At 42.4% G+C, this 394,381-nt stretch carries 404 protein-coding genes, 8 tRNA genes, 2 rRNA genes, 3 pseudogenes and 4 riboswitches (1 of these 421 only partly in view); of the genes and pseudogenes, 129 read left to right on the plus strand and 288 right to left on the minus strand.

Annotation, left to right across the window (positions count from 1 at the left end; translation table 11 throughout):
- On the plus strand, window positions 1–993 hold the 3' portion of the coding sequence (locus tag C4B60_RS08120) for an ATP-binding protein (RefSeq protein WP_104057500.1). It extends 66 nt beyond the left edge of the window; 993 of the gene's 1,059 nt are visible here — the last part of the coding sequence; its start codon lies beyond the left edge, outside the window; the stop codon is at window positions 991–993.
- A 36-nt stretch (window positions 994–1,029) separates the two neighbouring features.
- Here C4B60_RS08120 and C4B60_RS08125 read toward each other — a convergent pair whose 3' ends face one another.
- The 3 genes from C4B60_RS08125 to C4B60_RS08135 all read right to left on the minus strand — a co-directional run bounded on the left by C4B60_RS08125 (window position 1,030) and on the right by C4B60_RS08135 (window position 5,511).
- Entirely contained in the window at window positions 1,030–1,812 is a 783-nt protein-coding gene (locus C4B60_RS08125; protein WP_104057501.1) for a hypothetical protein, read from the minus strand.
- Between the two features lie 468 nt (window positions 1,813–2,280).
- On the minus strand, window positions 2,281–2,964 hold the full coding sequence (locus C4B60_RS08130; protein ID WP_104057502.1) for a Na-translocating system protein MpsC family protein: 684 nt from the start codon (window positions 2,962–2,964) through the stop codon (window positions 2,281–2,283).
- Window positions 2,965–3,648: 684 nt separating this feature from the next.
- Complete coding sequence (locus C4B60_RS08135; protein WP_104057503.1) at window positions 3,649–5,511, minus strand: LTA synthase family protein; 1,863 nt, start codon at window positions 5,509–5,511, stop codon at window positions 3,649–3,651.
- A 283-nt stretch (window positions 5,512–5,794) separates the two neighbouring features.
- Between C4B60_RS08135 and C4B60_RS08140 the strand changes: the two genes are divergently transcribed.
- Window positions 5,795–6,259, plus strand: coding sequence for a VanZ family protein (locus C4B60_RS08140; RefSeq protein ID WP_104057504.1), 465 nt, complete (start codon window positions 5,795–5,797; stop codon window positions 6,257–6,259).
- A 272-nt stretch (window positions 6,260–6,531) separates the two neighbouring features.
- Here the strand turns inward: C4B60_RS08140 and C4B60_RS08145 are convergent, their stop codons facing one another.
- The gene (locus tag C4B60_RS08145; protein WP_167578607.1) at window positions 6,532–7,356 is read right to left on the minus strand and encodes an STAS domain-containing protein; all 825 of its coding nucleotides are present in this window, start codon (window positions 7,354–7,356) and stop codon (window positions 6,532–6,534) included.
- Window positions 7,357–7,517: 161 nt separating this feature from the next.
- Entirely contained in the window at window positions 7,518–8,264 is a 747-nt protein-coding gene (locus tag C4B60_RS08150; RefSeq protein ID WP_104057506.1) for a MerR family transcriptional regulator, read from the minus strand.
- A gap of 158 nt (window positions 8,265–8,422) precedes the next feature.
- Between C4B60_RS08150 and C4B60_RS08155 the strand changes: the two genes are divergently transcribed.
- Both C4B60_RS08155 and C4B60_RS08160 read left to right on the plus strand, forming a co-directional pair.
- Window positions 8,423–8,638, plus strand: a complete 216-nt coding sequence (locus C4B60_RS08155; RefSeq protein ID WP_104057507.1) for a helix-turn-helix transcriptional regulator — start codon at window positions 8,423–8,425, stop codon at window positions 8,636–8,638.
- Entirely contained in the window at window positions 8,628–9,101 is a 474-nt protein-coding gene (locus C4B60_RS08160) for a hypothetical protein (RefSeq protein WP_104057508.1), read from the plus strand. Before C4B60_RS08155 ends, C4B60_RS08160 begins: the two co-directional genes overlap by 11 nt.
- 145 nt (window positions 9,102–9,246) lie before the next feature.
- Here the strand turns inward: C4B60_RS08160 and C4B60_RS08165 are convergent, their stop codons facing one another.
- From C4B60_RS08165 to C4B60_RS21390, 8 genes are all read right to left on the minus strand, one after another.
- Window positions 9,247–9,957 carry an ABC transporter permease gene (locus tag C4B60_RS08165; protein ID WP_104057509.1) on the minus strand — a complete coding sequence of 237 codons (711 nt, stop codon included), beginning with the start codon at window positions 9,955–9,957 and terminating at the stop codon, window positions 9,247–9,249.
- Window positions 9,954–10,802: an ABC transporter ATP-binding protein gene (locus C4B60_RS08170; protein ID WP_104057510.1), complete on the minus strand. Its 849-nt coding sequence runs from the start codon at window positions 10,800–10,802 to the stop codon at window positions 9,954–9,956. The genes C4B60_RS08165 and C4B60_RS08170 overlap by 4 nt, the downstream gene beginning before the upstream one ends.
- A 133-nt stretch (window positions 10,803–10,935) precedes the next feature.
- Window positions 10,936–11,967, minus strand: a complete 1,032-nt coding sequence (locus tag C4B60_RS08175; protein ID WP_104057511.1) for a LytTR family transcriptional regulator DNA-binding domain-containing protein — start codon at window positions 11,965–11,967, stop codon at window positions 10,936–10,938.
- 22 nt (window positions 11,968–11,989) lie between these two features.
- The gene (locus C4B60_RS08180; RefSeq protein WP_104057512.1) at window positions 11,990–12,781 is read right to left on the minus strand and encodes an alpha/beta hydrolase; all 792 of its coding nucleotides are present in this window, start codon (window positions 12,779–12,781) and stop codon (window positions 11,990–11,992) included.
- 152 nt (window positions 12,782–12,933) lie between these two features.
- Complete coding sequence (locus tag C4B60_RS08185) at window positions 12,934–13,854, minus strand: DMT family transporter (protein WP_104057513.1); 921 nt, start codon at window positions 13,852–13,854, stop codon at window positions 12,934–12,936.
- A 299-nt stretch (window positions 13,855–14,153) separates the two neighbouring features.
- Window positions 14,154–14,807 carry an MOSC domain-containing protein gene (locus C4B60_RS08190; RefSeq protein WP_104057514.1) on the minus strand — a complete coding sequence of 218 codons (654 nt, stop codon included), beginning with the start codon at window positions 14,805–14,807 and terminating at the stop codon, window positions 14,154–14,156.
- A 24-nt stretch (window positions 14,808–14,831) separates the two neighbouring features.
- On the minus strand, window positions 14,832–15,347 hold the full coding sequence (locus C4B60_RS08195) for a GNAT family N-acetyltransferase (protein ID WP_104057515.1): 516 nt from the start codon (window positions 15,345–15,347) through the stop codon (window positions 14,832–14,834).
- 12 nt (window positions 15,348–15,359) lie between these two features.
- Window positions 15,360–15,497 carry a hypothetical protein gene (locus tag C4B60_RS21390; protein ID WP_167578608.1) on the minus strand — a complete coding sequence of 46 codons (138 nt, stop codon included), beginning with the start codon at window positions 15,495–15,497 and terminating at the stop codon, window positions 15,360–15,362.
- A gap of 153 nt (window positions 15,498–15,650) precedes the next feature.
- Between C4B60_RS21390 and C4B60_RS08200 the strand changes: the two genes are divergently transcribed.
- Complete coding sequence (locus tag C4B60_RS08200; RefSeq protein ID WP_104057516.1) at window positions 15,651–17,069, plus strand: NAD-dependent succinate-semialdehyde dehydrogenase; 1,419 nt, start codon at window positions 15,651–15,653, stop codon at window positions 17,067–17,069.
- Window positions 17,070–17,142: 73 nt separating this feature from the next.
- Here the strand turns inward: C4B60_RS08200 and C4B60_RS08205 are convergent, their stop codons facing one another.
- The 9 genes from C4B60_RS08205 to C4B60_RS08245 all read right to left on the minus strand — a co-directional run bounded on the left by C4B60_RS08205 (window position 17,143) and on the right by C4B60_RS08245 (window position 32,283).
- A complete protein-coding gene (locus C4B60_RS08205; RefSeq protein ID WP_167578609.1) occupies window positions 17,143–17,994 on the minus strand; it encodes a GNAT family N-acetyltransferase in 852 nt (283 codons plus the stop codon).
- 688 nt (window positions 17,995–18,682) lie between these two features.
- Window positions 18,683–19,435, minus strand: a complete 753-nt coding sequence (locus C4B60_RS08210) for a ThuA domain-containing protein (protein WP_104057518.1) — start codon at window positions 19,433–19,435, stop codon at window positions 18,683–18,685.
- A gap of 24 nt (window positions 19,436–19,459) precedes the next feature.
- On the minus strand, window positions 19,460–20,620 hold the full coding sequence (locus tag C4B60_RS08215) for a Gfo/Idh/MocA family protein (protein WP_104057519.1): 1,161 nt from the start codon (window positions 20,618–20,620) through the stop codon (window positions 19,460–19,462).
- 21 nt (window positions 20,621–20,641) lie between these two features.
- Entirely contained in the window at window positions 20,642–21,685 is a 1,044-nt protein-coding gene (locus C4B60_RS08220; RefSeq protein WP_104057520.1) for an NAD(P)-dependent alcohol dehydrogenase, read from the minus strand.
- Between the two features lie 13 nt (window positions 21,686–21,698).
- Window positions 21,699–22,817, minus strand: a complete 1,119-nt coding sequence (locus C4B60_RS08225) for a Gfo/Idh/MocA family protein (RefSeq protein ID WP_104057895.1) — start codon at window positions 22,815–22,817, stop codon at window positions 21,699–21,701.
- A gap of 248 nt (window positions 22,818–23,065) precedes the next feature.
- Window positions 23,066–25,249 (minus strand): ATP-dependent helicase, encoded by a 2,184-nt coding sequence (locus C4B60_RS08230; RefSeq protein WP_104057521.1) that lies wholly within the window; start codon window positions 25,247–25,249, stop codon window positions 23,066–23,068.
- A 125-nt stretch (window positions 25,250–25,374) separates the two neighbouring features.
- A complete protein-coding gene (gene cydC / locus C4B60_RS08235; protein WP_104057522.1) occupies window positions 25,375–27,090 on the minus strand; it encodes a thiol reductant ABC exporter subunit CydC in 1,716 nt (571 codons plus the stop codon).
- The gene (gene cydD, locus C4B60_RS08240) at window positions 27,087–28,817 is read right to left on the minus strand and encodes a thiol reductant ABC exporter subunit CydD (RefSeq protein ID WP_104057523.1); all 1,731 of its coding nucleotides are present in this window, start codon (window positions 28,815–28,817) and stop codon (window positions 27,087–27,089) included. The genes cydC and cydD overlap by 4 nt, the downstream gene beginning before the upstream one ends.
- A 376-nt stretch (window positions 28,818–29,193) precedes the next feature.
- A complete protein-coding gene (locus C4B60_RS08245) occupies window positions 29,194–32,283 on the minus strand; it encodes an efflux RND transporter permease subunit (RefSeq protein WP_104057524.1) in 3,090 nt (1,029 codons plus the stop codon).
- A gap of 97 nt (window positions 32,284–32,380) precedes the next feature.
- On the opposite strand from C4B60_RS08245, the gene C4B60_RS08250 reads away from it, so the two are divergent.
- Window positions 32,381–33,214, plus strand: coding sequence for a TetR/AcrR family transcriptional regulator (locus C4B60_RS08250; protein WP_104057525.1), 834 nt, complete (start codon window positions 32,381–32,383; stop codon window positions 33,212–33,214).
- 60 nt (window positions 33,215–33,274) lie between these two features.
- Here C4B60_RS08250 and C4B60_RS08255 read toward each other — a convergent pair whose 3' ends face one another.
- The 3 genes from C4B60_RS08255 to desA form a co-directional block, all read right to left on the minus strand.
- Window positions 33,275–33,874: a response regulator transcription factor gene (locus tag C4B60_RS08255; protein WP_104057526.1), complete on the minus strand. Its 600-nt coding sequence runs from the start codon at window positions 33,872–33,874 to the stop codon at window positions 33,275–33,277.
- A gap of 11 nt (window positions 33,875–33,885) precedes the next feature.
- On the minus strand, window positions 33,886–35,004 hold the full coding sequence (locus tag C4B60_RS08260) for a sensor histidine kinase (RefSeq protein ID WP_104057527.1): 1,119 nt from the start codon (window positions 35,002–35,004) through the stop codon (window positions 33,886–33,888).
- A 107-nt stretch (window positions 35,005–35,111) separates the two neighbouring features.
- Window positions 35,112–36,164, minus strand: coding sequence for a Delta(5) desaturase DesA (gene desA, locus C4B60_RS08265; RefSeq protein ID WP_104057528.1), 1,053 nt, complete (start codon window positions 36,162–36,164; stop codon window positions 35,112–35,114).
- 228 nt (window positions 36,165–36,392) lie between these two features.
- Between desA and C4B60_RS08270 the strand changes: the two genes are divergently transcribed.
- Entirely contained in the window at window positions 36,393–37,367 is a 975-nt protein-coding gene (locus tag C4B60_RS08270; RefSeq protein ID WP_209020071.1) for a M23 family metallopeptidase, read from the plus strand.
- Between the two features lie 30 nt (window positions 37,368–37,397).
- On the opposite strand, the gene C4B60_RS08275 is transcribed toward C4B60_RS08270, so the two are convergent.
- The 8 genes from C4B60_RS08275 to C4B60_RS21975 form a co-directional block, all read right to left on the minus strand.
- A complete protein-coding gene (locus C4B60_RS08275; RefSeq protein WP_167578610.1) occupies window positions 37,398–38,225 on the minus strand; it encodes a phosphatidylinositol-specific phospholipase C/glycerophosphodiester phosphodiesterase family protein in 828 nt (275 codons plus the stop codon).
- A 69-nt stretch (window positions 38,226–38,294) separates the two neighbouring features.
- A complete protein-coding gene (locus C4B60_RS08280) occupies window positions 38,295–39,395 on the minus strand; it encodes a Ger(x)C family spore germination protein (RefSeq protein WP_167578611.1) in 1,101 nt (366 codons plus the stop codon).
- Window positions 39,392–40,477 carry a GerAB/ArcD/ProY family transporter gene (locus tag C4B60_RS08285; protein WP_104057531.1) on the minus strand — a complete coding sequence of 362 codons (1,086 nt, stop codon included), beginning with the start codon at window positions 40,475–40,477 and terminating at the stop codon, window positions 39,392–39,394. Before C4B60_RS08285 ends, C4B60_RS08280 begins: the two co-directional genes overlap by 4 nt.
- 5 nt (window positions 40,478–40,482) lie before the next feature.
- Window positions 40,483–41,964, minus strand: a complete 1,482-nt coding sequence (locus C4B60_RS08290; RefSeq protein ID WP_245153912.1) for a spore germination protein — start codon at window positions 41,962–41,964, stop codon at window positions 40,483–40,485.
- A gap of 209 nt (window positions 41,965–42,173) precedes the next feature.
- Window positions 42,174–42,521 carry a hypothetical protein gene (locus tag C4B60_RS08295; RefSeq protein WP_167578612.1) on the minus strand — a complete coding sequence of 116 codons (348 nt, stop codon included), beginning with the start codon at window positions 42,519–42,521 and terminating at the stop codon, window positions 42,174–42,176.
- A gap of 71 nt (window positions 42,522–42,592) precedes the next feature.
- Window positions 42,593–42,862 (minus strand): 30S ribosomal protein S14, encoded by a 270-nt coding sequence (gene rpsN / locus C4B60_RS08300; protein WP_104057534.1) that lies wholly within the window; start codon window positions 42,860–42,862, stop codon window positions 42,593–42,595.
- 122 nt (window positions 42,863–42,984) lie between these two features.
- A complete protein-coding gene (locus C4B60_RS08305; RefSeq protein ID WP_104057535.1) occupies window positions 42,985–43,212 on the minus strand; it encodes a hypothetical protein in 228 nt (75 codons plus the stop codon).
- 271 nt (window positions 43,213–43,483) lie between these two features.
- Window positions 43,484–43,567: a putative holin-like toxin gene (locus C4B60_RS21975; protein WP_408606141.1), complete on the minus strand. Its 84-nt coding sequence runs from the start codon at window positions 43,565–43,567 to the stop codon at window positions 43,484–43,486.
- Between the two features lie 299 nt (window positions 43,568–43,866).
- Between C4B60_RS21975 and C4B60_RS08310 the strand changes: the two genes are divergently transcribed.
- The 3 genes from C4B60_RS08310 (at window position 43,867) to crcB (ending at window position 45,910) form a co-directional block, all read left to right on the plus strand.
- On the plus strand, window positions 43,867–44,994 hold the full coding sequence (locus tag C4B60_RS08310) for an NADH-dependent flavin oxidoreductase (protein WP_104057536.1): 1,128 nt from the start codon (window positions 43,867–43,869) through the stop codon (window positions 44,992–44,994).
- Window positions 44,995–45,119: 125 nt separating this feature from the next.
- The gene (locus tag C4B60_RS08315; RefSeq protein WP_104057537.1) at window positions 45,120–45,524 is read left to right on the plus strand and encodes a fluoride efflux transporter FluC; all 405 of its coding nucleotides are present in this window, start codon (window positions 45,120–45,122) and stop codon (window positions 45,522–45,524) included.
- Entirely contained in the window at window positions 45,521–45,910 is a 390-nt protein-coding gene (gene crcB, locus C4B60_RS08320) for a fluoride efflux transporter CrcB (RefSeq protein WP_104057538.1), read from the plus strand. Before C4B60_RS08315 ends, crcB begins: the two co-directional genes overlap by 4 nt.
- A 55-nt stretch (window positions 45,911–45,965) precedes the next feature.
- On the opposite strand, the gene C4B60_RS08325 is transcribed toward crcB, so the two are convergent.
- From C4B60_RS08325 to C4B60_RS21395, 5 genes are all read right to left on the minus strand, one after another.
- Window positions 45,966–46,535 (minus strand): manganese catalase family protein, encoded by a 570-nt coding sequence (locus tag C4B60_RS08325; protein WP_104057539.1) that lies wholly within the window; start codon window positions 46,533–46,535, stop codon window positions 45,966–45,968.
- Between the two features lie 20 nt (window positions 46,536–46,555).
- The gene (locus C4B60_RS08330; RefSeq protein ID WP_104057540.1) at window positions 46,556–46,819 is read right to left on the minus strand and encodes a spore coat protein CotJB; all 264 of its coding nucleotides are present in this window, start codon (window positions 46,817–46,819) and stop codon (window positions 46,556–46,558) included.
- A gap of 14 nt (window positions 46,820–46,833) precedes the next feature.
- A complete protein-coding gene (locus C4B60_RS08335) occupies window positions 46,834–47,055 on the minus strand; it encodes a spore coat associated protein CotJA (RefSeq protein ID WP_104057541.1) in 222 nt (73 codons plus the stop codon).
- A gap of 138 nt (window positions 47,056–47,193) precedes the next feature.
- Entirely contained in the window at window positions 47,194–47,973 is a 780-nt protein-coding gene (locus C4B60_RS08340; RefSeq protein ID WP_167578613.1) for an aminoglycoside adenylyltransferase domain-containing protein, read from the minus strand.
- Window positions 47,974–48,214: 241 nt separating this feature from the next.
- A complete protein-coding gene (locus tag C4B60_RS21395) occupies window positions 48,215–48,379 on the minus strand; it encodes a hypothetical protein (protein WP_167578614.1) in 165 nt (54 codons plus the stop codon).
- A gap of 435 nt (window positions 48,380–48,814) precedes the next feature.
- On the opposite strand from C4B60_RS21395, the gene C4B60_RS08345 reads away from it, so the two are divergent.
- The 4 genes from C4B60_RS08345 to C4B60_RS08360 all read left to right on the plus strand — a co-directional run bounded on the left by C4B60_RS08345 (window position 48,815) and on the right by C4B60_RS08360 (window position 50,266).
- Window positions 48,815–49,312 carry a DUF3231 family protein gene (locus tag C4B60_RS08345; RefSeq protein WP_104057543.1) on the plus strand — a complete coding sequence of 166 codons (498 nt, stop codon included), beginning with the start codon at window positions 48,815–48,817 and terminating at the stop codon, window positions 49,310–49,312.
- A 264-nt stretch (window positions 49,313–49,576) separates the two neighbouring features.
- On the plus strand, window positions 49,577–49,798 hold the full coding sequence (locus C4B60_RS08350; RefSeq protein WP_104057544.1) for a DUF1659 domain-containing protein: 222 nt from the start codon (window positions 49,577–49,579) through the stop codon (window positions 49,796–49,798).
- A 31-nt stretch (window positions 49,799–49,829) separates the two neighbouring features.
- The gene (locus C4B60_RS08355; protein ID WP_104057545.1) at window positions 49,830–50,048 is read left to right on the plus strand and encodes a DUF2922 domain-containing protein; all 219 of its coding nucleotides are present in this window, start codon (window positions 49,830–49,832) and stop codon (window positions 50,046–50,048) included.
- 83 nt (window positions 50,049–50,131) lie between these two features.
- Window positions 50,132–50,266 carry a YvrJ family protein gene (locus C4B60_RS08360; protein WP_104057546.1) on the plus strand — a complete coding sequence of 45 codons (135 nt, stop codon included), beginning with the start codon at window positions 50,132–50,134 and terminating at the stop codon, window positions 50,264–50,266.
- A gap of 115 nt (window positions 50,267–50,381) precedes the next feature.
- Here C4B60_RS08360 and C4B60_RS08365 read toward each other — a convergent pair whose 3' ends face one another.
- Window positions 50,382–50,828, minus strand: coding sequence for a small multi-drug export protein (locus tag C4B60_RS08365; RefSeq protein ID WP_167578615.1), 447 nt, complete (start codon window positions 50,826–50,828; stop codon window positions 50,382–50,384).
- Between the two features lie 316 nt (window positions 50,829–51,144).
- On the minus strand, window positions 51,145–51,591 hold the full coding sequence (locus tag C4B60_RS08370; protein WP_104057548.1) for an RrF2 family transcriptional regulator: 447 nt from the start codon (window positions 51,589–51,591) through the stop codon (window positions 51,145–51,147).
- Between the two features lie 197 nt (window positions 51,592–51,788).
- Between C4B60_RS08370 and hmpA the strand changes: the two genes are divergently transcribed.
- Window positions 51,789–52,976 (plus strand): NO-inducible flavohemoprotein, encoded by a 1,188-nt coding sequence (gene hmpA, locus C4B60_RS08375; RefSeq protein ID WP_104057549.1) that lies wholly within the window; start codon window positions 51,789–51,791, stop codon window positions 52,974–52,976.
- 77 nt (window positions 52,977–53,053) lie between these two features.
- Here hmpA and ku read toward each other — a convergent pair whose 3' ends face one another.
- Window positions 53,054–53,893: a non-homologous end joining protein Ku gene (gene ku / locus C4B60_RS08380; protein ID WP_104057550.1), complete on the minus strand. Its 840-nt coding sequence runs from the start codon at window positions 53,891–53,893 to the stop codon at window positions 53,054–53,056.
- Window positions 53,894–54,012: 119 nt separating this feature from the next.
- Between ku and C4B60_RS08385 the strand changes: the two genes are divergently transcribed.
- The 3 genes from C4B60_RS08385 (at window position 54,013) to C4B60_RS08395 (ending at window position 57,079) form a co-directional block, all read left to right on the plus strand.
- On the plus strand, window positions 54,013–55,836 hold the full coding sequence (locus tag C4B60_RS08385; RefSeq protein WP_483413971.1) for a DNA ligase D: 1,824 nt from the start codon (window positions 54,013–54,015) through the stop codon (window positions 55,834–55,836).
- Window positions 55,837–56,020: 184 nt separating this feature from the next.
- Window positions 56,021–56,494, plus strand: a complete 474-nt coding sequence (locus tag C4B60_RS08390; protein WP_104057552.1) for a spore coat protein — start codon at window positions 56,021–56,023, stop codon at window positions 56,492–56,494.
- 63 nt (window positions 56,495–56,557) lie between these two features.
- Window positions 56,558–57,079: a spore coat protein gene (locus tag C4B60_RS08395; protein ID WP_104057553.1), complete on the plus strand. Its 522-nt coding sequence runs from the start codon at window positions 56,558–56,560 to the stop codon at window positions 57,077–57,079.
- A gap of 23 nt (window positions 57,080–57,102) precedes the next feature.
- Here the strand turns inward: C4B60_RS08395 and C4B60_RS08400 are convergent, their stop codons facing one another.
- From C4B60_RS08400 to C4B60_RS08435, 8 genes are all read right to left on the minus strand, one after another.
- Window positions 57,103–57,282, minus strand: coding sequence for a hypothetical protein (locus C4B60_RS08400; RefSeq protein ID WP_104057554.1), 180 nt, complete (start codon window positions 57,280–57,282; stop codon window positions 57,103–57,105).
- A 67-nt stretch (window positions 57,283–57,349) separates the two neighbouring features.
- Complete coding sequence (locus C4B60_RS08405) at window positions 57,350–57,742, minus strand: VOC family protein (RefSeq protein ID WP_104057555.1); 393 nt, start codon at window positions 57,740–57,742, stop codon at window positions 57,350–57,352.
- A gap of 12 nt (window positions 57,743–57,754) precedes the next feature.
- Window positions 57,755–58,771, minus strand: a complete 1,017-nt coding sequence (locus C4B60_RS08410) for an S-adenosylmethionine:tRNA ribosyltransferase-isomerase (protein ID WP_104057556.1) — start codon at window positions 58,769–58,771, stop codon at window positions 57,755–57,757.
- Window positions 58,764–59,498, minus strand: coding sequence for an SDR family NAD(P)-dependent oxidoreductase (locus C4B60_RS08415; protein WP_104057557.1), 735 nt, complete (start codon window positions 59,496–59,498; stop codon window positions 58,764–58,766). The genes C4B60_RS08410 and C4B60_RS08415 overlap by 8 nt, the downstream gene beginning before the upstream one ends.
- Before the next feature lie 209 nt (window positions 59,499–59,707).
- A complete protein-coding gene (locus C4B60_RS08420; protein WP_135122103.1) occupies window positions 59,708–59,890 on the minus strand; it encodes a hypothetical protein in 183 nt (60 codons plus the stop codon).
- Between the two features lie 71 nt (window positions 59,891–59,961).
- Window positions 59,962–60,210, minus strand: coding sequence for a hypothetical protein (locus C4B60_RS08425; protein WP_104057559.1), 249 nt, complete (start codon window positions 60,208–60,210; stop codon window positions 59,962–59,964).
- Between the two features lie 230 nt (window positions 60,211–60,440).
- The gene (locus tag C4B60_RS08430) at window positions 60,441–61,508 is read right to left on the minus strand and encodes a M42 family metallopeptidase (protein ID WP_104057560.1); all 1,068 of its coding nucleotides are present in this window, start codon (window positions 61,506–61,508) and stop codon (window positions 60,441–60,443) included.
- A gap of 105 nt (window positions 61,509–61,613) precedes the next feature.
- Window positions 61,614–62,003: a hypothetical protein gene (locus C4B60_RS08435; protein ID WP_167578616.1), complete on the minus strand. Its 390-nt coding sequence runs from the start codon at window positions 62,001–62,003 to the stop codon at window positions 61,614–61,616.
- Window positions 62,004–62,746: 743 nt separating this feature from the next.
- Here C4B60_RS08435 and C4B60_RS08440 point away from each other — a divergent pair.
- The gene (locus tag C4B60_RS08440) at window positions 62,747–63,493 is read left to right on the plus strand and encodes a TraR/DksA C4-type zinc finger protein (RefSeq protein ID WP_104057562.1); all 747 of its coding nucleotides are present in this window, start codon (window positions 62,747–62,749) and stop codon (window positions 63,491–63,493) included.
- 216 nt (window positions 63,494–63,709) lie between these two features.
- Here the strand turns inward: C4B60_RS08440 and C4B60_RS08445 are convergent, their stop codons facing one another.
- A complete protein-coding gene (locus C4B60_RS08445) occupies window positions 63,710–64,669 on the minus strand; it encodes a cation diffusion facilitator family transporter (RefSeq protein WP_104057563.1) in 960 nt (319 codons plus the stop codon).
- A gap of 92 nt (window positions 64,670–64,761) precedes the next feature.
- Complete coding sequence (locus C4B60_RS08450) at window positions 64,762–65,085, minus strand: ArsR/SmtB family transcription factor (protein ID WP_104057564.1); 324 nt, start codon at window positions 65,083–65,085, stop codon at window positions 64,762–64,764.
- 184 nt (window positions 65,086–65,269) lie between these two features.
- Between C4B60_RS08450 and C4B60_RS21980 the strand changes: the two genes are divergently transcribed.
- Complete coding sequence (locus C4B60_RS21980) at window positions 65,270–65,557, plus strand: TIGR04104 family putative zinc finger protein (protein ID WP_104057565.1); 288 nt, start codon at window positions 65,270–65,272, stop codon at window positions 65,555–65,557.
- Window positions 65,558–65,631: 74 nt separating this feature from the next.
- On the opposite strand, the gene C4B60_RS08460 is transcribed toward C4B60_RS21980, so the two are convergent.
- From C4B60_RS08460 to C4B60_RS08490, 7 genes are all read right to left on the minus strand, one after another.
- Entirely contained in the window at window positions 65,632–66,660 is a 1,029-nt protein-coding gene (locus C4B60_RS08460) for a Gfo/Idh/MocA family protein (protein WP_104057566.1), read from the minus strand.
- Between the two features lie 30 nt (window positions 66,661–66,690).
- Window positions 66,691–67,509 carry a carbohydrate ABC transporter permease gene (locus tag C4B60_RS08465; RefSeq protein ID WP_104057567.1) on the minus strand — a complete coding sequence of 273 codons (819 nt, stop codon included), beginning with the start codon at window positions 67,507–67,509 and terminating at the stop codon, window positions 66,691–66,693.
- Complete coding sequence (locus C4B60_RS08470; RefSeq protein ID WP_104057568.1) at window positions 67,506–68,450, minus strand: carbohydrate ABC transporter permease; 945 nt, start codon at window positions 68,448–68,450, stop codon at window positions 67,506–67,508. The genes C4B60_RS08465 and C4B60_RS08470 overlap by 4 nt, the downstream gene beginning before the upstream one ends.
- 56 nt (window positions 68,451–68,506) lie before the next feature.
- Window positions 68,507–69,805: an ABC transporter substrate-binding protein gene (locus C4B60_RS08475; RefSeq protein WP_104057569.1), complete on the minus strand. Its 1,299-nt coding sequence runs from the start codon at window positions 69,803–69,805 to the stop codon at window positions 68,507–68,509.
- A 17-nt stretch (window positions 69,806–69,822) separates the two neighbouring features.
- Window positions 69,823–70,584, minus strand: a complete 762-nt coding sequence (locus C4B60_RS08480) for a sugar phosphate isomerase/epimerase family protein (protein ID WP_104057570.1) — start codon at window positions 70,582–70,584, stop codon at window positions 69,823–69,825.
- A gap of 143 nt (window positions 70,585–70,727) precedes the next feature.
- Window positions 70,728–71,726, minus strand: coding sequence for a LacI family DNA-binding transcriptional regulator (locus C4B60_RS08485; protein WP_104057571.1), 999 nt, complete (start codon window positions 71,724–71,726; stop codon window positions 70,728–70,730).
- Window positions 71,727–71,957: 231 nt separating this feature from the next.
- Window positions 71,958–72,437, minus strand: coding sequence for a DUF4306 domain-containing protein (locus C4B60_RS08490; protein ID WP_104057572.1), 480 nt, complete (start codon window positions 72,435–72,437; stop codon window positions 71,958–71,960).
- 209 nt (window positions 72,438–72,646) lie between these two features.
- Here C4B60_RS08490 and C4B60_RS08495 point away from each other — a divergent pair, with 209 nt between their 5' ends.
- On the plus strand, window positions 72,647–73,444 hold the full coding sequence (locus C4B60_RS08495; RefSeq protein WP_104057573.1) for a LysM peptidoglycan-binding domain-containing protein: 798 nt from the start codon (window positions 72,647–72,649) through the stop codon (window positions 73,442–73,444).
- Window positions 73,445–73,533: 89 nt separating this feature from the next.
- Here C4B60_RS08495 and C4B60_RS08500 read toward each other — a convergent pair whose 3' ends face one another.
- The 9 genes from C4B60_RS08500 to C4B60_RS08540 form a co-directional block, all read right to left on the minus strand.
- Complete coding sequence (locus tag C4B60_RS08500) at window positions 73,534–74,325, minus strand: SDR family oxidoreductase (protein WP_104057574.1); 792 nt, start codon at window positions 74,323–74,325, stop codon at window positions 73,534–73,536.
- A 15-nt stretch (window positions 74,326–74,340) separates the two neighbouring features.
- Window positions 74,341–75,552, minus strand: coding sequence for an L-2-hydroxyglutarate oxidase (gene lhgO / locus C4B60_RS08505; RefSeq protein WP_104057575.1), 1,212 nt, complete (start codon window positions 75,550–75,552; stop codon window positions 74,341–74,343).
- 21 nt (window positions 75,553–75,573) lie between these two features.
- Window positions 75,574–76,869: a (Fe-S)-binding protein gene (locus tag C4B60_RS08510; protein ID WP_104057576.1), complete on the minus strand. Its 1,296-nt coding sequence runs from the start codon at window positions 76,867–76,869 to the stop codon at window positions 75,574–75,576.
- Entirely contained in the window at window positions 76,859–78,274 is a 1,416-nt protein-coding gene (locus C4B60_RS08515; RefSeq protein WP_104057577.1) for an FAD-binding oxidoreductase, read from the minus strand. Before C4B60_RS08515 ends, C4B60_RS08510 begins: the two co-directional genes overlap by 11 nt.
- Window positions 78,275–78,286: 12 nt before the next feature.
- The gene (locus C4B60_RS08520) at window positions 78,287–78,985 is read right to left on the minus strand and encodes a FadR/GntR family transcriptional regulator (protein ID WP_104057578.1); all 699 of its coding nucleotides are present in this window, start codon (window positions 78,983–78,985) and stop codon (window positions 78,287–78,289) included.
- A gap of 70 nt (window positions 78,986–79,055) precedes the next feature.
- Window positions 79,056–79,790, minus strand: coding sequence for a FadR/GntR family transcriptional regulator (locus tag C4B60_RS08525; RefSeq protein WP_209020072.1), 735 nt, complete (start codon window positions 79,788–79,790; stop codon window positions 79,056–79,058).
- A 19-nt stretch (window positions 79,791–79,809) separates the two neighbouring features.
- On the minus strand, window positions 79,810–81,762 hold the full coding sequence (locus C4B60_RS08530) for a TRAP transporter permease (RefSeq protein WP_104057579.1): 1,953 nt from the start codon (window positions 81,760–81,762) through the stop codon (window positions 79,810–79,812).
- A 69-nt stretch (window positions 81,763–81,831) separates the two neighbouring features.
- Window positions 81,832–82,839, minus strand: coding sequence for a TAXI family TRAP transporter solute-binding subunit (locus C4B60_RS08535; protein ID WP_104057580.1), 1,008 nt, complete (start codon window positions 82,837–82,839; stop codon window positions 81,832–81,834).
- Between the two features lie 397 nt (window positions 82,840–83,236).
- The gene (locus tag C4B60_RS08540; protein WP_167578617.1) at window positions 83,237–84,466 is read right to left on the minus strand and encodes a DUF418 domain-containing protein; all 1,230 of its coding nucleotides are present in this window, start codon (window positions 84,464–84,466) and stop codon (window positions 83,237–83,239) included.
- A 259-nt stretch (window positions 84,467–84,725) separates the two neighbouring features.
- Here C4B60_RS08540 and C4B60_RS08545 point away from each other — a divergent pair, with 259 nt between their 5' ends.
- Window positions 84,726–85,571: an STAS domain-containing protein gene (locus C4B60_RS08545; protein ID WP_104057582.1), complete on the plus strand. Its 846-nt coding sequence runs from the start codon at window positions 84,726–84,728 to the stop codon at window positions 85,569–85,571.
- Window positions 85,572–85,636: 65 nt separating this feature from the next.
- On the opposite strand, the gene mbcS (C4B60_RS08550) is transcribed toward C4B60_RS08545, so the two are convergent.
- From mbcS (C4B60_RS08550) to gvpA (C4B60_RS08625), 16 genes are all read right to left on the minus strand, one after another.
- Window positions 85,637–87,217 (minus strand): acyl-CoA synthetase MbcS, encoded by a 1,581-nt coding sequence (gene mbcS, locus C4B60_RS08550; RefSeq protein ID WP_104057583.1) that lies wholly within the window; start codon window positions 87,215–87,217, stop codon window positions 85,637–85,639.
- Window positions 87,218–87,416: 199 nt separating this feature from the next.
- Entirely contained in the window at window positions 87,417–87,764 is a 348-nt protein-coding gene (locus C4B60_RS08555; RefSeq protein WP_104057584.1) for a carboxymuconolactone decarboxylase family protein, read from the minus strand.
- Window positions 87,765–87,980: 216 nt separating this feature from the next.
- Window positions 87,981–88,376: a gas vesicle accessory protein GvpU gene (gene gvpU, locus C4B60_RS08560; protein WP_104057585.1), complete on the minus strand. Its 396-nt coding sequence runs from the start codon at window positions 88,374–88,376 to the stop codon at window positions 87,981–87,983.
- A gap of 20 nt (window positions 88,377–88,396) precedes the next feature.
- Entirely contained in the window at window positions 88,397–89,593 is a 1,197-nt protein-coding gene (gene gvpT, locus C4B60_RS21400; RefSeq protein ID WP_167578618.1) for a YtxH domain-containing protein, read from the minus strand.
- Between the two features lie 27 nt (window positions 89,594–89,620).
- The gene (locus C4B60_RS08570) at window positions 89,621–89,950 is read right to left on the minus strand and encodes a gas vesicle protein (RefSeq protein ID WP_104057586.1); all 330 of its coding nucleotides are present in this window, start codon (window positions 89,948–89,950) and stop codon (window positions 89,621–89,623) included.
- A gap of 23 nt (window positions 89,951–89,973) precedes the next feature.
- A complete protein-coding gene (locus C4B60_RS08575; RefSeq protein WP_104057587.1) occupies window positions 89,974–90,258 on the minus strand; it encodes a gas vesicle protein K in 285 nt (94 codons plus the stop codon).
- Window positions 90,224–90,499 (minus strand): gas vesicle protein, encoded by a 276-nt coding sequence (locus tag C4B60_RS08580; protein WP_104057588.1) that lies wholly within the window; start codon window positions 90,497–90,499, stop codon window positions 90,224–90,226. Before C4B60_RS08580 ends, C4B60_RS08575 begins: the two co-directional genes overlap by 35 nt.
- A 17-nt stretch (window positions 90,500–90,516) precedes the next feature.
- Window positions 90,517–91,323, minus strand: a complete 807-nt coding sequence (locus C4B60_RS08585) for a GvpL/GvpF family gas vesicle protein (RefSeq protein WP_104057589.1) — start codon at window positions 91,321–91,323, stop codon at window positions 90,517–90,519.
- 9 nt (window positions 91,324–91,332) lie between these two features.
- Window positions 91,333–91,590 (minus strand): gas vesicle protein GvpG, encoded by a 258-nt coding sequence (locus tag C4B60_RS08590; RefSeq protein ID WP_104057590.1) that lies wholly within the window; start codon window positions 91,588–91,590, stop codon window positions 91,333–91,335.
- Window positions 91,590–92,357 (minus strand): GvpL/GvpF family gas vesicle protein, encoded by a 768-nt coding sequence (locus C4B60_RS08595; protein ID WP_104057591.1) that lies wholly within the window; start codon window positions 92,355–92,357, stop codon window positions 91,590–91,592. The genes C4B60_RS08590 and C4B60_RS08595 overlap by 1 nt, the downstream gene beginning before the upstream one ends.
- 12 nt (window positions 92,358–92,369) lie before the next feature.
- Window positions 92,370–93,290 (minus strand): gas vesicle protein GvpN, encoded by a 921-nt coding sequence (gvpN, locus tag C4B60_RS08600; RefSeq protein ID WP_104057592.1) that lies wholly within the window; start codon window positions 93,288–93,290, stop codon window positions 92,370–92,372.
- A 27-nt stretch (window positions 93,291–93,317) separates the two neighbouring features.
- Window positions 93,318–93,584, minus strand: a complete 267-nt coding sequence (gvpO, locus tag C4B60_RS08605; RefSeq protein ID WP_104057593.1) for a gas vesicle protein GvpO — start codon at window positions 93,582–93,584, stop codon at window positions 93,318–93,320.
- Window positions 93,585–93,651: 67 nt separating this feature from the next.
- Window positions 93,652–93,942 (minus strand): gas vesicle structural protein GvpA, encoded by a 291-nt coding sequence (gene gvpA, locus C4B60_RS08610; RefSeq protein WP_104057594.1) that lies wholly within the window; start codon window positions 93,940–93,942, stop codon window positions 93,652–93,654.
- Window positions 93,943–93,961: 19 nt separating this feature from the next.
- Entirely contained in the window at window positions 93,962–94,411 is a 450-nt protein-coding gene (gene gvpQ / locus C4B60_RS08615) for a gas vesicle protein GvpQ (RefSeq protein WP_104057595.1), read from the minus strand.
- Window positions 94,412–94,450: 39 nt separating this feature from the next.
- Window positions 94,451–94,915 (minus strand): GvpT/GvpP family gas vesicle accessory protein, encoded by a 465-nt coding sequence (gene gvpT / locus C4B60_RS08620; protein ID WP_104057596.1) that lies wholly within the window; start codon window positions 94,913–94,915, stop codon window positions 94,451–94,453.
- A 39-nt stretch (window positions 94,916–94,954) separates the two neighbouring features.
- Window positions 94,955–95,215 carry a gas vesicle structural protein GvpA gene (gene gvpA, locus C4B60_RS08625; RefSeq protein ID WP_104057597.1) on the minus strand — a complete coding sequence of 87 codons (261 nt, stop codon included), beginning with the start codon at window positions 95,213–95,215 and terminating at the stop codon, window positions 94,955–94,957.
- A gap of 428 nt (window positions 95,216–95,643) precedes the next feature.
- Here gvpA (C4B60_RS08625) and C4B60_RS08630 point away from each other — a divergent pair, with 428 nt between their 5' ends.
- The gene (locus tag C4B60_RS08630) at window positions 95,644–95,853 is read left to right on the plus strand and encodes a hypothetical protein (protein ID WP_104057598.1); all 210 of its coding nucleotides are present in this window, start codon (window positions 95,644–95,646) and stop codon (window positions 95,851–95,853) included.
- Between the two features lie 93 nt (window positions 95,854–95,946).
- On the opposite strand, the gene C4B60_RS21655 is transcribed toward C4B60_RS08630, so the two are convergent.
- The 9 genes from C4B60_RS21655 to C4B60_RS21405 all read right to left on the minus strand — a co-directional run bounded on the left by C4B60_RS21655 (window position 95,947) and on the right by C4B60_RS21405 (window position 103,203).
- The gene (locus C4B60_RS21655) at window positions 95,947–96,255 is read right to left on the minus strand and encodes a cupin domain-containing protein (protein WP_245153913.1); all 309 of its coding nucleotides are present in this window, start codon (window positions 96,253–96,255) and stop codon (window positions 95,947–95,949) included.
- A 151-nt stretch (window positions 96,256–96,406) separates the two neighbouring features.
- Window positions 96,407–97,276: an SDR family oxidoreductase gene (locus tag C4B60_RS08640; protein WP_104057599.1), complete on the minus strand. Its 870-nt coding sequence runs from the start codon at window positions 97,274–97,276 to the stop codon at window positions 96,407–96,409.
- A gap of 275 nt (window positions 97,277–97,551) precedes the next feature.
- Window positions 97,552–98,475 carry a macrolide 2'-phosphotransferase gene (locus tag C4B60_RS08645; protein ID WP_104057600.1) on the minus strand — a complete coding sequence of 308 codons (924 nt, stop codon included), beginning with the start codon at window positions 98,473–98,475 and terminating at the stop codon, window positions 97,552–97,554.
- Window positions 98,476–98,961: 486 nt separating this feature from the next.
- Entirely contained in the window at window positions 98,962–99,954 is a 993-nt protein-coding gene (locus tag C4B60_RS08650; protein WP_104057601.1) for an HNH endonuclease, read from the minus strand.
- 29 nt (window positions 99,955–99,983) lie between these two features.
- Window positions 99,984–100,307, minus strand: a complete 324-nt coding sequence (locus C4B60_RS08655; protein WP_104057602.1) for a nucleoside triphosphate pyrophosphohydrolase — start codon at window positions 100,305–100,307, stop codon at window positions 99,984–99,986.
- Window positions 100,308–100,360: 53 nt separating this feature from the next.
- Window positions 100,361–100,966, minus strand: coding sequence for a GIY-YIG nuclease family protein (locus C4B60_RS08660; protein ID WP_104057603.1), 606 nt, complete (start codon window positions 100,964–100,966; stop codon window positions 100,361–100,363).
- A gap of 393 nt (window positions 100,967–101,359) precedes the next feature.
- On the minus strand, window positions 101,360–101,824 hold the full coding sequence (locus C4B60_RS08665; protein ID WP_104057604.1) for a hypothetical protein: 465 nt from the start codon (window positions 101,822–101,824) through the stop codon (window positions 101,360–101,362).
- 122 nt (window positions 101,825–101,946) lie between these two features.
- Complete coding sequence (locus tag C4B60_RS08670) at window positions 101,947–102,579, minus strand: 2OG-Fe(II) oxygenase (RefSeq protein ID WP_104057898.1); 633 nt, start codon at window positions 102,577–102,579, stop codon at window positions 101,947–101,949.
- 453 nt (window positions 102,580–103,032) lie between these two features.
- Window positions 103,033–103,203, minus strand: coding sequence for a hypothetical protein (locus tag C4B60_RS21405; protein ID WP_167578619.1), 171 nt, complete (start codon window positions 103,201–103,203; stop codon window positions 103,033–103,035).
- A gap of 357 nt (window positions 103,204–103,560) precedes the next feature.
- Between C4B60_RS21405 and C4B60_RS08675 the strand changes: the two genes are divergently transcribed.
- From C4B60_RS08675 to C4B60_RS08685, 3 genes are all read left to right on the plus strand, one after another.
- Window positions 103,561–104,763: a M14 family zinc carboxypeptidase gene (locus C4B60_RS08675; protein ID WP_245153914.1), complete on the plus strand. Its 1,203-nt coding sequence runs from the start codon at window positions 103,561–103,563 to the stop codon at window positions 104,761–104,763.
- Between the two features lie 30 nt (window positions 104,764–104,793).
- Window positions 104,794–105,834 (plus strand): M14 family zinc carboxypeptidase, encoded by a 1,041-nt coding sequence (locus C4B60_RS08680; protein WP_104057605.1) that lies wholly within the window; start codon window positions 104,794–104,796, stop codon window positions 105,832–105,834.
- A gap of 182 nt (window positions 105,835–106,016) precedes the next feature.
- Window positions 106,017–107,348, plus strand: coding sequence for an alkaline phosphatase (locus C4B60_RS08685; RefSeq protein WP_425331158.1), 1,332 nt, complete (start codon window positions 106,017–106,019; stop codon window positions 107,346–107,348).
- A 73-nt stretch (window positions 107,349–107,421) separates the two neighbouring features.
- Here the strand turns inward: C4B60_RS08685 and C4B60_RS08690 are convergent, their stop codons facing one another.
- Both C4B60_RS08690 and ppc read right to left on the minus strand, forming a co-directional pair.
- Window positions 107,422–107,829 (minus strand): hypothetical protein, encoded by a 408-nt coding sequence (locus C4B60_RS08690; protein ID WP_104057606.1) that lies wholly within the window; start codon window positions 107,827–107,829, stop codon window positions 107,422–107,424.
- 236 nt (window positions 107,830–108,065) lie between these two features.
- Entirely contained in the window at window positions 108,066–110,813 is a 2,748-nt protein-coding gene (ppc, locus tag C4B60_RS08695) for a phosphoenolpyruvate carboxylase (protein ID WP_104057607.1), read from the minus strand.
- Window positions 110,814–111,165: 352 nt separating this feature from the next.
- Here ppc and C4B60_RS08700 point away from each other — a divergent pair, with 352 nt between their 5' ends.
- Together C4B60_RS08700 and C4B60_RS08705 are read left to right on the plus strand one after the other, a co-directional pair.
- On the plus strand, window positions 111,166–112,416 hold the full coding sequence (locus C4B60_RS08700; protein ID WP_104057608.1) for an ATP-binding protein: 1,251 nt from the start codon (window positions 111,166–111,168) through the stop codon (window positions 112,414–112,416).
- 158 nt (window positions 112,417–112,574) lie between these two features.
- Window positions 112,575–113,954, plus strand: a complete 1,380-nt coding sequence (locus tag C4B60_RS08705; RefSeq protein WP_104057609.1) for a M28 family peptidase — start codon at window positions 112,575–112,577, stop codon at window positions 113,952–113,954.
- Between the two features lie 195 nt (window positions 113,955–114,149).
- Here the strand turns inward: C4B60_RS08705 and C4B60_RS08710 are convergent, their stop codons facing one another.
- Window positions 114,150–114,509 carry a hypothetical protein gene (locus tag C4B60_RS08710; RefSeq protein WP_104057610.1) on the minus strand — a complete coding sequence of 120 codons (360 nt, stop codon included), beginning with the start codon at window positions 114,507–114,509 and terminating at the stop codon, window positions 114,150–114,152.
- A 534-nt stretch (window positions 114,510–115,043) separates the two neighbouring features.
- On the opposite strand from C4B60_RS08710, the gene C4B60_RS08715 reads away from it, so the two are divergent.
- Window positions 115,044–115,748, plus strand: coding sequence for a Na-translocating system protein MpsC family protein (locus C4B60_RS08715; protein ID WP_104057611.1), 705 nt, complete (start codon window positions 115,044–115,046; stop codon window positions 115,746–115,748).
- A 28-nt stretch (window positions 115,749–115,776) separates the two neighbouring features.
- Here C4B60_RS08715 and C4B60_RS08720 read toward each other — a convergent pair whose 3' ends face one another.
- The 6 genes from C4B60_RS08720 to C4B60_RS08745 all read right to left on the minus strand — a co-directional run bounded on the left by C4B60_RS08720 (window position 115,777) and on the right by C4B60_RS08745 (window position 121,710).
- Window positions 115,777–116,541 carry an SDR family NAD(P)-dependent oxidoreductase gene (locus tag C4B60_RS08720; protein WP_104057612.1) on the minus strand — a complete coding sequence of 255 codons (765 nt, stop codon included), beginning with the start codon at window positions 116,539–116,541 and terminating at the stop codon, window positions 115,777–115,779.
- Window position 116,542: 1 nt separating this feature from the next.
- Window positions 116,543–117,487: a 3-hydroxyacyl-CoA dehydrogenase family protein gene (locus tag C4B60_RS08725; RefSeq protein WP_104057613.1), complete on the minus strand. Its 945-nt coding sequence runs from the start codon at window positions 117,485–117,487 to the stop codon at window positions 116,543–116,545.
- Window positions 117,488–117,555: 68 nt separating this feature from the next.
- Window positions 117,556–118,872: a GntP family permease gene (locus C4B60_RS08730; RefSeq protein WP_209020078.1), complete on the minus strand. Its 1,317-nt coding sequence runs from the start codon at window positions 118,870–118,872 to the stop codon at window positions 117,556–117,558.
- A gap of 40 nt (window positions 118,873–118,912) precedes the next feature.
- Complete coding sequence (hisD, locus tag C4B60_RS08735; RefSeq protein WP_104057614.1) at window positions 118,913–120,190, minus strand: histidinol dehydrogenase; 1,278 nt, start codon at window positions 120,188–120,190, stop codon at window positions 118,913–118,915.
- Between the two features lie 104 nt (window positions 120,191–120,294).
- The gene (locus C4B60_RS08740; RefSeq protein ID WP_104057615.1) at window positions 120,295–121,278 is read right to left on the minus strand and encodes a LacI family DNA-binding transcriptional regulator; all 984 of its coding nucleotides are present in this window, start codon (window positions 121,276–121,278) and stop codon (window positions 120,295–120,297) included.
- A 135-nt stretch (window positions 121,279–121,413) separates the two neighbouring features.
- A complete protein-coding gene (locus tag C4B60_RS08745) occupies window positions 121,414–121,710 on the minus strand; it encodes a YciI family protein (protein ID WP_104057616.1) in 297 nt (98 codons plus the stop codon).
- Between the two features lie 452 nt (window positions 121,711–122,162).
- Here C4B60_RS08745 and C4B60_RS08750 point away from each other — a divergent pair, with 452 nt between their 5' ends.
- The 9 genes from C4B60_RS08750 (at window position 122,163) to C4B60_RS08790 (ending at window position 132,186) form a co-directional block, all read left to right on the plus strand.
- Window positions 122,163–122,549: a GntR family transcriptional regulator gene (locus C4B60_RS08750; protein ID WP_104057617.1), complete on the plus strand. Its 387-nt coding sequence runs from the start codon at window positions 122,163–122,165 to the stop codon at window positions 122,547–122,549.
- Window positions 122,542–123,444 (plus strand): ABC transporter ATP-binding protein, encoded by a 903-nt coding sequence (locus C4B60_RS08755; protein WP_104057618.1) that lies wholly within the window; start codon window positions 122,542–122,544, stop codon window positions 123,442–123,444. Before C4B60_RS08750 ends, C4B60_RS08755 begins: the two co-directional genes overlap by 8 nt.
- On the plus strand, window positions 123,416–125,389 hold the full coding sequence (locus tag C4B60_RS08760; RefSeq protein WP_104057619.1) for an ABC transporter permease: 1,974 nt from the start codon (window positions 123,416–123,418) through the stop codon (window positions 125,387–125,389). Before C4B60_RS08755 ends, C4B60_RS08760 begins: the two co-directional genes overlap by 29 nt.
- 81 nt (window positions 125,390–125,470) lie before the next feature.
- The gene (locus tag C4B60_RS08765; protein WP_104057620.1) at window positions 125,471–126,163 is read left to right on the plus strand and encodes an ABC transporter ATP-binding protein; all 693 of its coding nucleotides are present in this window, start codon (window positions 125,471–125,473) and stop codon (window positions 126,161–126,163) included.
- On the plus strand, window positions 126,160–127,506 hold the full coding sequence (locus tag C4B60_RS08770) for an ABC transporter permease (protein WP_104057621.1): 1,347 nt from the start codon (window positions 126,160–126,162) through the stop codon (window positions 127,504–127,506). The genes C4B60_RS08765 and C4B60_RS08770 overlap by 4 nt, the downstream gene beginning before the upstream one ends.
- A gap of 147 nt (window positions 127,507–127,653) precedes the next feature.
- Window positions 127,654–129,015: a magnesium transporter gene (gene mgtE / locus C4B60_RS08775; protein ID WP_104057622.1), complete on the plus strand. Its 1,362-nt coding sequence runs from the start codon at window positions 127,654–127,656 to the stop codon at window positions 129,013–129,015.
- 26 nt (window positions 129,016–129,041) lie between these two features.
- Window positions 129,042–130,184, plus strand: a complete 1,143-nt coding sequence (ftsW, locus tag C4B60_RS08780) for a putative lipid II flippase FtsW (RefSeq protein ID WP_104057623.1) — start codon at window positions 129,042–129,044, stop codon at window positions 130,182–130,184.
- Window positions 130,171–131,352: an FtsW/RodA/SpoVE family cell cycle protein gene (locus C4B60_RS08785; RefSeq protein WP_104057624.1), complete on the plus strand. Its 1,182-nt coding sequence runs from the start codon at window positions 130,171–130,173 to the stop codon at window positions 131,350–131,352. The genes ftsW and C4B60_RS08785 overlap by 14 nt, the downstream gene beginning before the upstream one ends.
- Window positions 131,353–131,700: 348 nt before the next feature.
- Window positions 131,701–132,186, plus strand: coding sequence for a DUF2512 family protein (locus tag C4B60_RS08790; RefSeq protein ID WP_104057625.1), 486 nt, complete (start codon window positions 131,701–131,703; stop codon window positions 132,184–132,186).
- A gap of 59 nt (window positions 132,187–132,245) precedes the next feature.
- On the opposite strand, the gene C4B60_RS08795 is transcribed toward C4B60_RS08790, so the two are convergent.
- The 6 genes from C4B60_RS08795 to C4B60_RS08820 all read right to left on the minus strand — a co-directional run bounded on the left by C4B60_RS08795 (window position 132,246) and on the right by C4B60_RS08820 (window position 136,947).
- Entirely contained in the window at window positions 132,246–132,581 is a 336-nt protein-coding gene (locus tag C4B60_RS08795) for a L,D-transpeptidase (protein WP_104057626.1), read from the minus strand.
- A gap of 276 nt (window positions 132,582–132,857) precedes the next feature.
- The gene (locus C4B60_RS08800) at window positions 132,858–133,688 is read right to left on the minus strand and encodes an alpha/beta hydrolase (protein WP_104057627.1); all 831 of its coding nucleotides are present in this window, start codon (window positions 133,686–133,688) and stop codon (window positions 132,858–132,860) included.
- 142 nt (window positions 133,689–133,830) lie between these two features.
- On the minus strand, window positions 133,831–134,463 hold the full coding sequence (locus tag C4B60_RS08805) for a YczE/YyaS/YitT family protein (RefSeq protein WP_104057628.1): 633 nt from the start codon (window positions 134,461–134,463) through the stop codon (window positions 133,831–133,833).
- Between the two features lie 102 nt (window positions 134,464–134,565).
- Window positions 134,566–135,639 carry a hypothetical protein gene (locus C4B60_RS08810; protein WP_104057629.1) on the minus strand — a complete coding sequence of 358 codons (1,074 nt, stop codon included), beginning with the start codon at window positions 135,637–135,639 and terminating at the stop codon, window positions 134,566–134,568.
- A complete protein-coding gene (locus tag C4B60_RS08815) occupies window positions 135,632–136,183 on the minus strand; it encodes a sigma-70 family RNA polymerase sigma factor (RefSeq protein ID WP_245153915.1) in 552 nt (183 codons plus the stop codon). The genes C4B60_RS08810 and C4B60_RS08815 overlap by 8 nt, the downstream gene beginning before the upstream one ends.
- 131 nt (window positions 136,184–136,314) lie before the next feature.
- The gene (locus C4B60_RS08820) at window positions 136,315–136,947 is read right to left on the minus strand and encodes a YczE/YyaS/YitT family protein (RefSeq protein ID WP_104057630.1); all 633 of its coding nucleotides are present in this window, start codon (window positions 136,945–136,947) and stop codon (window positions 136,315–136,317) included.
- 292 nt (window positions 136,948–137,239) lie between these two features.
- Between C4B60_RS08820 and mbcS (C4B60_RS08825) the strand changes: the two genes are divergently transcribed.
- Window positions 137,240–138,808, plus strand: a complete 1,569-nt coding sequence (gene mbcS / locus C4B60_RS08825; protein WP_104057631.1) for an acyl-CoA synthetase MbcS — start codon at window positions 137,240–137,242, stop codon at window positions 138,806–138,808.
- 42 nt (window positions 138,809–138,850) lie between these two features.
- Here mbcS (C4B60_RS08825) and C4B60_RS08830 read toward each other — a convergent pair whose 3' ends face one another.
- Window positions 138,851–140,179 (minus strand): copper amine oxidase, encoded by a 1,329-nt coding sequence (locus C4B60_RS08830; RefSeq protein WP_104057632.1) that lies wholly within the window; start codon window positions 140,177–140,179, stop codon window positions 138,851–138,853.
- 458 nt (window positions 140,180–140,637) lie between these two features.
- Here C4B60_RS08830 and C4B60_RS08835 point away from each other — a divergent pair, with 458 nt between their 5' ends.
- Entirely contained in the window at window positions 140,638–141,573 is a 936-nt protein-coding gene (locus C4B60_RS08835; RefSeq protein ID WP_104057633.1) for a coiled-coil domain-containing protein, read from the plus strand.
- 78 nt (window positions 141,574–141,651) lie between these two features.
- Here C4B60_RS08835 and C4B60_RS08840 read toward each other — a convergent pair whose 3' ends face one another.
- From C4B60_RS08840 to C4B60_RS08865, 6 genes are all read right to left on the minus strand, one after another.
- Window positions 141,652–142,746 carry a hypothetical protein gene (locus tag C4B60_RS08840; protein WP_104057634.1) on the minus strand — a complete coding sequence of 365 codons (1,095 nt, stop codon included), beginning with the start codon at window positions 142,744–142,746 and terminating at the stop codon, window positions 141,652–141,654.
- Window positions 142,747–143,108: 362 nt separating this feature from the next.
- On the minus strand, window positions 143,109–143,609 hold the full coding sequence (locus C4B60_RS08845; RefSeq protein WP_104057635.1) for a FixH family protein: 501 nt from the start codon (window positions 143,607–143,609) through the stop codon (window positions 143,109–143,111).
- Between the two features lie 17 nt (window positions 143,610–143,626).
- The gene (locus tag C4B60_RS08850; protein WP_104057636.1) at window positions 143,627–145,021 is read right to left on the minus strand and encodes a PepSY-associated TM helix domain-containing protein; all 1,395 of its coding nucleotides are present in this window, start codon (window positions 145,019–145,021) and stop codon (window positions 143,627–143,629) included.
- Between the two features lie 288 nt (window positions 145,022–145,309).
- A complete protein-coding gene (locus C4B60_RS08855; protein WP_104057637.1) occupies window positions 145,310–145,876 on the minus strand; it encodes an SCO family protein in 567 nt (188 codons plus the stop codon).
- Window positions 145,869–147,257, minus strand: a complete 1,389-nt coding sequence (locus C4B60_RS08860; protein WP_245153916.1) for a sensor histidine kinase — start codon at window positions 147,255–147,257, stop codon at window positions 145,869–145,871. Before C4B60_RS08860 ends, C4B60_RS08855 begins: the two co-directional genes overlap by 8 nt.
- 39 nt (window positions 147,258–147,296) lie before the next feature.
- A complete protein-coding gene (locus C4B60_RS08865) occupies window positions 147,297–147,971 on the minus strand; it encodes a response regulator transcription factor (protein WP_104057639.1) in 675 nt (224 codons plus the stop codon).
- Between the two features lie 323 nt (window positions 147,972–148,294).
- Here C4B60_RS08865 and C4B60_RS22020 point away from each other — a divergent pair, with 323 nt between their 5' ends.
- A complete protein-coding gene (locus C4B60_RS22020; protein WP_483413970.1) occupies window positions 148,295–148,693 on the plus strand; it encodes a cytochrome c biogenesis CcdA family protein in 399 nt (132 codons plus the stop codon).
- A 314-nt stretch (window positions 148,694–149,007) separates the two neighbouring features.
- Here C4B60_RS22020 and C4B60_RS08875 read toward each other — a convergent pair whose 3' ends face one another.
- From C4B60_RS08875 to C4B60_RS08905, 7 genes are all read right to left on the minus strand, one after another.
- The gene (locus C4B60_RS08875) at window positions 149,008–149,730 is read right to left on the minus strand and encodes an amino acid ABC transporter ATP-binding protein (RefSeq protein ID WP_104057640.1); all 723 of its coding nucleotides are present in this window, start codon (window positions 149,728–149,730) and stop codon (window positions 149,008–149,010) included.
- A 15-nt stretch (window positions 149,731–149,745) separates the two neighbouring features.
- The gene (locus C4B60_RS08880) at window positions 149,746–150,411 is read right to left on the minus strand and encodes an amino acid ABC transporter permease (RefSeq protein WP_104057641.1); all 666 of its coding nucleotides are present in this window, start codon (window positions 150,409–150,411) and stop codon (window positions 149,746–149,748) included.
- Window positions 150,412–150,441: 30 nt separating this feature from the next.
- Complete coding sequence (locus C4B60_RS08885; RefSeq protein ID WP_104057642.1) at window positions 150,442–151,290, minus strand: transporter substrate-binding domain-containing protein; 849 nt, start codon at window positions 151,288–151,290, stop codon at window positions 150,442–150,444.
- Window positions 151,291–151,343: 53 nt separating this feature from the next.
- Window positions 151,344–152,204, minus strand: a complete 861-nt coding sequence (locus C4B60_RS08890; protein WP_104057643.1) for a MurR/RpiR family transcriptional regulator — start codon at window positions 152,202–152,204, stop codon at window positions 151,344–151,346.
- A gap of 311 nt (window positions 152,205–152,515) precedes the next feature.
- Window positions 152,516–153,040 carry a P-loop nucleotide/nucleoside kinase family protein gene (locus C4B60_RS08895; protein ID WP_104057644.1) on the minus strand — a complete coding sequence of 175 codons (525 nt, stop codon included), beginning with the start codon at window positions 153,038–153,040 and terminating at the stop codon, window positions 152,516–152,518.
- Between the two features lie 6 nt (window positions 153,041–153,046).
- On the minus strand, window positions 153,047–153,616 hold the full coding sequence (locus tag C4B60_RS08900; RefSeq protein WP_104057903.1) for a GNAT family N-acetyltransferase: 570 nt from the start codon (window positions 153,614–153,616) through the stop codon (window positions 153,047–153,049).
- Window positions 153,617–153,849: 233 nt separating this feature from the next.
- Entirely contained in the window at window positions 153,850–154,683 is an 834-nt protein-coding gene (locus C4B60_RS08905) for an SDR family oxidoreductase (RefSeq protein WP_104057645.1), read from the minus strand.
- 201 nt (window positions 154,684–154,884) lie between these two features.
- Here C4B60_RS08905 and C4B60_RS08910 point away from each other — a divergent pair, with 201 nt between their 5' ends.
- The 3 genes from C4B60_RS08910 to C4B60_RS08920 all read left to right on the plus strand — a co-directional run bounded on the left by C4B60_RS08910 (window position 154,885) and on the right by C4B60_RS08920 (window position 156,555).
- Window positions 154,885–155,151: a hypothetical protein gene (locus C4B60_RS08910; protein ID WP_104057646.1), complete on the plus strand. Its 267-nt coding sequence runs from the start codon at window positions 154,885–154,887 to the stop codon at window positions 155,149–155,151.
- 130 nt (window positions 155,152–155,281) lie between these two features.
- The gene (locus C4B60_RS08915) at window positions 155,282–155,992 is read left to right on the plus strand and encodes an MBL fold metallo-hydrolase (RefSeq protein WP_104057647.1); all 711 of its coding nucleotides are present in this window, start codon (window positions 155,282–155,284) and stop codon (window positions 155,990–155,992) included.
- On the plus strand, window positions 155,989–156,555 hold the full coding sequence (locus tag C4B60_RS08920; RefSeq protein WP_104057648.1) for a TetR/AcrR family transcriptional regulator: 567 nt from the start codon (window positions 155,989–155,991) through the stop codon (window positions 156,553–156,555). The genes C4B60_RS08915 and C4B60_RS08920 overlap by 4 nt, the downstream gene beginning before the upstream one ends.
- Before the next feature lie 433 nt (window positions 156,556–156,988).
- Here the strand turns inward: C4B60_RS08920 and C4B60_RS08925 are convergent, their stop codons facing one another.
- The 5 genes from C4B60_RS08925 to C4B60_RS08945 form a co-directional block, all read right to left on the minus strand.
- Window positions 156,989–157,927 carry a siderophore ABC transporter substrate-binding protein gene (locus tag C4B60_RS08925; RefSeq protein ID WP_104057649.1) on the minus strand — a complete coding sequence of 313 codons (939 nt, stop codon included), beginning with the start codon at window positions 157,925–157,927 and terminating at the stop codon, window positions 156,989–156,991.
- 18 nt (window positions 157,928–157,945) lie between these two features.
- Complete coding sequence (locus C4B60_RS08930; RefSeq protein ID WP_104057650.1) at window positions 157,946–158,704, minus strand: iron ABC transporter ATP-binding protein; 759 nt, start codon at window positions 158,702–158,704, stop codon at window positions 157,946–157,948.
- Entirely contained in the window at window positions 158,705–159,649 is a 945-nt protein-coding gene (locus C4B60_RS08935; RefSeq protein WP_104057651.1) for an iron chelate uptake ABC transporter family permease subunit, read from the minus strand.
- Window positions 159,639–160,592 carry an ABC transporter permease gene (locus C4B60_RS08940; protein WP_104057652.1) on the minus strand — a complete coding sequence of 318 codons (954 nt, stop codon included), beginning with the start codon at window positions 160,590–160,592 and terminating at the stop codon, window positions 159,639–159,641. Before C4B60_RS08940 ends, C4B60_RS08935 begins: the two co-directional genes overlap by 11 nt.
- Window positions 160,593–160,727: 135 nt before the next feature.
- A complete protein-coding gene (locus C4B60_RS08945) occupies window positions 160,728–161,168 on the minus strand; it encodes a MarR family winged helix-turn-helix transcriptional regulator (RefSeq protein ID WP_104057653.1) in 441 nt (146 codons plus the stop codon).
- Between the two features lie 373 nt (window positions 161,169–161,541).
- On the opposite strand from C4B60_RS08945, the gene C4B60_RS08950 reads away from it, so the two are divergent.
- Together C4B60_RS08950 and C4B60_RS08955 are read left to right on the plus strand one after the other, a co-directional pair.
- Window positions 161,542–161,889: a PadR family transcriptional regulator gene (locus tag C4B60_RS08950; RefSeq protein ID WP_104057654.1), complete on the plus strand. Its 348-nt coding sequence runs from the start codon at window positions 161,542–161,544 to the stop codon at window positions 161,887–161,889.
- Window positions 161,876–162,877, plus strand: coding sequence for an HAAS signaling domain-containing protein (locus C4B60_RS08955; protein ID WP_104057655.1), 1,002 nt, complete (start codon window positions 161,876–161,878; stop codon window positions 162,875–162,877). Before C4B60_RS08950 ends, C4B60_RS08955 begins: the two co-directional genes overlap by 14 nt.
- A 48-nt stretch (window positions 162,878–162,925) precedes the next feature.
- On the opposite strand, the gene C4B60_RS08960 is transcribed toward C4B60_RS08955, so the two are convergent.
- Complete coding sequence (locus C4B60_RS08960) at window positions 162,926–163,423, minus strand: divergent PAP2 family protein (RefSeq protein WP_245153917.1); 498 nt, start codon at window positions 163,421–163,423, stop codon at window positions 162,926–162,928.
- Between the two features lie 281 nt (window positions 163,424–163,704).
- Here C4B60_RS08960 and ggt point away from each other — a divergent pair.
- A pseudogene (ggt, locus tag C4B60_RS08965) lies at window positions 163,705–165,465 on the plus strand (gamma-glutamyltransferase); the annotation flags it as partial.
- A 141-nt stretch (window positions 165,466–165,606) separates the two neighbouring features.
- Here ggt and C4B60_RS08970 read toward each other — a convergent pair.
- From C4B60_RS08970 to C4B60_RS09000, 7 genes are all read right to left on the minus strand, one after another.
- Complete coding sequence (locus C4B60_RS08970; RefSeq protein WP_104057658.1) at window positions 165,607–166,962, minus strand: GntP family permease; 1,356 nt, start codon at window positions 166,960–166,962, stop codon at window positions 165,607–165,609.
- Between the two features lie 282 nt (window positions 166,963–167,244).
- Window positions 167,245–167,703, minus strand: a complete 459-nt coding sequence (locus tag C4B60_RS08975; RefSeq protein WP_104057659.1) for a hypothetical protein — start codon at window positions 167,701–167,703, stop codon at window positions 167,245–167,247.
- A gap of 14 nt (window positions 167,704–167,717) precedes the next feature.
- Window positions 167,718–168,161: a hypothetical protein gene (locus C4B60_RS08980; RefSeq protein ID WP_104057660.1), complete on the minus strand. Its 444-nt coding sequence runs from the start codon at window positions 168,159–168,161 to the stop codon at window positions 167,718–167,720.
- 51 nt (window positions 168,162–168,212) lie between these two features.
- On the minus strand, window positions 168,213–168,584 hold the full coding sequence (locus C4B60_RS08985; RefSeq protein WP_104057661.1) for a hypothetical protein: 372 nt from the start codon (window positions 168,582–168,584) through the stop codon (window positions 168,213–168,215).
- Window positions 168,585–168,617: 33 nt separating this feature from the next.
- A complete protein-coding gene (locus tag C4B60_RS08990) occupies window positions 168,618–169,184 on the minus strand; it encodes a transcription elongation factor GreAB (RefSeq protein WP_104057662.1) in 567 nt (188 codons plus the stop codon).
- 140 nt (window positions 169,185–169,324) lie between these two features.
- The gene (locus C4B60_RS08995) at window positions 169,325–169,942 is read right to left on the minus strand and encodes a hypothetical protein (protein WP_104057663.1); all 618 of its coding nucleotides are present in this window, start codon (window positions 169,940–169,942) and stop codon (window positions 169,325–169,327) included.
- A 103-nt stretch (window positions 169,943–170,045) separates the two neighbouring features.
- A complete protein-coding gene (locus C4B60_RS09000; protein ID WP_104057664.1) occupies window positions 170,046–171,071 on the minus strand; it encodes a phosphotransferase enzyme family protein in 1,026 nt (341 codons plus the stop codon).
- A gap of 179 nt (window positions 171,072–171,250) precedes the next feature.
- On the opposite strand from C4B60_RS09000, the gene C4B60_RS09005 reads away from it, so the two are divergent.
- Window positions 171,251–171,436, plus strand: coding sequence for a hypothetical protein (locus tag C4B60_RS09005; RefSeq protein WP_104057665.1), 186 nt, complete (start codon window positions 171,251–171,253; stop codon window positions 171,434–171,436).
- 58 nt (window positions 171,437–171,494) lie between these two features.
- On the opposite strand, the gene C4B60_RS09010 is transcribed toward C4B60_RS09005, so the two are convergent.
- The gene (locus tag C4B60_RS09010) at window positions 171,495–171,890 is read right to left on the minus strand and encodes a YhfM domain-containing protein (RefSeq protein ID WP_104057666.1); all 396 of its coding nucleotides are present in this window, start codon (window positions 171,888–171,890) and stop codon (window positions 171,495–171,497) included.
- 146 nt (window positions 171,891–172,036) lie between these two features.
- Between C4B60_RS09010 and C4B60_RS09015 the strand changes: the two genes are divergently transcribed.
- Complete coding sequence (locus C4B60_RS09015; protein ID WP_104057667.1) at window positions 172,037–172,705, plus strand: haloacid dehalogenase type II; 669 nt, start codon at window positions 172,037–172,039, stop codon at window positions 172,703–172,705.
- Window positions 172,706–172,857: 152 nt separating this feature from the next.
- Here the strand turns inward: C4B60_RS09015 and C4B60_RS09020 are convergent, their stop codons facing one another.
- The 4 genes from C4B60_RS09020 to C4B60_RS09035 form a co-directional block, all read right to left on the minus strand.
- On the minus strand, window positions 172,858–173,421 hold the full coding sequence (locus C4B60_RS09020) for a cysteine hydrolase family protein (RefSeq protein WP_104057668.1): 564 nt from the start codon (window positions 173,419–173,421) through the stop codon (window positions 172,858–172,860).
- A 131-nt stretch (window positions 173,422–173,552) separates the two neighbouring features.
- The gene (locus C4B60_RS09025; protein ID WP_104057669.1) at window positions 173,553–174,419 is read right to left on the minus strand and encodes a carbohydrate ABC transporter permease; all 867 of its coding nucleotides are present in this window, start codon (window positions 174,417–174,419) and stop codon (window positions 173,553–173,555) included.
- Window positions 174,416–175,315 carry a carbohydrate ABC transporter permease gene (locus tag C4B60_RS09030; protein WP_245153931.1) on the minus strand — a complete coding sequence of 300 codons (900 nt, stop codon included), beginning with the start codon at window positions 175,313–175,315 and terminating at the stop codon, window positions 174,416–174,418. The genes C4B60_RS09025 and C4B60_RS09030 overlap by 4 nt, the downstream gene beginning before the upstream one ends.
- 193 nt (window positions 175,316–175,508) lie before the next feature.
- Complete coding sequence (locus tag C4B60_RS09035) at window positions 175,509–176,795, minus strand: ABC transporter substrate-binding protein (RefSeq protein WP_245153918.1); 1,287 nt, start codon at window positions 176,793–176,795, stop codon at window positions 175,509–175,511.
- Between the two features lie 477 nt (window positions 176,796–177,272).
- Here C4B60_RS09035 and C4B60_RS09040 point away from each other — a divergent pair, with 477 nt between their 5' ends.
- Entirely contained in the window at window positions 177,273–177,563 is a 291-nt protein-coding gene (locus tag C4B60_RS09040) for a hypothetical protein (protein ID WP_104057670.1), read from the plus strand.
- Between the two features lie 299 nt (window positions 177,564–177,862).
- On the opposite strand, the gene C4B60_RS09045 is transcribed toward C4B60_RS09040, so the two are convergent.
- Together C4B60_RS09045 and C4B60_RS09050 are read right to left on the minus strand one after the other, a co-directional pair.
- Window positions 177,863–178,324, minus strand: coding sequence for a VanZ family protein (locus C4B60_RS09045; protein ID WP_104057671.1), 462 nt, complete (start codon window positions 178,322–178,324; stop codon window positions 177,863–177,865).
- Between the two features lie 140 nt (window positions 178,325–178,464).
- Window positions 178,465–179,343, minus strand: coding sequence for a LysR family transcriptional regulator (locus C4B60_RS09050; protein ID WP_104057672.1), 879 nt, complete (start codon window positions 179,341–179,343; stop codon window positions 178,465–178,467).
- Between the two features lie 117 nt (window positions 179,344–179,460).
- Between C4B60_RS09050 and C4B60_RS09055 the strand changes: the two genes are divergently transcribed.
- A complete protein-coding gene (locus tag C4B60_RS09055; RefSeq protein ID WP_104057673.1) occupies window positions 179,461–180,588 on the plus strand; it encodes a citrate synthase/methylcitrate synthase in 1,128 nt (375 codons plus the stop codon).
- A gap of 18 nt (window positions 180,589–180,606) precedes the next feature.
- Here the strand turns inward: C4B60_RS09055 and C4B60_RS09060 are convergent, their stop codons facing one another.
- Window positions 180,607–181,818 carry a Bcr/CflA family multidrug efflux MFS transporter gene (locus tag C4B60_RS09060; protein ID WP_104057674.1) on the minus strand — a complete coding sequence of 404 codons (1,212 nt, stop codon included), beginning with the start codon at window positions 181,816–181,818 and terminating at the stop codon, window positions 180,607–180,609.
- A 283-nt stretch (window positions 181,819–182,101) separates the two neighbouring features.
- Here C4B60_RS09060 and C4B60_RS21660 point away from each other — a divergent pair, with 283 nt between their 5' ends.
- Both C4B60_RS21660 and C4B60_RS21665 read left to right on the plus strand, forming a co-directional pair.
- The gene (locus tag C4B60_RS21660) at window positions 182,102–182,521 is read left to right on the plus strand and encodes a cytochrome P450 (protein WP_245153919.1); all 420 of its coding nucleotides are present in this window, start codon (window positions 182,102–182,104) and stop codon (window positions 182,519–182,521) included.
- 33 nt (window positions 182,522–182,554) lie between these two features.
- On the plus strand, window positions 182,555–183,298 hold the full coding sequence (locus C4B60_RS21665) for a cytochrome P450 (protein ID WP_245153920.1): 744 nt from the start codon (window positions 182,555–182,557) through the stop codon (window positions 183,296–183,298).
- A 51-nt stretch (window positions 183,299–183,349) separates the two neighbouring features.
- Here the strand turns inward: C4B60_RS21665 and glsA are convergent, their stop codons facing one another.
- From glsA to C4B60_RS09085, 4 genes are all read right to left on the minus strand, one after another.
- Window positions 183,350–184,306, minus strand: coding sequence for a glutaminase A (gene glsA / locus C4B60_RS09070; RefSeq protein ID WP_104057675.1), 957 nt, complete (start codon window positions 184,304–184,306; stop codon window positions 183,350–183,352).
- A gap of 136 nt (window positions 184,307–184,442) precedes the next feature.
- Entirely contained in the window at window positions 184,443–185,279 is an 837-nt protein-coding gene (locus tag C4B60_RS09075; protein ID WP_104057676.1) for a GNAT family N-acetyltransferase, read from the minus strand.
- Window positions 185,280–185,298: 19 nt separating this feature from the next.
- Window positions 185,299–185,718: a FosM family fosfomycin resistance protein gene (gene fosM, locus C4B60_RS09080; protein ID WP_104057677.1), complete on the minus strand. Its 420-nt coding sequence runs from the start codon at window positions 185,716–185,718 to the stop codon at window positions 185,299–185,301.
- Between the two features lie 104 nt (window positions 185,719–185,822).
- The gene (locus C4B60_RS09085; protein WP_104057678.1) at window positions 185,823–186,083 is read right to left on the minus strand and encodes a hypothetical protein; all 261 of its coding nucleotides are present in this window, start codon (window positions 186,081–186,083) and stop codon (window positions 185,823–185,825) included.
- 132 nt (window positions 186,084–186,215) lie between these two features.
- Here C4B60_RS09085 and C4B60_RS09090 point away from each other — a divergent pair, with 132 nt between their 5' ends.
- Window positions 186,216–186,467 (plus strand): GlsB/YeaQ/YmgE family stress response membrane protein, encoded by a 252-nt coding sequence (locus C4B60_RS09090; protein ID WP_104057679.1) that lies wholly within the window; start codon window positions 186,216–186,218, stop codon window positions 186,465–186,467.
- A gap of 122 nt (window positions 186,468–186,589) precedes the next feature.
- Here C4B60_RS09090 and C4B60_RS09095 read toward each other — a convergent pair whose 3' ends face one another.
- Together C4B60_RS09095 and C4B60_RS09100 are read right to left on the minus strand one after the other, a co-directional pair.
- A complete protein-coding gene (locus C4B60_RS09095; RefSeq protein WP_104057906.1) occupies window positions 186,590–187,399 on the minus strand; it encodes an MBL fold metallo-hydrolase in 810 nt (269 codons plus the stop codon).
- A gap of 64 nt (window positions 187,400–187,463) precedes the next feature.
- Window positions 187,464–187,877, minus strand: coding sequence for an ion channel (locus C4B60_RS09100; RefSeq protein ID WP_104057907.1), 414 nt, complete (start codon window positions 187,875–187,877; stop codon window positions 187,464–187,466).
- A gap of 138 nt (window positions 187,878–188,015) precedes the next feature.
- Here C4B60_RS09100 and C4B60_RS09105 point away from each other — a divergent pair, with 138 nt between their 5' ends.
- A complete protein-coding gene (locus tag C4B60_RS09105) occupies window positions 188,016–188,471 on the plus strand; it encodes a DinB family protein (RefSeq protein ID WP_104057680.1) in 456 nt (151 codons plus the stop codon).
- 42 nt (window positions 188,472–188,513) lie between these two features.
- Here the strand turns inward: C4B60_RS09105 and C4B60_RS09110 are convergent, their stop codons facing one another.
- From C4B60_RS09110 to C4B60_RS09175, 14 genes are all read right to left on the minus strand, one after another.
- A complete protein-coding gene (locus tag C4B60_RS09110; RefSeq protein ID WP_104057681.1) occupies window positions 188,514–188,648 on the minus strand; it encodes a YpzI family protein in 135 nt (44 codons plus the stop codon).
- Between the two features lie 76 nt (window positions 188,649–188,724).
- Window positions 188,725–188,901, minus strand: a complete 177-nt coding sequence (locus tag C4B60_RS09115) for a small, acid-soluble spore protein K (protein WP_104057682.1) — start codon at window positions 188,899–188,901, stop codon at window positions 188,725–188,727.
- 61 nt (window positions 188,902–188,962) lie between these two features.
- Window positions 188,963–189,187, minus strand: coding sequence for a hypothetical protein (locus C4B60_RS09120; protein ID WP_104057683.1), 225 nt, complete (start codon window positions 189,185–189,187; stop codon window positions 188,963–188,965).
- Window positions 189,188–189,208: 21 nt separating this feature from the next.
- Window positions 189,209–189,343 carry a small acid-soluble spore protein N gene (gene sspN / locus C4B60_RS09125; protein WP_104057684.1) on the minus strand — a complete coding sequence of 45 codons (135 nt, stop codon included), beginning with the start codon at window positions 189,341–189,343 and terminating at the stop codon, window positions 189,209–189,211.
- A gap of 146 nt (window positions 189,344–189,489) precedes the next feature.
- Window positions 189,490–190,269, minus strand: a complete 780-nt coding sequence (locus C4B60_RS09130) for a sulfite exporter TauE/SafE family protein (RefSeq protein ID WP_104057685.1) — start codon at window positions 190,267–190,269, stop codon at window positions 189,490–189,492.
- A 227-nt stretch (window positions 190,270–190,496) separates the two neighbouring features.
- Complete coding sequence (locus tag C4B60_RS09135; RefSeq protein ID WP_104057686.1) at window positions 190,497–190,724, minus strand: sulfurtransferase TusA family protein; 228 nt, start codon at window positions 190,722–190,724, stop codon at window positions 190,497–190,499.
- 27 nt (window positions 190,725–190,751) lie between these two features.
- The gene (locus C4B60_RS09140; protein WP_104057687.1) at window positions 190,752–191,879 is read right to left on the minus strand and encodes an MBL fold metallo-hydrolase; all 1,128 of its coding nucleotides are present in this window, start codon (window positions 191,877–191,879) and stop codon (window positions 190,752–190,754) included.
- 39 nt (window positions 191,880–191,918) lie between these two features.
- Window positions 191,919–192,479 carry a sulfurtransferase TusA family protein gene (locus C4B60_RS09145; RefSeq protein WP_104057688.1) on the minus strand — a complete coding sequence of 187 codons (561 nt, stop codon included), beginning with the start codon at window positions 192,477–192,479 and terminating at the stop codon, window positions 191,919–191,921.
- A gap of 20 nt (window positions 192,480–192,499) precedes the next feature.
- Entirely contained in the window at window positions 192,500–192,793 is a 294-nt protein-coding gene (locus tag C4B60_RS09150; protein WP_104057689.1) for a rhodanese-like domain-containing protein, read from the minus strand.
- On the minus strand, window positions 192,790–193,170 hold the full coding sequence (locus C4B60_RS09155; RefSeq protein WP_104057690.1) for a rhodanese-like domain-containing protein: 381 nt from the start codon (window positions 193,168–193,170) through the stop codon (window positions 192,790–192,792). Before C4B60_RS09155 ends, C4B60_RS09150 begins: the two co-directional genes overlap by 4 nt.
- A 12-nt stretch (window positions 193,171–193,182) precedes the next feature.
- Entirely contained in the window at window positions 193,183–193,665 is a 483-nt protein-coding gene (locus C4B60_RS09160) for a DsrE/DsrF/DrsH-like family protein (protein WP_104057691.1), read from the minus strand.
- Between the two features lie 102 nt (window positions 193,666–193,767).
- Window positions 193,768–194,028: a metal-sensitive transcriptional regulator gene (locus C4B60_RS09165; RefSeq protein ID WP_104057692.1), complete on the minus strand. Its 261-nt coding sequence runs from the start codon at window positions 194,026–194,028 to the stop codon at window positions 193,768–193,770.
- A gap of 134 nt (window positions 194,029–194,162) precedes the next feature.
- Complete coding sequence (locus C4B60_RS09170; protein WP_104057693.1) at window positions 194,163–195,158, minus strand: S8 family peptidase; 996 nt, start codon at window positions 195,156–195,158, stop codon at window positions 194,163–194,165.
- Window positions 195,159–195,294: 136 nt separating this feature from the next.
- A complete protein-coding gene (locus C4B60_RS09175; RefSeq protein WP_104057694.1) occupies window positions 195,295–196,152 on the minus strand; it encodes a VOC family protein in 858 nt (285 codons plus the stop codon).
- Between the two features lie 296 nt (window positions 196,153–196,448).
- Here C4B60_RS09175 and C4B60_RS09180 point away from each other — a divergent pair, with 296 nt between their 5' ends.
- Both C4B60_RS09180 and C4B60_RS09185 read left to right on the plus strand, forming a co-directional pair.
- Complete coding sequence (locus tag C4B60_RS09180) at window positions 196,449–196,790, plus strand: hypothetical protein (RefSeq protein WP_104057695.1); 342 nt, start codon at window positions 196,449–196,451, stop codon at window positions 196,788–196,790.
- Window positions 196,791–197,898: 1,108 nt separating this feature from the next.
- Window positions 197,899–198,723: a GNAT family N-acetyltransferase gene (locus C4B60_RS09185; protein WP_104057696.1), complete on the plus strand. Its 825-nt coding sequence runs from the start codon at window positions 197,899–197,901 to the stop codon at window positions 198,721–198,723.
- Window positions 198,724–198,886: 163 nt separating this feature from the next.
- Here the strand turns inward: C4B60_RS09185 and rpiA are convergent, their stop codons facing one another.
- From rpiA to C4B60_RS09205, 4 genes are all read right to left on the minus strand, one after another.
- A complete protein-coding gene (rpiA, locus tag C4B60_RS09190) occupies window positions 198,887–199,582 on the minus strand; it encodes a ribose-5-phosphate isomerase RpiA (RefSeq protein ID WP_104057697.1) in 696 nt (231 codons plus the stop codon).
- Between the two features lie 331 nt (window positions 199,583–199,913).
- A complete protein-coding gene (locus tag C4B60_RS09195) occupies window positions 199,914–200,561 on the minus strand; it encodes a spore coat protein (RefSeq protein ID WP_104057698.1) in 648 nt (215 codons plus the stop codon).
- A gap of 278 nt (window positions 200,562–200,839) precedes the next feature.
- Window positions 200,840–202,843, minus strand: coding sequence for a penicillin-binding transpeptidase domain-containing protein (locus tag C4B60_RS09200; RefSeq protein ID WP_104057699.1), 2,004 nt, complete (start codon window positions 202,841–202,843; stop codon window positions 200,840–200,842).
- 171 nt (window positions 202,844–203,014) lie between these two features.
- On the minus strand, window positions 203,015–203,170 hold the full coding sequence (locus tag C4B60_RS09205) for a DUF1540 domain-containing protein (RefSeq protein ID WP_104057700.1): 156 nt from the start codon (window positions 203,168–203,170) through the stop codon (window positions 203,015–203,017).
- Window positions 203,171–203,391: 221 nt separating this feature from the next.
- On the opposite strand from C4B60_RS09205, the gene C4B60_RS09210 reads away from it, so the two are divergent.
- Complete coding sequence (locus C4B60_RS09210; protein WP_104057701.1) at window positions 203,392–203,643, plus strand: GlsB/YeaQ/YmgE family stress response membrane protein; 252 nt, start codon at window positions 203,392–203,394, stop codon at window positions 203,641–203,643.
- A 39-nt stretch (window positions 203,644–203,682) separates the two neighbouring features.
- Here the strand turns inward: C4B60_RS09210 and C4B60_RS09215 are convergent, their stop codons facing one another.
- Both C4B60_RS09215 and C4B60_RS09220 read right to left on the minus strand, forming a co-directional pair.
- Window positions 203,683–204,435, minus strand: a complete 753-nt coding sequence (locus tag C4B60_RS09215; RefSeq protein WP_104057702.1) for an ABC transporter permease — start codon at window positions 204,433–204,435, stop codon at window positions 203,683–203,685.
- Window positions 204,432–205,163: an ABC transporter ATP-binding protein gene (locus tag C4B60_RS09220; protein WP_104057703.1), complete on the minus strand. Its 732-nt coding sequence runs from the start codon at window positions 205,161–205,163 to the stop codon at window positions 204,432–204,434. The genes C4B60_RS09215 and C4B60_RS09220 overlap by 4 nt, the downstream gene beginning before the upstream one ends.
- Before the next feature lie 322 nt (window positions 205,164–205,485).
- Between C4B60_RS09220 and C4B60_RS09225 the strand changes: the two genes are divergently transcribed.
- Both C4B60_RS09225 and C4B60_RS09230 read left to right on the plus strand, forming a co-directional pair.
- The gene (locus tag C4B60_RS09225; protein WP_104057704.1) at window positions 205,486–206,325 is read left to right on the plus strand and encodes a manganese catalase; all 840 of its coding nucleotides are present in this window, start codon (window positions 205,486–205,488) and stop codon (window positions 206,323–206,325) included.
- 172 nt (window positions 206,326–206,497) lie between these two features.
- Window positions 206,498–207,907 carry an LVIVD repeat-containing protein gene (locus C4B60_RS09230; RefSeq protein WP_104057705.1) on the plus strand — a complete coding sequence of 470 codons (1,410 nt, stop codon included), beginning with the start codon at window positions 206,498–206,500 and terminating at the stop codon, window positions 207,905–207,907.
- Between the two features lie 43 nt (window positions 207,908–207,950).
- Here C4B60_RS09230 and C4B60_RS09235 read toward each other — a convergent pair whose 3' ends face one another.
- The 4 genes from C4B60_RS09235 to C4B60_RS09250 all read right to left on the minus strand — a co-directional run bounded on the left by C4B60_RS09235 (window position 207,951) and on the right by C4B60_RS09250 (window position 211,179).
- Entirely contained in the window at window positions 207,951–208,682 is a 732-nt protein-coding gene (locus C4B60_RS09235; RefSeq protein WP_104057706.1) for an alpha/beta hydrolase, read from the minus strand.
- A 239-nt stretch (window positions 208,683–208,921) separates the two neighbouring features.
- The gene (locus C4B60_RS09240) at window positions 208,922–209,431 is read right to left on the minus strand and encodes a DUF421 domain-containing protein (protein ID WP_104057707.1); all 510 of its coding nucleotides are present in this window, start codon (window positions 209,429–209,431) and stop codon (window positions 208,922–208,924) included.
- An 88-nt stretch (window positions 209,432–209,519) separates the two neighbouring features.
- Window positions 209,520–210,869, minus strand: coding sequence for an amidohydrolase family protein (locus C4B60_RS09245; protein ID WP_104057708.1), 1,350 nt, complete (start codon window positions 210,867–210,869; stop codon window positions 209,520–209,522).
- A gap of 43 nt (window positions 210,870–210,912) precedes the next feature.
- On the minus strand, window positions 210,913–211,179 hold the full coding sequence (locus C4B60_RS09250; RefSeq protein WP_104057709.1) for a hypothetical protein: 267 nt from the start codon (window positions 211,177–211,179) through the stop codon (window positions 210,913–210,915).
- Between the two features lie 225 nt (window positions 211,180–211,404).
- On the opposite strand from C4B60_RS09250, the gene C4B60_RS09255 reads away from it, so the two are divergent.
- Genes C4B60_RS09255 through C4B60_RS09265 form a run of 3 tightly spaced genes read left to right on the plus strand, consistent with a single transcriptional unit; the run spans window position 211,405 to window position 215,371 of the window.
- Window positions 211,405–212,355, plus strand: coding sequence for a glycosyltransferase family 2 protein (locus C4B60_RS09255; RefSeq protein WP_104057710.1), 951 nt, complete (start codon window positions 211,405–211,407; stop codon window positions 212,353–212,355).
- Entirely contained in the window at window positions 212,352–212,741 is a 390-nt protein-coding gene (locus C4B60_RS09260) for a GtrA family protein (protein WP_104057711.1), read from the plus strand. Before C4B60_RS09255 ends, C4B60_RS09260 begins: the two co-directional genes overlap by 4 nt.
- Window positions 212,738–215,371 carry a YfhO family protein gene (locus tag C4B60_RS09265; RefSeq protein ID WP_104057712.1) on the plus strand — a complete coding sequence of 878 codons (2,634 nt, stop codon included), beginning with the start codon at window positions 212,738–212,740 and terminating at the stop codon, window positions 215,369–215,371. Before C4B60_RS09260 ends, C4B60_RS09265 begins: the two co-directional genes overlap by 4 nt.
- 165 nt (window positions 215,372–215,536) lie before the next feature.
- On the opposite strand, the gene C4B60_RS09270 is transcribed toward C4B60_RS09265, so the two are convergent.
- The 3 genes from C4B60_RS09270 to C4B60_RS09280 all read right to left on the minus strand — a co-directional run bounded on the left by C4B60_RS09270 (window position 215,537) and on the right by C4B60_RS09280 (window position 217,875).
- On the minus strand, window positions 215,537–216,772 hold the full coding sequence (locus tag C4B60_RS09270; RefSeq protein WP_104057713.1) for an MFS transporter: 1,236 nt from the start codon (window positions 216,770–216,772) through the stop codon (window positions 215,537–215,539).
- 173 nt (window positions 216,773–216,945) lie between these two features.
- Window positions 216,946–217,413 carry an NUDIX hydrolase gene (locus tag C4B60_RS09275; RefSeq protein WP_104057714.1) on the minus strand — a complete coding sequence of 156 codons (468 nt, stop codon included), beginning with the start codon at window positions 217,411–217,413 and terminating at the stop codon, window positions 216,946–216,948.
- Entirely contained in the window at window positions 217,414–217,875 is a 462-nt protein-coding gene (locus tag C4B60_RS09280) for an NUDIX hydrolase (protein WP_104057715.1), read from the minus strand.
- A gap of 844 nt (window positions 217,876–218,719) precedes the next feature.
- On the opposite strand from C4B60_RS09280, the gene C4B60_RS09295 reads away from it, so the two are divergent.
- Both C4B60_RS09295 and C4B60_RS21410 read left to right on the plus strand, forming a co-directional pair.
- A complete protein-coding gene (locus tag C4B60_RS09295) occupies window positions 218,720–219,772 on the plus strand; it encodes a hypothetical protein (RefSeq protein ID WP_104057718.1) in 1,053 nt (350 codons plus the stop codon).
- 2 nt (window positions 219,773–219,774) lie between these two features.
- Window positions 219,775–219,951: a hypothetical protein gene (locus C4B60_RS21410; RefSeq protein ID WP_167578620.1), complete on the plus strand. Its 177-nt coding sequence runs from the start codon at window positions 219,775–219,777 to the stop codon at window positions 219,949–219,951.
- A gap of 40 nt (window positions 219,952–219,991) precedes the next feature.
- Here C4B60_RS21410 and C4B60_RS09300 read toward each other — a convergent pair whose 3' ends face one another.
- Genes C4B60_RS09300 through tenA form a run of 6 tightly spaced genes read right to left on the minus strand, consistent with a single transcriptional unit; the run spans window position 219,992 to window position 224,435 of the window.
- Window positions 219,992–221,038, minus strand: a complete 1,047-nt coding sequence (locus C4B60_RS09300; RefSeq protein WP_104057719.1) for a ThiF family adenylyltransferase — start codon at window positions 221,036–221,038, stop codon at window positions 219,992–219,994.
- Complete coding sequence (locus C4B60_RS09305; protein WP_104057720.1) at window positions 221,035–221,802, minus strand: thiazole synthase; 768 nt, start codon at window positions 221,800–221,802, stop codon at window positions 221,035–221,037. The genes C4B60_RS09300 and C4B60_RS09305 overlap by 4 nt, the downstream gene beginning before the upstream one ends.
- 4 nt (window positions 221,803–221,806) lie before the next feature.
- Window positions 221,807–222,010 (minus strand): sulfur carrier protein ThiS, encoded by a 204-nt coding sequence (gene thiS, locus C4B60_RS09310; protein ID WP_104057721.1) that lies wholly within the window; start codon window positions 222,008–222,010, stop codon window positions 221,807–221,809.
- On the minus strand, window positions 222,007–223,137 hold the full coding sequence (thiO, locus tag C4B60_RS09315; RefSeq protein ID WP_104057722.1) for a glycine oxidase ThiO: 1,131 nt from the start codon (window positions 223,135–223,137) through the stop codon (window positions 222,007–222,009). The genes thiS and thiO overlap by 4 nt, the downstream gene beginning before the upstream one ends.
- Window positions 223,098–223,739 carry a thiamine phosphate synthase gene (locus tag C4B60_RS09320; protein WP_104057723.1) on the minus strand — a complete coding sequence of 214 codons (642 nt, stop codon included), beginning with the start codon at window positions 223,737–223,739 and terminating at the stop codon, window positions 223,098–223,100. The genes thiO and C4B60_RS09320 overlap by 40 nt, the downstream gene beginning before the upstream one ends.
- A gap of 12 nt (window positions 223,740–223,751) precedes the next feature.
- The gene (tenA, locus tag C4B60_RS09325; protein ID WP_104057724.1) at window positions 223,752–224,435 is read right to left on the minus strand and encodes a thiaminase II; all 684 of its coding nucleotides are present in this window, start codon (window positions 224,433–224,435) and stop codon (window positions 223,752–223,754) included.
- A 91-nt stretch (window positions 224,436–224,526) separates the two neighbouring features.
- Window positions 224,527–224,625: riboswitch (TPP riboswitch) on the minus strand.
- 282 nt (window positions 224,626–224,907) lie between these two features.
- Between tenA and C4B60_RS09330 the strand changes: the two genes are divergently transcribed.
- From C4B60_RS09330 to C4B60_RS09360, 6 genes are all read left to right on the plus strand, one after another.
- Window positions 224,908–226,311: a sodium/glutamate symporter gene (locus tag C4B60_RS09330; RefSeq protein ID WP_104057908.1), complete on the plus strand. Its 1,404-nt coding sequence runs from the start codon at window positions 224,908–224,910 to the stop codon at window positions 226,309–226,311.
- A gap of 148 nt (window positions 226,312–226,459) precedes the next feature.
- Window positions 226,460–226,984, plus strand: coding sequence for a hypothetical protein (locus C4B60_RS09335; protein WP_135122104.1), 525 nt, complete (start codon window positions 226,460–226,462; stop codon window positions 226,982–226,984).
- A gap of 438 nt (window positions 226,985–227,422) precedes the next feature.
- Complete coding sequence (locus C4B60_RS09340; protein ID WP_104057726.1) at window positions 227,423–227,755, plus strand: hypothetical protein; 333 nt, start codon at window positions 227,423–227,425, stop codon at window positions 227,753–227,755.
- A gap of 63 nt (window positions 227,756–227,818) precedes the next feature.
- The gene (locus C4B60_RS09345; protein ID WP_104057727.1) at window positions 227,819–228,007 is read left to right on the plus strand and encodes a hypothetical protein; all 189 of its coding nucleotides are present in this window, start codon (window positions 227,819–227,821) and stop codon (window positions 228,005–228,007) included.
- Between the two features lie 137 nt (window positions 228,008–228,144).
- Window positions 228,145–228,975, plus strand: a complete 831-nt coding sequence (locus C4B60_RS09350; protein ID WP_104057909.1) for an undecaprenyl-diphosphate phosphatase — start codon at window positions 228,145–228,147, stop codon at window positions 228,973–228,975.
- A 592-nt stretch (window positions 228,976–229,567) separates the two neighbouring features.
- The gene (locus C4B60_RS09360) at window positions 229,568–229,894 is read left to right on the plus strand and encodes a DUF3888 domain-containing protein (RefSeq protein ID WP_167578621.1); all 327 of its coding nucleotides are present in this window, start codon (window positions 229,568–229,570) and stop codon (window positions 229,892–229,894) included.
- A 141-nt stretch (window positions 229,895–230,035) separates the two neighbouring features.
- Here C4B60_RS09360 and C4B60_RS09365 read toward each other — a convergent pair whose 3' ends face one another.
- Together C4B60_RS09365 and shc are read right to left on the minus strand one after the other, a co-directional pair.
- The gene (locus C4B60_RS09365) at window positions 230,036–230,593 is read right to left on the minus strand and encodes a hypothetical protein (RefSeq protein WP_425331159.1); all 558 of its coding nucleotides are present in this window, start codon (window positions 230,591–230,593) and stop codon (window positions 230,036–230,038) included.
- Between the two features lie 548 nt (window positions 230,594–231,141).
- Complete coding sequence (shc, locus tag C4B60_RS09370) at window positions 231,142–233,022, minus strand: squalene--hopene cyclase (RefSeq protein WP_104057731.1); 1,881 nt, start codon at window positions 233,020–233,022, stop codon at window positions 231,142–231,144.
- A 738-nt stretch (window positions 233,023–233,760) separates the two neighbouring features.
- Between shc and C4B60_RS21415 the strand changes: the two genes are divergently transcribed.
- Window positions 233,761–233,913: a hypothetical protein gene (locus tag C4B60_RS21415; protein WP_167578622.1), complete on the plus strand. Its 153-nt coding sequence runs from the start codon at window positions 233,761–233,763 to the stop codon at window positions 233,911–233,913.
- Window positions 233,914–234,610: 697 nt separating this feature from the next.
- Here the strand turns inward: C4B60_RS21415 and C4B60_RS09380 are convergent.
- Window positions 234,611–235,372, minus strand: coding sequence for a class I SAM-dependent methyltransferase (locus tag C4B60_RS09380; RefSeq protein ID WP_104057733.1), 762 nt, complete (start codon window positions 235,370–235,372; stop codon window positions 234,611–234,613).
- Window positions 235,373–235,493: 121 nt separating this feature from the next.
- On the opposite strand from C4B60_RS09380, the gene C4B60_RS09385 reads away from it, so the two are divergent.
- The gene (locus C4B60_RS09385) at window positions 235,494–236,114 is read left to right on the plus strand and encodes an HAD hydrolase-like protein (RefSeq protein ID WP_245153921.1); all 621 of its coding nucleotides are present in this window, start codon (window positions 235,494–235,496) and stop codon (window positions 236,112–236,114) included.
- Window positions 236,115–236,196: 82 nt separating this feature from the next.
- On the opposite strand, the gene C4B60_RS09390 is transcribed toward C4B60_RS09385, so the two are convergent.
- Both C4B60_RS09390 and C4B60_RS09395 read right to left on the minus strand, forming a co-directional pair.
- Window positions 236,197–237,078, minus strand: a complete 882-nt coding sequence (locus C4B60_RS09390; RefSeq protein WP_104057734.1) for an aminoglycoside 6-adenylyltransferase — start codon at window positions 237,076–237,078, stop codon at window positions 236,197–236,199.
- A 21-nt stretch (window positions 237,079–237,099) separates the two neighbouring features.
- Window positions 237,100–237,900: an inositol monophosphatase family protein gene (locus tag C4B60_RS09395; protein ID WP_104057735.1), complete on the minus strand. Its 801-nt coding sequence runs from the start codon at window positions 237,898–237,900 to the stop codon at window positions 237,100–237,102.
- Between the two features lie 185 nt (window positions 237,901–238,085).
- Between C4B60_RS09395 and C4B60_RS09400 the strand changes: the two genes are divergently transcribed.
- Window positions 238,086–239,390, plus strand: coding sequence for a DUF5068 domain-containing protein (locus tag C4B60_RS09400; RefSeq protein ID WP_104057736.1), 1,305 nt, complete (start codon window positions 238,086–238,088; stop codon window positions 239,388–239,390).
- Window positions 239,391–239,532: 142 nt separating this feature from the next.
- On the opposite strand, the gene C4B60_RS09405 is transcribed toward C4B60_RS09400, so the two are convergent.
- Window positions 239,533–240,753 carry an MFS transporter gene (locus C4B60_RS09405; protein ID WP_104057737.1) on the minus strand — a complete coding sequence of 407 codons (1,221 nt, stop codon included), beginning with the start codon at window positions 240,751–240,753 and terminating at the stop codon, window positions 239,533–239,535.
- A 168-nt stretch (window positions 240,754–240,921) separates the two neighbouring features.
- A complete protein-coding gene (locus tag C4B60_RS09410) occupies window positions 240,922–241,227 on the minus strand; it encodes a hypothetical protein (RefSeq protein WP_104057738.1) in 306 nt (101 codons plus the stop codon).
- A gap of 433 nt (window positions 241,228–241,660) precedes the next feature.
- Window positions 241,661–241,768, plus strand: a riboswitch (SAM riboswitch).
- Between the two features lie 98 nt (window positions 241,769–241,866).
- Here C4B60_RS09410 and C4B60_RS09415 point away from each other — a divergent pair.
- The 6 genes from C4B60_RS09415 to C4B60_RS09440 all read left to right on the plus strand — a co-directional run bounded on the left by C4B60_RS09415 (window position 241,867) and on the right by C4B60_RS09440 (window position 246,933).
- Window positions 241,867–242,880, plus strand: a complete 1,014-nt coding sequence (locus C4B60_RS09415) for a methionine ABC transporter ATP-binding protein (RefSeq protein WP_104057739.1) — start codon at window positions 241,867–241,869, stop codon at window positions 242,878–242,880.
- Complete coding sequence (locus tag C4B60_RS09420) at window positions 242,870–243,541, plus strand: methionine ABC transporter permease (protein ID WP_104057740.1); 672 nt, start codon at window positions 242,870–242,872, stop codon at window positions 243,539–243,541. Before C4B60_RS09415 ends, C4B60_RS09420 begins: the two co-directional genes overlap by 11 nt.
- An 18-nt stretch (window positions 243,542–243,559) precedes the next feature.
- Window positions 243,560–244,384: a MetQ/NlpA family ABC transporter substrate-binding protein gene (locus tag C4B60_RS09425; RefSeq protein ID WP_104057741.1), complete on the plus strand. Its 825-nt coding sequence runs from the start codon at window positions 243,560–243,562 to the stop codon at window positions 244,382–244,384.
- Window positions 244,385–244,399: 15 nt separating this feature from the next.
- Window positions 244,400–245,470: an iron-containing alcohol dehydrogenase family protein gene (locus C4B60_RS09430; RefSeq protein ID WP_104057742.1), complete on the plus strand. Its 1,071-nt coding sequence runs from the start codon at window positions 244,400–244,402 to the stop codon at window positions 245,468–245,470.
- A 166-nt stretch (window positions 245,471–245,636) separates the two neighbouring features.
- Window positions 245,637–246,104: a DUF2243 domain-containing protein gene (locus tag C4B60_RS09435; RefSeq protein WP_104057743.1), complete on the plus strand. Its 468-nt coding sequence runs from the start codon at window positions 245,637–245,639 to the stop codon at window positions 246,102–246,104.
- 19 nt (window positions 246,105–246,123) lie between these two features.
- Window positions 246,124–246,933, plus strand: a complete 810-nt coding sequence (locus C4B60_RS09440) for a cytochrome c oxidase assembly protein (RefSeq protein WP_104057744.1) — start codon at window positions 246,124–246,126, stop codon at window positions 246,931–246,933.
- Between the two features lie 16 nt (window positions 246,934–246,949).
- Here C4B60_RS09440 and C4B60_RS09445 read toward each other — a convergent pair whose 3' ends face one another.
- The 8 genes from C4B60_RS09445 to C4B60_RS09480 form a co-directional block, all read right to left on the minus strand.
- Entirely contained in the window at window positions 246,950–248,161 is a 1,212-nt protein-coding gene (locus C4B60_RS09445) for a nitrate/nitrite transporter (protein WP_104057745.1), read from the minus strand.
- 59 nt (window positions 248,162–248,220) lie between these two features.
- A complete protein-coding gene (gene cobA / locus C4B60_RS09450) occupies window positions 248,221–248,994 on the minus strand; it encodes a uroporphyrinogen-III C-methyltransferase (protein ID WP_104057746.1) in 774 nt (257 codons plus the stop codon).
- 23 nt (window positions 248,995–249,017) lie between these two features.
- Window positions 249,018–249,350 (minus strand): nitrite reductase small subunit NirD, encoded by a 333-nt coding sequence (nirD, locus tag C4B60_RS09455; RefSeq protein WP_104057747.1) that lies wholly within the window; start codon window positions 249,348–249,350, stop codon window positions 249,018–249,020.
- A 22-nt stretch (window positions 249,351–249,372) separates the two neighbouring features.
- Window positions 249,373–251,784 carry a nitrite reductase large subunit NirB gene (gene nirB / locus C4B60_RS09460; RefSeq protein WP_104057748.1) on the minus strand — a complete coding sequence of 804 codons (2,412 nt, stop codon included), beginning with the start codon at window positions 251,782–251,784 and terminating at the stop codon, window positions 249,373–249,375.
- A gap of 76 nt (window positions 251,785–251,860) precedes the next feature.
- Window positions 251,861–253,993 (minus strand): assimilatory nitrate reductase catalytic subunit NasC, encoded by a 2,133-nt coding sequence (gene nasC / locus C4B60_RS09465; RefSeq protein ID WP_104057749.1) that lies wholly within the window; start codon window positions 253,991–253,993, stop codon window positions 251,861–251,863.
- A 24-nt stretch (window positions 253,994–254,017) separates the two neighbouring features.
- Entirely contained in the window at window positions 254,018–256,384 is a 2,367-nt protein-coding gene (gene nirB, locus C4B60_RS09470; protein WP_104057750.1) for a nitrite reductase large subunit NirB, read from the minus strand.
- A gap of 342 nt (window positions 256,385–256,726) precedes the next feature.
- Window positions 256,727–257,476: a phosphotransferase family protein gene (locus tag C4B60_RS09475; protein WP_104057751.1), complete on the minus strand. Its 750-nt coding sequence runs from the start codon at window positions 257,474–257,476 to the stop codon at window positions 256,727–256,729.
- A 60-nt stretch (window positions 257,477–257,536) separates the two neighbouring features.
- The gene (locus C4B60_RS09480; protein WP_104057752.1) at window positions 257,537–258,244 is read right to left on the minus strand and encodes a MerR family transcriptional regulator; all 708 of its coding nucleotides are present in this window, start codon (window positions 258,242–258,244) and stop codon (window positions 257,537–257,539) included.
- A 159-nt stretch (window positions 258,245–258,403) separates the two neighbouring features.
- Here C4B60_RS09480 and uvrA point away from each other — a divergent pair, with 159 nt between their 5' ends.
- Both uvrA and C4B60_RS09490 read left to right on the plus strand, forming a co-directional pair.
- Entirely contained in the window at window positions 258,404–260,872 is a 2,469-nt protein-coding gene (gene uvrA / locus C4B60_RS09485) for an excinuclease ABC subunit UvrA (RefSeq protein WP_104057753.1), read from the plus strand.
- 33 nt (window positions 260,873–260,905) lie between these two features.
- On the plus strand, window positions 260,906–262,639 hold the full coding sequence (locus C4B60_RS09490; protein WP_104057754.1) for an ABC transporter ATP-binding protein: 1,734 nt from the start codon (window positions 260,906–260,908) through the stop codon (window positions 262,637–262,639).
- A 52-nt stretch (window positions 262,640–262,691) separates the two neighbouring features.
- Here the strand turns inward: C4B60_RS09490 and C4B60_RS09495 are convergent.
- Window positions 262,692–263,254 (minus strand): annotated as a pseudogene (locus tag C4B60_RS09495) (AAA family ATPase).
- A gap of 366 nt (window positions 263,255–263,620) precedes the next feature.
- Here C4B60_RS09495 and C4B60_RS09500 point away from each other — a divergent pair.
- Window positions 263,621–264,121, plus strand: coding sequence for a hypothetical protein (locus C4B60_RS09500; RefSeq protein ID WP_104057755.1), 501 nt, complete (start codon window positions 263,621–263,623; stop codon window positions 264,119–264,121).
- A 353-nt stretch (window positions 264,122–264,474) separates the two neighbouring features.
- Here C4B60_RS09500 and C4B60_RS09510 read toward each other — a convergent pair whose 3' ends face one another.
- From C4B60_RS09510 to C4B60_RS09530, 5 genes are all read right to left on the minus strand, one after another.
- Window positions 264,475–267,693 (minus strand): DEAD/DEAH box helicase, encoded by a 3,219-nt coding sequence (locus C4B60_RS09510; RefSeq protein WP_104057757.1) that lies wholly within the window; start codon window positions 267,691–267,693, stop codon window positions 264,475–264,477.
- Between the two features lie 107 nt (window positions 267,694–267,800).
- Window positions 267,801–268,346 carry a hypothetical protein gene (locus tag C4B60_RS09515; protein WP_104057758.1) on the minus strand — a complete coding sequence of 182 codons (546 nt, stop codon included), beginning with the start codon at window positions 268,344–268,346 and terminating at the stop codon, window positions 267,801–267,803.
- A 23-nt stretch (window positions 268,347–268,369) separates the two neighbouring features.
- Window positions 268,370–269,350: an HD domain-containing protein gene (locus C4B60_RS09520; protein ID WP_104057759.1), complete on the minus strand. Its 981-nt coding sequence runs from the start codon at window positions 269,348–269,350 to the stop codon at window positions 268,370–268,372.
- 38 nt (window positions 269,351–269,388) lie between these two features.
- A complete protein-coding gene (locus C4B60_RS09525; RefSeq protein WP_104057760.1) occupies window positions 269,389–270,609 on the minus strand; it encodes an MFS transporter in 1,221 nt (406 codons plus the stop codon).
- A 134-nt stretch (window positions 270,610–270,743) separates the two neighbouring features.
- Window positions 270,744–270,995, minus strand: coding sequence for a hypothetical protein (locus C4B60_RS09530; RefSeq protein ID WP_104057761.1), 252 nt, complete (start codon window positions 270,993–270,995; stop codon window positions 270,744–270,746).
- A gap of 241 nt (window positions 270,996–271,236) precedes the next feature.
- On the opposite strand from C4B60_RS09530, the gene C4B60_RS09535 reads away from it, so the two are divergent.
- Window positions 271,237–271,698 (plus strand): GNAT family N-acetyltransferase, encoded by a 462-nt coding sequence (locus C4B60_RS09535; RefSeq protein ID WP_104057762.1) that lies wholly within the window; start codon window positions 271,237–271,239, stop codon window positions 271,696–271,698.
- A 117-nt stretch (window positions 271,699–271,815) separates the two neighbouring features.
- Here the strand turns inward: C4B60_RS09535 and C4B60_RS09540 are convergent, their stop codons facing one another.
- Window positions 271,816–272,265 (minus strand): Lrp/AsnC family transcriptional regulator, encoded by a 450-nt coding sequence (locus C4B60_RS09540; RefSeq protein WP_104057763.1) that lies wholly within the window; start codon window positions 272,263–272,265, stop codon window positions 271,816–271,818.
- A 121-nt stretch (window positions 272,266–272,386) separates the two neighbouring features.
- On the opposite strand from C4B60_RS09540, the gene C4B60_RS09545 reads away from it, so the two are divergent.
- Window positions 272,387–272,791: a carboxymuconolactone decarboxylase family protein gene (locus tag C4B60_RS09545; RefSeq protein ID WP_104057764.1), complete on the plus strand. Its 405-nt coding sequence runs from the start codon at window positions 272,387–272,389 to the stop codon at window positions 272,789–272,791.
- Window positions 272,792–272,815: 24 nt separating this feature from the next.
- The gene (locus tag C4B60_RS09550) at window positions 272,816–273,256 is read left to right on the plus strand and encodes a pyridoxamine 5'-phosphate oxidase family protein (RefSeq protein WP_209020074.1); all 441 of its coding nucleotides are present in this window, start codon (window positions 272,816–272,818) and stop codon (window positions 273,254–273,256) included.
- A gap of 257 nt (window positions 273,257–273,513) precedes the next feature.
- Here the strand turns inward: C4B60_RS09550 and C4B60_RS09555 are convergent, their stop codons facing one another.
- The 7 genes from C4B60_RS09555 to C4B60_RS09585 all read right to left on the minus strand — a co-directional run bounded on the left by C4B60_RS09555 (window position 273,514) and on the right by C4B60_RS09585 (window position 280,337).
- Window positions 273,514–274,122 (minus strand): chloramphenicol phosphotransferase CPT family protein, encoded by a 609-nt coding sequence (locus C4B60_RS09555; RefSeq protein ID WP_104057765.1) that lies wholly within the window; start codon window positions 274,120–274,122, stop codon window positions 273,514–273,516.
- 93 nt (window positions 274,123–274,215) lie between these two features.
- Window positions 274,216–275,568: a GH1 family beta-glucosidase gene (locus C4B60_RS09560; RefSeq protein WP_104057766.1), complete on the minus strand. Its 1,353-nt coding sequence runs from the start codon at window positions 275,566–275,568 to the stop codon at window positions 274,216–274,218.
- On the minus strand, window positions 275,565–276,179 hold the full coding sequence (locus C4B60_RS09565; RefSeq protein WP_104057767.1) for a DUF624 domain-containing protein: 615 nt from the start codon (window positions 276,177–276,179) through the stop codon (window positions 275,565–275,567). The genes C4B60_RS09560 and C4B60_RS09565 overlap by 4 nt, the downstream gene beginning before the upstream one ends.
- A 12-nt stretch (window positions 276,180–276,191) precedes the next feature.
- Complete coding sequence (locus C4B60_RS09570) at window positions 276,192–277,220, minus strand: LacI family DNA-binding transcriptional regulator (RefSeq protein WP_104057912.1); 1,029 nt, start codon at window positions 277,218–277,220, stop codon at window positions 276,192–276,194.
- A 32-nt stretch (window positions 277,221–277,252) separates the two neighbouring features.
- Window positions 277,253–278,077 carry a carbohydrate ABC transporter permease gene (locus C4B60_RS09575; RefSeq protein ID WP_104057768.1) on the minus strand — a complete coding sequence of 275 codons (825 nt, stop codon included), beginning with the start codon at window positions 278,075–278,077 and terminating at the stop codon, window positions 277,253–277,255.
- A gap of 15 nt (window positions 278,078–278,092) precedes the next feature.
- Entirely contained in the window at window positions 278,093–278,998 is a 906-nt protein-coding gene (locus tag C4B60_RS09580) for a carbohydrate ABC transporter permease (protein WP_245153922.1), read from the minus strand.
- 73 nt (window positions 278,999–279,071) lie between these two features.
- Window positions 279,072–280,337 carry an ABC transporter substrate-binding protein gene (locus tag C4B60_RS09585; protein ID WP_104057769.1) on the minus strand — a complete coding sequence of 422 codons (1,266 nt, stop codon included), beginning with the start codon at window positions 280,335–280,337 and terminating at the stop codon, window positions 279,072–279,074.
- Window positions 280,338–280,724: 387 nt separating this feature from the next.
- Here C4B60_RS09585 and C4B60_RS09590 point away from each other — a divergent pair, with 387 nt between their 5' ends.
- Entirely contained in the window at window positions 280,725–281,843 is a 1,119-nt protein-coding gene (locus tag C4B60_RS09590) for a DUF2515 family protein (protein WP_104057770.1), read from the plus strand.
- Between the two features lie 45 nt (window positions 281,844–281,888).
- On the opposite strand, the gene C4B60_RS09595 is transcribed toward C4B60_RS09590, so the two are convergent.
- From C4B60_RS09595 to C4B60_RS09615, 5 genes are all read right to left on the minus strand, one after another.
- Window positions 281,889–282,230, minus strand: coding sequence for a YflT domain-containing protein (locus C4B60_RS09595; RefSeq protein WP_104057771.1), 342 nt, complete (start codon window positions 282,228–282,230; stop codon window positions 281,889–281,891).
- 160 nt (window positions 282,231–282,390) lie between these two features.
- Window positions 282,391–282,801 (minus strand): RDD family protein, encoded by a 411-nt coding sequence (locus tag C4B60_RS09600; protein WP_104057772.1) that lies wholly within the window; start codon window positions 282,799–282,801, stop codon window positions 282,391–282,393.
- 295 nt (window positions 282,802–283,096) lie between these two features.
- The gene (locus C4B60_RS09605) at window positions 283,097–284,665 is read right to left on the minus strand and encodes a flotillin family protein (RefSeq protein ID WP_104057773.1); all 1,569 of its coding nucleotides are present in this window, start codon (window positions 284,663–284,665) and stop codon (window positions 283,097–283,099) included.
- A 162-nt stretch (window positions 284,666–284,827) separates the two neighbouring features.
- Window positions 284,828–285,466, minus strand: a complete 639-nt coding sequence (locus C4B60_RS09610) for a superoxide dismutase family protein (protein ID WP_104057774.1) — start codon at window positions 285,464–285,466, stop codon at window positions 284,828–284,830.
- A 174-nt stretch (window positions 285,467–285,640) separates the two neighbouring features.
- The gene (locus tag C4B60_RS09615) at window positions 285,641–286,555 is read right to left on the minus strand and encodes a DMT family transporter (protein WP_104057775.1); all 915 of its coding nucleotides are present in this window, start codon (window positions 286,553–286,555) and stop codon (window positions 285,641–285,643) included.
- 350 nt (window positions 286,556–286,905) lie between these two features.
- Here C4B60_RS09615 and C4B60_RS09620 point away from each other — a divergent pair, with 350 nt between their 5' ends.
- A complete protein-coding gene (locus C4B60_RS09620) occupies window positions 286,906–287,448 on the plus strand; it encodes a dihydrofolate reductase family protein (protein WP_104057776.1) in 543 nt (180 codons plus the stop codon).
- 80 nt (window positions 287,449–287,528) lie between these two features.
- Here C4B60_RS09620 and C4B60_RS09625 read toward each other — a convergent pair whose 3' ends face one another.
- Entirely contained in the window at window positions 287,529–288,305 is a 777-nt protein-coding gene (locus tag C4B60_RS09625; protein WP_104057777.1) for an arylamine N-acetyltransferase, read from the minus strand.
- Window positions 288,306–288,449: 144 nt separating this feature from the next.
- Here C4B60_RS09625 and C4B60_RS09630 point away from each other — a divergent pair, with 144 nt between their 5' ends.
- A complete protein-coding gene (locus C4B60_RS09630) occupies window positions 288,450–289,583 on the plus strand; it encodes a M14 family metallopeptidase (RefSeq protein ID WP_104057778.1) in 1,134 nt (377 codons plus the stop codon).
- A gap of 64 nt (window positions 289,584–289,647) precedes the next feature.
- Here the strand turns inward: C4B60_RS09630 and C4B60_RS09635 are convergent, their stop codons facing one another.
- The 5 genes from C4B60_RS09635 to C4B60_RS09655 all read right to left on the minus strand — a co-directional run bounded on the left by C4B60_RS09635 (window position 289,648) and on the right by C4B60_RS09655 (window position 293,683).
- Complete coding sequence (locus C4B60_RS09635; RefSeq protein WP_104057779.1) at window positions 289,648–290,049, minus strand: RDD family protein; 402 nt, start codon at window positions 290,047–290,049, stop codon at window positions 289,648–289,650.
- 311 nt (window positions 290,050–290,360) lie between these two features.
- On the minus strand, window positions 290,361–290,990 hold the full coding sequence (locus C4B60_RS09640) for a cell wall hydrolase (protein ID WP_245153923.1): 630 nt from the start codon (window positions 290,988–290,990) through the stop codon (window positions 290,361–290,363).
- Between the two features lie 247 nt (window positions 290,991–291,237).
- A complete protein-coding gene (locus C4B60_RS09645) occupies window positions 291,238–291,672 on the minus strand; it encodes a DUF1801 domain-containing protein (protein ID WP_104057780.1) in 435 nt (144 codons plus the stop codon).
- A 31-nt stretch (window positions 291,673–291,703) separates the two neighbouring features.
- Window positions 291,704–292,321 (minus strand): HAD family hydrolase, encoded by a 618-nt coding sequence (locus tag C4B60_RS09650; RefSeq protein WP_104057781.1) that lies wholly within the window; start codon window positions 292,319–292,321, stop codon window positions 291,704–291,706.
- Window positions 292,322–292,465: 144 nt separating this feature from the next.
- The gene (locus tag C4B60_RS09655; protein WP_104057782.1) at window positions 292,466–293,683 is read right to left on the minus strand and encodes an MFS transporter; all 1,218 of its coding nucleotides are present in this window, start codon (window positions 293,681–293,683) and stop codon (window positions 292,466–292,468) included.
- Window positions 293,684–293,813: 130 nt separating this feature from the next.
- On the opposite strand from C4B60_RS09655, the gene C4B60_RS09660 reads away from it, so the two are divergent.
- The 9 genes from C4B60_RS09660 to C4B60_RS09700 all read left to right on the plus strand — a co-directional run bounded on the left by C4B60_RS09660 (window position 293,814) and on the right by C4B60_RS09700 (window position 302,889).
- Window positions 293,814–294,695 (plus strand): LysR family transcriptional regulator, encoded by an 882-nt coding sequence (locus tag C4B60_RS09660; protein ID WP_104057783.1) that lies wholly within the window; start codon window positions 293,814–293,816, stop codon window positions 294,693–294,695.
- 69 nt (window positions 294,696–294,764) lie between these two features.
- Window positions 294,765–296,369, plus strand: coding sequence for a DcuS/MalK family sensor histidine kinase (dcuS, locus tag C4B60_RS09665; RefSeq protein ID WP_104057784.1), 1,605 nt, complete (start codon window positions 294,765–294,767; stop codon window positions 296,367–296,369).
- A complete protein-coding gene (locus tag C4B60_RS09670; protein ID WP_104057785.1) occupies window positions 296,362–297,069 on the plus strand; it encodes a response regulator in 708 nt (235 codons plus the stop codon). The genes dcuS and C4B60_RS09670 overlap by 8 nt, the downstream gene beginning before the upstream one ends.
- Before the next feature lie 138 nt (window positions 297,070–297,207).
- Window positions 297,208–298,395: an NAD(P)-dependent malic enzyme gene (locus C4B60_RS09675; protein WP_209020075.1), complete on the plus strand. Its 1,188-nt coding sequence runs from the start codon at window positions 297,208–297,210 to the stop codon at window positions 298,393–298,395.
- Window positions 298,382–299,701, plus strand: a complete 1,320-nt coding sequence (locus C4B60_RS09680; RefSeq protein ID WP_104057786.1) for a 2-hydroxycarboxylate transporter family protein — start codon at window positions 298,382–298,384, stop codon at window positions 299,699–299,701. The genes C4B60_RS09675 and C4B60_RS09680 overlap by 14 nt, the downstream gene beginning before the upstream one ends.
- Before the next feature lie 261 nt (window positions 299,702–299,962).
- Entirely contained in the window at window positions 299,963–301,021 is a 1,059-nt protein-coding gene (locus tag C4B60_RS09685; RefSeq protein ID WP_104057787.1) for a DNA alkylation repair protein, read from the plus strand.
- A gap of 368 nt (window positions 301,022–301,389) precedes the next feature.
- The gene (locus C4B60_RS09690; protein WP_104057788.1) at window positions 301,390–301,674 is read left to right on the plus strand and encodes a hypothetical protein; all 285 of its coding nucleotides are present in this window, start codon (window positions 301,390–301,392) and stop codon (window positions 301,672–301,674) included.
- 73 nt (window positions 301,675–301,747) lie between these two features.
- On the plus strand, window positions 301,748–302,101 hold the full coding sequence (locus C4B60_RS09695; RefSeq protein ID WP_104057789.1) for a cupin domain-containing protein: 354 nt from the start codon (window positions 301,748–301,750) through the stop codon (window positions 302,099–302,101).
- 290 nt (window positions 302,102–302,391) lie between these two features.
- Window positions 302,392–302,889: an LURP-one-related/scramblase family protein gene (locus tag C4B60_RS09700; protein WP_104057790.1), complete on the plus strand. Its 498-nt coding sequence runs from the start codon at window positions 302,392–302,394 to the stop codon at window positions 302,887–302,889.
- A gap of 63 nt (window positions 302,890–302,952) precedes the next feature.
- Here C4B60_RS09700 and C4B60_RS09705 read toward each other — a convergent pair whose 3' ends face one another.
- Both C4B60_RS09705 and C4B60_RS21420 read right to left on the minus strand, forming a co-directional pair.
- A complete protein-coding gene (locus C4B60_RS09705) occupies window positions 302,953–304,995 on the minus strand; it encodes a S9 family peptidase (RefSeq protein WP_104057791.1) in 2,043 nt (680 codons plus the stop codon).
- Between the two features lie 54 nt (window positions 304,996–305,049).
- The gene (locus C4B60_RS21420) at window positions 305,050–305,196 is read right to left on the minus strand and encodes a hypothetical protein (RefSeq protein ID WP_167578623.1); all 147 of its coding nucleotides are present in this window, start codon (window positions 305,194–305,196) and stop codon (window positions 305,050–305,052) included.
- A gap of 251 nt (window positions 305,197–305,447) precedes the next feature.
- Here C4B60_RS21420 and C4B60_RS09715 point away from each other — a divergent pair, with 251 nt between their 5' ends.
- Window positions 305,448–306,341, plus strand: a complete 894-nt coding sequence (locus C4B60_RS09715; RefSeq protein WP_104057793.1) for a cation diffusion facilitator family transporter — start codon at window positions 305,448–305,450, stop codon at window positions 306,339–306,341.
- 44 nt (window positions 306,342–306,385) lie between these two features.
- Here C4B60_RS09715 and C4B60_RS09720 read toward each other — a convergent pair whose 3' ends face one another.
- From C4B60_RS09720 to C4B60_RS09760, 10 genes are all read right to left on the minus strand, one after another.
- A complete protein-coding gene (locus C4B60_RS09720; RefSeq protein WP_245153924.1) occupies window positions 306,386–307,222 on the minus strand; it encodes a YitT family protein in 837 nt (278 codons plus the stop codon).
- A gap of 56 nt (window positions 307,223–307,278) precedes the next feature.
- On the minus strand, window positions 307,279–307,887 hold the full coding sequence (locus C4B60_RS09725) for a TetR/AcrR family transcriptional regulator (RefSeq protein WP_104057795.1): 609 nt from the start codon (window positions 307,885–307,887) through the stop codon (window positions 307,279–307,281).
- Between the two features lie 247 nt (window positions 307,888–308,134).
- Window positions 308,135–308,278, minus strand: coding sequence for a hypothetical protein (locus tag C4B60_RS21425; RefSeq protein ID WP_167578624.1), 144 nt, complete (start codon window positions 308,276–308,278; stop codon window positions 308,135–308,137).
- 94 nt (window positions 308,279–308,372) lie between these two features.
- On the minus strand, window positions 308,373–310,175 hold the full coding sequence (locus C4B60_RS09730; protein ID WP_104057796.1) for an LTA synthase family protein: 1,803 nt from the start codon (window positions 310,173–310,175) through the stop codon (window positions 308,373–308,375).
- On the minus strand, window positions 310,172–311,758 hold the full coding sequence (locus C4B60_RS09735; RefSeq protein WP_104057797.1) for an aminotransferase class V-fold PLP-dependent enzyme: 1,587 nt from the start codon (window positions 311,756–311,758) through the stop codon (window positions 310,172–310,174). Before C4B60_RS09735 ends, C4B60_RS09730 begins: the two co-directional genes overlap by 4 nt.
- A complete protein-coding gene (locus C4B60_RS09740; protein WP_104057798.1) occupies window positions 311,742–312,314 on the minus strand; it encodes a glycerol-3-phosphate acyltransferase in 573 nt (190 codons plus the stop codon). Before C4B60_RS09740 ends, C4B60_RS09735 begins: the two co-directional genes overlap by 17 nt.
- Window positions 312,315–312,744: 430 nt before the next feature.
- Complete coding sequence (locus tag C4B60_RS09745; protein ID WP_104057799.1) at window positions 312,745–313,842, minus strand: amidohydrolase; 1,098 nt, start codon at window positions 313,840–313,842, stop codon at window positions 312,745–312,747.
- On the minus strand, window positions 313,842–315,242 hold the full coding sequence (locus tag C4B60_RS09750) for a YfcC family protein (RefSeq protein ID WP_104057800.1): 1,401 nt from the start codon (window positions 315,240–315,242) through the stop codon (window positions 313,842–313,844). The genes C4B60_RS09745 and C4B60_RS09750 overlap by 1 nt, the downstream gene beginning before the upstream one ends.
- Entirely contained in the window at window positions 315,239–316,363 is a 1,125-nt protein-coding gene (locus tag C4B60_RS09755) for a mandelate racemase/muconate lactonizing enzyme family protein (protein ID WP_104057801.1), read from the minus strand. Before C4B60_RS09755 ends, C4B60_RS09750 begins: the two co-directional genes overlap by 4 nt.
- A gap of 65 nt (window positions 316,364–316,428) precedes the next feature.
- Window positions 316,429–317,691 (minus strand): hypothetical protein, encoded by a 1,263-nt coding sequence (locus C4B60_RS09760; RefSeq protein ID WP_104057802.1) that lies wholly within the window; start codon window positions 317,689–317,691, stop codon window positions 316,429–316,431.
- A gap of 674 nt (window positions 317,692–318,365) precedes the next feature.
- Here C4B60_RS09760 and C4B60_RS09765 point away from each other — a divergent pair.
- The gene (locus C4B60_RS09765) at window positions 318,366–319,235 is read left to right on the plus strand and encodes an alpha/beta fold hydrolase (RefSeq protein WP_104057803.1); all 870 of its coding nucleotides are present in this window, start codon (window positions 318,366–318,368) and stop codon (window positions 319,233–319,235) included.
- Window positions 319,236–319,240: 5 nt separating this feature from the next.
- On the opposite strand, the gene C4B60_RS09770 is transcribed toward C4B60_RS09765, so the two are convergent.
- From C4B60_RS09770 to C4B60_RS09790, 5 genes are all read right to left on the minus strand, one after another.
- Window positions 319,241–319,795 (minus strand): cupin domain-containing protein, encoded by a 555-nt coding sequence (locus C4B60_RS09770; RefSeq protein ID WP_245153925.1) that lies wholly within the window; start codon window positions 319,793–319,795, stop codon window positions 319,241–319,243.
- Window positions 319,796–319,954: 159 nt separating this feature from the next.
- Window positions 319,955–321,067 carry a DUF1648 domain-containing protein gene (locus C4B60_RS09775; RefSeq protein WP_104057804.1) on the minus strand — a complete coding sequence of 371 codons (1,113 nt, stop codon included), beginning with the start codon at window positions 321,065–321,067 and terminating at the stop codon, window positions 319,955–319,957.
- A complete protein-coding gene (locus C4B60_RS09780) occupies window positions 321,064–321,459 on the minus strand; it encodes a GntR family transcriptional regulator (protein ID WP_104057805.1) in 396 nt (131 codons plus the stop codon). Before C4B60_RS09780 ends, C4B60_RS09775 begins: the two co-directional genes overlap by 4 nt.
- A 380-nt stretch (window positions 321,460–321,839) precedes the next feature.
- Window positions 321,840–322,493 carry an SDR family oxidoreductase gene (locus C4B60_RS09785; protein ID WP_104057806.1) on the minus strand — a complete coding sequence of 218 codons (654 nt, stop codon included), beginning with the start codon at window positions 322,491–322,493 and terminating at the stop codon, window positions 321,840–321,842.
- Window positions 322,494–322,836: 343 nt separating this feature from the next.
- The gene (locus C4B60_RS09790) at window positions 322,837–323,319 is read right to left on the minus strand and encodes a DinB family protein (RefSeq protein WP_104057807.1); all 483 of its coding nucleotides are present in this window, start codon (window positions 323,317–323,319) and stop codon (window positions 322,837–322,839) included.
- Between the two features lie 209 nt (window positions 323,320–323,528).
- Here C4B60_RS09790 and trhO point away from each other — a divergent pair, with 209 nt between their 5' ends.
- The gene (gene trhO / locus C4B60_RS09795) at window positions 323,529–324,485 is read left to right on the plus strand and encodes an oxygen-dependent tRNA uridine(34) hydroxylase TrhO (RefSeq protein ID WP_104057808.1); all 957 of its coding nucleotides are present in this window, start codon (window positions 323,529–323,531) and stop codon (window positions 324,483–324,485) included.
- Between the two features lie 157 nt (window positions 324,486–324,642).
- On the opposite strand, the gene C4B60_RS09800 is transcribed toward trhO, so the two are convergent.
- The 3 genes from C4B60_RS09800 to C4B60_RS09810 all read right to left on the minus strand — a co-directional run bounded on the left by C4B60_RS09800 (window position 324,643) and on the right by C4B60_RS09810 (window position 326,410).
- Window positions 324,643–325,530: a VOC family protein gene (locus C4B60_RS09800; RefSeq protein WP_104057809.1), complete on the minus strand. Its 888-nt coding sequence runs from the start codon at window positions 325,528–325,530 to the stop codon at window positions 324,643–324,645.
- Between the two features lie 95 nt (window positions 325,531–325,625).
- Window positions 325,626–325,874 carry a hypothetical protein gene (locus C4B60_RS09805; protein ID WP_104057810.1) on the minus strand — a complete coding sequence of 83 codons (249 nt, stop codon included), beginning with the start codon at window positions 325,872–325,874 and terminating at the stop codon, window positions 325,626–325,628.
- A 26-nt stretch (window positions 325,875–325,900) separates the two neighbouring features.
- Entirely contained in the window at window positions 325,901–326,410 is a 510-nt protein-coding gene (locus C4B60_RS09810; protein ID WP_104057811.1) for a GNAT family N-acetyltransferase, read from the minus strand.
- Between the two features lie 304 nt (window positions 326,411–326,714).
- On the opposite strand from C4B60_RS09810, the gene C4B60_RS09815 reads away from it, so the two are divergent.
- Both C4B60_RS09815 and katG read left to right on the plus strand, forming a co-directional pair.
- On the plus strand, window positions 326,715–328,205 hold the full coding sequence (locus tag C4B60_RS09815) for an FAD-dependent oxidoreductase (RefSeq protein WP_104057812.1): 1,491 nt from the start codon (window positions 326,715–326,717) through the stop codon (window positions 328,203–328,205).
- Window positions 328,206–328,408: 203 nt separating this feature from the next.
- The gene (gene katG, locus C4B60_RS09820; protein ID WP_104057813.1) at window positions 328,409–330,619 is read left to right on the plus strand and encodes a catalase/peroxidase HPI; all 2,211 of its coding nucleotides are present in this window, start codon (window positions 328,409–328,411) and stop codon (window positions 330,617–330,619) included.
- 50 nt (window positions 330,620–330,669) lie between these two features.
- On the opposite strand, the gene C4B60_RS09825 is transcribed toward katG, so the two are convergent.
- A complete protein-coding gene (locus C4B60_RS09825; protein ID WP_104057814.1) occupies window positions 330,670–331,158 on the minus strand; it encodes a GNAT family N-acetyltransferase in 489 nt (162 codons plus the stop codon).
- Window positions 331,159–331,300: 142 nt separating this feature from the next.
- Here C4B60_RS09825 and C4B60_RS09830 point away from each other — a divergent pair, with 142 nt between their 5' ends.
- Entirely contained in the window at window positions 331,301–331,498 is a 198-nt protein-coding gene (locus C4B60_RS09830; RefSeq protein WP_104057815.1) for a hypothetical protein, read from the plus strand.
- 56 nt (window positions 331,499–331,554) lie between these two features.
- Here C4B60_RS09830 and C4B60_RS09835 read toward each other — a convergent pair whose 3' ends face one another.
- From C4B60_RS09835 to C4B60_RS09850, 4 genes are all read right to left on the minus strand, one after another.
- Complete coding sequence (locus tag C4B60_RS09835) at window positions 331,555–331,767, minus strand: hypothetical protein (RefSeq protein ID WP_104057816.1); 213 nt, start codon at window positions 331,765–331,767, stop codon at window positions 331,555–331,557.
- Window positions 331,768–331,944: 177 nt separating this feature from the next.
- A complete protein-coding gene (locus C4B60_RS09840; protein ID WP_104057817.1) occupies window positions 331,945–332,550 on the minus strand; it encodes an ABC-2 transporter permease in 606 nt (201 codons plus the stop codon).
- Entirely contained in the window at window positions 332,543–333,409 is an 867-nt protein-coding gene (locus C4B60_RS09845) for an ABC transporter ATP-binding protein (protein ID WP_104057818.1), read from the minus strand. The genes C4B60_RS09840 and C4B60_RS09845 overlap by 8 nt, the downstream gene beginning before the upstream one ends.
- Before the next feature lie 5 nt (window positions 333,410–333,414).
- Window positions 333,415–333,786, minus strand: coding sequence for a GntR family transcriptional regulator (locus C4B60_RS09850; protein WP_104057819.1), 372 nt, complete (start codon window positions 333,784–333,786; stop codon window positions 333,415–333,417).
- 721 nt (window positions 333,787–334,507) lie between these two features.
- On the opposite strand from C4B60_RS09850, the gene C4B60_RS09860 reads away from it, so the two are divergent.
- The 7 genes from C4B60_RS09860 (at window position 334,508) to C4B60_RS09900 (ending at window position 341,937) form a co-directional block, all read left to right on the plus strand.
- Complete coding sequence (locus C4B60_RS09860) at window positions 334,508–335,548, plus strand: LacI family DNA-binding transcriptional regulator (RefSeq protein WP_104057820.1); 1,041 nt, start codon at window positions 334,508–334,510, stop codon at window positions 335,546–335,548.
- Window positions 335,549–335,682: 134 nt separating this feature from the next.
- Window positions 335,683–336,933, plus strand: a complete 1,251-nt coding sequence (locus tag C4B60_RS09865; protein ID WP_104057821.1) for an extracellular solute-binding protein — start codon at window positions 335,683–335,685, stop codon at window positions 336,931–336,933.
- Between the two features lie 793 nt (window positions 336,934–337,726).
- The gene (locus tag C4B60_RS09875) at window positions 337,727–338,884 is read left to right on the plus strand and encodes an ABC transporter permease (RefSeq protein ID WP_245153926.1); all 1,158 of its coding nucleotides are present in this window, start codon (window positions 337,727–337,729) and stop codon (window positions 338,882–338,884) included.
- The gene (locus C4B60_RS09880) at window positions 338,881–339,543 is read left to right on the plus strand and encodes an ABC transporter ATP-binding protein (RefSeq protein WP_104057824.1); all 663 of its coding nucleotides are present in this window, start codon (window positions 338,881–338,883) and stop codon (window positions 339,541–339,543) included. Before C4B60_RS09875 ends, C4B60_RS09880 begins: the two co-directional genes overlap by 4 nt.
- A 407-nt stretch (window positions 339,544–339,950) precedes the next feature.
- Window positions 339,951–340,838, plus strand: a complete 888-nt coding sequence (locus C4B60_RS09890; protein ID WP_104057826.1) for a LysR family transcriptional regulator — start codon at window positions 339,951–339,953, stop codon at window positions 340,836–340,838.
- A 197-nt stretch (window positions 340,839–341,035) separates the two neighbouring features.
- Window positions 341,036–341,575 carry an acyl-CoA thioesterase gene (locus tag C4B60_RS09895; protein WP_104057827.1) on the plus strand — a complete coding sequence of 180 codons (540 nt, stop codon included), beginning with the start codon at window positions 341,036–341,038 and terminating at the stop codon, window positions 341,573–341,575.
- Window positions 341,569–341,937, plus strand: a complete 369-nt coding sequence (locus tag C4B60_RS09900) for a hypothetical protein (protein ID WP_104057828.1) — start codon at window positions 341,569–341,571, stop codon at window positions 341,935–341,937. Before C4B60_RS09895 ends, C4B60_RS09900 begins: the two co-directional genes overlap by 7 nt.
- Before the next feature lie 50 nt (window positions 341,938–341,987).
- On the opposite strand, the gene clpP is transcribed toward C4B60_RS09900, so the two are convergent.
- The 5 genes from clpP to C4B60_RS09925 all read right to left on the minus strand — a co-directional run bounded on the left by clpP (window position 341,988) and on the right by C4B60_RS09925 (window position 345,450).
- On the minus strand, window positions 341,988–342,587 hold the full coding sequence (gene clpP, locus C4B60_RS09905) for an ATP-dependent Clp endopeptidase proteolytic subunit ClpP (RefSeq protein WP_280632260.1): 600 nt from the start codon (window positions 342,585–342,587) through the stop codon (window positions 341,988–341,990).
- A gap of 2 nt (window positions 342,588–342,589) precedes the next feature.
- Entirely contained in the window at window positions 342,590–343,237 is a 648-nt protein-coding gene (locus C4B60_RS09910; protein WP_104057830.1) for a sigma factor-like helix-turn-helix DNA-binding protein, read from the minus strand.
- A gap of 170 nt (window positions 343,238–343,407) precedes the next feature.
- Window positions 343,408–343,884 carry an acyl-CoA thioesterase gene (locus C4B60_RS09915; RefSeq protein ID WP_104057831.1) on the minus strand — a complete coding sequence of 159 codons (477 nt, stop codon included), beginning with the start codon at window positions 343,882–343,884 and terminating at the stop codon, window positions 343,408–343,410.
- 133 nt (window positions 343,885–344,017) lie between these two features.
- Window positions 344,018–344,195: riboswitch (cobalamin riboswitch) on the minus strand.
- A 98-nt stretch (window positions 344,196–344,293) separates the two neighbouring features.
- On the minus strand, window positions 344,294–344,809 hold the full coding sequence (locus C4B60_RS09920) for a helicase (RefSeq protein ID WP_104057832.1): 516 nt from the start codon (window positions 344,807–344,809) through the stop codon (window positions 344,294–344,296).
- A 29-nt stretch (window positions 344,810–344,838) separates the two neighbouring features.
- Window positions 344,839–345,450, minus strand: a complete 612-nt coding sequence (locus C4B60_RS09925; protein WP_104057833.1) for a hypothetical protein — start codon at window positions 345,448–345,450, stop codon at window positions 344,839–344,841.
- Between the two features lie 157 nt (window positions 345,451–345,607).
- Between C4B60_RS09925 and C4B60_RS09930 the strand changes: the two genes are divergently transcribed.
- Complete coding sequence (locus C4B60_RS09930; protein ID WP_104057834.1) at window positions 345,608–346,066, plus strand: DinB family protein; 459 nt, start codon at window positions 345,608–345,610, stop codon at window positions 346,064–346,066.
- A 166-nt stretch (window positions 346,067–346,232) separates the two neighbouring features.
- Here C4B60_RS09930 and C4B60_RS09935 read toward each other — a convergent pair whose 3' ends face one another.
- On the minus strand, window positions 346,233–347,198 hold the full coding sequence (locus C4B60_RS09935) for an MBL fold metallo-hydrolase (RefSeq protein ID WP_104057835.1): 966 nt from the start codon (window positions 347,196–347,198) through the stop codon (window positions 346,233–346,235).
- 351 nt (window positions 347,199–347,549) lie between these two features.
- Between C4B60_RS09935 and C4B60_RS09940 the strand changes: the two genes are divergently transcribed.
- Together C4B60_RS09940 and helD are read left to right on the plus strand one after the other, a co-directional pair.
- The gene (locus tag C4B60_RS09940) at window positions 347,550–349,295 is read left to right on the plus strand and encodes an ABC transporter ATP-binding protein (protein ID WP_104057836.1); all 1,746 of its coding nucleotides are present in this window, start codon (window positions 347,550–347,552) and stop codon (window positions 349,293–349,295) included.
- Between the two features lie 271 nt (window positions 349,296–349,566).
- Window positions 349,567–351,888: an RNA polymerase recycling motor HelD gene (gene helD / locus C4B60_RS09945; protein ID WP_104057837.1), complete on the plus strand. Its 2,322-nt coding sequence runs from the start codon at window positions 349,567–349,569 to the stop codon at window positions 351,886–351,888.
- Window positions 351,889–351,982: 94 nt separating this feature from the next.
- On the opposite strand, the pseudogene C4B60_RS09950 reads toward helD, so the two are convergent.
- The 8 genes and pseudogenes from C4B60_RS09950 to C4B60_RS21610 all read right to left on the minus strand — a co-directional run bounded on the left by C4B60_RS09950 (window position 351,983) and on the right by C4B60_RS21610 (window position 355,890).
- Window positions 351,983–352,440, minus strand: a pseudogene (locus C4B60_RS09950) (NUDIX domain-containing protein).
- A gap of 60 nt (window positions 352,441–352,500) precedes the next feature.
- Complete coding sequence (locus tag C4B60_RS09955; RefSeq protein ID WP_104057838.1) at window positions 352,501–352,962, minus strand: hypothetical protein; 462 nt, start codon at window positions 352,960–352,962, stop codon at window positions 352,501–352,503.
- Window positions 352,963–353,084: 122 nt separating this feature from the next.
- Complete coding sequence (locus tag C4B60_RS09960) at window positions 353,085–353,435, minus strand: DUF2200 domain-containing protein (protein ID WP_104057839.1); 351 nt, start codon at window positions 353,433–353,435, stop codon at window positions 353,085–353,087.
- 63 nt (window positions 353,436–353,498) lie between these two features.
- Entirely contained in the window at window positions 353,499–353,987 is a 489-nt protein-coding gene (locus tag C4B60_RS09965; RefSeq protein ID WP_104057840.1) for an SRPBCC domain-containing protein, read from the minus strand.
- Between the two features lie 41 nt (window positions 353,988–354,028).
- Window positions 354,029–354,397: an iron chaperone gene (locus tag C4B60_RS09970; protein ID WP_104057841.1), complete on the minus strand. Its 369-nt coding sequence runs from the start codon at window positions 354,395–354,397 to the stop codon at window positions 354,029–354,031.
- Window positions 354,398–354,415: 18 nt separating this feature from the next.
- Window positions 354,416–355,135, minus strand: coding sequence for an FAD-dependent oxidoreductase (locus C4B60_RS09975; RefSeq protein WP_104057842.1), 720 nt, complete (start codon window positions 355,133–355,135; stop codon window positions 354,416–354,418).
- A gap of 38 nt (window positions 355,136–355,173) precedes the next feature.
- On the minus strand, window positions 355,174–355,563 hold the full coding sequence (locus C4B60_RS21605) for an SRPBCC family protein (protein WP_104057843.1): 390 nt from the start codon (window positions 355,561–355,563) through the stop codon (window positions 355,174–355,176).
- Window positions 355,564–355,566: 3 nt separating this feature from the next.
- A complete protein-coding gene (locus C4B60_RS21610; protein WP_104057844.1) occupies window positions 355,567–355,890 on the minus strand; it encodes an ArsR/SmtB family transcription factor in 324 nt (107 codons plus the stop codon).
- A 224-nt stretch (window positions 355,891–356,114) separates the two neighbouring features.
- Here C4B60_RS21610 and C4B60_RS09990 point away from each other — a divergent pair, with 224 nt between their 5' ends.
- From C4B60_RS09990 to C4B60_RS10020, 7 genes are all read left to right on the plus strand, one after another.
- On the plus strand, window positions 356,115–356,840 hold the full coding sequence (locus tag C4B60_RS09990) for a hypothetical protein (protein WP_104057845.1): 726 nt from the start codon (window positions 356,115–356,117) through the stop codon (window positions 356,838–356,840).
- 11 nt (window positions 356,841–356,851) lie between these two features.
- Window positions 356,852–357,238: a GntR family transcriptional regulator gene (locus C4B60_RS09995; RefSeq protein ID WP_104057846.1), complete on the plus strand. Its 387-nt coding sequence runs from the start codon at window positions 356,852–356,854 to the stop codon at window positions 357,236–357,238.
- Window positions 357,238–358,110 carry an ATP-binding cassette domain-containing protein gene (locus C4B60_RS10000; protein ID WP_104057847.1) on the plus strand — a complete coding sequence of 291 codons (873 nt, stop codon included), beginning with the start codon at window positions 357,238–357,240 and terminating at the stop codon, window positions 358,108–358,110. The genes C4B60_RS09995 and C4B60_RS10000 overlap by 1 nt, the downstream gene beginning before the upstream one ends.
- Complete coding sequence (locus C4B60_RS10005) at window positions 358,103–359,038, plus strand: ABC transporter ATP-binding protein (RefSeq protein WP_104057848.1); 936 nt, start codon at window positions 358,103–358,105, stop codon at window positions 359,036–359,038. Before C4B60_RS10000 ends, C4B60_RS10005 begins: the two co-directional genes overlap by 8 nt.
- Window positions 359,031–360,269, plus strand: coding sequence for an ABC transporter permease (locus C4B60_RS10010; RefSeq protein WP_104057849.1), 1,239 nt, complete (start codon window positions 359,031–359,033; stop codon window positions 360,267–360,269). Before C4B60_RS10005 ends, C4B60_RS10010 begins: the two co-directional genes overlap by 8 nt.
- Window positions 360,270–360,429: 160 nt before the next feature.
- On the plus strand, window positions 360,430–360,669 hold the full coding sequence (locus C4B60_RS10015) for a hypothetical protein (RefSeq protein WP_104057850.1): 240 nt from the start codon (window positions 360,430–360,432) through the stop codon (window positions 360,667–360,669).
- Window positions 360,670–360,695: 26 nt separating this feature from the next.
- A complete protein-coding gene (locus C4B60_RS10020; protein WP_104057851.1) occupies window positions 360,696–360,911 on the plus strand; it encodes a hypothetical protein in 216 nt (71 codons plus the stop codon).
- A 134-nt stretch (window positions 360,912–361,045) separates the two neighbouring features.
- On the opposite strand, the gene C4B60_RS10025 is transcribed toward C4B60_RS10020, so the two are convergent.
- The gene (locus C4B60_RS10025; protein WP_104057852.1) at window positions 361,046–362,044 is read right to left on the minus strand and encodes a bile acid:sodium symporter family protein; all 999 of its coding nucleotides are present in this window, start codon (window positions 362,042–362,044) and stop codon (window positions 361,046–361,048) included.
- A complete protein-coding gene (locus tag C4B60_RS10030) occupies window positions 362,022–363,431 on the minus strand; it encodes an FAD-binding oxidoreductase (RefSeq protein WP_104057853.1) in 1,410 nt (469 codons plus the stop codon). The genes C4B60_RS10025 and C4B60_RS10030 overlap by 23 nt, the downstream gene beginning before the upstream one ends.
- Window positions 363,432–363,529: 98 nt before the next feature.
- Between C4B60_RS10030 and C4B60_RS10035 the strand changes: the two genes are divergently transcribed.
- Entirely contained in the window at window positions 363,530–364,219 is a 690-nt protein-coding gene (locus C4B60_RS10035) for a FadR/GntR family transcriptional regulator (RefSeq protein ID WP_104057854.1), read from the plus strand.
- Window positions 364,220–364,320: 101 nt separating this feature from the next.
- Here C4B60_RS10035 and C4B60_RS10040 read toward each other — a convergent pair whose 3' ends face one another.
- The 14 genes from C4B60_RS10040 to rocF all read right to left on the minus strand — a co-directional run bounded on the left by C4B60_RS10040 (window position 364,321) and on the right by rocF (window position 379,747).
- The gene (locus tag C4B60_RS10040; RefSeq protein WP_104057855.1) at window positions 364,321–364,755 is read right to left on the minus strand and encodes an N-acetyltransferase; all 435 of its coding nucleotides are present in this window, start codon (window positions 364,753–364,755) and stop codon (window positions 364,321–364,323) included.
- 53 nt (window positions 364,756–364,808) lie between these two features.
- Window positions 364,809–365,342: a GNAT family N-acetyltransferase gene (locus tag C4B60_RS10045; RefSeq protein WP_104057856.1), complete on the minus strand. Its 534-nt coding sequence runs from the start codon at window positions 365,340–365,342 to the stop codon at window positions 364,809–364,811.
- Between the two features lie 17 nt (window positions 365,343–365,359).
- Window positions 365,360–366,211 (minus strand): RNA polymerase sigma factor SigJ, encoded by an 852-nt coding sequence (gene sigJ, locus C4B60_RS10050; RefSeq protein WP_245153927.1) that lies wholly within the window; start codon window positions 366,209–366,211, stop codon window positions 365,360–365,362.
- A 32-nt stretch (window positions 366,212–366,243) separates the two neighbouring features.
- Window positions 366,244–367,497: a phytoene desaturase family protein gene (locus C4B60_RS10055; protein WP_104057858.1), complete on the minus strand. Its 1,254-nt coding sequence runs from the start codon at window positions 367,495–367,497 to the stop codon at window positions 366,244–366,246.
- A 417-nt stretch (window positions 367,498–367,914) separates the two neighbouring features.
- Entirely contained in the window at window positions 367,915–369,114 is a 1,200-nt protein-coding gene (locus tag C4B60_RS10060) for an MFS transporter (protein ID WP_104057859.1), read from the minus strand.
- 196 nt (window positions 369,115–369,310) lie between these two features.
- Complete coding sequence (locus C4B60_RS10065) at window positions 369,311–370,327, minus strand: DUF4179 domain-containing protein (protein WP_167578625.1); 1,017 nt, start codon at window positions 370,325–370,327, stop codon at window positions 369,311–369,313.
- 1 nt (window position 370,328) lies between these two features.
- Window positions 370,329–370,862 carry an RNA polymerase sigma factor gene (locus C4B60_RS10070; RefSeq protein WP_104057861.1) on the minus strand — a complete coding sequence of 178 codons (534 nt, stop codon included), beginning with the start codon at window positions 370,860–370,862 and terminating at the stop codon, window positions 370,329–370,331.
- Window positions 370,863–371,027: 165 nt separating this feature from the next.
- Window positions 371,028–372,830 carry a glutamine--fructose-6-phosphate transaminase (isomerizing) gene (gene glmS, locus C4B60_RS10075; RefSeq protein ID WP_104057862.1) on the minus strand — a complete coding sequence of 601 codons (1,803 nt, stop codon included), beginning with the start codon at window positions 372,828–372,830 and terminating at the stop codon, window positions 371,028–371,030.
- A gap of 484 nt (window positions 372,831–373,314) precedes the next feature.
- Window positions 373,315–374,664: a phosphoglucosamine mutase gene (gene glmM / locus C4B60_RS10080; protein ID WP_104057863.1), complete on the minus strand. Its 1,350-nt coding sequence runs from the start codon at window positions 374,662–374,664 to the stop codon at window positions 373,315–373,317.
- 52 nt (window positions 374,665–374,716) lie between these two features.
- On the minus strand, window positions 374,717–376,129 hold the full coding sequence (locus C4B60_RS10085) for a CdaR family protein (RefSeq protein WP_104057864.1): 1,413 nt from the start codon (window positions 376,127–376,129) through the stop codon (window positions 374,717–374,719).
- Window positions 376,071–376,910: a diadenylate cyclase CdaA gene (gene cdaA / locus C4B60_RS10090; RefSeq protein ID WP_104057865.1), complete on the minus strand. Its 840-nt coding sequence runs from the start codon at window positions 376,908–376,910 to the stop codon at window positions 376,071–376,073. Before cdaA ends, C4B60_RS10085 begins: the two co-directional genes overlap by 59 nt.
- 396 nt (window positions 376,911–377,306) lie before the next feature.
- Complete coding sequence (locus C4B60_RS10095; RefSeq protein WP_104057917.1) at window positions 377,307–377,918, minus strand: zf-HC2 domain-containing protein; 612 nt, start codon at window positions 377,916–377,918, stop codon at window positions 377,307–377,309.
- Between the two features lie 35 nt (window positions 377,919–377,953).
- Window positions 377,954–378,517, minus strand: coding sequence for an RNA polymerase sigma factor SigW (sigW, locus tag C4B60_RS10100; RefSeq protein WP_104057866.1), 564 nt, complete (start codon window positions 378,515–378,517; stop codon window positions 377,954–377,956).
- A gap of 327 nt (window positions 378,518–378,844) precedes the next feature.
- Window positions 378,845–379,747 (minus strand): arginase, encoded by a 903-nt coding sequence (rocF, locus tag C4B60_RS10105; RefSeq protein ID WP_104057867.1) that lies wholly within the window; start codon window positions 379,745–379,747, stop codon window positions 378,845–378,847.
- Window positions 379,748–380,044: 297 nt separating this feature from the next.
- Window positions 380,045–380,149, plus strand: a riboswitch (SAM riboswitch).
- Between the two features lie 175 nt (window positions 380,150–380,324).
- On the opposite strand from rocF, the gene C4B60_RS10110 reads away from it, so the two are divergent.
- The 7 genes from C4B60_RS10110 to C4B60_RS10140 are packed head-to-tail and all read left to right on the plus strand — an operon-like array spanning window position 380,325 to window position 386,107.
- On the plus strand, window positions 380,325–381,041 hold the full coding sequence (locus C4B60_RS10110) for a phosphoadenylyl-sulfate reductase (RefSeq protein ID WP_104057868.1): 717 nt from the start codon (window positions 380,325–380,327) through the stop codon (window positions 381,039–381,041).
- 17 nt (window positions 381,042–381,058) lie between these two features.
- Window positions 381,059–382,138, plus strand: coding sequence for a sulfate permease (locus C4B60_RS10115; protein ID WP_104057869.1), 1,080 nt, complete (start codon window positions 381,059–381,061; stop codon window positions 382,136–382,138).
- Window positions 382,139–382,154: 16 nt separating this feature from the next.
- A complete protein-coding gene (gene sat / locus C4B60_RS10120) occupies window positions 382,155–383,303 on the plus strand; it encodes a sulfate adenylyltransferase (RefSeq protein ID WP_104057870.1) in 1,149 nt (382 codons plus the stop codon).
- A gap of 10 nt (window positions 383,304–383,313) precedes the next feature.
- Entirely contained in the window at window positions 383,314–383,913 is a 600-nt protein-coding gene (cysC, locus tag C4B60_RS10125; protein ID WP_104057871.1) for an adenylyl-sulfate kinase, read from the plus strand.
- A 34-nt stretch (window positions 383,914–383,947) separates the two neighbouring features.
- Window positions 383,948–384,724, plus strand: coding sequence for a uroporphyrinogen-III C-methyltransferase (gene cobA, locus C4B60_RS10130; RefSeq protein WP_104057872.1), 777 nt, complete (start codon window positions 383,948–383,950; stop codon window positions 384,722–384,724).
- 19 nt (window positions 384,725–384,743) lie between these two features.
- Entirely contained in the window at window positions 384,744–385,490 is a 747-nt protein-coding gene (locus C4B60_RS10135; protein WP_104057873.1) for a sirohydrochlorin chelatase, read from the plus strand.
- Window positions 385,478–386,107: a precorrin-2 dehydrogenase/sirohydrochlorin ferrochelatase family protein gene (locus C4B60_RS10140; RefSeq protein WP_104057874.1), complete on the plus strand. Its 630-nt coding sequence runs from the start codon at window positions 385,478–385,480 to the stop codon at window positions 386,105–386,107. Before C4B60_RS10135 ends, C4B60_RS10140 begins: the two co-directional genes overlap by 13 nt.
- A 286-nt stretch (window positions 386,108–386,393) precedes the next feature.
- On the opposite strand, the gene C4B60_RS10145 is transcribed toward C4B60_RS10140, so the two are convergent.
- The 12 genes from C4B60_RS10145 to C4B60_RS10200 all read right to left on the minus strand — a co-directional run.
- A tRNA-Lys gene (locus C4B60_RS10145) sits at window positions 386,394–386,466 on the minus strand.
- A gap of 3 nt (window positions 386,467–386,469) precedes the next feature.
- Window positions 386,470–386,544, minus strand: a tRNA-Gln gene (locus C4B60_RS10150).
- A 79-nt stretch (window positions 386,545–386,623) separates the two neighbouring features.
- Window positions 386,624–386,707: transfer RNA gene (locus C4B60_RS10155), tRNA-Tyr, on the minus strand.
- Window positions 386,708–386,732: 25 nt separating this feature from the next.
- Window positions 386,733–386,808 (minus strand) — tRNA-Thr (locus C4B60_RS10160).
- A 5-nt stretch (window positions 386,809–386,813) separates the two neighbouring features.
- Window positions 386,814–386,889, minus strand: a tRNA-Val gene (locus tag C4B60_RS10165).
- Between the two features lie 4 nt (window positions 386,890–386,893).
- Window positions 386,894–386,968 (minus strand) — tRNA-Glu (locus C4B60_RS10170).
- Between the two features lie 15 nt (window positions 386,969–386,983).
- Window positions 386,984–387,056, minus strand: a tRNA-Thr gene (locus C4B60_RS10175).
- 224 nt (window positions 387,057–387,280) lie between these two features.
- The gene (locus C4B60_RS10180) at window positions 387,281–390,259 is read right to left on the minus strand and encodes a YhgE/Pip domain-containing protein (protein WP_104057875.1); all 2,979 of its coding nucleotides are present in this window, start codon (window positions 390,257–390,259) and stop codon (window positions 387,281–387,283) included.
- Entirely contained in the window at window positions 390,259–390,783 is a 525-nt protein-coding gene (locus tag C4B60_RS10185) for an Rrf2 family transcriptional regulator (RefSeq protein WP_104057876.1), read from the minus strand. Before C4B60_RS10185 ends, C4B60_RS10180 begins: the two co-directional genes overlap by 1 nt.
- A gap of 269 nt (window positions 390,784–391,052) precedes the next feature.
- Window positions 391,053–391,127, minus strand: a tRNA-Asn gene (locus C4B60_RS10190).
- 5 nt (window positions 391,128–391,132) lie between these two features.
- Window positions 391,133–391,248 (minus strand): 5S ribosomal RNA (gene rrf, locus C4B60_RS10195).
- A gap of 211 nt (window positions 391,249–391,459) precedes the next feature.
- Window positions 391,460–394,381: ribosomal RNA gene (locus tag C4B60_RS10200) — 23S ribosomal RNA — on the minus strand; the annotation flags it as partial.

Here is a 394,381-nt window from a genome sequence, read left to right on the forward strand (position 1 = left end):
TATTCTCTTGACAGCACAGTCATCCACTCAGACTATTCCCTCCTCTTTATAAATGAAGCAGGATCCGAACTTTTAAGAGGCTCTAAAGATGCCTTCTGCGGATTTTGTATCCTGGATTTCTTTGAAGATGATCATTTCAAACAACTGATGCAGGAGCGAATAATAAGTGCACACACAACCAAGGAACCCGTTCCTGTTTTAGAAGCAGCCATCACCCGCTTAGACGGTACCAGATTTGATGCTGAAATTCATTCCCGGCAGATTCAGTATGGTGATCGGGATGTTATACAGACCATTTTCAGAGACATAACGAAACAAAAAGAAGCAGAAAGATGGATGAAGGATAAGGACAAGCTTGCTTCAGTTGGACAGATTGCGGCAGGTATCGCGCATGAAGTAAAAAACCCCCTTACCGCAGTAAAGGGCTTTTTACAGCTTTTAGAAGAATCTTACACTCATCCCTATTTAACTACCATGAAAAGCGAACTAAATATTGCGATAAACACCCTTACAAATCTCCTCCATGTTTCAAAGCCCGATTTGTACGAGGAAGAAATCGTCCCAATCTACTTATGCAAGGAACTGGACGCTCTTCTTTTACTTTTTCAGGATCGATTTTATGATATTGAGGTAGAGATGCATTTGAAGGATGCTTCTGTTTTTATCCTGGGTAAAAGAAACCTGTTTCTGAAAGCATTTTTCAACTTATTCAAAAATGCAATAGAAGCAATTAGCGGGAGCGGGAAAATAATTATCAGTCATTATGTTGAAGAGGGTATGGTACATGTTAAAATCCGCGATTCAGGTGTAGGAATTCCGAAGGATAAGATTAATATACTCGGCACTCCGTTTTACTCCAGTAAAAATGAAGGGACGGGACTCGGACTTACCCAGGTTTTCACAACGATCTTTGATCATGGAGGCAGCGTATCTGTCTGCAGTGAGGTAGGAAAAGGCACCACCTTCCATATTAAACTTCCATTTAATCAATGAATAAAAAATCGGTATGGCGAGAGAGCCATACCGATTTTAATTTGCTATAGAAGGTGTGACCATAAAAGCTTGAATATCCAGCTCGATCATACTTAAAAAATCGTTTAATTTAAGAGGTGTGATAAATATCTGATCGTTTTCAGCTTTTTTAAAGTCGATATACCAAACACAATCTCCACCTGGAATAAACGATATACTTTGATCGACCTCCAGTTTATTTCGTTTATTTAAAAATGAGAGAGTATAGATTTCTTTTTTATTTTGATTAAAATCGTAAATGAATTGACGAAAAGCAGGCGGTGCACTTTTTTCGGCAATAAGCTCTTGTGTTAATGCTCCAGTCATCTGATAAAGCTCTTCAAATGTATCCTGGGTAAGCTCAAGTGTTAGAAACTCCATATCCTTAAATAATGCATAGGTTTGAGATCTGTACCATACATTCAGAGTTTCAGTAATTTTCTCTCCATGAAAAGAAAAAAAGTGCTTCCCATTGCATATCTCCTGAACCATAAAGCTTTTTTGAGAGAAGGGATGAATAAAACGAATCCGGTCTTTCTCAAGCCACCGTACTGCCGGTTTAAATTGTCCAAGAAAATGAATCATCTGCTCCAGGCGGTCAGCCAGTCCAGTTGGGCGACCTGAATCTAAATACCCCTTAGCAGCAAGGGTTTTTACCGGCTCATAGACAGAATTCTCTGGCTGCAGCTGTGAGGGGAAAATATACCAATCCAGCATTTTATTGGCTATATCCCGTTCATAGCCGCTCAGTGAAAGAACAGCGGCCAATTCTTCATGTGTGAGAGTAATGGTTGAATTCATTTTATGAGCCTCCAATAGAGTTTTATAGGTAAACTTCCTAAGGCGACTAAATCTTAGACAACCGAGCTGATCATTAATTCAAAAGCAAAAAGCTATTAAACTTTTCATTTATTTAAACGATACAAGCAGACAAATTTCTGGAATAAGCAGTAACTTGCTGACATAAATTAGTATATATACTATTGTAAAATAAGCGATTTCTAATAGCAATGCGAACAATAAAAACGTGAGTAAAGTATGAGTTTATAATCTTCTATCACAGTCTATAGATGCACAAAAATTCAGAATTTACTGTAAAAAGTCTCTTGTACAACCCTATTGAAAGATTCTGTTGATTTAAAAAGATAATTTATACATTATCTAAGTTATATTTACTATTACTTAAAATGAATACGAACATTCTTAAAGCAAATTCACTGTACAAAAAAACTCCTTACCGTCTCAACGATAAGAAGCCTTACTATCCTATTATTCAATACATAATATTATATAGCCAATATCTTCTTCAAAATCCCAATCAACAAATATCTCTTTTATTTTCTTTTGAATAAGGGACTCAAGCTTCGATTCCCTAATCAATTGCTTTTCCATTGGACGTTTCGTTAGGATCAGTTCCTCTGAATAGCCATTCTTAATTAATTCCCGCTCAATTCGAACAAGAATACCCTGCCTTTTAGCCAGAACCGTTCGATCACTAAGCCAATAGACCTCTGTATGTTCAGGTATTTTCTGCCCCTTCTTTGTTAAAAGATCAACTTCCTCGCGAAAGGCTTCCCTGTCTAAATGATTTGGCCATGCTCCTTCATTGCTTTCTTCATCCTTCATAATTCCAAAGATCATTCCGGATTGATTTTCAAGAGACCAATTGTAATAGAGCTTATCAATTTCTATAGGTGATAAGGTATTCAATACCTTCTTCATTTCCGGAAGAATATTTTCCATGATGAGATCACGCGTCTCCTCTACCCGCTTTCTTTCCTTGCGATCAAGAAGTACACGCTCCATTGGCGCTAAAAAATCACGAAGGTGAATGGTTATAAACGGTTTTTTGTACGTTATATAAATAGAAGTTGGTCCTTTCCCAAAATGGTCTCTGAGTAGTTTTCCTGTATATTTAACCATTTCTGAATACATTTCAGCTTCAATCTTCAAATAAAGTCTCCTTTCCTGCAAGACGTATTCTTCATCGTAACTATATAGTACAAACACAAAAGAAAAAAATAAATGGAATAATGTGCAATTTAAAATAAGTTTTGTGTCTTAACTTAGACTAAGAGCCGCAGAATTTACAAGTACTATAGCTTTCCTCATTGATAAGCTGTTCTACATAGGAAACACTATGGGTAAATTCCCGATTTTGCATAGAACTGGTATGAAAACCACACTGGTCTCCAGCAAATGATGTACGATGAATAGATTTTGTCTCATGATCAATTAAATAATTCAATTAACCTCATCCCTTCTTAGAAATTTCCTATCTTAACTAATAAGGACGTTAGGTAGTCTTCTCCAGTATCACCCTATAAATTCCAATTGAACATATGTAGAAAATGGAAAATAAAAAAAGCCGAAAAGGATCGCTTAGGATCCTTTTCGGCTTATGTTCGACTCTATCGTCCGACTCATTTTAACCTACTATTTTATCAATAAGATTCAATTGGATTTTGCGTCTAAAGACAGGATTTATCGTTACTTTCATTATATTGGAAACGCTATTGTTTTCCTACTTTCTTTATTCTACTAAAAGGTGTAAGAGTAGTAAAGAAATCTATATTGATAATTCCTGCTCTTTTTTCCCAAGAAATCTTTTATTAATTTTGTTTTCTTGCAAAGACATTAGCGCTCAGACTGGAGCTGCTGAATACCATCCTTTCTAATCACAAGATCAGATAGCCTTAATTGCCGGGCTGCTTCCTCAGAAATTTCCTCGCACTTCCCTGAGGAGACCTTCTTCTCCGTTTCCAGCGAATAACAGGCTCCGCCTTCTGCATCCCAAAGACTTGCCTCATAGTAGAACGTATCATCAATGGCTGATCCGTCTCTAAACACAACCATATTTTCTTCATCAGAAAACAAGGAGGCTCCCATCATGTAATCGGATTGAAGTCCGAGCATCGATAAAATTGTCGGGGCAACGTCAAGCTGTCCACCAGCTTTTTCGATCACCTCTCCATTATTTCCCTGCCCTTGTGGAGGTTTAATAAATAAGGGTACTCTTCTCCCCAGCTGAACAAAATCAACAGCTGATTCCGCATCTTCAAAATCAGCCATTTCCCTTCCCTGCTTTTGCAGGGCACTGTCGTGATCACCGTAAACAACGATCAGGGAATCCTCCCACATTCCTACTTCCACCAATTTTTCCTTCATTTCACCAAAGGCACTATCTACGTAATGGATGTTGTGGTAATAGTTTTGTAAAATTTCTTCATCAAACCTATCAAGGTCAAGAACTCTCTTATCTTTTGGAAAATCATAAGGTGTATGGCTGGTAAGAGCGACCATAAAAGCAAAGTAAGGTGCCTCCAGCTCCTTCATTTTTTCTACTCCGGTCAAAAAGAAGTCTTTATCATTTAATGTAAGACCGATAATATCTCCATCCGGGAAGTCTTCAATGCTATAGAAAGTATCATATCCAAAATTCTCATATACCTGATCCCGGTTCCAAAAATTTGGTCTGAACGCATGAAAAGCAGCTGTTTCATATCCATTTTCCTTCAATCGGCCAGGCAGAGTATCAAATAAATGATCTGAATATCTCGTATATACCGAGCCGGATTTTAATGGGTATAAGGAAGAGTTGATAATAAATTCAGCATCGGATGTGCGTCCTTCATGCGTTTGATGATAAAAATTCGGAAAGTAAGCAGACTCATCTTTCAGCTCATTTAAATGAGGGGTGAGCATCTGCCCGTCAATTTCCTGATCAATGACAGACGTTTGAAACGATTCCAGCTGAATGACAATAACATTAGGCAGCTGCTCGGGCGGTTCCCCGGCTTCTGGATCTTTTCCGTCAAAAAAATTATCAATACTCTCCTTTTCATCTTCTGTAAGCGTGGTGTCCTCAAACCAGTTTTCATACATTTCATCCCTTAAATCTACTGCATGGTAGCCAATCATGCCTATTTGATAATAACGGCTTAAATTAGAAACCGGCTCTTCTTTGCTCCCCGCCTGATCATTAGAAAAGCTTAAGACAGAAGGGGAATAAAAAAGAAAAAGTCCTGCTGTCAGTGCTGCAGCGGCTGACACAACTCTTCGTTTTTTTGTATAGGTTTGAAACTTTTGCTTTCGCAGGAAGACTAATACAACCAGAAAAATAACAGCGTCAAGGAAGAATAAAAAATCACTCCAGTAAATTAAATCCTGCATTCCTCCGCCTACCGCATCCATCTGCGGCAGCTGAATTATAAGTGATGCCGAAAGAAAATCTGTAAAGTAACGGTAATACCAAATATTTGAGATGATAAGAAATGAAATTAAAATGGTAAACCCAACAAGCATCCATCTTCTAACCTTCGGAGAGATTAGCAAAATCCAAAAAGACAAAAGAAAAATACTTCCAAGGGAAACCACACTTAATCGGAAGCTAAAATATGTACCCGTCGCAACACTGAGTAAATATAATTTTAAAAGTAATAAACCGACATATATAAAATAATCTCCATATAGTCGTAACACACGTCTCAAGCCTTCCATCAAATCCCCCTATCTGCATGCATCCTAACCTTCCTAATATACCCTTAGCAAAAAAGGGAAAAACAATTAGGAAAGTATCAGGGTTTCAAATAGAACGGCCACAGATCCAAAGAAAACTACTTCCCTCAACGTGTTTATAGGAAGGGTACAGTATACCGGCCCTTCAAGGAACATTTTAGTATTACAATATACTATTTTAGGAAAATCATTATTTAGATGGCACCGTTTCAGGTGTAAATGGTAAAATATTCTTATAGATAATTTAACACTAGAGGGAGAGAAGATGAAAAGGATTCGGGGTTTTGTAGTAAGCATTAGTTTTATCATTTATGTGCTCGCTTTAACAGTTCTATTATTTATGGGGGCAAGAGGTTATGTATGGGCAGATTTAACGACGTTGGAGTACATCAAGTTATATTCGAATTTTGTTCCCTTTCAAACGATCAGTACATATGTAGAAGCGATTTTCACCGGAAGTATGAATCTTGATATTCCGATAAAAAATCTCGCTGGTAATTTTATCATGTTCTTGCCAATGGGGTTCTACCTGCCCTATTTTATAAGAAAACTAAACAAAATAACTATTTTCTCAATTGCTATGATTCTATTGTTATTCAGTATTGAAGTCATTCAATTAGCAACAAAAAGAGGGAGTTTTGATATTGATGACTTTATTCTTAATATGTCCGGAGCTTTGCTGGGTTTTGTCATTTGGAAATGGAAGGCAGTTCAACAATTACTGAAATAGAATTACCGCCAAGCTTCTAAAGAGGCGGGAACCGGGTAACGAGGGTGGGACATAACAATAATTTTAGAAACGTGAGGTGAACGGAGCGTAAGGGGGTGACTCCAGCGGGAGGAAGCGGGAGCTTGAGATCCACTTGCGTTAGCAAGTTAGCTCAAGCCCCGCCCCGCGGAAAGCATCCCCCTGAAGCGCAGTGAACCGGGTAAAGGGTCTAAGACAAATTTGTCTTAGACCCTTTATTAATACTTCTTCTTACGCACATTCACTGACAGTGTTCAGTTAACTATATATTTACTTAAGGCCTGCTGCAGCGTTCCCAATGTTGGTACTTCTTCATTTAATCTTATTCCCACATTGATCATATTCTTAACTACTTCAGGTCTTAGTCCCGTAATCACCGTTTCGCAGCCCATTAATGATGTACCATCAATAATTCTCATTAAATGTGCAATAACCTCCGGCTCCATCTTCATAATTCCGGACAAGTCCAAAATTAGGGAATGAATACGCAGCCGTTCAATTTCCACTAAAACTTTTTCTTCCAGGACATGCATCCGATGAAGGTCAACCTCACCAATCAAAGGTAAAACGCTTATAGTAGACGTTATTGGTATGATGGGTACTGAAAGATTTTCAACTAATTCTTTTTGCGCCCTTATCAACGAATCTTTGTATTGAGAGTATGTAAGAAATAAACCATTTAAAAAATGGTCCACTTGATTATTTACTTGTTTCTCTATGGAGAAGAATTCTTCAGTTAAGTTCTTATCCCTTTCTTCATTGTATGCCTGCAGGAACTTCCACAGCGTTCTTCGAATGGCCTGCACCCACTCTAATTTTAACGTTAACGGGATTTCATGGGATGCCCAGGCTATCCCTTCTTGTTTAGCAAATGATTCAAGCTCCTGTTGTTCACCCTTAATGATGTATTGGACCAGCTTATGAGCATTGTTTATTAAGTCAATATTGCCCACCGTTAAAATCTCTTCGATTTTTTCTTTCACGTTAGATGCTTCATTTAATAATGAACCTTCAAAGTTCTCTTTCTTATCTTGAATGAATTCCAGCAGTTTATTTACATCCAGTGAGCCCGTCATCATTTATCCTCCTTTTATCGTTACTTTTATTATTTTAATACTATAACTCAATAAATTAAAGTAAATTGGAATGAACCTCTATTAGTTTGCACAAGCCATCAAAATTCTACACAAAAAAAGCCCGGCGCTTGATTTTGAGTTCAGCTGCCGGACTATAGTTACTTTTACAAGCCTTTGGTATCCGAATAAAACGCCATTGCATCTCTTAGAAACAGAGATAAGCCTTCCCCAAATTGATCAATATTTTTCGTGAAACGAGGATCATCTACATAAAGCTGACCCAGACCTTTAAACCCTTCTTTAGAATACGTCCCCATTTTATTCAGCCAGGTAAACCATTCATCCATTAATGCCTGAGCCTCACTGGAATCTGCTCGCAAGTGTCGGATTGCTGCCATCCTGATAAACAGATGATTCATTTCCTCCTTCATATTTTTCTGTTCACCTTTTGTTAAATTAGATATTTTCTGATTGGATTCGTCTACAGCTTTGTCTCCCCAGCGATTTCGTGCTTCCTGCTCGTAGGGATTGCTGCTGAAATCAAAGCCTTCAAATTTTTCTTTTTGACTCATTCGAATCTCTCCTTTCATGTGTAAAATCGTTTTGTCTATCGAGGCAAGAAGCTGGTCAAGCCGACTTCGTTTTTCCAGCAGCATGCTTCTATGAAGATGAAGTGCCTCCTCCTGATCAAAGTCCGGGTTTGTAATGATGTCTTTGATTTTTTTCAGAGGGAAATCAAGCTCTCTAAAAAATAAAATTTGCTGCAGGACTGCAAGATCTTCTTCTGAATAAAGACGATAGCCGGCTTCACTGATCTGATCAGGCTTTAGAAGATCGATTTCATCGTAATGATGCAGTGTGCGCACACTGATTCCAACTAAATTTGCTACTTCCTTTACTTTATATGCCATGATCATATCCTCCCTCATTTCTGATCCTAAGGTATCACGCAACGTCAGAGTCAATACCTAAAATTAAAAAAATGTTAAATAGACTTTACATTTAGAAAAGCATATTCTACAATGAAGGTGGAAATGTTAAGTGCACTTAACATGAAGGTGGGAAGCTTATGTATATAAAAAACAGGGTTCGAGAGCTGCGGACTGCAAACAAGCTAACGCAGGAAGAGCTTGCTTCTAAAGTAAATGTTACAAGACAAACAATTGCCGCGATTGAAAAACAGGACTATGCTCCCTCCCTGCTTCTTGGATTGTTAATTTGCAGGGTGTTTAAGGTGGAAATGGGAGAACTTTTTTGGCTGGGAGGAGAAAATGATGACGAATAGAGCTGGTTTAATGATTGCTTTAAACTTTTTAGCTTTAGTGTGTGTCGGCTGGTTTTCTACAGCGTTGTATTTAGGAAATGAATCCTTTGCAGCGTTCGTTTTTGGTGAAACGGAAGAGTTTTTTCTCTCTTTGCCTTTGACTCCACTTGTTGTTATGCTCATTATTGCAGTTGTAAGCTATTTTCTGCTGAAAAAATTCTCAGGTCGGAAGGTCTCATTCAAAGCAACCCTCCTGCCTCCTGAATTTTCCGAGCAGGATGAAAGAGAAAAAGAAATAACCGCAAGAGCCTGCCGGAATGCATATGTATCCCTTACCTATGCAGTTCCTGCTGTAATAATTATATTAGCTTTTGAACCTGTCTTTAATCGATTAATTCCTGCATCCGCACTGTGGATTCTTCTACTTATCCCGATTGTGCAATTTTCGAGCTATTACTTTACCATTCGTAAGTATGCTGGCTGATTCCTTCTTTTAGGGTACTAGTAGATGAAAATATTTCCCGGAAAATAATCGAAAAAAGGGGGTTGAGAAAATGTGCGTCTCAACCCCCCCTTTATCTGGAACACTGCGTTTTTTGCATTGTCGTTATGTCCCAGATTAATTATACTTATTTATCGATCATTTTCTTTTGGTACATAACTACTACTGCCACTAAAAGTGCAGCCGTCCATGAAATTAGTATGAGGAGATTTGACCATACATCTTCAAAGCCCCCTCCTGCTTCTACTGCGGCACCAAGCTCAACCAACTGCAGGTTCGGCAGGTATTCAGCAATTTTAAGAATAGGGTACTCATCCATAAACACTGTAGCAAATGGCGCGAATGAGAAGAATAGCAGAACTGGCAGAATAGCCACAGACGCTTCCATAACAGATCTCGTCACCAGTCCAAGCAATGTACCAAGGGCAATATAGAAAAAGGTCGAAATGACTAATGCTGTCACAATAATCGCTGGATCAGCAGGCTGAAACCTCATAAAGATCGCAGAAATAAAAAGAATAATCACTGTACTTACAAAGCTTAGGAGACTTTTCCCTGCCATTATTTCACCCGTGCTTGCCGGTGAAAGCATAAGCCCTCTGAGTGTATTCTTTTCTTTTTCTTCAGCAATTAACGACGCCTGAATATAAGCAGCAACAACGGAAAATGTCATATTAAAAACGAGGAAATAACCATCTACCGTATCAACACCTGTACGTCCGTAAAACGCAGCCATGATTAGTGGAAGCACGATCGTTGTTGATACATAAAGATTTTTCATCATGTCCTTATAATCTTTTTGAAAAATAGCCATTGTCCTTCTGATAGTATAATTCATGATAGCTTCCTCCCTGTCACTTCTACAAAAATATCACCAAGTGTTGGTTCATTTGATTGAACACCTGCTACAAGTCCCTCATTCATATAGTTATACAGCTCTTTAGCTCCGGAAGGTCCGCAGTCTACCTCTATTTCTCTGCCATCCGTTAACTCGACCTTCAGTTTTCCGTTTCCGAACTGCTTCCGCAGAGCCTTTGGTTCATTAAGCAGCTGAATGGACCCATTATTTAAGAAAGCAACTCTGTCACATAGGGTTTCCGCTTCATCCATGTCATGAGTAGTCAAGAAAATGGTTGTACCTTCACTCTTCAGCTTTTCCAATCCCTTATAAATATGTCTGGTGTTTACCGGATCAAGAGCCGAGGTCGGCTCGTCTAAAAACAATAAATCCGGCTTATGTAAAAATGTTCTGGCCAGTGTTACCCGTTGCAGCATTCCTTTTGACAGAGCAGAAACAGTCTTTTTCTCTTCTCCCTCTAAATTTACCATTGAAAGCACTTCTGTTATCCGTGTATACGGAACCGAGTATAAATCGCAATACAGCTTCAGGTTGTCGTAAACAGTCAATCTGCTGTAAAGTCCGCTATTATCTGTTAACACACCTATTTTTTTATAGAAATCCTTATTTTGATGCTTTGTTATAGGTATGCCAAATACGGATACGTCCCCGTCCGTGTGCTGAAGCTGTGCGGTAAGAATTTTGATCGTTGTGGTTTTGCCGGATCCACTGGGTCCTAAGAATCCAAATGTTTCTCCCTTTTTCACTTCAAAGGAAACATCCTTTATAGCCTGCTCATTTCCAAAATATTTTGCCAGGTTATGTACTTCAATAATCTTTTCCATTTCGCTCCTCCTTGAATTTCATTGGTTGATTTCTTGACCTAATCGTATAAAAAAACGGATAGGATCGCAGTAATTTCCCAGTGAAAGGAGGTATTTTACGGGTGAATGGAGCATTAAGAGTGATGAATAAACCTTATTTTAAGCCGAGCATTTCTTTTAGCTCAGTCATTTTTGTCTTTGAAAGTGGAATTGAGCTTTTACCTGCTTCATCTAAAATTAAGCTGTAGCTGTTTCTTGTCCAGGTAATCACTTCACGCACTTTTTGAAGATTAACAATATAAGAACGATGACATCTGAAAAAACCAAAAGGAATCAACCGCTGCTCCAAGTCATTTAAAGTGAACATGCACGGATAAATCTGTCCCTTCACATGGACGTTGGACTGCCCTTCACTGCTCTCAATATAATCGATCTCCGGAGGGTTAAATAAAATGATTTTGTCGTTCACCTTAGTAGGGATTTTTTCAAATTTTACCGGCTGTACTTGCTGGATTTCTTCATTTTGTTCTTTTAAAGTCTCTTCCTCTTTTTCTTCTGTCACTTCCAGCGCGTGAAGACCGGATTCATCCAGACGGTACACCCGCTTCGTCACCATTAATGCGCTTTCCATATTGCCCGTCAAAACCAGCACACAGCTATTATCATCAGTAAGCATACGAATAAGCCTGCTGAGAATTTTTTTTGCCTCTAAATCCACATTTTGATCCGGCTCCTCCAAAATAACCGCTTTAGGCTTTTGAAATAGAATCCGTGCAAAAAGCAGCCGTTTCTTTTCTGAGAAGGTTAAAGCAGAAACTCTCAACCGTTTTTTTTCATTTAATTGAATCAGATTAAGGATCTCCTCCACTGTTTCGTTTGCTCCATAAAGCTTTTGATAAAATGCGAGATGCTCTTTGATGGTCAGTCTCTCATATAACCCATCGTTCAAAAATAAAAAGGCTGCCTGATTAAAGTAGACTTTATTTGAAGCGCTCACCTGTTCATTATTAATCATAATACTTCCACCTGAAAGCGGCTTGGAGGCTGAAAGAAGCTCCAATAAAACCGTCCTTACATTTGTGCTTGAATGAATAGCTGCTGTTTCTCCTAGCTTTAGCTCCAGATTAATAGAAGGAAAAACAACAGCATGCTGGATGTTTTTTTCAACGTTACTGATTTTCAACATACACTGACACCTCGGTTACTCTCTATTCATTTCCTTTTCTCGGCAGAGGCAGCCATTTAAGTACATCTTGTATTCTTTCATCCCAATAATCCCATGTATGACCGCGTCCGGGATCTTCTTCATAAAAATGATCGAAGGAAGACGCTTTACAAAGGCTTGCAAACCTCTGATTATCTTCATACAAATGATCGTCGGTGCCGCAAACCTGAAAAAGCTTCGGTTTAACTAATTGCTCCTGATCCACTTTTTTCAGAAGGTATAACAAATCGTCCTCTGTTCCTGCTACCTGGCGATCGCCGAAGATTAGGGAGTAATCATGATAGGGCTCAGCCGAACGTTCAGCAAAAGTCGTAACATCCACTGCGCCTGAAAGACTTGCCGCTGCTGCAAAGACCTCGGGCTTTCTTAAGGCAAGCTTAAATGCCCCATACCCTCCCATTGAAAGACCTGCAACATAATTCTCTTCTCTTTTATGTGATAAAGGAAAAAAGGAGCGCGCCACTGCCGGCAATTCCTCGCTGATAAAAGTCCAGTAACGCTGACCGTATTCCATGTCTGTATAAAAACTCCGGTGAACCTGCGGCATCACGACAGCCAGACCAAGCTCTGATACATAGCGTTCAATTGATGTACGACGAAGCCAGATTGAATCATCATCTGACAAACCGTGCAGCAGGAAAAGTGTCGGATGCAGTCCTGTCGACTGAGCCGTCTTAACCCCGATCTGATTCGTCGTCTGCTGCGGCAAAATAACTGTCATCGTCGTATTAATCCCTAACACCTCAGAAAAAAAATCACACTTCAATAACGCCATAACATCTGCACCCCTTCTCTATCAAACTATTATTATCATATACCATCTGCCAAGCCATTATCTAAAAAATCAAATAAAAACACACAAAAAAACCCAGAAAATGCCGAAAACCCTTCGACAAATTCCGAGTAAATTCAGGGGGTGCCTGTCCTCTATTGCACTTCAGACCTCCGCATTCTCCTCGTCCGGAGCCAGTGATCTATGGCGCCGCTCCCGGAAATGACACCGATAACGATGAGGAAGAAACCAAGTAACTGCTCGATGTAGAGCTGTTCTTTTAATAAAATAGCAGCACTTAAAAGGGAGAATAGGAGATTCAGATTCGTAAAAACGGCTGATTCGCTTGGGCCAATAAGCCGGATCGCATTGTTATAGATCATATGACCAAAGCAGGTTGCCAAAATAGCGGATGCAAAAAAGATGACATACTGATAGCCTTCCCCTTCTAATAAAGAAATGTATCCTGCAGGCTCAGAAAACAGGCTGATAGCACCTAAGAAAAATGAACCGACAACCATCATCCAGCCTGTCAAAAGCAGCACACTCATATCCGTTGAGAATTTCTTAATAAGTACAAAGCTGATGGCCTGTGTTAATGCAGCCAGGAAAATATACAGATCTCCAATAGCAATGGAGAATCCTCCTGTGCTTCCTGCCATCATGACAAAGGATACTCCGGCAAATCCGATTATGATTCCAATAAATTTTAGTATAGTAAGCCGAGCACGCAAAAAAATCATGGCAGCTACAGCGGTTAGAATTGGAATAAGTCCAAGAATTAAACCTGCATTCACTGCAGTAGTCACAGTCAAACCGATTGAAAGAAAATAATGATGACCTACCACATTAAATAAACCGACTCCTGTAATAACGCCAAATTCCCGGCGGGTCGGCATTCGCAGCTGCTTCATAAAATATAAGAAAACTAAAACACTTAGACCTGCAAACAAAATCCTTACTGAAGTCATGGCCACCGGATCAAACGACAAAACCAGCACTTTAAGTGCAACCACATTCACACCCCAGACGACCATTAACGAAACAAGCCATATATAAACGTTTGACGCCTTCATTCTTCTCACCTGATTTCCTTCGTCCAACGAACGAAACTAATTCATTTCTATATCCTACCATGTATCCCGAATATTTTGTTGCCAAAACTTTTACGTTCTACCACACGATAGCAGGTCAAAGAGAAATATACGATCCGGCCAATCGACAAATTCCGAGTGGTGCCTGTCACCACCCGATGTTTCACCGCTCGATATTTCACCACTCGATTAGCGCCACTCGATTAGCACCACGCGAAATCTTCATTTGTACTCATAAAAAAAACAGGACACCCCTCATCCAGGGAAGCCTGTTTTTTTGCTCATGCAAGTTTATTTAATCTAGCTAATAAGGTTTCTCTGAGTGTAGCGGAGAGGGCTTTTAGGGATAGAATTGTATTGAGTTCTTCCGCTGAAGCTTTTTTGTTGTATTTGACTTTATTTACGTCTCTGATTGAGATACGGAGAGGATCTTTTTCTATTAATTCTAAAGGATCTCCTGGTGCTGCATAGCCTTCCTTTAGAACGCGGAACATAAAGCCTGTGTAGCCTGTTTTCTGCATTCGACTAACTATGTCCGGAATGTCGTATTTTGCAGCCAGCTTGTAGCAAGGCTGTCTCGGCTCCGTTACCTGAACGACTGCCTCTCCCAGCTGAAACGTGTCCCCTACACAAGTGTTTTCCTCTGTTAAGCCAAGTGTTGATAGATTTTCTCCAAATAGGGCATCATGATCTAAATGCCCAAGCAGGTCATTCCAGTATTCTTTGTAATCATATGGATAAAGACAGAGCGCTTTTTCTGTTCCTCCGTGCTGCTCGTAGGCCTGCTCGTCATCTGAAATCCCGGTCACGCTGATCCAGACAGGCTTTACCGCTGCACTTTTTCTAATAGCTGATTCAAAGCTTTTCGTTCCATATGTAAGCTTTTCAATTTTCCCTACATTCAGCGAGTGAACTTGATAGGTGGTCGTTTGCATGTTCTTCCTCCAAATAATAAAAGTTTAGTCTAAACGGAAATCCTTTAAGCTTTTCCAGCCATAAGCCGTTTCCGGATGGGTTCTCCCCTTAATCTTAAAGGACTGATGATCAATTGGCTGACCGCCAAGTTTTTTGTAAAAGGACGAACAGGGATTTTCATCAAGAGCCCAAATGAGCACTCCGCCTACTCCCAACCCGGATAAAGAATCTGCCATTCTCTTAATTAATTTTGTTCCAATTCCTTTTCCTTGATGCTCCTGCAATAAATAGATGGCGTAAATCTCAAAAGGATAATCAGGATATTTCTTATCCCGTTCGAGTCCTCCTATCACAAAGCCGATAACAGAGCCCGCTTCCCTTGCAACATAGGTAAAGCTGTCTTCTTTTTTATTCCCTTTCGCCCAGGCCTCAGCCCACTTCTCAGGCGTCATCCCCTCAAGAAAATCAGGATCAACAATCCCTGCATATGTAGTTCTCCAGCTTGCGATTCTTACTTCACTAATAGCTAATGCATCCTCTTTTATGGCTTCCCGAATCATTTCTCTTCCCCCTTACCCCCTGATGATTCCTTTACTTGAAGCGTTAAGCACTTCTTTATCATGCTGATTTTTATAAATACCGAATTGATGAACATCCTCTTGTGTAAAAGTTTTTCCAAAGCTCAAAGTATCTCCTATACTCACAGTCACCAACACTACCCCCTGCTTATTTCTGGTAGTTATTAGTATATCTTATGATGAAAAGAGAATGAACAGAAATTCATATTTTTGTAAGGGAAATGCTTTAGATTTGGTGAAAAGGGTAATCAGTAATCAGAACCCAAATTTAGAGGAGTGAGTGTAATGCAGGAATACTCGTTACTTATTAACGGAGAAGAATCCGGACAGAATCTGGACAAAATTGAAATCTCAAATCCCGCCACTCAGGAGGTTTTTGCGACAGTGCCTAAAGGAGGTACCGAGGAAGCAAGACAAGCCGTTGATGCTGCACACGCGGCATTTCCAGCCTGGGCAAAGCTGACTGCTTCTGAACGCAGCGAGCTTTTATTTAAATGGGCGGAATTGATCGATAATGAAACAGAGGACCTCGCTAAAACAATGACACTCGAGCAAGGTAAGCCGCTAAAGGAAGCAGAAGGCGAAATTGCTTATGCGAACGGCTTTATCAAATGGTATGCAGAAGAAGGAAAACGGATTTATGGAGAAATGGTCCCTGCCTCCAAGGAAAATAAACGGATCTTTGTGCATAAACAGCCTGTTGGGGTGACAGCTGTTATTACCCCATGGAATTTCCCCGCAGCTATGATCACCCGAAAAGTAGGACCTGCACTAGCGGCTGGCTGCACAGTAGTCATTAAGCCGGCAAGCTCCACACCACTTACAGCGATTAAACTGGTTCAGCTTGCCGAAAAAGCAGGAATTCCAAAAGGCGTAATCAATCTCGTTACCGGAAAATCCTCTGAAATCAGTGAGGAATGGCTCCGTGATGAGCGTGTGAGCAAAATCACCTTTACAGGGTCGACTGAAGTCGGAAAAACCCTCATGAAAGGTGCAGCTGACACGGTTAAGAAGATTTCCCTCGAGCTTGGCGGACATGCTCCTGCGATTGTAATGGAGGATTGTGATCTTAATAAAGCAGTAGATGGCGTTCTTGCTTCCAAATTTAGAAACGCCGGTCAGACCTGTGTATGTACGAACCGTATTTATGTACATGAAGCAATTGCAGATGAATTTACAGAACATTTTTCTAAGAAAGTGAAGGAATTAAAGCTTGGCAATGGATTAGAAGAGGGCGTCGACCTAGGACCATTAATTGATCAGGATGCAGTTGACAAGGTAGCTGAGCATATTCAGGATGCAAAGGACAAAGGAGCAAAAGTAGAGCTTGGCGGCTCTTCACGCGACGGTTTATACTTTGAACCAACCGTTTTATCCAATGTGACCGACGATATGCAATGCATGAATGAAGAAACCTTTGGTCCGTTAGCCCCAATTACAACGTTTTCTACAGAAGAGGAAGCAATTAAACGGGCGAATGATTCAATTTACGGACTTGCCGCTTATGTATTCACTGAAAACATTTCAGTAGGCATCCGGATCTCTGAAGGACTCGAGTATGGAATTGTCGGTTTAAACGACGGGCTTCCTTCTTCTCCTCAGGCTCCATTTGGCGGCTTTAAGCAAAGCGGCCTTGGCCGCGAAGGCGGACATCAGGGGATCGATGAATATTTAGAAACAAAATATATTTCGGTTGGAATGTAATATAAAGAGGGTCCGCCTGCATCAGGTAAATCCTGATGCAGGCGGACTATTTTTTTACTGTTGCCCCTAGCCCTTAATTGGTCTGAAGCTTATAAAATGATAGTCTATGTTTTTCTGTAAAACCCACTTTTTTATATAAATGAATGGCCGCTTCATTATCAGCGCTGACACAGATGGAAATTTCCTGAGCATCCACACACTCAAAAAGATAGGCTGATGCTCTTTCTAAAAGTGCCGCTCCCACTCCTTTTCCCCGGGCTTGTTCATCAACTGCAATGAATTCGATTGAGCCTTCCTTAAAATCAGGATTTCCTTCTACGTAAACGTATCCGAGTAAATGATTATTTTCTGCTGATACAAAAAGCCTATTTTTACTGTTTTTGCGGCTAAGAATCTCGTCAGCTGAATAATATGTATTAGGAAAAACGGCTTGATGCATACGTTTGAATTCATCCTGATACCGATCCGAATACTCCTCTGTTTTCCCGATGCTTCGTGATGACACCTTCCCTGGCTTCGCATGGAGAATGACTTCACTGCTTTTTTTCTGTCCTCCCAGAACGCTGAACCAATTTTTTGCCTGATGATTTAGTTCATTATAAAACCCGTACCACGTACCCTCCTGATTTACCTTGTGCTGGAGCAGCCGCCATAAAATATCTGCATGCAGCTGCCATTTTTCTTCCGATGAAAGATTAAAGGGTCCCCAAAGCTCACCTGTTCTCTCCTCAGAATCCCAATCTACTCCAAGTGCAGCAATAATCCTGCCGCCTTCCTTCCATACTATAAAAGAATCCTCCAGCTTTAGATCTGAGAAATCCTCTTGAAGCGTATTCTCTACTTCCATTGCCTCGACACCGCAATAGCCAATATGCCCTTCAGGCTTGCTATTTACCTGAGTGATAAAGCTTCCGAGCTCTCTCACTGTAAACTCTTCTTGCAGGAGTTTAAAACATGCATAACAAAAGGAGTTTCCATTATCAATTTCCGCTTCAAAAAAACCATCTCTACAGAAAAGATCTCTCCTGCAGCTTGTACATTGTCCTATTACCTCTCTCACCATAGACACCTCGTCCTCTATTTATCCTTTTCACTAATTCTATCAAATTTTTACCAATGGAAAATTGAAACAATCTCCTAAAATCTTTTAATCAATCATTTTCCTATCTCTTGAGTATTATTGCATGTGGATGCCCTAACTCAATTATTCGAAGTGCCGGCTATGATGATGCATCTACCCTTATCAGCACAATGAAGGATATGGCTGCCCCGGGCATGGATACGGTTGCGGAACTGGCGCTTGTTTATAGGGTTGGAGGAAACAATGGCTTCGGAAACTGTTGAGGGTACGGTGAAAATAATAACAACGACTTTGGAAAAAGCTGCGAGTGAGGAGAAAGTAACGGCTTTGGAAAAGGCTGTGGGACAGCAATAATTTAAGTACAACGGGCTGCTTCCATATGGTTGTCCGCCCCGGGACACTGGTAACGGCTGCTGTAAATAAGACCTGGGCAGTTATCCCGCTTAATTTAGGCTTTAAAAAAGTACTCAAAAAAATAAAAGGGTGAAATTTCCTCACCCACCCTTTCTCCCTACATAACTCGTAGTTAAAATTAATCGTCGCTGTCTCCCATGCCCGTATACACTCTATTGCTACCATTTCCATATGACCCGTATGTCGGTGCATCCGACTGGCTGTAAAGCTCCTTGCCTTCTGCAGCCCACAATAAGCCCCGTTTCATAATGGATAAAACCTCAGGCATGGCTACAATATCAGCTTTATGACCTAGTGCGTTGTAGAATACACGGCCAAGCCCCCAGCGCTTTGTCCATACTGTGGGCATATCCACTGATCCGTTTGCTTTATGCGGCCCATCAACCACCGGGAATCTTGTTGTAGCTAACACTTCAACAGCCGGATCTACATGAAGATAGTACTGCTCTGAAACGACTTTAAAATCTTCGAATCCATCTAATAATGGGCTCGAGCTATGCTTGATATTGACCATATATTCGACGCCGTCATTTCCAGGGTGGGCAACCCAGTTCCCGCCGGTCATAAACTGCCAGTCCACATTGTTTCGGAATGAATCACACATCCCGCCATGGCAGCCCGCAATTCCAACGCCGCTCATAACCGCTGCAGATATATTTGACACATATTTTTTCTTTATTTCACCCATTGTCCAATGGGGCACCATTAAGTCGAGTGATTTCAGCTTTTCAAAATCTGCATAGGATTCAAGTGTATCTGACACTTCCACTTCAAAATTTTCTTCTTCCAATATCCCTTTAAAAATCTCTGCAATTTGGGCTGGTTCATGTCCGTCCCAGCCTCCCCATACGATGAGTGCTTTTTTCTTCATATTATCGCTCCTTTTTCTTGTGATTTATAAATCGTCCGGCTTGATCCAGCGGCGCTCTGCAATTGACATATCCACCGCTTCAAGTACTTGCTGGCACTTTACCCCATCTGTAAAATTAGAAGTCGGCTGGCGATCTTCCTTAAAGGCCTGCATCAGCTCCACCACTTCGTGAATAAAGGTATGCTCATAGCCGATTGTATGTCCTGGTGGCCACCATGCGTCCGCATATGCATGTGCCGGATCCGTTGCGAGCACACGGCGGAACCCTTGTACATCCTCCGCATCATCCTGAAAATAGACCTGCAGCTCGTTCATTCGTTCAAAATCAAACTTGACGCTTCCTTTGCTGCCGTTAATCTCAAACGTATTTGTGCAGCGATGACCGGCAGCATAGCGTGTCGCTTCGAAGCTTCCAAGCACACCGCTTTCAAATCGGGCCATAAACAATGTTGCGTCATCCACTGTTACTTTTTCTTTTGGTGAATCCCTGCTTGCGCTGCCGCTTAAGCCGGTCATGTTTTCCGGAACATACCGTTCTTTTACAAACGTCTCGCTCATCCCAATTACTTCCGAAATATCTCCAACCAAAAAGTGGGCCATATCGATTAAATGTGCACCTAAGTCCCCGTGTGAGCCTGACCCGGCAATTTCTTTTTGCAGCCGCCAGGTTAGTGGAAAGTCCTTATCCACCAGCCAGTCCTGTAAGAATCCGGCGCGGAAATGATAAATGTCGCCAAGCCTGCCTTCATCAATTAACTTTTTTGCAAGAAGAACGGCTGGGGCAAAACGATAATTAAAGCCGATCATATGTTTGACACCTGCTTCTTCTGCCGCCTGTAAAATTTCACGGGAATCCTCAAGCGTCAACGCCAATGGTTTTTCACAGAAGATGTGCTTACCTGCAGCTGCTGCTGCCAAGGCAATTTCTTTATGCGCATTACTTGGAGCGTTAATATCAATCACATCAATTTCCGGGTTATCAATAAGTTCCTGCCAATCCGTGCTGCTCTCTTCCCAGCCAAATTGTTCTGCCGCTTTTTCAACATTTTCTTTATTTCTTCCACAAATCATTTTCATGACGGGGCGAGGCTGGTCAGGAAAAAACATAGGCAAATCCCGATAAGCGTGACTGTGTGCTTTCCCCATAAATTTATACCCAACCATGCCAATTCGAACTTCTTTCATGAATGAAAAACCTCCCTCTTTTTATCTTCCATTAGGATAGATCATTACTTTTAATGTATTTTTCTTATCTTGAATCGCTTTTTCAAATGCTGCTTTTACACCTTGAAGCGAATCAAAACGATCCGTTATTATTTTCTCGATATCTATTTTTCTTTCAGATAATAGCTGAATTGCTTTTGGGTATGTATGATGGTAGCGAAATACCCCTCTGAGATCCATCTCCTTGTTAATAATCTGAGCAATGTTCATTGCTGCTTCATCTTTAGAGGACATTCCAACAATGACTGCCTTGCCGCCTCGCCGCACTCCAGAAATCATTGAATTTAAAGCTGCCGGACTGCCCGCTGTTTCAATTGCCACATCCACGCCAACTCCATTAGTAAATTCAAGAATCTTTTCCTCAACTGATTCCGCTTTAATATTAATGACGCGGTCAGCACCCAGCTCTTTTGCTTTATCCAAACGTCCCTGTTCTAAATCAACCCCAATAATTAACCCTGCGCCATGTATTTTTGCAGCTGCAGCCGTCATGAGGCCTATTGGACCCATACCTAAAATGAGCACGGTATCTCCAGCAGTTATCTCGCCCCGGCTGCAAGCATGAAGGCCGACAGAAAATGGTTCAATCAGTGCTCCTGTTTCATAACTCATCTCATCAGGCATCGGAAATACAAGATCGCTTCGCATCGTGATGTACTGACAAAAAGCACCATCATAAGGGGGAGTCGCTAAGAACTCTACTTTTTTGCATAGGTTGTAGCGACCGCTTTGACAATGGACGCATGCGCCGCAAGTCTTGCCCGGTTCAATCGCCACTCGCTGACCTTTTTTCAATCCCTCTACGTTACTGCCGAGTTCAATAATTTCTCCTGCTGCTTCATGTCCCAGGATAATTGGTTTTTCTACAATAAAATCGCCAATTTTCCCATCTTCATAATAATGAATGTCCGATCCACACAAACCAACTGCCCTGATCTTAACCAGGACTTCATCGGAAGCAGGAGATGGGATACTCTGCTCCTTTACTTCAATCGTTCTGATTTTCTCTAAAAATGCTGACTGCATAGGTTGCACCCCTTCATTTCACTGACATTCGTTCATGGAAATTATTCTGGTCAATTCCTTCAGGAAGCGGCAGGGGACGGTCACATGTGCTGCTCAATTCATAATGCCTTCCTTGTGCTGCTGCATCATGAAAACCATGCATAATATCGAGCACATGATAGGCAAGGTCGCCGCTTGCTCTTGGCGGCCGGCCTTCTAAAATAGCATAGGCCATCTCCGCAAGACCGATGCCCCGGCTGTTTTGCGAAAAACCATGTGTTAATGGAATTTCAGACCATTGCTCTTCATCTTTTCGGCGCACCCGTACAGGACCGTCAAAGGTATTAGGATCCGGTACGACTAAACTGCCTTCATCTCCATACACTTCAATAAACGGCAAATTATGGTGCCACGTATCAAAGCTTGTAATAATAGAAGCAACTGCTCCCTGGTGAAACTCCATAACGCCGTTAATTTGCGTAGGTGTATTGACTTGAATTTTCTCCCCGCGCTTTTGCTCGCTTGAAATTGTCCGTTCCGGGAAAGTAACATTTACAGCGCCGGTCACACGTTTCACGGGTCCCATCATGGAGATAAGCGCTGTAATATAGTAAGGCCCCATATCAAACATAGGGCCGCCGCCTTTTTGATAGTAAAACCCTGGGTCCGGGTGCCAATGTTCATGACCGTGGTTCATCATAAAAGCGGTTGCGGATACAGGACGCCCAATTCTACCCTCTTCAATTAGCCTGCATGCGGTCTGGATGCCTCCCCCTAAAAACGTATCCGGCGCATTGCCAACATAGCAGCCGCTTTCTTTAGCAGCCTCCAAAATGGCTTGACCTTCTTCCCGCGTTACAGCCAGCGGCTTCTCACTATAGACGTGCTTACCGGATCTTAATGCCTGTACAGCAATATCTGCATGAGCAGCCGGGATCGTTAAGTTCAGAACCAGATCAATATCCGGATCCTGAATCAATTCATTAGGTGTATAAACTTTCTCCACACCATGCTTTTTTGCTGTCGCTTTTGCCCGGCTTATATCGAGGTCTGCACAAGCCGTGATATCATAAAAATTAAATTCTTTCGCATTATTAAGGTAAATCTCACTAATAAATCCGCATCCAATTAATCCTACACGTACTTTTTTCATTTCTTCTCCTTCTTTCTCATTTGAGGAATCGATGTAAAGCCGAATGGATGTAAACGCATTCATTTACTTTCAGAGAAAAAGAAATCAGTCTCTATCGCTGGTTAGGTAACTACCAATTCCTTAATCATTTTTACCGAATCTTAGTTCATCCACTAAACAAACTAAATTATAATATATATTTAAGGAAAATTCAAAAGAATCTGTTTAAAATAAAAAACCAGGCTCACTTCTCTCCTGGTTTTTTCTCTTTAGTTCTCAGGCTCTAATAGCCCCATCGTCAGACACATTTCGATTGAAAGTTTTTTCGTCCCTTTTGAAAAACGGATCTCCAGTCCTTCTTCAGCGAATCCCAGGATTTCTCCTCTTCCAAAAACGCGGTGCTTTACAATACGCCCCACCTGGAGTTCAGATACACGCGTTATTGCGTTCGGATTATGAGGTACCGACCCTGTATGGATGGAGGGTTCCTTTTCCATCTCTTCCGGTGGATTGATAATGTGATTTACATTTAATAAAAACATGGACGGTTTTGTTGGCTTACCGTTACGCGTACGATACGACAGAAGCTCCAAATGCTCCTCCGCCCTTGTCATTCCTACATAAAATAATCTTGCCGCTTCCTCCATGGGCTCTTTATTTCCTTCATCACTTTCCTTTTGATCACTTTTTGATGGAATGACATCCGCAATTAGATCCATCATATACACATTTTTAAATTCAAGACCCTTTGAGCTATGGAGAGTGGATAATGTAACAGCATTTTTATTTTTATTGAATTTTGACGTTTTTAAAAGAGATTCCAAATGCTTCAGACGTGCAGCAAAGCCCTTCATTGTTTCTTCTTTCCGGGCAATTTCCTCAAGTGTCATCAATACATCCTTTAAATAGTCCATTGAAAAACCGAGACGCTGACTCATATTTTCAAGCGCCTTATCATAGCCTCCCCGCTCTCGGATTAGCTTAATAACAGAATAAGGGGCTTCATTTTTCATGGAGTGGAAGGTTTGCTTCAGTGCTTTAATTTGCTTGATTTGATAATCCTTCAGCTGGACGTGATTGATCAACTTATCAAATACCGAATCTTTTCCTGGCACCTGCTTCGCCTGGGCCATCTGCTGCTTTGTAATGTAACCCTTGCATTTGGTGTGAATCTGTTCAAAAATATCTGCTCGCGCCTCATTAAAAGTCAGACGCATGAAATTTAATATGTCTTCAACGATCCAGTGGGAGAAAAAACGGTGATCGGAATCCTTCATATAGAAAGGGATTTTTGCCCGGTCCAGCTCGTTCATCAGCAGAATAGCTGAGCTGTTGGTCCGATACAGGACAGCTGCATCGCTGTAATTGGTCAAAGCGGCAAGCTGCTGGCCGATGTAGCGGGACTGGTCTTCGTAATCTGGAAAAACCTTTATGGAGATTTTTTCTCCTGCCTCATTTTCTGTAAACATATTTTTATCATAGCGATTTTTATTTCGTTTAATAAATTGATTTGCTACATCAACGACTTGAGGAGTGGAACGGTAATTTTGCTCCATCATAAGAATTTCAGCTTTTGGATAAACCTTTTTAAAGTCAATTAAATACTGCGGCTCTGCGGCTCTCCATGTATAAATAGACTGATCATCATCAGCCACGACACATAGATTCCCATGCCCCTTCACGAGCTTTTCAATAATGGCATGCTGAACGAGCGAGGTGTCCTGACTTTCGTCTGTCAGGACATAATCATATTTATTCTGGTATTTTTTCAGCAGCCTGCGATTTGTTTTTAGTGCATCATTTGCAAGTGTCAGCATGTCATCGTAATCGAGCAAAAGACGGTTCGGGTTTTTTGCTTTAATTTCCTCATATGCGGAAGCGATCTCTTCAGCATGTGGAACCTCACACGGTACTTCAGACCACTTGGAACGGGGCAGGAGCTTGTTTTTAATAAAACTGATGAAGCTTGTTAGTTCCTCAAGCTGATCGTCTGTGATGGTTTCCTTGGTATGCTTTTGAAAAAGATTGCGCAAAAGCATTTTTTTATTGGCGAGTGCAGGATCAAGGTCAGGCGATGGTTCATTACTCCCTTCAATAAGTGTATAGGTGATGCCCTCCTGATAACAGTGATCCCGTACAATTGAAAAAGCCAGACTGTGGATCGTTGAAAAATCCACCGGGGGAAGCTCAGGGAAAAAGCGTGAGAATCGTGTTTTCATATCTTCAGCGGATGCCTTACTGAAGGTTACCCCTTTTATACGATCCGGTGCTGCGCCTTTTACTTCTATTAAATAACCGATCCGCATAATAATGGTCGTGGTTTTGCCCGAGCCCGGAGAAGCAAGCAAAAGAAGAGCCCCTTTAGTATGCTGCACCGCCTGCTTTTGCACAGCATTCAGTGATACATTGAGCTCATTAAATTTACGGAGAAAGAAATCCTCTTTTACAATCATTTTTAAAACTCCTGACACTGCTTAAGATTATAGTTGGTTTCATTGTAGCATTTTGCTAAGAAAGTGAGAATGGACTTCAGCACCAAACTTTCCCCAAGAAAAAAGAGCCCATAGCGGACTCTTTTTTAACCGAACACAGATTTCTCAATTCTTTTCATCTCATAGAAATAACCCTGCTTTGCCATAAGCTCATTAAATGATCCGCTCTCTACGATCTCACCGTTTTCCATCACAATGATCTGATCCATTTTTTCAAGACCGGTCAAACGGTGACTGACTAAGACAAGCGTATCATCAGCAGCCTTACTTAACAGTTCTTTGTAAATAGCCTGCTCCGTTAAGGCATCAATGGAGGACGTAGGCTCGTCGAGAATCCACAGCCGCTCATTTTTCAGCATGGCGCGTGCAATCGCAAGACGCTGCTTTTCTCCACCTGAAAGATTTTCGCCGCGCTCATAGACCTCACTATCCAGGGTGAAATGTGAAAGATCCACCTTTTCAAGCACTTGGATAAACTCCTCATCCGACGCTTTTTCACGTGCAATCTCCAGGTTCTCACGAATGGTACCGTAAAAGAAATGATTATCCTGTAGCACAACATTCGCCTTTTCCCAAATATCCTCTGCATTAATATGTGTAACGGGCTGTCCGCCTATTAGCACATTTTCGCCTTCCGAATGGAGAACCTTGAGCAGAAGCATAAGAAGCGTTGATTTCCCTGAGCCGCTCGGACCGACAATGGCAGTTTTGGAGCCTGCCGGTATACTGAGACTTACCCTGTTTAATGCATTGCGCTGCTCACCTTCAAACCGGTAGGATACACCCTCAAAATCGATAGATAGAGCATCAGATGAAAGAAGAGTCACTTTCGGTTTTTTTGTTTTCACCGGCTGTTCCTTTACGACAGAATAAAGTCTGCTTGATGCCCTTCTGCTGTCTTCCAAATGACCTGGCAATGCGGCCATTGGTGTTGCATTTTCGAAAACGGTGAGGGAGATCATTACAAGCATGGCTAAAAATAGTCTGTCAAGCTCACCTTCTACGACCAGGTACGCTCCAATAGCGAGAACTGTCCAGGAAACCATCAGCGAGATAGCTGTATTCACCGATACATTAAAAATAGACTGGATGCCGTCGCGCTCCTGCTCCTGGATATACTCCTCTGAAGCTTTTGTAAGCAGCTGTTCCTTTTCCTCGAGACGCTGGTACAGTTTAAGCTCTCTGAAGCCATATAAAAGCTCAGTTACTTCAGTTGAAAGCTCTCCTCTTCGTTCTCTAACTTTTGATTCAAGCCCTCTTTTGTTCCACGAAAACAGTGCAGGAACGATGAACCCTGTTAAGATCAGCCCCAGGATAAAGACAATTGCGATCGTGATTGAGAAAAAGGAAGTGAACAGGATGGTGCTTAAAAATACGATGATCAGCACGATCGGAGGATAGTAGACACGCAGGAAAAAGTTCTGCAGACTTTCTACATCCCCGACAATGCGTGACAGCAGATCTCCGCTTCTGTATTTTTGATAAATGCCAGGTGCGAGCGGCTCAATTTTTTCAAAGAAGCCTGTCCGCAGATTGCTCAATATCGTAAATGTAGCACGGTGAGAATACAGTCTTTCACCATAACGTCCTGCAGCCCGGGCCAATCCGAACATTTTTAAAAGGGCAATCATCACCGTTAGCGCGTACAAGGGTGGAAGCAGGGCCGCTTTTGAAATCAAGTATCCGCTTGAAGCAAAAAGCCCGACTGCTGTGATCCCAGCGATAAATCCAAACAGAATCGAGAGTAAAATATCCTTGCGTTCACGTCCAACCTCTTTTAGCACAATGGACAAATCCTTCATCCGGTCTCACCTCCCTGCTGAACAGTCACCATATCGCGATATTCAGAAGCTGCCTTCACTAATTGATCATGTGTTCCTGCTGCCTCAAGTCTTCCGTCTTTTAGAAAAAGGATCAGCTCTGCATGTTTGATCGTATGAAGCCGGTGAGCAACGGTTATAACAGTCGCCTGTGCTGACAGCTCCTTTATCGATTGCTGCAGAATTTGCTCTGTTTTTAAATCAAGTCCAGTGGTCGGCTCATCAAACAAGATAATAGAAGGCTTTTTCAAGAAAGCACGTGCAATAGCAAGGCGCTGCTTTTCTCCGCCGGAAAGGCCTCTTCCGCCTTCTCCGACCTGGGTATCAAAGCCCTGATCCAGTGACATCGCAAGATCCCAGATCCCTGCCTTTTTAGCCGCTTCTTCAATTTCCTCACGTGTGGCTTCCTGATTTCCGCCGATAGCAATGTTTTCAGTAATTGAACCTGCAAATACATAAGGACGCTGAGAAATATAGCTGACCTGTCTGAACCAGGAGTCCTCTGTCCACTCGCTTAAAGGCTGCCCTTCGACCAGAACCTGACCTGTTTGTGGTGAAACTAAGCCTGACAGCAAATTAAGTATTGTCGATTTACCTGAGCCGCTTCGTCCGACAATCGCAGCCTGAGTGTAAGGTTTAATATGGGTAGTAATTTCCTTTAACTCAAAGCCCTGCTCTCCGTATTTAAATCCGGCATTATCAAGCGAAATAGCAGGAGGAGACGAAACCACAAGCTCGTTTGATCCCCATTTGACCGTCTGCTCATTCTCTTCCAGCTCATCTATAATTTTTTTTGCAGCTCCCATGCTTCCTCTTCCAGTATGAAATGCACTGCCCAGTTCTTTAATGGCTAAATAAAATTCAGGTGCAATAACAAGAAGGAAAAAGGCCGTAAAGAACGTTACGCTCTCAAACACGACGAGACGAAGACCGAGTTCCAAGGCAATTAGCCCAATCCCCAGCATCGAAATGTACTCAAGCATTAAAGAGGAAACAAATGCAACCTTCAGGACATCCAGCGTTGCATCCCGGAATCCAAGACTGCTCTCACGAATCGATTCCTTTTGTTTTGCTGACCGGCCAAATAGCTTTAATGTTGTCAGCCCCTGAAGTGTATCTAGAAACTTTCCTGAAAATGCGGCCATCTTGTCCATCTGTTGCTCAGATTTTTTCTGAGTTTTTATCCCGATAATGATAAAAAACAATGGAATAAAAGGTGCCGTTATTAGCATTAACAGCCCGGTGGTAATATGCTGGGAAAATGCTGCTATCAAAAGCATTAATGGAATAACCGAGGTTTGGATCACCTGCGGAATGTATTTACTGAAATAGCTGTCGATTTCATCCACAGCATCAAGCATGACACTCACCTTTTGTCCCGACTGCCCCTGAAGTGATGCCTGAATTGGATTTTTCGCAAATTTGGCTAAAAGCTTGCGGCGAAATTGACTTTTAACCTTTGCCGCCATTCGCACACCCGCCCGTCCGCTTGCATACGTTAAGCCTGCTCTTGCCACTAAAGCAAGTGCGAGCCAGCCAAGGAGCGGAACAATCTCACTGAAGGCCTGTCCCTGAAGGAAAATCCGGTCCACGACAATGACAATTAAATAGGCTTGAGCTAAGATAGCCAGACCTGTTAATATCGCTGTCAGTACAAGAAAGAGCTGCGTTCCTTTATATTGTTTTGCATATCGATTTAATTCGTTCATCCCAGTTCTCCTATCATGAAGAATCCTTATTGACTGAATGTGAATTAATTGTGAATGATTTCACATTCTATATTATTTATTATATCTAATTATACGCGTATTTTCATCTCTAAAGGTTTATCTTATGCGATTAAAGAACAGAAAATGAAGAAAATGTGAAGTCATTATCGTTCGCGAGAATTTCATCGTATCTAGAGAAAATTTGAGACAAAAAAAGAGACCGGGACCAATGTATGTCCCAATCTCCTTTATCCGGTTCACTGCGCTTCATCCCGCAGGAGTCGCCACCTTACGCTCCGTTCACCTCACGTTTCTAAACCTAGTTGTCACAAACTGAATACTTTTTTAGGTATTTTTACGTTCCAGGCTTAAATAATTAATTTTGAGCTACTTCTTTTCGATTCTTTTTAAAGATCTTCGATAGTACTTCAAAAACAATCGGGACCACAATTAGAGTTAGAAGCGTAGAGCTCGCTAAACCGCCGATTACCGTAATTCCAAGTCCTTTTGAGATTAAACCGCCTCCGCCAGAGCCGATGGCAAGCGGTGCTAATGCTCCGATTGTTGCAATTGCTGTCATTAGTATCGGGCGCAGCCTTGTTGCTCCGGCTTCTAATATCGCTTCACGCATGGTCAGCCCGTCGCGCTCCATATGAATAATGCGGTCGACTAAAACAATGGCGTTTGTTACGACGATTCCGATTAACATCAGCATTCCCATCATAACCGAAACTGAAATCGTTTCGCCTGCAATTAACAGCCCCACAAAAGAGCCGATAACAGCAAACGGCAACGAGAACAGGATGGCAAAAGGAGCTACTCCTTCCCCGAAGGTCACAACGAGAATAAAGTACACAATGGCAATCGCTGCAAGCATCGCAATTCCAAGCTGTGTGAAGGTTTCATTCATATCAGCTGTTACGCCGGCGACTTCAACTGTCACTCCCTGCGGAAGATCCAAGTCATCAATGGCTTCACCGACATTCGATGAAGCTTTTGAAATATCGTCACCAATGATCGTTCCTGATACCGTTGCATGATACTCACCCTTGCTTCTTGCAAGCGTGTTATGAGTTGTTCCCTCTTCGACTGTCACAAGATCAGATAAAGGCATTGTCGAGCCCATTGCGGTTGGAACTTCTGTTGCTAAAAGATCCTCAACGGACTCTAACTGCTCTGTTTGCTCATGCTGAACGATGACATCTAATGTATAGCCGTCTTTTTCAATCGTCGTCAACACGTTGTCCTCAGGAACAGGACTCAGCATCATAACGATTTGACCTGTCGTCAGTCCAACCTGAAGCAGTTCATCCTGTTCAACACTAAAGGTGTGCTCGACAAAAGCATCCTCTGCGCTTGAAGTAACATCCTCTAACCCTTCTTCTTTTTGCATTTCTTCTTCAATCATGACAACAGCTTCACTTAATCTGTCTAAATCCTCACTGTACAAGGTGTAGCTGATTTCATTTCCGGCTAAAGCCCCTGTACTGAAATTCTGACTTTTCCATTCACCTGATTGATCAATGTTAAATACATAATCCTCTACTTCATCTCTGGCATCCGGGAAGTCATCCATTTCAGGATCAAAAATCAGGTACATCAACGCGCCGCCTGATCCTCCGCCCATCATTGAGGTCATTGCATCAGCGCTATTGCTATCGGTCATTGATAACTGAACGATGTCAATATCATCACGCTTCAACAGCTCTTCTTCAACGACTCCAATATTTTCAAGCGTTTCTTCCTCTAATTCTCCCGCTTTTGGCGTGTACGTCAGATACATGACTTTATCTTCTTCACTCCCTAAGAAGCTGAATCCAATCAGCGGTGTTAAAGCAAGGCTTCCCGCTAATAACACGACAGAGATAATAGATGTGATAATTTTATGATTAAGGGTCCAGTCAAGGATTCCTTTGTACCACTCCGAAAGCTTTCCGGTTTCTTTATGTCTGCTTTCTGTTTTCTCACTGTACAACTTTTTCTTAAATAAGAAATGAGACAGTGCAGGTACGACTGTAATCGCAACGATTAATGATGCACCAAGCGCAAACGACATTGTTAGGGCAAACGGTAAAAATAGCTCTCCAACCATTCCGCCTACAAAAATGAGCGGAGCAAAAACCGCTACTGTTACTAAGGTTGATGAAAGAATCGGCTTGAACATTTCAATCGTGGCTTCTCTTACAAGCGCACGGCCTGTTAATTTTTCATTTTTCAAATGCAGTCTTCTGTAAATATTTTCAACAACGACGATGGAGTCATCGATTACCCGCCCAATGGCTACCGTAATTGCGCCCAGCGTCATGATATTCAGGGTAATATCCATCCAATTTAATAATAAAAGCGCCATAAAGATCGATACTGGTATAGAAATGATCGAAATAATGGTCGATTTAAAATCGCGAAGGAATAACAGGATAATCAACACAGCAATTAATCCGCCAAATAATGCTTTTTCAACCATGGTATTAACTGAATCTTTTATCGGCTGTCCCTGATCAAGAGACATGTCAACAACAAGGCCGTCAATGGCGGCTTCTTCCTCGTCTGCAAGCTCCTTTACACTGTCAACAACGTCGACAGTATTAGCCTGCTGGTCTTTAATGATTTGAATCGCAATTGCGTTTTCACCATTTGTGCGTGAAACAGATTCCACTTTGCCTGCAACTTCGATTGAGGCAATATCACTAAGCTTTACAAACGGCTGCGAGTTTTCTTCAGATGGCTCGATTGGAATCAGCATCTCTTCAAGCTCTTCAGCCGTCATAAATTTACCGTCAACCGAGACAGCCTGCTCACCTTCTGAAAACTCAAATAATCCGAGCGAAACAGCCATGTCACTTGCATCGATCATTTGCTGCACCGATTCTTCCGTTAGTCCAAGCTCGGCCATTCGTTCCTCGTTAAACGTAAGCTGAACTTCTTCAATATGCTGACCGGCAATCGTCGCTGAAGCTACACCGTCCAGTTTTTCAATTTTAGGAAGTAGTGTTTCTTCTACTGTTGATGTTAATTCAACAATATCTTCTGTCGTACTGCTGACACTAAGTGCCGCAACCGGCATCATGTTCATGCTGATTGCTGAAACAATCGGCTCATGTGCTCCATCAGGCAGCGATACATTTTCTAACGCGGACGTTAATTCCCTATTTGCTTCGTCCATATCAATTCCATAGTCATATTCGACCTGGATATTAGCCATATTGGAATATGAATTGGAATAAACGGATTTAACACCCGGGAGGCTCTCGATTGTTCCTTCTAACGGAATCGATACATCCTCCATTACCTGTTCAGGGGTTGCGCCTGGATAAACATCCATTACAATTAAATAAGGAATTGAAATATTCGGAATGGTTTCCATGTTCATTCGGGTACCCGAATAAATTCCTGATACTGTGATCATGATTGTCAGCAGCCAGACTGCCAATTTATTATTAAGTACAAAATTAACTAACGCTTTCACTCAAGCTTCCACCCCTCATTGACTTAATTTACTCAAGTATTTATAATAATGACCAACCAGTCATATGTCAATGAATTATTTTTGAAAGGACAGACGAATGAATAAAAAACAGTTAATTATGGAAAAGTCACTTGAGTTATTTGCACAAAAAGGTTTTGAAGGTGTTTCCATTCAGCAAATAACCGATTATTGCGGAATATCAAAAGGAGCTTTTTATTTATCCTTCAAGTCAAAAAGCGAGCTGATTGTCGCTTTAATCGATGACTTTATGATGCAAATTGTCGACGATATTGACCATTCAGTCAAAAATTCAACTTCAAACGAAAATTTATTATATGAATTCTATTTCACTGCCTTTCATTCCACTGAAAAGCATTCTGACATTACAAAAATCCTTATTAAAGAAGAAACCCACCCTTTTAATAAAGATCTCCTTCACAAAATGATTTATTTTGAGGAATTGATCAAAAACACGATTATCGCTTTAGTGGAAAAATTATATGGTGATGAACTTAAACATATGAAGTACGACCTGGTTTATTGCATAAGAGGATTTATTAAAACGTATTCTCAGTTTTTATTGTTCCATCAGATTCCGGTTGATATTTCACTGCTCTCACGTTCTCTGGCTGAAAAAACGAGTCTGTTGGCCAGGCATTCATCAATCCCATTTATTACAAAAGATCTGATGGAAGTGACAAAAGGGCTTATTCCTGAAGAACCGACTAAGGAGCAGCTAGCCAATTTGCTTGAACAAAAAATTTCTGAGCTTGAGAATTCAGTTCAAAAAGAATCCCTTGAGCTTCTGAGTCAGGAACTGCTTGAACCCTCCCTGCAGCGTGCTCTTATCAAAGGATTAATTGAAAACATCCGGCTTCACCCGCATTGTAAGGAAATTTCATATTTATTAAGGAATTACTTTAAAATGTAGAAAGCCGGAATGCATGGGGACGCATTCCGGCTTTTTTATTAAATCCTATATAAGCATGAACTACTTAAACCATCCTTTTTCCTTGAAGCGGGAAATGGCTTCTATACGGTTGCTTACCTCAAGTTTATCAAGGATAACGGAGATATAATTTCGTACGGTACCATTTGTGATAAAGAGTTCGCTTGCAATCTGCTTGGTGGTTTTTCCCTCTGCAATAAGCTCGATTACTTGCTTCTCACGCTCTGTAAGAGGGTTTACATCCGTTAAAGCCATGTCCACAAGCTCCGGCGCATAAATTCTTCGCCCTTCCATAATCGTCCGGATCGAGCTTGCGAGCTCCTCACTCGGGCTGTCCTTAAGCAGATATCCACTGACCCCCGCCTCACGCGCCCGTTCAAAATAGCCGGCTCTGGCAAAGGTCGTCAGGATGATGATTTTACAGCTGTTATCCTTAAGTTGCATCGCAGCATCCAGCCCGCTTTTTAATGGCATTTCAATATCCATTATACAAATATCCGGATTCTCCTGCCGCACCAGTTCTATGGCTTCTTCCCCATTTTTAGCTTTGCCTACGACCTCCATGTCCTCCTCTAAATCAAGAAGTGATCCAAGTGCACCCAGCAGCATGCCTTGGTCCTCTGCTAAAACAATTCGGATCATGCTAATTCCTCCTATTTCCGCTCTTTTATAATGGATGGCACCTGAACAGATAGTAGAGCACCACTCTTTGAGTCAATCTTCAGGGTTCCATTCACAAACTCCAGCCGCTCTTTCATTCCCCGTAATCCATTGCCGGTATAATCCTGCTTTTCAGGAAGCCCTATACCATTGTCCTGAATGCTGAGGTGAATGCTTCCGGAGGTTTGCTTTACACTGATCTTGCATTCGGTCGCCTGACTATGCTTCACTACATTCGTAATGGCTTCTTTTAAGCACATGCTGAGAACGTTTTCGACCAAAAGAGGTGTATTTTTAAAATTGGGATCTCCTTGTACTGTTAAACCGATTCCTGCTGCAGCGAGGATTTGTTTTACCCTAATCATTTCATCAGCGAGCTTCGTGCTTCTCATGTCTGTGACAAGCTCACGAACTTCCTTAAGGGCGGTTCTTGCTGTACTGTTAATATCATGAATTTCCTTTTTTGCTCCATCTATATTTGCCGGAAGGAGCTTACCTGCGAGATCGCTTTTTAAGCCGATCAGCGAAAGCTTTTGGCCGAGCGTATCATGAAGATCACGCGCGATCCGCTGACGCTCTTCTATGACAATCAGCTGGGAAATTCGTTTATTTGCATCCTCAAGCTGACCTTCAAGCTTATCCCGCTTATTGCGGTTATAGGAATTAAGCGGCAGCAAAATGACCCCGATTACACTAATCAGCACAAAAGGAAACTGGCTGAAAAACAATTCATCCTGTGTGAAAAATGCAATGTTAACCGTAGCAATTGTTGTCAGCACAAGCACCCCATAAAGAATAAAAAAACCTACCTTATGCTGAATATTCCCTACCATAAAGGCGAGAAATAAAGCAAAATACACAAAACCAAAAATCACACTCATTACAATGCTAATCGCAATGGCAATTCCCACCCAAATATAATTAACCCACCCCTTTGTTAAAAAGGTCAGCCGGTATGCTATAAAAAACAGGAGAATCATGGCTACACCAATTGAAATTTCAACCCAGGATGAGGCTCTGAAAATAAAATAAAACGGCAGCATACAAAAAATAATCCATATGTAGATATTCAGACTCGTGTTTTTAGGAAAAATATTATACCAATTACGCATGCATGCCCTCCCTTTCTTTTCTATATTGTATCAAAAAGTGAATACAGGGGCTTAATTACAGTCATTCACTTAAAAAAACCCGCCCATTCCTGGACGGGCAGATCTTTTTATTTTCCTTGCACGCTTGTTACTTTTCGGTTCATCTGTACATTCATACCTTCTTTTTTAACCCGCTGCTTCACTTCTTTAAAGCTTACAAAGGTTTTGCGGCTCTCGTCATAAAGACGGAAACGGATCGATTGAAGACTTGAACGCATGGTGATTGTCGTTGCATTGTGTAAAGGAGGCGTCGACTCATGCGCCTTCTCAAGGTTATAATTCGGCACACGCGGGCTTAAGTGATGCACATGGTGATAGCCGATATTACCTGTTACCCACTGAAGGACCTTAGGAAGCTTATAATATGAGCTTCCATCAACAGCCGCTTTTACGTAATCCCATTCTGATTCATCCTCAAAGTAGGAATCCTCAAACTGGTGCTGTACATAAAACAGCCAAATTCCAAGTGAACCTGATACAAACATAATTGGCCCATGAACAAGAAGAAATGCCTGCCAGCCGACTGCCCATACCATTAACGCATACACAGCTATGATGGCAAAATTGGTCAAGTATGTGTTATTACGCTCTTTTTTACGTGCATCCTTGCGATTCATTCGGTTTGTCACAAAGAATAAGTACAATGGCCCAAGACCAAACATGACGATAGGGTTTCGGTAAAGGCGATAAGCAAGACGCTCTTTAAAAGAGGCATTTTGATATTCCTCAACAGTCATAATCCAAACATCGCCTACACCGCGCTTATCTAAATTACTGCTCGTTGCATGGTGAATGGAGTGCTCCCGCTTCCATTTTTCAAATGGAAACATCGTAATAATTCCGGTTATTGTACCTAAAGCTGCGTTCACTTTTTTATTTTTAAAGAATGAGCCGTGACAGCAATCATGGAAGATAATAAAGATTCTTACTACAAAGCCCGCTGCAACAACTGATAAAGCCAAAGACAATAAAATTGAAACGGATAAGCTTTGGTAAGCTAAAAACCATAAAAGGAAAAACGGCGGTATTGTATTTATCATTTGACGGACACTGGCTTTGAAATCCGATTTTTCATAAGGTGAGACACTTTTTCTAAGTTCTGCTGTTTTTTGTTTACTCATGTCTTCCTCCCACTTTTAAGTGATTTGATCTTATGACCTCATCATAAAGCCTTATCGCGCCTTAAAGAAGTCATGACTGTCAACTCTTCAATATGACAGTTGTCATAGTCTTTTGCAGAAAACCAATGGATAAGCAATTCTGGTCATTAAAATCCTTAAAATGGATTCATTAATTAAAGAGGATATGGAGAAAATAAGCTAAGGCAAAAAATATTGGAGGTTGGTTGTGTGCGACTATTTATAACAACAATAGCTTTAACCCTTTTCTTCTCCACTGCTGCTGCAGCTGAAACTCAAACCAGTCCTTCCAGAGAGGAATTGCTGAGTGAGCGCATGGACTACTATGTCAAATCCGGAATAGAGCATATGATTCCATGGTATTACCTGGCTGCAATTGACCAGTTTGAACGAAATATTCAGCTTGTGCGAAAGGATATACCAAAACGTGAGGGCTCAATTGCCCTTCAATTTCACGAAGACTTTTGGGCGGGCTCAACAAATCCAAATAAAGAAGATACCTCACCTGCTTTGATTGAACTTCATTCAGGCAGGGGTCTGGACGGAAATTATGATGGCAAAGCGGACCGCAATGATCCCGCCGATGTACTTTTTACTATGGCAAATTATTTAAGAGAATTTGGCACGTCAAAGGAAGATATCTCTCTTGCCTTATGGGAATATTACAGGCGTGAGGAAACAGTGCGTCAGATCATGACGATTGCGAAGATTTACAAGACAAATCAAACGCTCGACTTATATGACCATGTCTTTCCTCTTCCTAAGCAGCATAATTACAGCTACAGAAGCACCTGGGGAGATAACCGTGGCTGGGGCGGAAGAAGAATCCACGAAGGCACTGATATTTTCGCTAATTATGGCGTGCCTGTAATGGCAACCACCCATGGAGTAATTGAAATTATGGGGTGGAATGAGTATGGAGGATGGCGAGTCGGGATCCGCGACATTCATAATGTGTATCACTACTTTGCCCATCTCGGCAGCTTTAATAAGGAATTGAAAAAAGGGGATGTTGTTAAAACCGGAACAATCATCGGTTACGTAGGCAGCTCAGGCTACGGTAAGGAAGGAACCAGCGGAAAGTTTCCGCCGCATCTGCATTATGGGATGTATCTTGATAACGGGCGGACAGAATGGGCGTTTGACCCGTACCCGTCCCTTCGGATTTGGGAAAAACAAACGTAATAGCTCCATTTAAAAACCGCGATCAGCCAATTATGATCGCGGTTTTTCTTCCTGACGCTCCCAATCGTTGATTTCTTCAGGAATAATATAATCCGTGTAAAAGCCATGCACGTCAATTTCAAAAAAGGTATACATTTCATCAAGGTCATTAATTGTATAAATGTAGGTGACAATGCCCTGACGGAAAAGCTCTGTGACAAATGCTTCGTTTACCCTTGCTTTTGATATCCCTACCGTCCTAAGATCATTTTTTTTACAGAATTCAATCACAGATTTGGCTGAATATTCTTCCCGCCCGGCAAGGTATAGAATGTCGTGAAAGCCGTGTTTGCGCAGAAGTTTTAAATCCTCCCGGTAATACATTTGAGGAATAAGGCGATTAAGTACATCCTTATCTACATCTTGAATCGCTTCTCCCACTTTTTCGTATAGCTTTTTTGTGTCTTCTGCAGATCCTCCTTTTCCATCAAGAAGTACATAAATTTCCGGGTGCTGCTTCATGAGCTTTATTACCCGTTCAAAATCAAGAGGGGTATAGTGCAAGTAATAAGGAAGCTTGATAAATTTTCTATATGGAAGCGCTTTTGCATCAGGCTTGAATTTTTGACCATAGGTTTCGTCCCAGCCGTGTCTTGCTACTAATTCGCCGTCGCTTGTAAGGGAAAGGTCAATTTCAATCAGTTTGTACCCGTTATTGTAGCTGTTGCGAAAGGCTTCTTCACTATTTGTGTAATCCTTGCCCTTTATTCCGCCGGCAGCATGGGCGATCAGTTTATGCTTTGTCCATGCGTAGGCGTCCTCGCTTTCTGAAGGACTTGCCCAGGACCATATAGTCAGCAGGAGAAGGAAATATTTCACAATCAATCACCTCATTAGACGCATATATTCCTACTAGTATCTACGATAATCACCTGGCAATTCATCGACTTACCTGAGTGTACCAGTTGCCAGAATATGCATCTCCATTGAAACCGTAACAGACAAGTCAGAAAAAACCTGATCGGTCAGCTCCTGTGTCCATTCTCCTTTATAATGCATTCTAAAATTTTCACTGAACCCAATTGGGTCTGTTTCATTCTGCTTTAACTCCTCGATCAGCGCAGATACTTCCTTTTTAAAATAATCCTGAATTTCATTTTCAAGTTCTGAAAAATCTCTCGACCTTGATAAATTTTTTGTACCCTTGTATTCATAAATAGTTCCTTTTAAATACAATATAATTGATAATGAAGGCTGATGTATATTCCCGTTTGATTTGTAGTCGACCTTGTTTTTAACAAAATCAATAACCACCTGCTCACTATGACGATCTTCATTTAACTGAATGGTAGCAGCCGGCATTCTTTCTACATCCTTTAAAAGCTGAATTAATTGTCCTTGTTTTCGGTCATATAGATCCGTCATCTTTTTTTCCTTAAATACAGTGACTCCCGTTATTTCCACTACGTCTTCTTTTTTCTCAATGTAGGGAGTCATCGTTTCAAGCACTGGATTCGTTTGTGTGTACATGAAATCATGAATAGTGGTAAAAGGACTGAACATATTATGAGGCTTTGGTTTCAAGAGAGCGTTTAAATAGGTTACAATCCCGGACTTGCTTGGATATTTTCCGGATAGCAGTTCTTCAGCACTTTCTTTAACCACTACCACATAGACATTTCCACCAATAACAGGATTCCTGTATAAATGCTCTACCACTTCTCTCATTCTTCCACTTCGTGCAAATTCTTCATTAAATAAAACGACACGCAAACCGTTCAATTTAATTTCTCTCTCCGCCTGAGCAGACAAATCAACAATTCCTTCTTTTACCATCCCGGAAACAGTCGAATAGACCTGATTAGGCTCCTCTGATGAAGAAGCAGACTGCGGAACGGCCAGTGTCAATTTCATCTTATTTTCATCGACATAATCCACTCCCAGCAAACTGACAAGAGCCACATCTTCAACTGAGCTTGGTGATAGATCTCCTGAACAGCCAAAGAGCAGCCCTGAAAGAAGCAGGAAGATAATTAGAAGATTTTTCATGTCACTGTCCGTCCTTTCTTTGGTCTTATTAGGTGGACGAGTATTAATACATTGGGCCATAAAATGATGGCCAGCTTCAAATAAAATATCTGGTCATACAAAATGTCCTGCAGATCTTTAGGAAACGGGATATTTATAAAGACGAAGATCAAAATAGCCAGTAAGTACAGGTGATAGGTTTTATTATTATTTCTTAATGAATCTAAGCCTTTTTTCCCAACCCATAAATAAGCTGAGGCAGTTGAAAGCAGAAGAAACACCCATAGTGAGATGCCCATTACATCAATACGTTCAAAAAATGATAATTCAACGGCTTTATACAGCTTTAAGATTGGGTACACCACTTCTTCCATTTGCCATGGAGAAAAATACATTACACTGACGACTGTGACAGTGAAATAAACGATAGACGTAATCCAGATGCCTATGGATCCATGCAGAAATGCTCTTTTCTGGTGAATAATATAAGGGAAATAAATCATGATGAGATCATACCCTACCATTGAAAAATAGCCATTGCGGCTCGCTTGCAGCCACTCTTTTAATGTGAAATTTGAAACTGGAAGCAAGTGGCGGGGATCCCCTTCAATTATTGGCCAATATAAAAAGATGAGCATCCAAATGGTTAGAAAGAAGCTCATGATACTAAATCTTGCAATGGATTTAATTCCTCCATGGACAATGTAAAGCAGAACCAAAAAAAATACAATTAAAGGTCCAGTGATAGGGCGATCCGGCAAAGCAACAATTAAAATCAAATCTAAATACCCTTCTACAATTGATGAAATAAAAATAATTAGATACAGGACAAGAAATAAATTGACAAACTTTCCAAACCATTTCCCAAGAAGTTTTTCGTTCAGCGTATAAAGGTTTTCGGTCGGATATCGCAAGAATAACCAGATCATCGGAATTAATGTCAGGTTTGCTATTACACCAAGAAGAAGAGGAAGCCACCATTGGCTATAGCCCATTGAGTTCAGCTTATTTGGGAGGGATAATAGTCCAAGGCCAACCATCGTGTTTTGAACAAGAAAAACAACATGATATCCGTTCAGTTTTTTTCGTTTATTGTTATCCAAGCTGCTCACTCCTCATCCAGCGGCCGTATTCTTTTCGTTTTTGCCCTTGAGATTCCTTTTTTATATTGCAGCAGCCCAAGCGGCAGACGAACCACACTGTCCAGAAGATCTGTCCACTTTCTCGGAATGACTGGTGTTAAATAAGGGTTGCCAAGTGAAGTCAAGTTGAGTAAATGGATGAACAACCAGGCAAGTGCAAGCATTTGACCATATAAGCCAAATAATCCTGCAGATAAGATAAAGATATAGCGGATAAAACGGCTGGTATTACTCATTAGAAAATTTGAAGGCAGGAAGGACAAAAGTGCAGAAATAGCCACCAGAACGGTAAGCATATTACTGATAAGACCCGCCTCAACCGCTGCCGTCCCAATTACAATCCCCCCTACAATACCGATTGTCTGACCGATTTTAGTCGGCATTCGCGATCCGGCTTCCCGCAGGATTTCAATGACCAGTTCAATAAAAAGCACCTCAATAACCGGCGGAAAGGGAACCCTGTCCCGAGATTCCTGAAGGTTCATAAGCAACTCAAATGGGAGCAGCTCAGGGTGATACGTAAGTGCAGATATGTAGGTTGGAGTTAAAATAATGGTAATAAAAAAACCAAAAAAACGAAGACTTCGAAGCAAGGTTGCCGTCATCCATCGATTATAATAATCCTCTGTCGATACAAACAGTTCAAAAAACGAGGTAGGGGCGATAATGACTGACTGGCTGTTCCCCATTACCACAACAATTCTGCCATCCAGTAAATACTGAACGGCCATATCTGTCCGTACCGTCATATTGTACTGCGGGAAGGGAGAATAAGGGTGATCTTCAATTAACTGCTTGAGCATTGAAATATCCATAAACCCATCGTAATCAATTTCTTCAAGCTTCTTGCATAAACGGTCCAGGTTTTCTCGATTGACTAAGTTATTTAAGTATAAAACCGCAACCTTTGTTTTCGTTTCTGACCCTAATTCATAGCTTTTATTTTTCAATTCAGGGTTTGCGATCCGCCTCTTAATTAAAGAAAGGTTAGTGTTTAATGATTCTGTGAAAGCATCCTGAGGACCGATCACTGTGGACTCTGTTTCCGTTTGCTGAATTGCACGGTTTTCAGCACTAAAGGTACTTAAGGCATAAAATGTGCTGTTTTGATGAAGATGAATAATGGTATAGCCGGTAGTGATGAGGTCTAACAATTGATTAAGATCATTCTCACCCACTTTTTCTGCGGCATGAATGACTGTTTCCTGTTGACGCAATATAGGACCGACAACCATTTGGTGTAAAACCTGAGTGTCGACCAGGGACTCATAATAGATAAGTGTAACGAATCCATTTATTGTTTTTATTTGTTTATATTTAACGTCAGCAATATCGGTCAGATTATTCTTTATAGCTTCCAGTGATACCCGCTCTGATTGTCTGCTTTTACTTGTGGCTTGAGGTTTTCCGGTGGGGACAGGTGCTTTTTTCTTAAGTAATTTGCTCAAAACCTTCCCAAAACCCATGCCGTTCACATCCCTTTTTGTAGTGTCCTTTATCTTTTTATTCATTGCCTTATAAAGGAGGATGTATACTTGAGAAGTGACAGAGTAAATGGTCAGGCATTATTACTCTGTTGCTGGAATTAAATTAAAATTTTGCAGACACAAAAAAGAGGCTGAGACTTAATTCTCAACCTCTTTCACCGCTCACTTTTCTATCTCTCAATGGTAAATAGAAAATAAGTCTTCTTTTCATCTGTGTTGCCGGTTATTTGCCTCATTTCTTCGGTCTTGTCCATCCATCGTGCTTTTTTAATTTTATCATTCAACTGGTCATCTATGTCCTTTTCAATTTGTCTCATCAGCATTATTACCTTTTCACAGCTCAATCCGAAATGCTCTGCTGCCTGCTGGTGAGGAGCGGTTTTGACTAACAGCGCCATGAATTGTTCTGATGTAGCAGAACGGGCAGCGAGGGAGTCCTCTACATTTACGATGTATTGATAAAGATTTCGTTTTAACTCAGGGAGGGATTCAACAATTTCCCGGGCCAATATTTCCATTAGGTGTCCATTCATACGGATCTCCCCTTTTTTAAGTTGAGCTTTCGAGTACCTGATTCTGCACTTTGCACTTACCAGCTTGCTTTTTTTACACCCGGCACCTGGCCTTTATGTGCATATTCTCTAAAGGCAATACGGGACATCTTGAATTTACGCAGATACCCTCTAGGCCGCCCGGTAACCTCACAGCGATTTTTCAAACGGGTCGGAGATGAGTCACGAGGAAGCTTTTTTAGTGCCTCATAATCCCCCTTCTCTTTTAGTTCTCTTCTGAGGTCTGCATATTTCAGCACCATTTCCTGGCGCTGCTTTTCTTTTGCTACTTTCGACTTTTTAGCCATTTTAATTCCTCCTTAAATCGTAACCATTACGTTTTAATAACTAGTAAATCATATACATTCCGATTTATCAACTGTTTTTACATAAAAAAACCGACATGAGGGTAGATCATGTCGGAGTCTTTTTACCCTTGAAAATAATTTTCCACAAGCATCAATATAAACACACTGATCATCAGTGCACTATTACAAATAATTAAAACCGTATGGCGACCTGCAATCGCAAAAGCAAGTCCCGCTGCCCCTAATACGAATGTTAACCAAATCGGGGGTTCAAGTCCAAAAACGATTTTAACCAGCCATAGAATCACACCGCCAATAAAAAAAAGCAAAGAAGCTTTAGCTTTATTCATAGAGGACCTCCTTATCATGGGGCCAGCTTTTTTTGGTATACCTATATTATTTTCCCGCTGTCTTCTTCTTTTTAAACATAACTTTATAAATGAAGCCCCAGACGGTGAAGTTTCTTTTAAAGGGTACTCATTATTTTACGTGTGGTATACTATACTAAATAAAAGGCGCCTGGTGCAGACACACCAGACGCCCCCAATAGAACGCCCTCAAAAGGGGACAGCGTAAGCAGACAACAAATAATCCACCCGAGCCGCCAAACTCAAGGGTGGATTATTCTTTTTTGTTAAACGACAAAATCGAAACGACGAGACCGGAAAACGCAATCATCATCATGATTCCTTCGAAAGTTGTCAAACAGCATCACCCCCTTTTCAGCGGGATGTGCTGACCACCCTTGAGAAACGATTCTATTGTAGAAATAGTTTATCATAAATTCTTTGGTGAAAATTGGTTTTTAAAAAAAGAGGTATTCAAGCCTATTTCTACTGAAGGACCAGTGTCAGAATCACCAATACCTCCTCCGTCTTCGTCCTCCTACTCCAATGCCTCCCCCTCATTGCGTGAGCAGTTTCCTTTTGTAACAAAATAAATCGGCGTATACTACTTCTTGTACAATTATTTCACATGAACTAATTTTAAAGGAGGCACTCAACATGACTGCACCATTTCTGGAACCATATACATTTAAAAATGGCGTGACACTTAAAAACAGAATTATGCTTGCGCCGATGACGAACTTTGCTTCAAGTGATAATGGCGAAGTAACTGAAGAAGAGCTTGCTTATTACCGCGTACGCTCAGGCGGTGTCGGCACAGTCATTACTGCTTGTGCAAATGTGACAGCAGACGGCAAGGGATTCCACGGGGAAATAGGTGTTGACCGTGATGAGCTGGTGGGGAGCTTGTCTTCTCTTGCCAAAGCCATCCAAAATGAAGGCGCCAAAGCCATCCTTCAAATTTTTCATGGCGGGCGTATGGCACCGCCGGAGCTGCTGCCGGATAATCAAACCGTAAGTGCGAGCGCTGTTGCTCCTCTGCGTGATGGTGCAGCGACACCCCGCGAATTAGAAAACGAAGAAATTGAACATATTATAAAAGCATTTGGAGACGCTACCCGCCGTGCGATTGAAGCAGGGTTTGACGGTGTTGAAATTCATGGAGCCAATACGTATTTGCTGCAGCAGTTTTTCTCTCCTCACTCAAATCGACGCGAGGACAAATGGGGCGGTTCTCTTGAGAAACGCATGACATTTCCTTTGGCAGTAGTAGATGAAGTGCGGAAGACGGCAAAAGATAAAGGCGATTCTTCCTTTATTGTCGGCTATCGAATATCTCCTGAGGAAATGGAGAATCCGGGTATCACTATGGAAGATACACTCGCTTTTGTGGACCGTCTCGTTAAAGAAGAGATCGATTATCTTCATGTTTCCGTACAGGACTTTTACGCCGGTTCTATGCGTAATAAGGAAGATAAAGCATCACGCGTTCAATTAATTCAGGATCGTGTCGGTGAACAAATTCCAGTAATTGGCGTTGGATCACTGCATACGCCAGAAGATGTAGAAAAAGCGATGAGCGGCGGTGTTCCACTCGTATCCCTTGGCCGTGAGCTTATTATGGAGCCAAAGTGGGTAGAAAAAGCGGCTAACGGTAAAGCCGATCAAATCCGGACAGACATTTCCGTTAACGACCGTGAAGAACTTACCGTTCCGGCTCAATTGTGGCAGGCCATTATTAATACACCTGGATGGTTTCCGGTTAGAGAGCATGCAAAAAAATAGTTTCTTGATAAATAAAACACGCAGCGTAAAAACTGCGTGTTTTATTTACGTTCAGTATGATTTAATCACGAGGGTTCTGCTGTGGTAAACTACTCCATAACAGACCATTAAAAAGGAGCGTCTTTATGCTCGTTAAAAATTGTATCGCAATAGCGGCAGGCGGAGCAGCCGGTACTCTCTGCCGTTATTTCTTAAACGTTCATACACTGTCGATCTGGGCGGGGCATCCGGTCGGGACTGTGCTTGAAAATTTACTTGGAAGCCTGCTGCTTGGCTTTTTGACTGGATGGGTGCTTCACCGGAAAGTTAAAGATTGGGTAAAGCTCGGTCTTGGCGTTGGATTTTGCGGAGGATTTACTACGATGTCGACGCTCGCAGCAGACACCTTCTTCCTTTCACAGGAAAGTTCACCAGCCGGTCTGTTGACTTATTTATTCATTTCTTTATTCGGCGGCCTGACTCTGGCATTCATCGGCCTTGTGCTGGGTGAAAAATGGAGTAATGGAAAAGAGGTGTCTCATCCCGCATGAACCTTTTATGGCTAAGTATCGGCGGCGCAATTGGAGCTGTCTCGCGCTATTTAATCGGACAGGCTATCCAAAATAAGTTTCCTTCCCCTTCTCTCCCTTTTGCCATGATCATTGTGAACCTGCTGGGGTCATTTGGATTGGGATTATTTTTCAGTCTTCTGTATGGAAGACTTCCGTTAAATGCTTATGAAGATCCATTATATTTGTTTGCCGGCATCGGCTTTTTTGGAGCGTTTACCACCTTCTCTACTTTTAGTGTAGAAATGGTTCAATTGCTTAGAAACCGCTCATATAAAAAAGGTGCGGTCTACTTTTTCTTGTCTATTCTGGGCAGTATTATGGTGTTTCTATTTGGGTTCTGGGGCGGTGGAGCGTCAGCTTACTGAATGCTAAAAGATGTGCTGTTGTCAGCACAACTTTTAGCATTTCATCTATAAAAAGTCAAAACACCTTCTTCTGATCCCTGTCCTCAGAAATGATCTCTACTGCCTCTCTGAAACGCTGGGAATGGACGATCTCCCTTTCGCGTAAAAAACGCAGCCCGTCATTTAAATCAGGATCATCTGATTGATCAATGATCCACTGGTAGGTAGCTCTTGCTTTTTCCTCTGCAGCAATATCCTCGTATAAATCAGCAATCGGGTCCCCTTTCGCCTGAATGTAGGCGGCAGTAAACGGAACACCGGCAGCATTATTGTAAAATAGCGCACTGTCATGGCTGACATAATGCTCAGCAAGGCCGGCTTTTCTCAGCTGTTCCGGCGTGGCGTCTTTTGTAAGCTTGTAAATCATCGTGGCAATCATTTCTAAATGAGCAAACTCCTCTGTACCAATATCTGTTAAGAGTCCAATCACCTTATCTGGAATCGTATAACGCTGATTCAGGTAACGCAGTGCTGCAGCAAGCTCTCCATCCGCTCCTCCGTACTGCTCCATCAGATACTTAGCGAGAGTTGGATTACAGGTGCTTACCTTTACCGGATACATAAGCTTTTTTTCATATGTCCACATAACTCATTCACCTCAATTTTTTATACTTGCCACGGCCATGGGGACTGACTCCATTCCCACACTTTTTCATTTCTATTTGGCGTTCCGAATCGCAATGGTCCATGAAGGCTTTCAAAAGCGGTTTTTAATTTCAGACTGTAAAGAGCATATTGATTAAACTGCTTAATCGCCTGGGAATCTGTTGGATGAGTATCTAAATATAAGGCAAGTTCAAAGAGTACAAAATCAACAGCCTGTATTTCTTCTAGATCTCTGTAATATTCCTTGGATAGAGAGTGAGTCAATAGAGGAACCTCCCTTACTTTTTATAGGGATTATCATAGTAATCATAAAAAGGCGTCCAGAGCGTACCTGTTTTTAATGCGTCTATAGCTGAAAATTGAGGAAAGTCCGGGGGCTGAAAGCCAATAAAAAGATTTGGGGGAACAACATATGTTTTTTTCAGCAGCGGCGGACAAGGGTCATATAATCCACGAAAAGGCGTAAATGACCTTCTAAAAGGGGTTTTCTCATGTGTCATCCGTATCTCACCTCTCAAGCAGAGTTTACCTAGTGAGTATATTCAGAACAAATTCAAATAGTCATCTCAATTTGAAATTAGCTGCTTGTTCATAAGAAAAAGGACCGCAGTCATTAGCGGTCCTTTCTTGTATGGCAGCTATTTACTTTCCTTATAGTTTTTTATCATTTCTTCTGCAAACAGGCGGCATTCCTTTGCACGAGCCGTACGATTTGAATAAAGCATTTTTTCCTGATTCCCTGTTCTCAGCCGTTTGGCTTCAGAAAGAAGGGTTTCCCATTTTTCCATAGACTGTCCCTGCAGCCAGTTCAAAGCAGCTTCCTTTGAGACAATATCCTTCCGGTCAATTGAATAAAGAATGCGGGCAATAGTTAAAACAGCAAACTCCACATCCTCGTCCTTCACAAAATTCTTCCGGCTCCCTGCTTTGTCTGCCCAGTAATAAGTCAGGTTATAATCGAGCGTCTTTTCTACCTGTTCGAAGGATTCTTCAAGATCAAGCTCTTCAGCCGGGGGACCGAAAAGATCAATGCCCCGGTGTTTAATCATCCACCAGGTAATCCCGTTCACGTCCCAGTAGCCTGTCTTAATTTTCCCATTTTCACAGTAGGGATACTGCGGCTGGTTCTTGTTATCCTTGCCTGCATGGTTTTCCTGCAGGTACATCCCGTCCAGTTTCTCTCCATACGGACTTGTCTTTACGAGCTGGCGATGGAGCTCCTTAAGTGCCCGAAGCTCCTTTTTATCTAATTCCTCCTGAAGAAACACAACAAAGTCCAGATCACTTTTATTACTATTAAATGCTTCTAAAGCAACAGATCCATATATATACATTCCCACAGCTTTCTGTGGAAGAATAAATCTCACACGGCGCGAAAAATCATTTAAAAACGATGAAACCGATTTAGATAAAGTCATTTGCATCTCCTCTTTTAAGGTTTGTGATTATCAGACTATTAAGTGGTTATTATCCTATTATAACGAAGAAACACTAGTAATTACTTACAAAATATGAAATCTATATGATTATTTAATAAGTCATTAGCTTTAATTAGTTGCGGGAAGCTGCTTTTTCAAATGAGAAAAAGCAGACTCAGGGATTAATCCTGGGCCTGCTTTTTTATTAAAAAAAGAACACTGCTTCCAAGTCTGTACATCTTTAATGCGCATTGCTCATAATCGGGCATTGACGAATGTCCTTAAGGTGTACCAGTTCAATTGTCATAGGTGTCAATTTGCGTTTTAATGTGCAAAAATTTTTTGAATCAATCGAAAGGATTGTATGCTCTTCTCCATTATAGAGAATAATATCTCCTTTTTTCATGTTGCTTCCTCCGTTATGGTTCGTGTTTCTCGTGGAATCGGGGTCGGGTGTACAGCTTTTAGCTGCGGGCTGAAAGTAGTTGTTAGAGAACTCTTACCTTATCTCATCATTGACCTTTTTTTGAATCTTTAATCCAATAAATAAAGATATCTTATTATGACTTCATAGTAAATAAAATCCTTCTAAGAAATTTGACTGAATTCGACCAAATTGCCCTTTTTTCTAGTATATCATTTAACGCATGGCAATAAACAATTTTACCTGTAAAAGTACAAGAAAAACCATTAAGTCAATTATGTTAAGAAGCCCTGGCAATTCATTCCCGCTTTCTGGATTGCCTTTCATAAGATTTATTAATCCGGGCATGATAATCAGGTCTACTGTACTAAATTTCTGTAGACAGGACGAAAGTTTAATTCAATGAGGAGGAACATAATGGGTATTTTAAGCGGAAATCCTAAAACAGAGCCTATGCATTACGGAGAAGTATTTGGAGCATGGACGTATCTTTCAACTGCGAAAGCGGCTGTAGCAGCTAAACAGACAATGCTCAATCATGCAGGAGACCGTGATTTACAGCGGATTATTGAGGATGCCATTCAGCTTGGTGAAAAAGAAATCAGCCAGGTTGAAGAACTGCTTCGTGAAAATCAAATTGGTCTGCCTCCAACTCCTCCATCACGCCCGGTTGCAAAAGTTGATGAAATCCCTGTAGGAGCCCGTTTTCAGGATATAGAAGTATGTTCTTCTATTCAAATGGGAAATGCGGCCGGTCTGATTGCATGCAGCCAAATTATCGGCCAATCAATTCGTGAGGACGTTGCCTTATTATTTGCTCAATTCCATAGTGAAAAAATAGCTCTTGGTGCAAGAATTCTTGAATTAAGCAAAGAAAAAGGATGGCTCGTTCCGCCGCCTCTTCATCAGTATTGACCCGTTTTAAAACACAAAAAGAAAAAGCCCTGAATACAAGGGCTTTTTCTTGCGTTTATACTATTTCCTGAATATCACAGGGCGAAATAGCCTGTCACCACTCGACATATTTCGGGTGGTGACAGGCACCTCGTAGGCACTTCGTAGGCACCCGTAATGCATTATTCTCCTCATTCTTCCCTCTGTATCTTTATTTTTCGAAATGTGAGGGTATCTCTTTTCACTTCCTGCAGCTATATAGAAAGTGAAAGGAGGTGAGCAACTATGGCACAAGCACACGTTTCTGATGTAAAGCTTCGACTTGTTTTTGTGGATGGACTAAAGGAAGATGGTTCTCCAAATATTAAACGTAAAACCTTAAGCCGTATTCGTCTTGGTGCTTCAGCTGATGAGCTATTCATTACATCTCGGGCATTCGCTTCCCTCAGCAGCTACAGTCTGATGGATACTGAACGGGTCGAAACAGCCCAAATCCAGTCTATTTAATTCGGTCTGCCATTAGAGAGGAGGAGAGTAAATGAATAAATCACTAGAGATTCAATTTCAAACAGAGGAAGGCGCAACTTCTACCTTATCTGTTGAATCGCCAAAAGAGCCAATTGATCCTGCTGTAGTAAAAGCAGCGATGGAAAGCATCATCGCAGGAAATGCTTTTATCACACCTTCTGGAGCGCTTACCGGTATTAAAGGCGCCCGTGTTGTTATGCGAGGTACTGAAGCGGTTGAATTGGGCTAAAATGAAAGAAAAACATTAGTAACCTATCACTAAAAGGCGGTCAGCGACGAGCTGACTGCCTTTTTCAGAAAGGAGAACACCATATGGACCAATGGATTAAGCTTGTGAGCGAAGTTGGATTCCCGATCATCGTAACCCTTTATCTCCTGCATCGGATCGAAGCAAAGCTTGAAGCAGTCATTCAGTCGATACATGGGCTTTCAGAAAAGGTCAATTAGAAGGTTGGATTGATTGTACGATAATCATCATAGTATATCTCATAAAAAATAGGACAATCCCCGTTCATTCACGTTATACGTGTGCAAACGGGGACTGTCCTTTATGAAATGGGCGCTATTCTTTTATTAGCTCTACACCAAGCATCGTAATAATGACTAAGATAACGGAATACATACAGATACTGCAAAGTGAAACCACAAAGAGTTTCGTTTTGCTCATTCCAAGGCTGCGTCCTAAAATCCCGACTGTCCATGATCCGATGATTGGAGTAGCCAGCAGAACCATCCAGGCGCCATGCTGAATTAATGTACGGTTAAAGCGATGATTTTCCATTTTGTTTAACAGACGACTCGCTTTTTTCCATTTTCTAAGTGTATCATAAAAATATAAAATGATCGGAATTGGCATAAAATTTCCTAAAGCGGTCCAAAACACACAAGACATTGGATCAAGGCCCATTAACATGCTGGCCGGCAGCGCAACATAGATTTCAAGCATTGGCAGGAAACCCATTAACCACGCTGAGAAACATAAGGATAAATAAGCAATAATGTTTTCCAAACATACACCTCTTAACATAAGCACCCACGCACAAGCTCTAAAGGCAGCAGGTACCCTATAATTATTTTATGCACATTTCCGAAGATGAGAGGCGGCAGAACTCCTATATATAATCATCTTTAAAAGCTTTATTGGAAAATTAACTTAATAAAAGGAATTTATGTCCATATTCATTACAATTATATTATAATTTATTTTATAGGCTATTTAAATATCTTATTACGAAATGACAGAAATTTTCTCGTTCTAAAATAGAGACTAAAAAGGCTTTAGGCAAAAGTATAGAAGGCTGAAACGGGCACTCCGTTTCAGCCTTCTATTTTTCTTTTGTAATCGCAAATAAAGCCTGCAGTTCGAATGGATTTTCCACCAGATCTTCAAGCGTATATCCATCAAGCACCACAAAATACGCTTCAAGCGCCTTATGAAGGACATGCTTTAAACCGCAAACAGGCGAGATGACACATTGATTGCTCTTTGGATCAAAGCATTCCACCAGATGGAAATCCTCTTCTGTCTTCCGAACCACTGCACCGATATTAATTTCTGCAGTATCCTTAGCAAGACGGATCCCCCCATTTCTCCCGCGCACTGTTTCAATCAGGCTCATTTTCCCGAGCTCATGGGTCACTTTTACAAGATGATTTTTCGAAATCTGATAAGCACCGGCAATTTCCTGAATCGTTGAGAGCTCGTTTTCCCTCTTAGCAGCCAGGTAAATTAAAACACGCAGTGAATAATCAGTATATAAGGTTAACTTCATGACACTCACCTTTATCTATAAAGAAATTAGTCTATTTATCACTTTAAACTTTGTCATTTAAGTATACGCTTCTGTAAAGTGGTTGTTCAATTGTGACGAATTAATTAAACATAACAGCACCTCATTGCTTTTACATTTCATAAGAGTATATTAAAGATGCATTTAAAATATATCTTTTAAATAGAGGAGTGCTCTCCATGCTATCTCAAAAAACAATGGATATTATTAAAGCAACTGCGCCTGTTTTAGAAGTAACAGGAACTGAAATCACAACAAAATTTTATCAAATGCTTTTTGACGCGCACCCTGAACTGCTCAACATTTTTAATCATACGAATCAAAAGCAGGGCCGGCAGCAAACCGCGCTCGCTAACGCTGTGTATGCGGCTGCCGTTAACATCGAACGGCTTGAAGCCATCTTGCCTGCGGTTGGAAAAATTGCTCACAAGCACCGAAGCCTTGGGGTTAAGCCTGAGCATTACCCGGTTGTAGGGGAATTTTTGCTAAAGGCAATCAAGGAAGTCCTGCAGGACGGGGCAACAGAAGAAATATTGCAAGCATGGGCTGAAGCATACGGTGTCATCGCTGATGTATTTATTTCTTTAGAAAAAGAAATGTACAAGGAAGCAGAAGCCATAGAAGGCGGCTGGAACGGATTTAAAGAATTCATTATTACCAAAAAAGTTGAGGAAAGCTCAGTCATTACTTCCTTTTATTTAAAACCGGCAGATAAATCAGCTCTTCCTTCCTACCTTCCTGGTCAATACATTACCGTTCAGCTTCAAATACCGGGAGAAAACTATACGCAAAACCGGCAGTACAGCCTGTCCTCTGCTTATACACCTGATTATTACAGAATCTCTGTTAAACGGGAGGATGAACAGGATCCAAATGGAACAGTCTCTCCTTATCTTCACACGAATTTATTAGAAGGCGATTCCATTTTTGTAAGCGTTCCAGCTGGTGATTTTTATATTGATGTAAATGACCAAGCTCCGATTACGCTTATAAGCGGAGGCGTTGGAGTGACGCCTATGTACAGTATGCTCGAGTCGATTACACAGCAAAACTCAGCGCGTCCGGTTACCTTTATTCATGCAGCACGCAGCCAGGCGGTCCATGCGTTTGCAAAAGAAGTTGCTGCACTTGCTGATTCACTACAAAATGGCAAGAGCTATGTGGTTTATGAGCAAGGAGACAATGTCAGTGACTTTACCGGCTACCTGACACCAGAAATCTTAAAACAAATTGTGGATCAACAAAGCTCCTTTTATGTTTGCGGACCGGTGCCTTTTATGAAAGCAGTGATTAATGCCCTGGCAGAAATCGGTGTTCCTGCTGAACAGGTTCATTACGAGTTCTTTGGACCAGCTATAGCGATTTAAGAAATGGATGAATGAAGTAAGCGAGCCAAAGCATTTTAGCTTCGGCTCGCTTTTTATGTTGCCCAGTATGCTTTTAGTTAAGCATTTTTCTTTGTTTTCGTAGGGGTGGTACGTTTTTTTGCGGCGGGTTTTTTCTTTTTTGTTTTTTCCACTGATGCTTGTAGAGCCGCCATAAGCTCTGTAACGTTTGCGGCTGTTGTCGGCTGTTTTTTCTCGGCAGCCGATACCGTTTTCTTTCCGGTTTTCTTTTGCTCGATCAGCTCCATTAAAGCGGTACGGTAATCGTCTGTGTATTTTTCAGGCTCAAAATCCGTAGTCAGCTGATCGATAAGCAAAAGGGCCGTATCCAGTTCCTTTTTGACAATCGTGACATCCTCCGGAATATTCGGTACGTCTTTTGAGCTTCTAACCTCATCTGGAAAGTGAATGGTTTCCATGACGAGCGTATCCTGATAAACCCGTACTACCGCAAGCTGCTCCTTCGATCGAATGATTATTTTGGCGACGCCAATTTTACCCGATTCCTCTAAGGCTTTCTTTAAAAGAGTGTAGGCTTTTCCACCTCCGGTGTCCGGTGCCATGAAGTAGCTTTTTTCAAAATAAATTGGATCAATTTCCTGAAGCTTTACAAAGTCGATAATTTCTACTGCTTTGTCTTCGTTTTCTTTTTTAAGATTTTCAAGCTCTTCCTCATCAAGCACAACAAATTTATTTTTCGAATACTCATACGCTTTTACAATGTCCTCGTTCTGCACTTCTTTTTCACAGCCGGAGCAAACCTTCTTATAATTGATTGGCGCATGGCATTCCTTATGCAGCTGGCGCAGTTTAATATCTTTGTTTTCAGTGGCAGTATGAAGCTTTATTGGAATATTGACCAACCCAAATGAAATGCTGCCCTTCCAAACCGTATGCATCTTCTCACCTGCTTACTTTTTTTCTTACTATGGAGTTTTTTGAGCTTAATTATGTATGAGCGGGAAAACTTCATCAAAAGCTAATGAAAAATTGAGAGGCGGATGCCGAAGTGAAACCGATGCTGTTAACTGCAACAACCTCTGTTCCGGAAGGTCCTGAATGGCAATATGAGGTTAAATATGATGGCTTCCGCTGTATGATACATTGGGAAGAGCCCACACCAAGACTGATCAGCCGGAATGGAAAACCGCTTACTACCATGTTCCCTGAAATTGTTGCGTTTTGCGTGGAGCACTATGAAGCTGCCAAGCCGTATCTTCCACTTGTATTTGACGGAGAGCTTGTACATTTACTTAATTCTTATCGGAGTCACTTTTCGACCGTTCAAACACGTGGAAGGATGGGCACCGCTTCTGTTATTCAAAAGCATGCGATGTCCTTTCCTTGTCATTGTATTGCTTTTGATCTGTTGGTATACAAGGGAAAGACGCTGCAAAATCAGCCTTTGACTAAAAGGAAGGAAAAGCTTATGGACCTTTTTGCAGCCCTTTCGCTTCCCATATCGGTGGATGCCCAAAGTCCGAAAAGAATTCAATGCATTGATGTTTTTGATTCAAGAGCTGAAGCAGTGGAAAAGGTTGTGGAATATTACGGAGAAGGTGTGATTGCAAAAAAGAAAACGGGCAAATGGCAGGCAGGCAAACGAAGTGATCATTGGTTAAAGGAAAAAAACTGGCGCTATATTACCGTATTTCTGACCTTATGGGATAAAAACAATGGCTATTTTCATGGAGCCATTTATCAGGAAAACGAGCCAATTGAAGTGGTTCATTTTCGTCATGGGCTTGAACCGGAACAGGAAAGCACGCTTAGCGAATTGTTTCAAACAAGCGGGGAAAAAGTATCCTCTTCTGTTTGGGCGCTTCCTCCATCTGTGTGTGTAGATATTGCCTGTATCGATTTTGACGGAAAACATCTGCGGGAGCCCAGATTTCATGCATTTAATTTTGAAGCTGAGCCTGATGAATGCACCTGGCAGACACTTCAGCGACAGCTTTTCCCTTTGCCTGAGCGCGTAGCAGTCACCCACCCTGACAAGCCTATATGGCCCGATTTAGGGCTGGTAAAGGATGATTATCTCCTTTATCTTCAGCTTGCAGCTCCATATTTAATGCCGTTTTTGCAAGATCGGCTGCTGACGGTTATTCGCTATCCGCATGGGGCAGCGGGTGAACGCTTTTATCAGAAAAACTGTCCGGACTATGCACCTGATTTTGTCCTGACAAAAAAGGAGGACGATATCCGTTATATTTTATGCAACGGGATGGAAACCCTTCTTTGGCTCGGGAATCAGCTTTCTCTTGAGTTTCATATTCCTTTTCAAACGATTCATACGGAAAAGCCGACAGAAATTGTCTTTGATTTGGACCCTCCTTCTGTGAACGAGTTCAACCTGGCGATCGAAGCTGCGGTGCGTATGAAGGCGATCTTTGATGAATTTGGGCTGCGCTCCTATATCAAGGTATCCGGCGGTAAGGGGCTTCAGGTGTATATCCCCCTCCCGGCCGATACCTTTACGTATGAAGATACCAGGCTATTTACATCGTTTGTTTGTGATTTTTTATGTGAACAGGAGCCCGAATGGTTCACAACTGAAAGGTTAAAGAAAAATCGTCATAACAAGCTCTACCTTGATTATATTCAGCATGATGCAGGAAAAACCATCATTGCCCCCTACTCCGCAAGAGGCAATGAACAGGGTCTGATTGCAGCACCCTTATTTTGGAACGAAGTAAACAACAAGCTCCACCCTACTCAATTTCCCATCCCTGCAGTCATCGAACGCCTCAAAAAACAAGGCGACCCGTTCTTAACCTTTAGACATCACCTCGATAGCCAGCCATTCTCTAAAGTGCTAGAACAGCTGAAGAAGCTTCGGTAAGTGTTTTCGGGGAAGTGCCTTCGGGGAGTGCCTGGCACTCCCCGATATTTGTCGAGAAACCCTCGACAAGTGCCTTCGACAAGTGCCTGGTACCACCCGATTTTTCCACCCGGTTTTCTTTTGGGCACGCTATGACTGCCTGGTGAATAGACTATTCGGAGTTTAGGAAAAGTGGGGTGTTTGGATGGCTGATCATCTTGCGTGGCATGAGACGCTGGAGATTCATGAGCTTGTGACGGCACAATCGATCGGGTTGATTAAGCTTAAGATGACAGTTAGCAAGGTAACAGATCCGGCGTTAAGTGCCCTTTATGCAGACGCTATTAATGGGCTCAGTGAGAATCTTCGTGAGCTTGTGCAGTTTTATCCTTTGGCGCCTTCAGCCGGACGGTTTGAGGATGAACGAAATGATGAAGTGTTTTATGCCGGGGATTTGCTGCTTTTGTTTAAATCGAGTGTGCGTAATTACGCTATCGCCATTACGGAAACAGCTACTCCCGCTCTTCGTGAGGTGCTGAAAAGACAATTAAACGGGGCAATTGATTCTCTTGCAAAGGCATTTAATTATATGTATGAAAGAGGGGAATACCCTTCCTACGACCTTAATGCTTTATTACAGCATGACCTTATGCTCGCACAAAAAGCTCTAAGTTTATAAACCTCGAGGAAACCCTGAATCATTATCTAAAATAAAAACCTATCAGAAAAAAGAGGTGTTAGGATGGAACAGAAGCGGGCCCCGCAGCATCTAGCCTGGCACGAAACACTCGCTATTCATGAGCTGACCGTCGCGCAGTCCATCGGATTAATAAAGGTTAAAAATACAGTTGATACGATAATGGACCCCGATTTAAAAAGGATCTACCTGCAGGCAATCGAGAATATAAGTGCAAACATTATGGAGTTTATCTCCTTTTACCCTCTTGCTGCCTCTCCTGATAGAAAACCAAACCAACATAGTGATTCGACTCTTTCAGCACGGGAGCTTCTTTTGCAAACAAAAAACAGTGTGAAAAGCTACGGGACTGCCATTACGGAAATTGCCACTCCCGGCCTTCGTGAAGTATTCCGGAAACATCTTAACCGATCGATCGATTCGCACGAAAAAATTTTCATTTATTTGTATGAAAAAGGACTTTATCCAACACATGATTTTTCAGCTATTCTACAAAATGATTTGAAAATATCCGACAGGGCACTTGGCTTTAAACTTGCGCAAAAAAATCCATCCTCTTTACCGTGAGGACGGATTTTTTTAGTGCTCTTTTACCATATATCATTTTCAAGCTCGAGGCTTTCGTGGCTGCCGGGATTTTCATTTCTATTATTTTTATTTCCCTTGGATTCCTTAAAGCTTCCCCATTCTTCTCCGAACTCAGCCTGATACTTTTCATCACCGGATAAAGGCATCTTCAGATCCTTGTCTTTATTTCTTTTCCAGATCATTATCGTCACCTCCTTACCGGTACTATGTCCAAACAAATTCAGGCTATAACAAAACCCCTTTTCGCCTTTATAAGGGAAAAGAGGTTAATTTATCATCTTTAACTTTTGCTTCTACCAGCTCAATTAACTCTTGATCCGGTCCCAGATAAAACACAGTCTTCCAACCATTAGCCAGAGTAAAAGGACCTTCTTCTATCTGTAATCCTGCCTCATTAAGTGCAGCCATTAACTCATCTAAACCCTCTACCTCCCAGGCAAAGTGGGTATGTGAACAACAGCTGCAGGAAATGAATTCATTGTCTTCTATGATCTCAAGCCTTACATCATCTTTTCTTAAAAAAATGATCTTTTCACTACCAAGTCTAAATAAGGTTTCACGTATAAAGCCAAAATTTCTCACATAAAATAATTCTGATTGAAAAAGATTTTTCACCTGTATTCCTGCATGATGCTGTTTCATCACCGAGCCCTCCTACAGGATTAAATTAATATCGCCAAATTCATGCCATAAGTATTCCTTCTCCAGCGCCTCCTTGTACGTGCGCAGCAAAACCTCTTCATCAATGAAAGCACCCAACATATCAAGATGGCTTGCTTCCGGTTCATGGAAGCCCGTCAAGAGGCCATCTGCGACCTGTAAAGGAGTCTCCTTTGAAACATGTAAGTGAGTTAGTCCTCGCATTGCCTGGCTGTCTCCACCTTGAGTTACAGCCGTTTCAAGAGCACGGACAACAGTCGTGCCTGCTGCTATGACTCTATTTCCGTTTCTTTTTGCTTCTTTAATCAATTGAACTGTTTCTTTTGGGAGACAAAATTCCTCCGGATGGTTTTTAGGAGATGGCCATTGATCATCTCCATAATAGCTTAAGCCTGCATGCAGCTGGATAAAGGCAAGCTTTACCCCTTGTGATTCAAGTGAACGGAGGAGCCTCCACGTAAATGCCCTGCCTGCAGAAGCCATTTCGACAGAGCCCGGCACTGAGCTGTACACGTTTTGATAGCTCTCAAGCGGCCAGGAGGCTTTAACATATTCATAGCGGACAGGCTCAGCTTCTTTGTACAGAAAATTATAGAAGTCAGTGCCTTTTTTGTTAAACCGGAATCTTACTAATGGATTTTCGCTCCCACTTCCTACTACTACGGCTTGCAGATCGCCATTAAAATGGATCACTTCTGTAGCCAGCTGCCTGTTCAAAACAAGTCCGTCCCATTCACCCTCCTTAATTTTTCTTGATAGACGCACCTCAACCTCGTTTCCCCCCTGCCTTCCCTTTAGTACAGCAGGAATCGTTCGACTGTTATTTAAGACCAAAACATCTCCTTCACTGAGAAAATCACCAAGCTGAGCAAAGCGTGAGTGATCTGTCTCACCTGTAAAACGGTTCAGTACAAGCAGTCTCGCTGAATCTCTGGTTTGTCCAAGCATTTCAAGTGGGACCGACGCATGCAAATGAGGAGGAATGGTAAACTTCTCTGCCCCTTTAAGCATGATGTTCTTCCTGCTTCCATTGAAATTTCTGCGCCTCAAAGCGCCTGCCATTTTCTTTAATTGATTCAGTGGAAGCAAGGTAGTTAAAAATATCCATGTTCGCTGATGGATGTGCAAGCGGATAGTCGCAATCAGGAACAGCTTTTTTGTGCATGTCTGTATCCATTTCACCCGGGTCCACCATATTGATGCGAACCCCAGTCCCTTCAAGCTCCTCTGCCCAGGTTTGCGTTAACCCCTCAACCGCAAACTTTGAAATCCCGTAAGCACCCCACTCCGCAAAGCCGGTTTTTCCTGCCTCAGAAGTCAGGTTAATAATTGAACCTGCTTTTTTGCTTAGCATGCCTGGAAGGACCCGCTTTGTCATAAGAAAAGGATTCAGTACATTCACATGAAGAACCTCGTTGAACGCTTCGTTTGGATAGTCTGCTAAAAGTGACGGTCCAGGTCCGAAAATTGAGGCATTATTGATAAGAACATCCACACCGCTAAATACCTCCTCAACGACCGAGACAAAACGATTAACGTCATCCGGGTTTGAGACATCCCCCTCAACAGCCACGACTTCACCGCCAAGCTCTTTAATTTCCTGCTCCACCTGCTGAAGTGCCGGCAGCTGACGCGCACAAATCGCAAGCCTTGCACCATTCCTTGCAAACTCAAGTGCCAGTTCTTTTCCCAGTCCCTTTGAAGCGCCTGTTATCATGACAACCGAATTGTTTCCCATATAAAAACTCCCTCTCCTCTTGATCTATCTTCATTTTATGAAATAAAAAAAACAACCGAATCGGCTGTTAGGAAGAAGAGTTAATCGCAAATATGACGGATGGCTATTTAAACCTTTAGTTGTAGTTTTTAAACCTTACTCCCTTATCATCATATAGATATCAATCTTATCCGCTTGAAACAATAGTTCCCGATCGGAAGAGTTAATCGTCAATTTAATTTCAAGGAAACCGTATAATGAAGGCTGTTAACTATATCTTCAAGCGCTAAATAGCCATTCTCCTTTTTATCCCAAAGTACGATGGACGTAATATGTGCTTCCTCTTCTTCAACATCCAGGCTGCACATTTTAGAGAATGAATCACCATTATGGCTTTTCAGTTTGCCTGACAAATTCGATAGCCGGGCCGCCAAACCCTTTTTCAAACAATGAAAACCTCTAACGCTTCGAGTTTTATAAGCACCTATACTTCACCAAAACCAATTGCCACTAATATAAGTAAAGCGAAGACGAGCACGCCTCCATTTAAAATAATCCCTATATACAGCCAGATCTTTTCCTTTGATTGAACGGCAAATACAAGCCCAGTTAAGGATAATAATGTGTAAAGAATGATCATTGAATAAATATTCGTTACCGGACCCTTTAGTCCCCAAAATAAAACCAGGCTTACCATAGCGATTAAGAAGGATAACAACCCGTGATTGTTCATACCCCCTGCTCCCTCTGCGTCCTTTACGCTCCTAATGTTCCCTTCAGGTCTTACGTTTTCTACATTTATTTCTTTGTATCGGCATCCATTTCTTTATCCTATTCACGAGGGAGTCATTATAGAAAAGGCGGACAGGCAGCGGGTAAAATCTTTTTAAAACGATAAAAAACCCGGCACTAGCGTCACTATAAAGTAACCCTAATACCGGGAGATCGTGCAGCTAAAAAAAATTAATCAATAAACGTAAACTCAGTCTCTTCTCCCAGATCGAGAATAAATGCTTTCAAAAGCTCCTTGGTTGCTGTTAAATCAGTCATATCAATCACTTCAACAGGAGAGTGGGCATAGCGTGAAGGAATGGACAGTACGCCTGTTGGAATACCGTGATTAGCGAGGCTTATTGCTCCTCCATCTGTGCCGATGCCAGGGAATATCTCAAGCTGATGGGGGATATTTTTATTCTCTGCCAATTGAATCAGCTTCTCTTTTACAGCCGGATGTGAGATTAAGCTGAAATCAAGCACTTTAATGCCTGTTCCGTCACCAAGAGCAAGGGTTTTGTCCATTGTTTCTTCAGGCGTATCACTGACGGCTGTAGTATCAATGGCGATGGCAACATCTGCTTTCACCTGGCGTGCAGCCACCTGTGCTCCCCGAAGACCAACCTCCTCCTGTACAGTAAAAACTGCCGTAACCGTCCCTGAAAATTTCGCATCCTGAAGTTCGTGGAGCGTTTGAATTAAGACTGCACAGCCTGCACGGTCATCAAAGCCTTTACCGACAAAACGCCCAGTCCTTTCATCTCCTAAATACTCCATACTTGGTTTCCAGGTAACAGGGGTTCCCACTTCCGCACCAAGCTCAATAGCATGCTCTTTGTTTTTCGCTCCAATATCTATGTATAAATGCCGGTGATTACGTACCTTACTTGCATCATCAAACTTTGCATAATGGGCTGAGATGCTTCCAACCACTCCTGTTAATAAACCCTTTTTCGTGCGCAGCTGAACCTTTTGGGTTAAAAGCAGACGATCATCATTTCCTCCAAGCTTTTCAAAACGGAGAAGACCATTTTCTTCAATCTTCTTTATAATAAAGCCAACTTCATCCATATGAGCGGTCATGACCATAACAGGCCCCCCCTGCGTTCCTTTTTTTGTAGCGATGACATTTCCAAGAGAATCCACCTTCACTTCATCGACTAAAGGACTGACTTTATCTCTAACCCATTTGCTGACCGGCTGCTCATGGCCGCATGGTCCGTGCAGGGCGGTTAATTTCTCTAAAAGCTGCTGCATACTAATTCCTCCTTTGAATTGATTACTGTGTATTATACCGTTTTATTTAGTAAAACGAAATATTAACTCCTAAAAAGAGGGACAGATTCCGCTTTAGGCAGAACACTATCCCTCTTTCGTTTTAGGTTTTTTTCTTTTCCCGGCGCCCCCAAAAAGGCCAACCATCAGGGAAAGACCGCCCACCAATGACAGCATGCCAAATGTATTGAGCTCAAGCAGCCATGAAGGAACTGTCCAGCTGACAGGGTAGGAGACGGAAACCGGGCTGTAAAAGGATAAAAACAGGCACGGAATGGTAACAAAAAGCAATATTGGCACATTAAGGCTGATGGATTTTATTCTGACAAACAAAAATGAAATATATAGACCAAAAACAAATGGAAGAAGAGCATTAAACCAATACAAAGGAGCAGCTTCATACGTCTCCTCCGCCCTTAATCGAATACTTTGTTCAAAGTAGTAGCTAATAAATGCTAAAGCCATCAATCCAAGCATCCAAATGAATGCAAAAAAATAACCAGATCTTCTTGAATGCACATTACCGCTCCTCTTCAACGAAATTCAATTACTATCCACCATCACAGCCTATAGCACAATGCTGGAAAACTCAGACCCAACAGCAAAACAAGCAGCTCAAGCCTCACCTCACCCTCGCCCCGCGGAAAGCATGCCCATGCAGCGGAAATCAACACGCTCATTTTAGACACCATGCCCCTAACAATAAAAGTTCAAAGGACCAAACCACTTATACAAGAAGTTGATTGCAGTGGAAGGAGGCAACTCCTGCGGGATGAAGCGGGAGCTTGAGATCCACTTGCTCAGCAAGTTAGCTCAAGCCCCTCCCCGCGGAAAACATGCCCATGCAGCGGAAATCAACACGCTCATTTTAGACACCATGCCCCTAACATTAAAAGTTCAAAGGACCAAATTCCTTTTACAAGAAGTTGATTGCAGCGGAAGGGGCTGACTCCTGCGGGAAGAAACGGGAAGGCTGAGATCCACTTGCGCAGCAAGTTAGCTCAGCTCCCGTCCCGCGGAAAGCATGCCCATGCAGCGGAAATCAACACGCTCATTTTAGAAACCATGCCCCTAACTTTTAAAATTCAGTAATGATTCACTACCACTAACCTTATCATAATTACCATTCGCTCCGAATCATCTTTTACCCTTTTTTATGACTCAAAAATCATCTTTAGGAAAACCTAAAAGAACATCAAATAGAAAAGGATGTTTAATGGATGTTATCAATTCAGCAAAAACAAACCCTGCGCTCTGAGCTCCTCCGCAGAAAAAAGGAACTCGAGGACCACTTTAAAATAAATGGCCATTTCGACCTCTTAAGAAGCCACACAGACGCTGTCGGAGAACTCTCTTCCTACGACAACCACCCTGGAGATATGGCCTCAGAATTATATGAACGTGAAAAAGATCTCGCCCTGACCGAGCATGAACGATTTGAATACAAAGGAATTACCCTTGCTCTTGAAGCCATGGAAGTTGGTATGTATGGAATTTGCTCCACCTGCTCAGAAGACATTCCCTTCGAACGGCTGGAGGCTCTTCCAACAGCACGATATTGCATTGCTCATACACCAGATCAGACAATTTCAAGAAACCGCCCCATCGAGGAGCAGGTGATAACCCCATCCTTCCGCACATTCCTTCGTGAGGCAGAAAGAGAAAATGATGCTTATGACAAAGAGGATTCGTGGCAGGATGTCGCCAGGTATGGAAGCTCTGATTCCCCCTCCGATCTCGAATCCCCTCCTTCTGAATATGATAATATGTATGCAGATTGGGATGAAAATAACGGCTATGTAGAGGAATATGAGAACTTTGCGGCAGTGGATATTGAAGGAAAAATTGTAACAGTGTACCCGTCAAAGCAGCATGAGCGCTATGAGGATGAGCTTGACGAAGCAGAAATCATGACGTCATTTGGCAATCTTCCTGATTCAGAAGAGGACCCTTACACTAGCAGATAAAAATAGAAAAAAGAGTCTGGGGCATAACGATAATTTTAAAACGTGAGGTGAACGGAGCGGAAGGGGGCGACTCCTGCGGGAGGAAGCGGGAGCTTGAGATCCACTTGCTGTAAGCAAGTTAGCTCAAGCCCCGCCCCGCGGAAAGCGTCCGCCTGAAGCGCAGTGAACCGGGGAAACGAGGTTGAGACAAACATTTGTCCCAACCTATTTTTACATTTAATGGCTATGACCATGATGGTGGTCATGGCCTTCTTTTTCATACTCTTTTTGACAAAGCACAGAATCTTCATGCTGGTTATTTTGTGCAGTTTCAACCTGAATCGTAACATGGCCGATATTTTCATGCGTCAATTGATGTTCAATTTCGCGAAGCAGCTGCTGGCTTTCTTCTACAGTCATTTGACCATCTACCGTAATATGGCAGGAAAGTACATTCTGTCCGCTTGTTACGCTCCATACATGCAGGTCGTGAATACTTTCAACCCCTTTTACACTTTTCATTACATGAACCACGTTTTCTAAATCCACATTGTTTGGGGTTCCTTCCATCAGGACATGAATAGAAGCTTTCGTTACCCGCCAGCCACTGATTAAAATAAGGATGGCTACAAGTACACTTGCTACAGCATCTGCCCAAATCCAATTAAAGAAGATCATAAGAAGAGCGGCTAAAATGGCCCCTACCGATCCTAAAAGATCTCCTAACACATGAAGGTATGCGGCTCTCATATTTAAGTTGCCTTTTGTATCTCCTCCACGCATCATAATAAACGCGACCACTATATTGACAAGTAAACCGAAAACGGCAATAATCAGCATTCCGGTTGACGCTACTTCCGGCGGATCTGCTAAACGGTGATAGGCTTCATAAAAAATATAGAGGGAAACAAGAAGCAGGGTTGCGCCATTTATAACTGCAGCGAGCACTTCAAAGCGCTTATACCCATAGGTTTTACCGTAGTTTGCCGCTCTCTCGCCCAGTGTAAAAGCGACTAACGCAATTAACAGCGAGATGGAATCGCTCAGCATATGACCGGCATCCGCTAAGAGCGCCAGACTATTTGTCAGTAACCCTCCAATAACCTCTACAACCATAAATACGGTGATAACAAGAAAACTGATTAATAATGTCCTCTTATTTGCGCCATGGGTGTGGTCATGATGCTCATGTCCCATGTTTACTCCCCCTCTCAACATGTCTATATTAATATATATCAATATAGACATAAATAGGTTCCAACTAATTTTACTTAATTTAAATTCCCTGCTTAGCTATGGCAGGCGTGATTGATCATTTGTTCTAAAATACGCATGACGTGTTCATCGTCATGGGAATAAAACAAGGTTGTCCCTTCACGGCGGTATTTCACAAGACGCAGATTCTTTAAAAAACGTAATTGATGAGATACCGTAGACTGCCGAAGGTCTAATGTGTCTGCAATTTCGTTTACAGAACACTCTTTTTTAAAAAGCAGGTGCAGAATTCTTACTCTTGTCGGGTCTCCCAGTGCTTTAAATGTTTGAGTAACAATAAATAAGGTTTCTTCATCGATCTCTTCAGAAGGAACATTTTCTCTGTCGAACTCTTCCACTGCTTCTCCAGCCTCCCTGTACCATTTTATAAGCCTTCTTTATAATATATGAATAGATTATCATATATGCATTTAATCAACAATAGTCCTTTTAGAAAATACCAGTTTTCTTCCGAATTGATGAAACATTTATTCCCATGATTCGTAAAACTACTGTAGATGTTTTTAGAAGGGAGCACTCCATATGCCACAATGTCAAAGATGCCAAAACACCTGGACCTGGAAAGAGACAATAAAAAAATCGTTTGTATTTAAATATTATGTTATCTGTCCTTATTGCAAGGAAAAGCAAGTTCGAACAAACTCCTCCAAGCAAAATATGAGTATGGCAGTCGTCTCTCCGTCATGGTTACTGCCGCTATTCATTTTATTTGATCTGCCTCTCCCGCTATTGCTTTTAAGCTACTTCGCCGCCTTTGCCTTATCCCCCTTCCTAATGAAGCTAAGCAATGAGGATGCTCCGCTTTGGTAAAAAAACTTCCAAAAAAAAGACCTGAGTCTGGTAATATGCCAAGCTCAAGCCTTGAAATCACCTTATAAAAAGCTTTACTGATCCAGGTTAACAAATCGTTTAGTCCGATTTGATTCCAACGCTGCCAGGATGACATTTAGCGACTTAAGCCCCTCTTCTCCAGTAATGAGCGGTTCCTTGTCCTGGGTAATCGCCTCTATAAAACGGTCAACGACATACGTTTTTGTTTGGCCGCCTTCTTCATTAGACTGAATTTTAGCGAGCTCATAGTTAACCGTGTCCCCGTTGGAGTAGCTGACGACTAAAGGATAAACCGGGTCAGCTTCAATTTTTAACACAGCTTTTTCTGTGTAGATATACGTTGAGTTATCTCCTCCGGATACATAGGACCAGCTTGCAGCAAGAGAGCCGATCGCGCCGGATTTCATTTTTAAAATACACATCGCGTTGTCATCGATCTCTGTATTTTCTTTGGCGCTCGTTTCAACAAAAGCGCCAACCTCTGCTACGTCTCCAAGTAAATAACGAATTAAGTCTGATTTATGTACCCCAAGATCACCAAGCGCCCCAATGAACGCTTCTTCTGTATTGAAAAACCAGCTTGCACGCCCGTCAATGCTCCATCCTTCAGGTCCGGGGTGGCCAAATGTCGTTTTAAAGCTATACACTTTTCCAAGCTCTCCGCTGTCAAGCAGCTTTTTTGCCTGCTGATGGGAAGCAACAAAGCGCTGATTATGTCCGATCATAAGCTTTCTGTCATACTCTTTCGCGGTGCTAATCATTGCTTCTGCTTCTTCAGCTGAAATCGCCATCGGCTTTTCACATAAAACATGAAGCCCTGCTTTAAGTGCATCAATCGTGACAGATGCGTGCAAATGATTTGGCAGACATACACTTACTGCATCCAGGTCACATTCAGCCAGTGCTTCCTTGTAATCTGTGAAGGCTTTCGCCTGATACAACTCAGCCATTTCCTGTGCACGTTCTTCAACAAGATCTACTACCGCTACAATCTCAGCTTGTTCATTTGATGCGTATTCGAGTAAATGCCGCCTTCTTGCGACACTGCCGCATCCAATAACGCCAACTCTTACTTTCTTCATCGTCTTCACCATCCGCTTCCATTCAATGTATTAACCTTTTACTGCTCCCCCGGTTAAACCTTTTACTACTTTTTCCTGGGAGAATAAATAAACAACTAATATCGGCAGACTTGCAAGTGTCAAAGCTGCCATAAGCCCTGGTACATTAACCGCAAAATCCCCTCTGAATGCCTGCAGGCCAAGAGGCAACGTCATGCTTTCAGGACTTGAGATCAGCACAAGCGCAAACACGAATTCATTCCATAAATGAATGGCATTGTAGATAATCACAGCCATCAATGCCGGTTTAACCATCGGCATAATCACATGCCTGAAGATTCCAAGATGACTACAGCCATCGATTTTTGCTGCTTCCTCCAGGGATTTAGGAATTTCTCTCATAAACTGCGTCAAAATAAAAATTGAAATCGGGAGACTGAACGCAATATAAGGACCGATTAGCGCGAGTAATGTATCGTAAACACCCATGCTTTCAGAAAGCTTAAAAATCGGAATAAGCGTCGCATGAATAGGGAGCATCATTCCGGAAATAAAGAGCAAAAATAACACACGATTAAAACGGAAATTCATTCTGCTTAATGGGTAGCTTGCCAGCGCACCAATGATGACGACAGCGCCCACCGCTACTACTGTTACGATTACACTATTTAAAAAATATCGGGATAGCCCCATTTGAAAGACATTCAGAAAGTTTTCCAAATTAAAAGAAGTAAAAAGGGCAAACGGATTCTCAAAGAAATCACTTTGCGTTTTTAGCGCGGTGGAAATCATATAAACAAAAGGGTAGCCAGAAACGATTAATAGAATCAGCGCAACAATGTACAATGGTAATTTGGCCAGAGATTTCATTCAGAAAATACCCCCCTCTTTTGCCTATAGAAATCAAGCACCTGAATAATGATGACAACAATAAGCGCGATAAAAAACATGACAAATGCAATTGCGCTGGCATAGCCCATATTAAAATTGACGAATGCCTGTTTAAACATATAGGTTCCCATCAGCTCAGTAGCATGGTTTGGCCCACCGCCGGTCATGACATAGAAGATATCAAAGGCCTTTAAGGAACCGACAATGGCTAAAATTGAAGAGCTCACAATTGTAGGCATAAGTAATGGGAACGTAATGCGGGTAAATTTATGCCACGGGTTCGCTCCATCCATATCAGCTGCTTCATATAATTCTTCCGGGATTCCGACTATTGCTGCCCTGAAGAGAATCATGTAAAAAGGAGCAAATTGCCACACAATAACAAATAATACGGCGATTAAAGCTGTATTCTCTCCACTCAACCAGGCGACATTTTCAAAGCCAAATAAATTTATCAGCTGGTTAATCGATCCATTAATCGGATCAAACATATAAATCCATAATAAACCGATTGCAACTGTTGACATTAAAAATGGAAAGAAATATACACTGCTCATCAGTCGTATGCCTTTAATTGGCGCAAACAGCATTAAAGCCATGATTAATCCCAGTGGAATCTGGACAAACACAGAGGTTAACGTAATCCAGGTGTTGTTTAAAAGAGCTGTCCAAAAAATGCTGTCATTAAACAATTGAACGTAATTCTGTAAGCCAATATATGTACCTACACTGCTGCCATTCCAGTCATAAAAGCTGTAATTCAACGTTGCCAAAATAGGATAGATAACATAAAGCGCATAGACGAGTAAGGCAGGAGATACAAAGAGCCCAATGGTTAGGGCATTTTTCAGTTTTCTCTTTTTTGCCTTATTACGCGCATCTTCCTTAACAGCCGCTAGTGATGAATCTGCTTGCTGCATCGTTCAGCCCCCTTTACATAAACAGGAGGGGAGACCCCCCTCCCCTCTATTCATGATTATTGAAGATCCTGTTCTGCCTTTGCCTCCATTTGCTCAGCTGCTTCCTCAGGTGTCAATGATAAGCCGAACAAAGCTTGTGTTGTATCCTTGTGAAGCTCTGCAAGCTCTGGAGGAAGTGTCTGATCGTACGGCATTTGAAGATGATTTGCTTCCTCAGCAAGCTGATACATCCGCTTAATAAATTCGTCCTCAGGCTCTACTCCGCTGACTCCCGTTAATGAGCCTGTCCGATTCGTATAATTTTCTGCTGTTTCTGTACTCGTCAGCTCTTTGATTAATTCTGTAGCAAGATCTGGATGCTCACTTTCCGATGACACAGACCACACAGGACCGGTTGCAGCGCCAAGATCATTCGTACTTCCCTTTCCGCCTTCTACTGCAGGGAAAACAAAGAAATCAAGTTTTTCTTCAAAGTCCGGTGCTTCCGTCCGAACATTATTCACAAATGAAATGGTGATATCCATCATTGCCGCCTGGCCTGAATACATCAGCTGACGCCCCTGGCCTTCATCGTAAGGAACACCGTTAAATCCAGGGTTAAAGGCATTCATGTTGACCATCTCCTGAATATACTCACCAGCTTCAACATAAGCAGGATCATCAAACCCTCTGCCTTCTCTTGTAAATGCCTCATTAAATAGATCAGGTCCTCCGATTCGGCTGGCAAAGTTCATTAAATAGTAGGCGCCCGGCCATTTCGTTTGGTTAGCAAGTGCCAATGGAATAACATCATTTTCGTTTAATGTTTCAATAATGCTCACCCATTCTTCATAGGTGTCAGGAGGCGTCAGACCATACTCCTCAAAGATTTCTTTATTGTAAAATACCAGGTCAAGTGACAGCCCAAGCGGCAAACCATACACTTTGTCGTCAAAGGTCGCATTATCTAATGCAAGCTCATTAAAATGTTCTTTTTCGATACTGTCGGTTACATCCAAAACCTGTCCCTGCTGAACAAATTGATTGAGCCAGCCTCCGCCCCAGCTATGAAAGACATCCGGAGGATTACCTCCGGACATGGAGACTGCAAGCTTTTGCTTGTAGGCATCATTGGCCACTCTGAGCAGCTTTACCTCAACGCCCTCATGCTTTTCCTTAAAGCGCTCCACAGCTTCCTGATAAACGACTTCTTTTTCACCCGGGTCTATGTACCAAAATTCCAGGACTTCTCCTCCAGTTTCACTTGATCCGCTGACTGCATCAGTCTCCTGACTGCTCGAGCCACCCCCGCCCGGCGCACAGGCTGTTACCATTAACATCGAAGCAATTGTCATCAATAAATAGAAACGTTTCATTTTCATCCCCCTTTTATTTAGTTACTTGCTACTGTATTTTTCAAATAGTCAATGCTCTGCTTAATACTTTCAAATGGAGACTTTCTAGATTGATCCTGTTCAATCACCCACCATTCAACTGAAGATGAGGAAATCGCTTCAAGGATCGCCGGGATATCTACACCACCGGTTCCAAGCTCTGCAAAAAACTCTTCACCATCAGTGGTCATATCCTTTAAGTGAATTAATGGCATCCTGTTCTGGTAACGGCTCACCCAATCAAGAGGATTTTCCCCCGCTTTTTGCAGCCAGTACACATCAAATTCTGCTTTTACCCATTCCGGATTCGTTTCCTCTAAGATTCTTTCCAGCGGCTTTACCCCATCATCAAAAGGGAAAAGCTCAAAATCATGATTATGATAAGAAAGCGTGATCCCTTCCTCGCGGGCTCTTTGTCCCGCTTTATTTAAGGTGGCAATTAAATCCTGATAATCCGATTTGGCATGCCGGTCCCTCGGAAGCACCGGGCATACAATATGCCTGTTACCTAATTCCTTTTGATAGGAAAGGACATTTTCCAAGTCGTTTTCAAGCGAATCGAGCGGTACGTGGGCAGCAGCTGTTTTAAGGCCAAGTTCATTTAAAACCCTGCTTAATTCCTTTGCTGATAATCCCCCGTAGCCTGCAAGCTCCACTCCGTCAAAGCCTAATTCCGCAACCTTTTCTAATGTACCGGTAAAGTCTTTTTCGCATTCTTCTCTTAGCGTATACATTTGAACTGCTATCCCTTTAAAGCTCATTTTCTTCCTCCTAAATGTAATCGATTACATTTTTAATTTTAAAACTTCTTTTATTTCTTTTGAAAAGTAAGCTCTTTCGGTGCAACCAATAAATTTTAGTGATGTAACCGATTACATTTTTTATTTAGTTAAATAGTTCTTTTTTACCCCTTAAGGCCGCATGATTCACGCACGATCAATTCACTTTTCAAAACCCTTTCAGCAGGCTTGAAATTGGGATCTTTGATGTGTTCAAGAAGCAATTCCATCGATGCACTTCCCATTTCAACTGCCGGCTGGGCTACCGTGGTAAGTCCAGGCTCAAAAAATGAGGAAAAACGGATATTATCAAAACCTACCACTGCTAAATCTTCAGGAACGTTAATCCCCTTTTCTTTAGCTGCTTTAATGGCGCCCATCGCCATTTCATCACTGGCAGCAAAAAGAGCTGTCGGGCGATCCCTTAATGAAAGAAGTTCCTGCATTTGGTTATAGCCTGATGTAAAGGTAAAATCCCCTTCTCGAATCAGACGATTGTCCCTTTTTAGACCATGCTCAGTCAGGGCATCCAAATAACCGTCCTGGCGGTCAAAGCTAATTCTATTATTCAGTCCTCCTGAAATATGAGCGACCCTTTTATGGCCCAATGACAAAAGGTGAGCTGCTGCCTCTTTCCCGTGTTTCCTATTATCAATCCGCACGGTAGAAATTGACATGTTGTTTAAATACTCTGAAGCTAGTACAACGGGGAACTGAGCGGTCAGTTCATTGAGGGTATCAATATCAATTCGGCTTGAAAGCAGAATCATTCCGTCAACATGCCGCTGCCTGAGCAAATCTAAAAAATCATATTCTTTTTCAACATTCCGGTTTGAGTTGCCAAGAAGCACCCGGTAATTATTTTGAACGGCTGTCTCCTCAATCCCTTGAACCATTTGAGAAAAAATCGTATTTGCAATGTTCGGTACAATGACAAGAATCGTATTCGTTTTGCTTCTTCTGAAATGTCTTGCAAGTACATTAGGCTGATAATTTAATTCGGCAATGCTTTGCATAACCTTCTCTCTCGTCAATTCCTTAACACTCTCCGGATTCCTTAAAACCCTTGATACCGTTGCTGTTGACACATTTGCTCTTTTGGCGACATCGATCATTTTAACCATTGCTCCCGCTCCTTATATGAATCCCTCCTACATAACCATTCTTATTTTTATATTGTTATGTAATCGTTTACATTTTATATTATAGTCTTATATATTCTGAATTGCAAGACTATTTGTTAGATTACTAGATGAATTTCAAAAAGGGACGGAGGTTAATAGATCTCCCTTTTCTCCTTCCGTCCTTTTTATTTCAGTTGGAGTTAATTCAGTGATTTGAAATAGCTTTCACAACTAAGCATTTACCTGATCCTGCCGGAAAGATCCCTTCCTTAGAATCCAGGCAGCACTCAGAATAAATAAAATTCCGCTTGCCAGCCATAAAAGGAAAAATATAAAGCCGCCCACAGTAGGAGAACTCGAGATCCCATAGCTCAAGGCGAAAGCTCCCGCACTCATAACGAATAGGAAATAAGCGAATCGTTTTGGCTCCTTTTTCAAAAGATGATAAGCCGAAAGCACAATCAGTCCAAGGGAGCTAATTATCATTAGTACAGGGTAAAACGGACGAAATTTAGCTGAGTAGAGAAAGAAATCCAGCTGTGAAATCTGATGCTCGGCACTGATGCTGCCATGAAAAAATTGAGAGAACAGAGCCGTATGCTGCCAGTCCCATGGATCATCGAGCAGTGCACTGCCATCAACCCATGCTGCAAATGCAGCGATGGCAAGAATAATCATCAATACTCCAGTCTTCAGAGTCATTTTAAACATGATGGCCACTTCCTTTTTGGTATAGATTTACGTTTTTATGTATTCTCAGATAAGTAGACGATATGATTGCCAAAAAGTAACATGAATTTGAAAATATTCCTTCAATGGGTAAAGTGATGCAGCTGGAAACAATGAGCATATTTTATAATCAAGTCTTTTGAACGTGCATATCTTATTTAGGAAGAATTATAACGCGGGGAGTGAAACTGATGCCGATTGAAAATGGTACTCATTTTGTTTATACCGTTCAGCAGGGAGATAATCTGTACTCTATTGCTAACCGGCTGGGGAGCAGAGTGGCAGATATTGAAAGAGCGAACGGGCTTTATCCGCCCTTTACAGATCCAGGACTAATTAATCCAGGACAGCTGCTGGTGGTGACAAAGCCTGGTGGAAATCAAACCTTCCAAATCGTTGCCACGGGAGATACACTAACTTCCTTCGCCCAGCGTTACGCTGCAGGCACTGATTTACTTTTTGGAATTAACCCTCAGCTTGGCAATCCAAATTTAATTTATGTCAATCAGACCGTTCTAGTCCCGGCGTTTGTGTATGAAGTAGCACAGGGCGATACCCTTACAAGGATTGCTCAGCAGTTTGGCACCTCAGTTGCAGCTATCTTAAGGACGAATCAAGGACGCCCGGCCCTTTCAGCTGATGTTATTTACCCGGGCTACCGCCTGCTTATCCCTCATCCTTCTTCATCAAATATCGTTGTATTCCGTCCAATTCCCGGAACCACCATCCAACAGGGCCAAACCCTTTCAGGCTATGCGAGGGCCTTTGAGGGAGCCATCCTATACCAAATCGTTGATGACGCAGGAACAACCGTCACAAACGAATCACCCATCCAGGCATCAGAAGGCGGTCCCGCATTTGGCACCTTCTCCATCCCAATCAGATTCAACCGCACTCCACAAACATCCACCGGCCAGCTCCGCGTCTACTCAAGAAGCGCAAACGACGGAAGCATCCAGGACCTTGTAAGGGTAAGGATTTTGTTTTAAAGAGCTTTGAAAAAGTGCCAGGCACCCCTCGAACCATGTCGATTTCATTCGACAAAGTTTGAGGGGTGCCTGGCACTTGTCATTCTGTGCTATAGCAGATTCTTTACCATCCCGCCGTCGACGAGGAGGGCCTGGCCGGTTATATAGGAGTTGGCAGGCGAGCACAGGAATACTGCGATTGATGCAAATTCCTGAGGCTTGCCATAACGGCCGAGTGGAATGGCTTTTTCGGATGCAGCTTTTACTTCTTCGTAGGAGCGCTCCTGTTTTTTGGCAGCAATGGTGTCGAGTTCTTCTACACGGTCTGTTGCGATTCTGCCGGGGCCGAGGGTATTAATCAGGATGTTATCCTGTGCGAGCTCCTGGGACAGGCTTTTTGATAAGCCTAAGATTCCCGCTCTAAATGTATTGGATAGAATAAGTCCGTCAATGGGCTGCTTAATCGATGAGGAAGCAAAGTTCAGAATATGCCCCCCGCCCTGTTTTCTCATATACGGAAGGACCTCGCGAATTGCACGGACGAAGCTTAGAAGATTCAATTCAAAAGCCTTCTGCCAATTATCATCGCCATGCGCATCAAAGCCGCCTGCCGGAGGACCGCCTGCATTATTGATCAGCACATCAACTGTTCCATAACGGCTTGCCGTTTCTTCAACAAGGGAAGCGATTTCTGCCTCTTTCGTTATGTCACAAACCTGGTAATTCACTTCTGCACCAGTCGCATCGATGATTTCCTTTGTGGTCTCTTCAAGCTGCCCTGCATCCCGGCTGGAAAGCATAATGCGCGCTCCCTCTTTTGCAAACTCAAATGCAGTGGCCTTTCCTAACCCTTTACTTGAAGCCAAAACAAGTACTGATTTCCCTTTTATGCCTAGATCCATTTTTATCCGCTCCTTTTATAAGATGATTTCATTTAATGCGCCAAGATGAGGTATTCGTTCTGCTACTGACCTGCCAATTTCTAATGAAGCAGTGGCAGCTGGAGACGGGGCATTGCAAACATGAATGCTTTTCTTACCGTTAATAATAAAGAAATCATCTACTAAGCTTCCATCTTGTTTTAAGGCTTGAGCTCTTACACCAGCCGGGCCCGGAACCAGGTCCTCTGAAGTTATGGCGGGCAGCAGGACTTGTGCACTTTGAACAAACTTTGATTTAACGAATGAACGATAGATTTCGCCCATCCCATCCAAAGGAAACTTCATTGCAAGCTTCCAAAACCCAGGGTATGTAACCATTTCTGAAAAATCCTTCAGATGAAAATCAGTTTTTTTATATGCTTCCCGTTTAAACGCGGGAACCGCATTAGGTCCTACATCCACAGCCCCGTTAATCATTCTGGTAAAGTGAACGCCAAGAAAAGGGAAGTTCGGATTCGGTACCGGGTAAATTAAATTTTTCACCAAATGTCTCTTTTCCTCTTTTAACATGAAATATTCTCCGCGGAATGGGACGATTTTCATGTCGATCAAATACCCTGCCATTTTTGCTATTCGATCACTCTGTAATCCTGCACAGTTAATTAAGTAATGCCCCTGGTACGTTGATGTATTGGTTTCAATTGTAACGTAATCGCTGCCTTCATTGATAGACATTACTTCTGCCTCGTTTACAATCTGCCCCTCCTGATTGCGAATCAGCTCTGCCAGTTTTTCTGATACTTCTTTGTAATCAATAATTCCGGCTGTTGGTACATGGATCGCTTCTAAACCGTTGACATGAGGTTCTTTTTCAAGCAATTGCTCCTTTGAAAGTTTCTCAATCGGCAAGTCGTTTTCAATTCCCCGTTTGTAGAGATTCTCTAAATGAACCAGCTCTTCCTGATTTGTGGCAACAATAACTTTTCCGCAAATATCATGCTTTATCCTATGCTTTTCTGCAAAGCTTCTCATTCCTTCACTTCCAGCCTTGGCAAAGCGTGCTTTAAAGCTTCCAGGTTTATAGTAGATTCCTGAATGAATCACACCGCTGTTGCGCCCTGTCTGATGCTGAGCCAGCTTCTTTTCTTTTTCGAGGATCAGCAGCTTCGCTGTAGGATCCTTTTCTAAAATTGCTGCTCCTACTGAAAGACCTACAATTCCTCCGCCTATAATCATAAAATCATACATTAACCCATTCCTCCGTCCTTCTTAACTAACGTCACACGCTTCTGCCAGTAACTCGACGATATGTTTTACATCTATTTTTCCTTCAAGCCCTTCACGCTTCACCCCTAATATCATTTGGAGGTGGCAGCCTGGATTTGTCGTAACAATCAAATGAGGTTTCGTTTCCTGAACGGTTTTCATTTTCATATCTAAAATCTTCATCGATTCTTCATGGTGCACGATATTATATATACCTGCAGAACCGCAGCAAAGGTCCTGACTCTTCATTCTGGCGAACTCAATTCCTGGAATCTGTTCTATTAATCTCATAGGCTCCTGTACTACCTTTTGAACATTTGTAAGATGACAGGATGGCTGATAGGTTATCCTTCTATTAATCGTGTTAACAATAGGCAATTCCAACCGGGATAAAATATAGCTAATATCTTTATTTTTTTCTGCAAAGGTTTTCGCGCGTTCATACCAGGTGCTGCCTGGGTCAAATAAGTGATGGTATTCAACTAATGCAGCACCGCAGCCTCCTATGGCATTAATGATAAAATCGCACTCCAGCTTTTCAAATGCTTCTATATTATGTTTGGCCAATTTAATGGCTGTTTCTTTCTCTGCACTATGCTGGTGAAGCGCCCCGCAGCACGTTTGTTCCTTTAAAAAAACTACTTCACAATTCGCTTTTTGGAGTAGCTTCATGCTTAAATCATTAACACGCGAGAAAAATGTGTCCATAATACACCCCGTGAAAAAAGCCACCTTCAGCTTGGTCTTCTTCTTTTTCGGCAACTCGTGATAAGGATTTCGTGCAAGAGGTTTTTCAATAGTCGGAGTAATCTGCTCCATAGCAGCAAGAGATGGCGAGACTTTGTTAATGACACCTGATTTACGAACCACTTTATCTGCTTTTGTTTTTTGATAAAGCCTCAGTCCGGTTCCAACCAGCTTAAGCATTTTCTTATTGGGAAGTGCTTGCTTAAATATAACCGTACGAATTGCTTTTTCTGAGAAGGATTGCTTATCTTTACGATATTCCCCGAGCACATCGATTGCAGAATCAAGAATTTTCCCGTACTCCACATTAGTGGGACAAACGGTTTCACACGCTCGGCATCCAAGGCAATAGTCTATAGGGTTTTCTAAATCTTCTATTCCAATTTTCCCTTCAGCTGCCAGCTTAACGAGTTGTATTCTTCCCCGAGGCGAATGGCTTTCTTTTCCAAAGGCCAGATACGTAGGGCAGGAAGGGAGGCAGTAACCGCATTTGACACAGCTGAATGTTTCATCATAGGCAAGCTTATCCCTAAGCATTGTGCTAGTAGTCATTTCGCAGCTCAAACCTTTCTCCTTGAACCGGGAAGATTTTTCCTGGGTTCAAAATATTTTTTGGATCCCATGCTTCTTTAATGCTTTTCATCATCTCAAGGCCGTCCACTCCAAGTTCCATTTCCATAAATGGCGCTTTCATCGTGCCGATGCCGTGTTCTCCGGAGAGGGTTCCACCGAGTTCAATAGCCGCTTTAAAAATTTCCTCAACGGCCATTTCAACTCTTCTCATCTCTTCCTGGTCCCGCTGATCTGTAATAATATTCGGATGAAGATTCCCGTCTCCGGCATGACCGAAAACTACTAAATGGATGTTATATTTCTCTTTTATTATTTTCATTCTTCTAAACATCTCTGGGATTTGGCTTCTCGGAATGGTTGCATCCTCTGAAATTTTAGTAGGCTTGATTTTAACAATGGCAGGCGAAACCAATTTACGTGCCTTCCACAGCTCCATCTCTTCTTCTTTATTCTGAGCCACCCGTACTGACCTGGCCCCAACGTTCATGCAAACTGTTTTCACCTGTTCCATTTCTTCCATTAATGCTTGCGGATGTCCATCAAGTTCAATCAGCAGAATGGCTTCCACATCAATAGGCAGCCCGAGTGAGGCATATTCCTCAACGGCAATTATCGAGCTTTGGTCCATCATTTCCATTTTAGACGGCATAATTCCTGACCCTAACACTTTTGAAATGGCTCGGCCTGAATCGATGATTTCATCGAATAAAACCATTGCGGTCATCGAAGCCTTCGGTCTTGGAATTAAGCGCAAAGTGGCTTCGGTAATAATGGCGAGGGTTCCTTCAGATCCTACAATTAACTTTGTCAGGTCATAGCCGGTAACATTTTTAACCGTTTTACCGCCTGTTCGAACAATCTTGCCGGCAGCCGTAACCACTTCAAGACCTAATACGTAATCCTTTGTCACTCCATATTTCAAACCGCGTGGTCCCCCTGCATTCTCTGCCAGGTTCCCCCCAATTGTTGAGACATGAGCACTGCTTGGATCAGGCGGGTACATTAAACCAAATTGCTGGGCAGCATCATTAATAGTTGAAGTGATTACACCAGGAGAAACCGTGGCAACTAAGTTTTCCTCATCAATCTCAAGCTTTGTATCCCAAAGTGAAAAATCAAGCACAATTCCTCCTTTAACGGGCAAAGGTCCTCCGCTTAAGCTTGTCCCTCTCCCTCTTGGACATATAGGGACTAGATATTGATTTGCAATTTGTACAATAGCTGCAACTTCTTTTGAGGACATCGGCTGACAGACAATTTCCGGCTTATGCATTCCAAAGGATGCATCAAAAGCAAAGCTATAGAGGTCAGCATCATCGGTTAGTATACGGGATGAATGTATTGCAGCTTTTAATCTATCTATTATTTCATCAGTTACTTTCACATTGCCTGCCTCCTATATATAATGATGTCGTATTTTAATAGAGTGGAGATGATTCCACATTGCTTTTTTTGCTTCTTCAGGGTTATTACTCATGATGGCTTCAAATATTAACCGGTGCTCTTTCATTACCAGCTTGCTTTCATCCCGCTGCAGCAGAGTTTCCATCCGGTTCTGCCGAATAAAAAAATACACCTTTTGGGAGATTACCTCCATCAGATCTTTCATGATCGTATTGTTCGCAGCTTTTAAAATAGCCCCATGGAATGCATAATCCTCTTCTATTGCCAATTCCCCTTTTTCTTCAGCGTGCACAAGATTATTAAATGTGCGTATTAAAACTTCCCGCTGCTCATCTGTCATTCTTTTGGCAGCATAATAAGCAGCGTCTCCTTCTATTGCCTGTCTTAGCTCAACCAGCTCTGCAAGATCATTTTTCTGAGGGTTTAATACGGAAAACAGTTCTTGCTGAATCACCTGTTTGGATTGATTTACAAGAAACAAGCCTACTCCCGGTCTGATCTGAACAATGCCATTTGCTTCTAAAACGGAAATGGCTTCTTTTACGGTTGTTCTGGATACTTCCAGAAGATCGGCAATCGTCCTTTCTGAAGGAAGCTTATCCCCTGGCTTTAAATTCTCTTTTGAAATAGATGTGAAAATTTCATTAATTACCTCTTGATACAAGCGGCTTTTTTTCTTAATTGGCTTCAATTGTTACTTCCCTCCGATCTGAGGTCTACTGGTTGGTCCAGTTGGTAAAAAAAGAAGAGAAGAGCAATTTTTACTCATCCTCTTGAATTAATTTGATAGGCTTAACTCTTGTATCACCGAGTTTAATTCTGGCATTTGTCAAGTGATGCTTCATGTGGAAAGCAGCAGCTTCGGGATCCTTGGCGCGAATGGCTTCATAGATAAAGAGATGCTCCTGATACACTTGCTCCCTTTTCCTTTTTAATCCCAGATTTTTCTTTAATGAAAAATTAAGGGTTTGCCTGTATAACTCTCTCAAATTGTGAATCGTTTGAATAATGAACGTATTTTTAGAAGCACTTACGATTTCCTTGTGAAAAAGAAAGTCTGCTTCGTCCCCAATTTCCCGTTCGTCATGAATGGTCTCTGAAAACTTATCCAATGCCGCTTTAATCGCTTTCAATTCTTCATCGGAGTGTCTGGTTGCGGCTAATGCGGAAGCTTCAGTTTCTACAATGGTCCTCATTTCAAGTAAATCGTATACTTCATCCACCGTAACCATTTCGAGAGTAACGGAGTCAAGCAGGTTTACAAGAAGAACTTCATTAACATAATTCCCACCGCCCTGGCGAGACTCTACCAGGCCGCTTGCAACGAGGACACTGATCGCTTCCCTTACAGGAGCGCGGCTGACACCAAACATTTTCGCGAGTTCATTCTCAGAAGGCAGCTTGCTTTTAGGAGGCAATGTGCCTTCCTGAATCATTTTCTTCAGCTGTTCGAGAATTTGCTGAGACATTTTCGTTTTTTTTACCGGGATAATCAAATTGATGTCCCCCTTACTTTTAAGTTGTAACGGTAGAAGAGGTGATCTTTTTTTCTCGGGCAAAATGGAACAAAATCATAAGGCCTAAGATCCCTATACCAATACCGTCTGTAAGAAGTCCTGGCTTTATAAGCATCATGGCCCCTGCAAAAAATCCTAGTCTTTCTATAATATTAAGTTTAACATTCAGGAAGTTATTTATCGAGATTGCAAGCCCGAAAATACCAATCAGCGCAGTCAGAAAAGGAATAATCACCTCGTAAAAAGGTACAGTCCCTCCGGCTGGATCCTGCATGATCAAGATTGGGTTGTAGGCAATCATAAAGGGAACGATAAAGCCCGGCAATGCAAGTCTTAATGCCGTCCAGGATGTTTTCATTGCATCTGCTCCTGCAATCCCAGCAGCGGTATAAGCAGCTAGCGCCACAGGCGGTGTCACATTGGACAGTGCCCCAAACCAGAAAACAAAGAAGTGTGCAGCAAGAGGATTAATTCCTGCATTTATAAGTGCAGGCGCCGCCGTTACTGCTACGATAATATACAAAGCTGTTGATGGCAGTCCCAAACTCAATACAATACACGTGACCATTACTAAAAGTAAGATGATAATCATGGTACCGCCAGCCAGATTAAGTATATTGTAAGCGAAGGTAGAGCCTAATCCGGTCATGGTTACAACTGAGATGATAATTCCTATCGAAGCACAGGCAATTCCTACCTGTATCGACCCTCTTGCGCCATCTACCAAAGCCTGGAATGCTTTAGCAGGGGTCACTCTTGTTGATTTATCCCGCGTCAGCCAGCTTGCAATAATTACGGAGATAATTCCTGCGAAACCTGCAAATAAAGGTGTTCTTCCAAGGAGCAAAGCCCCTATTACAATTAGAATTGGGAGCAGCAGCACCCCACGCTCCAGCAACACCTTTTTCACTAGAGGTATAGATTCTTTGCTCATTCCCTTTAGCCCTTGCTTCTTTGCTTCTAAATCGATCGCGATTATTAAAGAAGCATAATATAAGATACTTGGAATAATGGCAGCTAGTATGATAGTTGAGTACGAGACACCTAAAAACCCTGCCATTATAAAAGCGGCAGCACCCATGATCGGCGGCATGATCATTCCACCTGTTGAAGCAGCTGCTTCGACGGCTCCTGCAAATCTTGGCTTTAACCCGATCCCTTTCATCAAAGGAATTGTGAAACTTCCTGTTGTAGCTACGTTTGCCACAGCGCTTCCGCTCAAGGAACCTGTCAATGCACTTGAAATAACAGCAACCTGTGCGGGTCCTCCTCTTCTTCTCCCTGCAATCGCCATTGCGAGTTCATTAAAGAACTGTGAAGCACCACTGACCGTTAAAAAAGCTCCAAAAAGGATAAAAAGCACGATGTATGTGGATGCGATGGATAACGTCATCCCGAAAATTCCTTCTGTTGTCATGTACATTCTGTATAGCAATCTCTCAATACTGAATCCTGCGTGGCCAAACATCCCCGGAAAATACGGACCAAACATTGCATAGATAATCGCAATAGCTGAAAGTAACGGGATAAATATACCGATAGCCCGTCTTGAGGCTTCCAGCAAAACTAAAATCAGAATAACCGCAAAAATATAATCCTGTGTAATAGCTTGTGAAGAACGCTCAACATGGATGGTCGTATAAAACATTACTATGTATGATACACCAGCCAGACCCAGCACTATAAACAGAATATCTACTATCCCCAGCTTTGATCGATCGGATTTTTTGGTAATAGGATATAGAAGAAACGTTAAAGTAAGCAAAAAACCTAAAAATATTCCGTTACGGTAGATCTCCTGGATAGTGGAAAAACCATTGGTATAAATTGCAAAAATCGATAGACCTGCCGCCACAGCTAACATGAAGATCTTCATACCGCCTGTAAAGTCTCTCAATCCCCCGCCGGCTTCATTATCTACTATTGCATCTGTTTTAGTATTCTGTTCCATCAGAATAGCACCTCTCTTTTAAAAGAATGAAGAAGTGGAAACCGGGTACCCCTGCCTCCACTTTAATCATTATTCTGCTTCAGGCGGAATTAACTCATCAGGCACTTCAATTCCTTCTTCTTCAAAAAATCTGTATGCTCCGTTATGCAACGGTGCAGGCAATCCATCTAAAGCTGTTTCAAGTGTCATCTCTTTTGCAGAATTATGAACTCCATAAATAAAATCAAGATTCTCATACATTGTTTTTGTGAGCATGTATACCGTATCGTCATCAAGGTCAATTGATGCTGCTAAAATATTCGGCTGGGCAATTGTTTCAATATCCTCTGTCTGATTCGGATACGTTTCTGCCGGAATGGTGTATTGGTACCATGCATTTGAAACGGCAGAAATTTGTTCAAACTGCTCATCTGTAATTTCTAAAACACTAGCTCCCACATTACTTGCGTACATATCAGTAATGGCCGCAACTGGAACTCCTGCAGGCAGCGATCCTCCGTCAAGCCTTCCATCCCGCATGGCAGAAATCGTGTCATCGTATCCTAAATACTCAGGTTTTATATTCTCTTTTGTTAATCCAAGACCCTCCATCATAACAAGCGTTGATTCTTCAGTTCCACTTGCTTGAGGACCTACTGAAAAGGTTTTGCCTTCGATATCTGAGATCGTACCTGTATCAATCTGGTTATCTTTTAAAACAAAATGCTCAACATTAGGCCAAATCATGGCAACGGTTCTTAGATCCTCATAAGCATTTCCTTCAAAACTGCCTTCACCATTATAAGCTTGAGAGGCAATTAGTCCTTGCAGTATTGAAAAATCAGCTTCTCCCTTTTTCATTAAATCAATATTTTCAACCGAGCCTGCTGAAGATTGCCCGCTTGCATTAATGCCTTCATCCTTTAATTCCTGTGACCAAAGATTTCCTATTCCTACACCAATCGGGTAATATGTACCTCCAGTAGACGCCGTGGCAATCGTAATATACTGATTACCTCCAGCTGATCCCCCTTCTGAACCGCAAGCGGCCAGCATTAGCACCATACTTGCGATGATTCCCTGCTTTAAGTATTTCATAAAAAGCTCCCCCTTTGTAAGCGCTTTACTAAACTTGTATTACAAGCATACAACAGGACCATATTACAAGCAATACAATATACTGTATTTTCTTAATTTTTTATTATTGGTGAATTTGTGCTTTCAATATTCAACTAAGATCTCCTCAAAAAAAGAATCCTTCAGACGAATCTTTTAAAAACGAAAAAACTGCCCGGCGGGATTGTCCGGGCAGTTCATCGTGCTTTACATTAGTGTCTTTAAGGGCATCGTCTGTTCAAACTACTTCTTCACAGAACTCAAATTCCTTTCTGAATTAATTTGAAAGTTTATTTTGATTCTATCATGATGACCTCCTGCTTAAATAGGCAGAGAACTACTATTTCTTTTTTTCAAAATCGCAGACGCTAGTAAGCCATTACGCCGCTTTCGATCCGCTATCCCTATTCCCATATGTCCATTTTCTCCAAATGAACTCCATCGGTCCCTGTTTATATCGTTTAAGCATCTGGTGACTTAAGAAGACCTGCACCGTATAAATGCCAATCGCAATTAAAACACCCTGGGCTTTTGATACCTCTCCAAACAGCCCCAGTCCATATCCATTGAAAATCAGAACCGCAATAATAGACTGCATAAGATAATTTGTTAACGCCATGCGGCCCACAGAGGAAAACGGCATTAGCAATAGCTCAACGTTCTTCTTCCTTGTGATGAAGACCACTCCTGCTACATAAAACAGCATCATAAACGGTCCGCCAAGTGTATTAAACCCTTCAGCTATCGGCATCGACATATAAGCGGGCATGTCCAGTAAATTGTATCTAACCGCTACAGACAAACCGACAAGCGGCGCCCCAACCAGAAGGCCAGTCCATAGTACTTTTTTCCATCTGTGAAGATTTCCTTCAATATCGTGAAACATTCCTGTTTTCCCAAAATACAGCCCGATTAAGAAAAGAGGTAAAATTGTCGGGATGATGAGGAATACTTGAAATAATATAAATAATACCTCATTCCAAAAACGGTAGGAGAGAATTTCTCCAAAGCTTCCATTTGTCATAACAGAAGCTGCAAGCATTTCAGCAGCCTGAATTGATTCTCTTGTTTCAAGGCCTTGATTAAGGGAAAGGTTGAGACCCCAGCCGCTTATCAGGAGTACCGCTGTAAAGAAGAACGTGCCTGCAAGCAGCAATGAGATTGCCCATATCTTAATAACTTTAGGTGTACGTTTAATAAAAAGCGGCAGCAGAAAGCCTGTCAATGCGTATGTATGTAAAATATCTCCTGACCAAATAAAAATTAGATGAGCAAGCCCAAGCAAAAGCAGAAAAACAAGTCGTCGCATAAACATCCGGGTTGCCGGCAAATTCTTATCAAGTAAGCGGCTGTAAAAAATATAGAAACCTAAACCAAAAAGCATCGAAAACATCGGATAAAACTTTCCATCTACAAAAAAGTTTGTCAGAAGCGTGAGTGTGGAATTTAATCCCCCCTCCGGCAGCGTCTCCCCATCTATCAAACTGCCCATCTCAGAAAACACAGGCATCTTAAACGCAATCATATTCGCAATCAAAATCCCAAAAAGCGCAAACCCCCTAACAATATCCAGCGTATGAATACGCTCCTTCACCGAAACAAAACTCATCAACATAACCCCCTAAAAATTTCTAACTCCTTTTATCCTACTTGATCGACAAGTGCCTGTCACTCCCCGAATTGTGTCGATACAATTCGGGGAATGACAGGCACTTGTCATGTTTTCCCCATGGATTACCTGCTGCTGCCGTTTTCTTTGGTATAATATATATAGAAAAGTAATCCGAGTATGCTTCAGCAGGTTTATCAGCTGTTACGAGTGGTATGATCATAGTTGAGGGTCATTTCGAATTTAGAGGGGTATACATATGAATTCAACCGCTTTTACGTATAAAAAGTTTACCAATTTTGATGAAGCTGCAGACAGCATTCTTAGAATGATGAGCAAGATGTTAAAGATCAACACTCTTTTTATTGCCAAAAATGATCAGAAGACAAATGAAATTGTGAAGGTTGTTAACAAAGAGGTCTTATTAAAGGAAGGTGATAAGCTTCCTTTTGAAGAAACCTTCTGTAAATTAAGTGTAGATCATGGCAAAAATGTACTGTTCATACCTGACATAACAAAAAGCGATCTTACAAATGCCCTGAATGTTACGCGCAATTTAGGAAGCGGCAGCTTTGTGGGTCTGCCTATTTTTTACGAGGATGGAAGAAATTACGGAACCATCTGCGGGCTCGATACTGAGCAGTTTAACCTTACTGAGGAGCATGTGGAGTTATTTGAGACAATGAGCTCCCTCCTGTCCTATTGTCTGGAGCTTGATGATGCGAACAGGCAAATTCAGACATTGTCAGCGCCGCTCGTTCCAATCACTAAGGGAGTAGCCATTCTTCCTATTATCGGCAATATCAATGAATTCCGCCTGGAGGCCATTATTGAATTGGCCCTTACAAAGAGCGGGACTCTTTCCCTTGATTATTTAATTATTGACCTTTCAGGAATTCTCCAAATTAACGATATGGTGAGTTCATCCCTTTTAAAAATTGTCAGCATGCTGCGTCTGATAGGCGTTACACCGATCCTTACCGGAATCAGACCGGATTTGGCGATAAAGACCATTAACATGAATTCAGATCTTAGCTCTGTACAAACTCAAGCTACCCTTGAGAGTGCGTTAAAATCAATTGGGTTCAGGCTGAGCAGGGAATAGAATCATTTTTGAAATAGAAAAAAGGTGAAGCCTTAAAACTGGAGCTTCACCTTTTTTCTATTTTGCTAGTTAGCATTCACTTTACGCAATTCTACGCGGCGAATTTTTCCTGATGCAGTTTTGGGAAGCTCGTCCAGGAACTCAATGATACGCGGGTATTTATAAGGTGCTGTTATTTGCTTTGTGTGGTCCTGAAGTTCTTTGGTGAGAGCAGCGTGATCGATTGTTTCATCGTGCTCACGAAGTACAACAAAGGCTTTAACAATACTTCCTCTTATTTCATCAGGGGCAGCAACCACAGCACATTCACGAACAGCAGCATGCTTCATAAGGGCATCCTCTACTTCAAACGGTCCGATAGTATAACCTGAACTGATGATAATGTCATCACTCCGCCCCTCAAACCAGAAATAACCATCCTCATCACGTGCAGCCTGATCTCCGGTAATATACCAATCCCCACGAAATGCGGCTGCAGTACGTTCAGGGTCACGATAATATTCTTTAAATAAAGCCGGACAGCTTCTGTGAACAGCGATATCTCCTACCTCACCAATTGCTGTAGGATTACCGTATTCGTTAATAATATCGACCGGGTTGCCTGGTGTCGGCCTGCCCATAGAGCCTGCTTTCACCTCCATGTCCTGTAAGATACCGACAAGCAGCGTATTTTCCGTCTGTCCGTAGCCATCGCGGACATTCAGTCCAAATGCTTCCTGAAATGCTTTAATCACCTGACTGTTTAAAGGTTCACCAGCGGATACCGCGCTCCGTAATGCTGGCAGCTCATAGCTCTTAAGGTTCTCTACCTTGGCCATAATCCGGTACTCTGTCGGCGTACAGCACAAAACATTCACTTTTTCATCTCTTAAAAGATTTAAATAGTAAATTGGATCAAAAGCACCGTGATAGACAAGTGCTGTTGCCCCAAGCGTAATCGTTGAAAGGAACGGACTCCAAATCCATTTTTGCCAGCCTGGCGCTGCAGTTGCCCAGACAATATCATCACTTTGAACACCGAGCCACCTTGTGGCAGCTGTCCGGACATGAGCGTATCCCCAGCCGTGGACATGCACAACGCCTTTAGGATTTCCAGTAGTCCCGGAGGTATAAGATAAAAACGCTGCATCTTCACGGTGAGTGTCAACCGCTTCAAATTCAATCGCCTCCTTAGAAGCAAGCTCTTCTAGTGACACCCACCCTTCTTCCTGACCGCCTATAATGAGTTTATTTTTAAGCGCATCTGCTTCTTCGTCAATGGAGTTTGTTTCGGCCGTTGTTTTAAAATGAGCTACAATTCCTTTTGCACCGGAATGATGCATTCGGTAGACTAAATCTTTTTTACGAAGCATTTCTGAGCATGGGATCGCAATAATTCCTGCACGGAGACATGCAAGATACGTAATATAGGCTTCAGGAATGCGGGGCAGAATAATCATCATATGATCACCCTTTTTAATCCCTAAAGACAAAAGCGCCTGTGCATACTGATTCATTTTTTCAATCAGCTGCTTATACGAATAATCATGCCGGTTTCCCTCCTGATCCAGCCACCGTATTGCCAGCCTTTCCTCATCCTTTTTGTATTTTTCAAGCTCGGACGTAATATTGTACTGTTCTGGTGCGATTAATTCTGTATTGTTCATATGTATTGCCCCCCTGTTGTTCGTTTATCATTAAAATGGTTCAACACATTAATTGTAAGCGTTATCATTACAGTCCGTCAATTTTACAAAAGTAGATTGGTAGAGTGGAGTGATTTTCACCATTTCTAAAGAGCAAAAGATAAAACCTATCAGCCGCACAAAAAAACCGGCACTCTATAAGCACCGGTTGATCTCTTCTCTATCTTTGACGAAAATCTTTTAATCTCTCTATTCCAGTAGTGACGCCCTGACTCATAGCGGAACCTCCGCCATACGCTGCAGCTACTGCCATTGCTTCATAAATCTGCTGATCAGAGCAATCCATCGCCACACATTGATCCAGGTGGTACGTGATGCTAGCTTCGTCGCCATCTTTTATACTAATGGCAAACGCCATCAAATGCTTGTGAGAACGGTCAATCTCCCCATCTTCAAAAGATTTTCCGGTAAAGCTATTATATTCCTTCACTACCACCGGAACATACTCACCCAGCTCATCAATCCCTTTACGGTACCTTTCCAAAATAGACTCTGCCCGGTTCTCCATCAACTCACTCCTTTTTACGTGCTAGTACACCATTCCTTAATCAGGAAGCACCTAAACGTTGAAAGTGTTTGAGTATATAAGCAATAAAACCAGTCGACGGAATTCGATAAAATCCGAGTGGTGCCTGGCACCACCCGAATAGCACCACTCGAAGTCACCTCTCAATTTAAACGTAAAACAGGCGTGCCGCATAGGCACGCCTGTTGGATGAAGCTCTTACTCTTTTTTTGAGGAGCTTGAAGAGCTGCCATCGGAAATTTTTCCGAGGAAGAAGCCGTCAATCTCGCTCAGTTTCCCACGCCATAAAATTTTCCCTCTGGATGGGGTGGATTTGTTGTCGCCGATATAGACCTTGGTATTTTTCATGTGCACAAAGTGCGCCTCTTCACTGCCATTGGATTCTACTGATTCCCCGGCTTTTGCAAGCTGCTCACTTAATTTCTGGGCCACTTCATTTCCGTCTTCAAATGCTTCACTCAATTCGTCAAAGTAATCCTTCGCCGATATCATGGTACCTGAAATAACGGAACCTTTAACGTTTAGAGTAATATCTAATGAAAAATCATGCTTATTTGCAGCTTGCACAAAAAATTCAATGATATTGTCCTTCATTTTCACGTCTCCTTCCGTTATTATACAGATGTATCGTCATCGCTTGAGAGAGTTGTATCTCCCTCTTCTTCGTCGTCCTTTTTTGACTTCTTTGATTTTTTAGCTGGTGCACGTTTCTTTCTTGGCTTACTTTTTGTTGACTTTGATTTTGTGTCTTTTGACTCTTCTTCTTTCTCTTCATCAGAGTCATCTTCGTCAGATTCTTCTTCAGCGTCTTTATCAGACTCTTCCTCTTCCTCTGATTCTTCTTCACTGTCTTCTTCACTTTCTTCTACACTATCTTCTTCAGACTCTTCCTCAGTTGCATCCTCTTCAGAATCGTCCTCATCGCTCTCGTCTGATTTCTCAGTGTCTTCTTCTGATTCTTCGTCATCCTCCGAGCTTGCAGCGGCTTCATCTTCTGAATCGCTTTCTGGCTCGTCTGGACCTTCATAAGAGTCTTCTTCTTCATCAGGATCTTCTTTTGTATCATCTTCATTTTCTTCAGAATCCTGATCCTCTGAATCGTCATCCTCAGATTTGCCGGAAAGTTTTGCTTCAAGCTCGCTTAGACGCTTCTTCAGATCTTCATTTTCTTTTTTCATTGCATCAGATTCATCTTCCTGATCTTCTTCGCTGTCTTCCTCTTCCTCTTCCTCTTCCTCTTCCTCTTCCTCTACTTCTTCTTCATCCTCTTCTTCTTCCTCATCATCACTGCCGCCTCCAACAAGCTTGGAGATCATTTCTTCTAAACGGCCTAAGCGATCATTAAGGTCATTATTTTCTTTTTTCAAGTCAGACTCTTCATCTGAATCTGAACCAGTTCCTTCAAGAGTTGTTTCTCCTGAGCTTGCTGCTTCGTCATCGGAAGAATCTTGTTCCAGGTTTTCATCTTCATTGGAATCTTCATCACTTGAGTCATCCTTTGATCCTTTGCTGAATAATCCAAGAGCGGAGGTTTTAAGTGATCCTGCAGCTTTTTTGGATGCATCTTTCGCTACTTCAGTAAGATCAGTACCTTTTGATTTCAGCTTTTCTGTATCAATCTTGCTGATCAGCTTTTTGCCGTTTTCAGGTGTAGCCAGGTAGCCGATTGAAGCGCCTAATAAACCGCCTGCGATTGAGCGCTTGATTGTGCTGCCGCCGCCTGATTCACTTTTTTCACTGCTTTCATTTGTTGAATTGTTTTCCTCTGTTTGGTTTTCTGCTTTTTTGTTATCATTTTTTTTGTCAGCCATGGTCAATACCTCCACTTAATAGTTAATTTAATAGTTAATGTCAGATTCTAATCGTTTTGAGTCTAATTTTTTCTCAAGAGATTCAAGTCTCTCAAGCAATTGTTTGTTTTCTTCTTCGAGTGCTTTTGTGTTATTGTTCTGAGCTTTAGAAGAAAGGTATGGGTCGTTTTCCCACCAGTCCATGCCGATTTCCTTGGCCTTATCAACTGATGCGACAATCAGCCGGATTTTGATCGTTAATAATTCAACGTCCGCAATCCCAACTGTGATGTCCCCTGCAATAACGACACCTTTATCTAAAATTTTCTCCAGCACGTCAACAATCGTACTTGATTGCATATTGTGTTCGACTGCCATAGTAAAGCCTCCTTGGCATTTATTTAAAGCAAGCTTCCGAGTGGGCCAAGATCGATATTTAAGTCTTCAGCATCAAGGCCGAAGATATCTTTTAATTCTTCCATTTTTTCTTCCAGGTTCATCAATGCTTCACCGAGGTTTTCAATCTCCTCGTCAGACAAGGTGCCTCCTTCAACACGCCGAATTGCGTGCCTCTCGACGATTTGCCTGAGCAGCTCGATTACGGTTAGCACAAGCTGGGCTAACCCATGCTCTGCGTTATCGGGATCCAAATTAATCTTGCCACTTGTTGGGCTGACCTGTTGCATCGGTTAACGCCTCCCTTTGTTGATCAAAATCTGCTGAATTGATTGTCCGATTCCCTTGCTGTGCCTGTACAAGTGATTCTACTGAAGCAATTAATACACGCAGATCCAAATACACAAGGTCGACACCCGCAATGGAAATAACTAAGTCCGCTTTTATCGCAACGCCTTTGTCCAAAATAACATCTAAAATATCTATTAATCCGATGTCTTTATTTTCGATTGTTTCCCTTACTGTAGACATAGCTCGTCTTCCTCACCTTATGAAAAGCTGGAGAAGTGATAGGCTGGCCAAGGACCTGATGGTGCAAACTGCCATCCCATTTCCTTCATTTCCTTTTCATATTGTTGGATTTTTTCTAAAAAAGGTTCAACGTCCGACTTAGGAATAAGGTAAACACTGTTCCAGGTCATATTTTCATCTTTCCCGGTTACATCTTTACTCCAATTTCTTTTTACATTTCCTTGAAGAACAAATTCTTTCAGCTGAAAGTGGATTTCTTCACTAACCCGGTTTTTTTCTTCTTCAAGCTCGGATTCTATCAGCTTATCAAGCTTCTTTTTTTCGAAAAATTGTCTGCCCTTAGGCAGCTCATTAATTTCAATTCTTTTGGCTTCGATAGCAGGATTGTTCTCACTTACCTGCTCCTTTAAAATCTTATCGTCGCAATATATCTTCAAATTCCATTCTTCGTTGCCTTCTAAGAGCTCAAAGGTGCTTTCCATTTTAGCCTGATTGGATTGTACGGTCTGCGTCAGGCTGTCTTTATTCTTGTAAAGGGTGCAAAATTTTAAGGGAATAACGGTAAACGCTTTTGAGAGGGTTAATACGGTCTCGTGATGATGAAAGGCTTTTTCCTGCAGCCACTGCATATCGTTATTGATTTTCTCTTTGATGCTATCCTCTGAATATTCCCCTGAATCTAAATTACAAACAATTGCTGTCGTATCACCGACCGGAATCGGATAAAGCTCTCGTTCGTTATCAAACCCTTTAAAAGATGGAAACGATTGTTCCGTCGTTTCTTTTGTTGGGATTAAACCATATAAATAAAGTAGATCGCCCATCTTTTAACATCATTCCTTTTTCTTCGTCATTTCTTCCCACTGTTCCATTTCCCTCTTTTTTGCAATTTCATACCTGGTAATTAATTCATCCTCTTTTTCCTTGTATGCCTCATCCGGAATTTCTCCGAGCTCATACATCATTTGCAGCTGAATAAGTTTTTGCTGGATGGTTGGCAGGTCATACAATTCCTTATCGGCCTCTTCTTTTACCTTTTCCCCGATTTTGATCACCATATTGATCGGGGCAGTAACTAGTTTATGGATCATCAGCCATCTTCCACCTTCAATTTTATATTGACGAAGTTATATGCCGGCCATGGACCACTGTAGTTAAACTCAACTCTGTCTTTCCAATCCTCATGGATTTCGTTTACCTTTTCGTCAAATTCCTGTTCCTTCTCCCGGTCAACTAAAAATGCTGCATTCAATAGCATCTTTTCTCCGATCGGGTCATTTGTTTTTGCAGCTACAGATAATCCATGCAAAGGCTCAAAAATTTGCGCCTTTAAATCCTGCTGAAGCGAAGTGAAAAGCTTTTGCGCTGCTTCGCCAAGCTTAATGCGGTCATAATAGCCGGCTGCTTCAGATTTGCCTTTAACAGCGGAGGCTGTCTTTTTAATCTGAGCATCCTCACTCGCCTGATTTTCAAGCCATTCTTTATTACCGATTACCTTTAATCCTAATTCGACTTTTCCTTTGATTTCAGGGAAAAGCTTTTCAAATTGAGGATAAAGATTTTCCAGCAGCACGCCTACATCTTCTTTTGACTGAAACACATTTCCGAAGCTGACAGGAATCACTGTATCATTTTGTTTCATGACAGCAGAGACAGCATTTTGGTGAGTCATCAAGTTGTCGCGGTTCGGATGATAAATTTTCATCGGAACTTCAGCTGCTACCATCGCTGCATCTTTATAGCGAATCGTAAAAAGCTCTCTTTTTTCATCTTCGAGAACAATTTCTCCAAATTGGTCTTCCTGCTCTGTCTGAATCCCACAAAAAATATAAATTCCTGATTTTTGCTCTTCGCTCATCGTAACGCTCCTTTATTCCTCAGTGACCTTTACTTTTTTACTAGCTTTGATGATGAGATCCTTTGCCGCGTTTAACGGCTGATCTGCTTCTAAACAACGGCTTACCTGATGACCAAGTATATCCGTACAAAGCTTTTGAAAGTCTTCGTCTTTTCCATCAATTGCAATATCTGCTTCTGCAGCTAACTTAGCAATCATTAGTGATGCTCTTAAACTTGGACCAGTATCTTCTTTACATTCCTTACGAAGATCTGCTACAAGCTGGGTGATCGCTTTCGCTTCATTTTTTGCTATTCCAAGCTTTTCTGAAACAATCGCTGCTTCCCGGTCTACATCTTTATAGTCCACGTGGATCGTGATCAGCCGATCAAGCAGTGCATCCTGCGTTTGGAAAACACCTGCATATTCTGCAGGGTTGCTTGTGAATATGACACAAAAGTCGGGATGAACCCGCACGAATGGCTCAGTTAGCTTTGAGCCGTAAAGCGGAAGAATATTTTCTTCTAAAATAGAAAGAAAGATATTATTCGTATTGGGCTGTGACCTTGTAAATTCATCGTAAATAAGGGTATAGCCATTTTTTACAGCTTCCAGCAATCGTCCATCATGCCAAGACTCGGTTACCTTCTCTTCTTTTTTGTAAACGGATCTAATGTAGTTATCAACATGCTTTTGACTTGTATAACCAGTGAAATCACCAATTAAGTCACTGTTATTTAACTCATGGTTACCATGAATAAGCATGACCGGTTTCTTGCGCTTTTTTGCCAAGGCAAGTGCCAGAGAAGTTTTACCCGCTCCGGTCGGACCAGTAAAATGAATAGGATAGCCTGCTTTCAGGTATTGTAAAGACCGGGACAGCAAATCCTTGGTCTCATCATCCTGAACCAATCCTTTTGTATTTTTCTTAATCTTTTCTTTTAAGACCGTCACACGATTCCCTCCTGCCCGCAGCTAACATTAAGACTCAAGATCTATGGCGCTGCGATAACGAATGTCCCGCCTTTTGAAGGAAGTTATTTCAACGTCTTTGTTTAAATAAACATCGTAAACACCGATCATTTCATCTTTTGCGTATTTCTTCATATATTCTTTTTCTTCAACCGTTTCCACAATCAGCTTCCAGCCACCGTCCTCTGTTTCTTCAACAGCGGTAATTTTATGGAGCGGAGCCACATGTTCATTGAAGAATTCTTTTGTATTTCCCATAATCTTTTTGATTTCCATGATGACCTCCTGCCAGAATAGCAGGCAGAGGGCACACTGGCCCTCATGACTGCATCCTTACCTTTTTCTAGATGCTGAAGCTTGCATTCCGATCATTCGTCGATGCATTGCTTCCCCGATCATTGCTCTGATTCAAGAAAACACCATCTTCCTGAACCTCATCGCGCAGAAGTCCAACTGCCTCCGCATAACGCAACCATGTGTCCACACTTGCAATGACGACTCTGGCTTCAACAGTTAAAATTTCAATTCCCACTACTGAAACCCTTACAAACGCATCAATTACAATCCCTTTGTCTAAAATTCTATCAATTACCTCTGCTAAACTTGAACTATCAGTACTTTTTTGAACTGCCATTTTAAATTCTCCTTTCAAATTAAGAGCTCATATCCGTGTAATTTTTAATGTCATTTGAGCTCTTGACATGCTTGGTTGATGACTTAATACTGGTAACACTTTTAATGTGTTTTACACCTTTAAGCTGTTTTTTCTTGTCTCCATCTTCATCGCCGGACATCTTCTCTTGAAAGCTTTCTCCAGCTTCTTTTACTTTTCCAAGCTTGTCCTGAACTTTATGAAGGGCATCCTGCGCTTTACCTTCACCATCTTCTGCTTTATCGTGAACTTTTTCTGCATTTTCATCTTTTGCTTTTCCTAGCTTTTCTGAGGCCTCATTCGCTTTATCCTGAATGCCTCCAACCATTTTTTCCTTGGCTTTATCCTTAAGCGTATCCTTTACCTTGTCTTTAACCGGTTCAGGGGCGTGTTCATACGCTTCTTTTGCTAGCTTGCCTGCTGCTTTTTTTACAGGATTGTCTTTAGACATCCCGGTTCCCCCTCTCGAGCGCCGAAAGTGGATTTACTTTTACTTTGATTTCGATTCCACTAAATCATTCAGCATATTTTCAATTCTCTCAAGGCGCTCATTCAGGTTTTTATTATCTTCTTTAATTTCGTCGTATTGAGATGACTTTTCTTCTTCATCATCTGAATCTTTTTGATTTTTGCTGTCGCTGTTCTTCTTAGGCGAAAGCAGGGACAGCGGTGATCCGGTGCCTTTGCTGATATAGCCGGAAGCGGTTTGTTTTAAACTGTTTAGTGCCTGCTCCTTTAAAAGGTCCTGTGCAGTTTTTCTGAGTTCATCTCCTGCTACTCTCACAAACTCGGATTCCTGCAGGCTTTTAGCTAGCTTTTTGCTCGTTCCGGGGCTCGACAATAAACCGATTCCGGCACCTACTACTCCTCCAAGAATTGCGAGGTTTAGCGAATGCGATGCCTCCTCAGTTGTTTCTTCACTTTTCTTTTTTTCTTCTTTTTCTTTTGTACCCATGTGTTCCACCCTCATCTCTCGTGAATTAAATAGGACTAATTAATAGCTTAGCTGCGGACTGCGGTCACTTTCACTCTTGCTTAAGAAGGTGTCCTGTGACTCATCTCTTAAGAGTCCAACCGCATCGGCATAGCGAAGCCATGTTTCAACACTTGCAATAACAATTCTTGCTTCAATCGTAATAATTTCTATGCCTACTAGAGATACCCGGACAAAAGCATCGATGACAATTCCTTTGTCGAGAATTCTGTCGATAACTTCTGCAAGGCTTGAGCTATCTGTACTTTTTTGAACAGCCATTTCCGATCTCTCCTTTCTGAATTTCTATCTCACGATCCTACCCTTTAAAACTTGGCCCTGACGACAGTGACTTGTTTTATATGTGGTTTAGTAGCTATATACCAACAACCTTCCGCCATAAAACATTATCAGGGTAGGTAATCCGTAGGAAATATATAAATGCCGGCGCATGTGTCGGCTAAAACCCCCTGCCCGTAAACAAACAAACATAAGCCCCCGTAAGCCTGAAGTTAGATTATTACATTTCCATTACACAACATAAATTGATAGAAATTACCAAACAAAAAGTGCCTGGCACTCGTCGAATTATGTCAGTAATGACCATAAGCCGAAAAGTTACAGGCACTTTTATAATTTGAGTAATGTTACACAATGCGTATAGGAGGTCTCGAGCATATCCTATTATAAAAGAAGGAGGTGTTCAAACTATGGTACACAAAGCATTTTTATTGCTTGCAGGTATTCTTGCTGGCTTTGCGCTGATCGTCCTGCCAATTTTATTGGTGCCAACACCAGGTACTTTACTTGCATTGCTGGCTCTGATTATTACTGTCATCGGGGTAATCGCAGTCGTCGTATTTTCTTTGGTGTTAATTTTAAAGGCACTCAAAGCCATTTTTAGCAAGTGTAAACACTAGTTAAAGATTTCCGGTTCAGTTGAAAAGCTGAGCCGGTCTTTCTTTTATAAATACATACATATACCCAAACCATACCTTGATCAATTACCATTACTATAGAAGAAAGACGGAAACTAATAAAGGACATCTCGATTTGAACTTCTCTGATAACTGAAAAAACTCTCCCTCCAGCACTAAAGCTGAAGGGAGAGGGAGAAACGATTTACTACGTTTAGACTTATGACCTTCATGTGTAAAAACGTCATGATCATCTGTACTTGGTGAGGAGTACTCAGTTGTAACAGCTCCTGCTTCCCCTGCCGGAAACAGCACCCATTCCTTCGCACAATAGCGATCAGTATTAATGTAGACAAACAACTGAAGACCAGCATCATCAAGACGGCCAAGGCCAAAGTCATTCACTTCTATTTTTTAAATCTCTTCGTCACTTAGAAGTACATCTGCCTTTTGATAATATTCATTCGTTTTACGCTGCACTTCACGCTCAGATACTTTTGCAAAATTCATTTTGTCCTCCTTTTAAACGCGTGTCTTCTCGCATTTACATAAAAACTTAAGAGGAGGTAAACTGCCCGCCGTTCACGTGGATACATTGACCAGTCATATAAGAACCCTGATCAGATGCTAAAAGAACATAAGGTCCAATCAATTCAGCCGGCTGCCCCGGGCGTCCCATTGGGTTATCCGCACCAAACTCCGCAACTGACTCTCCGTCAAAGGTTGAAGGAATAAGCGGCGTCCAGATCGGCCCCGGCGCCACCATGTTCACGCGAATTCCTTTTTTCACAAGATTTGCCGCCATACTACGGGTGAAACCAACGATCGCACCTTTAGTGGAGGTATAATCAATCAGCTGCGGATTCCCTACATATGGATTAATTGAAGTTGTATTAATAATTGAGCTTCCCTCTTTTAAATGAGGTAAAGCAAATTTAGTCATATGGAAAACGGAATACATATTTGTTTTAAATGTTTTATCCCATTGTTCATAAGAGATATCCTGAAGGTCCTCTGTCGGGAACTGGATTGCTGAGTTGTTAATTAAAATATCAAGCTTTCCGAAATGTTCAACTGTCTGATTAATTAACCCTCTGCACGTTTCTTCTTCTGAAACATCTCCAGGAATTAAAAGACATTGAACGCCTTCTTCTTCAATTAAACGTTTTGTTTCATCAGCATCACTTTGCTCTTCCTCCAAATAGTTAATGGCAAGATGAGCACCTTCCTTCGCATAAGCAACTGCCACAGCACGGCCAATCCCGCTGTCACCGCCTGTAATAAGCGCCACACGGCCCTTTAACTTCTCACTGCCTTTATAATCAAGCGGCTGAATCGGATGAGGATCCATCTTCGACTCAATCCCAGGCTGCTTCGGCTGTGTCTGATTCGGCTGTCCACCCTGCTGCTGTTTCTGAATATCCATAGATCATTCTCCTTTTCAATCAAATTATTTCATATTCAATACACTCCTTAACTTCCTCAATTTCCCTCCTTGTAAACATTTGTAAAGGATTCCAACTTAAAATAAGTGACAGGCACCACCCGGTTTTTGTCGATTCACCCGTAATGCAGTTCGCCGTGTCCACTCGGGAAGTTCGCGAAGTGCATGGCACCACCCGATTCCTGTCGAATAAAACAGGCAACAAAAAACCCCGCTTGTAAGAGCGGGGTTTTTTGTTTATATTTTCTCAGGTGCTTCTATTGTTTTTTGCTTCTATTGTTTTGAGGTACTCCAAGGGCTTCTTTTGTCATTTGGATGTATTCTTCGATGCCGGATTTTAGGGCGAATTCTGCTATTTCAACTGGATATGCTGCAGTCCGTTCGATTATATGCTCTGCCATATTTGGCCAAACGCAGCCGCCTGCTTTTTCATAGTACATAATGAGTTTTTTAAGCTCCTGCTCTCCAAACGTCCGGTAATGAGCAACAAAATCCTTGCTGATATCTGATACAAAAGCTTCTGTCCAATCAATGAATCCTGTTACGCGTGCTTCATCATCAATTAGTATATGGCCTGCATGTAAATCTCCATGGATCACGCCTGTCTTGGCCGGCCAAAGTGAATCATTATTGACCCATCGCTGCCATTGCTCCCACAGCTGGTCGCTAACACCAAACTCCGCTTTTACCTTCTCCATTCTACTCTTCATTTCCGCTCTCATCTCTTCCGCATTCTCCACTTTTAAACCTGCTTCTCTCGCATCATCCAAATTAATTCCATGCAAAGAAACCATTGCGAGAGCAAGAGTTTCAGTAAAGAGCTCCGGTACATTTTTTTCGTCTATCTCCCATGTATAAGCCATTGCTTCATGGTCAATCGTTCCGACCGGTACACCTGTTAACTGCTTGTACGCAATTAACTCATCTGTCCATACGACCCATTTAGGGGCTTGAACAGACAATTTAGGTTCAATGAAATCAAGCGCCTGTTTTTCGATCTTTGTTGAAGGAAGTACATCCTCCCTTCTTGGAATTCGCAGCACCCAATTCTCACCCTTAGAATCCTCTCCAAATACAACCAGAAAATCCAGTCCTGATTCATTAAATTTTAATGCACTCTCTTTAAGCTCAATTCCATTTTCCCCAGCCAATTTAATTATCTTTTCTTTTGAAATTGTCATACCAAACACGTCCCATCATAAGTAGTTTTTTTCGTGTGCTTGCTGTCTCAATGTCTTCATTGGACCCTCATGCTAAACGCTTATACGCTCCAGGATCGGCTCGGATCTGCCTAGCGATTTGATACAGAATGCAAGTAACTGCTTAATGAAAGGACTGTCTATTCTATTTTCAAACAGATTTTTACAGCAAAAAAAGAGGGTTAAATTCGCCCTCTTTTTCACCCTTTTCCGCATAACAAAGGTTCCCTTAAAATAGACAGACCAATTCCGTGTACTCCGCTGCCAGGCAGAGCCATTAAACATATTAAATTTAACGGTTCATTGTACGGAATCGTAGTCTAATTGAAGCTGTCAAAAGGAAAACCTCCATTAATTTAAGTTGATTAAAGCTTAGCATGGTTTGGGGTTGGGGGCAATGGGGCAGGTAACAAGCATGTGTTTTCAAAATAATGGATTTAACCTTCAACATTCAATACTTTCTTCCCTTTAACTACTCTTAGGCACCCATATCGTTGAGTAACCATTTTCAAAAGAATAATGGTATAACGACTGCAGTTTGGTTGCAGAGTATACCTTCATGTCTTCTCTTTCTTGAACCTGCTGCATTCTGACAAATTCATGATTACGATCAATTAATACTGATAAATAACTTTCAGAAGCCAGTTTATCGCTTTTAGAGAGATTACATGCATTGCATGAAATAACTAAATTCCAAAGCTGATCTGCCTGGACAAAGCTCCACGGAATGAAATGGTCTACGTGAGCTGCATTCCTGCTTCTAATCGCCATCCCACAATAAAAACAAGTTCCTGTAAAATAAGAAGCCAGCACCTCATAAAACTGATTTAGCGATGAGCGTTTAGAAACATTTTCAACTTTAATTAGCATCCCTTTTGTATCTCCATTAATATTAAATTTTTCCAAAAATAATGCAAGTTGATAGTTCGTTAAATACATTAGAATTTTTTGAAACCTTTGCATGAATGTAAAGAAGGAAGCATTTAATCGAAGGGTTTCTTTTTTATTATCAAAGTCATAAATACTCCCGGCCGTATCACCATAAACGGCACCCATTACATTGATCTTACAACGCTTCATCACCTTCATTATAATATTTAACTGCATTTCATTAGAGAGTTTGTCGAATACAAATGAAGAATCTATACCATACTTAGCTTGAAAGTCTAAAAGAATTTTTTGCACTTCTGCTTGCTTACCCATCATATTTATCTGGTTAAGTTTATGATGAATGACCAAATTCCAATAAATTTTTGTAAAGCTCTTGAACAAATTAAAATAGTGTATTTCTAACTCTTCGTTTACATTATATAAATTCTCAATGATTGATTTTATTAGAACGAACTTGTAGGTAGTAGAATTTCTGGATTTTGATGAAAATATATAAGTAAAATGACTCCATATTTCCTGATCAGTAATGTAGGAAGCCTTCATTTCACCAATCTGCAGTTTATGGCTCATGGTTCCTCCTTTCTAAGAACCTCTTGAGCTTAGTCCTCATTTTCAATAAGAAATAGTTTCTTCTTAAATCCCCCACGCTTACTTTCCTTCTGCAAACGCACCTTTTCCAGCTGCTCTCTTGAAGCACCATGAATCTCAGCAGCGGCATAAACCAGCTCTACTAAATCAGCCAGCTCCTCTACTGCATCCGGGTCATTTTCAGCCTGTTCAAATTCATTTAATTCTTCATGCATCTTTTTCTTTATTTCTACTAAATATTCCTCATCTTCTAAAACTCTCGAAGAAAACGTACTTCCTGATTGTTGAATGATTTGAAGGATATTATCTCTAACAAGCTTGTTATAAATCGGCATTATGAAACCCCTTTAGATCAATTAATCGTTCTTTTATTTTTGAAGTATAATTCTCACACCCGACCATTCCACCCCGGACCATACCCCTCAATCAACCGCTGCTCCAACTCCATAATCATCGCTTCATTTTCCATTGGATAGGTGTAAAAGCGCACGGTTTTGGATTCTTTCTCTTCTGCAATTAGGGCATTCAACCGGTAGTTTTCCGTCTCGCCGTCACGATAGCAGTCCTTTGGCGCAATTGTTCCCTGCCCGCTGTTCACTGTTTTTTTATAATCCTCCAGGCTGCTTCCGATATAGACAAGTTCATCGTCGACTGTGTAGGCGTAGAGGCCCTTATCCATTAAAGCTTTCGGATCCTTAATAAAAAACTGGGTATACGTACGATCTCCATGTTCATTTAGAAAAGATTGATAGAGTGGTTCGTTTTTTTGTTTGAGCTTAGATACGGCTTTTCCTAACGGACGATCAAGGAGCTTCGAATAATTTTCTTCACAGGACTCCTTAAGTCCGCTGTACTCGCTGCGGGAAAGAGCTTCCTGGAGGGTTTCAAGGTCTTCAAGCGCGAAAACCTCTGTTAGATTCTCTTCTGAAAAAATCAATTCAACGGGCTGGAACTCAAGTTTTTCATCATTTACATGCAGAGTCAATTGGTTCATAGGATTCTCCTTTTAAGTGTTTTTACTTTTTAATCCCCTTTAAATCAACATAATATTCTTACTTTTTGAGTTATGTTTTATTTAAACTGCCAAAAACCTGAGGCTGGAGTGAAGTAATGTAGGGTTTTATTCATGTAAACGGAGTTAGTATTATCTATGCGCTGCTATTTTTTATCCCCTATGTACTTTATCTTAAATGGCTATAGAATTAGCAGACTGACAAACTATTTAATTGAAAATATAAGTTTTTTTATAGGAATAATCAGTATTATAGTTATTTTACTTGGTACTGCTCTGGGAGTAAAAATTGCTCTCAGGCTGCTCATCTTAAAAATGCTGCAACTGGCACCTGCAAAAACAATGAGCCCGGGTACAATGCCATGCTCATTATTTTCATTTGATCAATTCTATTACTTCTCCTGTCTCAGGGTTAACCATGAATTCCTGCTCAATTCCGTTCTCTTGAAGAGTAAACAAATAAAATCGATCCGGACTGAAAACGTTAAATTTATTTCCAACTGAGACTGCCACATTTTCTTCCCCTTTTATCAGTTCTCCAGCCTGGCTTTGCTGAACAAGCACCTGAGCATCTGAATAGGTGTGGGGCGGAACAACCATCGCCAAGCAAAAAGCAATCAAACTGCCAGTTAGCAGTCCCACCACGATTGTGTTTCTTCTAGCTAAACCTCTAAGAAGTAAGTAACTGACCGGGACAATGATTCCAATGACCGCAGTAAGATTTAATACTCTTCCATAGACGGTAAAATCAAGAATTATAATTGCGGCTAATAGGCACAAAAGAGCTGTGGCTAGTATTTTATCTGACCTGCGAACCTTCCTCTTTTTTCTTTCATTCAATCTACCTCTCTCCCTTTAAGCACTCTCTTTATTCACTTACCTTTTCTGCCTTCTTTTGAAGTGCCTGGCACCACTCAGAATCTGTCGAACTCATCCGACAGGATTCGGGTGGTGCCAGGCACTTACCTTTTCTGCCTTCTCATCCATTGTGTAGCAACCCATTTTTCACCCGCAACTATAGGCGCACCGGCATGTAAAGTTTGTTCGTTTTTCTTTTTGTCATTATAGAAGTATTCGAAGTAGACAGCTGTTCCCTTTTTTGGTGAAAATGATAGGTTAAGTTCAGGAAAAACGGTTTCTCCCCCGCTCTCTACATTATTTAAATAAATAATGATCGTGCTAATTCGATTATTTTTAATTACTTTCTCTTTCGATGAAAAGAAATCAAAATGCGCTTTATATTCTTGACCAGGAGTATAATTTAGAATTTGAATACCTTCGCCATGTTCAATAGGTATATTCATAATCGAAGAAATTCTGTTTTCGATTTTCATGATCAGGTCATTTTCTCTTTCTTGAAAAAACATACTGCTGCTTGTTCTTATCTCGTTGACTACACGTGACACACCAATTTTTGAACGATTCATTTTATCTTTTGACAATAGGATCAGCTTTTCACATTCTTCATCGCTCAAAACATTCCCCAGCAAAACGATTAATGGTTCTTCATATTTAACAAGAATACTAATCTCCCTATCTTCTGTTTTGATGCTATTCCCTAAATGATTAAAAATCGTCGCTTCCTTACTATCCATTATCACCTTTTTCAACTCCCACTATTAAATGTCTGAAAAATCTAACTTTTATGATTATATCATTATTTTCCATAATTAGTCTTATCTTCATCCATTTAGTAGAAATTTTTATTTTTTACTTATCTTATTAGACATCCGCCCTTAATCAACTAAATATTTCGACCAAAATGAGAACTCCTCATAACAGGTTTCAGGTGGTGTTAGGCACTTATTGATTTCCCTGCCTATAACCATTACCAGATGTGAAACGTCTTGGAAAAGTTCACGGCTAATTTCTTCGTAAGCTTTGTTCAGCTTTAGTAATGAAGGTTCTGTTTCTTCGCAATAATAGATGTAGATGCTGCTTAAGTCAGTTGCGGAGCCGTCTTTTGCACATCGAGTTACTGATACGCAATGATTGTGCTGCTCTAAAAACCAGTGCGTCCGGCTTAACGGTGGATCAAATACATTTGGTTAATCTCGCTCTAGTTGACTTCCATCTTCTTCACCCATCGGAATAATAATGTAACGAACCGTTCGATGGGGCTTATGTTTTTCTTTTTTTCTCTTACGCAAATCAGCCAATCTGGTTAAGGAAATAGGAAACAAGTGATTTTTCAGCTTTTTTCTTAATCGGTTTTTCAAATAATACACCTCCATATTTCTCTATAATTTTAACAATATTATTCTTTATTTTGTGCTGCTTAAATCATTCACCTATCTCATTCATCTCAACAAGTAAATATTTCGACTCACTAAAGGATAGGCAAATACAGGTCATCTCTCATAGCCTCCGTACTCCATTAGATATAAGCTTGTTCTTATATCTCAATTCTATCCATTACTTAAGTTCTGAAAATTCAAATATTGTTCACAATTAAATAATCATTTGCTATGATGTCTGGGAATTAAAGATATCTATGGAAATGGAGAGTGACAAAATACCTACATACTATTCTTAGAAGCAAAACTAAAATTTCATAACAAGAAAGGAAGATTCATTTGAAGAAGAAGCTTTTCACGACAGTTGGAGTTTTAGGTTTATGCACCGCCCTCGTAATGCCTACATATGCAGCTGAGGGAACGAGTCAAAATCAGCCTGCATCCCATCATCATGATTATTCCATCTCAGGTTTTATTGACTACAATGAGCTGCAAAAAAGTCTTCATCAAATCGAAGCTAACAGCAAAGGAACTGTTCAAGTGGAGGTAGCCGGTCAGTCAAATCAAGGCTTGGACATCTACACTGCCCGGGTCGGAACCGGAGATAAGGTTCTTTTAATCCAAAGTGAAATTCATGGAAACGAAAAGACAGGAACTGTAGCAATTTTGAACCTGTTAAAAAGCCTTTCAAATAATTCCAAGCAGTCAAAAGAAATACGTGATGAGTTAACCATTGTATTTATGCCAATGATGAACCCTGATGCTTCTGAAGCCGACAAGCGCCGCAACAGTATGACATGGAGCGAAGCAGTTGAAGACTTCCCGCAATTAGCCGGGGCTGCCCCATCCTGGAACTACCTGGACCGCGGGATTAGCCAAAGCTATAACTACGGTGAGAATCCGGGATTTGATGTGAATCGTGACTTCCATCCAGACTTGGATTATGTTCCTCAGGCTCAGGACTTCCCTGGTGCATCGAATATGCCTGGCTGGTTCATCACACCTGAAGCTCAGACCTCCCGTGATGTATACAAATCTCTTCAGGAAGAGTTTGGCAATGTTGATGTTTTCGTTGACCTTCACCACCAGGGGCTCTATTACATAGACGGCACTGCTGATGAGGTTACCCTTTCCCTATCTGCTCAATTTGTTCCAGATCCATCTACCTCAGCAGGAGCAAAGTACGCTCAGTATGCTGATAACTATGATTACGACTTCTCCAGACAGCTGAATGTAGCCGTATACAACGAGCTTCAGTCATACGGAAATTCCAGATTCGGCAATGTTTCACTTTATTCTCAAGGTCTTGATTTGCCTGGAACTGCCCTTGGAAGCTATGCCCTAAACGGTAGCGGCACGGTTCTGTTTGAAGTTCGCGGACAAACACAGATCATGGGTCAAAAGGAAAAAGGCCAGCTTGTTAAATCCGTAGAGCGCGGGCTTTCTGCCATCGTTGAATCCGTAGCGGACGGTTCTGTTTATACCTTGAATCCTGCAGAGTATGAAACGATTCCACTTACCTCATCCAGACCGACAAACTAATTTTATCTATACTTAAAGGAGGAAACAGTTATGAAAAAAACCTTACTCACCCTATCAATTGCAGGTGCAATGGTGCTTAGCGCCTCCCCACTTGCGACAACTCCGGCATCCGCGGTTGGAAACGGCCCAGGCTATGGCGGAAATGAAACAATCAACACCTCCATCCTTCATACGTATGACGAAATGGTCAGCTATTTAAAAACACAGGAAGCAAAGCAGAAGGACCTGGAGCTTGAAGTCATTGGTCAAAGTGTAAAAGGCCGTGATTTGTATTTAGCAAAATACATGAAAAATCCCGATAACCCTACGATTCTATTTTTAACTCAGCAGCATGGAAACGAGCAGCTGACGACTGAAGGTGCCCTTGAATTCATTAAGCATCTTGGAACAGGAAAAATGAAAGGTGTAGCGGATAACGTTAATATCTTGATTGTTCCAATGCTGAATGCTGACGGCGCTATGGGCGATGTTGACTTTTCACTCGATGATTACATTGCAGACGGCGGCCGTAACCTGACACGCTTTAATGCAGTAGAAGTGGATTTAAACCGCGACCATGTCGATAAAATTCAGCCAGAAACGCAGGCACTTCATTTTAATGTGATGCAAAAATACGATATTGATTACATGATCGACCTGCATCATCAGGGAGCAAACAGCGAGCGTGACGGCAAGCTGGTATCAGGGTCTATCCTTTACCCGAATACGCCAAATGCAGACCCTGAAGTAGTAGAAAAATCAAAGCAGCTTGGTGCAGTTGTATTTGATGCTGTTGATTCTAAAGGCTGGGGACATCTGGGCAAATATGTCGGCGGCTCAGCTGAAACCATCAGCCGTAACGGAATTGCGGTTGAATACGGGATCTCTACTCTATTATTTGAAATGCGCGGCATGTCCGATCACTACCGTGAAGACTATGTTTTAGGCCAAAAGAGTAACGGCTACCTAATCAAACAAACTATCACCACACTAGATTCAACAGTTCGCGCAATTGCAGATGGTTCCATTGAAACGATGGATACTTCATTCTGGGATACACTGGCTGAGCAAACAACCCGTCAGACTGAATAGAATAGCAACCCACGCCTGCAGAAGCTTTCTCTGCAGGCGTTTTTTTTACCCTCCTAATAATCCCCTTGTAAAACAATTGTAGCAAAGTTTACCAATTGTTTATTCTTCTATTAAACTTCGTCAATGTTCATCTCTTAGCCTTAGAGATGAAAGAACTATATTATTTAGGAGGCGTTTTAAAATTGAAACTGTTTAAAGGATTTGCCGCAACTGCTTTATGTACAGCCATGATCGTATCCGGTGTTGCTTATTCCCAGCAGGCAGATGCAGGACCTCCAGGACATTCCAAAGCAAAGGTCGAGAATGTGATCTTTATGATTCCTGACGGATACTCCACAAGCTTTGCGACAAACTACCGTATTTTTAAAGGTGAAGACACCGTTCTTGATTCCATGCTTGTCGGGATGATGAAAACAAACTCTGCAGATAACTGGGTAACGGATTCCGCAGCTGCGGGAACCGCTATGGCCACAGGTGTTAAAACAAACAATGGCATGATCAGCGTTACGCCTGATGGTGAAACTGTGGAAACAATCCTCGAAGCAGCAAGTGATGCCGGCAAATCAACAGGACTCGTCGCCACTTCAACGATTACTCATGCAACCCCTGCAGTTTTCGCTTCACACGTGCAGTCACGCGGAAGCGAAACAGATATTGCCCTTCAACTCGTAAACGAAATTGACGTACTTCTTGGAGGCGGAAAAGCTAACTTTTTACCATCTTCACTTGGAGGAAATCAAGCGGAGCGCAATTTGCTTGAGGAATCCCTTGCAGATGGCTATGCGGTAGCGGAAAATAGAAACGAGCTTTTAGCGCTTAGCAAGAAAGATAAAAAAGTGTTAGGTTTATTTGCAGACGATGGAATGGCACCTGAGCTTGACCGTGACCAAACCAACGAACCAAGTCTTGCTGAAATGACCGATACAGCCCTTCAATCACTTTCTTCAAACAAAAAAGGATTTTTCTTAATGGTGGAAGGCAGCCAGATCGACTGGGCAGGCCATGCAAATGATGCTGCCTGGGCCATGAAGGATTCAGAAGCATTTGAAGAAGCAGTGGAAGAAGCATTGGCATTTGCTAAAAAAGATAAAAAAACATTAGTAATAGTCGCCGGCGACCATGACACAGGCGGCATGTCCGTTGGCGGATACGGTGAGTATCTTGCAAAGGCAGACATCCTGCATGACGTAACCGCAACCGGAGACTTCATGGCTGCCGAGCTTAACAGCGATCGCAGCAATGTAAAAGCAGTAATCAAAGAATTCACAAACCTCGACCTCACAGACGAGGAAGCAGAACGCATCAAAAAGGCTCCAGAAAACAGCACTGCCCTAACCATTAACCAAATTGTAAGCGAACGCGCATACGTCGGCTGGTCAACCACCGCCCACACCGGCGTCGACGTCCCAATCTATGCCTACGGTCCAAACTCAAGCACCTTCAGCGGTTTACTCGACAACACCGACATGCCAAAGCGTATCGCTGAAGCAATGAAAATCGAATTCGGAAATTAAAAAGCGTAGTGCCTGTCACCTCCCGATTCCTGTCGATTACATTCGACAGGATCCGGGGAGTGACAGGCACTTGTCATTTCTGTACAGTTAGCTTAAATCGCTCAGGGGTGAGTCCGTTGCGGATGATGAGCTCACTGAATAGCGATTGTAATTCGGTTTCTTGCTTTTCATTTACGATGTGATCGTATAAGTAAATTGTGAGTTCCATATGGTCTGTTGAGTAGGCAGTTCCCCTTATTCGATATGGGGCAAACCCTCTGTCGTTAAGCTCCTTTGTAAACTGATCGTATAGTTCTCCCTCTTCTTGAAGTGCCCCATTAAACTCCCTCACCTGCTGGATCTCCTGTTCCTTTTCTACTGCAGACAATTGTGAAAATGCTGCTACTGCGGGCTCTTCATTCAGCAGAGCTTGATTAAAAACAAAAAAAAGCCCCGCAGCCAGAGCGCATATCCATACCCCAGCCAGCCAATAACTCCTCATTTCCAAAACCACTCCATCATTGTTTTTTTACATTGTATGTGGGAATAATCGAGGCTATGATAAATGAAATTTATCTTTAGACTTACGCTTTCGGATGAAGAGTCTTCGACAAGTGCCTGTCACCATTCGAATGTCACCACCCGAATATCACCACCCCAACTTATAGTAAAAACTAAAAAAACCCGCCACTCTATCCCAGAGCAGCGGGTTTTTAGTTTATTCCTTAAGTTAAGTTATCAGCCTGTATTCACAAGGCCTGCAGCGACGCCATTAATTGTCAGCAGGACTTCAGTGAGAAGCTCTTCTGAATGGTCGTCTGATTCACGCATTTTTTGGATGAGCTCGACCTGCAGGAAGTTTAGCGGGTCGACGTATGGATTACGGCGGGACACGCTATCCTTTATGTTCGGTGTATGATCAAGGAGCTCCTGGTTCTCTGTTATTTGCAGAAGAACCGCTTTTGTGAGCTCGTATTCTTCTGAAATATCGCCAAATATCCGCTCGGCAATCTCCTGATCTTCAACAAGATACAGATATTCCTTCGCTGTTTGTAAATCAGCTTTCAGGAGGGCCATCTGCAAATTATTGATCGTTGAATGGAAAAACGGCCAGTTTGCATACATATCCCGAAGCGTTTTAACACTCTCTTCCCCTTGAGAAGCGAAGGATTGCAGGCCTGTTCCTGCTGCGTACCAAGCAGGAAGCATCTGGCGGGACTGGGTCCAGGCAAATACCCACGGAATCGCCCGCAGGTCTTCAAAGCGCTGACTGCCCTTTCGACTCATTGGACGGGAGCCGATGTTAAGTTCACCAAGCTCGCCTAAAGGGGTTGCCTGCTTAAAATAGGTAAGGAAGTCCTTGTCTCCAAATACAAGCGACTGGTACTTCTTCAGCGCTGCATCTGAGCTCTGGGTAATGGCGTTTTTCCAAGGCTCCGGAAGCTTATGCTCGAACTGTAGTGAAGCTTTAGCAGATGCTTCTAACAGGGCAGATGCTGCCTGCTCCAAATTACGGTAAGCAATATCGCCAAGCAGGTAGCGGGAGGAGAGAACCTCGCCCTGTTCTGTTATTTTCACTCCATGCCCAAGTGTTTCACCCGGCTGGGACTGAATGCTCCGGTTTAGCGGACCGCCTCCTCTTCCCAGTGACCCTCCACGGCCATGGAAAAATTTAAGTCCAACATGATACTCTCTTGCCATTTCATGAATCTCCTGCTGCGCATTAAATAATTTCCAGTTCGCAGTCAGCGTTCCGCCGTCCTTGCTTCCGTCAGAATAGCCGAGCATGATTTCCTGGTTATCGCCATGCTTTGTCAAATGGCTGCGGTACACATCCATCTCAAAAAGAGTCTTCATGATATGAGGACCGGCAATTAAATCATCCACAGTTTCAAGCAATGGAGCGACATTCAGATGACTTTCCACTTTTCCGTCTGCATGTAATCTGTAGATCCCCGCTTCCTTCGCAAGAACAAGAACCTCAAGTAGATCACTGGATGACTGGGTCATGCTGACAAGATACACTTCAATCGAGCGGCGGCCGAATTCATTATGGGCATTTTTAATCATTTGGAAGACTTCCAAAACCTCCTGTGTTTCCTTGGAGTAATCCTCCTGGAGCAGCGTAACCGGTCTTGGATCCTTTAAAACCTTCTCAAGAACCTTCAGCTTTTCCTCCTCAGACAAAGAGGCGTAGTTTTCTGCAATGCCAACAACCTTAAGAATTTCAGTAATCGCAGTTTCATGCTCCCCGCTGTGGTTTCTGATATCCAGCGTTGCAAGATGGAAGCCGAATAATTGAACCTGACGTATTACTTTACGGATTGTCTTCAGCTTGCGGTTCGCCGGCTGATGCTTTTCAGCGTCGTCTCTTATCAGCTCTAAATCGACCAGAAGCTCCTCAGCATTTTCATAGCCAAGAGACGATTTTCCAACCTCACGCAGTCTTTTAAGCATAACGGCAAATTTTCTGCGGTAAACCTCGCCCTCTACCGGCCAGGCCTCCCCTTCTGCTAAATAGTGAAGCTCCTCCTTCTCTACTGCTTCGAAGAGATCACCGCTGATTGCTACCCGCTCAATCGACTGGCTAAAACGCTTCATTAAGTCCACAAGCGCCTCGTCATATTTTTCAAGAGCAAGCTTGCGGTGCAGCTGTAGAGTTTCCCACGTAATATCAGGGGTTACGAACGGATTTCCATCCCGGTCTCCGCCAATCCAGGATCCGAAATGAAGGAAATTTGGAACTTCCCATTTGATATCAGGATAATAATCAGAAAGCTTTTCCTCAAGCTCCTGATGAATAGCAGGAAGTACGCTAAATAGCGTTTTGTCGAAATAATACAATCCATTTTTTACTTCATCCATCACAGTCGGCTTGCGGTGGCGAAGCTCATCTGTCTGCCATAGCGCCGTTATTTCATTAAATAGGCTGTCATCAAGCTTTCGTCTTTCCTTCTTTGTCAAAATCCGGTTATCAAGCTGACGCAAAAGCAGGGATATTCGTTTTTGAATTTCAAGAACCGTCCGTTTTGTTGCCTCCGTCGGGTGAGCGGTAATGATTAATTCAATTGAAAGATCATGAACGATCTGCTGAATAACCTCAGGCGAAAAATTGTTCTCTTTTATGTAGGCAACAGCACTTTCGATGGAGGCCGGCTGAATAACCCCGTCGTCCTCCTGCTGATACTCTCTGAAACGTCGGATTCTATGATTTTGTTCTGCAATATTAATAATATGAAAATAAATCGAGAAAGCCCGAATCACCTGCTCACGAAGAGGCGGCTTGATTTGGCTTATTTCTTCTTTTAGCTGTTTATATATCTCTTCATTATATTCTTTCCGTAAGTTCTTAGTCGTTTCTCTAATCTCCTCGACCTTATTTAAAAGAGAAATTCCCCCGTGATGAATAAGCACTTCCCCTAAAATAGAACCAAGCTTCTTTACATCACTGCGTAAGGGTGCGTTACGATCTGCTGTTTCAATCATATCCTTTTCCTCCCAAGTTCCAAAAATTCTGATAATGTCGAACCTTAAGCACTCATTATAGCCGAAATCATTAACAAACAAAAGAAATTAGCGAAAGAGGCTCTTTTCCAGGGAATGATTTATGTTTTTAAATACAGGGATTTACTGGTGGAATGAGTTTATTTAAGAGAATTAGTGAGGCCAATGAAATGCTCTGTTATGATAAGAAATATATAATGTTTGTTAGCTGCGGGAAAACAAGTTATAAAATACAATATTTGACATATAAAGCATTAATAATAAATTATGCTATAAATGGTTATTTTGCTTCACCTCCCCTTGCAACCAGAGCCGTCTAGAAAGGAAGGATCGTTTGACTGAGCATTTGCTAATTAATTTTTTGTTTCTCCTGTTTCCTGTACTGATTTATCTGATTTTCTTCGAGGATCGATTTACCCTTTACCGCAGCTCAACTATCTTTCTGGCACTTGCAGCTTTTCCTATGCTGCTTAGCATGTCGTTCCCTATCAAAATAGACCATGGATTTATTTTTGACCTTCGCTATGTTCCGTTTATCATTATTTCTCTTTTTATGGGGTATCGTGTAGCTATACCTCTATATCTAATCTTAAATGTATACCGATTTATTATCGGGGGTGAAGGATTGCTCCCCTCCCTGCTATTTTCCACAGCGGTCCTGCTTGCTGTGCCTCTCTGGTATAAAAAATTCAACCAGCTGAACCCCCGGCAAAAGGTTTTATGGAGCGGCTTGACCTCTTTTATGGTCGTCGCGTTTTATCTAGTAACACTGACAGCATTTTTTCCGGTATTAAATAGAGAATACTGGACGATCGTTTTTAATGTTCTTCCTATCCATGTAATAGCTGTTATGACCATCGTTGCGCTGATTCAAAAAATAATCCTGAACGTGAAAAACCGGGAAAGGTATCTTCAATCAGAAAGACTCAACGTTATTAATGAGCTCTCAGCAAGCGTGTCGCATGAAATAAGAAATCCTTTGACGGTTACAAGCGGCTTTATGCAGCTTCTTAATGAATCCAAATCCATACCTCCCGCTGAAAAAAGCTATATTGTCTACTCTATAGAAGAATTAAAACGGGCGGAAAAGATTATTAGTGACTTTCTATCATTTGCCAGACCTCAGGCAGAAAATATGGTTACATCCAATCTTAAAAATGAGCTCGAATATGTAAATAATTTAATGATTCCTTACGCTAACCAGCACTTAGTTGATATCAGATTTCTATTCTCCAATGAATTGGAGACCCAATTTGACCAGCACCAGCTTCATCAATGCTTAATCAACCTATATAAAAACGGTGTTGAAGCGATGAAGGAAAAAGGCGGAACACTAACAGTTGAAGTATCCTCAAAGCAAAATGAAATCAGCATTGTCATAAGCGATACCGGGGTTGGCATAACGGATGAAGATATCTCCCTGATAGGAAAGCCCTATTACTCTACTAAAAAACAGGGAACAGGACTTGGCATGGTAATGGTCTACAGTGTTATAGATAAACTTAAAGGAAAAATTGAAATCGAAAGTAAAAAGGATGTCGGTACTACCTTTATCCTAACTCTTCCAGTTAAAAGAAGGCGCTAGAGATTATGAACGTGACATGCAGAATGTTAAACTCTTTACTCTTATTTCAATAGATGGAATTTTTTACAGAAAATGATCAAAAAGTCTCTTATGCATTAATAACAGATAATGTATTATTCTGTATAGTCAGACTATTACACTATTTAGGAGGGATTTTTTTGAACAAAAAAGCAGTTTCAGTAGCATTAGCCCTATCACTTGCATTTGGCGCTACAGGTGCCCAAACAGCTTTTATGAAAGGTCCAGTAGCAGGAGTGCACCAGGTCAATGAGCATTTTGATAAGAAAGTATTAAATCAAATTGATGCACAGAGAATCTATGATAATATTGATTATCTTGCAAAGACACCAAGAGTAGCCGGTACAGAAGCAGAACAAAACGCTATTAAGTATATTAAAGAGCAATTCGAATCGTATGGCTATCAGGTAGAGCTTCAGCCATTTACTTTCTATGGGTACACACAGCCAACTAGCATTGACCTTACTGTTGATGGTTACGCTGGAGACCTTAACCCTGTATCGTTTACATACACCGTTAGCGGTGACGCAACAGGCGAGCTGGTTGATGCAGGACTCGGAACAAAAGCAGCCCTTCAAAATGTTGATCTTACTGGTAAAATCGCCTTCATTCAGCGCGGAGAAATCAGTTTTGGCGAAAAAGTATTAAATGCAGCGGAAAAAGGAGCTGCCGGAGTTATTATTTATAATAATGCTGACGGTGCCCTAAACGGTACACTAGGTGCTCATGATGACCGCTATGTCCCTGCTGTAGCATTGACAAAAGAAGAAGGAGAAGCACTTAAGGCTTATGTTGGGAAAACTGCTTCACTCAGCGTAGTAGGAGCAGAAGCAGGCTACAAGGATTCTCATAATGTCATCGCTACTAAATATCCAACAAATAAAAAGAAGGCAACCGGTGATGTGATCGTTGTCGGTGCTCACCATGACTCAGTAGCCGGCGCGCCGGGTGCAAATGATGATGCTTCCGGTACTGCAATGACGCTTGAGCTTGCAAGAGTCATGAAAAATGTCCCTGCTGATACAGAAATCCGCTTCATCACATTTGGTGCAGAAGAGCTTGGCTTGCTTGGTTCCTACCATTATGTAAATTCATTATCTCAGACTGAGAAGGATCGAATTGTCGCTAATTTTAATCTGGACATGGTCGGAAGCAGAGATGCTGGTGATCTAATCATGAGAACGCTTGATGGAAAGCCAAATCTGGTAACCGAGCTTGCTCAAAAATCAAGCTTAAAGCTAAATGGCACTCCGACTCCATATGACATTGGCGGACGCAGCGACCACGTACCATTCGCAGAAGCAGGAATCCCGGCTGCTCTCTTTATCCACAGCCCATCAGAGCCGTGGTACCATACACCTGAGGATACCATTGATAAAATCAGCATTGAAAAGCTTCAGGATGTAGCCGAAATCGTAGGATCAGCAGTATATGACCTTGCTCAATTTGATAAGAAAAAACCAAAAGGACCTAAAGTAAAAGCAAGCAAGGAAATGATCTTTGAACAATCCTTTGAATAAAAACAAAACCAGCTTCCGCGAAAATGCGGAGGCTGGTTTGTTTATGTCACCCTCCCCGCTAAAACCATGCCCCTGCAGCGGAAATCAACAGGCCCTAATAAAAGGCATTTACTCATAGCATTCAATTTTCGAAAGATAAATCATAAAAAAGCCACCCCAAAAAAAATTGAGCAGCCAAATAACCTATGAAAATACTTAACCCAATTTTTTATAACCTGTGTCGGAACTTAATGGAGTAATGTGGTAGAGTTCTTTAGGACATGAGGAAGAAATATTAACGATTTCCTGGAAAACTTCTTTTGTGAGGTGAAAGGTGGAAACTCCTTCCGGCAATGAAGTCATTTTTTTTGTGGCGTGGATTTCTTTTAACTCCCGGATATCAACCCATATCCTCTCTTTTTTTAACGGCTCCTCTGAAGCAGCCCCTTTTCGGTACTCCTTTGTTAAGCCCGCTAAAAACGAAATAAACACCGTACCGTTCTCTTCAAATGAAGCCTTGACACGGGTGAAAATATATTGAATATCCTTTGAATGCACTGCACTGCACTGAGTCATTCTCTCCCCCCTTTCATCAATTAATCACAGTCATCACGACTTTCCGATCGTTAGAAGCCTATGAATTTTCAATATGCCCTTTTAACGAATATCATCTGAGAATAGAACCCTAACGAAAAATAAAAAAACCGAAAAGGCTCCAAGTTGGATGGACCTTTTCGGCTTTGCTAACGGTACTATTGCCCGTAACATTTTACCAAATATGCTTGTATTTATATAAAAGACCCTCTCAGCGTGTCTCTTTGTTTACTATATATAGAAACACTATTGTTTTCTATTAAGTACAGAATACTATGGCTGTTTATAGAAGTAAAGGTTTTCATTATAAATTACATAAATTTTACTTATTTTATTAATATTTCTATACTATTGCAGTAATATTATTCTCGTAAAATTTTACTATTAATTTATCAACAATCCTTTTGTAAATTATTAAAAATAACAAAAAAATGCCCTTACGATACATATCAGCAGTAAAATCATTTATACTAAATTTACTGGAAGGGACGCTTTCTTCTGGTGAAAGGGAGTTCAATGGGACAGGAAAAAACAGTTCAAAGCAAAATTGGAGGCTACATCTCTACCTTACTTCGCGATCATTTTGGCAAAGGACCTACATCCGTTTACGTATCAATTGCTCCGCCCTTTGTGACCATTCACCTTCGCGGTTTCCTCGGGTCTACTGAAAAAATTTTAATCAATCAAAATGAATCAAGAAAAGTACTGGAAATTAGAGACCTGCTAATGGTGGATTTAAGACAATCGATTAAAATGGAGCTTTATAAGCTCGTTGATTTACCTGTAAAAAAACTATATGCCGATTGGAACCTCGATAAAAATACTGGAATGCTGATCGGGGTGCTGGAAAATGATACTGAAATAGTCAATAGTAAAACGCCTGATCATGTAAACCATGATGCTTTAATAGAACAAATCAATCTTGCCAGCAAACGCGCACAGAAGGAACCAATTAACACTCAAATTGCCTGGCTAAATGACCGGACTCTTTTAACACGACGGGAAGGCATATTCGTTGAAATTGAAAAAGAGCTGATTAAAAATGGATTTATTGAAGAATTGAAGCTTGCAAAGCGACCTTTAGAAAAAAGATTAATAGAGCAAGCGAATCTTGATAAGATTTTAAAGCAGAATGTAGAAGAAATTTTTGCAGACTGGGACTTTGAAGACGACCTTGGCTATATGGTCCTTATGCTTGAAAAGAAGGGTAAAAAAGAATAAAGGCACCAAATTCAGGTGCCTTCTTTTGCTATATAGCCGTCCAGCCGCCATCAACCTTAATCGTCTCTCCGGTTACAAAATTTGCAAGGTCAGAGATCAGGTATAAAACCGCCCCGGAAACATCTTTCGGCTTAGACAGCCCCTCTAACAGAATACGATTCTCCACATCCTCTTTAAAGGCTTGATCTTCAAACATTTTTGCCGTCAGCTCTGTCTCAATAAAGGTTGGAGCGACGCCATTCACCTGAATCCCCTGTTTTGCCCATTCCACAGCAAGCGCTTTGGTCATCTGGACAAGACCGCCTTTACTTGAGCAGTATGCAGCCCGGTTATAATAGCCGCCAAAGGCCATTTGAGAAGCGATGTTAATAATTTTACCGCTTTTTTGTTCGATCATATGCTTTGCGGCAGCCTGGCTCGCGAAAAAGGCGGATTTCAAGTTTAGGGTAAGAACCGTATCCCAGTCCTCTTCTGTTACTTCTAACGCAGGCTTGGCAATATTAACTCCCGCGTTATTGACCAGCGCATCAATTCTGCCGAACGTCTCAGCTGTTTTTCCGATTAAATGATGAATATCTTCCACTTTACTTAAGTCACCGGAAACGGCTGTGCATTGATCGTTATAGGTGTGAAGCTCGCTTAATGCACTCTGAAGATCATGTTCATTTCGTCCTGAAATCACTACATTTGCTTGTAGCTCCGCTAAAGTAAGGGCAATATCCTTCCCAATCCCCTTACTGCCGCCGGTCACAATAACGGTCTTGCCTTTAAGCTCAGAAAAGTAATTCTTCACTTTATTGCTCCTTCTGACTTTTGACATCCATTTTTAAAAAATGAATTAAGGTTTGTTCCCGCTCTGCATTCATCTCTTTTGAAAAGGACTCATCCCATTTGTAAAAGCCTTCTCCGGATTTATCCCCCAGCTTCTTATCCTCTACAAGACTTCTAAGAGTTTCACCCGACTCCTTCACATCACTTAACTCACGGAATAAGTAATCAGAGATAGCTGAAAATATGTCAAGGCCGCCCATATCGGCTGTCATTAAAGGACCTGTTACAGGAAGACGTCTGCCGATACTGTAGGTGACAGCTGCATCAATATCTTCCTTCGTTGCTACCCCCTCATCCAAAAGAGCCTGGGCTTCACGGAATAAGGCGTATTGCAGACGGTTGCCAATAAACCCGGGAATCTCTTTTTGAACAAGGACCGGCCGCTTGTTGATTTCTTTTAATAGAACCATGGTTCTTTCAAGTGTTTTTTCGTCTGTATTTGCTCCCTTAACAACCTCCACTAAGGGAATTAAATGTCCAGGATTCCAAAAATGCGTTACGATGAAACGATTAGGGAATTTCATACTTTCTGAAAGATCAGAAGGCAGTAATCCTGACGTATTGCTGGCAATAATGGTGTCTTCCGGTACGATGCGTTCAAGCTGATGATATAGTTCTTGCTTTAGCAGGAGATTTTCGGGGATGCATTCAATCATAAAAGTAGCATCTTTGGCTGTTTCAGTCAGAGATGTGGTGAAATGAATGGCAGAGGAGATACGGGATGCTTCCTCCTTGGAAAATAACTGGTTGTCCACCATAACGCTAAGCTTGTTTTCAATTCCTTTTACTGCTCCCCCAACCTCATCATCACTGAGTCCAAAAACCTTAACAAAATGACCCGACCAGGCAGCGGCAAGTGCAATAGAATGACCCATTGTTCCACAGCCGATTACTGAAAGATTTTCCATGCCCACACCTTCTTCCTTATTAGTAAACACAATACTCAGCAGACCACTATCTGCTGAGCATCACGTTCTTATAAACCAATTGAAAATAAAATAACAGCCAGAACTGCACCAATAAGCGGTACAACCACTGAGAGAGCTCCAAATGCCGGGTATGCATCTTTATGTGTTTCACCGGCAATGGATCTGATTGTTGTTACAACATATCCGCCATGCGGCAACGAATCAAGCGAGCCTGAAGAAATAGCCACAGTCCGGTGAAGCGCATCCGCATTCACGCCTAAATCAAGATAGTGCGGAGCTAAAAGCGGTAATGCGATCGCCTGTCCTCCGGAGGATGAGCCGGTTAACCCTGCAATAATGGCAACCGCAAGTGCTCCCCCAATTAATGGGCTTCCCGGAATATTTGTCATGACATCAACAGCCGATGCAAAGGAAGGAGTAGCCCTTACTACGCCGCCAAATCCCACAACAGCCGCTGTGTTGGCGATTGCGACGACAGCGCCTAATGCGCCTTCTCCAACTGCATTGCCAAAGTTCTGGAAATACTTTTTGTTAATTAATACAGTAGCGAGAATCCCTCCGCACAGCGCTACGATCAGCGCTGAGGTGCCAAGTGAATCGTGGAAGAAAAAGGATACAAGCAGGACAACCAGTAATGGAATCATGCTAAGAATCGGATTTGGCAGCTCTTTGCGTGATTCATTGCCTGGATCCGTATCCCTCACAACAAATGATTCTCCTTTAGATACTGCTTTTGAAATCATTTTCTTCAGCCACCAATAGCCAAAGACCATCATAAATACAGCAACGATTAAACTGACTTCCCACCCCGCTAAAGGAGATGTGCCGAGAAACTCGATAGGAATCCAGTTTTGAATCTCAGGAGAACCGGCTGAAGTCATGGTAAAGGTTGTTGAGCCAAAGGCAAGAGTTGCGGGAATGAAGCGTCTTGGCAGATTAGCCTGTTTAAAAAGACTAAGTGCCATTGGATATACTGAAAACGCTACCACAAATAAACTTACACCGCCATAGGTTAATACCGCACAGGCAAGAACTACTGCTAAAGCTGCGCGTTTCATCCCTATTTTTCCTATTATCCAACCGGAGACACTATCCGCAGCTCCACTGTCCTCCATTACTTTTCCGAAGATCGCCCCTGCTAAGAACATCAAATACCAGGAAGCAATAAAGCCTGTGAAGCCAGTCATGTAATTCGTTAAAAAGTTCGCTGCTCCTTCTTCTGCAAGCTGCGGAAACAAAGGAAGACCATTTAATAAACCAACGAATAAGGCGGCCAGCGGTGCTGCGATGAGAAGGTTCATCCCTCTCATCGTCAAATAAATTAATAGCGCAAGCCCCCCAAACATGCCAATCATACCAATGATGCTAAGCATTTTATTCCCCCCAATCCCTCCTGACTACGGGTTAATTTTTTCCGTAGCGTTTTACGCGTAAAATAGCCTGCTCTGCATGCCCGGCAAAGTTCTCAAGCTGGCATAAGCGCGCCGCGTACTCACCGATATACGCACTCGCTTCAGGTGTCACTTTTTGATAGGTTACGGTTTTAATAAACTTTCCAACCCAAAGACCGCCTGTATAACGTGCAGCACCCTTGGTTGGAAGAGTATGATTGGTGCCGATTACCTTGTCTCCGTAAGCTACATTCGTCTCTGGTCCAAGGAATAAGCAGCCGTAATTTGTCATGTTCTCAAGGAAATAGTCAGGATCCTCGGTTAAAATTTCAACATGCTCAAACGCCAGACGGTCTGCTTCAATACGCGCTTCTTCAATAGAATCTACTAAGATGATCTGGCCGTAATCCTCCCATGAAACGCTTGCTACATCTGCAGTCGGCAGCGTCTGAAGCTGGCGTTCTATTTCTTTTACCGTTTCTTCAGCGAGCTCTTTTGAGGTTGTAATAAGGGCTCCTGGAGAAGTGGGTCCGTGCTCTCCCTGGCCTAAAAGATCAGTGGCAACCATTTCAGCATCGGCTGTGTGATCAGCAACAACGAGCGTTTCAGTAGGGCCGGCAAATAAATCAATTCCAACACGTCCATAAAGCTGACGTTTTGCTTCAGCAACAAAAGCGTTACCCGGTCCGACGATCATATCTACTGCATCAATGGTTTCTGTTCCAATCGCCATAGCGCCCATTGCCTGAATTCCGCCAAGCAGATAGATTTCATCCGCTCCTGCTAAATACATAGCTGCAATTGTTGCTTCTGGAACTTCTCCGTTAATTGGCGGGGTGCAGGCGATTACGCGTTTTACTCCGGCAACCTTAGCTGTGAGTACACTCATATGAGCTGAGGCAACCATCGGATAGCGTCCGCCTGGAACATAACAACCAACACTGTTCACCGGGATATTTTTGTGCCCTAAAATTACACCTGGAATATTTTCCACCTCTACGTCATTCAGTGAAGCAAGCTGTGCTTCTGCAAATTCACGAATATTTTTTTGAGCAAACTTAATGTCTTCAATGACTTCTGCAGGAACCTTTTCCACGATCTCCTTTACCTGATCCTCTGTTAAGCGGAAAGAATCCGGGGACCATTTATCAAATTTCTCTGAGAGCTCTCTTACTGCCTCGTCTCCTCTTTTTTCAACACTTTCCAATGCTTCTGCCACTGCCTGAGTGACCTTTGAATTAATAACGCTTACTTCTTCAACTGATTTTCCCTCTTTCAAAAACACAGCCATGCTAATTCCTCCTTTTGAATACGTATGCATAATAAAATGAAAGCGTATGCATTTTCTTGTTACTAAAGAGAATATGGTAGTTTCTCATAAAAGTCAACTGCTAGTTAAGTTGTTTTCCGTTCAATTAAAGAGCCTTCTACCTCAACAGTCCTTGCCATCCCTGTATAATTTGCCATTTCCTTCAGCAAATAATTAACTGTTTTTTCGACCATCTGGTTTATTGGCTGCTCCCATGTTGTAAGCTGGTAGGCTGGCCATCCGGACATCTCGATGTTATCAAAACCGACCACTTTTGTGTCTTCAGGGACACGGATCCCTTTTTTGCGAAGTGCATCTAAGACCCCAAGCGCCATAATATCATTCGCCACAAAAAATGCTGAAGGCAGTTGGTGCTTCACGATCTCAAGCGCTGTATGGTAGCCTCCTTCGTAGGTAAAATCCGAGGAGTATTTTTTGTAGGATATATTATGGTCAGACAGAATCTCAGTAAAACCTTCCTCCCGCTCCCTGCTCGTTGAAGTCTGCTCATTTCCGGCAAGGTAAACCATGGATGTACCGCCTTTGGCAAGAAGGAATTCAGCAATTCTCCGGCTGGCGTTTAAATTATTGCAGGACACGGAGTAAAAATCATTTGTATGGATTTTGCGATTGAAAAACACGAGTGGAATTTCATTATTTTTAAAGGATTTCGCTACCTTTAACGACATCGTCGCATCGGTAATAATCACCCCTGCCACATTATAGTTTAATAAGGTTTCTACATCTTCATTTTGAATTTCTTCATTGTTTGTATGAACAAATAAAACACTGTAGCCCCATTTTTTAAATTCAGCAGTAAACTGGCTTAATACTTGCGGATAAAAAGGATTTTGAACACCTTTCATCACAAGCCCGATTATTTTTGTGCGGTTTGTGATCAGGCTCCTGGCAAACTCATTTGGGTGATAGCCCAATTCTGCTGCAGCAGCAAGCACCTTTTTCTTTGTCTTTTCTGACACTGCTGCCCCTGTAAAATAAACTCTCGATACAGATGACTGCGAGACACCTGCAAGCTTTGCCACATCCTTGGCTGTTACGGTCTTTTTCATTTCGCTCAATCCTTTTATCTAATCTTATCCTTAGGGTACACTATTTTATCGGATTCATCATTAGTGTGTTCCATTTCACGTTACGAGCGCCTTGCTCTTATTAGTGATGCCTCTCAGATTAAACTCTATTTAAGGCTACAGCTGACCTGGAGGATTAAAAATCCCATCGATCGGCTCCCACGGTTTAACGACATACTCAAACCTTCCATCCCTCACTGCAGGATCATTTTTTGCCAGCTCAAGTGCCTCGTCTAAATTTTCCACTTCCAAAATAACAAGCTCTCCAGTGTGATCCATAAACGGACCTCCTGCGATCAGTCTGTCTTTCATTTTGCTTACGATATATTTTCTGTGAGAAGTAACCTGCTGCTCCCAATCCTGACTTCCACTGTCCCATGCTCTTCCACAGCTATAGAGGATTAATGCTTTCATCAGATGTCACTCCTAACTATTTTATAAATAATTTCTTATTTTAATAATAGCTATTTTTCCTAATTTATCCACTATTTTGTTTGGTAGACGGCTAAATTAATGGTGTCTTTAAGCTATTCCGGGGATAACCTGCTCCTACTTGGAGGTTATACACACAGCTTATACACATATACACGCTTTTCCCCGAAGTTTTTCTCCATTCTTAAAGGAATTTATCCACATGTGGATAGCTTCTTTAAGAGTGGAGCTTTTATTTTCCACTCTCAGGCAGCCGAAGACGAATCATCAGAAAAAAATAACCAACTGTCTCTATCCACTACAACACGGACATAGATTCAGTAATGGCCTTTTCTTAAAAATAAATATTTTCCAATTTGCCTATTGCCAGACCGTATTAACCGTATTACAATAGGTAATACAGATAGTACAATTTTAAGATGAGGAGGATGCGGATGTTTACGTTGGATACGCGAAGCCGGGTCCCAATTTATGAGCAGCTTGTTGACCAGCTCAAAAAGCTGATGATGCGCGATGTTATGCAGCCGGATGAACAGCTACCTTCTGTCAGAAGTCTTGCACAGGAGTTGACGATCAACCCCAATACAATCCAAAAGGCGTATCGGGAGCTTGAACGAGAAGGATTTATTTATTCTGTCCCCGGCAAAGGAAGCTTTGTAGCACCATTCCAGATTGATGCGAATAAGGAGCGATTGGAGATGTTGAAACAGGACCTTGAAAGAATCGTAAGTGAAATCTTGTTTTTAGGCGGTTCAAAGGGTGAGTTAATTGAACTGATTGAAAAAATAAAAGTGGCAGAAAGGGAGGATAAAAATGATTAAAGCGGTAGCTGTTGATAAGAAGTTTGAAAAACTGCAGGCCGTTACCAACCTCTCCCTTCACGTTCGCAAAGGATCCATTTATGGGTTGCTTGGCTCAAATGGTGCAGGAAAAACAACGCTCCTTAAAATGATTGCAGGAATTTATAAGCAGGATAAAGGCGAAATTAAAATCTCAGAACAGCCCATTTACGAGATGCCTGAAACAAAGCAGCGCGTACTTTTTATACCTGATCAGCCCTATTTTCTTCATCAAACGTCCTTACTTAATATGGCGTGGTTTTATGAACAGGTTTACACAAAATGGAACGCTAAACGCTTTAAACAGTTAACTACTCATTTTCGAATGGATCCTACTAAGAATCTCAGCCGCATGTCTAAAGGGATGCAGCGGCAAGCTTCATTTATTCTAACGCTTTCTGCAATGCCTGACGTCCTGATTTTGGATGAACCGTTTGACGGACTGGATCCAGTCGTTCGCCAGCAGATGAAGAACCTGATATTACAGGATGTGGCAGAACGGGGACTTACCCTAATCGTTTCCTCCCACAATCTCCGTGAGATGGAGGATTTCTGTGATTATGTCGGAATCATGCATAAGGGTACACTCCTGTTTGAGCGGGATATGGATGAGCTTAAAACAGATATTCATAAGCTTCAAATCGCCTTCAAGAATGTACCTGAAAAGTCTTTCCTTGACGGCATGGATGTACTTCATTACGAGAAGCGGGGCAGCGTGGTTTTATGTATCGTGAAAGGAAAAATGGAGGATATTTCAGCGTACGTCCGGTCGTATAACCCGGCGATTTTTGACCTGCTTCCTCTCACGCTTGAGGAAATATTCATTTATGAACTTGGAGGTGTCGGCTATGAAATCCGGAATCTTATCGTTGAATAAAGGCCTTTTTCAGCAGCAGGCACGCATTATCACCTGGATTGGTATTTTCTTTACACTCGCACTGATCATCATGCTGCCGCTCAGTATCTTAATCAGGCATCTTACCATTGCTAACAGTGAATATTATCCCTATTCAACAGGCTACCAGGGAGCAAATGCAGTATTTGATTTTTCGTTTCCATTTCAATTGATCGCCTTTGCTACATTCCCGATTCTTTTGGCGATTATCCTGGTAAGCTTTATGACGAAAAAAGCGGCGACTGATTTTATGCACAGTCTTCCCTTTACCCGTCAGACGATTTTAACGAATACGTACATTGTCGGTGCGCTTGCATTACTAATTCCAATCGTGATTACCGGGGCGCTTTTAGCCATTCTTTATCCGTTTTTAACAGACCAGTTCTACAGCTTCCTGGACATTGCAGGCTGGATGGGTCTTTCCTACCTGATTGTCCTGATTCTCTTTATTTTCGCCATTATGATCGGCATGTTCGTAGGAAACGGGCTGTTGCATGCAGGACTTACTTATTTAATGATTTTTGTCCCTGCCTCCATCATCGTTTTGATTCTTTTTAATCTTCAGTACTATGTTAACGGGCTGGCGCTCAGCAACTACGCTGAAAATCTGATGACAAACGGGGTATTTTTTATCCGGTTGGCTATGCTGCTTGAGGATCCTTTCAGTCTGCTCGAATATGTTATTTACACCCTTCTTGCGGCAGCTTTCGTGGCAATATCGTATATTGCTTATGCGAAACGCCCATCTGAAGCAACAGATCAGACGATTGTATTTCCTTTTTTCCGCTACCTGTTTTTATATGTACTCACCTTTTTCGCCATGCTGGTTTCAGGCTTTTACTTTAGTGAAATTCAACAGGGAAGCTTTGCCTGGACACTCGTGGGCTATTTATTGGGAGCCTTTATTGCCTACACCATCCTTCAAATGATACTGCAGAAAACACTTCGCCTATCATGGCCGTGGAAAGGCTTTGTCGCTTATGCAGTTGCGGTCGCTCTTCTTCTTATCCCTGTCAGCTTTGTTGCAGGATTTTATGAAAGATCAGTACCGGAAGCAAGTGAAGTTACATCCGTTGGAGTTAATCAAATGTATGAAGAAAGATCAGTGACAATGAAAGGTGAAGAATCCATTCAGCAGGTGATCGAGCTTCACAGGAAGTTAACAGAGCAGTCTGTGAGGAATCGCTACAATGAGGAGTATATTTCCATTACTTATGAGCTGAACAATGGAAAAAGCATGACCCGGGAATACCGGGTTGAGAGCGAGCTTCTTTCAAACCTTTCAGAAGAGCTTCGAAACAATGAAGAATTTAAACAGGTTAATGAACCGATCTTTGCTGTCAAAACCTACACCGATATTACCTATCTGTCTATCACTAATCCGTATAACGGGGAGGAACAGCGCATAACAGAGCTTGATCAAATTGACGAACTGTTGAATGCCATTGAAAATGATGTAAAAGAAAAACCGAGCCGGTTTTATTTTAACTACCGCAGTTCAACTATCGGAGAAATTTACGTAAATAGGAAAGCCAATAATATGGACAATTACCATTCTTATCTTCCAATTTACGCCGACTCTACCTATACCATTGACTGGCTGAGGGAAAATGACTTTTCAGACACTCTGATTCTCCCGGAAAACATAGATCAGCTGGCTGTTTTGACGGGCGACTATGAATCCAATTGGATGGAGATCGATGAGGTAATGTACGGAGGGTCTGGAAACCTTGAAGATATTCCTGGTTCTAAATTTATCACAGAGAACCCGGAAGAAATCGAGGAAATTCTGACTGCTTCCGAATCCGGGGGAAGCGAGGATTACATCATTATCATTCCTACTACAAAAGGAGGGGGCTATCAAAATTTCAGCTTTTCTGTGGAAAACGCCCCTGCTTTTATCAAAGACGCTTTACCTGCTCAATAAATGCTTTACTTAACTAAAGAAGGGTTCGATTTGCCTGGACCCTTCTTTCTTATTGCCAAAATTCACTTAGGAGGATGAAAAATGATCGATGTGAATCAGTTAACCCATCATTTCACGTTAGGAAAAAAGGGAAATCAAACAAAATTATCTGTATTGGAGAATATCTCTTTTCACGTCAGCGCCGGTGAAATAGTCACGATCGTCGGCAGAAGCGGCTCCGGAAAGTCTACCCTGCTTAATTTAATCAGCGGCTTTATCCGTCCGACACAAGGAGAAATTATTATTGAAGATCAAAAGGTCAGCAATTTTGATGAAAGTGAATTTGCTCATTTCCGGCTCAATCATATGGGGTTTATTTTTCAAAATTTCCAACTGATCCCGAGCATGACAGCCTTTCAAAATATAGAGCTTCCGCTAATTTTAAAAGGAATGGGCGAGACTGCGCGAAAAGAAACCGCCCTTGCCATGCTTAAAAAAGTCGGACTTGAGGGCTTTGGCGAGCATTATCCAAGTGAACTATCAGGCGGGCAGCAGCAGCGCGTTTCCATTGCGCGTGCCCTTGTTCTTGAGCCACCGCTTATTTTAGCGGACGAGCCTACAGGGAGCCTGGACAGTGAAACAGAAGAGGATTTACTTCAATTTATCCAGCAGCTGAACAAAGAGCTCGGCATTACCTTCTTAATCATTACACACGATGATGAAGTTGCCCGCATCGGTCACCGGACGATTTCACTAGCCGATGGAAAAATCGTAGAAAGCGGTGTGTTCTCATGAAATTAAAGGATCAATTTCGCTTTATTCTGCAAAATATGAAAAAGAATAAAATCCGTGTATTTATGACGGTGCTGGCAACCGCAATGGGTTGTGCTTTCCTGATCGTCCTTGCTTCTGTTGCGTTTGGTCTTCATGATTCTGTTTTAAAGGATACGATGGAATCACGTGAAATTAATGAGATTGAAATAGCAGGTTATGAGGACGATAATGGTACGTATCGTTCAATAAATGATGAGGATATCGCTCGCTTTGAAGAGATGGAAAACGTCCGTACCGTGACAAGAGCGAAAGTGGTTGGCCAGGAAATAACCGCTTCACTTGGAGACGACTACGAAGGAACTATCTCTGCTTCTTCCACCTATTTCCCTGCCGAACTAGAAGCTGGAGCACGCCTGGCTGAGGGGCGTTTGCCGGAATCATCTAATGAAGTAGTCATCGGTCATCACTTTATCCCCCTTTTGACTCCTTCAAATGAGAACACAGAGGATCTGTGGGATGAGCAGGGTTTTGTAAAAGAAGAGCTGAGATATAATGAAGCTATTATTGGTGAAACGATCACACTTGAATTGAAAAAAATAGAGGACGGTGAAGAATCCACCGGTCAGTTTGAGGTCACCGTGACAGGCGTGATGGAACAGCCGTCAAGGGAATGGATGTGGGATCAGAAAGTTTATATTTCGGAGGACTTACTAGGTGAGATGGAGGCCTTTACAGGTACTCCGCGGGCAGATTTATATGATCCGTCAGATGAGGAAAATGAAGGTCTTATTGCGGATGGATATAATTCTGTAATAGTAGTCGCAGCAAATCTTGAAAGCGTGCAGGGCATTTCTGACCAGCTTAAAGATCAAAACTACCTTACCTACTCCATCGTCAATGAGATGAAACAAGTAAATATGCTGTTTACCATTGCAAAAGCCGGGCTGATTTTTATTGGCACCATTGCCATATTGATTGCGTCCATCGGTATTTATAATACGATGACAATGGCTGTTACTGAAAGGGCGCCGGACATCGGTATTATGAAAGCGATCGGGGCAAGTCCAAAAGTAATTAAACGAATCTTCCTGCTCGAGAGCAGCTATATTGGATTGATTGGTGCCGCGATCGGGATTGTGGCTGCCTATATTATCAGTATTCTCGTCAATATCGGCCTCCCTCTTATTCTAGAAGCTGTATTTGAAGAGGAGCTGCCCGCAGGTCTAATGTTTTCTTATATTCCCTTCTCCCTGGTTGTCATTGCGATCGTTATTTGTTTAACCGTGACCATTTTATCGGGATTTCGCCCTGCAAAACGGGCAACTGAAATTGACGTCTTAAAGGCAATGCGCCGAGAAGTATAGGGGTTGAAAGAGTGCCTTTAGGGGTACTCTTTTTTATATAATCAAAAAACATTTAAACAAGACAAAATCTTATGGAAAGATGCTTTTGGTTTTTCTTATAAATTCGGAATGTGGTAGGATTTTCTTTAGATATGTGAGGTGGCAGGGATGAATGAAGTCGTGCAGGATCAATTGCTGGAGGAGCTTGAACGCATTCTCCATTCCCAAAATACACGAAAATTAGAAACTTTTATAAAAAAAATACGTCCATTTGACAGAGCACTTCTTTTTGAACGATTATCAAATATCGTTTGGAAAAAAAGAATAACAGAAGCACTGGACAACTCCGGAAAAGCAGAGCTGCTGAGCCATCTTCATCCTGAAGATCAGGTTTTAGCGATTTCATTTATCGAACGCTCTGTCCTTGGTTCCGTGCTTGATGAAATGCAAAATGACGATCTTGCACGGATGCTTGACCATCTCCAAAATGATCAGGCGGAAACACTTGTTAAGGTTATGTCCCCTGAAGAGGCGGATATTGTTCAAAAAATCTTGTCCTACCCTGAGGAATCTGCCGGACGGCTGATGACAAATCGAGTAGTATGGATCAATCCTGAAATGACGGTAACTGAGGCTGTGCAAAAGCTTCGCCAGTACTCAAAGATCTTTGAAACCATCCATTATTTATATGTGGTGAATGACAAGCATCAGATTGAAGGGGTCGTTTCCTACCGGGATTTGCTTTTGGCAGAACAGGACGATCTGATCAAAAGGATCATGAGTGATAATGTGATGTCGGTTAAATCGTATATCGACCAGGAGGAAGTAGCAAGGCTCATTGAGCAGTATGATTTAATTGCTATGCCCGTTGTGGATGATAATGAAAAGCTGATCGGACTGATTACGGTCGATGATGTAATTGATGTGCTTATCCAGGAAGCAACAGAAGATATTGAGAGGCTTTCAGGTTCCGGTAAGGAAATCACGTTTAAAACAAATGCCTTTACCGCTTTTGCCAGACGTCTTCCGTGGCTTGTTCTTCTGCTTTTTATCGGACTTGTATCAGGCAGTATTATCAGCGGGTTCGAAGAAACGCTTGCTAGTGTAGTCGCTCTTGCCTTTTTCATGCCAATGATTGCCGGCATGACAGGAAATACAGGGACACAATCCTTGGCTGTAGTAGTGCGCGGGCTTACGACAAATCGAATCGATAAACTTACCGTTACGAAGCTTTTGATCAGAGAATTGCTGGTAGGTATAATGATCGGGGCTACATGCGGCGTTCTAATTGCAGCAATCGGTTATTTCTGGCAGGGCAGTATTACTATCGGTTTAATTGTTGGCCTGTCCTTGCTAACAACCCTAATTATCGGTACACTAGCAGGCACAATAATTCCGCTGATCCTTCACCGGTTTAAGATTGATCCCGCTATCGCTTCGGGACCTTTGATCACGACGCTAAACGATATTTTATCACTATTAATTTACTTTGGGATTGCAACGGCTTTACTTACCCGTTTTCCGATTTAAGATTAGTAGGGAATTAGGAGATCAAAATGAAAAAATTAATTTCTACCTTTCACGGTCCATTGTTTATGGTTGTAGTGGGCATGGGGCTTTTTGGTCTGATCATGGTATATAGTGCCAGCTACTTTGTTGCACAGGAATCGACCGGCACACATTATGCCTTTGTTCTCCGTCAGGGAATTTGGTGGCTTGTTGCGCTTGGGGCCTTTCTTTTTACTTCCCTGTTTAAGTTTACAGCCTATCAAAAGCTGCTCCCCTTTATTGTTGTTGGCACGTTTATTATGCTGCTTTTAGTTTTTATTCCTTCCCTAGGAGAGGAACGAAACTATGCTACGAGATGGGTGTCTGTCGGACCGATTCTTTTGCAGCCTTCTGAAATTGCCAAGCTGACTGTACCATTGTACATAAGCTATATTCTTGTTCAAAAACGAGCGCAATTACATGACTTTAAAAAAGGGATTCTTCCTTCACTCATTATTGTGCTGTTGCTCACGTTTTTGATATTACTGCAGCCTGATTTGGGAACTGTTATTTCGATCTTAATTGCTTATTTAGCGATGCTCCTTGTAGGAAAAATCAGCTTTAAGCATGTATTTGGCCTCGGTCTTGCCGGTATTGCAGCTGTAACCATGCTTGCTATTCTCAGCCCTTACCGTTTAGAGAGGCTGACAAATTTCAGAGATCCCTTTGCCGATCCTGGAGGCGGCGGTTATCAGCTTATTCAATCCCTTTCTGCCATTGCTTCCGGAGGCATTACCGGGAGCGGCTTCGGGATGAGCACAATGAAGCTTGGTTTTTTACCGGAGCCGCATACAGATTTTATTATCGCCATTATTGCTGAAGAGTTGGGCATATTCGGCATAATCGCCATCATTACAGGATTTGTGGCGCTTTTACTAATTGGATACAGTATTTACACAGCTTGTCCGCACCCTGTTGGAAAGCTTCTGGCAATCGGCATTACCGCACAAATACTCGGGCAGGCTTGTATGAATCTTGCTGCTGCAGTGGGCTTAATGCCAATCACAGGTATTACACTTCCTTTAATCAGCTATGGCGGCTCATCCCTTATTATCACAATGACAATGCTTGGGATATTAATGAATATTGCACGCTACAATCATTTTACAAATAACAAAAAGGAAACAAAGGAGATTTATGAAACAGTCTGAACGCTTTACAGATCGTTTTGATTGGGGACTGCTGTTTATTCTAATGGGATTTTGTTTAATCAGCCTCATTGGGATCTGGTCTGCCCAGTCAATGGAACAATACGGAAATACAAATTTTGTTCTCAGGCAGGCTATCTGGTATGGGGTAGGCTTTGTGGTGATTTTAGGTGCAAGCCAAATTGAGCCTGATGTATATAAAAAAACAGCCCCCTATTTTTACGCAGTCGGTATTCTGCTGTTAATTGGTATTGCGCTGGCACCGGAATCAATCGCGCCGTACCGGAACGGAGCAAAAAGATGGTTTGACCTGCCGTTAATCGGCACTGTCCAGCCTTCTGAATTAATGAAAACATTCTACATTCTTATGCTTGCCTACATCGTGAGCAGGCACCAGGAAAAGTTTATCATCAAAAATCTGAAGCATGACACATGGCTTCTGGGGAAAATACTGCTGGCAGCATTTGTCCCCGTGTCGTTAATCATGAATCAGCCTGACCTGGGAACGAGCCTTGTCTTTATCGCCATAAGTGCAGGGGTAATCATCGTTTCAGGTATTTCATGGAAGCTTTTAGCGCCGGTTTTTGGACTGGCGGCAGGTGGAGGAATAACGATCCTCGGTCTGGTTGTTTATAAACCGGAGTGGCTGGAGCAAACACTTGGCCTCCAGCAATATCAGTTTGGACGTGTGTATTCATGGCTGGACCCCCATTCCTACCAGACATCAGAAGGCTATAATCTTCTTCAGGCAATGAGTGCAATTGGTTCGGGTGAAATGTTCGGGAGGGGCTATCAATCAGGCCAGGTTTACATCCCAGAGCAGCATACTGATTTTATCTTCAGTATATTCGGGGAAGAATTTGGGTTTATCGGTTCAAGTATTCTGGTTGCGTGGTTTATGTTTTTAATTTATCACATTATCAATGTAGCGACGATGACGAAAAGTCCTTTCAGCACCTATTTATGTGTCGGAATTGTTGGCATGCTGACCTTTCAGGTGTTCCAAAATATCGGCATGACCATTCAGCTACTGCCGATCACCGGCCTCACGCTTCCGTTTGTCAGCTACGGGGGTAGCTCGCTATTGATCACCATGTTTTCAATCGGCTTAATTTTTTCAGTCCGCTATCATCACAGAGATTATATGTTCGAAGGGGATTCTACTTTATAGACTTAAAGTTAACTATCATTTGCTTTTTAGTAAATAAGAGTTATGACATAACAATAAGTTTAAAACGTGAGGTGAACGGAGCGGAAGGTGGCGACTCCTGCGGGAGGAAGCGGGAGCTTGAGCTAACTTGCGCTAGCAAGTTAGCTCAAGCCCCGCCCCGCGGAAAGCGTCCGCCTAAAGCGCAGTGAGCCGGATTTAGAGGTTGAGAATCACACTTGTCTCAACCTCTTTTTCGTTGGAAAAAATTATAATTTTATTACTATTAATCTATTGATTACTATATATACGTTTAACTATTACCCATAAGTGGAAACTGTATAGCATATTACCATTAAAGGAGGAGTAAGGATGAATCACGGCAAGGCACTAGGAATTAAAGCGGCACTCGTTCTTCCAGTAGTCTGGATTGTGCTCTCACTTTTTAACGACGTCACTTTCCTGGACTCGACCCTCATCGGAATTGTACTCTTGATTTTGGCTTATGCAGCAGGTGATCTATTTATGCTTCCGAAGTCAGGTAATGTAGTCGCTACCCTGTCTGACTTTGTAGTCGCTTTACTGATTATTTGGGGTGGTCTTGAGCTGCTTGGCTACAATGAAATATTCCTTGAAGCCTTTGTTGCTGCAATTATCGTGGCTGCCGGAGAGTATTTCTATCACATCTGGCTCCTTAAAAACGTCTATAATAACCCAAATCACACTACCCATTCTGGTACGCCCTCTACTGGTTCCGGCAAAGCGAGCAGCGATCCAAGCCCGGCTAGTACTACTACGGTTGATGCAAAAACAACCACTAGAAAGGCAGAACCTAAAAAAGATAAACGTGCTACCTAATGTATAATCCCCCTTCGCTGAAGGGGGATTTCTTGCTGTTCTAAGGAATGTTCAGATCGTTATTTATGAATATAAACGTTGGTTCCGAGTGGGACATAGGAAGAGAGCTCGACGACGTCCTTGTTTTGCATTCGGATACAGCCCAAGGAGGCTTCTTTTCCGATGGATGAGGGGTCGCTGGTTCCGTGTATACCGTAGTGCGGCTTTGAGAGGCCAAGCCACATGTCTCCGTAGGGGCCGCCCGGGTTTTCTTCTTTGTTAACGATCATGTAATTGCCGGTCGGGGTTGGTGTGAGGTCTTTGCCGACTGCAATGGGGTATCTTTTGATAACAACGCTGGCATCGTAGAGGGTGAGCTGTTTTTTGTTGACGGCTACATCGATCCAGAGGGTCATGTACATCTCTCCTTAGAAAGGGGTTTTCTTTTACTTTATGAAGGAATTTGGGATCGAGACCTATGGGTTCTTAATGAGGCGTGTTGATTTCCACTTCAGGGGGACGCTTTCCGCGGGACGGGAGCTGAGCTAACTTGCTAGCGCAAGTGGATCTCAGCCTTCCCGTTTTTTCCCGCAGGAGTCAGCCCCTTCCACTTCAATCAACTCCTGGATAAGTTATTTGTCTCTTCGAAGTTTTTCACAAAAAACTGCTTTCCATATTAACTTACCTGGTTCTTAAAGTGGCCTGCTCCACCATTTAAAAGCAGTGGGGAAGGTTTTTCTCCAGGTGGTTTCGTGGTGCTTGCCTTCTTTGATTAAGTCAAATTTTACTTCTGACTCCTTATAGCCGCTTTTTAAGAATGATTTCTTCATTTTCTTTACATCTTTTTTTAGCCCTGCTCTATGCCACCATTTATCGGCCTCAAGTTCTCCAAGATCCATATAAATGCGGGCTGGATAAGTCTTTTGTTCTTCTCTGATTCTCTTTGCAAGCCAGCCTTTGTCCTGCCAGCACATGAGGGAAAAAGCACCTACTCTGCTGAACAGCTCGGGATAGGTAATAAAGCAGTATATAGAGATATAAGCACCAAATGAGCTTCCGGCAATCGCCGTGTATTCACGTTCTTTTTTCGTCCGGAAATTCTGATCAATGTAAGGCTTAAGTGTTTGCGCGATGAAGGCTGCGTATGCCTTTCCTTTACCGAGAAATTGATGTTTTTTATTTTCTATCACTGTATATTCATTTCCCCGTTCCTTCCCCCCATGATCAATTGCTACAACAATGGTTTCCCATTCACTGTTCTCCTTTGCGAGCTGCTCCATCGTTTCATCAATGCCCCACTCGCTTCCCGTTGAAGTTGCCTGATCAAAAACATTTTGGCCATCATGCATATAGAGAACAGGGTACTGTTTGTTTCCTTTATCATAGCCAGGAGGAAGATAAATCCAGATTCTTCTTTTTACTGAAAGCTCCGGCATTGGAAATTCATCAATGATTTTTACATTCCCTGTGATGGTGTGATCCGTTGTGGCATCTAAACATTTCTTCCAGCTCAATGCTTCCATTTCATTCTTCCTCTCGTTATGTACTATTCTAAATTTTACCATAAGCGTGCATAAAAAAAAGCTGAGACAAATGTTTGTCTCAACCTCGTTTACCCGGTTCACTGCGCTTCAGTGGGCGCTTTCCGCGGGGCAGGGCTTGAGCCTAGCTAATAACAGCATCCGGCTCCTGTGTTAACCGTTTCCGCATGGATGTGACGGGAGTAATAAAAAGCTGAATCATGCTTCCCATCCCAAATGCCACCAAAATTGTTCCTAGGCCAATCGGTCCGCCAAAGAGAAAGGCCAGTATCAGAACACTGACCTCCATCATCGTTTTAGAGACAGCAAGACTTTTTCCTGTACGATACTGAATCGCCATCATTAAGCTGTCTATCGGATTACGTGCAAAGTCTGCCTGGAGATAAAAAGTGATGCCGAGTGCAATGATAGCGACTCCCGCTGCCAGCATGGCTGCACGAACAGGCATCGCTAAAAAATCAATTCCGGCAAATGCAACAAGCAGCCAGAAGTCCATAAAAATACCGATTAAAAATATGGTCACGATCGCCAGAAAATCAGGGATCCGTTTCATTAAATAGCCGTTAAGCAGGATTAAAATAATCCCTAATATAAACACCCATGTGCCAACTGTAAAGCCTATGGTCTCAGACAGACCGACATATAATGCATCCCAGGGTCCGACCCCAAGATCCGCTACGATCATCAGACTGATCCCAAAGGACAAAAATAAAAGTCCTAGCAAATAAAACATTCCTATAATGAATCCATTTCTCATGGTGCACCTCTTCTGTTAGTAAAATCTCTCCCAGATTATCTTACCACGCAGAAGAGGTACGGACCATTATAAGTTTTTGGCAGTTTTACGTCTAATGCAGCCTTATTGCATTGGAAGCCAATTCACCTTCCAGACCCCTTTTTTATTTTTGGAAAGGCTAAAGCCTTGCATCTTCTCGGGATCCTCAGCTTTTATCGCAATATAAGCATTTTGCTCATCTACGATTACCTCTACTAATTCATTTTTCTTAAAGGCATGTAAGACGGGATAGCTTTCATCCTGTTTTGCCTCTTCAAAGTCTTCCAATGTTTCAAAAACCTTTCCTGCTGACTCATCATGATTATAAAGCAGGTATTGAGTCTTAAAATCTCCCTGCTCCTCTGCAAGCCAGTAAAATCTGAAAATCTGAGTTGGGGACAGCCCGGAAAGGATTGAGTCATCATACTCTTTTATAAAGGCCTCATACACATTTTGTTCATCAGCACTTAATGTAAGCTCAAGGTCTTCATCTGTCGGAATCCAAAATGGCGTTTCACTTATGACTTCCTTTTCGGCTGACTGCTGATCAGCAAGATAGAGGAACCCATCAGTTTTCTCTTCTTGAACTGTCATCCGAAGCTCATCTACAGCGACTGAAATATCCTGACTCGTACCTTTTTCGTCTAAAGAATAGTCTGAAATAATCCTTTTTTCATCCCCCTCACTAAAACTGAATGCTCCTTCTCCAGAAGGTGCAAGCGGCAGGCTATTTAGAGAGGATTCATTCAACTGAAAAGCCACTTCGTCCGAATGACGATCGTATGTCACTGTCCCATGAAGCACCGTCTGCTTTTGAAAAGTAAAGGCAAAATGTCCGGTGTTTCTTTCGTCCCGCTCTACTACCCTCCACCCTTTTACTGTTTCCCCTGTCTTGAGCAATGGGTATGCCTCTCCATTCCCAGAAATTCCTTCGTTTGGTGATATCCCTGGAGCATTCAGTTCGTTCAGTGCAGTAAAGCCGACAAAGAAAAGAGCTCCAAGCAGAATGGCTGTTACAATCTTTGGCGTTATATAGTATGGTTTTTTAGGTTTTGCAGCTTGAATTTTTTGACGCACAGCGTGTTTTTCATTTTCAGTAAACCAGGATTGATCAGGCATGCCATCATTCCAATGCCGTTTAAATTTTTCCTTATCCATGCTCTCCCCACCTCTCCTTCGCTTCATGACTCCGTTTGATTTTTTCCTTAGCTCGATGAAGTCTTGTCTTCACTGTTGAGACCGGTATCTTCAGCATTTCACTGATCTCAGCAAAGGTCAGATCCTGATAATAATGAAGTAGAATCACTTCACGGTATTTTACTGGAAGAGAAACCACTCTATTCACTAAATCCTCCTGATCTGCCCTCTTTAAAAGGGTATTCTCGGGTGAATGATTGGTGGTTGTCAGCATAAATGCAAAGGGCTCCTTCACCAGCATTTTTCGATAATGCCAGCTTTTTAAATAATCCTTGGCTTTGTTTATGGCAATAGAAAATACCCATGTTTTAAAGGATGAGCGCTTCTCGAAAGTATCCCACTTCTCATACACGGTAATAAACACATCCTGTGATAAGTCGCTTGTGATATTCCAGTCCTTAACATAAGAAAAAATCAGCCTTTTAACACCGGTCCCAAATTCCTCCATTGCAAGTTCTACAGCCTCCGCACCGCTTTCGATTCCGCAAGCCTCATTTTCCGCCAAGCCCTCACCCCATTTTTTCTCTTTCCTTTTAGACGACACCAAAGATCTAATCGATTCATATTTTTATATAAAAAAAACCCGTTTTTATAACAAACGGGTAAAAGGCGTTTCAGTTACGAAGAATTCAGTTTTTATTTCGGCATTGGTGCAGCCGGTAGAATCATGCGTGACTTCATTTTTGAGGCTGGTCCGAAAAAAAGCTGGATTAATGGTCCGATGCCTAGTGCGACGATGACGGTCCCAACACCAATCGGTCCGCCAATGACAAGAGCAACAATCAGGATCCCCACCTCAAGTACAGTTTTCGATCTTGAAAGGCTAAGCCCGGTCCGGGTATGTACAGCAATCATTAGTCCATCTATTGGATTTTGGGCAAAATTTGCCTGCAGATAAAGAGAAACACCAGCTGCAATGCTTAGAATTCCACCTCCAAGCATAAGACTTCTTGCGAGAACTCCTGAAATAAGAAAATCTCCAAAAGCGATTAAAAGCCAAAAATCTATGAGAAAACTCATGATAATAATGGTGATCGCAGCCAAAAAATCGGGTCTTTTTTTCATTAGCACGCCATTTATAACAATCAACAAAATACCAATGATGAAAATCCATGTTCCTACTGTTAAGCCAACCAGATCTGCCAAGGCAACATAAAAGGCATCCCACGGTCCAGCTCCCAAGTCCGCTATAATCATTAGACTGATTCCAAAGGATAATATAAATAGGCCTATCAAATAAAACAAGCCAAGTGTTACGTTCTTTTTCACCCGTGCACCTTCTTTACGTGTTGTAGACACTCTTTTTAAAAAGTATATCAAATATCTGGCAATACGAATAGGTTGATTCATGATATCAGTGATCCTGCGCCGATGACAGATGTCACTATTTTTAGAATAGTAAAATAACATTCTTGCACCTTATAAACGGACGGTTTACAATCGAGGGGAAAGAAAAGCCATTCTTATATATGAGAAAGCAACGATAGTTAAATTTCATATTCACTATACTAATAGACTTGTTTTTCGTTAGGAGAACAACCATTGCCTGGAGGAATAGAAGATGTCATTTCAGCATTTGATCGCACCGGAGCAGTACAATATCGCAGAGGAACTAACTCAATATTCTAATGACAACGCACGTACAGCCATACGATGGCTTGATTCAGAAGGAAGGAGACAGGAGGTTTCCTATAAAGAGCTGGTAGAAAAAGCGAACCAATATGCCAATGCTCTTGCCGAAAAAGGAATTCAAAAAGGAGATTATGTGCTCCTTATGCTGCCGCGGATTCCAGAGGCTTATATAAGCTATCTTGCCTGCCTTAAAGCAGGGATCATTGCCATCCCCTGCTCTGAAATGCTCCGTAAAAAAGACTTAATTTACCGAATGGAACATTCCGGTGCCAAGGGTGTGATCGCTTTTCATCAAACAACCTCAGAGGTGAACGCAATTGATGAAGCTTTCCCTGCCCTTGAGAATAAGCTGATTATTGGCGGGAAAGAACAAGGCTGGGAATCACTTGAAGAGCTCGCTTCTAATCAAAGCATTGATTACGAAAACGTAAAAACAAGCCGGAATGATACCGCCATTTTATCCTATACTTCAGGAACAACCGGAAATCCAAAAGGCGTTGTACACTCTCATGGCTGGGGATACGCCCACGTCCGCACTGCCGCAAAGGAATGGCTTGGCGTCCAGGAAGGCGATCTTGTTTGGGCAACAGCAGCTCCTGGCTGGCAAAAATGGGTTTGGAGCCCGTTTCTATCAACTGTAACTCTTGGTGCGACAGCCTTTGTTTATCATGGTGGCTTTGACGCGAACACCTACTTATCAATTCTTGAAAAAGAAAAAATCGAAGTGCTTTGCTGCACCCCAACTGAATACCGCCTAATGGCAAAATTAGATAATCTGGATTCCTATCAGCTTCCTCATCTGAAAAGTGCTGTATCAGCAGGAGAGCCGTTGAATCGTCCGGTAATGGAGGCGTTTGAAAGAGCGTTTGACATCCACCTCCGTGACGGATACGGCCAGACTGAAAATACCCTGCTTGTCTGCAACCGACAAGGCATGACGATAAAGCCTGGCTCCATGGGTATGCCTACACCAGGCAATCCAGTTGATATTATTAATGAAAACGGTGAGCCGGTTAAAGTCGGGGAGGTGGGTGATATTGCCGTCCATAAAGATTGTCCGGCTCTATTTAAGGAATACCTGCACGACTATGAACGCACGCAGAAGGCTTTCCGGGGTGAATGGTATTTAACAGGAGATCAGGCGTCAAGAGATGAGGACGGGTATTATTGGTTTGAAGGCAGAAGCGATGATATTATTATCAGCTCAGGCTACACGATCGGACCATTCGAGGTCGAAGATGCCCTTCTCAAGCACCCTGCTGTAAAGGAATGTGCTGTTGCAGCAGCGCCTGATGAAATCAGAGGAAGCATTGTAAAAGCCTTTGTGGTTCTTCAAGATTCTGAAGGTACACAGGATGAGAAGCTCATCAAAGAGCTTCAGAATCATACAAAAAAGATGACCGCGCCTTATAAATACCCGCGTGAAATCGAATTTATCCGGGAGCTGCCTAAAACTGCCTCCGGTAAAATCCGCAGAGTGGAGTTGCGTCAGAATTAAAAAAATCCCGCGTACCCAATGTGTACGCGGGTCTTTATTTACTTATGCTTTTTGTTCCCTGCGGCGAAGGAAGAATGCTGCAGCAAGTGCAGAAGCTGCTGCTCCAATTCCAACCCATACTACGCTTGAAGAATTTTGCTGGCTTCCGCCCATACCAGTGTTAGGCATTTCTTCTGGCATTTCAGTTGAAGCAAATTTATCAGGGTGTTGTGCTACGATTGCATTTCCTAGTGCTTCACCAACACCAAACATATATTTGTAGCCTTCACGGAACGTATCCATAGATGCTGTGTAGTCACCAGCTACATGTGTTTCAAGTGCTTTTTGCTTTAATTCTTCATGTCCCCATACGGCTGCTTGTGCATCAGCTGTTGGAAGTTTTTCTTCTGTTGCAGTTCCTAAGAATGCACCAAAGTCATTAGAAAATGTTTCAAACTGCTCTTTTGCAGCAGAGATGGCTTCATCATCTTCAGCGATATAAGCTGATACAAGCTCGCCTTCTGCTTCAATATGATTAGTTGTCCACACATCTTCAAATGCTGCTGCTCCTTCTTCACCATAAACAGATCCAATTACCTCTTTAAAATCCTGTGTATGCATGTCTTCAGCCCATGTAATGAAGTCATAGTTTGGAGCGCCGTCAACACCGCTCTTAAGACCCATTACAGCAAGTGCATGGTGCTCAGCTGCAAGGTTATTTAATGTAGAGCGAAGTTCTGAAGTAGCTGAGTCTACTTTGTAATCGCCAAACTGATCAGGAAATTGTGCAGTGATCGCTCCAGATAGTGCTGCTGAAATATCATACATACGGTCATAGCCTTCACGGAAAGTCGTGTAAGCACCTTCATAATCCTCTTCTACGAAGCTGTCAAAGAATGATAGAACATCCATTTCGTGAGCGCGAATCGCTTCTTCAGCTGCTTCCTGTGGAAGGTTTCCTTCAGTTGCTGCATCAAGGAAAGTTGAGAATTCAACAACAAATTCTTCTACTTCTTCTTCTGCAGCTGCTCTTGCATTTTCGTCTCCGGATTGTGCTGCTGCTACGATATCAGCGGTGTAATCATTATGTCCTCTAAAGATTCGTTCAAATTCTGCTGCTCCTTCGTCGCCATAGATGGAAGCAATGGCTGGTGTCATGTCTGCAACGTTTTGGTCAAGTGACTGTGTATAAGCGTCTGCGTCAGGTGCGTCCAAGTATTCTTTTACCATGGTTGTAGTTGCTAATACGAAGTGCTCGGATAGTAAGTAATCCAGGTCTGCTCTTAAGTCTGCTGCGGGATCGTTGACTGTCGGGGCCTCCTGAGCCTGTCCTACTGCTGGTACTAAGAGGGATAGACCTAAGACGGATGCTGCGATTTTTTTCATTTTCATTTTTCGTCACTCTCCTTTTTATTTGTTGGTAGTTTGTTTTTACACTTAGTAAACGGAGAGGGTTTTTGTTTAGATCACTTTTTTTGAAAAAGTTTTTTATTTAATGTGTTATTTGCATAAAAATTTCATCAGATAACGAGTTTTGCGGCTTAAATGTGGCGTGTTGATTTACGCTGCAGGGAAACGCTTTCCGCGGGGCGGGAGCTGAGCTAATTGGCTTCGCCAATGGATCTCAGCCTTCCCGCTTCTTCCCGCAGGAGTCAGCCCCTTCCGCTTCAATCAACTCCTGGATACCTTATTTGGATTCTTCGAAAGTAGTGAAGTGAATAAGAAATAAATCACTTTTGATGACGCCAACAACACTCGTAATCTTTTTTCTAAAACTTACTTGAAAACCCGCGGAACTTTTTACCAGTTGTATCGTATCTTTTATTAAATCAATTTCCGGAGGGGTTCATGTGGAAAAGATACTTGAGAAAAAGCAGCTTGATCTTAGAAAGAGGCTTGATGAAAAAAGGAAATTAGAGAATAAGCTGATGAGCATTCGCTCACAGCTGACCGAGCACGAACAAAGGAAGCGGGAGCTTGAGCAGAACTTGACGAAGGAGCAGCTGGATCTTCATAAAATGGACCGCTTTTCGTTAGTAAATGTAGTAAGAAAGTGGAATGGCACGTATGAGGAGCTGCGGGAAAAAGAATTTGATGAAGCAGCAAAGGCTGAGTTAAAGCTGAATGAACATGAGCATATGCTAAGAGATCTGCAGGAGGACGCCAAGGGACTTGAAGATAGACTGTCTGCTTACAAAGCTGCTGAGAGTGACTGGGAAGAATTTTTGAAAGAAAAAGAGCGTTGGATTAAACAGAACGACAACGAAACAGCAAACCAGATTGATCTTCATCTGAATCATTATGCAGATCTTAATGCCATAGTCGTTGAAATAGATGAAGCCATCTATGCAGGCCAGTCTGCAGATGCTTCACTTGGAACAGCACTTGAAAAATTAAAGTCAGCAAAAAGCATGTCGACATGGGATACATTTCTTGGCGGCGGTATGATCGCAACAGCATTGAAGCATAGCGAGCTTGACCGCTCAGAAGACGCCCTTCATAATGCTCAGCTGAATCTGCGCAGATTTGAAACGGAGTTAAGAGATGTAAAAGAAGAAACGGCTGCATCCATGGATGTGGAAAGAGGTTCATTTATTACCTTTGCCGACTACTTTTTGGACGATATTTTCTCAGAGTGGACGATTCACAGCCGGATTAATAATTCAATCGGCAGCGTTGAAGACCAAATCGAAGGTAACCCGGGCGATCGGAAACCTGAAGAAACAGCGAGGCCAGGTGCTTCAGCAGCAGGAAGAAGTATGGAGGCTTTATCAGGGTTGTATTGAGAACCGTTAAAGAATTATTAAATGTCCTGTTTATCAGAACATAAAAAGCCTGTCCCTTAAGAAGGAACAGGGTTTTTTTTATTGATAATTTACAACTGCCGGGCTTGGTTCGAGGTTTATTACTTCCTCGGGCGTTATGACAGGCTGATCTTTATCATAGAAAATTTTAAAGCCGCCATACTGGGCTGGCTTATCGCGTACATATTTTTTATACAATGCCATCTTATCGGTAGCATCTCCCCAGCCGTCAAAGTTAAGCGCGACTTGAACGTTGTCGGTCGGCTGGATGGAATCTTTATTTGTCAGCACATCTTCTGTGAACTGGTGAACGAGTAAGAACTTATCTGGAAGATTGTTTTCCTCAGTCAGCTGAGATAAGTATTCAACAGCTTCCTGAACCTCCTGACCATCTACCTGGCCAAGATCTTCTCCTGGCACTTCGCCTTCATCAACCTGGAATTCGGTGTCAATCGCCAGGTTTACATTTGGGTGCTTAAGCCATTTTTCAAGGCTCTTCACCTGGTTCATCACAGTATCGGTTCCAAGCTGGATATCAAGCAGCACTAGTGCATCGTGCTTCTCTGCAAGATTTATATACTCCTCGATTTTTTCATCAGGCAGCTGGCTTACGAATGTTCCATCTGGACCTGGTTCACGGTGTGCCATTGTTGTGATCAGTTCAATCGTTGGAATCGCCGGACGTTCAGGATCAGCATCTGAGTAAGCCTGCGCCTGTTCCTTCAGCTGCGCCATAAACTCCTCAGGTTCCAATGTCCCGAGAATTCCCATGTTTTCAGATTGAGGGGTGCCATAAAAAGCTACAAGACGGTGATCCTTCAATGGTCCGTTCGTCTGATCCTCCATGCCTTCTGCCAGTGTTTGGCCGACAGGGATAGAACGGGTGGAGTCGCCGCCAAGCGCCATCTGCTGATCAGGCATGTTATTTAGGTCTTCCTCACTTAAGCGTTCCTCTAACGGAACAGCATCCGCTGAGGGCTCTAATGCCTGGTAAGGTACCTCGGGATCAGATTTCTCTGGTGCCTCTTCTTTTTCAGGCTGCGTTTCTTCTTCTTGTTGAGGAGCTTCTTCAGCTTCTTCTGAAGTCTGGTCTGAACATGCTCCTAGAAGCAGAAGAAGTAAGGCCGCTGCCAGCAGCCATGTGATTTTTTTCATGATGTCTTCCACGTCCTTTGCTTTGAAAATGATTGGGGATATAGGAACAATATAGAAACCACCCTAACATATTTTCCTATCGCTGCGTCTATTGTAATTAGATTGAAACAGAATTATAATGACCCAGCCCTGCTGAAATCAGCACGCCCAATAATAGAAATCTACCCTTTAACCTCCTCTCTAAAGCACGAATAAGTCAATAAGAGTACAGCGGTTTACATGCTGCATATTTATTTCCACTTCAGAGGAAGCTTTCCCGCTTGAATCCCCCAGAGTCGCCCCCTTTCGCTCCAATCGTCTCCATAAACGCAAAAAACCTGCAATCCGTAAAAAGATTGCAGGTTTTCTTCTATATAATATGATTAATGCTCGTGACCTTCGTCTTCTCCATGCCCTTCATGGTCGCCGTCCATATGACTGCTTTCCTGATTGCCGGCATTTTCTTCGGCTGTATTAATCTGCTCTTCCGTTACCTCGCCTACTACGAATTGTTTTTTAGGCATTATATGCATATCACGGGCTGTGACATGGGTTTGGATTGTATAGACGCTATCCTCTTCGAATGTATGATTGACCTCATATACACCATCTCCAACATGCTCTGCCTCATAGCGCTCGCTCTCGCTGCCTTCAACGTCATTCCATAGCTCAAACATTACCTCATGTGCGTCATCCACTGGATCGCCTGCTTGTGTCAGCCGTACCTGCAGTGGAACCTCTTCCTGAGAAGCTGCGTTTTCAGGTATAATGATTTCTGCCTCCACCAGTGCGGGTGCTTCAGTTTGCTGCGTTTCAGTCTCTCCGTTACAGGCTGTTAGCAAAAAAGCCATTAACGCAGCCAGACTGATCATCCATTTTTTCATTATTTACACTTCCTATTCTACGTTGTTTTCCCGTGAAACCATCGCTGTAATGTGGGGACTCTTTTTACAATCAGCCAGTCAAAAATGACGACTAAAATAATCGAGAGGCCGACAAGCGGCATGATGATTCCACCTATAATCATTCCAATAAAGAGGGTTCTTGTCACTTTTTTGCTAACCGGTTTTTTCGGGCTGCCCAGTCCCTCCGGCTTTCTTTTTCTCCACATAATAAATGAACTGATCACTATTCCGATAATCGCAAGACAGGTAATTAAGCCAAGAAACTGATTAAACCAGCCAAACAGACGGCCTTCATGCAGGGCAATGCCTGCCGTAATCCCTTTTGCGAGCATTCCGTAATCAGAAAACCGGACATCTGATAACACGCCGCCTGTATATTGATCAAGATGCAGCGTGGCATTATCCCAAGGTGCATTATGAGAAGCTGCGATCGTATAAACACCGTCTTCTCCCATCGGCATCGAAATCGTATAAGGCTTCGCCACTTTCTCCATTGATGCTACCATTGTAACATCATCAATTGAAATCGTCTGGTATCCACCTGCAACCGATGCTGGAACCTCATTATTTTGAGAGGCCCATGGTACATCCTCCGCTACGTCTTCTGCACGTACAGCAGACAGCGGTTTTTCTCCAAAGGAATGAGCAAATGCAGGATAGCCGCTGTTTGTTGAAACAGCTAAACGATTAATCTGCTCACCCATAACTCCCGACCAGGGAAGACCTGTGGCAATCAGGACGACAATCATAATCGAGAACCAAAATGCCGGCACCGCGTGAAGATCCCGCCAGAACATACGTCCTCTGGCATTTAAACGCGGTAAAACCGTTCCCCATACCGACTTTATATTTCTAGGCCACCACATGTAGAGCCCTGTAATTAATAAAATAATGGTCCAGCAGGCGGCAAGCTCTACTAAACGATTCGCAAAGGTTCCTCCAACGATCAGCTCACTATGAAGCTTTTTAAAAATTTCAGTAAACTTCTCACTCGTAATCAGTTCCCCTTGCACATTTGCCGTATAAGGATTTAAATAAACGGATTTTGCCACCCCTTTATCCATAATCCCGACTTCAACCGTTCTTGTGTTTTCTTCATACACCTTATAGGCTGTAACGCTGGCTTCAGGATAAGATTCCTTTACTGATCCAAGCATGACTGAAGCTGGCAATGCCTGGCTTCCCATTTCACTAACCCGGTATTGATCCTGATAAAGCCAGCCTTCAATTTGAGGCTTAAATAAATAAACACCTCCACTAAAAGCAAGAATGAGCAGAAAAGGCGATGCAAACAACCCGGCATAAAAATGCCAGCGCCATACTGCCTGATACCATGCTGCACGATTATTTTTAGGGCTTGTTGTCTGTTTTTTTTCTTTTTCTTTCCTCATCGTGATTTCTCCCGTCCAATTGCCTAAGCGCTTTATTTTCTCATCGTGTACGTTCTATAAGGTTATTATTCATTTATGCTGTTAATTACTTTTCCTTAACCACCATACAAAATAAATGTGAGGTAATTATGAAGAAACTTGAATTTTTTTATGATTTATAGTGGACAAGAATAAGGTTCTTACTAAATTGGACAAAAAATAGAGGCTGGACGAATGTCTCAACCTCTTGAACACGGTTCCTTAAGTATTTGATCAGTTATGAATTGACTTTATTTCTTGTACAACCAATTACTGATACCTTTTCACTTCATCTACGATTTTTTCAATTACTTCAGGATCCGTAAAACTAAACTCGTTGACAAGGATTCCATCGGGATTGACCACATAGAAATTAACGCCGTGAATTACCTGGTCGGCTTCATTCGGCTTGTTGACGAGGGTCTGAAACTCATCGAGAGCAAACCGCTCGATTTCCTTCTGCGAGTAGCCGCTAAGCAGCTGCCAATTTGAATCGTCGTCTGTAAAGCGCGCAAGATATTCCTTTAATATTTCCGGTGTATCAACGGTTGGGTCCACACTAAATGAGACGATTTCTGCATCCAGATTCTGCTCACGAAGCTCATCCTGAACCTGCTTCATCGTTGACGTCATAGGCGGACATACCGTCTCACAATTTGTAAAGATGAAATCGGCAATCCACACCTTCCCCTCCAACTGCTCAAGACCAAACGCTTCTTCATGCTGATTGGTAAAGGTAAATCCACTAACCTTTGGTCCTTCCGGCTGAAAGGGTGAGCAGGATGCTAAAAGAATACAGCTGACGAATAATAGAATTCCTGCCAATTTTTTATTCATCTTTTTTCTCCCCGCTGCCAGCCTGTATTGGAAACTCAGCACTGGCAATAATTTGTCCGTTGTCATTACGGGAAACCGAAAAGTTACCGCCCTGAAGCTGGACGATTTCCTTCACAATTGATAAGCCGAGTCCGGTTCCACCGGTTCCCCGATTCCTGGCTTTATCCGTCCGGAAAAAACGCTCGCCTAAACGGGATAAATCCTCCTCTGAAATTGTATCACTCTCATTAACCACACTGAAACGGACATTCTCTATATCTGTTTGAAGGTGAAGAGAAATAACGCTGTCAGGAGGAGCATATTTTACGGCGTTATCAATTAAATTATAAAAAATTTGCTGGATACGCTTCGCATCATTTTCAACAATCAGTTCATCATCCACTGTATAGTTAAACGAAATATTTTTTTGAGAAGCCAAGATATGAAATAAATCAGCTGTGTCGTATAAAAGCTGGCCAAGCGCAATCGGCTCAAGCTCCAGCTGATAGACTTTTTCTTCAAGTACGTTAAGCTCTACCAGATCTGAAAGGAGCTTCGAAAGCCTTCCAATTTCCTGCTCAATTGTTTCAAGGTAACGTCTTTGTTCCTCTGGTGATTCGTACATACCATTTTTCAACACCTCGGTGTAGCCGTTTATATAGGTAAGAGGGGTTCTAAGCTCATGAACAACACTTGAAAGAAATTCTTTTTTTCTTTCCTCCTGATGCTCAAGCGCCTCGCTCATTTCATTAAACGCTGCACTCATTTGCCCAATCTCATCGATCTGTTCGATCTCAAGCCGGCTCTGGTAGTTTCCTTTTGATACTTCCTTTGACAGCTCCTGAATAGACACCAGCGGCTTAAATAAAGATTTTTTTATTCGATTAATCACATACACAAACCCTGCAAAGAATAGGACGCCAATAACGAGTAAAATCGGAATGCTGTTTCCAAAAACCTGAGACAAGCCGGCAAGCGGAACATAAATATAGATGAATCCAAGGACATTATTTCCATCGGTAATCGGGTAAATTGCACCGATCACTTCTCTCTTGAAATTCTCCACATAGCCTTCCTTCAGGATCGACTCTCCGCTTAAAAGCGTTTCTTCATCTCCGGGAGCGACAAGAGGCTCGTCCCCAATCAAATAAGGAAATGAATCATTAAGCTCCTCTAATTCATCCACAACAAGCACATCGTACTCAGAAACCACATTGTACCAGTGAATTTTTTCGATAATATCTTCAGTCAGCTCTCCGTAATGGTAATGCGCCGCTGTTCGCTGTCCCTGATACTCCACTGATTCACGTATCGTATTAATGTATAGATCCTTATATAAAAAATGCAGAAAAACGAATGAGAAAATCAGCGAAAACGCAACACTTCCCACAAGCAGCAGCACAATTTTACGGCTAAAATTTAACTTCACCTTTTTCAACCATCACACCTCGAGTTTATAGCCTAATCCCCAGACTGTTTTTATGAGCTCGCCATGCTGCTTCATCTTCATGCGAAGCGTTTTAACATGTGTATCCACGGTTCGTTCCGTTCCGCTGTAATCATGGCCCCATACTGTTTCCATTAAATATTCTCTCGTTACAACACTGTTTTTGTTCGTCATTAGCAGCGATAAAAGCTTAAATTCCTTTACGGTTAAAGAAAGCTCCTGTTCATCGATGAACGCCCGGTGGCTCGTCTGATCAAGTGAAACGGGTCCAGCTTTTAACAGCTCTTCTTTTCGAAAATTCGGATCTGTTCTCCGCAGCACGGATTCAATTCTTGCAAGCAGCTCGCCTGAGTGAAAAGGCTTGACCAAATAATCATCCGCTCCAAGCCTTAACCCCTTAACCTTATCCCACTCTTCACCTTTTGCGGATAAAAAGATTACCGGTGTATTTGAAGTCTTTCTCAGTTCTTCAGTAAATGTGAAGCCATCCATATACGGCATCATGACGTCTACGATCATGATATCCGGCTGATCTGAGGCTGCTGCTTTTAAGGCATCAAGTCCATTCGCCGCTTCAAGCACCGCGTATCCCTCCTGTACTAAGAATGATCGGATCAGCTTTCTCATCGCCGCTTCATCGTCCACAATTAATATTTTCCGAACACTCATCTATATTCCCCGTTTCCAGTCACCGGAATTTATCATATATCACCATTTTACCGGGTATGTGTGAAGTTAATGTGAAAGAGACCTTTTCGGTTAGCTTCTTCATGAATTTAGTTTATCATACGGGATCGCTAGGTTGCGGTCATTACTTTAGGGAAAAGTTGGGGAGGGATTAAAGCGGTAGGAGGTACTCGATTTAGATGCTTACTTCACTAATTGTAAGCTCCCTTTTCATAATTCATTCACATTCCTGCATATAATTTTCCAATAATGGCTTTTCCCGCAGATCCCTTCGTGGTTTGTTAGCCTTTATCTCACCGTGCTCATTGCCCTTATATCCATCTTTTTTATCCTACATAACAGGAGTATCCGTTAGTCAGCTTAGAGATGATCAATCTTCAAAGATTAACTATGACGTACTTATGCATTCGGTCTTTTTTTCATTAGGCTTTTCAGCAATTTATTATGCATTGGGCTTTTCAATGAGTACCCTTGGACAGTTTTTTACCCAATATCAGGTTTTAATTCGAATGCTTGGCGGGATTTTTCTCGTTACAATGGGATTTTTTCTTTTAGGCGTTTTTAAACCGGGATTTATGTTTAAAGAGGTCCGGTTAAAGCACAACAAGAAAAAAACAAGTTATTTAAACTCGTTTGTTGTCGGACTGATATTCGCAGCCGGCTGGTCACCTTGTATCGTCCCGACCACAGCCAAACCTTTCTAAATGTTACAGCGTATTCACTAGGTTTTTGTATCCCATTTATACTGATGGCCTTATTTATTACAAAAACGAAGCTGCTGGTGAAGCACTCTGCTTCTTTGATGAAAATCGGCGGAGTAATAATGATTTTATTAGGGATTGCTTTGTTTTTTGATTTTATGCTTTACCTTAATATGTGGACCTCGGAACTCCAATACAGATTTAATGATTTCTTTAATTTAAATTTCATTTTCTTTAACTAATCCTGTTTGGATGCAAGAAAAAAGGCTGAGACAAATGTATGTCTCAACCTCGTTAGTCCGGTTCTAAAATTATTATTATTCTACAAGCTGAATAAATTGTCTTGTGCGGTCGTGTGACGGGTTTTCAAAGAAGGTTTTTGGATCAGCTGATTCAATGATCCTTCCCTGATCCAGCATAATAATACGATCCGCTACTTCCTTTGCAAATCTCATTTCGTGGGTAACGACCACCATTGTCATTCCTTCCTGAGCGAGCTGCTTCATAACAGCAAGCACTTCGCTTACGAGCTCAGGATCAAGTGCTGAAGTCGGTTCATCAAACAGCATGACCTTCGGCTCCATCGCAAGGGATCTCGCGATGGCTACACGCTGCTTTTGACCGCCGGACAGCTTGCTTGGGTAGACATCCGCTTTTTCAGCAAGTCCTACCTTTTCAAGAAGCTGCTTTGCGTGCTTAATGGCTGCTCCCTTTTCCTTTTTCTTCACCATCATCGGTGCTTCAATAATGTTTTCGAGCACGGTTTTGTGAGGAAAAAGATTGAAATGCTGAAATACCATTCCTACCTCTGCCCGTATTTTATTTAAGTTATCTTTTTTTATATTTACGGGCTTCCCATCAAGAATGATTTCCCCATGATTAATCATTTCCAAAAAATTAAAACAGCGGAGGAGTGTACTTTTGCCGGATCCTGAAACTCCGACCAGCACGACTACTTCCTGAGGCTTTACATGGAGGTCGATCCCTTTTAACACTTCTAAATCGCCAAATGATTTGTGTATATTCTTAGCTATAATCACTCCGTGACCCCCTCATTATTTATCCACGTCCAGTTTTCTCTCATACAGGCTCAACAGATAGCTAAAGATCATGACAAGCACCAGATAGTATAAGCCGACCACAAGATACGTTTCAAACGGTTGGAAGGACTGAGCTGCTTCTCTGTTCGCAAGTGAAAATAACTCCGCCACCCCAATTACGTAAACGAGTGATGAATCCTTTAATGCAATGATAAATTGATTTCCTAAAGGAGGAATCGACCTTTTTAGTGCCTGGGGAAAGATAATGCGGCGCATGCTTTGCCCTTTTGTCATCCCCAGTGAGCTGCTAGCCTCTGACTGCCCTTTATCGATGCCCTGGATTGCCCCACGGAAAATTTCTGCAATATACGCTCCGTTATGGACACCAAGTGCAATGGCACCTGCCCAGAAGTTTGAAAGTGTAATGAATTCAGTGATACCAAAATACAAGAATACAATCTGAACGATAAGCGGGGTTCCGCGAATAATGGTTATATAAAAATTAGCAATTAATTGCAATGGCTTTGAGCCTGAAAGCTTTAGAAGGGCAAAAAACAGACCCAGCACACAGCCGAGGACTACACCTACACCTGTCAGCTGAAGTGTAATCACTGTGGCATCTAAAAAACCAGACCAAGTTCGCGCAAATACTTCCCATAATGTTCCAAATATCTCCGGCATGAAGCTGCACCTTCCTAACTAATGGACTTGTTATTCTAAAATTTCAATTCCTTCTATATCAACATCTAAAAGATTTCGGTCAAATAGATTCGTTGAAATTTCATCATAAGTCCCGTCTTCTACAATTTCTGCAAGTGCTTCATTAATGGCTGCTAATAATTCCGGGTTGTCTTTATTGACCGCAATGGCAGCCTGTTCAATCCATAAAGGCTCGCCTACCTCTTTAATCTCAAGACCTGCAGCAATCGCTTCATATCCTACTACATCCGCTGTAATTACAGCATCAAGACGGCCAGGAATAGCCAAATCATTGAGTGCTACAACATCACTATTGTAATATTGAATATTGCCGGCATCGGTATATTCCTGCGCTGCTTCATCATACGTACTTTGAGCAACTACCCCAATTTTCTTTCCTTCTAAATCCTCAGGAGATGAAATCTCATTATTGTCTTCTGCTACAAAAACGATCCCGCCGGAATAATAATATGGATCAGAGAAATCTACTTGTTCAGCCCGTTCATTTGTAATCGCCATACTTCCGATGATCGCGTCAAAACGATTCGTTGTAAGACCTTGTAAAATGGTTTCCCATGGCGTAGTAATCGGATTTGGCTCAAGACCAAGCTTTTCTGCAATGGCGTAGCCAATCTCTACATCAAAGCCCTTAAGCTCTCCACCTTCTTCATAATTAAATGGCTTATACAGACCGCTTGAAGCCCAGGTAAACTGGCCATCCTCAAGTAAATTAAATTCACTGCCAGCGTTATCCGATGAACCTTCTGATCCTGTCGCTTCATCTTCTCCATCGCTTCCGCATGCGGCTAATACTAAACTGGCTGTTAAGGCTGCTGTTCCAAAAATGGCTGCTTTTTTCATATTATTTCTCCCCTTATCTTTTCTTTAGTCTGGTAACCCTCTGAAGAAGCCTGCTACTCTTGCTTTGGACCTTCTTCATAAAAGATCTGCTTCTCCTGGTACATTTTTTCGACCCGTTTTAAGTTCTTTGTTACCTTTTCGTGCTCCTTTACCGAGACAAACCTCACGATAGAGGTAAGGAGGGACACAGCTGCTGTGTAGGAATCGATGTTTAAATTAGTATTAACATCCACTTCCAGCAAAATCGTTGAGTAGGCTGCTACCGGGGAATCCTGCTTGTCTGAAACAGAAATAACGGTCGCCCCCAGATGCTTAGCGGTTTTAACTGTTTCGATGATGTTTTTTGAATAACGGGGAAAAGCCAATACAATCACAACATCATCCTGCCCAAGCTTTGAAAGCTGCTGATAATACTGCGTGTCACCCTGAATGAGCATCTCTGTGTTATCAAGAACCATATTGAGCCACTGAGTAAATAAATGCCCAAGCCCGTAGCTGAATAGATTACTTGTGACATAGACCTTGCGCGCACGGCTAATATGCTCGACGACGCGATGAAGAGCTTCTTCTTTTAACGTTTTCTTTAGAGCAGAAATATTATTAATATCTGCATCAAGCAGGTTATGAAGGAAGGTTTGCTCTTCACTAAGGCTGCTTTCCGGCTGGCCGCTCAGCCATCGCTCCTCCGCAAGCTTTCTCTGGATCATGTGCTGAACCTCGGTGTAGCCTTTATAACCAATTTTCTGTGTAAGGCGGATCACAGTCGATTCACTGACATTCACATGCCGCCCGGCTTCAAGTGCAGACGAGAATGCAATCACACTTGGCTCCTCAAAGAATAGCTTGGCCACCTTCTTTTGTCCTGCACTCAAGTGATTATAGGAATCCTTTAGTTTTTGCAGCATTTCCTGCATTTCAAAGCCCCCAAACCCCAAACAATTCATAAATCTTAATTTAATTGTATCTTTATGCAGGATATCCTGCAAGGTAATTTCAGAATTTTAGGTAAATAGGATTAATTCAGAATACTTATTTTTTATTAATTTTTAATAAAGTTTTTCTGCTTTTCAGGTGATACTCACTTACTTGTAGACGTTTCTTTAGTAAGGTTTATTTTAGGCATCACCTCTGCAGACAGTAACATTCACTAAATACAGGACTTTAGACACCGGTCCATATTAAAAAACCTTTATTTCATCCACGCAGATGAAACAAAGGCTTTCCTTTAGAGAAAAAACCGCTCTTCTCTCCTTATTATTTCTTCTAACTTCTCCAGCTCTCCCAGATGAAAAGTAGTTGTATTTAGTACAAAGCAATCCTTCACTCCACTTCGATTAAATTGCTCTAAAAGCTCCACGCTGCGGGGACCCATTCTATACTCTTCAGGTCTGGATTCGTCTCTTCTAATCAGTTCGTCCCGGTCCACCTGCAGCACCACATATTTTATTCTGCATTGCACGCGATTCTCCACTTGCTTTTTAAAACGTTTCACCTCATCAGGAAAAGCCACATAGTCTATAACCACATCCATCCTCTGCCCAATAAAATTTACAGTAAGATCCGCAATATTTCTCCACGTGAGTTCAAGAAGCGCTGGACTTTTCCAGGGAGGGAGATACCCGCCGGCAACCATATGATTCACGGTATCGCCTTCAATTCGGGCACTTTTCGGCAAGGAGGACACAAGCTTTTTTGATAGAGTTGATTTTCCTGCTCCTGCTGGTCCCGAAATAATATAAATGGTCGGCATGATGACTCAATCCTTTCGCACTTTGGCAAAAACACAGGTATCGATCAGCTTCCCGGTTTCATGATCGATGCTATGATTTTCTAAAGTCCCTTCTAGTCGATAGCCCAGCTTCTCAGGAATCACTCTGCTTTTTAGATTTAACGAATTGCATCTTATTTCGATTCTGCGGGCACCGAGTGTAGTAAAGGCAAAATCCGTTATACCCTTTACCGCTTCTGTCATATACCCAAGTCCGCTCATTCGGCTGTCAATCCAGTAGCCGATTTCAAATTTCGGCACATCCCAGTCTATTCTGTGCAGGCCTGAAGACGCGATGAATTTACCCGTCTCCTTATGAAAAACAAGCAGCCGCAAATCTTCTCTGGACATGAATTTTATGTATGAGTCCCGGATGTTGGTTTCTGTGTCCTCAATAGACTCTTCATTTACTGCAAAAGCAAGCCATGGCTTTAACTCATTTCGTGAGGCATTAACTGCCTCCCAAACTGTTTGACCGTCCCCTGGCTTCGGAGACCGAATAAGCAATTGTTCTGTGGTAAATTCATTAGGAAAATCAAACAGAATCGGATTTTTCATTTTCCACGTTCCTTTCGTTGAATTTAAAAAAGTGGTTGAGACAAATGTATGTCTCACCACTATCATCCGGTTCACTGCGCTTCAGGCGGACGCTTTCCGGGGGGCGGGGCTTGAGCTAACTTGCTATCGCAAGTGGATCTCAAGCTCCCGCTTCCTCCCGCAGGAGTCGCCACCTTCCGCTCCGTTCACCTCACGTTCCTAAAATTATTACTAGGTCTCTGACCCTTTTATTATCATAGCCCTACTCGCTCCTCACTCCAGCCCCATAATTCCTCGGCAAGCCATTCATTATTCGCTTCACCTGTGAGCTCCATTTCTTTTGACTGATAAAAATAACGGCCGGAAACGCCTGCTACTTCATCGCTTGTCGCAAGATAAATGGCCGTTTTTGCTCCTTCTTCAGGCGTTTGAAAGAGTGGTCTTAAAAGACGGGTGATGGTGCGGCCAAATTCCGTTTTTCTGTCTACACCGATATTAGTAGCTACAGCGCCGGGGTGCACGGCATTTACCGTTACATTGGTTCCCTCAAGACGTTTCGCCAACGCCTTTGTAAATAGAATATTGGCTAGCTTTGATCGTCCGTAGCCTTTAACAATAGAATATCCGCGGTTAAAATGCGGGTCATCAAAGTCCATTTTGCCCCATTTATAAGCGCCTGAGCTTATTACAATAATGCGTCCGGCCTCGGATTTTTTTAATTCATCCAACAGCAGATTCGTCAGCAGGAAGTGCCCAAGATGATTAACGCCAAGATGAGATTCAAAGCCATCATCAGTCAGCTGTTTTTTAAGGGAAGCTACTCCTGCGTTGTTGACAAGCACATCAAGGTGATCAAATTTCTCTTTAAATGCCTCAGCAAATTCCCGAATGCTCTCCATTGAGCCTAAATCGCCCTGCATTAACGTAATTTCGTTCGAACGGCTCTGCTCTTTTGCAGATATCCAAGCCACTTTCCCTTTACGCGTGTTGCGGCAAAGCATTACGACATGCATCCCCTGCTTGGCAAGCTCTACCGCTGTTGCCAATCCAAGACCTGAATTTGCTCCTGTAACTAATGCTATCTTCATTTATCTTCACCTCTTTTACGTATTGGGTAAAACTCCTATCTACATGACTTCAACTAAAAATGAAAAAACCCTTTAATTGAATACGGATTTCTTCCCAGCCCTGTTATTCCTCACACCAAATACCCTATAATAGGAAATGAAGTTATTATTTTACTTATTAAATTGAACAACAATTAACCAAGTGAAGGGAATGAGAATTAAATGTCTAAAGATCAATTTGATCGAATCGTAACCTTTGCTATTTTCAGCTTCATTATCGGTCTAATTTTTATTTTTGGCAGCACAGTATTTGGGATTTCTCTAGCAAGGAGCTATACTCTTAGTTATTTTTCCTCCAGTGAATTAATTGAAACCAGCTATATAGCAAATTTTTTAGTAACAGGCAGTTTTATTACTGCATTTGGTCTGGTCTTAATGGTCATTGTGCTAATGAAACCTGTTATAAAATCGGAGTCAGATGAAAACTAAATCAGGTTTAGGTGAACGCGTCGCTTCGTTCACCTTTTTTTGGACCTTAAGAAAAAGCAGTTGCATAAACTAATCGAATTAGTTATTATAAAACTAATCAGATTAGTTTTTAACTTTAAGGAGGGATTTTATGAAAGTAACAAAGATCGATTACCTCTATCAGTTGGCTTTTTTGCCTACGCTTTTTCCTGTTAATTGTTATTTAGTAGAAGAGTCTGAAAGTCTCACCTTAATTGATGCAGCGTTGCCTGGAAGCTACAAAAAAATTCTCGAAACAGCACAGAAGATCGGCAAGCCTATTACAGAGATTGTCCTGACACATGCTCATAGTGATCATATCGGCTCTTTAGATGCACTTAAAGAACGGCTGGCTGATGTAACTGTTTCTATTTCAACAAGAGATACGCTTCTTTTACAGGGGGATAAGAGTCTATTGGAAGGGGAGCCAACTACACCGATTCGCGGCGGTGTTCCTAAAAATATTCAAACAATCCCTGACCGTAAGCTTCAGGAAGGTGATAGGATCGGTTCATTAAAAGTCATAGCAACACCAGGGCACACTCCAGGCTCCATCAGTCTTCTTGATACTCGTACTAATGCTCTGATTGCAGGCGATGCGTTCCAGGTTCGCGGCGGATTTGCTGTATCGGGCACACTTAAATGGATGTTCCCGGCACCGGCTCTGGCTACCTGGAATAAAGAACGGTCAGTAGAAAGTGCAAGGAAGATAGCGTCCCTAAAGCCTGCACTCATCGCAGCAGGGCATGGTAAAATGATTTCATCCCCAGACTCTGAAATTCAAAAGGCGATTCATGAAGCAGAAAAGACTGCAGCACAATGAGTCCAAGAAGAGGTTTAACGTTAACTGAAATCGTGGACGCAACGGCAGGTATTGCCGATCGTGAAGGGCTGTCTCAATTATCCATAGGGGCTGTGGCAAAGGAGCTCAATATAAAACCGCCCTCCCTCTACAATCATGTGAGTGGTTTGACTGAACTGCAGGATCTTCTTGCTGTTCATGGCTGCAGAAGCCTTTCTGAAAAACTCCAAAATGCGTCAGTAAATTTTAGTAAAGAGGAAGCACTTAAACGATTATGCTATGACTATATAAAATTTGCTACGCTTCATCCTGGTCAGTATGAAGCAGCTTCACGACCGGCTTCTGATGAGAACACTGAATTGAGAGCAGCACAGGAAAAGGTGGTTGAGGTTGTTCGCGATTTCTTCTATCAATTTGGCTTAGAAGAGGAACGATCCGTCCATTTGATTCGGATGCTACGCAGTATGCTTCATGGGTTTGTGACGTTAGAAGCTGCCCGTGGATTTGGACTTCCTTATGATCTCCAGGATACCTTAGACGTTATGATTGAGACTTTTATTATAGGGATTAAAAAGAGAAAATAGGACGACGAAAAATGGCTATTGGCGCCCTCTTCAATAGCCATTTATTTGGTGCTTTATTCAAGTGATCTTTACTTGTCAGGCAAGCAATGAAAGCGAGCCTAATAAACAATTCTCTTACAAAGTGCAGCATTAATTCCTCTGCTATTTAATTCTTCCACGATTTGTTTATAAGATTTCTGCCGTTTAGAATCTTTTTGTTTTAATGATTCAGCCTTTACTGGTTTACAAGAATCGGTTCTGGTCTTCCCTGGTTTCATTAAGTCCAATACCTTCACCCTCGCATTCTCGTTTTAATTTCCATAGATTCAGTATAGAGAACCAATATGAATTGAATATGAACCATAGATTAAAATCAGCTTAAAATTTTCGTTTATTCCTCTTTAAACCTATAATACTTAAAAAACAGCCGGTCACAAGACCAGCTGTTTCATTTTTAAAGCTCTGAGGCGATTTCATTCACCATTTCCTGAACCGACACAAGACCGCCGCCGGACAAATACCAGAAATCCGGGTTCAGGTAGACAATATTGCCATCCTGATAGGCTTTTGTTTTTTCAACAAGCTCATTTTCTACGACCTGCTTAGCAGAAGATTCTCCGCCTACAACCGCTCCTCTATCCACCACAAAGATATATTCAGGATCATTTTCAACAATATATTCATAAGAAATACTTTGACCATGGGTTGAGACATCGATGCTTTCATCAACAGGCGTAAATCCAAATATGTCATGGATTAACCCAAAGCGGGAGCCTGCTCCGTATGCACTAATCTTTCCATCATTCGCCAAAATGATAAGTGCATTTCTGTCCTCAGCTGTCACTTTTTCATTTAGCTCATCAATCGATGTATGGACGGCTTCAAGCTTCTCAGCCGCTTTTTCTTCCTTCTCGAAGATCTCACCCAGAGTAGTGACATTCTCTTCAAATGATTCCATATAGTTTGATGTATCTACACCCATATAAATGGTTGGCGCAATCTCAGACAACTCATCATACATCTCTGCCTGTCTTCCGGAAATGATAATCAGATCCGGTCCCATTGCATTAATCGCTTCAAAATCCGGCTCTTTTAAGCTTCCTACATTTTCATAATCATCACTTTCATAGGCTGACAGGTAGCTTGGCACCGTTCCACCCTTTGGAATTCCTGTAACCTCGACATCAAGCGCATCTAGTGTATCCAGCGTTCCAAAGTCAAACACCACTACATTTTCCGGATTCTTATCAAAAGTCGTTTCCCCTAATTCATGTGTAAGTGTCATTTCCTCTTTTTCCTCTGCTGATGCTCCGCTGTCTGCATTGTCAGAGCCGCATGCTGCAAGTGTGAGCGTTAAAGCTGCGATTGGAAGTAAAAATGCTTGTTTTTTCATCATGTTTTCCACCTTTAATTAAGCGTAATACACGCAGATTTTATTATTGTTTACGTCTTCAATATTCATATCCAGGTCGTAAATTTCTTTAAGTACACAAGGACGGATCATATCGTGAACCGTTCCTTCCTTCGCTACTTTCCCATCCTTCATCGCGATAATATAATCGGAATAACAGGAAGCAAAGTTAATATCATGAATGACGATCGCAACCGTCTTCCCCAGTTCATCAACAAGTTTTCTGAGCACCTTCATCATTTGCACTGCATGCTTCATATCGAGATTATTTAATGGTTCATCGAGCAAGATATATTCCGTGTCCTGAGCAATGACCATTGCTAGATACGCACGCTGCTTTTGCCCGCCGCTCAGTTCGTTTAAATAACTATTTTCAAGCTCCTCTAGCTCCATGTACCGAATGGCCTCATCAACATATGTATGGTCCTCTTTTGTCAGCTTTCCCTGTGAATAAGGAAAGCGGCCAAACGATACAAGCTCTCTTACCGTCAGTTTCAACGTGACATTATTTGCCTGCTTTAATATAGACACCTTTTTTGCCAGATCGTTCCCACGGCATTTCGCCACATCAAGCTCATCAATGGTAATCTCTCCCCCATCAGAAGTAAGAAGGCGGCTTACCATAGAAAGCAATGTACTTTTCCCGGCACCGTTTGGCCCGATCAGAGAAGTGATCTTTCCTTTTGGAATGGTAATCGATACATCCTCCACGACCTTTTTCTTGCCAAAAAACTTAAACACATTTTTCGCTACTACCATCTATGATCGCTCCCTTAATAATAAATAGAGGAAATACACACCGCCGACGAAATTGATAATGACACTGAGTGTTGTGGTGAACGAAAATACCCGCTCCACCAGCAACTGGCCGCCAACCAGTGCAATGATGCTGATAAAAACAGATGCTGCAAATAAATACGAGTGCTTGTAGGTTTTCATTACTTCATAGGTGACATTCGCTACAAGCAAACCGAGGAAAGTAATCGGTCCCACAAGAGCAGTAGCAACCGATATGAAAACAGCAATAATCAAAAACAGCCGCTTTACTACCCGGTCATAATCCACCCCGAGGTTAATAGCCTGATCCTTTCCAAGCGACAAAACGTCCAAATACTTCAAGTACGGCCGCATCACGATAACGCCAAGACCGATAACAGCAAGACCGGCCCACACAATATCCGTATGAATATTATTAAAGCTTGCAAACATGCGATCCTGAACCATCTGGAACTCATTTGGATCAATCAGCACCTGTAAAAAGGTTGAAATGCTTGAGAAAAATGTGCCAAATATTAACCCTAATAAAAGCAGAAAATAAATATTTGAGCCTTCTTTTTTAAAGAGAAGCTTATAAAGCAGTCCTGAAAATAAAACCATTGCAAGGACGGTCACCAAAAAATTTAAATTACGATTCATCATCATGGCGCTTCCTGAGCCCACTATGAAAATAGCAGCTGTTTGAAGCAGCATATAAAGAGAATCCAGTCCTAAAATACTCGGGGTTAAAATCCGGTTATTTGTAATCGTTTGAAAAATGACGGTTGATACAGCGATTGTTCCCCCGGTGACGATCATCGCAACAATTTTCATGCCTCTGCGAGGAAGAATATAATCCCAGTTGCCCCCGGCATTTGTCAGCATATAGACCGCCACAAGCAACAAAGAAACAGCCGCGAGTAAGAGTAACTTCCATCTAAGCTTCATGTGTCTTTCTCCTAATCAGTAAATAAGCAAAGATTCCGCTGCCAATCACACCAACCGTCAGGCTGATCGGCAATTCATACGGATAAATGACAACCCGCCCAATAATGTCGCATACAAGAACGAACAATGCGCCAAGAAGGGCTGTATGAGGGAGATTATTTTTCAAATGGTCCCCCTGATAAATACTCACGATATTTGGAATGATTAATCCTAAAAATGGGATCATTCCGACCGTCAGCAGAACAGATGAAGCAACAAAGGCGACAATGACAAGACCGATATTGACGACAGTCCGGTAATTTAACCCAAGACTCGTTGAGAAATCCTCACCCATTCCGGCAATGGTGAATTTATTGGCGAAAAGGTAAGCAAGCACCATGACCGGGATGCTGAGATACATCAGTTCATAACGGCCAGCCATGATAAGGGAAAAATCACCCTGCATCCAGGAGGACATGTTTTGAATAAGGTCTTCCTTGTAGGCAAAAAAGGTTGTAATGGACGAAATGATATTTCCAAACATTAGCCCCACAAGCGGGACAAAGATGACATCCTTGAACTTTATCCGATCGAGGATCTTCATAAAGATAAAAGTCCCCAGCAAAGCAAATAAAAATGCGATGCTCATTTTCTGAAGCGGACTTGCAGACGTAAAGACCATCAGGGAAACTAGAACACCGAGCCTTGCAGAATCCATGGTTCCTGCAGTCGTTGGTGACACAAACTTATTTCTCGTCAGCTGCTGCATGATCAGTCCGCAAACACTAATACTTGCCCCCGCCAGCAATATACTGACTAAACGCGGGATTCTGCTCGCGAGCAGGATATGTAACTGGTCGTCAGTTAAACTAAAAAGATCCATGGGAGAAATTGCTGAAACCCCAATAAATAAGGACCCTATTGAAAATAGAAAAAGAGCACTGGCCAAATACCGTTTTTTCATTGCGAAAACCTAACTTTCCGAAAGTTTGCCGAGTATGATAAGGAGAATCATTCTCAATAAGGAGCAAAAAAAGAAGCTTTCTCTTCTTCTCTCCGACCAATACTTGTCGCAACAAGTATTGGTCACAAAAAAGAATTATTGCAGGTTCTTCCGAATTTTATCGAGAGTACGCAAAGTTACCGCAAGATCCTCTGGTGAAATCTCTTCAGATGCCTGACGAATCGTTTTTTGAGCTGAATCTTCAAGCTCCTGCCGAATTCGCTTCGCTTCGTCGGTTAAATAAATGTAGTTTACTCTTCGGTCTTTTTTCTGCGGCACCCTTGTTACTAAATTCCGCTTCAGCATATTATCAATGAGTCTTGAAACACTTGCCTGATCCCGCTCATTTTGGATGGCTAATTCATTTTGTGTCTGGCCGTCTTTTTCATACAGCCTGCTTAAAATCTGCCATTGCTCATAGGTTAAATCGAAGCCGTTGACTTTAAAATTACGAATCAGCCGGCTGTTCATCAGCCTTGAGCTGTGAAAAAGCTTATATCCAAGCGAATGATCCAGATAGTACTGATCCTTTTTCATCTGTTCAGTCCTTTAAATGGTCTACATGTATGATCCTAAATGAAAATCTTTCTCAATGCAAGGGATTTTAGAAAATTTTAATTATTATTTCAAATCCAAAGCAATGATTTACCTCCTCCTTTCTAATTATTTTTGGATTTTATAATGGGGAGGTAATTTCCGTTTCAGGGGGACGCTTTCCGCGGGGCGGGGCTTGAGCTAACTTGCTAACGCAAGTGGATCTCAAGCTCCCGCTGCATCCCGCAGGAGTCGCCCCCTTCCACTGCAATCACCTCTGTTGAAATTAATTCTTAAAGAATGATTCACTAAATCATATTGTTGTTAATATCATAATAGTGTATGATATACAGTATAAAACAAACGAGGTGAAAGAATGAGTGATCTACTGACATCCTTGACCACTGAGCTGCGGAGAGGAACCTTGACACTAGCTGTGCTAAGCCAGCTCAGCACCCCGCAATACGGCTACTCACTCGTTCAGCGTCTGGAAAATTCGGGGGTAGTAATTGAGCAAAGCACCCTCTACCCCCTCCTTCGGCGACTGGAAAAACAAAAACTAGTCACAAGTTCATGGGACACTACAGAAAGCCGACCGAGAAAATACTATGTACTGAGCACCTACGGAAATGAAGTGTATAAACAGCTTAAAAAGGAATGGGAAAAAACGTCGCTGGAGCTTCAACAACTTTTGAGGGGAGAAGAGGAAAATGAATCTAATTGAGCTTTATGTTCATGAAGTGACGCGCCGATTACCTGAAAAAACAAGAGAGGATATTGCTCTTGAGCTTTATTCAACCATCCAGGATATGCTCCCTGATAACCCTTCTGAAGAATTAATTAAAGAAGAGCTTGCAAAGCTCGGAAACCCAGCACAGCTTGCCAGTAAATACCGTGATCACCCAAGGCATCTTATTGGTCCTGCGTTTTATGATCATTACCTTACCATTTTGAAAATGACTATACCGATTGCTCTTGTTGTAGTCCTGGCTACTCAGGTAATGGTGGCCATTAGCGGTTATACAGGCGAAACGCCAATAATCCAATCTATTGTAGATGCAGGTTTAAATACGGCAGGATCAGCATTTAACATCATCGTGCATACATTTTTCTGGATAACGCTCGTGTTTTTCACCATTGAGCGGTCTTTCGCAGCATCCGACCAGAACATGTCATTCCCAGACTCTTCCTGGAAGCCGGACGATTTAAAAAAACTTTCTTCTGTCCCGAAAAAGAAAGCAATTTCAAAAGCAAGTGTTTTTGGAAGTCTTTTATGGACAGCTATCTGGGCAGGAATTTATTTTAATGCCACTCATATAATCGCTGTCTTTAATGATGGGATACCTGTTTTAAATCAGGATGTACTGTTAGCATTTTGGCCTCTAGTTGTCATACTTATTGCCATAGAGGTTGCTCTATTGATCTACAAATGGGTTTTAGGTCAATGGACAAATCGACTTGCTTTCATGAATGTGATTTATAATATACTTTTTGTCGCCCTGTTTACGTTTATCATTACTCGGCCGGACCTTCTAAACCAGGAATTTATTCCTTATTTAACCGAACTTCTCAATCAGTCTCAAACCACTAATACGGTTAATTGGATTATCTGGTCGTCAATCATCACCCTCATTATCTTCTCAGTCATTGATTCTTTTGAAGGCTTCCGTAAAGCTAAAATACGTGTGTCAAATTTATTTACTTCTTCTTAACAACCAAAACAAGCACTCCAACCGGAGTGCTTGTTCGCTATTTACCGTTTATCCCCAATCCTCCTGCGCTTCTTCCAATTTGCTCATTTTCCGGTCTTCTACTCTTGCAATGACGGTTCCGAAGATAATGCCAAAAATGGCTCCGCCAAGAACTTCAATGGGCTGATGGCCTAATAGCTCCTTCAGCTCCTTGTCCCGTTTTGTGTATTCCAGGCTTGGATAATCTCCGGATATGACCTCAAAATGATCCTCAAGTTCATTGACAAGACGTGCAATTTCACCGGTATGACGCCTTACTCCTTGCGCATCATACATAACAATTGAACCAAATACGACAGCCAGGGCTGTTTCAATATGACGGGTTCCCCGATTAGCAGCTACATATGCAGCAAGTGAAGCTACACCAGCCGAATGCGAGCTTGGCATGCCGCCTGTTTGAAGAAGTGGACGCCAATCCCATTTTCCTGTAAGTTTTTTGTTAGTAAATACCTTTAAGCCTTGAGCGATCCCTATTGCAGAAAGCGCAGTAACGATTCCTCTATTCATCTTCTCACCCTCATTCTCTATAAATAATTGCATGATTGCCTACTATTCTTTTTTACCCAACCACAGATAAAATATTCTACTCTTTCCCCTCCTTTCAATTAAATTGCCTGACAGCAAACTGTTACTTCTGCTTCATTTATCAACTAATCCCCTGTTCTATTGGCTCACGACTCTATAGGAGGATCGCTCTGTTTTTTGATTGTTCTGACATTTTATTTGAATAAGGTCTCTCTTTTCTCTATCGTTAAGAATGTAATATTCTAACAAAAGGAGAGGATGAAATGAAGAAAAGCATGCACAAGTGGATCGCAGTTTTTTTCAGTCTTATGTTAGTCGCAGGTACTTTTCCGCTTACCGGGGAAGCCAAAAAGAACTCCTTTCATTATGATGACTATCAGCAGGTTGACGTCGGGAAGGATGGAATGGTTGCAACGGCTCATCCAATCGCTTCTGAAATAGGGGCAGAAGTGCTCCGGAAAGGAGGAAATGCCATCGATGCGGCTGTTGCGATTCAATTTGCCCTGAACGTAACTGAACCGATGATGTCAGGAATTGGCGGCGGCGGATTTATGATGGTATATGACGGAGAGACAGAGGAAACGACCATTGTAAACAGCAGAGAGCGCGCTCCTCAAGGCGCTGCTTCTGATATGTTTTTGGATGACAGCGGAGAGCCGATTCCATTCGATGAACGGCATACTCACGGAAATGCAGTCGGAGTGCCAGGCACCTTGAAGGGATTGGAGGAAGCATTAGATCAGTGGGGGTCCCGGTCCATGAAGGAATTAATTGCCCCCTCGATCAAATTAGCCCAAAAAGGATTCCCTATTGATTCTGTGCTGGCTGATGCGATTGAGGATAATCAATGGAAGCTTGAACGATCCGCTGCTAAGGATGTCTTTTTACCAGGCGGCGAGCCACTTCAAGAGGGGGATATCCTTGTTCAAAAGGATTTAGCAAAAACACTTAATCAAATTCGTGCGCGCGGAGCAGATGCCTTTTATGAAGGTAAAATTGCACAGGCAACTGCTGATACTGTACAGGACTTTGGAGGATCAATGACTCCACAGGATCTTGCCGGGTACGATGTAACCATCGACGAGCCGATTTGGGGAGAATATCAGGGCTATGACATTGCCAGCATGCCTCCCCCAAGCTCAGGAGGTGTATTTCTTCTTCAAATGCTAAAGCTGCTGGATGATTTTAACCTTTCCCAGTATGATGTTCGTTCGTGGGAAAAATATCACTTAATGGCTGAGGCAATGCATCTAGCCTATGCCGACCGTGCTGCATATGCTGGAGATCCTGAATTTGTTGATGTACCGCTGAACGGTTTGCTTCATCCGGATTATATTAAAGAACGACAGGAGCTTATGAGTTTAGACAATGTGAATACAAATGTAACCGCAGGCGACCCCTGGGAATATGAAATTGGTATAGCTGACTATGAAGCAGTAGAGCAGCCGGAGCAAAACGAGTACGGGGAAACCACGCACTTCACTGTAGCGGATCAATGGGGCAATGTTGTTTCATACACCACTACCATTGAGATGCTGTTTGGTACAGGCATTATGGTGCCAGGGTATGGATTTATGCTTAATAATGAACTAACAGATTTTGACGCTATTCCAGGCGGAGCGAATGAAGTTCAGCCGAACAAGCGACCGCTTAGCAGCATGACGCCAACGATTGTGTTTGAAGATGACCAGCCTATTTTGACAGTCGGTTCTCCAGGCGGACCAACCATTATCACTTCTGTCCTTCAAACAATCATTCACACAATTGAGTATGACATGGAGCTTAAAGCTGCAATTGAAGAACCAAGAATTTATACAAACACGCTCAATTCCTATCGTTGGGAGGAAGGCATTTCTTCAGAGGTAATTCAGAGGCTAAACGGTATGGGCCATGGATTTGGCTCTTCTCCAACCACCATTGGAAATGTTCAGAGTATTCTTATTGACCATGAAAATGGAGAATTTACAGGAGTTGCAGATTCAAGCCGAAACGGAGCTGCTATCGGTGTAGACCTCCCCGAAAAGGACAAGCCGGGGAAACCTAAAAAAGAGAAACCCGGAAAGCCAGATAAACCCGGGAAACCGGATAAGCTCGGAAAACCTAAAAAGCCATAATCAAAAAGCCTGTACGCTCAGGATGAGTGCACAGGCTTTTTTTCATGATGATTAAGCAAGGAGCAAATACAAAAGAAACGTCACACTAAACGCGGTTATTCCCTGCAGGAGTGTCGCCATCGTCTGCGCTTTATAAGCATCCGTCACCTTCATTCCGCTAAATTGTGCAACGACCCAGAAGTAGCTGTCGTTTACATGGGAAACAGTCATCGCCCCTGCACCGATCGCCATTACCGTTAACGCGAGCTGAAGCGGTGTTTCAATGCCTAAAGAAGGCAATAGTGGAGCGATGAGAGCCGATGTGACTACAAGAGCTGCTGTTGAGGAGCCCTGGGCAGTTTTTAATGCAGCTGAAATAAGGAATGGAACAATCAAAACAAATGCCCCGGTGAATCCACTGCCTGTTACAAATCCCTCAATAAAATCAGACAGCGGAGTATTCGTTAATACGCGGCCGAATGCGCCCCCTGCTGCTGTAATCAGTAAGATAGGTGCTGCAACCTTCAGCCCTTCTCCTACCCACCCGTTTAAGGTTTCTTCATTAAAACGGGGCAGAAGCAGGAAGCTGAACAAAACCCCTACAAAAAGAGCGACCATAGGAGCGCCTAAAAAAGTGGCAAAGCTGCTCCCAAAACCTTCATATTGCAGGATTGATAACAAAGAAGATAATCCGATCAGAATAATGGGCACCAAAATAGGAGCAAATGCTTTCCATGCCGGGGGAAGGTCGCCAAATTCCTTAAGTACATCATCATATGAAAGGTTTTCTTCCTCCCCTTCAATTTTAATATTCACCGCAACCCTTGTAGCCCACAAATACCCAACAGCAATAGTAGGAATGGAAACGATAATACCGACAAGAATAATGGTGCCCAGATAGCCTTCAGCGCCAAGATTTCCCGCTGCAGCAATCGGTCCCGGTGTAGGCGGCACAAGAGTATGAGTAGCAAAAAGGCCGGTTGAAAGAGCAACAGCCATTGAAGCCAGCGCTACATTTGCACGGCGTGCCATCGCTTTTTTCAGACTGGATAAAATAACATACCCTGAATCACAAAATACCGGAATACTAACAATAGCTCCAACAAGTGACATAGCGAGCTGAGGACGCTTCTCCCCGATCCGCCTTATAATCACCTCTGCCATTTTTAATGCAGCACCGGATTTTTCAAGAATCGTACCGATAATGGTTCCTGCCACAATAACAATCCCAATCCCGCCCATTAAGCTGCCAAAGCCGCCATTAATCGATTCTACGATTAACTCAAAAGGCATCAGCGACATGAATCCGGCTAAAAATGAGGCAAACATCAGCGCTAAAAATGGATGAAGCTTAAGCTTTGCCGTAGCAAAAATAATAAATAAAACTGATAAAACGAGCACACCAATTAATAATGGTCCATCTAGCATCCTTTTCCCTCCTTATGTATAAATGCAACTCCAACAGAAGGAAGCGTTTTCAAATAAACAGGAAAGTAAGCAGCCGTCTATGCCACACGTTCATCCAATTTTAAAAAACTTCCTTCCATATAAGTTTACCAGTCCTTTGATCCGATCATAGTAATCTGTTTAAATTTTTAAATTTATCTTATCTTGAGTCGTTTATACGCAAAAAAAGCTAAAGCAATGGCCGCCTCAGCTTTTGACTGTACTATTTTTATAGGTTAAAGGAAATTCCAGCACTATAAGACGTTATGCTTTTTTAACTGCAGGCTGGGTATATTCGGGTTTATGAAATAATTTATTTGCTGCAAAGAACAATAATATAGCCGGTATTAACGTAAATAGCGAGGCTATTCCTGCAATAATAAATAAAATAGCGGTGATGCCACGGTTAAATTTCATTGTAATAAGACCGATCAGTGTCAAAAACAGTGCTGCTCCCAGTAAGCTTAAAGGATAGACAGACACTTTCTGTAAAAAGTCGATTGTGTCATTGGTGAAGCTTTCAGGGGAGACCTTCATATTCCCGCTTGCAGTATCCCGCTGCACCTTTGGATCCTGATTAAACGCCTCTATAATCGTTCCTTTGACTATACTGTTTGTATCCAGCGTTGCAGCAAAAAGAGCGGATGAGCCTATCAGCATGACAAGCAGCAATAAAGAAACAAAACCTATTATTTTCGGCGTTTTCACTAAATTATCCTTCATTTCTGCCTCCAATCTTATTTTCCGGATATGCTTTTAAACGAAACTTCTTTATTATTTTCAATTGCTTTAATGACTTCGAATGCTCTATCCCCGTTCACCTTATATAATCCTTTAAAATTTTGGCTGTCCGAGGAAAAATCCTCTGTTTTAACCGTTTTATATGAAATGAAACATGTCTGTTTCTTCGTATCTCTGTCGATAGAAAAGTCATCAAAATAAATCGCTTCCTCTCCTAAAGCTACATTTCCCCCATTAAGATAAACATAGAAGGTACGGTCATCCTCAAAAAAGAGATACGTACCATTTTCACCGTCTATTTCTTCAATGAATGAGGAAAGCTCTTCTCCCACCTCATCCAGCTTTATTTCTGAATAAGAAATACTTCCGTGTTCTGTCTCTGTACTGCAGGCTGACAGCAGCAGGATAAAAACCAGACTTAATAGCTTTAACTGTTTCATATTTAACCCTCTATTCTTAGATATAAGCCAACTAATCGCTGTTCGCTTCTGTTACTCACTTGACAATAAAAACTCCTCTGTTTTTCCTTCCCATGTAATGGTCACAAGGATTTCTGAGTCTTTTTGAAGCACAGAGCAATTCCCACAAGAGCTTCTGTTTAGATTCGCGGCTCCATCTTTTAAAGGTACATCACCGTTTGAACCGGCTGAGCCGTATTCAAGTCGATATTCTATTCTGTCTGGAACAGCTTCTTCCCCAATATAGCTAACCGAGCCGGATGCTGCCTGATCGTTTTCAGATCTATCAGCAATATATTGAGCCTTCCAATGGTCACCTTCGCCGGAAAAAATCAATCGTTCTTCACTTGTACAGCCGGTTACTAAAACGAAAGAAAGCAGCAGTAAGCAAAGTATCCTTTTCATCATGCGGCCTCCTTTCCAGTAAATGAATGATCATTAATTCTGTTTGTTTTTAATTTTTTCAATTGATGTAAACACTCTAGAGTAAACATCTTTTACATTCCATTTATTTTCCTTGTCATTATAAAGTCCATAGCCCCAAAAATGACCTGACGGGTGCTGGTTGTTTTCAATGTACAGGGTTGCATAATACTGATCATCCTTTAAGCTTTCAAAAATTTCATCATGGTAGCTGTGCTCGTTATCAATAAACGGAAGGTAGGATTTGGTCGTTTGGATAAATACGAAGGGGATGTCAGATTGAGAGTAAACTTCAGCATATTTCCCTTCAGAAGCTTCTGCCAGATTTTCCTTGGTGATAAAAACTGCATCAAAAGTACGAAGGTCTTCCTTATTTAAATCTTCAAAGCTGATTTGCTTAAAATTCACCTGTTCTTCTCTGACTTCAGGCGGTTCTCCGACTACACCGATTGTCAGTGATCTTCCATCGTATTTCTCAAAGCTAACAAAAAATGCAAACAATGATTGGCTGAAAACAGCAAAAAAGAGCAGTAACAAACCTAAAGAAATAGCCAGCTTATTTCTTCTTGTTATTTTTCGCATCTTTTTCCCCCTTTTTTAAACTATAGCATAACAAAATCCCTTTTATGGTATATTTTAGGTAAAATAATTACTCTTTCCCAATAAAATAACCTTCATTTGGAATGAAGGCAGTTTGCAGGATCAAGAGTTTCAACAGGGGTCTATTCATTTGAACGTACAGGAAGAAATTTAATCGAGGAAATGATTTTTAAAATTTTTTCTTTTTCCGCTTCTCTAATTTCTTCATAGGCATCCATACTGTTTGTATCACAGTATGTATCATAATAAAGCTGCATGCCTCCTGGTCCTTTTAGATTTTGCAGATAACAGATATAACCGATCTGGTCCATGCCGTTTAATCGTTTGTCCTGAGCAGCTGAAAAATAAAGATCCAAACATTCATCCGTAATTTTTTTAAATTCCAGCTCCTCTCCTGCATGTGATTGTGTAATCGTTAAATATTCCTCCACAAATTGAGGATCATTTTGTCCCAGGAACGTAACCTGAAGATGAGAGATAACACCATTCTCGTGGTAGATATTTATTAGGTAGGACTCAAAGTCATTATTTTCTTCCATCGAATACCCGGCATGATCAATGGTCGATTCTTCCGGAATCGCCATTTCATACTTGCCAGTTCCTGATTCAAACACATAATACCCTCTCTCTGCTGCTTCTGCTGACTGCATAAATTGACGGGTAAAATCGTCTTGAAAAATACGCACTTGGGGAAGGTCTTCAGCTCTCATGCTATCCGGCCTTGTAAAGTCGATTGACATACAGGCGACCTCCTTCGTCTTTTTAACTATATTTCCAATTTATCTCTTATTTTAAACATAATAAAAGCCGGCAGGAGTGATTTTCCTGCCAGCTTTTTACTTTTTAATCTCCTGCTTGAACCGCTTGAAAGATTTCTTTGTAATTTAAATCCACAATGAGTTCATTTTGAAGTAAGCGTCCTCGTATCTCCCTTACAAGCTCTCTTTCACGTTCATTTCCATTTTCAAGATCCACTTTTTTGTGAAATACACCATACAGCGCATAATCACGCAGCTTTAAAAATAACGGCAGCTGCTCAACCCATTCTTCCAGCAGATGGTTTTCTCTTACGTACCCTTTTAAAAAGGAATGATAAAATTTACTGCCAAATGCCGATCGTTCCTCCAGATTTGCATTACGAAGCTTTGCCCATACAGCATAGTATAGCGGAATGGCAATATCACTAAGATAGTAAAAATACGTACTATCATCAAAATCAAAAACATGCACATCTCCTTCGTGAAAAAAGAAGTTACCGGAATGAATATCAGAATGAATTAAGCCGAATCTTTCTTTTGTTTCCGGTATCTCTTTGATCTTATTCACCAGCATTTCATTTCCCGTAATAATCATCCCATCTTTTTGCGAATCCAGGAAATTGCTAAGGTCGATTACATCATCCGCGGTCCAATGCTCTCTTCTTGCTTCACCCGGCTCGAAATTTTTTGTAACCCGGTGCATCTTCCCAATCATTTCGCCCCATTTTTCAAAAAGAGGTGCGCTGAAGTGATCATCACCCGCTTTAACCGGATCGCCGGGAGCTTTATCAAAAAGACATACAAAAAAGGAAGAATCCGATAGCTTAAGTTCCTCTACAAGCTCACCGTTGGCTGATTGATGAACCAGAGAAGCATTCACTCCGTTTTCATGAAGAAAGTTAATCCATTCAAGCTCTGCAAGCACATCCTGCCTGCATCTGTGAGAGGAATGTGTTAATCGTAAAATATAGGAAAGGCTATCTTTATGTACCTCAAAGACATAGTTCTCAAAGTCCCCGAGTTTTTTTGCATTTGTACTAACAGCTCCAAAACGATTTGCCGCTTCTTTTAACACCTGTTCATTAAATTGATCATCAATCCACTTTTCCATACTATGTCCTGCTTTCTCAATGTTTTGAATGGATGCTCATATATCCATACCTTACTTATTCGGTGCTACCAATGATTTCCCTTTTATTTTCTGTCGTTTTTAAATCTGAACATCCTGCGTCTGAGCCTGATAGCGCTTTCATTTAAAAAATGATATGATAGGAGTAAGGAGGTACAAGCATGATTAATCACAAAGTGAAATACATGATTTTGATTCTTCCTACATTTATTTTAACGGTTGTGCTGCTTTATCTTTTGCCGCCCTCTAAAAGCTTTCTTGCCATGTCCCCCTTGTTTTTAGGGTGGATCGTGTATTATACATGGCGTTATGTTGAAAATAAATCTGATAATGAAAAAACAATATAACAAGGAAAAGGTACGTGAACATATGGATGTTCACGTACCTTTTCCTTGTTCACCACATCTATTTTAACAAATTCTCTAATCCCTTTGTTGCATCTCCATCACTCAAATAATACGTTCCATCCCGTTCTCCGCTTGTGAAAATCGTGAATTGGCCGCTTTCTTTCCAGAGATAGATTTTTTCTTCTCTGTTGTCTTCATACACCAGGGTCATTCTGATGTTTGCTGACTGAGCCTTTTCGGATTGGCGCTTCTCATGTCTTGCTTTATTCATGATTTCCCGTATCTCTTTTAAGGATGACTTATCAGTTATGTAGGATTCATCTCCGTATCCGCCTGTATCAGGACTCCAATACTGAATAGTTGCGTGGTCAATTTTAGAAAACGTGCTAGAAGCAAGTATGATGCCGGCTAGTGCAAAAAATAGAGCTAATGCAGCGAAGACCGTTTTCTTCATATCCCCATTTCTCCTTTTTATTTACTCGATAAGCAGACGCTCCCTAACATGAAAAAGTTACAGTTAAATTAAAATTCTTGAAATAAAGAGAATACTGATTTTTTAAAAGGGAAAAGAAATGTTATCCATTCTAAAGGAGGATCCCTATGAAACCTGCTATTAAAGCTTTTGTTTTTGACGTCTATGGAACGCTGTTTGATGTACATTCAGTGACGGCAGCATGTGAAAAGCAGTTTCCTGGTTTAGGAGTTCAAATTAGTCAGGCCTGGCGAAAAAAACAGATCGAATACCTTTTTCTACGGCAGCTGATGGAGAGATATAGACCATTTGATCAGGTCACACGTGAGGCGCTTCGCTTTACAGTAAAAGAGCACCAGGAAAACCTAAGTGACTTACAGGAGCAGCAATTAATTGAAGAATACCACAGACTGACTCCTTTTAACGAGGTTGAAGATGTTTTAAAAGCCCTTTCCGGCAACCAGCTGATCATCTTGTCAAACGGGACTTCAGATATGCTTGCTTCCTTAATTAAAAGAGCAAATTTCACTTCTTATTTTACTTCTATTCTAAGTGTAGACAAAATAAAGCAGTATAAGCCGGTCCCTGCATCATACAATCTTGTTCTTGAAGATGTGGATGCTGCTCCGGAGGAAGTTTTGTTCATGTCTTCAAACGGCTGGGATATTACAGGTGCTAAAAGCTTTGGTTTTCAAACAGCGTGGATTAACCGTTCTGGCCTGCCAAAAGAGGAGCTCGGGTTTACGCCTGACATTATTTATTCCGATTTAACAGGAATGCTAGAATGGAACAATTGACGTACTATTATGTTACTACTACTATATGCTTGTCCAACTCATAGTATTCTTCCTAATTTAAAAAGCGGTTGAGACAAATGTATGTCTCAACCGCTTTTACTCGGTTCACTGGGCTTCACGTTTCTAAAAACATGATTATGCCCCAGATTCTCTCACCTTTTGGTAACAGTCTTTTTAAGATCAAGCTCGGTACTTTTCGTTGTATCGGCATCCAGTGAACGTCTTATCAGGTGGATTGCATTCTTATTGTCGCTCACTTTTTCAGATGCCATGCAGTCCTCAGGAACAAAGAGCTTATACTCTCTCATATACGCATCGTTGGCTGTAAACAGAACGCAAATATCTCCTGCTACCCCGGTTAAAATAAGGTTATCAATCCCTAGCTGATGCAAAAGAATATCAAGCTGTGTACCAAAAAAACCGGAGTGCTTCGGTTTAATAATAAAATAATCATCTTCTTCAGGAAGGATTTGCTCTACGATTTCTTTGCCTGGATTTTTCATGCACTCTTCGATAATATTTTCTGCATTATCCTGCCACTGACCGAAATTATCGTTCACGTAGATAACGGGAATCTCTGCTTCCTTTGCTTTCTTTTTTAAAGAAACAAGATTATCCATTATCGGCTTCGTATTCTCTAATAAATCCTCTCCGCCTACAAAATCCATTTTATTCATCATATCAATGATAATCATTGCTGTATTTGGCTGGCTCATTATGATCGACTCCTTCCCTATTAGTATTTCTCTAATTTTCGGAAAGTAAAACGTGATTAGTAGGAGAAAAAGGAAAAAATTTTAAAATGGATCGCTTTGGTATTGATATTGAGAAAAGCGAGATACTTCTTTTATCCTTTCGTGCCTGAATTAATATTTGCTCCTTCAATAAAGTAGCGCTGGAAAAAGAAGAAGAGCGCGATGACCGGAAGAAGAACGGTTACAGACATCGCCATTAAGTAATGCCACTGTGTTTGCACGGTTCCCCTAAAGGTCTGAAGGCCGATTTGAAGTGTATACATGCGTTCATCGTTTAAGTAAAGCAGCGGTCCTAAAAGGTCATTCCACGAGCCGTTAAACGAAAAGATGGCTACAGCAATTAGTGCGGGCTTTGTTAAAGGAAGCATGATATGCCACCAGATTTGCAGGTGGCCAGCCCCGTCCAAAATGGCAGCTTCCATTAATTCGTTTGGAATCGTCATCATAAACTGTCTTAATAAGAAAATAAAGAAGGCACTCCCGAAAAATGCCGGGACGATCAACGGCAAATAGGTGTTTACCCACCCCAGCTTTGAAAACAGAATATATTGTGGAACCAGCGTCACAAAGCCCGGAATAAGCATCGTAGCAAGAATAATAATAAATAAGATATTTTTTCCCTTAAAACGTATTTTTGCAAATGAATATGCGACCAGTGAATTAACCAATACTGAACCAATCATCCCCATAGTGGCAATGAAGAGTGTATTCATTGCCCATCTTGTAAAAGGAGCTGTCTGCCAGGCCTCAAGATAATTGGAGAAATGAAACTCTCTCGGGAAAAAGGTCGGCGGATATTGAGCAATTTCCTGCGGTGATTTTAATGATGTAGACACCATCCACCATAGCGGGAGCAGCACTAACAGGCTTCCTGCTAAAAGGAAAAAGGTGATGATCCAAGCCTTGAAGGAGACCCTGAATTTTTTTGTTTCATACCACTTTGCCTTCGCCAGTGTCATCTTCCGTCTCCCCCTTCGTAATACACCCATTTTTTACTCAAATAAAGATGGAAGACCGTCAAAATCAGCACGATGATAAACAATACCCATGCCATTGCGGAGGCATATCCCATATCAAAAAGTTCAAATGCATTATTCCACATATGAAGATTATAAAATAATAGCGAGTTTGCAGGACCGCCATCACCGCTTTGACTCATAACATAAGCCTCCTGGAAAACCTGGAAGGAGCCAATCGTGCTGGTCACAATATCAAAGAAAATTATTGGGGTAATCATAGGTAGTGTAATATAGAAAAAACGATGAAATACATTTGCACCGTCTAATAAAGCAGCTTCGTACATTTGCTTGGATACACCCTGAAGACTGGCAAGATATAAAAGCATGCCTCCTCCTACACTCCACATTTTCATTAAAATAAGAGCGGGCTTTGTCCACTCGGGATCAAACAGCCAGGCAGGTCCGGCAATTCCAAACCAGGCAAGGATCGTATTGACAAGACCTGTTGAAGGACTTAGCATTTGCATCCATAAAAAATAGACGCCTACTCCAGACAGCACAGCAGGCAGATAAAAGACCGTCCGGAATATGCTCATCCCCTTTATTTTCTGATTAAGCAAAACGGCAATTAAAATAGCGCCCACAGTGGTCAGCGGCACCGTAAAAGCTACATAGTAAATGGTATTCCATAATGAAACAGTAAATAAATCATCAAATTGAAACATCCGTTTATAATTAGAAAAGCCAATAAAATCCATTCTGGAAGTAATATTATAGTTTGTAAAGCTCGCGTATAAGGAAAAAAGCATTGGTCCAAGGGTCAAACCCAAAAATCCGATCAGCCAGGGACTAATAAACAAATAACCGATCAGGTTTTCTTTTTTCCCCCGGGGCATTTTTTTCCTGCCCTTTTTCACTACGCTCAAATCATGATCTTTTTCCTCCGGGCTTTTCATTTCGTTTACAATCGTCTTTCCCGCAGCACCTGTTTGATTTACTCTCATTTTTGAGCCCCCTTTTTAAAAAACACCAAAAGAAAGGATTTCTCCTTTCTTCGGTGCTTTCTCTTTATTTTATTTTGTTCGTTTTCTATCTCTTGTCTTGTTCTATTGATTTTTGAGCCTGATCAAGTCCTTCTCCTGGTTCGAGTTCTCCAAGCATAATCCGGTCAACAATTGGATTAATTTTCGTAACCGTCTCAGGATACTCTATTGTTAAAGGATAAGTCCTTGTGACAGCCAGATTGTCATTTAAAAAGCTGAATACTTCCTGCTCCTGTCCTTCAAGCTCTTCAAGCGCTGCTTCAGAGCCTGCAATATTCGCTACATTATCGAAATTTTCGGTAGCCCAGTATTTTTGAGCTTCTTCTCCTGTTATATATTCGATAAAGTCCATTGCTTCTTCGGGATGATCAGACCCTGCAGGAATTTCCACAACAAATCCTCCGCCAGTACTCCAGTTATCAGAGGATTCGTCAAAGGCAGGAATTGAAGCGACACCGAAGTCCATCCCGTCGCCGTAGTCACGAATTTGAGTGTAGAAGGTTCCAACATCCACCCACATCGCTACCTGACCATTAATGAAAGGATTTGCCTGCTCGCTGCCAAATTCGGCCGTTAAAGCATCAATCGTCTGTCCTCCGTAGCGTTCTCTCCACTGGGCAACCCATTCCATCGCCTCTACCTTTTTCTCCGTGTTTACAGTGACTTCCCCGTCCTCAACAAAGCCCCTGCCATCGTCTGCATTCGTCATCCAGGCATCTGCACCGAAGCTTCCCCAAAGAGGGTAAAAACCAATTTGTTCATAACGGTCCCCATTTTTTATATCAAGCTGCTTTGCATATTCTTCAAGTTCCTCCCATGTTTCAGGCGGCTGTTCAGGATCCAGGCCCGCTTCCTCAAAGGCTGTTTTATTATAGAAAAGAACCCGTGTATCTGTATTAAACGGAACAGCATATGTACCGTCCTCTACTTCCACGGTCTCTCGTAGATTAGGATAAAACTGATCCATAAATTCGTCATCAATATATGTAGATAAGTCCGTAACCTGATTATTGTCTGCCCGCTGCGCTACTGAATTGATATCGTTTACAATAATATCTGCAGGGTTGCCGGCAGCAATTGACGCCAGGTTCTTTGTCCAAATATCTCCCCATGGCAGGAAGGTATGTTTAACAAATACTTCATCCTGGGACTCATTGTAATCATTTATCATTTTTTCAATTATCGGCCGTCTGGTTTCTGATCCCCAAAATGTCCAAAAATCTAACTCAACCTGACCTTCCGCAGCCCGAGGCGTATCCTCATCATCCCCACAGCCTGTGACCAATAATAGTGCTGAAAGCATGACAATCGAACGTTTTACTATTTTCTTCATCTAGTAATCTCCTTTATATGTGATAGAAGTGGCTAAACTACGTTACCTCTCTTCTTCTCCTGCTAAACCTCAATTTTTGTAAAATTTTTAATTCTTCTGTAGAACGGTGGTTGAGTACCAGTTAGGATATCCAGTTCATTCCAATAAGAGCCATGGGGTTGATTTCCGTTTCAGGGGGACGCTTCCGCTTCAGCCCGCAGGAGTCGCCCCCTTCCACTGCAATTAACTTGGGTGGAGATGGGTGATGTGCTTCGTCCCTTTAGTGTTATAAGTGAAGAATCCAGTAATTGACTCTCTTAGTCAGTCCTTATCTCCTGCTATTTTAAGTTCAAATAAGTTGGAATCGAATTTGCTTTTTCCAATAATATTACAGGCTATTTGTCGGACTTCTTTTTTGTGATTACCTTAAATCAGCACAAATAAGATACAAAATATGTAATAATTAAATTCAAATAATGAAAAAGGGGAATATATAGAATGGAGAAGGAAAGACCGCGGTCCAGCAGGTCGTTGATAGGAATTTTTATTTGTTTACTAATTATTGCCTTAAAGCCGGCGGGATCGGAAGTAATTTATGATCAAGAGCCGTACCTGGAAGAGTCACTGAAAGAAGAAGTAGTCTCACTGGGAGACGGACGGATTGCTATTATCCAAACGACGGAAAATTCGGGGTATTATGGGGAAATTTTAGTGCTCGAATGGGATGAGGAGAGATCAGAATGGGTTAAGGTGGCAAAAGATAATTATCAGGATTATATGTGGGAATAATTTTGCCGCCTCTGGTAGAGCTTACTGTTATTCGAGTAGCTTCTTTAGAAAATATAGGAGTATATACCTTACTGGGATCATGGTACTGCAGGTTATGTTTTCTCCTTGAATGTTGATTGATTATCTCTGCTTAGCGTACAAAATTTCCGAAAGCTTGAGATACGTTTGCTGAAAGCAAGTTAGCGAAGGGACAGTCCCGCGGAAAGCATCCCCTCCGCATCGGAAATCAACTGACCCTTTATAGGCATTTCCCCCTTAACACTTGTGGTTCAAAGGGATTTACAAGGTTGCAAAAAGCTTCAAGATACCACTTTAAAATTTCGACTGATCACAAATAATAAAATCCCTATAATACAACTCAGTAGATTTAAAATAATATCATCTATATCGAAACTGCCTAAGTATAAGGTAAGCTGCACAATCTCTATACTGCATATCACGACAAAGCAGGAAAACAGCGTTTTTAAAATTTTCATTTTAGAGAAAAAAGCCGCAGGAATCAAAAATCCCATAGGAATAAAAGGAATGATATTCCCTAAAATATTTTTGTATGCAAAGCCGGAATTAATATTATTTATGTAAATATCAAATGTTCTAAATGGAACTAAGTTAATTGCTGCCTCCCCTTGCTCTCTCCATTGCTTATTTGATTGGATCGTATCAATCAATTCATTGATATTCCCATTAAACTTAATAACAACAAAATTCAACAGCAGTACCATATAGATTAAAAAGCAAATTTTCCAGGCACCTTTAGACATCCTTCACTCTCCCTTATCACCTGCATTAAACACCCACCCCAAAAACCTGGTTATTTGCAGAGGAATCCCCTTTAGGCATTTACTCTTACCATTCTACTTTCAAAGAAGAAAATAAATTCCCCAAAAAGATTACTGCAAAACTAAATCAACCGCTTCACCACACCAATAAAATCATCCACTTCTTTTAACCCATCCTTTTTTACCAAATAAGTCGAAGACGAAGGAAGCTTAAGCTGGCGGTCCAAAAACACCTCCAGCACCCGGCCTTCAGCAAGCTCACGCCGCACAACCGATCTTGGCAAAATCGAAAACCCTATCCCCTCTTCAATAAACCGCTTCGTCACATGAACCTGTGAGATCTTCATCGTGCGAATAACCGGGTAATGATGCTTGAGCGCCTGTAGCACCGGCTCCCAATATTCAGGATGATTATGCGTCAGCAAATACTCCTTCTCGATTAACTCCCCGAGTTCAAGAGGGTACGCATTTTCAGGCTCCCTTCCATCATGCGGTGCCGCCACCACTAAGGGCTCCTCATACAGCTTCTCACACGTCAGACCGAGCATATTTGTTTTCATTCTCGATAAGCCGACATCTGCTGAGCCTCTTTCGATTTCACCGCTGATCATGTCCGATTCAGCGACCTTAATAATAACTTCTGTTTCCTTGTATTCCTTCAGAAACGTTTTTACCCAATAAGGCAGATACGTTGCAGCAATCAGAGGAGACACCGCGACCGTTAAAGTGTTTTTATAGCCCTGACGCAGCTGCTCTATTTGCTTTTGACTCTTTTCTACCTCATCAACAATTGAAACCGCATGAGCTAAAAATCCCCGTCCCTCCGATGTAAGCCTGACGTTTCTCCCTTTTCTTATAAAAAGCGGAATGCCCAGCTCCTTTTCAAGCTGCTTAATATGAACCGTCACAGTAGGCTGTGATAAATACAGGATTTCTGAGGTTTTATGGAAATTTTCACAGGAAGCGGCTGTAATAAATGTGCGAAGCCAGCTTATATTCATAAAGAATCCTCCTGTCTTTGATTAAGATTTATAATCATTATCTCACTAAATCTTTAATTTTAATAATCGGTTCTTTTTAATAAAGTATAGATAAGAAGTCTAAAAGGAGTGAGCTGAATGACTGCACCAGAATGGAGTAAAGGGCTTGAAGGGGTCGTCGCTACTGATACAAAAATCAGTTTAGTTGACGGTCAAAATGGCCGGCTGATCTATCGGGGGTATGATGCCAAAGAGCTTTCTCTTGCCTATACGTTTGAAGAGGTCTGTTTTTTATTATGGAACGGTCACCTTCCCGATCAAAACGAGCTTGCCGAACTCAGCCAGCAATTTCGCAAGGGTCGGGAGCTTCCTGAGCATACAAGAAAAATTTTAAAGGAGCTTCCTCAGGACATGTCCATGATGGGCGTGATCAGAACCTGTTTATCGTCTCTTGAAAATACATTCTTTTCCTGGCCGCCGACGATTGAGCAGGCGGTTGCCGCAACAAGTACTGTTCCCGTTATTATCGCTTCACGCATGGCCTATCTTGCCGGAAAAGAACCATTAAAGTCTGATGATTCCCTGGATCATGTTGCAAATTATTTGTATTTGATTCATGAAAAACAGCCAAGTGAAACTCAGATTAAAGCGCTGACTGTTTATTGTATTCTTACGATGGAGCATGGTATGAATGCTTCTACGTTTGCTTCACGCGTCATCGCTTCTACAGAATCTGATCTTATCTCTAGTGTTGCAGGGGCAATAGGTGCTATGAAAGGCCCACTTCATGGCGGGGCTCCAAGCGAGGTTACCCATATGCTGAATGACATTGGGTCAAAGGAGCGTGCGGAGGCATGGATCACCGCCAAGCTTGAGAATAAAGAAAAGCTTATGGGCTTTGGCCACCGTGTATACAAAACCACAGATCCCAGATCCGAAGCGCTTAAAGAAATGACGAAGCAGCTTGCCGGCGAAAATTCATGGCTTGATCTCGCCTATCATGTGGAGGAAATTGCTCTCAGACTGCTGGATTACTATAAGCCGGGACGCAGGCTTTACACAAATGTAGAGTTTTACGCGGCTGCCATTCTTAAAGCCGTTGAACTTCCTTCAGAGCTGTTCACACCAACCTTTACGGCAAGCCGAATGGTAGGCTGGACCGCCAATATTATTGAGCAATCACAGGATAACAGAATCTTCCGGCCGCAATCCATTTATACAGGCAGCGTTCCGGAAAACAAAGAAAAACCCGCTTCTCGCTTATGAGAAACGGGTTTTTCCACCTTATACTTCTGTTTTGATTTGTTTTTCTGCTCTCCTTGCAAGACCAAAATACGACAGCAATGCAAGCGTGCTTGTCGTGAACATGATGATCCCCATCGGAACAGCCGTATATTCTCCAGCAATCCCGACAAGCGGTGCAGTTATAGAACCCAGCAAAAATGGCAGTAAGCCTAATAGCGCCGAAGCACTTCCTGCAATATGCCCCTGGGACTCCATCGCAAGTGAAAAGCTTGATGTCGCGACAATCCCAATTGACATAACAAAAAAGAATAAAGGAATGGCCAGTGAAATAAACGGTCCATCAAGAAGCACAGCAATCACAAGCGCAGTACTGACAACAAAGGCTTGAGATAATCCAATAAGTAAAAATTGGCGCTCCGGGATAATATGAGCGAGCCTTCCAACGATTTGAGTTCCGATGATAAGGCCAATACCGTTCATCCCAAATAACAGGCTGAATTGCTGAGGTGAAACCTCATAAATATTCTGGTAGACAAAAGGAGTTCCTGACACGTAGGCAAATACCCCCGCAATCATCAGCCCTTGAGCTAGTGCATATCCTGCAAACTGACGGTCAGTCAGAAGAGACTTGAAATTTCTTAATGTCTGCCCAATATTGCTTGAAACCCGCTGCTCCGGAGGCAGTGTCTCTTTAAATCTCATTGCGATAATGCCAAATAACAGGAGACCGATAAGTGAGAGAACAATAAATATCCCGTTCCAATCTGTAAACAGCAGCACCCCGCTGCCTGCAATTGGCGCTAGAATCGGTGCCAGATTACTGACCAGCATCAATAGCGCAAAGAACTTGGTCAGCTCAGGACCACTGTATGTATCTCTGACAATTGCACGTGAAATCACAATCCCTGCTGCTGCAGAAAAACCCTGCAGGAAGCGGACAGCAATTAAAAACAGGACATTTGGTGAAAAAGAAATTAAAAATGAAGCAATTAAAAAAGCGACCATGCCGATTAGCAACGGTGCTTTTCTTCCATGTACATCACTTAGCGGTCCCATAATCAGCTGCCCTACTCCAAGCCCGAGCAGGCAGGCAGTTAAGCTCAATTGAACATAGGAAGCACTTGTGCCGAGCTCCTGAGCAATCATCGGAAATGCAGGCAGGTACATATCAATGGTTAACGGACCGAGCGCTCCAAGCGCGCCTAATAGTAAAGCAAATTGCAGACGTTTTCTTCCAGTAAGTGCATTCATTTCCCAGCGACCTTTCTCTTGTAATATGTAAAGGCAGTTGCCATAACGTATTCTACCGTATAAGGTTTTTTAGCCTATTTATCCGCTTTAATCTCTTAAGCTATTATCCTCCTTTTTGAAAATTTTGCATCAATCCTGCTCAGAGCCGGCCAAAAAATTTTTATGAGTTTCATTTCATATTTCCATATATTGTTTGATGATCGATTTTCTTTGCTTTATACTTACCTTATTCTGAGACCGGCAGTTTACTAAAGTCCGCTCAGAACCAGAGGAGGAATCAGCATTGGAGAATGTCGAAACGGTTTATTCATCTAACTTTAAAAAGGGAGCCTACCCTTTTTATCAGCACCTTCGAGAGAATGATCCTGTATTCCCTATGAATCAGCACCAAAGCACTACCTGGATGGTAACAAAATATGATCATGTCAAAGAACTTTTAAAGCATCCGGGTTTTATTAAAGATCAGTCAAAGCTTTTTGACAGCCCATCCTATGAAGGGGATGAGGGCCGAATTATTAAGATTTTCAGGAATATGATGCTTGATGCAGATCCGCCTGATCACACGAGACTGAGAAAGCTTGTACAGCCGTTTTTTAATCCTAAAACAATAAAGCAACTGGAACCAAGAATTCACGAAATTGCTGATGAACTGATTGAAGAAATGAGCAAGCAGAACGGACCGGTTGACCTGATCGATGCGTAAGCATTTCCCCTTCCCATCATTGTAATCAGTGAAATGCTCGGAGTGCCCACAGAGGATCGGGATAAATTCCGAAAGTGGTCGAATACGATCCTTGCTTCTTCTGATGAATTTCAGGCGGAATTTACAGAGGATGTAGGTGCGTTTATCGATTACCTCACTTACTTATTTGATGAGCGGAGGGCTAATCCTCAGGACGATTTAATTTCAAAGCTCCTGCAGGCAGAAGAAGAGGGAGAAAAATTGAATAGGGATGAGCTTTACTCGATGATTGTGCTGCTAATTATTGCAGGGCATGAAACCACGGTAAATCTTATCTCCAATACGGTTTATGCGCTATTTCAGAATCCTTCACAGCTCGATCTGTTGAAATCTGATCATTCTTTAGTGGAGCCTGCAATTGAAGAAGGGCTTCGCTATTACAGCCCCGTTGATTTTTCAACTGCGCGGTGGGCAGAAAAGGATATGGAGTTTCACGGAAAAACCTTTCGTAAAGGGGATTTCGTACTTGCCTCCATCAGCTCGGCCAATCGGGATGAAGAACAATTCCTACACGCTGATCTGTTTGATATAAAAAGAGCTCAAAATGCTCATGTCGCCTTCGGGTTTGGCATTCATTTTTGTCTTGGCGCTCCGCTTGCCCGTTTAGAAGGAAAAATTGCCATCGAAAAACTGCTTTCTGCTTTTCCTTCCATAACTCTCTCTGAAGGAGCAGAGCCGAAATGGCGGGAACAGTTTTTATTAAGAGGACTCGAGAAGCTGGAAATAAACATAAAGTAAGGGATTTTCGAAAAAATAAAAGGGCCTCAGCAAAAGCTGAGGCTCTTTCATTTATAAATTTTTAACATTTTTATCGTGGAAAATATTCAGCATCAGATCGCGAGACAGGATGCGAAGCGCTTCTCCCCCTGCACAGCTATTTCCTTTTTTGTTAATAGCGGGCCCAATTATGCCGATTCCCATACTTCCGGGAACTGAGCCGACAATGCCTCCTGAAACACCGCTTTTTAAAGGAAAACCAACCTCCACTGCGTAGGTTCCCGACTCATTGTACATCCCGGCCATTAGCATGATCGCCTTTACCGTCCGGACATGCTCCGCTTGAATAAGCTGCGTTTTTCTGCCGATGAGTCTGCCGTGGTTGGATAAAAAGCAGCCAATTTTAGCAAGTGAAAGTGAGTTAATTTCAATGGAGTTCATTCGGTGATACAAATCGAGGGCATCATCTGATTCCTGATTTGAAAGGACGCCGGTGCTTTCCATGAAATAAGCTAATGCTTTATTTCTGGAACCATTTTTCACTTCAGAATCATAAACCTCCTGATTCATGTTGATATCCTTGTTTTCGGTTATCTTCTGAAGAAAGCTAAGTACCCGGTCAAATCGCTCATCAACGGAGCCCCCTTTTATCAAACTGGCTGTCGCAATAGCTCCCGAATTGATTAAAGGATTATATGGCCGCTTTCCCTCATAATCTTCAAGGTTTGAAATTGAATTAAAAAAATCGTCCGTTGGCTCCATACCTACCTTTTGAAACACAATGTCTTTTCCGAAATCCTCCAGCGCCATTAACAGGGTAATCACTTTTGAGATACTTTGAAAAGAGAAAGTGTGATGGTCCTCCCCGGCTGAATACGTTTCTCCATCAAGCGTGACGATTGTTACACCAAGATCTGTCAGGCTGGATTGATCAAGCCCCGGAATATGATCGATCACATTTCCTTTTGCGGCAAAGGGTCTGCAAGCTTTAACTATTTCTTCTATATATTCATTCGATAATTTCGTCATTATGCGCCTCCTTCAGATTTTAGCGTATCTCCTTAGATATACCCTAATTTCCCTTATTCAGCGCATAAATCGAGAAGATCTTATGAACTTTGCATATTGGAGGCGGTGAGCATTAAGACATAGATCCTGTTATTGATTACTTAAAATGAACCGCTATTGAGTCCATAATCGGCTCATAGCCAATTTCCATGTAGATTTTATTGGAGGTTGGATTGTCCAGGTCCGTATAAAGACTGGCGGTTTGAAACCCTTCATTCAGCATCTTTTTTGTCAGAGCTGAAACGCAGCTCGAAGCATATCCGTTCCCTCGCAGCTCTTTTGGCGTATAGACAAGTGTGACGGTGCAATTTGTTTTTGTGGGGCGCGCAATATTAGCAACAGAAACGAGCTTCCCTCCTGATTCCCAGCCATGAAATCTGCCTTTCTCAAGAATCATGAGGGTTTTTTCTTTTACCGTTTCCTTCTTAATAGGCATATTACAGTCAATGTGAAAGTTGTACACCCACTCCTCCACAATGTTCAGATCTTCAGAGGTTAGTACACGGAGGCTGCCGTCTGTCCCGGGATCTTTTTTCACTTTATCCAGCTTGTAAATGCGCTGGTTCATCTGAACTCTGTAGTCTTTACCTTGTTTATTCCCTATGTATTTCATGATGGACATGGAAAGATTTTTTTCACCGACAAACCCTGGAATATCGAGACCGTCCATTAATTGGGCTATTTTTGTATAATCCCGATCATCAAGTCCTTCTGATTTAGACAGAATCACTTGTTCCGGGATTGTTTGAAGCAAAACAACAGCCAGCCGGCCATGTTTTTTTACAGCAGCCATAAGGATCGGCTCATCTACTCCTGGGGTAAGGGATTCTAAAATTCCCAGACACAAATTATTTTCCACTTCATGATTTTCCAAAAAGGAAACCACTTCATTTTTAAATACGGATAGCTCTTTATATCGCTGCAGTGTTAGCATGACCCGTCCTCCTCTTCAATTAATAAAATGTCATATGTGTTTTTTCTTCCTTATAGTAATCAAGCCTGTCCTGCAGGGTTCCTGAATGAAATTCAAATTTATGCCCATCCGGATCAGTAAAATAAATTGATTTCTTATCTTTCTCATCCCGCTCTCTTCCAGAAAGTATAGACACCTTTAAACTGGAGAGCATTTGGACTGTATGGTCAAAATCCTTTTCTTCGACCGAAAAGGCAATATGCGTATAAGAGTGATGAATTTCATTTCTGGGAATATTTTTTTCTTCGTTTAACGCAAGCCAGATGCCGTTTAAATCAAAATAGGCCGTACTCCTCCCCTTTACAAGAAGCTTTGCATCAAAAACCGTTTCATAAAATTTAACCGATTTTTCTAAATTAGATACTGAAAACAGCAAATGATTAATTCCTTTAAGCTCCATTCCATCCTCACCTCTTTAAGCTAATTGTAATGGAAAGCAGAACCAATAGGTAAAGAAAATACAAAAGCAGCTTCATCTTTTAGAGATAGAAGCTGCTGGTCAATTTATCGTTCATTATCTGTTTCTTCTCCGCCAATCCCATCCCATGGGTCGTTGTTTGCTTCGGTTCCTCCATCATCTGCGTCAATGTAGGTTCCGTCATCACGGTTATCTAAAATCTCCCGGTCGCGCTCAAGAATATTGGCGCTTCCCTCCTTTTGTTTATAAGGGTGATCCTCCTGAGACTCATTCAGATTATTTGTATTGCACGCGGTCAATATAACAACGGCAAAAAGAATTCCTGCCACTTTTTTTAGAGAACCCATTGTCTATTCCTCCTTCCCTGGTTTTTGTTTAGCCTTCCCTTTCACACACCACGATATGTAAATGAAGAAGTACATATATTTATACTTTTCCGGGAAAGCTACACCAAATAGAAGTTAATGGAGGTGAAATAAATGGGCTTTATCTTATATCTGATTGTCGGCGGATTAATTGGCTGGATTGCAGGAATCATTTTGGGCAAAGACATTCCTGGAGGCATTATTGGGAACATCATTGCCGGGATTATCGGTGCCTGGATCGGGGATATGATTATGGGAGATCTTGGACCTGAAATTGCTGATATTGCGATCATTCCTGCGTTGATTGGAGCAATCATTCTTATCTTGATTGTCAGCTTTATTTTAAAAACAGCACGGAAAAGATAATGTAAAAAGACTGTTCAGCAGAAAGCTGCTATTGAACAGTCTTTTTATTTGATTGGTGTAGTTCATGCCAGCTCCTACTTCACTAAAAAACTCCTCTGCTTTTGCAGAGGAGCCAAAATGAATTAATCAGGCATGGCGATTTCTTCAAAATTATTTACGAGTTTTTCTAAGCTTTCAGATAAGGTGCCGCCCTCCATTGGTCTGCCGTGACCAGTTACAGCGACGGATGGTTCGAGGTCCCTAAGCTTACGAACAGAATCCCATGAAGCCTGAAAATCCATTGTGAGATATTTTGGCGGTCCGCTGATTTCGAGCGTTTGCATAGCCACTTTCGCAAGCGATTCCTGCTTCACGGTTACAAATGCGTCCCCTGCAATTAAAAAGCGGTCTCTTTCTCTGAATAATGACACATGTCCAGGTGTATGCCCCGGCGTATGAACCCATTTCCACTCATCTAGAAATGGCACCTTTCCGTCCTCAGGAAGAAGCTGGAGCTGAGTTCCAAGATTTATTCCTTCATTCGGAAACATTTTTGGCGCCATTTTTGCAACCAGGCCTTCATCCACTTTCGGATCCGGCTCAGGATAGTCCTGCTCCCCTGTTAAATATGGCTTCTCCAATGTATGAGCGTAAACAGGTACGTCCCATTCCCTTGCCAGCTCCTCCACTGCTCCAACGTGGTCAAAATGCCCGTGAGTCAGAATAATGGCTTGAGGCTTAGCTCCTTCTCCATAATGCTCTTCTGCCTCTTCCTTAATTTTTTCAGCAGACTTTGGCATTCCCGCATCAACGAGAACCCATGAATTAGCGGTTTTATCCGTCGTGACAAAAAATAAATTCACTACCTGATTGGTATACATAAAGACATCTGATGCTACATCTTTTTCTGAACCGGCTTTAATCGATAGGACAGGTATTAGCTTGTCTTTCATGATCATCACTCGCTTTCATTGAATTTATTTAGATTTAACTTTTACTACCTAAAACCCTAAATGATCAGTCATCATTAGCATCTCCATCAGATGAGGAACTTAACGCCTTCATAAAATAAGCTGTTGGCAGCAAAAACCCAAGACTTGCCTCAATGAGGGCAAAGAATCTGGCGGTCCCTACCGGAACAAGGTCACCATATCCTACAGATAGGATTGTGACTCCGCTAAAGTAAAGGTAATTCGAGAATGTTCTTTCTACCGGATCGCCAGTATAGTCACTAATGGTTAATAGATCTTCATTAAACCCTAAAAAATAATAAAGTAGGGCAAAGCCAAAAGTAATGCTTAAAAGAACGAAGAATAATTTGTAAAATAGTGTAGAACTAAAATAGCTTTGTTTAAATGATTTATTGATTATAAAATAATAAAGGTTCACTAAAAGATAAAGAATAGTTACCCCTATAAGTATTGTTGACACCACTCTACCCAGTCCTTTCCTTCCCTTGTAACGTTCCCCATCTCTAGAATTAAAAACCTCTTAGAAATCAAAATTTTGGCATTGAGAATAAGGGTTGTTTATACTCTAGACAACCATAAAAAGAAAAGAGGGATACATATGGCTAAAATTGATGAATACTTAAAAAGCTGGTTAAGCCACAGAGAAGCGCTTATTGAACTTATCGATGTTATTGAAGATGAGAACCTTCACTATAAACCCTGGGACGGGGCAATGTCTTTTGCAGAACTTGTCACCCATATTGGCGGGTCAACGGGGATGTTTGTGCAAACCGTAAAAAATGGGGAGTTCACGCCTCCTGATCAAAACACGATGATTAATTCAGTGACAGAGCTGAAGGATTATCTTCAGGCTAGTACAGAGGAGACCATTTCAGCCTTAAAAGAAATCACACCTGAGCAGCTGGAGCAGAAAGTGGATTTTTATGGCTCTACCCTCACAGGAGAATTACTCCTTGAAAATGGAAAAGAACATGAAATTCATCACAAAGGCCAACTATTCACCTATGCTCGCTTAACCGGAGCAGAAAATGTACCTTTTTTTATAGTAAGATAAAAAATGCCGCTTCCACAAAACCAATGGAAGCGGCCCTTTTTATTACTGTTCAATAACCTCTGACTTTCCTCCATCCTTCTCTGACCCAGCAGCACCAGGATAATGAAGAGACTGGTCCCGATCAGACTGCACCTTCTTCTCCTTCTTAAGCTTCTTCTCCTGTCTATCTTTTCCCATCTTAATCACCTCATTCTTTTACTTTTCATGCGTGGTGACAGGCGTGGTGACAGGCACTTGTCGAACTGTACATCAGCTATTCGCCTTTATCGTCGTTGAATAGAGAGCGATGGCTGGAAGCTTCCATCCGGTCCTGAGGACGGGTGTTGATGGTTCCGTCTGCACGTTTGGAGGCGAATTCGGGCTTTGCACGAGCCTTGCCTGCTTCACCATTCATCGTCATTTCTGGAAAGTTTTTTGCTTTGTTACGCATCGTATCTCCTCCGTTTTTAAACGACTTTGCGCGTTTGCACGCCTTAGTAGTGTGCTTTGGTTTACAGATACGATCGTTCTTCTTCAATTTCTCTTCTTGCGTCTTCTACGCTTTCGAGGCGCTGGATGTTTTTGGTTCTGCATTTTTGGACTTTGGCTGCGCAGTCTTCATGTTCGATAGCAACCTCGGTGTCGTATACGTTTTGCAGGGTGTTGTTAACCATTTCCTGCATTTTCTTTACTTTTTCACGGTGGTTCTTTTGGTTTTGTTTGTCTTGTTTAGTCAAAGGATTCTACCTCCCAGTTTTTTATCCGTTGGTAACGTCAGGCTGTTTTCCGGTTTTGTCCAGCATTTTTCCTTTGTTCGTTTTCGTTGGATTTTTCGACTGGGTTCCCAGGTGACTAGGAACGAAGGCTTTGCTGTTTTTCTTTGGATTTCCCAAAACACTCACCCCCTGCTATTTAATATGCCCCCTTTCAAACAGATCATGGATAGAAATAATTGCATTGTAGCTTATGACTTCGGGGAGCTGACGGCTGGAGTTAAAAATCAAGAAAAAATCCGTCCCCAGTAATAGGAACGGACCTTTTAAAAAAGAATGTCCAGCCATATTTTAATGGCTGTTGCTAAAATCAAAATCGCTAAGATGATCTGGAGAATTTTGGTATTCACTCTCTTCCCCATCATCGCTCCTAGTGGAGAAGCAATCAGGCTGGCAACGACCATGATCAGCGCAGGAAAATAATCTACCTGACCAGTCGTTATTTTCCCAGCTGCTGCCCCGATAGAAGAAATAAAAGTAATAGCAAGTGACGAAGCAATGGTCATGCGGGTCGGTATTTTAAGCACAACCAGCATAATCGGCACTAACAAAAAAGCTCCTGCTGCCCCAACGATCCCTGCTGCTATACCGACAATAAGGGCGAGGGAAGCTGCGAGCGGTTTATTAAATTCAACCTCATCAAACGCTTTATCATCCAGCCCTTTTTTAGGAATGAACATCATTCCTGCAGCAATCAAAGCGAGTGCTCCATAAACAATATTAATTGCTTCTTCCGGAAGCAGCTTCGAGCCATAACCTCCAACAAAGCTTCCGATTAATATACTGATTCCCATGTAAACAATCAGCTTTTTATTTAAATAACCGCCTTTTCGGTAGACCCATACGCCGGCAATGGTTGCAAAAAATACTTGCACAGCGCTGATCCCGGCAACTTCATGCGCGCTAAAAGCCGCCAGTCCAAACATCGGCGGGATGTATAGAAGCATGGGGTATTTAATAATAGAACCACCGACTCCAAGCATTCCGGAAATGTAGGAGCCTGCAAAGGCGATTAAAAATATCACCAAAATAAAGCCAATATCCATTACCTGCTGCCTCCTTGACAGGGAAAAGACTGGAACAAATGTATTTAAACCTCCTAAACCCGGTTCACTGCGCTTCAGGGGGACGCTTTCCGCGGGACGGGGCCCTTCGCTAACTTGCTTTCAGCAAGTGGATCTCAAGCACCCGCTTCATCCCGCAGGAGTCGCCCCCTTCCGCTCCGTTCACCTCACGTTTTAAAAATTATTTTTATATCCCAGCCTCTTATCCGTCACCCTTTTTTAATCCAGAACTTCAGTACATCCCCTTCTTCTGAAGAGTCTATAAGTTCATGGCCGCCTGAAGCAGTCCATGCTGCAAGGTCATTTTTAGCTCCTTTATCTGTCGCGTGAATTTCAATAATTTCGCCTGTTTCAAGTTCTGCCATTGCCTTCTTTGTTTTTACGATTGGCATTGGGCATGCCAATCCTTTTGCGTCTAACACTTTTGATACATTCATGATGTAGCCTCCTATATTTTCATAATTTTAGCGGATCGCACAGCGGTTAGGTCCAATTTCCATTTCACGCTGTTCTTCTTCGTCTTTTTCCAAAATTCCTAAATTAATTTCACGAAATTCCTGATAGGAATTTGGCTGGGGTGGTAGATTGCCGGTTACCTTTTCTCTGAATTCTTTTTCATCTTCAATATTCAATCCGTGATTTTCTTTAAACAGCTCACCTAATTTACGGGCTGCACTACCATCTTCATTGAGCTCTTCCATCACCATAAAATGAGCAGGAAGGACAACCAGCTCCTTGGAAAGTTTCTTATATCGGCTATAAAGGGTATTGCGCAGATCACCTACCCAATCCTCAGCAAGCCCAGCCAGATCAGGTCTTCCGATTGAATCAACAAACAAAATGTCTCCGGAAAGAAGATAAGAATGATCCACGATAAAAGATGTAGACCCGATTGTATGTCCAGGTGAATAGATCGCCTGTATCTCAATGACTGATGCTCCAACCGTAATCTTCTTCCCGTCTTCTAAGGGCTCATATTCAAACGGGACATCGACAGCATCCTTTGGAGGCAGCCAATAAACGCCCCCTGCTGCTTCAGCAATTTTTCTTCCGCCAGATATATGATCAGCATGTAAATGAGTATCAAGAACGTGCTTGATCTCAGCTCCTTTTAAACGGGCAAACTCTAGGTAGACGTCCGTCATCCGCGTTGCGTCAATGATGACCGCTTCTCCATGAGACACAATCATATACGACAAACAGCCCTTGCCTAAGCGGACAAATTGATAAAGCTCTCCATTCCCATTTAAATCCCCAATTTTTACAGGTCTCAAATTGTCACTCCACGCTTTCATGCCCCCTTGAAGGTAGAATACTTCCCTTCCTTCTTCAGCGAGCATTTCAGCAACCATTACGGAGGAGCCTTCTTTTGCACAAACAACCAAAATTGGCTGACCCTCTGGAATCTGCTCTAACACAGCTTCTACGCCATCTAATAAATGAAAATAAGGAATGTTAATGGATTGAACCTTTTCACCTTCTACTTTCCAATCCACATAGCTGTCTGTATTCCGAACGTCCAAAATAAATAAGTTTTCTTTTGTTATGACCTTTTCAGCAAGCTGTTTTGCTGACATAGGTGTTATACTCATCAAAATTACCCCCTAAGGTATTTTCTAGATTAAAATTTTTTATAAGGATTTTGCCGGGCCTTCCCACTTACTCATGCCAGGGACGACGTTTAGTACATTTTTAAAACCTGCTGCGGTAAGCTTTTGAGCAGCTAAATCACTTCTGCTGCCTGTTCTGCAAACCACATATGTTTCCTTAGTCTTATCAAGCTTACCAATTTTTTCTTCAAGTTCTCCAAGCGGCAGAGACACGGCTCCCGGTATATGGCTAAATGCATATTCCGCCTGCTCCCTTACATCAATAATGACTGCCTCTTCTTTTTGTAACACCTGCAAAAGCTCTTCATTTGAAACGGTTGCTTCGTGACATTTCTCTACAGCTTCATCCTCAGCTGCTTTTCTTAAATAATGGTGGAGTACTGTTCCATTTTCGATCGTTCCAAGGTATTGATGATTCGCACTTTCAGCCCACGCTTTTAAATCAGCCGTTGAGCCTTTATCAGTTGCCTGAATCTCCATGACCTGCCCTGCATCTAAGCCAGTCATCGCTTTTTTTGTTTTAACAATCGGCATTGGACACGCAAGTCCTTTTGCATCTACTACTTCGTTAGCCTTGATCATATTTTTTCCTCCTTAAAAAATTATTCTGCCGGACCTTCCCAAGCCATCATTCCGCCGTTCATATTAACAGCATTATAGCCGCGGCTCTCAAGCAATTGAACTGCTCTCCCGCTTCTTCCGCCAGAGCGGCAAACAACTGTATATTCCTTGTCTTTATGGAGTTCATTTAAACGGTATTCCAATAGCCCCAGGGGTATATGAATAGCACCCGGGATCTTTCCTTGCGCTACTTCTTCCGCTTCCCGTACATCAAGAATAAGGATCGGATTTTTCTTTAATAACGCTTCTACTTCAATTGGTGTTCGCTCTCTCATCCTTTTTCAACCTTCCCTTTCCAGGCTGTCATACCGCCTTTTACATTTGTTACATTTAAAAATCCATGCTTTTTCAGTGAGGAAGCACCTTTCATGCTTCTCATGCCGCTTTGGCACATCACAAGCACTTCTTTATTTTTATCAAGCTCGTCCATATGGCTGCTTAAATCGTTCAGGGGAATATTTTTAAATCCGTGAATATAGCCCCTTTTATATTCACCTGGTGTTCTGACATCTATAAAGTGTTTATCTCTCTGTATTAAATAAGACTGAAGCTCATCAGCCGTTATATGATTAATTCCTTTAACAGGGATCATTTTTTTTACTACAAAAACCAACAATAGGAAGGTCGCTCCTATCCACATTACGGTTCCCATTCCTGCACCCCTTTAAATAAATAAATTTACATTTCCTTTTTCAGCATCACCAAGGTAAGCCGCCACACCTGCATAATCTAACCCGTGAACAAGCTCCTCCTTTTGAAGTCCTAAAAGATCCATCGTCATTGTACAGGCAACGAGCTTCACATCCTGCTCCTTTGCCAAATCGATCAATTCCGGAAGCGTCATCGCGTTGTGCTTCTTCATCACATGCTTGATCATCTTTGGACCCAATCCTCCAAAATTCATTCTGGAAAGACCCATTTTATCTGCTCCGCGAGGCATCATTTTACCAAACATACTTTCAAGTAAACCTTTTTTTACGGGGACTAACTCTTCTTTTCTAAGCGCATTCAATCCCCAGAATGTGTGAAAAATGGTTACCTCATGGTCATAAGCTGCAGCACCGTTTGCAATAATATAAGCAGCCATTGCTTTATCGTAATCCCCGCTGAATAAAACGATTGTCGTTTTCTTCTTTTGTTCAGGCATTCTTTTTCCTCCTAGTTACCCCGTTGGGTATTTTGATTTTAAATTTTTTACCCCTAGGGGTATATGTTAACTTAAATAAAAAGGCTGGTCAACCTTTCTATTTTATCTGCTCTTTACAAGCAAATTCACAGCCTCTTGAACCAATGCATCAGTGTCTTCTCCATCTTCATTTGCTTTTCTTACACATTCAACCAGGTTAGAGCTGACGATTACACCCATTGTACGGTCAATGGCAGTTCGGGTTGCAGAAAGCTGGGTGATGACCTCTCTGCAGTCCTGTCCTTCTTCCATCATTCGAAGAATTCCTTTTAACTGCCCTTCAATACGCTTGACCCTGTTTTTTACTTTATCATCGTAATTCATTTATCTTTCCTGCCTCCTTTTATCTGTTCAATACAACCGATTTTATACCCCCTTAGGTATATTGTCAAGAGATTGATTCTTTTAAAAGTAAAGAAAAAACCCACCCTAAACAGGTGAGCTTATTTTATCCCCTTTTACCTTCTCCGCCGCATTGATCTTTGGCGGTTAACCTGCCGATTCAGGAATTTATCATATTGATCAAGAATACCTAATGAAAGAAGTCCATTGCCTTCAGCTGTTGTTGGATAGCCGAGCGGAACTGTCCTTTTTACGAGCTGGGCATAAAGCTCAGCTTCAGTCAGATTCCGTTTAAAGCGTCCTTCTGCAATGTTTTTAACCAGTGCAATGGCACCTGATACATGCGGAGTAGCCATGGATGTACCTGAGAGGTTTGCGTATTTTCCATCTAAATAAGTGGAATGGATGTTCACTCCAGGAGCTACCAGGTCAATTTCATCATTCGTGTTGCTAAATTGCGCCAATTCCCTATTCAAGTCAACAGCTCCGACCTGAATGACTTCTTTATATGCCCCGGGGTAAGCAAATTCATTTGTATCCGGACGGCCGTCACCTTCATTTCCTGCAGCGCATATGACAGGAATTCCCTTTTCAACCGACCGTTTTATCGCTTTATGGAGATCTGGATGATCAGTTGGTCCGCCGAGAGACATAGACATTGCACAAACCTTTTCTCCCTTTGGTCCTCTCCAGTCAATAGCGTAATAAATAGAATCAATAATCGATTGATAATCACCGCTGCCGCTGCCGGTTAAAACCTTTAAAATCAGCAGTCCGGCTTTTGGAGCTGCACCGGCAATTCCATTTCCTCTGATCGTTGATGCCGCTATTGTTCCGGCTACATGAGTTCCATGACCATTATTATCGTTAAAATTTGAAGGATTTCCTCCATAGTCACTAGTGAAATTGCGTCCCCCAATAATACGTGCTGCAAGATCTGGATGGTCAGTTTGACATCCTGTGTCAATAACTGCGATTACCTGGCCTGCACCATAATCTGCTTCGTCCCATACAGCGGGAGCCTGAATCATTTGAATACCTTCTGGAATATTTGATTTGGAGACAGGGTAAACTTCTTCTATTTGATACGGAATTAAACCTATTTCGTCCATCTTGTTTCCTCCTCACACTTAGAGTTGAGTGCATCGCAAGGCTTTACCAAAAAGAGGATCGTTTTAACTTAATTCCCTATATATTCGATGTCAAGCCTCCAATTTCCTTCCAATTATATTACTTAATAATTTTACTCTAGTTGGGCATCCTAATTTTTAAGTGTATTTGGTTGCCGGAAGGATCCCATACAATTGCTATGTCTTCTTTAACTTTTATGCTGTACCCCAATTCCTCTAAACGTTCAATAGCTGATCTTCTGGTTTCTGCATCAGGGTACACCACTGAAAACCAGTCAAGACCGGGACTATTTTTAGAGGGAGTAGCTGCCCCTTCGCCATTCCATGTGTTAAGTCCAATGTGGTGATGATAATTTAAAGTAGACATAAAAATTGCCTGTTTTCCTAATTTGCTTACTGTGGCAAAGCCCAGGCCTTTTCCATAAAACTCCTCCGTCTTTACGAGCTCAGAAACGTGAAGATGAATATGGCCCATAAGAGTGTTCTCAGGAAGCCCATTCCATTCCTCTTCAGGTTCGCTGAAAAGGTCTTCGAGATTGATCGGATCTACTGCCATTTGAACCTCGCTATTATGCCAGCTCCAAAGCTCCGGACTACGATCTGTATACACTTCGATTCCGTTCCCATCCGGATCATCAAAGTAAAACGCTTCACTTACTAAATGATCAGCGGAACCTAATTTAACCCCATATTTTACTAAGTGTTTCACTAAACCAGCGAGCTGTGAGCGGTTAGGCAGCAGCAGGGCAAAATGGTAAAGACCTGTTTTATTCGGCTCTTTTGGTATAGGAAACTCAGGCTCATAAAGCGTTATAAGCGTATTACTTCCATCGGCTGTTAAAGAGGCTCTTGAGTGGTCTTTATGCTTTAACTGAAAGCCCAGAACCTGATTATAAAATGTAATTGAACGGTCCAGATTTTGCACTTTAATAGCTGCTTCACCTACGTAGGTTGCGGGATAGTGATGAAAAGTCATATGGCTTATCCTCCTGGCATATCTTTATTTTTGTGCGTAAGAATTTGTATTTAATCAAGTTACTTATTGTAACTAATAGTAGAACGGGATCAGCTCTTTGTCAATAAGATTGCCTGAAGCACTTTTTCTCTTTCTTCCTTAAATTTTAATTAAATTAGAATAATTTCTATAATTAGGGATTTTCTATTTTATTCGACACAAATATGTTCACCATTTTATGTTAGGAAATAATACCCGTTTTACTCATATTAGATGGTGGTAAACTAAACTAAAATTAACTTTAGGAGAAGATTACAATGATTGACTATACTTATTTCCAAAAACAGTTAGAACAAGATTACACTCAGCAAACAGTAGAACCTGTAGTGAATTGCATCAAGGTTGCATCATCCCAACTGACAGAAGAGCTAAGAAGCTGCAAACACTGTTCGCCATACGATATAAAGAGACTTCAGCATGCTGTCAAGGCCATTGAAAGAGAAGTTCTTTCCCACAAACCAAATAGCCGGGTACTTTTCCATATGCTAAAGCGGGTTCAAAATATGGTCGATTCCATTAAAAAGACGCCGGAAGTATTAATGGCATATATTCGTTGGCAATCACTTGTTGAAATGTCCATTAAAAGTTCACTTGTATGACATTAAAAGCGAAAGGCGCTCGTTCATCTCCGACAAGCACAAGACGACCTGCACAGGAAGGCGCTTTTTGCCTTCTGTGGAGGGTGGCTTAGGACTCGAGGAGCTAGCGCCTGTAGCTGGATATCATTAAAAATAGACCAAAGACAGGCTCCAATTTCCTGGAGTCTGTTTTTTTTATGAGCAGAAGCAGCTGTTTTTAATGACAACTATTTTTTTGCAGCTTATCCGTTTGGTCAGTTTTTTACTAACCATTTGTGTAGATCTCATTTGTCCAGATCGTTGTAAAAACCGACCAATTTGGTTTGGATTTTCTTATATTATTTTTAAATAACATTATTTATTTAAAAACTTAAAAAAAGAAAGCAATCGGATATTTTCATTTTTATAACAAATTATGGAAATAAATAGAAAATATCCAATGATTCGAAAGACCTCATAGAGATATTTCAGCAAAAAAAATTCAAAAAAACTTTTGTCGATAAATTCCCTTTTTCGACATTTTGCGCGCAAAAAAACCTCAACCAGCTCAAGCTGATAAAGGCCTACATTATTGTTATATAATTTTTTGGACTTTTTAAGTCATGCAAGAAGATTTGCTTTCTTGTCATTAAATTTTAATTCATTACCTTTTGCTGCTACTTCGGTAAGATAAGAAAGCAAATCTATCTTTGACTATCACTACAATTCGTCGAAATAGCGTTCCATCCTGCGGGACTTCCCTGCTACTTCACCGTTGGTTTACGTGGTCACATTGAATATTTACCCCCCTTACACAAAATAAAACCAAACGCTGAAAATTTTTAAGAGTATTATGTTCACTAAATTAATCGATTGATTTTTTACTAAATTTCACTTAAATAAAGACATATCCTACAAGTAAATTAATTTTTATTTTCCGTCCATTCTCCAACTGATTTGGAGTGATTGTCTGCTTTGAATCGAGATAACAGTTATTTTTTCAAGCACTACAACCTATATAGAAATGATTACTCTTGGAGTAGTCCTTGCCATGATTTATATTTATATTCGGGAAGCTTATATAACCCTCTCCTATCTGCTTCATTTTTAAAGAGGAGTGGCGAATCATTTATTAAAGGAGGCTATTTAAATGCTTTCAAAAATAGAATTGGAAAAAATCAACGATTTAAAGCAAACAGCTGAAGCGTTTGACGGTGTTCAACTAAAATTAAATGAAGATTGGCTGGAAATGGACAATCCTGGAGGAGTGAAGGTTTTCAGGACCTTAGACAAGGAGATGCTGGTTGGCTTTTTAGGTGTGTATGCCTTTGGCTCAACAGCAGAGGTGTGTGGAATGGTTCACCCTGACTTCAGAAGAAAAGGCATTTTCAGCGGGCTATTTAAAGAAGCTGCGATTTACATGAGGGAACAGCCGTACAAGGAAATTCTGCTAAACTCCCCTACCGGTTCCGCATCCGGGAAAGGATTTTTATCGGGCATTCCATGTACATATAAATTCTCTGAATACCAAATGAAATGGCACCCGCAAGAGCTTAATCCTTCCAGCCAGGCTAGTGTAAGAAAGGCTTTACCGGAAGAAAGCGGACTGCGAATCAGACTGGATGTTGAGGCCTTTAATGTACCCCGCGAAGATGCTGAGGAACACGAGAAAAGGCACAGCACCGAAAAAAACCAAACCTCTTACTCCATTGAACACGAAGGAACTGCAGTCGGGAAAATCAGAATCATCAAATCTGAAACCGAAGCCTGGATCTACGGCTTCGCCACCCTGCCGGAATACCAGGGCAAAGGCATCGGCCGCAGCGCCCTCCAGCAAATACTTCAAAAAGAAGCTGACAAAGGACGAGACATCCATCTCGAAGTCCAGGCAGACAACCTGCACACCCTTGAGCTCTACAAATCCTGCGGCTTCAAAAACTACCACTCCCAGGATTACTACGAGTACCAGGGATGAGGTGACGGAGTCCGGTGGTGCCAGGAGTCGGGTGGTGCCAGGCACTTGTCGAACAGCACATCGGGGAGTGCCTGGCACCTGTTCTAATTTGTCGGAATTTGTAGAAGGGCCAGCCTAGACGCTGGTTCTTTTTTAATTCTGGATTTAAAGGCTGGATGAATCTTTAATTTTTATTCTGTCTGCTCTTATGAAGAATTTCAGTTCCAGTAGACTTCCCGATGATAACCATGTCAGTCATATTGATAAACAGTCCTGTTTCCACTACTCCAACCATTGATTTAAGCAGGTTATGCAGCTTCTTGGGATCAGTTATTTCAGAGAACAGACAGTCTAAAATATAGTTTCCATTATCAGTGACAAATGCCTTTCCATTCTGAGATCGCAGGACCGGTTCGCTGCCTAAACGGGCGATCTTTTCCTTTATGATTTCATAGCCAAAGGGCACTACTTCAACCGGTAAAGGGAATGCTCCGAGGGCTTTAACCAGCTTGCTGTCATCAGCGGCAATAATCAGCTGTCCTGCAGCTGAATCGATGATTTTTTCTCTTACAAGAGAACCCCCTCCCCCTTTTATAAGGTCAAAGTTTTGATCGATTTCATCGGCTCCATCTATCGCAAGATCTACCTGCTTCACCTTTGAAAAATCAGTTAAAGGAATGCCGAATTCCTTTGCCCAGTTGGCAGTTTGGACAGAGGAAGGAATACCTTGAATGGCTATACCTTCACTCACCTGTTCGCCTATTTTTTTAATTGTCCAGTACATCGTTGAGCCTGAGCCAAGTCCGACAACCATACCATCCTTAACGAATTCAGCAGCCTTTTCCCCAGCCAGCTTCTTTTTGAAGTCCTTATCTTCCATGCGCTTTCTCTCCTTTTAGGTTATTTATAGGAAAGTTTTTTCAAATTCACTTAATCCTCCATCATAAATATCCCTTTTTCATGACCTTACAATAACATCAGGCCTGAGACCAATTTAACCTCTCTTAACTAACTATGAATATGAAAAATTCAATACGAATTGCATTCGACGTATTTCGAGCGTATTCGATTAGTGCCTGTCACCACCCGTAATTCGACTTAATTCGCGCGGATTCGGGTGGTGACAGGCACCACCCGGGCACCACCCGAATTAAAAAGCCAATCCTTCACCTTAATAGTACAGGGCAAAGGATTGGCTTTTTGGCAGTGGGTTATTGCATCATGTTTCCGTTAGTTCCGGCTTGTCCTGGGGCAGGTGCGAAGGAGCTTAGGATCTGCTGCATGTCCCCCTGTGATAGTTGTGGAACCTGGTAGTAATGGCGTTTGTTTTGGTAGAGGAAAATTTCGTAGGCCATTTCAATCCAGTTAGGAACGCTGTCAGCAACGACTCGTCTTAGCACCGGGTTGGTCATTTCAAGTGCGGTCATTGCTTTTAAGGATGCGCCTGATTTTATAAGTCCAAGCATATAGCCTGAAACGGATTGGTCATTGATTTCATTAACGGATTGTATCGGTTTTTTAGGCGGTGTTTGAGTTAGTCCGAAAACCGTGTCATTTCCTTTTTCCATGTTCATATCATAGGTCACGATCGATTTAGAAGGCTTTGCTCCTGTGCGAAAGACCTCGAGCGTTACATTATACTCCTCCTGTATAAATGCATGCTGCCGGTCGATGATATCAACCAGGCTCTGATCCTTTGCATGCTGACGGTACATCGTGTATTGATCCAGCACGCCGATTGAGGTGGACAATACCTCCTGCACATCAAACATTTCATGACCGCCATGATTAAGCGGCTGTGAAACATTTTCTGAGTGAGGCATATTGGATTGTGGTTGATTTTGACTTTGATTTTGCATAATAGAAGAGCCCTCCTTTTGTGGTCTGAGGGTAGTTTGTCTGGTATTTTTGCAATCCATACGGATTTTTTATATTTTTATTGAAAACGGTCTGATCATGTACGTTCGTTTCTTCAGTTGACCAAGGTTATGAGCAGGTTTTAATTACTTGTAAGCACAATGCAAATTTGTGAGCGGGGTGTCATGATTTATGAGCGCAATTTTCATTTTATAATTTATAAATTTATCTTGTAACCATAAAAAAGAACAGCCCAATATGAGCTGCCCTCCCCTTACTTTTATCGATTTTTAAACACGTCAGCCGTAAGCTCTGAAACGTAAGTGCTGCCGCCTTTATCCTGGACTTCCTCCACCATCATGGCAATGATGAATTCCGGGTTGTCCTCATCATACGCGACAAAGAAGCCATTTTCTCTTCCTGTTTCCTCGCCGGCCTGTTTAAGCTCAGCAGTTCCTGTTTTTCCTGCGATAGTAGCTTCAGGTATATCTGCAGGACTAGCGAACCCAACCGTCACAACCTCACGCAAATCCTTCCGCAAAATTTCAGCATTTTCAGAAGAAAGAAGCCCCTCTTTCCACACTTCAGGCTCCTCTTCTTCAAATAACAAAGGCTTCATCATAACCCCGTCATTGACGACGATTTCATACATTGAAGCAAGGTGTAAGATATTTGTCAGCATTTCACCCTGGCCATAGGAAGTATCTACAAGCTGCCCTTCTGAACCAATGGATCCATCGTTTGAAATTTGCGATGGACGGTTAAATGGGTAGGCAAATGGCAATTCTTCTTCATAGCCAAGCTCTTCAAGCCCATTGATCAAGGTTTCAGCGCCCATCCCAAGAGCCACCTGGGCAAAGTAAATATTATCAGAGAACACAAGCCCTTTGTTCAGATCAATTGGGTTCTGCGCTTCATGAACACGGGTCACACGAAAGTCTCCCCAATTGTCCTTTTGCCAGGTGAGACCGTTGATCGTAAATCCTTCATTCGGATCAAGTGTTCCGGCTTCGAGCCCGATGGCTGCTGTTAATGTTTTTTGTGTAGAACCGGGAGCATAGATGGTTGAAAAGCGATTTTGCAGAGGCTGATTTGGGTCTTCCTCAAGCTCTGTATAGCGCTCGCTGCTCACCCCGAGTGAAAACTCACCCGGATCAAAGCCTGGTGAACTTGCTAATACAAGTGTTTCACCTGTTTCAGGATCCACAGCTGCAGCCGTTCCCGGTTCTCCCTTCATCGCTTCAAATGTGGTTTTTTGAAGCTCAGCATCAATCGTCAGAGTAATGTCTTCCCCATCGTGCGCCTCCTGCTCAGCAACGGTAACAGTTTCCCCCTCATCTCCAGCCTTTTCGATATAAATCCGGTTCCCAGCTATCGACCGAAGACGTTCCTCAAGAAGCTGCTCCAGACCGCGCTTGCCGATAACATCGCTTGCTGTATAGCCCTCTCCTTCATTTTCCTCCAGCTGTTCCGCTGAAATGGCTCCAACATAGCCGGTTAAATGGGAAATTGCTTCCCCGAAAGGATATTCACGCATTTCAGCAGATTGAGAATACACCCCTTCCTGCTCGGTTATTTCTACAACCTCTTCCCGCTGCGCAGATGAAAATTGCTTGAGCGGAACAAGCAAATCATCCTCCACCCAGCCTTGGGAAAAACGCTCATCGATTGTCTCAACAGACATCGAAAGCCCTTCAGCCAATGCTTCTTTATCCTCGTCATTCAGTTCTCCCGGCACGGCTCCTACTTCATAGCCGGTTCCATTAATTGCAAGAGGGTTGCCATTTCGGTCATAAATCTCTCCACGAACACCCTGAGTAGATGAAAATCTTAATACATCGTCCTGTTCAAGCTCCGGAAGAATAAAGGATGGGTCCCATTGAACAAACCAGTTTTCTTCCTCTCCCTGCTCTTCAAATAACAAAGTAACTTCTTTATCAAACTGGACCGGTCCTGCAAGAGTATCGAAAAACACATTTACCGTTAGTTCCGCCGGCTCACTTTCATTCCACTCGGCATCCTCCGGAATGTCCTGCATAGACACCTCCAGATTATTCACTTCGATCTCTTCATAATAAAATTCGGTTCGTGTCACTGATTGTTCTTCTGTATAAAGATCTTTAGATTCAGCTGCTGTGTAGTCACTATACATGGCTGAAAAATCCTGTTCATTCCATAGTGATATGTATTCATCCAGCCGGTTATCGGGTGTCTCCTGCTCCGTGCATCCGCCAAGAACTGCTGCTGCTGCTAAAAAGAGAAAAATCGAAAGTTTGTTTTTCATACGAAAAGCCCCCTGATTTGGTCTACTTCTATAGTAACAAACAAAACCCTGAACTTTCATGCAATTTAACCCTTTAGTATTCTTTCTTATGTTTAGTTTCCGCCAGATTATATAAAAAAAAGCTTCCCGCAACATACGGAAAGCTCTCTACATTGAAATTAATGCTTACATTTATGCTTGAGGTTCAAACGTCTGGCAATCAGTTTCCTCACTCTTGGATGCTTTTTTCCCTTTATGACTTACTACATAAATTGCATCTGCACTGCATTTGTTTCCTTTTTTCCAGTAGGAACAGTTGTTTACTTCGCAAAGCACATCTTGAGCCACAGTATCCACCTCCTGAATGTAGTATTCACGGTTCAAAAACAGATCATACTCTTTTCTTCGTTGTGCTATTACATGATGTTTACCCTGCTTACACAATCCTGCACACTAAAAATTTCATTATTCAAAACAGTACAAATAAAAGAATTTTTATATGTTACACATATTTTAATTATTCATGGGTATCTAAAGTAAAAGAAAGAGTTGAAAGGAGTTTTACAATTATGGGCTTTATTTTATTTTTAATTGTCGGAGGATTGATCGGCTGGTTAGCTGGCGTCATTCTCGGGAAAGACATTCCATTTGGCATTATAGGTAATATTATTGCAGGTATCATTGGCGCCTGGATAGGCGGAGCATTACTAAACGATTTAGGACCGGTAATTGGCGGAATTGCGATTATTCCTGCTTTAATTGGTTCACTTATCTTCGTCTTCATTTTAAGCGTTATTTTAAAAGGAAGAGGAAAACGATAAAAAAAATGACCGCTCTCCTCATCATAGGAGAGCGGTTTTTTAACGGTTTTTTAATAGCTGCATTCGTTGATTAAATAAAGTTGGGTAGGATAAGAAACCAAGCATAACACTTGTCACGGCCGCTGTTGTCAGCAGCAGGAACATGATCAGTAATTGAAACTGAACCGCCTGGATTGGATCAGCCCCGGCAATAATCTGTCCGCTCATCATCCCCGGCAGCTGCACGAGCCCAACAGTTTTTTGGCTTTCGATGGTTGGAATCATGCTCGCTTTAATGGACCGGATCAGCTGGTGATGAATGGCCTGTTTGGGTGTTCCGCCAAGAGAAAGGATCAGCTCTGTTTCATCCTGATGATCATCTACTTCAGAGGTGAAACGGTTTAAAAAGAGAATAGCAAGAACCATGGAGTTTCCTATAACCATTCCACTGATGGAAATAATATATTGTGCTGTAGGCGGAGTAATATTGAATCCAATTAAAATCCCCTGAGTCAAGACCTCCACAGTAATCAGTGTGACAGCTACCTTCCAGGTGATTCCTTTTATAGAAGCTCCTTTTCTCTGTGCATTATGGGTTGCAACCAAGATCATCAATGTAACCATCAAGAAAATATAAAATAAGCTTTCTGAATCAAAAACGAATTTTAAAATGAATCCTACCGCCAACAGCTGAATTATGGAGCGGATCGTTGCAACAATTGTATCCTTTTCCAATCCAAGCCTTAAGGTTTTAGACAAAATAAGCGGAATTAAAACAAATATTAAGGTAAGAGATAATGCCAAATAACTCATTCTGCCTCCCCTTTCACAAACCGTCTAACTTTTTCATTTACTGGTGATTCAAGCAGCTCACTCTCTCCTGTTTCAATGACTTCCCCGTCCATCATGACCCAGGTGTAATTCCCAATGGTTAAAGCCTGCTGCAAATTATGCGTAATCCAAATGATGGTAGTTCCATATTTTTGATTAATCTTTACAATTAACTCCTCAATTTCTCTTTGTGAAGTCCTGTCAAGTGAAGATGTTATTTCATCAAGCAAGAGGATCTTAGGGCGATTAACTAATGTTCTTGCAATGGAAACCTTTTGCTTTTGCCCGCCTGACAAATCCTTTACATTCTTACTCAGGAAATCTTCTTTAAGTCCCACATCACGCAATAATTCTCCTGCCTCCCCCTCTGCAGGTTTTTTCTCCTGCAGCGTTAAAGGCAGCGCCAAATTATCCATCACGGTACCGCTAATCATCGGTGCACTTTGCAATGCCATCCCGACGAGACGGCGGAGCTCAACCGGCTGAAAGTCAGTAATCGTTTTTTCTTTTATATAAATCTCTCCGGAGTCCGGCGAAAGCAAATGATTACAAAGCTTTAGCAATGTTGTTTTCCCTGCTCCTGAAGGCCCCACCAAAGTGGTTATTTTCCCCTCCGGAAACGAACCCGTTATGTTTTTCAAAATTTCTTCTCCATTAATGGAAAAGCTGACATTGTTAAAGTGAATGGCCGGCTTATATCTTGAATTCATAGCATCACACCCTTATTTAAAAATATTATTTATAGTTATTATCATCTGATAAATATATCAAATAATAACCTTTTATTCAACTTTAAATGAGAATTAAATTATATAGTTGAGAATTGAATTCATTTAATATTGACTTTATAAGATATCTCCTTTTATTTCTTAATAATAATTATAATTTATAGTTCCTATCTTATTTGTAAATTTTTCTTTTTTTATTTACATTATTCCCTATTTTATAAATAAAAAATTGTTTAAATCTTATCCTTCTGGGAACTTAGAACAGTAGATTCATATAATTTAAAAATTCAGAGGAGGAAGGTACATGTTTCGTCATCAAAAAGAACTGCAATATGAAGTCAAGGTCGATCGTCCGGATCCAATGCTGGCTCGTCAGGTACAAGAGGTTTTAGGTGGACAGTTTGGTGAAATGACCGTTATGATGCAATATTTATTCCAAGGATTTAACTGTCGCGGCGAAGAAAAGTACAAAGATCTGTTAATGGATATTGGTACCGAGGAAATCGGTCATGTTGAGATGCTTTGTGCTCTCATCAGCCAGCTTCTTGAGGGTGCTTCGCCTGAAGACCAGGCAAAAGCTGCTGAAGATCCGGCTATTGCGGCCATCATGGGCGGAATTAATCCGCAGCAATTGATCATGAGCGGACTTGGCGCCGTGCCAACAAATTCAAACGGTGTTCCGTGGAACGGTGCTTATATTGTAGCCAGCGGAAATCTTCTTGCTGATATGCGTTCAAATCTGCACGCTGAAACACAAGGCCGTCTGCAGGTTTCAAGATTGTACCATATGACGAAGGATGAAGGTGTCCGCACTGTCTTCCGCAAGATGCTAGCTCGTGACCGCTACCACCAGTATCAATGGCTTGCGGCAATTTCTGAGCTTGAAGAAAAGAATGGCGTTGTTGTACCTGCCTCCTTCCCTCCAGAAGCAGAAATGGAAGCTCAGCCTGAAGCTTACAAGCTATTTAATCTTTCTGAAGGAACCGAATCTAAAGAAGGCCCGTGGGCAAGAGGAACTGCCCAGGATGGAACAGGCGACTTTGAATACGTTTCCGATCCTAAACCAAAAGGAAAAGCGCCAAAACCTGGAGTACCAGCACCAGAATTGCACCACGATTTAACAGCAAGTGTAACGGATAAATAACTGTTAATATAATGCCCCTCTCCTAAGAGGGGCTTTTTTTCATACAGAGACACTACATAAGATACACACAACACATAAATAATTCATTATATTTGTACTATTTTAAGTTTTCTAATTATTGGTATAATATTCTTGTAAGACTATTAATTACATATTGGAGGGGTTAGATTACATGAAAGCCAAAAAAGTATTAGCTACAACAGCCATTGCCAGTGCTCTTGTGTTTGGAAGCTTTGTACCGGGAACATTGGCCCATGATGCATTGGATGAAAGCGGTCTAATGAAAGGAGAAAGAGAGGTATTCTCTAATGAAGACCTTGTTAATTTAAGTGCATCAAGCTTAAGCGGATCAAAAAATGTTTCGAATTTAAACGAAGCTGCAGCAGTCCAGATTCAGAAACTGAACGGTGTGCAAAATAACACAGCTGATGTTTACGCACATAAAGGCTTTGCTTACCTGGGTACTCATACAGCCAATGGAGCGAATGGAGGCGTTCGTGTATTTGATTTAAAGGATCCCTCAAACCCTAAAGAAATTTCTGTCTTTGCAAATGATGATGTAGCTAATACTTGGCAGGAAAAAGTCATTGTAAAAAGCGTTAACACCCCTCACTTTAAAGGAGATCTTGCAGTTGTCAGTGTTCAGCAGCGCAACCGTACAGCCCCTGAGACTTCAGGAGGATTTCTTCTTTATGATGTAACAGATCCTTATGAGCCAAAGAAACTTGGTTTTTGGGAAACCTATTCCAATACCAGTGGTACGCATGAGCTTTACCTCGCATCACAGGGTGATCGAACGTTAGTCTTTACATCCAATCCATATGCTGATTACTACAGCCATGGAGAGCAAAAAGACTTTCAAATCGTTGATGTTACAGACCCGGCAAATCCAGAAACAATCTGGCAGTTTGATCCCAGAATCCTACCCGAGGTTCCAAATTCATTCAATGGATACAATTGGACTGACACTCACGGCAAATCAAGAGCGGTCTTTAACCATAGTGTAATGACAGATAATAACGCTCAATATGCTTACGTTTCGATGTGGGATTTAGGCACTATTATTTTTGATATTAAAGACCCTGAGAACCCTGTATACCTGGGAAGAACAGATTTTGCTTCTGACCAGCAGGGATCCGCGCACTCCGCAGCACTGGCGCAAGGCGGAAATGTGTTAATTGAAACACGTGAAGTCTATCAGCCAAAACGTGCAGGATTTGAGGAGTCTTATGGTTATACGCGTATCTTTGATATTAAAGACAAAAAGAATCCAAAGCTTCTAAGTGAATTTAAAACCGACCTCACAGACAAAGTAGAAGCAGGAAACACATTCTCTAACACCGTTCATGATCCAAAAGTACAAGGAAATACGCTTTACCTCAGTCACTATGCCGGAGGAGTTTATACAGTAGATATTTCAAACCCAGCCAAACCGGTTCAAATCGGTCAATACGTACCAGACCAGGCAGATGTATGGGGTGTATTCGTTGATCGAAATTATGTGCTTGCTTCTGATATGGGACAAGGGTTAAAAGTACTTTTAAAGAATAATGGAACATCTTCAAAAAAACAAACAAACTAAGTAAACAAGCATTGTGAGCCGATTGACTCACAATGCTTGTTTTTTACTTGAAGGTAGTAAGCCACTCTAATGTCACACTCATCATCTCAGCCTGCTGCTCTTTTGCAGAAACCGCAGCAGCCATATCTCCCGGCTGCTCCCCGTACATGCCAAACTGAGCATGATTGCCGCCTTTGATTCCGTGCAGCAAAGCTTCATCTGACAGAAGCGCTTCTGATTCTTTTATATCCTCAACCGTTGAAAGTCCGTCATTTTCTCCATATAACAAAAGCATGGGCAGGTCTGTTCCGGAAAAATCGGCTCCTCCGCCTGGATAAGAAGCAAGAAAAATAATGCCTTCTATTTTTTTCGGATTATTTTGAGCATATAATGCCGCCCCAACACCTCCAAGCGAATGTCCGCCAATCACCCATTTTTCAATTGAGGGATGACTGTCAAAAACGTCTTCTGCCCTGCTTTGATCGAGCATAGCTAAATTCAGCCGGACTGCAGGGATCGCAACAAGATACCCTTCCTCTGCAAGACCTTTTGCATAATACGCATACGCTTCAGGCTCTACCTTGCCTCCCGGATAAAGAACAATGCCGGTTCCGTTAGGCTCCTCCGGCAAGAAGGTAACGATGTTATCTTCATTGCTCCATTCGTTTTCATTTACAAGTGAGTATAGCTCATCTGTAGCGTCACGCGTTTGCTGGGTCCATATATAAAATCCTGCAAAAGTCACAAGAAGGATAACTAACAACCCGATTAGTATGTATTTGATCCATTTTTTCATGATAGTCCTCCAATTTTTCAGTCACGAGAGGTATTCTTCTGTTTGCGAGCGGGAGTTAATGATAATTAAGCGATATTTTTCGTTTGTGAGCTGGGTTCATTTTTTAATGAGTGCCATTTTTTATTTATGAGCGCTTTCTGGAAATTTATAAGCGTTATTAGTAAAGCATGTGCTGAATCCTTTGTTTACTTAAGTACAAAAAACTCCACTTTTCCAATCACAAAGTGGAGTAAATAAAATCAATCCTTAAAATTCCTAACAGTAGACTGCTCTTCACTTCCGTCTGACTTCGTTAAAACGGAGATGCTGCCGTCGGTTTCAAGTACGACTGCCCGCACCTTTTCCATCGAATCAACACCGCTTGACCTTGCTGCCTGAAGCATTTCTTTTTCCATGATCCGTGCTTTCTTCATTTCACCCCTCAAAAATTCTTCATTATAATAGAGCAATTTGGGACTGGATCTAATAATTTTACTTACAGCTTTTGATCGTACTGAAAGCCATGTGATGATATACTGCATGACAATTAACACGAAAAAAGCAGTCATTCCTTCTGCCAGTGCAATATTTTCATCTAAAAGAATAGTAGCAAGAACTGAACCAAGAGCTACTGTTACCACTAAATCAAACGCATTTAATTGAGTCAGCGTTCGTTTCCCTGAGATTCTAAGGATTGCGACCAGCCCTATGTAGGCTAAAACACCCACTGATAAGGTTCTCCAGATCGTTTCCCAGTCGTTAAAAAACATATAATTCCCCCCTGTAGCCTTACCTTCTTTCCGATTTCCCTCCTAAAATAATGGCAAACGAGAAACAGGGATATTGTACGTTAGTTTTTCATTGAGAAACCTTCTGACGATATTCCTTAAAGAGGTGATCCCGTGATTCATATGCCTGCTGCTTAAGGTTCTCAAGGTCAACATTAACCAGCTTTCCGTCTTTTTTCACAGCATTTCCCGCTACATAAACGGAATCCACATTGGCCGGATTTGTACATTGCACTACAGTGCCAATAGGACCGTTTACCGGAAAGATGTTTAAATCAGACGTGCGGATCATAATGAGATCTGCCTGTTTTCCGGGGGTTAACGTGCCTACTTTATCCTCAAGCAGTAATGCTTTCGCACCCTCAATGGTGGCTAATTCCAGCATCATTTGAGCTGAGATATGAAGGTCAGGACCAGGCATGATGCCTTTATCAAGCAGCTGTTGGTTGACTCTTGCCCGCTCTGCCTGAAGTGCAAATTTCATTTGAGCAAACATGTCTCCGCCCGTTGAAGTAACGACATCTACACCGAGAGCAGGCTTCACTCCGTTTTCAAGCGCCAGCCCTACTGCAGGGTAGCCATGCCCCATCATCATCTCAACCTCAGGAGTAACGGTTATACTGCCGCCTTTTTCAGCCAGCATTCTCATTTCCTCCGGACTCACTGCATTTGCATGAGCGAAATTCAAATCGCTCCCTAGTAAATTTGCCCCGTTTAATCGTTCAATAGAGCGTGCAGCCGAACCCCAGGTGCCAAAGCCTAAATGCATACTGCACACAGCATCCAATTCCCGGGCAAGCTTGATTTCCTTCACACTCGTTTCCCACGAGCTGAATTCAGGTCCCCTGATTGCAAGTCCCATCGTTAAAAGCTGATCGCGTGAGGAAAAATGCCTCTCCTTCACTTTTTTGGCGTCCTCTGCGTTATCGATTGTACTTTCAGCATTCCAGTATTCTGTGTCACCGGGACAGCCATGAGCAAAGACCCCGCGAATTCCGGCATCCTTCAAGCCTCTTATCATCTCTTCTGTATGATCGGGGGAAATAATCATAGACCAATCAAGAATCGTTGTGACCCCGGCATCCAATGCCTCAAGTGCACCAGCAAAATTTGCGATATAATCATCCTGCGGACGGCGCATGGCTCCAAGCCCTCCGTAATAGATTTGACTTAAGTACGTTTGCAGCGACCAATCCGCTCCTATATTCCGAATAATCGACTCCCATGTATGTCTATGAGAATCAATCAGCCCCGGCATTACGATCATTCCTGCTGCATCAATCACTTCACAATCCTCTGCCTCTATAGAAGGATTTATTGCTAAAATTGTTGAACCTTCTATTAAAATATCAGCCTCGTCATAGCTTCCGAGCTTCCTGTCCAATGTAAGCACGGTACCGTTTTTAATGAGTTTCTTCATTCCGCCATCTCCTTCTAAATTAAAATACTAGCGATCGTCTGCCCTATTCGTCTTTATGTACATTATTCATTGTTAAAATTCTTCTGTATAAGAAAATGATCAGCGCAGAAATCAAACCGACAGCCATCATGACAAGTCCATTAAATCCCCAGGTACTTCCTTCAATCCCTCTGATCATCCATACTCTGACCAGCAAAAGAGTCACACCCAGCTGAAAAATAAGATACGGGATAAAATACTTTTTATGCATGACATACATATACTTAACCATTACCCAGCCTGCCACAAAAACAGCAATGATCAACAGCATTATCTTTCCCCCTTCCTCCATTTTCTGCCTGCCTTAAGAGTAACACAGTTCTCGTTTCACCCTTTATCCATATAAGGAAAATCCTCTCACATACTTAAAAATTATCATTTCATAGGAGGAAATATTTAGTTTATAGCCCGCTATACAGGGAATAATAAGAGCATTATTAGAAAATAGATTACTAGATTAATTTTTATCGTTAATCAGTTATTTGGAGGAGCAGCGATGAACAATTTGCAGCCAACCATTTCCTTTATTATTCCCGCATATAATGAAGCAGAAAATGTACCCTTGGTTCATAAGGAATTAAAAAAGACGTTTGAAGATTTATCTTATCAATTTGAAATTGTCTTTGTTGATGACGGGAGCAGTGATAATACTCTGACTGTCCTGCAAGATATGGCCAGCAAATGTGATAAAGTGAACTATGTTTCCTTTACGAGAAACTTTGGAAAAGAAGCCGCTCTTATCGCAGGGCTTGAGCATGTTAAGGGAGATGCGGTCATTATTATGGATGCCGACTTGCAGCATCCTGTCTCTTTAATTCCTGATCTGCTAAAAGGATTTGAGGAAGGATACGATCAGGTCATTGCCAAGCGCAATCGTAAAGGAGATTCAAAGCTCCGTACTGCGCTTTCAAATTTTTATTACTTCGTTATAAATAAACTGACCGATGTGGATATGAAAAACGGAGTCGGTGATTTCCGTTTACTTAGCAGGCGGGCAATTAATGCGATGCTAATGCTAAAAGAAGGAAACCGCTTTTCAAAAGGGTTATTTTCTTGGATAGGATACGAGCAGAAAATCATTCATTATGAGAACGTCCAGCGTGAAAACGGAGAATCCAAGTGGTCGTTTTCAAATCTTGTCAATTACGGCATTGATGGAATGATTTCATTTAATCTTAAGCCTCTCAGAGTTTGTTTATATATGGGGCTGTTTATCTTGTTTATTTCCCTTATCTATATCATGGCGATGTTTGTGCAGGTGTTCCGTGAGGGAGTCAGTGTCCCGGGATATTTCACGACCATTTCAGCTGTTCTGTTTTTAGGCGGTCTTCATTTATTCAGTCTGGGTATAATCGGAGAATATATCGGACGTATTTATTATGAGGCAAAGCAAAGACCCCTCTATCTTGTTCAGGAAACCAATGTTACTAAGAGAGGTTCAGAATGAAGCGTTTTAATACAGAATTCACCCGATTTGTCGTAGTAGGAGGGATCAACACCCTCAATTACTACGCGGTCTTTTTATTTTTCCATCAATTATTATCCCTGCATTATATGGCTTCACATTTGATAGGGTTTATGGTCAGCCTTGTCATCTCGTTCTTTTTAAATTCGTATTTCACCTATAGAGTCAAGCCGACATGGGCAAAGTTTTTACAATTCCCCATCACCCAGCTTGTCAATGTAGGTGTATCGTCAGCTTTTGTATTCGCTTTTGTGGAGTGGCTGAACTTTAACAGCTCTATCGCTCCTCTTTTTGCCGTGATCTTTACAATCCCCGTAACCTTTATCGTGACAGGGAAAATTCTTAAAACAAATGGTGAGCCTTTATGATAAATAAACGTAACATTCTTTTACTTGTACTGGCGGCTTTTGCCGCCGCTTTCTTTTCCCACTTTTTCTTTTTGAGAGAGTGGTGGAATGACAGCTATATGCTTGGCCCTAATGACGGCTTAAACCAGATCGCCCCCTTTAAAGAGATGTTCTACAACGAATATACAAGCGGCAGTTTTTTCTATTCCTTTTCTTTTGGGATGGGAGCAGGCATCTATAGTCAGCTTGGCTATTATTACTCGACAAATTTAATTTACATAGTAACGGTGGCAGCCGTTTACCTGCTGGAAGTCACCAGCATCATTGACAAGCCGGATGTTTTATTCTGGGCGCAGGCAAATGTATGGCTGAGTGTCATCCGGGTTACGGGTATTATTATTCTTACGACACTTGTTTTCAGATACATGAAAATTCGATTGATACCCGCTTTTGCGGGCGCTTCTCTTTACGCTATTAATGCGATTTATTTCAGACATGTTGTGTACTGGGAGTTTTTTGCAGATGCGTTTTTCTGGGTGCCGCTTTTAGTTCTCGGTGTAGAAAAGATCATTCGGGAAAAGCAGCCTGTATGGTTTATTGCCGCGGTTGCTTTAACGGTATTTACTAATTTTTATTTTGCCTATATTAATCTGATTTTTATTGCGATCTACATTGTGTTCCGCTGGTTTATTCATTTAGAAAAAAATGAAGCTTCGCTGCGGTCACAGATTAAACAGCTCGGTTTTGGCGGTCTTTTAGGATTCGGCATAGGTTCTGTCGGCTTTATTCCTGCGGTTTACGGTTACTTGAACAATCACCGTCCCCCATTTGAAAATGACATCCCTTTACTGGATCCCTTTGATAATGTGTTATTTAGCAGCCTGACCCTTCTTCTTCCGGCAATTTTTCTTTTATTCGTCTGGATGTGGTCGTTTTACCGGAACAGACTGTTTTTATTGTTTGCCTCCCTCAGTCTGCTGCTGTCGATACTGCACTTTGTCCCTTATGCAGGCAGTATGTTTAACGGTTTTTCAGCCCCTAGAAACCGCTTTGAGTACCTCGCGTACTTTTCAATCGGCGGAATGACAGCGGTTGGTCTTCAGCTGCTTGCAAAGGCAAGAAAATTACAGCTGGTTATAGCGGGCGGATTTGCTATCGGAGCTTACCTTTTCTACTATTATTTCGATCAGACCTATACAGCTGATACGGATAAAGCAATTGTAATTCTTATACAGGCAGCAATTGTACTTGTAGCTTTTCTTCTATACGGCTGGTTTAAAAAACCTGCTTACGGCTACACGCTCATCGCTGTCATTATTATTGGAAACATCGTTGTCATGAACAACCATCAGCAACACTCTTTTGGCAGTGTAGAGCGGGTTAATAAGGAGTATCTTCTCAGTGAAGACTACATGCACCCTGAGCAAAAGGAACTTATTGCAGAGCTCCAGGAAATTGATAACTCTGTCATGCCAAGACTTGACTGGCGCGGGGAGGATCTTCGGAACAATATCCCAATCGTTCAAGGGTTTTATGGGACCAGCGCTTATTCCAGTATTCAAAATAAAAATGTTCTCTTCTTTTACTACGAGGATTTAGAAATCGATATGGAGCATGAGAGTGTCAGCCGGTATTCAGGTTTTGGGGACCGGGCTAATTTATACAGTCTCCTGCGGGGAAAATACCTGATGCACGCAAAAGCATGGGAGGAAGAAATCATTCCGTATGGCTTTGAAGAGATTCTCCAAAGTGAAAACTATGTTATTTATGAAAACACCAATGTTCTTCCATTTATAAAAACTTCAAGCGAGCTTTATAATGAGGATGATGTTAAACAGGTGGATATTCCTTCAAGGGAAAGCGCGATGCTGTCAGGAATTGTGGTAAAGGATCTGGAGCAGGAGCCTTCTGAGATTGAATCGCAGGAAGACCTTTTAGAAAACGCCGAAATTGTCCCTGTTGATGCGACCTACGAGGACGGGCAGCTAACCGTTACCGGTGATAGAGGCGGTCTTGATTTTAGAATTAATGAGGCAGCAGCGGACTGGGAAGACCTTTATTTATCCTTCTTCCTTGAGAATAACGACCGTCAGGCACCTATGCTGAAAATTGCGGTGAATGAATTTGAAACGCTCCGCAAATCACACAGATCCCTCTACAGAACAGCGATCAACGACATCACCGTCAGGGTAGCAAGTGCTGAAACGGTTTCGCTTCGTGTCAGGGAAGGAAGCTATACGCTTGAGAACCTGAAGCTGTTCGGTGAAGATTATGCTGCACTGGACGAGGCTGTCCAGACAGATACACATCCCGACGAGGCAGAGCTTTCCGGTAATAAAATCAAGCTGCAATTTGATAATAGGGATAATGATTCGCATCTGACCATTCCGATTCCTTATGAGTTAGGTTGGCAGGTGAAGGTAAACGGAGAAAAAAGAGACATCCTGGAAACCAATTTTGCCTTTTTAGGCACTGAAATTGATGAAGGTGAAAATACAGTTGAATTTGTTTATTACCCGCCTTATTTCAGAAGCAGCCTGACTGCTGCAGTTGTTTCCCTGCTGATCACTGTAATCTGGGGGATGACGCATTGGAAAAAGAATCGTAAAAGCAGGCCGGGACGTAACGATAAGTTTATAAACGTGAGGTGAACGGAGCGGAAGGGGGCGACTCCAGCGGGATAGAGCGGGAGCTTGAGATCCACTTGCGAAGCAAGTTAGCGAAGGGCCCCGCGGAAAGCGTCCCCTGAAGCGCAGGGAACCGGGTTTAGGAGGGAGTGACACATTTGTCTCCCTCCCTTTTTAATTTAAAACGATTTACCCCGCTTCCTTCATCCCTTCAAACACTTTTTTCTTCTCAGGGTGAAGCATCATCCCGATTAACACAAGCGTAGAAACTAAACACAGGAATGCCAGTGCAATAATGGTTAACCGGAGTGAAAAGATATCCGCGACGACACCCATTCCAAGTACAAAAACAATTTGAAAGAAGCTTAACACTACCCCATACAAACTCGTCACCCGCCCCATTATCTCAATTGGGACCTTGTGCTGATACCAGGTTGTATAGCCGGTATTTGAAAAGGCATTAAAAAAGCCGAGAAGAACAAAGCCGGCTGCGATCATTTCAAAGGAGTCACTGAAGGCGTAAATCAAATAACCGGTGGAAACCATTAAAAAACCTCCGCCAAATAAAAATTTGACAGATAAACGGTTTGCAAAGACTGCAACTGCAGCTGCTCCTAATACAGCTCCAACACCAGTAATACTGATTAATAAGCTGTATTGGAACTCACTCAAATTCACGACCTGTCTGGCAAACACGACCTCCTGTGCATCCATCGCAAATGTACCCAGCATGATGACTAAGTTAATACCAAGCACGCCCAGGAATAAAGCCTGTCCTCTGGCGAAATGGAAAACAGCCTGAAAATCCTCCTTAATCGCCTGAAAAGACAAAGGGTTGATGCCTGCTGTTTTTTCACCGTCAACATTCGGAAGGAACAGTAAAATGAAAGCCGAGAGGAAAAAGGTGACTGCATTAATCCAAATAGCCATATGTAATGAGCTCATAATAAATAACATGCCGGCAATTGCGGGACCAATAATAAAGGCTCCTGAGGTTGTCAGCGAGTAAAACGAATTAAAACGTTTTCTTTTTTTCTCAGGAACAAGCATCGTTATGTAGGTTAAAGAAGCGGGAGCAAAGAAGGATTTTGCCATTGAAATAAACCACAATAAAAGATAGATGCCCCACACTGAGGGCATAAACGGAATAAGTGCCACAAGCGCACCGCAAATCACATCTGTCCAAATCATTAATTTCCGCTTATTTGCACGGTCAATGATGCTCCCTGCCCAAAGCCTCGTAAAAATAGCGGCTGCCGGTCTGACAATCCAAAGTCCGGCAACCGCCGCTGCAGACCCTGTCATCTCAAGCACAAGCAGATTAATCGCAACGAGGTAAACAAAGTCCCCGACTGTCGACAGTCCCATTCCTGATAAAAGTAATGCAGGGAATCGCCATCCCTCCCACCTCAGTGACTTATTCATTCCAACCTCCCCCTTTCCTATCCATTCTCTAAATGGAAATTCATTTCCTTGTTAATCAGGGAGATTACGTGATCATTGTGTGACAGTTCATTTACAGGACAATATTTTAGTAAGAAGGATCTCCCCCCTTACTGATTAAGGGAGTTTGAAGCCGCTTTTGATCCTGCTCATCGTTATTTGTAATCATTAATGATCAGATGTTTAGTTGAAGCCGGAAGATCTATTAATTTATCCTTTAAAAAAGATGGCTTAACGTTCATCTCATGTAACTCGTTTAAAGGGACCCATCTATAAACAAGGCGCTCGCCTTCTTCCCCGAAAAACTCTTCTTCTTTCACTAAAAGTTGAGAAGACGAAAGAGCATAATACAGCCCAATTTCATGAAAATCCTGCTCCCGATATTGAAAGAAATTCTCCGTCATCCAGAGAAGCCGTTCTGCCTTTACCTCGACTCCGAGCTCTTCTTCCATTTCTCTTTCGACTGCCGTCTTAGAGTCCTCCTTTACTTGAACACGCCCTCCCGGCAGTGCCCAATACGTATCATTTCCCTGTCGATGAAGCAGGATATGATTGTTTTTAATTAACACGCCGGCGACACGGTAATTAAATACTGTTTTGCCGATTTCAAAAGTAGAATCCATTTAACGCCTCTCCCCTTCCTCACATGCTCCAACAATCTTCCTCACTTCTTCTTTTACACCCTCTGGATACAGAATAAATTCCTCGTTCCAGAGCGTTTCAAGCGGAACCCAAAGAGCCACAGACTTCTTACCGGGCTCGGTTACTTTAAATTGCTCGACCTCGTATAATTGTTTTTCTGTAAATCCAGCTGAATAAAGCTGTGTGATTTCATGACCGACCTGGCCGTCCACCTGGTAAATGTTTTCAAGGCAAGCGAGATAAGACTTAACCTCTATATCAGCATCAATTTCTTCTTTAAATTCACGCACCAATGTATCGCGCGATCTTTCACCGAGCTCAATCGTTCCTCCAAGCGGACGGTAGAAGATCCCGTTTCCTTTTGAGTGCTTTTTGTTTTGTTTTTCCAGAAGGATTTTGTTTTCCTTCATAATGATTCCCAGTGAGGTTGCACGCGGCTTCATCTAATTCCTCCTTTAAAACTGCCAGACTCTCTAACTTCTGCTTTCATGCAGAATTACCCTCTTTTTCATAAGTGAAATTGCTGAATAACTCTTCTTTTTTTTCGTATACATGGTAAAAAGCAGGTCAGGGGCAGGGTGAAATGTGTCTCAACTTCATAACCCGGTTCACTGCGTTAGAAGGTTCTTTGAAATTAGAATTCTATGGGTGAATTCCTTTTTAATTTGCATGTTGATTTCCATTGCAGGGGCATGCTTTCCGCGGGACGGGAGCTGAGCTAACTTGCTGCGCAAGTGGATCTCAGCCTTCCCGTTTCTTCCCGCAGGAGTCAGCCCCTTCCATTTCAATCAACTCACAATTTTTGAATTTCTCTTCTTTAATGTAAATGTGTATTTTTACCGAAACACTCTACTGTACTAATGTGTCTCCTCCCATTAGTCCGGTTTCAACGTTTAGAATGTTCTTTGAAATTAGAATGCTATGGGTGAATTCCTTTTTAATTTGCATGTTGATTTCCATTGCAGGGGCATGCTTTCCACGGGGCGGGGCTTGAGCTAACTTGCTGCGCAAGTGGATCTCAGCCTTCCCGTTTATTCCCGCAGGAGTCAGCCCCTTCCATTTCAATCAACTCGGTAAGTATAAGTTTATCTTCCAAAATTCAATTGATATGGGTGAATCCCTTTTAATTTGCATATTGATTTCCATTGCAGGGGCATGCTTTCCGCGGGGCGGGGCTTGAGCTAACTTGCTATCGCAAGTGGATCTCAAGCTCCCGCTTCTGACCTTACGTTTCTTTAATTTATCGATATGCCCCAGGCTCTTTGAAGCAAAGAGGAGGTGAAATGCTTGAATCAGGATCCTCATTACATAAAAGGAATGCTTGAGCGGCTTAAGGATTTAGATGAGCTGACCAAGACAATGCAGGAGAAATTTGAAGGGGAGGGCAGCCGTAACCGGTTCGCCTGGCTCTTTATGCCTTTTTTAAAAGCACTGTACATAAGAAAAGAGCATACAGATGTTGTGATGCAGAAAATCTTGAATTTTGCCTCTGCGCCGCCTGTTATTGCTCTGTTTGGCGCGCTCGGATTTTTGAGCTTTATTACGGCGGTTGAAAGCGCGCTGCTCACCCCTTATCCCTATCTCCTCATTGGCCTTGCTCTTTATCTTTATTCTGCCATGGAGATTTTCTTCAGGCAGCTTGACTTTAAGGATAAGCTTTTTGATCTGTACGCATTTAAGGCGATTCACCCTTCTCTCTATCAGGCTTTTCAATCCTTTAGTGGCACTGCCCCCTTTTCCTTTAACAGTCTGCATGAAACCATTCGTACCATTCTTGAACGGGAGCACTTGACAGGGATTGAAGCCTATAATGAATTAAAAGCCGTATACGAGAAGCTTGAGGCGATAACAGAAGAGCGTAATCAAATGATGAACGATGTGGAGTATTCCGAATCAAATATGGCTAATTTACTCACGGTCTATGAGCATGCGCTGAAGCTGGTTCAGGCAGCCGCTGCCAAAAGAGTTTCAAAGGATGTTCTCTATCTTTATACGGATTACAGCCTTTTTGAAAAAAGAGGAGATCTGCTTGTGTTACAGGAGAGCCATCACACATATGATATTCCGAGAGAGATTTCTTTAACAGATGAGGCTGTACAGCATTGGGCAGTTGTAAAAGCGTGCCATGCTAAAGAGGATGCGGATTTAATTCAGCTTGACATCAGTCACCGCCTTGTTTCATTGGCGATAAAAATAAAAGTGGAACAGACGATTTATCTTTATTCCTTTCATTTTGCTCAGCGGGAAATAGATCACTTGATTGATATGATCATGCGGGAAGAGCTTCACACACTGCTTTACCATAGTATTTTGCTTTACCATAAAGAAAAGGAGGGATGACCATGGACGATCCTATCATTCTAAAGATGAAATCCTATCTGGATGATATTCGTGAGCGACGAGAACGCTATGCAGATTTAACTGCATCCTCCAATAACGTCATCGTCAAGCCTTCTATTGCCCCTGAATTAAAGAAACGATCTGACATGCTCAAGCAGATCCTGGATGAGACAAAATGAATCAAGCTCCCTTCCTGTTAAAAAGGAAGAGAGCTTTTTTTTACGTTCCAGCGGACACTGAATGCTTACTGGAAAGGATGCTGTAATAATAGTCAGCGGCATAACGTGCATCTTTTGTTCCATGCACGAGCACCCTGCCGTCTTTAAAAAAGACAACTCTGTGCTCTGCCTGGTAAACAAGAAGATACTCATTTCGAATCATTGTACCTTCCTTGTTTTTTAGCACGCGCTCCAGCTGATCCAGGTCTCTTTGATTGTTTTCACCCGGCCTGATTTGCACTGTGTCTCTTCCGCAGAGGACATTTGTGTGCACGGTTGATTGGTTTAGATAAGGGTATTCAGGCACCTCTCCGCAGGAAGGACAATTTTTTTTCTTCATCCGGTCAACGCCAACCTTCTGATGCTGCCCGCTCCATAAATCAAAGGTAATCAGTTCACGGCGGAGCGCCTCTTTATCGCCAATAAATAGCTTCAGTGCCTCTGTCACCTGATGAGCTGTTACCAGGTGGACAATCGGGCTGATGACACCTGCTGTATCACATGTCGGCCCCTGTAGAGGTGCTGACTGCAGCAGGCAATTCAGGCACGGCGTCTCACCCGGAAGGATCGTATAGCTCATGCCATAGCTGCCGACACAGGACCCGTAGATCCAGGGAATATCATGCTTTAAAGCAGCATCATTAATAATGAGTCTGATGTCAAATTGGTCTGTTCCATCCATAATGACATCCACTTGATTTTGGGAAAGCCATGAGTCTAGCTCTTTTGCATTTACATCAAGCAAATAAGCATCGATATCGACTTCACTATTGATCTGCTGAAGTTTTTTTTGGGCTGCAGCCGATTTTGGCAGATGGTTCGCTGCATCCTCTTCACTGTAAAGCTGCTGGCGTCCGAGATTGCTCCAATCCACATAATCCCGATCCATGATCGTGAGCTTGCCAATCCCTGCACGGACAAGCATATCCGCTGAGGAGGACCCAAGAGCTCCGAGTCCGATCAGGAGTGCATGATTCTGACTTATCTTTTTCTGACCCTGTACGCCAATTGGTGCGAAGAGCTCCTGACGGGAATACCGTTCAGTCATGAATGAATCATTCCTGTCGATGGACTTGAAGCAGTCGCGTGCGTTTTTTTCGGGATTCGTCCTGCCTCAAAGCCTAGACGCCCTGCTTCAATTGCTTTTTTCATCGCAAGCGCCATTTTAATTGGATCCTTCGCTCCTGAAACAGCGGTATTTAATAGAACTGCGTCTGCCCCAAGCTCCATGGCTATCGCAGCATCTGACGGCGAGCCGATTCCCGCGTCCACGATGACCGGAACGGAGGATTGCTCAATGATCCATTGAAGATTTAGCGGGTTAATAATTCCCTGCCCTGATCCAATTGGTGAAGCCCCCGGCATAATCGCATGACAGCCAAGCTCCTCTAAACGTCTTGCCAGGACTACGTCATCAGAGGTGTAAGGCAGTACAATAAATCCTTCTTCAAGCAGCATTTCACACGCTTTAAGCGTTTCGACAGGATCAGGGAGCAGTGTTTTTGAGCAGCCGATAATTTCCACCTTCACCATATCGCACAAGCCGCTCGCACGTGCAAGACGGGCAGTCTGAACTGCTTCCTCTGCCGTTGCAGCACCTGCTGTATTTGGCAGCAGTGTATAATCACTTCGTTCAAGCTCCTGCAGCAGGTTTGGCTGGTCCTTATCAAAAATGTCCATTTTCCTCACTGAAAAGGTAAGAATATCTGCCTCTGATACCTCAACAGCTTTTTTCTGCGAATGAAAATCCGGATACTTCCCTGTACCGAGCAGCAAGCGTGATGAAAATGATTTTGATCCTATTTTTAACATTATCTTACCCTCCTCCTACAAATTGAACGAGCTGAAATTGATCTCCTTCTTTTACGGGCTGGACAGTGTGAGCGGAATGATCAATGACCTCCTGATTCTGTTCAACCATCACGACCCGGTCTGTCAGCTCAAAATGGTGAAGAAGATCCTTCACGACAGTGACCGAGTCTGGAACCGTAACCTCTTTTTCATTTACGATAAGCTTCATATCATTTCACTTCCCTGATAGAAATTTCGATGCAAACCAAAAGCTGTTTTCCATTCTTCTGAAATCGGTTTTCCCTCGATCAGATCGGCCATAAAAACGCCTGTTTCCGCTGATAGCAGGATTCCATTTCGATAATGACCCGTTGCGATCCATAGATTCGAATAGCCCGGATGCGCATCCATAAATGGAAGACCGTCTTCTGTTTGAGGACGAATGCCTGCCCATGTTTTTTCAAAGCTTGTTTCTTCTAAGGCCGGAAGCAGCTCCATTGCCCGCTCCATCAGCCGTGAAATTCCTTTCATTTGCACCTTTTCACTAAAACTATGCGGGGTTTCTGTTGCGCCAATCAGCAATCTGCCTGCTTTTTTTGGAACAATATAGCAGCCTTCTGTAAAAAGAGTGGTTTGGAGAAACGGTCTTAATGATGTGACTGAAAAGCACTCCCCTTTGACGGGATAAGCGTTGAGATCTAGACCTGCTTCTTTTAACAATCTTGCACTCCAGGCTCCTCCCGTCACTACAACCTCATCTGCATAAATAGATCCTTCACTTGTTTTAACACCTGACAGCTGATTGTTTTCCACAATAAAGGATTCAACGTGTGTATATTCTAAAAGCTGAGCCCCATGAGTAATAGCTCCGTGGATAAATGCTGTGGATAAAGCAAAGGGATTCACATGCCCATCATCCGGTATCCACATTCCTCCTAAGGAAGCTGTGGAAACTAGCGGCTCTCGCTTATTTATTTCATCCGGATCGAGCCAGGAGCCCTTTTGATCATCTCCGATAAGCGAAATCCTACGCTTGAGGATTTGTTTTTCCTCTTCAGTCCAAGCAAGCTTAATCATGCCTTTTTGGACAAGCTCAATATCAATTCCTGTTTTCTCCTGCAGCTCTTTTTGAAGCGCAGGAAACCTTGCTTTACTGGACTGGGCAAAGGAATATAAGGGGGATTCACCTTCAATTTCCGCCTGCGCGCCAAGCATCCCGGCTGCAGCGCTTGACGCTTTTTTAACAGCCTCGCCCTGATCCACAATACATACACTTGCTCCTCTCTTTGACAGCTCATAGGCGATGGAGCTGCCGATTACTCCTGCGCCAACGATGATGACATCCGGCTTGTGCATTCGAGCTCCTCCCTTCGATAATCCTCTATCGCTTTAAGCGGCTCTTCTGCCTGCATAACACCTGACAGCAGCGCAGCCCCCGCAGCACCTGTTTGCTGAATAAGCGGGATGTGGCTTGGTTTTATTCCTCCTATTGCAATGACAGGAACAGAGCAGGCTTGTACTACGGATCGAAGAGTTTCCAGTCCTCTCGGTTCAACACCGGGCTTGGATTCTGTTTCAAAGATATGACCAAAGATCACATAATCAGCCCCGTCTTTTGCTGCCTGTTCTGCCTCTTCAGCGGAGTGAACGGATACGCCTGCTTTAATTGTTGGATGAATAGCCTTCACTTCTTTTAGTGGAAGGCTGTGGTAAGCGAGCTGAACTGAGAGATCTCTTGAAAGTGCCACATCGACACGGTCATTAATGACTAGCTTTGAAGCTGGCAGCCCTTTTTTCAACAGCTCATCCACGTATGCAAGAAGCTGTGCCGCTGTCGCATTTTTATCTCTGATATGAAAACTATCCACAGAGTTATGCACAAATCCTTCTTCACTCATCCATTTTTGTGAAATCTGTCCACATGTGGATAAAACATGATAGCTGAAGCCATTATTCAAGTTTATCCCTCCTTATGTGGATAAAGATGCCGGATTTGCTACTGGCCACTGTTCAAGCTTGTAGGCCATTTCCCAAAATGCGTATTCATATTGGCTGCTGATCAGGAAATGCTGTGTCCAGCGTTTTCTGTCATCCTCTGAAGCTCTCTCAGCTAATTCATCCAGTCTTTCAATCTGCTCCTCTACTAATTCACGGAACCAGTCTCCGCCGTAAGTTGCAATCCACTCCTGATAAATAGGCTCCTCAGGAGAGCATTGAAGCAATCGCTCCCCAATTTCATAATAAAGCCAGTAGCATGGCAGAAGCCCCGCGATCACATCTCCTAAGCTGCCCTGTCCTGCCCGGTACATATGCGAAGCATAGGCATAGGCAGTTGGCGCCGGCTCAAAATTCTCAATCTCTTCATCTGTTATCCCCAGCAGTTTGGAGAAGTTTTTATGCAGTCCAAGCTCTGCTTCGTACGTGCCCTGTGCATGCACAGCAAGCCTGTTTGTTGTATATAAATCAGTCGCTTTCACAGCCCCTAAGGCCTGCACCTTTGCAAAATGAGTTAAATAGTAGGCATCCTGCATGACATAAAACCGGAATCTTTCCAGTGAAAGTGTGCCATCCCCAATGCCTTTTACAAATGGGTGGTCAAAGCTTGCCTGCCAAATATGGTCTGCTTTTTTTCTGATTTCCTGTGAAAATGTCATTATTTCTCCTCCTGAAACCGTTTTGGACAACAAAAAACCACTTCCTCATCCTAGAGAAAGTGGCGGCAGTTTTAGAAGGAAATTCCTAAACGTTCAGATGCCTCCACTTCCCTACGCTAGTACGAGCTAGATCAGGTTCAAAGGGTCCGGAACTTCCGTCTCAGCCATTAAGGCTCCCCCAGTAGATTGACGATATGTGATTTATTGATGCTTGCCCCTATACTAACATGTTCCATACCATTGTCAAATCATGAAGTATTTTCTAATTTAAACTCTATTGATTTCTACATGTACAACAGGAAATCAAACGTTTGTTTAATAGGCGTAGACGACCAAACCTTATTAGCTGCCTCTTTTTTGTAATATATTAATCTTTCTTTCGTGATTAGAAGGATTCTCTGAGGGTATTGGGGAAAATAGGCATTTTTACGTCTTGACGCTTATTTTATGAAAGGAGAGGATATGGTTGGACATGTCTCCAGAGGTGATTGGATTTAGCTTTATTATAATAGGAGTTCTTTTAATCCTTGGAAAGACACTTCGAGTCTTTACACCTTTTCTGCAAAAAGCATTTGTGCCGAGCTCTATTTTGGCAGGCTTAATCGGCCTTCTGCTCGGTCCTGAAGTGCTTGGGCAGCTTGGTGTGGAGCTTTTTGATACAGGAGGGCTTTTCCCCGAAAGCATGCTCAATGTTTGGGAGGAGCTTCCCGGTTTATTAATCAGTGTGATTTTCGCTTCTTTATTTATCGGGAAAACCATGCCCCATGTAAAAAAAATATGGGAAGTAGCAGGGCCCCAGGTTACATTTTCTCATTTTATTTCATGGGGACAGTATGTGCTCGGGGCTATTCTGGCGATTACAATCCTTGTTCCCATCTTTAATCTTCATCCGGCCGTTGGTGCACTCCTTGAAATCAGCTTTGTCGGTGGACACGGTACCGCAGCAGGTCTTTCTGGAACATTTTCAAGTGTAGGCTTTGAGGAAGGGATGGACCTGGCAGTTGGACTTGCCACAGTTGGCGTGCTTTCTGGTGTATTGATCGGAATGACATTAATTAACTGGGGAGCAAGAAAAGGAAAAACGGAGATTCTCTCAAGCCCGGATGATATTTCAGAAGAGCAGCGCAAAGGAATGATCGCAAACGAGGAGCAGGATGAAGCGCCGGCAGGTCACAAGACGACCCGTTCAGAATTTATTGAAACGCTGACGGTTCATTTTGCCTATATTGGAATTGCGATTGGGATAGGTTATTTGATTTTAGAAGGGTTAATTTTAATTGAAGAAGCCTTTTGGATTGAAAACATTGAAATTTTCACTCACCTTCCTCTCTTCCCGCTTGCCATGATCGGCGCAATTCTCGTTCAGTTTTATTTAAATAAATTTAAGCAAAATGTGCTGGATCCCGGTGTAGTAAAGAGTATTCAGGGTTTCGCGCTGGATTTATTGATTGCTTCAGCCATTGCCACTCTTTCCCTGGCGGTCATTGCCGAGTATTGGGCACCATTTTTAATCATGGCAGTAACGGCGGTTAGCTGGACTGTATTTTGCTTTATCTTTATTGCACCGCGGATCATGCCGGATTACTGGTTTGAACGCGGGATCGGTGATTTTGGACAAGCGATGGGTATGAGCGCAGCCGGGATCCTGCTTATAAATCTGGTGGATCCTGAAAGCAAAACGACCGCTAAAGAAGGCTTTAGTTATAAGCAGCTGATGCTTGATTTAATTGTCGGCGGAGGACTCGTTACAGCAGCCTCCATTCCCCTCTTTAACGCATTCGGACCAGTACCTGCCCTTATCGTTGCAGCAATTGTGATGACAGGCTGGCTGCTGCTTGGTTTATTGTATTTTGGCAGAAAAAAACAAAGCTCATAAGTATATTTCCCTCCCATATTTTGGGGGTAATTTTAGGTAAGAATTTTTTATTCCCCATCCTCTTCCTAACTGGTAAAATTTATACTAATTGGTTTAGTGGCTTTCACGTAATATAATTTTACCTTTTGTTCGAGGAGGAGTCTTATTGTTGGATAGTTTTTGGGGAAGTTTCATTATTGGTTTGAGCAATTTAACTTTTTTCTATCCTAACGTCCTGGCAAACTCATCCTGGCAATGGCTCACATCCAACCCAAAGGATTTTTTGCCCATTGCGGTTATTCTCACGCTTGCGATTGAGTTTATCGGCGTTCTTTATTTCAGCACACTTGAAAAAAACTGGATCGTCTGGCTTAAAGCGATTGGAATCATCGTTGCAGCCAATCTTCTTTCCTTTGTTTTCCCTTACGTATTCCGTATGGCGGAGCTGCAGTCCTTTTACGGCGCGGAATGGGCTGAAGCATGGAATTTAGCCTTTTCAACCGGTCCTTATTACATTATTTTATACGGCTACCTGACATTTACCACCCTGATCGAAGTACCTATCGTCTACTACACCATTAAAAAACATACCACAAACCCAAAGCGGCTGGTCTGGACAATCATTATTGTAAACTGCCTAACCACAGCCCTCGTCGCCATCATCGAACGCACCCTGTATTATGGTCAGTGGTAGACCTCATAAAGAAGTATAGATGAATCGCGACAAATTAAGACAAAATCCGGGAGGTGCCAGGCACTTTGAATTACAACTTAATCGGGTGGTGCCAGGCACGTTGGATTACAACTTAATTTCTATAGTTGTTGTCTTTATTGTTATGCTTATCATCGGATCTGTTATGAACATACTTTTAAAAACAACCAGTAAAATAAATTGGATCGTAACATTGCTTTTTTGTATTTCTTTTTCAATTATCTTCACAGCCATATTGAATTTTAATTAGGTTTCCTTTAATAAGCATTCCCTGATTTTCAGGGGTGCTTATTTTTTATTTTAGATATTCGACATAGATTGACAAAAATTGAGTGGTGCCAGGCACCTGCAATTCTATACCCAACCAACCGCTTTCCTGCTATAGTATTTTTAGGACATAAAAGGAAGGGGGGAAATGGGATGAGGGTGCTGAAGCTGCTGATTGGGTTTGTGGTTTTGACGTTTATGCTGGGGATTGGTCCAATTGAAAGTGCCGGTCAGTTTACTGGTCTTGACGGGAAGGATTCTTCTTTTAAGATTGGGCAGTCGATTACGCAGGATAAAGCGGTGCAATTTGCGAACTCGTCCTCTCCTCCTAAAAAGGTTTTCCTTTTTGAGAAGCCATTTTTCCGGTTATCTCCTTTTTCGTCCGGAGAGCCGGATTTTGCCCCAAAAAGAGCGCCTGTTATTGTTCAAAAAGGGGACGCTGACGGCTTTTTAACGATGATAAAATATCACTCTGATTTCATATAAAGCTTCCTTAGGTAAGGTTAAAGACTGGATGTACGTTTTTAAAACCTACTAAGGAGAATGAACATGTCAAATTCAGCATGGAAAGAAAAAATAGAATATTATGCAATAAGTGTAACGATATTCCTTCTGTTTTTTGGTGCCATTTACATTTCCGGAGCCACTTATGGCGACGGCTGGGACACCATCAATATTACATTTTCATGGGATATGCTAAATGTAAAAGAATTAAAGAAGGTGCTCAGCCTTGAATGACCCCTCGCTTAGTTCTAGTCCACTAAAAGTGTGAGTATGCTAGGAGGAAAGTGCAGCAACTAGCATGCCGCAAATGATCTCTTCCCTATTAAGGAAGAGTCATGTACAAAGATTTTCTAAGGGAGCAGAGGGAAAACATGACGTTATGGGAATGGGCAGTAGCCATTATTTTAGGAGTGGTTGAGGGATTAACAGAGTTTGCGCCGATCTCATCGACGGGACACATGATTATTGTGGATGATCTTTGGCTGAAATCAGCAGAGCTGCTGAGGTCGACGCAGATTGCAAACACCTTTAAAATTGTGATTCAGCTAGGCTCCATTTTAGCTGTAGTCGTTCTTTTCAGGGAGCGTTTTGCAAGGCTTTTAAATGTAAAAAATAATCCTCTTATAACAAAGGGAAAAACCTTAACATTAGGACATATTGGAACTGGTTTATTGCCGGCAATTGTTCTCGGTTTTTTATTTGAAGACTTTATCGATAAGCATTTATTTTCAATTGAAACAGTTATCATCGGGCTGATTGCGGGGTCATTTTTAATGATTGCAGCTGACTTTGCTGGAAAACGAAAACCGGCAGCAATCGGACTTGATGAGATCTCCTATCCGAAAGCATTTTTAATCGGGCTTTTTCAATGTATTGCGCTTTGGCCGGGCTTTTCACGCTCTGGGTCAACGATTTCAGGCGGGGTTATTCTCGGTCTGAATCACCGGGCCGCTGCTGATTTTACCTTTATTATGGCAGTGCCGATCATGCTTGGAGCCAGTATACTTTCGTTAATTAAGCACGCCGATAGCTTTTCAATGGATTTTCTGCCGTTTTTTATCACCGGATTTGTGACAGCATTTATTTTTGCTCTGCTGTCCATACAATTCTTTTTAATTGTGATCAGCAAAATCAAGCTTGTACCATTTGCCATTTACCGGCTGGTGCTTGCGGCGGTTTTAATTGTTGTTCTTTACTTTTAATTGTAAGAAAAGGGGGTTGAGACAAATATGCGTCTCAATCCCTTTTTCCAATTCACTGCGTTTCAGACGGACGCTTTCCGCAGGGTGAGGCCCTTCGCTAACTTGCTAACGCAAGTGGATCTCAAACTCCCGCTTCATCTAAGCAGGAGTCGCCACCTCCCTCACCGTTCACCTCACGTTTTTAAAAAAGGTGTTTTGTCCCATAACGGGTTCTGTTTTGGAGTACAAAAATGAATTTACATCCTAAAATACGATGCAAAGTGTGATTGTTTGTACAGTCAACTTGCACTAAAAAATGCATAGAGAGAACTCGAAATTTATTCAATTGCAAGCAAGGAAGAGGGCTCGTCGAGAGGAAATAAATAGCCCTATCTTTTATTAGGGTAAAGTTAAAGTTTAATGTTGATATTTATAAAAAAAGAACTTCCGATTTCCAGGAAGTTCTTTTTAGTTTAAATATTATCTTATTCAACTAAAGCTCCCGTTAGTTTAACAAGAACCTCATTTCAAATTATCTTCGATTTGTGTAATAAATCATTTGTTATAAATTTTCTCTTTAGAAGCAAACTAAATAAAAAAGAGAGGGTTAACTTTGAAAAACATTTCAATTGCAATTGTTATTGCAGCAATAATAATATTTACACCTTTTAAGGCAAATGCTTATTCTCAACAGGACATACATTTGCGTGATGATTTAATTTTAGAACTGTTAACACCGCAGATTACGAAAGAACTCAGAGACCACTTTGGTACTTTTATGCAGTATGATTGTGCTCAGATACTTAACATTAAAAAAATTGAACAAGGTAGTTATCTATTTACAGTTGATGTACAAGTGGTTACTTTTGAAGGTGCTCATAATCCTCCATATTATGTTATAAATATGACCTTAAGCAATGGTGGTCCAGGATGGAATTGACATCCGGTAAAGTTTAAAAGTAAACTTTGGGATTCCACAAAAAAAGTGCCTTGTAGAAATCCTGTGTAAAGCTGCGCAGTTAGCGAATGGAGCAGCTCCTCTTGTTGAGCAATCGCTCACCGTTAGTTTAAACCCATTAACTTAATAATCAATAGAATCTGCTAGTTGAACAAGTATTTCTGGTGTTACTTTATCAGACACACCTTTATCAATACTAAGCATATATTGCCAACTATCTTTTTCGAAGACCAGCATATTAAAACCAACATTCCGATCATTAACATAGATTGCGTTTTTTCCGTTTTTTAACTTCATTACTTTTGTTTTATACTTATCGACCGGAATTTTGTATTGAATCGGCCTAATATCTATTTTGAAATGGTTGTCAGGAAATTGGTCACTTATAAATTTCACTTCCAAAGAATCGTTTATCTCGCCATCTAAATTATTAAACCTGCCAAAGTAATGGGTGAAGCTAATTGGTGGTATTCTTAGCGGTAACTTAATCTCTTGTTTAAAATGTTGTTCAAAATCGTCTACTGCTGCATCTACCGACTTGTATCCACCTTCAGTATAGATTTCCTCGAAAGGTTGTGGAGGACCGTTTGTATTTCCAGAAACTTTGTCATCACTGATTTCAATAGTCAAGAAACCTAAACAACACAAAAAAAGAAGAAGAACACCTTTTTTCAACTTCATCACCCTTAATATTATTTAGGGTTAGTTTGTCCATTTTAATTGCAATAATTCTTACTCAAGTAACCTGCCCCGTTAGTAGAAGAAGGAATCTTAACTTATTTTACCTCTTTGTAAATAAAGATCTGCAATGCTTTACCTGCTTCTCTTTTTGTGGGAAAGTAATCTGTTAAACGGCGATAGGGCTTGATACTCCATTTTGCCAGCATTCTCTGCCTTCGTAAAAGTCTGAATGGGAACTCCTGACTTTGGTTGTGCTAATCCATTCTTTTGTCATTTCAATATCCTGTTTTTTTCCTTGCAGGCTCGATGCCTGCAGCTAATCAGGAAAAGCGTAGGCTTTACTTCCATCCGCAGATCAAACAGCTATGTTTTCCAGCTGTTCTATCTGCGGATTTTTATTTTTAATATGACTGCCTTTCTCATCACTAATTAGTAAATATTATGTAATTAAATAAAAGTTGATTTTTTATGCCTAGCGATCATTCAAAATATTGAACGTGTAGTGTAATCTACAAAAAAATAGGATTAACAATAAAGTTAATCCCTTTTCAAGTATATTTTTGTAAATATCGACTTAATGACAACAATGGCCATATATAATTATAACTATGATAATAGATATAAAAACTTCCTGGTAGCCCAGCTCCTGTGGGATATGAATACGTCCAATCCTTCTCTTTCAGAAGATTAATTAAACAACCAATACCCTTTTTTATTTCGACCGTTGGATGGTCGTACACGGATATTAACGAATCTAATGCCCAGGCAGTTTGAGAAGGTGTACTTGCTCCTAAAGGTATATATTTTTTTTCGATATCACTGTTACAGGATTCTCCCCATCCACCATCTGCATTTTGTATCTCTTCAAGCCATTGAACTGCTTTTACAATAGTTGGATGATGTGATTTCTCTCCTACTGCCCTCATTCCTGTAATGGCAGCCCATGTACCATATATATAGGTAATCCCCCAACGACCATACCAAGAACCATCGCTTTCTTGATGATCCTTTAACCAATCAACCGCTCTTTTTATTTGTGGATGTTGAACAGTTAATCTGGCATCATTACCTAAAAACTCTAGTGTACGTCCTGTTAAATCGGCGGTTGAAGGATCTATACTAGCAGACTCAGATCCATCAAACGGTATTAGCTTTAAAATTTCCTTATCTGTGTTTTTTTCAAAGGCAGGCCAGCCACCATCATTATTTTGCATGGAAAGTACCCAGTTCAATCCCCTGAACCAGGACTGGCTTAGATTTGGGTGTTGAGAAATAGTAGGTTTTATCGCTCTTAGTGCAGCGGTAGTATCATCAACATCAGGATTCATTGTATTACTATCAGAAAATCCCCATCCTCCAGGTAAAGAATTAAGGTTATGAATACTCCAGTCGCCATAAAGGTATTGTTGTTTTCTTAATAAATAATGTGTAGGTAGTTGGATAAAATTAGATCGTACATCTACTCCTGAAGATAGTAAGGAATGTGTTATAAGCGCTGTGTCCCAAACGGTTGACGGAGAGTTTTGGATGTGAATATGATCTTCTGTATTACAGGCTAAGCCTTTTAATCCGTTAATAGCCTTTTCGATAATCGGATCATCTTTTGTGAAGCCTAGAGAAAGCAGAGAGAAAATCATTAAAAATGTAGAACTAAAATAACTATAGAGAGTACCATCAGGTTCAATTCTATGCAACATAAATAATTTAGCCTGATCTAATGCCATTCGATTTAATTCATTTGGTAACCCGATTAGCTTCTGCACATTCTGTTTTATGAAGGATAGTAATGATCTTGTATCATCTGATTGAATTGATATGAAACATTCATCTTGTTCTTCGTCTCTACTCTGATTTAAGTATTCTAAATTTAGATGTGCGGTTTTCATGGAAAATTTATTATTTGCAAGCACAAGAATAGGCATTAAGTGTACCCTTGCATATCCAACCATATCGAAAAAATTAATTGGACATGATTGTGGTAAAAGAATGACTTCGATTGGAATTGGAATGATTTTAGACCAGGAGTATTGTCCAGTTGTCGCAAGCATGACTTTTGTCAGCGAGGATACTTTACTCAATCCACCATTTTTAATGATGAAGTCTTCTGCCTTTTTCATTGTTGGGTCAGATTTCTTTTTATAATTTGCCATTAATAATGCATAATAAGCTTCCACTGTTGCAGAAAGATTCCCGTCATCATCTTTAAACAGCTTCCACGCCCCATTCTCTGTTTGTTTTGAAGCGATTCGTTCTGCTAAATCTTTTACTAATTTGTCCTCTTGTAGTTGTAATGTCTTAATCAAAATAATGAGATAGGCATCTGTCATCACGCTTCCTTCAAAACAAAAACGCCAAGTACCATCAGAAGACTGTATCCCTTCTAATTGATAAACTATGCGTTCTATTTCCTCTTTAATTATTTTTTCCATAGTTCTCAATCCTTTTTTAAGTATGATATATAAATGTATTCAGTCCTTGGAATTATTTAATGTTGATTTTTTAGTGTGAAGTAGATCTTAAATCGGATTCGGTCTATCTCCAGAGGTTTCTCAGTCTTATGTTATCCTTAATTCGAGAACTATTTATTTTTTCTTAGCACGAATGATGAATCCATCCACATAAATCAATTTTTCCTTTTTCTTTTCTTTAAACTCCTAACACCGCAAAAGAGTGAGGGTTATTAAATCCATTTCAGTTTATTCATGCTGTAATTAGCATGTATAGGCGTATGGATTGGTCGTTCAATCTTTAATTGCTCTGAAAATCAGTCATTTTCTATGAAGAGGAACCATCTATTGAAATAGTAGAACCTGAATTTTTTGTATTGGCTAATTTATGGATTAACGTTGCTTTACAAAGGGGAGATGAAAAAAACTGCATGATGAATAATGGCTACTACAATTGTCGATGTTGGGTCTTACCATTACTAAAAATGGTCGTTTATGGTGATTTATCCATAACTAAAGAATTAAATGGCTTTTTTAATTTTGTTCAACAATCGGGTCATATTCTGGAAATTAGGTGGTTCATCTCTAAATGTATGTTATTCCATTTAAAGGCAGGATTGCTGAATATGTACATATGATTTATAGGTTTTATCGGAAGCACGCTGCGGACATGCCTTTTTTTGTTTGTTATATTTTAATCAATAGGCAGGTGATGCAAGGATGGAAATGGACATTAGACAATTAGTTGTAGAAGTTTTCGGTGTAGAACCATTGAAAATTGAATACATGTCTTTCGGTCCTACAAATAAAGTATTTAGCGTTGAACTACCAGATGATCAAGTAATCATTCGAACAAATACAACTTTAAAATAAATAAATAAAAAACAAATCACTTTGATTCAAAATGATTTGTTTTGCACTAGAATTAATTTTTAAAATAATTTCTTTCAGTAATGCTTCTTCAACTAAAGCACCCGTTAGTTCAATAAAATTTACTTTTGTTTAATAGTTACTAACTAAAATTCCAATAGAAATAATAAACTCCAGTATTAATGATACATAGTACAATACCTATTACTGAAATGGACAACCATTTTGAGGAGTTAGCTTTTTTTACCCCTCTTACTAACTGGATTACTCCTAATAATATCCCTATTCCAGCTATAATCGGAAACCATTTCTCTATAAACATTAATAAATCCCAAAAAAGTTCTACACCAGGAAACAGATATATCGATAAACTTAGAAAACTAAGAAGAACACCTATAAAAAATGAAGTATTGGACATAATTATCCCCCTTAAAAGCTAAAGGGACACATCAGTTAAAATGAGTGAAAAAAAAGAATGGTATTTGGATCGTTACAGAAAGTTCTGTTACGTGAAATTATACCTGCATTTTTATATGCATTTTAAAGTACAAAAAGAATCAAAAACCTGTTAAAGCCTAATTTAATCACTATAAAAAGGATACAAAATCTAAATGATTTGGTATCCTTTTTGTAATGTTTTATAAATTTTGTACTTTAAAACAGAACCCGTTATAATCCCAAGCTTTTTTTTGACAGCTGCTTAGTCTTTTTTCACCGCTTCAAAAGTAAGCATTTGATCCGCCACAGTCGGCTCTTGCCCGTACTTATAATTGCTGGAACACGTTATACCAGTAAAGCCCGCCTTTTCAAGAACAAGCTTAAACTCCTCCACCCCGTACCATCTAAGTGAGAATTTTTGAAGCTCCGTGTCGATGAGTCTGCCCTCTCTCCACTTTTCATATTTTAAATAGGTTACTGTTTTTTGATTAAGCCAGTCGATCTCCACAGAGTTTCTTTCAAGCGTGATGCCGTCTCCATCAGGCAGAGTAAATGCAGACAAGGTACGCTCGCCTGCAATAAAATTGCCAGGCAGGAACAAATCGAGGATCAGCCGTCCTCCAGGGTTCAAATGATGATAAAAACTATCTAATGCAGCAAGTGAATCCTCCCTGTTCTCCAGCAAGGAAAAAGAGCCTGTAGGAAGAATAATTGCATCATAGCTTGCAGGTAAAGAAAATTTCTGAAGATTTCCTTCATAAAGCTCAGGGTACAGCCCTCGCTCCTCACAGCTTCTGCGGCATGAGGCAAGCATTTCCTTAGAGTTATCAATCCCCTCTATTTTAAAACCCGCTTCAAGGAAAGGAATAAACAGCCGGCCCGAGCCGACACCCGCTTCAAGAATCTTACCCTCACAGCCTGAAAGACGTTCCATATAATACTCAATATCTCCATCCAATGAATGGCCAATCGGTTTCGTAAAATCATATAGCTCTGTGCTTAATTTTCCATAGTAACTAAACATCATATCCTCCTAAAGCAGAATAAACACCCTGCAGAAATTCAAAAAATATGAAACACCAAAACTGATTTGACGTATACTTAACTAGTAAAATTGACTGGATAAACCCTCTGGAGGCTCCCCCATGATAAAATACGTAATTTTTGATTTTGACGGCACGCTTGCAGATTCTAAACAAGCCATGCTGACAAGCTGGAATGCGATTGCAAGAAAATATAAATACAAGGAACTAACATTCAGTGATATTGAAGCTATGGGCCGTATGTCCATGAGGGAAAGAAGCGCTATGGTTAATTTTCCTATGTACAAAATCCCTATCGTTATTCCTCAGTTTTACCGCTTGTACAAAGCAGCTCTAAATAAGGTTGAGTTTTTTGACGGCATCAAAGAAATGCTTCAAAAGATTGAAGAAAAGGGCTATAAAACAGTGATTCTTTCCTCAAACTCTAAAGACAATATCCTTACCTTTCTGGAGCGCAATCACGTATCAGGCATTTCAGAAGTAATTTGTTCAAGCAGCATCTTTGGAAAAGATAAGCTTCTTAACCGTTTCCTAATGGATCATAAGCTTACACCTTCTGAAATTATTTATGCCGGTGATGAACAAAGAGATATTATCGCCTGCAAAAAAGCAGGTGTTCCGGTCATTTGGGTTAGCTGGGGCTATGATTCAATTGAAGTAATTGAGAAGCTGCAGCCGGAATTTCAAGCACATAGCCCTGAAGAGATACTTACTATAATCTAACTTCTTTCGATCGACTCCGTCTTCTTTGTATGCAGGCACAGAAATATAAGTTGTGTATGGCAGAAAACCTTGTGAAGAGAAATCACCATACGCCCTTTGCATCAGCCGGCAATTCTTTAACCCTCTTTAAATACTTCGTCATATTCGTATCATCCGCAGCCGGATAAGAAAAATGAAAATGCTCCGCTACATCTGCTGCTAAAATGCGGAATAACTCGCATGCAGCAAAAACAGAGCCCCACATCTCTTCAGGATCGGCTCCTGAATACGTTTTTTTATACATGCACCAGTATTCTTCAGGCAAATACATTTTTAAATACTTCCCCATCTTCCCTGTTGATACGCCAAAATCAGTTTGGATGCCAATCCACCAGCCTGCCATAAGATCAAGTGATCTCCTTGTCGTCTCTTCAAACATTCTCTTTGCATAAGGCACTTCATCCCGCCAAATTCCCTTTGCGACATTTTGAAGACACCACCAGAAATCGTTTGTATAACTGATAAACTCACCTTCCGCAGGCTTTTGAACGTGGTAGTCCTGATTTGATGGAGGAGGAATTTTCGGCAGACACTCATCCTTATCCAGCAAGGGCAGCGTCAGCTTATCCTCTCCGTAGCCCTCAAGCATGGCTTCAACAGTTTGAATGTGGAGATCAATCCGGTTGCCGTCAGAAAACAGCATTAAATAAGTATAAGCGCGGTCAAAGTCCACCTCACGCCTAAGTCCTCTGTCCAGCAAATCGGGTTCTTGCATCATAAGTAAATCACCAAATCGTTTAATCCAATCAGGATCACTCAAAAATGGAGCGGTTTCAGTTACAACGTATACAATATCGTAATCCTGAAAAATATCCTTTGGAACTGTGGGGTTTGTTCTCGAACCATTCATGTAAACGGCTCTGATTCTGTCATCCTCTTTAGCTGTCCCAATGATTAACTCAAGCATATGTTTTTCACTTCTCATATTCCCGCCCCCTTTAATCAGCTATTCATTCAACCCTTTATGTACAAGCTCCATTACGTAATCCTTATGCTCCGGATGGCAGGCGATAAAATAAGGCGTCCCACTCACCGTTTGAAATTCTTCTCCTGAAAAATCTAAAACCGCTCCGCCTGCTTCTTTTACCATTAAAAGACCCGAATACAAGTCCTCACCCTCTGAATTATAAAGAATGATTGCATCAATATCTCCTTTAGCAAGCATCGCCCAGGCAAGTGTCGGTGCCCAAAGCCGGATCATTCTTTTACAATTGACATCGATATGTTGGCGAAGCTTTACTGCCTGTTCTTCATTTTGAACCCCATGGCCCTGAATCCATCCGATCGTAAACCGTTTAACATTGTCTCTTTTTTTCAGCTCAATGGATTGACCATTACAAAAGCTTCCTTCATTCAAGCTGCTGACAAATAATCGATCTAAAAATGGATCATAAATGACCCCAAGAACAGGCTGATCTTTATACAGAAGCGCAATGGAGGAAGCAAAAACAGGAAGACCCATCGCAAAATTATTCGTCCCGTCCAAAGGATCCACATGCCATACCCAGTCGCTTTCAACCCCATTATTACCAGCTTCTTCACTTTGAATCTGATGATCCGGGAACGCCCTGTTTAATTCATTAATGATTACCTTCTCAGCCAGGTAATCAGCCTCCGTCACCACATCTCCGTGATCCCCTTTTTCTTCAATCGATAGCACCTTCCCAAATTGTTCTTTCGCAATTTTCCCCGCCTCAACAATGATCTTTGATGCGACTGCCTTAGCCTTTTGAATGGTTTGTTCCATATGTACCTCCATTAAACTATTTGCTGGCTTGTTCAGATTAAATAGTCTTTTACTTAACCCTACCATAAAAATATCCTATTTTTTAAATTATAAGAATTTTATTGTAATTTAGTAGGTTTGAAGTCTCCTCACTTAGGTAATTTATTACAGACAGGACAAAATACTTAAGAAAAGGTTGTGAAAGTGTGAAAAAATCACGATTATTATTAGCAGCTCTTCTATCTTTATTACTAATTTTAGCGGCATGCGGAAATGAAAAAGCGAGTTCGGAAGAAGAAAGCAATTCAAATACTGAAGCTGAAGAGAATGCTGAATTGGAAGTAACAGATGCAGAAACAGCGGATGTAACAGCTGACGAAGAAACAGAAGATCCAACTGAAACCGAAGAGGCAGAAGCTGATGAAGCGTCCGACGCCTCTGGCTCAGGGACTGAGCTCAACCCGGCGATCGCCGAGGAATCAGAGGGAAATGTAGAAATTATTTATACCAACCAAGACCCTGGATATGTACATAATATGGATGACTTTATTGTAACCGTAGATGAGTACCAGATTGTTCAGGTAACCGATATGAACCAAAACAATATCTACTCATTTGATGAGCAAACCGAAGGCTACGTAGTAACAGCAAAGGTAACGCTTGATAATACCAGAGACACAAAGGTAGTCTATAACAATATGTATCGTATCCAATATGCGAATGAAACAGATTTTATTAATAACGATATTAGTAAAACGTTCGTAAAAGACACCTTTCCAAAATCCGAAACGGAAACAGAGGTATCGACATATGGAGCTGGTGAAAAAGTAACCGGATTAATTTCCTTTACCTTAACGAATGAAGAATTTGAAGCGCTAAGCGATGTTCAACCCAAATTTATTATTGAAGGCGGGGCAGCGGACGATGCAAGCATGGCCGGAAGCTTTAAAGGCAATGCCGTTTTTGATTTTCTCTATAGCGGTGAGCAGCAGGAAGTAACAGCCTCCGCCCCATCATTTTACCCTGACCGCTTAACAACCGATAATATGGCCGACAAAGAAATGATCTTTGAAGAGTCTGATCTAAATGAGAGTCAAAGCATTGATGATGTGATGATTACACTAGAAGGTGTACAGTATGCTGAAGTACTGCCAACTGAGACGAATGAGGAACGGTTTAGCAATTTTGGAGACAACGGAATTGTTGCCCTTACAGTGAAATTTAACGTAGACAATCAGACAGGTGAACCGATTAGTCTTTTTGGTTTAAAATCCAAAGTACTGTTGGATGAAGACCGGGGATCTGTTTTGGCGCAAGGAATGGTTGAGCCTCGTGAACCTATTGAAATTGCAGCCGGTGAACAGGGTGAAAAAATCCACGTTTTTATGTTCAGAAAAGATGAGTTCGAGCTTTATGAGCAATTCGATGTTCAATTCGGTCCTTTTATTGCGGAAAACGGAGAAGAAGCTTTTAAAGGGAAATCTGTTGTGTTTAGCCTTCCAAAAGAATAAATGACCTGCCCGTCAAAGAACTTCTTTTGGCGGGTATTTTTGTATTAACCAGCCTGGCTGCACCCGTTTATTTTGAAATTCACCTTCTTAATAAATGGCATGGCAAAATGGGAGCCAAAATCAGCCCCCATTTCCTGCTTATTTATTCATTTAACAATGCTTTCTCATGTAAGTACGCCCTAAATACAATCAACAGCAGGGCCGAAACGACAAGAAGTCCGCCTGACAGGCCAAAAATAAACCGTGGACCGCCCCACTCCGTTAAATAACCGAATACCAGCGTCCCAAGCCCAAACACAGCAAAGTAGGCTGCTTCCTGGGCAGAATAAACCTTTGGCAGCAATCGCTCCTTCACATTCACCTGAACGATGGTTTGCTGAGCGACTCCTTTTAGCTGACTGCAAAAACCAAACAGCATGGATAGGGCAAGCGCTATAAACGGATTTGCGATTAAGGCAAAGCATAAGGTAATAGCTGCAGTAAGGATCCCTCCTGCTATAATGAAAAGCTTTAAACGGGCTTCAATCACGCTAGAAAATTTCAGTCCGAGCATTCCCCCGATTAAAAGCCCTGCAAAAAAGCTCGAGTTAATATATCCCCACCATGCTTCTCCCGCCTGAAGCACCTCTGCTACATAGATATACATAATCGCTGCGATCCATACGACTCCTGCAGCGGTTTCGATGAGTTCCGTCACACTGATTAATAAAAGAAAAGGTGTTTTTAAAATGGTCATCCACCCTTCTTTAAACCCATCAAACTTCTTCTCATGAATCGTTTCCTCCCGATCAATGGCTGCTGTTTTTAGCAAACCAATCATCAGAACCGATGCAGCAAGATATAAAGCAACAGTAAACCAGACAGTTTGAGCAGCGCCAAAACCTGCGACGAGAATGGCTCCAAGCGGCCATATACCGAGCTGAATCGTACGGTCAATTACAGCAATAAAGCTATTTGCTTTCACCAGCTCGTGTTTTTCAACTAACCTCGGAAGCAATGCACCTCTTGCCGGACTCGCCCAGCCGTCCAAAAAGGCGATGAGTCCGACGAAAACAAATAGAACAGTTAACAAACCATCCTTTAAAAAAACATTCAGAAATAAGACCAGCACAAAAAGAACTGCCGTTTTCCCCATTTGAGAAAATGCCAGTAATCGCTGCAAAAGAACGCGGTCTAAAAGGAAGGGTGCGAGCAATGCACTTACCATGCGGGCTGTCATATTGAAAAATGGCAGCAGCGCCATATAAAGTGCTGAACCGGTAACGGCATAGATGGCTGAAATGAGCCCGACGATATATAAAATATCCCCTGCATTGGCCATCGTTTGCCCGATCCATAAAAAACGAAACGATTTTTTCCCCATATAAATGCTCCTTTACATTATTCAGTTGTCTCATTTATAAGGGGGTGTTTACATTGGACGAGCTCCTTTTCCTTTGTCTTTATTTAACAATACCATAATTGGAATCTGGAAAAATAGCCAAATAAAAAATCCCTGGCTCTATTATTGCAGAGCCAGGGATTATTATAATCAGCTATTTTGTTCTTCTTTTTCAAGCTCGCGCTGCTCTGCATGCGTTTGAGGAAAACCATTCGCCTGCCATTCATCACGAAATGCCTCATCCAGTTTCGTCAGGCCTTGTGCTTCCTTAACGTCCTCAGCATCCGGGCTTTCCTGAATGTCGACCTTCTTGCTGTTTCTCATATCTGTAACTTCAAGAAATTCCATATCTTCGGCTTTTCCTTTTTTCTTTTTAATTTGATACCCAGCCACTGCGGCTGCGGCACCGGCAGATAAAATGGAACCCGCCACAATACTCTTTGTTGACATCTTCATGGTTATTCCTCCTTTTCACGTAAAAGAATTCACCTTACTGTAATACCCGCTTTTCAAAATTTATATGATAAATGCTTTAAAATAAATCATTAGACCTATTTTTTAGGAATTTTAATCCTTAATTTGTAAAATTCACACTAGTGTAACTCGACGAAAATTAATAGAATGACCGTCTCCACTTCCGTCAAGTCCATATAAAATATAGACAAAATAGTTATTCTAGACAAAATAATAGTTACTTCCTTTATGGAAATATCACTCTACCATTTCTGCACTATTTTTCACCTAAATTCCCTATTTTTAGTAATTATTTAACTGTAAGCCCTTTCAATTAAGGTGCATTTTGATTTATTTGAAAATTATTTCAAAATACCTTTGACACCGTAATAAATCCATTATAGTATTTATGTCATGCTATCAAAATTTTATATGGAAATTATCAAGAGCGACTGAGGGATAGGCCCTATGACGTCCAGCAACCCCCAGCAAACCTGGGAAGGTGCCAATTCCTGCAGAATGATATCATTCTGAAAGATAACCAAAATCCATTTTCGGTGCCTCTTTCATAATGAAAGAGGCATTTTTTGATTTTTTGTTAAATGCGGCTGAAGCCAGTATGACGAGAAAAAGGAGAAGGCTATGATACACATCAAGAATCTGTCAAAGGTTTACAAAACAAAAAAAGGCACAGTTTCCGGAGTGGACAATGTCTCTCTTACAATTAATGAAGGAGAAATCTTTGGGATTGTAGGCTACTCAGGGGCAGGTAAAAGCTCCTTAATCCGCTGCATGAACCTCCTTGAACAACCAACGAGCGGTGAAATTGAAGTGAATGGGCTTGACCTGACAAAGCTTTCTGGTGAGAAGCTTAGAAAAGCAAGACTGAAGATGGGAATGATCTTTCAGCACTTCCATTTAATCAGTCAAAAAACAGTGGGAGAAAACATTGCATTTGCTTTAAAAGCCGCAAACACACCGGGAAAAAGGATAAATGAGCGGGTGGAGGAGCTGCTTGAAATGGTTTCACTCAGCGATAAAAAGGATGTGTTCCCCGCTCAGCTAAGCGGCGGGCAAAAACAGCGGGTCGGCATTGCAAGAGCACTCGCAAACAACCCATCTGTCCTGCTTTGCGATGAAGCAACCTCAGCGCTTGATCCGAATACGACTCTTTCGATCCTTCGCCTTCTAAAGAAAATTAACCGGGAGTTTAACATCACAATTGTCCTGATCACCCATGAAATGAATGTGGTAAAGGAAATCTGTGACAGAATGGCTGTTATGCAAGATGGCAAAGTAGTGGAGCACGGCGAGGTGTATGACATCTTTTCTGATCCTCAGACGGAATTAACAAAGGAATTTATTACTAGCGTTGTTTCCTTTGATGTCCCTAAGCCCATTCTTGATGCCTGCACTGGACGGATTTTAAAGGTGCTGTTCCGCGGAGATGTTGCAGGTGAAGGCGTCATTACGGACACCGTCCAGCAATTCAATATAAAAGGCAACTTCCTGCATGGCTCGATTGAATACATTCAGGAGCGGCCGCTTGGACTGTTCTTAATGGAGCTAAAAGGAACGGATGACGACATATATCAGGCCATCTCGTATATGGAAAAACGGGGCGCCCGGGTGGAGGTGATTGAAAATGGAATTTGATGTTCAGCATATGATCGAGCTTTGGCCAGAGATTACTAAGGCTTTTGGCCAGACCCTCTACATGATTGGCATTTCATTAAGTGTGGCGATCATTATCGGGCTGCCCCTTGGGATCTTGCTATTTGTTACAGACAAAGGGTTATTTCTTGAAAATCGATTCGTAAAGTCAACGTTTGGGTTTGTTGTTAATATGGTCCGTTCCATTCCCTTCATTATTCTATTAGTCGCACTTTTCCCTTTAACACAGATCATTGTTGGAACTACGGTTGGACCGCTCGCTGCGAGTGTTGCCTTATCGGTCGCGGCAATTCCATTTTTTGCACGAATCGTCGAAACTTCCTTGCGGGAGATTGATAAAGGAGTCATTGAGGCAGCAGTGGCTGTCGGCGCCACCCCCTGGATGATTATAAAGGATGTCTTGCTGCCGGAAGCCAAATCCAGTATTGTACAGGGCATTACTTTAACTATTATCAGTTTAGTTGCCTACTCCGCAATGGCTGGTATTATCGGAGGCGGTGGAATCGGTGACTTAGCCATTCGCTTTGGCTATTACCGTTACGACGATACGATCATGATTGTAACAGTCGTAATTTTAATTATTCTCGTTCAGCTTATCCAGCAAATTGGAGACTGGACCTCAAAAGCAATAGACAAACGATAAAAAAGGAGAGAAATTTAGATGAAAAAAGGGTTATTATCAGGATTATTAGTATTATCAATCGGCGCTCTTGCAGCGTGCGGCGGCGGAGACGATTCAGGAAGCGAGGACGGGAAATCGGTTACACTTGGCGGTACGGCAGGACCTTATAGCGACATGCTTAATCAGGCGATTAAACCAGGACTGGAAGAAAAGGGCTATGAGGTAGAGATTATTGAATTCCAGGATTATATTGCACCAAATAACTCACTTGACGACGGTTCTATTGATGCTAATCTTTTTCAGCATACGATCTATTTAGAAAATTTCTCAGAAGAAAATAATATGGAATTGTCAGCCTTAATTCAGGTTCCGACTGCTCCAATGGGCATCTATTCCAGCAAATATGAATCGTTTGATGAAGTGGAAGATGGCGCTACAATTGCGATTCCAAATGATCCGGTTAATGCTGCCCGTGCATTTTTAATTCTTCAGGATGAGGGATTAATTGAGCTTGATCCAGAAGCTCCTGAACTGACCGCTTCTGAAAGAGATATTCAAACCAACACTAAAAACCTGGTATTCCAGCCTATTGAGGCAGGAGGATTGCCCCGCCAGGTCGACAGCTCTGATCTGGCTGCTGTTCCCGGCAACTTTGCTTTAGCTGCCAGCATGGATCTGCTGGATGCGCTCGTGCTTGAAAATATGCCGGATGAATACCGCAATGTTGTAGCGGTTAAGACGGAAAATGAAGATTCTCAGCTAGCAAAGGACTTAGTGGAAATTGTTGAATCAGAGGAATTCGAGCAAATTATCGACGAAAATTTTGAAGGCTTTGGAAAACCTGAATGGATGGAAAACCGATAAGAAAGAAGTGTTAGGATGGAAGACATTATTGTGCGGGGAGCCCCTGCTGAGTATGTATGTCAACAGGATGTTCTTAATGAGCTTGAAAGCAAATTAGCCCATAGAAAAATAAAAAAGGTCCTCCTCTTAACAGGAGAAAAGTCGTGGGAAGCAGCAGAACCCTTCTTCCCCGAGTTGACCGGCATCACCGTTGTGCATGAAGTTTATAACGGGGAATGCACCCTTTTAGAAATTGACCGGACAGCTAAGCTTGCAAGGTCTGAGGAGGCTGATGCCATCACCGGAGTTGGCGGCGGCAAGGTGCTTGATATCGTCAAAGCCGCAGCAAGTGAAAGCGGGCTAAAGTCAGTCCTGATCCCTACTCTTGCTTCAAATTGTGCACCATGGACGCCGCTCAGTGTGATTTATAATGAGAAAGGCATCATGACCCATTATGATGTTTACCCAATGAGCGTTGATTTGCTGTTAGTTGAACCGCGTCTGCTCGTAACTGCACCTGTATCGCTGCTAGTGGCAGGCATTGGAGATACGCTCGCTAAATGGTACGAGGCAGATGTGCAAATCAGCCGGCTCGAAAATCCTTCACACGCTATCAGGATAGCCCATTATACAGCCAGACTCTGTGCTGATACCATGTTTGAGCACGGGGAAAGAGCTGTGGAGGATGCCAAAAATAATCGTGTAACTGATTCTTTCATTAAAGCAGCTGAAGCCATTATCATGCTTGGCGGTATGGTTGGCGGCTATGGAGACAAGCTTGGACGGGTAGCTGGTGCTCATTCTATTCATAACGGAATGACGATTGCACCCGAATCTCACCAGGCGCTTCACGGAGATAAAGTGGCTTACGGGATTTTAGTCCAGCTGCTGCTTGAAGGGAAAGCGGATGAGGCTCACGGCTTGCTACCATTTTATAAGAAACTTGGGCTCCCTTCTTCCCTGAAGGATCTTGAGATTCCGGTGGAATGGATTCAAAGGATCGCCGAGCAGGCAACGATTGAAAAGGAATCGATTCATTGTTTGCGTGAGACAAGGATTACCGCTAATGAAGTGGAAAATATCATGATACAGCTCGAAAACGGCTAATAGTCTATTAACCTTCCTCAATTTTTATTGGGGAAGGTTTTTTTCATGGGATGTTTCTTCCTATTCTTTTAGGCTTTCATGATTATCTTTATAGCCACAGGGTAAAGTGGAGAAAAAAGGAATCATCAGGATATATGGTTAAATCAAGAAAACGGAGGGATACATAATGGCTGCAGGAAAACAACATCAGTCCAACCGCTCACTTTATTCAGCACGTAATCTATGGTCAGGATTTTTATTTGGATTAGGTATGGTCGCCTTTTTTGATGAGACCGTTTTTCATCAGCTGCTCCGCTGGCATCATTTTTATGATCGGTCAACAACGGATATCGGTCTGATTTCAGATGGTTTGTTTCATGCCTTCAGCTGGTTTGCGACCATTGGCGGATTGTTTATGTTTGCCGACCTTAGAAGAAGACAGGGGCTTTGGCTAAAAAGATGGTGGGGCGGTGTGCTTTTAGGAGGGGGTATTTTTCAGCTTTATGACGGAATCATTCAGCACAAGCTGATGAGAATTCACCAGATCCGCTATGTAGAGAATGTAGTTGTTTATGATATTATCTGGAACGTTTCAGCTCTTGCCATGATTGCAGTCGGAGCTTTCCTTCTTTACAAAACGGGGAAAAGAAAATAACAGCTAAGGAGGAATCGCTATGCATAACCACCACGCTCATGAACCGGCTGGCGGATTGGGGATTGATCTGCTTCCCCTCCTCCCCTTTCTGCTGTTCATCGGGCTTTATTTATTTGCCGTCATTTGGTCAAACCGTAAGCATCGAAAGTGGCCATTATATAGGAGCGTCTTTTGGGTCGCAGGGGTTGTTTTTGCAGCTGCGGCAGTGACAGGCCCCATCGCCACTCTTGCCCATACGGACTTTACCGCTCATATGCTCGGCCACTTGCTTTTAGGCATGCTTGCTCCCTTGCTGCTTGTGCTTTCCGCACCTGTTACACTGCTTCTTCGGACACTGAATGTTCAGACTGCAAGAAAAGTAACAAAGGTGCTCCAGCTGCGCATTTTCAGCTTTTTTACAGACCCTGCAGTAGCATCTATTCTGAATATAGGCGGCTTGTGGGTCTTATACACCACTAATTTATATCATGCAATGCACGACTCCATGCTCTTACATAGTTTGATCCATTTTCACGTTTTTGCAGCAGGCTATTTATTTACGATTTCTCTAATTTATATTGACCCCACCCCTCATCGGAGAAGCTATGTGTACCGGATGATTGTCTTCATCTTCGCTTTGGCAGGCCACGGAATTTTATCGAAATATATTTACGCCAACCCACCGGCAGGCGTACCTTCTTCACAGGCAGAATCAGGCGGCATGCTTATGTATTACGGGGGTGACGCGATCGATATTATGATCATTATTATTCTGTGCTACCAGTGGTATAAAGCAACAAGACCAAAGACATCCCAAGTTCTCGCACACCAAAACAGCGGAGCCTATTAATGGCCCCGCTGTTTTATTAATTATTTACTGTTTTAACAGACTGCAGGCTTGGAGATACACTTTTTTCTGTACGGTAGATTTTTGCGATAATAAAAACCGCTGTCAGGATGGTTGCGGATATGGACCAAAACCCGAAGGAATACGTATTTGTTACTTGTTTAAATATGCCAAGGACATTTGGAAGAAAGAAGCCTCCAAGTCCTCCGGCTGCTCCGACAAAACCGGTTAACAGTCCAACCTCTTTAGGAAAATGAACCGGGATAACCTGAAACAGTGCACCATTTGCCGCTCCAAGGAATAACAGCGTGATAAACAGCGCCGTTAAAGCAATGTAGACAGGAGGCAGCGTTCCAACGATCGTGAGGGAGATTGCAGCACCTGCAAAAAGATAGATTAATAGCCTCATCCCTCCATATTTATCTGCCAAAAACCCGCCGATCGGGCGTACAAAGCTGCCGGCAAAGACAACTAGCGTTGCAAAGCTTCCCGCCGTCACCTTGCTTACCCCGTACTGGTCGAAAAAGAAAATCGATAAAAAACTGCCAAGTCCAATAAATCCTCCAAAAGAGAGACTGTAAAAAAAACTGTATAACCAGGGGTCCTTCTGCTTAATAACCTTCAAGTAATCCTGTGCTGTATTTTTCTTGTAGGCAGCCGGGCTTTCTTTTGCAAATAGGCTAAAAACGATAAAAGTCAGGGCTAGTGGAATCAGCGCAAGTCCGAAAACGGCATTCCATCCGTAAACCTCTGCCAGGCGCGGGCCAAATAGGAGCGCTAATGCCGTTCCACTATTCCCCGCTCCGGCAATGCCCATCGCCAGTCCCTGGTGCTCTTTTGGATACCAGCGGCTTGCAAGAGGCAGTGCAACCGCAAAGCTTGCGCCCGCTATACCAAGAAGGATTCCCACGGCATAAATATGGGTCAGATTTGCAGCAAACAGCCAACCCCATACAAGCGGGACCATCGTCAAAATCATTCCGACCATCCCCATCTTCCTGCCGCCGAATTTATCAGCAAGAAGCCCCATAGGAATTCGCAGCAGCGCTCCTCCAAGAATCGGAATCCCTACCATCATTCCCTGCTGGGCAGGCGATAGGCCATAATCTTCAACAATAAATGTCCCTAGTGCGCCAAGCATTACCCAAATCATAAAGCTAATGTCAAAATACAAAAATGAAGATAGTAATGTTGGTGTATGACCGCTTTTAGCAAAATCCTTTATTCTCAACTACACTCATCTCCCCTGGGTTTTGTTTTGGACTTTTCTATTACTCTTGTGAATTCATTTTAAGCTCGAAGCGCAACAGCTTCAGTAAGACTGGCTGTTTTTAATTTCTGCATACGGCCACGGAACCCGACAACCTCTCCGATGACAATCATGGCAGGATTTTTAATTTCAGCCTGCTCTGCTGCTTTAACAATCGTGGTGAGTGTGGCTGTTACAACGCGTTGATGCTCCGTTGTTCCCTGCTCGATAATCGCAACCGGTGTATCAGCAAGTCTAGTAGTTGTTAGCAATTGGTCACATATATATGGCAGATTACTAATGCCCATATAAATCACTAGGGTGTCGATGTTTTCAGACACGCTCCTCCAGTTAATCTTCCGGCTGTTATCGGCACAGCGATGGCCTGTAATAACAGCAAATGAACTGCCAAGCTCTCTATGTGTGACCGGTATATCCGCATAAGCCGGGGCGGCAATTCCTGAAGTAATACCTGGAACCACTTCATAGGGGATGCCCCGACTTGCTAGAGCCTCCGCTTCCTCTGCTCCCCTGCCGAAAACAAACGGGTCTCCTCCTTTTAACCGGGTTACTCTTTTTCCTTTCAGGGCATATTCCACAAGCAGTTCATTGATCATATCCTGCGTTTTAATGTGAAGCTTGGGATGTTTTCCGCAAAACACCAGCTCCACTCCCGACTTTGCTTCCTCAAGCAGCTTTCTGTTAACGAGACGATCATATAAAATCACATCGGCCTGCTGAATGCATTTTAATGCTTTTACGGTAATCAAATCCGGGTCACCTGGACCGGCACCGACAATATGAACCTTTGACATTATAAGCCCCTCCTTTTCGAAAACTAGTTTTCCGGCAGCAGTACATAGACCTGATTATTTTGCACCTCTGTTTGGAAGGTTTTAACACACCCAATATCCGGCGCCTGCACATTGCCGTCACTCATATTAATCTTCCAGTCATGCATGGGACAAAACACATGCTCTCCGCTCACCATGCCTTCTGCCAGCACGCCGCCTTTATGCGGGCACCGGTTTTCGATCACTCTGATCTTGCCGTTTGAGAGCTTAAAGATCGCTAATTCCAGCTTTCCTTCACCAACATAAACGGTTCTCCCTAAATTCTCCGGAAGCTCAGTGATTGTTGCGACAAATACCTTATTCAGCATTTTTTCCATATCCATCCTCCTATAGAGAGCTTTAGTTAGAACCAGCCGGCACCTTCAAGTTTTGATATAGATCTCTTAGCAGCGTTTTATCTTCAAGCGCCTGCTTCCAGCCATCCTGAACGACCGATAAGGCTTCATCCATCCGGTGATTTAATTCGATAAATGTTTTCTTGTTTGCAAGAACACTTTTTATGTGATCAAGCCCCATTTTTTCTACCCATGCCGACGTTCGGTCCAGATAATCCGCTGTTTCACGGTAGTATTGAAGGAAGCCTGCTGTGGTTTCGAGTACCTCCTCCTCCGTTTTCACTTTAGCCAGAAGATTGGCCTTGCGCAGATGGGTTCCTCCGTTACCGCCAACGTAGATTTCAAATTCACCGTCGAGCCCGGTAATCCCCACATCCTTAATGGAGCCTTCAGCACAATTTCTCGGACATGCGGATACACTCATTTTCACTTTATGAGGCGTATTCAGCCCCTCGAATTTTTTCTCGAGCTTGATGCCAAGACCCATGGAATCCTTTGTACCAAACCGGCAATAATCAGCCCCAACACATGTTTTAACCGTACGAAGCCCTTTTGCATAGGCGGAGCCGGACGGCATATCAAGATCTGACCAGACATTCGGCAGATCCTCTTTTTTAACGCCAAATAAATCAATGCGCTGTCCGCCGGTGACTTTAATTAAGGGAACCTTGTATTTATCTGCGACATCAGCGATTTTTCGCAGATCATCTGCATTCGTTACGCCGCCATACATCCGCGGGACAACGGAGTATGTACCGTTCTTTTGAATATTGGCATGCAGCCGTTCATTTACGTATCTTGATTCTTTTTCATCATGATACTCTGCCGGATTCAGCATGCCTAAATAATAATTTAACGCGGGACGACACTTCGAGCAGCCTTCATCTGAGCTCCAGCCGAGAACATTCATGACTTCCTTTGTGTACGTTAAGCCTTTTGCTTTAATTTCTTCCATGACCTCCTCTTTCGAATAAGAGGTGCATGCACAGATGGATTCCTTTTGATTTTGCTCAAAAGCGTCTCCAGCCGTATGAGCCAGTAAATCTGATACTAGCGGCTTACACCCTCCGCACGATCTTGAAGCATTCGTACAGCCCTTTACCTGGTCAACTGTTGTCAGTCCCTGCGCATTGATTGCCTCAACGATCGCGCCTTTTGTGACGCCATTACAGCCGCAGATCATCTCGGTATCCGGCATGGAAGCGATCAGATCGGCACCGGCTTCTTCTGCTCCCTTATTATCCATGTATTCTTCAATCGGCGCCCTTTTATTAATGAGATTCAAAAGCCTCGTACCTTCTTTTGTATCACCGAATAAAACGGCCCCCGTAATTTTCCCGTCGTTTACTAAAACCTTTTTATACACACCGCGCCAGTCATCAAAAAGCGTCACCGATTTGGTCTCTTCCTCTTCAATGATCTGGCCCGCTGAAAACACATCAACGCCTGAAACCTTGAGTTGAGTAGAAAGTACCGAGCCCTGATAGCCGTTTCCTGTCTCTCCGCAAATGCGCTTAGCCATTTCTTTCCCCTGCTGGTAAAGCGGCGCCACAAGACCATATACCATCTCTTTATGCTCGGCACACTCGCCAACGGCAAATACATTTGGAACCTCTGTTTCTAAATGGTCATTGACAAGAATCCCGCGATTTACCGGAATGCCGCTTTCTTCAGCAAGCTTCATATTTGATCGGATTCCCACAGCCATTACGACTAAATCCGTCTTCACCACTTCGCCGTCCTCAAACCTCAAGCCCTCTACACGGCTTTCCCCAACAATTTCAGCAGACTGCTTTTCCAGCAAAAAGTTCATGCCCTGTTTTTCTAATTCCTTCTGAAGCATTTTCCCTGCTGTATTGTCTAACTGCCGGTCCATTAATGTATTGGAATTATGAACAACATCAACCTCCATGCCAAGATTTAAAAGCCCCCGTGCTGCTTCTAAGCCAAGCAGGCCTCCTCCAATGACAATGGCTTTTTTATAGCTGAGAGAGGCTTCGATCATCCGCTCACAATCCTCGATATTGCGAAATGCTGTGACCCCTTCCTTATCAGCTCCCGGAAGAGGAAGCATGAATGGCACGGAGCCTGTAGCAAGAATCAGCTTGTCATAGCTGACCTGCCTTTCTTTATCCGTTACGATTGTTTGATTTACCGTATCAATCGAAGTGACCGTTTCCCCCGGGTATAGTAAAATTCCGTTTTCTTCGTACCACTCCCATGTATTTAGCGTAATATCAGCAATCTCTGTATCTCCCTGAAGAACCTTTGATAATTGAATGCGATTATAATTTGGATAGGGCTCACTTCCAAATACCGTCACGTCAAACCCTTCTGAATCAAGCTTTAACACCTCTTCAACCGCCCGAACGCCAGCCATGCCGTTGCCGATTAAGACAAGCTTTTGCTTTTTCATGTTGCGATCCCTCCAAATGGTTTTTTAAGAATGCGAGATTTCATCAGTGACTTTTTTCATCATTTATCTTTAGTCTCTATAGATCGCTTGAAATCCGCACAGCTGTTACTTTAAAACCAGGCATGCGCGAAAATGGATCCAGCCTGTCTGACACAAGGCGATTAACACTTTGATCACCGCCCCAGTGAAACGGAACAAATACCGTATCTTTACGAATTTTCTCGGAATAGCTGGATCTGACAGTTATTCTTCCATTTCTGGATTGAATAGAAGTTAGCTCCTGATCCTTAATGTGAAATTTTTTAGCTGTATCAGGATGTATTTCCATGTACGCCTCTATATTTCTCGCTGCGAGTGAAGAGCTTTTTCTTGTCTGTACACCGGTTAAATAGTGGGCCATGACCCGCCCGGTTGTAAGATAGAGTGGAAACTCAGGGGATAACATCTCTTTATCTCTTTTTGTTTTTCCGACCACTGCGAGCTTTGCTTTGCCGTCTTCATGGGCGAAGCGGTCAGTAAACAAACGCTTTGTCCCTTCATGCGAAAGTTCCGGACATGGCCATAATATTCCCTGCTCCTCCCTCAGCCTCTGGTATGTGATTCCGTAATAATCCGCCTTGCCTCCTTTACTTGCCAATCGCAGTTCCTCAAAAATTTCTTCTGCACTTTTAAACGGGAACTTCTCCCACTGGCCAAGCTCTTTTGCTATATTGCAGAGGATCTTCCAATCATGCCTTGCTTCTCCCGGCAGCGGACGACTCGCTTCTCTAAGCGTCACCCTGCCCTCGACATTCGTCATCGTTCCTTCGTTTTCCAAATACGAGGAGGCAGGAAGAATAACATCCGCATATTCTGCTGTTTCTGAAATGAATAAATCCACCGCCACTAAAAACTTTACTTTCTGCAGTGCTTCTTTTACGAGATTCAGATTAGGGTTTGAAAGAAGGGGATTGGAGCACATCACAAGCATTCCAGTAATCGTTCCCTCATTCATTTTTTCAAACATTTCATAGGCTGAGACCCCTTTTCCCGGCAAATCACGCTCGTCAACACCCCATATTTCTGAAATGTACTGCCGGTCTTCTTTATCTTCAATCAGCCTGTACCCTGGAAGCTGATCCGCTTTTTGTCCGTGCTCTCTTCCTCCCTGTCCATTGCCCTGACCTGTAATGGCTCCGTAGCCTGAATATGGTTTTCCTATTTTCCCGGTAACCAATAGAAGATTTAACAATCCCCGAACAGCCTCAGTGCCGTCAGTTTGCTGCTCAATTCCTCTTGCGGTAAAGATCATTCCTGATTCTTCCTGACTGAACACGTGAGCTGTCTGATACAGCTGTTCATAGGAAACACCGGTTTTGGCTATGCATTCTTCAAGATCAACCCCGGCTAAATGCTCCATCGCTTCTTCAAGTCCATTCACCCGTTCACGAATAAAATCCTCATCCATCCATCCCTCTTCAAGGATTATTTTCAGCAGTGCGTTTGCCAGTGCAACGTCTGATCCCGGCTTGTTCTTCAAATGTAAATCAGCCAGATCCGTCGTTAAGGTTTCTCTTGGATCGATCGCGATTATATAAGCGCCATTTTCCTTTGCCTTTTCAAAATAAGGCATGATCGTCGGCTGGCACTCTGCGATATTTGTCCCGGCCAAAATAATGACGCGCGTTCCGGGCACCTCCTGCAGGGTATTCGTAAAACCTCTGTCGATTCCAAAGCTTTGATTTGCGGCTGTAGCGGCTGAAGACATACAAAGCCTGCCATTATAATCAATATGCTTTGTTTTTAAGGCGACTCTTGCAAACTTACCGAGCAGATAAGCTACTTCATTTGTAACCGACCCGCTTCCGTAAACACTTAAGGCATCTCTCCCATCTTCCTTTTGAATCGCTTTAAAGCGGGATCCGATTACCTCCAGTGCTTCTTCCCATGTCGCCGCAACAAATTCTCCGTCTTTTTTTATCAGCGGCTGCTTAATGCGTTCCCGGTGAATCGCGTGCTGATGTGCATTCATTCCTTTAATGCATAATCGGCCTTCAGTGGTGGGATTATCTACGCCAACCGTCTTATACGTAGTGCTTGTTACAGCCTTTTGTTCAATTAACTGCATTTTGCACTGCATGCTGCAAAATGGGCATTGCGTATCATAAACCTTTTCTGACTGGACCTCCTGCTGCCTGGTGCGGTAATACTTTAATAATAGCTCCGTTATCGCAGCTCACTCCTTCGGTTATAATTAATGATCGACCGGCATCGGCGCCTTAGTCGGCTGCTTCAAAATACCTTCCTTATCCTCGAGTAAACGGGAAATCAATTGATGGCATATTTCCTGATCAAACAGCACTTCTCTTATGTGCACGAGACCAAGCCGTTCCATCCATTCCCAGGTTCGCTCAAGGAATCGGGCTGATTCCCGGTAATACTGGATGAAACCTACGATCAATTCCTCCGCCTGCTCTGCTTCATGCATAACGCTTAGCAGCTGACCCTTTCTCGCATTTCTGCCGCTGCTTCCCCCAATGTAAACCTCCCATTTCCCGTTTATTTCGATGACGCCAATATCTTTCGTTGTTGAACCTGCACCATTGTGCATACAGGACGATAGACCAATCTTTAACCGGTAAGGCATTCGCAGCGATTCAAGGATATATTCCAGCCGCCTTGCCATTTCAATTGAAGACTGTTTATCACATTGACAAATTTGATTTCCCACATCTGTTTTGATCGTTTCAATACTATTGTCTGTCAACGAACGAAGCGGCATATCCAGTGTCTCCACTGCAATGGATCGCTCCTCTTTTTTTAATCCCAGAAGATGAATTCGCTGGTCGCTTCCGAGGGCAATTTTAACTCCAGGTATCTTCTCCGCTGCAGAGATGATTTTTTTCAGCTGTTCGACTGTTGCCTCGCCTCCGTAAAGCTGAGGGATTAAGGTAAAGCCGTCTTCCTGTGAATCATTTATCTTTTCATGCTGAGAACCGCTGCCCTTTTTCTCCGCACTGCCTCCAATCATCCCAAGATAGTAGTCCAATGCCAGGTTACACGTAGGACATCCGACCTCTGTTTTCCATGAGAGCTTTTCTCTCACCTGTTTTGCGTTTCTCAGGTTGTGAACCTGAATCTGATGGACAAGCTCATCTTCTGTAAGATCCGTGCATGAACAGACGGCTTGTTCCTCAGCAGCGTGCTGATCAAATGTATCGCTTTGGATAAACGCTAATAGCTCTCCCACTGCCGGTCTGCAGCCTCCGCAGGATCCGGATGCTTTTGTTACTTTTTTTATTTCTTTAATAGTAGATAGTCCATCTGTTTGAACCGCTTTGATAATCGCTCCCTTACTTACGCTGTTACAATGGCAGATAGGCTGATCAAACGAATAGGAGGCAACCGGTGAATCAGCTGGATCCCTTGTTTTAAGCAGTCCAGCCTTATCTTCATCCGACAGCATCTTCTTTTTAAGAATGACCTCTTGCAGCCTCGCTCCGTCTCTTGTATCTCCGTACATAACAGCTCCTACTGCCTTGTTTTCACGGAAAAGAATCTTTTTATAAACCCCTTCAACCTCATTAAAATAATGAATAGCCTTTGTTAAAGGTGTGGAATGAATCTCACCGGCTGAAAAAACCTCCACTCCTGAAACCTTCAAATGGGTGGAGAGGACCGATCCGCTGTACCCTTCGGTCGGTTTTTTGCATAGATGTTTTGCTGCGATTTCTGCCTGTTCATAAAGAGGTTCAACCAGGCCATAGACCATTCCATTATGCTCGGCGCATTCACCTATCGCATAGATGTCCTTTATATTGGTTTGAAGGAAATCATTTACCAGGATGCCCCTGTTATTTTGAATTCCGCTTTTCTCTGCAAGCAAACAATTTGGTCTTACACCTGCCGCCATGACAACGAGATCTGCTGCAATTTTTGTCCCGTCCTGAAAGTGAACCTCCTTTACCCTGTCTGCACCGGTTATTTCCTTTGTTGCTTTCCCCAGTAAAAAGCTCATTCCCTGTCTTTCAAGCTCCTGCTGCAGCATAGATGAAGCCTGCTGATCAAGCTGTCTTTCCATGATCGAATCGGAAATATGTATAACCTGTACCTCCATTCCAAGATTCAGCAGACCCTTAGCTGCTTCTAAGCCGAGAACGCCTCCCCCTATAACGGCGGCTTTTTTGAAGCGTTTAGCGACACTCGTCATTTCCCTGCAGTCTTCAACCGTTCGAAAAGAAATAACACCTTCCTTATCTGCTCCCTTTACAGGCAGAATAAAAGGAGAAGAACCTGTCGCAATTACGAGTTTGTCGTAGTGAATTCTGCGGTCAGTCGAGGTACATACAGCTTTTTGCTGCGAATCAATTTCTGTAACGGTTTCCCCGGTAAATAACTCAATTTGATTTTCCTCGTACCATTCCTTCGTCTGCAAAATGATCTCTTCAAAGGAGGACTCCCCCTGTAACACAGAAGAAAGCATTAATCTGCTGTAGCCCGCATGCTTTTCACTTCCAAAAATTGTAATATCATACGCCTTCGAATCCTGTTCAAGAATGCGCTGGACAAATCTCACACCCGCCATGCCATTCCCTATCACTACAAGCTTCTGTTTTGTCATTCTTCAACCTCCCGAAGGAACGAAACTAACGTACAAGAATCAATCCATTATTCATTTATTTGAAATGACTAAATTTTCAATTTTTAATAATATAGCATATGTTTTTTGTTCTGTCATTATTAATGTTAGGAAATATAACATGAAATAGCTTCATAAATGGAAATAAACCCCTTTATCAAAGGGATTTAGAGGAATAAATATTTTTTTATGTTTTATTTTTATATCATGTAAGGAGATATAACATATTTTTAGAATAAAAGTGAAGGAGAAAAATAGTGTACATAACAAAAAGCCCTCCTCTTGGTGCATTGGATGGACTCTATCCTGTTATAATCATAAAACCTAAAGCGAACAATAGGCTTTCACCATGTTCAATAGACGATCGGGGTCTTCAGAGGGGACATGCTCGGCTAATCTTGCACCTGCAATGATCGGGGTCCATGTGAGAATTTCTTCTTCCTCAGTTCCAGTTTTCTCACAATAAAGCCGTAAATACAGATCAGCCAGCTCCTGCGAAAAGCTTGTGTATAAAAGATATGTACGGCAGACATCTGCACGCGGGTCTCCAGCGCTTGCATCCACCCAATCAATCACGGTCACCTTTTGATCCTTCATCATCACATTAAACAAATGAAAATCTCCATGACACAACCTTTCTTCAAAAGGCATTTCATGCAGCTTCTCTTTTAAAGCGGCCTTCTGGCTTTGGTTAAGCATGGGTGCAGCATCCAGCTGCCGGCTTAGCTTCTCAGCCATCGATCCAATATCGCCGCCTGTAACCGTATGTATTTTTTGCTGCACCTCTATAGACAGACCCAGGTAATACACCGATCTCTCACTGTCCTTAAGGAATAAATCCCCTAAAGTCTGTCCTTCTATAAATTCCATAATAATTGCCTGTTTTCCATCTATCCTTGTGACCTCTACAATCTTCGGGACAGAAAGACCGTGGGAAAAAGCATATTCCTGTTTCTCAGCTTCTCTTGCTGCTTCCCCCTCCGGAAAATGCTCCTTGAAAATTTTCACAACTCCTTCCTCATGAGGATAAATTCTTGCGGTATTCCCTTCAGCGATTGGTTTGTGTGATTTCATTTATGTCCCCCTCCTTTTGTACGTAAAAGTATCCCTAAGCTTTATTAATTACCTTACAAATTAGCTATCTTTCTTTTCTTCCGTTACCCCTATAAGCTTATAAAGATAATAAAGCCCGTGAAGCTGCTCTTTAATTTGATTATCCATCAGGGCAAGCGAATCACGAATTACTTTTACCGCGCTTTTAATCGTATGCTGGCCCATTTCATCCATTGCTTCCCGAACGATATCGAGAGAATAGACAGCGGTTTTAAGCGTACGGATAATGAGAAGTCGCTGAAGATCCTCACGGCTGTATTTCCTGTAGCCGCTGTCTGGCATTCGTTCAGGACAAATCAGCCCTTCTTTTTCCCAGTGCCTGAGCGTTGAAGCTGCCAAATCAAGTGATTCAGCTGCTTCCCCAATGCTGTACCACTGTTTTTTAAAGCGAGACGCCCGGTCGAGATCTTCTTCCTGCTGAAGAATTTTTAACGCAAGTTCTGCCCGTTCCTTTTCTTTGCGAAGGTCTCCTTGAACGCGATTAACTACCCATAAGGCCTCAGTTGGGTTTCCTTCCATAATGAATGGCATGATCTCTCTAGCTGCTTTCATTCCAAATCCTCTATTTAACGCCCGAATACACTCAAAATAAGCTACATGCTCTTTTGTATAAAGACGGTAGCCGTTTTCTGACCGCTCCGCTTTCGGAACAATGCCCCACGCTTCATAATGGCGCAGTGCGCTCGTACTGATTTTTAATTTCCTGGCAATGACAATCGGCTTTATCATTCCAGCTTCCCTCCCCTGTAACCTTAAAATAAAACCCTAAAGTAGAGTGACGGCTTTTGTTTGCAACACAAGCTTAAACGCTCCCTTTTTTATCATAACCTTAGCATTTGCATTAATGTTATAGAATTAACTTATAGCGAATAAAAAGGAGGAATTTCTATGCACAATAGCATCATTTTAAATGGGGCGCGGGAGAATAATTTAAAGAACATTTCACTTTCCATTCCCAAACACCAGCTCGTTGTTTTGACCGGTCCTTCCGGGTCGGGAAAATCTACGCTCGCAATGGATACCCTCCAGCGGGAATGCCAGCGTCAATACCTTGAGTCAATTGGAATGTCCGCCGAATCCATTGGCAAGCCAAAGGTAGATTCCATTATTGGTTTGTCCCCATCAATAAGTGTTGGGCAGCATAACAATAACCGCAACCCCCGTTCCACTGTCGGAACCATCACTGATATGTATACGTACCTGCGTTTGATCTTCGAAAAGCTTGGAGAACGCCCTTGTCCTCAATGCCACACCCTCATTCTACCCTCTCTGGATCAGGAGGATTACAATGAAGAAACAGGCTTTACACAATATATCCATTGCCCGGATTGTGATTACAAAATGGAAAAGCTGACACGATCTCACTTTTCATTTAATAGACCCGATGGCGCGTGCCCGTCCTGCGATGGACTCGGAAGTGTCGCTGAGCTTGATGAATCGCAGCTCTTCAATCCTGATTTAAGCTTAACAGAAGGTGCTGTAACGATTTGGAATGGAGCTTTTAGCGACTACCAGCTTGGCATTGTAAAAGCAGCCGGCGTCCATTACGGAATAGACATAAATCTTCATAAAAAGCTAAGAGAGTTTAGTGACGCAGAAAGGGACCTTCTTTATTACGGTGTAGAAAGCGAGAAATTTACGGTTCATTCACCTGATACAAAGCCGCCAAAAACAGTAAGCAAAGGGAAATTTGAAGGTGTGGTTACTGCAGTGTGGAGACGCTACCGGGAAAAGGAAGGACAGTCAGGAGAGTCAAAACTATTCTTCACAAAGACCTGTCCTTCATGTAACGGAAGCAAGCTAAATGAAATCAGCCGGAATGTGAAGGTGGCAGATGTTTTTATAACCGATGCGATGAAGTACTCACTTGAAGACTTTGATACCTGGCTGACTCGGCTTAAAACTGAGCTCCCCGAAAGCAGTATGCTGCTGGTTGAAGATTTTCTTTCAGAGCTGTCTGTTAAGGTGAAACGGATTCTCCATGTCGGTCTGGGGTATTTATCTCTCGACCGCCAAACAATTACCCTTTCCGGCGGAGAAGCGCAGCGGCTGCGTTTAGCTACGATTCTCGGATCCGGTCTTACGGGTGTTCTCTATGTTCTGGATGAACCTACAGCGGGACTCCACCCGAAAGACACACAGGGGCTTGTCACCATTTTAAAAGAACTTCGGGATCTTGGAAATACCGTTTTAGTCATTGAACATGACACGGATGTAATGAAAGAAGCAGATCACATCATTGATATGGGGCCAGGCGCAGGAAACTACGGCGGTACGGTGGTCGGTCAGGGCAGCTATACAGAACTTCAGGAGCAGGAGGCGTCCATCACAGGGAAATACCTCAAGGAAGCACCCCCAGTTCGGCAAAAAAGAAGAAAAGGCAACGGAAAGCATCTGACTGTTCATAACGCCACAAGGCATAATCTGCAGAATGTAACAGTCAGCTTCCCTCTTGAATGCTTTGTAGCTGTAACAGGGGTTTCAGGCTCAGGAAAATCTTCGCTCGTTTTTGACCTGCTTGCACATTACACACAAAAAGGACGGGTAGAAGGCTGTGAGAAAGTAAGCGGATTTGAAGAGATTGAAAACATTATTACTGTAAACCAGTCCCCTCTGACACGGATGCAGCGCTCCAATGTGGCAACCTACACAGATGTTTTCACATTGATCAGAAATGTCTTTGCATCACTGCCTGGAGCGAAAAACGCCGGACTTAAACCAAAGGACTTTTCCTTTAATACAGTCGGCGGACGCTGTGAGCACTGTCAGGGGCTTGGATTTGTGTTAACCAATATGCATTTTCTCCCTGACCTGGAGGTACAATGCCCGGTCTGCCGGGGAAAACGGTTTAAGGACGAGGTACTGGCTGTAGAGTATAAAGGTCATTCGATCTCGGCTATTCTAAATTTAACCGTTGAAGAAAGTCTTTTCATTTTCAACGATAACAAAAAAATAAAGCCAATCATTGAATTGCTATGTGAAATCGGATTAGGCTATTTAAATTGGGGGCAATCGGTTACGACCTTATCAGGCGGTGAGGGCCAGCGGCTAAAGCTGTCAAAGGAGCTTTATAAACATTCGGCTGACCACACGCTGTATTTACTGGATGAACCTTCAACCGGTCTGCATCCCGCTGATGTAAAGCAATTGCTTCTCCTGTTAAATCGCCTGGTTGAAGCAGGAAACACCGTCATTATTGTCGAACATAATAGCGATGTGATTCGACAAGCTGACTGGGTAATTGATCTTGGTCCGGAAGGCGGAAATGCCGGTGGAGAAGTAATGGCAGAAGGAACGCCCGAAGAAGTATCTTTAGTCTCCGCCTCGTATACAGGCGCATTTTTAACATTTTCTTAAAAGTTTAACAAATTCATTTTATAGGAGAACGTAATGGAAAAAAAGCAAACTGGAATAAAACCCTTTATCTCTTTTGTTTTATCGACCAAAATCCCTAAGCTTGCTTTAACAGCAGGACTTATTCTAAGTATCATTACTACCCTTGTCGGCCTAACCATTCCTCTTTTAACAAGGGAGCTTGTCGACGGCTTTTCGGTTGATTCATTGAGTGTATGGCTTATCGTTTTAATCGCCGCTGTATTTATTATTCAGGCATTTATGGACGGCATCTCCACTTATTTGCTGGGCTATGTCGGCCAAAAAGTTGTCGCCAGGATGAGGGAAAAGATGTGGACAAAGCTCATCCGCCTCCCGGTCAGCTATTTCGATCAGAAAAACAGCGGAGAATCCGTCAGCCGTGTGGTTAATGATACCGGAATCGTGAAAGACTTGATTTCTCAGCATTTTCCTCAATTTATTACCGGCATTATCACCATCATTGGAGCAGTCATTATTCTTCTAGTCATGGATTGGAGAATGACACTTCTTATGCTCATTTCAGTTCCTGTGACAGTAGCGATCATGATACCGCTTGGTCAGCGCATGTCCAAAATTTCACGCGGACTGCAGGATGAGACCGCTGTTTTCACCGGAAAAATCCAGCAGACACTGAGTGAAATCCGCCTGATGAAGGCGTCAAACGCCGAAACTGCTGAGAGCGAAAAAGGAATAAAAGGCATTACCACCCTTTTCAAGTACGGATTGCGCGAAATGAGGATTTTCGCCATTATCGGTCCCTCCATTTACCTTATAATGATGGCTGTGATTGTCGTCATTATCGGATACGGAGGTATCCGGGTTGAAGAAGGAACAATGTCAACCGGATCACTTATCGCTTTCCTTCTTTACCTGTTCCAAATCATCTTTCCGATCACCTCCTTTGCTATGTTCTTTACTCAGCTGCAAAAAGCAAAGGGAGCAACAGAACGCATTATTGAAATCATTGACCTGCCGCTAGAAGAAGGCAGTACCGGACTCGAAATAGACATTACCGATCAGCCGCTGCAGGTACAAAACATCTCCTTTGCTTATCAGGAGGATGAACCAATTTTGCGAAATGTGTCCTTTGAAGCACAGCCCGGTGAGATGGTTGCGTTCGCCGGTCCAAGCGGCGGCGGTAAAACGACAATGTTTGGATTGATCGAACGATTTTATGAACCAACCGAAGGGGCAATACGGATCGGAAATACTCCGATTACTGAGCTTTCAATGGATTCCTGGCGCAGCCAGATCGGCTATGTGTCGCAGGATAGTCCAATGATGGCAGGAACCATCCGTGAAAATCTCACCTACGGACTGGACAATGTTGAGGACATTTCAGATGAGCAATTATGGCAGGTAGCAGAAATGGCTTACGCTGCACCTTTCATTAGAGAATTCCCAAAAGAACTCGATACAGAGGTTGGAGAACGCGGCGTCAAGCTTTCAGGCGGTCAGCGGCAGCGGATCGCGATTGCACGGGCATTTTTGCGCGACCCTAAAATCCTCATGATGGATGAAGCAACTGCCAGTCTCGACAGCCAATCAGAAGGCATTGTGCAACAAGCCCTCTCCCGGTTGATGGAAGGACGCACCACGTTTGTGATCGCACACAGACTTTCTACCATCGTCGATTCTGATAAAATCATTTTCATCGAAAAAGGAGAAATCACCGGCATCGGCACGCACGCTGAACTCGTTGCTAACCACAGTTTGTATCGTGAATTTGCTGAGCAGCAGTTAACGTAAAATACTTAGCAAAAAGACGCCTGGATGGGTTCTCCAGGCGTTTTTTGTGTGATTATAAATTAAATTTGCCCTTAACCATTTTAGCTGTTTCTTCTGCACTTAGGTTTGTGTTATTTAATCTTAGATAGTTCGGATGCTTAATTTCCCCTTCAAACGAGTTCAGTCTATATTTATCCATAGATGATAATAATTCATTTTCAGACCATTCGATATTCCGTTTAAATGGCTTATGCTCCAGCCGATTAGGGCTTTTATTTCGTTCAAGTCGTTCATCTACATCCGCTTCAAGCTCCACAAAGCAAACCGTCCCCCCTCTTGATTCAAAAAAAGCTCCTTTAGCTGATTCACATAATCCCAATCGCCCTGCGAATTAAACGCCCAAACATAGGTAAAAATCATACCCGCTAAATTACTTTTTGAGACCTCTTCAAAAATCTCCTGACGAAACAGATTAACAAGCCTTTGCCCTTCCTTCGTCCCGTAATCAAAGAAATGACTAACCAGATCGATGGTCATATGATTATGAAAAAGCTTTAGATCCGTCAGTTTAGCCAATTCCTGTCCCACTGTCATCTTCCCTACAGCCTGAGGACCAAAAATAAGTACTAATTTCATGCGACTCTCCCCTAAATATCCGTTTAGTTGATATCGTAGCATACGTTTCGTTCTGGAGTTAGAAAAAATTTCTAAAAACGCAGTTTTGGGCGGTACGCTCGTAAATCCAGGAATTTTGGCTCGCAAATTAGGAATCGCGCTTACAAATCACGCAAAAACGCTCGCAAATTTTTTTTAACTAAAAAACAGACTCCAATCAGCACCTAATTCATTCAGTTGTCTGGAAAAAAATAAGAAATACTAATCAGATAGCTGTATAGCATCTGGGAAATGTTGATTTTCACCTCATCCGACTATCGGTAAAGATTAGTTGGATTATGTAACTTTTTTATGAAAGTAATGACTAATTTACAGAGGAGGGATATTATGAATACCTTAGTTCGTGCGGGACTGTTTTTTATTCTGTTACTCCTATTAATAGGGTGTAATAATTTTGAAGAAAAAGATTCACCTAAAATTACATATGAAAATAATAATTCAACCCCAATGTCTAATGAAGAGGAAAAACCGCCTGCTTTAAAATTAACATTCGGTGGAGTTGAAGTGAAGACTTACAAAGGGACTTATACTTGGACTTATTTTGATAAAAGTACAGGTCAAAATATAACCACGCAGACAGACCACGCACCTCCAACCGAGATGGTAAATACCGAACAAAGTGTTAGGGTAAATCTAACGAAGCCCGTAAAGTTAAACTTCGAAAAAGAACCATCACAATATGAAATAAGACTATGGGATTATAACGGTATTATTAAAACGTATAAATCTTTTGAAGAAGTCGAAGAAAAAGGGAAATATATAGTTGAAATAGCAGGAAATTGGGAAGATAGCATTGCTACTTATGCAGTTGCGTTAGACTTTCAATAAAAATGAAATACTGCTGGATATTATAAAAGAGGCTGGAACAAATGTGTGTCGTTAGCCTCTTTTACCCGGTTCACTGCGCTTCAGGGGGATGCTTTCCGCGGGGCGGGGCTTGAGCTAACTTGCTTCGCAAGTGGATCTCAAGCTCCCGCTTCCTCCCGCAGGAGTCACCCCCTTCCGCTCCGTTCACCTCACGTTTCTAAAATTATTGTTATGTACCATATTCTTTTAAATATCCTCATTTTCGGATTAATTGCAGTAATAGGTAACATTAATTTTGATGCTAATTTAAATGTTTTTTCGTACCACTGAACTGAAAAAGCTAGACCAGCACCCCGACTTGTTTTCCTCCCTATTCATATCCTCAAAAGCTCCCGAATATCCTCTTCCGTTAAGCTCGAAGCTTCATTTTTGTCCTGATCAACGATTTCTTTAATTAGATGACGTTTCTTATCCTGAAGCTCATTCATTTTTTCTTCAATCGTGCCGCGTGCGATAAGCTTGATTACCTGCACGCTTTTTTTCTGTCCCATGCGGTGGGCACGGTCTGCCGCCTGTTCCTCTACTGCAGGGTTCCACCATGTATCATATAAAATCACAGTATCCGCTCCCGTCAGGTTCAGTCCGGTTCCACCCGCTTTTAGCGACACTAGAATCAAATCCCGTTCGCCTGAATTAAAGCGGCTGCAGATCTCCACCCTCTCCTCAGAAGGCGTTTGCCCATCCAAATAAAAATACGGTTCTCCCTTTATTTTCAGTTCTTTTCCTATCAGGCCAAGCATTTTCGTAAACTGTGAAAAAATTAAAACCCTTCTTCCTGACAGCCTTGATTCCTCTAAAATCTGCTGAAGCTGCTCAAACTTCGCAGACCGCCCTTTATACCCTTCAACAAATAAGCCGGGATGACAGCAAATCTGTCTCAGTCTCGTCAGCCCTGCCAAAATTTTAATCCGGTTTTTGCGGATCGTATCTTTATCCAGATGCTTCAGCGTATCATGACGGAGCTTCGCTAAATAAGCTGCATAAAGCTTTTTCTGATCTGGCAAAAGCTCTGTAGAATCAATGATTTCCAGCTTTTCAGGAAGCTCATCCAGCACATCCTCCTTCATGCGTCTCAGCATAAACGGGCGGACTCTTCTTGCGATTGCTTTTCTCGAAAGATGACTGTATTCACTTAAGCTCTGGAATAGCTCAGGAAAAATGACATGAAAAAGAGACCATAGCTCCTCGATTGAATTTTCAACCGGCGTCCCGGTCAGACCAAAACGATGAACAGCCTGAAGACTTTTGACAGCCCGGGCTGTCTGCGTAACAGGATTTTTAAATGCCTGTGCTTCATCAAAGAAGATCGTATGAAAATGCTGCGTCTCATACCATTTACTATCCTTGCGAATTAATGGGTAAGACGTAATAATCACATCAACTTTCGAAAGATCACGCTGGATCTCGCGTCTTTCTTTGACACTGCCATCCAGAACAACCGCTTCAATTTCAGGGGCAAACTGCATAAATTCGCTAAGCCAGTTGTACATGACTGAAGACGGGCAAACGATGAGTGCCTGCTGGTTGTTTTGGCGAAGCATCGGCAGCTCCGATAACAAAAACGTAATGCTTTGAAGGGTCTTCCCCAGACCCATATCATCCGCAAGAACCCCGCCAAACCCGTAGCTTGCAAGGAGCTTCATCCAGCTGTAGCCCTGCTTTTGATAGTCCCGCAAAACCCCGTCTAGTGATTTAGGAACTTCAAATTGAGAAAAATCCGGATGCTTCAGCTGCTCTAAAAATTGCCGGAAGGACTCTTCTACGGCAAAAAAGTCAGGGTTCTCCACAGAATCAAGCAGGCGAAGCCCCTGAACAATCGGCATTTCAAATTCCTGCTCGAGGTCCTCCGGCTGGATCGGCGCTGCTTCTAAAAAACGCCTGATTTCCTCTATCTCCCTTGTCTCCAGAGAAAACAGGGAGCCGTCGCGCAGCCGGTAGTACTTTCTTTTTTCCTCAAGCGCAGCCAAAAGCGCTCTTATTTCCCGCTCAGGAAAGCCTTCCATTTCAAATTTAAATTCAAGCCAGTTCGTTCTCTCTTTTTTAATTCGGACGCTGATTTTAGGCGGGGCATGCTCCTTGAAAATCCGGTTTCTAATTGCCGTTGTGGCATAGAGCTGAACAACACCTTTAAGCCTTGGCACGATATGGTGTAAAAAGGTATATTCTAATTCCTCATGATGAAGATAGTAGCCGCTTTCCGTTTCCGTAAAAGAACTTTCCTCCATTAACGCAAGGATCTCTTCTTCCTTCTCTTTTTCCCTGAATAGAACGGTACTCGACCAGCTTTTGTCACGTTCAAGAGGATTGATGACAGTATCGCCGTAACAAAACTCAAGTCCCGCAAGCAGCCGGTCCTTCACGCGGTCTAAAAACAGCTTGGCTACAAGCGGCTTTTTCTCCACTGCAGCAGGATTAACTCCAGGCAGCTGGACCTCGCCTAGCCTTCTTAAGCCCGGCACGACTTTTTCCAAAAAGAACTCAAGCTGATCTTCCGGCACAGGAATCCTGTTTGTTTTCGAAGCATCGAGCATTCCTTTTAGCTCCTGCAGTCTTCTGCTGTCTTCACTTTTCAGCTCAATCCATTCTCCCTCTGCTAACACCGCCTGATACAGAGGCAGCAGAATGAGATCATTCAGTCCGTTTATTTGGAGCTGATGGCCTTTATCCCCTGGTTTTGTCAGGACAAATTGCAGCGGAAGTATGGCATCGGAGAACTTAAGACCCGAATAAACCTGCCGCCGATACGTTACCATTACCTCAGGGGCAAGGGTAAGAAGCCCCTTCAACGGCTCCCAGGAGGATGGTGGAATGAGTAAGAGCTCCGGGGTGATTGAGACATGATGCCTGTCCCTATCGGATTCCCAAAAAGCCTGTTCATCACGGACAACTTGAACGAGCTGCTGAACGACCTCATCGGTTTCTTTATCAAAGCAAAACACCTTTGGATCAAAGATAACTGCTGAAGACAGCAGGCTTGCCTTTCCTTCTTTTACATCTGATAAAAACCTTCTTATATCACGAATTTTTGTCCCGCCAATTTTCATTTCTACACTAATTAAATTCCTGCCCTCTCCTATTGTCAGAGGTGACAGGATAAATTCTGCATCCATTACTTCGCGGGTTTCAAAATGGTGCTGATGCCCGCTTCCGCGTGTGGGTTTTTGATGAAAAAGCGTTAAGAACCCCTCTGTAAGTACATTTTTCACCCCAGGCTCTAAGGAAGATGGCGTTTGTAGTTTTTCTTTGCTTTTTTGCTGCTCATTTGCGATCCATAATAATACCGCCGCTACATGCTGACATTCCTTATCAAAGGAAGCAAGCTTCGGACAGCTGCATCCTGAATGAACGTTGAGGTTCTCATCTATTGAGATTTCAACATGAAAATCCTCTGCTCCAATCACAGTCGCTTTACAGAGGTCTTCACTGTAACGGGCTATTTTCACTTTATTTCCGCGATAAAAAGCGTCTCCTCTTTTGAAAGAAGCTGTACCGCATTTTTCTTTTATCATTTTTTGACTGATGGACCGCTTCACGCTGCGTGCTCCTTTCAAAAGTTACTCATTTACTCTTATCATAGCACTTCTTGTTTCATTGCTAAAAATGAAAATAAGCAACCCGCTATAGGATTGCTTGACCTCCCTTATTTCCAAAGAGCCGTGTATTTCTTTTTGTACTTACTGTCTTCTTCAAGCTCGATCAGCTGAAAGGCGGTTGTTTTCACTTCTTCTTCTCCGCTTGCATTGTATAATTTCTTGAAACTCTCAATGATATCAAACCGGATAAGGGTATAGTTTTTCTCGTTGAGGCAATTTTTAAAGCGGTCGATCAGATGGCTGAGCACGAGTTCCTTTTGTCCCTCCCCTGCAAGAGCCACCCGCCAAATCGATTGAAGACTGTGTCTGGCCGTCACAAATTTTTCATCCTGTGTAACTTTCCATACATCAGAAAAATCTTCAAGCATTCTTTTTTCGAAATCACTGAGGGCTAAATGAGCCAAAAATTGAGCGGCCCTTGACCGCTTATGAGGATCCTTGTGAGTTAAATCCGCTTTGAGTTTGTCCCAGACTTCATATGCCCAGTCGACCTTTTCTGTAGTTATTTCCATAAGGTTCGTATACGCTTCAAACTGGAGCTGCTTGTCCTTTGATTCAAGATTTTTAAAGTAGATTTTTACGGTTTGATCCATTTTTATCACCTCTTCTAAATAGCTTATCCAGCTGATGTAACATTGACAGACACTCCTTCAATCGCCTTTTCCCGGGTTTTTTGCTTAATCTCCTTTACATTTGAAGAAAGACTGGATGCAGGCACGGCCTTACCGTTTACTAGAACTGGAGGATCAATTAAACGCAGCTTCATTTTTTGATGAAAGCCGCCACCTTTATTACCTGTCACAATTCTCACATCTCGGCGCAAACGTCCTAATAAAGCCTTTATCTCAGAATCACTGCTTTGTTTCAATATGCCCATGACCTCTTCATCTGTCCCAAGAAGATCGCTTCTGCTGAGAATTTGTTTTCCCAGCGCTTTTTTAAGAATCTCAGCCAGGAGAGTATTTCCATAAACGTTTAGAGGATTCATAAAAAATCCGATGACTTCCTGGTAGTATGTACGGACAAACCACTCTGCTGACTCCACGTTTTTCAACGTCATTTTGCCTTCATGAATAATCAGACTTTCTAAAAAACTATGGGCTTCCTCCAAGGAAATGATGCTGTATACCGTCATATCTCTTAAGGTGTAATCGACCCGGTCAGCACATAACTCAGGCGCGGGCCGCTCCAAAATGGACCATCTGGAATCATCCCCCAAAACATCATGAGGATCGAATTGATATTTTCGTAAAATAGCTGGAATGGATGTTTTTTTAATATAGTCAGAAAAGATCGCTTCGTGATAATTCTCTTCCTGATTTTCAAGTGCCGCATCAACTACGTGTGAGAAAGCAGTATGTGAAACGTCATGGAGAAGTCCCGCAATCTGCTCCTTCAAAGAGCCCCCCATTTTTCTGATCAGCAGCATGACGCCAATTGAATGACCGTAGCGTGTTACATTCCACTTTTCGTTCACCCAAACGCTTGCTCCGCCCTGGTAGACTCCCTTCAACCGCTGAACAGCGTCACTTAAAATCAAATCTTCTAGAACAGGTTCTACATTAAAGCTTCCATATAACCAATCTGTGAGCTTCATCCTCTCACCCTTTTTCACCTATCATACCAAACCCTTCATTACCCAACCTTCCTTATCAGTTCTTTTTTCTCCTTTATTAAATCCATATTTGAAAAAATCAGAGCGTACACAGCCGTAAAAATAAGATAAGCCACTCCAACGAGTATACTTAAAAATCTCGGCTCAAAAATCTCCAGTAAAAAACCGCCTGCTGCCATGGAAAACCCAAGTGCAGTATTGGCAACCGCCTGCATGAAGCCAAAAATTGTTCCTCTTTTTTCCCTCGGGATGACCTTCATCATCACGGTATCAATGCAAATATTACTAATACCTCCTGTAAAGGTAATTAGCACGACCATTAAAAGGGCCATCCAAAAAACAGGAACCATACTCAAGCCTATGTGAGCCAGCCCTTCAAGCGCTATAAAAATAACAGTGAGGACAAGCAGCCCACTTTTCAGCCAATTTGAAAATAAGGAGCTGATAATAAATCCTAGTCCGAGAGATGCATACATTAGACCTACGCCGAGCTCCCCCATCTCAAACACATCAAGCGCGTAAATACTGATTAATACATTATCAATCCCATTAGCCAGCGGCATTGTAATCGCGATAAAGAAAAATGCCAGCAAAACATCAGACCCTGTAATGAGTCCCGCCGGCATCTGAGCACGCTGTGCTGCTGCAGGAACTTGCTTGCTTTCCGGCAAATGAAGAGACGATAAAATAACAGCCGATAGCAGGAATGTCAGCCCATTTAAAAGAAACGGCGCGGATAATCCTAAGAGATCAGAAATAACTCCTCCCGCACTTGCGCCGACAACGAGAACAAGACCAACCATTGCCTGTTCAATCGCATTGATCGAAAGAAGCCGCTCCCTTTTAACGAGTGAAGGAATGGTTGAAATTCTCGCCGGCGCATACAGCGCTTCCCCGCAGGCAAGAAGAAAAGAAGCGGTATAAATAATCCACACATCCTCAGGTCCTCTCACAAAAAGAAAGGCCAGTACGACGAAAACACGAAAAGCATCGATGACGATAAGCATTTTTTTAACGGAGTATTTGTCTGCCAGCATTCCCCCAATCGGTGCGAAAAAAAGAAAAGGCAGCATCCGTATGGCAAGGACAATGCCGATCGCCATGCCAGACCCCGTCAATTGAAAAAGCAAGGTGAAAATTGCGACTTGACTGAACCGGCTCCCTATCCCATTAATTAACCCGGCCCAAAACAATTTTTGATAGCGTGTTTCCTTTGAAAAAGTATGTAGAATGGAACGCATAACCTTACACCTCAAGTAGTTTTATGTTTATCTAATTTAATATTAATCTAATTAGATAGTTATGACAACTACTATACAACAAAAAAAAGACTGGGACAAAATGTCTCAATCTCCTAAACCTGGTTCACTGTGCTTCAGGATTTCCCTCTATTCCTCGCACTGCGCTCATTTCCCCGTTTGAAATTTCCTGTTATCTTTGCTAGCAGCAGCTGTACAGCTTTTTCATCCTGAGCCATTTCTATTTTGGATAAAAGCTTTTCAGCGTCCTTACCTTTTAGTTGTTTGACCTGTTTTCCTTCATAATCGATAAAAATAGTATGGTGTTTTGTAACGCCGTAACTAAATGGAGCTTCCTCTAATCGGTTTCTTTTATCGACTTCACCCACGTTTTAACCCCCATAGCCCAATGTATTTACTAAAAGTTTATCACTGCCTGTTTAGAGCGATCAAGCTTACATTCTACTTTTATTTAGGGGTTCACACCTACCTCAAATGGTCTTTCCCCACTGGAATATTCTTAATTTATTAATGTACGGCCTGGAGCTCAAAAGGGAATTAATGTTAAACTTAAGAAACTACTATGAATAAATTAATCTAAAACTAAAAATACATAAGAGGTGCTGTGGAATGATAATCAGACTCGCTGAAACAAAAGATATTAATCAATTAATACAAATGAGATGGGATACTACCATTGAATTTGATGAAAGTAAAAAAGACGAATCCTATGAGGAATTTGAAAGGGAATGCCAGGCATTTTTAGAGGATGCTTTAAATAGTAAGCTGTGGTTTATTTGGGTTGCTGAGGATCAAGGGAAAATTGTTTCTCATATTTACATAGAATTAATACAAAAGGTTCCACGGCCCGGAAGAATTACACATCCATTCGCATTTATGACCAATGTATATACCATCCCGGAATATCGAAATCAGGGCATTGGAAGCAGAGTTTTAAGCACCTTAAATAAATGGATACAAGAAAACAACTACGAATTTGTCATCGTCTGGCCGAGTGATGAATCTATAAATTATTATAAGAGAAATGGTTACGTTCATTGCAAAGAGCCGATGGAATACTTTCCTTCTTAATCAGTGTCTTTTCAAGACAAGATTTTGTTCAGTGATTTATTCGGTATGATTTTAAACTTATACCAGGTTACATTGCACATAAAAGCCCAATTGCAGTAGCAATGGGCTTTTATTCAATTAACAATTTTCTCTCTCACTGAATTTTAGATTCGTCTCAACCTCAGAAAAAATGAAATGCGTTACCGTATGTGCATAAGGATTTATCACCTCAATAAATTCCTCTGCTTTGGCAAATGTGTCAAATTGCATTTTAAGCATATAGCAGGCTTTACCAGCAATCCGGTAACAAAACTCCACGTTTGGCAGGTCTTCTATGTATTTTCTGAAAGAGTCATAGTCTCCGTTTTTCACAGTCGCTTCGATTAAACATTGGATGGGAAGCCCCAATTTCTCATAATCTACTTCTAACGTATATTTCTTTATAATGCCAAATGACTCCATCTGCCTTACCCGTTCTGTTACAGAGGGAGAAGACAGATTAATCCTTCTTCCAAGTTCACTCATTGATAACCGGCTATTCTTATTCAATTCATTCAATATTTTTCTATCAATCGAATCAATTTTCATTTTTAACGTAAAACCTCCTAACTCTTTAAATAATTAAACTATTAATGTAAATCATAATTGTTATTTAATGTGATGGAATCTAACTTTAAGATACCATTAATAGTACGAGGAGGCGGTCAACATGGCAAGAATTAATGAATCGGAATTCGGTGAAACCCCATTTCAAAAGCTTTTAGGACACAATACAGAGATAATGGAGAGGTGGAGCAGGCTTGGAGAAGTTTTAGAAAGAGAAGGGGCGCTTTCTTCTAGTTTAAAAGAACAGGTAAGAAGAACATTAGCTCAAACAAATGGTTGTTTATACTGTAAAGCAAAAGGAAAACCCGAACCCCATTTATTTAGTGCAAAAACATCTATTGCTGTAGGGTTTGCTGAAGTGTTTTTAAAACAAAAGGGGAACATACCAGATACTACATTTAATGTGTTAAAAGAATATTTTTCTGACGCGGAAATGAGTGAACTGTGTGCGTTTATAACGTTTACTACTGCTTCCCAGTATTTTGGCGCAATGATGAAATTAGACTAACTCATTATCTCAGGAGGTGTCATGATGAAAATTATTCAGGATACCGGCAAAAGCTTCGATTTGGAGAAATTTCTTTCTCTGCCTCTAGTAGCTCATCTATCAACAGTAAAAGACGATTCACCAAGACATTCGCCCGTTTGGTTTTATTGGCTTGAAAATAAAATCTGGATTATCGGGACAGCTTCAGACACCTTTCCAGAAAGAATAAGAAGGAATGAAAAATGTGCCATTGGAATCGTTGATATCAACCCCCAACCCGGACTATTTTTACATGCCGGATTTAGAGGAACTGCCACTGTTAAGCCTTTTGACAAGAATATAGCTAATGGGCTGCTCTCTCGTTATTTGGGAACCGAGATTGAAAAATGGGATCCACGTTTTAAAGATTTAGATGATGATAATGTGTTAATATGCTTCACGCCCGAAACGGTAGTCGTTCGAGATCAGTCATATCTCGTTCCATGATTGGTATAGGCAAGTGGGCACATTAACCCGAATACTTTAGTAGCTCTTAATCTCATATTCATCCTATAAGAAAAAGAGGATGAGACAAAACGATCATTTTATAAACGTGAGGTGAGCGGAGCAGAAGGTGGCGACTCCAGCGGGATGAAGCGGGAGCTTGAGATCCACTTGCTGAAAGCAAGTTAGCTCAAGCCCCGCCCCGCGGAAAGCGTCCACCTGAAGCGCAGTGAACCGGACAAAGAGGTTGAAATATACATTCATCTCAACCTAAGCTGATCCATAGCAGACGCCCGCTTCCCGCTTAGAATATATTCATGTATAACCTTCGCACATTCAACTGGAGAAAGCTTAGAGGTGTCGACCTCCAAGTCATAGATTCCAGGTTTATGAACCTCCGCCTGCCATCTTTTCACCGGCTCAGGGACTCTTTCGTCCGTTTGCCCCCAGGTGTCCCGTCGACGCTTCATGATTTCCTCAAGCGGGCATTTTATACCTATCATGACGACAGGCAGTCCTTGAAGCTGCCTTGCACTTTTAGGCAGTATTCCAAGCAGCTGGCTATAGCTTTCGTGAAATCCAACATCTACAACGACGTTAAAACCGAGCCTGCTTTGTACGGAGATCATGCTAAACATTGCTTCGTACATACGGACAATATGAGGCTCAAGATCCGGGCATTCTCCTCCTGGACGCAGCCCGATTCCCGGCTGATAGCGTTCCGGTGTTTGCCGCATCATCGCATCCACGCCTAGATTCATCCATATCCCATCAAACGTTTGTTGGATTTCCTTTGCGATACTCGTTTTCCCTGATCTCGGGGTGCCGTTCAGGATAATGATTTGCCCCGGCCGATCATGAATGGTCATTCTGCACACCTGCCTTTTTAGCATAAAATTGCATTTTCCCCTTATTAGTAGTCTACAAAAAAACTCTCCTTTCAAAAAGAAGAGTTTTTTCTGTTATTCAGATAAATCGTAGCCGGCTTTCTTAATAGTATCTCGATACCAGTAATAGCTGTCTTTTTCGGTTCGCTCAAAAGTGTCAAAATCAACATGGACAAGTCCAAAACGCATATCATAGCCTTCTGCCCATTCAAAATTATCCATAAGAGACCAGGCAAGATAGCCCTTAATGTTAACGCCTGAATGAAGTGCTCTGTTCACACTCGCAATATGAGTTTTCATGTAAGAGATTCGTTTAACGTCGTTCACTCTTCCATTTTCCACACCGTCATTATAGCAGGCTCCATTTTCGGTAATGTAAATCGGTACAGATCCGTAGCGGTCAGATATATACTTCAGCAGCTTGTAAAAGCCTTCGGGATAGATCGGCCAGCCGATATCTGTATGATCATAGTTGAAATTAAGATTTTCTACATGGAATAACCCGTTTCCTTCATCATATCTGGCAATATTTCCGGTATAGTAGTTGATTCCAACAAAATCAATCGGGCTTGAGATGATCTCCAGATCCCCGTCCTGAATTGGCACTGTGACATTTTCCTGTTCCTTAAACCATTGAACTAAAAAGTCAGGATATTCTCCTTTAAACACCGGATCCATAAACCATTCAATGTGCCAGCCGTTTGCGCGCCTAACTGCCTGCTTGTCTTCCTCAGAAGATGAATAGGCTTCCGACCAGCCTGCATTTGGTGCATATCCAATCTCAGCATCCCCATCAATCTGACGAAGTGATTGAACAGCCCGTCCATGTGCTAAAAGCAAGTGATGAGCGATGGTTGTCGCTATTTGAAGATCCTTTTTTCCGGGAGCATGCACGCCAAGATAGTTTGATAGAAAGGAAGCACACCATGGTTCATTAATCGTAATCCACTTTGTAATTTTCCCTTTAAAGGATTCAAAAACCGTTTTAGCATACTCGTTAAACGCATCAACTGTTTCCCTGACCTCCCAGCCGCCCTGATCCTGCAGTGCCTGGGGCAGATCCCAATGGTAAAGGGTGCACATCGGTTCAATATTATTCTCCAGAAGCTCATCTACTAATCGATGATAATAATCCAGCCCCTCCTGATTTACAGAACCCGTGCCTTCAGGAAAAATTCTCGGCCATGCCATTGAAAAACGGTAGCTTGAAACACCGAGCTCTTTTAGAAGAGAAACATCCTCTTTGTATAAATGATAGCTGTTGCAGGCAGTAGCACCGGTGTCTCCATTTTTCACATTGCCCGGCTGCTGAGAAAATGTATCCCAAATGGAAGCACCTCTGCCTCCTTCATTTACAGCGCCTTCGATTTGATAGGACGCAGTAGCAGCGCCCCAGATAAAGTCCTGTGGAAATTGAATCTTATTCATTTCAACGCCTCCCCGGAATGTGGTGATACATAATAGGCTGCAAGCATTGGCATGAAAATGGAATACACGGAAATTGCCAGCAGACTTCCTGAGATAAGCAATAAGAAGGGCATGGTCAAAATCCCTGCTGCGCCTATTACAAACATGAAAAACAATAAAACGGTTCGTTTCCATTCAATCCAAAGCAGCAGAAAGCTGTTTTTTAAAATAGGCAAAAACTTCAGCTCCACCTTCATGACATGCACAGTCATATAAGGCAGCATCATGAGCCAGACGATAAAAGCGATTGAAGCTGCAGCCAGTATCGTGTCACTGAATTTCATATCAATTGCCGTCACCAGCCAAATATCCGCTGCCAGAATGAGCAGTCCAGCAGCCCAGAGTCCTGACAGGCTTAGGGCAGTGGTGTTTGCATGCTTTTTAAAGCTTTGATGAAAGGACTTCGCGAAATAAGGGTTCAGCCCCTTCTTCTTCCACGAATGCAGCGTCTCGATCGTCGCTGCCAGTGCAGGAATAAACGTGATAAGAGCAAGAGAGTAAACAAAAAACATAACGTTCAGCAATACAAAAGAAGCGAACATTTCCATCACGCCTAAAAATCCCTGTTTCATGTTTATCAGCTCCTACTCTTTATCGTTTGCAAGACCGCAGCTTTCTCTTATTTCAAGCTCAGGATCCACCAAAAGTGAACGGCCCTTCCCTTTTTTATCAATAAGATTGCTTAAAAGCTTTGCAGCAAATATCCCAATCTTTTCTTTATCCTGCTTAATCGTTGTCAGCTTTGGCTGAGCATAGCGGCACGCTTCAATATCATCACAGCCAATTACTCTAATATCGTCAGGTGCCTGAAGACCATTTTCTCTGAGGGCTCGTATGGCACCTAAAGCCATTAAATCAGAGAAGGCAAAAAGTAGTTCTGGCAAATTCTCTTTATGCTTAGCAATCATTTCATTCATCAGACGGTAGCCGGACTCCTCGTAATAATCACCGTGTACTACCCAGTCTTTGTTAACCGGAAGGCCAAATCGCTTCATAGCCTCCCGAAAACCTTCCTCACGAAGCATGGAGACTCTTGAGTCATGCGTCCCGCCAATAATTCCGATTTTGTCAATCGAGTTCATATAGGCATACTCCACTACTAAGTGAGAGACTTTATAATTATCTGTCATGACATAGCTTGAGCGCTCACCTTTCAGCTCAATGTCAATCCCAACACAAGGGATTGGGCTTTGATCCAGCTGAAATATCGCTTCTTCTATATCATCCCCTGCGACAATCAGCACGCCATCTACATTGTAGTGATGACAGCGCGCCAGGTAATTTGACTTGTATTGTTCATTGGAGAAGAAAATAAAATCATACCCCAAAAGGCCAATCTGACTTTTAAAGCTGTTAAGAACCTTATTAAAAAATGGATGATCCAAATCAACATTAATTTTGCCGGCGTAAACAATTCCAATTAGATTTGTTTTTTTCGAAGCAAGGCTTTTTGCGGAATGGGTTGGAGAATATCCAGTCTCTTCTATGATGGCTTTTACCCGTTCTTTTGTCGCAAGACTAATATTGCCGGTGTTATTCATAATTTTCGACACAGTCGCTGCAGACACTCCGGCAAGCTCTGCTATATCCTGTATGGTATATCGTTTAATCATGCTGCCAGCTCCTGTCCCCTTCCCTGTAATCATCAGCTTTTCACTGCACCCTGTGTAAGGCTTGAGATGAAGAGCTTATTGAAGAGAAGAAAAATCAAAACCAACGGGATCGTGGCCCAGAAAGTTCCTGACAATATCATACCATTATCCTTCACATATGCGTCGATCAATCCTCTAAGGGCAATCTGGATCGTATGAACAGACTCATCACGCAATACGACCAGCGGCCACAAAAAGTCATTCCACATATACATGAATTTAATGATTGCAAGTGTAGCAAATGCCGGAAGAATGATTGGCACAACGATATTCCAGTACACACGCACATGAGAGCAGCCATCAATTTTCGCAGAATCCATCAGCTCATCAGGTACATTACTTGAAATGTACTGCCTCATCCAGAAGATCCCGAATGCATCAATCAAGCCCGGGACAATAACTGCTCTTAAATCACTCAGCCAGCCAAGCTTTGTAATAATGTAGTATTGAGGAATCAACCCAAGCTGCGGCGGAACCATCATCGTAATCAATAGCAGCCCAAAAAGAAGATTTTTTCCTTTAAAATGAAACTTAGCAAAAGCAAACCCTGCCAGCGAGCAAAGAAATAATACGCCGAGTGTCGTCACCGAGGATACGATTAAGGAATTTCCTATCGCACCGAAAAAATCAATATTGCTAAGTACGTTTTGAAAATTGTTCACAAGCTCGGGACCAGGAATTAAAGCCGGCGGAACCCGGTTAATAACACTGTTATGGTTGGTTGCCATGACGAACATCCAATAAAATGGGAAGATCGACAAAAATGCGCCAATGAATAACACTGCGTATAAACTGACTTTTGAAATAACCTTGGACATTGTTTTCTCTCCCCCTTATTTGAATGCCTTATTCACAACAAACGAATTCACTGCTGCAAATACGATGATAATTAGGAATAAAATAATCGCTGAAGCAGATGCTGTTCCAAATGCCATATTTGAAAATGCCTCTCTCCATAAGTAAAGCACCACTGTAATCCCTTCCTGGCGGAGACCTCCACCTAAGAAAATCAGCGGCTCTGTGAATAATTGAAGAGCTCCGATCGTTGATAAAAACACCGTAAAAATAATAATCGGGCGGAGCATTGGAATCGTAATAAAGCGGATTTTCTGCCAAACGGTCGCTCCATCGATCGTTGCTGCTTCGTACAAATCATTTGGAATCCCCTGCATCCCGGCAAGGTAAATGATCGTATTGTAACCGAGCCAGCGCCAAAACACCATAACAGCGACAGCAATCTTTACTCCCCACTCATTTGTCTGCCAGCTCACACTGTCAAGGCCTACAAGATTCAAGAACACATTGATCAGACCGAAGTCCTGGTTGCTGAACATTACCCCAAAGATAATCGCCACCGCTACCGTTGATGTTACATACGGCAGGAAAAATGCAGCTCTAAACGCACTTTGAAACTTTACCAGAGCAGAATTCAAGGCAAAAGCCAGAAAGATGGCTACGATCAACTGTGGAAATGTGCCCAGAGCCCCCATAATAATTGTGTTATAAAGAGCCTTCCAAAAAATCGGATCCTCGATCACAAAAGCAAAATTCTGAAACCCAACGAATTCCATTTCCCCTAGTCCGTTCCAGCGCTGGAAGCCTAAATAAAAGCTGAACAGCATCGGGAATAAGCCAAAAATAGCAAACAAAATGAAAAAAGGAGAGATGAATAATAAACCGGATACTGATTCTTTTCGTTTCTCTGTCCACTTCTTTGATGCATATGCATCTGCGCTCACGTCGTAAGCCCCCTTTTATGAAAGATGAGACCAATGCGAGATAAGTAAAATGCATTGGTCTCTGATCCAATTTTTATTGACGATCAAGCTGGGAGGTAATGCGTTTTACCGCTTCGTCCCACTCTTTGTCGGGATCTTTTCCTTCACTGGCTACATTGATCAGCGCTGTCATAAGCTCATCGTGAACAATGGAGTAGTTTTTCCCCATGTAGATCGGTTCAACGGTTTCAGCTGCCTCAGCAAAAATTTCCGCAGTGTTTAATCCGCCAAAGTATTCATCACTCGTATTCAGGAATGATTCTTCTGAATAAACAGCAGGTGCTGATGGGAACATTCCGCTGTCATTAAAGGATTGAAGCTGTCTTTCAGGTGCTACCAACCACTCAACGAATTCGTAGGCTTCTTCGGGGTGCTTAGATTCCTTTGGAATGGCGATGTAAGATCCGCCCCAGTTTCCAGCTTTTTCAGGCATCTGAACGATTCCCCAATCACCTTCTGCATCAGGTGCATTTCCTTTAATACTTGCTACCATCCATGAAGGAGCAAGCAGCGCACCAGAGCTTCCTTCAGCCATGGCATTGCCCCATTCCGGTGTCCACATCTCGTTCTTTCCTATAAGGCCTGCCTTAATCATCTCAGCAGTTGTATCATACGCTTCTCTTACATAAGGAGATTCATTGATGATTAGTTCATCGTCTGTATTGAAATACTGCTCAGGTGCCTGATCCCTTATTGCGGCAAACATGGTTTCAGGCGTATCAAGCATGACTTTGCCTGTTTCTGAGTGGACGGTCTCAGCAACTTCTTTAAACCCTTCCCAATCAGTTACTAATGGCTGTACTTCCTCTGGCTCTGTTGGAAGTCCTGCTTCTTCAAATACATCTTTGCGATAGAACATAACGGATGGACCAATGTCCGTTGGAAGACCCAGCAGATAATCTCCGTCCGTATTTTCTGCAATATTCCATTTCCATTCAAGATAGTCCCCTTTAACATCTTCTGCTCCGTAATCATAAAGATTGTAAAAACGATCCTGAGCATCTAAAAACTTCGCAATCTGACTTACTTCAACCATCGTTACATCAGGCGCTCCTGAATTAGAGGAAACCGCTGTGAAAAGATTATTGTGAAGGTCTCCCATCTCAGAAAAGTTCACCTTAATCGAGACATCAGGATTTTCCTCCATATACTGCGCTGCCAGTTCTTCATAATTGGTTGCTCCAAAAACCCAAAAATTCAACTCTGTTCCGTCACTGCTTCCTGAAGATGAATCACCCGCACATCCCGCTACCCCCAGCACAGCTGCCGACAGAACTAAAGACCCTACCATTTTCTTCATGTTTATCCCCCTTTGTTTGGTAAAAAAATAAAGTAACCGCTTACCCTAAAAGACAAAAAATAATAGTTTAAGAGGCTTATTTTTTAAGGTAAGCGCTTACTTTAAGTTCATTATAATTCAATATCAAAATAATACAACAACTTTTTTAAAATATTTAGGTAAACGATTTCCTTTCTCTGTAGTCGGGTTTTAATTTCTGCCTTTTAAAAACTCATTACATAACTGCTTGGTATAAGACGCGGCTTATTTATTGAGGAACTCCCCCCTACGTTAAAGCTTTATAAATATAATTTTATTTGCCCTTAGTATTCCCTCGATCAGTGTGTAGTACAAGGAAGAATTTCATAATCGTAAGATTTAAAAATACACTTTAAAGAGGTGATCAAAATGTTTCATAATTGGCTGTCATTTTTTAAAAAGGATACAAAAACATTTCGCGAAAGAACTCTTTTATCCCTCTCTGAAATGGGTTATCTGCAGAAAAAATGGGCATACAAGCACCCCCTTTCTCCTTTGTCTCAAGAGGAAAAGAAGGTGGTTTTAGAAATAGATAACGTCACTAACTCTTTAAACCAAAACAATCTTACCCGTACGAAATCTTATCTTGATCTTTACCTCCGCCATCCTGAGCTGCACTGGTCATTTCTAGCCCATATGGTTTCAAGAAATGCAGGGTGGAATATGACTGATTTGAAGGGAAGTTTAGTTAATGGGCTGCTATCCGCTAAGCAGGTTTCTCTCTTTTTTGGTTTTCTTGAAAAAGCAAACCATCTAATATTTCAGGATGCTTTCCCTCAGTTATTATTATATGAAAAAAGCAAAATAGAGAAAAAAGACTACTCCTATTTACTTCCTCATTTTCATATTTCCTGTTTCATGATTCCTATTTGGCAGCTTTTTTTAAAAAACAGCCAGAGCATGAAGGAAGTCCTGACCGTTTCGTTAATTATTAATGAACAGCATCTTTTAGAAGAACAGGTGATGAAAAATGAGTTTTATAAAAAAAATATAATTGGATCCTTTACGTTCCAGCTTCAAGAGCTTTTAGGCCTTACTCATATTTTATTTCCACATAAAACTCCTCATGACATTCAGCTCTCGGGTCTGACAGTACAGCAGTTTTCGCATGTCAATTCCAGGGTTGAGATCGGAAAGCAGCTGTATCTTCAGCTTTTTCATCACATAAAAGAAGGGGCTGTTTCTTTTGCAGAAAGCACTGAACATACAGGCTCAAGAGCTGACTACTATCCTGATTTTTTCTCTGCCGTAAAATCATCCTCTAAAATTTACAGCCCTGCCTTACCCGCAGTCTGGCCCGATCTCCACCATTCGAACACTCCCAATAAGGACTGGTTTGAAGGATCTTCCAAAGTAATCCAATTTTACTCCCTTTCAAAAAGACCTGAGCTTAACATGATGACAGTAAAGCATTTAGCAAATCTGGTGAAGCTCTCTGGTCTGCATGATCTGCAGCAGCTCATCCCCAGCGAAAAACAGGCATATTAAAAGCCGGATAGGGTTACTATCCGGCTTTTACGTTTAAAATCAAATTTAAAATTCAACCTTTTCCTGATTAGCTACAATCAGAAGAGTCTTTCCTTTGTCGAGCTCTTCTTCAAGCTCTTCAGCTTTGTCGGTTTCAAAGCCCATTTCTTCCATCTTAGAGACAAGCTTGTCGTCTTTGCTGCGGAACACATTTTTTAATGCAGTCCCTACACCCGTTTCACTAACACCAACCTTGTTGGCATCATTGCCTTTTCTGTTTCTTCTTACATGGTCATTGTCGTGTGACAGAACATAAATATCTTCATCACGCACACCATCTTTTCGAAGCTTTCCGATTGTTTGATCCAACGATTCATCATTGTGAAATACTTTAAATTTCGGCTTCATGTTTATTCCTCCTTATTTCAAATCACTTGCAGGTTTTCTCTAATGTCCTTTTACCCTACTTAGAGAAATTAAATCGTAAAGCTAGGAAAATAGGAGTTTTGATATGCTTTATATTAATTCAGGCATTACAAAGTCTTTGAGAGGATTAGGTTATAACCACTTAACCCTTATAAATAATATAAGTGCCTGCGATCATATCATGCAGGTCTGTCTTCTTTTTGGTCACTGCAATTAATAGATAACCAATGAAAATAATCAGGTAGGAAAGAATTTGAGAAAAGTATCTTCCAATTGATTTTCCCAGTTTAATAGGCTGATATTGTTCATCGGTCACTATCATTCCCATAACATATTTCCCTACTGTGGCCTGCATAGGAGTCACTGGCATCCCGATGAAGTAGAGCGTTCCAATGACTATGTAAGGCCAGTACAACACAGCAACCTGTTCAATATCTGCTGTTCCGAAAACAAAAAAGCTGATCAGCATAAATGGCGAGGAAATAAGCAGCCCATCAATGAGGAAAGCCACCAGTCGTGCCCCAAATCCTGCATGCTTTGTTGTTGTATTCATAATAAATGACCTCCTATTATTATTTTTTAGTTAAGACATATGAAGAAAAGAGATTGGGACATAACAATAATTTTAAAAACGTGAGGTGAACGGAGTGGAAGGGGGCGACTCCTGCGGGATGAAGAGGGAGCTTGAGATCCACTTGCTGAAAGCAAGTTAGCTCAAGCCCCTCCCCGCGGAAAGCGTCCCCCTGAAGCGCAGTGAACCGGGTAAAAAAGGCTGAGACATTTGTCCCAGCCTCTTTCTTTAAAAGAATCGATCAATAAAGTTTAAGCACTGTGAGGTTTTTTAAACCCTATGCTTTTTCATCATTTCCGGTATCCTCTTTATTTTCCTGTTCACCAGAAGCTTCTTCCATTGTCTCTTTAACCGGTTCAGTCGACGAGGCCGACTCTGCTGCTGCAGCCGCTTCTTTTTGCGAAACGACTGTATGGGTGTTTCCGCGGTTGACGACATCTGACAGGAGCTTTGAGACATCAATGCCTACAAGCTCTTTTAATGGTTCCTGAAGTCCTACCATGGTTTGGGTTATACTCTTTCCATAGTTGGAGACGCCTTTTCCATCGCCTGTATCAATGATTTTGACAGAATCGATGTTGGATAATGGCTGTGCAATTTTTTCTGCATATACCGGAAGCATTTCGATCAGTTTTTCAGCCAGGATGACTTCTCCATGGTTTGCAATGGCTTCCGTTAGTAAGCGTCTTGATTCAGCCTCTGCTTTACCGCGCTCAAGAATAACCTGAGCTTCTGCAAGCCCTTCTTCACGTCTGATGCGGGCTTTTGCTTCCCCGTCAATTTCTGCTTTTCTCGCTTCAGCTTCTGCCTGTCTTGTAACCGAGTAATAATCAGCATCTGCTTTGGCTTTACGGATTTTGTTTTCTTCTTCTTCAATTTCTACCTGACGGGAGCGTTCAAACTGCGAAATCCGCAGCTCCTCTTCTTTACGCTTGGCAATGATGCCCAGCTCTTCTTCCTGTACCTGTTTATCGAGCTTTGCTTTCTCGAGGATATAGGATTGCTCGGATTTCGCCCGGGCTCGTTCTGTTTCTTCTTTAATTGCTGCATCCTTTAGGTCTTTCAGCTTTTGAGCAGCAGCAATCTCCGTTTGGCGCTTATATTCTTCTTCCTTTGCTTCCTTATCTGAATTGGCACGCTGAATGCGCGTTTCTTTTTCACTGTTGGCTTCCGCTATTTCAGCAAGCTTCCGCACCTCTGCAATACGCGGACGGCCAAGATTTTCTAAGTAGCCATTTTCTTTATCGGAATCTCTCAGGTCAGTTAATCCAAGAGAAGTGATTCTAAAGCCCATATCATCCAGCTGCTTTTGAGCAACCTCTGTTACCTGGGCATTGAACCCTTCACGGTCCTCATTAATTTGTTCGACCGTCATTTTTGAAAGGATGGCTCGAAGGTTCGCGCTTAGCACCTCTGAAATTTCTTCTTCAAGCTCAGCAGATTTCTTCCCAAGAAATTGCTCAGCGTAGTTAGCGATCCCTTTTAACGTATCTGCTACCTTTACCATCGCTACTGCATCTGCCACAATCGGCACGCCGCCATTTGTGTAGACACGCGGTGTTGTCAGCTTTAATTGAAAGGATGTTAATTCAACCGGAGTAGCCGTCTGATGCATACGCAATAGATGTCCGCCGCCTCGGATTATTTTCATCGATCGTCCTTCAGTATCGGTAAAAATATTCGTTTCTTTCTCAGGATCTCCAAGCTTTGGTCCTGTAATGATTAGCGCTTGATTGGACCGGGCCGTTCTGTAGCGGATCTTGTAGTAAATGAAAACAGCGATTCCAACAATTGCTAGTACGATTAAAATTGGAATCAGAATAGAAATTGTCTGCAGCATTTCCATATTGATTTTCCTCCTTCAATTTTCATTTTTTCTCTCCTTATCTTTTACGAACGGTCAAGGAAAAAGTTCCCTATTTTGTGTATGTGCAACCCAATTTATTTTGTTGTTTCCAAACAAAAAGAATGCCTCTGTGTTTAGGCATTCTTTCATATTTAAAAGGAATTATCGGCTGACTACTCCGCATAGCATGCGATCTCCTGCGTCACCAGATGGCTGCGTTTCATAGTCATCTGCTTCTGTATGGATCACTAGCGATGTTCCATTATCATCAAGCAATGAATTTTCTTCTCCTGTTTGCAGCGTTACATGTTCAGCTGTGATTTCCTCCTGAACTTCTCCATCTTCACCTACAACAAGATTTGGGAGGTCCCCAGCATGCGGTCCATCTTCATGGTCCGTTCCATGACTTGCATCTGTCGGGTTAAAATGATCTCCGGCTGATTCAAAGTCCGGTGCATCACATTGACCGTTTTCATGAAAATGAAAGCCAAACTCTCCTTCAGGCAGTCCTGAAGCGTTAAGAGTGATTACTACACCCTCGTCACTTTCTGCAAGCTCCGCTGTTCCTACATTTTCTTCATCCTCATTGATTAAATCAACAGTCAGGTTCTCCGGCATTTCAGACTCCGTATCCCTGTCTTCTCCGATATCAGCCTCGTCCTCAGTATCAGTATCTCTGTCGGTAGTCTCTTCATTCGAAGTATCCGAGCCTTCCTGAGATTCCTCGTCATTTCCGCAGGCTGCAAGAATAAGGCCCATTGTCAAAACCAAAAACATGAACAAATAAATCGATTTTTTCATCCTTTTCTCTCCCTCTTAGTTGTAGTCCCTGTAATATTTACCAGTGGTATTATTTGCCTTCCCCAAAAGAGGGTAAATAAACACTAGGTTATGTGAAGAAAAGAGGATATTGCTGTTAGTTTTTTAGTAACAACCCGAGAATTCTCCCCGGTATTAAGGGCTTATCGTTTCCATTTAGGCCTGTTTTCTGCTCAGAAAATGCTGCCGTTCTTTTTTTGGTTTCCAATTTGCCAAATAGACGCCTAAAAAGATGGTTACCAGGCCAACCAGTAAATTTTGAGTTACAGCCTCCCCAAGAAGCACCTTCCCCCACAAAAGAGCCGTTAAAGGTACGAGATAGGTTACAGTCGTGGCAAACTCTGCTCCTCCCTTATTGATTAAATAGTAAAAGAGCAAATGAGCAACGCCGGATCCTAAACAGCCTAAGCCAATTAAAGAAATAATAAAAATTGCATCTATAGAACCCACCACATTCGTAACGAATGAAGGCTCTGTAAATAAAACCCCTACCAGGCCAACTGAAGCCCCTACGAGTAAAGAGAGTGTAGTGAGGACGAGTACATTTAACTTTTGAAGATGTCTTCTTGAAAATTGGGATGAAAATCCGTAACAGGCGGCCGCCAGCACCATTGTTCCGATTCCAATAAAATGACCGGTCAAGAGCTCGTGTGCATTAAAATCGATCAAAATAAGTATTCCAATAAAACCCAGCGCAATTCCGCCCCACTGCCTTTTCGTGAGCAGGACAGAAAAAAAGATGAATCCCATCAAGCCGGTTAAAATCGGTGTAGAAGCATTCAAAACAGCGGCTGTATTACTCGTAATTTCAGTTTGACTGAGGGCAATCAACCCCCAAGGCAGTCCGGCATTAAAGATCCCCACAGTAATAATCGCCTTCCACGGAAGCGGACCGGTTCCCTTTTCTTTTCTTACCTTCGTAATGAAAAGAGGTAGTAAGATCACAGCTCCAGCCAGACAGCGCAGTAATACGGTCCCCCAGACCCCCGCTACACTAATCATTTCTGAAATAAAAACAAAGGAAAGACCCCATATCAAGCTTAATAGAATAAGTGCACTGTATAATTGCATGATTTTTTCTCCTTTTTGGTTAATTGGAAATTTCTGTTCTCCGTTTATTTTATACGAAACGAAGCACTTGAAATAGCTTCATTTAATTAGAAACCAATATTTTTAAAATGGATAGTTTAATAATCTTGCTTACCTTCTTTTGAATGATTAACTGTTGTGTGAAACAGTCGTTCTAAAGCATCTTGTTCAAAGCAATTCGTGCCGGGTAGAATTTAGTAAAAAGATTGAATAGTTGTCTCTATGTGCAGCGATGGAGCATACCTAAAAGCCCTTAGAAACAGTATAAATCCCTGGTCGATTTTCAAAAGCATTTCTAGTTTCTACAAACTCAGAAATAAGGAGAGATCGCAATGGCAAATGTTATTATTCACGCAACGATAACGTTAGACGGGTTTATGGCTGACAAGGATGGGGGTGTCGATTGGATGTTTGACTTTGAAGCGGCGGATGAAGATTATGCAGTAGTCAATAAGGTCATGGGTGAAATAGGTGCGATAGTTGGCGGCGCAAATAAAATGAATACGATTGAAGAGGGAGAAATCCCGTATGGCGGCATGTTGAAGGTTCCCATTTACCTCATGACCCATGAAAAGCATGAACCGATTGAAAAGGATGGCATTACCTACCGTTTTATCGTTGACGATATTAAACACGCCGTTGAGACCGCCAAAGCAAGTGCCGGCGATAAAAGTGTTGCTCTTTTAGGCGGCCGCATCTCCCGGCAGTGCCTCAGACTTGGTCTTGTGGATGAAATCGTACTGGCTATCGTTCCCATACTGCTTGGTGATGGAGTTTCACTATTTGGAGAACTGGGAGAACGCATCAAGCTGGAACGCACCGAAACATCAGCTTTTGCGAGTGAGACCCATCTGCGCTTCCGGGTTGTAAAGTGACGTACCATCTCCAGAGGTCCTTTGACTTCAATGGAATTCAACAAAATATTCGAGAGCTTCTTTATCAGAGAAGCCAAAGGTTAGTAAGGTTCATTTCCTTTTCTTTTCTTATAAATCTCTACTGCAGATTCATAAAGTCCCGTATCCAATCCAAACTTTTTCACCCACATCATTACTTCATCCCTTGAAAGAACCTGATCTTCAATGCCACTTTCCTTGAATTGGCGAAGCTCATTATTCCGTAACGAAATAGCCACTCCGTCAATATAGCCAAATAGCTTCAGTGTTTGAAAAGCGAAGCCATCCTCCCAGTCATGGGTTTTCAGAATGGTTTTGGTCATCTCATTCCACCCAACAGGTTCAGGCTTCAGCGTCTTCGTTGGTCCCGGTGTACGTTCTACAAGAACCTCTCTATCACTCTTAACTGTGTAGTTAAACGTCTCAGCAGCTGCATGGACAGTAAAAGACTGATGAAGCGGATAAGCCTTAAAAAGCGGCGCACTGTAGCCTACATCGACGTAATACGGCTGGTCCAGATCTACACGCAAACACATATGCCCCGGCGCCATTAAAAGATAGTTCACCTGAAACCCAAGATCCTCCAAAAGCCATCTGAATCCCCTGGCAAGTGAATAGCAGGTCCCCCCTGCTCTCTTTTCTATTACTCTTTCTATATAATCCTCAACGGATGGAAGATAGGAATCTGCAGGGGAGAGCTCTTCATAATCAATAAACTTGGTTAGTGTCTCCCATTTAACCTTAGTCTGATGTGCATGAATTAACTCGTTTAAATAAGATAGACTTGGCTCTTTTCGTTCGACCTCTAAAAAAGATAAAAATCGTTCTGTTTGCTTCATCATTGCTCCCCCTTTCTTCTTTTATCGTACACCTTTCTTTAGATCTCATCTATTTTGCGAATTCAGCTATTTTCTATATAGGTTTCGTCATTCCCGATAAGTGGAAAGCTAGACTATATAGATTCTTAGGAGAGGATGCGTGCGATGAAAACAATAGATGAGTACTTTCAAACTACGTATGAGGAGTCACGGGAGGTTTTTTGGAAGAATTTCGAGAAGGTAAAAAGCCACTGGCCAAATGCGGAGCTGACAACCCATCCGATTGGCAAGGAAGAGGATAACACGATCGATATGATTTATGCAGAAGGCACTGAAGTGAATGAACGGGTGCTGTTTATGACAACCGGAGAGCACGGAATTGAAGGCTTTGCAGGAGCTGCCATGCTTGATGTCTTTATGACTGAGCTTGCTGATGTGATTGATCAGAAGCGGACAGGCATCTGTTTAATTCATGCAATTAATCCTTGGGGAATGAGGAATTTCCGCCGTGTAACAGAGAATAATGTTGATCTGAACAGAAATTACTTACTTAATTCAGAAACCGTGCCTGATGACATAAACACAGAGTATGAAAAACTGCTTAAGCTGTTCCTGCCTGACGGGAAAATTGAAAGTCTCATGTCCGAGGAAGCGGAAATCCGCAATCATATGTCAAGAGGCGCTGTCTCTGAAGGCTACAGCGGACTGATGGAAGCCAAAGGAATGGGTCAGTTTGAATTCCCTAAAGGAGTCTATTTTGGAGGGAAGGAAAAAGAAGAATCCGCCGTCTTTTTAACCTCTGTTCAACGAAAGCTGCTTTCCTCATTTGGAAAGGTCATTCATATGGACTGGCATACAGCGCTCGGCCCTACCAATGAAGTTACGATGGTGATAAGCGAGCTTGACGGACGCAGTGAAAAAGAGCTGAAAAAAGAATATGGACTAAAGAACATACAAGTATTCAGCCCCTCAAACGTTAAAGGAGATTCCACCAATCATTTTTACGAGCTCAAAAATATGGAATTCCCGGAAACAAGGCTTTTCTCTGCACTCTTTGAATTCGGTACTTTTGGAACGAGCATGTCAGCAACCATTCGTGAATTCTTAACCATGACACTCGAGAACCGTCTATATTTTGAAGGTGCTGTTCATGAAGAAGACCGTAAAAAAATCTTAAGTGAATTCAAGGCCATGTTCTATCCCGATGATCATGATTGGCGTTTTGCCATTCTGACAGAGGGCCGGAAAGCGATGGAAGGCGTATTTAAAAGTGAAGGGCTCTACACCATAAGAGGCTAATTGATAAAATTCAAAGCAGCAAAGGATGAAGCTCATCCTGTGCTGCTTTTTTGCTGTGGCGGAATTAATTTGAAGGTTTAATCTCTTTTACTGTAGTCCCCGCATAGGCATCATGAGGGTATACAGCGCCTTCCTGTCCTTCAAAGCCTTCCCTGTTTTTAAGATAGTCCAAGGTGCTTTTTGTATCACGATATAAAAACCGTTTGGCGATTTGCTGTGAGGATAATTCGGATCCGCCACTGCTCTCAAGCTTTAAACCCATCGCTTTATACCCGATTGTCTGTCCGCATTTCCGCAGCTGGAGATATTCAAGTCCCCACATAACAGCCGACGGGGTGATTACCGCATGAACAAATTCACTTTTAATTTTTTTCCGTAGAAGCTGCTCCACTCCGACCGTTACAATGGACGAAATAGCAAAATCGATAAAGATTGCTTTTGTTCTTTTTTTGGTTAGGGATTTCATTCTACTCCTCCTTCTGCTTGTCCTAAGTGATTAGAACTCGGCTGTACATGTATTTGTTACCTATATGAGTAAATACGGTTTTTAACAGAAATGGTTTCATTAACTTAAAAAATATGAGGTGAGCGGAGCAGAAGGCGGCGACTCCTGCGGGAGGAAGCGGGAGCTTGAGATCCACTTACTGCAAGCAAGTTAGCTCAAGCCCCGTCCCGCGGAAAGCGTCCGACTGAAGCGCAGTGAACCGGATAAAGGCTGAGACGTATTTGTCCCAGCCCTTTAATCCCTTGATATGTAGTAAAATCCCTTTTACAATCCTACTCTGCAAACAAATGACTGCCAATTGTATGCTTTGGTGTTGTATTTTCAAAAATCCAGGAAGAGGTCGCAATTTCCGGGTTGTAGTAATAAACCGCTCCATAGCTCGGATCCCAGCCTCTCCAAGCATCCTTGACAGCATGATATGCCACATAGTCTGGTGTTAAATAGTACTGTCCGTCCATTAGAGCTGTAAATGCATTTGTCTGAAATAACACTCCGTCAATAGTCGATGGAAATTCTGGAGAATGTAAACGGTTTTTAATGACAGCTGCTACTGCCACCTGCCCCTCATACGATTCACCCCTTGCTTCTCCGTGGACAATTTTGGCCATTTTTTCAACTTCATCAAGCTGATACAAGGTTTCAGCTCCTGCCACACCGGTGACTGGCAATAGGAAATCCTGCTGAAGCCCTCTCACAGCTTCCTCTGTTAACGGACCAAAATACCCCGTTGGCGCTGTATCCAAATACCCCATAAGTGTCAGCTTCTCCTGTACCTGGAAAACGTGTTCACCCTGATCGCCGGTTTGAAGAGGACTCTCTGCCTGCGTTTCCTTTGTGTGCATGACAGCTGCTACAAAACACCCAGCCAGAAAGAATAGTAGATGTGCTTTTTTTCTAATCATTTAATAACCTCCTTTTCACCCATATACTCTAAAAACAGGAACACAAACCATTATTTTCATAATTGAACCTAAACTACTGAACCTCTTTAAGATTTACCATAAGGAACATGCAAGAATATTAAATTTAGTGGACCTTATTTAACACAAAATGTCTCTTACCCAATTAATCAGCCTTTTACATGTAATTTCCATCCGGAAATAAATTTGCATAGAAAAAAGCTCTCCTTGGAGAGCTTTAAGCGATTAATTATTCAGGAACTTTCTCCGGATACATTTCCTGTAGGAAATCAACGGATTGTTTAATTAATGCCTTCAGAACATCAACATTTATATCATCCAGCTTGTTAATGTACACGCAGGCTTTTCCGGTTGTATGCTTGCCAAAATCCTTTAAAAGCTTTTCTCTCGTTGGATCACCAGTGGCAAAATACAGGCTGATTTTTGACTTTCTTGGAGAGAACCCTGCTAAAAACGAGTCACCTTCATGTCCTGTCTCGTACTTGTAATGATAGGAGCCGAAGCCGATCATGCTTGGTCCCCACATTTTTGCATCATAGCCTGAAGCTTCAGTAAAGATATCAAGCAGTCTGTAAGCATCCTCTTTCTTTTTAGGATGGTCCACCGATTCAATAAACTCGATTACACTGCCGTCATTCTCTTTTGTTTTTTGTTCGTACGCCATTGCAAAAACGCCTCCTTAAAGTAGCCAAGCCTTAGCCGAATTTTTTGACTAGATCATCAAGCCCTTCAATTACATCATCCGAATCATCTACATTCCCAAATCCGTATTTCGCAAAAATAAATGGAATTCCTGCATGACGTGCAGCATTCCGATCTCCCTGTGTATCCCCCACATAAATCGGGCTTTCGAGCTGGTTTCGTTTGATCACGAGGTTAATATTCTCCCCTTTTGAAAGTCCGGTTCTCCCCGGGTTTTCAAAATCAGAGAAGTAATGATCGAGCTTATGATAATGATAAAACGCTTCAATATAGCCTTCCTGGCAATTGCTGACGATGAATAAGCGGTACTTCTGCGATAAGGCTTTTAGCGTTTGCTCAAGGTGGGGATACAGTTCGCCTCCGTTGTCTGCAACATACGGAATCTCAACTGCCGAGCACTCCTTCATCAGCTTAATCTGCTCCTGCTCATTTAAGTCCGGAAACAGAACCTGTGCAATCTCATGCAGTTGAAGACCCATCGTTTTTGTTAAATCCTCAGTCGTCAGCTCAACGTCCATTCCTCTATTTTTTAGCGCTTTATTCCATGAAGCCAATACGGTTTCTCTCGGATCCCATAAGGTTCCGTCTAAGTCGAAAATAATACTGTCCATCTTATCCTGCTCCTTCTTTAGGGATACGATTCATGCTTCTGTCGTTCACCTTTTATCCTTTTATTCTAGCATACCGATAAGGGTTGAAGTTGGATAGAGACAGCAAAAAAGAAGCCAAATTATATTTAGCTTCTCACAGAATTTTTAATGATTATAGCGATAGCGTACCGCTTTTTCCGTTCTTGTTTCGAGTCTTGAAAGCCCCCAGACGAAGGTTAAGCCGAGAAGTAAAAATCCGCTGACCATGCCAATTACTCCGAGCCACCCGTACATTGACCAGAAAATCCCGCCCAGCGTACCCCCAATACTTGATCCTATATAGTAAAGGAATAAATAGAGCGAGGAGGCCTGTGATTTATTTTCAAGCGCCCGGTACCCAACCCAGCTTGTTGCCACGGTCTGGCTTGCAAAAAAGCCGAATGAAAAGATTAAAAGCGCGAGAATCTTGCTTATCAGATGCCCTTCGAGTGAAAGGAGCGTTCCTGCAGCTAAAATCGTTAAACAGATCGTAAGCATTTTCTGCCTGCCATGACGTTCAACGAGTCTCCCTGCCCACACGGAGCTGTACATGCCAATGATCATCACAATAAACAACCAGCTGACAAAGCCCTGACTTAATGAATACGGCGCCTGAAGCAGGGCATAGCCCATATAATTAAAGATCGCCACGTTACAGCCCATAATAATAAAGCCTATTCCAAATAAATAAAGCATGCCCGGATCCTTTAAGTGAGCGAAAAGAGATGCCAAAAGCTTTCCCGGGTGCATGGTTTTTGAGTGAAAGTTCCGGGATTGCGGAAGACTTACAAGAAAGACAATGGTTGAAGCGAACCCAAGCACCCCAATGGCTCCAACAGCGAGCTGCCAGTTAAAAAGGTCGCCAACTACCCCTGAAAAAACCCGGCCAAAGACCCCGCCAATCGCATTCCCGCAAATATAAAGACCCATTGCTGCTCCAAGGCTCTGCTGTTCTATTTCTTCTCCCAGATAAGCCATCGCAACGGCCGGCAGTCCTGCCAGCGCGACACCAAGTAAGGCACGAAAAATCAAGAGCACAACAAAATCCGGACTGAATGCAGTAAGTATACATAATAGAGAAGCTGTAAACATGGAAATCACCATGACCGGTTTTCGGCCCCACACCTCAGACAGTGAGCCGAAAAAAAGCAGGCTGATGGCAAGGGTTATCGTCGTTATGGAGATGGATAAGCTTGAGGTGGCTGGTGAAACGCCGAACTCCTGCGAGAAAACAGGCAAAAGCGGCTGAGTGCTGTAAAGGATTGCAAATGTATTAAAACCGGCGGCAAAAAAAGCTAAGCTTGTTTTGCGAAATACCGGCGTTCCCCGCTGAATATAACTCATGACTAGTGCCACCCCCTGCCCTCTTTTTATCCGATAGTATGAATTTTATGGTATCATGCTTAATTCATATTGTATAATTCATAATTATCATGTTTTTAATGCATCTATGTAATGAATAGGAGGCACTTTTATGGAATGGCATCAGTTTCAGTATTTTAAAACACTTGCCCGTATTCAGCATGTTACCCGTGCTGCTGAAATCCTTAATATTTCCCAGCCCGCTCTCAGCCGGTCCATCGCCAGATTTGAAGAAGAAATCGGTGTTCCTCTTTTTGAACGTGAGGGCCGGTCGATCCGGTTGAACCACTATGGGGAGATAATGCTTCAAAGGGTTGAATCAATGATGAATGAATTTGACTTAGGCAAACAGGAAATACAGGATTTACTCGAGCCAGATCACGGAGTCGTATCGCTCGGCTTTTTACATACACTCAGTACAAATCTCGTTCCTGACCTGATTGCTTCTTTTCGTACAAGCTATCCGAAGGTCCATTTTAGGCTCGGACAAGGTCCTTCTCATACCATTTTAAAGGAGCTTCAATCAGGAGAGTATGATCTCTGCCTGACAATGAAAATGGATGCCCCTATTGAGTGGGAACCGCTCTGGAGCGAGGAGCTCTTTGCCATCCTTCCAATCGACCATCCTTTATCCGGACAAAAAACCATTACCCTGAATGAGATCGCAGAAGAATCCTTTATTCATTTAAAAAAGGGCTATTCTTTACGGATTACAGTTGAGCGATTATTTGAACAAGCGGGTATTTCACCGAGAATTATGTTTGAGGGTGATGAGGCGGATACTGTCGCAGGTCTTGTTGCTGCAGGTCTTGGGGTATCGATCCTGCCAAGTCAGCGCGGGATTGATCATAGTAAACTTGCACAAATTAGAATTGAAGGGCTTCAAAGCGAGCGGACGATTGGACTTGCGTGGATGAAAGGAAGATACTTATCTCCCGCCACTCAGGCCTTTAGACGTTTTATTGAGGAGTATTTTCATAACATGGCTGAATAACACTTGCCTATAAGGTATCATGTAACTGCTAAGTAAGAATTATGAACGTAAAGGACAGGAGGCAATGAGGTGAAAAAACAAAGATTAACGCTGCGGGCGATTATTATCCTCCTGATTATTGCCGTTGTGACGGTGTCACTTGCCGCAACGGATATGCTTATCAGCCGTACAATCGCTGAAAACACACTGAAGGAGCAGGAGCAAAAAGGACTCACGCTTGCAAGGCTTGTCGCACAGGAAGAAGAGGTGCAGGAAGGTCTTGCAGAAAACAATTCCTCCCTCGTTCAGCCTTATGCCGAGCGCGTCCGGGAAACCTCAGAACTGCTCTTTGTTGTCGTAATGGATATGGAAGGCGTTCGTCTGTCCCACCCGGATCCTTCTTTAATCGGTGAAAAATTTCAGGGAGATGACGAAGAAAGAGCTCTTGAGGGAGAAGAATACAGCTCGAGGTCACAGGGCTCACTCTCCCCTTCTCTCCGATCCTTCACTCCTGTTTACAATGAGTCGGGTGAACAAATCGGAGCTGTTGCTGTCGGGGATTCACTTGAGGCAATTGAACAGCTGATTACAGAAAGCCACTTAATTATTTTGTCCGTCTCAGGTCTTGGGATTTTAATTGGCGTAATTGGCGCTTTTCTTATCGCAGGGTATATTCGCAGGCAGCTTCATGGCCAGGAGCCTGCTGTGATCGCAAAAACGTTTGAAGAACGGAATAGAATGCTCCAGTCTGTTCGCGAAGGAATAATAGCGGTTGATCATACCGGAACAATCACACTTGTTAATGAAGCAGGCCAAAGACTGTTTAAGGAAGCAGGACTTGCCTCTCATCCTGTCGGCATGAAGGCAGACGAATTCCTGAAGGACAACGGTCTTACCCGTATACTTAAAACAGAAAAAGCAGAGCTTGATGAGGATCTTCGGATCAATCATTTAACCCTCCTTGTAAATCGGATGCCGTTGACGGTTGATAATGAAATCGTGGGTGCTATTTCGACCTTCCGCGACAAAACAGAGGTTAATCTCCTTGCCGAGCAGCTCACAGGTGTTAAGCTATACAGCGAAGCGCTAAGGGCCCAATCTCATGAAATGAAAAATAAACTGCATGTAATTCTTGGACTCCTTCGCACAGAATCGTATGATGACTTAAAAACCTATATTTATCAACTGACCGAGCATCAGTTTGATGAAACCGAGCGTCTTACCCAAAATGTCAAAGACCCCGTTATGGTCGGTTTTTTGATCGGAAAGCTAAGCTATGCGCGGGAAAAACAGGTCGCTCTTACAATCAGCTGTCCAATGATTATCCCTTCTCCTAAGAAGGAGGAAATGAAGCATCATTTTATTACCATCCTTGGCAATCTGATCGATAATGCCATTGAGGCAGCAGAAGAAAGTCCTACTAAACAAGTATCTGTGACCCTTTCCTATCAGGATCAAAAGCTGCAGATTGACGTTTCGGATTCCGGCGCCGGCATTTCACGTGAGCATCTTGAAACTATTTTTACGAAGGGCTTTTCGACGAAAGGGGATGACCGAGGCTACGGGCTTTACCTCGTTCATACGATCGTCTTAGAGCTTGGCGGTACGATGACCGTCGACTCGTTTGCCAATAGCGGCACCACCTTCAAGATTGAGCTTGAGTATGAAGCAAAGGAGACAGACAATCATGATTAACGTTCTTGTTATTGAAGACGACCCAATGGTATCCAAATTAAATCAGTCGTATGTAAATGAAGTTGAGGGATTCCGTCTTGCAGGAGCTGCCTACACATATGCTGAGGCAGCTGCCCTTTTGGAGCAGCAAAAGGTGGATCTGATCTTGCTTGATATTTATATTGGAGCTAAAAACGGACTGGACCTGTTAAAAAATCTTCGCACTGAGCAAAACTGGAATGGAGACGCCATTTTGATCACCGCTGCCTCAGACGTACAATCTGTTCAAACAGCGATGCGGCATGGAGCAGTAGATTATATTATGAAGCCCTTCGACTTTCCTCGCTTTCAGCAGGCGCTTCTTTCCTATAAAGAAAAGCACATCTTATTTCAGGCACACGATACACTTGATCAGAAAAAGCTGGATGAACGCTTTTTTGCATTGAAAGAGTCCGCACAGATTGAGCTTCCGAAGGGGCTTTCAACCAATACGCTCCGGACCATTGTTAAAACGATTGAATCACTTCCGGAATCAGCCTTCTCCTCTGAGCATGTTGCGGAGAAAAGCAGTATATCCACCGTCTCGGTTCGAAAATATTTAAAATTTCTCGCAGAAGCCGGGGTATTGGGCGAGCGGGTAACATACGGCTCTGTCGGACGCCCTCTTCACTTATACGTTATACGAAAAGAAAATCTTTTACTGATTGACCATCTTCTTTGACGAAACTAAAAGCAGCCTCGGCTGCTTTTTTTATTTACGAAATTATTTTTAAAGTTTCTTAATATAGGCTCTGTAACCCTTTTCTTTTAAGATAGAACACAACTTACTTGAAAGCGTTTTCTAAGAGGAGGAATTACCATGGTCGTAATGAGAAATAGAAGCAAAGCAGTTGAATTGCACGAACGATTCAATGGAAAGTTATCGATAGAGAGCAAGATTGATATTCAAACAGAGCAGGATTTAAGCCTTGTCTATACACCCGGAGTGGCTGAGATATGCCAGGAGATCGAGGCATATCCCGAACGGGTTAACACGCTCACTTCCCGTGGACAAACGGTCGCAGTGATCACCGACGGAACAGCGGTTCTCGGACTCGGTGATATCGGTCCGAAGGCTGCCATGCCTGTGATGGAAGGAAAGTGCATCCTGTTTAAAAAATTTGCTGATTTAAACGCATTTCCAATTTGTCTCGACGAAAAAGATCCTGAAGCCATTATCAGTATTGTTAAAGCGCTTGCACCTACATTTGCAGGAATTAATCTTGAGGATATTTCGGCTCCGCGTTGTTTTGAAATTGAACGCCGACTGAAAGAAGAGCTCGATATCCCTGTTTTCCATGATGATCAGCACGGGACAGCGATTGTTGTTCTTGCCGGCTTATATAATGCGCTTCGTCTTACTCAACGGAACCCAAAAGATACAAAAATCGTTATTAATGGGGCCGGTGCTGCCGGAATTTCTATCGCTAGACTATTACTGGATGCCGGCTTTGAACATATTACGCTTGTCAGCCTTGAAGGCGTTGTCTGTAAGGGGGCTTCCTGGCTGAATGAAGCACAAAAGGAAATCGCTGAACGCACAAACAAAAACTTACTTCAAGGCACCCTGGATGATGTGATCTCTGACAAAGATGTCTTTATTGGCGTATCGGGTCCAAATGCTCTTCGTCCCCTTCAAGTAAAGCGCATGGCAAAACGGGCGATTGTCTTTGCACTTGCAAACCCGGTTCCGGAAATTTATCCAAACGACGCGCTCAAGGCAGGTGCTGAAGTTGTTGCGACAGGCCGCTCAGATTTCCCGAATCAGGTAAATAATGTTCTTGCATTCCCTGGAATTTTCAGAGGTGCGATTGAAGCAAACGCTACAAATATTACCATTCCGATGAAGCTTGCTGCGGCAAGAGCAATTGCTGATTTAATTTCTGAAGAGGAGCTCCATGCCGATTACATTATTCCGCGCTCATTAAACCAGCAGGTATCCTACGCAGTCGCTGCTGCTGTTGAACAAATCGCAAAAGAAGGAGCTGAAAACGATGCGCAAAGCTAAGGAGCTTCCACAAACACCATTGCTGCAGGAAGCACCTCCCCTCTCTACTGAAAGACGGGGAGTGAGTGTTTTTAACATTCCAATCCAGTGGTTCGCCCTGATTACTGTCATTACTATAGCGGCAGTTTATACGGGTACCCTTCCGGCCGGTATGATCGGGAGCCTTCTTGTGATGATCGTGATTGGAGAAGCACTTGGCTGGATCGGCGACCGTACGCCGATCATTAAAAGCTATCTGGGGGGCGGAGCAATCGTAGCCATTTTCGGTTCTGCTTACCTTGTTTACAGCGGCCTGCTCCCTGAAGGAGTTGCCACTTCTGTTGAAGGCTTCATGACAACTGGCGGTTTTCTTGATTTTTATATTGCCGCATTAATTACCGGCAGTATTCTTGGCATGAATTCGAAAGTACTGGTTAAAGTAGGTGTTCGTTACTTTGCGCCTATCTTTGGAGCTATTTTAGGGGCTGTTCTTTTAGCAGCAGCAATCGGCAGCTTAATCGGATTCACACTTGAAGAAGCTGTACTCGTTATTACACTTCCTATTATGGGCGGCGGCATGGGTGCAGGCGCTGTGCCGATGGCTCAAATTTATTCTGAATTTCTCGGACAGCCGGCAAGCTATTATATATCCATTTTGGTGCCTGCTCTTGCATTAGGAAATGTTTTTGCGATTATCATTGCAGGTCTTTTAAATAAACTGGGTCAAAAAGTGCCATCTTTAACCGGGAATGGCAAGCTGATTGACGGCTTTGAAGAAGAAAAGCCCTCGACGAAATTTGATCTGCAAAAGCTTTCGGTCGGACTTTTGGCAGCCTTACTATTCTTTACACTGGGCCATTTGCTTGGTGCAGTTCTCCCTATCCACCCATACGCCATTATGATCATTTTAGTTGCCGCTGCAAAGGTGCTAAATCTTCTTCCGCAAGCATTGGTAGAAGGCGCAAGCCAGTGGTATCAATTTGTCGCTAAAGCCTTTACACTTGCGCTTCTTTTTGGAATTGGTGTTGCGTACACGGATCTGGGTGCTGTCTTAAGTGCTCTGTCGTTCCAATATGTTGTAATCGTCCTTGCCGTTGTACTTGGCGCTGTGATCGGTGCAGCCATCATTGGACGTTTAGTTGGATTTTATCCGATCGAATCAGGCATTACAGCAGGACTTTGCATGGCCAATATGGGTGGAACCGGCGATGTAGCCGTTTTATCCGCAGCAAAACGCATGCAGCTTATGCCTTTTGCACAAATCGCTTCAAGACTTGGCGGAGCCATTATCCTGCTTCTGGCCGGGTTAATTATGTCCCTTTTTTAAGCTGCATCTTTTGAAATGAACCTGGGATATAACAATAACTGAGTAACTATAGATTTAATGACAGCTTATTTAGAAACGTGAGGGGAACGGAGTGGAAGGTGGCGACTCCTGCGGGATAAAGCGGGAAGCGTCCGCCTGAAACGCAGTGAACCGGATAAGAGGGGTTGAGACACATTTGGTCTCAACCCCTCTTTTGTTTATAATCAATGTAAAGAAATATTTAAAATCTTGAATTCAACAAAACAGAAAGCAGGAATGTGAATGTCACTAATCAAGGACGTTTATACACTGGATTGGATCCAGAGATTAGGCAGCCGTCTTGGAGATCCAGAGTCGTTTCAGCAACAGGTGTTATCTCCTGAATGGAATGAGCTAAGCTTCAAACAAAGAGCACGCCACATTACCGTTTCAATGCATCCATTTCTTCCAGAGAATTTTAGCGAAGCTGCTGACTGGCTTGAAGAGAACGCGCAGGACTTTAGCGGTCTCCCTGGGATTGTGTTCCCCGATTACATTGACGTCTACGGGCAGGATCATTGGGACCGCTCCTTCCGTGCGCTTAAAAACCTGACAGCTGCTTCGACCTCTGAATTTGCGATCCGCTCATTTTTACTAAAAGACCTCAAACGCTGCCTCGCGATTATGACCAGATGGGCAGAAGACAGCAATGAACACATAAGGCGTTTAGCATCTGAAGGCGCACGGCCAAGGCTGCCATGGGGACAGGCGATACCTTCCCTGATCCAAGACCCAACACCCGCCTTCCCTATTCTCTTAAAGCTGCTGCAGGATGACTCGCTCTACGTCCGAAAAAGTGTAGCTAATCATTTAAATGATGTCTCGAAAACTCACCCTGAGCTTATACTGAAACTTATTCGCGAAAATAAAGGGGAGCATCCACATACGGACTGGATTTTACGGCATGCGAGCAGAACCTTATTAAAGAAGGGTCATCCTGAAGCTCTTTCACTGTTTGGTTTTGAAGGCACTGATCGTGTTCATGTTAAAGAATTTAAAGTATCTGAGAGGGTGGAGCTTGGCGGAGAACTAGTCTTTTCGTTCCAGCTTGAGGTAGAAGCTCTTCAAAAGCTGCGGGTTGATTTTGCCATTGATTATATTAAAAAACGCGGCAATCGAAATCGAAAGGTTTTTAAGCTGAGCGAGGGAGACGTTTCTGCAGGAAGAAAAAGCTACGCCAGAACTCTTTCTTTTAAGGATCTCACGACCAGGGTCCATTATCCTGGACATCATACGATTACACTCCTGGTCAATGGGGTTGAAGCAGCATCAGCAGATTTTGAGGTAAATGGTTTTAGTTAGGACAGAAAGATTACTGAAAAAGTATAAATCGTTTTAGAAACGTGAGGTGAACGGAGCGGAAGCTGGCGACTCCTGCGGGAGGTAGCGGGAGCTTGAGATCCACTTGCTGAAAGCAAGTTAGCTCAAGCCCCGCCCCGCGGAAAGCGTCCGGCTGAAGCGCAGTGAACCGGATAAGGGGTTAGGACACACATCTGTCTTAATCCCTTTTTTGTCGCATAAAAAGCAGATAAATATCTCGCTCTCCACTCCCCTTTTAGAAAAATGGAAGAAATTTTATAACTTTCACTTTTATCCGCCCCTTTTTAAGGTAAATAAAGTAATAACGGATAAATCATGTCGAGGCCGGCAATTTAAAAGGGGTGGATAGGATGAGTACTGAAAGAAAAAAGAAAGGTCTTTTACTTCCAATGATACTGGCAGTGCTGAATATCGTTTTTAGTATTTTTCTCATTTCAGCTTATGCTAACGGGGCAGTGCTGGATGGGTTGCTGTTAAGTCTGCTCATTCCGGTGTTAGGGATTATTTCCTTTCTAGTCATTAATCAACGAGAAGGCAAGAATAATAGTTCATTAGGGCGCATCTTACAGGGGCTAAATGTTTTCTTTGTTCTTCTCCCTATCATTTTAAGAGTAGTTGGACGGTTTTTTAGTTAATGAAATCTAACATACTCACAACCTTTAATATGAGGTAAAATAATCCATATCTACTTTAGAATGGAGCGGTGTGATGCAGTTTTTTCGATTTGATTCAGAAAGCGGCAAGCAGGTAACACATTTTGGCTCAGATTTTGTTATGTCCCGTATTCTAAAAACGGAGAGCGCTGTACAAATAAGCTGTATGCACTTAGATGCCGGCGGTGTTATCGGGTATCATCAGGCAGCTGTCCCTCAACTGATGCTTGTCGTCTCAGGTAATGGCAAGGTGAAGGGAAAAGAAGACCAATACATAAACGCCGAAGCAGGCGATGCAGTATTCTGGGAAAAGGATGAATGGCACGAAACCATAACGGACGATGGCTTAACTGCCATTGTGATCGAAGGTCCGGAGCTATCCCCTTCAATAATAATTGAAAGACCCTGAGACAATACGATAAATTTAGAAACGTGAGGTGAACGGAGCGGAAGGGGGCGACTCCTGCGGGATGCAGCGGGAGCTTGAGATCCACTTGCTGAAAGCAAGTTAGCTCAAGCCCCGCCCCGCGGAAAGCGTCCCCCTGAAGCGAAGTGAACCGGGTTTAGGAGGCTGAGACACATTTGTCCCAGACCTTTTTAAATTAGGTAATAATTTTTGAAATTTATGTCTCCGCCTGCAACCAACTTCCTTTTCATTCGTAAATAAGAACAAATACTTTTGGTTAGGGAGGCATAATAATGAAGCAGCTTTATATTAAGCAGAAGGTATTTAGTCTTAACGGAAGGTTTACTGTAAAGGATCAGGATGAGCAGGATGCTTATTATGTAGAGGGAAGTTTCATGCGAATTCCAAAGACCTTCTCCATCATGAATACACAGAGAAAAGAAGTAGCACTGATTACGAAAAAAACATTCAGCTTTTTACCTAAGTTTTTTGTAGAGGTAGAAGGCAAAGAGGTATTAACGATACAAAAAGAGTTTTCTTTTTTTAAAGCTAACTATTCCATTGATGCTGCAGGCGTTACTGTAAGCGGCAACTGGTGGGACATGGACTTTCAAGTTTTACAGCACGGGGAAATCATCGGGCAGGTGAATAAAGCATGGTTTACCTGGGGTGACAGCTATAAGGTACAAGTAATGGATGAAGAGATGGAGACCCTTATGATCTCACTCGTTGTGGCGATCGATTGCGTGAAGGCTGACCAGGCAGCTGCTGCTTCCTCATCTACACCGTAAAAATTAAAAATAGTCAAAACCCAGTCATCTTCCGAAGATAACTGGGTTTTAAATTTGATAATCTTACTCCACACCAAGCTTATCCAATATAAACGCATAAACCTCCGAGGCTTCTTTTAAATGGTCAAAACGCCCTGATGCACCGAAGTGTCCTGCGCCCATATTGGTTTTCAGTACGAGTGTGTTGTCGTCTGTTTTCATTGTGCACAGACGGGCTGCCCATTTAGCAGGCTCCCAGTAGGCAACCCTTGGATCATTTAATCCAGTCGTAATGTACATATGCGGATAGTCTTTTTCTTCCACATTGTCATATGGGCTGTAGGACTTCATATACGTATAATCCCCTTCATTTTGAGGATTGCCCCACTCATCCCACTCTAAGGTGGTTAATGGAATCGTGTCATCAAGCATCGTGGTCAGCACATCGACAAACGGTACTTCAGGGACGATGACTTTAAATAAGTCGCTCGCCATATTCGATACAGCACCAACGAGCAAACCGCCTGCACTGCCGCCCCGAGCCGCGATTTTTTCAGATGAAGTATACCCTTCTTCAATTAAGAACTTCGCTGCATCAATAAAGTCAGTGAAGGTATTGAGCTTATGGCGCATTTTTCCGTTTTCATACCAATGTCTGCCCATTTCTCCCCCGCCCCGCACCTGTGCTGTGACAAATACAATACCTTTGTCTAAAAGCGGAAGTCGATATGCATTGAAATAAGGATTGCTGTCAGCTCCGTAAGACCCGTAGCCGGTCAGAATCAATGGTGCCGGACCGTTATCAAGAGCTCCTTTTTTGTAGGTGACCATAAGCGGTACTTTTACTCCATCACGCGCAGTCGCCCACAGCTGGTGCTGATTATAGCTTTCAGGGTTATATTCGCCATTGACTGTGGCTGTATGAATGACCTGCTTGTCACCTGTTGTAAGTTCAAGACTGTACGTCGTGTCCTGGGTTAATAGGGATTCGTACTCAATTAAAAGTTCCTCAGCTTCATAGCTTTGCCCGCCAACAATCGACAGTGTATATAGCGGCTCAGGCCAGTCGAGCTGCTGCAGTTCTTCATTTTCAAGCATCCAAATCTGAGTGAGTCCATTTTCACGCCCAAACAGGAAAAGTTTATCTTTCGTTGGATAAATAGCCTGAAGATAACGGTTTTCATCGTATGGGATGACTTCTTCCCGCTCTGAAAAATCTGATACAGAGCAGCGCAAAAGCTTAAAGTTCAGTGCATCCTCATTGGTCAGAATCAGCAGATGATCCCCCCAATGTTCAACCTCATATTTAATTCCTCTTCGTCGCTCGTCAACCAGCTCGACAGGCGCAAGCGGCTCATCAGCATTGATCAGGCGGACTTCTTCTGTCATCGTTGAGCTTGACTGCACAGTGATATAATTTCCGCTTTGTGTTTTAGAGATAAACAAGGCAAACGTAACTTCCTTCTCTTCAAATAAAAGCTCGTCAGACTCTGCACCGCCGATCTCATGTCGCCATAAACGGTAAGGACGCTGCATGTCATCAACGGTTACATAGAACATATACCTCCCGCATCTGCTCCACTCGATGCTGCCGTAGATATATACATTTTCTATCTTGTCATTAAGCAAGTCTCCTGTTGTCAAATCCTTAATATACAAGGTATAACGGTCTGATCCGTCGCGATTTTCAAGATAGGCAAGCTTCGTCTGCTTTTCATTTAACCGCTGCTGGGTAACACTTAAATAGTCGTCGCTTCCCGCAAGCACATTTAAATCAAGAAGCACTTCCTCTTCTGCTTCAGTCAGCTGCTCACGGCCTGCTGCTTTTTTGCGTGCATAGATGGCGTACTGCTTGTCCTTTTGCTGCCGTGAATAATAAAAGTACGGACCGTTTTGAACCGGCACCTTTTCTTCAGCCTCAGGCACACGGGCTACCATGCTTTCAAAAATCTCATTAGTTTTTTGCTCAAGCGGGCGCATTATTTCATTCGTATACTTGTTTTCTTCTTCAAGGTAAGACACGACTTCTGGATCTGTTCTTTCCTTCATCCAGTAATAATCATCTTCTCTGACATCGTTATGTATGGTGTGCTTAAACGGAATTCGCTTTGCGATAGGTGCTTTCATCAACATTTCTCCTCACTTTAACCATTTTTAATTAACCGGCAAAATCTTTTTGACTTACTTTCCTATTATCTCAGCTGCCTTTGCAATGAAATAAAGCGGAATCCCCACAATGAGCGTACCCGCTACAAAATAACTGAGGCCTGTGAGAATCTGCTTGAAAAAATCATAGATGGCACCTGCCAGATCATCTACCCATTTCATTTGAAAATCCCCTTTTGATTTTGTCATCGAATAAGAATAGTTCGCTTTTCCTAATGATACCAAAATAACCACTTTACAGCACATCTGTTTTTTTGCACCTACGCAACATTGTTCCTATCATATAGGTTGTTTTCTATATCGAAACAAAGTATGCAGCTTACAAAAAGGTTTCTATAGACCCACACGGGGTTCACTTGGTAGGATAAGTAGCACTCTTTTTTAGGGCAAATTATTTTACTGGTGGTGTACGCATGGATACTCGTTTTAAACAGGCCAGATTCGCAACCTGGATGGGCATCATTTTAAATATACTTTTAACCATACTTAAAGGGGTTGTCGGGTGGATATCCGGGAGCCGGGCGCTGATCGCAGATGCAGCACACTCAGCTTCTGATGTGGCAGGATCCTTTGCCGTCCTGATGGGGCTTCGAACGGCACAAAAACCGCCGGATGAAGAGCATCCATATGGACACGGAAAAGCAGAAAATATCGCAAGCTTTATTGTGGCCATCCTGTTAATTGTTGTTGGAATTGAAATTGCCATTTCTTCTTCCCAAGTGTTTTTCGGCGAGACGCCATCATCTCCTGCCACTATCGCTTTAGTTGCGATCGGAATATCACTTGTTGCAAAAGAATTAATGTTCCAATATAAATTCCGGCTGGCAAAAAAAATTGATTCATCCGCTCTGTTAGCTGAGGCCTGGCACCATCGTTCAGACGCCCTGTCTTCCGTCGCTGCTTTTATCGGTGTAGGAGGAGCGATTATCGGTGATAAGTTTGATTTTCCGATCCTTGTCTACTTAGATCCGGTCGCCGGGATCGCCGTTTCCTTGCTGGTTATTAAAGTAGGTTACTCCCTCGCGAAGGAATCAAGCTTAATTATGATGGAGCAGGTGCTTCAATCTGAAAAAACAAGCCCCTATTTTAAAACGGCTGAAGCACTGCCTGGTGTCGAAAGAGTGGACGAGCTTCTCGCTCGGACGCATGGTCATTACGTAGTTATCGATATAAAAATAGGCGTTGATCCTCAAATAACTGTAGAGGAAGGCCACTTGATTTCAAAAGAGGTCAAGAAAACCCTTCTTGAGAAGCATCAGGAGATTAAAAAAGTGTTTGTTCATGTTAATCCATATAATCCTGAATAAGTACTAAAAAGTGCAGCCGGAAATTTTCCCGGCTGCACCTTTTTTTAATGGATATCCCGTTTCTTGAAATTTCCGCCTCGAACCTCAGACACATCTGTTATTACGACAAATGCCCCTTCATCAAATTCTTTTATAATAGATAGAAGCTTCGTTTCTTCCATACGGTTAATGACACAGTTTAGAATATCTGTCGATTCGTTGGAGAAGCCTCCACGCCCCTTGGTGTAGGTGACTCCCCGTCCAAGACGGTCCTGAATGGCTGATCCGATTTTTGGCGACTGGGCGCTGACCACACGCACTGATTTTGATTTCTCCAGCCCTACCTGGATAATGTCGATCATGTTTTTTGCAATATAGTACGTGATCGCTGAATACAAGGCATTTTCAAGTCCATAAATAAACCCTGCACCTATAAAAATAAACGCATTTAAAAACAGAATGACATCCCCGACTGAAAACGGTATTTTACGTGAAAGCAGAACGGCTAGAATTTCCGCTCCATCAAGCGCTCCACCGTTACGTAAAACAATTCCAATTCCGACACCGAGGAATATTCCGCCCGCCAAAACGATGAGCAGCGGATCCTCAGGTCCCAGGATGGCATGGAAGCGGTGCATAAAAAACGTCGATCCAGACAAAGCAACAATTCCTATACTGCTAAGAATTGCGAAGGTTTTCCCTACCTGTTTGTAGCCTAAATAAATAAAAGGAAGATTCAAGGTAAATAACAGAACACCCAAAGGCAATCCGAAGACCTCTGCCCCCATGATGCTCACCCCGGTTACCCCGCCATCTACCACATCATTTGGAATAAGGATCGTTTCCAGACCATAGGCAGCGATTACAGCCCCAATAATGATCATAATTATGTTCCTGGCCATTGCTCCCAGTCTACTCTTTTTCATAAATGTTCCCACTTTCATGTAGTCCTTTTTCGTTACGATCTTGCCAGTCCGTTTTTCAACAGCTCCAGCTCTTTTCTAAAGATCAAAAGGGCTTCTGCATTCGAGAGATTCTTCGCAAATTTCTCCACAAAATTACGAAATGTAACGGCTTTTAAAATTTGAACGATATACTCAAAATCCTTTTCACTCTTGATATTTAACAATTCTAAATTAATGTACTGGCTGATCGTTTTCATATTTTCACTTTTCCTGCTATGTCCCTGAAAGATGCCGGAAAATTTGTTTTCTACTTTATAAGAAAGGTTTAAAAAAGCATTTTTCATTAATTGAAAGTGGTCGTCGTCTTCTATCGTGTATTGAAATACGTCGATGATCGCTTCAAACAAGTCTCCTTCATGCTTTTTCAATGAGTAAATGAACTGTTCATTTAACTCTAAAATATAGGTGCTTAGTAAATAGTAATACGCATCCTCTTTATCATCAAAATATTGATAAAAACTTCCTCTTGGCACTTTCGCCTCTTTTACGATATTTGAAATCGAGGCCAGCTGCAGCGGCACCCGTGAGAATTCATTTTGAATGGCTGTCATTAGCTTGTGCTGCTTTTCTTGTGAAAGATTATGAAAAGTGATTTTCGGCATGATGTATCTCCTCGCTAGCTTAATATAACCCTTGTTTTTTCTCCTTTTGAAGAAACTCGATAAATAGATCCATTGCCTTTTCCGTATTTTTTTGATTTTCGAGCTGTAATCGTCTTTTATATCAGGCGCCGGTATTTAGCTCTTTTCAATCCTGCTGACCATATAATCAATGCTTTTTTGGTTCATTTCCTGGCACTTATGCTCATTCAGCTTTATCACCTTATCCTGAATATAGCGAGGGTAATTCTTAAGCTTTTATCCATCGTTCTTCCTCCTGTTTTTTATGTTCGTTTAACTCCATCAGGGCAAATTTGTAAGCCACCATAAAACGGACCAGCTCCATTTTCAATTCCTGTAAAGTATGGAGTTCGCTCACTTTGTTTCCTTCCATTAGAAGCCCTCTTTTTTTTACATATGACACAGTGTCACTTTATGCTTTAACTATAAATGACACTGTGTCACGTGTCAACAAATAATAGACCATCTTACTTTTTCTTAAAGCGAAGCCAGTCTCCTTTGATTACAAGATCGGAGAGGTGCAATTCATCCCTTGCCTGATTTCTTTCCGCTTCACACTCTTCCTCTTCTAACTGATTCCCATGATCTATTTCATAGCACTGACCGTTCGTGTACATTGTAGATTCAGAAATATAATCACCATTGCGAAAGACAACCATTCCCTTACGATTTTCATTTAATAGATTTTCACCAAAGCTCATATACTCCTCCGTTTTTTCACCAAGTAAATGAAGCACGGTCGCTCTTATATCAATTTGACCAGCCACTTTATCAACGGTATTACCTTTAAGGCCGGGAATATGAATGAGGACGGGCACGCGCTTATTTTCCATGCGGGAAAGAGGTGTAGCGGACGGACCTATCAGTTCATTCAATCCATTCTCATATTCTGAGGAAATGCCATAATGATCTCCGTAAAGGACAAATATTGTATTTTCATACATTTCCTCTTCCTTTAACCGTTCAAAAAAGCTTTCCAAAGACTTATCCAGGTAATGAACAGTGGATAAATAACGATTGACGATCGGTTCTGAGGAAGCATTCGTTTGAAAATCCTGGTCTTCATCATCCAGGAGAAAGGGAAAATGATTGGTTAGGGTGATGAACTTCGCTAAATAAGGGATTTCCATCTCCTTAATCATAGAAATCGACTGCTCGAAAAACTGGTGATCCTTTAATCCGTAATTTACTGAGTTTTCTTCTGTTACGTAATAATCCTTTTCTGAATAAAAATGATCGTAGCCTAACGCCTCGTACATTTTGCTGCGATTCCAGAAGGTCTCATCATTGCCGTGAAAAACGTTTGATTGATAGCTTTTAAGAATTTCCGGAAGTCCGTTATAGGTATTTTCAGGTCTTCGCACAAATACCGCTCCTCCATCCAGCGGGTAAAGACCTGTATCGACCATGAACTCTGCATCTGAGCTTTTCCCCTGAGCGGTTTGTTCATACACATTCGAAAAATAAAAGCTTTCCTGTTTAATCCGGTTGAGAAACGGGGTGACTTCCTCCCCCTCAACGTCTAAATCAATTACAAAATTTTGTACTGACTCTAAGGCAATCATGACGACGTTCATTCCTTCTGCTTCGCCAAACCATTCAGTTGCTTCATTGCTTTGTTCTTGAACGTACGTCTCCATTAACTCAACATCATCAGGACCAGCCATCCATTTATAGACAGGTGCGCTGAGGGATTGCCCGATATCAACCGTCTGATAGGTGAACAGACTCATTGTTTGAACCAATTGGGAACGATTATAGTTTTCTTCTACGACATACGGCTTATAAATAAGAGCAGCCGCCATAGTGAGACCGGTAAGCGTCACAGACATTCCTAAATAACGCTTTTTGGAAAACGCGGGAATCATAAACTTTTCCTTTTTTAAAAGGAGCCATCCTGCAATCGCAATATCCACAAAAAAGAGTAAATCCCAAAGAGAAAAAAGCTCCCACGTGCTTCGGCTCAGTCCTCCAACATTCCCTATTTGAAGCAGAATCGTTAGGGTCATAAAGTCTTCATAGAAGCGATAGTACAGCAAGTGAGCAAAAATCCAAAAAGAAATAAAAAACATCGTGAAAAGAAACCCGATTTGCTGAAATCGCTTCGGAAGAAATAGGGGAAGACTGAAGGCGATCAACAAAGGTCCCAGAATCGAAAATAATAAAAACAGATGATCAGTTAATCCTGGCGGACGCTGGTTAAATCCGATGTACATGATAAGTACAATTTTCACCCAGTAAAAGCCGATCAATAGAGTAAAGCCCTTCATAAAGAAACCTTCTTCATTTGGGATAACTTTAAACGATCAAGAGCGTTTGCAAGACGTGCAATGTCAACAGGTGTAACATCACCCATTAACGCCACCTGGATCCAGTTCATACGATTTAAGTACCTGCTTTCATAATTAACATAGATGCCCTGCTTTTTTAACCGGTCGCCAAGCCGGATTGAAGAAAGATGGTCCGGAACTGCGATGGTCACGATGCCGTTGGAGTACGTATCGTCTCCTAAAACGGTCCAATCCTGATCAGCTAATGCAGCACGGAGAGAAGCCATTAATTCAATCTTTGATTTTTCTTTTCGTTCTAACACCTTCTTCAACACATAAAGTGAGTTGGATGAATGCGTAAAGGGAGTGGCATAGCTTGCGTATAACCCTAAATCAAGATACCTCGGTATCGATGAATGCGGCTTTGGCTGCTCCTGATAAAAAACAATGGCAAGACCCGGGAAAGCCCCAAGCCCTTTCCCGCTGACGCTTGAAGCCATGTATACATCCTCCAGGTCCACTTCGTCTACTCCTAGCGAGCTGCACGCATCGACAAACAAATAGACGCCAAACTCTTTCGCTGTCCCGGTAATCGCCTTAAGATCAAAAAGATAGCCGGTCGAGGTCTCACAATGAACCGTCCAGATCCAGCGAACGTCAGGTGCATTCTGTAAAAAGCTTTTGATCTCATCGATAGAAATGGGATCATTCCAGGCTTTACGAATTGTATGAAAGGATAGACCAGCTCGTTTTGCATGATTAATAAGCCGTTCACCAAACTCTCCATTAGATAAAATAAGTCCCTTCCCTTTCTTCTGCTTGATCTGCTGGGCTACGATATCGTTTGCAAGCGTTCCGGTGCCGACTACGATGGAGGCACAGGCGGCTTTTGTTTTTTGGCAAAGCTTGGACTGGACATCACTCATATCTTTCTTAAATAACCCTGAGCGATGGGAAATCGGGCTTACAGCAAGCGCTTGAGCAATCTCATCGTCCATAGGTACAGGACCGGATAAAAAAGAAACCGGCTCATAGCGTGCCATAATTCGATGATAAGCCTGGTTCGCCTGCACAAATTTATCCTTAGTGAGCTTCATTGGGTGATAAAGTGCCGACTCTGTTCCAACCGGTTTGGCAAATGACTGAAACCCAAGCTTTTTATATAGGGCCAATTCCCGTTCTGTACCTGAAATTAAGGCAGCATTAAATTTCCTGGCAAGGCAGTAATTTGCCAGCTGATCAATTAATCCAAAAAATATCGTCCGCTTTCTATAGTCTTTTTTCACTGAAAGCAGCCGGATTTCACACGGTGCCTCATCTTTTTGTAAATAATCATCCAGATTAGGAAGCTTGTCATCTAACGAAAAGGGCCGCTTAGCCCGAACAGCAATCATGCCAACGACCTCTTCTTTGTTTTTTGCAATTATATATGTATTTTCGTTATGAAACTTATCCTTTAAACGACGCGTGCGGTTTTGCTCATGCTGCGGAATCTCCTCTACGAATGTTTCATAGTTTAGCAGTTCGATCTGCTCGAATTCTTCATCTGTTGAAGCAACCTTATAATCAATTTTGTGCGTCATAGATGTTCCTCCTTGTTCTTAGGTCCGAGTAAACATGCGCGAAAATAACAAGTGCATATCCAAGTAAAAGAGCAAATGCAATGTCCGTCTGCCCCCTCATATAGGAGCTGACAACAGGTACGGCCATCATGATCAGCATGCTGTTAGAAAATGAAACAGGCAGCCATTTCATAATAAGAGCTGACAGTCCAAAAAGAAGAAGACCTGGCCATTCAAGCACGAGAACACAAGCGAGATACACCACTACCCCTTTTCCGCCTCGTCCCTTTAGCCAAATCGGCCAAATATGCCCTGCAACAGCAGCTGCCACCATCGCAGCTAAAAGGAGAGGAGAAACCTCCATCCATAAAGCGATCGAAAGAGGAATAATCGTTTTTCCCGCATCGATGATGACGGTCCAGATAAAAGCTTTTTTGCCACCCACTCGTCCAGCATTGCGGGCTCCGGCTGTGCCGCTCCCGAGATGTCGAATATCCTCCCGCCGCATAAACCTGGTCACAAGAAAAGCCCCATTTATGCCGGTGCACAAAAAGATCATAATCGGCCAAGCCCACATAGCTGCACCTCTTCCTTTATCCTGTCACTCGTTTTACTACTCCATGCGGTCGTTCCCTGCTGAATAACCATTCACATAATTCACTTACATTTTCTTCATAATCTATCTTTAATTATTTCAAAATTAGAAAAAAAAGACAAGTCGTCATAGAAAAGGCTTTTAGAATGATAGAGAGACTAGTTTTTATGGAGAATCCAATAGGGTTTGGTGCCATATAGATAAATTTCCTAAATAACGAATTCCATACAAAAAAGGGACAGCGTCACTACTCTGTCCCTTTTATTTTTTGCAGGCGTAAATACACTAAACAGAGTGAACGGTATCCTGATAACAAGAAAGCCCCCTCTCTTAATATTCTAAAATCGTGTATAGTAGAAATTATCGTTGCAGGAAGGACGATAGAGCGAAGGGGCGGTTCTGCCACCACCACCTACACCAACCGCCTAACCGTATTCTCCATCACCCTAACCCCTATTCCCAGGCACTCCAGGTTAAAGCGCATATGAGGATGATGAAGTCCTGGTGTCAGGTCTGCTCCTAGTGCAAGCATGGATGCTTTGAGGTGTGGGCGTTTAATTGTGTAAAAGTGAAAGTCATCGCTCCCAGGTGTGACGATAGGCGCTTCGCATTGGTCAGGGCCAAGTTCGTCGATAATTGCTGATCTGAGGACATCTTCTGCTTCTGCTGAGACCTCTGCTCCCGGTGTATAGTCGATCCATTCGCCTTGGATCTCTACATCGTACATTGTTTTTGCTGCTTCTATTGTTTTAATTGTTTCTTTCTTTAAATGTTCAAGGCCACTGTTGGTTTGTGAACGCAAGTCCAGGCTGAATGTTGCAGTTCCCGGAATGATATTTCGACTGCTTCCACCCGCAAGGAATTTTGTCATTTTAACTGAATAAGGTGTTATTGGTGACATTCTGATCTGATTCAGGCGCTGTTGGATAGCATAGCCAACATCAATTGCGTTAACTCCCTGGTGAGGACGTGCTCCATGGGCATCTGCACTTATAATTTTCCCTTCATAAAAGATTGCTGCGCCGTGCTGGATAGCAGGGGCGGCTTTTCCAAACCTGATTTCATCCTTCGGACGCAGATGAACACCAAATAGAATTTCCATGTCATCAATTGCTCCTGAATTTACCACATTCAGTGATCCGTTCCCTTGTTCTTCGGCAGGCTGGAACAGACAGCGAAAAGTTCCTTTTAGCTGTGATTCCTGTTCTTTTAGAGCAAGGAGTGTACCGATTCCAATTGTCATATGTGCATCATGACCACAGGAATGATTGGCTTTCATTTCTCCATCTACTTCCTGCCAGAGTGCATCTATATCTGCCCGCATTCCAATTACTCGACTACCGCTCCCTACCTCTGCAATAAGTCCGGTGTGAGTGTCGAATTTCTTAACATGTACACCATGCTCAGTTAAAAGTGAGGCAATATAGTTAGTGGTCTTTTCCTCTTTAAAGCTTACTTCTGCTAATTCATGTAAATCATTGAATATTTTTTCGAGATTATTTTGTTTCATTATGACACTCCAATCAGTACAGCAACAACCAGTGCCACTATTGCCATACAGAACCAGCCGAGTACTAATTTCCAGATGAATTTTACCCACCGCTCATATGGAATACCGGCAACGGCAAGGTATCCCATTAAGGATGCAGATGTTGGAATAATGGAATTCGAAATTCCGTCTCCATACTGGTAAGCAAGAACTGCGATCTGGCGATTAATACCTAATAGGTCAGATAACGGAGTCATGATTGGCATCGTCGTGGCAGCCTGACCGCTTCCGGATGGGATAAATAGATTTGTAATGGTTTGAACAGCCAGCATGCCGACCACATTGACTGTTTGAGGCAGTTGACTGATTACAGTTGCGAGTGAATTTACTAGTGTATCAATAATGACACCGTTTTCCATCACAACAAGAATCGCACGGGCAAAACCAACGATTAGTGCACCGAATGCCACCAGTTTCATTCCATCGACAAAAGCATCAAATACCTGATTGATACTAAGTCCACCTACTACTCCTGAAATTAAGCCAATGATAATAAACGATGCGGCAAGCTCAGTCAGGTACCATCCCCACTGGAATACTCCATAGACGTTAAATATCAAACCACCAAAAATAATGAGAAACACTAAAAGGTGACGTGTAGAAAATTCAGGCAGCCCTGATTCTTTAATTTTTTCCTCTGCCTCTTTCTTCGCCTTGATTTCAATATCCGCAATCACACTTAGTGAAGGCTCTTTTTTTACTTTTCTTGCGTAACGCATTACATAAAATATGGCCAGTGAAAGGATGAAAATATATACAACAAATCGGTAACCAAAGCCTGAGAAGATTGGAACTTCGGCAATTCCCTGTGCGATTCCAACAGTAAATGGATTCAGCATCCCGCCTATAAAACCGCTTGCTGCCCCAAGACTGACCATCGCGGTTCCTGTGATGGCGTCATACCCTATGGCACGGGCAATCGCAATTCCAATTGGGACAAAAATGATGCTTTCCTCTGACATCCCCATCGTTGCACCAAGTATTGAAAATATAAACATCGTAATTGGGATTAATAGAAACTCTTTTTTCCCAAGTTTTACAACTGTTTTATGTATTCCTGCTTCAATCGCATTCGTTGCCCGAATCACGCCGAATGCTCCGCCAACTAAAAAGATATAGAAAATGATGGATGAACCTGCAGCCATTCCTTCGGGGATGGCCATAAAGACTTCAAAAAAGCCGATTGGATTTGGTTCGACTTCCTGATAGCTGCCACCAACCACAACGGTTCGTCCATCGACTTCCTCTCTATCAAACTGGCCGGCAGGTACAATGTAAGTAGCAATTGCAGCAAGAATAACGATTGAAAAAATAATGGCATATGTATGTGGAATCGGAAACTTCTTTTTCTTCTCACTCATTTCGTCAGATCTCCCTTTATCTCATCGTATTTAACACTTAATTCATCAAGTGCTACACGGTCAATGTTAATCCCCAGACCTGGCTGATCATTTAATACAGCTTCGGGAATCTGATAGTTGAGGTTTCCAATATCACAGGAAAATAAAAGTGGGCCTGTCAGCTCAGTACTTGTAATATTTTTTCTTGCCATCGCCGCGTGATATCCTGCTGCTGAACCAATTGAAGATTCAACCATTGATCCAATCTGACATGTCAGCCCTGCTGCTTCTGCGGTTTTTGCCATATGAATGGCAGGATAAATACCACCACATTTCATCAGCTTAATGTTAATTTTATCAGCGGCACGCGAAACGATCGCCCGGTTTAGATCAGTCTCACTCACTACACTTTCATCAAGCATCAGCGGAATGGAGGAATGTGACCTCAACTCATTCATTGCCTCGAATTCATGAGGTGCGAGCGGCTGTTCAACCCAATCAAGGTCGAGTGTATCAAATTGTGAGAGTGCTCGCTTTGCCTGATCAGCTGTCTTCCATCCTTGATTCACATCCACACGTATGGGTACACCCTTACCTGCTGCTTTTCGTATCGCATGTAATCGGTCGACATCTGCCTGTACATCCCCGCTCAATTTAATTTTCAGATCCTTATAACCCTCTTCAAGTGCTCTTGTGCACTGAGCTGCCATTTTCTCAGGTGTTCCAATTGAAATAACTTTTGGATAGGTTAACCTCTCATGAGCCCTTCCTCCAATCAGATCATAAATCGGCAGTCCTGATGCTTTTCCCATCAGGTCATAGCAGGCAATATCCACAGCTGCTTTAATAGAAGGATTTTGTATGAGTTTTTCATTCATTTTCTGATGAATGTGTTCAATATTGAAAGGCGATTCACCCAGCACTTCAGGAATCAGTATGTGCTTCAACAATTCATAGGCACCTTCAAACGATTCACCTGTTACATGTTCATCCGGTACTGCTTCCCCAAATCCGCTTAATCCATTGTCTGTTTTTAACTCGAGGATAATTGAAGGCATGTAAGGAAATGTCGCATAGGAAACAACGAACGGTTCCTTTAAAGGCAAATGAATCCCCCATATCGATGCTTCAGTGATTTTCATTTAAAAACATCCTTTTGTCGTTATTTTGTCGTTTATTATTCATTATAATAGTCTGAAAATTTTATCTAGTCAACATAATTTAACAATTTATCCGTGGCGGAATAAACGGCTCTCGGTCTTCCCTGATCATATGGACGCTCGGTACCTGCGTTTTTTATATAATCATATTCCACAAATTTTTTAATTACTCGCTCGGCCGACCTTCTCGATTTTTCTGTATATGCAGCGAAATCATTTGCGGTAAATGCATGTGAATCTCCATCTGTGATAAAAGACAAAAATAAATGTACAGCTTTTGCAGCAAGATCAATCTCTTCAGCAATGTGCATCACCTTTTCGGAATCTGTTTTTACTTTAAGATGCAGCGTCCGTTCAGCCTTCCATTCTGATAAAACATCTTTATCATCCAGCAAGTAAGCAACAGCTGTTTCCCGGTGTTTTTTTTTCGCGTATTGTAATGCATCCTCTGCATGCAGCTCGGCTCTCCGTACTGTCTTACCAAAACCGATTCCCACAACCGGCAGCTCGTCCCGACGCCCCTGCAGCAATGCGTATAATTTGTCCTCGACCGCTCCCCTTGTTGAATAAAGATTCCAGTTATTTTTATTTTGTTTTACTGTTCCGTTCAGTGAACGAATGAAAGAGTTGTAGTCATTTCTATAGGAACCTTCAACCTTTATCACAGCAACCTGGGATTTTTTCTCCTGCTCAATCCGGCCGATCTGAATTGCTCTTTCAATTCCCTCCACAGTGGCTGACTCCGCCTGAATCATATACTGTGCAGGAACCCCAAGTGATACCAGCCGGTCATACACAGCATGAATGCTTGTTAAAGCCATAGCTGTTTCACCGGATTCGTATAAAGACTTATGATAACGTACAAATTCTTCAAGGTTCAGCTCATCACGATTCGGTTGGCCTTTATAAATCCATGCATAATCTTTTATATGGCATACTTCATCATTAGCCCCCAATTGACTCATCACATGATGAACAGTCTGCTGATCAGGCAAATCTAATGATACTTCCTTGATTAATATGCCTTCCTGGTAAAAAAGCTTAAATAATGAAAGTGTCACCATGATTTCAGTGAAAGGTGCATAAGTATATAATAATGCCTGCCTTTTTACTTCAGGGAGGGCATAGAAATAAGGAATCACACCCGAGAATAACCAGACATCCATTCTATCTTCTGCAGATCTTATTAATTCTTCTGCCTCTACAGGAGACTCGTATAAATAAGGATAAAAACTAATTTTTCCATATCGACCTTTTAACCTTTCAATATCTTCTAAAAACTGTCTAGAACCTACTACACCAATTTTCATACAGTTCCCTCCCTTATTTTTAAGGATTTTTCTTGTCCATTTTAATTGTAGTTGAATTTTATAATTCTTGAATTCCTATTTCCTAAAGTAGAAGAAAAGATAAATTCAATTTGGTATTAGGAGGAAAATATATTTTTGTATCACCTGTGAAGGAGCATTAGCGTCCTTTTTTAAATGCTGGCAATGCCCTTTTCTGTCTTACTAATAAATATCCTCATCTAACTATTTTATTTGATTGTAATTTAAAGTACTAGGAAAACCTGTCTAAAGGGATGTCGGATCAGGTATTGAAAATTGAAAGTTCGCTACTGTTATTGATGTAAGATCAGAGCATATTCCAAAAAACCAACGGTCTCAACACCCGGGTTATCGTATGAAGCTTGCAGCTAGTACGAAACTTGCTGAACGTCATTTCTGGAGAGTAAAAGTTAAATAGTCTGCAGGATTAATAAAAGCTAAAAATACCCCTATAGCTAGTAAGGAATAGCCAATTGATTTTACCTTATCCATTATCAAAGATTCCTCCTATTAATGAGTCATTATAACTTTTGGCAAATTCGTACTTTTCCTTTATTCCGCAACCAAATTCGTACTACTTTTCTGTTATACTTTCATGCTACTATTTTGATATTGAAGGAAGGGTCGATTGAATGGATTGAAAGGAGAATGGGTAGATGGAGAGAACAATAAGCTTATACTCTTTTGAAGAGGGTGAAATGGAATATTCCGTTATTGGAAAAGGGGTGCCTGTACTTGTTTTTCATGGTGGCCACTCAAACTGTCATGAAGAGTTTGGGTATGAGGCTTTATTGCAAAATGGATATTCAATTATAACCCCTTCGAGACCAGGATACGGCAAAACCTATAAAAAGCTTGGAACAAGCCTTGCCGAAGCTTGTGGTTACTATGCAAAGCTTTTAGATCACTTGCAGATTGAAAAGGTCCATGTACTGGGCATTTCTGCTGGCGGACCTAGCGGGATCTATTTTTCCGCAGCCTATCCTCAGCGTGTGCACTCCCTTACCTTGCAATCTGCAGTGACAAAAGAATGGCTCACCGTTAAAGATATGGAATACAAGGCTGCAACGATTCTATTTAACCCAAAGACTGAAAGATTAACGTGGAAGTTACTAGCGTCTATGAATAATGCATTTCCACGTTTTCTGTTCAAGCAGATGTTCTCTTCCTTCAGCACGCTTTCCTATGGTGAAGAAAAAGATAAATTTACTACAGAAGATCTTGAATCTTTTCGCAAAATGAATAACCGCCAGCGCTCCGGCCACGGCTTCTTTATCGATTTGAAACAAGTGAATGAACTCTCTGTTGCTGAGCTGCAGACCATTTCCGCTCCAACTTTCATTATGCATAGTAAATATGACAGTTCTGTTCCTCTGGAGCATGCTTCTTATGCCCATCAGCATATCCCAAAAGCAGAACTGTGCCACCTTGAAGCATGGGGGCATTTAATTTGGCTGGGAAATACCAAAATGCAGACTGACGAGCATCTCTTATCGTTTCTTTCAACTCATCAAATCAATAACTGACCGGTTCAGACCCGATACCCTAATCTGCCCGCAAATCTAGCCAGTCCTCCAAGGAAGATCCGCTGAATAAGCTTCGGCGGTCCGGCTAAATAGCCGTCGATGCATTCCCAGGCGATGCCGAGCCATAAAGGATTCTTTAGAATGCCTTTTTCGGACATTTTCCCTTCGCATTCAAGCTTATGCACTAAGACAAACATTTTCCAATGCTGACCAGGGGGGCGGATTTCGTGTGTGACGATCAGCTCCTCCTCCCCTGTTTTGGAAAATTGATGGACCTGCTTTGGATGAACCGTAAGCTCTTCCCCGGCTTGGAGAAGAATATCGTTTCCATCGACCTTAAAACGCATGCTGCCTTTTTCTGCCTTAAAAATTTCTTTAAGCTCAGGGTGCCAGTGAGGGCCATTCAGCGGACCGGGCTTTTTGATTCGGTGCTCTAAAATAATAAACCTACCGCCATCATCCTCACCGCTTTCAATAAAACGAACAGTCCGTCCGTCAGGGTGTGTTAACACGCTACCAGGTGCAAATTCCTCATGAAGTGATTTCACTTGTTTCGCCACATCAAGAACCACCTTCCGTTTTCTTATTACCTTAATCGTACCATGAAAGCAATCTTTAAGGCAGGAGATTCCAAGGTTAAACGGAGACCAAATGACTTAGAGAAGATGTACATTATTAGCTACTGAAATATCGTTCTCTTTACCCTCTGGAAAGAACTTTTACAACGTAAGAAGAATCGGGATCCCCGCTGCTGTCACGATCACTCCGATTAATAACAGCCAAGCTGCTGGTCTCCCAAAATTAATCGTCCAGCCGACACCAAAGCGTTTTTCCAAAAACAGCGCCGGGTCGTTTGGATTAAAATAAATTTGACCGAGCTTCCAATGCACGTCATCATCCCGATCAATTGAATCCTCCTGCTCTGCTCCACCCGTTTGAATGCGGCTTCCACCCTGACCTGTCGAAAATGACAGGGCAATCGCGGTAACGAGAATAATCCCGCTGAATACTAAGCTCACGATGGTAACAAGATTTTGATTTGCCTGATAAAAATAACTCCATTGAATAAAGGAAAACATGATGGTCAAAAGTGTTGAAGTGAAAAGAAGAAAGAGCGACCATCTTCTTCTAAACAATGTGAGCTGCTGAAAGGACCTCTCAGGAGCCTCTGCATTGAGCTGCTGCTTGGACTTGGCAATAATCGTATTGATGAATATGAATACCAGGATCAAGTACGACTGCATGATTGGAAACAGAAAAGCAGTACGGTAGCTTTTCTCGACTGCATTGGTCACTTCTCCCGCAAAGTTAACCTTCATCGGCAGAACATTCGGAAGCCGGTCATAAAATAGGGCAGTAAGCAAGGTCGTTACAATCGTAATGGCAAAGGGAATGACATACCACAGATTTGAGTAGTTAAGTTTCTGCTCACGAAAATCTGTGCGCACAACAACCTTCTGTGTTTTCCCCTGTGTCCAGTTCGAGTCTGTTTTTAGCCGCTTCATTTCATTATGAAATTTTAAATAGATGCCAAATGAAAGAACGAGTAGAAGTGAAATAGCTGCGGCAAATACTAAGCTCAAAGTTTCTTCATTTGCATTTACGGTTGAACCAGCCCAAACAAAGCCGCCTAATAAAACAATCATGAGTACAATCATGGCACGGACGTAGCGTTTCCTGATTACTTGCAGCGGCTCCGAATCATAAACGCTCTCTGGAATAGAGACCCCGAAGCTTTCTGTTCTCCGTGTTAAATACGGAATACATGTTAAGATAAGCGCGACCGGTAATAAGACAATGGCTAAAACAACAATGAGTGTATTGATGGTCATTTATTCTCCTCCTCCCGTTGAAATTCATTTAGTACTTCCTGGTATAATGCTGCAATGGCTTCAGGTGATAGGTCTTTACAAAGTCCCTCCGCTACAATCGGGCGGAGCGTTTGTTTTAATGATTCCTTATACTCGTTATCTGCTTTAGGCACCCCTTCAGGATGAATGACTACACCCTTTTGGCGATGAATCAGAATATACCCCTCCTGCTTCAGCTGCTGATAGGCTTTATTCACTGTATGCAGATTGATGCCAATGTCTGATGCTAATGAGCGAACAGATGGCAGCGGATCGTTGGGGCGCAGCTCTTTTTTCGCAATGCCAATAATAACCTGCTGCACAATTTGCGTATAAATCGCAACATCTGATTCTAAATCTAGGGAAATGAGCAAATGGAAAATCTCCTCTCTGTTTGTTCTATCTGTTATACTTATAATATAACAGATAAGGTAAAGAGTCAATGATCCCAATGAAGAAATCTTTTTTCAAATTTAGCTTATGTCTAAACACAGAAAAAAAGATTGAGACAAATGTTTGTCCCAATCCCTTTTATCTGGTTCACTGCGCTTCAGGTGGACGCTTTCCGCGGTGCGGGGCCCTTCGCTAACTTGCTTTCGCAAGTGGATCTCAAGCTCCCGCTCCCTCCCGCAGGAGTCGCCACCTTCAGCTCCGTTCTCCTCACGTTTTTAAACGAATCTTCATAAATTGTCTTGTATCTTTCAGTTATCGTTCTATCTCAGGTTCTTTTTATTACTCTAATTTTTGTTCTTACTTATAAAGATGTTACTGCTTCTTCTACAGGCTTCACTCCGCCTACCACCTGAAATTCTTTTCCGATGGTAGAGTCGTTTTCAAGAACGGAAACGATGACGCGCGCTACGTCTTCTCTTGAGATCTCGCCCCGCTCTACTTTTTCCCCTGCAGTAATCGTTCCTGCTGCCGGGTCGTTTGTGAGTGCACCGGGATGAATAATGGTGTAATCAAGATCCGTGTCTCTCAGCCACACATCCGCATAATGCTTTGCCACAACATAAGGGGCAAAGGAAGACGGAGCAGACTCAATGGCCTCGCGCGTTGTATCAAATGAGCTGATCATAACAAATCGCTTTACGCCTGCTTTTTTTGTTGCTTCAATCGTTTTCACTGCGCCATCAAGATCAATCAGCATCGTTTTATCAGGGCCGGTTTTAGGACCGGATCCAGCGGTAAAGACGACTGCATCCACACCCTCAGCTGCTTCTGCAATCGCATCAATATCATCTTTTTCAAGATCTCGCAGCACTGTTTCGGCTCCGAGCTCTTCAAAGTAAGAAGCCTGCTCTTCTTTTCGGATCATGGCTTTTGCTTCAAGCCCTTCTTTCTTTTGGATCATTGAAACGGCATGCTTTCCAACCTGTCCATTTGCGCCAATTACAAGTACCTTCATTGTCTCCACCCTTTCTTCATTTTTCCCATTTTGTATAGGATAACGCTTTGGTTGAGAGTGTGTCGAAGGATCTGTTTGTGAAAACGGCTCCGATCTCTTAATTTGATGGTTTTTCAATTATTAAATTAATTTATTTTCGTACAACCAGATAAAACCTGTGCTCTCGTGTTTCTATAAATCCCTTGGCTTCCAAAATGGTCTTGGTCTTAAGCTCATACAGCTGATTAAGATGCGTTACAACAAAAAAGCCCGGAAACTCCCAGGTGATTTAAGCATCTTATTTGTTGCCCTGGTCCCGTATGTGATGTCGTTATGGGGTTTAATGAGCCTTAGTACAGGCGTTTTATGTAAGCTTCTTATAAAAGTCACGCATAAGCAAATCCGTATTAACAGGCACTTTTTTCACTTCACGGGCCCAAATTGAAAGCTGGCCAATATGATGAATTTCATGTGTGATTATGTGGTAAAGTACTTTTTCATGGGAGAAAACAAATTCTTTACCCATTTTATTTTTTATCACCAGAGGGCCGTCTGCTACAATTCGATTATCATCAAAATAACCAGTAGTAGAAGAACCAGTCTCTACAGCGTACTGTTTTAAATCATTTATCGTGACCATACTTCTTTTGTCTTTATTCACGACCGGGTTTCCTTTGAGCTGATTGATCCAAAGCTGCTCACAATCTATAACATGGAATAATGTATCAATGATGCTGCCCATGCCGCCTGTTCTTTTCTTTGTTAATTCTTCAGACGAAAGTTCCTCACACCATTTAAACCAATCTTCTCTGACCTGCCAATTATAATAAAATAACTCCTTTAGCATCCTCTCTCCTCCCCTCTATCTCTATCTTTAATTTTACATTATTTTCTTGGTAAAAAAGCTCCTTATTTCATCTGCAGAAAAATACCGGAAAATCAATCATTACTATTGAGATTCCCAGCCTAAATGTATTATGATACAGAGTAGAGCAAAAAACTGCTCTAACCCATCAGGTTATTCCTGCAAAATAAATTGATAGGTGGAATAGAAAAGTGGACTATCGAGTTTTATTATATTACCATTACACAACGATTGAAGATCCGGCGGCATTTTCAGAGGAGCATTTGGCTTTCTGTAAGGAGCTTGGTCTTAAAGGCCGTATTTTAGTTGCGAACGAGGGCATCAACGGGACATGCTCAGGTACGATTGAGCAGACCGATGCTTATATGGAAGCCATGAAGCAAAATCCTTTGTTTGAAGGAATTGTTTTTAAAATTGATGAGGCAAAAGAGCATACATTTAAGAAAATGCATGTTCGTCCCCGTCCAGAGCTTGTTAATTTGAGCCTTGAGGATGATGTTAATCCTAATGAATTAACCGGCCGTTATTTATCACCAAAGGAATTTTATGAAGAAATGCAGCGTGAGGACACAATTGTCCTGGATGCGCGTAACACATATGAATATGATGTAGGTCACTTCCGCGGCGCAATCCGTCCGGACGTGGAAACGTTCCGCGACCTGCCAAACTGGGTAAGAGAAAACCGCCATATGCTTGAAGGTAAACGTGTGTTAACCTACTGCACAGGCGGCATCCGCTGTGAAAAATTCTCCGGATGGCTTGTTCGTGAAGGCTTTGAAGATGCTGCGCAACTGCATGGCGGTATTGCTTCCTACGGAAAAGATCCGGAAGTTAAAGGTCAGCTGTGGGACGGTCAAATGTATGTATTTGACGAGCGCCTGACTGTGCCGATTAACCAGGTAGAGCATGTAGTCGTAGGGAAAGACCATTACGACGGCACTCCGTGTGAACGGTACATTAATTGTGCAAGCCCTGACTGCAATAAGCAAATCATTGCATCAGAGGAAAACGAAGCCAAGCATCTTGGCGGCTGTACGATTGAATGTACAAAAGATGAACGCAACCGCTATATTGTACGACATGAGCTTTCAACTGAAGAAGTTGAAGCACGCATTGCAGCACTTGAGAACGAGCTTGCTGCACGCTAAAAAATAAAAACCTTCCCGCTGCATTCTTTCATCGCAGCAGGAAGGTTTTATTAGTTTCGCCTTACTCTTTGTTTCTTATAACATAGTGAATCTTTCAATCTGTATGAACGAATCCCTCGGCAATAACTAGCCGAGAGGTTTTCTATTAACAATTGCTTTACTCTCCGCTGTATGCATCCCGAAGCACCGCAAGATCAATCTTCTTCATCGGCATAATTGCTTCAGTCAACCGCTCCATCTGCTCAGGAGTCGCTTCTTCCATCATCTGCTCCAGTTCAAAGGGCGTCACCTGCCAGGACACCCCGAAGCGATCCTTCAGCCAGCCGCATTGCTCTGATTCGGGATCGGCCGAAAGATGAGCCCAGGCACGGTCAATTTCCTTCTGATCCTTACAATAAAGAATAAGTGACTGCATCAGATTAAAATCAAATTCATGTGCATCGGCACTGTCCGATAAGACGATCTCTCTGCCGGCGAGCTTTACGCGGGCATACCCTAATGTCCCCTCTACTTCCGGTTCCTGTCCCGGTCCGTAATAGGAGATATGGTTTTCCATAACCTCGCCGCCTAGAAGAGACCGATAATAGTCAACCGCCTCTTCCGCCCTTCCGCTCACTTCACGGGTAAACATTAATGAAGGGGCAATCGTTTGGATTTCCATTCCGCCATCAAGCATCAGCTGCCATGAAACCCCATGCTGATCCTTCAAAAAGCCAAAGCGTTTACTGAACGGGTATTCCTCGAGCGGCATTAGTATTTCCCCTCCCTCAGAAAGCCTGTCCCATAATGCGTCGACCGTTTTAACATCAGGCAATGCCACCATATACGAGAAGGAAGGATTACGTTCCGCTAACCTTCCGCCTCCAAGAAACTGAAACTGCTGATCATACAATGTGACTGTCACGATATCTGCATCTCCAGACGGGGTATTATGCAATGTCACATGCCCGTCTACTTGTCCGTTCCCAAACACCTCTACATACCAATCCGCAATTTTCCGCGCATCCTGTTCAAACCAAATATGAGGGATCAACTTCTGTCTCACTTCCGGTTCCTCCTTCGGATTAGGGGTGTATTACTCCCTCTATCATACACCGTGCAGTTGCTTTTTGAGGTGTTTTTTTACCTAATTTATCTAATTTATGGAACAGGAGTAAACTCTGGTGCAGGCCTGAAGGTCTCAATTCCTGTAAGAACAATGATCAGCGTCATAAATACAATCGCTCCAATATTGCCGAACTTAAACAGCTTAAACTGCCACTCAGAAAACTCAGGTGTCTCATTGTATCTCCACCTTTGTAAAAATAATATTGCGTCCTCTGGATCGTGCAGCCCCCAAATTGCTAGTATGTAAACAGGAATTGAAAAAACGATGACAATAAATAGCATGGACTCTTACTCCTTTCATAAAGGTTTTAGATGTCTCTGCAATATCTGACGGTTAAATAAGCTTCTTCTTCTGTATTTGCGTACCCTCTTTTTTCATACAGATAAATAAATCCTCTTGCTTCGTAAAAAGGAATCCCCTTACTATTCCCTTTTTGGACCGAGACCCATTGTTTTTGCGCTGAATAAATCTTTTTTTGCTGCAAGGTAAGTGCATGTAACAGCTTTGTTCCGATTCCTTTATTTCTTTTTCGGGGATCCAAATACAGGACAAAAACTTCCCCTTCCGTGTTACTGATCATCCCGCCTCCACACGCTCCTGCCACTTGACCTTCCTCAAGAGCAACAAAGTAACCGCCCCATTCCCGGCTGGATTCCTGAACCTCTCCGGAAATTCTTTCAAAGGTGTAAAATTCTGCAATAATCCGATCAATATATTTTTTTGAATAGATGCCTTCATACGTATTTCGGTAACCCTCAGAGCAAACCTTTACGATTCCTCCAACATGGCTCTTATCAGCTTTTACAATACGGACCATATATTGCCTCCTTATTTCCTTTTACTGTATGGTAACATAGTCCATTCGTTCACCATGAAAATAACAGTACAGTTTATACATAAGTTCTCGAAACCGTAACTGCCAACTACTCTCTTACATCTTAGATTTTAAATACCTATTACTAGAAAACCAGCTGCTTTCTATATGGATCCTGTAACTTCCACTATTAAACAAACGTTTGATTATATGAAAACAATCTAATCTACGCACCATAAGCGTACCCATAATTGCTCGAACACCCCATGACATTTACGCTTAGAAGAAGACAGGAGGTGCGTATTAGATGGCTAGAAAAGAAATCATTGTCGTTGGAGGCGGAATTGGCGGACTTACTGCCGGCGCCCTTTTAGCACAGGCAGGCTGCCAGGTTACAATCCTTGAGGCTGCTAGAGAATGGGGCGGCTGCGCCGGGAAATTTCAGCGTAAGGATTTTCTATTTCCATCAGGCGCTACCCTTGGGATGGGGCTTGAAAAAGGCGGCATTCACGAAAGGATTTTTCGTCATTTAGGGATTAAGGTGGAGGCATGTAAGCTAGATTCTGTCATGCGTGTAAAAGCAGGCGATCAAACCCTCACCTTTCATGCGGATCGAAGCCGGCACGTACAAGGCTTACAGGAAGCATTTCCTCAGCATAAAGAGAGCATCGCAGACTTTTATCAGGAGATTTATAAAAAAGCGGCACTTATCCGCCTCTTGATGAAGGAGCTTCCTGTTCTGCCAATCAAAACAGGAAAAGAAGCCTTTTACCTCCTTCGTTCCCTGCATAAAAAGCATACAGTGTTAGCTCCAGACTTTTTAAAGACGGTCAATTCCCTTTTAAAAAAGCATAAGCTTAATCAATGCATGGGGTTTGTCCGATTTATCGACGGACAGCTCATTGACAGTATGCAGACAACAAGTAAAGACTGTGCACTTCTAATGGGCGCCCTCGCACTCGATATTTATCACGAAGGTGCTTATTACGTTCAGGGCGGTTTGTATCAGTTTGCCTATCAATTAGTAGAAGCAGCAGAGCGAAATGGAGCCCAGGCTATTCTCGGCCGCCGCGTCACCTCCATAAAGAAAATCTGTGAACGATATGAAGTGACAGACCACCGGGGCAAAGTGCGTATGGCTGATCATGTGATCTGTAATGCGCCTGTTCAGTCTCTTCCCGGCTTGATGGACAAAGAACTTTTCGAGGGGCTTTCTAACAGAACAAAAAGGCGCTCTAGCCAGGAAACATGGGGCACCATGACGCTATATCTATCCTTAAAAGATACGGATCTTCCCAAAGACTTCCCTCTTTTTCAGCAGCTGATGAATCCGGGAAACAGCAGACATGACGAAGGAAATCATTTATTTTTGTCCCTTTCGCACCCTGAGGACAGAAAACGCGCACCAGAAGGCTGCCGCACTCTAACTATTAGTACGCATATCAACCTTGAGGGCTGGAAAACAAAAGCTCAATACGATGAAAATAAAAAACGGTACACCGAAAAAATACTCAGGGTGATTCGCATCTATTACCCCTCAATTGATAATGCCATCATTGAGCTCTATCCCGGGGCGCCTAAAGCCTGGGAACGATTTACTCTACGGCCTTCCGGGATGGTTGGAGGATTTCCGCAAACGAGAACCCACTCTCTTTTTTTAAGTCTTTCTCACCGCACACCGCTTAAAAACTTCTGGTTATGCGGAGACTCTATTTTTCCTGGAGGTGGTACGATTGGGGTTTCTGTCAGTGGCTACCATTGCTTTCGTTCCATCACAGGAAGACGGCTGATTCAATAGAAGAACCGCTTCTCCCTTCTGTTGAACAACCAGCTTGCTAGAAACAAGAAAGAATTTTACCCCTTTTATAAAAAATTGAGCATTTTTACGTGCTCTTTTTTTATTTATATATTATAATGATTATAATGTGAGAAAGATTATCACCTCACTTTTATTAAAAAGACAGATTACTAGCTGTTAAATCAGGAAGGGGAATTGAAAGAATGGGGAATGAAGAAAACTTGAACAACGCAGGAGTTTGCCCGTTTACAGGACAATCCGGTGAAAAAAAACAAGAGGAAAGTGCAATCACGACCTCTAAGGTTGGCACGACCAATAAAGACTGGTGGCCAAACCAATTGAACCTTAGCGTTCTTCACCAGCATGATAAAAAGACAAATCCAATGGGTGAAGACTTTAATTATGCTGATGAATTTAAAAAGCTTGATTATGATGCCTTAAAGCAGGATCTTCATAATCTGATGACAGACAGCCAGGATTGGTGGCCGGCTGACTATGGCCACTATGGTCCTTTCTTTATTCGTATGTCCTGGCATGCAGCCGGTACGTATCGTACTGGCGACGGACGCGGAGGCGGCGCAACTGGCCAACAGCGGTTTGCTCCATTAAACAGCTGGCCGGATAATGCAAACCTTGATAAAGCACGACGCCTTTTATGGCCAATTAAACAAAAATACGGCAACAAAATCTCATGGGCTGACTTACTCGTTTTAACAGGGAATGTTGCGCTTGAATCAATGGGCTTAAAAACATTCGGCTTCGGCGGCGGACGTGAAGACGTTTGGCATCCTGAAGAAGACATCTACTGGGGTAAGGAAACGGAGTGGCTTGCCGATAACCGCTATTCAGGAGACCGCGAGCTTGAAACCCCTCTTGCAGCTGTACAAATGGGCTTAATTTACGTTAACCCTGAAGGACCAAACGGCAATCCGGATCCGCTTGCAAGTGCACGTGACATCCGCGAAACCTTTGGCCGCATGGGAATGAATGACGAAGAAACCGTTGCGCTGGTAGCAGGCGGTCATACATTCGGTAAAGCACACGGCGCAGGCGACCCTGAACTAGTGGGCGCAGCACCTGAAGCAGCAGATATTGAAACACAGGGCCTCGGCTGGCAGAGTTCTCATAAAAGCGGAAAAGGCCGTGATACGATCACAAGCGGTATTGATGGTGCATGGACAGCTAACCCGACACAATGGGATAACGGCTTCTTTGATTTGTTATTCGGCTATGAGTGGGAATTAACAAAGAGCCGCTCAGGAGCTAATCAGTGGGCGCCGGTAAATCAAAAACAAGAAGATCTTGCTCCTGATGCTGAGGATGCGTCCATTAAAGTTCCAACGATGATGACGACAGCTGACATGGCATTACGCATGGATCCTGACTATGAGAAAATCTCACGCCGCTTTCATGAAAACCCTGATCAATTTGCAGATGCTTTTGCGCGCGCCTGGTTCAAGCTTCTTCACCGTGACATGGGACCTAAAGACCGCTACCTTGGCCCAGAGGTTCCTGCTGAAGAGCTTATCTGGCAAGACCCGGTTCCAAAGGTTGATTATGAATTAACACAGGATGAAGTAAATGACCTTAAAGAAACGATTCTTGATTCAGGTCTTTCAATCAGTGAGCTAGTTACTACTGCATGGGCTTCTGCGAGCACATTCCGCGGATCTGATGCGCGCGGTGGTGCAAACGGCGCAAGAATCCGTCTTGCTCCTCAAAAAGATTGGGAAGCGAACGAGCCAGAGCAGCTTGCTAAAGTACTTTCTGTTTATGAAGACATTCAAGGCAAGCTTGATAAAACTGTCAGCATCGCTGATCTTATCGTGCTTGGCGGTACAGCAGCGGTAGAAAAAGCAGCAAGAGAAGCCGGCGTTTACCTAAACGTTCTGTTTACGCCTGGACGCGGAGATGCAACGCAGGAACAAACAGATGTTGAAGGCTTCGAAGTATTAGAGCCGGTATCTGATGGATTCCGCAATTATCAGAAGAAGGAATACAAAGTAAGCCCTGAAGAGCAATTGGTCGACAAAGCTCAGCTCCTTGGCCTTTCAGCACCTGAAATGACTGCTCTAATCGGCGGCATGCGTGTGCTTGGAGCAAATCATGGCGGCACGAAGCATGGTGTATTCACTGACCGCATCGGTACACTTTCAAACGATTTCTTCGTTAACCTGCTTGATATGGGCATTGAATGGAAGCCAGCAGGCTTTAACCTTTATGAAGGACACGACCGCAAAACAGGTGAGGTTGTCCGCACTGCGACACGCTTTGACCTTGTCTTCGGTTCTAACTCAGTCCTTCGTGCTATTGCAGAAGTATATGCACAGGATGATAACAAAGAAAAATTCGTTCGCGACTTTGCAGCAGCATGGGTGAAAATTATGAATGCTGATCGATTTGATCTTAACTAATCAATCGCACAAAAAACAGGAGCCTCCAGCGAGGTCTCCTGTTTTTATTTTTAAACGGTAAATGTCTGAATAAGACAAGGCTCTTCATCCATTACTTTCTGTCTTTCCTGATACTCGATCCCTGCTTCAGCATAAAGCTTCTTCCAAAAGGAAACGGCCGGTCTGTTTTCCTCAAGCTCAATAACAAAATACTTGCCCTTCCTTTGCTCAAATAACAAGTTAACCGCTTCTCTCCCCCACCCTTTTCCTTTGAATTGGTTCAGGATGAAAAGATCGTTAACACCAAAATCGTTCTCTTTTTTAAGAAAAGGACGCTCGAGCAATAGGAGGAATCCAATGATGTCGGTTTCCAGCTTTATAAAATAAGGAGAAATTCCATCAATCTCCCAGAACCTCTCTAAGCTTTCGTAATGAAAGGATCCGTCCTCCCCGATTTCAAGCTTGGCAGTGAAGGCTGAGAGATCATGCAGATAAAGAGAATAGAGATTTCGCAAAATATGTTTTTGTGATTCTTTAACCTTAGTAAGGGTAATCGACATACGGCAGATCCTCATTCCATCTTTTTCTCTCATTTTACCTTAAATCATTTCTATTTTTATTATTATTCATGACGAAACAGGTATTCATTTTCCACTTTCTGTTACTATTATTATAGGTCGAAAATAAAAGGAGGCTAGTATCATGGACAATAATGGGTATCTAATTCTCCTGGGCAGCCTGATGGTTCTGATTTTTGGAGGAACCTTTACACTCCGCTTTTTTAATACCGGGGAGCTGTTGATCGGTCAAATGGTCGTACTAATTGTCGGGATCATCCTTTTAGCGGCTTCAATCATCTGGAGAAAAAGCAATAAGCAGATTAACTATGGTGAAAATTAACCTCAAAAAGAAAGGGAGCTCAAGTAAAACTGGAGATCTCTTTCTTTTTGACACCTTTAAAGAAGTCTAAGCAAAGTTTGCGCCAAACCATAAAAAAATAGAATAACACACCAGTTTACTACAGTTAGAAACAGTGCCATACCTGGGATCAGCTTCTTTTCCAACTTATCGCTAAATGTAAGAATGGCTAGAGCAATAGAGAAGACACTCCCTGCGAGGATGACAAGGATGATAGGACCTGCAGCACGTTCACTCGTTAACCTTGGCAAATATTGGACACCTTGAGGAGATTTTCTTTTTTAGTCGTAATAAGACTTCAGTATTTAACGACTGTTAATACGGAGTGAAAGTAGATGCAGGAATTAGTATCATCCGAAAATTTATTCCTGTTTATTCTATCGTTGGGATTCTTCCGCTATTTTTATGTGTTCTTTACACCCTGTTTCTTAAAAAGCCTTTCTGAAATAAATAACAGACGAAATGATCCAGGAAACAGCATAAAGGGTCAGGACTGCAACGGCCGATCCCGCGTATAAAGTTGTCGTAGACAAACCGGTTACAAATTCAGTGATTGCTGTTAAGTGCTGAGCTAAAAAATTCTCAGCAGCCTGGAACAGGATTACGGTCACGATAAAACCAATAATTACAACGGTTGAAATGTAGCCAGGCTTTAATATATAAAACAAGGGAAAGGTCAGCGCAGCGAATAATAAGAATAAGCTGCTTCCAATTGCCATATCCGTCACCGTGAAGGGTTTATTAAAGATGAATAATGCCAGGCTTGAAAATCCGATACTTAAGACCATATACACCACAGCCCCTACGTAACGTGAAGCGATAATTTCTTTTCTTGTGTACGGCAAAGAATTTAAAAGAATATTAGTTTCTGCTTTTTCATCATACGCATAGGTGTTTAGAGGAATAAAAACACTCGCAATAAGAAAGATTAGCGCAGGATGTGAGTTCATAAAAATAAAGAAACAGACAAATGGAGCAAAAATCAGCAGCTGCCTTTTTTGCAGGATAAGATCACGCCTGATTAAATTAAACAACGTTTTTCCCTCCTTTCACGTAATACATAATGTCCTCCAATGATGCCCGTTCAATAATTACTTCGTTGCCAAACGTATTTTTCACGGCACTGATATTATCTGTTAAGGCCTCAAATCCTGTCGGTGCCCGGTGTACATGGACAAAGGATTTTTCCGTGTCACGATCCAGAAGCTCCATCCCACCTTTTACAAGTGCATAATTTTCAGCCACTTCGTGAATGGATTGATTAAAGATTAGTTCGCCATTTTGAATAAAAGCGATATAGTCTGCGATACGATCCAGGTCCGTTGTAATATGCGTCGAGAAAAAGATCGTCCGCTCCCCATCAACCATTAATTCCTGTAGGAGGTCCAAAAGCTCTCTTCTGAAGATGGGGTCTAGTCCGGCCGTTGGCTCATCCATAATAATCAGCTCGGCATGATGAGAAAGTGCAATTGCCAGTGATACCTTCATTTGCATCCCTTTAGAAAATGTTTTAATCGGCTTGTTAAGCGGTAATTCAAACTGTTCGACATACTGGGCAAACAGGGAATGATCCCAGGACTTATAAGCCGGTGCGACGATTCGTTTAATATCCTTTAAGTTCAGCCCTTCAAAAAATACATTGCCGTCATAAACAAACCCAATGCGTTCCTTAATCGCTTTTTCGTGCGTCTCATAGTCCAGCCCTAAAATCTTCACTTCTCCATTATCGGGTCTCAGTAAATTCATCATCATTTTAATGGTGGTGGATTTACCCGCACCATTTGCCCCAATGAATCCTGTCACGAATCCTTTTTTAACCTGTAAATCCATATGATCAATGGAAAAACCCTTAAAGCTTTTCGATACATTGTTTAATTCAACCACGTTTTCCAACCTGCTCACTCCTCGTATAAGATCTTTAATAAATCCTGCAGTTCATTTAGGGAAAGGCCGATTTCTCTGCTGTTGGTGATAACTGAGTTCAGCTGTTCCTCAATGACTTTTAACTTTTTCTCTTTCATCAGCTCTAAATTTTGTTCAGCTACGAATGACCCTTTTCCTACAATGGAATAAATAAAGCCTGCTTTCTCAAGCTCCTCGTAGGCACGTTTTGTTGTAATAACACTGATCTGTAGATCCTTCGCAAGCTTTCGCATGGACGGGATCGCGGTCCCCTCCTCCAACTCTCCTGCTAAAATGGACGATTTAATTTGATTGGTGATTTGCTCATAAATAGGCTCCTTTGAACTGTTGGAGATAATGATTTGCATGCTAATCCCTCTTCTTTGCGTGTTATCAATAGTGGCGGTAATGATTCGAATTATTATATATTGTATATATACTATATACTCATTATATACACACTTGAATCATCGTTCAACCTTTTTCAGAAAAAATTTCGAATACCAATAAAAGAGCACGCTTTGAAAGGGAGACTTTCAAAGCATGCTCAGTTATACAGATTTGTGTTTGGATAACGCCTTTTAATAAACCTCATATATTTATGTTCTGCTTCTAAGCTTTTGTTCTAATTAAACCTCTTCCGCTGTACAAGTAAACTCACCGAATTAAGCGCAATGGTTATCCCAAGCAGAACGGCTGCTGCGAAAACGACAGCCCCCATTGTATCTAAAAGCGCTGACCAGTCCTCTATCATGACAAGGCGGTAGCTGTTTGATCTGTAAGCATAGCGCAATACCGCAAGCGCTCAGGCTGATGAACGAAAGAACAATCCATTTTCCTTTTTTCACACATTGTTTCATGCTGATCGCCGGAAGGATCCAGGCAAGCAAGCCCAATAGTAAGCTAGCAATAGTAAGCAAAATAATTCCTCCGATTTTTGATGGTGTATTTTAACTTTACCATTAATGTAATTTATTGTGTATATAGATTTCATTAACTTCCTGACAATTCAGAAATAGGTGATTGACAAGAATTGTGTGGTTCTATATGATTATTTCAAATAAGGTTAACCGGTTAAATGGAGGTTACATGAAAAATAAATCAACGATACGAGATGTAGCAAAATTAGCTGGTGTATCGAGTGCCACCGTTTCTTATGTACTTAATGGAGTCAAAAAGGTTTCTGATGATACGAAGCAGCGAGTGCTCAAATCAGTAGAAGAGTTAAATTATTATCCCGATTTTACTGCCATCAGCTTATCAAAAAGCAAATCGAATCTGATAGGTGTAATGGTGCCTCTCATAACCGATTCCCCCGCTTCTATGTTCAAGAAGAATCAGTATTATCATGAGTTCTTGAGCGGTGTGGAAATGATCGCAAGAAATAATAATTTTGATACGATGATTTCAGGCGTCGGAGACCCGGAAGAATGCAGCAATTGGGTGAAGAAAAGAAATTTAGACGGACTGATTTTTGTCGGCTTGTTCCCGGAAAATTTATATCTTGAAATGAGCAAACTGGACATTCCGATTGTTTTGATTGATAGCTATGAAGAGCATGCAAACCGTTATTTGAATGTTCAAATCGACGATGAGCTTGGCGGTTATGCAGCCACCAGGCATTTAATAGAATTAGGCCATGAAAAAATCGTGTTTGTGGCGACGAGTTTAGCTTCCAGTCCGGTCGACCGTAAGCGGTACGATGGCTATAAAAGAGCCATTACTGAGTTTCACCTGCCTTTAGATGACAGGTTAACAATTGAAACAAATGATATTGCATTTGATTATGGTTATAAAGCAGGAGAATCTATCGTCAGATCTTCTGTTCACTGCACTGCCGTTGTGGCCGTTTCTGATAATTTGGCAATCGGCATCATTAAGGCCCTTCAGGATAACGGCAAGCGGATTCCTGAGGATTACTCCATTGTTGGATTTGATGATATCGCCATCAGCCAATACATCACGCCGAGTCTTACTACCGTTAGACAGGATGTTTTTGATAAAGGCAAAACTGCTACAGAGCTTCTGATGAAATCAATTAATGACACAGACGCTCCCTCCCCTTCTGGAACTACTGCTGTAGAGTTACCTATAAAACTAATCATTAGGGATTCAACAAAGGCTTTATAGCTATTGTTGAATTACTTTTGAAAGGTTAACCGGTTAACTTTTTATATGATGAAATGAAATCGCTTTCAATTATAGGAGGTGTTTATGTAACTTCTGTTTTATCATTTTAGTTAATTATAAGGAGGAAACACAGTATGAAGAAAATCAGGCAAATGCTTTTAATATCAGCCTTAGCCGTATCAACCGCAGCATGCGCCCCGGATCGGGAAAGTGATCAATCAGGAGCTACCCAGGAGGCAGGAGCTCTTCCTGAAGAATTATTAGTTTGGGCCCCCGATGGAGAAATTTCGGCAATTGAAGATCAGGCTTCTCGATTTACAGATGAAACCGGAATTAATGTAAGAGTGGTACCTTTTGGACAAGCTGACCAAACGGAAGCCATTGTTCTGGATGGACCAGCCGGCAAGGGTCCGGATCTCTTTTTCCAGCCTGGAGTCGGAAACCTGGCAGTCCAGGGATTAGTTCAACCGATGGAAGTCGCTCAGGAAATTCTTGATACGTATTCAAACGGGTCGCTGGATGCGCTTAGTTATGAAGGGGAGCTTTATGGTCTTCCTGCAGTGGTTGAATCATTAGCGCTTTATTATAATAAAGAACTTGTACCTGAAGCGCCTGAAACAATGGAGGAGCTTGAACAGATTGCCGAAAGTCTAACCGATGATGCAAATGATGAATTTGGCTTCCTTTATCCTGTTAATGACTTTTATTTTTCCTATCCTTTTATGGCGGGATACGGAGCTTATATTTTAGGTGAAGAAGGAGAAGATGCCTACGACCTTGAAGATGTTGGTCTAGCTAACGAGGGCGGCGTTCAAGGAGCTTCACTTATTCAAGGCTGGTTCGAGAAAGAGTATATGCCAGTCGGGATTACGATGGATGTTACAAATGGGTTGTTTTCTGACGGGAAAGTTGGCGCTATTATCAACGGACCATGGGCGCGCTATGACTTTGAAGAGGCGCTGGGAGAAAATTTAGGTACTGCCCCTCTCCCTCAGCTTGATAACGGCGAGTATCCGCAAACCTTTTTAGGCACCAAAGGCTGGATGCTTTCCGCTTATTCAGAACACCCTGAAGAAGCGACGGAATTAGCCGTTTATTTTACAAACGAGGATTCTTTGAAGGAGTATTTTGAATCCACTGGAGAAATACCGGCAAATTCAGCGATTTTAGCTAGTGAAGAATTTTTAAACAATCCCATTCTTAATGGTTTCGCCGTTCAATTAGAGCGGGCAAAGCCATTTCCAAATGTCGCAGCACTGTCTGCAGTATGGCAGCCAATGGCAGATGCGCTAACCTTTATCACGCAAGGTGACGATGTGAAAGAAACATTAGAAGATGGAGTGTCTACCATCGAACAGGATATCGAAATGAACTATAAGCAATAACTATGAAGTCAGTCTCCTGGTGCACTAGCCGGGGGCTGACCTTTTTTGATTATAGACACTATTGTATTTTTATGGAAGGTCTGTTAAATTATATTCCTAGTGTGTATTTACTTTTTTTGTATTTTAAGAAGTCGAGACCGTTTATCAGCTCGGTGTTGGAAAGGTGGCACGATTGGAGTAGGTTTAAGTAAGCGTTTGGGGCAGCGTTTGGAGGTCGGTTTACGGCTGCATAGTTGGTATTTATTAGAAGGTGATCCTATAAATTTATAAATGCTATCTCTAAGGAGTCGTTTATGAAATATTCTTTATTTAGATTCAAGGACGTTTTTGAGGCAATTGCTATCTACCTAATCTGTTTTGCTTCAAACTTACTATTTATTTATGTGCAAACGGTGAATTTAGAAGTTTCTTTCATTTTAGAGTCTTTTATTGAAAGTATTACAGAGTATCAACTTATTATAACTATTCTTCTTACATTTATGATCATCGTCTTTCACTATCAATTTTTAAACCGTAGGAAAACAGAAATATCCTGCCGAATACTTGTAGGAGATACAATGCTGAAAATTATCATCCGATATATCTTAAATAGTCTGGCTGTATTAGGGTTTAGCTTTTTACTATCCCTTTCATTAAACTTCTATTTAGATGTGAATGTAACCAGCAATTTTTACTTAGTTTTTATTTTTATGCTATACATATTATCTAGTGCAGGTCTGGTGAAAAAAGAATGAGAATTTTACGGTTTTTTATAACTAGAATCTTTTTAAAAAGATGGATCCTTGTTTTGGGAATGATCATATTACTTTTTTTAGCTAATTATCTCTCATTTACAGCTGCTCGTTCCATTATTTCAACTTTTCAAGGATTTCAACAAATAGAAACGCTGAATCAAGACGGAACGTTTATTGCTAATCTCGACCCAGATAGTAAAGCTGAAGATGAGACAGTTAATATAGATAAAACAAGAAAATTATATGAATATTTACACAACAATTATACTTATGCTCTGCAAGCCGATGGTTTTGTCACTTCATTAGATAATGAACATAAGATGGAAGTTACTTTCAATTATATTAATGAAGAGGCTTATAAGATCAATCAATTGAGATTATCTCAAGGAAATCACTTAAATTTCATTTATCAATTAAATAAAGATCAAATACCTGTTTTAGTAGGTGCAGGTTTGGCCAAAACCTATCCTGTAGGATCAACGATTGAGATTAAAGATCCTGTCACCCAGCAATTAGTCAATTTAAACGTTCAAGGAGTCTTAAAGAAGAATACTTATCGTTCTAATTTTTATGCTCCTAATTCAAAGAATTATTTCAATTTTTCGATTTTCCTTCCTGTGAATGAAGAATTTATTCAAAGTGCGGGTCTTGACCTCCATGTCAATGGTTTAATGGACATCGCTCTTCTTGATTCGAACGAAGAGGAAGCTATGAATTTAAAAGAATATATCCAGGAAAATCTAGGTATGAAATTTAACTTTTTTACTCAACAAGAAAACGTTGATTACTTTGAAGAATATTATATTTATTCATTAAAAATCATCTGTACGATCACCTTACTTTTACTCCTAATCATTGTTTGCCTAGCTATCTGGAATAATTTGATTAGTATCCGATTAATGATAAAGGATTTTACAATCAATTTAGTAGTTGGATTAAGTTATTCAAAACTAAGAGCCATTTTTTATGGTTATTTTGGACTGTTAATTTCCATTACTCTGGCCCTGTTATTTGCGCTGATCGCTTTCAATAGATACGGCTTTTGGTTAGGAAAAGCCAACCTTCTTGCTACTTACGGAATATTTGGCTTAATAAGTATGGATTGGATTGCTTTACTTATTGTTCTTTTTATCGATTTGATTATTGCGTTTACGATTGTTGAACTTACGATCAAAAAAATTAAACGTATTCCGATCTCCGTGGGGGTGTTAAATTGACTAGTATTATTAAACTGGACATCCGGAAAAAAACATTCAAAAAGAAAGGTTTTTCTATCTTACATGATTTTGAGTTGGAAGTTGAACCCGGGGAAAGACTTTCGATTATAGGGGAGTCAGGAGTTGGAAAAACTTCTTTGCTTAATATTATGGGGCTGCTTGATACGCACTATCAAGGGTGCTATAAGCTTTTTGGTTCATCTGTTAAGGACTTATCACAAAATAAACTGGCTGAGTGGCGTAATAAAAAAATTGGTTTTGTTCTTCAGGAGTCCGCACTAATTAATTCTTTGACTATTGAGGATAATATTAAATTGCCCCTTCTGTATGCTAACAATGAAAAAGACCGAGCTGTCCAAGATCATTTTAAACGAATTATTTATAAAATTGGAATTGAGCCCATTTTGAAAAAAAAACCGCTTGAGTGTTCCGGCGGTCAACGATCAAGAGCCGTTTTTGCCAGAGCTGTCATGATGAATCCCCAAATCATTTTATCAGATGAACCAACTGCGTCTTTAGATTCAAAAAATAAAGAAAATATTATTAATCTTCTTTTTGATATGAATAAAGAATTTAACACTACTGTAATTACAGTGACTCATGATTTAGATTTAGCCAACCGTCATGAACGAATCATTACTCTCGAAAGGAATGAGTAAAATGGGATTCTATATAATGATCCTGTCATTCTTACTTGGCATATTCTTTACCATTCTTGGTGTTTCTCGTTGGAAACGTAACGTTTTATATAAGTTGTTCATTGTGCTGGGGATTATTCTCATTCTTTTTGCTGTTTATCTAGCAAGGCCTCATTAAAAATCATGGTTATAGTGAGTTAGAAATTTTCAATATAATACATAAAAATCTAATCAAGAAAGAGTCTGGGACATCACCAATGCCAATAGTAAAAAAGCGATCAAAATTGTTAAGAAAACAATTGGATCGCTTTTTTCTACTATTAATCGCTATTAAGGCAAGGCCGCTGATAAACGTTATTTGTGTTGTCCGCCATTTACAAGTAAACTAATAGAAATTCATTTATGTCTGGTGAAAGGCGGGTGAAAAATTGGAAATTAAGCATCTTCAGTATTTTATTAAGGTGACAAAAGCAGGAAGCTTTACACGCGCTGCGGACGATCTTTATATCACTCAGCCCGCTATCAGCCGCATGATAAAGTCCCTGGAGGATGAAATGGGTGTTCCTCTATTCATCCGTTCGAGAAAAAAGCTGCAGCTTACAGATGCCGGCAGGGTTTTTTATGAGCATGCTGTAAAGATGGATGGGCAGTTTAAGGAGCTTCAGGCCTCCCTTGACAGCCTGACTGATCAAAATAAAGGCCATATCCGGATCGGTCTTCCTTCGATTATTGATTCAGTATTTTTCTCAAGCCTGATTGCATCCTTTCACAGGGAATATCCCCATATCACCTTTGAGCTGATTGAAGATGGGTCGAAAGGAATTGAAGAAAAAGTGATGGAGGAAAAGCTCGATTTTGGCGTGGCATTTTTGTCTTCTCCCCACCCCGTCTTTGATTCTTATTCGCTTGGGCGTGAAAAGTTAAAGCTGATTGTCCCAGCAAAGCATCGTCTGGCTTCGCGAAAGTCAGTGAGGCTTGAAGAGGTAAAAGACGAGGAATTTATTATGTTTAATAAGGATTTTGCCTTGAGAGACTGTATTTATTCGGCATGCCGGGAAGCACATTTTGAGCCTCGGATTATCTCAGAAACCTCCCAGCTTGATTTCATAGAAGAAATGGTCGCTTCAAATATGGGCGTTACCCTGCTTCCTGAAAGCACGATCAAAGGACTTTCAGGAAATGTGAAAGAATTGCCGATATCGCATCCTCAAATTGAATGGCATCTTTCGATTATTTGGAAAAGGGATCGCAACGCTGCTCATGTTAAAAAAGAGTTTATTCGGTTTGCTGAGACATGTTTTATAAAAGAAAAGTAGAGATTCTCTCCTTAATGGCGGGAATCTTTTTCTTTTGCTGACGCCCTGGTAATCGTTTACATACATTTTGCTTATGATCAGGATGTCAGAACGGCATTGTACTTCTCCCCTTCCCCGGGTATAACATTGCCTATACAAGCAATATTATTCCTGCAGCAAATTCCTTTTGCTGTGACAATAAAAGTGGTGATAGAAAAATGGAAACGAGAACAATGAAAGAAACGCGCATTATTCAAAATGATCAGGTGCTGATTAATGACCTGAACAACTACCATACATTATTTGGCGGAGTGTTAATGAAAAAGCTTGATGCCTGTGCCACCCTGTCAGCCTGCAGTCATGCGAGAGTGAAGGAGTGTGTGACCGCCTCAACAGATTCTGTAAACTTTTTAGAGCCGATCCGCCAGAGTGATAAAATCTGTATCGAATCGTTTGTCGCCTACACCGGCAAAAGCTCGATGGAGATCTTTTGCAAGGTCGTAGCAGAGGACATGATTACAGGTGACCGCAGAATTGCGACAACCGCCTTTTTAACATTTGTAGCGCTTGGTGCAGATAAAAAACCAATCGCAGTGCCTGCCATTCTCCCTGAAACGGAAGAGGAAAAATTCCTTTATGAAACAGGGCAGGAGCGTGAAAGAATTAAAAAAATTAAACGGGGTCAAAACAAAGATCTCGTTGCCCATTTAACCGTTGATAAGCCATGGAACCAAGAGAGGAGCGAACAGCTATGTTAGTTTCAGCAAGCATGAATGACCTCCTGTCAGCACAAGAGGACATTGATAAACTTAAAGCCGAAAAACCTGAGGTCCACAAGAAATTTACCAATATCGTTTATTTGACGCGTCAGCTTCAATTCAATTATCAATATATGGGCTGCCTGCTCATGGATGAAGAGTCCGGGGATTTCTGCCCGGGTCACCAGACTGATTATGTCGTAAACGTCTACCATAATGAAATTCAAAAGCTAAAATCCAATTCAAAAATTGAACCGGTAAAGCAGCTGCTTACTGAGTACAAGGAAATGGGCTACGGCAATCTTTGCAAGCTTTTAATCGGTGAAAACCCGAGGATGCTTGTTGGCCCGAAAGTCGTTTAACCCTCCAAAAAAAGCCGATTCGATCAAATAAACTGATCGAATCGGCTTTTTTATTTTCGCGTGATGATTTCATCAACAATGCCGTATTTTAACGCTTCTTCTGCCGACATAAAGTAATCACGGTCGGTATCGTTTGCAATGCGCTCAATCGGCTGGCCAGTGCGTTCTGCAATAATGCCGTTGATATGCTCACGTAATTTCAGGATTCGTTTTGCTGAAATTTCAAGGTCGGTTGCCTGACCGCGTGCTCCGCCAAGCGGCTGGTGAATCATGACCTCGCTGTTTGGCAGCGCCATCCGCTTTCCTTTTGCACCGCCAATCAGCAGCACGGCACCGAATGAAGCGGCCATGCCTGTACAAATCGTGCGGACATCGGGCTTAATGTACTGCATTGTGTCGTAGATAGCAAAGCCAGCCGTGATGGAGCCGCCCGGGCTATTAATATAAAGAGAAACGTCTTTTTCAGGATCATCGGCAGCCAGAAAAAGCAGCTGGGCTACAATGCTGTTCGCCATCTGATCATTAATTTCTTCACTCACCATAATAATCCGGTCCTTTAACAGACGGGAATAAATATCATACGAACGTTCACCCTTGCTTGATTGTTCGATCACATAAGGAATAGTCGTCATACTCGTTTCCTCCTTCACATTTATGCTGCACGTGAGAGAGCATAGAACGAAGAGAAACGGGATACGGGACTTTTTTGGACCGGAGTGAAAACGGCAGGCAGCATGGCCAGAAGTTTTTCGGGATCCTGACTGGACACGGCATCAATTAATACAGGAAATAATTCCTCCTGCAGCTCTTCCTCCCAAAACGCTTCACGATCAGATTCAGACTCACTTTTCAGGCGGGCACGGGCACGGTTGAGCAGCGCTTTAACGCCAGGCTCTGTCATCCCGAGCAGTTCAGCGATTTCTGAAATTTGATAGTTAAACCCTTCCTTCAGGACAAATGTGACTAATTGCTTTGGCGTCATTTTTTTAGAGAGGTCATGGATCAGTTCTTCTCCTTTAAAAAACACCTGATGAGTCGCATGATCGACCACTTTAAATGTCTCGCGCTCTGTTTTTCGAATCCGGTCCACCCACACATGATAGGCGATCTTTTTCAAAAGCGGAGCGGTCCATTCGGTTGGTTTATAGGTTTTTAAGGCTTTGGCAAAAGCCTCCTGTGTAATCTCTTCACTATCCCATCTGTTTTTCGCAAGCCAGCTGCAATAGCTCTGCAGCTTTACCAAAAGCTCCTCCACCCTTTCTCCTTCAGCCTTCTTCATCATCGTACCCTTTGCGCGCAATTCGGTTCCCTCCTTTGCTCTCTCAATGCTTAAACGAACAATCGGGTAAAAAAGATATGGGGAAATGGATTTTATTCTATTGTAATGCAATTTTGATTACTAAGAACACTTTTAAGCAGGCCAATATGATCTCAAAGCGAACTCTATAAAAGAAAAGCTTACAACCTTTTTTAACCCGGCATGGGTGCACGTAATTTTCGATGTTCTTTTCGGGCAGAAGCTCCATTAATCAGACGCCGCTCCTCCTCTGTTTCTCCAATGACAGCCGGAACCTCAACAGGACGGCCCTTTTCATCCACTGCTACCATTGTTAAAAACGATTGAGTGGTAATTCTTTCCTTTCTAGTCATTAGGTTTTTCGAACGGACGCGAACGAATATTTCCATCGATGTCCGACCGGTAGAACTGACAACTGCATCTAATTCCAGCACATCACCTACTCTTGCAGAAGATAAAAAGTCGACCGAATCAATCGATGCCGTTACGACAATCTGATTTGCATGCTTCATCGCCGTTATAGCGGCAATTTCATCAATATAAGACAATACCTTACCGCCAAATATAGTATCAAGATGGTTCGTATCCGGCGGCAGCACAAGCTTTGTCTGAATAGTTCTGGATTGACTCATCGTTACACTGTTTTCCATTATTCATCCTCTTTTCTTTGTGGGAACAAAAAAAGCTCCCCCATTTTTAAAGAGAGAGTTTGACATCACAAAAAAGTATTCACATATTTTCGTTGAATACAGCTGATATCACCCTTCCCTATTTCGCGTAGGTCCATCGTGCATACAATAGGCAGGTCTCCTGACTCCGATTCACCGTACATACCCCCTTCCCATCACGTGTTGGACAGTGGAATAATATGCACTCCTCGATACAGTGGCGCGACCGTGCCAGACTTTCACTGGCTTCCCTTTTAAACGAAAATACCGTCACCTATTGCTTGATCAATATAATAGTAGTAAATCCTTTTTATCATAGCTTGAAAGCATCTTCCTGTCTACGTGTTTTCCAGTTAAATACCAATCAGTCCGAAGAATGCTTCACGAAGCTTTACTGACAGAAGATAAAATGGTCTTCAGGATTCCAAACGTGAAGGTGGTCAGCTGCATACCCCCTGAGCCATAAAACCCCATCTGCCTTCCTAAGATAAAATCCTTTTGGAAAAGTGTCATCTTCGATAATGACTTTTGAGGCTAAGGTGATCGATCCGGATGGGGCTTGATGCTGCTTCGTTAAGGCTTTGGCTCTATCCTCAGGTTGATCAAGATAATGAAGCCTTAAATAGGGGCCAAGCTCAAGCGGACATAGCTTTAATCCGGACTCTATAGCTTTTTTGAAAATCTCAGCTGAAGTAGCTCCATTACGAAACCCGAGGTCTTTAACGGTCATTTCAATTGTATTCAAGCTGTATTTTTCCCTCGAGAGTTCGAATGCACGATAATCAAACAGCCTTTCACCATACTCATTCATCATAATCTGCGCGTCTTTCAATTCACGTGTGAGCTCTTCCTTGGAAAGGCCGCCAATACTTACTGTTCTGGTAATAAACGCTTGTTTGTTTTCCATTTATTAAACCTCCTGACCATTTGTTTAAGTCAAAGCTCTTGCTCTTCCTTGGGTACAAAATGATCAATCACTTCCCACTCATATGTATAAACAGCCCGCTTCAGCGCATCAACCGTCTGGGTGTCCAGTGGATCATAGGGAATGGTAATAGATGTATCGCTGCTTTTAAACGTATAGGAAAAGACGAGCTGAGATCCTTCCTCCACAACGCGCGAAACCTCCTCTACCTCTTCCCATGCGATGTGATCCTCAGACGCAGACCAGAACGTAATCCCCTTTACGCCCTGCTCATCAATCGAGTAATAATGATAGATTGAGAGGACAAACACAGGAGCGGCCATTGAAAGAAAAAGAAGATGCAGCCAGGTTAACTTATATTTTTTATTTTTTCTTTCCGCGTACATTTTTGTAAAAAGCAATGAAAATAAGACAATCCCCATCCAGATCATCCCCGCTCCAAACCCAATAAATGCTTCAGAGGGGCGGATAAACGTCCAGTGGTCTGACGAAAAGAACAACATATCCTGTATAAACATAATGGCGATAGCGGGTATGAAAAATGAGGTAACGATTAACAGCAGTCCGCTTGTCATTATTCCCGGCATAAGAGCATCTGCATCGGTATTTTGAAAGAGCTTCATACGACTTCCTCCCCGCGGCCAGCCTCCATTTTAGTTGGGCTGCTATCTATAGTACGGACATATTTTCTATTTGTTTCAAATAGTTAGATATTTTCTCTATATGATACTTAACTTCCTTCATTTGATGGTATGGTAGTAACTAAAAGGAGGGAATGACATGAACACGAAAGAAATTTTAGTTGATCAGCTGGACGCTACTCTTGAAAACACCTGGTTTGTATCATTAAAAAACTCTATTGATGGTTTAACAGAAGAACAGGCAAACTGGAAAGCATACGAAGCAACCAACTCAATTTTTGAAATCGTCAATCATTTGATGTACTACAATGAACGCTGTTTAAAACGATTCAAAGGCAACTCAGTTGAGCCGAATGACCATAGCGATACATTTAGAAATAGAGAAGGATTAAGCTGGGAGGCTGCAGCTGCTAAGCTAAATGACATGATGCTTGAGTGGAAGAATGCCGTTGTGGAAACTGATTCAAGTCATCTGGATGAAGAGAAAGCAGGCGACATTCCTTATCTTACAATTCATACGGCCTATCACACAGGACAAATTCTCTTCATAAGAAAATTGCAGGGTTCATGGGATTCAGAGTCTGGGGTGCAGGGATAAATCGGTCGTTTTAAACGAGAAAAAGGCTGAAACAAATGTGTCTCAACCTCCTAAACCCGGTTCACTGCGCTTCAGGCGGACGCTTTCCGCGTGGCGAGGCTCTTTTTATCATCTCTTCTTTTCCTGGAGAATCCGAATGCATTCTCATCGAAAGACACCAGACCTCTTACCGCCACCACGCGCGATCCGGGTAATGATCTGAATGAATCAAAACGGTTTCTCCCATTTTTGGTGTTGAAATGCTGACGCCCTGTTTTATTGCTGCTTTTGTTGCTCTTTCTACAGGATCAGTCCATGAATGAAACGCGAGTGTAAAGGCGCCCCAGTGCACAGGGATCATCAGGCGGCCGCCGACATCAAGATGCGCCTGCACGCTTTGCTCGGGGAACATATGAACACCTGCCCAGCGCTTATCATATTGGCCGCATTCTATAAGCGTTAAATCAAACGGACCGTATTTTTTACCAATTTCCTTGAAGTGCGGTCCATAGCCGCTGTCTCCGCTGTAGAATACCTTTGTTTCATTTCCTTTTATGACCCAAGAACACCACAGAGTAACATTCCGGTTAAACAGCCCTCTTCCTGAGAAATGTCTTGCAGGAGTGCAGGCTAATGTAAGGCCATCAAATTCTACCTCCTCCCACCAGGCATGCTCAGTGATCTTTTCTTCTGGAACACCCCATTTAACCAGTTGTTTACGAACACCCATCGGAACGATAAAACGCGGTGTCTTATCCTTTAATTTACGGATGGAATCATAATCAAGGTGATCATAATGATCGTGAGAAATAACAATCGCATCCACCTCAGTAAAGCTTTCAGGACCTGCCGGCACCGTACGCTGATAGCGCTTTGAGCCTGCCCATGAGACTGGAGAAGGACGCGAGCCGAGCATCGGATCAAAAAGCAGGCGCTTCCCCTCGAATTCAAGATAGAAAGACGAATGGCCAAACCAGGTTACTCTCGGGTCATCTGATGGAGAGATCGTGTCTGACTGCCGAAAAAATACGCCATTAATCGTCGAAGCAGGCCGTTGATTTGCCACTCCCTTAATCGAATCCTTCAGCATGGTTACAAGAGGCTTAAACCCCATCTCATTATGTGTTGGAATTTGATTATCATATTTTTTCATCTTTACTCTCCTACTTTTCTGTATCGATAATATGAGAAAACTGCCTTGAATGTCTGACTTTCTCTCATTTAATTTTACAGCATGTAAAACAATCTGACTGTTTTGAACTCCTGAGACTTACAATTAATCTATTAGATATTCCTCTATTTTAAATAAACTTACCCCCCAAAATACATATAGCCAATTCCGAACCAAGTCATTATAATTAGATTAATCAGAAAACGAGGAGGAACAAACATGAGAAATTTCACAAAGAAAACCGTAAAAGCATATAAGGTGGGTACGCCTTCTTAACCTTTGACGGAGAACCCCCTTATATGTGTATCTAAAAACACAATAAAGGGGCAAAACATGAATTTTCCAATAAGAAAGTTTCTCTCGTATTATAAGCCGTACCTGAACGTATTTCTTCTTGTATTGGCTTGTGCGACGTTTATTTCACTCTTATCGCTGGCATTTCCGTTACTCGTCCGTTATGTAACGCATGAGATTTTAGAAAATGATCTATCGGCAGCATTTCATGACATTCTATGGGTCGGCTGCGTGATGATTGTTCTGGTTATTCTCCAAAACGCCGGTAACTTCTTTGTCGATTTTAAAGGCCATGAGATCGGCGCACGCATGGAGAGTGACCTGCGCAGCGAGCTGTTTTCGCATATGCAAAAGCTTTCTCTAAGCTTTTATGACAAACAAAAAACCGGCCAGCTAATGACACGGATTACAAACGATTTATTACTGCTTTCCGAGCTCTATCACCACGCTCCGGAGGACTACGTAAAGTACTCCATCCGCTTTCTCGGCTCGTTCATTATCCTGCTGTACATTAATGTTCCTTTAACCATTGCTGTTTTCTGCTTTCTGCCTGTCCTGGGAGTTCTGTCCCTGTATTTTAATAAAAAATTGAACAGGGCACTGACCAGAAACAAGGAAAGAATTGGGGATGTTAATGCACAGATTGAAGACAGCCTTGGCGGAATACGGGTGGTACAGTCCTTTGCGAATGAGGAGCTTGAGATCGGGAAATTCAACCGGGAGAATCAGCGCTTCTTAGAAAGCAGAAAAGGAACCTATAAAGCAGAAGCCTATTTTTTTAATACAGCTGAGGCGTTTGTTCAAATGATCACCATTACAGTCGTTGTATTTGGTGCTATGCAGATCCTTGATGCCTCGATGAATTTGGCTGATCTCATTACGTTTCTGCTTTATATCGGCTTTATGGTGGAGCCGATGCAAAAGCTTACTCACATGAGCATGCAGTTTCAGGAGGGAATCACAGGGTTTCAGCGATTTCTTCAGATTATGAATACAAAGCCTGAAATTGAAAATCAGCCTGAACCGAAGTCACTTCCTTCAATTGACGGGCAAATTGAATTCAAAGATGTCTGCTTTCACTATAATGACCGAACCAACACAGTTATTGATCATTTGTCACTTACCATCCATCCGGGAGAATATGTCGCGATCGTCGGCTTCTCCGGTGCAGGAAAAACAACACTCGCCTCCCTTATTCCCCGCTTTTACGAGGTTACAGAGGGAGAAGTGCTGTTAGATGGGGAAAATATTCGTGAGCTTGATCTTCATTTTTTAAGAAAAGGAATTGGAGTGGTTCAGCAGGATGTTTATTTGTTTTCAGGCTCTGTTATGGACAATATCCGTTACGGCAACCCTGAGGCAAGTGATGAGGAAGTGATCCTCGCAGCACATCAGGCAAACGCTCATAGCTTTATTACGGACTTGCCTGATGGCTATCACGCTGAAATTGGACAGCGCGGCGTCAGGTTATCAGGTGGACAAAAACAGCGTTTAAGCATCGCGCGTGTTTTTCTGAAGAACCCGCCAATTTTAATTCTCGATGAAGCGACGAGTGCGCTCGATAACGAAAGTGAAGGTGTGGTAAAAGAGGCTTTAGACACACTCGTAAAGGGCCGGACCACGATCGTCATTGCCCACCGGCTATCGACTATCCGAAATGCCGGACGAATTATTGTCCTGTCAAAAGGAAAAATCACTGAACAAGGTTCTCATGAAGAGCTGCTCAGACAGGAGGGATCGTACTCAAGGCTGTACTCGAAGCAGTTTGAAGGCCAGGTGAATTAAAAAATGGAGATGGGGCCGGGATGACAGCATGTCTCGGTCCCTTTCTATAGCACACAAAAAAGCCGACAAACGAAATTGTCGGCTTTTGATTTTATGTAAAATAGTTTAAATTTAGATTGAAAACACCTTGAATAAGACGCAAATCTATGGTAAATTTATATAGCTATGCAATAATAAATTATTTTTTAATCTATTGTCCCTATAATAATTATATTATCTAATCCATCTTTCTGTCAACCCTTTTAAAAAACTTTTTTAAGGAGCGTATGCGATGAATTCGGACTATCAGCGACAGCAAAAACGAGTGGACCTTGTCATGGAGACCATTTCAGAGGAAATCAATAAATTAGAGGATGAAACCTCCAGACGCAAAAGCGAAGTGGTTGGGATCCGCAAGCAGTTTTGGGATGAAGTGAAGGTGAATACCGATACCTTTGATGATTATCTGGAAACGATTATCGGCTTGCGCCAGGAGGCTCAGGCACTTTCTGTCAGCCAAAGCACACATAAGCATGCAGCCAGCCGTTTGAAAAAATTGTACAGAATGAAAGACTCCCCGTATTTTGGCCGGATAGATTTTAAAGAAGACGGCTCAGACACGCAGGAGCAAATTTATATCGGCATCTCCTCCCTGAACGATTCCAGCGGTGAGGAGTTTCTAATCTACGATTGGAGAGCGCCAGTCTCAAGTGTTTATTATGATTACCAGCCAGGCCGGGCGGAATATGAAACCCCTGAAGGAACGATCAAGGGCAGCTTAGAGAAAAAATGGCAGTACCTGATACGCGGCGGTTTGCTTCAATCCATGTTTGATACGAGTCTCACGATTGGGGACGAGATTTTACAGCAGGTGCTTGGAAAAGGGACGGATAAACAAATGCACAGCATCGTCGCAACGATTCAGCAGGAGCAAAACAGAATCATCCGTCATGATTCCAGCAGGCTGCTTATTGTCCAGGGGGCAGCAGGCAGTGGCAAAACATCAGCCGCTCTCCAGCGGATCGCCTATTTGCTTTATAAATACCGGGATCATTTAAATCCTGATCAGATCATTCTGTTTTCACCTAACTCCATGTTTAACAGTTATGTCTCCAATGTATTGCCGGAGCTTGGTGAAGAAAACATGCAGCAGGTTACGTTCCAGGAATACCTGGACCACCGCCTAAGCGCTGAGTTTGAGGTTGAAACTCCCTATGAGCAGCTTGAATATGTGTTAACCGCAGAAAACACGCCTGCCTATGGGTCAAGAGTTGCAGCAATCCGCTTTAAAGCATCCGTTCAATTTTATGAAGCGATTGAATCGTACCGGAAATCATTAGAGGCTTCAGGCATGCAATTCACAGAAATCACGTTCAGAGGGAAAAGGATCGTAACAGCAAAGCAGATAAAAGACAGATTTTACAGCTATGATACCTCCCTCCGCTTCCATAACCGACTTGAAAAACTGAAGGACTGGCTTCTTTCAAAAGTAAAGGAAACACAAATTAAGGAAAGAATGAAGCCTTGGGTACAGGAGGAAATGGAGCTTTTAAGCAACGAGGATTATCACAAAGCCCATCGCTACCTCGCCAAAAAGCGCGGCTTCAAAAGAGAAGCAGCGGCTGATTACGAGATGGAGCCTGAAGCACTTGCAAGGCTGATCGTTCAACAGAGAGTAAAGCCGTTGCGAAAACAAATCCGGGCGTACCAGTTTATTGACCATAAGGAAATGTATAAGCAGCTTTTTTCAGGCTCCAAAAAGATAAAAGGAACGCCTGCAGAGTGGGAGACGATTTGCGAGGAAACGCTGAAGATGCTTGATGAAGACAAATTATTGTATGAGGATGCTACTCCATTTTTATTGTTGAAGGAGCTTGTTCAAGGCTTTCAGATCAACAGCTCCATTAAGCATATTGTGGTGGATGAAGCTCAGGATTACTCCCCTTTTCAGTTTGAATTTTTAAAGCGGTTGTTTCCTTCAGCTCAAATGACTGTGCTTGGTGATTTTAATCAGGCCATCTTCGCCCACGCGAGTGAAATGAGTGATTTTCATGTTCTTACCGGTTTGTACGGAGAGAGCGAAACAGAAGTGATCAACATCGCAAGAAGCTACCGTTCAACAAAGCCGATCATTGAATTTACAAGAAGGCTCGTGCCTAATGGAGATCAAATCATTCCCTTTGAACGTGAAGGAGAGCCGCCTGTACTCACTCAGGTAACTGATCACGCGGAACTTCATCACAGTATTACTTCTAAGGTTGAAGAGCTGCGGGCTCACGGCTATCAAAGCATCGCGATCATCTGTAAATCCGCCGAGGAAAGCAGCCAGACCTATGAAGCTCTCTCTGACATTGATGAACTAAAACTTTTAAGAAGCAACTCTCTTGAATACGAGCAGGGAGTGGTTGTGGTGCCATCGTATTTATCAAAAGGCATTGAGTTTGAGGCTGTCATCATTTATGACGCATCAGCAAGGGTCTACGGTGACGAAAGTCTTCGTCGAACCTTCTATACTGCGTGTACACGAGCAATGCATCACTTGGAGCTTTTTAGTGTTGGCGGGCCGAGTCCGTTTGTTCATGACGTATTGGGCGAGAGTCTGGTTCAGGCTTGATAGCACTTTGTACTATAAATAGGGCTGTGCACTGGAAGCAACTTCTATCGCCTCCTATGCACAGCCTATTCTTTTTACTTTGTTAAAATCCATTTTAAAATAATCTCCCTACTAATTTATATGGATTTACTTCCCAAGTTTCATAAGGAATAATGTTTTCTGAGTTCATACAATCAATTGTACGAGACTTCATATGCGGCCGGGGTAGTCGTCTATATTCCCCTCCGTAAGCTTAATGAATTGGGCTGCTTTAATTTCTTCCGGCTGAATCTTTATTTTCCCACTTACATATCTCGCCTTAAACACGACAGATAGTAGATTTTTCGTGGCATTATAATAGATTCCTGTTACGCCTATTGGCGAAATAACGATTCCTGTTTCCTCTAAAATTTCTCTGGATACTGCTTTATCAAGCGGTTCACCTTCTTCAACCTGTCCACCAGGCGTTTCCCAGGTATCAGACCGCCCCTGTGTCTTAACTAGCAGAATTTCTCCGTTTTCATTAGTAACATTGGCCGAAACCGCAATAATATGTTTTGGTATTTTGTCCATTGCCACTCCCCTTGTCCTTTTGATTCATTGTTATAATGACTTTTGTTTTAACTAGCCTAATCAATCTTTCTTATATACCACTGGCTGAAACCCGCCAAGCTCAACGGTGACAGCTTCACCCTCCACCGTAACGAGATAAAAGTCTTCTATATGCATCGCTTTTATATCCGTTACTTGTTTATCGTTCTTTGCAAAAAATTCTTCTATCTCTGCTTTGGCTCTCTCTCCTACAGTTTCATTCGTTAGTTTCAACTCAGCTTCAGTTTCAGCATGATGCTCCTTCTTATGGGCAGCAGGCAGCTCAGGCTGATTATTCGAAAGGTTTTGCAGCAGACTGATCACTTCACCAAGCCCAACAAAAATCATCCCAATCGAAAACATGCTGAAGGTGTAGATTAACACCGTTAGAAAATCATTATAGAAGTTTGCCAGTAGAACAAAGAACGTGATGCCAGTTAAAAAGAATGTGATATAGCCAATTACCTTTAACGTGACTGCAATTTTGTTATCTGATGTACGCACTAGAGAACCTCCTTTTATTTAAAAAACCAAAAAAACCCTTTTCTCAACACTTTTAGTGTAACGGAAAGGGTTTTATTGTACTAGTTTAATTTTGTGTGAAATTAGCATTATAATTATAACTTTTATTTCCTTAGGATCTTTTCCATCGCCTTGCCTTTTGCCAGCTCGTCAATCATTTTGTCCATATAACGTATTTCCCGCATCAGTGGCTCTTCAATATCCTCCACCCGGACTCCGCAGATCACGCCTTTAACCAAAGATCGTGAAGGATTCAGCTGGGGAGCTTGTTCAAAGAAGCTTTCGAAGTTCGTCTTCTCTTCGATTTGCGCTTCCAGCTCCTGCTGGCTATACCCTGTCAGCCAGCGGATGATTTCATCCACCTCTGATTTCGTGCGACCTTTCTTCTCCGCTTTCGTGATGTAGTGGGGATAGACGCTTGCGAAGCTCATGCTGTAGATTCGGTGTTTAGTCATAGGAACCCCTCGCTTCTATTTTTCTATAGTATAGCACGAGAATTAATGGCATCTTCTTCCCCTTTAATAAGCTCGGTTTGTCTCAGTAAAAGCAGCCAGATTCTCAAGCGTAGAGCTTAAACCACTATCATGATCCTCTTTTCGTATCCCCTCAGGCACATTTTCACATACAATGATCACCCTTGTACCCTCCGACAAGGCTTCCAAATACCACGTCTGGATCATCTCTCCTGAAAAGCTTGGATCGTCGGAATCGAACTGCCCGGCAAGAACAATTTTCCTGTCTTGCACCAGCTTCAGAAACCTTCCTCTTGAGACATCGGTATTTTCAGAGGTCTTTCCCTGAAAGGAGCGATCACTTTCATATATAAGAGTGATACTGTAGGCTCCTCCCTCATATGGCTCAAAACGATCAACATGACCTGACATTCCTTTCGGCGGAAGCCAGGCAATGAATGCTTCGGGATTCATAAATGCGCGGTAAATAGTCTTGGGTTCTGCCATTATCACTCTGGATGCAGAATCAATTCGGTTGCTTGATGGATTGGTCATGACCGGTCACTCCTCTATTGGAATTGTGAAATTAAACCTCTTTACCTCCAAAAAGTAGAACAGTCCGCTTTATCAGCCATATTGAATTCAATCATTTTTTTTAGTAAAGAAAAATTGATGGTACTTTCCCACGGAATACGTATTAATTGCTTTGTGTGGTCATATCCCGCTTCTTTAATTTCATCGGCAAATTTTATGATTCCTGCTCTTTCAGGAGCAATAGCTAAATGTTTTTTCGACACACTAAACCCGATGATGTATGTGCCATGATCGGTAAACATAGGCTGGTTCCACTTAAGTTCCGGACATAAAGAAGGGAAGTTCTCCACTACCCATCCCATTACTTCTTTTGTTCGCTCACGATGCTCATGGTGGTCAATACTTCCCAGAAATTCATTAAAAGCTTCCATAATGCCCCCTCATTCCAGTCAGATTTGTTTTCCATAGCCATAAAAGGCGTCTTTTTTAATATTTCCTCTTGATATATTCTTATTTTTCAAATCAGCTGTAATGGAATCTACCATCGATTTTGGTCCGGCAATAAAATAATTGCTGGTATTGAGATGCAGGTCAGCATACTTATTTATTTTCTCGTTGAGGGCATCTCTTGATTCAAGATACAGTACGTTTATAGGAAAATTAGCAGCCAATGCATCAAGCTCCTCTTTAAATACATAGGATTTTTCGCTATCCATATAAAGAAGTTCAATCTGCCTGTCAGCTAACGTTCCATCTGCCTCCATCTGTTTTAAAATCGATCGAAAAGGCGTAATGCCAATTCCTCCGGCAACCAGCAGCGCAGGAAGGTTATCGGTTACATAAAAAGAGCCTACCGGACCAGCTATTTTCAGCTTCATCCCTGGCTTTAATTCAAGCAGCGCTTTCTTAAATTCACTGGGATTTTCACCAATGCGGCTAGTAATTCTGACAACATTCTCTGAAGGTGCTGATGCTACAGTGAAAGGACGGGTGTTATCTTTTATTTTCTTGTGTGTAATCGTAAACAAGCCATGCTGACCCGCCTCCCAGGTCATGTCCTCCTCTTTTTCAAACAGAAAGGTATACACATCGTCTGATTCTTTATATTGTTCAACCAGTGGCAGTTCCCTCTTTTTAAATATCGCTACTGCATCCTTTAAAAAACTCATTTCCTAACCCCCTTTTTACTATTTTCTAAACAGCTGCATTACTTTTCCTTTAACACTTTTTTAAGCTCTTCTGCCATGGCAGTCCAGCCATACTTCGCCCCGTTGTAAGCAAAATCGGTTTGTTCAAATCCGGTATGCTCCAGGTGCAAATGAGTCATTTCGCCTTCTTGTGTCAACGTCCAGGTAACGATCGTATCGATCGGTCCGCCAATCCAGGTATAAGACAGCTTATTGGGTTCATCTACGATCAGCACTTCGCTATCAACGACAAGGTCGATAGCCTCATTTCTGAATTGACATTTGTATCCTACAACTGGCTTAAAATTATTTTTCATCACCCATTTTGCAAGTGTTTCTGAATTCGTTAAGGCTGCCCAGACCTTTTGTATAGGACTTTTAAATTGAAAATCTAAGGATAAATCCGCCATCGTTTATTCCTCCTCCAGTATATTTTTAAGTAGCATCGCTCTTTCCTTCCAGAACTCCTCATAAAAGGACAGCCAATCTTTCACTTCCTGTAATGGAGCAGGGTTCAGCCGATATCTCGTCTCCCTGCCTTCCTTACGATTCTTGACTAAGTCTGCCTCCTTTAAAATGGTCAAATGCTTCGCAACAGCTGTACGCCCCATTTGAAATTGCTCCGTCAGTTCATGAAGAGGCAGTTCTTCTGCATCTGCCAGTATCCGTATTAATTTACGTCTTGTCGGATCTGCAATCGCTACAAAAACATCACGTTTTTGCCCGGTTTGAATCATAGCTATCTCTCCTTTAAAATAAGACACCATTTTTAGTGTCTTAATTATATGACACTGATTGGTGTCTGGTCAATTGTTATTTACAGTGTGCTATATTTTTCGAAATTGATATCGATTCATTTTTAAAAATTCCAAAAAACTCCTTGTATTATGCTTTTTTATATTTTATAGTGTGTATATAGACATACACACTATAACACTTAAGAATGAAAGGAATGATAACGATGGAGACTCTGCGCAAAGCGTTTTGGCTGGCCAGGTTTGAATTCAATGTTTCAAAAATACATTATCTCATCTTGATTCCTATGATTGGTATTTATGCTGTTTTTTTTAATCTGACGATGGATACTTACCTTGAAGACAACCTCTTCCTGGTTGACATTTTATTAATCGTTTACCTTTATACCATCTCCTTTATGGGTAAGCCGAAGGGCCTGCAGTATCAAAAAATGGACGCCAGCTTTTATGCCTCTCCTTACTTCACGATGCTGAATCAGCTCCCAATTAAACATAAGGTTCTTGCTGCAAGCCGTTTTTTCTCACCATATTTTGCTGTTTTCTTAGGTATGGTACTCGTACTGATTTCAACCTATATTTTATCTACTGAACTCCGTGAGGCCATTGCCCCGCTGCCGTTTATATCCCTGATTTTCATCTGGCTCTGCATCAGTTTTTCTTTAGGGGGCCAATTTCCCGCCAGTGAACCGGGTCATCAAATCAAACGGTTTACACTCTTTTGGTCGTACGTGATTATATTTCTCTTTTTCATTCTGTTGTACCTGATTTTTCAACTGTGGCTTGGTATAGGATTATTTAATTGGACGATTACTCTCGCTAATGAATACCCGATTCTTTCCATCATCGTCTCTATTCTGGGAAGCGGCCTTATGATGTTTTACTGGTTCCGCTACTCTTTAAAACAAATTCAAAAAAATGACTACTTACAGTAAGGAGGGCTGATATGAATCTTCCAATTCGGCTTTCCAAATCATCCAGGGAACCGATCTATCATCAGATTGAAAATCAAATTAAAGCCTTGATTGCCAGCGGACAATTATCAACAGGAGATCCCCTTCCCTCTATTAGACTTTTAGCAAAAGAACTGGAAATCAGTTCAATTACGATTAGACGAGCTTATCAAAACCTTGAGTTCGGCGGGTTTATTCAGACTTCTCAGGGAAAAGGAACATTTGTCGCGGAGGTGGACGCTGATATGAAAACAACGATGGCCAATCAGGCAGTTGAAGAATCCATACGTAAAGCCATCTCAACAGCAAGACAGCATGAATTATCAGATATAGAAATCATCCATTTGGTCGAAGCACTGCTTAAAAAGGAGGAAAACTAATGACTTTACCATTAACAATCAGAAACGTTGAAAAATCGATTGACGATTTTAAGCTAAAGATAAATGAGCTTTCCTTTGAGGAGGGAACGATTACGGCAGTGATTGGGACAAATGGAGCCGGTAAAAGTACCTTTTTCAAAATGATGATGAATCTTGTAAAGCAGGACAGCGGAGACATTGACGTCTTTGGGAAGTCAGTCAATGGAGAGGATGAAAGCTGGAAGCAGCTCGTTGCCTACCAGGCTCAAACTTTGATTGGCTGCGATCCTTTTACAGGAGAACAGCTTCGAAAGCTCATGGCGGAGTTGTACCCTTCCTGGGACGAACAGCTCTTCAGACGATTTTGCGAAAAACTTAGAATTCCGTTAAACAAAAAGGTTCATAAGCTGTCGCCGGGTGTTAGAACGAAGCTTAATTTAGCGCTGAACATTGGCAAAAACACCTCTCTTTTAATACTCGATGAGCCGACGGCTGCAATGGACATTCCTTCAAGAAACGATTTTCTGCAGTTTTTACTTGAACTTATGGAAAGTGGCGATAAAACGATTTTAATCGCTTCCCACCAGGCGGATGACATAAAAAAACTGGCTGACTATCTTGTATTCATTCAAAACGGTGAGGTCACAAAAATGCTTGAAAAAGATTCGCTTATCTTCTCCTACCGTCTTTTCTGGCTAAAGGAAGAGCCGCCAGTGAGCCGGATCCCGGGAGAAATCAAGCGTACCTATAAAAAAGTAATTTTATCAAACCAGCCTGACAAGACGCTGGATTATCTAACCACGCACAATCTGGCTATTGCCGATGAACAAATTCCTACACTTGAAGATATTATTCATGAAGTATTAATGGAAGGAGAGATGATCAATGTCTGATACCGTTCTTACCGTTCAAGGCTTGCAAAAGTCATTTAAAAATCAACAGGTTCTTCACGATGTTTCATTTACTGTGAAAAAAGGTGAAATCACCGCCCTCCTTGGTCCAAATGGTGCCGGTAAATCGACTACGATCAGAAGTATTATGGGCATTTTATATCCTGATCAAGGAGCCATTCATTTTACCGGTGAAAAAGAAGGACAGATTCCCAAGCATAAAATCGGCTACTTGCCGGAGGAACGCGGCCTGTATAAAAACGTAAAGATTATGGATATTCTTCTTTATTTTGCCGAGCTTAAGGACTATCCGCTGAAAAAAGCGAAGGAACGCGCCCTGTCTTATTTAAAAAAGTTCGGACTTGAAGGCAAGGATAAGGTATCCATCGAGGAGCTTTCAAAAGGGATGGGGCAAAAAGTTCAGTTTATCGCTTCGATCATTCATGAGCCGGAGCTGCTGATTTTAGATGAACCGTTCTCAGGACTTGATCCTGTAAGCCAGGAGGTTTTCAAAGAGGAAATCCGCCTGCTTGCCAAAAATGGCACAGCGATCCTCCTCTCTGCCCACCAAATGAATTTAGTTGAGGAAATGGCAGACCGCCTGATTATGCTTCATAAAGGCAAGGAAGTGATCAGCGGAACAATGGATGAAGTGAAAAAGCGGTACGCGAGCTTTAAATGTACCATCAATGGACAAAACGACAAGCAGCAGCTTCTGTCCATTCCCGGTGTGACACGCGTTGAACAGCGGGAGCATATTTCTGTGCTTTTCCTAAACCAGGACTTGAATCCGACAGAGTGGATCCGCAGTCTGCCTTCAACTATTCATATTGAGGAATTCAGGCTGGACCGCATTTCGCTTCATGAGATTTTTATCGATGTTGCTTCAGATCGAACACTGTCAGCAGAGGAGGAAAAAAGTTATGCGTAACAGCTTAAAGGTTGCCCGTTGGGAATTTAAGCGGAATATAAAAAATAAATCGTTCATTATTTCACTGTTTTTAACCCCTGTCCTGTTTATCCTTTTTGCTACCCTGCCGTCATTGTTATCCGGCTCAGGAAGCGAAGAAGAACCGGTTACTGTTTCTGTAGCAGATTCCTCCGGCGTATGGGAGGAGCAGGTTGAGCCCTATATCGCCCAAATGGAGCTGGATTGGGACGTGACAGTTGCAGCCACCTCCCCTGAAGAATGGCAAAGCAGCCTTGAAGAAGACGAAAGTGCTGCGTTGATCGTCCTGGATGAAGCGGCGGTTCGTGATGGGCAAGTCACCTATTATACAAGCGAGGAAACGCCAAATTCATTCAATAATGATATCCAGCTTTTAGCACAGCCTCTACAGCAGATCAGCCTGCAAAATGCGGGGTTAACGGAAGAACAGATGGCTGTCGCTTCAAGTGGAATTCAATTTAACGCTGAGGAATTATCCACTCAGGGGTCTGCAGAATCAGGTACTGGACAAGAAAGCAGTACAGGACTCGAGGGCATTATCCCTGGTGCCTTTGCCGGGCTGATTTTATTCTCTATTGTGATGACCGGCATGATGATCTTTCAGAGCGCCTCTCAGGAAAAGAAGGAGAAGGTTTCAGAAATCATTCTCTCCTCCCTTACGCCAAGTGACCTCATGCAGGGAAAAATCATCGGCTACTTTTGGCTTGGCATGCTTCAGGTCGGTTTATGGCTGGTGTTCGCATTACCATTTGCCATCTGGCGGTTTAATGAGTTTCCGATTATGGAGTATTTACTCGTTCCGGAGCTGATTCTGTTAATTGTCATTGCTCTGATCGGCTACCTGCTATTTGCAGCATTGTTTGTCGGACTCGGTGCAACGGTAGAAGATATAAGCTCAACAAGCAATTTCCAGGGCATGATCATGATGCTGCCATTTACCCCATTCATTCTGATCGGACCGATTCTATCCGATCCAAGCGGCCTCGCAGCGCAAGTCGGCACCTTTATTCCATTTACCGCCCCTGCTGTTCTCATCATGAGGCTATCAATGCTTGAGGAATGGCCGTGGATTGAAATCAGCATCGCCATTGCCGTTCTATTAATCTCTGTTTGGCTCGTGATGAAGCTTGCAGGAAAGATTTTTGAAGTCGGGATTCTCTTATATGGCAAAAATGCTTCTTTTGGTGAAATTGTGAAATGGGTACGGTCTTAAATGAATGAGAGATTGGGTGCATGTTCTTGTAAAAAGAATGTGTATCCGGTCTCTTTTTTTATTGAATTCCAATTAATATTTGAATAAAATGGAAGGAATATAAATTTTTGTAACGAATAAGTAATCAGCAGCGCAAAAAATTATAGTAGGAGTTGGTGCCGTGTATAAGAGTTTAATCGGAGTGATTATGCTATTAATATCCGCCGTTCTCTATGGGGCAAAATATATTGCTGCTGTATCAGGCGGTGTGGAGCACACACAATGGAGCACCGAGGAATTTGCGCTGCAATTGTCATTTGTTCCTGTGCCGATGTCTGTTTTCATTTATTTATCTGCACTCATAGGGGTTTTGTACTTTATTTGGGGCAGTTGGGATTTATGGAAAGATAGTCAAAAATAATAGCCTTTTAAAAGGAGGTAAATCCGATGATGCTTATCATTCTCATTATTTGTTCATTCGGTATTTTATTTTTATTTACATCAAATATAAAATCAATGAACTTAACGAGCCGGTTGCTGGCAAAAGGCTGGGAGGATGTAAGCAAGGAGGAGTCCAAATTTCTTCGCTGCTCCTACTGCCAAACGATCATTACCCGTGGGGATACCACACCTTACTGTTCTAAATGCAGGAAGTTTTTATAGCAGTTTCACTGAAATAAAAAAGAGTTGAGACAAATGCGTGTCTCAACTCCTTATACCGGTTCACTGCGCTTCAGATGGACGCTTTCATCAAGCGGATCTCAAGCTCCCGCGGTAGTCGCCATCTTCCGCTCCACTCACCTCACACTTTTACGCCTTGCCTCTGGCAGTACATCATATTCACGGTCCTCGTTTTGATCATTTTCCACAGCACTTGCTTTCTTTGACCAAATGGTGGCAAGTAAAGGACCTGAGATATTGTGCCAGATGGCTCCCCACACACTTGGAAGAGCAGCAAACGGACTGAAGTGAGCTGTCGCAAGGGCAACGCCGAGACCGGAATTTTGCATCCCGACCTCCAGGGAAATGGCACGTCGGTCGTCCTCTTTCAGGCCTAGTGCCATCGCAATAAAATACCCAAGCAGCAGGCCGAAGCCATTATGCAGGAAAACAGCTGCAAAAACAATCCAGCCGGCTGTGATGACATTTGGTCCATTTGCTCCTGTTACAACCCCTACGATAATCAAAATGGCTGCAACAGAGATGAGCGGTATGACCGGCAGACTTGATTCCACAGCTTTAGGAGCAATCCGCTGGATCACAAAACCGAGTACGATTGGAAGAATGATTACCTGCAGGATTGATGTGAACATGGCAACAGCATCTACCGGCATCCACTGTCCCACTAATAGCAGCAGCAATAATGGTGTGGCAATCGGCGCAAGAAGTGTTGATAAGCTTGTCATCGCAACAGAGAGTGCGAGATTTCCCTTTGCCAAATAAACCATTACATTAGAGGCTGTCCCTCCTGGAACGGAGCCTAAGAGAACGAGTCCGGCTGCCAGCTCAGGTGGAAGATTAAGAATGAGTGCAATGACAAAGGCCCCAAGAGGCATGACAATAAATTGAGCCGCTACACCAAGTACAACAGGAATAGGACGTTTTGCAACCACTTTAAAATCCACAGGCTTTAACGTCAGCCCCATGCCAAACATCACAATCCCAAGAAGAATAGTGATGTAGCTTCCGAATGGAGAAAAGATGCCTGGTACAAAAAATGCGAGCAGAGCAGCGGCAATGACCCAAACAGCAAAATATTTTCCCGCAAATGTACTAATTCTTACTAACAGATTCATCAACAGCATCCCCTTTGGCAGGTAATAGTTTTCCCGGATTTAAAATTCCCTGAGGGTCAAGAACAGACTTGATTTGCTGCATAACGCCAAGCGCTGCACCAAATTCCCGCTGCATATATTTTTGCTTCCCGTACCCGACTCCGTGTTCCCCGGTTGAGGTGCCATTTCGCTCAAGACCATAGGCGACAAGACTTTCATTAAAGATATTCGCCCGCACCTTCTCTTCTGAATCCGACAGGTCAATCATCAGAATCACGTGGAAATTCCCGTCCCCCACATGACCGGTCACCCCTCCAATCAGGTTCAGCTCAAGAAGTTTTTCCTGCGCGTGACGTACTGCCCCTGCCAGTTCGGATATCGGCACGCACACATCGGTAACCATCATCTTGCGCCCCGGAAAGCCGTGAATGAACGAATAGGCCAGGTTATGCCGCGCTTCCCATAAGCGGGTGCGCTCTGCGTGATTGGAAACAAATTCAATGGCTTCGCAGTCGTACATCGCGACGATCTCTTTCATAAATTCGACATCCTGTGCAAGACCGTCTTCATTTCCGTGGAACTCCATAAACAGCGTAGGAATTTCAGGATAATCGGTTTTCTGATGATGATTTAGCTGTTTTAAGGAAATCTCATCTAATAGTTCGACCCGGGCAATTGGAATTCCTGACTGCAGCAGGCTGACCACTGCCTGTACCGCATTTTCCACCGATTTAAATGTCGCCCGGCCGGCCATTTCAAATTCCGGGATGCCATACACCTTAAGGGTTAATTCTGTAATGCACCCGAGGATCCCTTCTGAACCAACGAATAAACCATTCAAGTGCAGGCCTGCTGAGGATTTTGCGGCTCTTGAGCCTGTATGAATCACTTCCCCGCTTGCAAGAACGACTTCAAGGTCACGAACCTGATCCCGCATCACACCGTACCTTACGGAGGTTGTGCCGCTCGCATTCGTTGCTGCCATTCCACCGAGCGTCGCGTCCGCTCCCGGGTCAACTGAAAAAAACAAACCGTGCTTTTTCAGCTCCCGGTTTAATTGACTGCGTGTGACACCCGGCTGAACGGTCACCATTAGATCGTCCGGAGAGACGTCGAGCACGGCGTTCATCTCTATAAAATCAATGGTGGCACATTCTTTTAATGGGACCACATGACCTTCAAGGCTTGTCCCAAGGCCAAACGGCACAACCGGAACGGCATGCCTGGAAGCAGCTTTTAAAATTTGGGCGGTATCCTCCGTGGAACGAGGAAAGACGACCACTTGAGTAAGCCCGCCTTTATGATAGGACTCGTCTATTGAGTGCTGTTCACGAATAGTCTCATTTTCTGAGATCTGGTCTTTTTCTAAAAACTGATGTAAACTCTCTACAAATGCTGAAACTGACATATAGTATGTACCTCCTGAAAATAATTGGTCCAACCAATTTAGATTCATTATACGTAATAGTCTGAATTTTTCAAGAATAAATTTGGAAAGGGGCTGTTATGTCAACCTTGGAAACGATACCAAAATATAAACAAGCAGTCGAACAAATTTCACAGGTTTATTTGAATGGCACTCGTTCGATTGGTGATAAGCTTCCACCGGAGCGTGAGCTTGCAAAGCGGCTGGGCGTCAGTCGCACTGGTGTCAGGGAAGCGTTGCATTATTTAAGAGAAGCGGGCGTCATTCATTCAAGGCAAGGCGGAGGCCATTATTTACGCGTCTCAAGGCTTGAGGACGCAAAAGGCAATCAGACGGTGCTGCAGCTTAAGACTGATCCCTCACTCACCGCCGAAATGCTTGAGGTACGAAGGGCAATTGAATGTGAAGCGGTTTATTTAGCCGCTATGCGTGCAAATAAAGCCGATCTTGATACACTCTTCGGTTATTTAGAGGCGATGAAGCATACGTTGACTGAAGAGCAGGGCGCGAAGGCAGATGCCGGATTTCATTTAACCATCGTCCACGCCTCAAAAAACGGCATGCTGAACCAGGCGGCTGAAGGGCTGATTTCACAAATGGAAAAGAATATCGAAACTACACGCCGGCAGCGTTTTGTTACCGATGCCTCCCGCTATCAGACTACTTATCTTGAGCACGAAGCCATTTTTCAAGCCGTCAAAGGAAACCGTGCGGATGAAGCAAAGCAGCTGATGCTTGAGCATTTGAACCGGGCGTATGAGGAGATTTAACATTCATCATAAAGTGCAGACTCATTTTATTTTGATAAAAAAAAGACCGTTCAGCATCTCCTGCTTTGCTGAACGATCTTTTAGAATATGAATTCAACCTGTTACGCTTTTTTGCGGCTCCACTCCATAAAATATTCCTTCTCACCGGTTGGCTCATCAAATAATTCTGTTTTAACTTCAAATCCGTTTTTCTCATAAAATCTTAATCCTGAAAGGTTTTCCTTATACACCTTCAATTGAAGGATGTCTTTTTGTTCCTTCACAAAATCCACTAGCTTTTTCCCCGTTCCCTTGTTTTGATGTCCTGCATCAATAAAAAGGGCTGCTATATAATGATCGACCACCGAGATAAAACCGATGATCTTTTCTTCACTCGTCATGACATAGGTTTCTGCCATCGGTATGTATTTCTCTTTCATTTGCACGATCTGAGAAGACCAATAAGCAGGATCAATAAAATCATGCGCCTGTATTGATCCTCTGTACCAAATATCCACTATGACATCAACGTCTGTCCCTTTTGCTTTTCTAATCATGCTGCTCCTCTTTTCAAGTTGCATTAATTCGTCATGATCTGATTCCTTCGTCCTTACTCTAAGAAAGCCTCTGAATACTGAACAATCCCCTCAACATTTTCAAGAGCACCTTCCATTAATTCAATTGCCATAAATGCTTCATCCGGCACTTCAAATGGAGGTTTAATATTCCATAAACGGGCTGGTTTAAAGCCGAACTTTGGATAATAGCTTTCGTGCCCCAGAACAATTACTGATTGAAAGCCAGCCTCTTTTGCCTTTAGCAGCGCAGCATTAATTAACTGACTTCCAATTCCCTTTTTCTGATACTCCGGTAGAACAGACACCGGGGCAAGTGCTAATGAATCCGACTTTTGATCCTGGCCTTCTATCGCGATTTTCGATAAAAGAATATGACCTATGATATTATCAGCTTGATCTAAAGCAACCAGGGAAAGCTCAGGAATAAAAGCCTCCGAAGTTCTAATTCGATTGACGAGCAAATGCTCTTTCTTGTCGCTGTACTCCTCATATAAGAAGGCTTCTCTAATAACTTCTTCAGTCGCTTTGTAGTGCTCAGCTTGTTCCTGCTTAATTTGGATGTCCATTTATTATCTCCTGTTCTTTAAATATGCCTTAACTTATCAGGATTCGCCACTGCATATATTTTTTCAACTTTTCCATCTCTAAAGGCAAATGAATACACAAATTGCCTATCAATCGACTCGTCAAACTGTATTCGTATCCCCGGCAGGCCGTTCACTGTATGAAAGGAGTAGGAGAATTGCCCTTCATACATACGAAGCAGATTTTGATTAAGCCGCATGACTGCTTGAAAGCCCACAACAGGTATTCCGGCCACGCGAACTTTGCCTCCTCCGTCTGTGTAAAGAATGACTTCTTCACTAACAAGCTCCAGCAGTTTTTCCGTATCTTCATCCATTAAATGCTTTACAAAGCTTTTTATATGATTCTCCCCAACAGCTACTGAAGGTATTTCCTCCGAATCAGTTAAAATACTTTTTTTAGCACGATGATAAATTTGTCTGCAGTTTTCCTGACTTTTCTCTACGTTATCAGCAATTTCATCATAGGAGTAGTTAAAAACTTCTCTCAATATAAATACTGCCCGTTCAACAGCATTTAGCTTTTGCAGTAATAACAGGTATGCAGTCGAAATGGTTTCCCTCTGCAAATATAATGCAGAGGGATCCTTTTGATCATTCTTCTCTACCAATGGTTCAGGCAGCCAGGTGCCCTTATACGTTTCACGCTGTTTAGAAGATGATCTTAAAAGATCGATGCAGCGGTTTGTCACCATTTTATATAAATATGCTCTTTCGTTTTGAATCGATTCTTTACGAGGCAGTTGATCAAATTTTATAAACGCTTCCTGGACAATATCCTCAGCATCCATCACACTGCCAAGCATACGGTAAGCCAAAGAAAAAAGCTCTTTTTGATAAAGCTTAAACATCCCCTCAGTATTCATTTAAAACAGCACCTTTTTTATTTTTGTAGTAGCTGTGCAGCAGCTCTTTTGGCACTGGCTGTTGCAGCGTCAACTAAGAGTTCACCATGAGATGCCCATTCTCCTGCTACATACAGACCTTTAATCTCAGGAACAGATGGACCAGGATTCTCCTTTCGATTCATATGCATAAAGTCATGACACACGGTGATCTGGGATAAAAATTGTTTGGCCTCCAGTTCTTTTCGCCAGCCTGGCTGCAAAAAATCCAATACTTCTTCAAGCTCCTGTAAATCCTGTTTTGAATTACCCTTAGTCTCATAGTTGATTAGCGAGATTACCTGCGACCCATCTTCACTTAGATAAGCAGCACGCGATTGATTTGATAAAAACACCGGCTGATCTAATCCGTACACGAACTGATTGTTTGGATCCGGCAGCCGCTTCAACGCCACATCCAGACAAGCAGCCGTCACCTTCACCGATTGATCCTTCCACCGCTGCAAGGAGGTGTCTTTTACGCCTTGGACCATTTCACATGCTCGATCAATGGGAATCGCCAGTACAATATTTTCCGCATTCAGCCGCGTGCCATCTTTACACTCGATCCCCTGAACCACACCATTTAAACGATCGACATTGATTACCGTCGTGTGTGTAAGGAATTCTACTTCTTGCTTTAAAGCATGACTGTGCAGCTCTTCAATTAAGGCACCCCAGCCGCGATCAAGATACCATACACCCTTTAAGACACTCTGAATCTGCCGCAGAGCAGGTCCAGCCGCTTGCAGATCCGGAGAGCTCACATACGTCGCCGTCCTGATTATTGCATAAAAAATAGTCCTTACCATGGCATCCTTCACATTACCTTCCATCCATTCCTGAAGGCTTATCCTGTTATAAGGCTTTGTATCAAGCTTTTTAAACTTAACAAGCCAGGAGGCAAGCTCCATTTTCCCCTTAAAGGATAATAAAGGTGTTTTTAGTAACGAAGTGAATCCCGTCGGAAGAGTTTTTAACGTATTTTTCCATATCCCATAAGCTTTTAAAGATGGTTGGCCCCCTTTAAGGGATAGTCCAAGCTCCTTAAATGTATCGTATGCATCACCATAATAAAGAGCATGCCCGCCCAGATTAAAGTAAATAGTCTCTTTCTTATTTGTAACAGCATTTCCGCCTAAACGGCACTGCTTCTCCACCACAATCGTTTTCTTCCCTGCTTGTGCAGCATAAATGGCGGTTACCAGTCCGGAAATCCCCCCGCCGACTACTATGACATCATATTTCTTCATCTCCCACGTCCCCTTTCCTTATTCACCTGTATGACGGGGAGGGAGAGTATTTTGTGACAAAACCATTATTTAAAATAAAGACAAATACCTCGTTGAAAAATATTTTGAGTGGAGACTGATTTATGAACTGGCTAGTTAAGGAGCGGGAATATTCTTTAATTCGTAAAAAAGTTTAGGAGATAATAATTTTTTTAAAAACATGAGGTGAACGGAGCGGAAGGTGGCGACTCCTGCGGGAGGAAGCGGGAGCTTGAGATCCACTTGCGAAGCAAGTTAGCTCAAGCCCCGCCCCGCGGAAAGCGTCCGCCTGAAGCGCAGTGAACCGGACGAAGGAGGGATCCGCCATATATTTTTTTCAGCCTCTACACGTTGAATTTCCGCTATAAGTTCCTTGATTTCAGTTCTTGAGTAGGGATGTTAAACAACGGCCTCTTCTTTCTGCTTCCACAGCCGCTTCATCACCACATTTAACCTTTCCGAACTCAGAGCCATGACAGCTACAAATAGGAACGTTACAATCGGAAACAGTCCGATCGTTGTTTGAGCAGCAATCACACCAAATAGCGGCGGAAGAAATGTGCTTCCAGTGTAGGCAACAGCCATTTGATAGCCCATGATCGTCTGCGAATGCTCCTTCCCAAAACGGGCAGGCGTTTCATGCAGCATAGAGGGGAAAATCGGCGCAAGACCGAGCCCTATTAGCACAAAACCAGCCAATGAAAAATACATAGGCAGCGGCAGGACAAGAAGTAAGGCACCTGCTAGTGCAAGTGCTTGTCCTGAACGGATCAAGATAAGATTCCTTATTTTAAAAGTCAAAAACCCTGTTATGAATCTCCCCGCGGTGATCCCTGCGAAGTAAAAGGATACCCATTGTGCGGCGGTGGCTGCTTTTAAGCCTTTCATGTTTACAAGAAAGCTGCTTCCCCAAAGTCCAACCAGTGCTTCCACTCCACAATAGAAAAAGAACGCAATAAGCGCAAGCCTGACTCCTTTAATTTTAAGCGGCTTAACAGAAGCCGTTTGTTTTTCTGCTTTTGGCACTTCTGTTTGTGCAAAAGGCTTTGATTTTACCTTCCCCCATAATGGGAGTGTGATAAATAGAATCAGCATAAGGCCAAACTGAATGCATGCGATTGTCAGGTACCCGCTTCTCCATGCCGGCTCTCCTGCGATAAACTGCGCCATAATAACCGGTCCGAGAGTGGCTCCAACTCCCCAGAAGGAATGCAGCCAGCTCATATGATGTGCATGATAATGGGTTGCCACATAATCATTTAAACCGGCATCAATAGCTCCTGCACCGAGCCCAAGCGGCACAGCGCAGAAAAATAGCCAGCCTAGCGATGGTGCAAAGAAAAAACCGGTAAGGGCAGCTGCTGTAAGGAACGTACTGAATGCAGCAACTTTACCTGTCCCAAACCTTTTCAGGACTTTACCACTGAGCAGACTCGAAACAATCGTACCGCCGGCAATCGACATAAAAAGCAAGCCGGCCGTTTCAATCGGCGCTCCCAAATCCCTCTGCATAACCGGCCAAGCTGCCCCAAGCACCGAATCCGGAAGACCAAGACTTATAAAAGCGAGATAAATAATGATTAGAAGCAACATTGCCATAAAAATGCCTCCTGATGAATGAACAGATCGTATAATTTCAAGTATATTACTCTTTTTAGCATAATCGGAAGGCTTATTGTTAGCTAGTTAAATTTCTTTTACTGAGGTACTTCTTTCAAATAAAAAACCTCCGACTCTTTTACGAAGTGGAGGCTCTAGCGTTATTTTTTCAAGGGTCCCAAAGTCTAAACTGTCCTCAATTTTTCACTAATTCCACTTCACCAATCCCCTCTATCATCAGCATCAGTTTTTTGGAATCACTAAAGGAAGTGATTGGGAAGTTTGCTGAGATAATGGTTTGATTATTTTTGGTTTTCTTAGTAAAGCCATTTGTCTCATATTCATTCCCTTTATCGTCGAGGATTTTCATCTCTGCAAATGTATTTTCATCCTCGTAGATTCCTCCCACTGCAAACGACACATTTAATGAGGTTGGATTTGCTGTGGCGTTGGATACCTGTATGACAGAGGACTCATTCTGCATAGTGAAAGTAGCAGTCCTATTTGATTTTTCTTTATTATGAACTGAGAGATTCCAGGTGCCATCAATTTTTACCAATTCTCCTGTGTTGGAGAACACGTTGATACTCTCTATTTCAATGACGGCATTTTTTAATGGAGGAATCGCGCCTTCATTTGATTCAGCTACTACATCGTATTGAACTCTCCCTGTCTTTGAATCCAACCAAGGATTTTGATGGGTAGAGCCGGATATATAGCTGGCATCGCCCTTTAACGGTTTTGTATCTGGAATAAATTCATCAATGTATTCACCATCACCATTTTTCAATCGATAGTCCATAGAAACGTCCGCTGTATTGAGTAACATAGAGGGATCTTCAAATTCCATTTGGAAGCTTAGCCCCAATTTATTCGCATCCGAAAAATGACTTTCAAGCGTAATGTTAATGCCCTGATCTGTAGCCCAACTGTCGCTGTCCTGTATAAATCCATTAACTGCGGCCTGCTCGATACCCTTATCTCCAAAATTAATAAATTTATTGATACCAGCCATTACCGTGTCATTGGATACTGCAAACCCGATTATTAAAAAAGTGCTGGCAGCAGCTGCTATTAGGCCCGTTCGATTCACACTTCTTTTTCTCTTTCTTTTTTGATTGCGAATCGAATCATATGTCTCATCCAGTGTTTGTCTGACAGTAAGGGGAATCACTTCTTGCTTGTTTAGTGTATTCTTTAGTTTTTTATCCACATTATTGAACATACCCCATCGTCCCTTCTTCTTTTAAATGATTGCTTTTTAAGATTGATTTGGCTCTTGATAACCTGGATTTGATCGTGCCTTCAGGCTCTTTTAAACACTCAGCGATTTCTTTTGTATTCATGCCAACTATGTAATATAAGACAATAGCCGTTTTGTAATCCGGATTTAGCGCATTAAGCTCATCTTGGAATTCCATTTTTACGTTTAAAGCAGCTGTATGTCCCTGCACTTTCTCTGCGTCCAGCTCCTCAAAAGTATTCTTGTTTTTATTGAGTATGCTGTTACATTTATTGATCAAGATTTTGCAAATCCATGTATTGAAATAAGCAGGGTTTCTTAGACTGTCCAATTTTTCAAAAGCAGACAGGATCGCATCCTGCATGGCATCAGCCACATCTTCGTCATTGCGCAATAAATTTTTCGCAACCTTATACAGCACCTGCTCATATTGTTTTATCAACTCAATAAAGGCTTCATTGTCACCTTTTTTCGCCTTTTTCACTAAGGCGTTTACGTTTGCCATTTCTTTCCCTCCGATCAATCCAGTTTTACTTTTTCTATGGCTCTTTCACTCAATTAGATAGAGAAGTATTTTAAATAGTTGCGTTGGTTTGAAAAAAATATTAATAGCCAATACAAAAAAAGACTCAACCCTAAAATAGGATTGAGTCTTTCTTTACATTTATACTTACTCCACCGTCACACTCTTCGCAAGGTTACGTGGCTTATCAACATCACAGTCTCTGTGAAGGGCTGCGTAATAAGCGATTAGCTGAGTAGGTACGACAGATACAAGCGGGCTTAGAAGCTCGTGTACGTGAGGGATCACGTAGCTGTCGCCTTCTTCTTCAAGGCCTTTCATTGCGATCGTGCAAGTGTGTGCGCCGCGGGCTGCTACTTCTTTTACGTTTCCGCGGATGCTTAGGTTTACGTTTTCCTGTGTTGTAACAGCGAAGACAGGTGTACCTTCTTCGATTAGCGCGATGGTACCGTGCTTAAGCTCTCCGCCGGCGAAGCCTTCTGCCTGGATGTAAGAGATTTCTTTAAGCTTTAGTGCTGCTTCCTGTACAACATGGTAATCCATTGAACGGCCGATGAAGAATGCATTGCGTGTCACACTTAGGAAGTCACGTGCGATCTGCTCGAATGCTTCTTTATCATCAGTTAGAGCTTCCATTGCTGTTGCAACGATTCCAAGCTCCTGGATCAGGTCAAATTTCATTTCAAAGCCTTTTGCTTTTCCTGCTACTTCAGCAAGGATAGACAGCACAGCGATTTGAGCTGTATAGGCTTTTGTTGATGCTACAGCAATTTCAGGTCCTGCATGCAATAGCAAAGTATGGCTTGCTTCACGTGACAGGGTTGAACCTGCTACGTTAGTTAGGGTTAACGTTGGGTGTCCAAGCTCTTTCACGCGTACGAGTACGGCGCGGCTGTCCGCTGTTTCACCACTTTGAGAGATAAAGATGAATAATGGTTTTTCAGACAGAAGCGGTGTGTTGTAGACGAATTCACTCGCTACATGCACTTCTGTTGGGATTTTAGCTGTTTTCTCAAGGAATTCTTTTCCTACTAGTCCTGCATGATAGCTTGTTCCGCAGGCTACGATGTAAATGCGGTCTGCAGCGTTTACTGCATCAAGCACACCTTGTTCGATTGACAGCTCACCAGCATCATTTTGGTACGCCTGGATGATTTTACGCATAACAAGCGGCTGCTCATCGATTTCTTTTAGCATATAGTGAGGATATGTTCCTTTTTCAATGTCGCTTGCATCAAGCTCAGCTGTGTATGGTGCACGAGTCATTGTTTCGCCGTCAAGGTTTTTAATGATAACCTCATCCTGCTTAACAATAACCATTTCTTTGTCCATCAGCTCAACATACTGATCCGTTACCTGAAGCATTGCCATTGCATCAGATGCAACAACGTTAAAGTCTTCTCCAAGTCCTACAAGCAGTGGGCTTTTATTTTTTGCAACAAAGATTGTGTCGTTTTGCTCGTTATCTAAAAGTGCAATCGCATAAGAGCCTTTAAGCTCTTTTAATGCTTTTTGGAATGCTTCTTCAGTTGATAGACCCTGGTTTACAAAGGTCTCGATTAGTTGAACAATGACTTCAGTGTCTGTTTCGCTTTTAAGCTCAACAGAAGCAAGGTGTTCACGCTTAAGCTGGGAGTAGTTTTCGATTACTCCGTTGTGTACAAGGGTGAAACGCTCCGTTGTGCTTTGATGCGGGTGAGCATTTACGTGGCTTGGTGCACCATGCGTTGCCCAGCGCGTGTGGCCAATTCCGGTTGTGCCTTCCACGCTTGAGTCGACGACTGAACGAAGATCTGCGATACGGCCTTTTTCTTTAAATACAGCGACGCCTTTTTCGTTTTTCACAGCAATACCTGCTGAGTCGTAGCCGCGGTATTCAAGTTTTTCAAGACCTTTAAGCAAAATTTCCTTCGAGTCATTTAATCCAATATATCCTACAATTCCACACATAATTCTTTTCCTCCTGTTGGATAAAGGAGGTCCAGAGGTCGTCAGGGGACGACTTGGCCCCCTTTATCTCTCAATTAGTTATTTTTTTGGTGCTGCATTCCCGCTCCTTTTGTCCATAAAGTCACCTTTATGATTTAAAGACCGGGCATACGACTGTGCAGCTTTTCAGTCGGGAGGCATCCGCCGAAAACTCGATGCTCCTCCTCCTCGTCAACTGCCTCTTTCGCTCGTGAGACAGTCCTGGCGCTTTTTATTGCTTTGTAACCTCACGCTCCACCTTTCTATAATTAGCTAAAGCCTTTTTGTATATACCCCATTATAGCAGGTTTACACATACTCCATCATACTCGATTGGGAATATTTTCGTCAATGCTAATACCAAATTAGGCACAAAAAGGATGATAACACATAAAATTATGACAATGGTTACAGCGGGATAACAATTTAAAACGGCACCGCAGCTTTGCGGTGCCGGATGTTATTTCTATGCTTTAATTCCCATTTCCTCTTCAACAACCTCTGCAATGCGGCTAACGTAAGCTTCGCATTGCTCAGCTGTTTGTGCTTCTGCCATGACGCGTACTAGCGGCTCTGTTCCGGAAGGGCGAACGAGGATCCGGCCGTTGCCGTTCATTTCGCTTTCCACATCCTGAATGACTGCCTTCACACGTTCATTTTCTGTTACGCCGTGTTTATCGCTCACACGGATATTAACAAGCTTTTGAGGGAAGATTTCCATTTCGCCTGCAAGCTCAGAAAGCTTTTTGCCAGTGAGCTTCATGATATTTACCAGCTGAAGACCCGATAACAAACCGTCTCCTGTGGTGTTGTAATCAAGGAAGATAATATGGCCTGACTGCTCGCCGCCCAGCGTGTAGTTTCCTTTTTTCATTTCTTCTACCACATACCGGTCGCCGACAGCGGTTTGAATGCTTGTAATGCCTTCTGCTTCAAGTCCTTTATAAAAGCCAAGATTACTCATGATGGTTGATACGAGCGTGTTTTGCTTCAGGCGAGCCTCTGATTTCAGATGCTTGGCACAGATGAACATAATCTGATCGCCATCAACGATTGTTCCGTTTTCATCAACTGCGATGATCCGGTCCCCGTCTCCGTCAAATGCAAGACCTACGTCTGCACCTTTCTCCTTAACAAATGCTGCAAGAGCTTCCGGGTGAGTAGAGCCTACACCCTCATTGATATTCAAACCGTTTGGCGAAGCACCCATTGTAGAGAGGTCTGCATCCAAATCGGCAAATAAATGAGTTGCAAGTGTAGAGGTTGCTCCGTGTGCGCAGTCTAGTGCGACATGCAGGCCTGAGAAATCTTCATCCGCTGTTTGCTTCAGGTACTGAAGATATTTCTGTCCGCCTTCAAAGTAATCCGTCACAATCCCAAGATCGCCGCCTACAGGACGTGGTGTTTCGTCTGTTTCTGCATCGATCAGCGCTTCAATTTCATTTTCCTGCTCATCTGTCAGCTTAAAGCCATCCGGACCAAAGAACTTAATGCCGTTATCAGGCACCGGATTGTGGGAAGCTGAGATCATAACGCCAGCCTGTGCTCCCATAGCTTTTGTTAAAAATGCCACTCCAGGTGTTGAAATTACGCCAAGGCGCATTACTTCTGCTCCAATAGAAAGAAGACCTGCTACAAGGGCTCCTTCAAGCATATGTCCTGAAATTCTTGTATCACGGCCGATTAATACCTTTGGCCTTGTGGTTTCTTTTGTCAGCACGTAGCCTCCAAAGCGTCCAAGCTTGAAAGCCAGTTCAGGCGTAAGCTCTGCATTCGCTACGCCACGAACGCCGTCTGTTCCAAAATATTTACCCATTTCCTTCATCGCTCCTTCTTATCTGTACACTATTCCTAAACCTTGTTTTTTCTTATGCTTCGGCCAGCTGAATGGTGACGCTTGCCTGAGACAATATATACGTCACTTCAGGCGGTCCATCTATTTGAACTTCAAGCTCATGTTCACCTTCATCAAGATTATCAGCTTCTACATAAAGGGAGATGTCTTCTTCTGAAATGTTTTCAACATCTTCCGGTTCTCCTGTTATTCGCAAGCTTAGCTCCCCGCCGGGCGGATTTTGAAAGGCTGCCCGCAGATCATCGCCTGTTCCTCTAATTTCAACAGGAAGAGCCGACAACGTCAGCTCCTGATCGGTATCTGTATTTTGTTCTTCATTTTCTGCTTGATCTGTTGGTTCTGCATTCTCTTCTTCCTCTTCATCCGGGGCTTGTGATTCCGGCTCCTCAACATCCTCCTGAGGATTAGCCGGTTCAGCTGAAGCTTCCTCGGTCTCTTCAAATGTCACAACTGCTGATACGGATGACTGCGAAAGCTCCTCGACCCCATCAGGAAGCGGAATTGGCACTTCAATCCTAGACCCGCTCTGGGTTACACCGGTTAAATCAAACGGTACTTCAATTTCACTGATCGCATCAATTGCGTCCTGTTGCCCGTAAACAGTTACAGTGTCACTTGCTAATGCCAGGTTCTCAACCACAAGTCCGTCCTCAAGTGTCCCGGTCTGGACCGGTACGAGTGAAACTTCCTTACTTGGCTGAAGAACACTGATGGATACATCCACTGTGGCGGGCTCAACTGAGACAGGAAGCTTGTCAAGGTCCCCATTGAGAACCTGTACAGACCCCTGAACCGTTTCTTCAGACTCAATCTCACTATCAAGGTTTACAAATACCCGTACGTGACGGATAGACTCGACAATCCCTTTTGCTCCTGTCACCGTTACAGTTTCAGGGTTTACCGTCAGTTCATCCAGCTCATAGCCGGCAGGGATAATATCGCTATTATATTCAGCATCAACGGAAAATTCTTCGGTTACGCGCTCATCTATGGTAACATTCGCGACCGGTTCAGACAATGTTACCCGGAGCTGAGGTGAAAACCCCTCATGCTGAATCGGTACTTCATGTGTGCCGATCTCAAGATCGCTCATATTAAGAAACACTCTGAAATCTCTGAGCGCATTGGTCGTTTGAACGATCTGAGTCGGGCCTTCTATCGTAATATTAACGGTGCTTGGCACTCCTGATACCACAAGCGATTCCTCATCATACATCGTATCAACAGGAACATTTTCAATCGTTTCCGCTGAGTTTTGCGGACTCGATGTATTTGTCGGCTGATCATCAGGACTGTTGACAGTCGCAAACATAAGCGAAGCCATTAACAGGGCAAAACCTCTTAAAAACCAGCGGCTTTCCAGAAATTTATCCATTGTTCTTTTTACCCCTCCAATTCCATCGCGTCGAGGCAGCAGATGTTTCATTTTCGCCAAACCATTCGCGGCGAAGAAGCTTACTGAATTCCTCTAGCTCCAGGTTGCGCTGAAGCTCGCCGTTTGCTGTGAAGGAAACTCCGCCTGTTTCCTCAGAAACGACGACAGTAATACTGTCTGTTACTTCACTTACGCCAAGCGCTGCACGGTGCCTTGTCCCAAGTTCCTTTGAAATAAAGGGACTTTCCGATAATGGAAGATAACAGGCAGCCGCTGCAATCCGGTTCTTTTGAATAATAACTGCCCCATCATGCAATGGTGTGTTTGGAATAAATAAATTAATTAACAGCTCTGATGTCAGGTGGGAATCCATTTGAATCCCGGTTTCAATATAATCACCCATACCGGTTTCTTTTTCAAAGGTAATCAAAGCGCCGATTCGTCGTTTAGCCATATAGCTGACTGATTTTGTGACAGCCTCCACTAAACGGTCGCGCTCTTCGTTTTCCTGCAGGTTTCCACGGGCAAACAGCTTGCCCCGCCCCAATTGTTCAAGTGCACGTCGCAATTCAGGCTGAAAAATAATAATAACGGCCAGAACCCCCCAGAGCATTACCTGCTCCATCATCCAGCCTAACGTATTAAAACCAAGGAGTTCACTGAGCCCCCGAACGATGACAATAACAAAAATTCCCTTTAAGAGCTGCACAGCCTTCGTCCCGCGAATCACAGTGATCAATTTGTATATCACGTACCAGACGAGTAAAATATCGACTGCGTTGATCACAAGATCCAGCACCGCTAAATCTGTGAATTGATCGGCAAACGGCATATGACTTCCTCCACTAATGTATTTACACCCCGTCTTAAAGGGGGATTCTATTTATTTTCTTTAAACCACATCATTATAACATACCTTATCATGCATTTCCGCTAACTTCATTATTCAGCTTAATCGATTAAATGTGCAGCCTGATAAATTAAAAAGGGGTTGAGACAAATGTATGTCTCAACCCCCTTTATCCGGTTTACTGCGCTTCAGGCGGATGCTTTCCGCGGGGCGGGGCCCTTCGCTAACTTGCTTACGCAAGTGGATCTCAAGCTCCCGCTTATCCCGCAGGAGTCGTCACCTTCCACTCCGTTCACCTCACGTTTTCTAAACGAATAATCATGAAATGTAGCCTTTTTTAGTTCACGTCATGTACAAAACTCTTTTCATTACTTACTATTATGGGGTTTCATCACTCTGGAAAAAGGCTCCCAGATCCTGAAACGCTTTTTTAATATTGTACCAGAGCCATTCAAATGCCTGGTCAATTTCTTCTATTTCTCCTGTAACAGAGCCTGCTCCTGCAAGATAGCTGTCTCCGTTAATCACGGTCACCTTTCCATTTACCTCTCCTTCAACCCGGAGATCTCCATTTCTTACGATGACATCGCCTTCAATTACCTCACCCTGCGGCACGACAACGGTTTTGTCTTCTACAATAACGGTTCCTTCATTTGTAAACGAAAACTCATCCGTACTGCTCCAGGTCGTTAAAAGGCTTACGCCCATTAACACCAAAAATATTGCCGCTGCTGCAAAAAATGGGTTGTTTTGAAGCCAGCGCTCAACCCCCGCCTTTTTCCTTTTTTCATTAGGCAGGCTGTTCATGACCTTTTGAGTAAAATTCTCAGGCGCCTGGATATGAGAAGAGCTTTGTACATACGCAATCGTGCGGTTTAATTCCTGAAAATGAGTTCTGCATGCCTCACAGGCTTGAAGATGCGTCTTTAATTTCTTTTCATCTTCAGCAGATAGCTCTTCATCTAAATATTCATGCATCAAGTGCACCATTTCCTCAGGACAAGTGGTCACAAAACTCACCCTCTCTACAATGTTCTTAATTGTTTTCGCAGTGCTTCACGCCCGCGGTGGATTCTCGTCTTGACCGTGCCAAGCGGTAAATCCAGTATCTCGCTGATTTCTTTTAGCGAGAGCTCTTCAATATATTTTAATACGATAACAGAACGATATTTATCGGGTAGTAATGAAATTTCTTTTTGAATTGATTCCTGTATCTCCATCGACTCCACTTCTTCCTCAGGCAGACGGCCGTCCGCCTGAATCTGGGAGTACATCGTCAACCCCTCCGTACCAGATACTTCAGCGTCCAAATAATAATCAGGCTTTTTCTTTCGTATACGGTCGATGCAGAGATTTGTTGCAATCCGATAAAGCCAGGTTGAAAATTTTCGGTCTACATCAAATTTATGAATATTGGTATACGCGCGTAGAAATGCCTCCTGCGCCATATCCTCTGCTTCGTGCCGATTGCCGAGCATTCGGTAGCATACATGGAATACTCTGTCTTTATACAATTCCACGATCTCGCCAAACGCCTGTTGATCACCTTTGAGCACTTGTTTAATTCTCTTTTTCACGATCAATTCCATTTCAGTACCTCCGCTCCATGCGGCTCTCCCCTGTTTACGTACAAGATGCGTAAAAGGTTTCACACATTTTATTTATAATTAATTTTATATGTAGGAAGTTTTCGACGTATGTGTCGCATAGCATTTACTTTGATTATAACGCTACGATAGTAGAGAGTCATCCCAATAATTACAAATAAACAGGATTATTAGAAGGTCATTTTGTTAAAGAACCGAATGAAGAAATCTGAACATAATGAAAACGAAGTCTTAAAGGTAGGTATTTTTATTCACAAAAAAAGAGCGGGCGCCTGTTTAAGCCCGTCTCTCTTCATTATAGCAGAACTATTAAAGCAGTTTCTCGCCAAATAGCGATCCCATTAAAGCGACAGCTACTTTTGCTGTTTTATTTTTTTCGTCCAGGATTGGATTGACCTCTACAAATTCAGCTGAGGTTAAAAGATCTGCTTCTGCAAGCATCTCCATCGCCAGGTGGCTTTCTCTGTAGCTGATTCCGCCAATGACAGGCGTTCCAACTCCGGGTGCATCAAGTGGATCCAGACCATCCAAGTCAAGAGACAGATGAACACCATCTGTTCTTCCTTTCAAATAGTCGATTGACTCTTCGATTACCTTCGTCATGCCCATGCGATCAATCTCATGCATTGTATAGACACGAATGCCTCTTTCCTTAATTAGTTCACGCTCTCCTTCATCTAAAGAACGAGCACCAATGATCACAATATTTTCAGGTTTTACTTTAGGAGTGTAATCCAGGATATTTACAAGATCCGGATGACCAATTCCAAGGCTGACAGCAAGCGGCATCCCATGGATATTTCCCGAAGGAGAGGTTTCGCCTGTATTTAAATCTCCGTGAGCGTCATACCAGATCACACCGAGATTTTCATAGCGCTTGCTGATCCCTGCAAGAGAACCAATCGCGATACTATGATCTCCGCCAAGAATCAAAGGGAAATCCCCTTTTTCTTTTACGGATCGGACGGTTGTTGCAAGCTCCGTGCTCCCTTTAACCACTGCATCTAGATTCCGTAAGTTCGTATCAGCTGTATGCTCGCGTTCCGGCTGATCAATTCGGATATCCCCAAGATCTTCTACTGTATGACCAAGCTGCTCTAAGCGTTCGATCACACCGGCATACCGGATCGCACTCGGCCCCATATCGACACCCCGTCTCATTTGCCCAAGGTCCATCGGCACCCCAACGAGTGCAATATTTTTCTTTTTCATCCTGGTAATCCCCCTGTCTCGTACTTTTTTATCTCTATCTTCCTTCGTATTGTAACGCTTTCATATCCAGTGACTCAACCAAGCAAGGTGGTGTATATATATACGAAAAAAATTTCGGGCTTTTGTTATCCTTTCATTAATTTTTGAATACTATGCAAGAGATCGATTTACCTCAGCATCCATTTCTTTAGTGAAGTAGGACTATTCTCCTGATTTTCGAAATATCAGAATTTTACTTTTATAACGGTTGACTATTCATACCTGTATGGTAGGATTATTCTCAACAACTTTATAGCTCGCTTATCTAGAGCGGCTGAGGGACTGGCCCGTCGATGCCGCGGCAACCTGCCATTGAGCAAGGTGCCAATTCCAGCAAAATGAATCCATTTTGGAAGATAAGGTGCAGATCCAAATGATCGCGCTTTTTCCTAAATTGGAAAAGGCGTTTTTTGCTTTTTTATGAACCTTAAATCACGCTTGCAAGTAGTTAAAACGTTTCAAACCAACTAGATGTGCCCTGGAGCCAACCAATTAAACGTGTATTTAATCTTAAATCATTAAAGGAGTGTCTTTCCTAATGACATATGTAAGCTATGAAGAATGGAACCAGATTTCTGATACATTTCCTGTGAATGAAAGCGATGAATCAAAAGGTGCTTTGTCAGTTCTTGAGTGGGCTTACAGTACGTATACAGCAGATAAAATTGTTTATGCCTCAAGCTTCGGTGCAGAGGCGATTGTACTGCTTGACCTCATTGCACGCGTAAATCCGAGTGCTCACATCGTTTTTCTTGACACAGCCCTACACTTCCCTGAAACCTATGATGTCATTGAAAAAATCAAGGAACGTTTTCCTTCTCTGCAAATTGAAATGAAAAAAGCTGCTCTTACACTGGATGAACAGCGCGGGGAGCACGGTCCTGCCCTCTGGAAGCGGGATCCAAATATGTGCTGTCATATCCGAAAGGTCGTTCCGTTGCAGGAGGCTTTGTCAGATAAGACTGCCTGGATTTCCGGGCTTCGAAGAGAGCAATCACCAACACGGGCAGCTACCCAGTTTATCAATAAAGATGAGAAATTTAAAAATCTTAAAATCTGTCCACTTATCCACTGGACCTGGGATGAGGTATGGGAGCATATCAAAAAGCACGACCTTCCATTTAATAAGCTTCACAGCCAAGGGTATCCAAGCATCGGCTGTTTCCCATGTACCAGTCCGGTTAGTGAAGACGGTGATTCCCGCGCAGGCCGCTGGAATAACAGCACGAAAACGGAGTGCGGGCTGCACGCATAGGAAGGAGGTCTTTTTAGATGCTCGAAATTATCGCCATTTCAATTGGGCTGTTTTTTGCACTTAACATCGGTGCCAGCGGTGCTGCTGCGACCATGGGGATTTCTTATGGCTCCGGGGTCATTAAGAAAAGATATGTGGCTCTCAGCCTTTGTGCAGTTACGGTGTTTTTTGGAGCCTGGCTTGGCGGCGGAGAGGTTGTCAAAACCATTGGAAGCGGAATTGTTCCAAATGACACCTTTACCGTCACAATCGCGTTAATCGTGCTGGCTTCTGCTGCTATTTCACTGTTTTTGGCTAATATTTTCGGCATTCCTCTTTCAACTAGTGAGGTGGCAGTTGGAGCAGTAGTGGGAGCAGGGATTGTTTATCACTCTGTGTTTTTCGGAAAGCTGGCCTGGATTGTGATGTTTTGGCTGCTTACTCCGGTTGTTGCTTTCTTTATCGCCATCGCTGCCGCCAAGCTGCTTGAGATAAAACTGATAAAAAAATGGGTTACTGCACCAAAGGCAGCAAAGTACTTAGCTCCCATTGTGATCATCATGGGATTATTTGAGGCTTTTTCGGCCGGCATGAACAATGTCGCAAATGCAGTCGGTCCTCTTGTCGGCGCAGGCTTAATGAGTACAGGCAATGGGATTCTCTGGGGCGGACTGTTTGTTGCGTTAGGCGCTCTGTTTCTCGGGCATAAGGTGATGGAGACCAATGGCAAGAAGATCACCACTCTTCGTCTTGAAGAAGGCTGTGTCATCTCAGGGACCGGAGCGAGCATCGTTACAGCCGCTTCCATTTTTGGCATTCCCGTGCCTCTGACCCAGATCACGACCTCCTCCATCATCGGCATTGGCTTTGCAAAGCATGGAAAAGCGGTGCTGAAAAAAGATATCGTTGTTCAGATGCTGACAGTCTGGGTGGTGTCGCCTGTTGTTTCCATGGTGCTTTCTTATACATTAATTACGCTTGTTGTTGAAAAATCGCTTTACCCGCTTGTTGCCATAATAGGTACGTTAGTTGCCGTTTTTGGCGTGCGGTTCCTGATGAAACGCTCGAAAGCGTCAATTCCTGTCCCTGCAGAACTGGTCAGAGAAAATAAACAGTAAAGAAAGGTTGTTGAATATGTCACACTTACCAAACCCGCACGGAGGAGAGCTTGTCCAAGCCTATAATCCTTCCTTTGAATTTTCATCCATCCAAAAAGAGATTGAAATTGACAGTATTGCGTTGAGCGACTTAGAGCTAATCGGAGTCGGTCTATTCAGCCCGCTCAAAGGTTTTCTTGGGCAAAAGGATTACGAGTCAGTTGTTACTTCCATGCGCCTTGAAAATGGCACTATCTGGTCTATTCCTGTTACACTCCCTGTTTCGTCTTCGTATGCTGAGACGCTGACAAAAGGGGAACAAATTAAACTGGTTCAAGATGGCACTGTTTATGGAGTGATCGAGGTGTCTGAATGGTTTACACCGGATTTGAAAAAGGAAGCGCAAGAGGTATATAAGACAGAGGATCTTGCTCACCCTGGTGTAAAGCGGCTGTTTGAACGCGGCGAAGTGTATGTAGCGGGTGATGTTGTTCTTGTGAAGCATCCTGAAAAAGGGGTATTCGATGATGTCTGGCTAAAGCCTAAAGAAACAAGAGCGCTGTTTGAAGAAAAAGGCTGGAAAACGATCGTAGGCTTTCAAACAAGAAACCCGATTCACAGAGCGCATGAATATATTCAAAAAGCGGCTCTTGAAACGGTGGATGGACTTTTCGTTAATCCGCTTGTTGGAGAAACGAAATCAGACGATATTTCAGCAGACATCCGTTTAAAAAGCTATAAAGTCCTGTTAGACAATTATTATCCTAAAAAACGTGTTCAGTTGGGCGTTTATCCTGCTGCTATGAGATATGCCGGACCGCGTGAGGCCATTTTCCATGCGATTGCCCGTAAAAACTTCGGCTGTACGCATTTTATTGTCGGCCGTGATCACGCCGGGGTCGGCGATTATTACGGAACCTACGATGCTCAATATATTTTCAGCGAATTTACAGAAGAAGAGTTAGGGATCAAGCCTTTATTCTTCGAGCACAGCTTCTATTGCCTGAAATGTGAAGGAATGGCGTCAGATAAAACCTGCCCTCACAGCAAGGAAGACCGCGTCATTTTATCAGGAACAAAGGTACGGGAAATGCTCCGTGCAGGCGAGCTTCCTCCAGCCGAGTTCAGTCGGAAAGAGGTTGTTGAGGTGCTGATTGAAGGAATGAAACAGGAAGCAACCATTTAGGAGGGAAATCATGACGAAAGCAACGAATATTACCTGGCATGCAACCACGATCACAAAATCAGAACGCAGAATTCAAAATGCACATGGCAGCTGTGTTCTTTGGTTTACCGGCCTTTCCGGATCAGGAAAATCAACCATAGCCAATGCAGTGTCAGTCGAGCTATATAAGAACGGAATTAATGAGTATGTACTTGATGGAGACAATATCCGCCACGGACTGAACAAGGATCTCGGCTTCAGCGATGAGGACAGAACGGAAAACATCCGAAGAATCGGTGAGGTGGCGAAGCTTTTCGTGGATAGTGGAAAAGTCGTAACAACAGCGTTTATCTCCCCTTTCCAGTCCGACCGTAATCAGGTAAGGGAATTATTTGATGAACACGAATTTATCGAAGTATTTGTGGACTGTCCTTTGGAAGAATGCGAAAATCGAGATACAAAACAACTTTATGCCAAAGCAAGACGCGGTGAAATAAAAGGATTTACCGGGATTGACTCACCATATGAAGCACCGGAAAATCCGGAAATCACCGTACGTACAAAGGACATCTCAGTAGAAGAAGCAGTTGATCAGGTTTTGCAATATCTACGTGAAAAACAGATAATATAGAAAGATCCACATCAGGAGAAAGGGTGGCAAATAAATGACAGGTACAGTGTATTTAGTCGGAGCAGGACCAGGGGATCCCGAGTTAATAACCGTTAAAGGACTTCGGTGCATTGAAAATGCTGATGTCATTCTTTACGACCGGCTCGTTAACCCTGAGCTCCTCCAGCACGCAAATAAAGAGGCACACCTCGTCTACTGTGGAAAGCTGCCCCACTACCATACAATGAAACAGGAAACGATCAATCATTTCCTTGTGAAGTACGCTAAAAAAGGGCTGAATGTTGTCCGTTTAAAGGGCGGCGATCCATTTGTATTTGGCCGCGGCGGAGAAGAAGCAGAGGAATGTGCAAAAAATGATGTCCCTTTTGAAGTGGTCCCGGGCATCACAGCCGGTATTGCCGCTTCTGCCTATGCAGGCATCCCGGTAACGCACCGGACATTAAGCAAAAGCTTTGCCTTTATTACCGGTCATCAGGCAGGAGATGCAGGAGCTGAGCATCAATGGGGGCATTTAGCCAAAGCGGTTGATACGATCTGTATTTATATGGGTGTTTCCCAGCTGCCTGCGATTGTGAGCCACTTAATTAACAACGGCAAAGCGCCAACAACGCCAATTGCCCTCGTCCACTGGGGAACGCTCCCGGATCAGCGCACGGTCGTCGGTACACTTGAAACGATTGAAGAGCGTGTAAAGGAAGCAAATATTTCAAATCCAAGCATGATTGTCATCGGTGAAGTCGTCCGTCTGCACAAGAAGATCAATTGGTTTGATGAGGAAATTGCTCCCCATCTACCGGTTGTTCACGGCTAAGGAAAGGAGTGTTTTGCAGATGAAGGCTATTCTTTATATCGGTCATGGTACACGGTCAAAAAAAGGTGCAGATGAAGCAAAGCAATTTCTAGAAGCCGTCATCAATCAGGTGGATGTGCCCATTCAGGAAATCAGTTTTCTCGAGCTGACGGAGCCTTATATTGATGAAGGCTTTAAACGCTGTGTTGAAAGAGGCGCCACCGAAATTAAGATCGTTCCAATTTTTCTTTTAACGGCAGGCCACATAAAACAGGATATTCCAAATGAGCTTGCTCCCCTCCGGCAGCAGTACCCGGATGTAAAACTGACCATCACGGACTCCTTTGGGGTGCAGGAAATAATCTTGGATGCCATTGCTGAACTTATCAACACAACATCAGGTACCCTCTCCCCTTCAGATTCTCTTTTGATTGTCGGCAGAGGCAGCAGCGACCCGGAAACCCGAATTGCATTTGGGCAAATCTCTGAAGGTGTGCAGGAAAGGACCGGTGTTGAACTGGTTGAGGTGTGTTATCTTGCCGCAATTGAACCAAGGCTTGATGAAGGACTGGAAATTATAACGGCCAAGGCTTCAGGTCGGATTATCGTTGTCCCCTACCTTCTTTTTGGCGGACTGCTTCTAACAGAAATTAATCAAAAGGTTCGTAAAAAAGAGAAGCTGGGCTACTCGATCACCCATACCGGCTCGTTAGGAAAGCATGAAGTCATTCAAAAAATTGTCATCGAACGTGCAGCTTCACAGGGGGAATTACTTTGCAGCCGTTAGTTATTAATTTTAGCGGGAAAAAAATCGTCATTGCTGGCGGCGGGCGAATCGCAGCCAGAAAAGCGAGAGTGCTTGAGGCTGAACAGGCCTATATTACCTTTGTTGCCCCGGAATTTTCTGAGGAGGTTCTTACGCTTTCAGAGGAAAAAGGCTACAGGCTTATTAAACGTAAAGCCGCAGCCGCTGACTTCAAAGAATCGATGCTTGCGATATTAGCGACAAATGACCGTCAGGCAAATGAGGAGCTTGCCCAGACCCTTCCGCCCCATCAGCTTGTTTGTGTAGTGGATGAATTTAAAGAAGGAAATGTTACATTTCCTGCAACAGTCCGACGGGGACATTTACAGGTTGCTGTAACCTCCAACGGATCAAGCCCCAAGCTGACACGGAAGCTGAAAAAAGAGCTCGATGCTCAATTTGATGAAAGCTGGGTCCCCTACACTGCATTCTTAAAGGAATGCCGTGAGCTGATTAAAACCATCTCTCTTTCTGAGGAAGCTAAGCATACACTCCTATGGGAGCTGCTTGATGACTCCCTGAGACTGGATGGACAAGCAAGAGAAGCGAAATGGAATGAATTGCTTAAGCTTAAAGAGGAACAGTCTTTTTTAGAATAAAGATGTTAGAGGATTGAGACCTAACTTTAAATTCAGAAACGTGAGGTGAACGGAGCGGAAGGCGGCGACTCCTGCGGGATGAGGCGGGAGCTTGAGATCCACTTGCTGAAAGCAAGTTAGCTCAAGCCCCGCCCCGCGGAAAGCGTCCGGCTGAAGCGCAGTGAACCGGGTTTAGGAAGCTGAGACACATATGTCCCAGCTTCTTTTTAAATTAGTCGAGGCACTCTTCTTTTATTAAAAAACCACAACAAAAAATCCCTCATCATGGATGAGAGATTTTATAAAATGAGCCATGTAGGATTCGAACCTACGACCCTCTGATTAAAAGTCAGATGCTCTACCGACTGAGCTAATGGCTCATATGGCTGGGCTACCAGGGATCGAACCTGGGAATGACGGAATCAAAATCCGTTGCCTTACCGCTTGGCTATAGCCCAATGAGTCAAGATCAAGTCCACTTAAGTATGCCCAAAATCGATAAAGACTATAAAGCAATTAAGTAACTTTTTAAAAAAATGGTGGAGGGGGGCAGATTCGAACTGCCGAACCCGAAGGAGCGGATTTACAGTCCGCCGCGTTTAGCCACTTCGCTACCCCTCCAAAAGGGTTAATATAGAATGAAAACTGGTGCCGGCAAGAGGACTTGAACCCCCAACCTACTGATTACAAGTCAGTTGCTCTACCAGTTGAGCTACACCGGCATAAATGGTGGAGAATGACGGGCTCGAACCGCCGACCCTCTGCTTGTAAGGCAGATGCTCTCCCAGCTGAGCTAATTCTCCAACATGGTGACCCGTACGGGATTCGAACCCGTGTTACCGCCGTGAAAGGGCGGTGTCTTAACCGCTTGACCAACGGGCCCTGAGAGTAAAAATAAGCTTCCAACAGGATTTGAACCTGCGACCTCTTCCTTACCATGGAAGTGCTCTACCTGCTGAGCTATGGAAGCAGAACGATGAAATCTGTTCCAATCGAAGCGCTTCTTCTGTGAAGCGAACAAGATTTATTATATACGGGTAAGGAAGGAAATTCAATAGTTTTTTAAAACTTTTTTAAAAGATTTTTAAAAATAATTCGGGTTCTTTTTTCTTTTAAACAAGCGTTTGTTTTAGAATACTTCACAACACAAAAAGCAGCTGAAGGATTACCCTCCAACTGCTTTTAATATACTGCTTAAGCTGCTTTTTCTTCAAGAGAAGCCTTCTTTTTTATTCTTTTTGTTTTAAATGTGAAAAAGAGAATCGTCCCCAGATGGAATACTGCAAAATACCCTAATAGGATCAGCAATTCACTTCCCGGACTGCCTCCGATTGAAATCACTTCACGATAAGCATTGATTGAATGCGTCATCGGAAGAAACGGATTGATCGACCGCAGGAAGTCATTTAATAACTCTACCGGGAACGTTCCTCCTGATGCACTAAGCTGAAGCACCATTAAAACAAGAACAAGGAATCGCCCAGGGTTTCCAAATACGACTGCAAAAAACTGAACGAGAGCCATAAAAGCAAGAGAACTTACTATGGCCACTGCAAATAGCTCGAGTACACTACTTTCAGGGTTAATCCCAATCAGCATCATGACTCCAACTAAAATCGATCCCTGAAGAATAGATACAAGGGACAGCAATGAAAACTTACTGGTCCACCACGACAGCCCGGAAGACGGCGTAATGGCAGAAGTGTTTACAGGAACTAATAAGCAAAAAATAACCGCTCCTATAAATAAGGCAATCGACATCATATAAGGCGCTAATCCATAGCCGTAATTCGGCAGGTCTGTTACGTGATTTCCCTTGAGCTCAGTAGGAGAAGAAAACATTTCTGCATTTTTATCTTCTCGATGAATGCCATCAAGCTCTGCTGCTCCGTCTTCAAGACCAGCAGCTAATTCACCGGAGCCATCTGCAAGCTTCCCGGATCCATCCTCAAGCTGTATAGAACCGTTATTTAATTCACCTGCTCCGTCGGTAAGCTGATTCAGCCCTCCATTTAATGACCAGAGAGCCGATTCTACTTGCGGCATGCCATCTGCAAGTGCCTGTGCCCCGCCATTTAATCTTTGATTATTGGCGGTAAGCTCATTTGCTCCGTCCGTAACCTTCTGTCCACCTGCATCTAACTGTGAAGAAGCCTGCTGCAGCTCATCACCTGCTCCTGTCAGCTTCCGGCTGCCCGAAGTTAAAGCAGACGACTGCTGATTCAGCTGAATTGACCCAGAGGCGAGCTCATGTGTTGCCTCCTCCAGCTGATTAGCCCCTTCAAGTGCTTCGGTGGTTTTATCTGACAGCCAATCTCGATCAAAATTAAGCTCCTGTTCAACACCTGAAGTATAGTCATTCAGTCCACTGAAAAGCGTTTCAGTCGTCTGATCCAGACTCCCTGCCTGCTCTCTTGCCTGAGAAACCCGATTCGTGCTTTGCTCGATTCCTTCAGTTAAAGAAGCTGCCAGCTCCCCAAGCTCTCCTGCAGCATTTGAATTAGCAGAGGAAGGAACAACCCTCTCTTCCGAATTTCCAAGTGCATTCAACAGCTCCTGATTCGTTTGAATTAAGGTCTCTGTTTGTAAAATAGCAGCCGTAACGTCAGCTGAAGGTCCGTTAGTTGATTCTATTCCGTTTATCGCTTGTCTGACTGACCCTATGCTCTCTGTAAGTAAATCAGTTGAAACGGTGCTTTGGTTTGTTCCACCAGACTGATTAAAGGCCTGAATCAGCTGATCTCTTTCTTCATCACTAAGATCGACACCACTTGCTTCAATCCAGCTATAATCATTACCCGCTGATGAATCAGCTTGACTGTTTAGTGCATTGACCTCCTGTTCAAGAGCATTCAGTGCCTCCTGTGCTGCTCCGGTATCCGGCTGGCCGCCAGTTGATGCGGGTGCTTCCTGCAGGGCTTGAAGTTCCTGCAAAAGCAAATTCATCTGTTCTGTATTTTTCTCAGCCATTGCGCTTTCTCCAACTGCGCTCTTTTGCTGCGGAGCCTCAGAGGCTGGAAGCTGGTCTATGGATTGACTAATTAGGGAAGCTTGTTCGGAAAGAGAGCGTAAATCTCCCTCCACACCGCTAAGGTAATCAGAAAGATTATGACTTCCGGTACTCAAGGTATCCCCTCTTTCCTGTAAACGGCCCACCTCTTCGATTAAAGATGGAATAGCTCGCTGAGACCCCAATACCTCTTCTCTTAATGAAAGAAGATCATTCGCATATCCCTGCACTCCCTGATTTATTGAATCGATCTCAGAAGTGTAGCGCTGGATACCTTGATCGAGCTGATTTACTCCCGAGGTATATCGGCCAATTCCTTCATCAAAATCCTTAAGGCCTCCACTAAGCCTATCGACACCTGATCCGAACTGTTCAACACCATTTACATATTGAGAAATACCGTCTGCAAGCGTCGATACTCCAGACGTGTAATCGTAGATACCTGCTTTTAAATCATTCATCCCGGTTACAACGTCTCCAACCTTAATGGCTAGTTCCTTACTTCCTTCTTCAGTAGTTTTGAGCCCATTTTCAAAGGTGAGCAGACTGGCCGCCAGTTTTCCGATGCCATCTTTTAACTCTACATTCCCATCTCTGACTTCACCTGCACCATCTGCTGCTTCGTGAAAGCCATCGCCTATTTCACCAAGCTGACTTAGCATCGTCCGTGCGTATTCAAGCGTTACAGACTCTGCAACTTCTTTATCCAAAGCCTGGGCTGCAGATTCTGTGATCCGCTCTCCCATAAAGCTTCTTCCACCGCTTGTATAATATTCAAGCACCATTTCCTTTGGATCTTCATCTAACACACTCGCAGCATGCTCTGAGAAATCCTCAGGAATGATAACCGTCATATAATAATCTCCATTTTCAATTCCATCCATTGCTTCAGAGCGATCAGTAAAATGCCATTCAAGACTTTGGTTGCCTTCCAGATTTTTTACCAGCTCATCTCCTACAGCCAGGTTTTCATCCCCAAATTTATAGGTCATATCTTCGTTTACGACTGCGACAGGAAGCTGATCCACTTTACTGTAAGGATCCCAGCTTGCGATAAGAAAAATTGAAGCGTACACCATCGGGATAAATAATAGCCCAAGTATGACAATCACAAGCTTCCTGTCGCTTAAAATCTTACGCCACTCAGCTTTTATCATATTCATTAACTGATTTCCCCTTCACTCATTGCTTCTTGCAATTGATTGAATAGCTCATCATTTACTTTTTCATTCCAATTCACAAACTGGTATTCCTCCGTACCTATAGCCTGAGAAAGAATCGTATGCAATGAAATGGATTTTAATGATTCAAGATACTGCGTTTCCGCCTGTAAAAAAGCATCCTGAAGAATTCTCTCACCTGTTGCAGCGATCTCAGATTCCGGAAATACCTTCTTTAATCCACCACCGAATTTAATGAACAGATTATCGCCTTGAATAGCAATTAAAAGATCGTAAAGTGAGATCTCCTTTGGGTCCTTTGCCAGCGTAAATCCCCCGTTCACCCCTGAAACCGAATTGATTACACCATTTATCACTAATTTACGCATTACTTTTTTTAAATAAGAAGGAGATGCAGATAAGCGCTCACTTATGGCATCACTTTTGATTGGAACATCTGCCAGCTGAGTACCTACCATTGCTAAAATACACGCTCCCTGCTCTGCTCCGCTTTTCATTTTCATCATTTATTTTCCTCCTTGCATATAAAAGGACATATTTTATCTATAATGGATATTTAATATCCACTTTGAGATGATAGTATACCCCATGAACTACTTATTGGCAAGATCTATCTTTCGCAGAATAAGTATCCGGATTCCTGTTTAAAAACACTGGGTAGATAGGAAGGTGAACTGTACGTTTGAAGACAAATAAAAAAGCCCCTCCCGGAAGGAGTGAGCTTATTGTTGTATGTATTTCAGCCGGACTAAACATGCTTAGTAAAAAGAAAAAATGGCTCCGCAGGTAGGACTCGAACCTACGACCGATCGGTTAACAGCCGATAGCTCTACCACTGAGCTACTGCGGATCAATGCCTAGCGACGTCCTACTCTCACAGGGGGAGACCCCCAACTACCATCGGCGCTGAAGAGCTTAACTTCCGTGTTCGGCATGGGAACGGGTGTGACCTCTTCGCTATCATCACTAGACGCTTATTATTGACTTGGACAAAAACTATTATACCAATTTTATCACAAAATTCAATAGTAAGTTAGAAGAAAAAATAAAATCGCAATAGCTGCAAAACTCATTCTTTCAAAACTGGATAAGACACAAACAAACGTCGCAACATCGAGTAATCACCATTGAATTCAGTTTCGGCTCCTGGCTTTTCTGCCGTTTCGCCTCCACCTTTTCATATAGGTTAAGTCCTCGATCGATTAGTATTCGTCAGCTGCACATGTCGCCATGCTTCCACCTCGAACCTATCTACCTGATCATCTTTCAGGGATCTTACCACTTGCGTGTGGGAAATCTCATCTTGAGGGGGGCTTCATGCTTAGATGCTTTCAGCACTTATCCCGTCCGCACATAGCTACCCAGCGATGCCAATGGCTTGACAACTGGTACACCAGCGGTGCGTCCATCCCGGTCCTCTCGTACTAAGGACAGCTCCTCTCAAATTTCCTGCGCCCACGACGGATAGGGACCGAACTGTCTCACGACGTTCTGAACCCAGCTCGCGTACCGCTTTAATGGGCGAACAGCCCAACCCTTGGGACCGACTACAGCCCCAGGATGCGATGAGCCGACATCGAGGTGCCAAACCTCCCCGTCGATGTGGACTCTTGGGGGAGATAAGCCTGTTATCCCCGGGGTAGCTTTTATCCGTTGAGCGATGGCCCTTCCATGCGGAACCACCGGATCACTAAGCCCGTCTTTCGACCCTGCTCGACTTGTAGGTCTCGCAGTCAAGCTCCCTTATGCCTTTACACTCTTCGAATGATTTCCAACCATTCTGAGGGAACCTTTGGGCGCCTCCGTTACTCTTTAGGAGGCGACCGCCCCAGTCAAACTGCCCGCCTGACACTGTCTCCCACCCGGATCACGGGTGAGGGTTAGAAGTTCAACACAGCCAGGGTAGTATCCCACCAATGCCTCCACCGAAGCTGGCGCTCCGGTTTCAAAGGCTCCTACCTATCCTGTACAAGCTGTGCCAAAATTCAATATCAGGCTACAGTAAAGCTCCACGGGGTCTTTCCGTCCTGTCGCGGGTAACCTGCATCTTCACAGGTACTATAATTTCACCGAGTCTCTCGTTGAGACAGTGCCCAGATCGTTACACCTTTCGTGCGGGTCGGAACTTACCCGACAAGGAATTTCGCTACCTTAGGACCGTTATAGTTACGGCCGCCGTTTACTGGGGCTTCAATTCGTACCTTCGCTTGCGCTAAGCACTCCTCTTAACCTTCCAGCACCGGGCAGGTGTCAGCCCCTATACTTCACCTTACGGTTTCGCAGAGACCTGTGTTTTTGCTAAACAGTCGCCTGGGCCTATTCACTGCGGCTCTCTCGGGCTTGCACCCTACCAGAGCACCCCTTCTCCCGAAGTTACGGGGTCATTTTGCCGAGTTCCTTAACGAGAGTTCACTCGCTCACCTTAGGATTCTCTCCTCGCCTACCTGTGTCGGTTTGCGGTACGGGCACCTTACATCTCGCTAGAGGCTTTTCTTGGCAGTGTGGAATCAAAGACTTCGGTACTAAAGTTCCCTCGTCATCACAGCTCCGCTTACACGGAAACGGGATTTGCCTCGTTTCCTGCCTAACTGCTTAAACGCACATATCCAACAGTGCGCTCTCCTATCCTCCTGCGTCCCCCCATCACTCAAATGATGCGTTGGTGGTACAGGAATATCAACCTGTTGTCCATCGCCTACGCCTATCGGCCTCGGCTTAGGTCCCGACTAACCCTGAGCGGACGAGCCTTCCTCAGGAAACCTTGGGCATTCGGTGGAAGAGATTCTCACTCTTCTTTCGCTACTCATACCGGCATTCTCACTTCTAAGTGCTCCACCAGTCCTTCCGGTCTGACTTCACAGCGCTTAGAACGCTCTCCTACCACGACATCTCAGAAGAGATGTCATCCACAGCTTCGGTGAATCGTTTAGCCCCGGTACATTTTCGGCGCAGGGTCACTCGACCAGTGAGCTATTACGCACTCTTTAAATGGTGGCTGCTTCTAAGCCAACATCCTGGTTGTCTAAGCAACCCCACATCCTTTTCCACTTAACGATTACTTGGGGACCTTAGCTGGTGGTCTGGGCTGTTTCCCTTTCGACTACGGATCTTATCACTCGCAGTCTGACTCCCATGGATAAGTCTTTGGCATTCGGAGTTTGTCTGAATTCGGTAACCCGTTGGGGGCCCCTAGTCCAAACAGTGCTCTACCTCCAAGACTCTTACTACATGAGGCTAGCCCTAAAGCTATTTCGGAGAGAACCAGCTATCTCCAGGTTCGATTGGAATTTCTCCGCTACCCACACCTCATCCCCGCACTTTTCAACGTGCGTGGGTTCGGGCCTCCAGTGAGTGTTACCTCACCTTCACCCTGGACATGGGTAGATCACCTGGTTTCGGGTCTACAACCTGATACTCATTCGCCCTATTCAGACTCGCTTTCGCTGCGGCTCCGCCTTATCAGCTTAACCTTGCATCAAATCGTAACTCGCCGGTTCATTCTACAAAAGGCACGCCATCACCCGTAAATGGGCTCTGACTACTTGTAGGCACACGGTTTCAGGATCTATTTCACTCCCCTTCCGGGGTGCTTTTCACCTTTCCCTCACGGTACTGGTTCACTATCGGTCACTAGGGAGTATTTAGCCTTGGGAGATGGTCCTCCCGGATTCCGACGGAATTTCACGTGTTCCGCCGTACTCAGGATCCACTCTGGAGGGACATAGCTTTCGACTACAGGATTGTTACCTTCTCTGATGGGCCTTTCCAGACCGCTTCGTCTAACTACGTCCTTTGTAACTCCGTATAGAGTGTCCTACAACCCCAAGAGGCAAGCCTCTTGGTTTGGGCTGATCCCGTTTCGCTCGCCGCTACTCAGGGAATCGCATTTGCTTTCTCTTCCTCCAGGTACTTAGATGTTTCAGTTCCCTGGGTCTGCCTTCAACCGCTTATGTATTCAGCGGAAGATCATATCCCATTACGGATACGGGGTTCCCCCATTCGGAAATCTTCGGATCACAGCTTACTTACAGCTCCCCGAAGCATATCGGTGTTAGTACCGTCCTTCATCGGCTCCTAGTGCCAAGGCATCCACCGTGCGCCCTT

This window comes from Jeotgalibacillus proteolyticus (assembly GCF_002926065.1).
GTDB classification, from domain to species: Bacteria; Bacillota; Bacilli; order Bacillales; family Jeotgalibacillaceae; genus Jeotgalibacillus; species Jeotgalibacillus proteolyticus.

Bases quoted from the DNA above. Each gene is read 5' to 3' on its own strand.
- C4B60_RS08125 (WP_104057501.1), bottom strand. From the start codon at position 1,812: ATGAATTCAACCATTACTCTCACACATGAAGAATTGGCCGCTGTTCTT.
- C4B60_RS08135 (WP_104057503.1), bottom strand. From the start codon at position 5,511: ATGGAAGGCTTGAGACGTGTGTTACGACTATATGGAGATTATTTTATA.
- C4B60_RS08140 (WP_104057504.1), top strand. From the start codon at position 5,795: ATGAAAAGGATTCGGGGTTTTGTAGTAAGCATTAGTTTTATCATTTAT.
- C4B60_RS08145 (WP_167578607.1), bottom strand. From the start codon at position 7,356: ATGATGACGGGCTCACTGGATGTAAATAAACTGCTGGAATTCATTCAA.
- C4B60_RS08150 (WP_104057506.1), bottom strand. From the start codon at position 8,264: ATGGCATATAAAGTAAAGGAAGTAGCAAATTTAGTTGGAATCAGTGTG.
- C4B60_RS08155 (WP_104057507.1), top strand. From the start codon at position 8,423: ATGTATATAAAAAACAGGGTTCGAGAGCTGCGGACTGCAAACAAGCTA.
- C4B60_RS08160 (WP_104057508.1), top strand. From the start codon at position 8,628: ATGACGAATAGAGCTGGTTTAATGATTGCTTTAAACTTTTTAGCTTTA.
- C4B60_RS08165 (WP_104057509.1), bottom strand. From the start codon at position 9,957: ATGAATTATACTATCAGAAGGACAATGGCTATTTTTCAAAAAGATTAT.
- C4B60_RS08170 (WP_104057510.1), bottom strand. From the start codon at position 10,802: ATGGAAAAGATTATTGAAGTACATAACCTGGCAAAATATTTTGGAAAT.
- C4B60_RS08175 (WP_104057511.1), bottom strand. From the start codon at position 11,967: ATGTTGAAAATCAGTAACGTTGAAAAAAACATCCAGCATGCTGTTGTT.
- C4B60_RS08180 (WP_104057512.1), bottom strand. From the start codon at position 12,781: ATGGCGTTATTGAAGTGTGATTTTTTTTCTGAGGTGTTAGGGATTAAT.
- C4B60_RS08185 (WP_104057513.1), bottom strand. From the start codon at position 13,854: ATGAAGGCGTCAAACGTTTATATATGGCTTGTTTCGTTAATGGTCGTC.
- C4B60_RS08190 (WP_104057514.1), bottom strand. From the start codon at position 14,807: ATGCAAACGACCACCTATCAAGTTCACTCGCTGAATGTAGGGAAAATT.
- C4B60_RS08195 (WP_104057515.1), bottom strand. From the start codon at position 15,347: ATGATTCGGGAAGCCATAAAAGAGGATGCATTAGCTATTAGTGAAGTA.
- C4B60_RS08200 (WP_104057516.1), top strand. From the start codon at position 15,651: ATGCAGGAATACTCGTTACTTATTAACGGAGAAGAATCCGGACAGAAT.
- C4B60_RS08210 (WP_104057518.1), bottom strand. From the start codon at position 19,435: ATGAAGAAAAAAGCACTCATCGTATGGGGAGGCTGGGACGGACATGAA.
- C4B60_RS08215 (WP_104057519.1), bottom strand. From the start codon at position 20,620: ATGAAAGAAGTTCGAATTGGCATGGTTGGGTATAAATTTATGGGGAAA.
- C4B60_RS08220 (WP_104057520.1), bottom strand. From the start codon at position 21,685: ATGCAGTCAGCATTTTTAGAGAAAATCAGAACGATTGAAGTAAAGGAG.
- C4B60_RS08225 (WP_104057895.1), bottom strand. From the start codon at position 22,817: ATGAAAAAAGTACGTGTAGGATTAATTGGATGCGGATTTATTAGTGAG.
- C4B60_RS08230 (WP_104057521.1), bottom strand. From the start codon at position 25,249: ATGATTGTAAAAGAGGATTTCTTTCTCCGTAAATTTAATGAGCTCAAT.
- cydC (WP_104057522.1), bottom strand. From the start codon at position 27,090: ATGAAGGATTTGTCCATTGTGCTAAAAGAGGTTGGACGTGAACGCAAG.
- cydD (WP_104057523.1), bottom strand. From the start codon at position 28,817: ATGAACGAATTAAATCGATATGCAAAACAATATAAAGGAACGCAGCTC.
- C4B60_RS08250 (WP_104057525.1), top strand. From the start codon at position 32,381: ATGAATAAAAAACAGTTAATTATGGAAAAGTCACTTGAGTTATTTGCA.
- C4B60_RS08255 (WP_104057526.1), bottom strand. From the start codon at position 33,874: ATGATCCGAATTGTTTTAGCAGAGGACCAAGGCATGCTGCTGGGTGCA.
- C4B60_RS08260 (WP_104057527.1), bottom strand. From the start codon at position 35,004: ATGCGTAATTGGTATAATATTTTTCCTAAAAACACGAGTCTGAATATC.
- desA (WP_104057528.1), bottom strand. From the start codon at position 36,164: ATGAGTAAACAAAAAACAGCAGAACTTAGAAAAAGTGTCTCACCTTAT.
- C4B60_RS08280 (WP_167578611.1), bottom strand. From the start codon at position 39,395: ATGAAAAATCTTCTAATTATCTTCCTGCTTCTTTCAGGGCTGCTCTTT.
- C4B60_RS08295 (WP_167578612.1), bottom strand. From the start codon at position 42,521: ATGGAAATATTGGCCCGGGAAATTGTTGAATCCCTCCCTGAGTTAAAA.
- rpsN (WP_104057534.1), bottom strand. From the start codon at position 42,862: ATGGCTAAAAAGTCGAAAGTAGCAAAAGAAAAGCAGCGCCAGGAAATG.
- C4B60_RS08305 (WP_104057535.1), bottom strand. From the start codon at position 43,212: ATGAATAAAGCTAAAGCTTCTTTGCTTTTTTTTATTGGCGGTGTGATT.
- C4B60_RS08310 (WP_104057536.1), top strand. From the start codon at position 43,867: ATGACTGCACCATTTCTGGAACCATATACATTTAAAAATGGCGTGACA.
- C4B60_RS08315 (WP_104057537.1), top strand. From the start codon at position 45,120: ATGCTCGTTAAAAATTGTATCGCAATAGCGGCAGGCGGAGCAGCCGGT.
- crcB (WP_104057538.1), top strand. From the start codon at position 45,521: ATGAACCTTTTATGGCTAAGTATCGGCGGCGCAATTGGAGCTGTCTCG.
- C4B60_RS08325 (WP_104057539.1), bottom strand. From the start codon at position 46,535: ATGTGGACATATGAAAAAAAGCTTATGTATCCGGTAAAGGTAAGCACC.
- C4B60_RS08335 (WP_104057541.1), bottom strand. From the start codon at position 47,055: ATGACACATGAGAAAACCCCTTTTAGAAGGTCATTTACGCCTTTTCGT.
- C4B60_RS08340 (WP_167578613.1), bottom strand. From the start codon at position 47,973: ATGACTTTATCTAAATCGGTTTCATCGTTTTTAAATGATTTTTCGCGC.
- C4B60_RS21395 (WP_167578614.1), bottom strand. From the start codon at position 48,379: ATGAAAAAAGGAGATATTATTCTCTATAATGGAGAAGAGCATACAATC.
- C4B60_RS08345 (WP_104057543.1), top strand. From the start codon at position 48,815: ATGGGTATTTTAAGCGGAAATCCTAAAACAGAGCCTATGCATTACGGA.
- C4B60_RS08350 (WP_104057544.1), top strand. From the start codon at position 49,577: ATGGCACAAGCACACGTTTCTGATGTAAAGCTTCGACTTGTTTTTGTG.
- C4B60_RS08355 (WP_104057545.1), top strand. From the start codon at position 49,830: ATGAATAAATCACTAGAGATTCAATTTCAAACAGAGGAAGGCGCAACT.
- C4B60_RS08360 (WP_104057546.1), top strand. From the start codon at position 50,132: ATGGACCAATGGATTAAGCTTGTGAGCGAAGTTGGATTCCCGATCATC.
- C4B60_RS08370 (WP_104057548.1), bottom strand. From the start codon at position 51,591: ATGAAGTTAACCTTATATACTGATTATTCACTGCGTGTTTTAATTTAC.
- hmpA (WP_104057549.1), top strand. From the start codon at position 51,789: ATGCTATCTCAAAAAACAATGGATATTATTAAAGCAACTGCGCCTGTT.
- ku (WP_104057550.1), bottom strand. From the start codon at position 53,893: ATGCATACGGTTTGGAAGGGCAGCATTTCATTTGGGTTGGTCAATATT.
- C4B60_RS08385 (WP_483413971.1), top strand. From the start codon at position 54,013: ATGCTGTTAACTGCAACAACCTCTGTTCCGGAAGGTCCTGAATGGCAA.
- C4B60_RS08390 (WP_104057552.1), top strand. From the start codon at position 56,021: ATGGCTGATCATCTTGCGTGGCATGAGACGCTGGAGATTCATGAGCTT.
- C4B60_RS08395 (WP_104057553.1), top strand. From the start codon at position 56,558: ATGGAACAGAAGCGGGCCCCGCAGCATCTAGCCTGGCACGAAACACTC.
- C4B60_RS08400 (WP_104057554.1), bottom strand. From the start codon at position 57,282: ATGATCTGGAAAAGAAATAAAGACAAGGATCTGAAGATGCCTTTATCC.
- C4B60_RS08405 (WP_104057555.1), bottom strand. From the start codon at position 57,742: ATGAAACAGCATCATGCAGGAATACAGGTGAAAAATCTTTTTCAATCA.
- C4B60_RS08410 (WP_104057556.1), bottom strand. From the start codon at position 58,771: ATGCTTAAAGGGGCAGAGAAGTTTACCATTCCTCCTCATTTGCATGCG.
- C4B60_RS08415 (WP_104057557.1), bottom strand. From the start codon at position 59,498: ATGGGAAACAATTCGGTTGTCATGATAACAGGCGCTTCAAAGGGACTG.
- C4B60_RS08425 (WP_104057559.1), bottom strand. From the start codon at position 60,210: ATGAACAATCACGGGTTGTTATCCTTCTTAATCGCTATGGTAAGCCTG.
- C4B60_RS08430 (WP_104057560.1), bottom strand. From the start codon at position 61,508: ATGCAGCAGCTTTTAGAGAAATTAACCGCCCTGCACGGACCATGCGGC.
- C4B60_RS08435 (WP_167578616.1), bottom strand. From the start codon at position 62,003: ATGCTTGGATTGATGGCTTTAGCATTTATTAGCTACTACTTTGAACAA.
- C4B60_RS08440 (WP_104057562.1), top strand. From the start codon at position 62,747: ATGTTATCAATTCAGCAAAAACAAACCCTGCGCTCTGAGCTCCTCCGC.
- C4B60_RS08445 (WP_104057563.1), bottom strand. From the start codon at position 64,669: ATGGGACATGAGCATCATGACCACACCCATGGCGCAAATAAGAGGACA.
- C4B60_RS21980 (WP_104057565.1), top strand. From the start codon at position 65,270: ATGCCACAATGTCAAAGATGCCAAAACACCTGGACCTGGAAAGAGACA.
- C4B60_RS08460 (WP_104057566.1), bottom strand. From the start codon at position 66,660: ATGAAGAAAGTAAGAGTTGGCGTTATTGGATGCGGCAGTGTCGCAAGA.
- C4B60_RS08465 (WP_104057567.1), bottom strand. From the start codon at position 67,509: ATGAAATCTCTGGCCAAATTACCATTGTACATTGTTGCGCTGATTCTA.
- C4B60_RS08470 (WP_104057568.1), bottom strand. From the start codon at position 68,450: ATGCAGCAAGCAGATTCATCACTAGCGGCTGTTAAGGAAGATGCGCGT.
- C4B60_RS08475 (WP_104057569.1), bottom strand. From the start codon at position 69,805: ATGAAACGTTTCTATTTATTGATGACAATTGCTTCGATGTTAATGGTA.
- C4B60_RS08480 (WP_104057570.1), bottom strand. From the start codon at position 70,584: ATGAGCTTTAAAGGGATAGCAGTTCAAATGTATACGCTAAGAGAAGAA.
- C4B60_RS08485 (WP_104057571.1), bottom strand. From the start codon at position 71,726: ATGGTTAAAATGATCGATGTCGCCAAAAGAGCAAATGTGTCAACAGCA.
- C4B60_RS08490 (WP_104057572.1), bottom strand. From the start codon at position 72,437: ATGTTTAAAATGACTCTGAAGACTGGAGTATTGATGATTATTCTTGCC.
- C4B60_RS08495 (WP_104057573.1), top strand. From the start codon at position 72,647: ATGCCGATTGAAAATGGTACTCATTTTGTTTATACCGTTCAGCAGGGA.
- C4B60_RS08500 (WP_104057574.1), bottom strand. From the start codon at position 74,325: ATGGATCTAGGCATAAAAGGGAAATCAGTACTTGTTTTGGCTTCAAGT.
- lhgO (WP_104057575.1), bottom strand. From the start codon at position 75,552: ATGTATGATTTTATGATTATAGGCGGAGGAATTGTAGGTCTTTCAGTA.
- C4B60_RS08510 (WP_104057576.1), bottom strand. From the start codon at position 76,869: ATGACTACTAGCACAATGCTTAGGGATAAGCTTGCCTATGATGAAACA.
- C4B60_RS08530 (WP_104057579.1), bottom strand. From the start codon at position 81,762: ATGGAACAGAATACTAAAACAGATGCAATAGTAGATAATGAAGCCGGC.
- C4B60_RS08535 (WP_104057580.1), bottom strand. From the start codon at position 82,839: ATGAAATACTTAAAGCAGGGAATCATCGCAAGTATGGTGCTAATGCTG.
- C4B60_RS08540 (WP_167578617.1), bottom strand. From the start codon at position 84,466: ATGAGTTTTGTTTCGGTGAAGGAGCGTATTCATACGCTGGATATTGTT.
- C4B60_RS08545 (WP_104057582.1), top strand. From the start codon at position 84,726: ATGAATTCAACCGCTTTTACGTATAAAAAGTTTACCAATTTTGATGAA.
- mbcS (WP_104057583.1), bottom strand. From the start codon at position 87,217: ATGAACAATACAGAATTAATCGCACCAGAACAGTACAATATTACGTCC.
- C4B60_RS08555 (WP_104057584.1), bottom strand. From the start codon at position 87,764: ATGGAGAACCGGGCAGAGTCTATTTTGGAAAGGTACCGTAAAGGGATT.
- gvpU (WP_104057585.1), bottom strand. From the start codon at position 88,376: ATGAAGGACAATATCATTGAATTTTTTGTGCAAGCTGCAAATAAGCAT.
- gvpT (WP_167578618.1), bottom strand. From the start codon at position 89,593: ATGGCTGACAAAAAAAATGATAACAAAAAAGCAGAAAACCAAACAGAG.
- C4B60_RS08570 (WP_104057586.1), bottom strand. From the start codon at position 89,950: ATGGCAGTCGAACACAATATGCAATCAAGTACGATTGTTGACGTGCTG.
- C4B60_RS08575 (WP_104057587.1), bottom strand. From the start codon at position 90,258: ATGCAACAGGTCAGCCCAACAAGTGGCAAGATTAATTTGGATCCCGAT.
- C4B60_RS08580 (WP_104057588.1), bottom strand. From the start codon at position 90,499: ATGTCTACAGTAAGGGAAACAATCGAAAATAAAGACATCGGATTAATA.
- C4B60_RS08585 (WP_104057589.1), bottom strand. From the start codon at position 91,323: ATGGGCGATCTACTTTATTTATATGGTTTAATCCCAACAAAAGAAACG.
- C4B60_RS08590 (WP_104057590.1), bottom strand. From the start codon at position 91,590: ATGATCCATAAACTAGTTACTGCCCCGATCAATATGGTGATCAAAATC.
- C4B60_RS08595 (WP_104057591.1), bottom strand. From the start codon at position 92,357: ATGAGCGAAGAGCAAAAATCAGGAATTTATATTTTTTGTGGGATTCAG.
- gvpO (WP_104057593.1), bottom strand. From the start codon at position 93,584: ATGGAAATCAAAAAGATTATGGGAAATACAAAAGAATTCTTCAATGAA.
- gvpA (WP_104057594.1), bottom strand. From the start codon at position 93,942: ATGGCAGTTCAAAAAAGTACTGATAGTTCAAGTTTAGCAGAGGTAATT.
- gvpQ (WP_104057595.1), bottom strand. From the start codon at position 94,411: ATGTCTAAAGACAATCCTGTAAAAAAAGCAGCAGGCAAGCTAGCAAAA.
- gvpT (WP_104057596.1), bottom strand. From the start codon at position 94,915: ATGGGTACAAAAGAAAAAGAAGAAAAAAAGAAAAGTGAAGAAACAACT.
- gvpA (WP_104057597.1), bottom strand. From the start codon at position 95,215: ATGGCTGTTCAAAAAAGTACAGATAGCTCAAGCCTTGCAGAAGTTATC.
- C4B60_RS08630 (WP_104057598.1), top strand. From the start codon at position 95,644: ATGGTACACAAAGCATTTTTATTGCTTGCAGGTATTCTTGCTGGCTTT.
- C4B60_RS08640 (WP_104057599.1), bottom strand. From the start codon at position 97,276: ATGGATATTCAGAAACAGCAGCAGGGTGGACAGCCGAATCAGACACAG.
- C4B60_RS08645 (WP_104057600.1), bottom strand. From the start codon at position 98,475: ATGACAATTTCAAAAGAAAAGATAATTAAATTGGCTGGGGAAAATGGA.
- C4B60_RS08650 (WP_104057601.1), bottom strand. From the start codon at position 99,954: ATGAGCCATAAACTGCAGATTGGTGAAATGAAGGCTTCCTACATTACT.
- C4B60_RS08655 (WP_104057602.1), bottom strand. From the start codon at position 100,307: ATGCCGATTTATAACAAGCTTGTTAGAGATAATATCCTTCAAATCATT.
- C4B60_RS08660 (WP_104057603.1), bottom strand. From the start codon at position 100,966: ATGAACCAATTGACTCTGCATGTAAATGATGAAAAACTTGAGTTCCAG.
- C4B60_RS08670 (WP_104057898.1), bottom strand. From the start codon at position 102,579: ATGGATAGTAAGGAAGCGACGATTTTTAATCATTTAGGGAATAGCATC.
- C4B60_RS08680 (WP_104057605.1), top strand. From the start codon at position 104,794: ATGAAAAAAACCTTACTCACCCTATCAATTGCAGGTGCAATGGTGCTT.
- C4B60_RS08690 (WP_104057606.1), bottom strand. From the start codon at position 107,829: ATGAGGAGTTATTGGCTGGCTGGGGTATGGATATGCGCTCTGGCTGCG.
- ppc (WP_104057607.1), bottom strand. From the start codon at position 110,813: ATGATTGAAACAGCAGATCGTAACGCACCCTTACGCAGTGATGTAAAG.
- C4B60_RS08710 (WP_104057610.1), bottom strand. From the start codon at position 114,509: ATGACTCAGTGCAGTGCAGTGCATTCAAAGGATATTCAATATATTTTC.
- C4B60_RS08715 (WP_104057611.1), top strand. From the start codon at position 115,044: ATGGGACAGGAAAAAACAGTTCAAAGCAAAATTGGAGGCTACATCTCT.
- C4B60_RS08725 (WP_104057613.1), bottom strand. From the start codon at position 117,487: ATGGAAAATCTTTCAGTAATCGGCTGTGGAACAATGGGTCATTCTATT.
- hisD (WP_104057614.1), bottom strand. From the start codon at position 120,190: ATGGCTGTGTTTTTGAAAGAGGGAAAATCAGTTGAAGAAGTAAGCGTT.
- C4B60_RS08740 (WP_104057615.1), bottom strand. From the start codon at position 121,278: ATGAAAAAGACCGTAACAGCCAAGGATGTGGCAAAGCTTGCAGGTGTC.
- C4B60_RS08745 (WP_104057616.1), bottom strand. From the start codon at position 121,710: ATGAAAGCATTAATCCTCTATAGCTGTGGAAGAGCATGGGACAGTGGA.
- C4B60_RS08750 (WP_104057617.1), top strand. From the start codon at position 122,163: ATGTTTACGTTGGATACGCGAAGCCGGGTCCCAATTTATGAGCAGCTT.
- C4B60_RS08755 (WP_104057618.1), top strand. From the start codon at position 122,542: ATGATTAAAGCGGTAGCTGTTGATAAGAAGTTTGAAAAACTGCAGGCC.
- C4B60_RS08760 (WP_104057619.1), top strand. From the start codon at position 123,416: ATGAAATCCGGAATCTTATCGTTGAATAAAGGCCTTTTTCAGCAGCAG.
- C4B60_RS08765 (WP_104057620.1), top strand. From the start codon at position 125,471: ATGATCGATGTGAATCAGTTAACCCATCATTTCACGTTAGGAAAAAAG.
- C4B60_RS08770 (WP_104057621.1), top strand. From the start codon at position 126,160: ATGAAATTAAAGGATCAATTTCGCTTTATTCTGCAAAATATGAAAAAG.
- mgtE (WP_104057622.1), top strand. From the start codon at position 127,654: ATGAATGAAGTCGTGCAGGATCAATTGCTGGAGGAGCTTGAACGCATT.
- ftsW (WP_104057623.1), top strand. From the start codon at position 129,042: ATGAAAAAATTAATTTCTACCTTTCACGGTCCATTGTTTATGGTTGTA.
- C4B60_RS08785 (WP_104057624.1), top strand. From the start codon at position 130,171: ATGAAACAGTCTGAACGCTTTACAGATCGTTTTGATTGGGGACTGCTG.
- C4B60_RS08790 (WP_104057625.1), top strand. From the start codon at position 131,701: ATGAATCACGGCAAGGCACTAGGAATTAAAGCGGCACTCGTTCTTCCA.
- C4B60_RS08795 (WP_104057626.1), bottom strand. From the start codon at position 132,581: ATGACCCTCTGGATCGATGTAGCCGTCAACAAAAAACAGCTCACCCTC.
- C4B60_RS08800 (WP_104057627.1), bottom strand. From the start codon at position 133,688: ATGGAAGCATTGAGCTGGAAGAAATGTTTAGATGCCACAACGGATCAC.
- C4B60_RS08805 (WP_104057628.1), bottom strand. From the start codon at position 134,463: ATGAGAAATGGATTCATTATAGGAATGTTTTATTTGCTAGGACTTTTA.
- C4B60_RS08810 (WP_104057629.1), bottom strand. From the start codon at position 135,639: ATGGATAAGGAAAAATTTAAACGGCATTGGAATGATGGCATGCCTGAT.
- mbcS (WP_104057631.1), top strand. From the start codon at position 137,240: ATGTCATTTCAGCATTTGATCGCACCGGAGCAGTACAATATCGCAGAG.
- C4B60_RS08830 (WP_104057632.1), bottom strand. From the start codon at position 140,179: ATGAAAATGAAAAAAATCGCAGCATCCGTCTTAGGTCTATCCCTCTTA.
- C4B60_RS08840 (WP_104057634.1), bottom strand. From the start codon at position 142,746: ATGAAAAAAATCACATGGCTGCTGGCAGCGGCCTTACTTCTTCTGCTT.
- C4B60_RS08845 (WP_104057635.1), bottom strand. From the start codon at position 143,609: ATGAAAAAATGGATGATCAGTCTGGCTGCGTTAATGGCTTTTTTGCTA.
- C4B60_RS08850 (WP_104057636.1), bottom strand. From the start codon at position 145,021: ATGAGGAAAGAAAAAGAAAAAAAACAGACAACAAGCCCTAAAAATAAT.
- C4B60_RS08855 (WP_104057637.1), bottom strand. From the start codon at position 145,876: ATGAATAAAAAATTGGCAGGAATTCTATTATTCGTCAGCTGTATTCTT.
- C4B60_RS08865 (WP_104057639.1), bottom strand. From the start codon at position 147,971: ATGAGTGTTCGGAAAATATTAATTGTGGACGATGAAGCGGCGATGAGA.
- C4B60_RS08880 (WP_104057641.1), bottom strand. From the start codon at position 150,411: ATGCCGGAGATATTTGGAACATTATGGGAAGTATTTGCGCGAACTTGG.
- C4B60_RS08885 (WP_104057642.1), bottom strand. From the start codon at position 151,290: ATGAAAAAAGCAGCCATTTTTGGAACAGCAGCCTTAACAGCCAGTTTA.
- C4B60_RS08890 (WP_104057643.1), bottom strand. From the start codon at position 152,204: ATGCAGGAAATGCTGCAAAAACTAAAGGATTCCTATAATCACTTGAGT.
- C4B60_RS08895 (WP_104057644.1), bottom strand. From the start codon at position 153,040: ATGCCGACCATTTATATTATTTCGGGACCAGCAGGAGCAGGAAAATCA.
- C4B60_RS08900 (WP_104057903.1), bottom strand. From the start codon at position 153,616: ATGAAAAATCCGATTCTGTTTGATTTTCCTAATGAATTTACCACAGAA.
- C4B60_RS08905 (WP_104057645.1), bottom strand. From the start codon at position 154,683: ATGAAGATAGCATTAGTTACAGGAGCAAATTCAGGTCTTGGATTGGCA.
- C4B60_RS08910 (WP_104057646.1), top strand. From the start codon at position 154,885: ATGTCTAAAGATCAATTTGATCGAATCGTAACCTTTGCTATTTTCAGC.
- C4B60_RS08915 (WP_104057647.1), top strand. From the start codon at position 155,282: ATGAAAGTAACAAAGATCGATTACCTCTATCAGTTGGCTTTTTTGCCT.
- C4B60_RS08920 (WP_104057648.1), top strand. From the start codon at position 155,989: ATGAGTCCAAGAAGAGGTTTAACGTTAACTGAAATCGTGGACGCAACG.
- C4B60_RS08925 (WP_104057649.1), bottom strand. From the start codon at position 157,927: ATGAAAAAACAAGCATTTTTACTTCCAATCGCAGCTTTAACGCTCACA.
- C4B60_RS08930 (WP_104057650.1), bottom strand. From the start codon at position 158,704: ATGGTAGTAGCGAAAAATGTGTTTAAGTTTTTTGGCAAGAAAAAGGTC.
- C4B60_RS08935 (WP_104057651.1), bottom strand. From the start codon at position 159,649: ATGAAGCTTAGATGGAAGTTACTCTTACTCGCGGCTGTTTCTTTGTTG.
- C4B60_RS08940 (WP_104057652.1), bottom strand. From the start codon at position 160,592: ATGAAAAAACGGTATTTGGCCAGTGCTCTTTTTCTATTTTCAATAGGG.
- C4B60_RS08945 (WP_104057653.1), bottom strand. From the start codon at position 161,168: ATGAAAAAGGATCAGTACTATCTGGATCATTCGCTTGGATATAAGCTT.
- C4B60_RS08950 (WP_104057654.1), top strand. From the start codon at position 161,542: ATGAGTGATCTACTGACATCCTTGACCACTGAGCTGCGGAGAGGAACC.
- C4B60_RS08955 (WP_104057655.1), top strand. From the start codon at position 161,876: ATGAATCTAATTGAGCTTTATGTTCATGAAGTGACGCGCCGATTACCT.
- C4B60_RS08960 (WP_245153917.1), bottom strand. From the start codon at position 163,423: ATGAATAGAGGAATCGTTACTGCGCTTTCTGCAATAGGGATCGCTCAA.
- C4B60_RS08970 (WP_104057658.1), bottom strand. From the start codon at position 166,962: ATGCTAGATGGACCATTATTAATTGGTGTGCTCGTTTTATCAGTTTTA.
- C4B60_RS08975 (WP_104057659.1), bottom strand. From the start codon at position 167,703: ATGAAGGATAATTTAGTGAAAACGCCGAAAATAATAGGTTTTGTTTCT.
- C4B60_RS08980 (WP_104057660.1), bottom strand. From the start codon at position 168,161: ATGAAACAGTTAAAGCTATTAAGTCTGGTTTTTATCCTGCTGCTGTCA.
- C4B60_RS08985 (WP_104057661.1), bottom strand. From the start codon at position 168,584: ATGAAAAGGATACTTTGCTTACTGCTGCTTTCTTTCGTTTTAGTAACC.
- C4B60_RS08990 (WP_104057662.1), bottom strand. From the start codon at position 169,184: ATGCGAAAAATAACAAGAAGAAATAAGCTGGCTATTTCTTTAGGTTTG.
- C4B60_RS08995 (WP_104057663.1), bottom strand. From the start codon at position 169,942: ATGTCAATCGACTTTACAAGGCCGGATAGCATGAGAGCTGAAGACCTT.
- C4B60_RS09000 (WP_104057664.1), bottom strand. From the start codon at position 171,071: ATGGAAAAGTGGATTGATGATCAATTTAATGAACAGGTGTTAAAAGAA.
- C4B60_RS09005 (WP_104057665.1), top strand. From the start codon at position 171,251: ATGATTAATCACAAAGTGAAATACATGATTTTGATTCTTCCTACATTT.
- C4B60_RS09010 (WP_104057666.1), bottom strand. From the start codon at position 171,890: ATGAAGAAAACGGTCTTCGCTGCATTAGCTCTATTTTTTGCACTAGCC.
- C4B60_RS09015 (WP_104057667.1), top strand. From the start codon at position 172,037: ATGAAACCTGCTATTAAAGCTTTTGTTTTTGACGTCTATGGAACGCTG.
- C4B60_RS09020 (WP_104057668.1), bottom strand. From the start codon at position 173,421: ATGAGCCAGCCAAATACAGCAATGATTATCATTGATATGATGAATAAA.
- C4B60_RS09025 (WP_104057669.1), bottom strand. From the start codon at position 174,419: ATGACACTGGCGAAGGCAAAGTGGTATGAAACAAAAAAATTCAGGGTC.
- C4B60_RS09030 (WP_245153931.1), bottom strand. From the start codon at position 175,315: ATGCCCCGGGGGAAAAAAGAAAACCTGATCGGTTATTTGTTTATTAGT.
- C4B60_RS09035 (WP_245153918.1), bottom strand. From the start codon at position 176,795: ATGAAGAAAATAGTAAAACGTTCGATTGTCATGCTTTCAGCACTATTA.
- C4B60_RS09040 (WP_104057670.1), top strand. From the start codon at position 177,273: ATGGAGAAGGAAAGACCGCGGTCCAGCAGGTCGTTGATAGGAATTTTT.
- C4B60_RS09045 (WP_104057671.1), bottom strand. From the start codon at position 178,324: ATGTCTAAAGGTGCCTGGAAAATTTGCTTTTTAATCTATATGGTACTG.
- C4B60_RS09050 (WP_104057672.1), bottom strand. From the start codon at position 179,343: ATGAATATAAGCTGGCTTCGCACATTTATTACAGCCGCTTCCTGTGAA.
- C4B60_RS09055 (WP_104057673.1), top strand. From the start codon at position 179,461: ATGACTGCACCAGAATGGAGTAAAGGGCTTGAAGGGGTCGTCGCTACT.
- C4B60_RS09060 (WP_104057674.1), bottom strand. From the start codon at position 181,818: ATGAATGCACTTACTGGAAGAAAACGTCTGCAATTTGCTTTACTATTA.
- C4B60_RS21665 (WP_245153920.1), top strand. From the start codon at position 182,555: ATGCTCGGAGTGCCCACAGAGGATCGGGATAAATTCCGAAAGTGGTCG.
- glsA (WP_104057675.1), bottom strand. From the start codon at position 184,306: ATGACGAAATTATCGAATGAATATATAGAAGAAATAGTTAAAGCTTGC.
- C4B60_RS09075 (WP_104057676.1), bottom strand. From the start codon at position 185,279: ATGCTAACACTGCAGCGATATAAAGAGCTATCCGTATTTAAAAATGAA.
- fosM (WP_104057677.1), bottom strand. From the start codon at position 185,718: ATGGAGCTTAAAGGAATTAATCATTTGCTGTTTTCAGTATCTAATTTA.
- C4B60_RS09085 (WP_104057678.1), bottom strand. From the start codon at position 186,083: ATGGGTTCTCTAAAAAAAGTGGCAGGAATTCTTTTTGCCGTTGTTATA.
- C4B60_RS09090 (WP_104057679.1), top strand. From the start codon at position 186,216: ATGGGCTTTATCTTATATCTGATTGTCGGCGGATTAATTGGCTGGATT.
- C4B60_RS09095 (WP_104057906.1), bottom strand. From the start codon at position 187,399: ATGAAAGACAAGCTAATACCTGTCCTATCGATTAAAGCCGGTTCAGAA.
- C4B60_RS09105 (WP_104057680.1), top strand. From the start codon at position 188,016: ATGGCTAAAATTGATGAATACTTAAAAAGCTGGTTAAGCCACAGAGAA.
- C4B60_RS09110 (WP_104057681.1), bottom strand. From the start codon at position 188,648: ATGGGAAAAGATAGACAGGAGAAGAAGCTTAAGAAGGAGAAGAAGGTG.
- C4B60_RS09115 (WP_104057682.1), bottom strand. From the start codon at position 188,901: ATGCGTAACAAAGCAAAAAACTTTCCAGAAATGACGATGAATGGTGAA.
- C4B60_RS09130 (WP_104057685.1), bottom strand. From the start codon at position 190,269: ATGGATATTGGCTTTATTTTGGTGATATTTTTAATCGCCTTTGCAGGC.
- C4B60_RS09135 (WP_104057686.1), bottom strand. From the start codon at position 190,724: ATGAATGTATCAAAAGTGTTAGACGCAAAAGGATTGGCATGCCCAATG.
- C4B60_RS09140 (WP_104057687.1), bottom strand. From the start codon at position 191,879: ATGAGTATAACACCTATGTCAGCAAAACAGCTTGCTGAAAAGGTCATA.
- C4B60_RS09145 (WP_104057688.1), bottom strand. From the start codon at position 192,479: ATGATCAAGGCTAACGAAGTAGTAGATGCAAAAGGACTTGCGTGTCCA.
- C4B60_RS09150 (WP_104057689.1), bottom strand. From the start codon at position 192,793: ATGAGAGAGCGAACACCAATTGAAGTAGAAGCGTTATTAAAGAAAAAT.
- C4B60_RS09155 (WP_104057690.1), bottom strand. From the start codon at position 193,170: ATGGGAACCGTAATGTGGATAGGAGCGACCTTCCTATTGTTGGTTTTT.
- C4B60_RS09160 (WP_104057691.1), bottom strand. From the start codon at position 193,665: ATGCCTGAACAAAAGAAGAAAACGACAATCGTTTTATTCAGCGGGGAT.
- C4B60_RS09165 (WP_104057692.1), bottom strand. From the start codon at position 194,028: ATGAATTACGATGATAAAGTAAAAAACAGGGTCAAGCGTATTGAAGGG.
- C4B60_RS09170 (WP_104057693.1), bottom strand. From the start codon at position 195,158: ATGGACGAAATAGGTTTAATTCCGTATCAAATAGAAGAAGTTTACCCT.
- C4B60_RS09175 (WP_104057694.1), bottom strand. From the start codon at position 196,152: ATGACTTTTCATCACTATCCCGCAACCTACGTAGGTGAAGCAGCTATT.
- C4B60_RS09180 (WP_104057695.1), top strand. From the start codon at position 196,449: ATGATTGACTATACTTATTTCCAAAAACAGTTAGAACAAGATTACACT.
- C4B60_RS09185 (WP_104057696.1), top strand. From the start codon at position 197,899: ATGCTTTCAAAAATAGAATTGGAAAAAATCAACGATTTAAAGCAAACA.
- rpiA (WP_104057697.1), bottom strand. From the start codon at position 199,582: ATGGAAGATAAGGACTTCAAAAAGAAGCTGGCTGGGGAAAAGGCTGCT.
- C4B60_RS09195 (WP_104057698.1), bottom strand. From the start codon at position 200,561: ATGCAAAATCAAAGTCAAAATCAACCACAATCCAATATGCCTCACTCA.
- C4B60_RS09200 (WP_104057699.1), bottom strand. From the start codon at position 202,843: ATGAAAAACAAACTTTCGATTTTTCTCTTTTTAGCAGCAGCAGCAGTT.
- C4B60_RS09210 (WP_104057701.1), top strand. From the start codon at position 203,392: ATGGGCTTTATTTTATTTTTAATTGTCGGAGGATTGATCGGCTGGTTA.
- C4B60_RS09215 (WP_104057702.1), bottom strand. From the start codon at position 204,435: ATGAGTTATTTGGCATTATCTCTTACCTTAATATTTGTTTTAATTCCG.
- C4B60_RS09220 (WP_104057703.1), bottom strand. From the start codon at position 205,163: ATGAATTCAAGATATAAGCCGGCCATTCACTTTAACAATGTCAGCTTT.
- C4B60_RS09225 (WP_104057704.1), top strand. From the start codon at position 205,486: ATGTTTCGTCATCAAAAAGAACTGCAATATGAAGTCAAGGTCGATCGT.
- C4B60_RS09230 (WP_104057705.1), top strand. From the start codon at position 206,498: ATGAAAGCCAAAAAAGTATTAGCTACAACAGCCATTGCCAGTGCTCTT.
- C4B60_RS09235 (WP_104057706.1), bottom strand. From the start codon at position 208,682: ATGAAAAAATGGATCAAATACATACTAATCGGGTTGTTAGTTATCCTT.
- C4B60_RS09240 (WP_104057707.1), bottom strand. From the start codon at position 209,431: ATGTTTTTTAACGACTGGGAAACGATCTGGAGAACCTTATCAGTGGGT.
- C4B60_RS09245 (WP_104057708.1), bottom strand. From the start codon at position 210,869: ATGAAGAAACTCATTAAAAACGGTACCGTGCTTACATTGGACAGGAAG.
- C4B60_RS09250 (WP_104057709.1), bottom strand. From the start codon at position 211,179: ATGCTGTTGATCATTGCTGTTTTTGTGGCAGGCTGGGTAATGGTTAAG.
- C4B60_RS09255 (WP_104057710.1), top strand. From the start codon at position 211,405: ATGAACAATTTGCAGCCAACCATTTCCTTTATTATTCCCGCATATAAT.
- C4B60_RS09260 (WP_104057711.1), top strand. From the start codon at position 212,352: ATGAAGCGTTTTAATACAGAATTCACCCGATTTGTCGTAGTAGGAGGG.
- C4B60_RS09265 (WP_104057712.1), top strand. From the start codon at position 212,738: ATGATAAATAAACGTAACATTCTTTTACTTGTACTGGCGGCTTTTGCC.
- C4B60_RS09270 (WP_104057713.1), bottom strand. From the start codon at position 216,772: ATGAATAAGTCACTGAGGTGGGAGGGATGGCGATTCCCTGCATTACTT.
- C4B60_RS09275 (WP_104057714.1), bottom strand. From the start codon at position 217,413: ATGGATTCTACTTTTGAAATCGGCAAAACAGTATTTAATTACCGTGTC.
- C4B60_RS09280 (WP_104057715.1), bottom strand. From the start codon at position 217,875: ATGAAGCCGCGTGCAACCTCACTGGGAATCATTATGAAGGAAAACAAA.
- C4B60_RS21410 (WP_167578620.1), top strand. From the start codon at position 219,775: ATGGACGATCCTATCATTCTAAAGATGAAATCCTATCTGGATGATATT.
- C4B60_RS09300 (WP_104057719.1), bottom strand. From the start codon at position 221,038: ATGACTGAACGGTATTCCCGTCAGGAGCTCTTCGCACCAATTGGCGTA.
- C4B60_RS09305 (WP_104057720.1), bottom strand. From the start codon at position 221,802: ATGTTAAAAATAGGATCAAAATCATTTTCATCACGCTTGCTGCTCGGT.
- thiS (WP_104057721.1), bottom strand. From the start codon at position 222,010: ATGAAGCTTATCGTAAATGAAAAAGAGGTTACGGTTCCAGACTCGGTC.
- thiO (WP_104057722.1), bottom strand. From the start codon at position 223,137: ATGCACAAGCCGGATGTCATCATCGTTGGCGCAGGAGTAATCGGCAGC.
- tenA (WP_104057724.1), bottom strand. From the start codon at position 224,435: ATGACATTTTCACAGGAAATCAGAAAAAAAGCAGACCATATTTGGCAG.
- C4B60_RS09330 (WP_104057908.1), top strand. From the start codon at position 224,908: ATGTCTCCAGAGGTGATTGGATTTAGCTTTATTATAATAGGAGTTCTT.
- C4B60_RS09340 (WP_104057726.1), top strand. From the start codon at position 227,423: ATGAGGGTGCTGAAGCTGCTGATTGGGTTTGTGGTTTTGACGTTTATG.
- C4B60_RS09345 (WP_104057727.1), top strand. From the start codon at position 227,819: ATGTCAAATTCAGCATGGAAAGAAAAAATAGAATATTATGCAATAAGT.
- C4B60_RS09350 (WP_104057909.1), top strand. From the start codon at position 228,145: ATGACGTTATGGGAATGGGCAGTAGCCATTATTTTAGGAGTGGTTGAG.
- C4B60_RS09365 (WP_425331159.1), bottom strand. From the start codon at position 230,593: ATGAAGTTGAAAAAAGGTGTTCTTCTTCTTTTTTTGTGTTGTTTAGGT.
- shc (WP_104057731.1), bottom strand. From the start codon at position 233,022: ATGGAAAAAATAATTAAAGAGGAAATAGAACGCATAGTTTATCAATTA.
- C4B60_RS21415 (WP_167578622.1), top strand. From the start codon at position 233,761: ATGGAAATGGACATTAGACAATTAGTTGTAGAAGTTTTCGGTGTAGAA.
- C4B60_RS09380 (WP_104057733.1), bottom strand. From the start codon at position 235,372: ATGTTTAGTTACTATGGAAAATTAAGCACAGAGCTATATGATTTTACG.
- C4B60_RS09385 (WP_245153921.1), top strand. From the start codon at position 235,494: ATGATAAAATACGTAATTTTTGATTTTGACGGCACGCTTGCAGATTCT.
- C4B60_RS09390 (WP_104057734.1), bottom strand. From the start codon at position 237,078: ATGAGAAGTGAAAAACATATGCTTGAGTTAATCATTGGGACAGCTAAA.
- C4B60_RS09395 (WP_104057735.1), bottom strand. From the start codon at position 237,900: ATGGAACAAACCATTCAAAAGGCTAAGGCAGTCGCATCAAAGATCATT.
- C4B60_RS09405 (WP_104057737.1), bottom strand. From the start codon at position 240,753: ATGGGGAAAAAATCGTTTCGTTTTTTATGGATCGGGCAAACGATGGCC.
- C4B60_RS09410 (WP_104057738.1), bottom strand. From the start codon at position 241,227: ATGAAGATGTCAACAAAGAGTATTGTGGCGGGTTCCATTTTATCTGCC.
- C4B60_RS09415 (WP_104057739.1), top strand. From the start codon at position 241,867: ATGATACACATCAAGAATCTGTCAAAGGTTTACAAAACAAAAAAAGGC.
- C4B60_RS09420 (WP_104057740.1), top strand. From the start codon at position 242,870: ATGGAATTTGATGTTCAGCATATGATCGAGCTTTGGCCAGAGATTACT.
- C4B60_RS09425 (WP_104057741.1), top strand. From the start codon at position 243,560: ATGAAAAAAGGGTTATTATCAGGATTATTAGTATTATCAATCGGCGCT.
- C4B60_RS09430 (WP_104057742.1), top strand. From the start codon at position 244,400: ATGGAAGACATTATTGTGCGGGGAGCCCCTGCTGAGTATGTATGTCAA.
- C4B60_RS09435 (WP_104057743.1), top strand. From the start codon at position 245,637: ATGGCTGCAGGAAAACAACATCAGTCCAACCGCTCACTTTATTCAGCA.
- C4B60_RS09440 (WP_104057744.1), top strand. From the start codon at position 246,124: ATGCATAACCACCACGCTCATGAACCGGCTGGCGGATTGGGGATTGAT.
- cobA (WP_104057746.1), bottom strand. From the start codon at position 248,994: ATGTCAAAGGTTCATATTGTCGGTGCCGGTCCAGGTGACCCGGATTTG.
- nirD (WP_104057747.1), bottom strand. From the start codon at position 249,350: ATGGAAAAAATGCTGAATAAGGTATTTGTCGCAACAATCACTGAGCTT.
- nirB (WP_104057748.1), bottom strand. From the start codon at position 251,784: ATGAAAAAGCAAAAGCTTGTCTTAATCGGCAACGGCATGGCTGGCGTT.
- nirB (WP_104057750.1), bottom strand. From the start codon at position 256,384: ATGACAAAACAGAAGCTTGTAGTGATAGGGAATGGCATGGCGGGTGTG.
- C4B60_RS09475 (WP_104057751.1), bottom strand. From the start codon at position 257,476: ATGAAATCACACAAACCAATCGCTGAAGGGAATACCGCAAGAATTTAT.
- C4B60_RS09480 (WP_104057752.1), bottom strand. From the start codon at position 258,244: ATGATAAAGCCGATTGTCATTGCCAGGAAATTAAAAATCAGTACGAGC.
- uvrA (WP_104057753.1), top strand. From the start codon at position 258,404: ATGCACAATAGCATCATTTTAAATGGGGCGCGGGAGAATAATTTAAAG.
- C4B60_RS09490 (WP_104057754.1), top strand. From the start codon at position 260,906: ATGGAAAAAAAGCAAACTGGAATAAAACCCTTTATCTCTTTTGTTTTA.
- C4B60_RS09500 (WP_104057755.1), top strand. From the start codon at position 263,621: ATGAATACCTTAGTTCGTGCGGGACTGTTTTTTATTCTGTTACTCCTA.
- C4B60_RS09515 (WP_104057758.1), bottom strand. From the start codon at position 268,346: ATGGATCAAACCGTAAAAATCTACTTTAAAAATCTTGAATCAAAGGAC.
- C4B60_RS09520 (WP_104057759.1), bottom strand. From the start codon at position 269,350: ATGAAGCTCACAGATTGGTTATATGGAAGCTTTAATGTAGAACCTGTT.
- C4B60_RS09525 (WP_104057760.1), bottom strand. From the start codon at position 270,609: ATGCGTTCCATTCTACATACTTTTTCAAAGGAAACACGCTATCAAAAA.
- C4B60_RS09535 (WP_104057762.1), top strand. From the start codon at position 271,237: ATGATAATCAGACTCGCTGAAACAAAAGATATTAATCAATTAATACAA.
- C4B60_RS09540 (WP_104057763.1), bottom strand. From the start codon at position 272,265: ATGAAAATTGATTCGATTGATAGAAAAATATTGAATGAATTGAATAAG.
- C4B60_RS09545 (WP_104057764.1), top strand. From the start codon at position 272,387: ATGGCAAGAATTAATGAATCGGAATTCGGTGAAACCCCATTTCAAAAG.
- C4B60_RS09550 (WP_209020074.1), top strand. From the start codon at position 272,816: ATGAAAATTATTCAGGATACCGGCAAAAGCTTCGATTTGGAGAAATTT.
- C4B60_RS09555 (WP_104057765.1), bottom strand. From the start codon at position 274,122: ATGACCATTCATGATCGGCCGGGGCAAATCATTATCCTGAACGGCACC.
- C4B60_RS09560 (WP_104057766.1), bottom strand. From the start codon at position 275,568: ATGAATAAGATTCAATTTCCACAGGACTTTATCTGGGGCGCTGCTACT.
- C4B60_RS09565 (WP_104057767.1), bottom strand. From the start codon at position 276,179: ATGAAACAGGGATTTTTAGGCGTGATGGAAATGTTCGCTTCTTTTGTA.
- C4B60_RS09570 (WP_104057912.1), bottom strand. From the start codon at position 277,220: ATGATTAAACGATATACCATACAGGATATAGCAGAGCTTGCCGGAGTG.
- C4B60_RS09575 (WP_104057768.1), bottom strand. From the start codon at position 278,077: ATGTCCAAGGTTATTTCAAAAGTCAGTTTATACGCAGTGTTATTCATT.
- C4B60_RS09585 (WP_104057769.1), bottom strand. From the start codon at position 280,337: ATGAAGAAAATGGTAGGGTCTTTAGTTCTGTCGGCAGCTGTGCTGGGG.
- C4B60_RS09590 (WP_104057770.1), top strand. From the start codon at position 280,725: ATGTTTCATAATTGGCTGTCATTTTTTAAAAAGGATACAAAAACATTT.
- C4B60_RS09595 (WP_104057771.1), bottom strand. From the start codon at position 282,230: ATGAAGCCGAAATTTAAAGTATTTCACAATGATGAATCGTTGGATCAA.
- C4B60_RS09600 (WP_104057772.1), bottom strand. From the start codon at position 282,801: ATGAATACAACAACAAAGCATGCAGGATTTGGGGCACGACTGGTGGCT.
- C4B60_RS09605 (WP_104057773.1), bottom strand. From the start codon at position 284,665: ATGGAAATGCTGCAGACAATTTCTATTCTGATTCCAATTTTAATCGTA.
- C4B60_RS09610 (WP_104057774.1), bottom strand. From the start codon at position 285,466: ATGAAAAAATCGATTTATTTGTTCATGTTTTTGGTTTTGACAATGGGC.
- C4B60_RS09615 (WP_104057775.1), bottom strand. From the start codon at position 286,555: ATGCAATTATACAGTGCACTTATTCTATTAAGCTTGATATGGGGTCTT.
- C4B60_RS09620 (WP_104057776.1), top strand. From the start codon at position 286,906: ATGGCAAATGTTATTATTCACGCAACGATAACGTTAGACGGGTTTATG.
- C4B60_RS09625 (WP_104057777.1), bottom strand. From the start codon at position 288,305: ATGAAGCAAACAGAACGATTTTTATCTTTTTTAGAGGTCGAACGAAAA.
- C4B60_RS09630 (WP_104057778.1), top strand. From the start codon at position 288,450: ATGAAAACAATAGATGAGTACTTTCAAACTACGTATGAGGAGTCACGG.
- C4B60_RS09635 (WP_104057779.1), bottom strand. From the start codon at position 290,049: ATGAAATCCCTAACCAAAAAAAGAACAAAAGCAATCTTTATCGATTTT.
- C4B60_RS09640 (WP_245153923.1), bottom strand. From the start codon at position 290,990: ATGATTAGAAAAAAAGCACATCTACTATTCTTTCTGGCTGGGTGTTTT.
- C4B60_RS09645 (WP_104057780.1), bottom strand. From the start codon at position 291,672: ATGGCGTACGAACAAAAAACAAAAGAGAATGACGGCAGTGTAATCGAG.
- C4B60_RS09650 (WP_104057781.1), bottom strand. From the start codon at position 292,321: ATGGACAGTATTATTTTCGACTTAGACGGAACCTTATGGGATCCGAGA.
- C4B60_RS09655 (WP_104057782.1), bottom strand. From the start codon at position 293,683: ATGAGTTATATTCAGCGGGGAACGCCGGTATTTCGCAAAACAAGCTTA.
- C4B60_RS09660 (WP_104057783.1), top strand. From the start codon at position 293,814: ATGGAATGGCATCAGTTTCAGTATTTTAAAACACTTGCCCGTATTCAG.
- C4B60_RS09670 (WP_104057785.1), top strand. From the start codon at position 296,362: ATGATTAACGTTCTTGTTATTGAAGACGACCCAATGGTATCCAAATTA.
- C4B60_RS09675 (WP_209020075.1), top strand. From the start codon at position 297,208: ATGGTCGTAATGAGAAATAGAAGCAAAGCAGTTGAATTGCACGAACGA.
- C4B60_RS09680 (WP_104057786.1), top strand. From the start codon at position 298,382: ATGCGCAAAGCTAAGGAGCTTCCACAAACACCATTGCTGCAGGAAGCA.
- C4B60_RS09685 (WP_104057787.1), top strand. From the start codon at position 299,963: ATGTCACTAATCAAGGACGTTTATACACTGGATTGGATCCAGAGATTA.
- C4B60_RS09690 (WP_104057788.1), top strand. From the start codon at position 301,390: ATGAGTACTGAAAGAAAAAAGAAAGGTCTTTTACTTCCAATGATACTG.
- C4B60_RS09695 (WP_104057789.1), top strand. From the start codon at position 301,748: ATGCAGTTTTTTCGATTTGATTCAGAAAGCGGCAAGCAGGTAACACAT.
- C4B60_RS09700 (WP_104057790.1), top strand. From the start codon at position 302,392: ATGAAGCAGCTTTATATTAAGCAGAAGGTATTTAGTCTTAACGGAAGG.
- C4B60_RS09705 (WP_104057791.1), bottom strand. From the start codon at position 304,995: ATGAAAGCACCTATCGCAAAGCGAATTCCGTTTAAGCACACCATACAT.
- C4B60_RS21420 (WP_167578623.1), bottom strand. From the start codon at position 305,196: ATGAAATGGGTAGATGATCTGGCAGGTGCCATCTATGATTTTTTCAAG.
- C4B60_RS09715 (WP_104057793.1), top strand. From the start codon at position 305,448: ATGGATACTCGTTTTAAACAGGCCAGATTCGCAACCTGGATGGGCATC.
- C4B60_RS09720 (WP_245153924.1), bottom strand. From the start codon at position 307,222: ATGGCCAGGAACATAATTATGATCATTATTGGGGCTGTAATCGCTGCC.
- C4B60_RS09725 (WP_104057795.1), bottom strand. From the start codon at position 307,887: ATGCCGAAAATCACTTTTCATAATCTTTCACAAGAAAAGCAGCACAAG.
- C4B60_RS21425 (WP_167578624.1), bottom strand. From the start codon at position 308,278: ATGGAAGGAAACAAAGTGAGCGAACTCCATACTTTACAGGAATTGAAA.
- C4B60_RS09730 (WP_104057796.1), bottom strand. From the start codon at position 310,175: ATGAAGGGCTTTACTCTATTGATCGGCTTTTACTGGGTGAAAATTGTA.
- C4B60_RS09735 (WP_104057797.1), bottom strand. From the start codon at position 311,758: ATGACGCACAAAATTGATTATAAGGTTGCTTCAACAGATGAAGAATTC.
- C4B60_RS09740 (WP_104057798.1), bottom strand. From the start codon at position 312,314: ATGTGGGCTTGGCCGATTATGATCTTTTTGTGCACCGGCATAAATGGG.
- C4B60_RS09745 (WP_104057799.1), bottom strand. From the start codon at position 313,842: ATGAAACAAAATAATCTCGAAAAAATATTCAATGATTTACATGAATTA.
- C4B60_RS09750 (WP_104057800.1), bottom strand. From the start codon at position 315,242: ATGAGTGAGAAGAAAAAGAAGTTTCCGATTCCACATACATATGCCATT.
- C4B60_RS09755 (WP_104057801.1), bottom strand. From the start codon at position 316,363: ATGAAAATCACTGAAGCATCGATATGGGGGATTCATTTGCCTTTAAAG.
- C4B60_RS09760 (WP_104057802.1), bottom strand. From the start codon at position 317,691: ATGAAAATTGGTGTAGTAGGTTCTAGACAGTTTTTAGAAGATATTGAA.
- C4B60_RS09765 (WP_104057803.1), top strand. From the start codon at position 318,366: ATGGAGAGAACAATAAGCTTATACTCTTTTGAAGAGGGTGAAATGGAA.
- C4B60_RS09775 (WP_104057804.1), bottom strand. From the start codon at position 321,067: ATGACCATCAATACACTCATTGTTGTTTTAGCCATTGTCTTATTACCG.
- C4B60_RS09785 (WP_104057806.1), bottom strand. From the start codon at position 322,493: ATGAAGGTACTTGTAATTGGCGCAAATGGACAGGTTGGAAAGCATGCC.
- C4B60_RS09790 (WP_104057807.1), bottom strand. From the start codon at position 323,319: ATGCTAAAGGAGTTATTTTATTATAATTGGCAGGTCAGAGAAGATTGG.
- C4B60_RS09805 (WP_104057810.1), bottom strand. From the start codon at position 325,874: ATGCTATTTATTGTCATCGTTTTTTCAATTCCTGTTTACATACTAGCA.
- C4B60_RS09810 (WP_104057811.1), bottom strand. From the start codon at position 326,410: ATGGTCCGTATTGTAAAAGCTGATAAGAGCCATGTTGGAGGAATCGTA.
- C4B60_RS09815 (WP_104057812.1), top strand. From the start codon at position 326,715: ATGGCTAGAAAAGAAATCATTGTCGTTGGAGGCGGAATTGGCGGACTT.
- katG (WP_104057813.1), top strand. From the start codon at position 328,409: ATGGGGAATGAAGAAAACTTGAACAACGCAGGAGTTTGCCCGTTTACA.
- C4B60_RS09825 (WP_104057814.1), bottom strand. From the start codon at position 331,158: ATGTCGATTACCCTTACTAAGGTTAAAGAATCACAAAAACATATTTTG.
- C4B60_RS09830 (WP_104057815.1), top strand. From the start codon at position 331,301: ATGGACAATAATGGGTATCTAATTCTCCTGGGCAGCCTGATGGTTCTG.
- C4B60_RS09850 (WP_104057819.1), bottom strand. From the start codon at position 333,786: ATGCAAATCATTATCTCCAACAGTTCAAAGGAGCCTATTTATGAGCAA.
- C4B60_RS09860 (WP_104057820.1), top strand. From the start codon at position 334,508: ATGAAAAATAAATCAACGATACGAGATGTAGCAAAATTAGCTGGTGTA.
- C4B60_RS09865 (WP_104057821.1), top strand. From the start codon at position 335,683: ATGAAGAAAATCAGGCAAATGCTTTTAATATCAGCCTTAGCCGTATCA.
- C4B60_RS09875 (WP_245153926.1), top strand. From the start codon at position 337,727: ATGATCATATTACTTTTTTTAGCTAATTATCTCTCATTTACAGCTGCT.
- C4B60_RS09895 (WP_104057827.1), top strand. From the start codon at position 341,036: ATGGAAACGAGAACAATGAAAGAAACGCGCATTATTCAAAATGATCAG.
- C4B60_RS09900 (WP_104057828.1), top strand. From the start codon at position 341,569: ATGTTAGTTTCAGCAAGCATGAATGACCTCCTGTCAGCACAAGAGGAC.
- C4B60_RS09915 (WP_104057831.1), bottom strand. From the start codon at position 343,884: ATGGAAAACAGTGTAACGATGAGTCAATCCAGAACTATTCAGACAAAG.
- C4B60_RS09920 (WP_104057832.1), bottom strand. From the start codon at position 344,809: ATGGAAAACAAACAAGCGTTTATTACCAGAACAGTAAGTATTGGCGGC.
- C4B60_RS09925 (WP_104057833.1), bottom strand. From the start codon at position 345,450: ATGAAGCTCTTTCAAAATACCGATGCAGATGCTCTTATGCCGGGAATA.
- C4B60_RS09930 (WP_104057834.1), top strand. From the start codon at position 345,608: ATGAACACGAAAGAAATTTTAGTTGATCAGCTGGACGCTACTCTTGAA.
- C4B60_RS09935 (WP_104057835.1), bottom strand. From the start codon at position 347,198: ATGAAAAAATATGATAATCAAATTCCAACACATAATGAGATGGGGTTT.
- C4B60_RS09940 (WP_104057836.1), top strand. From the start codon at position 347,550: ATGAATTTTCCAATAAGAAAGTTTCTCTCGTATTATAAGCCGTACCTG.
- helD (WP_104057837.1), top strand. From the start codon at position 349,567: ATGAATTCGGACTATCAGCGACAGCAAAAACGAGTGGACCTTGTCATG.
- C4B60_RS09960 (WP_104057839.1), bottom strand. From the start codon at position 353,435: ATGACTAAACACCGAATCTACAGCATGAGCTTCGCAAGCGTCTATCCC.
- C4B60_RS09965 (WP_104057840.1), bottom strand. From the start codon at position 353,987: ATGACCAATCCATCAAGCAACCGAATTGATTCTGCATCCAGAGTGATA.
- C4B60_RS09970 (WP_104057841.1), bottom strand. From the start codon at position 354,397: ATGGAAGCTTTTAATGAATTTCTGGGAAGTATTGACCACCATGAGCAT.
- C4B60_RS09975 (WP_104057842.1), bottom strand. From the start codon at position 355,135: ATGAGTTTTTTAAAGGATGCAGTAGCGATATTTAAAAAGAGGGAACTG.
- C4B60_RS21605 (WP_104057843.1), bottom strand. From the start codon at position 355,563: ATGGCGGATTTATCCTTAGATTTTCAATTTAAAAGTCCTATACAAAAG.
- C4B60_RS21610 (WP_104057844.1), bottom strand. From the start codon at position 355,890: ATGATTCAAACCGGGCAAAAACGTGATGTTTTTGTAGCGATTGCAGAT.
- C4B60_RS09990 (WP_104057845.1), top strand. From the start codon at position 356,115: ATGGAGACTCTGCGCAAAGCGTTTTGGCTGGCCAGGTTTGAATTCAAT.
- C4B60_RS09995 (WP_104057846.1), top strand. From the start codon at position 356,852: ATGAATCTTCCAATTCGGCTTTCCAAATCATCCAGGGAACCGATCTAT.
- C4B60_RS10000 (WP_104057847.1), top strand. From the start codon at position 357,238: ATGACTTTACCATTAACAATCAGAAACGTTGAAAAATCGATTGACGAT.
- C4B60_RS10005 (WP_104057848.1), top strand. From the start codon at position 358,103: ATGTCTGATACCGTTCTTACCGTTCAAGGCTTGCAAAAGTCATTTAAA.
- C4B60_RS10010 (WP_104057849.1), top strand. From the start codon at position 359,031: ATGCGTAACAGCTTAAAGGTTGCCCGTTGGGAATTTAAGCGGAATATA.
- C4B60_RS10020 (WP_104057851.1), top strand. From the start codon at position 360,696: ATGATGCTTATCATTCTCATTATTTGTTCATTCGGTATTTTATTTTTA.
- C4B60_RS10025 (WP_104057852.1), bottom strand. From the start codon at position 362,044: ATGAATCTGTTAGTAAGAATTAGTACATTTGCGGGAAAATATTTTGCT.
- C4B60_RS10030 (WP_104057853.1), bottom strand. From the start codon at position 363,431: ATGTCAGTTTCAGCATTTGTAGAGAGTTTACATCAGTTTTTAGAAAAA.
- C4B60_RS10035 (WP_104057854.1), top strand. From the start codon at position 363,530: ATGTCAACCTTGGAAACGATACCAAAATATAAACAAGCAGTCGAACAA.
- C4B60_RS10040 (WP_104057855.1), bottom strand. From the start codon at position 364,755: ATGATTAGAAAAGCAAAAGGGACAGACGTTGATGTCATAGTGGATATT.
- C4B60_RS10045 (WP_104057856.1), bottom strand. From the start codon at position 365,342: ATGGACATCCAAATTAAGCAGGAACAAGCTGAGCACTACAAAGCGACT.
- sigJ (WP_245153927.1), bottom strand. From the start codon at position 366,211: ATGTTTAAGCTTTATCAAAAAGAGCTTTTTTCTTTGGCTTACCGTATG.
- C4B60_RS10055 (WP_104057858.1), bottom strand. From the start codon at position 367,497: ATGAAGAAATATGATGTCATAGTAGTCGGCGGGGGGATTTCCGGACTG.
- C4B60_RS10060 (WP_104057859.1), bottom strand. From the start codon at position 369,114: ATGGCAATGTTGCTTCTAATCATTATTTATCTCGCTTTTATAAGTCTT.
- C4B60_RS10070 (WP_104057861.1), bottom strand. From the start codon at position 370,862: ATGGCAAACGTAAACGCCTTAGTGAAAAAGGCGAAAAAAGGTGACAAT.
- glmS (WP_104057862.1), bottom strand. From the start codon at position 372,830: ATGTGTGGAATTGTAGGATATATTGGATTAAATGACTCGAAGGAAATT.
- glmM (WP_104057863.1), bottom strand. From the start codon at position 374,664: ATGGGTAAATATTTTGGAACAGACGGCGTTCGTGGCGTAGCGAATGCA.
- C4B60_RS10085 (WP_104057864.1), bottom strand. From the start codon at position 376,129: ATGAAACATCTGCTGCCTCGACGCGATGGAATTGGAGGGGTAAAAAGA.
- cdaA (WP_104057865.1), bottom strand. From the start codon at position 376,910: ATGCCGTTTGCCGATCAATTCACAGATTTAGCGGTGCTGGATCTTGTG.
- C4B60_RS10095 (WP_104057917.1), bottom strand. From the start codon at position 377,918: ATGGTGCACTTGATGCATGAATATTTAGATGAAGAGCTATCTGCTGAA.
- sigW (WP_104057866.1), bottom strand. From the start codon at position 378,517: ATGGAATTGATCGTGAAAAAGAGAATTAAACAAGTGCTCAAAGGTGAT.
- rocF (WP_104057867.1), bottom strand. From the start codon at position 379,747: ATGAAAAAGAAAAATATTGCACTCGTTGGGGTGCCGATGGACCTTGGG.
- C4B60_RS10110 (WP_104057868.1), top strand. From the start codon at position 380,325: ATGACATATGTAAGCTATGAAGAATGGAACCAGATTTCTGATACATTT.
- C4B60_RS10115 (WP_104057869.1), top strand. From the start codon at position 381,059: ATGCTCGAAATTATCGCCATTTCAATTGGGCTGTTTTTTGCACTTAAC.
- sat (WP_104057870.1), top strand. From the start codon at position 382,155: ATGTCACACTTACCAAACCCGCACGGAGGAGAGCTTGTCCAAGCCTAT.
- cysC (WP_104057871.1), top strand. From the start codon at position 383,314: ATGACGAAAGCAACGAATATTACCTGGCATGCAACCACGATCACAAAA.
- cobA (WP_104057872.1), top strand. From the start codon at position 383,948: ATGACAGGTACAGTGTATTTAGTCGGAGCAGGACCAGGGGATCCCGAG.
- C4B60_RS10135 (WP_104057873.1), top strand. From the start codon at position 384,744: ATGAAGGCTATTCTTTATATCGGTCATGGTACACGGTCAAAAAAAGGT.
- C4B60_RS10180 (WP_104057875.1), bottom strand. From the start codon at position 390,259: ATGAATATGATAAAAGCTGAGTGGCGTAAGATTTTAAGCGACAGGAAG.
- C4B60_RS10185 (WP_104057876.1), bottom strand. From the start codon at position 390,783: ATGATGAAAATGAAAAGCGGAGCAGAGCAGGGAGCGTGTATTTTAGCA.